Source organism: Enterococcus sp. DIV0756 (assembly GCF_051710745.1).
Taxonomy (GTDB): domain Bacteria; phylum Bacillota; class Bacilli; order Lactobacillales; family Enterococcaceae; genus Enterococcus_A.
The window spans coordinates 230,687-692,059 of the sequence record NZ_JBIOLF010000001.1; the positions used below are offsets into that span (position 1 = coordinate 230,687).

The 461,373-nt window shown below is 40.0% G+C and carries 415 protein-coding genes, 3 pseudogenes, 1 riboswitch and 1 other annotated feature (2 of these 420 only partly in view); of the genes and pseudogenes, 324 read left to right on the forward strand and 94 right to left on the reverse strand.

Features of this window, described 5'->3' with window-relative positions; translation table 11 throughout:
• Positions 1 to 217 carry the 3' end of an ABC transporter permease gene (locus tag IGI44_RS01190; RefSeq protein WP_438785917.1) on the forward strand. Its footprint begins 737 nt before the window's first position, so only the last 217 of its 954 coding nucleotides appear in the window; the start codon falls outside the window, past its left edge; it ends in the stop codon at positions 215 to 217.
• 45 nt (positions 218 to 262) lie between these two features.
• Here IGI44_RS01190 and IGI44_RS01195 read toward each other — a convergent pair whose 3' ends face one another.
• Together IGI44_RS01195 and rpmB are read right to left on the reverse strand one after the other, a co-directional pair.
• Positions 263 to 2,857, reverse strand: a complete 2,595-nt coding sequence (locus IGI44_RS01195) for a YfhO family protein (protein ID WP_438785918.1) — start codon at positions 2,855 to 2,857, stop codon at positions 263 to 265.
• Between the two features lie 316 nt (positions 2,858 to 3,173).
• A complete protein-coding gene (rpmB, locus tag IGI44_RS01200; protein ID WP_010747188.1) occupies positions 3,174 to 3,362 on the reverse strand; it encodes a 50S ribosomal protein L28 in 189 nt (62 codons plus the stop codon).
• Positions 3,363 to 3,684: 322 nt separating this feature from the next.
• Between rpmB and IGI44_RS01205 the strand changes: the two genes are divergently transcribed.
• From IGI44_RS01205 to acpP, 5 genes are all read left to right on the forward strand, one after another.
• Entirely contained in the window at positions 3,685 to 4,047 is a 363-nt protein-coding gene (locus IGI44_RS01205) for an Asp23/Gls24 family envelope stress response protein (RefSeq protein WP_438785919.1), read from the forward strand.
• Positions 4,048 to 4,076: 29 nt separating this feature from the next.
• Complete coding sequence (locus IGI44_RS01210) at positions 4,077 to 5,759, forward strand: DAK2 domain-containing protein (protein WP_438785920.1); 1,683 nt, start codon at positions 4,077 to 4,079, stop codon at positions 5,757 to 5,759.
• A 119-nt stretch (positions 5,760 to 5,878) separates the two neighbouring features.
• Complete coding sequence (gene recG / locus IGI44_RS01215) at positions 5,879 to 7,912, forward strand: ATP-dependent DNA helicase RecG (protein ID WP_438785921.1); 2,034 nt, start codon at positions 5,879 to 5,881, stop codon at positions 7,910 to 7,912.
• A gap of 248 nt (positions 7,913 to 8,160) precedes the next feature.
• Positions 8,161 to 9,162, forward strand: a complete 1,002-nt coding sequence (plsX, locus tag IGI44_RS01220; RefSeq protein WP_438785922.1) for a phosphate acyltransferase PlsX — start codon at positions 8,161 to 8,163, stop codon at positions 9,160 to 9,162.
• Between the two features lie 116 nt (positions 9,163 to 9,278).
• Positions 9,279 to 9,524, forward strand: coding sequence for an acyl carrier protein (gene acpP, locus IGI44_RS01225; protein WP_034875629.1), 246 nt, complete (start codon positions 9,279 to 9,281; stop codon positions 9,522 to 9,524).
• Positions 9,525 to 9,578: 54 nt separating this feature from the next.
• Here acpP and IGI44_RS01230 read toward each other — a convergent pair whose 3' ends face one another.
• Both IGI44_RS01230 and IGI44_RS01235 read right to left on the reverse strand, forming a co-directional pair.
• Positions 9,579 to 10,184 carry an HAD family hydrolase gene (locus IGI44_RS01230; protein ID WP_438785923.1) on the reverse strand — a complete coding sequence of 202 codons (606 nt, stop codon included), beginning with the start codon at positions 10,182 to 10,184 and terminating at the stop codon, positions 9,579 to 9,581.
• Between the two features lie 41 nt (positions 10,185 to 10,225).
• The gene (locus IGI44_RS01235; protein ID WP_438785924.1) at positions 10,226 to 10,729 is read right to left on the reverse strand and encodes a cysteine hydrolase family protein; all 504 of its coding nucleotides are present in this window, start codon (positions 10,727 to 10,729) and stop codon (positions 10,226 to 10,228) included.
• 166 nt (positions 10,730 to 10,895) lie between these two features.
• On the opposite strand from IGI44_RS01235, the gene rnc reads away from it, so the two are divergent.
• Genes rnc through ftsY form a run of 4 tightly spaced genes read left to right on the forward strand, consistent with a single transcriptional unit; the run spans position 10,896 to position 17,422 of the window.
• Positions 10,896 to 11,591, forward strand: a complete 696-nt coding sequence (gene rnc / locus IGI44_RS01240) for a ribonuclease III (protein WP_438785925.1) — start codon at positions 10,896 to 10,898, stop codon at positions 11,589 to 11,591.
• Between the two features lie 35 nt (positions 11,592 to 11,626).
• Positions 11,627 to 15,220, forward strand: coding sequence for a chromosome segregation protein SMC (gene smc / locus IGI44_RS01245; RefSeq protein ID WP_438785926.1), 3,594 nt, complete (start codon positions 11,627 to 11,629; stop codon positions 15,218 to 15,220).
• A complete protein-coding gene (locus IGI44_RS01250; protein WP_438785927.1) occupies positions 15,217 to 16,032 on the forward strand; it encodes a Cof-type HAD-IIB family hydrolase in 816 nt (271 codons plus the stop codon). Before smc ends, IGI44_RS01250 begins: the two co-directional genes overlap by 4 nt.
• A 13-nt stretch (positions 16,033 to 16,045) precedes the next feature.
• The gene (gene ftsY, locus IGI44_RS01255) at positions 16,046 to 17,422 is read left to right on the forward strand and encodes a signal recognition particle-docking protein FtsY (protein ID WP_438785928.1); all 1,377 of its coding nucleotides are present in this window, start codon (positions 16,046 to 16,048) and stop codon (positions 17,420 to 17,422) included.
• 131 nt (positions 17,423 to 17,553) lie between these two features.
• Here the strand turns inward: ftsY and IGI44_RS01260 are convergent, their stop codons facing one another.
• On the reverse strand, positions 17,554 to 17,751 hold the full coding sequence (locus tag IGI44_RS01260; RefSeq protein WP_438785929.1) for a hypothetical protein: 198 nt from the start codon (positions 17,749 to 17,751) through the stop codon (positions 17,554 to 17,556).
• A gap of 172 nt (positions 17,752 to 17,923) precedes the next feature.
• Here IGI44_RS01260 and gshAB point away from each other — a divergent pair, with 172 nt between their 5' ends.
• Positions 17,924 to 20,185 carry a bifunctional glutamate--cysteine ligase GshA/glutathione synthetase GshB gene (gene gshAB, locus IGI44_RS01265; RefSeq protein ID WP_438785930.1) on the forward strand — a complete coding sequence of 754 codons (2,262 nt, stop codon included), beginning with the start codon at positions 17,924 to 17,926 and terminating at the stop codon, positions 20,183 to 20,185.
• Between the two features lie 31 nt (positions 20,186 to 20,216).
• On the opposite strand, the gene IGI44_RS01270 is transcribed toward gshAB, so the two are convergent.
• Together IGI44_RS01270 and IGI44_RS01275 are read right to left on the reverse strand one after the other, a co-directional pair.
• On the reverse strand, positions 20,217 to 20,762 hold the full coding sequence (locus IGI44_RS01270) for a TIGR00730 family Rossman fold protein (protein ID WP_438785931.1): 546 nt from the start codon (positions 20,760 to 20,762) through the stop codon (positions 20,217 to 20,219).
• Between the two features lie 35 nt (positions 20,763 to 20,797).
• Positions 20,798 to 21,199: a hypothetical protein gene (locus IGI44_RS01275; protein WP_438785932.1), complete on the reverse strand. Its 402-nt coding sequence runs from the start codon at positions 21,197 to 21,199 to the stop codon at positions 20,798 to 20,800.
• 181 nt (positions 21,200 to 21,380) lie between these two features.
• Between IGI44_RS01275 and IGI44_RS01280 the strand changes: the two genes are divergently transcribed.
• From IGI44_RS01280 to IGI44_RS01330, 11 genes are all read left to right on the forward strand, one after another.
• Positions 21,381 to 22,280 (forward strand): metallophosphoesterase, encoded by a 900-nt coding sequence (locus IGI44_RS01280; protein ID WP_438785933.1) that lies wholly within the window; start codon positions 21,381 to 21,383, stop codon positions 22,278 to 22,280.
• A 17-nt stretch (positions 22,281 to 22,297) separates the two neighbouring features.
• Positions 22,298 to 23,644, forward strand: a complete 1,347-nt coding sequence (locus IGI44_RS01285; RefSeq protein WP_438785934.1) for a hypothetical protein — start codon at positions 22,298 to 22,300, stop codon at positions 23,642 to 23,644.
• Complete coding sequence (locus IGI44_RS01290; RefSeq protein WP_438785935.1) at positions 23,628 to 24,077, forward strand: YaiI/YqxD family protein; 450 nt, start codon at positions 23,628 to 23,630, stop codon at positions 24,075 to 24,077. The genes IGI44_RS01285 and IGI44_RS01290 overlap by 17 nt, the downstream gene beginning before the upstream one ends.
• 99 nt (positions 24,078 to 24,176) lie before the next feature.
• Positions 24,177 to 25,241: a D-alanine--D-alanine ligase gene (locus tag IGI44_RS01295; RefSeq protein ID WP_438785936.1), complete on the forward strand. Its 1,065-nt coding sequence runs from the start codon at positions 24,177 to 24,179 to the stop codon at positions 25,239 to 25,241.
• Positions 25,242 to 25,407: 166 nt separating this feature from the next.
• On the forward strand, positions 25,408 to 26,763 hold the full coding sequence (locus IGI44_RS01300; RefSeq protein ID WP_438785937.1) for a UDP-N-acetylmuramoyl-tripeptide--D-alanyl-D-alanine ligase: 1,356 nt from the start codon (positions 25,408 to 25,410) through the stop codon (positions 26,761 to 26,763).
• A gap of 331 nt (positions 26,764 to 27,094) precedes the next feature.
• On the forward strand, positions 27,095 to 28,645 hold the full coding sequence (gene cshA / locus IGI44_RS01305) for a degradosome RNA helicase CshA (RefSeq protein ID WP_438785938.1): 1,551 nt from the start codon (positions 27,095 to 27,097) through the stop codon (positions 28,643 to 28,645).
• Between the two features lie 146 nt (positions 28,646 to 28,791).
• Positions 28,792 to 29,142: a holo-ACP synthase gene (gene acpS, locus IGI44_RS01310; RefSeq protein WP_016179518.1), complete on the forward strand. Its 351-nt coding sequence runs from the start codon at positions 28,792 to 28,794 to the stop codon at positions 29,140 to 29,142.
• 19 nt (positions 29,143 to 29,161) lie between these two features.
• Positions 29,162 to 30,289, forward strand: a complete 1,128-nt coding sequence (alr, locus tag IGI44_RS01315) for an alanine racemase (RefSeq protein WP_438785939.1) — start codon at positions 29,162 to 29,164, stop codon at positions 30,287 to 30,289.
• Between the two features lie 35 nt (positions 30,290 to 30,324).
• Complete coding sequence (locus tag IGI44_RS01320; protein ID WP_438785940.1) at positions 30,325 to 30,696, forward strand: type II toxin-antitoxin system PemK/MazF family toxin; 372 nt, start codon at positions 30,325 to 30,327, stop codon at positions 30,694 to 30,696.
• Between the two features lie 261 nt (positions 30,697 to 30,957).
• Positions 30,958 to 31,266: a helix-turn-helix domain-containing protein gene (locus IGI44_RS01325; RefSeq protein ID WP_438785941.1), complete on the forward strand. Its 309-nt coding sequence runs from the start codon at positions 30,958 to 30,960 to the stop codon at positions 31,264 to 31,266.
• The gene (locus IGI44_RS01330) at positions 31,250 to 31,465 is read left to right on the forward strand and encodes a hypothetical protein (RefSeq protein WP_438785942.1); all 216 of its coding nucleotides are present in this window, start codon (positions 31,250 to 31,252) and stop codon (positions 31,463 to 31,465) included. The genes IGI44_RS01325 and IGI44_RS01330 overlap by 17 nt, the downstream gene beginning before the upstream one ends.
• A 22-nt stretch (positions 31,466 to 31,487) precedes the next feature.
• Here IGI44_RS01330 and IGI44_RS01335 read toward each other — a convergent pair whose 3' ends face one another.
• Positions 31,488 to 32,525, reverse strand: coding sequence for a sortase domain-containing protein (locus IGI44_RS01335; protein ID WP_438785943.1), 1,038 nt, complete (start codon positions 32,523 to 32,525; stop codon positions 31,488 to 31,490).
• Positions 32,526 to 32,768: 243 nt separating this feature from the next.
• On the opposite strand from IGI44_RS01335, the gene IGI44_RS01340 reads away from it, so the two are divergent.
• The 12 genes from IGI44_RS01340 (at position 32,769) to IGI44_RS01395 (ending at position 51,464) form a co-directional block, all read left to right on the forward strand.
• Positions 32,769 to 34,223: a helix-turn-helix domain-containing protein gene (locus IGI44_RS01340; RefSeq protein WP_438785944.1), complete on the forward strand. Its 1,455-nt coding sequence runs from the start codon at positions 32,769 to 32,771 to the stop codon at positions 34,221 to 34,223.
• 92 nt (positions 34,224 to 34,315) lie between these two features.
• Positions 34,316 to 35,974: a MutS-related protein gene (locus IGI44_RS01345; protein WP_438785945.1), complete on the forward strand. Its 1,659-nt coding sequence runs from the start codon at positions 34,316 to 34,318 to the stop codon at positions 35,972 to 35,974.
• A 130-nt stretch (positions 35,975 to 36,104) separates the two neighbouring features.
• Complete coding sequence (locus tag IGI44_RS01350) at positions 36,105 to 37,844, forward strand: ABC transporter ATP-binding protein (RefSeq protein ID WP_438785946.1); 1,740 nt, start codon at positions 36,105 to 36,107, stop codon at positions 37,842 to 37,844.
• The gene (locus IGI44_RS01355) at positions 37,837 to 39,714 is read left to right on the forward strand and encodes an ABC transporter ATP-binding protein (protein ID WP_438785947.1); all 1,878 of its coding nucleotides are present in this window, start codon (positions 37,837 to 37,839) and stop codon (positions 39,712 to 39,714) included. Before IGI44_RS01350 ends, IGI44_RS01355 begins: the two co-directional genes overlap by 8 nt.
• Positions 39,715 to 39,864: 150 nt before the next feature.
• The gene (locus IGI44_RS01360) at positions 39,865 to 40,323 is read left to right on the forward strand and encodes a GNAT family N-acetyltransferase (protein ID WP_438785948.1); all 459 of its coding nucleotides are present in this window, start codon (positions 39,865 to 39,867) and stop codon (positions 40,321 to 40,323) included.
• Entirely contained in the window at positions 40,320 to 41,252 is a 933-nt protein-coding gene (locus tag IGI44_RS01365) for an NADP-dependent oxidoreductase (RefSeq protein WP_438785949.1), read from the forward strand. The genes IGI44_RS01360 and IGI44_RS01365 overlap by 4 nt, the downstream gene beginning before the upstream one ends.
• A 1-nt stretch (position 41,253) precedes the next feature.
• Positions 41,254 to 41,571, forward strand: a complete 318-nt coding sequence (locus IGI44_RS01370) for a hypothetical protein (protein WP_438785950.1) — start codon at positions 41,254 to 41,256, stop codon at positions 41,569 to 41,571.
• Positions 41,572 to 41,734: 163 nt separating this feature from the next.
• Positions 41,735 to 44,461 carry a YhgE/Pip family protein gene (locus IGI44_RS01375; RefSeq protein WP_438788886.1) on the forward strand — a complete coding sequence of 909 codons (2,727 nt, stop codon included), beginning with the start codon at positions 41,735 to 41,737 and terminating at the stop codon, positions 44,459 to 44,461.
• Between the two features lie 286 nt (positions 44,462 to 44,747).
• Positions 44,748 to 46,571: an APC family permease gene (locus tag IGI44_RS01380; protein WP_438785951.1), complete on the forward strand. Its 1,824-nt coding sequence runs from the start codon at positions 44,748 to 44,750 to the stop codon at positions 46,569 to 46,571.
• A 205-nt stretch (positions 46,572 to 46,776) separates the two neighbouring features.
• Positions 46,777 to 47,226, forward strand: a complete 450-nt coding sequence (locus tag IGI44_RS01385) for a MarR family winged helix-turn-helix transcriptional regulator (protein ID WP_438785952.1) — start codon at positions 46,777 to 46,779, stop codon at positions 47,224 to 47,226.
• Positions 47,223 to 49,604: an ATP-binding cassette domain-containing protein gene (locus tag IGI44_RS01390; RefSeq protein ID WP_438785953.1), complete on the forward strand. Its 2,382-nt coding sequence runs from the start codon at positions 47,223 to 47,225 to the stop codon at positions 49,602 to 49,604. Before IGI44_RS01385 ends, IGI44_RS01390 begins: the two co-directional genes overlap by 4 nt.
• A gap of 15 nt (positions 49,605 to 49,619) precedes the next feature.
• Positions 49,620 to 51,464: an ABC transporter ATP-binding protein gene (locus tag IGI44_RS01395; protein ID WP_438785954.1), complete on the forward strand. Its 1,845-nt coding sequence runs from the start codon at positions 49,620 to 49,622 to the stop codon at positions 51,462 to 51,464.
• 60 nt (positions 51,465 to 51,524) lie between these two features.
• Here the strand turns inward: IGI44_RS01395 and IGI44_RS01400 are convergent, their stop codons facing one another.
• Together IGI44_RS01400 and IGI44_RS01405 are read right to left on the reverse strand one after the other, a co-directional pair.
• On the reverse strand, positions 51,525 to 52,103 hold the full coding sequence (locus tag IGI44_RS01400; protein WP_438785955.1) for a hypothetical protein: 579 nt from the start codon (positions 52,101 to 52,103) through the stop codon (positions 51,525 to 51,527).
• A complete protein-coding gene (locus tag IGI44_RS01405) occupies positions 52,093 to 53,112 on the reverse strand; it encodes a DUF4947 domain-containing protein (protein WP_438785956.1) in 1,020 nt (339 codons plus the stop codon). The genes IGI44_RS01400 and IGI44_RS01405 overlap by 11 nt, the downstream gene beginning before the upstream one ends.
• Before the next feature lie 281 nt (positions 53,113 to 53,393).
• Between IGI44_RS01405 and IGI44_RS01410 the strand changes: the two genes are divergently transcribed.
• On the forward strand, positions 53,394 to 54,032 hold the full coding sequence (locus IGI44_RS01410; RefSeq protein ID WP_438788888.1) for an L-fuculose-phosphate aldolase: 639 nt from the start codon (positions 53,394 to 53,396) through the stop codon (positions 54,030 to 54,032).
• A gap of 25 nt (positions 54,033 to 54,057) precedes the next feature.
• The gene (locus IGI44_RS01415) at positions 54,058 to 55,098 is read left to right on the forward strand and encodes a 2-hydroxyacid dehydrogenase (RefSeq protein WP_438785957.1); all 1,041 of its coding nucleotides are present in this window, start codon (positions 54,058 to 54,060) and stop codon (positions 55,096 to 55,098) included.
• A gap of 42 nt (positions 55,099 to 55,140) precedes the next feature.
• Here IGI44_RS01415 and IGI44_RS01420 read toward each other — a convergent pair whose 3' ends face one another.
• Genes IGI44_RS01420 through IGI44_RS01430 form a run of 3 tightly spaced genes read right to left on the reverse strand, consistent with a single transcriptional unit; the run spans position 55,141 to position 57,752 of the window.
• The gene (locus IGI44_RS01420) at positions 55,141 to 56,130 is read right to left on the reverse strand and encodes a transketolase family protein (protein ID WP_216406029.1); all 990 of its coding nucleotides are present in this window, start codon (positions 56,128 to 56,130) and stop codon (positions 55,141 to 55,143) included.
• Between the two features lie 24 nt (positions 56,131 to 56,154).
• A complete protein-coding gene (locus IGI44_RS01425) occupies positions 56,155 to 57,060 on the reverse strand; it encodes a transketolase (protein WP_438785958.1) in 906 nt (301 codons plus the stop codon).
• Between the two features lie 38 nt (positions 57,061 to 57,098).
• A complete protein-coding gene (locus IGI44_RS01430; RefSeq protein WP_438785959.1) occupies positions 57,099 to 57,752 on the reverse strand; it encodes an L-ribulose-5-phosphate 4-epimerase in 654 nt (217 codons plus the stop codon).
• 213 nt (positions 57,753 to 57,965) lie between these two features.
• On the opposite strand from IGI44_RS01430, the gene IGI44_RS01435 reads away from it, so the two are divergent.
• The 6 genes from IGI44_RS01435 (at position 57,966) to IGI44_RS01460 (ending at position 63,105) form a co-directional block, all read left to right on the forward strand.
• Entirely contained in the window at positions 57,966 to 59,369 is a 1,404-nt protein-coding gene (locus tag IGI44_RS01435; RefSeq protein WP_438785960.1) for a PTS galactitol transporter subunit IIC, read from the forward strand.
• Positions 59,366 to 60,406 (forward strand): zinc-dependent alcohol dehydrogenase, encoded by a 1,041-nt coding sequence (locus IGI44_RS01440; RefSeq protein ID WP_438785961.1) that lies wholly within the window; start codon positions 59,366 to 59,368, stop codon positions 60,404 to 60,406. The genes IGI44_RS01435 and IGI44_RS01440 overlap by 4 nt, the downstream gene beginning before the upstream one ends.
• 14 nt (positions 60,407 to 60,420) lie before the next feature.
• A complete protein-coding gene (locus IGI44_RS01445; protein WP_438785962.1) occupies positions 60,421 to 60,885 on the forward strand; it encodes a PTS sugar transporter subunit IIA in 465 nt (154 codons plus the stop codon).
• 77 nt (positions 60,886 to 60,962) lie between these two features.
• Positions 60,963 to 61,268, forward strand: coding sequence for a PTS sugar transporter subunit IIB (locus IGI44_RS01450; RefSeq protein WP_438785963.1), 306 nt, complete (start codon positions 60,963 to 60,965; stop codon positions 61,266 to 61,268).
• Positions 61,269 to 61,320: 52 nt separating this feature from the next.
• Positions 61,321 to 62,127, forward strand: coding sequence for a Cof-type HAD-IIB family hydrolase (locus IGI44_RS01455; RefSeq protein ID WP_438785964.1), 807 nt, complete (start codon positions 61,321 to 61,323; stop codon positions 62,125 to 62,127).
• Between the two features lie 42 nt (positions 62,128 to 62,169).
• Positions 62,170 to 63,105: a sugar-binding transcriptional regulator gene (locus tag IGI44_RS01460; RefSeq protein WP_438785965.1), complete on the forward strand. Its 936-nt coding sequence runs from the start codon at positions 62,170 to 62,172 to the stop codon at positions 63,103 to 63,105.
• 93 nt (positions 63,106 to 63,198) lie between these two features.
• On the opposite strand, the gene IGI44_RS01465 is transcribed toward IGI44_RS01460, so the two are convergent.
• Entirely contained in the window at positions 63,199 to 63,924 is a 726-nt protein-coding gene (locus IGI44_RS01465) for a GntR family transcriptional regulator (protein WP_438785966.1), read from the reverse strand.
• Between the two features lie 230 nt (positions 63,925 to 64,154).
• Here IGI44_RS01465 and IGI44_RS01470 point away from each other — a divergent pair, with 230 nt between their 5' ends.
• On the forward strand, positions 64,155 to 65,465 hold the full coding sequence (locus IGI44_RS01470; protein WP_438785967.1) for a PTS sugar transporter subunit IIC: 1,311 nt from the start codon (positions 64,155 to 64,157) through the stop codon (positions 65,463 to 65,465).
• A 123-nt stretch (positions 65,466 to 65,588) separates the two neighbouring features.
• On the forward strand, positions 65,589 to 67,007 hold the full coding sequence (locus tag IGI44_RS01475; RefSeq protein ID WP_438785968.1) for a glycoside hydrolase family 1 protein: 1,419 nt from the start codon (positions 65,589 to 65,591) through the stop codon (positions 67,005 to 67,007).
• A gap of 53 nt (positions 67,008 to 67,060) precedes the next feature.
• On the opposite strand, the gene IGI44_RS01480 is transcribed toward IGI44_RS01475, so the two are convergent.
• From IGI44_RS01480 to IGI44_RS01495, 4 genes are read right to left on the reverse strand one after another with little or no spacing between them, the layout of a single operon-like run.
• Complete coding sequence (locus tag IGI44_RS01480) at positions 67,061 to 67,723, reverse strand: ABC transporter permease (RefSeq protein WP_438785969.1); 663 nt, start codon at positions 67,721 to 67,723, stop codon at positions 67,061 to 67,063.
• A gap of 5 nt (positions 67,724 to 67,728) precedes the next feature.
• Positions 67,729 to 68,646: an osmoprotectant ABC transporter substrate-binding protein gene (locus IGI44_RS01485; RefSeq protein ID WP_438785970.1), complete on the reverse strand. Its 918-nt coding sequence runs from the start codon at positions 68,644 to 68,646 to the stop codon at positions 67,729 to 67,731.
• Positions 68,647 to 68,649: 3 nt separating this feature from the next.
• Positions 68,650 to 69,285 carry an ABC transporter permease gene (locus IGI44_RS01490; RefSeq protein ID WP_438785971.1) on the reverse strand — a complete coding sequence of 212 codons (636 nt, stop codon included), beginning with the start codon at positions 69,283 to 69,285 and terminating at the stop codon, positions 68,650 to 68,652.
• Between the two features lie 2 nt (positions 69,286 to 69,287).
• Positions 69,288 to 70,460, reverse strand: coding sequence for a betaine/proline/choline family ABC transporter ATP-binding protein (locus tag IGI44_RS01495; RefSeq protein ID WP_438785972.1), 1,173 nt, complete (start codon positions 70,458 to 70,460; stop codon positions 69,288 to 69,290).
• Between the two features lie 429 nt (positions 70,461 to 70,889).
• On the opposite strand from IGI44_RS01495, the gene queA reads away from it, so the two are divergent.
• The 15 genes and pseudogenes from queA (at position 70,890) to IGI44_RS01570 (ending at position 88,955) form a co-directional block, all read left to right on the forward strand.
• Positions 70,890 to 71,921, forward strand: a complete 1,032-nt coding sequence (gene queA / locus IGI44_RS01500; RefSeq protein ID WP_438785973.1) for a tRNA preQ1(34) S-adenosylmethionine ribosyltransferase-isomerase QueA — start codon at positions 70,890 to 70,892, stop codon at positions 71,919 to 71,921.
• Positions 71,922 to 72,952: 1,031 nt separating this feature from the next.
• The gene (locus IGI44_RS01505; protein WP_438785974.1) at positions 72,953 to 75,595 is read left to right on the forward strand and encodes a cation-translocating P-type ATPase; all 2,643 of its coding nucleotides are present in this window, start codon (positions 72,953 to 72,955) and stop codon (positions 75,593 to 75,595) included.
• A gap of 139 nt (positions 75,596 to 75,734) precedes the next feature.
• Positions 75,735 to 76,141: pseudogene (locus IGI44_RS01510) on the forward strand (transposase zinc-binding domain-containing protein); the annotation flags it as partial.
• Between the two features lie 34 nt (positions 76,142 to 76,175).
• Positions 76,176 to 76,352: a hypothetical protein gene (locus tag IGI44_RS01515; protein ID WP_438785975.1), complete on the forward strand. Its 177-nt coding sequence runs from the start codon at positions 76,176 to 76,178 to the stop codon at positions 76,350 to 76,352.
• Between the two features lie 79 nt (positions 76,353 to 76,431).
• Positions 76,432 to 77,091 (forward strand): ABC transporter ATP-binding protein, encoded by a 660-nt coding sequence (locus IGI44_RS01520; RefSeq protein ID WP_438785976.1) that lies wholly within the window; start codon positions 76,432 to 76,434, stop codon positions 77,089 to 77,091.
• Positions 77,092 to 77,105: 14 nt separating this feature from the next.
• Positions 77,106 to 77,864 carry an ABC transporter permease gene (locus tag IGI44_RS01525; protein WP_438785977.1) on the forward strand — a complete coding sequence of 253 codons (759 nt, stop codon included), beginning with the start codon at positions 77,106 to 77,108 and terminating at the stop codon, positions 77,862 to 77,864.
• Positions 77,865 to 77,917: 53 nt separating this feature from the next.
• Positions 77,918 to 79,030: a sensor histidine kinase gene (locus IGI44_RS01530; protein ID WP_438785978.1), complete on the forward strand. Its 1,113-nt coding sequence runs from the start codon at positions 77,918 to 77,920 to the stop codon at positions 79,028 to 79,030.
• Positions 79,023 to 79,622, forward strand: a complete 600-nt coding sequence (locus tag IGI44_RS01535; protein ID WP_438785979.1) for a response regulator — start codon at positions 79,023 to 79,025, stop codon at positions 79,620 to 79,622. The genes IGI44_RS01530 and IGI44_RS01535 overlap by 8 nt, the downstream gene beginning before the upstream one ends.
• Before the next feature lie 259 nt (positions 79,623 to 79,881).
• Complete coding sequence (tgt, locus tag IGI44_RS01540) at positions 79,882 to 81,027, forward strand: tRNA guanosine(34) transglycosylase Tgt (RefSeq protein WP_438785980.1); 1,146 nt, start codon at positions 79,882 to 79,884, stop codon at positions 81,025 to 81,027.
• A 100-nt stretch (positions 81,028 to 81,127) separates the two neighbouring features.
• Positions 81,128 to 81,493 (forward strand): preprotein translocase subunit YajC, encoded by a 366-nt coding sequence (gene yajC, locus IGI44_RS01545; protein WP_438788890.1) that lies wholly within the window; start codon positions 81,128 to 81,130, stop codon positions 81,491 to 81,493.
• A gap of 231 nt (positions 81,494 to 81,724) precedes the next feature.
• Complete coding sequence (locus IGI44_RS01550; RefSeq protein WP_438785981.1) at positions 81,725 to 83,323, forward strand: MSCRAMM family protein; 1,599 nt, start codon at positions 81,725 to 81,727, stop codon at positions 83,321 to 83,323.
• A gap of 383 nt (positions 83,324 to 83,706) precedes the next feature.
• Positions 83,707 to 86,307, forward strand: coding sequence for a bifunctional acetaldehyde-CoA/alcohol dehydrogenase (gene adhE, locus IGI44_RS01555; protein ID WP_438785982.1), 2,601 nt, complete (start codon positions 83,707 to 83,709; stop codon positions 86,305 to 86,307).
• A gap of 226 nt (positions 86,308 to 86,533) precedes the next feature.
• Entirely contained in the window at positions 86,534 to 87,007 is a 474-nt protein-coding gene (locus tag IGI44_RS01560; protein WP_438785983.1) for a hypothetical protein, read from the forward strand.
• Between the two features lie 168 nt (positions 87,008 to 87,175).
• The gene (locus tag IGI44_RS01565) at positions 87,176 to 88,381 is read left to right on the forward strand and encodes an MFS transporter (protein WP_438785984.1); all 1,206 of its coding nucleotides are present in this window, start codon (positions 87,176 to 87,178) and stop codon (positions 88,379 to 88,381) included.
• Positions 88,314 to 88,955 (forward strand): FadR/GntR family transcriptional regulator, encoded by a 642-nt coding sequence (locus tag IGI44_RS01570; RefSeq protein WP_438785985.1) that lies wholly within the window; start codon positions 88,314 to 88,316, stop codon positions 88,953 to 88,955. The genes IGI44_RS01565 and IGI44_RS01570 overlap by 68 nt, the downstream gene beginning before the upstream one ends.
• Before the next feature lie 21 nt (positions 88,956 to 88,976).
• Here IGI44_RS01570 and fni read toward each other — a convergent pair whose 3' ends face one another.
• From fni to mvk, 4 genes are read right to left on the reverse strand one after another with little or no spacing between them, the layout of a single operon-like run.
• Positions 88,977 to 90,020, reverse strand: a complete 1,044-nt coding sequence (fni, locus tag IGI44_RS01575; protein ID WP_438785986.1) for a type 2 isopentenyl-diphosphate Delta-isomerase — start codon at positions 90,018 to 90,020, stop codon at positions 88,977 to 88,979.
• Positions 90,010 to 91,098: a phosphomevalonate kinase gene (locus IGI44_RS01580; RefSeq protein ID WP_438785987.1), complete on the reverse strand. Its 1,089-nt coding sequence runs from the start codon at positions 91,096 to 91,098 to the stop codon at positions 90,010 to 90,012. Before IGI44_RS01580 ends, fni begins: the two co-directional genes overlap by 11 nt.
• Positions 91,095 to 92,087 carry a diphosphomevalonate decarboxylase gene (mvaD, locus tag IGI44_RS01585; RefSeq protein WP_438785988.1) on the reverse strand — a complete coding sequence of 331 codons (993 nt, stop codon included), beginning with the start codon at positions 92,085 to 92,087 and terminating at the stop codon, positions 91,095 to 91,097. Before mvaD ends, IGI44_RS01580 begins: the two co-directional genes overlap by 4 nt.
• On the reverse strand, positions 92,080 to 93,021 hold the full coding sequence (gene mvk / locus IGI44_RS01590; RefSeq protein WP_438785989.1) for a mevalonate kinase: 942 nt from the start codon (positions 93,019 to 93,021) through the stop codon (positions 92,080 to 92,082). The genes mvaD and mvk overlap by 8 nt, the downstream gene beginning before the upstream one ends.
• A gap of 379 nt (positions 93,022 to 93,400) precedes the next feature.
• On the opposite strand from mvk, the gene IGI44_RS01595 reads away from it, so the two are divergent.
• Positions 93,401 to 94,057, forward strand: coding sequence for a deoxynucleoside kinase (locus IGI44_RS01595; RefSeq protein WP_438785990.1), 657 nt, complete (start codon positions 93,401 to 93,403; stop codon positions 94,055 to 94,057).
• Between the two features lie 15 nt (positions 94,058 to 94,072).
• Here IGI44_RS01595 and IGI44_RS01600 read toward each other — a convergent pair whose 3' ends face one another.
• The 4 genes from IGI44_RS01600 to IGI44_RS01615 are packed head-to-tail and all read right to left on the reverse strand — an operon-like array spanning position 94,073 to position 100,251.
• Positions 94,073 to 95,704 carry a glycoside hydrolase family 13 protein gene (locus IGI44_RS01600; protein ID WP_438785991.1) on the reverse strand — a complete coding sequence of 544 codons (1,632 nt, stop codon included), beginning with the start codon at positions 95,702 to 95,704 and terminating at the stop codon, positions 94,073 to 94,075.
• On the reverse strand, positions 95,701 to 97,332 hold the full coding sequence (locus IGI44_RS01605) for a glycoside hydrolase family 13 protein (protein WP_438785992.1): 1,632 nt from the start codon (positions 97,330 to 97,332) through the stop codon (positions 95,701 to 95,703). Before IGI44_RS01605 ends, IGI44_RS01600 begins: the two co-directional genes overlap by 4 nt.
• Before the next feature lie 31 nt (positions 97,333 to 97,363).
• A complete protein-coding gene (locus IGI44_RS01610) occupies positions 97,364 to 99,133 on the reverse strand; it encodes a glycoside hydrolase family 13 protein (protein WP_438785993.1) in 1,770 nt (589 codons plus the stop codon).
• A gap of 14 nt (positions 99,134 to 99,147) precedes the next feature.
• Positions 99,148 to 100,251 carry an ABC transporter ATP-binding protein gene (locus IGI44_RS01615; protein WP_438785994.1) on the reverse strand — a complete coding sequence of 368 codons (1,104 nt, stop codon included), beginning with the start codon at positions 100,249 to 100,251 and terminating at the stop codon, positions 99,148 to 99,150.
• Positions 100,252 to 100,582: 331 nt separating this feature from the next.
• Between IGI44_RS01615 and IGI44_RS01620 the strand changes: the two genes are divergently transcribed.
• The 4 genes from IGI44_RS01620 (at position 100,583) to IGI44_RS01635 (ending at position 105,168) form a co-directional block, all read left to right on the forward strand.
• On the forward strand, positions 100,583 to 101,839 hold the full coding sequence (locus IGI44_RS01620; RefSeq protein WP_438785995.1) for an extracellular solute-binding protein: 1,257 nt from the start codon (positions 100,583 to 100,585) through the stop codon (positions 101,837 to 101,839).
• A gap of 95 nt (positions 101,840 to 101,934) precedes the next feature.
• Positions 101,935 to 103,296 carry a carbohydrate ABC transporter permease gene (locus IGI44_RS01625; protein ID WP_438785996.1) on the forward strand — a complete coding sequence of 454 codons (1,362 nt, stop codon included), beginning with the start codon at positions 101,935 to 101,937 and terminating at the stop codon, positions 103,294 to 103,296.
• Complete coding sequence (locus IGI44_RS01630) at positions 103,296 to 104,135, forward strand: sugar ABC transporter permease (protein WP_438785997.1); 840 nt, start codon at positions 103,296 to 103,298, stop codon at positions 104,133 to 104,135. Before IGI44_RS01625 ends, IGI44_RS01630 begins: the two co-directional genes overlap by 1 nt.
• Positions 104,136 to 104,262: 127 nt before the next feature.
• Complete coding sequence (locus tag IGI44_RS01635; protein WP_438785998.1) at positions 104,263 to 105,168, forward strand: magnesium transporter CorA family protein; 906 nt, start codon at positions 104,263 to 104,265, stop codon at positions 105,166 to 105,168.
• A gap of 37 nt (positions 105,169 to 105,205) precedes the next feature.
• Here IGI44_RS01635 and IGI44_RS01640 read toward each other — a convergent pair whose 3' ends face one another.
• Together IGI44_RS01640 and IGI44_RS01645 are read right to left on the reverse strand one after the other, a co-directional pair.
• On the reverse strand, positions 105,206 to 106,015 hold the full coding sequence (locus IGI44_RS01640) for a Cof-type HAD-IIB family hydrolase (protein WP_438785999.1): 810 nt from the start codon (positions 106,013 to 106,015) through the stop codon (positions 105,206 to 105,208).
• Positions 106,016 to 106,093: 78 nt separating this feature from the next.
• Positions 106,094 to 107,128 (reverse strand): FUSC family protein, encoded by a 1,035-nt coding sequence (locus IGI44_RS01645; protein ID WP_438786000.1) that lies wholly within the window; start codon positions 107,126 to 107,128, stop codon positions 106,094 to 106,096.
• 205 nt (positions 107,129 to 107,333) lie between these two features.
• Positions 107,334 to 107,462: a sequence feature (ribosomal protein L20 leader region), on the forward strand.
• A gap of 27 nt (positions 107,463 to 107,489) precedes the next feature.
• On the opposite strand from IGI44_RS01645, the gene infC reads away from it, so the two are divergent.
• The 5 genes from infC to IGI44_RS01670 all read left to right on the forward strand — a co-directional run bounded on the left by infC (position 107,490) and on the right by IGI44_RS01670 (position 111,688).
• Positions 107,490 to 108,014 carry a translation initiation factor IF-3 gene (infC, locus tag IGI44_RS01650; protein WP_216405952.1) on the forward strand — a complete coding sequence of 175 codons (525 nt, stop codon included), beginning with the start codon at positions 107,490 to 107,492 and terminating at the stop codon, positions 108,012 to 108,014.
• Between the two features lie 73 nt (positions 108,015 to 108,087).
• Positions 108,088 to 108,288 (forward strand): 50S ribosomal protein L35, encoded by a 201-nt coding sequence (rpmI, locus tag IGI44_RS01655; protein ID WP_010747119.1) that lies wholly within the window; start codon positions 108,088 to 108,090, stop codon positions 108,286 to 108,288.
• Positions 108,289 to 108,349: 61 nt separating this feature from the next.
• Positions 108,350 to 108,709 (forward strand): 50S ribosomal protein L20, encoded by a 360-nt coding sequence (rplT, locus tag IGI44_RS01660; protein ID WP_010781965.1) that lies wholly within the window; start codon positions 108,350 to 108,352, stop codon positions 108,707 to 108,709.
• A gap of 138 nt (positions 108,710 to 108,847) precedes the next feature.
• Positions 108,848 to 108,976, forward strand: coding sequence for a hypothetical protein (locus tag IGI44_RS01665; protein WP_301282182.1), 129 nt, complete (start codon positions 108,848 to 108,850; stop codon positions 108,974 to 108,976).
• 159 nt (positions 108,977 to 109,135) lie between these two features.
• Positions 109,136 to 111,688 carry an HAD-IC family P-type ATPase gene (locus tag IGI44_RS01670; protein ID WP_438786001.1) on the forward strand — a complete coding sequence of 851 codons (2,553 nt, stop codon included), beginning with the start codon at positions 109,136 to 109,138 and terminating at the stop codon, positions 111,686 to 111,688.
• Positions 111,689 to 111,697: 9 nt separating this feature from the next.
• Here IGI44_RS01670 and IGI44_RS01675 read toward each other — a convergent pair whose 3' ends face one another.
• On the reverse strand, positions 111,698 to 113,146 hold the full coding sequence (locus tag IGI44_RS01675) for a helix-turn-helix domain-containing protein (RefSeq protein WP_438786002.1): 1,449 nt from the start codon (positions 113,144 to 113,146) through the stop codon (positions 111,698 to 111,700).
• 169 nt (positions 113,147 to 113,315) lie between these two features.
• Here IGI44_RS01675 and IGI44_RS01680 point away from each other — a divergent pair, with 169 nt between their 5' ends.
• The 13 genes from IGI44_RS01680 (at position 113,316) to celB (ending at position 131,060) form a co-directional block, all read left to right on the forward strand.
• Positions 113,316 to 114,242: an aldo/keto reductase gene (locus IGI44_RS01680; protein ID WP_438786003.1), complete on the forward strand. Its 927-nt coding sequence runs from the start codon at positions 113,316 to 113,318 to the stop codon at positions 114,240 to 114,242.
• A gap of 613 nt (positions 114,243 to 114,855) precedes the next feature.
• Positions 114,856 to 118,356: a MucBP domain-containing protein gene (locus IGI44_RS01685; protein ID WP_438786004.1), complete on the forward strand. Its 3,501-nt coding sequence runs from the start codon at positions 114,856 to 114,858 to the stop codon at positions 118,354 to 118,356.
• An 834-nt stretch (positions 118,357 to 119,190) separates the two neighbouring features.
• Complete coding sequence (locus tag IGI44_RS01690) at positions 119,191 to 120,396, forward strand: glycine C-acetyltransferase (protein WP_438786005.1); 1,206 nt, start codon at positions 119,191 to 119,193, stop codon at positions 120,394 to 120,396.
• Between the two features lie 40 nt (positions 120,397 to 120,436).
• Positions 120,437 to 121,438 carry an NAD-dependent epimerase/dehydratase family protein gene (locus IGI44_RS01695; RefSeq protein WP_438786006.1) on the forward strand — a complete coding sequence of 334 codons (1,002 nt, stop codon included), beginning with the start codon at positions 120,437 to 120,439 and terminating at the stop codon, positions 121,436 to 121,438.
• A 247-nt stretch (positions 121,439 to 121,685) separates the two neighbouring features.
• On the forward strand, positions 121,686 to 123,038 hold the full coding sequence (locus IGI44_RS01700) for an APC family permease (RefSeq protein WP_438786007.1): 1,353 nt from the start codon (positions 121,686 to 121,688) through the stop codon (positions 123,036 to 123,038).
• A gap of 166 nt (positions 123,039 to 123,204) precedes the next feature.
• Positions 123,205 to 124,509 carry an IS91 family transposase gene (locus IGI44_RS01705; protein WP_438786008.1) on the forward strand — a complete coding sequence of 435 codons (1,305 nt, stop codon included), beginning with the start codon at positions 123,205 to 123,207 and terminating at the stop codon, positions 124,507 to 124,509.
• A gap of 43 nt (positions 124,510 to 124,552) precedes the next feature.
• The gene (locus IGI44_RS01710) at positions 124,553 to 124,687 is read left to right on the forward strand and encodes a hypothetical protein (protein ID WP_438786009.1); all 135 of its coding nucleotides are present in this window, start codon (positions 124,553 to 124,555) and stop codon (positions 124,685 to 124,687) included.
• A 223-nt stretch (positions 124,688 to 124,910) separates the two neighbouring features.
• Positions 124,911 to 126,344, forward strand: coding sequence for a 6-phospho-beta-glucosidase (locus IGI44_RS01715; RefSeq protein ID WP_438786011.1), 1,434 nt, complete (start codon positions 124,911 to 124,913; stop codon positions 126,342 to 126,344).
• 94 nt (positions 126,345 to 126,438) lie between these two features.
• Positions 126,439 to 126,753, forward strand: coding sequence for a PTS cellobiose transporter subunit IIB (locus tag IGI44_RS01720; RefSeq protein WP_438786012.1), 315 nt, complete (start codon positions 126,439 to 126,441; stop codon positions 126,751 to 126,753).
• 15 nt (positions 126,754 to 126,768) lie between these two features.
• A complete protein-coding gene (locus IGI44_RS01725) occupies positions 126,769 to 128,790 on the forward strand; it encodes a BglG family transcription antiterminator (protein WP_438786013.1) in 2,022 nt (673 codons plus the stop codon).
• 12 nt (positions 128,791 to 128,802) lie between these two features.
• Positions 128,803 to 129,117 (forward strand): PTS cellobiose transporter subunit IIA, encoded by a 315-nt coding sequence (locus tag IGI44_RS01730; protein WP_016179607.1) that lies wholly within the window; start codon positions 128,803 to 128,805, stop codon positions 129,115 to 129,117.
• Positions 129,118 to 129,158: 41 nt separating this feature from the next.
• Positions 129,159 to 129,665, forward strand: a complete 507-nt coding sequence (locus tag IGI44_RS01735; RefSeq protein ID WP_438786014.1) for a hypothetical protein — start codon at positions 129,159 to 129,161, stop codon at positions 129,663 to 129,665.
• 21 nt (positions 129,666 to 129,686) lie between these two features.
• The gene (gene celB / locus IGI44_RS01740) at positions 129,687 to 131,060 is read left to right on the forward strand and encodes a PTS cellobiose transporter subunit IIC (RefSeq protein WP_438786015.1); all 1,374 of its coding nucleotides are present in this window, start codon (positions 129,687 to 129,689) and stop codon (positions 131,058 to 131,060) included.
• 65 nt (positions 131,061 to 131,125) lie between these two features.
• On the opposite strand, the gene IGI44_RS01745 is transcribed toward celB, so the two are convergent.
• Positions 131,126 to 131,560, reverse strand: a complete 435-nt coding sequence (locus IGI44_RS01745) for an acyl-CoA thioesterase (protein ID WP_438788892.1) — start codon at positions 131,558 to 131,560, stop codon at positions 131,126 to 131,128.
• Positions 131,560 to 132,402 carry an NAD(P)H-hydrate dehydratase gene (locus IGI44_RS01750; protein ID WP_438786017.1) on the reverse strand — a complete coding sequence of 281 codons (843 nt, stop codon included), beginning with the start codon at positions 132,400 to 132,402 and terminating at the stop codon, positions 131,560 to 131,562. The genes IGI44_RS01745 and IGI44_RS01750 overlap by 1 nt, the downstream gene beginning before the upstream one ends.
• Before the next feature lie 339 nt (positions 132,403 to 132,741).
• Here IGI44_RS01750 and pepV point away from each other — a divergent pair, with 339 nt between their 5' ends.
• From pepV to IGI44_RS01765, 3 genes are all read left to right on the forward strand, one after another.
• On the forward strand, positions 132,742 to 134,154 hold the full coding sequence (gene pepV, locus IGI44_RS01755) for a dipeptidase PepV (protein WP_438786018.1): 1,413 nt from the start codon (positions 132,742 to 132,744) through the stop codon (positions 134,152 to 134,154).
• A 128-nt stretch (positions 134,155 to 134,282) separates the two neighbouring features.
• Positions 134,283 to 135,200 carry a nucleoside hydrolase gene (locus IGI44_RS01760; protein WP_438786019.1) on the forward strand — a complete coding sequence of 306 codons (918 nt, stop codon included), beginning with the start codon at positions 134,283 to 134,285 and terminating at the stop codon, positions 135,198 to 135,200.
• A 199-nt stretch (positions 135,201 to 135,399) separates the two neighbouring features.
• A complete protein-coding gene (locus IGI44_RS01765; RefSeq protein WP_438786020.1) occupies positions 135,400 to 136,293 on the forward strand; it encodes an SDR family oxidoreductase in 894 nt (297 codons plus the stop codon).
• 42 nt (positions 136,294 to 136,335) lie between these two features.
• On the opposite strand, the gene IGI44_RS01770 is transcribed toward IGI44_RS01765, so the two are convergent.
• The 3 genes from IGI44_RS01770 to IGI44_RS01780 all read right to left on the reverse strand — a co-directional run bounded on the left by IGI44_RS01770 (position 136,336) and on the right by IGI44_RS01780 (position 139,370).
• The gene (locus IGI44_RS01770; RefSeq protein ID WP_438786021.1) at positions 136,336 to 136,671 is read right to left on the reverse strand and encodes a PepSY domain-containing protein; all 336 of its coding nucleotides are present in this window, start codon (positions 136,669 to 136,671) and stop codon (positions 136,336 to 136,338) included.
• A 240-nt stretch (positions 136,672 to 136,911) separates the two neighbouring features.
• Positions 136,912 to 138,852, reverse strand: coding sequence for an FAD-dependent oxidoreductase (locus IGI44_RS01775; protein ID WP_438786022.1), 1,941 nt, complete (start codon positions 138,850 to 138,852; stop codon positions 136,912 to 136,914).
• 2 nt (positions 138,853 to 138,854) lie between these two features.
• Positions 138,855 to 139,370, reverse strand: a complete 516-nt coding sequence (locus IGI44_RS01780) for a DUF3237 domain-containing protein (RefSeq protein WP_438786023.1) — start codon at positions 139,368 to 139,370, stop codon at positions 138,855 to 138,857.
• A 150-nt stretch (positions 139,371 to 139,520) separates the two neighbouring features.
• Between IGI44_RS01780 and IGI44_RS01785 the strand changes: the two genes are divergently transcribed.
• The 8 genes from IGI44_RS01785 (at position 139,521) to IGI44_RS01820 (ending at position 144,319) form a co-directional block, all read left to right on the forward strand.
• Positions 139,521 to 140,741 (forward strand): PucR family transcriptional regulator, encoded by a 1,221-nt coding sequence (locus IGI44_RS01785; protein ID WP_438786025.1) that lies wholly within the window; start codon positions 139,521 to 139,523, stop codon positions 140,739 to 140,741.
• 86 nt (positions 140,742 to 140,827) lie between these two features.
• Positions 140,828 to 141,145, forward strand: coding sequence for a thioredoxin family protein (locus IGI44_RS01790; RefSeq protein ID WP_438786026.1), 318 nt, complete (start codon positions 140,828 to 140,830; stop codon positions 141,143 to 141,145).
• A 9-nt stretch (positions 141,146 to 141,154) separates the two neighbouring features.
• On the forward strand, positions 141,155 to 141,610 hold the full coding sequence (locus tag IGI44_RS01795; RefSeq protein ID WP_438786027.1) for a universal stress protein: 456 nt from the start codon (positions 141,155 to 141,157) through the stop codon (positions 141,608 to 141,610).
• Between the two features lie 160 nt (positions 141,611 to 141,770).
• Positions 141,771 to 142,382 (forward strand): YtpR family tRNA-binding protein, encoded by a 612-nt coding sequence (ytpR, locus tag IGI44_RS01800; protein ID WP_438786029.1) that lies wholly within the window; start codon positions 141,771 to 141,773, stop codon positions 142,380 to 142,382.
• Positions 142,383 to 142,547: 165 nt separating this feature from the next.
• A complete protein-coding gene (locus tag IGI44_RS01805; RefSeq protein ID WP_438786030.1) occupies positions 142,548 to 143,135 on the forward strand; it encodes a TetR/AcrR family transcriptional regulator in 588 nt (195 codons plus the stop codon).
• Between the two features lie 2 nt (positions 143,136 to 143,137).
• Positions 143,138 to 143,344, forward strand: a complete 207-nt coding sequence (locus IGI44_RS01810) for a hypothetical protein (RefSeq protein WP_438786032.1) — start codon at positions 143,138 to 143,140, stop codon at positions 143,342 to 143,344.
• A 15-nt stretch (positions 143,345 to 143,359) separates the two neighbouring features.
• Positions 143,360 to 143,593 (forward strand): hypothetical protein, encoded by a 234-nt coding sequence (locus IGI44_RS01815; RefSeq protein WP_438786034.1) that lies wholly within the window; start codon positions 143,360 to 143,362, stop codon positions 143,591 to 143,593.
• Between the two features lie 147 nt (positions 143,594 to 143,740).
• The gene (locus IGI44_RS01820) at positions 143,741 to 144,319 is read left to right on the forward strand and encodes a hypothetical protein (RefSeq protein WP_438786036.1); all 579 of its coding nucleotides are present in this window, start codon (positions 143,741 to 143,743) and stop codon (positions 144,317 to 144,319) included.
• 128 nt (positions 144,320 to 144,447) lie between these two features.
• Here IGI44_RS01820 and IGI44_RS01825 read toward each other — a convergent pair whose 3' ends face one another.
• On the reverse strand, positions 144,448 to 145,746 hold the full coding sequence (locus tag IGI44_RS01825; protein ID WP_438786037.1) for a S1C family serine protease: 1,299 nt from the start codon (positions 145,744 to 145,746) through the stop codon (positions 144,448 to 144,450).
• 414 nt (positions 145,747 to 146,160) lie between these two features.
• Here IGI44_RS01825 and rlmH point away from each other — a divergent pair, with 414 nt between their 5' ends.
• From rlmH to IGI44_RS01865, 8 genes are all read left to right on the forward strand, one after another.
• Entirely contained in the window at positions 146,161 to 146,640 is a 480-nt protein-coding gene (rlmH, locus tag IGI44_RS01830; RefSeq protein WP_438786039.1) for a 23S rRNA (pseudouridine(1915)-N(3))-methyltransferase RlmH, read from the forward strand.
• A 26-nt stretch (positions 146,641 to 146,666) separates the two neighbouring features.
• Positions 146,667 to 147,281, forward strand: coding sequence for a hypothetical protein (locus tag IGI44_RS01835; RefSeq protein ID WP_438786040.1), 615 nt, complete (start codon positions 146,667 to 146,669; stop codon positions 147,279 to 147,281).
• A gap of 130 nt (positions 147,282 to 147,411) precedes the next feature.
• Complete coding sequence (locus IGI44_RS01840) at positions 147,412 to 147,798, forward strand: hypothetical protein (protein WP_438786041.1); 387 nt, start codon at positions 147,412 to 147,414, stop codon at positions 147,796 to 147,798.
• Between the two features lie 833 nt (positions 147,799 to 148,631).
• Positions 148,632 to 149,018, forward strand: coding sequence for a DUF805 domain-containing protein (locus tag IGI44_RS01845; protein WP_438786043.1), 387 nt, complete (start codon positions 148,632 to 148,634; stop codon positions 149,016 to 149,018).
• A gap of 17 nt (positions 149,019 to 149,035) precedes the next feature.
• Positions 149,036 to 151,972, forward strand: a complete 2,937-nt coding sequence (locus IGI44_RS01850) for a MucBP domain-containing protein (RefSeq protein ID WP_438786045.1) — start codon at positions 149,036 to 149,038, stop codon at positions 151,970 to 151,972.
• A 292-nt stretch (positions 151,973 to 152,264) separates the two neighbouring features.
• Entirely contained in the window at positions 152,265 to 153,473 is a 1,209-nt protein-coding gene (locus IGI44_RS01855; protein ID WP_438786046.1) for a pre-toxin TG domain-containing protein, read from the forward strand.
• Positions 153,474 to 153,497: 24 nt separating this feature from the next.
• Complete coding sequence (locus IGI44_RS01860) at positions 153,498 to 154,046, forward strand: hypothetical protein (protein WP_438786047.1); 549 nt, start codon at positions 153,498 to 153,500, stop codon at positions 154,044 to 154,046.
• 192 nt (positions 154,047 to 154,238) lie between these two features.
• Positions 154,239 to 154,409, forward strand: coding sequence for a DUF960 family protein (locus IGI44_RS01865; protein ID WP_438788894.1), 171 nt, complete (start codon positions 154,239 to 154,241; stop codon positions 154,407 to 154,409).
• 435 nt (positions 154,410 to 154,844) lie between these two features.
• On the opposite strand, the gene IGI44_RS01870 is transcribed toward IGI44_RS01865, so the two are convergent.
• Positions 154,845 to 155,723, reverse strand: coding sequence for an Abi-alpha family protein (locus tag IGI44_RS01870; protein ID WP_438786048.1), 879 nt, complete (start codon positions 155,721 to 155,723; stop codon positions 154,845 to 154,847).
• 413 nt (positions 155,724 to 156,136) lie between these two features.
• On the opposite strand from IGI44_RS01870, the gene IGI44_RS01875 reads away from it, so the two are divergent.
• From IGI44_RS01875 to IGI44_RS01885, 3 genes are read left to right on the forward strand one after another with little or no spacing between them, the layout of a single operon-like run.
• Positions 156,137 to 156,328: a hypothetical protein gene (locus tag IGI44_RS01875; RefSeq protein ID WP_438786050.1), complete on the forward strand. Its 192-nt coding sequence runs from the start codon at positions 156,137 to 156,139 to the stop codon at positions 156,326 to 156,328.
• Complete coding sequence (locus IGI44_RS01880; RefSeq protein WP_438786051.1) at positions 156,297 to 157,109, forward strand: restriction endonuclease; 813 nt, start codon at positions 156,297 to 156,299, stop codon at positions 157,107 to 157,109. Before IGI44_RS01875 ends, IGI44_RS01880 begins: the two co-directional genes overlap by 32 nt.
• A gap of 48 nt (positions 157,110 to 157,157) precedes the next feature.
• Positions 157,158 to 157,643 (forward strand): ribonuclease H family protein, encoded by a 486-nt coding sequence (locus IGI44_RS01885; protein WP_438786053.1) that lies wholly within the window; start codon positions 157,158 to 157,160, stop codon positions 157,641 to 157,643.
• A gap of 176 nt (positions 157,644 to 157,819) precedes the next feature.
• Here IGI44_RS01885 and IGI44_RS01890 read toward each other — a convergent pair whose 3' ends face one another.
• Complete coding sequence (locus tag IGI44_RS01890) at positions 157,820 to 158,764, reverse strand: helix-turn-helix transcriptional regulator (RefSeq protein ID WP_438786054.1); 945 nt, start codon at positions 158,762 to 158,764, stop codon at positions 157,820 to 157,822.
• A gap of 72 nt (positions 158,765 to 158,836) precedes the next feature.
• Between IGI44_RS01890 and IGI44_RS01895 the strand changes: the two genes are divergently transcribed.
• From IGI44_RS01895 to IGI44_RS01945, 11 genes and pseudogenes are all read left to right on the forward strand, one after another.
• Positions 158,837 to 159,118 (forward strand): hypothetical protein, encoded by a 282-nt coding sequence (locus tag IGI44_RS01895; RefSeq protein ID WP_438786055.1) that lies wholly within the window; start codon positions 158,837 to 158,839, stop codon positions 159,116 to 159,118.
• A gap of 34 nt (positions 159,119 to 159,152) precedes the next feature.
• Positions 159,153 to 160,082, forward strand: a complete 930-nt coding sequence (locus tag IGI44_RS01900) for a bacteriochlorophyll 4-vinyl reductase (RefSeq protein WP_438786056.1) — start codon at positions 159,153 to 159,155, stop codon at positions 160,080 to 160,082.
• Between the two features lie 88 nt (positions 160,083 to 160,170).
• Complete coding sequence (locus IGI44_RS01905; protein ID WP_438786057.1) at positions 160,171 to 160,491, forward strand: DUF960 family protein; 321 nt, start codon at positions 160,171 to 160,173, stop codon at positions 160,489 to 160,491.
• A gap of 37 nt (positions 160,492 to 160,528) precedes the next feature.
• On the forward strand, positions 160,529 to 161,035 hold the full coding sequence (locus IGI44_RS01910) for a JAB domain-containing protein (protein ID WP_438786058.1): 507 nt from the start codon (positions 160,529 to 160,531) through the stop codon (positions 161,033 to 161,035).
• Positions 161,036 to 161,191: 156 nt separating this feature from the next.
• Positions 161,192 to 161,395 (forward strand): hypothetical protein, encoded by a 204-nt coding sequence (locus IGI44_RS01915; RefSeq protein WP_438786059.1) that lies wholly within the window; start codon positions 161,192 to 161,194, stop codon positions 161,393 to 161,395.
• A 187-nt stretch (positions 161,396 to 161,582) separates the two neighbouring features.
• Positions 161,583 to 162,149, forward strand: coding sequence for a DUF1643 domain-containing protein (locus IGI44_RS01920; protein WP_438786060.1), 567 nt, complete (start codon positions 161,583 to 161,585; stop codon positions 162,147 to 162,149).
• 142 nt (positions 162,150 to 162,291) lie between these two features.
• Positions 162,292 to 162,645 carry a hypothetical protein gene (locus IGI44_RS01925; RefSeq protein WP_438786061.1) on the forward strand — a complete coding sequence of 118 codons (354 nt, stop codon included), beginning with the start codon at positions 162,292 to 162,294 and terminating at the stop codon, positions 162,643 to 162,645.
• 21 nt (positions 162,646 to 162,666) lie between these two features.
• Positions 162,667 to 163,854 (forward strand): serine hydrolase, encoded by a 1,188-nt coding sequence (locus IGI44_RS01930; RefSeq protein ID WP_438786062.1) that lies wholly within the window; start codon positions 162,667 to 162,669, stop codon positions 163,852 to 163,854.
• On the forward strand, positions 163,855 to 164,580 hold the full coding sequence (locus tag IGI44_RS01935; RefSeq protein ID WP_438786063.1) for a zinc-ribbon domain-containing protein: 726 nt from the start codon (positions 163,855 to 163,857) through the stop codon (positions 164,578 to 164,580).
• A gap of 15 nt (positions 164,581 to 164,595) precedes the next feature.
• A pseudogene (locus tag IGI44_RS01940) lies at positions 164,596 to 164,853 on the forward strand (recombinase family protein); the annotation flags it as partial.
• A 60-nt stretch (positions 164,854 to 164,913) separates the two neighbouring features.
• On the forward strand, positions 164,914 to 165,633 hold the full coding sequence (locus tag IGI44_RS01945; protein ID WP_438788895.1) for a zinc ribbon domain-containing protein: 720 nt from the start codon (positions 164,914 to 164,916) through the stop codon (positions 165,631 to 165,633).
• Positions 165,634 to 165,680: 47 nt separating this feature from the next.
• On the opposite strand, the gene IGI44_RS01950 is transcribed toward IGI44_RS01945, so the two are convergent.
• Complete coding sequence (locus tag IGI44_RS01950; RefSeq protein ID WP_438786064.1) at positions 165,681 to 166,727, reverse strand: hypothetical protein; 1,047 nt, start codon at positions 166,725 to 166,727, stop codon at positions 165,681 to 165,683.
• Positions 166,728 to 166,936: 209 nt separating this feature from the next.
• Here IGI44_RS01950 and IGI44_RS01955 point away from each other — a divergent pair, with 209 nt between their 5' ends.
• On the forward strand, positions 166,937 to 169,111 hold the full coding sequence (locus tag IGI44_RS01955; RefSeq protein ID WP_438786065.1) for an ATP-binding protein: 2,175 nt from the start codon (positions 166,937 to 166,939) through the stop codon (positions 169,109 to 169,111).
• Positions 169,112 to 169,225: 114 nt separating this feature from the next.
• On the opposite strand, the gene IGI44_RS01960 is transcribed toward IGI44_RS01955, so the two are convergent.
• Entirely contained in the window at positions 169,226 to 169,693 is a 468-nt protein-coding gene (locus tag IGI44_RS01960) for an Rrf2 family transcriptional regulator (RefSeq protein WP_438786067.1), read from the reverse strand.
• A gap of 101 nt (positions 169,694 to 169,794) precedes the next feature.
• Here IGI44_RS01960 and IGI44_RS01965 point away from each other — a divergent pair, with 101 nt between their 5' ends.
• From IGI44_RS01965 to IGI44_RS01985, 5 genes are all read left to right on the forward strand, one after another.
• On the forward strand, positions 169,795 to 170,640 hold the full coding sequence (locus tag IGI44_RS01965) for an SDR family oxidoreductase (protein ID WP_438786068.1): 846 nt from the start codon (positions 169,795 to 169,797) through the stop codon (positions 170,638 to 170,640).
• A 66-nt stretch (positions 170,641 to 170,706) separates the two neighbouring features.
• Complete coding sequence (locus IGI44_RS01970; RefSeq protein ID WP_438786069.1) at positions 170,707 to 171,489, forward strand: protein-ADP-ribose hydrolase; 783 nt, start codon at positions 170,707 to 170,709, stop codon at positions 171,487 to 171,489.
• A complete protein-coding gene (locus tag IGI44_RS01975; protein WP_438786070.1) occupies positions 171,464 to 172,306 on the forward strand; it encodes an SIR2 family NAD-dependent protein deacylase in 843 nt (280 codons plus the stop codon). The genes IGI44_RS01970 and IGI44_RS01975 overlap by 26 nt, the downstream gene beginning before the upstream one ends.
• A 30-nt stretch (positions 172,307 to 172,336) precedes the next feature.
• A complete protein-coding gene (locus IGI44_RS01980) occupies positions 172,337 to 172,789 on the forward strand; it encodes a pyridoxamine 5'-phosphate oxidase family protein (protein ID WP_438786071.1) in 453 nt (150 codons plus the stop codon).
• A gap of 18 nt (positions 172,790 to 172,807) precedes the next feature.
• Positions 172,808 to 173,665, forward strand: a complete 858-nt coding sequence (locus tag IGI44_RS01985) for an SDR family oxidoreductase (RefSeq protein ID WP_438786073.1) — start codon at positions 172,808 to 172,810, stop codon at positions 173,663 to 173,665.
• Between the two features lie 65 nt (positions 173,666 to 173,730).
• On the opposite strand, the gene IGI44_RS01990 is transcribed toward IGI44_RS01985, so the two are convergent.
• On the reverse strand, positions 173,731 to 176,070 hold the full coding sequence (locus IGI44_RS01990; RefSeq protein WP_438786075.1) for a transcriptional antiterminator: 2,340 nt from the start codon (positions 176,068 to 176,070) through the stop codon (positions 173,731 to 173,733).
• Between the two features lie 286 nt (positions 176,071 to 176,356).
• Between IGI44_RS01990 and IGI44_RS01995 the strand changes: the two genes are divergently transcribed.
• From IGI44_RS01995 to IGI44_RS02065, 15 genes are all read left to right on the forward strand, one after another.
• On the forward strand, positions 176,357 to 176,842 hold the full coding sequence (locus IGI44_RS01995; RefSeq protein ID WP_216410043.1) for a PTS system mannose/fructose/N-acetylgalactosamine-transporter subunit IIB: 486 nt from the start codon (positions 176,357 to 176,359) through the stop codon (positions 176,840 to 176,842).
• Between the two features lie 103 nt (positions 176,843 to 176,945).
• Positions 176,946 to 177,698, forward strand: a complete 753-nt coding sequence (locus IGI44_RS02000; protein WP_438786077.1) for a PTS mannose/fructose/sorbose/N-acetylgalactosamine transporter subunit IIC — start codon at positions 176,946 to 176,948, stop codon at positions 177,696 to 177,698.
• Positions 177,691 to 178,509: a PTS system mannose/fructose/sorbose family transporter subunit IID gene (locus IGI44_RS02005; protein ID WP_438786078.1), complete on the forward strand. Its 819-nt coding sequence runs from the start codon at positions 177,691 to 177,693 to the stop codon at positions 178,507 to 178,509. The genes IGI44_RS02000 and IGI44_RS02005 overlap by 8 nt, the downstream gene beginning before the upstream one ends.
• A 12-nt stretch (positions 178,510 to 178,521) precedes the next feature.
• Positions 178,522 to 178,932: a PTS sugar transporter subunit IIA gene (locus IGI44_RS02010; RefSeq protein WP_438786080.1), complete on the forward strand. Its 411-nt coding sequence runs from the start codon at positions 178,522 to 178,524 to the stop codon at positions 178,930 to 178,932.
• 17 nt (positions 178,933 to 178,949) lie between these two features.
• On the forward strand, positions 178,950 to 179,582 hold the full coding sequence (locus IGI44_RS02015) for a ketohydroxyglutarate aldolase (RefSeq protein ID WP_438786081.1): 633 nt from the start codon (positions 178,950 to 178,952) through the stop codon (positions 179,580 to 179,582).
• Positions 179,583 to 179,594: 12 nt separating this feature from the next.
• Positions 179,595 to 180,572: a D-isomer specific 2-hydroxyacid dehydrogenase family protein gene (locus tag IGI44_RS02020; RefSeq protein WP_438786082.1), complete on the forward strand. Its 978-nt coding sequence runs from the start codon at positions 179,595 to 179,597 to the stop codon at positions 180,570 to 180,572.
• Positions 180,573 to 181,954: 1,382 nt separating this feature from the next.
• A complete protein-coding gene (locus IGI44_RS02025) occupies positions 181,955 to 183,055 on the forward strand; it encodes a tyrosine-type recombinase/integrase (protein WP_438786084.1) in 1,101 nt (366 codons plus the stop codon).
• A 364-nt stretch (positions 183,056 to 183,419) separates the two neighbouring features.
• On the forward strand, positions 183,420 to 184,097 hold the full coding sequence (locus IGI44_RS02030; RefSeq protein WP_438786085.1) for a WxL domain-containing protein: 678 nt from the start codon (positions 183,420 to 183,422) through the stop codon (positions 184,095 to 184,097).
• Between the two features lie 71 nt (positions 184,098 to 184,168).
• Positions 184,169 to 185,206 carry a DUF916 and DUF3324 domain-containing protein gene (locus IGI44_RS02035; RefSeq protein WP_438786086.1) on the forward strand — a complete coding sequence of 346 codons (1,038 nt, stop codon included), beginning with the start codon at positions 184,169 to 184,171 and terminating at the stop codon, positions 185,204 to 185,206.
• A gap of 10 nt (positions 185,207 to 185,216) precedes the next feature.
• Complete coding sequence (locus IGI44_RS02040; RefSeq protein WP_438786087.1) at positions 185,217 to 185,642, forward strand: LPXTG cell wall anchor domain-containing protein; 426 nt, start codon at positions 185,217 to 185,219, stop codon at positions 185,640 to 185,642.
• Positions 185,629 to 187,932 carry a WxL domain-containing protein gene (locus tag IGI44_RS02045; protein WP_438786089.1) on the forward strand — a complete coding sequence of 768 codons (2,304 nt, stop codon included), beginning with the start codon at positions 185,629 to 185,631 and terminating at the stop codon, positions 187,930 to 187,932. Before IGI44_RS02040 ends, IGI44_RS02045 begins: the two co-directional genes overlap by 14 nt.
• Positions 187,933 to 187,945: 13 nt before the next feature.
• Positions 187,946 to 188,170, forward strand: a complete 225-nt coding sequence (locus IGI44_RS02050; protein ID WP_438786090.1) for a hypothetical protein — start codon at positions 187,946 to 187,948, stop codon at positions 188,168 to 188,170.
• A gap of 278 nt (positions 188,171 to 188,448) precedes the next feature.
• Positions 188,449 to 189,150 (forward strand): helix-turn-helix domain-containing protein, encoded by a 702-nt coding sequence (locus IGI44_RS02055; protein WP_438786091.1) that lies wholly within the window; start codon positions 188,449 to 188,451, stop codon positions 189,148 to 189,150.
• Positions 189,151 to 189,335: 185 nt separating this feature from the next.
• Positions 189,336 to 189,470 (forward strand): hypothetical protein, encoded by a 135-nt coding sequence (locus tag IGI44_RS02060; RefSeq protein WP_438786093.1) that lies wholly within the window; start codon positions 189,336 to 189,338, stop codon positions 189,468 to 189,470.
• 478 nt (positions 189,471 to 189,948) lie between these two features.
• Positions 189,949 to 190,662, forward strand: coding sequence for an ADP-ribosyltransferase (locus IGI44_RS02065; protein ID WP_438786095.1), 714 nt, complete (start codon positions 189,949 to 189,951; stop codon positions 190,660 to 190,662).
• A 580-nt stretch (positions 190,663 to 191,242) separates the two neighbouring features.
• Here IGI44_RS02065 and IGI44_RS02070 read toward each other — a convergent pair.
• Positions 191,243 to 192,223, reverse strand: coding sequence for a LacI family DNA-binding transcriptional regulator (locus IGI44_RS02070; protein ID WP_438786096.1), 981 nt, complete (start codon positions 192,221 to 192,223; stop codon positions 191,243 to 191,245).
• 554 nt (positions 192,224 to 192,777) lie between these two features.
• On the opposite strand from IGI44_RS02070, the gene IGI44_RS02075 reads away from it, so the two are divergent.
• The 14 genes and pseudogenes from IGI44_RS02075 to IGI44_RS02140 all read left to right on the forward strand — a co-directional run bounded on the left by IGI44_RS02075 (position 192,778) and on the right by IGI44_RS02140 (position 205,141).
• Entirely contained in the window at positions 192,778 to 194,079 is a 1,302-nt protein-coding gene (locus tag IGI44_RS02075) for a sugar ABC transporter substrate-binding protein (RefSeq protein WP_438786097.1), read from the forward strand.
• Positions 194,080 to 194,102: 23 nt separating this feature from the next.
• Positions 194,103 to 194,990: a carbohydrate ABC transporter permease gene (locus tag IGI44_RS02080; protein WP_438786098.1), complete on the forward strand. Its 888-nt coding sequence runs from the start codon at positions 194,103 to 194,105 to the stop codon at positions 194,988 to 194,990.
• Between the two features lie 13 nt (positions 194,991 to 195,003).
• Positions 195,004 to 195,834 carry a carbohydrate ABC transporter permease gene (locus tag IGI44_RS02085; RefSeq protein WP_137440120.1) on the forward strand — a complete coding sequence of 277 codons (831 nt, stop codon included), beginning with the start codon at positions 195,004 to 195,006 and terminating at the stop codon, positions 195,832 to 195,834.
• A gap of 64 nt (positions 195,835 to 195,898) precedes the next feature.
• Entirely contained in the window at positions 195,899 to 197,263 is a 1,365-nt protein-coding gene (locus IGI44_RS02090; protein WP_438786099.1) for a right-handed parallel beta-helix repeat-containing protein, read from the forward strand.
• A gap of 64 nt (positions 197,264 to 197,327) precedes the next feature.
• Positions 197,328 to 198,440, forward strand: a complete 1,113-nt coding sequence (locus IGI44_RS02095; RefSeq protein WP_438786100.1) for an ABC transporter ATP-binding protein — start codon at positions 197,328 to 197,330, stop codon at positions 198,438 to 198,440.
• A gap of 42 nt (positions 198,441 to 198,482) precedes the next feature.
• On the forward strand, positions 198,483 to 199,982 hold the full coding sequence (locus IGI44_RS02100; protein ID WP_438786101.1) for a glycoside hydrolase family 32 protein: 1,500 nt from the start codon (positions 198,483 to 198,485) through the stop codon (positions 199,980 to 199,982).
• Between the two features lie 54 nt (positions 199,983 to 200,036).
• A complete protein-coding gene (locus tag IGI44_RS02105) occupies positions 200,037 to 201,008 on the forward strand; it encodes a carbohydrate kinase family protein (protein ID WP_438786103.1) in 972 nt (323 codons plus the stop codon).
• A 126-nt stretch (positions 201,009 to 201,134) separates the two neighbouring features.
• Positions 201,135 to 201,455, forward strand: a complete 321-nt coding sequence (locus tag IGI44_RS02110; RefSeq protein ID WP_438786104.1) for a DUF960 family protein — start codon at positions 201,135 to 201,137, stop codon at positions 201,453 to 201,455.
• Between the two features lie 67 nt (positions 201,456 to 201,522).
• Entirely contained in the window at positions 201,523 to 202,005 is a 483-nt protein-coding gene (locus tag IGI44_RS02115) for a JAB domain-containing protein (RefSeq protein ID WP_438786105.1), read from the forward strand.
• 59 nt (positions 202,006 to 202,064) lie between these two features.
• Positions 202,065 to 202,208, forward strand: a complete 144-nt coding sequence (locus tag IGI44_RS02120; RefSeq protein ID WP_438786107.1) for a hypothetical protein — start codon at positions 202,065 to 202,067, stop codon at positions 202,206 to 202,208.
• Positions 202,209 to 203,126: 918 nt separating this feature from the next.
• On the forward strand, positions 203,127 to 203,864 hold the full coding sequence (locus IGI44_RS02125; protein ID WP_438786108.1) for a bacterial Ig-like domain-containing protein: 738 nt from the start codon (positions 203,127 to 203,129) through the stop codon (positions 203,862 to 203,864).
• Positions 203,771 to 204,529 carry a bacterial Ig-like domain-containing protein gene (locus tag IGI44_RS02130; RefSeq protein ID WP_438788897.1) on the forward strand — a complete coding sequence of 253 codons (759 nt, stop codon included), beginning with the start codon at positions 203,771 to 203,773 and terminating at the stop codon, positions 204,527 to 204,529. Before IGI44_RS02125 ends, IGI44_RS02130 begins: the two co-directional genes overlap by 94 nt.
• A 36-nt stretch (positions 204,530 to 204,565) precedes the next feature.
• Positions 204,566 to 204,676: pseudogene (locus IGI44_RS02135) on the forward strand (LPXTG cell wall anchor domain-containing protein); the annotation flags it as partial.
• A gap of 234 nt (positions 204,677 to 204,910) precedes the next feature.
• On the forward strand, positions 204,911 to 205,141 hold the full coding sequence (locus tag IGI44_RS02140) for a DUF960 family protein (RefSeq protein ID WP_438788899.1): 231 nt from the start codon (positions 204,911 to 204,913) through the stop codon (positions 205,139 to 205,141).
• 116 nt (positions 205,142 to 205,257) lie between these two features.
• On the opposite strand, the gene IGI44_RS02145 is transcribed toward IGI44_RS02140, so the two are convergent.
• Positions 205,258 to 205,611: a MerR family transcriptional regulator gene (locus IGI44_RS02145; protein WP_438786109.1), complete on the reverse strand. Its 354-nt coding sequence runs from the start codon at positions 205,609 to 205,611 to the stop codon at positions 205,258 to 205,260.
• A gap of 89 nt (positions 205,612 to 205,700) precedes the next feature.
• On the opposite strand from IGI44_RS02145, the gene IGI44_RS02150 reads away from it, so the two are divergent.
• Positions 205,701 to 206,540: a patatin-like phospholipase family protein gene (locus tag IGI44_RS02150; RefSeq protein WP_438786110.1), complete on the forward strand. Its 840-nt coding sequence runs from the start codon at positions 205,701 to 205,703 to the stop codon at positions 206,538 to 206,540.
• 393 nt (positions 206,541 to 206,933) lie between these two features.
• Here IGI44_RS02150 and IGI44_RS02155 read toward each other — a convergent pair whose 3' ends face one another.
• The gene (locus tag IGI44_RS02155; RefSeq protein WP_438786111.1) at positions 206,934 to 207,350 is read right to left on the reverse strand and encodes a peptidoglycan endopeptidase; all 417 of its coding nucleotides are present in this window, start codon (positions 207,348 to 207,350) and stop codon (positions 206,934 to 206,936) included.
• A 292-nt stretch (positions 207,351 to 207,642) separates the two neighbouring features.
• Between IGI44_RS02155 and IGI44_RS02160 the strand changes: the two genes are divergently transcribed.
• Positions 207,643 to 208,374 (forward strand): helix-turn-helix domain-containing protein, encoded by a 732-nt coding sequence (locus IGI44_RS02160; RefSeq protein ID WP_438786112.1) that lies wholly within the window; start codon positions 207,643 to 207,645, stop codon positions 208,372 to 208,374.
• An 86-nt stretch (positions 208,375 to 208,460) separates the two neighbouring features.
• Here the strand turns inward: IGI44_RS02160 and IGI44_RS02165 are convergent, their stop codons facing one another.
• The gene (locus IGI44_RS02165) at positions 208,461 to 208,913 is read right to left on the reverse strand and encodes a DUF2188 domain-containing protein (protein ID WP_438786113.1); all 453 of its coding nucleotides are present in this window, start codon (positions 208,911 to 208,913) and stop codon (positions 208,461 to 208,463) included.
• A gap of 204 nt (positions 208,914 to 209,117) precedes the next feature.
• Here IGI44_RS02165 and IGI44_RS02170 point away from each other — a divergent pair, with 204 nt between their 5' ends.
• Positions 209,118 to 209,603, forward strand: coding sequence for a GNAT family N-acetyltransferase (locus IGI44_RS02170; RefSeq protein ID WP_438786114.1), 486 nt, complete (start codon positions 209,118 to 209,120; stop codon positions 209,601 to 209,603).
• Positions 209,604 to 209,633: 30 nt separating this feature from the next.
• Here the strand turns inward: IGI44_RS02170 and IGI44_RS02175 are convergent, their stop codons facing one another.
• The 6 genes from IGI44_RS02175 to IGI44_RS02200 form a co-directional block, all read right to left on the reverse strand.
• Positions 209,634 to 209,801 (reverse strand): hypothetical protein, encoded by a 168-nt coding sequence (locus IGI44_RS02175; protein ID WP_438786115.1) that lies wholly within the window; start codon positions 209,799 to 209,801, stop codon positions 209,634 to 209,636.
• Between the two features lie 247 nt (positions 209,802 to 210,048).
• Positions 210,049 to 210,804 carry a response regulator transcription factor gene (locus IGI44_RS02180; RefSeq protein WP_438786116.1) on the reverse strand — a complete coding sequence of 252 codons (756 nt, stop codon included), beginning with the start codon at positions 210,802 to 210,804 and terminating at the stop codon, positions 210,049 to 210,051.
• Positions 210,801 to 211,520, reverse strand: a complete 720-nt coding sequence (locus IGI44_RS02185; protein WP_438786117.1) for a sensor histidine kinase — start codon at positions 211,518 to 211,520, stop codon at positions 210,801 to 210,803. Before IGI44_RS02185 ends, IGI44_RS02180 begins: the two co-directional genes overlap by 4 nt.
• A 607-nt stretch (positions 211,521 to 212,127) precedes the next feature.
• Entirely contained in the window at positions 212,128 to 212,280 is a 153-nt protein-coding gene (locus IGI44_RS02190) for a cyclic lactone autoinducer peptide (protein WP_438786118.1), read from the reverse strand.
• Positions 212,255 to 212,863, reverse strand: coding sequence for an accessory gene regulator AgrB (locus IGI44_RS02195; RefSeq protein ID WP_438786119.1), 609 nt, complete (start codon positions 212,861 to 212,863; stop codon positions 212,255 to 212,257). The genes IGI44_RS02190 and IGI44_RS02195 overlap by 26 nt, the downstream gene beginning before the upstream one ends.
• Before the next feature lie 108 nt (positions 212,864 to 212,971).
• On the reverse strand, positions 212,972 to 213,331 hold the full coding sequence (locus tag IGI44_RS02200; RefSeq protein ID WP_438786120.1) for a LytTR family DNA-binding domain-containing protein: 360 nt from the start codon (positions 213,329 to 213,331) through the stop codon (positions 212,972 to 212,974).
• A gap of 395 nt (positions 213,332 to 213,726) precedes the next feature.
• Between IGI44_RS02200 and IGI44_RS02205 the strand changes: the two genes are divergently transcribed.
• Complete coding sequence (locus tag IGI44_RS02205; protein WP_438786122.1) at positions 213,727 to 214,863, forward strand: glycerate kinase family protein; 1,137 nt, start codon at positions 213,727 to 213,729, stop codon at positions 214,861 to 214,863.
• 91 nt (positions 214,864 to 214,954) lie between these two features.
• Here the strand turns inward: IGI44_RS02205 and ypfJ are convergent, their stop codons facing one another.
• Complete coding sequence (gene ypfJ, locus IGI44_RS02210; RefSeq protein WP_438786123.1) at positions 214,955 to 215,851, reverse strand: KPN_02809 family neutral zinc metallopeptidase; 897 nt, start codon at positions 215,849 to 215,851, stop codon at positions 214,955 to 214,957.
• A 417-nt stretch (positions 215,852 to 216,268) separates the two neighbouring features.
• Between ypfJ and IGI44_RS02215 the strand changes: the two genes are divergently transcribed.
• From IGI44_RS02215 to IGI44_RS02255, 9 genes are all read left to right on the forward strand, one after another.
• Entirely contained in the window at positions 216,269 to 217,582 is a 1,314-nt protein-coding gene (locus tag IGI44_RS02215; protein ID WP_438786124.1) for a PcsB-like coiled-coil domain-containing protein, read from the forward strand.
• A gap of 92 nt (positions 217,583 to 217,674) precedes the next feature.
• The gene (locus IGI44_RS02220; protein WP_438786125.1) at positions 217,675 to 219,822 is read left to right on the forward strand and encodes an ATP-dependent helicase; all 2,148 of its coding nucleotides are present in this window, start codon (positions 217,675 to 217,677) and stop codon (positions 219,820 to 219,822) included.
• Positions 219,823 to 219,847: 25 nt separating this feature from the next.
• The gene (locus IGI44_RS02225) at positions 219,848 to 220,285 is read left to right on the forward strand and encodes a GNAT family N-acetyltransferase (RefSeq protein WP_438786127.1); all 438 of its coding nucleotides are present in this window, start codon (positions 219,848 to 219,850) and stop codon (positions 220,283 to 220,285) included.
• Positions 220,286 to 220,309: 24 nt separating this feature from the next.
• A complete protein-coding gene (locus tag IGI44_RS02230; RefSeq protein ID WP_438786128.1) occupies positions 220,310 to 220,696 on the forward strand; it encodes a C-GCAxxG-C-C family protein in 387 nt (128 codons plus the stop codon).
• A gap of 122 nt (positions 220,697 to 220,818) precedes the next feature.
• Positions 220,819 to 222,432 carry an FAD-dependent oxidoreductase gene (locus IGI44_RS02235; RefSeq protein WP_438786130.1) on the forward strand — a complete coding sequence of 538 codons (1,614 nt, stop codon included), beginning with the start codon at positions 220,819 to 220,821 and terminating at the stop codon, positions 222,430 to 222,432.
• Between the two features lie 3 nt (positions 222,433 to 222,435).
• A complete protein-coding gene (locus tag IGI44_RS02240) occupies positions 222,436 to 222,780 on the forward strand; it encodes a hypothetical protein (protein WP_438786132.1) in 345 nt (114 codons plus the stop codon).
• A 71-nt stretch (positions 222,781 to 222,851) separates the two neighbouring features.
• The gene (locus tag IGI44_RS02245; RefSeq protein WP_438786134.1) at positions 222,852 to 223,361 is read left to right on the forward strand and encodes a DinB family protein; all 510 of its coding nucleotides are present in this window, start codon (positions 222,852 to 222,854) and stop codon (positions 223,359 to 223,361) included.
• A gap of 121 nt (positions 223,362 to 223,482) precedes the next feature.
• Positions 223,483 to 224,058, forward strand: coding sequence for a TetR/AcrR family transcriptional regulator (locus IGI44_RS02250; protein WP_438786135.1), 576 nt, complete (start codon positions 223,483 to 223,485; stop codon positions 224,056 to 224,058).
• A gap of 80 nt (positions 224,059 to 224,138) precedes the next feature.
• Positions 224,139 to 225,143, forward strand: a complete 1,005-nt coding sequence (locus IGI44_RS02255; protein WP_438786136.1) for an NADP-dependent oxidoreductase — start codon at positions 224,139 to 224,141, stop codon at positions 225,141 to 225,143.
• 260 nt (positions 225,144 to 225,403) lie between these two features.
• Here IGI44_RS02255 and IGI44_RS02260 read toward each other — a convergent pair whose 3' ends face one another.
• The gene (locus IGI44_RS02260) at positions 225,404 to 226,354 is read right to left on the reverse strand and encodes a hypothetical protein (RefSeq protein ID WP_438786137.1); all 951 of its coding nucleotides are present in this window, start codon (positions 226,352 to 226,354) and stop codon (positions 225,404 to 225,406) included.
• 119 nt (positions 226,355 to 226,473) lie between these two features.
• Here IGI44_RS02260 and IGI44_RS02265 point away from each other — a divergent pair, with 119 nt between their 5' ends.
• The 5 genes from IGI44_RS02265 to IGI44_RS02285 are packed head-to-tail and all read left to right on the forward strand — an operon-like array spanning position 226,474 to position 232,909.
• Complete coding sequence (locus IGI44_RS02265; RefSeq protein WP_438786138.1) at positions 226,474 to 227,883, forward strand: FAD-dependent oxidoreductase; 1,410 nt, start codon at positions 226,474 to 226,476, stop codon at positions 227,881 to 227,883.
• A gap of 10 nt (positions 227,884 to 227,893) precedes the next feature.
• The gene (locus tag IGI44_RS02270) at positions 227,894 to 229,174 is read left to right on the forward strand and encodes a citrate transporter (protein ID WP_438786140.1); all 1,281 of its coding nucleotides are present in this window, start codon (positions 227,894 to 227,896) and stop codon (positions 229,172 to 229,174) included.
• 22 nt (positions 229,175 to 229,196) lie between these two features.
• Entirely contained in the window at positions 229,197 to 231,329 is a 2,133-nt protein-coding gene (locus IGI44_RS02275; protein ID WP_438786141.1) for a hydantoinase/oxoprolinase family protein, read from the forward strand.
• Between the two features lie 12 nt (positions 231,330 to 231,341).
• Positions 231,342 to 231,965 carry a hypothetical protein gene (locus IGI44_RS02280; protein WP_438786142.1) on the forward strand — a complete coding sequence of 208 codons (624 nt, stop codon included), beginning with the start codon at positions 231,342 to 231,344 and terminating at the stop codon, positions 231,963 to 231,965.
• Positions 231,966 to 232,018: 53 nt separating this feature from the next.
• Positions 232,019 to 232,909 carry an ROK family protein gene (locus tag IGI44_RS02285; protein WP_438786143.1) on the forward strand — a complete coding sequence of 297 codons (891 nt, stop codon included), beginning with the start codon at positions 232,019 to 232,021 and terminating at the stop codon, positions 232,907 to 232,909.
• A 43-nt stretch (positions 232,910 to 232,952) separates the two neighbouring features.
• Here IGI44_RS02285 and IGI44_RS02290 read toward each other — a convergent pair whose 3' ends face one another.
• Complete coding sequence (locus tag IGI44_RS02290; protein ID WP_127977981.1) at positions 232,953 to 233,804, reverse strand: MurR/RpiR family transcriptional regulator; 852 nt, start codon at positions 233,802 to 233,804, stop codon at positions 232,953 to 232,955.
• 530 nt (positions 233,805 to 234,334) lie between these two features.
• Here IGI44_RS02290 and IGI44_RS02295 point away from each other — a divergent pair.
• The 9 genes from IGI44_RS02295 to IGI44_RS02335 all read left to right on the forward strand — a co-directional run bounded on the left by IGI44_RS02295 (position 234,335) and on the right by IGI44_RS02335 (position 243,265).
• Complete coding sequence (locus IGI44_RS02295) at positions 234,335 to 236,200, forward strand: BglG family transcription antiterminator (RefSeq protein WP_438786144.1); 1,866 nt, start codon at positions 234,335 to 234,337, stop codon at positions 236,198 to 236,200.
• Complete coding sequence (ypdE, locus tag IGI44_RS02300) at positions 236,190 to 237,230, forward strand: aminopeptidase (RefSeq protein ID WP_438786145.1); 1,041 nt, start codon at positions 236,190 to 236,192, stop codon at positions 237,228 to 237,230. Before IGI44_RS02295 ends, ypdE begins: the two co-directional genes overlap by 11 nt.
• A gap of 166 nt (positions 237,231 to 237,396) precedes the next feature.
• Positions 237,397 to 237,702 (forward strand): PTS lactose/cellobiose transporter subunit IIA, encoded by a 306-nt coding sequence (locus IGI44_RS02305; RefSeq protein ID WP_216409962.1) that lies wholly within the window; start codon positions 237,397 to 237,399, stop codon positions 237,700 to 237,702.
• Positions 237,703 to 237,733: 31 nt separating this feature from the next.
• On the forward strand, positions 237,734 to 238,075 hold the full coding sequence (locus IGI44_RS02310) for a PTS sugar transporter subunit IIB (RefSeq protein WP_216409963.1): 342 nt from the start codon (positions 237,734 to 237,736) through the stop codon (positions 238,073 to 238,075).
• Between the two features lie 21 nt (positions 238,076 to 238,096).
• A complete protein-coding gene (locus IGI44_RS02315; protein ID WP_438786146.1) occupies positions 238,097 to 239,422 on the forward strand; it encodes a PTS sugar transporter subunit IIC in 1,326 nt (441 codons plus the stop codon).
• Positions 239,423 to 239,437: 15 nt separating this feature from the next.
• Entirely contained in the window at positions 239,438 to 240,505 is a 1,068-nt protein-coding gene (locus IGI44_RS02320) for a M24 family metallopeptidase (protein WP_438786147.1), read from the forward strand.
• Positions 240,498 to 241,685, forward strand: coding sequence for a MalY/PatB family protein (locus tag IGI44_RS02325; protein WP_438786148.1), 1,188 nt, complete (start codon positions 240,498 to 240,500; stop codon positions 241,683 to 241,685). Before IGI44_RS02320 ends, IGI44_RS02325 begins: the two co-directional genes overlap by 8 nt.
• 123 nt (positions 241,686 to 241,808) lie before the next feature.
• Positions 241,809 to 242,546 carry a tRNA pseudouridine(38-40) synthase TruA gene (gene truA / locus IGI44_RS02330; protein WP_438786149.1) on the forward strand — a complete coding sequence of 246 codons (738 nt, stop codon included), beginning with the start codon at positions 241,809 to 241,811 and terminating at the stop codon, positions 242,544 to 242,546.
• Positions 242,547 to 242,653: 107 nt separating this feature from the next.
• A complete protein-coding gene (locus IGI44_RS02335; RefSeq protein WP_438786150.1) occupies positions 242,654 to 243,265 on the forward strand; it encodes a Type 1 glutamine amidotransferase-like domain-containing protein in 612 nt (203 codons plus the stop codon).
• A gap of 53 nt (positions 243,266 to 243,318) precedes the next feature.
• Here IGI44_RS02335 and IGI44_RS02340 read toward each other — a convergent pair whose 3' ends face one another.
• Positions 243,319 to 244,089 carry an ABC transporter permease gene (locus IGI44_RS02340; protein WP_216410401.1) on the reverse strand — a complete coding sequence of 257 codons (771 nt, stop codon included), beginning with the start codon at positions 244,087 to 244,089 and terminating at the stop codon, positions 243,319 to 243,321.
• Complete coding sequence (locus IGI44_RS02345; RefSeq protein WP_438786151.1) at positions 244,082 to 244,999, reverse strand: ABC transporter ATP-binding protein; 918 nt, start codon at positions 244,997 to 244,999, stop codon at positions 244,082 to 244,084. Before IGI44_RS02345 ends, IGI44_RS02340 begins: the two co-directional genes overlap by 8 nt.
• A 187-nt stretch (positions 245,000 to 245,186) precedes the next feature.
• Here IGI44_RS02345 and IGI44_RS02350 point away from each other — a divergent pair, with 187 nt between their 5' ends.
• The 10 genes from IGI44_RS02350 to IGI44_RS02395 all read left to right on the forward strand — a co-directional run bounded on the left by IGI44_RS02350 (position 245,187) and on the right by IGI44_RS02395 (position 258,994).
• Complete coding sequence (locus tag IGI44_RS02350; protein ID WP_438786152.1) at positions 245,187 to 246,065, forward strand: LysR family transcriptional regulator; 879 nt, start codon at positions 245,187 to 245,189, stop codon at positions 246,063 to 246,065.
• Positions 246,066 to 246,159: 94 nt separating this feature from the next.
• Positions 246,160 to 247,101, forward strand: a complete 942-nt coding sequence (locus IGI44_RS02355) for an NAD(P)H-binding protein (RefSeq protein WP_438786154.1) — start codon at positions 246,160 to 246,162, stop codon at positions 247,099 to 247,101.
• A gap of 93 nt (positions 247,102 to 247,194) precedes the next feature.
• Positions 247,195 to 248,880 carry a MutS-related protein gene (locus tag IGI44_RS02360; protein ID WP_438786156.1) on the forward strand — a complete coding sequence of 562 codons (1,686 nt, stop codon included), beginning with the start codon at positions 247,195 to 247,197 and terminating at the stop codon, positions 248,878 to 248,880.
• Positions 248,881 to 249,359: 479 nt separating this feature from the next.
• The gene (locus IGI44_RS02365) at positions 249,360 to 252,764 is read left to right on the forward strand and encodes a SpaA isopeptide-forming pilin-related protein (protein WP_438786157.1); all 3,405 of its coding nucleotides are present in this window, start codon (positions 249,360 to 249,362) and stop codon (positions 252,762 to 252,764) included.
• Complete coding sequence (locus IGI44_RS02370; protein ID WP_438786158.1) at positions 252,761 to 254,317, forward strand: SpaA isopeptide-forming pilin-related protein; 1,557 nt, start codon at positions 252,761 to 252,763, stop codon at positions 254,315 to 254,317. Before IGI44_RS02365 ends, IGI44_RS02370 begins: the two co-directional genes overlap by 4 nt.
• A gap of 99 nt (positions 254,318 to 254,416) precedes the next feature.
• Positions 254,417 to 256,132 carry a SpaH/EbpB family LPXTG-anchored major pilin gene (locus IGI44_RS02375; RefSeq protein WP_438786160.1) on the forward strand — a complete coding sequence of 572 codons (1,716 nt, stop codon included), beginning with the start codon at positions 254,417 to 254,419 and terminating at the stop codon, positions 256,130 to 256,132.
• 84 nt (positions 256,133 to 256,216) lie between these two features.
• Positions 256,217 to 257,317 (forward strand): class C sortase, encoded by a 1,101-nt coding sequence (locus IGI44_RS02380; RefSeq protein WP_438786161.1) that lies wholly within the window; start codon positions 256,217 to 256,219, stop codon positions 257,315 to 257,317.
• A gap of 120 nt (positions 257,318 to 257,437) precedes the next feature.
• On the forward strand, positions 257,438 to 257,815 hold the full coding sequence (locus tag IGI44_RS02385; protein ID WP_438786162.1) for a LytTR family DNA-binding domain-containing protein: 378 nt from the start codon (positions 257,438 to 257,440) through the stop codon (positions 257,813 to 257,815).
• Positions 257,816 to 257,817: 2 nt separating this feature from the next.
• Entirely contained in the window at positions 257,818 to 258,237 is a 420-nt protein-coding gene (locus tag IGI44_RS02390; RefSeq protein ID WP_438786163.1) for a hypothetical protein, read from the forward strand.
• Positions 258,238 to 258,283: 46 nt separating this feature from the next.
• Complete coding sequence (locus IGI44_RS02395) at positions 258,284 to 258,994, forward strand: winged helix-turn-helix domain-containing protein (protein ID WP_438786164.1); 711 nt, start codon at positions 258,284 to 258,286, stop codon at positions 258,992 to 258,994.
• A 237-nt stretch (positions 258,995 to 259,231) separates the two neighbouring features.
• Here IGI44_RS02395 and IGI44_RS02400 read toward each other — a convergent pair whose 3' ends face one another.
• Both IGI44_RS02400 and IGI44_RS02405 read right to left on the reverse strand, forming a co-directional pair.
• Positions 259,232 to 259,780: a chromate transporter gene (locus IGI44_RS02400; protein WP_438786165.1), complete on the reverse strand. Its 549-nt coding sequence runs from the start codon at positions 259,778 to 259,780 to the stop codon at positions 259,232 to 259,234.
• The gene (locus tag IGI44_RS02405) at positions 259,780 to 260,343 is read right to left on the reverse strand and encodes a chromate transporter (protein ID WP_438786166.1); all 564 of its coding nucleotides are present in this window, start codon (positions 260,341 to 260,343) and stop codon (positions 259,780 to 259,782) included. The genes IGI44_RS02400 and IGI44_RS02405 overlap by 1 nt, the downstream gene beginning before the upstream one ends.
• Positions 260,344 to 260,454: 111 nt before the next feature.
• On the opposite strand from IGI44_RS02405, the gene IGI44_RS02410 reads away from it, so the two are divergent.
• Positions 260,455 to 261,321 carry a LysR family transcriptional regulator gene (locus IGI44_RS02410; protein WP_438786167.1) on the forward strand — a complete coding sequence of 289 codons (867 nt, stop codon included), beginning with the start codon at positions 260,455 to 260,457 and terminating at the stop codon, positions 261,319 to 261,321.
• Between the two features lie 82 nt (positions 261,322 to 261,403).
• Positions 261,404 to 262,105 (forward strand): DUF975 family protein, encoded by a 702-nt coding sequence (locus tag IGI44_RS02415; RefSeq protein ID WP_438786168.1) that lies wholly within the window; start codon positions 261,404 to 261,406, stop codon positions 262,103 to 262,105.
• Positions 262,106 to 262,145: 40 nt separating this feature from the next.
• On the opposite strand, the gene IGI44_RS02420 is transcribed toward IGI44_RS02415, so the two are convergent.
• The gene (locus IGI44_RS02420) at positions 262,146 to 263,612 is read right to left on the reverse strand and encodes a helix-turn-helix domain-containing protein (protein ID WP_438786170.1); all 1,467 of its coding nucleotides are present in this window, start codon (positions 263,610 to 263,612) and stop codon (positions 262,146 to 262,148) included.
• A gap of 434 nt (positions 263,613 to 264,046) precedes the next feature.
• A riboswitch (M-box (ykoK) riboswitch) is annotated at positions 264,047 to 264,216 on the forward strand.
• A 445-nt stretch (positions 264,217 to 264,661) separates the two neighbouring features.
• Between IGI44_RS02420 and IGI44_RS02425 the strand changes: the two genes are divergently transcribed.
• The 7 genes from IGI44_RS02425 (at position 264,662) to IGI44_RS02455 (ending at position 275,833) form a co-directional block, all read left to right on the forward strand.
• Positions 264,662 to 265,093 carry a GNAT family N-acetyltransferase gene (locus IGI44_RS02425; RefSeq protein ID WP_438786171.1) on the forward strand — a complete coding sequence of 144 codons (432 nt, stop codon included), beginning with the start codon at positions 264,662 to 264,664 and terminating at the stop codon, positions 265,091 to 265,093.
• Between the two features lie 199 nt (positions 265,094 to 265,292).
• Positions 265,293 to 267,947, forward strand: a complete 2,655-nt coding sequence (gene mgtA, locus IGI44_RS02430) for a magnesium-translocating P-type ATPase (protein WP_438788900.1) — start codon at positions 265,293 to 265,295, stop codon at positions 267,945 to 267,947.
• Positions 267,948 to 268,042: 95 nt separating this feature from the next.
• A complete protein-coding gene (locus IGI44_RS02435) occupies positions 268,043 to 268,399 on the forward strand; it encodes a VOC family protein (protein ID WP_438786172.1) in 357 nt (118 codons plus the stop codon).
• Between the two features lie 111 nt (positions 268,400 to 268,510).
• Positions 268,511 to 269,020 (forward strand): DNA-3-methyladenine glycosylase I, encoded by a 510-nt coding sequence (locus IGI44_RS02440; RefSeq protein ID WP_438786173.1) that lies wholly within the window; start codon positions 268,511 to 268,513, stop codon positions 269,018 to 269,020.
• Between the two features lie 168 nt (positions 269,021 to 269,188).
• Complete coding sequence (locus tag IGI44_RS02445; RefSeq protein WP_438785899.1) at positions 269,189 to 270,493, forward strand: IS91 family transposase; 1,305 nt, start codon at positions 269,189 to 269,191, stop codon at positions 270,491 to 270,493.
• Between the two features lie 43 nt (positions 270,494 to 270,536).
• Positions 270,537 to 270,671, forward strand: a complete 135-nt coding sequence (locus IGI44_RS02450) for a hypothetical protein (protein WP_002302374.1) — start codon at positions 270,537 to 270,539, stop codon at positions 270,669 to 270,671.
• A gap of 353 nt (positions 270,672 to 271,024) precedes the next feature.
• On the forward strand, positions 271,025 to 275,833 hold the full coding sequence (locus tag IGI44_RS02455; protein ID WP_438786174.1) for an MSCRAMM family protein: 4,809 nt from the start codon (positions 271,025 to 271,027) through the stop codon (positions 275,831 to 275,833).
• Positions 275,834 to 275,988: 155 nt separating this feature from the next.
• Here the strand turns inward: IGI44_RS02455 and IGI44_RS02460 are convergent, their stop codons facing one another.
• Positions 275,989 to 276,762, reverse strand: coding sequence for a DeoR/GlpR family DNA-binding transcription regulator (locus IGI44_RS02460; protein ID WP_438786176.1), 774 nt, complete (start codon positions 276,760 to 276,762; stop codon positions 275,989 to 275,991).
• Positions 276,763 to 277,146: 384 nt separating this feature from the next.
• Between IGI44_RS02460 and IGI44_RS02465 the strand changes: the two genes are divergently transcribed.
• The 13 genes from IGI44_RS02465 to IGI44_RS02525 all read left to right on the forward strand — a co-directional run bounded on the left by IGI44_RS02465 (position 277,147) and on the right by IGI44_RS02525 (position 289,547).
• On the forward strand, positions 277,147 to 278,220 hold the full coding sequence (locus tag IGI44_RS02465) for an alcohol dehydrogenase catalytic domain-containing protein (RefSeq protein WP_438786178.1): 1,074 nt from the start codon (positions 277,147 to 277,149) through the stop codon (positions 278,218 to 278,220).
• 30 nt (positions 278,221 to 278,250) lie between these two features.
• A complete protein-coding gene (locus IGI44_RS02470; protein WP_438786179.1) occupies positions 278,251 to 278,682 on the forward strand; it encodes a PTS sugar transporter subunit IIA in 432 nt (143 codons plus the stop codon).
• Between the two features lie 25 nt (positions 278,683 to 278,707).
• Positions 278,708 to 279,181 carry a PTS sugar transporter subunit IIB gene (locus tag IGI44_RS02475; RefSeq protein WP_438786180.1) on the forward strand — a complete coding sequence of 158 codons (474 nt, stop codon included), beginning with the start codon at positions 278,708 to 278,710 and terminating at the stop codon, positions 279,179 to 279,181.
• A 23-nt stretch (positions 279,182 to 279,204) separates the two neighbouring features.
• The gene (locus tag IGI44_RS02480) at positions 279,205 to 279,972 is read left to right on the forward strand and encodes a PTS mannose/fructose/sorbose/N-acetylgalactosamine transporter subunit IIC (protein ID WP_438786181.1); all 768 of its coding nucleotides are present in this window, start codon (positions 279,205 to 279,207) and stop codon (positions 279,970 to 279,972) included.
• On the forward strand, positions 279,972 to 280,829 hold the full coding sequence (locus IGI44_RS02485; protein WP_438786183.1) for a PTS system mannose/fructose/sorbose family transporter subunit IID: 858 nt from the start codon (positions 279,972 to 279,974) through the stop codon (positions 280,827 to 280,829). Before IGI44_RS02480 ends, IGI44_RS02485 begins: the two co-directional genes overlap by 1 nt.
• 86 nt (positions 280,830 to 280,915) lie before the next feature.
• Positions 280,916 to 281,974, forward strand: coding sequence for a zinc-dependent alcohol dehydrogenase (locus IGI44_RS02490; protein WP_438786184.1), 1,059 nt, complete (start codon positions 280,916 to 280,918; stop codon positions 281,972 to 281,974).
• Positions 281,968 to 282,840: a class II fructose-bisphosphate aldolase gene (locus IGI44_RS02495; protein WP_438786185.1), complete on the forward strand. Its 873-nt coding sequence runs from the start codon at positions 281,968 to 281,970 to the stop codon at positions 282,838 to 282,840. The genes IGI44_RS02490 and IGI44_RS02495 overlap by 7 nt, the downstream gene beginning before the upstream one ends.
• A 147-nt stretch (positions 282,841 to 282,987) precedes the next feature.
• Positions 282,988 to 283,617: a CatA-like O-acetyltransferase gene (locus tag IGI44_RS02500; RefSeq protein ID WP_438786186.1), complete on the forward strand. Its 630-nt coding sequence runs from the start codon at positions 282,988 to 282,990 to the stop codon at positions 283,615 to 283,617.
• A 43-nt stretch (positions 283,618 to 283,660) separates the two neighbouring features.
• Entirely contained in the window at positions 283,661 to 284,332 is a 672-nt protein-coding gene (locus tag IGI44_RS02505) for an endonuclease III domain-containing protein (RefSeq protein WP_438786187.1), read from the forward strand.
• An 86-nt stretch (positions 284,333 to 284,418) separates the two neighbouring features.
• On the forward strand, positions 284,419 to 285,171 hold the full coding sequence (map, locus tag IGI44_RS02510; RefSeq protein ID WP_438786188.1) for a type I methionyl aminopeptidase: 753 nt from the start codon (positions 284,419 to 284,421) through the stop codon (positions 285,169 to 285,171).
• Between the two features lie 223 nt (positions 285,172 to 285,394).
• The gene (locus IGI44_RS02515) at positions 285,395 to 286,435 is read left to right on the forward strand and encodes a hypothetical protein (protein ID WP_438786189.1); all 1,041 of its coding nucleotides are present in this window, start codon (positions 285,395 to 285,397) and stop codon (positions 286,433 to 286,435) included.
• A gap of 236 nt (positions 286,436 to 286,671) precedes the next feature.
• The gene (locus IGI44_RS02520) at positions 286,672 to 288,444 is read left to right on the forward strand and encodes an oleate hydratase (RefSeq protein ID WP_438786191.1); all 1,773 of its coding nucleotides are present in this window, start codon (positions 286,672 to 286,674) and stop codon (positions 288,442 to 288,444) included.
• 131 nt (positions 288,445 to 288,575) lie between these two features.
• Entirely contained in the window at positions 288,576 to 289,547 is a 972-nt protein-coding gene (locus IGI44_RS02525) for a diaminopimelate dehydrogenase (protein ID WP_438786192.1), read from the forward strand.
• Between the two features lie 47 nt (positions 289,548 to 289,594).
• Here the strand turns inward: IGI44_RS02525 and IGI44_RS02530 are convergent, their stop codons facing one another.
• Both IGI44_RS02530 and IGI44_RS02535 read right to left on the reverse strand, forming a co-directional pair.
• Positions 289,595 to 290,854, reverse strand: coding sequence for a sensor histidine kinase (locus tag IGI44_RS02530; RefSeq protein ID WP_438786193.1), 1,260 nt, complete (start codon positions 290,852 to 290,854; stop codon positions 289,595 to 289,597).
• 8 nt (positions 290,855 to 290,862) lie between these two features.
• Entirely contained in the window at positions 290,863 to 291,558 is a 696-nt protein-coding gene (locus IGI44_RS02535) for a LytR/AlgR family response regulator transcription factor (protein WP_438786194.1), read from the reverse strand.
• 144 nt (positions 291,559 to 291,702) lie between these two features.
• Here IGI44_RS02535 and IGI44_RS02540 point away from each other — a divergent pair, with 144 nt between their 5' ends.
• The 14 genes from IGI44_RS02540 to IGI44_RS02605 all read left to right on the forward strand — a co-directional run bounded on the left by IGI44_RS02540 (position 291,703) and on the right by IGI44_RS02605 (position 311,907).
• On the forward strand, positions 291,703 to 292,464 hold the full coding sequence (locus tag IGI44_RS02540; RefSeq protein ID WP_438786195.1) for an ABC transporter ATP-binding protein: 762 nt from the start codon (positions 291,703 to 291,705) through the stop codon (positions 292,462 to 292,464).
• Positions 292,445 to 294,541 (forward strand): FtsX-like permease family protein, encoded by a 2,097-nt coding sequence (locus tag IGI44_RS02545; RefSeq protein ID WP_438786197.1) that lies wholly within the window; start codon positions 292,445 to 292,447, stop codon positions 294,539 to 294,541. Before IGI44_RS02540 ends, IGI44_RS02545 begins: the two co-directional genes overlap by 20 nt.
• A gap of 147 nt (positions 294,542 to 294,688) precedes the next feature.
• The gene (locus tag IGI44_RS02550; RefSeq protein WP_438786198.1) at positions 294,689 to 295,522 is read left to right on the forward strand and encodes an AraC family transcriptional regulator; all 834 of its coding nucleotides are present in this window, start codon (positions 294,689 to 294,691) and stop codon (positions 295,520 to 295,522) included.
• A 97-nt stretch (positions 295,523 to 295,619) separates the two neighbouring features.
• Positions 295,620 to 296,897 carry a PTS sugar transporter subunit IIC gene (locus tag IGI44_RS02555; RefSeq protein ID WP_438786200.1) on the forward strand — a complete coding sequence of 426 codons (1,278 nt, stop codon included), beginning with the start codon at positions 295,620 to 295,622 and terminating at the stop codon, positions 296,895 to 296,897.
• Positions 296,897 to 299,116 (forward strand): beta-glucosidase BglX, encoded by a 2,220-nt coding sequence (bglX, locus tag IGI44_RS02560; protein WP_438786201.1) that lies wholly within the window; start codon positions 296,897 to 296,899, stop codon positions 299,114 to 299,116. Before IGI44_RS02555 ends, bglX begins: the two co-directional genes overlap by 1 nt.
• A gap of 133 nt (positions 299,117 to 299,249) precedes the next feature.
• Positions 299,250 to 300,086, forward strand: a complete 837-nt coding sequence (gene msrA, locus IGI44_RS02565) for a peptide-methionine (S)-S-oxide reductase MsrA (protein WP_438786202.1) — start codon at positions 299,250 to 299,252, stop codon at positions 300,084 to 300,086.
• A gap of 82 nt (positions 300,087 to 300,168) precedes the next feature.
• Positions 300,169 to 300,831: a TetR/AcrR family transcriptional regulator gene (locus IGI44_RS02570; protein WP_438786204.1), complete on the forward strand. Its 663-nt coding sequence runs from the start codon at positions 300,169 to 300,171 to the stop codon at positions 300,829 to 300,831.
• Between the two features lie 104 nt (positions 300,832 to 300,935).
• A complete protein-coding gene (locus IGI44_RS02575) occupies positions 300,936 to 301,295 on the forward strand; it encodes a hypothetical protein (RefSeq protein WP_438786205.1) in 360 nt (119 codons plus the stop codon).
• Between the two features lie 814 nt (positions 301,296 to 302,109).
• Positions 302,110 to 303,549: a helix-turn-helix domain-containing protein gene (locus tag IGI44_RS02580; protein WP_438786207.1), complete on the forward strand. Its 1,440-nt coding sequence runs from the start codon at positions 302,110 to 302,112 to the stop codon at positions 303,547 to 303,549.
• Positions 303,542 to 304,069 carry a hypothetical protein gene (locus IGI44_RS02585; protein ID WP_438786208.1) on the forward strand — a complete coding sequence of 176 codons (528 nt, stop codon included), beginning with the start codon at positions 303,542 to 303,544 and terminating at the stop codon, positions 304,067 to 304,069. The genes IGI44_RS02580 and IGI44_RS02585 overlap by 8 nt, the downstream gene beginning before the upstream one ends.
• A 15-nt stretch (positions 304,070 to 304,084) precedes the next feature.
• Positions 304,085 to 309,979 (forward strand): Spy0128 family protein, encoded by a 5,895-nt coding sequence (locus IGI44_RS02590; protein WP_438786210.1) that lies wholly within the window; start codon positions 304,085 to 304,087, stop codon positions 309,977 to 309,979.
• Between the two features lie 25 nt (positions 309,980 to 310,004).
• Positions 310,005 to 310,313, forward strand: a complete 309-nt coding sequence (locus tag IGI44_RS02595) for a DUF2089 family protein (RefSeq protein WP_438786212.1) — start codon at positions 310,005 to 310,007, stop codon at positions 310,311 to 310,313.
• A 131-nt stretch (positions 310,314 to 310,444) separates the two neighbouring features.
• Positions 310,445 to 311,176 (forward strand): AAA family ATPase, encoded by a 732-nt coding sequence (locus tag IGI44_RS02600; RefSeq protein ID WP_438786213.1) that lies wholly within the window; start codon positions 310,445 to 310,447, stop codon positions 311,174 to 311,176.
• Positions 311,177 to 311,256: 80 nt separating this feature from the next.
• Complete coding sequence (locus IGI44_RS02605; RefSeq protein WP_438786215.1) at positions 311,257 to 311,907, forward strand: DUF998 domain-containing protein; 651 nt, start codon at positions 311,257 to 311,259, stop codon at positions 311,905 to 311,907.
• Positions 311,908 to 311,944: 37 nt separating this feature from the next.
• On the opposite strand, the gene IGI44_RS02610 is transcribed toward IGI44_RS02605, so the two are convergent.
• Together IGI44_RS02610 and IGI44_RS02615 are read right to left on the reverse strand one after the other, a co-directional pair.
• Entirely contained in the window at positions 311,945 to 312,679 is a 735-nt protein-coding gene (locus tag IGI44_RS02610; RefSeq protein WP_438786216.1) for a GntR family transcriptional regulator, read from the reverse strand.
• A gap of 144 nt (positions 312,680 to 312,823) precedes the next feature.
• On the reverse strand, positions 312,824 to 313,186 hold the full coding sequence (locus tag IGI44_RS02615; RefSeq protein WP_438786217.1) for a PTS glucitol/sorbitol transporter subunit IIA: 363 nt from the start codon (positions 313,184 to 313,186) through the stop codon (positions 312,824 to 312,826).
• A 176-nt stretch (positions 313,187 to 313,362) separates the two neighbouring features.
• Here IGI44_RS02615 and srlA point away from each other — a divergent pair, with 176 nt between their 5' ends.
• The 8 genes from srlA (at position 313,363) to IGI44_RS02655 (ending at position 320,838) form a co-directional block, all read left to right on the forward strand.
• Positions 313,363 to 313,890, forward strand: a complete 528-nt coding sequence (srlA, locus tag IGI44_RS02620; protein WP_438786219.1) for a PTS glucitol/sorbitol transporter subunit IIC — start codon at positions 313,363 to 313,365, stop codon at positions 313,888 to 313,890.
• 43 nt (positions 313,891 to 313,933) lie between these two features.
• On the forward strand, positions 313,934 to 314,944 hold the full coding sequence (gene srlE / locus IGI44_RS02625; protein ID WP_438786220.1) for a PTS glucitol/sorbitol transporter subunit IIB: 1,011 nt from the start codon (positions 313,934 to 313,936) through the stop codon (positions 314,942 to 314,944).
• A gap of 18 nt (positions 314,945 to 314,962) precedes the next feature.
• Entirely contained in the window at positions 314,963 to 315,331 is a 369-nt protein-coding gene (locus IGI44_RS02630) for a transcriptional regulator GutM (protein WP_438786222.1), read from the forward strand.
• 4 nt (positions 315,332 to 315,335) lie between these two features.
• Positions 315,336 to 316,814 carry a xylulokinase gene (locus IGI44_RS02635; protein ID WP_438786223.1) on the forward strand — a complete coding sequence of 493 codons (1,479 nt, stop codon included), beginning with the start codon at positions 315,336 to 315,338 and terminating at the stop codon, positions 316,812 to 316,814.
• On the forward strand, positions 316,804 to 317,478 hold the full coding sequence (locus IGI44_RS02640; protein WP_438786225.1) for a triose-phosphate isomerase: 675 nt from the start codon (positions 316,804 to 316,806) through the stop codon (positions 317,476 to 317,478). The genes IGI44_RS02635 and IGI44_RS02640 overlap by 11 nt, the downstream gene beginning before the upstream one ends.
• 55 nt (positions 317,479 to 317,533) lie before the next feature.
• Positions 317,534 to 318,367 carry a class II aldolase gene (locus IGI44_RS02645; protein ID WP_438786226.1) on the forward strand — a complete coding sequence of 278 codons (834 nt, stop codon included), beginning with the start codon at positions 317,534 to 317,536 and terminating at the stop codon, positions 318,365 to 318,367.
• A gap of 202 nt (positions 318,368 to 318,569) precedes the next feature.
• Entirely contained in the window at positions 318,570 to 319,679 is a 1,110-nt protein-coding gene (locus IGI44_RS02650; protein ID WP_438786227.1) for a hypothetical protein, read from the forward strand.
• Positions 319,680 to 320,016: 337 nt separating this feature from the next.
• Positions 320,017 to 320,838: a class I SAM-dependent methyltransferase gene (locus tag IGI44_RS02655; protein WP_438786229.1), complete on the forward strand. Its 822-nt coding sequence runs from the start codon at positions 320,017 to 320,019 to the stop codon at positions 320,836 to 320,838.
• A 107-nt stretch (positions 320,839 to 320,945) separates the two neighbouring features.
• On the opposite strand, the gene IGI44_RS02660 is transcribed toward IGI44_RS02655, so the two are convergent.
• The 3 genes from IGI44_RS02660 to IGI44_RS02670 all read right to left on the reverse strand — a co-directional run bounded on the left by IGI44_RS02660 (position 320,946) and on the right by IGI44_RS02670 (position 323,300).
• On the reverse strand, positions 320,946 to 321,584 hold the full coding sequence (locus IGI44_RS02660; RefSeq protein ID WP_438786230.1) for a CPBP family intramembrane glutamic endopeptidase: 639 nt from the start codon (positions 321,582 to 321,584) through the stop codon (positions 320,946 to 320,948).
• A complete protein-coding gene (locus tag IGI44_RS02665) occupies positions 321,581 to 322,348 on the reverse strand; it encodes an LPXTG cell wall anchor domain-containing protein (RefSeq protein ID WP_438786232.1) in 768 nt (255 codons plus the stop codon). Before IGI44_RS02665 ends, IGI44_RS02660 begins: the two co-directional genes overlap by 4 nt.
• A 103-nt stretch (positions 322,349 to 322,451) precedes the next feature.
• Positions 322,452 to 323,300 carry a helix-turn-helix domain-containing protein gene (locus IGI44_RS02670; protein ID WP_438786233.1) on the reverse strand — a complete coding sequence of 283 codons (849 nt, stop codon included), beginning with the start codon at positions 323,298 to 323,300 and terminating at the stop codon, positions 322,452 to 322,454.
• A gap of 130 nt (positions 323,301 to 323,430) precedes the next feature.
• Here IGI44_RS02670 and IGI44_RS02675 point away from each other — a divergent pair, with 130 nt between their 5' ends.
• Positions 323,431 to 324,123, forward strand: coding sequence for an aspartate/glutamate racemase family protein (locus tag IGI44_RS02675; RefSeq protein ID WP_438786234.1), 693 nt, complete (start codon positions 323,431 to 323,433; stop codon positions 324,121 to 324,123).
• Between the two features lie 12 nt (positions 324,124 to 324,135).
• Positions 324,136 to 325,359 (forward strand): glycosyltransferase, encoded by a 1,224-nt coding sequence (locus IGI44_RS02680; RefSeq protein WP_438786235.1) that lies wholly within the window; start codon positions 324,136 to 324,138, stop codon positions 325,357 to 325,359.
• Positions 325,360 to 325,404: 45 nt separating this feature from the next.
• Here IGI44_RS02680 and IGI44_RS02685 read toward each other — a convergent pair whose 3' ends face one another.
• Together IGI44_RS02685 and IGI44_RS02690 are read right to left on the reverse strand one after the other, a co-directional pair.
• Positions 325,405 to 325,977, reverse strand: coding sequence for a hypothetical protein (locus tag IGI44_RS02685; protein WP_438786236.1), 573 nt, complete (start codon positions 325,975 to 325,977; stop codon positions 325,405 to 325,407).
• Between the two features lie 212 nt (positions 325,978 to 326,189).
• Entirely contained in the window at positions 326,190 to 327,080 is an 891-nt protein-coding gene (locus IGI44_RS02690; RefSeq protein WP_438786237.1) for an AraC family transcriptional regulator, read from the reverse strand.
• A 293-nt stretch (positions 327,081 to 327,373) separates the two neighbouring features.
• Between IGI44_RS02690 and kduI the strand changes: the two genes are divergently transcribed.
• The 10 genes from kduI (at position 327,374) to IGI44_RS02740 (ending at position 335,895) form a co-directional block, all read left to right on the forward strand.
• Positions 327,374 to 328,216, forward strand: a complete 843-nt coding sequence (gene kduI / locus IGI44_RS02695) for a 5-dehydro-4-deoxy-D-glucuronate isomerase (RefSeq protein ID WP_438786238.1) — start codon at positions 327,374 to 327,376, stop codon at positions 328,214 to 328,216.
• A gap of 24 nt (positions 328,217 to 328,240) precedes the next feature.
• Positions 328,241 to 329,044: a gluconate 5-dehydrogenase gene (locus IGI44_RS02700; RefSeq protein ID WP_438786239.1), complete on the forward strand. Its 804-nt coding sequence runs from the start codon at positions 328,241 to 328,243 to the stop codon at positions 329,042 to 329,044.
• Between the two features lie 163 nt (positions 329,045 to 329,207).
• On the forward strand, positions 329,208 to 330,317 hold the full coding sequence (gene bglB, locus IGI44_RS02705; RefSeq protein WP_438786240.1) for a beta-galactosidase BglB: 1,110 nt from the start codon (positions 329,208 to 329,210) through the stop codon (positions 330,315 to 330,317).
• Between the two features lie 18 nt (positions 330,318 to 330,335).
• The gene (locus tag IGI44_RS02710) at positions 330,336 to 331,352 is read left to right on the forward strand and encodes a TRAP transporter substrate-binding protein (protein ID WP_438786241.1); all 1,017 of its coding nucleotides are present in this window, start codon (positions 330,336 to 330,338) and stop codon (positions 331,350 to 331,352) included.
• 10 nt (positions 331,353 to 331,362) lie between these two features.
• Positions 331,363 to 331,848 carry a TRAP transporter small permease gene (locus IGI44_RS02715; protein WP_438786242.1) on the forward strand — a complete coding sequence of 162 codons (486 nt, stop codon included), beginning with the start codon at positions 331,363 to 331,365 and terminating at the stop codon, positions 331,846 to 331,848.
• Between the two features lie 2 nt (positions 331,849 to 331,850).
• Positions 331,851 to 333,146: a TRAP transporter large permease gene (locus tag IGI44_RS02720; RefSeq protein WP_438786243.1), complete on the forward strand. Its 1,296-nt coding sequence runs from the start codon at positions 331,851 to 331,853 to the stop codon at positions 333,144 to 333,146.
• 3 nt (positions 333,147 to 333,149) lie between these two features.
• Positions 333,150 to 333,995 (forward strand): sugar phosphate isomerase/epimerase family protein, encoded by an 846-nt coding sequence (locus IGI44_RS02725; protein ID WP_438786244.1) that lies wholly within the window; start codon positions 333,150 to 333,152, stop codon positions 333,993 to 333,995.
• A 2-nt stretch (positions 333,996 to 333,997) separates the two neighbouring features.
• The gene (locus tag IGI44_RS02730; protein ID WP_438786245.1) at positions 333,998 to 334,651 is read left to right on the forward strand and encodes a bifunctional 2-keto-4-hydroxyglutarate aldolase/2-keto-3-deoxy-6-phosphogluconate aldolase; all 654 of its coding nucleotides are present in this window, start codon (positions 333,998 to 334,000) and stop codon (positions 334,649 to 334,651) included.
• A complete protein-coding gene (locus IGI44_RS02735) occupies positions 334,644 to 335,642 on the forward strand; it encodes a sugar kinase (protein WP_438786246.1) in 999 nt (332 codons plus the stop codon). The genes IGI44_RS02730 and IGI44_RS02735 overlap by 8 nt, the downstream gene beginning before the upstream one ends.
• A 13-nt stretch (positions 335,643 to 335,655) precedes the next feature.
• Positions 335,656 to 335,895 carry an L-rhamnose mutarotase gene (locus tag IGI44_RS02740; RefSeq protein WP_438786247.1) on the forward strand — a complete coding sequence of 80 codons (240 nt, stop codon included), beginning with the start codon at positions 335,656 to 335,658 and terminating at the stop codon, positions 335,893 to 335,895.
• 90 nt (positions 335,896 to 335,985) lie between these two features.
• Here the strand turns inward: IGI44_RS02740 and IGI44_RS02745 are convergent, their stop codons facing one another.
• Together IGI44_RS02745 and IGI44_RS02750 are read right to left on the reverse strand one after the other, a co-directional pair.
• The gene (locus IGI44_RS02745) at positions 335,986 to 337,332 is read right to left on the reverse strand and encodes a PTS sugar transporter subunit IIC (protein WP_438786248.1); all 1,347 of its coding nucleotides are present in this window, start codon (positions 337,330 to 337,332) and stop codon (positions 335,986 to 335,988) included.
• 155 nt (positions 337,333 to 337,487) lie between these two features.
• Complete coding sequence (locus tag IGI44_RS02750; RefSeq protein WP_438786249.1) at positions 337,488 to 338,201, reverse strand: GntR family transcriptional regulator; 714 nt, start codon at positions 338,199 to 338,201, stop codon at positions 337,488 to 337,490.
• Between the two features lie 230 nt (positions 338,202 to 338,431).
• On the opposite strand from IGI44_RS02750, the gene IGI44_RS02755 reads away from it, so the two are divergent.
• Both IGI44_RS02755 and IGI44_RS02760 read left to right on the forward strand, forming a co-directional pair.
• Entirely contained in the window at positions 338,432 to 339,850 is a 1,419-nt protein-coding gene (locus IGI44_RS02755) for a glycoside hydrolase family 1 protein (RefSeq protein WP_438786250.1), read from the forward strand.
• Between the two features lie 132 nt (positions 339,851 to 339,982).
• A complete protein-coding gene (locus IGI44_RS02760) occupies positions 339,983 to 340,858 on the forward strand; it encodes an ROK family protein (protein ID WP_438786252.1) in 876 nt (291 codons plus the stop codon).
• Between the two features lie 37 nt (positions 340,859 to 340,895).
• On the opposite strand, the gene IGI44_RS02765 is transcribed toward IGI44_RS02760, so the two are convergent.
• Entirely contained in the window at positions 340,896 to 341,219 is a 324-nt protein-coding gene (locus IGI44_RS02765) for a hypothetical protein (protein WP_438786254.1), read from the reverse strand.
• A 175-nt stretch (positions 341,220 to 341,394) separates the two neighbouring features.
• Here IGI44_RS02765 and IGI44_RS02770 point away from each other — a divergent pair, with 175 nt between their 5' ends.
• The 5 genes from IGI44_RS02770 (at position 341,395) to IGI44_RS02790 (ending at position 344,808) form a co-directional block, all read left to right on the forward strand.
• Positions 341,395 to 341,988, forward strand: a complete 594-nt coding sequence (locus tag IGI44_RS02770; RefSeq protein WP_438786255.1) for an isochorismatase family protein — start codon at positions 341,395 to 341,397, stop codon at positions 341,986 to 341,988.
• Between the two features lie 106 nt (positions 341,989 to 342,094).
• A complete protein-coding gene (locus IGI44_RS02775) occupies positions 342,095 to 343,042 on the forward strand; it encodes a class I mannose-6-phosphate isomerase (RefSeq protein WP_438786256.1) in 948 nt (315 codons plus the stop codon).
• Between the two features lies 1 nt (position 343,043).
• Positions 343,044 to 343,607: a 6-phospho-3-hexuloisomerase gene (gene hxlB, locus IGI44_RS02780; protein WP_438786257.1), complete on the forward strand. Its 564-nt coding sequence runs from the start codon at positions 343,044 to 343,046 to the stop codon at positions 343,605 to 343,607.
• A gap of 12 nt (positions 343,608 to 343,619) precedes the next feature.
• On the forward strand, positions 343,620 to 344,255 hold the full coding sequence (gene hxlA / locus IGI44_RS02785) for a 3-hexulose-6-phosphate synthase (RefSeq protein ID WP_438786258.1): 636 nt from the start codon (positions 343,620 to 343,622) through the stop codon (positions 344,253 to 344,255).
• 55 nt (positions 344,256 to 344,310) lie between these two features.
• Positions 344,311 to 344,808 (forward strand): adenylate kinase, encoded by a 498-nt coding sequence (locus tag IGI44_RS02790; protein ID WP_438786259.1) that lies wholly within the window; start codon positions 344,311 to 344,313, stop codon positions 344,806 to 344,808.
• Positions 344,809 to 344,940: 132 nt separating this feature from the next.
• Here the strand turns inward: IGI44_RS02790 and IGI44_RS02795 are convergent, their stop codons facing one another.
• The 3 genes from IGI44_RS02795 to IGI44_RS02805 form a co-directional block, all read right to left on the reverse strand.
• Positions 344,941 to 345,489: a helix-turn-helix domain-containing protein gene (locus IGI44_RS02795; protein ID WP_438786260.1), complete on the reverse strand. Its 549-nt coding sequence runs from the start codon at positions 345,487 to 345,489 to the stop codon at positions 344,941 to 344,943.
• Positions 345,464 to 346,162 carry a hypothetical protein gene (locus tag IGI44_RS02800; protein ID WP_438786261.1) on the reverse strand — a complete coding sequence of 233 codons (699 nt, stop codon included), beginning with the start codon at positions 346,160 to 346,162 and terminating at the stop codon, positions 345,464 to 345,466. Before IGI44_RS02800 ends, IGI44_RS02795 begins: the two co-directional genes overlap by 26 nt.
• 264 nt (positions 346,163 to 346,426) lie before the next feature.
• Positions 346,427 to 348,361 (reverse strand): BglG family transcription antiterminator, encoded by a 1,935-nt coding sequence (locus IGI44_RS02805; protein WP_438786262.1) that lies wholly within the window; start codon positions 348,359 to 348,361, stop codon positions 346,427 to 346,429.
• A gap of 246 nt (positions 348,362 to 348,607) precedes the next feature.
• Here IGI44_RS02805 and IGI44_RS02810 point away from each other — a divergent pair, with 246 nt between their 5' ends.
• From IGI44_RS02810 to IGI44_RS02835, 6 genes are all read left to right on the forward strand, one after another.
• Positions 348,608 to 349,069 (forward strand): PTS sugar transporter subunit IIA, encoded by a 462-nt coding sequence (locus tag IGI44_RS02810; protein WP_438786263.1) that lies wholly within the window; start codon positions 348,608 to 348,610, stop codon positions 349,067 to 349,069.
• Positions 349,066 to 349,389: a PTS fructose transporter subunit IIB gene (locus IGI44_RS02815; RefSeq protein ID WP_438786264.1), complete on the forward strand. Its 324-nt coding sequence runs from the start codon at positions 349,066 to 349,068 to the stop codon at positions 349,387 to 349,389. Before IGI44_RS02810 ends, IGI44_RS02815 begins: the two co-directional genes overlap by 4 nt.
• 18 nt (positions 349,390 to 349,407) lie before the next feature.
• The gene (locus tag IGI44_RS02820; protein WP_438786265.1) at positions 349,408 to 350,508 is read left to right on the forward strand and encodes a PTS fructose transporter subunit IIC; all 1,101 of its coding nucleotides are present in this window, start codon (positions 349,408 to 349,410) and stop codon (positions 350,506 to 350,508) included.
• A 72-nt stretch (positions 350,509 to 350,580) separates the two neighbouring features.
• On the forward strand, positions 350,581 to 353,256 hold the full coding sequence (mngB, locus tag IGI44_RS02825) for a mannosylglycerate hydrolase (protein WP_438786266.1): 2,676 nt from the start codon (positions 350,581 to 350,583) through the stop codon (positions 353,254 to 353,256).
• A 26-nt stretch (positions 353,257 to 353,282) separates the two neighbouring features.
• Positions 353,283 to 354,161 (forward strand): fructokinase ScrK, encoded by an 879-nt coding sequence (gene scrK / locus IGI44_RS02830; protein ID WP_438786268.1) that lies wholly within the window; start codon positions 353,283 to 353,285, stop codon positions 354,159 to 354,161.
• Positions 354,162 to 354,294: 133 nt separating this feature from the next.
• On the forward strand, positions 354,295 to 354,720 hold the full coding sequence (locus IGI44_RS02835) for a phosphate-starvation-inducible PsiE family protein (RefSeq protein ID WP_438786270.1): 426 nt from the start codon (positions 354,295 to 354,297) through the stop codon (positions 354,718 to 354,720).
• Between the two features lie 120 nt (positions 354,721 to 354,840).
• On the opposite strand, the gene IGI44_RS02840 is transcribed toward IGI44_RS02835, so the two are convergent.
• On the reverse strand, positions 354,841 to 355,737 hold the full coding sequence (locus tag IGI44_RS02840) for a helix-turn-helix domain-containing protein (protein WP_438786271.1): 897 nt from the start codon (positions 355,735 to 355,737) through the stop codon (positions 354,841 to 354,843).
• A 214-nt stretch (positions 355,738 to 355,951) separates the two neighbouring features.
• Here IGI44_RS02840 and IGI44_RS02845 point away from each other — a divergent pair, with 214 nt between their 5' ends.
• Both IGI44_RS02845 and IGI44_RS02850 read left to right on the forward strand, forming a co-directional pair.
• Positions 355,952 to 357,217: a dicarboxylate/amino acid:cation symporter gene (locus IGI44_RS02845; RefSeq protein WP_438786273.1), complete on the forward strand. Its 1,266-nt coding sequence runs from the start codon at positions 355,952 to 355,954 to the stop codon at positions 357,215 to 357,217.
• Complete coding sequence (locus tag IGI44_RS02850; protein ID WP_438786274.1) at positions 357,218 to 359,437, forward strand: beta-L-arabinofuranosidase domain-containing protein; 2,220 nt, start codon at positions 357,218 to 357,220, stop codon at positions 359,435 to 359,437.
• Positions 359,438 to 359,621: 184 nt separating this feature from the next.
• Here IGI44_RS02850 and IGI44_RS02855 read toward each other — a convergent pair whose 3' ends face one another.
• Positions 359,622 to 360,593: a TSUP family transporter gene (locus IGI44_RS02855; RefSeq protein WP_438786275.1), complete on the reverse strand. Its 972-nt coding sequence runs from the start codon at positions 360,591 to 360,593 to the stop codon at positions 359,622 to 359,624.
• A gap of 372 nt (positions 360,594 to 360,965) precedes the next feature.
• Between IGI44_RS02855 and IGI44_RS02860 the strand changes: the two genes are divergently transcribed.
• On the forward strand, positions 360,966 to 361,505 hold the full coding sequence (locus tag IGI44_RS02860) for a prolyl-tRNA synthetase associated domain-containing protein (protein ID WP_438786277.1): 540 nt from the start codon (positions 360,966 to 360,968) through the stop codon (positions 361,503 to 361,505).
• Positions 361,506 to 361,753: 248 nt separating this feature from the next.
• Positions 361,754 to 363,073 (forward strand): DUF1958 domain-containing protein, encoded by a 1,320-nt coding sequence (locus tag IGI44_RS02865; protein WP_438788902.1) that lies wholly within the window; start codon positions 361,754 to 361,756, stop codon positions 363,071 to 363,073.
• Between the two features lie 62 nt (positions 363,074 to 363,135).
• Here the strand turns inward: IGI44_RS02865 and IGI44_RS02870 are convergent, their stop codons facing one another.
• The 3 genes from IGI44_RS02870 to IGI44_RS02880 all read right to left on the reverse strand — a co-directional run bounded on the left by IGI44_RS02870 (position 363,136) and on the right by IGI44_RS02880 (position 366,236).
• The gene (locus tag IGI44_RS02870) at positions 363,136 to 364,704 is read right to left on the reverse strand and encodes an L-serine ammonia-lyase, iron-sulfur-dependent, subunit alpha (RefSeq protein ID WP_438786279.1); all 1,569 of its coding nucleotides are present in this window, start codon (positions 364,702 to 364,704) and stop codon (positions 363,136 to 363,138) included.
• 11 nt (positions 364,705 to 364,715) lie between these two features.
• The gene (locus IGI44_RS02875) at positions 364,716 to 364,928 is read right to left on the reverse strand and encodes a tautomerase family protein (RefSeq protein WP_438786280.1); all 213 of its coding nucleotides are present in this window, start codon (positions 364,926 to 364,928) and stop codon (positions 364,716 to 364,718) included.
• 321 nt (positions 364,929 to 365,249) lie between these two features.
• On the reverse strand, positions 365,250 to 366,236 hold the full coding sequence (locus tag IGI44_RS02880) for an ornithine cyclodeaminase family protein (protein ID WP_438786282.1): 987 nt from the start codon (positions 366,234 to 366,236) through the stop codon (positions 365,250 to 365,252).
• A gap of 579 nt (positions 366,237 to 366,815) precedes the next feature.
• On the opposite strand from IGI44_RS02880, the gene IGI44_RS02885 reads away from it, so the two are divergent.
• The 3 genes from IGI44_RS02885 to IGI44_RS02895 all read left to right on the forward strand — a co-directional run bounded on the left by IGI44_RS02885 (position 366,816) and on the right by IGI44_RS02895 (position 367,995).
• Positions 366,816 to 367,307, forward strand: coding sequence for a rhodanese-like domain-containing protein (locus IGI44_RS02885; RefSeq protein WP_438786283.1), 492 nt, complete (start codon positions 366,816 to 366,818; stop codon positions 367,305 to 367,307).
• A 126-nt stretch (positions 367,308 to 367,433) separates the two neighbouring features.
• Positions 367,434 to 367,667 carry an AbrB/MazE/SpoVT family DNA-binding domain-containing protein gene (locus tag IGI44_RS02890; RefSeq protein WP_438786284.1) on the forward strand — a complete coding sequence of 78 codons (234 nt, stop codon included), beginning with the start codon at positions 367,434 to 367,436 and terminating at the stop codon, positions 367,665 to 367,667.
• Position 367,668: 1 nt separating this feature from the next.
• Positions 367,669 to 367,995: a type II toxin-antitoxin system PemK/MazF family toxin gene (locus IGI44_RS02895; protein ID WP_438786286.1), complete on the forward strand. Its 327-nt coding sequence runs from the start codon at positions 367,669 to 367,671 to the stop codon at positions 367,993 to 367,995.
• Positions 367,996 to 368,233: 238 nt separating this feature from the next.
• Here the strand turns inward: IGI44_RS02895 and IGI44_RS02900 are convergent, their stop codons facing one another.
• Both IGI44_RS02900 and IGI44_RS02905 read right to left on the reverse strand, forming a co-directional pair.
• The gene (locus IGI44_RS02900) at positions 368,234 to 368,650 is read right to left on the reverse strand and encodes a VOC family protein (RefSeq protein ID WP_438786288.1); all 417 of its coding nucleotides are present in this window, start codon (positions 368,648 to 368,650) and stop codon (positions 368,234 to 368,236) included.
• Between the two features lie 50 nt (positions 368,651 to 368,700).
• Complete coding sequence (locus tag IGI44_RS02905) at positions 368,701 to 369,474, reverse strand: AraC family transcriptional regulator (protein WP_438786289.1); 774 nt, start codon at positions 369,472 to 369,474, stop codon at positions 368,701 to 368,703.
• A 348-nt stretch (positions 369,475 to 369,822) separates the two neighbouring features.
• Here IGI44_RS02905 and IGI44_RS02910 point away from each other — a divergent pair, with 348 nt between their 5' ends.
• The 3 genes from IGI44_RS02910 (at position 369,823) to IGI44_RS02920 (ending at position 374,088) form a co-directional block, all read left to right on the forward strand.
• Positions 369,823 to 371,652, forward strand: a complete 1,830-nt coding sequence (locus IGI44_RS02910) for a hypothetical protein (RefSeq protein ID WP_438786290.1) — start codon at positions 369,823 to 369,825, stop codon at positions 371,650 to 371,652.
• A 44-nt stretch (positions 371,653 to 371,696) separates the two neighbouring features.
• Positions 371,697 to 372,806, forward strand: a complete 1,110-nt coding sequence (locus IGI44_RS02915) for a DUF4352 domain-containing protein (RefSeq protein WP_438786291.1) — start codon at positions 371,697 to 371,699, stop codon at positions 372,804 to 372,806.
• Positions 372,807 to 373,791: 985 nt separating this feature from the next.
• The gene (locus tag IGI44_RS02920; RefSeq protein WP_438786292.1) at positions 373,792 to 374,088 is read left to right on the forward strand and encodes a hypothetical protein; all 297 of its coding nucleotides are present in this window, start codon (positions 373,792 to 373,794) and stop codon (positions 374,086 to 374,088) included.
• Positions 374,089 to 374,192: 104 nt separating this feature from the next.
• On the opposite strand, the gene IGI44_RS02925 is transcribed toward IGI44_RS02920, so the two are convergent.
• The 6 genes from IGI44_RS02925 to IGI44_RS02950 all read right to left on the reverse strand — a co-directional run bounded on the left by IGI44_RS02925 (position 374,193) and on the right by IGI44_RS02950 (position 377,174).
• Positions 374,193 to 374,999: a peptidoglycan amidohydrolase family protein gene (locus tag IGI44_RS02925; RefSeq protein ID WP_438788903.1), complete on the reverse strand. Its 807-nt coding sequence runs from the start codon at positions 374,997 to 374,999 to the stop codon at positions 374,193 to 374,195.
• 4 nt (positions 375,000 to 375,003) lie between these two features.
• Positions 375,004 to 375,435, reverse strand: a complete 432-nt coding sequence (locus IGI44_RS02930; RefSeq protein ID WP_438786293.1) for a phage holin family protein — start codon at positions 375,433 to 375,435, stop codon at positions 375,004 to 375,006.
• Between the two features lie 111 nt (positions 375,436 to 375,546).
• Positions 375,547 to 376,200: a DUF2922 family protein gene (locus tag IGI44_RS02935; RefSeq protein WP_438786295.1), complete on the reverse strand. Its 654-nt coding sequence runs from the start codon at positions 376,198 to 376,200 to the stop codon at positions 375,547 to 375,549.
• A 51-nt stretch (positions 376,201 to 376,251) separates the two neighbouring features.
• The gene (locus IGI44_RS02940) at positions 376,252 to 376,635 is read right to left on the reverse strand and encodes a hypothetical protein (RefSeq protein ID WP_438786297.1); all 384 of its coding nucleotides are present in this window, start codon (positions 376,633 to 376,635) and stop codon (positions 376,252 to 376,254) included.
• 84 nt (positions 376,636 to 376,719) lie between these two features.
• Complete coding sequence (locus IGI44_RS02945; protein ID WP_438786298.1) at positions 376,720 to 376,956, reverse strand: DUF2922 family protein; 237 nt, start codon at positions 376,954 to 376,956, stop codon at positions 376,720 to 376,722.
• 14 nt (positions 376,957 to 376,970) lie between these two features.
• Positions 376,971 to 377,174, reverse strand: a complete 204-nt coding sequence (locus IGI44_RS02950) for a hypothetical protein (RefSeq protein WP_048719264.1) — start codon at positions 377,172 to 377,174, stop codon at positions 376,971 to 376,973.
• Positions 377,175 to 378,221: 1,047 nt separating this feature from the next.
• Here IGI44_RS02950 and IGI44_RS02955 point away from each other — a divergent pair.
• The 39 genes from IGI44_RS02955 to IGI44_RS03145 all read left to right on the forward strand — a co-directional run bounded on the left by IGI44_RS02955 (position 378,222) and on the right by IGI44_RS03145 (position 433,764).
• Positions 378,222 to 379,325: a tyrosine-type recombinase/integrase gene (locus tag IGI44_RS02955; protein ID WP_438786299.1), complete on the forward strand. Its 1,104-nt coding sequence runs from the start codon at positions 378,222 to 378,224 to the stop codon at positions 379,323 to 379,325.
• Positions 379,326 to 379,841: 516 nt separating this feature from the next.
• On the forward strand, positions 379,842 to 381,710 hold the full coding sequence (locus tag IGI44_RS02960; protein ID WP_438786300.1) for a SpaH/EbpB family LPXTG-anchored major pilin: 1,869 nt from the start codon (positions 379,842 to 379,844) through the stop codon (positions 381,708 to 381,710).
• 27 nt (positions 381,711 to 381,737) lie between these two features.
• On the forward strand, positions 381,738 to 386,735 hold the full coding sequence (locus IGI44_RS02965) for a SpaA isopeptide-forming pilin-related protein (protein ID WP_438786301.1): 4,998 nt from the start codon (positions 381,738 to 381,740) through the stop codon (positions 386,733 to 386,735).
• Between the two features lies 1 nt (position 386,736).
• Positions 386,737 to 387,429 (forward strand): pilin N-terminal domain-containing protein, encoded by a 693-nt coding sequence (locus IGI44_RS02970; RefSeq protein ID WP_438786302.1) that lies wholly within the window; start codon positions 386,737 to 386,739, stop codon positions 387,427 to 387,429.
• Between the two features lie 109 nt (positions 387,430 to 387,538).
• Positions 387,539 to 389,290, forward strand: a complete 1,752-nt coding sequence (locus IGI44_RS02975; RefSeq protein ID WP_438786303.1) for a class C sortase — start codon at positions 387,539 to 387,541, stop codon at positions 389,288 to 389,290.
• A gap of 14 nt (positions 389,291 to 389,304) precedes the next feature.
• Positions 389,305 to 391,458, forward strand: coding sequence for a glucosaminidase domain-containing protein (locus tag IGI44_RS02980; RefSeq protein WP_438786304.1), 2,154 nt, complete (start codon positions 389,305 to 389,307; stop codon positions 391,456 to 391,458).
• Between the two features lie 33 nt (positions 391,459 to 391,491).
• The gene (gene lepB, locus IGI44_RS02985; protein ID WP_438786306.1) at positions 391,492 to 392,070 is read left to right on the forward strand and encodes a signal peptidase I; all 579 of its coding nucleotides are present in this window, start codon (positions 391,492 to 391,494) and stop codon (positions 392,068 to 392,070) included.
• Positions 392,067 to 392,858, forward strand: coding sequence for a hypothetical protein (locus tag IGI44_RS02990; RefSeq protein ID WP_438786308.1), 792 nt, complete (start codon positions 392,067 to 392,069; stop codon positions 392,856 to 392,858). The genes lepB (IGI44_RS02985) and IGI44_RS02990 overlap by 4 nt, the downstream gene beginning before the upstream one ends.
• Positions 392,858 to 394,450 carry a hypothetical protein gene (locus tag IGI44_RS02995; RefSeq protein WP_438786309.1) on the forward strand — a complete coding sequence of 531 codons (1,593 nt, stop codon included), beginning with the start codon at positions 392,858 to 392,860 and terminating at the stop codon, positions 394,448 to 394,450. Before IGI44_RS02990 ends, IGI44_RS02995 begins: the two co-directional genes overlap by 1 nt.
• A gap of 35 nt (positions 394,451 to 394,485) precedes the next feature.
• Positions 394,486 to 395,226, forward strand: a complete 741-nt coding sequence (locus IGI44_RS03000) for a hypothetical protein (RefSeq protein ID WP_438786310.1) — start codon at positions 394,486 to 394,488, stop codon at positions 395,224 to 395,226.
• A gap of 134 nt (positions 395,227 to 395,360) precedes the next feature.
• On the forward strand, positions 395,361 to 396,470 hold the full coding sequence (locus IGI44_RS03005; protein ID WP_438786311.1) for a hypothetical protein: 1,110 nt from the start codon (positions 395,361 to 395,363) through the stop codon (positions 396,468 to 396,470).
• A gap of 109 nt (positions 396,471 to 396,579) precedes the next feature.
• Positions 396,580 to 397,365 (forward strand): helix-turn-helix domain-containing protein, encoded by a 786-nt coding sequence (locus tag IGI44_RS03010; RefSeq protein WP_438786312.1) that lies wholly within the window; start codon positions 396,580 to 396,582, stop codon positions 397,363 to 397,365.
• Positions 397,366 to 397,595: 230 nt separating this feature from the next.
• On the forward strand, positions 397,596 to 397,874 hold the full coding sequence (locus IGI44_RS03015; protein ID WP_438786314.1) for a helix-turn-helix transcriptional regulator: 279 nt from the start codon (positions 397,596 to 397,598) through the stop codon (positions 397,872 to 397,874).
• A 612-nt stretch (positions 397,875 to 398,486) separates the two neighbouring features.
• Complete coding sequence (locus IGI44_RS03020; protein ID WP_438786315.1) at positions 398,487 to 399,590, forward strand: tyrosine-type recombinase/integrase; 1,104 nt, start codon at positions 398,487 to 398,489, stop codon at positions 399,588 to 399,590.
• 512 nt (positions 399,591 to 400,102) lie between these two features.
• Positions 400,103 to 401,986, forward strand: a complete 1,884-nt coding sequence (locus tag IGI44_RS03025; RefSeq protein WP_438786316.1) for a SpaH/EbpB family LPXTG-anchored major pilin — start codon at positions 400,103 to 400,105, stop codon at positions 401,984 to 401,986.
• 152 nt (positions 401,987 to 402,138) lie between these two features.
• Positions 402,139 to 407,169 carry a SpaA isopeptide-forming pilin-related protein gene (locus IGI44_RS03030; protein ID WP_438786318.1) on the forward strand — a complete coding sequence of 1,677 codons (5,031 nt, stop codon included), beginning with the start codon at positions 402,139 to 402,141 and terminating at the stop codon, positions 407,167 to 407,169.
• A 1-nt stretch (position 407,170) separates the two neighbouring features.
• Positions 407,171 to 407,878: a pilin N-terminal domain-containing protein gene (locus tag IGI44_RS03035; protein WP_438786320.1), complete on the forward strand. Its 708-nt coding sequence runs from the start codon at positions 407,171 to 407,173 to the stop codon at positions 407,876 to 407,878.
• 100 nt (positions 407,879 to 407,978) lie between these two features.
• Positions 407,979 to 409,730: a class C sortase gene (locus IGI44_RS03040; protein WP_438786321.1), complete on the forward strand. Its 1,752-nt coding sequence runs from the start codon at positions 407,979 to 407,981 to the stop codon at positions 409,728 to 409,730.
• Between the two features lie 14 nt (positions 409,731 to 409,744).
• On the forward strand, positions 409,745 to 411,862 hold the full coding sequence (locus IGI44_RS03045) for a glucosaminidase domain-containing protein (protein WP_438786322.1): 2,118 nt from the start codon (positions 409,745 to 409,747) through the stop codon (positions 411,860 to 411,862).
• Between the two features lie 45 nt (positions 411,863 to 411,907).
• A complete protein-coding gene (lepB, locus tag IGI44_RS03050) occupies positions 411,908 to 412,486 on the forward strand; it encodes a signal peptidase I (RefSeq protein WP_438786324.1) in 579 nt (192 codons plus the stop codon).
• The gene (locus tag IGI44_RS03055; RefSeq protein WP_438786326.1) at positions 412,483 to 413,274 is read left to right on the forward strand and encodes a hypothetical protein; all 792 of its coding nucleotides are present in this window, start codon (positions 412,483 to 412,485) and stop codon (positions 413,272 to 413,274) included. Before lepB (IGI44_RS03050) ends, IGI44_RS03055 begins: the two co-directional genes overlap by 4 nt.
• The gene (locus IGI44_RS03060; RefSeq protein WP_438786327.1) at positions 413,274 to 414,866 is read left to right on the forward strand and encodes a hypothetical protein; all 1,593 of its coding nucleotides are present in this window, start codon (positions 413,274 to 413,276) and stop codon (positions 414,864 to 414,866) included. The genes IGI44_RS03055 and IGI44_RS03060 overlap by 1 nt, the downstream gene beginning before the upstream one ends.
• A 30-nt stretch (positions 414,867 to 414,896) precedes the next feature.
• Complete coding sequence (locus IGI44_RS03065) at positions 414,897 to 415,637, forward strand: hypothetical protein (protein WP_438786329.1); 741 nt, start codon at positions 414,897 to 414,899, stop codon at positions 415,635 to 415,637.
• Positions 415,638 to 415,759: 122 nt separating this feature from the next.
• Entirely contained in the window at positions 415,760 to 416,869 is a 1,110-nt protein-coding gene (locus tag IGI44_RS03070) for a hypothetical protein (RefSeq protein ID WP_438786330.1), read from the forward strand.
• A 120-nt stretch (positions 416,870 to 416,989) separates the two neighbouring features.
• Positions 416,990 to 417,781: a helix-turn-helix domain-containing protein gene (locus tag IGI44_RS03075; RefSeq protein ID WP_438786331.1), complete on the forward strand. Its 792-nt coding sequence runs from the start codon at positions 416,990 to 416,992 to the stop codon at positions 417,779 to 417,781.
• Between the two features lie 243 nt (positions 417,782 to 418,024).
• Positions 418,025 to 420,736 (forward strand): 5'-nucleotidase C-terminal domain-containing protein, encoded by a 2,712-nt coding sequence (locus tag IGI44_RS03080; protein ID WP_438786333.1) that lies wholly within the window; start codon positions 418,025 to 418,027, stop codon positions 420,734 to 420,736.
• A 328-nt stretch (positions 420,737 to 421,064) separates the two neighbouring features.
• Positions 421,065 to 421,877 (forward strand): MetQ/NlpA family ABC transporter substrate-binding protein, encoded by an 813-nt coding sequence (locus tag IGI44_RS03085; RefSeq protein ID WP_438786334.1) that lies wholly within the window; start codon positions 421,065 to 421,067, stop codon positions 421,875 to 421,877.
• Complete coding sequence (locus tag IGI44_RS03090) at positions 421,870 to 422,670, forward strand: DUF169 domain-containing protein (protein ID WP_438786335.1); 801 nt, start codon at positions 421,870 to 421,872, stop codon at positions 422,668 to 422,670. Before IGI44_RS03085 ends, IGI44_RS03090 begins: the two co-directional genes overlap by 8 nt.
• An 11-nt stretch (positions 422,671 to 422,681) precedes the next feature.
• The gene (locus IGI44_RS03095) at positions 422,682 to 423,656 is read left to right on the forward strand and encodes a methionine ABC transporter ATP-binding protein (RefSeq protein ID WP_438786336.1); all 975 of its coding nucleotides are present in this window, start codon (positions 422,682 to 422,684) and stop codon (positions 423,654 to 423,656) included.
• On the forward strand, positions 423,649 to 424,305 hold the full coding sequence (locus IGI44_RS03100) for a methionine ABC transporter permease (protein ID WP_438786337.1): 657 nt from the start codon (positions 423,649 to 423,651) through the stop codon (positions 424,303 to 424,305). The genes IGI44_RS03095 and IGI44_RS03100 overlap by 8 nt, the downstream gene beginning before the upstream one ends.
• Positions 424,306 to 424,436: 131 nt before the next feature.
• On the forward strand, positions 424,437 to 425,666 hold the full coding sequence (locus tag IGI44_RS03105; RefSeq protein ID WP_438786338.1) for an MFS transporter: 1,230 nt from the start codon (positions 424,437 to 424,439) through the stop codon (positions 425,664 to 425,666).
• 84 nt (positions 425,667 to 425,750) lie between these two features.
• Positions 425,751 to 427,400, forward strand: coding sequence for a hypothetical protein (locus tag IGI44_RS03110; RefSeq protein WP_438786340.1), 1,650 nt, complete (start codon positions 425,751 to 425,753; stop codon positions 427,398 to 427,400).
• Positions 427,401 to 427,460: 60 nt separating this feature from the next.
• On the forward strand, positions 427,461 to 427,727 hold the full coding sequence (locus IGI44_RS03115; RefSeq protein WP_438786341.1) for an rRNA processing protein: 267 nt from the start codon (positions 427,461 to 427,463) through the stop codon (positions 427,725 to 427,727).
• 15 nt (positions 427,728 to 427,742) lie between these two features.
• Entirely contained in the window at positions 427,743 to 428,819 is a 1,077-nt protein-coding gene (locus tag IGI44_RS03120; RefSeq protein ID WP_438786342.1) for a hypothetical protein, read from the forward strand.
• A 146-nt stretch (positions 428,820 to 428,965) separates the two neighbouring features.
• Positions 428,966 to 429,724 (forward strand): MurR/RpiR family transcriptional regulator, encoded by a 759-nt coding sequence (locus IGI44_RS03125; RefSeq protein ID WP_438786343.1) that lies wholly within the window; start codon positions 428,966 to 428,968, stop codon positions 429,722 to 429,724.
• Positions 429,725 to 430,195: 471 nt separating this feature from the next.
• A complete protein-coding gene (locus IGI44_RS03130) occupies positions 430,196 to 431,551 on the forward strand; it encodes a PTS sugar transporter subunit IIC (protein WP_438786344.1) in 1,356 nt (451 codons plus the stop codon).
• Between the two features lie 25 nt (positions 431,552 to 431,576).
• Positions 431,577 to 433,007: a 6-phospho-beta-glucosidase gene (locus tag IGI44_RS03135; RefSeq protein WP_438786346.1), complete on the forward strand. Its 1,431-nt coding sequence runs from the start codon at positions 431,577 to 431,579 to the stop codon at positions 433,005 to 433,007.
• A gap of 92 nt (positions 433,008 to 433,099) precedes the next feature.
• Positions 433,100 to 433,420 (forward strand): PTS sugar transporter subunit IIB, encoded by a 321-nt coding sequence (locus tag IGI44_RS03140; RefSeq protein WP_438786348.1) that lies wholly within the window; start codon positions 433,100 to 433,102, stop codon positions 433,418 to 433,420.
• Between the two features lie 29 nt (positions 433,421 to 433,449).
• Positions 433,450 to 433,764, forward strand: coding sequence for a PTS lactose/cellobiose transporter subunit IIA (locus tag IGI44_RS03145; RefSeq protein WP_438786349.1), 315 nt, complete (start codon positions 433,450 to 433,452; stop codon positions 433,762 to 433,764).
• Positions 433,765 to 433,902: 138 nt separating this feature from the next.
• On the opposite strand, the gene IGI44_RS03150 is transcribed toward IGI44_RS03145, so the two are convergent.
• Genes IGI44_RS03150 through IGI44_RS03160 form a run of 3 tightly spaced genes read right to left on the reverse strand, consistent with a single transcriptional unit; the run spans position 433,903 to position 434,738 of the window.
• Complete coding sequence (locus tag IGI44_RS03150) at positions 433,903 to 434,109, reverse strand: hypothetical protein (RefSeq protein ID WP_438786350.1); 207 nt, start codon at positions 434,107 to 434,109, stop codon at positions 433,903 to 433,905.
• A gap of 44 nt (positions 434,110 to 434,153) precedes the next feature.
• On the reverse strand, positions 434,154 to 434,468 hold the full coding sequence (locus IGI44_RS03155) for a DsrE family protein (protein WP_438786351.1): 315 nt from the start codon (positions 434,466 to 434,468) through the stop codon (positions 434,154 to 434,156).
• A gap of 9 nt (positions 434,469 to 434,477) precedes the next feature.
• Entirely contained in the window at positions 434,478 to 434,738 is a 261-nt protein-coding gene (locus IGI44_RS03160; protein WP_438786352.1) for a metal-sensitive transcriptional regulator, read from the reverse strand.
• Positions 434,739 to 434,914: 176 nt separating this feature from the next.
• Here IGI44_RS03160 and IGI44_RS03165 point away from each other — a divergent pair, with 176 nt between their 5' ends.
• From IGI44_RS03165 to IGI44_RS03205, 9 genes are all read left to right on the forward strand, one after another.
• Entirely contained in the window at positions 434,915 to 435,226 is a 312-nt protein-coding gene (locus IGI44_RS03165) for a rhodanese-like domain-containing protein (protein ID WP_438786353.1), read from the forward strand.
• Position 435,227: 1 nt separating this feature from the next.
• Positions 435,228 to 436,877 (forward strand): FAD-dependent oxidoreductase, encoded by a 1,650-nt coding sequence (locus IGI44_RS03170; RefSeq protein WP_438786354.1) that lies wholly within the window; start codon positions 435,228 to 435,230, stop codon positions 436,875 to 436,877.
• The gene (locus tag IGI44_RS03175) at positions 436,870 to 437,169 is read left to right on the forward strand and encodes a rhodanese-like domain-containing protein (RefSeq protein ID WP_438786355.1); all 300 of its coding nucleotides are present in this window, start codon (positions 436,870 to 436,872) and stop codon (positions 437,167 to 437,169) included. The genes IGI44_RS03170 and IGI44_RS03175 overlap by 8 nt, the downstream gene beginning before the upstream one ends.
• 160 nt (positions 437,170 to 437,329) lie before the next feature.
• The gene (gene deoC / locus IGI44_RS03180) at positions 437,330 to 438,013 is read left to right on the forward strand and encodes a deoxyribose-phosphate aldolase (protein ID WP_438786356.1); all 684 of its coding nucleotides are present in this window, start codon (positions 437,330 to 437,332) and stop codon (positions 438,011 to 438,013) included.
• 4 nt (positions 438,014 to 438,017) lie between these two features.
• Complete coding sequence (locus tag IGI44_RS03185) at positions 438,018 to 438,464, forward strand: PTS sugar transporter subunit IIA (RefSeq protein ID WP_438786357.1); 447 nt, start codon at positions 438,018 to 438,020, stop codon at positions 438,462 to 438,464.
• Positions 438,465 to 438,479: 15 nt separating this feature from the next.
• Entirely contained in the window at positions 438,480 to 439,856 is a 1,377-nt protein-coding gene (locus IGI44_RS03190) for a PTS fructose transporter subunit IIC (RefSeq protein WP_438786358.1), read from the forward strand.
• 8 nt (positions 439,857 to 439,864) lie between these two features.
• Entirely contained in the window at positions 439,865 to 440,887 is a 1,023-nt protein-coding gene (locus IGI44_RS03195; RefSeq protein ID WP_438786359.1) for a Gfo/Idh/MocA family oxidoreductase, read from the forward strand.
• 1 nt (position 440,888) lies between these two features.
• Positions 440,889 to 441,941, forward strand: a complete 1,053-nt coding sequence (locus tag IGI44_RS03200) for an alcohol dehydrogenase catalytic domain-containing protein (RefSeq protein ID WP_438786360.1) — start codon at positions 440,889 to 440,891, stop codon at positions 441,939 to 441,941.
• Between the two features lie 62 nt (positions 441,942 to 442,003).
• Positions 442,004 to 442,780 (forward strand): DeoR/GlpR family DNA-binding transcription regulator, encoded by a 777-nt coding sequence (locus IGI44_RS03205; RefSeq protein WP_438786361.1) that lies wholly within the window; start codon positions 442,004 to 442,006, stop codon positions 442,778 to 442,780.
• A gap of 47 nt (positions 442,781 to 442,827) precedes the next feature.
• Here IGI44_RS03205 and IGI44_RS03210 read toward each other — a convergent pair whose 3' ends face one another.
• The gene (locus IGI44_RS03210; protein WP_438786363.1) at positions 442,828 to 443,739 is read right to left on the reverse strand and encodes a UbiA family prenyltransferase; all 912 of its coding nucleotides are present in this window, start codon (positions 443,737 to 443,739) and stop codon (positions 442,828 to 442,830) included.
• Positions 443,740 to 444,005: 266 nt separating this feature from the next.
• On the opposite strand from IGI44_RS03210, the gene IGI44_RS03215 reads away from it, so the two are divergent.
• The 6 genes from IGI44_RS03215 to IGI44_RS03240 all read left to right on the forward strand — a co-directional run bounded on the left by IGI44_RS03215 (position 444,006) and on the right by IGI44_RS03240 (position 452,320).
• The gene (locus IGI44_RS03215) at positions 444,006 to 445,319 is read left to right on the forward strand and encodes an NCS2 family permease (protein WP_438786365.1); all 1,314 of its coding nucleotides are present in this window, start codon (positions 444,006 to 444,008) and stop codon (positions 445,317 to 445,319) included.
• Positions 445,320 to 445,728: 409 nt separating this feature from the next.
• Entirely contained in the window at positions 445,729 to 446,433 is a 705-nt protein-coding gene (locus tag IGI44_RS03220; RefSeq protein ID WP_438786366.1) for a helix-turn-helix domain-containing protein, read from the forward strand.
• Positions 446,434 to 447,704: 1,271 nt separating this feature from the next.
• Complete coding sequence (locus tag IGI44_RS03225; RefSeq protein ID WP_438786368.1) at positions 447,705 to 448,358, forward strand: hypothetical protein; 654 nt, start codon at positions 447,705 to 447,707, stop codon at positions 448,356 to 448,358.
• 66 nt (positions 448,359 to 448,424) lie between these two features.
• Positions 448,425 to 449,123 (forward strand): helix-turn-helix domain-containing protein, encoded by a 699-nt coding sequence (locus tag IGI44_RS03230; RefSeq protein ID WP_438786370.1) that lies wholly within the window; start codon positions 448,425 to 448,427, stop codon positions 449,121 to 449,123.
• A 256-nt stretch (positions 449,124 to 449,379) separates the two neighbouring features.
• On the forward strand, positions 449,380 to 450,891 hold the full coding sequence (gene gadC / locus IGI44_RS03235; protein WP_438786372.1) for a glutamate:gamma-aminobutyrate antiporter: 1,512 nt from the start codon (positions 449,380 to 449,382) through the stop codon (positions 450,889 to 450,891).
• A 28-nt stretch (positions 450,892 to 450,919) separates the two neighbouring features.
• The gene (locus tag IGI44_RS03240) at positions 450,920 to 452,320 is read left to right on the forward strand and encodes a glutamate decarboxylase (protein ID WP_438786374.1); all 1,401 of its coding nucleotides are present in this window, start codon (positions 450,920 to 450,922) and stop codon (positions 452,318 to 452,320) included.
• Positions 452,321 to 452,349: 29 nt separating this feature from the next.
• On the opposite strand, the gene IGI44_RS03245 is transcribed toward IGI44_RS03240, so the two are convergent.
• Positions 452,350 to 453,804, reverse strand: a complete 1,455-nt coding sequence (locus IGI44_RS03245) for a helix-turn-helix domain-containing protein (RefSeq protein ID WP_438786375.1) — start codon at positions 453,802 to 453,804, stop codon at positions 452,350 to 452,352.
• Positions 453,805 to 454,448: 644 nt separating this feature from the next.
• On the opposite strand from IGI44_RS03245, the gene pflB reads away from it, so the two are divergent.
• Both pflB and IGI44_RS03255 read left to right on the forward strand, forming a co-directional pair.
• On the forward strand, positions 454,449 to 456,746 hold the full coding sequence (gene pflB / locus IGI44_RS03250) for a formate C-acetyltransferase (protein ID WP_438786377.1): 2,298 nt from the start codon (positions 454,449 to 454,451) through the stop codon (positions 456,744 to 456,746).
• Positions 456,747 to 456,923: 177 nt separating this feature from the next.
• Complete coding sequence (locus IGI44_RS03255) at positions 456,924 to 458,333, forward strand: L,D-transpeptidase family protein (protein ID WP_438786379.1); 1,410 nt, start codon at positions 456,924 to 456,926, stop codon at positions 458,331 to 458,333.
• Between the two features lie 93 nt (positions 458,334 to 458,426).
• On the opposite strand, the gene IGI44_RS03260 is transcribed toward IGI44_RS03255, so the two are convergent.
• Entirely contained in the window at positions 458,427 to 459,083 is a 657-nt protein-coding gene (locus tag IGI44_RS03260; RefSeq protein WP_438786381.1) for a Crp/Fnr family transcriptional regulator, read from the reverse strand.
• Between the two features lie 239 nt (positions 459,084 to 459,322).
• Between IGI44_RS03260 and IGI44_RS03265 the strand changes: the two genes are divergently transcribed.
• Both IGI44_RS03265 and IGI44_RS03270 read left to right on the forward strand, forming a co-directional pair.
• Positions 459,323 to 459,610 (forward strand): hypothetical protein, encoded by a 288-nt coding sequence (locus IGI44_RS03265; RefSeq protein ID WP_438786382.1) that lies wholly within the window; start codon positions 459,323 to 459,325, stop codon positions 459,608 to 459,610.
• A 15-nt stretch (positions 459,611 to 459,625) separates the two neighbouring features.
• Positions 459,626 to 460,813, forward strand: a complete 1,188-nt coding sequence (locus tag IGI44_RS03270; protein ID WP_438786384.1) for an MFS transporter — start codon at positions 459,626 to 459,628, stop codon at positions 460,811 to 460,813.
• 62 nt (positions 460,814 to 460,875) lie between these two features.
• Here the strand turns inward: IGI44_RS03270 and IGI44_RS03275 are convergent, their stop codons facing one another.
• Positions 460,876 to 461,373 carry the 3' portion of a hypothetical protein gene (locus IGI44_RS03275; RefSeq protein WP_438786386.1) on the reverse strand. Its footprint extends 321 nt past the window's final position, so 498 of the gene's 819 nt are visible here — the last part of the coding sequence; the start codon falls outside the window, past its right edge — the gene reads right to left on this strand; its stop codon occupies positions 460,876 to 460,878.

Sequence of the window (461,373 nt, forward strand, 5' to 3'; positions counted from 1 at the left end):
GAAATGGAATCCACTAGGGGCTATGGGGGCAGCGATGTTCTTTGGGTTTGCTCAAAATTTGAGTATCGCTGGAGCCAATCTACCGGTTATTTCGCAGATTCCAGATGTTTATTTACAATCGGCTCCTTATGTATTAACAATCCTTGTATTAGTGATCTTCTTGGGTAAGGCTACCGGGCCAAAAGCTGGCGGAGTCAACTATATCAAATCAAAATAATTTTGTATAAAAAACAGGAGGCTCACGTTGAGTCTCCTGTTTTGCTTAATGACGTTGTGTTTTTTTAGGTTTTAACATACGTAGATAAAGAATAAACATTCCGATAGCAATTATGAAGGAAACAGCGCCAGCAATAAATCCTTTCGGCATGTAACTGAAGGTTACTTTGTGTTTGCCTTTTGGTACATGGATGCTAACGAAAGCATTTTGGAAGGCTTTTGTCTCGACTTTTTTACCATCGATTTTGGCAGTCCAACCTTCATCATATGGAATAGTTGTAATAAGTGTCTGTGCCTTTTTGGCATTGACGGTTCCTTCAGCACTGCGTTTGCCAACTTTCATGTCTACACCGTTGTCTTTAATCTTATCTACTGCTAGTCGATAAGCGACTGTATCTAGAGCTAAAACTTGTGGATTCTGGAAGCTAATGGATTTTGTTCCATAGAAGCTGGCAGTAAAGGTAACCATCGTTGCTTGTTGGTAATAGCCTAAATCATAATATTGTCCGCTGATCCCAATTTGCGCTTGTCTTGTTTGTCCATTCGCTGTAACAGTTGCTGATGAACTTTCTAATTCAGCGAAATCGTAAGGATAGAGACTCAGGTAAGCTTGCGTATTTGCAGGAACCTGAACCTTCCAAGTAACGTCTTTTGCCACGTTTCCTTGTTTTTCGGTAATTGTTGTAATATTCCCCGCGTTAGTGACGTTCGCATTTTTTGTATCTATTTGCGTAATTGGTAAGAACTGAAAATACTGGAACTGTTCTTGGGATAATGCGTTAAATAATTGTGTTTGCGTACCTAAATTATCATTTGGAGCAGCTTGTAATTTATCGATACTCCGTGGTGCGGTAAAGGCTAGTGGCAGAGCGTAATTATTCTCAAAGAGATTGTACTCGCCTACGCTATTCGTTTTTGTAAAGCCATATTTGTTTAGCTTTTTTGTTTTAGCAATATTGTACTTGATTCCGGTAAATGCATCCGCCAACAATGTATTATTTTGATAACGAATATTTAAGCTGGTTCCTCTAGAACGGAAGCCTAGTTGATCCATGTAGCCGGAAGAGTGACGATTCCGAATTGAAGAAAACATACTAATACCGCTGTAACCGTAATTAAATGCATCATTGGAGGAAACAGGGTCCAGATTTTCCATCCGATAAAAGCTGTCATTGTCATTTTTCGTTTCGTCGACTAAAGCTTTGATTGATGGATAGGGCTCCGTATAAAGGCTGCGCGACGCATAATTCCAATCCTTTAAAATACCTTGTGTCATAAAGCTACTATTAATAAATGCCTCTGAAGACATCAATAGCAGTAAGAGAACACTTAACGCTTTTAGCGGGATCTTGTTGAAATGATGTGCAGTAAAAATCAGCGCATAGACAGCCAAGAAACCAAGTGTGATATATAAGGAACTATTTTTAAGATAATCATAGTCTTTGCCCTTCATACCCCAGAAAATCGCAAAGAGAGCGATCAGCATCAGACAGGCAGCGACTAATTGCAAAATATTTTCTCGATCTAATTTCTCCCATCCCCATGCAGCTAATGTAATCACTAAAAATGAGAGCAGGTAGGCGTAACGGAATAGGAACATATTTGGCGCATGCATCCCGTGCCAGAATAAATTCATTGGTTGGATATAAAAGCTTGCGATCAAGATTGCGGCTACTGCTCCATAAGCAAGTTTATTTTTCCACGGTATTTTTTTGCAGATAAAGAAAAATAGACAGAAAGCTAATGGCAAAAGTCCAATATAAATAAAAGGAATCGAACCATATTTCGTCGTATCATACGATCCAACGAAATTTTTAGCAATAAAATCCCACCAGCTTGTCGCTTCTGTTTTAAAGGTCGTGATCTGTGTCAGCTCTTCGCCATTGGCGCGGAGGTCTAGGATAGACGGTAAAATCATGATCATAGAAGCAAACCCAGCCAATAAAGAAGTGAAACCGTAAGGGATAATACTTTTTTTATAAGCTTTCCAATTCGTAACTAAACGTGCAATGAAGTAAAGTACGGAGAAAACCCCAATCATAAAGCCCATATAAAAACTGGTCAAAAACAGCATTAAATAGGAAACAAATAGGACGGTCGGTTTTTTCTGATCCATCACCCGATTGATTCCCCAGATAATTAAAGGCAGATAGACAAACGCATCTAACCACATAATAATCTCAGAATGGGCAATAGCAAAAGACATCAGCGCATAAGTAGTACTTAAAGCCACACGTGACCAATTTGGCAACTTGAAACTACCTTTCGCATAAAACCAAAACGCTAATCCCGCTGCACCGATTTTTAATAGCGTTAGAAAATATAACGCGTCAGGCATCAGTTGATTCGGGAAGAAAATTACCAGTGGTGTAAAAAAACCACCGAGATAATAGGATACCAGTGATAAATAATTCAATCCCATAGAGGCGTTCCAAGTATATAAAAAGCCTTGCTTACCTAAAAGCATATTGCGAAAACTAGCGTGAAAATTCGAAAATTGTGAAAAAGCATCGCTAGCTAAGACACTACGGCTTGATCCGGGATAAATACCAAGCGTCAAATAAACGATCGCCATCAGTACAAAGGGCAGGAAAAAACTTGCCAATAAGTACCAACGGTTTTCTTTGAGGTAGTTCTTCATATAAAAATCACCAAACTTCTTTCAACAGACTATTCAAATTTTACCATACAAGTACCGAAAATAATGTGAAAGAGGTGTGAAACCCAAGCTAAGAATTTAAAAATAAAACGATTGATTTATAAATGAACAAACGCAAAAAGCCAACTTAATAGCTCTGTGATAAGTAAATAATATAGACCATAGAGGTTGTAAGCTTTTTAGCTGAGAAAAGAATCTTTATTTTAACTAGTCTTCTATTTTGCTTAAAGAAGATGAAAAAGGCACAAAAAAAACCGTTCGTAAACGAACGGTTGGATGGTTATTTGATTGGATACTATTAAACGCGCTCAACTTTTCCAGATTTCAAAGCACGAGTTGAGACCCAAACTTTTTTAGGTTTTCCGTCCACTAATACGCGAACTTTTTGTAAATTAGGTTTTACAGTACGTTTCGTAGCGTTCATAGCGTGAGAACGGTTATTTGCACTTCTTGTTTTACGACCAGTAAAATAGCAAACTTTTGCCATGTGTAGTTTCCTCCTTTAGCCTTGATATTGGAGCGCTTCTTTGGCTCATACTAAAATAAAATAGCACAAATTAACAAGATTGGCAAGTGAATTTTTTTAGAAAGATTGACATTCTAAGGATTTGCAGGTAAATTATACTCTGTTAGCGTAAATTTTTTTAGCAAAATTATTGATGCAAGAAAGTTAGCAGAAACCTGTGTTGAACAAGGAACGCCCTATCAGCAAATCGCAATGGAACTTTCTTTTATTTGTCATAGGGCTATGATAAACTATTATAGTAGAAAAAATGGGCGATTAGGCCTGTTTAAGGAGGCTAACAACTATGGCTGTGAAAATTAATACACAGACTGGTATGATCGAAATTTCAAACGACGTCATCGCGACGGTTGTCGGCGGTGCAGTTACTGACGTGTTTGGTATCGTCGGGATGGCTAGTAAAAATCAAATCAAAGACAATATCACAGAAATTTTAAGAAAAGAAAACTATTCACGTGGCGTCGTTGTACGTCAAGAAGAGAACGGTATCGCAGTTGATGTCTATACGATTATCAGCTATGGCACGAAAATCTCTGAAGTATCGCGCAATGTCCAAGAAAAAGTGAAATACAATTTGGAAACGATGCTTGGGGTTACGGCCAATTCAGTGAATGTTTATGTTCAAGGTGTACGTGTTCTGCCAGATTAAAGGCAGCGTTCTTAAGGAGGACTAAGTAAGTGAAGGTAACAGAAATCAGCGCGAGTCAATTCCAAGAAATGGTTGAGGCTGGCGCTAAACGTCTGCAAGTCAATGCAGAATATGTCAATTCGTTAAATGTTTTTCCAGTTCCCGATGGTGATACTGGGACCAATATGAATCTATCCATGACCAGCGGTGCAACGGCTGTAGTAAACTCTACTTCAGAAAAAGTTGGTGAATTAGCTAATGTTTTAGCGAAAGGATTGTTGATGGGGGCCCGGGGAAATTCTGGTGTTATCTTGTCGCAATTATTCCGCGGGTTTTCTAAAGCGATCTTAGATGTGGATACACTAAATGCCGAGGATTTAGCGAGAGCCTTAGTTCATGGAGTGGAAACAGCTTATAAAGCAGTGATGAAACCCGTAGAAGGAACCATCCTAACAGTAGCGCGTGAATCAGCAAAAGCAGGCGAACGCAGAGCAAAACAAACGGATGATGTGATCGAAGTGATGGCCGCTGTTGTTAAATACGGGAAGAAAGCATTAGATAAAACTCCCGATATGTTGCCAGTTTTGAAAGAGGTCGGCGTAGTCGATAGTGGCGGACAAGGACTATTGTTCATTTATGAAGGCTTCTTAAGTGCGTTGAATGGCGAATTCCAAGCGGATGACACGTATGAGCCAAGTCCAGCTGAAATGGATGAAATGGTTAACGCGGAGCATCATCGCAGTGTGCAAGGTCAATTGGCAACAGAAGATATTAAATTTGGTTACTGTACTGAAATCATGGTTCGCCTAGGCGAAGGTCCAACTGTTGACAGCAACTTTGATTATGATACTTTCCGTAACTATTTGGATGGCATCGGTGATTCATTGTTAGTTGTTAACGATGATGAGATTGTCAAAGTGCACGTGCATACAGAGCATCCAGGAGAAGTCATGAATTATGGACAAAAATTTGGTGCATTAATCAAAGTCAAAGTCGATAATATGCGGCAACAGCATGAAACCATTTTGGAGCATGATGAAGAAGTCGCTGCTTTCGAAGCAGCTCCAGCAGAACATCAGCCATACGCAGTGATTGCCATTGCTGCCGGTGAAGGGGTTCAAGAATTATTCAAGAGCCTAGGTGCTGCTTACGTTATCAGTGGCGGACAAACGATGAATCCAAGTACAGAAGATATCTTGAAAGCAATCAAGGAAGTCAATGCGGATCAAGTCATTGTCTTGCCAAATAATAAAAATATCTTTATGGCAGCTGATCAAGCAGCAGAAGTTGCTGATGTACCTGTAGCAGTCGTGCCAAGTAAAACAGTCTCTCAAGGGATGACAGCGATGTTGGCCTTTAATGGAGAACAAAACTTGGAAGAGAATAAAACAGCAATGACTGAGATGTTAGACTCTGTAGTTAGTGGTCAAATCACAAACGCAATTCGCGATACAGCGATTGATGGTGTAGAGATCCACGAGGGCGATTATTTAGGTATGGTCGATGGCAAGATCGTTCTTTCTGAAGCAGATAAATATCAAGCAACGTTAGATACCTTGAATAAAATGATCAGTGAAGATATTGAGATCATTACAATTATTGTCGGTGAAGAAGGCTCGCAAGCTGAAGCCGAAAAATTGAGTGAAGCAATCGAGGCAAGCTATCCAGATTTAGAGGTTGAAATCCATCAAGGGAAACAACCAGTCTATCCATACTTGCTTTCAGCAGAATAAGTTTAAAAAGTCGGAGGGAGTGGGCCAAGAATATCTGGCTCGCTTCCTTTTTGTCAGTTACGCTTTTTATACCGTACTAGAGAGATGAATCACGTACCTTGTTTGAAAGGAGGGTTTCGATGGCGATGCAAGAATCTGTATCAGTGCTGCCCGGCGTAGGGCCGAAGCGTGCGCAAACGTTAGCTGACTTAGGGATCATGACAATCGAGGATTTGTTGAGCTATTATCCTTTTCGTTATGAGGACATTCAGGAGAAAAATTTATTAGAGATCAACGATCAAGAAAAAGTCACGTTAAAAGGCGTAGTTGTTTCAGCCCCTGTAGTCAGTCGTTTTGGGTACAAAAAAAGCCGACTGCAGTTTCGAATGATGCAGGATCACGCAGTCTTCATGGTCTCTTTTTTTAATCAGCCTTATTTAAAAGATAAAGTCGAAGTCGGCGAAGAATTGGCAGTTTATGGAAAATGGGATGCTAAGCGGAAATCACTGACTGGAATGAAGATTTTAGGTGGTAAGCAGTCGGAGGAATACGCGCCAATCTATCACGTGACTAAGGCTATCCGTCAAAGTACCTTAGTCGATTTAATCAAAGTAGGATTTGAAAAATTTGGCGATCAGGTAACAGAAAACTTGCCAGATTATCTATTAGAAAAATATCGATTAATGCCAAGGAAACAGGCGATGCGGGCAATGCATTTTCCTAAAGACCCAAAGGAAAACCAGCAAGCAAAACGGCGAGTAGTCTTTGAAGAATTTTTCTTATTTCAAATGCGGATGCAAGGATTGAAGAAAAGTGAACGTAGTGAGAAGAACGGAATCGCGATCCGTTATGATGTCGAACGCTTGAAGCAGTTTACGCAAAAGCTGCCTTTCGAATTGACTGACGCCCAAAAACGCGTAACCAACGAAATTTGCTATGACCTGCGAAGCAAGAAGCATATGCAGCGTCTACTGCAAGGAGATGTTGGGAGTGGGAAGACAGTTGTGGCGGCGATCGCCTTATATGCTACCATGACAGCTGGTTTCCAAGGCGCGTTGATGGTACCGACAGAGATCTTGGCTCAGCAGCATTTGGAAAGCCTAAATCAATTATTTGATCCATTGGAACTGACAACGGCATTATTAACTGGTTCTACCAAAACCAAAGAGCGACGTGCCATTTTAGCAGGGCTGCAAAGTGGAGAAATAGATGTGGTGATTGGGACTCATGCACTGATCCAAGATGATGTACAGTTTGCGAATTTAGGATTAGTCATTACAGATGAACAGCATCGATTCGGTGTGAACCAGCGACGCGTCTTGCGGGAAAAAGGGCTGCATCCAGACGTTTTATTTATGACTGCAACACCAATTCCCCGAACGTTAGCAATCACGGCTTACGGCGAAATGGACGTTTCAATCATCGACCAAATGCCGGCAGGACGAATACCTGTCAAAACCAGTTGGATTAAGCCAAAACAATTGGAACATACGTTGGATTGGGCGAAGCAGGAATTGCAGGCGGGACACCAGTTGTATGTGATTTGTCCTCTGATTGAAGAGTCAGAAGCATTGGATGTAAAAAATGCGACAGAGATTTACGAGCATTTGAAGGAATACTATGCACCTACTTATCAAGTCAGTTTGCTGCATGGGAAAATGAAGAATGCGGAAAAAGAAACAATCATGGAAGAATTCAAAGAGAATCAAAGTCAGATTTTAGTTTCAACGACTGTCATTGAGGTCGGAGTCAACGTACCAAACGCAACGGTAATGTTTATTATGGATGCGGATCGTTTTGGTTTGGCCCAGCTGCATCAATTGCGGGGACGAGTCGGACGTGGTTCGGATGCGTCTTATTGTATCTTGGTAGCAAGCCCGAAAAATGACATGGGTAAAGAGCGCATGAAAATCATGACCGAGACTAACAATGGGTTTGTATTGAGTGAAAAAGATTTAGAATTACGTGGGCCTGGTGAGGTTTTCGGGTTCCGTCAATCTGGGTTGCCGCAATTTTTGATCGCCGATCTGGTAAATGATGCGAATGTCTTAGAAGTGGCACGAGAGGAAGCCAATCAAATTTGGCAAGTTGAAAATTGGCGTCAGCAGTCAGCTTTCGCACCACTAGCAGCAGCGTTGAAGCCTACTGAAACGGGAGAAACATATTTCGATTGAGTATGCTATACTGTAGAAAAATTGGAGACCAATCCGTCCCCTGTCTATATCAGAGAAGACGGACAGATATCAGACTTAAAACTCTGGCTATTTTTCAAAAAGAAAAATAAATACATTAAAACGAAAAAGGATGCTAGTTCCTCTTGATGCTTTAGCATATTAGAGGAATAGTATACGGCTTGAGAATCAAACTTATTTTTTAAAAAGAAAAATAAATACATTAAAACGAAAAAGGAGAGATTATTCTCATGAAAATTGCTGTAGACGCAATGGGCGGCGATTTTGCACCAAAAGCGATCGTGGAAGGTGTAATGTTAGCACAAAAGAATCATCCGGAAATTGAATTTCAACTATATGGAAAAGAAGACGCGATCCGCCAATATGTGACGAACGAAAAAAATATTACGATCATTCATACGGATGAAAAAATCAATAGTGATGATGAACCCGTAAAGGCGATCCGTCGCAAGAAAAATGCCTCAATGGTTCTAGCCGCTCAAGCGGTCAAGGAAGGCAAAGCGGATGCGATTTTCTCAGCAGGAAATACCGGTGCATTATTGGCAGCTGGTTTGTTTGTAGTAGGACGAATTAAAGGAATTGAACGTCCGGGATTAATGTCTACATTGCCAGTTTTAAATGGGGATAGTGGATTTGATATGCTAGATTTAGGCGCGAATGCTGAAAATAAAGCAGAGCATATCCATCAATATGCAATCTTGGGATCGTTTTATGCGAAGCATGTTCGTGGAATTGAAAATCCTCGCGTTGGATTATTGAACAATGGTACAGAAGAAACAAAGGGTAGTGAGTTGACGAAAGAAGCCTTTAAGCTTTTGAAAGCAGAAGAGAGTATCAATTTTATCGGCAATGTAGAGGCGCGTGAACTGTTAAATGGTGCCGCCGATGTCGTGGTAACGGATGGCTTTACTGGCAATGCGGTACTAAAAACGATTGAAGGAACAGCAATGGGCTTGATGAGTTTGATCAAGGGCAGTATCAATGATGCTGGAGTCAAAGGCAAAATGGGTGCGCTTATGCTGAAGGATACTTTATATGGGCTAAAAGATAAATTGGACTATTCCTCTCATGGTGGCGCCGTTTTATTCGGACTTAAGGCACCGGTGATCAAAACTCATGGTTCTACTGGTCCTGAAGCAGTAGCGAATACCATCGATCAAATCTATACGATGTTAGATACGAACGTTGTTGGGCAATTGGTCCAGTTTTTTGAAACACCAAAAGGTGAATAAGGCCACGCCAATTTCGTGAAAAAGGTAGACAAAGCAATCAAACATCAGTAAAATGAACTGTGACCTTCTGGTAAAACATAGACGAATATTAGTTGATCAGGTGGAGGTGAATGTTGTTGACTCGTGAAGAAGTATTTAGCAAAGTTGCTGAAATAATTTCAAATCACTTTGAAATCGATAAAGATAAAGTGACGGTTGAATTGAGTATCAAAGACGACTTAAATGCAGACTCAATCAGTATCATGGAATTTGTTTTGGAATTAGAAGATGAATTTGGAACAGAAATTTCTGATGAAGACGCTGAAAAAATTGAAACAGTTGGAGCTGCAGTTGATTACATTATGGAAAACAACCAAGCTTAACAAAAAAATGGTGCACCAGCAACTTGCTGGCGCACTATTTTTTTGTTTGGATGACTATAAAATCCCGAGACGAGTCAGTTCTTTTTCCAACGCGGAGAAGTTTCGTTTAAAGTGAAAACCATACATCCCAGTCTCTTCAGCAGCTAGGATATTGGCAGCTGAGTCATCAATGAAATAGCACTCGGCCGGATTTAAACGGAAATGGCTGTAAAAGGTGCGGAAAATTTCGTGTTCAGGTTTAGACAATTTCCAGTCTGAAGAGATAAAAATACCGTCAAAAGCTTCATGATTTGGCACCTTATCTTCATATAGATAATAATCCTGTGGCGCGTTAGAGAGGATATAAAGAGACAATCCTTTTTCTTTCAAACGTTTAGGAAGTTCTTCCATTTGTGGTATAGCGTTCAGTCCTATATACCAAGTGTCTAGCAAGTCTTCGGCTAAAGCATGCAATTCTTTTGGGAGTCGTGATTTTGCGGAGATTAGAAGTTCCTCTCTATTCATCGTCCCCTTATCGAAACGCAACCAATCTACCGAATCGAAAATTTCAGACATAAGCATCTTTTGTTGTTCTTTATCTGCAGTTTTTTCCATGACAAAACGCGGGGGATCAAAATCAACTAAAACATTTCCTAAATCAAACACAATATTTTTTATCATTAAAAGCCCTCCTATTCGTTGGATAAATTTGTCCATTCCTTTTATTGAATAAGCTGTAAAAAGCGCCTATCCCAAATAGTTTCGTAAAAAGCGATGGTCTCTTTAGCAGAGAGAAAGTCATTGTCAAAAGTAGTTGAACCATTTTTCAACATTGTTAATCGGTAGCCTAATCCATGAGCAAATTTGACGGTAGTATCAATGCAAAACTGCGTTTGAGCACCGCAAATTTCCAGACTATTAATGTGTTTTTGCTGTAATAGTTCTTGCAAGTTCGTCTGGTAAAAGGAATTTGCATGTGTCTTTTGAATAGTAAGATCATGCTCTTGATAATCTAGTTCTTCGACAAATTCCCATGCTGGCGATTGTGGTACTAAGTCTTCGTCACAATGCTGAACAAAGAGAATCACTTTATTTTGTTCTCGGTAATAGGTGATGCGTTGATTAACAAGGGCCATTAACTCAGAAAAATGATCAATCGTTTTTCCATCAAAGCATACCCCTTTTTGTAAATCAATAATCAATAAAGCATCAGAAAGTTTTGGCATCGAATTCCTCCGGTCGTTTTTTCTACTTTAGCATTATTTAGGGGCAAGGAGAGAAAAGTTCAATAAATCTTTGAAAATTTCTTACTATAGCGACTTCTGATTTAAAATTCACAGAAAAAACAGTATAATAAAGCGTGATGGAAATCTCAAAAAAAGGAATGAGCCCATGGATACACAGTTGATCAATGAATTAAAAGAAAACTACGACATCGTCTTTCACGATGTGAACTTGTTAGAGCAGGCGTTTACCCACTCGTCATACGTGAATGAACACCGTAATATGAATATTTCAGATAATGAACGGTTAGAATTTTTAGGGGACGCTGTCTTAGAAATTCAAGTATCGGACTATTTGTATCATCATTATCCCAACTTGCCGGAAGGGCGTTTGACACGTCTGCGTTCGGCAATCGTACGAGAAGAGAGCTTATCGAAATTCGCGAAAGAGTGTCATTTTGATCACTATATTATGTTAGGTAAGGGCGAAGAAAATTCTGGCGGACGTGATCGAGCAGCCTTGTTGTGTGATTTATTTGAAGCTTTTTTAGGGGCTTTATATTTGGATCAAGGCTACGACGTGGCGTTGCGATTTATTCAAACAGTCGTTTTTCCAAAAATCGAAGCAGGCGTTTTTACGCGTGAAATGGATCATAAAACTCGTTTGCAGGAAGTATTGCAAAAAAGCGGCGATGTAACGATCGACTATCGTTTAGTTAATGAGGAGGGTCCGGCACACGAACGAATCTTTACGATTGACGTGTATGCGGATGATCAATTGATTGGTTCAGGTCAAGGGAAATCGAAAAAACTAGCAGAACAAGATGCCGCAGAAAAAGCGTTGGCAAAGATCGCGGCAAACTAATCTATATTTCCTGGGAAAATTTTAGGAGGAACATTTTGTATTTAAAACGAATTGAGATCGCTGGCTTTAAGTCTTTTGCTGATCGTACCAAGATCGAATTTGAAGAAGGCGTGACAGCGGTCATTGGACCAAATGGCAGCGGAAAAAGTAATATCACTGAAGCAATTCGCTGGGTGCTTGGAGAGCAGTCCGCGAAAAGTCTGCGGGGCGGTAAGATGCCGGATATCATTTTCGCTGGTTCAGAATCACGAAAACAGTTGAATATCGCGGAAGTAACCGTGGTATTGGATAATACCGACAATTACTTGCCATTAGGCTTTAGTGAAGTTAGTGTGACAAGACGCTATCGACGAACAGGTGAAAGTGATTTTTTTATAAACAAAAAAGCCTGTCGCCTGAAAGATATCCAAGATTTATTTATGGATTCTGGTCTAGGAAAAGAATCGTTTTCGATTATTTCCCAAGGGAAAGTCGAGGCGATCTTCGCCAGTAAACCAGAAGATCGCCGTGGAATCTTTGAAGAAGCGGCGGGCGTGTTGAAATACAAGCAACGCAAACGCAAAGCAGAGCAAAAGCTTTTTGAGACAGAAGATAATTTAAGTCGGGTTCAAGATATTATCTATGAATTGGAAGATCAGCTGACTCCTTTAGCTGCTCAAAGTGAAGCAGCCAAGGAGTTTTTGGCGCTTAAAAAAGAATTGACGGCAACAGATGTCAGTCTAACGGTAGCAAAGATCAAACAAACACGCGATTCTTGGGAATCAGCGAAGACAGATTTCGAGGAGCTATCTAAGACGGTCGAAGAAAAAGGTCGTTTTATCCAGCAAACAGAACAGCAGTTAGGCATACTAAGAGAAAAGCGCGGCTCTTTGGATGAGCAACTGGAAACTGGGCAACAACAATTACTGCATTTATCCGAAGCATTAAAGCAAGCGGAAGGACAGAAGGCTTTAATAAGCGAACGTTCTAAAAATACGCAAAAAACGAGTGCTGAATATCGCGACACATTAGCCGAACAGCGCAAGAAAAAGGACGATGCACAAGCGAACTTAACAGAAGTTCAAGCGCAGCAGGCGGAAAAGCAAGCTGAAAAAATCGCCTTAGAAGAAAAAATCCAGCAATTGACGAATGAAGCGGAGAAATACAAAAAATCGCCAAAAGAGTTATTGGAAGAGCTCCGCGGTACATACGTTGAATTAATGCAAGAGACCGTGAATGTCAGCAATGAATTAAAATATTTAGAACGTCAATACACGCAAGAGACAGCTAAGAACCAGCAGAGCGTGACACGTTTTGAAGAGTTGCGAGAACAACTGGAAGAATTAACATCACAGCAAAGTGCAGCGCAAATGAAAACTAAAGCGCTTGAAACACAATTAACAGAGGAACAAGAAAACTATCGTCTTTTAGCCGAAGAAAAAAATTCGACGCAACAGCAGTTACAAAAAGAACAACAGCTGATGTATGACATGATGAGTCAAGTTCAGCAAGCGCGAGCGCGACAAAAAAGCCTGCAGGAGATTCAGGAGAATTATAGCGGTTTTTATCAAGGGGTTCGCAGTGTTTTACAGCATAAAGATCAATTGAGCGGGATTATTGGTGCGGTGGCAGAGCTGATTGAAGTACCTCAGAAGTACACATTGGCGATCGAAACGGCATTGGGAGCGTCAGCGCAACACATCATCGTAGAAAATGAAAAGGATGCGCGCCAGGGAATCACTTTCTTGAAAAAGCAACGTAGTGGACGGAGTACATTTCTACCATTGACGACGATTAAACCACGTAGTTTAGGCGCTCACCAATATCAAGCGATCAAAGATACAGAAGGATTCTTAGGTGTAGCCAGTGATTTAGTCACTTTTTCAGAAAATGTTGCTCCAGTCATGCAGAACCTACTAGGAGCGATTGTGATCGCTCGGGATCTTGATAGTGCGAATCAGCTAGCTCGGCAACTGCGCTATCAAGTTCGAGTAGTTTCTTTAGATGGAGACGTGATGAATGCCGGCGGCTCTATGACTGGTGGTGCTACGAAGCAAGGAAATCGTGGGAATTTATTTAATCAAGGACATGAACTAGCTGAATGGACCAAACGCTATGAAGAAATCAATCAGGCGTTACAGGTGAAAGAAAAGCTTGTTCGTGATTTACAAACAAAAGTAGCCCAGCAAACGGAAACGTTGGAAACATTGCGAACACAAGGTGAACAAACTCGTTTATCTTACCAAGAAGCGCAAAGTAGTGAAGAACGTGTTGAAGTGGAATTGACGCGTCTTCAAAAAGAACAAAGTTTGTTTTCTTATGAAGCGAAAGAGTTGGAAAGCTTCTTGAATGAGTACCAAGTACAAAAGGAAGCATTGGAATTCAAACAAGTTGAATTGAAGACCCAACAAGATCAAATTAATCAAGAAATTAGACAGCTAAATGAAGAGAGCGACCAGCTAGAAGAAAAACGTGCGAGCATCAATGCTGAGTTGAGTCGTTTACAAGCAGATTATGCGGTATTAGACGAGCGACTATTATATTTAGAACGACAAGCACTGGGCTTTGAAGAACAGATCCACGAGTTATCCAATCAGATTGTCAACTTAGAGAATCAGTTATTAGCACTTTCTAGTGATTCATCGGATCATGAAGAATCAGAAGAAAGTTTGAACCAACGTTTGACAGAATTGGGTACTGCAAGAGAGCATTTACAGGAACAGCTAGTTGTTTGGAAGGAAATGCGTCAAAGTTTGCAACAGCAAGTTGATCAAGCAGATAGTGGATTGACTGAAGCCAATCGTGAGCAAAAACAACTATTGGCGCGACAATCGCAAGCAGATGTGCAAAAAAATCGCTATGAGCTGAAATTGGACAACGCTTTGACTTATTTACAAGAAGAATACAGTTTGACTTTCGAAGGCGCGGAAGCACAAGCCGATCCTGAGATTGATCAGCAAGCTGCACAAGCGGAAGTTAGTCGGTTGAAGCAAGCGATTGAAAAACTTGGACCGGTGAATTTAAACGCCATCGAGCAATACCAACAAGTGGAAGAACGCTATGACTTCCTAACGACGCAGCGGGATGACCTGTTGTCAGCGAAGGAGCAACTGTTCGAAACGATGGATGAGATGGATGATGAAGTTAAAACGCGTTTCTTCACGACTTTCCAAGCAATTCGTGAAAAATTCAATGTGGTCTTTCCGAATATGTTTGGTGGTGGTCGAGCAGAGCTTGTGTTAACGAATCCAGATGATTTATTGAATACGGGTATCGAGATTGAAGCACAACCGCCGGGGAAAAAATTACAAAGTTTGTCTCTGCTTTCTGGTGGCGAACGGGCATTGACGGCGATTGCTTTACTATTCTCGATCATTCAAGTTCGTCCCGTACCTTTCTGTGTGTTAGACGAAGTCGAAGCAGCGCTGGATGAAGCCAATGTTGCTCGTTTTGGTCGCTATCTAAGTGCCTTTCAAAACGACACTCAATTTATTGTCGTTACTCATCGAAAAGGGACGATGGAAGCCGCAGATGTACTTTATGGTGTTACGATGCAAGAATCTGGCGTTTCGAAAATCATTTCAGTACGCCTTGAAGAAGTAAAGGAAGATGGGAAATTTCAAGTAAAAGAAGGAGAGCTTCGGAAATGATAAAATTAATTGCGATTGATTTAGATGGTACTCTGTTAACAGATGCCAAGACGATCTCCGATAAAAATAAAGAAATATTGGCAAAAGCGAAAGCTCGTGGGGTGAAGATCGTCATCTGTACCGGACGCCCTTTGATTGCCATCAAGGATTATTTAACGGAGCTGAACTTACTTGATGCGGATGATTATTCAATTACCTTCAATGGTGGATTGATACAAACCAATACAGGTGAAATCTTGGGCAAGACCGCGATGGATTTGGCGGATGTAAAACACATCCATCAGTTGCTGACGAAGATTGATTTACCAATGGATGTTTTGTCAGACGCCTTATGTTTTCAATTTGAAACAGCGGCGGCTCATCCCTCAATCTATCCAACCATGAACAAGGCGTTAACTTATGTTCCGAAAACGCTAGAAGCATTAAGAGAGGATGCGCTATACAATAAAGTTGTATCGGCTGTGGATGTGGACTATCTAGATCAGCAGATGGCGTTGATCCCAACAGAAGAATATGAACGCTTTGAGATATTTAAAACACGACCAAATCTATTAGAATTTATGCCAAAAGGCGTGACCAAAGCCTTTGGTCTTTCTGTTCTAGGCGAACATCTTGGGATCGCAGCGAATGAAATGATGGCCTTAGGTGATGAAGCAAATGATTTATCTATGATTAATTATGCAGGTATGGGTGTAGCGATGGAAAATGCCACTGATGGTGTTAAATCGGCAGCCAATTTTGTGACCAGAACCAATCAAGCAGATGGTGTCGCGCATGCCATCCAAAAATTTGTATTCGATGAATTGAATTAAGGGGGGATTTTACATGGGATTATTTGACCGCATAAAAAAAGCCTTTAGTGGTGAACAAAACGAAGAACCTGAAAAGCAAGAAGAAATCGTCGAAGATCAAGCAATTTCCGAAAGCGAAGATGGTGCGGAGACAGGTGAAACCGCGGAAACGCCTAGTAATGAGGACACTGATGTTGAGGCGGATAGAAGCGAAGAGCCTTTAGAAAAAACACCTGAACAAGCTGAGGAGTCAACGGCGCTTTCACAGCAAGCAGCACCAACACAAGAATTAGAAAGTTCTGAAACAACACCGATGGAAGAATCCGCTGATTCAGCAGCTGAGAGTGAAGAAGTATCTGTTGAACAAGCGAAGGTTGAAGAAGCATCAATAGAACTAGAATCGGAAGAAAACCTAGAGGCAGACGTAGAGCTAGAAGATACGGTTCCAGCAGAACCAGAGGAAACGGAAGAGACTGTCCAAGAAAAATACGATAAAGGGTTGGAGAAAACGCGGAAATCTTTCGGCGAACGAATGAATGAATTGTTTGCTCGTTTTCGTCGGGTGGATGAGGATTTCTTCGAAGATTTGGAAGAAACCCTAATCGGTGCTGATGTCGGTTTCGACACTGCGATCAAATTGACGGATTCATTGCGACAGGAAGTCAAACTGAAAAATGCCAAGAAGCCTGCTCAAGTTCAAAATGTCATCATTGAAAAATTGGTAGACATCTATGAAGCTGAAGGAATCAATGAAAATAATCAGATCAATCTGCAAGCGGATGGCTTGAGTGTGATCCTATTTGTTGGTGTGAACGGTACAGGAAAAACTACCAGCATTGGTAAATTGGCGAACCAATATCGAAATGAAGGTAAGAAAGTCTTGCTGGCTGCGGCCGATACATTTCGTGCGGGAGCGATTGATCAGCTAGTCGTTTGGGGCAAACGTTCCGGTGTGGAAGTTGTTCGTGGCAATGCTGGCGGCGATCCGGCAGCTGTTGTATTTGATGCGGTTGATAAGGCGAAAAAAGAAAATTATGATATCTTACTGATTGATACTGCGGGACGATTGCAGAATAAGGTCAATTTGATGAACGAGCTGGAGAAAATTAAACGTGTCATTCAACGAGAGTTTCCATCAGCTCCCCATGAAGTACTGCTGGTGGTAGATGCGACAACGGGACAAAATGCTTTGGTTCAAGCACGTCAATTTAAAGAAACCACTGACGTCACTGGTTTGGTTCTAACGAAACTGGATGGAACGGCTAAGGGCGGAATCGTACTAGCAATCCGTAATGAGCTTCATCTGCCAGTGAAATTAGTGGGTCTAGGTGAAGGCTTAAATGATTTGGAAGCCTTTAATCCAAATGATTTTGCTGTTGGTTTGTTTAAAGGGTTATTGCAGGAAGAGTAAAAAAGAACTGTTGAGGAATTCTCAACAGTTCTTTTTATGAGTCGCAAATTCAAGTTGTTTAGCAAAATGATTTATACAGTGAAAATAGGGATCATTTTTCTGATTTTGGAAAACAAAGACATCAAAATGAGCTAGTGCATGTCTTGAAAATAAGGTGGGACATGTAAGCTAACATTATTTTTCCGTGCATTGGCGTCCATTATCTTTTGAACCTCGTCGCAATGAAATTGATGCTGACGATGAGGACGCAACATCACAAATTCCTTGGACTCAGTATCTTGACATAAATGAGACGCATCATGAATAAGTGACGGCTTTTCTTTTTGCATAAGCGAGGCCTCCATTCCGTATAAAAATTATGTTTGTTATTATCTTTTGATTAATCTTATTGTTAGTTTTATTTAATCATATTTTCATCTTGAATACTATCTCTTTTTCAAGCATTTCCGTTCTGTTTCTGGATATACTTCTATATAATGTAGCTGGGAGGGCTATGGACAAATGAATACAAAAAAAATGATGGCACAAGAAAAGGTGAAGCCTTTTTTGCTGCAAGCGCGTTATGGGATCGAAAAGGAAAGTCAGCGGGTAACCCTGAACGGGGATTTGGTACAGACAGATCATCCAACATCTGTGGGAAATCGCAGTTTTCATCCTTATATCCAAACGGATTTTTCTGAAACACAATTAGAGTTGATCACGCCAGTCACTGAATCTGTTGATGAGGTGTTGGCTTATTTAGAAGCAATTCACGATGTCGCACAACGAAGTATGCCGAAGGATGAGATGATGTGGCCGTTTTCTATGCCACCTGCACTTCCAGAAAAAGAGGGAGATATCCAGATTGCGAAATTAGAACGCCACGCAGATGTCTTATATCGTCGTTATCTGGCTCGTGAATATGGCAAACGGAAGCAAATGGTAAGCGGTATTCATTTTAATTTTGAATATGGCCTAGATTTGATCAAACAATTGCATTTAGCCTGTGAGGAAGAAGTTTCGATGGAAGACTTCAAGACGCGTCTATATATGAAAATTGCTCGTAACTTTTTGCGTTATCGTTGGTTGCTGACCTATTTATTTGGTGCTAGTCCATTAAGTGAGGCTCGCTATTTTGAGGATGAAGATCGTCCTAAAGAACCTGTTCGCAGTATTCGTACTAGTCATTTTGGCTATGTGAATAAGCCAGATGTGCAGGTCTCTTATGAAACCTTGTCTCGGTATAGTGAAGATCTCGCTGAGAATGTTGCTTTAGGTCGTTTGTCTGAAGAAAAAGAATTTTATGCACCGATTCGGATGAGAGGCGGTAAAAAGGTTGCAGATCTTTTCCACACAGGGATTCGCTATGTAGAGTTGCGAAATATTGATTTGAATCCGTTTGACCGTGTTGGAATCGATGCAGATGAGATCGAGTTCATTCATTTGTTTATGCTCTATTTGCTATGGACAGACGAAAAATTACCAGCGGATGAATGGGTGGCTGAAGGTAACCGCATCAGTGACGCGGTTTCGTTAGAGCATCCTGCAAAGCCAACAGCCTACTTAACAGAAGGACAAGCAATTTTTACTGAGATGCTGCAAATGGTTGCTGCTTTAGAAGTAGATGGGGTCGAACTGTTAGAGAAATATCAAACGTGGTTGAGTCAGCCAAAGGAAACATTGGCTGCAAGAATTCTGGCTTTAGATGAAGCCGAAGGACAAGCGGCAGTGGCCACAGAGCTAGGGCGTCAATTTTATGCACAAGCATGGGAGCGTCCCTATCAATTAGCTGGTTTCCAAGAAATGGAATTATCGACACAGAATTTATTATTCGATGCGATCCAAAAAGGGATTGAGACAGAGGTATTGGATCGACAAGATCAATTCGTGAAATTGCAGCATGGCGAACACCAAGAATTTGTCAAAAATGGGAATATGACCAGCAAAGATACGTATATTGCACCATTGTTAATGGCGAATAAAACAGTTACGAAAATGGTGCTGGCGCGAGCGGGATTCCGCGTTCCAGATGGTGAAACCTTTGGTTCATTGGAAGAAGCCAAGAAAGCCTATCCGCGTTTTGCGCAAAAAGCATTCGTTATTAAACCAAAATCAACAAATTTTGGTTTAGGTATCACAATCTTCAAAGGTGAGACATCCATAACCGATTTTAATACTGGTTTATCCTTAGCATTTGCCGAAGACGATGAAGTGATTATTGAAGAATTTCTTCCAGGGACGGAATATCGTTTCTTTGTAATTGATCATCAAGTAAAGGCAGTCTTGTTACGAACACCAGCGAATGTCATTGGTGATGGTGAACACTCTATTGAAGAACTAGTGGCTGAAAAAAATGCGAACCCATTACGGGGGATGAATCACCGGTCGCCATTGGAAAAAATCCAATTAGGTGAATTGGAACAGTTGATGCTTAAAGAGCAAGCGTTGCGGATTGACAGTATTCCTGAAAAAGGGCATCAAGTCTTCCTGCGGGAGAACTCAAATGTATCAACTGGCGGAGATTCTATTGATGTTACCGATGAGGTTGATGAAAGTTATAAACAATTGGCAATCGATGCAGTAGAGGTATTAGGGGCTAGTATCAGCGGCATTGATTTGATCATTCCTGATATAGCTAAACCTTATGAATCTCATATGGATTACGGGATTATCGAAGCCAATTTCAATCCGATGATGCATATGCATATTTATCCTTACGCCGGTAAGAGTCGACGATTAACGATGGATGTGCTGCGTTTCTTATATCCTGAAATGAACATCTAAAATAAATCCACGCTGCTTTGGCAGCGTGGATTTATTTTGTGTAATGGTCGTGAATGAAGGTCTCGATTTCGAACAGTGACTCAGAAAACAGGACTAACTGTCGATCTTCCTTTGACAGGAAGCCTTGCTCGACCATTTGATCGAAGAATAATTGTAAGGGTCGATAATAGTTTTTTATATCAAAGAAGATACAAGGATTATTGTTTTGTCCAACGCGTGCCCACGAGAAAGCCTCGCTGATTTCTTCCAATGTTCCTACTCCACCAGGTAGAGCCAAACAGACATCGCTATGCTGCATCATGGCTTTCTTACGTTCATCCAAATCGTTGACGGTAATCATCTTGGTGAGTCCAGGATGGACACGTTCGAGATCCTGCAAAAATGTTGGCATGATGCCAATTACTTTTCCGTTGCGCGCCAAAACGCTGTCCGCTACCGCTCCCATCAAGCCTAATTTACTGCCTCCATAGATGAGTTCATAGTTGTTTTCAACAATCCATTGTCCTATTTTCTTTGCGGCTTCCAGATAGGCAGGATCAGCACCAAGATGAGCGCCACAGTATACAGCGATACGCACACGATCGCCTCCTAATTTTAGTTGATTATTTCTAATTAATGTTCGTCCAATTCAATTGTTTGCTTGGTTTCTTCAACCGTTAACCCTGTTTTTTCTTCCCACCACGCTTTCATTTCTTTTTCGTAGTTGTCAGGGAAGCGGTTGACAGTATCCATCAAGGGATCGCCTTGAAGCTTCGCATGTGGAAAATTCATAGCTAAATTAAATTTCAATTCTTTTAGCAAGCTATAATATTGGAACATCATATAATACATTTCCTCGTCGTCGCCGCAAGCCAATACGAGTGCTGCACGATCAAGCATGAACCCCAAGCTTCGCATCATAAATAAGAACCCTGGTAATTCCTCTCTTTCGATATCGTCGACCTCTTTTAAAATATCGATGTGTAAATCAAGCGCTTGCAATAAATCGGTTTGCAAATTGTGATAAGTAACCATATACGTTCCCCTCCTTAGTCATTTTAATGGAATAATTAGTTTTCTGTTCATTTTGTATGTTGTACATACATTCTCTTATTTAAGTATAGCACAGACACTAAATTTCGAAATCGTCAAATCAGCTTTTGACTCGCATTATTGCGAGGAGTTGTGTAAAGTAGACCAAGAAGGAGGCCGTTAGATGGGAAAATTAGCAGTGATCACTGATTTACATGCCGATATCAATCACTTTGGTGAAGCTGAATTGAGTAAACTTTTCGGGCTGTTACAGGAATACGAAGTGACTCGCTTGCACTTTGCTGGTGATACGGCCAATAAAATGGATCAGGCATTGGCAATCAATCATTTTTTTCGTTCACGAGGGTTGCCGACGACCTTTAATTTAGGGAATCATGAAATGGGAAATATTAAAGGTGAGCAGATGATCGAACATTATCCCGACAGCCACTTTTTAAATCTGCGCTACGTACCTTTGAATCAACAAACCGTATTATTAGGCTTTAATGGCTGGTATGATTATGGTTTTTCTGAACTCACTGATCCCCAGCAAATTCGTTCGATCAAGAATATTTATTGGTTTGATCGGATTATTGAGCGTTTTTCTGATGATCAAACAGTGGATCAAGTCCTTTTGGAAGAATTACGTACGGTCTTAGATGACTTGGCGAAAAAAGAGTATCAAGTTATTTTAGTGACTCACTTCGTGCCGAAGGAAGAATTCATCGTACACTTAAATGGAAAGTATCAGATTTGGAATAAATTAAATGCTTTTTTAGGTTCACAGGGGTTAGGAAAATTATTAGACCACTATTCCAATGTTCAGCAAGTCGTGTTCGGGCACACCCATCGGCGTTTTGAGGATCAAACGATCCAAGGAACCGTCTATAGTTGTCGTCCATTAGGATACTATTATGAATGGGGAATCACGAGGGACTTTGTTTTGGATAATCACTTGGCGGAGGTCTTTATCCCGATGAAGATGCGCAGCTTATTGAATAAACATCAAGCGCCATTTACTGCCTATAAAGAAGCTCACTTGATCGAAGAATTTCGAAAAGCAATCACGTTGATTTCTTATTAATTGGAAGGATATTTTTTATGGAAGCAATGAAAAACTTTTTTCGACAGTTTACACAGACGACCCCTTTTGTATTGTCCAATACAATGATCGTCATCCCGTATTTATTATTTATGCATATCATCGACGCGCATTCGTCGGTTACCGTACTACCATTTGTTTTATTTTACACGTTTCGCGTGACAGGAATTTTTTTGATTCGGGGATTGTATCGCTCGATTGATCAATATACGTTATTGATGGTTTCACTATTAATCGGTGGTATTGGTTCTTTTTTAACCTTGACAGGAGCATTACATTTTACTTTCTACTTGATTGGCAGTATCTTTCTAGGATTAAGTGCAGCGTGGCTGCCGCCAGCAAATACGAGTGTGAATTATTTTGAAAAGTCGAAAGGGTTTCAAACGATGAGCAGTCGCCGCTATTTGGCCGCACTAATCGTTTTAATGCCATTATTTTTAGGAACGACACTCACTTTATCTGTCCAAGCAGTAATTGTACCTAGTATTGTTACGCTCTATTTTATTTGCGCGTATCACACTGTAAAGCATTATCCACATTATGAAATGGACTTCAAGGAATTAACAAAACAGGTATTTTCTATTTCGGAATTAATTTGGTTCACATTATTCTTTGCAGCGCTTTTTTTATTGCGCAGCGGACGTCTGCTTTTTAATGAAGTGTTGTTGGATTATGCCATTCTTTTATTTGCAGGCATATTTATGCTAGCGGTCGTTGTGGTTCATCAAGTAAAGGATCGTTGGAAGCTGCCCCTTTGGCAAAATGCTTTGACGTTCCTTAATGGGATGATGGGTAATTTTATTTTTCTTTTCGGTGCCTTCTATGTGGCTGTATACAAGGGAACGGCTGCTCAGGGAATGTATTTATTTTTGCCTTATCTTTTGGGAGTCATTAGCTCTTTAGTTTTAGCTGGAAAAGTACGCAGCTATTTCAAAAATGACTTGCTTGTCCAGCTAGTAGGATTAGGAATAGGATTGTTCTTCTTAAGTATCCGTTGGCTGTTCCCATTTGCGATTTTTATCTTAACTTTTTTTCAAAAGGGAACAAGTGCATGGTTAAATCGGTTGTATTACGAAACGGAAACGATTGAACCACAACAACGCTTGACGGCGAAGTACTCTACCTCCAATAAGGGGAGTATCACTCATCAATTTATTTTAATGTTCTTAATGCTGATTACGCTGCGTTCAAAAAACTTACCAATTAAAGATATATTTTTCCTACGTACCTTGCATACGTCGGAAATCCTTGCAACAATGGACATAGTAAAATTTGCTTCGATCATTCTTATATTAATTGGTCTTTGCTTGATTGGAAAGGTTGGAAAACATGCGTTTGATCATTGATGGCGATGGTTCGCCAGTGAAAGACACGGCAATCACCGTTGCTAAGAAATTTGACTTACCAGTAGTGATTGTAACGAGTATTGATCATTACTCAAAAAAGGAATATCCTGATTTCGTGGAGTTTATCTATGTAGATCGCGGAGCGGATTCAGCTGATTTTAAAATTGTTTCAGTCATTCAGCCTGCAGATATTTTGGTTACTCAAGATTATGGATTGGCTTCTTTGACATTAGCAAAAGCAGCCCATGTTTTACATCAGACGGGACTAGAATATACGCAGATGAATATTGATGCCTTATTGACGCAACGATTTATCGGGAGTAAAATGCGTCAAGCCAAACAGCGAACGAAAGGGCCTAAGCCTTTTACAAATGAGGATCGTGAGCATTTTAGAGTTGTTTTGGAAGGCCTGATTCAATCGTCTTCGATGTAATCTAAATGATAAGCATTGTAATAATTGTAAAATTCTTTTTGGGGATTTTGATTTTTGTGCTAAAATGTTAGGGATCAGAAAGTAATGGAGGATACTCAGGTGAAAATAATTTTACTTTATGGTGGAAAGAGTCCAGAACACGATGTCGCGATTTTATCGGCTTTTTCAGTTATTTCGGCAGTCTATTTTGACTACTATCAAGTACAGCTTATCTACATTGATAAAACCGGACAGTGGGTCAAAGGACCATTATTGGCAGAAGCACCAGAAACAGATGAAACGTTGCGTTTGACTTGGGATCCAACTGGAAATGAAGTCGAGGGTTTCAGCGGCAAGGTGATCGCTCCTGGAGATATTAAAGAGGACAATGCGATTGTTTTCCCAGTTTTACACGGACCAAACGGGGAAGACGGCACAATTCAAGGCTTTTTAGAGACACTGGATATGCCTTACGTTGGAGCTGGTGTCATGACAAGTGCCTGTGCAATGGATAAGATCATGACAAAATATATCTTACAGGCAGCTGGCATCCCGCAAGTTCCTTATGTTCCAGTCTTAAAAAACCAATGGAAAGAAAATCCAAAACAAATCTTTGATAAATGCGAGGGTACGTTGCTGTATCCAATGTTTGTCAAACCGGCGAACATGGGCTCCAGTGTAGGGATTTCACGTGCTGAAAATCGTGAAGAGCTGCAAAATGCGCTTCAAGAAGCGTATCGTTTCGATTCGCGTGCTTTGGTCGAACAAGGGATTGATGCTCGTGAGATCGAAGTTGCTGTCTTAGGAAACGACGATGTACGGACAACTTTGCCAGGTGAAGTTGTGAAAGAAGAGGCATTTTATGATTACGATGCCAAATACATCAATAATACGATCCAAATGGCCATCCCAGCGGAAGTGCCCGAAGAGGTTATGCAAAAAGCGCGCGATTTCGCAAAATCAGCCTATACGATGTTAGGTGGTTCAGGCCTGAGTCGCTGCGACTTCTTCTTGACAAACAAAAACGAATTATTCTTGAATGAGTTAAACACAATGCCTGGTTTCACTGAATTCAGTATGTATCCATTATTATGGGAAAACATGGGCTTAAAGTATAGTGACTTAATTGAAGAATTGATTCAACTAGGAATGAAACGCTATGAACAACAAGCGCGTTTTGAATAATCAAGCAACTGTTTAGTTACAAGCAGGACTTGAGACATGATTCTAGATGAATGATGTCTCAAGTTCCTTTTAACGTCCGGCTTAACGTGCCCGATTCAGTATTCAAAAATTGAATGGGTTCGCGGAGCCTTACAAAAGTCAGAAACAAAAATTTGGGAGGAACACCATGAATTTTACAACGACAATCATCAGCAGAGCCGTTCAAGGTGAAGTATTGGCGGAAAATGAGGTGACCGTTACTGGTGTCGAATTCGATTCACGTAAAATTAAAGCCGGCGATTTGTTTGTTCCGCTGCAAGGAACAAATGACGGACACGAGTTTGTAGCAAAAGCGATGGAAAATGGCGCGGCAGCAACACTTTGGAGCCGCGATCCAGCAACTGCTCCGGAAGGGATTGCAGTCATTTTAGTGAAGAATACATTACTGGCCTTTCAAGCGCTAGCTAGTTATTATTTACTGGAAGAAAATCCTGATGTGATTGCGATTACAGGCTCGAATGGTAAAACGACAACAAAAGATATGACTGAATCGGTCCTTAGCCAAAAGTTTCGGACATATAAAACACAAGGGAATTACAACAACGATATCGGTTTGCCTTATACAATTTTACATATGCCAGAAGGAACCGAAAAACTGATTCTGGAAATGGGTATGGACCACGCCGGTGAAATCAGTGTGTTATCTGAGCTGGCTGAGCCCGATGTTGCGGCAATCACGATTATTGGCGAGGCCCACATTGAAAACCTGGGCTCAAGAGAAAAAATAGCAGATGCGAAAATGGAAATTACAACCGGCTTGGCTTCAGATGGTCTGCTGGTAATTCCAGCGAACGAACCGTTATTAGAAGAACGGACAAATTCGCTCTCTCAAACAGTTCAAACAGTTGGTATCCAAGAAGGGGAGCTAGCTGCTACGATCCTGAATGAGAGTAAAGGTGCGACGGTTTTCTCTGTGGATGATAACGGCTATCAAATTCCGTTACCTGGTAGTTACAATGTACAAAATGCGTTGATTGCGATAGCGATCGGTCGCTGGTTTGGGTTAAATAGTGACGAGATTTTCCAAGGCTTAGCGTATGTTCAGGTGACGCAAAATCGGACGCAATGGTTGAAAGCTAGTAATGGTGCAGACATTTTAAGCGATGTTTATAATGCCAATCCAACAGCCATGGGCTTAGTATTGGACACCTTTGCAAAATTACCAACAGACGGTCGTCGTTTAGCCGTTTTAGCCGATATGCTGGAATTAGGAGATGACTCCTTCTCCTTGCATACAAGCATGGTAGAACATATTAATGACCAAGATTTTCATGAGATCTTTTTATATGGCGATGAAATGAAAGGGTTAAAGGTAGCATTAGCTGACCGTTATCCATCATTAGTGGTGCATTACTTTGATAAAGAGAATAAGCAGCAAATGTTAGAAGACATTAAAAAGAGTTTGCAGGCTGATGACAGTATTGTTCTGAAAGGCAGTAACGGAATGGGCTTGTCCGAAATCGTTGAATCATTGCAGAAGTAATGAAAACTTGCAGAAAACGAAATGTTGTGCTAAAATTAGCCATTGCCGAGAAATTGAAGTAATGATTGAACGAGTCATCTAATAAATTAAAGATTCGCTAGCGGGAGATTCGCTGGCTTACCAATTATTTTGAGAAGCGGTTGGGGCATTTTTCAGTTGAATGATGTCTCAGCCCCTTTTTGTGAGAGATGATCCTTCCGCCTGACTTCGCGGAGCGGTTTTTCGGTAGTATCGCTAAGGACGGCAACTAAAGGGACAGTTGCAGACCAAACGCAGATACCAAACCATACGCTCTAAATGATAAGGTCAACAGACATTAGGAGGATATCATTTGAAATTCAAAGAACTAAACTTAGCACCAGAACTACTAATTGCAATCGAACGCTCAGGTTTTGAAGAAGCAACACCCATCCAAGAACAGACGATTCCGTTAGCTTTAGAAGGAAAAGACGTGATCGGACAAGCACAAACAGGTACAGGTAAAACGGCAGCTTTTGGCTTGCCAATGTTGAACAAGATCGACACAACGAAAAATGTTTTACAAGGACTTGTTATCGCACCAACACGTGAGCTTGCAATCCAAACACAAGAAGAACTATTTCGCTTAGGTCGCGATAAAAAAATTCGCGTACAAGCGGTTTATGGCGGAGCAGATATTGGTCGTCAAATCCGTGGCTTGAAGGATCGTCCGCATATCGTTGTGGGAACACCAGGCCGGATGTTGGATCATATTAATCGCCACACCTTGAAATTAGAAACCGTAGAAACATTAGTCTTGGATGAAGCGGACGAAATGTTGAACATGGGCTTCTTAGAAGATATCGAAAAAATTATCAGTAAAGTCCCTGCAGAACGCCAAACATTGTTGTTCTCAGCAACAATGCCTGATGCAATTAAAAAAATCGGCGTGAAGTTTATGAAACAACCAGAACATGTGAAGATCAAAGCCAAAGAAATGACGGCTGATTTGATCGATCAATATTATGTTCGCGCAAAAGATTACGAAAAATTCGATGTTATGACGCGCTTGTTTGATGTTCAAACACCAGATTTAGCGATCGTTTTCGGTCGGACAAAACGTCGTGTCGACGAATTGGCTCGCGGCCTAGAAGCTCGCGGCTATAAAGCTGAAGGTATCCACGGTGATTTATCACAACAAAAACGGATGAGCGTTTTGCGTTCATTCAAACGTGGTGATTTGGATATTTTAGTAGCAACAGACGTTGCTGCCCGCGGCTTGGATATCTCAGGTGTTACACATGTGTACAACTACGATATTCCACAAGATCCAGAAAGCTACGTTCACCGTATCGGCCGTACAGGTCGTGCTGGTAAAGGTGGTATGTCTGTAACGTTTGTTACACCAAACGAAATGGGCTACTTGCATGTGATCGAAAACTTGACGAAAAAACGCATGAACCCAATGCGTCCACCAACCGAAAAAGAAGCCTTTAAAGGTCAACTAGGTGCTGCAATGGAACAAATCCAAAATCAAATGGAGGAAGATTCCGACAGCCTAGAAAAATACAACGAATCAGCAAAAGAATTATTAGCTGCTTATTCACCAGAGGAACTGGCTGCTTTATTATTGAAGACGACAGCAAAAGATCCTGCTGATGCGGTTCCTGTGAAAATCACACCTGAACGCCCATTGCCTTCAAATAAAAAAGGCGGCTTCAATCGTGGCGGCAAACGCGGCGGTGGAAATAACCGTGGCGGCGGACGTGGAAAAGACAACTACCGTAAAGACCGCGGCGGTGACCGTGATCGTAACAAAAATAAAAATTACGGCGGCAACAAATCACGCAGCAACAATAAAAATACGAACCGCAGCAATGATAAAAAACGCGGGTTTGTTATTCGCACAAGTTCAAACGACTAGTTTTCAGAACTATCAAAGCCATCGATCTTTTTGATTGATGGCTTTTTTCTTATTATGAGGGACTTTTCATGGATTATTAAAAAAAAATCGTAGCATTTAAAGAAGTCTTTGGTAAAATAAAGATGTTACTTGAAAGGGTTGAACGTATGATTAAGGGAATCGGGATTGATGCGACAGAGCTTGAACGGGTTGCAAAAATCATTGAACGTCGTCCGCATTTTGTCGAGCGAATATTAACTCCGGCAGAACAGACCCTTTTTGCTAGCCATTCTCCTCATCGTCAGGTAGAATTTCTAGCAGGACGGTATGCATGCAAAGAAGCTTTTTCTAAAGCGTGGGGAACAGGCATTGGAAAAGTCAGTTTTCAAGATTTAGAAATTTTACGTGATGATAATGGTGCACCCGCCTTTACAAAATCACCTCATCAGGGAAAAGTGTTTGTTAGCTTGACCCACACGGAGGAACTAGCGATCGCACAAGTATTGCTGGAGGAATAGAAAGAAGGACACTTTATTTATGGTTGTAACGTATCATCGGCCAACGAGAGCTATTATACATAGAAACGCATTGAGAGAGAACATTAAGAAGGAAATAGATCGATTACCAAAAGGGGTAGAATTATTTGCTGTCGTAAAGGCAGATGGTTATGGACATGGTGCGGTAGCTACTGCGCAACAAGCTTTATCCGTTGGTGCAACAGGTTTTTGTGTGGCGACATTGGACGAAGCGATGGAATTACGAGAAGCAGGGATTACTGAACCAATCTTGGTATTGAGTGTTGTTTTTCCAAGCTATCTATCATTAGTGATTGATTATGACTTATCAATCACCGTAGCGACAAAAGAATGGCTGCTGGAAGCGCAGGAAGTACTAAAAGATTTAGAGGAAACAACAGCGCCAATAAAAATCCACATCAAAGCAGATACTGGTATGGGACGGCTAGGCTTTTTAACACCAGAAGAAATCAAAGAGGCGGCTGCATTCATTGAAGCCTCCCCTAATATGGTATGGGAGGGGTTGTTTACTCATTTCGCGACGGCGGATGAAAGGGACACAACCTATTGGCATAAACAGGCGGAGCGCTTTAACCACGTGATCGAAGCCTTAGAACAGCTTCCTCGCTACGTGCATTCAAGCAACAGCGCGACTGCTCTATGGCATGATCAAGAGATGCCAGGAAATATGATTCGTTACGGCGTTGGGATGTATGGCTTGAATCCTTCAGGTCATGAATTACCTGAGTCCTACCCGTTGAAGCCAGCGATGGAATTAGTATCCGAATTGATTCAGGTGAAGGAATTAGCTGCCGGTGAAGGTGTCGGGTATGGAAAAACTTATGATACACCTGCAAAAGAATGGATCGGTACCATTCCGATTGGGTATGCAGATGGCTGGTTGCGAAAGATGCAAGGCTTTTCGTTGTTAGTAGAAGGAGAATTTTGTGAGATTGTTGGTCGCGTGTGCATGGATCAACTAATGATCCGTTTGCCGCGAGAATTCAAGGTTGGAACAAAAGTTACGTTGATCGGAAAAAATAATGGACAAGAGATCACGATGCAGGATGTGGCAGATCATCTAGGAACGATTCATTATGAGGTTTGTTGTATGCTTTCGGAACGTGTGCCAAGAATATATCAAGAGTAAGTGTAGAGAAAAAATCGAAGCTCGGGAGGGGAATTATGGTTAAGCGTGGTGATATCTATTTCGCAGATTTATCGCCAGTTATTGGTTCGGAACAAGGGGGTATTCGCCCGGTGTTGGTCATCCAGAATAATTTAGGCAATCATTTCAGTCCAACAATCATTATTGCAGCGATTACGGCAAAAATGGCGAAGCCTAAATTACCGACACATATTGGGATCAAATCAAACGGCACCGGAATCGAACGGGATTCCGTGATCCTATTAGAACAGATTCGCACGATCGACAAATCGCGTTTGAAGGAAAAGGTTTGTCATTTAGATCGTTGTCTGATGGCAGAGGTAGATGCAGCTTTGCGTATTAGCATTGGCATTGAAACAATGTCAGCTGTCACATCGAATCTTACATAAAATCAACTTTAGATGACTTAATCAAGGCGTAGCGATTGCTGCGCCTTTTTTGGTGTTCGCATTTTTCAAAAATTTGACAGTTTTGCTAAAAATTGGGTTTGGTTAATGAAATCCTGCGTTTCATCAAGCGTTTAAAGGGACACAACGAATCGTTGTCTCTCTTTTTTGGCGTTTCAACGAATCATCTATCTAAGATTCATAGTAAACCTGAAGTTTCTCATTGTATAATTTAAATAAAGAAAAGAGAGATGAGGGAGTACGATGGTCGAGATTGGGGAGAAGCTTAAATATTTTCGGGAAAGGAAAGGAATGAGTCAGAAGCAAATTGCCGAGCTTCTGCATGTCACTCCGCAAACTATTTCGAAGTGGGAATTGAACAAGAGCGCACCGGATTACGATCAGTTGATTATGCTTAGTAAAATTTATCGGAAAAGTATTGATGCTCTTTTGGGGCAAGCGAAGCCTAGTTTTTTAGATTATCTAGCTGATCCGCAAAATGTTAGAGAAAAAATTGCATTTAACGGAATACGTATCTCTGAGGAGGGAGAAAGCCATGGAGAGGATTCATAAAATCAATAAACTATTGGTAATTACCTATAATTTAGGTGGTCTCTGCCTGATGCTGATCGGTGCGATGGTTGGTGTTCCTGGACCACCAGGGTATGTACCATTGGGAATAAAGGTAATTACCGGAATCGTTTTTGGAACCATGATTGTTGCACATGTCGTTCGCTATATTTTAGAGAAACGATTGGAAAAAACAGGCTGACAGAAAAATCAGCCTGTTTTTATTATGCCTGTGCAAAAACGATTAAGTTGATAGAATCAGTGATACAGGTTTGTAAAGTAATGCGTTCCCCGCCGCCTGCTGACGTGATCTGATCCCAATTGTCTTGTCCAGAATGAATATCTCTTCCGCTATCGTCAACTTGAATAAGCCCGTTTACTATATAAGTGGTCGCATTGCCAGCACTATCTGTAACGGTAATGGTACTCCCATTACCTAAGGAAAGGATCGGTGAAAAGACACCTGGATTATGTCCGATAAAATGAGTATTTTGATTGTCTGTACCTGATTGTATCGGATTGCCGCCCCAAGTAGCTGCGACGGAGCCGCCATTAATGATTCCTTGACCGCTGCCTTGTCCAGCATTTTGATACGGAATAGTGGTTCCTAAAAGAGTGATTTGATTGGGTTGTTTTACAGGAGTCTGTGGAACAGGGGCTTCAACTGTTGGATTGACTTGTTCGGCTGCAGCTTGTTGCGTTTCTTGGGCAGGTACGGCTTCGACAGGGACTTGTTGAGGTGACGTCTCTTGCGTTTCTTCCGTTGTTGATTGTGGTGTTTTGGTTGATGAATTTGCTGTTGCTTGTTGGTTTGAGCTTGTGGTTGCTTCAGGTGTCATTGCTTTTGAAGAGGAGGCTGACGGTTGACTTGGCGATGTTTTATTTTCCTCTGCGGACTTCTGAACAGGCTTCTTTTCCTCAACGATGATCAGAACGGTTCTTTTGTCATAATCTTGTTTGTTCTTTGCGGATAAGATTAAGGCGTAGCGCCCAGGTTTGCTAGTGTTAATGTTGGTGTAATTTAGTTGAACGGGGCGGTGGTCTTCACCAACAGCTTTGTAATATTGGTTGGGATTAAATGAGTCATTAACGGTAATCGTAATTTTGTCTTCACCATAAATCCTTACTTGGCTTTCGTGTGTTTCCCTTTTGGATTGAGACTGAGCGTCAGAAATAGTGGAAAAAATGATCAGAGTAGATAGAAAGAAAAGACATACAATAACATCGGAAAAAATCAATCGCCTTCTCATCGATGAGTTCATTGAAAGCACCCCTTTTTCTGATTTACTTAAATGATAAAGCATGAATCAATAATAAAAAATAAAAATAACGTAATATTTAAATTTAGTTGTTATTTGTGGATTTTAGTTAGATAAATATCAATATTTTTCCACTTTTAAATGGTTATTTTATGATATAATGACCAAAGGATGTTATAATCCAAAAAATTAAAAATGAATATTCGATTTGAAGAATAGTGACAATTGATTGAGGAGGCTACTTTTGTGAGGAGATTACTTAAAAATACAACACAGCGACGTTTGGCTATCATTGGGGTATTAAGAGATTTGATAGGCTGGCAAAATCCAGAAATGATTGCAGATTTGTTGGAATGTTCGGTGAAAACGATTTTATCGGATGTGGATGCAATCAATAATCTTTGGGGTGAGCATGTTGGGATTGAGTACTCCCGTACGAATGGTTTAAGACTAAACGATGCCCTTCATAATAAAACGCGACAGTTAGCTAGGAATTTGATGGATGAATCTGAGGCATTTATCTTTTTAGAACGACTCTTTTTCCAGCCAAATGAGGATATGGACTATTGGATTAATGATCTTTATATCAGCGAAGCGACCTTTTATCGAATGATCAAACAGCTTGATAAGGTTTTAGGGGAAAAGGGCTTGGTACTTGAACGCAGACCATTCCGGATTACAGCTAAAAAGGAGCGTTGGGTCCGTGTCTTTTATGTGCAATTGTTTTTAGAAAAGTACGGCGTGAACGAATGGCCGTTTGATTTAAAACGGGATAAAATGCTTCAGTTCATTAAAACGGCGAATCGGTCTTTTGACATTAGCTATAATGATCGTGAAATTCTGGAAAGTAGTTACTTGTTGGCAGTAATTATTACGAGAACTTCGCAGGGGTTTCAACTGTCAAGCCGTGAGAAGTTTAATTTGAATCCATCAATGATTAATCAAATTTTGACATTACGTCCCGAAGCTGATCGAATCGTTCGAGATACAAACTACATAGTGACGGAGCACTGGTATTATGATGTCGCAAATAGTTTGTTTTGCCCTTGTTTTCTTACACGTTTTGATCCAAGCTGTCAGGCTACTTTAGGTCATTTAGAAAAGTTTTTAGAACAATTAGAAACGGTCTACGATCTGCCATTATCAGAGAATCGACGAAAAAGCTTGCTACAAAAATTATTACAGGTCCAGACGGCTTATCAAGTTTGGCCCTATCCGAGGTCGATCTTATTTGATTCAGCGGCGTATTTTTCGCGAAATGCGAAGGTACAATACCCGCATTTTACGAAGTATGTCCATCAATTATTGCTACGGATTGAACGAAGGACTGGCGATCCTTGGTTTAGTCAGTTTTATTTCTCAGTGGTTCAAATCTTGTTTAAAGAATGGGAGGGGTTGGCGCGCTCGTTGGATGAACATGCAGCAAAAGTAAAGATTTTTGTGGTGAGTGATTCAGGAGAGAGTCATGCAAAAATGATTGCTGAGCTGATTCGAAGCCGCTTTTATTATCGGGTAGTGATTGAGACTCATGAAGGTTCTGCGTTAGACTTTGAACACGATGAAAGTTTTATGGACTATGATTTAGTTGTCGCGAATTACCCAATCAAAAATTATTCTTATAGTAATTTAAAAATTGTCGATGATTTTTTAACAGAAAGTGATTTATCCTCTATCGGCTCCTATGTAAAAGAAATTCGTTAGAAGGCTGCTTTTTTGGTCTTCTTTTTTCTTTGAGGTTTTCATTATGTAGAAATTCCGTTAAACTTGGACTATCAATTTCTAAGGAGCAGCCAATGAATCCCCAACTCTTAGCAGGTATAATTATTTTAATCGCCGCCGTATTTTTTGTAGTTCTCGATGTTTTTTCTCAAATCAAACTGCGTCAGCGCGTGCGCGCGCAATGGGGGAAAATCCCACGACAATCCCAACTAGACAAAGAAGAAAGTTTGAAAACTGCTTGGCAGATCGAAAAGCAATTTCACGACTGGGATAGTGAAGTCGATGATCTTACGTGGTACGATTTAAATATGCAAAACGTTTTTGAGTTAATAAATGGAACGTACTCCAGTATTGGTTCAGAAGCACTGTATCAGCGTTTGCGAAATTATCAATTTAATCAATCCGCTGATTTGGAGGAATTGATCCAGTTTTATGAAGCGCATCCCGAAAGTAGGGAAAAGATTCAATTTCACTTTGCTGGTTTGGGCAAACGTGATAATAATTTCACCAAACAGTATATTGCGAATGGAAAAAAAGAAAAACTGGGGAATTTATGGCTATACGTTCTGTTAGGTGTATTGCCGTTGATCAGCTTGATTTTGCTCATGTTTTTAGGACCTCTGGGGCTTCTTTTCTTATTAGGGTCCATTCTGTTCAATGTTATTTTCTACATGATTAAAAAAGCAAATTTAGAAACAGAACTAGAAAGTATGCGCTATCTGGTTCAATCGATTTCTCTGGCCAATCAATTAAGTAAGATTTCTTCGCCGCGGCAAGCGGAAATTAGAGAAAACTTGATGCCCTTAAAAGCGATTGCTAGATGGGGATTTTCTTTTAGAGTTAAGAGCAATAGTGAAGGAGATATCCTGTTTGAATATCTCAATTTGATCTTTATGATTCCGTTTATTGCGTATAATTTTGTGATTACACGATTGAGTAAACACAATCAAGAAGCAATCAACTTGTGGAAGGTTTTAGGAGAAATGGAAGTCGCTGCGGCGGTACTAAATTTTCGTACCTATTTTCCAGTAAGCTGTCAGCCGACCTTTACTGAAGGCGGAGTCCAAGCGGAAGATATCTATCATCCGCTGGTTGATTACGCCGTAGTTAACCCTGTTGATTGGCAACAAGATACACTGGTTACTGGCTCCAATGCCTCCGGGAAATCAACCTATGTCAAGAGTATCGCCATCAGCGCGATACTAGCACAAACGATTAATACAGCAATTGCAGAGCAGTTTACTTTACAACCAGGCCATGTCTTAACCTCCATGGCGGTAGAAGATGATATTTTAGCAGGAGATAGTTATTTCGTGGCTGAAATTAAATCAATCAAGCGATTACTGAAACAAGTGGAAAAAGGGGAACGTTGCTATTGCTTTATTGATGAAATATTGAAGGGAACAAATACGATTGAGCGGATCGCGGCTTCTTCCAGTGTAGTCACTTGGTTAGCGGGGTATCCAAGTTTGAGTTTTGTGGCGACCCATGACATTGAACTGACTGAGATATTAAAGAATTATTGCGACAATGTGCATTTTGAAGAAACGGTGACGGAAGAGCAGGGGATTACATTTGATTATGTGCTGAAGCAAGGACCGGCAGTTACACGAAATGCCATTGCTCTGTTAAAAGTGATGGATTATCCAGAAAAAATTGTGACTCAGGCTCAGAAAGAGGCTCGTTGCTTTGATGAGCAGCGAACCTGGATGACCATTGATCGCAAGGCATAAATAAGCAGAAAGAATCCTTCTGACATTGTGAGGGTTCTTTTTTTATGAAAAATGGGTGAATTCATTAGAACTTTTGAAAAAAAATCTCTATACTGGAATAAGCACTTATTTAATGAAAGGACGTGACTAGATGCTAAAAAAATTACTGGCAAATGTCGGTGAATATAAGAAACAAAGTCTACAGACACCCCTATTTACGATGGGAGAAGTCTTGATGGACGTGATCATGCCCTTGATTATGGCTGGGCTGATTGATAACGGAATCGAAAAAAGTGATACGAATACGATTTTACGTTATGGCGGTTTGCTCTTTTTGTGTGCTCTATTTGCGCTAGCAATGGGAACATTGGGGGGACGGACAGCCGCCATTGCTTCAGCAGGTTTTGCGAAAAATCTGCGTCACAATTTATTTGAACGAATTCAAAGTTTTTCGTTCTCCAATATTGACCGCTTCTCGAGTTCGAGTTTGATTACTCGGCTGACAACTGATACGACGAATGTTCAGAATGCTTATCAAATGGTGATTCGGATCTTGGTTCGTTCGCCATTGATCTTGATTTTTTCTTTGGTAATGACCTTTCATATCAATCGTGAGCTATCAATGATCTATTTGGTAATCGTACCCATCATGATCGTTGGATTGGGACTGATTATTCGTTTTGCGCATCCATTGTTTGAAAAAGTTTTTCGGACGTATGATCGTTTGAATAATGTCGTGCATGAAAATCTGCAAGGAATTCGTGTGGTGAAATCGTATGTTCGTGAAGAACATGAGGAAGAAAAATTCAGTCGTGTTTCACAAATGGTCTTTGACAATTTTACTAAAGCACAACGAATTGTGGCCTTCAATATGCCGCTTTTACAAGTGGCGGTTTATACGTGTATGCTACTGCTTTCTTGGTTAGGAGCAGAGTTGATCGTGAATAAGGGCAATCTATCGACCGGTGAATTGGTCAGTATGTTCAACTACACCATGCAGATCTTGATGAGCTTGATGATGATGTCTATGACCTTTGTTCAATTGATGATCGCTCGTACTTCTGCTGAACGGATTACTGAAGTGTTAAATGAGGAAAGCGATCTGAAAAACGGCAATAACCCATTGATGGAAGTTCCAGATGGTTCTGTGGAATTTAACAACGTTTGCTTCAGCTATAAAGATGACATGGATAAGTTAGTTTTAGAAAACATCGATTTAAACATTGCGTCTGGCGAAGTGATCGGAATTGTCGGCGGAACGGGTAGCTCGAAATCCAGTCTAGTGCAACTGATTCCACGACTTTATGATGTGACGCACGGCGAGATTAAAGTGGGTGGACATGACGTGCGAGATTATGACTTAGAAACCTTGCGTGATCAGGTCGGCATGGTACTGCAAAATAACGTGTTGTTCAGCGGAACGATTGCTGATAATTTGCGCTGGGGGAATGCCGATGCGTCAGATGAGGAAGTCCTTCGTGCATCGGAAATCGCGCAAGCGGATTCCTTTATCCAAGAGTTTCCCAATAAATATGACACAATGATTTCTGAAGGTGGAAATAATGTCTCCGGCGGACAAAAGCAACGGCTGACCATTGCCCGAGCATTATTAAAGAAGCCGAAAATTTTGATCTTGGACGATTCTACCAGTGCGGTAGATACAAAAACGGATCGTGCGATTCGTGAAGGTTTGGCCAAAGAAATACCTGGCACAACCACCTTTATTATTTCCCAACGGGTTAGTTCAATTCAGGATGCGGACCGTATTATTGTTTTAGATGATGGAAAAATCAATGGTATCGGGACACATGATGAATTGTTAGAAAGTAATGTGATTTATCAAGAAGTCTTTGATTCTCAACAGAAAGGATTTGGTGAACAAGATGAATAAACGTCCAGCACCTAAATCCAATCCAAGCAAAACGATCAGACGCCTATTAAAAATCATGGCAAAGGAACATAAAATTCAATTAATTATTGTCTTTTTCATGATCCTGATTAGCGCCTTTGCCAATGTACGGGGATCGTTATTTTTACAAGTCGTGATTGATGACTATATCACACCGCTGGTTGGTCAAAGCAATCCGAATTTTACCGGTTTATTAAAAGCAATTTTGACCATGGCTTTGATCTATGTGGTAGGAATTATTGGAACTTTATCCTATAACTTAATCATGGTAAAAGTATCTGAAAGTACACAGAAAAAAATCCGTGATCAAATGTTTAATCATTTAGAGACATTACCATTGCGTTATTTTGATTCAAACGCTGATGGTGATATCATGAGCCATTTTACCAATGATACCGACACCTTGCGACAAATGATCTCACAAAGTATCCCTAATTTGATGATGGCGTTAGTAACCTTTGTCTCTGTTTTTGTCGCGATGTTCTCGTTAAGTATTCCCTTGACTTGTTTTGTCATTGTCTCCGTTTCGCTGATGTTCGTGATGCTGCGTTTTATTACTCACCGCAGTGGTCGTTATTTTGGTGAGCAGCAGCGCTCGTTGGGAAAGGTGAACGGCTATATTGAAGAAATGATGCACGGACAAAAAGTTGTGAAGGTCTTCAACCATGAAGAGACAGCGATGAAGGAATTTGATGTAATCAATGATCAGCTGCAGGAAAGTGCGGCCAAGGCGAATGCGACGGCAAATACGTTGATGCCGATTATGATGAACCTTTTAAACATCCAATATGTATTAGTAGCGATCATTGGCGGATTATTCGCAGTTTACGGTGTTTCGGCTTTGACAGTCGGAATGATTGCTTCCTTCTTACAGTTGAGCCGTTCATTAAATGGACCAATCAGTCAAATTTCTCAGCAGATCAATTTTGTCATCATGGCATTAGCAGGTGCTGATCGTATTTTCCAATTATTAGATGAAGAATCAGAAGTTGATGATGGGTATGTCACGTTGGTGAATGTAAAGGAAGTCAATGGCGACTTAATTGAAACTAAGGAGAGAACGGGCATTTGGGCATGGAAACATCCCCATGAGGATGGAACCATCTCATATGTTCGCTTGACCGGTGACGTACGCTTTGAAGATGTCAACTTTGGCTACAACGACGATCAGCTAGTGTTGCATGATATCAATTTATATGCAGAGCCAGGGCAAAAAGTTGCTTTTGTTGGAGCGACCGGCGCTGGCAAGACGACCATCACAAATTTGATTAATCGTTTCTATGATATTCAAGAAGGAAAAATCCGTTATGATGGTGTGAATGTTAAGAAGATCAAAAAGAATTCCCTGCGTTCTTCTCTAGGGATTGTGTTACAAGACACCCATTTATTTACCGGGACGGTGAAAGAAAACATTCGTTACGGGAATCTGAGCGCAACTGATGAAGAGGTTTACCAAGCAGCAAAATTGTCGAATGCCGATATGTTTATTCAGCACTTGCCGGAGAAATATGAGACGGTCATTACTGGTGACGGTGAGGGTCTGTCACAAGGCCAGCGGCAGTTATTGGCCATTGCCCGAGCAGCGATTGCTGATCCGCCTGTCATGATCATGGACGAGGCCACGTCAAGTATTGATACTCGAACTGAAAGTATTGTTCAATCGGGAATGGATCGCTTGATGGAAGGTCGGACCGTATTTGTGATCGCCCATCGCCTATCCACGATTCAAAATTCCGATGTCATCATGGTAATGGATCATGGTCGGATCATTGAACGTGGGGATCATGAAAGTCTTTTGGCAGAAGGCGGCATGTATTACCAGTTATACACTGGGAAAGTCGAATTAGATTAATTGTAAAGGCGTGTCTTGCTTAGGTGAGGCACGCTTTTTTTGACGTATGTCCGCTTTAGAAAAATGGTTTAGAAGGGTTTAATTGGAATAAATGAATGATAATCGTTACAATAAAATAAAGATTTCGAGAAAAGAAGCGAGGGTGTGCCGATGAAAATTTCACGTTTGGATTCATCCGTTTTATCGGAAGCTAAAGTGCTAATTAAGAAAGTATTCATGCAATTTGAGGCACCGGATTATTCGGAGGAGGGTGTTGCTCACTTTATGGCGTATTTAGATGAGGAGCTGGAAAAGGAGTTTGCAACGAACCAGCTACAGCTTTGGGGTACTAGGATTAATCAACAACTCATCGGGATTTTAGCAATTCGCTCCGCGAAGCATGTGGCGTTGCTCTTTGTAGACGAAGATCATCATCGTCAAGGAATTGCTAAGGGAATGTATCAAGCAATGCTCTCAGAGCTGTCACCTAAGCAATTGACTGTTAATTCTTCCCCGTATGCAGTACCAGCTTATGAAAGACTGGGCTTTCAACGTAATGACGATGAAAAAACAGTCTCAGGAATTCGTTTTCAACCAATGATTTTCATCAGAGAGGATGTAGAAAAATGAAACGTTTTGCAATCAAGGATTATGGACTAGCTAAAGAGGTATTCATCGAAATCGAAGCAGAACCGCGTCCAGTCGATGAAACACATGTCCGGGTAGAATTACTGGCTTTTGCGATCAATCCCTATGATGTCGCGTTACGTCAGGGAGCGATGCGGGATTTTCGAACATTGAAATTCCCTTACGTCTTAGGTAATGACGGCGCTGGAATTGTGACTGAGGTGGGCAGCGAAGTGACTCATGTCAAAGTTGGCGATGAAGTAATTGTTCATGCGGTCGGCGGAACATATGGTGAAGAAGTGGTTGTGCCTAGTAAAAAGATTGTCAAAAAACCATTGACTATGTCGTGGGAAGTAGCGGCGGGAGGCGTAACGCCATGGTTAACCACTTATAATTTGGTCACTCATTTATTAGGAGATAAAATTGGGGAGACGGTAATGGTACAAGGTGCTTCAGGCGCTGTGGGTTCATTGCTCGTGCAATTTTTAAAGGAACAAGGAAAAGTAGTTTTAGCTTCTGCTTCTAAGCGAAATGAAGGACTGGTACGCCAGTTAGGAGCAGACGAATTTGTTGCTTATGATGAGGCGGATGCGGGGGCAGCTTTCGCGGATCAAGCAGATACAGTCATTGATGCAACCAAAGGTGGGCGAGCTGGTGAAGCGGGAATGGAAATTATGAAGACTGGCGGGAATTTTGTTGCGTTAAACAATTTGCCTAGTGAACAAAAGAAGAATGGGAATTATTTATCTTTCGGACCATCGAAAACTTATTCTGACTTTGAAGCATTAACAGCATTTACAGAGTTAGCTGATAAAATACAGGTGAACGTTGCTGACGTGCTGCCATTTGCTTTGACTAGTGTAATCTCTGCTCATGAAAAATTAGAAGGGCACCCATCAGCTGGAAAAATCATTATAAAAAAGGCGGATTAAAATGAATCAACAGAAATGGTTAGTAGTAAAAGCGAATTTTGAGGGAACAGAGGATTTAGCGGACGGATATTACCGCTTGCGTGAAGTTGAAGAGGGCTATCAGTTGGCATATCTAGTAGCTGGACCATGTGGGGATAAAAATCCGCATCCAGAGATAACACTGCGCCAAGAAGGAAATCTAGTTCGACCCATTCGTCTGCGAGATGTAGAAGCAACCCCAATTTTGACCCTTTCGGAAAAAGATGATGCGGATAGGTTAGATGTATTGACCGATCAACTATTAAATCGCTTTATCGAAGCCAAGAAACTTAGTCTTTAAGCATTTCTTTAGCATTTCGCAGGTGAAAAGGGATACAATTATGACAAATTGTAAGGAATGTCAAAAAAGGTGATTTCAGAGACTCACTAGAATTGAAATTAGCCGAAATTCCATGCTACATTAATTCAGCGAGAAAAAATAGTAGGTGAAATCAATGAAAGTTATTCAATCTCTTAAACACACATGGCAACTGTTCCTATTAGATTGGCGTCGTGTTTTTAAAAATCCGATTGCCATTTTATTGATGGCTGCATTGGTCATCATTCCCTCCCTTTACGCTTGGTTCAACATCAAAGCTTTATGGGATCCTTATTCCAATACAGGAGAATTACCGATTGCTGTTTACAGTGCTGATACTGGTGCGAAATTTCAAGACAAAGACGTTGAAATCGGAGACCAGGTGATTAAAAATTTGCACGAAAACAAACAGCTCGGTTGGCGTTTTGTCGATTCGAAAAAGCAAGTTGTTGAGGGTGTTCGATCAGGAAAATACTACGCAGGGATCTATTTGCCAAAAGAATTTTCCAAAGATTTATTGAGTTTTACCTCAGGAGACATCAAAAAACCTAAGATCGAATATTATCTGAACCAAAAAATTAATGCCATTGCCCCAAAGATTACTGATAAGGGTGCTGGATCAATCCAAACTGAGATCAGTCAGGAGTTTATTAAGACAGCAAGCTCCACACTGTTGAAGGTATTTAATGAAATTGGTTATGACATCGATGCTAACTTAGTTAGTATTAATAAGGTTAAAAATTTGATACTGACGACGAATGATAATTTAGGTGAAATCGATAAGTACACGCAGGAAGTTGTTGAAGTTCAAGGCAAGTTGCCAGAACTGAAAGAAAAATTAGCCAAGGCGAATGAGATTCAAGGATATATACCGCAAGTTGATGAGATGGGACAAAAGTTGATTGCATTGAATCAAAAAATGCCGGAAATCAAACGGCAAGCGAGCGTTATTTTGACTCTACAACAAAAGATTCCAGAAATTCAACAAGCAGGAAATCAGCTAGCACAAGTCGATAATGACTTTGCTGAAATTGAAAAAACCATGAATGATGGGATTAATGAAGCGAAACAGGGCTTGAATATTATTCATCAAGTTCAAACGATTTTGCCAGATATTCAAAAGCTTGGCAATCAAGCAGATGATTTTGCTGCAACCACTAAAAATGGTGCAGAACAATTAAAATCAGCGATTCCAAGTATTTCCAGCAGTGTGCAAGTGACGTTGCAGGCGATTGGACAGGTGGCGGAGACGACTGATTCTTTAGCAGCTTCTTTGCAAACTGCTCTTGAGGATAATCAATTAAGTCAAGAAGAAAAAGATAATTTAAGCCAATTGATTAATAGCTTTATACAAGGCAATAAAGATCAGCAAGCGGCAATTGATTCTGTAACTAGCTTAGTCCAGAATATGAAGGATTTGGCAGATAAGAATGGTGATACGGATGCTAGCCAAAAGCTTGCGAATATTTTATCGATGCTTACCAGTGCCAAGCAAGCGTTGGAGAATCTGAATGGTCGTTTAAGTGATCTGAACAATGCTATTCAAAGTGGTAATATTGATCAAGCGAAAGAGTTCTTGCGGCAAGTCCAAGCTGCTGCTAAAAATGTTGCCAATTTAGTAAACAGCATTAACGCCGAAGAAGTTGGCCAAACTGTCAGCACGATTCTTGATAAATTAATCAATACAATCACGACGGCTCAAGGTGTATTGAATCAAGCGCAACAAATTGATTTTGCTTCCTTATTGAATTCGACAGAAGGAACTGTCAGCAATGCGATCACTTTCTTAGAAAAATATCAAAAACAAATGCCGGCAATTGGTCAAGAGGTTCATGATGCGAATGTATTATTGAACGGACACATGAACGAGATTGTTAATGGAATTAATACAGGAGCAGATCTCTACAATAATGAATTGCCTGTAGTTGAACAAAAATTAGGGTTGGCTGCAAACTTTATCCAAAATGATTGGCCAGGAGTTAAAAAAGATTTAACAGGTGGTTTAAAAGTAGCTAATGAGAAGATGCCAGAAGTTGAAAGTGCATTAAATCTCGCAACTGATTTAATCAAAAATGATTACCCAACGTTACGCGCAGGCATTCAAAAAGCAGCGAATGCGATTCAACAAGGGGATCAGACGATCGACTTCGGTCAGGTCTTGAAGCTATTGAAGTTGGATGCACAAAAGGAAAGTGACTTCTTCACGACTCCGGTAGATTTACAAACGAATACGATGTACCCAATCGCCAATAACGGTTCAGCTAGCACCCCATTCTACACTGCCTTGTGTCTATGGGTTGGTGCGGTACTATTCTCTAGTGTTACGACCACAGACTTCTTCTTAGACAAGAAAGATCGTGGCAAATACACGAAACGTGAACAATTTGGCGCACGGATGCTGACTTATTTAGTGGTCAGTGTTGGGCAAGCCTTGATTGTTACATTAGGAAATATGTTCTTGTTAGGCGTTTATGTGAAGAATCCAGTGTATAGTGTTCTCTTTGCTGTTCTAGTAGCCTTAGCCTTTATGATGATTGTTTATGTATTGGTCGCGCTCTTTGGAACGGTCGGAAAAGGGATCGCGATCATCATCCTCGTGCTATCCATTTCCGGCGGGGGCGGGAACTATCCGATCCAAGTATCAGGCAAGTTCTTCCAAGCGGTCAATCCGTGGCTGCCATTCACTCACGCCGTTAACTTATTGCGTGAGAGTGCCGGCGGAATCTACTGGCCAAATGCGACAGGCGATATCATTATCATGATCGTGCTGTTTATCGTATTTGGTATCTTGGGAACTTGGGTTTATCCAGTGCTGCAACCGCATTTGACGAAGCTGACGAAAGTCGCTCATGAAAGCAAAATTTTCCATTAATAAGCAAAAGCTTTCTTGGCTAATTTCGCTACTTTAAACAACAAAAAAATGAACAGGCAGGACAACAGCGTATTACTGTTGTTTTGCCTGTTTTCGTGTTTTACTAAGGGTATGAAAAGTCATTGAAAAAATCATTGACTTTTGGTTTGAGTACGAGTAATATTTCGCTTGTTTGCTTTTTTTACAAAGAATTTTTATAAATAGGATTTACGATGTGCAACGGGAAAAACAAACAACGTTATCTATAAGAAAATAAGTACATTATTTGGAACAAGGAGTGAGTCTAGTGGATTATCTTAAACGCTTGCTGGTTGGTCGACCACTGAAGTCATCTGAAAACGATGATCAGAACTTGTCGCGTTTTGCAGCTTTAGCGATGCTTTCATCAGATGCGTTGTCCTCTGTTGCGTACGGGACAGAACAGATCGTTGTCGTTCTGGTGACCTTATCAGCAGCGGCGATTTGGTATTCATTGCCGATCGCATTTGTGGTATTGATTTTATTAGCATCATTGATTTTATCTTATCGTCAAATTATTCATGCCTATCCTCACGGTGGCGGCGCCTATGTCGTCAGTAGCGAGAACTTAGGGAAGAATGCCGGCTTGATCGCTGGAGGTTCGCTTCTAGTGGATTATATGCTGACTGTTGCTGTATCTGTATCGGCGGGTGCGGAAGCCATCGCATCTGCGATTCCAGCCTTGTACAATCATCGTGTCCTGATTTCTGTCATTATTGTTTTATTATTGATGCTGATGAATTTACGTGGGTTACGCGAGAGTGCTGGTCTTTTGATGACGCCTGTCTACAGCTTTATTGCAGTGATCACTATTTTGATCGTGGTGGGTCTAGTGAAAATTGTTACTGGAACGGCACCGCTGCATTCGACCGCTCAAGTTGGAGCTGTTGTACCGGGTATTTCGATCGCATTATTGCTACGGGCATTCTCCTCTGGCTCCTCTTCATTAACTGGGGTCGAAGCGATTAGTAATGCCGTACCATTTTTCAAAAAACCGCGTGCTAAAAATGCAGCAGGTACCTTGGCGATGATGGGGTTGATCTTAGGTTTCTTCTTCACTGGAATCACTTTTTTGAACTATTGGTTCGGGATTGTTCCAACCGCTGAAGTAACTGTTCTATCCCAAGTCGGGGAAGCAGTCTTTGGTAAAGGGTTCATGTATTATGTGCTGCAGTTTGTCACAGCGTTGATTTTAGCAGTAGCAGCCAATACAGGCTTCTCAGCCTTTCCTGTCTTGGCCTACAACCTGGCTAAGGATAAGTTCCTGCCACACCGTTACCAAGACCGTGGCGACCGTTTAGGCTACTCTAACGGGATCATTACATTGGCTCTAGGTTCGATCGTCTTGCTGCTGATCTTCCAAGGGTCGACGGAACGTTTGATTCCTTTGTACTCAGTCGGTGTGTTCATTCCATTCACCCTGTCGCAAACAGGGATGGTCTTGAAATGGCGCAAAGAAGGCGCACATTGGTTAAGAAAATCCATCGCTAATATCATTGGAGCCCTGATTTCCTTTGCAATCGTTGTAATTTTGTTTGTTTACCGCTTGCCAGATATTTGGCCGTTCTTCATCATCATGCCAATTCTGATCTATGCCTTTTATAAAGTGCATGAACATTATAAAAATGTAGCGGAACAATTACGCTTGGCAGACGATGTGGAGCTGCATGAATATGAAGGAAATACAGTTATCGTGCTAGTTGGGAATGTGACCCAAGTAAATATCGGTGCAATTAATTACGCTCGTTCGATCGGGGATTATGTGATCGCAATGCACGTTTCATTGGAAGAAAACGAGGAGAAGGAACGGGAGATTCGTCATGAGTTTCGTGAAAAATTCCCGGATGTTCGTTTCTCGGTTGTTCGTTCACCTTATCGTTCAATTGTAAATCCAGTTAGTCGTTATGTTGACCGTGTAAGTAAAAATGCGAAACAACATAATTATACGACGACGGTTTTAATTCCAGAATTTGTTCCTAACAGAACATGGAAACGATCATTGCATAATCAGACGGCTCTGCGACTGCGCTTCCGGTTGTCCTACCGCGATGATATTATCATTAGTACTTACAACTACCATTTAAAGAAATAGTTTCAAGAGTGTACCGAAAACGAGGTACACTCTTTTTTTCTTAATAAAAGTTCAAAAAATATAAATGGTAAAACGTATTCATCCTTTTTTTGAGCAAAAAAGGTTGATTTTCATTTCTATTAGCGTTAATATCAAACAGCATTAATTACTAACACTATTAGGTATTAATGAAACTAAAAGACTTTTTGGAAGAAGGAGGAGTCTGATGACATACGCAGAAGAGGCTGAACGCGAGCTGATGCAGTTGATGGTCCAGAATCGTCATGGGGCTTTCAGCAAGCTTGAAAAGAGTAGTAAAGGCGCCAGAATCGTTATTAAAGTGCTTGATCGTATAGGTGAGCCGACCAATCCGAAGTATTTGGCAGAAACGCTGAATTTATCGACCGCTAGAATTGCCGCTGTGTTGGGTAATTTAGAAAAACGGGGCTTGATTAGTCGAACAATGGACCCCGATGATCGTCGCCGAATCAATGTTAGTTTAACAGAGAGCGGAAAAAAGGCGGCAAAAGCTGAGATGCAGGATATGCGCAATAGAATTATTCGAGCGTTCGAACTTATGGGAGAAGAGGATACAAAAAAGTATCTTGAGTTGACTGCTAAGTTTGTCGACTACTCACAAAAAATAGCCATGGAAGGGGAAAGTGATCAACCGTGAAGATTTTTAAATATCTTAGTAAATACTGGTATGCCATCATCGCCGTATTTTTACTTTTATTTGTGCAGGCATCTAGTGACCTGAGCTTGCCGAGTTTAACATCGGATATCGTTGATATCGGTATTCAACAAGGAGGACTTGAACAGTCTACGCCGGATAAAATTAGAAAATCAACGCTTCAAGGGATTGAGATTTTCATGACCGATAAGGAGAAGCAAACAATCAAGGATAATTATAAAGAAGCAACTCAAACCGTCGATGGGAAAAAAGTTGCTATTTATAAATTAGATCTGCAAGATGGTATGACAAAAGAAAAACTAGCAAAAATCTTTAATCTGCCAATGATGATGATTGCTTCTACTCGTTCGAAAGATTCGACGAATGCGAAGGAAGCTAAAGAAGTCATCAATGACTACACAGCTATTTCAAAAGAGGCAAAACAAGCCCAAGCCTTAGGTGAAGAAGCGAAAACACTTGGGGAGCAAGCTCAAGCTGCGGGTAAAGAAGCTGCTGCGGCTACAGATGCGGCAACTGCGGCTGCGAAAGGTGCTGAAGCGCAGAAATTAGCAGCTGACGCGCAGGCCAAAGGAGCGGAAGCCCAAAAACTTGGTGCTGCCATTAAAGCTAAAAATGATGCAATACCAGCAAAAGTTGAAGCAGCACGTAAAGCAACAAAAGAAAGCTTAGGCGATCTTGGTGAGGATTCATTGAAAACCGTGGGCATACAATTGACCTTAGCAGAATACAAAGCTTTAAATGTGAACACCAAAAAAATCCAAATGGATTATATCATTAAAACAGGTGCCAAAATGATTGGGCTAACTTTAGTCTCGGCGATTGCCGCGATCATCGTTGGGTTAATTGCCTCATTAGTTGCTGCAACTGTAGGTAAAAATCTACGGGTGGGGCAATACGAACGGACACTGGAATTTTCAAACAATGAAATGGAAAAATTCTCGCCGGCTTCGTTGATTACCCGTAATACAAACGATATCCAACAAATACAAATGGGGATCGTTATGATCATGCGAATTGTTTTGTATGCACCCATCTTAGGTATCGGCGGTGTTTATCGAGTATACAAAACTGGAACTGGTATGGGCTGGATCGTTGGTGTAGCGGTAGCAGCTGTTCTAGTTTTAGTCTTGACCTTACTGCTGACAACAATGCCTAAATTTAAGGCGTTGCAAAACTTAGTTGACCGTGTAAACTTGGTTTCACGCGAAATTATTACTGGTTTGCCAGTTATTCGTGCGTTTTCTCGTGAACAATATGAAGAAGAACGTTTTGATGTAGCTAATACGAATTTAATGAAGACGCAAATGTTCGTTAACCGTGCGATGTCATTAATGATGCCTATTATGATGCTGTTGATGAATGGTATTTCCGTCTTGATCGTATGGGTCGGCGGGCATAATATGGACAATGGTCAATTGCAGGTTGGGGATATGATGGCCTTCATCACGTATACTATGCAGATTGTTATGGCCTTCATGATGTTGTCGATGGTATCGATTATTTTACCTCGTGCCAACGTCGCTGCTGGTCGTGTGGATGAAGTATTGAATACAGAACCGACGATCAAAGATCCAGAACAACCAAAAGACGACCATGACTTCAAAGGCGAAGTGAAATTTGAAGGTGTTCAATTCCGGTACGGCGATGCGGATGCAGATGTTTTGCATCATATCAATTTCACCGCTAAGCCAGGTGAAACGACCGCTTTGATCGGTTCTACAGGTTCAGGAAAATCAACCATTGTTAACTTGATCCCGCGTTTGTTTGATGTGACCGGCGGACGGATCACGATTGACGGTATTGATATTCGTGAGATGAGTATGCACAAATTGCATGAAATTATGGGCTTCGTTCCGCAAAAAGGCGTGCTGTTCTCTGGTGATATTGCCTCGAATATCAAATTTGGTGATGCGGATATCTCAGATGAACAAATGAGAAAAGCTGCTGAAATTGCACAAGCTAATGAATTCATCGATTCCAATGAGCAAGGCTTCGATCGTGCCATTTCTCAAGGTGGTACCAATGTTTCTGGTGGACAAAAGCAACGTTTATCTATTGCTCGGGCATTAGCCAAGAATCCTAAGATATTGATTTTTGATGACTCGTTCTCGGCGTTGGATAACAAGACCGATGTCGCGTTACGTCAAGCGTTAGCTGAAAATATTAAAGAGGCTACTCAAATCATCGTGGCCCAAAAAATCTCTACGATCCTGCATGCAGATAATATTATTGTTCTGGATGAAGGTCGTGTGGTTGCTCAAGGGCGTCATGAAGAATTGATGGAATCATCTTCTGTTTATCAGGAGATTGCTCAATCACAATTAAGCAATGCTGAACTTGGCATAGAAGAAGCGGATTAAGGAGGAGCGAAAAGAATGGCAGAACAAAAACAAAATCGCCCTCGTGGTGGCGGACCTGGTCGGGGAATGAGCGCGCCAGTTGAAAAAGCGAAAGATTTCAAAGGTACGATCAAAAAATTGATTTCGTATCTTGGCGCTTATAAAATCGCCGTTTTCTTTGTAATGATCTTTGCGGCGGCTTCAACAATCTTCAACATTTGGGGGCCAAAGATTCTATCAAAAGCAATCACAGAATTATTTAACGGCCTGATCAAGAAATATCAGGGAACTGGCGATATTAACTTTGATAAAATTGGCGGTATCTTACTCTTCATGTTAGGTCTGTATGTGGTTGCTTCCTTATTTGGGATTATCCAAGGCTGGATCATGTCGACGATTTCTCAAAAGATTACTTATCGGATGAGAAAAGAGATTTCTGAAAAGATCAATCGGATGCCGATGAACTATTTTGAAAGCCGTACGACAGGGGAAGTGTTGTCACGGATCACAAATGACGTAGATACATTGGGTCAATCATTGAATCAAAGTTTAACGCAATTGATCACTTCGACCTTTACGATCGTTGGAGTTATCGTTATGATGCTTTCAATTTCAGTGAAGATGACGGGAATTGCAATTCTAATTGTACCGATTTCTTTACTATTGATCCTATTCGTAGTGAAAAAATCGCAAAAATACTTCAAGACGCAACAAGAATATCTTGGTGTGATTAATGGGAAGGTTGAAGAAACAATCGGTGGGTATACGATCGTTCGTTTGTTCAATGAAGAAGAGAACTCATTAAAAGAATTTAAAGAACAAAATGATGTGCTCTTCAAATCGGCTTGGAAATCTCAATTCCTTTCTGGATTGATGCAACCGATCATGAACTTTGTCGGTAATTTAGGTTATGTCGGTGTGGCAATTGCCGGTGGTATAATGGCCTACAATGGAACAATTACTGTCGGAGATATCCAAGCGTTTATCCAATATGTACGTAACCTGACACAGCCAATCGCACAGCTAGCGCAAGTATCGAATATGCTGCAATCAATGGCAGCAGCGGCAGAACGGGTCTTTGAATTCTTAGCTGAAGAGGAAGAAGATCAATTGGCTGAAAATCCTGTTCAAATCGATAAAGCAGAAGGAATGGTCGATTTCGAGCATGTTCAGTTTGGCTACACACCGGATAAGATTGTTATCCAAGACTTTACTTCACATGTTGAGCCTGGTCAGACAGTCGCAATCGTTGGACCAACTGGTGCTGGTAAAACAACGATGGTTAAACTGTTGATGCGCTTTTATGATGTCAACTCTGGTGCAATCAAGATTGATGGTCACAATATCAAAGACTTCAATCGGGCAGATCTGCGCAAAAATATCGGAATGGTCTTGCAGGACACTTGGTTGTTCAAAGGCACGATTATGGATAATTTACGCTATGGCCGTCTTGATGCTACAGACGAAGAAGTTTACGCAGCAGCTAAAGCTGCTCACGTGGATCACTTCATTAAGACATTGCCTGGCGGCTATGATATGGAATTGAACGAAGAATCGTCGAACATTTCTCAAGGTCAAAAACAATTGCTAACGATTGCGCGGGCGATTTTGGCAGACAAACCAATCTTGATTTTAGACGAAGCGACTTCTTCCGTTGATACACGGACAGAAGGATTGATTCAAGAAGCGATGAACAATCTGATGAAGGGGCGGACGTCATTTGTTATCGCCCATCGTCTATCAACGATCAAGGATGCAGATAAGATTCTTTATATGCAAGGCGGAGATATTAAAGAACAAGGAAGCCATGAAGAACTATTGGCTCAAAACGGACTTTACGCTGCATTGTACAACTCGCAATTTGAAGAATTATCAGAATAAAGCAAAGACCAATCATCCGAATAAATGGATGATTGGTCTTTTTTATTAGAAAATCGTCTACTAGTATCGACTCTTGTCTGTGATCATCTTTGTTTGTTTATCATAAGTGATTGTGACAGAGGCGTTGGCGTATTCGCCGTCTTTCGTTTGATCCCAAGTGGCTGTCGATCTTGGAGGCATACCATATTTTTCTTTTTCCCAGCTGGTTACTCTGTCTGGCGGACCAACTAGCTTCTCTAATTCTTCATAGCTGGCACCGCCCTTAAAGGAGTATTTTTCGTTGTCAGCATCGTAATGCTCTGTCGCGACCTTTATACTATCGTAGATTTCTGATGTCCACTCTCCAGGAAAGGCACCCTTTGGTTTGGAGTTTGCTGGTTGTGTGTCAATCGGTTCATAGGAAACGGTATTAGAAATCATGAAAAGGACAGAACCGATGATGAGTAAAATAACGAAACTCAGTGCCAGTACCCTATTTCTAGAAGCTTTCTTCGGGGGCGCAGTTTGTTGCTGCACTTTTTGTGATAAATCCTTTTTTTGCGGTTTCAAATAAATCGTTCCACAATAATCACATTTCCACCCTTGATCGACTTTATGGAAATGTGTGCTACCGCAATTCATACATTCTTTACTTTTCATGATAGAGTCCATCCGATCCGTAATTTTCAGGGAAGTCATCCGGATATTTACCTAATCCAGCGCGAGAATATTGTTCTGGTAGACGATTAAAGTAAATGTAACGCACGATTGGGGTGACATATCCTACCTGATCATCTTTAAAATAAACGTTGGGTTTTCCTTGTTTTTCGTAAACAAATAGTTTAGTGAATCCACCAAAAGTATTATCCGTGTTTATGGCGATGAAGGCGCGGACCTCTCGCCAAGTCAAATCTCCTTGCTGCCACTGCTTTCTAATCATCTTCGCTTCATAATTGACGGGATTATTTTGTTCATCAAACGTAAGAGCAAGCTTTTTTTGAATTTGGTCGGTGTCTGTAACGATCTCATCTGGTTGCCCCCAAATTCGTAAAATATCTGCGCTGGAGTATTGATCGAAATCTGGTCCATAAGCGGCTAGAAATCCAGCTTCTCGATAATAGGTTGTTATAGCGAACTCGCTATTAGGATTCTCGATAATCATGTCTTCTTTTGGAGGTGTTCTTAGACGACTTTTTTCAAGAGTATCATGTTGCTTTTGTGCGGTTGATACTCGTTTTTTAAATTCTTCTGTCTTGTCGTCGCCGTATTCCTCCGCTGATACGCGCGCTAAATCAATTTCCTTTTGGTTCAATGAAAGCTCTGCGATTCTCACATTTCGCTCCGGGTTTTTCAATTGACTAGGCGAATAGGTTGTCGAATCTGTCGAATTTTTAGCGCTGGTGGCAGGTTTAAACATAGTTAATTTCGGTCTACCCTTTGAAGGCGTTGCCTTTGGCGAAAAGGGGACTAGAATACTGCTAATGACAAGAATACCTACAATAAGGACCAACGAGATTACTATGATGGACAGCGGCTTTCTCTGCAGTTGTCTTTTATCTAGAGGGGGTGAATCGAATTCGTAGACCGCATGACAATAGCTGCATTCATAGCCATCTGCTGTTTTTTCAAACTGATTTCCACCGCAATATTTACAGACCAAGCCCTTCATTTTCACCACTCCCCTCATTTTTATCCGAAGCTTCTTAGATAGAGAACTTTGTTTTCGTTGTTACTAGAACACGAACTGTTTATAAATGATACCACGGAGGAGGAGACGCGAAAAGAGACGATGCAAAGATTTTTGGTATAGCTAGAGATTTGATTGGAGAAATATTTCTATAAAGTGAACTTTTGATCTTTATTGACTAATCAATAAGAAGATGATATTTTAATTATAGAAAATATTTTCTGTTTAATGAACATAATTTCAAAAAGGGAGTGGCGCGTATGATGGATACAGAAAAGGTACAGCTGGTAGAATATGGCAAAAAATTGATTTCGACGGGATTGACCGCGGGAACTGGCGGAAACATCAGTATGTATGACCCTGAAAAACAACTGATGGCAATCACGCCTAGTGGCATTGATTATTTCGAGATGACAGTCGAGGATATTGTTGTACTGGATCTGGAAGGGAAGGTTGTTGAAGGAGCAAGGAAGCCTTCAAGTGAATGGCAGATGCATTTGATTAATTATCAACGGCGAGGTGATGAGATTCGTGCGGTCGTACATGCGCATTCGACATTTAGTTCGATTCTTGCGACTTGCCGCAAGCCTTTACCAGCGACCAATTATATGATAGCGGTTGCAGGAGGCGATGATGTTCGCTGCTCTAAATATGCGACGTTTGGGACGGAGAAGTTGGCAGAATACGCCTTTGAAGCGATGGAGGATCGTTATGCTTGTTTTTTAGCGAATCATGGGCTGCTGACATGCGGTCCGACTTTGCACGATGCTTTTTCGGTAGCCAGTGAGGTCGAACGTTTAGCGGGTTTACATGTAGGTGCTTCTTTATTTGGAGATCCAGTAATATTGGCCGATGCAGACATGGCTGAAGTACACGAGCGTTTTCCTAGTTATGGACAATAAGAGAAGTGCGGCGAGGTGATGAGCAATGAGTAAAGTAATTATTGTCGGAGATACATTTGTTTCTGTGGATATATGGAGACAAGCGGTTGAAATGATGGATCTGCCAGAGCCTGTAGAGATTGTTTCTTTAGAATGGTATCCGGAAGATTCTCCGAAAGAATTTCAGCGAAAGTTAAAATTGATTGAACAAAACGGTCCTGAATCGGTAGCGATTCCTGAAGGGATTATGGAAGAAATAAGTGATGCTGATTATTTGTTCGTTCACGTGGCTCCAGTTTCTCGTAAGTTGTTGGAAAATGCACAGAATCTGAAGCTGATTGGAATTTGTCGTGGTGGGGTAGAGAATCTTGACATTGGGTTAGCGCGGGAAATGGGGATTCCAGTTATTCATGTCATTCGGAACGCCGAACCGGTTGCAGACTATACCATTGGCATGATTTATTCAGTGACCAGAAATATTGCACTTTCCCATGCGGCAGTGATGCAGGGTGCATGGCCGAAAAATTTTCCGAATGATGCCTATCGAACGACGCTTGCTAGTCAAACAGTTGGTTTAGTGGGACTGGGACATATTGGGAAAATGGTGGCACAACGACTTATCAGCCTTGGAGTAAAAGTGATCGCTTACGATCCCTTTGTTGATCAAGAAGCCATACGGTCATCTGGAATTGACTTAACCTTTGTTTCTTTAGAGGCATTATTTAAGCATTCAGATATTGTTTCTCTGCATATGCGGGTAACACCTGAAACAGAAAATTTGATCGACGGAAAATTGTTGGCTCTTATGCAGCCTGGCGCGTATTTAATCAATACTGCTCGTCCTGGTATTCTGGATAAAGCGGATTTTATTGAGGCTTTGAAGAAGAGAAGAATTGCTGGAGCAGCGATTGACGTGGTGTGGGAGGAACCCATAGCTGAGGATGATCCTTTACTCGAATTGGATAATTTGGTCATCACCTCGCACATTGCAGGTGATACTGTCGATGCGATTCCTAAATCACCGCTTTTGTTAGCGAAAACGGTAAAGGATTATCTTCAAACTGGAGTTAGCGAATTCATCATTTAAAAAGAGTTCCTGAGAAAAGCAATTCTCAGGAACTCTTTTGTTTTATACGCGATCATAATCTTCTAAACGAATTTCTTCGAGCTCTTCCTCATTGAAGTCTAGGTCTTTGTCTAGGATTTTTTCAACAGCTCGGATTAATGAAGCGGCATCTAACCCGTATTTTTTCAATAAGTAAGGTTTAGAAGCCCCATGGGTCCATTCGTCGTTGATTCCGACTTTGATTAATTGTTTGTGTAGTTGGTGCTCTAACATCACTTCGCCGACTGCGGTGCCTAAGCCGCCGATTGTGACATGGTTTTCCATCGTAACAACACCGTGTTTTACTTTCTTAATTGAGTCAACCACCAATGGATCGGTGAAAGGCTTAAGTGTCGTGATATGAACATGTTGGACTGAGACGCCTTTTTTCTCAAGCCATTGAGTCGCGCGCATTGCTTCTTCGGTACAGATACTACTAGAGAATAAAGCGACATCGTCTCCCTCGGAAATGACCCGGCCTTTGTTAAACTCCGTTGGTTTATCAGGAGAGAAGAGCCGTGGCATTTGACCACGCAACATTCTGACGTAGATTGGCCCATTGACTTCTTTACAAATATTCAATGCTGATTCAACATCTGTCGCATCGCCGCAATCGAAGATCGTCATGTTGGGGATTGTTCGCAGGATACCGACGTCTTCAATTGACTGATGCGTGACGCCGCCGGGAGTCGTAATTCCTGGTACGAAACCTAACAGAGAGACCGGTAGATTCGGATAAGCAATCGACATTTCTAGTTGATCCAGCGGTCTGCGATAAAGAAAGACTGCAAATGTGTGTAAGAAGGGGCGGAAGCCTTCACGAGCTAGGCCAGCGGCCCAACTTAACATGTTTTGCTCAGCGATTCCCATCGATAAATACTTTTCAGGGAAGACTTTTGGGAATTCTTTGACTTCACAAGAAGTACCTAAGTCAGCGGACAAGACCAAAACATCCTCATTTTCTTGTGCAAATTTGATCATATTTTTTGAATGTACATCCGATTCGATTTTCATAATAAAACTCCTTCCTCTTTTCTCTTACATTTCATTGTAGAATTTCGTGTATTTGTCGAATTCTTCGCCTTCTTTTAAGCGAACAAAATGCAAAATCGGTCTTCTTTCGTTTAAGTATGGAATCCCTTGTGTTGGATCTGTGTAGCAAAGGATGACTAATGGTTTGTTCTTTTCGCCTTGTTTAGTTGCTGCTTCAATCGCCTCGATATCATGCCCGTTAACTGATACAGCTTTAGCTCCGAAAGCAGTAAAGCGGTTCTCTAAAGGCTCGATATTCATCACTTTCTTGGTTTCGCCTTCGACTTGCTGTCCGTTGATATCGACGAATAAAACTAAATTGTCTAATTCGTAAAAAGCCGCTGATTGGATCGCTTCCCACAGCTGACCTTCTTGCATTTCACCATCAGACATCATAACGAAAACCCGACCTTCTTCGCCGCGTAATTTTCGGGCGTGTGCTGTTCCTCCGGCAACACTAATCGCTTGGTCTAATGTACCGGCAGCGTTTTCAAAACCAGGTGTGTGGTTGGCGCCAATCATTTCCATGGAATAGCCGTCACGATTGAACATTTCTAATGCTGCTTCATCTAATCGGTTCGCCTCGATTAAAGCTGCGTACACAGGTGCTGCATAATGCGCTGGTGAAACGAAGAAACGATCATACGGAGCTTTCAATGAGCCATGGTATTCTGCGCCTTGGATGTAATCCATATTGTCCTTCGAAGGGGTTCCTGGAAATTTTTCTGGTAATCGCGGTGCTTTGCTTTCACTTAGATTCAAGACCCGTAAGTATAAAGTAGCGAAAAGTTCTGCTGAAGAGCAAGCCTGCGAGAGATAACAACCATTTCTTTCAAGTGTAAGCCGTAGAACGTGTTTACGAATGTTTTTTGCCGCTTTTTCAACATCGGCGATCGTATAATTATTTGCCATGATAAAACTCCTTTTACGTATTAATGTAGTTAATTTTTTTATTTTTGACCGTAATTGTTTTGATAGAAATCATATACTTCTGATGTATAAGAATCTTCTAAAGGCTTGAGTGAAGCGTTCAAGGTTCTGGCGTAATAGACACTTTGCGCGGTTTCTTCCAGAATAACTGCGTTTTTTAGTGAGTTTGTTGCAGACTTGCCAACAGTAAAGACGCCGTGATTTTTCAACAGGATTGCGGGACAATTGGTTTCTTGATAGCAACGAACAATCTCAGCTCCAATTGCTTTTTCACCAACAGCAGCGATTTCCGATAGTGGGATTTCTTTGCCGAAAACAGCAGCAGAAGTAGTTGTATATATAGGAAGTGATTCTCCTGCGATCGAAAAAGCTGTAGCATAAGGAGAGTGGGTATGGGTGATGCCTAATACCTCAGGGCAATGATTATAGACATATAAATGAGATTCAGTGTCGACAGAAGGAGTTAGTTCTCCTTCGATGACGTTCCCCTTTAAGTCTACGACAATCATGTTCTCTGGTGTTAAGTCGTCAAAATGAATACCGCTGGGTTTAATGACCACGTATTCTGTTTCCGGATCTTTTGCACTGACATTTCCACTCGTCCATAAAACCAAACCGTTTTTAGGAAGTGCTTTGTTGTCTCTACAAACCGTCTCTTTCAGTTGTTCAAGCATAGTATAACCTCCAATATCGTTTTTTACATTATTTCATCATAAAGAACAAATGTCAATGTATATTTTTGGAACGGTTTCATAAAAACATCTTAATAGTAATGATAGATTAGCTGTAATCGTTTTCAAGAAAAGTGTTGACAACTATAAAATGTCATGCGATACTTTTCATAAGTTCTAACAAGTGAAAAAAAGTTCATAAAAGGAGGAATTATTGTGGAGCTGTTACAAAATATCTTAAGTTCATTTGGTGCGGCTGTTGTTGTACCAGTGATGTTGTTCATTGTGGCATTGTTTTTGAAGGTAAAGCCTAAAAAAGCTTTCCAATCGGCATTGAACGCGGGGATCGGATTGACAGGGTTCAACTTGATCGTGAATTCATTTGTACCAATCGTGACACCGGTTATCAACAACATGGTCGAGCAGACGGGTGTGAAGCTGCCGGTATTTGACACAGGGTGGCAGGCGACTTCGGTCATTGCCTATTCGACACAGGTTGGTGTGGTTTTCTTAGTAGTAGGTTTGGTCTTGCAAGTGGCATTATTCTTATTAAAATGGACCGATGTATTTATGCCTAGTGACATGTGGAATAATTATTCTTTCATGGTTTGGGGCTCAATGATTTACTTAATCACTAGTAACATGGCGCTGGCAATGGCTTGTATGATCGTTCAGAACTTGTATGTTATGCTGCTAGGAGAAGTGATTGCTAAACGCTGGGCGAATTATTACAGCTTACCAGGAACGACTTTAACGGCACCGCATCACGTCACATCCGTGCCTTATGCAATTATCATGAATTGGATCTTAGACAAATTAGGCGCTGGAAAAATTAACTGGGACCCAGCAACATTGAAAAAGAAATTAGGTTTCTTAGGTGAACCAATCACATTGGGGCTATTTCTCGGCTTGCTGATCGGAATCATGGGGAATTTAAATAATTTGACATCATTAGATGGCTGGGGCAGTGTCTTTACGATGGGATTAGCAGTTTCCGCAGTTATGGCGATCTTCCCGCGGGTCGCGAGTATCTTTGCATCGGCATTTACCAGCTTAACAAATGCCAGTAAGAAAACCGCGAAAGGTAGCGGAAAGAACCGTGAATGGATGCTCTCTGTTAATGATGCGGTTGGTTATGGTGAACCAGCAACCTTGATGACAGGGCTGATTCTGATTCCAATCATGGTATTGTTGGCAATGGTCTTACCAGGAAATGAAACGTTGCCGCTAGTTGATTTGATCGCATTGCCATACATGGTAGAAATGATTATTTGTGTATCGAAGGGAAATATTTTTAAAGGCGTGATCTCAGGGATCATTTGGTTTACGATTGGGTTATATGTATGTACGTTAACGGCGCCATACTTTACTGAAGTGGCTGCGCAAGTTGGTGTGAATATTCCAGAAGGGGCTATGATGATTACCAGCTTTGGGATTTTATACAATCCGGTGATGGCTTTGATCTTCTTAGCGTTCTTGTCAGGAAACTTTTTATGGATGGGAATCGTTGTCGTACTTTATCTAGTAATGTATGTTCTATTCAAGAAAAACAAACAGGCTGTTTGGAGCTTCTTGGAAGGTGAAAAACCAGATACGCCAAAAGAAAAGGTGGTTGCATGAAGGCGCTAGTCAAAACAGAACCTGGCTACAACAAGATGGAATTGTTAGAAATTGAGACACCTGTACCTAAAGATCAGGAGGTCTTAGTCAAAGTCATTTATACGGGGATTTGCGGAACAGATATTCATGGATTTAAAGGGGAGTATGATCGTTTAAAAACACCGCTAGTTTTAGGTCATGAGTTTTCTGGTGTAGTAGAAGCGGTCGGCGAAAATGTAACGAAAGTCCAAAAAGGAGCATTCGTCACTAGTGAAACAACCTTTGATACCTGTGGTGAATGTGAGTCTTGTCAAAACAAGGAATACAATCTTTGCTTGAATCGTAAAGGCTTAGGCAGTCAAGTAAACGGCAGTTTTGCTGAGTATGTACTGACACGTGAAGAAAGTGTCCACGTATTAGATGAGACGATCAGTTTATTGGCAGCTTCGATCACCGAACCGATTGCCTGTGGTGTTCATGCTAGTATGGAAAAAGCCCAAGTCAAAAAAGATGAGGTGGCAGTGATTGTTGGACCTGGTCCGATTGGGTTATGTTTAAGTCAGGTATTAAAAAGTGTAGGGGCTAAAGTTATCGTTGTAGGAATTACTCAAGATGCTGAACGGTTAAAAACAGCGAAAGAATTAGGTGCTGATCGCGTAATTGATTCATTGACAGAAGATGCAGTGGCAATTATTAAAGCGTTCACCAACGGCAAAGGTGCTGATTACTGCTTTGAATGTTCTGGAGCGGCACCGGCGATAAAAGCGATTTTCGATTATTTGAAGCAAAAGGGAACCTTAGTGCAAATGGGTGTTTTTGGCAAAAATTTAAATGAATTGGATATGAATTCGATCGTCCAGCGTGAAATGAATGTTATCGGCTCGCGGTCGCAAAAACCTTCCACTTGGCATTTGACCTTAGATCTGATGAAACAGGGAAAAATCGATGCGGAACGCTTGATTACAAAAATTTACCCATTAGAGCAATGGGAAGAAGCGATCGAACAAGTGATGGCTGGCAATGAAATCAAGGTTGTTCTACAGCCGAATAAACAATAAAGTGAGGGTTTGCGATGGAAGAAAAAAATCTGGTTGAAAGAAATTGTATTTTACTTAATCAAGATGTTCACTCATTTGAAGAGGTCATCCAATTGATTGGGGCAGAATTTGAGAAGGCGGAAATAGTGAAACCGTCTTACGTGGAGGCGGTTGTTGCCAGGGAAAAAGTATTTCCCACTGGTTTAGCCGCAGATGGGCATAATATCGCGATTCCTCATACAGATCCAGAACATGTTTTGCGTCCGGGAATGGGTGTCGTGGTTACCAAGGAACCAATTGAAGTATCAATGATGGGCAGCCCTGATATTAAGCTGCAAAGCAAGATCTTTTTTCCATTAGCGATGGAACATCCGAAGAAACAATTAGACTTGTTACGGCAATTAATGAATGTTTTTAAAACGAAGGAAGATTTAGATGCGATCAGTTCTGCGACAACGCCAGAGGAAGTTTTAGCGGTAACTAGTAAAATTAAATTCTAAAAAGCACCATTTCGTGAAAGCGTTATACTATAATGGAGAAAAGAGTTTAGAAGAGAAATGGATTAGGAGGTTTAGAGATGTCAGAGATCAAAGTGTTATCGGTATGTGGATCGGGCACGGTTAGTTCTGCCATGGTAGGTGAACGAATCGTGGAATTGTTAGAAGAACATGGTTATGAAGTGGAAATTCAGGAAGTTAATCCGGGAATGGTTAAAGGAGCAGTCGCTAACGGCGATATTGACTTGATTGCGTTTACTAGTCCGATCGACCCTGCAGATGCAGAAGGAATTCCGCAAATCAATTCGGTGGGGTTATTAACTGGCTTAGATGAAGAAACATTTTTAGATGCAGCATTAGCAGCCTTAAAAGAGATGGGAAAATAATACGTTAAAAGGCTGGATGAAGTATCCAGCCTTTTTTTGAAAGGAGCTTCTGATGATTTTAGTTGCTTTAGACCTTGATGGAACAGTGCTGGATTCCAGCGGAAGACTGACAGAAACTGTTGCTGCTGCTATTCGTCAGAGAGCGAAAAGTGAAAAGTATACATTCGCTTTTTGTTCCGGTCGTCCGCTATCTGGCGTCATGCCTCATGCGCAAGCGACGGGGATAGCGGATGATTACCATGTTCTGGCAAACGGCGCCGTGGTTCAAAGCGGCAATGGTCATACGCTGGTAGAGGAGTTGCTTGATTTTTCTGCCTATCGCGAACTGACAGCTTATTGCAAGGAATATGGGTTAACGTGTGTGGCGGTCAATGATCATGGAGCAATCACAGCCTTTCCTTCGATCAACCTTGGAACCTTGGAGTTTTGTTTTTTGACGAATAATCATTTGAGGGTTTGTCCAATCGAAGAATGCGATCCAACTGAAAAATATTCTAAATTGCTTATTTGTGACAACCCCGATATAATAAAACAGAACAAAAGACGAGTAGAACAACGTTTTTCGAAACATTATACCTGTGTGGAAGGGTATCCCACCATGATCGAGTTTGGAAAGAAAAATGTCAATAAAGGCAGCTCCTTAGCTAAGTTGGCTGATTATTATGGCCTTTCAGACAGCGAAGTGTTTGTCGTAGGTGATAATGGTAACGACCTCTCCTCATTTGAACGCTTTTCGCAATCAATCGCGATGGGAAATGCCACAAATGAATTAAAACAGGCGGCTAGATGGCATTGTCCGACGAATGATGAAGACGGTGTTGTTGCGGCTTTAGAAATGATTGACGATTTTATTACATAAAACGTACGGATTCTGATCCAGTATTTGAACTAGGAGGATAATATGGCGAATGATATTTCTACATTATTAAAAGTAGCAGAAATGTACTACTTAGATAGGATGAACCAAAACGATATTGCGAAAATAATTGGGGTATCACGTCCATCCATTTCCAGAATGCTGGAAGAAGCACGGGAAAAACAAATTGTCAAAATTTCAATTGAAGCACCATTCGAACGCAACAATGCGTTGATGGCAAAATTAAAAGAAAAGTTTGATCTTTTGGAAGTCATTGTGGTAAAAAGCTTGGGAGATTATGAATTCAATCTCGACAATGTCGGGAAAGCCTCAGCTGATTATATCAACGGTGTTTTAGCTGATGACACCTTGTTAGGAATCTCTTGGGGACGAACGGTTGAAAAAATGGTCAAACACTTTCCAGATCATGAGTTGAAGAATGTCCATGTGGTCCAGCTGACCGGAAGTTTAGGACCAAATCGAACCGTAATGGATGGAAATGAGCTGGTTTTTCGCTTGGCTCAAAAATTGGATGGTCGCCATGAATTCTTTAATGCACCAGCTTTCGTCAACTCACGTAAGCTGCAGGAAGAATTATTGGCCCAGCCGCAAATTGATTTGAATATTTCATTAGGGCGTAAGATCGATGTTGCCTTCAGTGGGATTGGGAACATTGAAACCACGCGTAATACGCTGGTTTCCTCTGGTATCCTTGATAATCGCGATCTAAACGATCTTCTGGCTGAAGGTGCTGTGGGAACGATGATCGGTCGGGCTTTTGATGTCGAAGGAAAAGAAATCCAGTACCGCAATCAATTTCCGATTTCCAGTGGGCTAGATTCTTTACGGCTGTCTCCAATCAGTATCGGAGCAGTGTGCTCAAAAAAACGTGCCACGGCAACATTAGGTGCAATCAATGGCAAGTTGATCAATGTGTTAATCTGTGACGAAGAAGTTGCGCAGGAATTATTAAATAGCTAGCAGGTTTGTTTTTGAACAATGGAATAGCAAAAATCCTCTTTCTTAAAAAGGAAGAGGATTTTTTCGTTTTAGAAAGTTTGCTAAATAAAAGCTTTACAACTGATAAATGTGCCTGCTTGATTTATTTACGATGGTAATGTCGCCTTTGTCATAGCGATGTCGTGTTTGAGAATACTCAAAGGGCTGATCGTTCTCCAGATAGACTGTTTGCTCGATTTCTAAGACAGGATCGTCTGATTGACAGTGGAGATGTTCGATGTCATATTGATCAGGTTTATCCGCTTTGATTCGGCGATGCGATTGACCAAATGTTAAATGCAGATCCTCTTGGATATACCGATAGATTGAACCTTTCAGAATCTCTTCAGTAATTCCAGGAATCAACAATACAGGCATTACCGTATATTCAATCGCTAAAGGTTCATCATCAAGCATGCGAAGGCGAATGATATCATAGATAGGCTCGTTTTTACCGATCTTCAGCTTTTCTTGATCCTTTTCGCTGGGAAAGGTCACGCCGAAAGAAATGATTTTGCTGTTCAGATTACCCAGATGTCCGAGCTTTTTCGTCATGCCGCCATAGATGCTGGCATCATAATCATAGACAGATTCTGGACCTTTTACATACGACCCCGACCCTTGTCTACCTTCGATCAACCCCTCGATCTGAAGACTTTTCAAGGCTTTTTGAATGGTGACACGGCTGGTGCTGTAGTGTTTCGCTAATTCTGCTTGATTTGGTAATCTAGCTCCTTTGGGATACACGCCATCAATGATCTGCTTTCTTAAATCTATTGCGATGTCTTGGTAGAAGGCCATTTTTTTCTCCTTTAACGCTAAAAAATAATTTGATAATACTGAGGTTTACAAATTTGCTTAGGGAAATAAACTTGAGTTTACAAATTTAAAATACTGTATTAGATTGGCAATGTAATCGATTACTGAAAGGTATGTTTCACTTGGTTTGATAATAATAATTTGTAGGTTGTAAGAAGAGTATATCATAGTTGAAAACTAAAAAATCAGAATCAGTCACGAGGAGGAGTATTATGGAAAATGGCTTTATGGGAAAACTGACAGAGGTTCTTGGGAATTTTGCGACGAAGGTCAACTCCCTTCGCTACATTATGGTGATTAAGAATGCTTTTGCTTCCTTGATCCCGGTTATTATTACGGGAGCGTTTGGAACTTTGTTCTCAGCGATGGTGTTCGACAATGAAAATGGGTTAGCAAGAATCAAGGCATTGGGCTTCTTGGCAGAATTGAAACCGATATCATCTACTGTGAGCTATGTCACCTTGAGCTTCCTTACGATTTATGCAGTCTTTCTGATTGGGATCGAGTTAGCGAAGTTGAACAATGTGAAGGGAATCTTCCCGGGAATCATCGCGGTGATGAGTTATCTATCCGTCAATCCGTTCATTTATGAGTTTGTAAATGCTGATAACATTACTGTAATAGCCGAAAACGTCTTAGCGAAACAATATACAGATACCAAAGGATTATTCCTTGGAATGTTCGTCGCGATTGCTTCGATTGAACTTTATTGCTGGTTGGGATGGCAGGATCGTCTGAAATTGAAGATGCCGGATACCGTTCCTACTAACGTATCGGAAAGCTTCTCTGCATTATTTCCAACCATATTGACAGTATCTATCATTGCAACGACAGGTTTTGTGATTAAAGCAGCGACTGGAATGTATGCCTATGACATTATTTATAATATTGTTCAACGGCCGTTAGAAGGAATCGTTCAAGGATTACCAGGAATCTTGCTGTTGATGTTTATCGCGCAAGTGTTCTGGGTGATCGGAATTCACGGCAATCAAATGGTGAAGCCAGTACGCGAGCCGTTATTGCTGGCCGCCATCGCTGTTAATACTGAGGCCTTTGAAGCGGGGAAAGAGATTCCTAATATTATTACAATGCCCTTTTGGGATATGTATATGAGCATGGGTGGCTCAGGTGTGACGATCGGTTTATTAATCGCGATTTTTCTTGTCAGTAAGCGAGACGACATGCGAGAAATCACTAAGTTGTCCTTAGCGCCAGGGCTTTTCAATATCAATGAGCCAGTGATATTCGGAATGCCTATCATGCTTAATCCAATTCTGGCTATTCCATTTATTGCAACACCTTTGATTACTGGGACAATCGGTTACGTGGCGACTTCACTAGGTTTTGCGGCAAAAGCAGTCGTGATGGTTCCTTGGCCGATGCCGCCGATCGTAAATGCTTACCTTGCGACAGCAGGCGATATCGGTGCAGTGATCACCCAGATCATTTGTATTATTGTTTCCATCTTGATCTATTTACCGTTTGTAAAAATTTCGAACAAAACAATGGTAGAAAAGACTTAATACTCGAACACAGAAGGTTCGCAAAAAAAGGGAAGAGGCAGTCAGATAAGAGTTAAAGTTCAAGGAATCTGCCATTAGACGGCACAAAGAATGAATTCCTTAATATAAACTAGGAGGCAACTAATGGAAATTTCAATACCGAAAGATTTTGTGATTGGAGCAGCGTCGTCTGCTTGGCAAACAGAAGGCTGGCAAGGGAAAAAGGCGGGTCAAGATTCTTTCATTGATAGCTGGTATAAAAACGAACGATTTGTTTGGCATGAAGGCTATGGTCCAGCGGTAGCGACCAATTTTATGGAGAATTATGAAAAAGATATCACCTTAATGAAGGAGATCCATTTGACTCATTATCGAACTTCCATCAACTGGGCCCGCTTTTTTACAGACTATGAAAAGTTGATCGTGGATGAGGAATACGCCGCACACATAGATAAAGTTATTGATCGCCAAATTGAAGCAGGCGTAGAACCGATGATTTGCTTAGAGCATTACGAAGTGCCGGAATACTTGATGAACACCTATGACGGCTGGTCCTCTAAGCATGTTCTGGAACTGTATGTCCAATACGCTCAAATTGCTTTTGAACGGTATGGTGATCGCGTGAAAAACTGGTTCACTTTTAATGAACCGATCGTCGTCCAGACAAGATGTTATTTGGATGCTGTTCGCTGGCCTCATGAGCAGAATACGAAGAAATGGATGCTGTGGAATTATCACAAAGCTTTAGCGACGGCTAGAGCGGTAGAAATCTACCATCGTACACAAAAAGGTGGAAGAATCGGCTGTATTCTAAATCCTGAAATGGTCTATCCAAGATCTAGCTCTGCTGAAGATGTTCAAGCAGCAAAAATGTATGATTTATTCTTCAATCGTGTGTTTTTTGAACCGATGATTAATGGTGAGTACTCTGAAGAGCTGATTCAAGTATGTAAGAAGCATGATATTTATTTTAATCCAACCGCTGAGGAGCTTGAAATTATCAAAAATCATCCTGTAGATTTTCTTGGGATCAATCAATATTATCCAAAGCGTGTCCGTGCACCAAGGTATGCCTGGAATGATCAGACACCATTCCATCCGGAAGCCTATTATGAAGGTTTTGATCTTCCTGGAAAACAAATGAACAGTTCTCGAGGTTGGGAAATCTATCCAGAAATTATGTACGACATGTCAATGTATCTAAAAAATAATTACCGAGCGATCCCTTGGTTGATTACAGAAAATGGCATGGGGCGTGAGCAAGAAGAGTTATATAAAAATGATGATGGGATCGTTGAAGATGACTATCGCATTGATTTCATTGCTAAGCATCTTTATCAATTATTACGAGGAATTGAGGATGGGTCGACCTGTGAGGGGTATATGCTTTGGGCGTTTACTGATTGTGTTTCACCGATGAATGCTTTCAAAAACCGTTACGGACTAGTTCGTGTTGAATTAGATGAACAACGCACGCGATCATTGAAGAAATCCGCCTATTGGTATCGTTCGTTAGTGGATAAACGGAAACTCGTCATCAAAGATGAAAAAGTATTCAAATAAGAAAAAATCCTCCAATCATTATTAAAGATTGGAGGATTATCTGTTTTCAAAAACTATCTGCTTGTCTTTGTGGCTGGATCGAGTCTACGCTCGACAATCCCTAAGATCCAGTCGGTCAGAATGGCCATTAAAGCGGTTGGCAACGCACCCGCTAAAATGATGGCGGTGCCGTCTGTCGCGTTGGTTCCACGTATGATGATATCGCCAAGACCGCCAGCTCCGACGAAGACACCGATGGCAGTGATTCCGATCGCTACAACTAAAGCGTTTCGAATCCCGGCCATGATGACTGAGACAGACAATGGAAGTTCGATCATATAGAGTCGCTGCCAGTTAGTCATTCCCATCCCTTTTCCGACATCCAACGCATTTTTATCAACTTGCCGCATGCCCGTGTAGGTGTTTTTAATAATCGGAAGCAGGGAGTATAAGAATACAGTCAAAATGACAACGTTGACGCCTAAGCCCATCCCGATCATTAAAACAGAGATCATCGCTAAGGATGGGATTGTTTGGATGACATTGGCTAAACGGATGACCCAGTTTGCTAACTTTGTGTGACGAGCGATAAAGATGCCAAGAGGAATCCCAACAATCGCCGCAAAAATGACTCCATATATCGAGATTAAGAAGTGGCGTACAAATTGGGCGAAAATAATACTGCCATTCGTTTGGTAATATTGAATGAATTGTTGAAAGGTATTTAGATTTTCCATTACGCTCACTTCCCTTCGAAATAGTTATGTTCTTTTAGAAAATCCTCTGCAACGATTTGTGGTTCCACGAGATCGTTATCTGCACGGTAGTTAAGTTTCTGCATTTCCTCGGTAGAGATTTTACCTGCCAAACGTTCCAATGCATCCTTGACCTCAGGATCAGATTTCAAGAGTTTATTGGAAACAATCGGAGCCGCATCGTAAGGTGGGAAGAAGCGTAGGTCGTCTTCTAACATTACGAGGTCATAACTAGCAATTCGTCCATCTGTTGAATATCCTAGAACGATATCCATTTTTTTCGCAGACAAGGCATCATAAACAAGACTTACTTGCATTGGTAAAATTGAAGAAAACTCAAAACCGTATGCTTTTTTAAAACCTTCATAGCCATCGCCTTTACGCGTGATCCACGAAGTATCAACACCTGCTTTTAATTCGCCAGCGACGCGTTTCAGATCACTGACTTTTTTTAGGTTGTATTTTTTCGCCGTGTCCTTTCGAACGAGAAAAACATAGGTATTGTCAAAGCCGTATGATGGTAACCAAGTTTGATCATAACGTTTTTCAAATTCATCATGGACGATCGTAAAGGCTTTTTTTGGATCTTTTTCCGCAGGCAACTGCAAGATCGAAGAGAGATCCGTTCCTGTATAACGTGCGGAAGAGATCGAGGCATCGTCTTTCAACATGGCCTGATGATTGATCATGTTGGTCGCCAGATTATTAATCACGGTCGTTTGTTTGTCTGTGTAATGTTCTACCATTCCGGCTGTAATGCTTCCTAGAATCTGCATTTCTGAAGTGATTCCACCAGTAATCGCGATAGTGTCCTTGTCGTCATTGGAGGCTAGACCTGGAAAAGAACAGCTACTTAAAAATAGTAGTGAAAGTCCGAGTAGAACAAATATCTTTATTTTTTTCACGGGTTAGTCCTCCTTCCTTAGAGCTGCTGGAGTCATACGATCTTCCAATAGTCCCAAGAGTAGATCGACGATTAAGGCCATTAAGATGACGGGAACCGTTCCAGCGATAATTAAAGGTGGCTGGAAGTTGTTTAAACCACTGAAAATCAGATCACCTAAACCACCAGCCCCGATATAAGAAGCAAGGGTAGCCCATGCGATGACATAGACAGCAGCTAAGCGAATTCCTGCCATGATCGTAGGAACTGCGATTGGCAACTCAACAGTAAAAATAGATTGCAGGTTAGTCATTCCCATCCCTTTAGCAACATCGCGATAGTTGCGATCGACATTCTTCATGCCAAGAAAGGTGTTTCTTAAAATCGGCAACAGTGAATAGATAAAGAGTGCAATGATTGCCGGCAATTTTCCTACACCAAAGAATGGAATCATCAGTGCTAGCAAAGCAAGTGAGGGCACGGTTTGCAACACACTGGCGATACCGATCACTAAGCTTGATATTTTTGGCAGACGGGTCAAAACGATTCCTAATGGAACAGCGACTAAGATTCCCAGACCTAATGCGATGGCCGAGATGTATAAATGTTCAGCGCTTTTTGTCAGCATTTGCCCACCATATTCATTGATGAATGCTTGCATAATTACGCCTCCTCGCTAGTGATGTTTTCAGCCGCATCTCCGAAAGTATCTTCCTCGCCCCATAGGACATCATAGATAATATCCACCAACGAAACTCTCGTTAAGATACCCACAAGGTGATTGCCTTCGTCGACAACGGGCACATATTTTACACCGCGTTTCAGAATCCGCTGAAGGCTGTCTCTGACTAAAGCTTTTTCTTTTACATAGAATACTTTTGGATTGATGATATCTCCAATACTTGTTGCTTTTCCTCGACGGCGTTCGCGATCAATCGTTTCAACATCTACAAACCCCTTCAACACATTGTCTTCATCAACGATTAATAGCGTATCCACTCGTTTTTCCCGCATCAAGCGAATCGCATTCTGCAAACTTTTTTCCGGCGTGATAGAAACAGCCGTGTGCATCATAATCTCACCAACCGTTGTGGTATCAGGTTTGGCTTGTAACAGACGATCTTCACCAAGAAGTTCTTCGACAAATTCATTGGCTGGATGCTGCAGAATATTTTCTGGTGTATCAAACTGGATCACTTTTCCGTTATCCATGATGGCGATTCGATTGGACAGTTTCAACGCTTCATCCATGTCATGAGTAACGAAGACAATCGTTTTACCCAAACGCTCTTGCAGATCTTTCACAAGATCCTGCAACGAGTCGCGAGTGATCGGATCTAAGGCTCCGAAGGGTTCATCCATCAAAATGACATCCTGATCCGCTGCAAGCGCACGAACAACCCCGATCCGTTGTTGTTGTCCACCAGATAGTTCGTGGGGGTAACGATCCAACATGTCACGTGGCAGTTCCACTAAATCAATCATTTTTTCCGCTGTCTTGTTTTGTTCTTCTTTATCCACCTTCAACAACCGTTGTACAAGTGTGATATTGTCACGAATTGTCATATGGGGCATTAATCCAATGTTTTGAATCACATACCCAATCTGACGCCGCAATTCAACTGGATTTTTCTTTTGAATATCCTCCCCGTTGATTCTGATTGTTCCCTTTGTTGGATCAATCATGCGGTTGATCATTCGCATCGTTGTTGTCTTTCCGCTACCACTGGTTCCAATCAAACAGATAAATTCTCCCTTGTCGAAAGAAAGGTTGACGTCTTCCACAGCTACTTTGTTTCCATTGTATATTTTAGAAACGTGGTCAAATTCAATCATCTTCTTTGCTCCTTTTTCATAGTTGTAAATCTTCCATTTTTCACTTTTTTTTCGGTCAATAGTTTTTGTTAGGACTCAGATGAGAACACCGAAAAATATCATTTAAATGTAAAGAAATGAACATACTTATAATTTTAGTATGCAACAAGTAGCGTTTAAAAACAAATTGTCCGCTCGTTTTTGGTCAAAAAAAAGCAATTTGAACCGATTTCAGCGAATGAAAAATAACGTTTTTTGAAACTGTGATTTAAGTGGCTTTAACTCTATATGGTGAATAGTAGAAAGAATAAAAAACACTTTCTTCTCGCTTACCAGAAATTTCTGCAAATTCGACTCCTTTTTCTAGTTTTATCGCGAGCTGGAAAACAGCGCGGTACTTTTCATTCAGAATGTCCCATGATAGAATAGCGGAGGAAAAGAGGAGAAGCTATGTTAACCACAGAAGATTTTGATTTTGATTTACCAGAAGAATTAATTGCCCAGACCCCTCTAGAAAAACGAGACAGTTCACGATTATTAGTGTTAGATCGGGAAACGGGTCAAATTCAGGATAAACATTTTGATGAAATCATTGAGGAATTGAATTCTGGAGATGCCTTAGTAATGAATGATACACGAGTATTGCCTGCTCGTTTATATGGAGAAAAGCCAGAAACCGGAGGTCATCTAGAAGTCTTGTTGTTGAACAATACACAAGGAGACGAATGGGAAACGTTGATCAAACCAGCACGGCGTGCGAAGGTTGGCACGCAGATCGTCTTTGGTGATGGTCGTTTACGGGCAGAAGTGAAGAAAGAATTGGAGCATGGCGGTCGAATCGTAGAATTTTCTTATGAAGGAATCTTTCTAGAAAATCTAGAATCACTTGGTGAGATGCCTTTACCGCCATACATCAAGGAGCGCTTAGAAGATCCTGAACGGTACCAAACGGTTTATGCAAAGGAAAATGGATCGGCCGCTGCACCAACGGCTGGCCTGCATTTTACACCAGAATTGCTAGAAAAGATCGCAAAAAAAGGGGTAAAACTCGTATATCTAACGTTGCATGTTGGACTAGGAACTTTCCGTCCAGTCAGCGTAGACAATATCGCCGAACATCAAATGCACAGTGAATTTTATCGTCTAACAGAAGAGGCGGCGGCGCAATTAAATGACGTTCGTACTAGTGGTGGGAAAATCGTTGCAGTCGGGACAACTTCGATCCGTACATTAGAAACAATCGGAACGAAATTTAATGGTGAGATCAAAGCGGATAGTGGCTGGACAGATATTTTCATTACTCCGGGATATGAGTTTAAGGTTGTTGAAGCCTTCTCGACCAATTTCCATTTACCAAAATCAACATTAGTGATGCTGGTGAGTGCGTTTGCTGGTCGTGAGAAAACGTTAGCAGCATATCATCATGCCATTGAAGCGCGGTACCGTTTCTTTAGCTTTGGTGACGCGATGTTTGTAAAATAGAACACTCACAAGAAAGGCGCTAGATGAAAGCAGACATCTAGCGCCTTATTTTTTTAGTGAATTAATCATTTATCTAACCTGCTAAAGCAGAAAAAAAACGGACAGCTATCTCGTAGTGAGGAACTCATTTTTCGAAACCCATGAAAAATAAGTTTTATCCTCGCCACGCCTACGATTCGACTAAAGCGTCCAACATTTTTATCGTCTAAAACTTCATCATAGCGGATATTGATGATCGATGCTGCTAAAAGTCGAACGCGCAGCTAGCTCAGAGTCAAGGTATCATTTTTCTAACCTGCTAAAGCAGGAAGAAAAACGGACAGCTATCTCGTAGTGAGGAACTCATTTTTCGAAACCCATGAAAAATAAGTTTTATCCTCGCCACGCCTACGATTCGACTAAAGTGTTCAACATTTTTATCGTCTAAAACTTCATCATAACGGATATTGATAATAGATACTGCTAAAAGTCGAACGCGCAAAAAAAGCCAGGCTCTCGATAAGCCTGGCTCTTAGAATTTCGGAAGGATTAAATCATTCGAATTTTATATTACTTTATTGATACATGTAAAGTATTACATGAATTTCTTGACTATAAACATAAATATTTGTTTTTACTACGTTTTCACTTTTATTCAGTTTTAAGAAACTTTATCTTATTTACGTATCTTTTTACTTGTGTGTTTGATGTACTACTCAACCTCTGATACGCATTCACTATTTATAAAAGAAATACTTCACACGTACATTTTTGACAACTTTTCGGTGAATCTTGTATTACTAACAATTTTATTGTTTACTTTTTTCTACTTACCTATCGAGAAATCCTTCGAATGATTTAAGTTCCTCCTTCCTTGTATCTATAATATAGCACAAGTCACCTAAATATGGAAGCGATTACACTTGGTTATTTTGAATAATTTATTTTGTTACTTTTTGAAGGTTTTTCAAGGTGTATGCTTTGAGTTAGGAATCTTTTCTGTGTTATAGTAATAATATAAGTTGCATTTTTATAACATAAGGAGGAATAGGATGGAACCCTACAAAGAGACAGTGGATACTGTGATTAATGAATATAATGCTGATTTAGATAATGGGTTAGCAGAGAAAGATGTCGAAGAAAGTATTAAAAATAACGGTAAAAACAAGTTTGAAGAAGCGCCGAAGGAACCACTAGCTAAAAAGTTTTTCCATAGCTTAACCGATTTTACGACAATTATTTTGTTGGTGGCTGCAGTCATTTCTTTATATACAGCCATTGCTACGGATCATGGCGACTATTTTGAAAGTTTTCTGATTATTGCGATCGTTGTTATCAATTCCGTTTTAGCAATCGTACAAGAAGGCAATGCAGAAAAAGCATTATCTGCTCTACAGGATATGAATAAGCAGACGGCAACTGTCATCCGAGATGGTAAGCAAGAAGAAATTGATGCGGAAGATTTGGTGCCAGGAGATACCTTATTACTAGAATCAGGTTCGATGATTACAGCGGATGCGCGAATTGCAGAAGCCTCACAATTACGAGTGGAAGAATCGGCTTTGACTGGTGAAAGTGAACCTGTGATGAAAGATCCGGAATATCAAGGGGAAGAAGACGATTCATTAGGTGATCGTTTGAATATGCTTTATAAAGGATCAACAGTAGTAAAAGGTCGCGGAAAAGCAATTGTTACTGCGACTGGCATGAAAACTGAGATGGGGAAAATCGCTGGCCTTTTAAATAGTGATGAAACTCAAAAAACACCTCTGCAAAAACGATTAAATCAATTAGGCAAACGGATCAGTTTGATCGCTTTGGCAGCTGCGGCTTTTGTGTTTTTCATTGGTGAGATGCAAGGCGAACCGATGTTAGATATGTTTATTACGGCAATATCATTAGCGGTTGCGGCTGTTCCAGAAACATTGACCGTTATCGTGACCTTAACCTTAGCGTTTGGTGTACAGAAGATGGCTCAGAAAAATGCGATTATTCGTCGATTGCCTGCAGTAGAAACGCTTGGCTCAGCCAACGTCATTTGTTCAGATAAAACAGGGACTTTAACGCAAAATAAAATGCGTGTACGCCGTGTTTGGACGCATGGTGATTCTGTTGTAGATACTGAAGAAGGTATGACGGAAGAGGCGATGGAGGTACTGAGTATCGCAGCCTTATGTACCGATGTGATCGTAGAAAATGAGGACAATGAACTAGAAATCAAAGGGAACCCAACGGAAGCGGCGATCGTTCGTGCCGTGGAAGAAAATTATCATACGAAAGCTGAACTGGAAGAAAAATATCCGCGAATCGGGGAAATCCCCTTTGACTCAGATCGAAAGATGATGACGACTGTACATAAGCGCGGGAAGAAATTTATTTCCATTACGAAAGGCGCTTTCGACGTTTTATATCCGAAATTTCATTACGGGGATGTGGACCAAGCAGCAATCGTCAATGACCGCTTCGGGAAAAAGGCACTGCGGGTTATTGCCGTAGGGTACGCAATTCACGAAGAAGAACCGAAAGAAATTACTTCGGAAGCTTTAGAGAAAAATCTACGTCTGATGGGATTAATCGGAATGATTGATCCACCACGTCCAGAATCAAAAGCGGCAATCGCCCGTGCGAAAAAAGCCGGAATTAAAACGGTTATGATCACAGGAGATCATGTCGTGACTGCTGGAGCAATCGCAAAAGAATTAGGGATTATGAAAAGCCGTAAGGAAGCAATTTCTGGGGCTCAATTACAAAAACTGACCGATGAAGAGCTGGATGGTCGTGTGAAAGACTTGTCTGTATACGCTCGTGTTACCCCAGAGGACAAGATCAGGATCGTTAAATCTTGGCAACGAACTGGGGCGGTAGTAGCAATGACTGGTGATGGTGTTAATGATGCACCTGCATTGAAAGCCAGTGATGTTGGCTGTGCGATGGGAATCACAGGAACAGACGTAGCCAAAGGTGCAGCCGATATGGTCTTGACCGACGATAATTTTGCAACGATCGTTGATGCGGTCGCTCGCGGACGGTCTGTCTATCAAGGCATTCGCAAAGCAATCAATTTCCTATTGAGCTGTAATATTTCGGAGATTTTTATTGTTGTTATTGCGATGCTGTTAGGTTGGGGCGCACCATTTACAGCCGTTCAGCTATTATTTGTAAACGTAGTTGCAGATGGCTTACCAGGCTTTGCACTAGGTAGAGAGCCAGCAGAAGCTGGGATCATGGATGAAAAGCCGATTCCTCGCGATGAAGGCATTTTTGCCCGCGGACTTTGGAAGAAAATTGGTTTAAATGCCGCGGTCTTTACAGTAGTAACATTGATCGGGTTTTATATTGGAGCCTTCGTAGAGCACATCAGCTACTTTACGCCTCCAAGTCTAGAAGTTGGTCAAACAGTGGCATTCTTAGTGTTGGCATTCTCGTCGATCCTGCATGTCTTTAATGTACGCAGTAGTAAATCGATTTTTAAAGTAGATTTGGCAACCAATAAATCATTGGCCCAAATGGCTTGGTTGGCACTTGGAATCACTACGGCAATTGCCTTGATTCCGCAAACACAAGAATTATTCTACTTAGTTCCAATTAGTATGAATCATTGGATCATCGCGATCCTGCTTTCGATCGTACCGATCGTTGTGACTGAGCTGATCAAGTTCCACAAAGCACCAGAGGTAGACCCAGAAAATATTTAAAAACTTAACCTATGGTGTTTGTGAACATCATAGGTTTTTTTAACATTAAAGGAAATATAACATTTTAAGCGGTCAAAGGATTGATACATCAATCTTTTGACCGCTTTTCATCTGGTCTTTTTCCTATTAAACTAGAGAGATGAAACCCAATATTTTACACGCCATTTTCTTTGATGAATATCAGAACTGGGAGAAGTTCAATCAAAAGTACCCGAGAAGGATTCGATCCGTTGTGAAAAGAGAAGTGAAGAAGTTTCGCGATTGTGGCGACCTTAAAAAAGGTTACCGCCTATTTGTCTGTGAAGGATGCCATGATGTAAAGAAAGTGGCTTTTCGTTGTAAAGGGAAATTTTGTCCAACTTGTGCAACTGGGGAAAGTCAAAGGTGGGCAGAAGTTGCGGCGAATGATCTGTATACAGTGACGTATCGACACATCATTTTTACGATTAATGAAGGTTTGCGCGAGATTTTTCTGAAGGAGAAGTATCGTAAGAGCTTTCAAAGAGATTAATGGATGAAGCTGCACGAATACTATTAGATTTTTTTTAAAAGCATTGTATAAAAGCTGGGGTTGTGGCTAATGAAAGTAAATATAAAAATAAATGTCCAAAAGCTGATAGAATTAGCTTTTGAGCTTTTTTATTTGATCCTATTGATATTAGATACAATGATAGCGCCAACAACAGATTGGACTCAACCGACACTTCAATGTGTAGCAGGTTTGGAAGAACCTTCTTATGACAAATGTCATAAATAATCATGACGAATCCCTCTTAAACGCTGATCAATACTTCGATAAACTTGGTTTGTAAATAAAGAACGAGGGAGTTAGCTAAATGAATAAACTAGTTGATGTAAAAAATATGAGTATTACTTTTAAACGAAAACAAGCACTAGAAGCAGTCGATTGCTATTTAGAACAAGGAGAAGTAGTTGGCTTAGTTGGTCCAAATGGTGCCGGAAAGACGACATTAATGAAAGCTATAGTTGGGTTTATTCCTATAAGTAAAGGTGGAATTCAGAAAGCAAGAGACATATCAATCGAAGTTTTGATTGAAAAGCCTGGGCTATATCCTTTTTTATCAGGCTTGGATCATCTGCAACTATTTGTTGAGGATCAGAAAACAACAGAGATTGATCGCGTAATTTCACTACTGAACATGAATGAATTCATTGGGAAAAAGACTAAAGAGTATTCGTTAGGAATGAAGCAACGGTTAGGGATTGCGCTGGCTCTATTGAATCGACCACAGGTTGTCATTTTAGATGAGCCGATGAATGGACTGGATCCATATTCAGTCAAGTTGCTGAAAGAGGCCATTACAACTTATAGAAAAATCGGAACAACCTTTCTAATTTCGAGCCATATACTTAGTGAGTTGGAGCAATTAGTTGATCGTGTCCTACTGTTAAAAGCAGGTAGAGTGATAGAAAACATAGAACACCCCGAGTTGCTAGAGAATTTCGAAGATGATTTATTAGCCAAATTAACCTAAGGAGAATGATAAAAATGAAAAATGCAGTCAAACAAGAATTATTTAAACTAATGAAGCAACAGCTTATTTTGAAACAAACAATGATTTTGAGTGGATTAATATTTCTTTTTTCTATTGTAACCAAATTTAATAATTTTAAGGTGTTATCGGCAGAGAATTTGGTGGCAACTTGTTTTAACAGCGGTTGGTTGATTGTTTTCTTTATGGTATATCTGGCTAGTCAAACCTTTTCTATGGAATTTAGGTTTGGTACAATTAAAAACTTGTTAAAAAAAAATCAACAGCGTCGGATAATTTTCTTCAGTAAATTAGTTACCTTGGTAGGATACTCAGTATATTTAAATGTAGTATCGATGACAGCGACTATCTGTCTAAGTATGATTTTGTTCCCTGAAATTTCGCTGAATCAAACGGAAGTGCTCCGCGTCTTGTTTACTAATTTACTTGGAAATTTTATTGGAATGTGGCTATTCGCTAGTCTGTCATTAATGATTTCTTTAGCGGTATCGAATGAATCGCTGGCAAGCATATTGGGAATTGCGACTTATTTTCTCTCTTCAATGCTTGCAGGAATACAATTTATGGTGTTAGATCAAATTAATTGGTTACGTTGGAATCCGCTAAATATGTTAAATCTAAGCAATCAGTTATCGAATAGCAATATAGAAAAGTTAACACAATTAGCGACGAGTCAATTATTAATTGGTAATCTAGTGTATATTATAAGCTTTCTCTTGATTGCTAGCTTCTTATTTAGTCGAAAAAAAGTTTAACTAATGTGATATCATCGAATTTAGCATTATGAGTGATGCAGAGAGGAGCAGACATGAATAAATTCTACTTATTTCCTAAGGGAGAGGTACTTAGCTCTATTATCTGGATGATCTTTCTACTGATTCCCATTCTATCTTTAATTCCTTTTGATAACTTTGAAAAACAATTCTCGGGAATGCTGATAGTGCTGTTTAGCTGGTTTTACAGGAATACGCTTTTTCAAGGAAAATATTTTATTTACTGGTTGATGGGTCAATATCTAATTGCAGCATTTTATGCTTTGGAACTAGGATATATCTATCTATTTATGTTTCCAGCATGGCAACTCGGCTTTGGTTTTACTAAGATAAAAAAAACGACCTTTTGGTTATTGTTTTTTGGGCAATCAGGATTAATTGTATTGAGCTTATTTTTGGGACTTATTGAAGAAACAGCCTTTAGAAGTAATCAGTTGAGGATATCAATTCTTTTCGGTTTATTTACCATCATTGCTCCCTTGCCGGGACGGGAATTTCAGAAATCGATGGAGCAGCGAAAGCAATTGTATCAGGCTAATCAAAGGATGGAGGCTGTGATTAAAGGGGAGGAACGCAATCGGATTGCAAGAGAATTGCATGATTCTTTAGGCCAATCATTGTCCATAATGACTCTCAAGCTTGATTTGGCACAAAAAATTATAATAAAAAATCCGCAAATAGCTGCGGATGAGTTGCAGGAAATAGAACAGCTTTCTCGTTCAACTTTGAAAACTGTTCGGGAAATTGTTTCAGATATGCGAAAACGCTCGGTTAGGGAAGAATTGATTGAAATAAACCAAGCCTTGACAGCGGCCCAAATTATTTTGTCTACTGAAAATGAAGAACTGGCTAACGACTTGTCGGCTAATCAACAAAACGAAATTAGTAATGTTTTGCGAGAAGCTGTAACTAACATTATCCGTCATAGCAAAGCGACCTTTTGTAAAATCATCTTTACTATTGAAGCCGGTTGGTTTAAGCTTTCGATTGAGGACAATGGAATTGGTACAAAGGGATTGATCGCTGGAAATGGAGTTACCGGAATGATTGAACGAATTGAGAATGTACAAGGCACAATTTTAATACTGGATGATCAAGGAACCTCCATTCGTATTTCGGTTCCTTTGAAGGAGGCTTTGCATGATTAGAATACTTATTGCTGAAGATCAGGGACTGTTGTCATCAGTGTTGGCGACGATTTTGAATTTAGAAGATGATTTGGAAGTCGTTGGAACAGCCAAAGATGGGGCAGAAGCGACATTGATGTTAAGACAACTGAAACCAGATATCTTATTAACGGATATTGAAATGCCTCACAAGACTGGCTTGGAGCTAGCGGAGGAATTGAAAGAAAGCTCAATCAAGGTAATGATTTTAACTACCTTTGCTCGCAATGGTTATTTTGAAAAAGCAGTGGATGCTAAGGTTTCTGCCTATTTATTAAAAGATACCCCTAGTGAAGAGCTGATAGAACATATCCACTCGACAATGAATGGCAAAGTGTATTATGAATCTTCCTTAATTACAGGTTATATGAATAATCAAAGAAATCCCTTGACCCCAAAGGAGCAAGAAATTCTGACATTGATTGCTATGGGAGCTACCTCCATGGATATTTCGACTCGGTTGTATTTAACAGATGGAACAATTCGTAATTATATTTCGGAGATTATTAGCAAACTAGGAGCTAAAAATCGGGTCGAAGCGGCTGCAAAGGCTAAAGAAAAAGGCTGGGTGTAAAATAAAAGTCTGGAAGATCAAAGTGATGATCTTTCAGGCTTTTGTTCTCGGATTTGATTCGTTTAACACTTCTTATAAGCTTTGAATAGAAAGTTGCAAAAGCGGGGTAAAACCAGTATTATGATACAAGTTGCAGACTTATACATAGATAGGAATTTCGTTAAAGAATCGAATTTTCTTTGTCGATAGACTCAGCAAAGGTCAAGTTTTATGCGGGAAGTCTTTGACGGATTCACTATAGAAGAAAGTAGGAAATTAAATGACTGAACCTGCCATTTCTTATCGTTTAATAAAGAAAGAAAAACATACCGGAGCACGTCTAGGCGAGATCATTACGCCTCATGGAACATTTCCGACTCCGATGTTCATGCCAGTAGGCACGCTGGCGACTGTTAAAACCATGTCACCTGAAGAATTAAAAGAAATGGGGGCCGGTATTATCTTAAGTAATACCTACCACCTATGGCTACGTCCTGGAGAAGATCTAGTCGCAGAAGCAGGCGGCTTACACAAATTTATGAATTGGGATCAACCGATTTTGACTGATTCAGGCGGCTTCCAAGTCTTCTCGCTAGCGGATATGCGCAATATCGTTGAAGAAGGGGTGCATTTCAAGAACCATTTGAATGGTTCGAAAATGTTCTTATCACCAGAAAAAGCCATCGACATCCAAAATAAATTAGGCTCTGATATCATGATGAGCTTTGACGAATGTCCTCCATTCGATGAAAGCTATGATTACGTGAAGAAATCAGTAGAGCGTACGTCCCGTTGGGCTGAACGAGGCTTAAAGGCCCATGCCAACCCAGCAACCCAAGGATTGTTCGGGATTATCCAAGGTGCTGGTTTTGAAGACCTGCGTCGTCAAAGCGCGAAAGATCTAGTCAGCATGGATTTCCCTGGCTACTCGATCGGCGGGCTTTCAGTCGGTGAACCCAAAGAAGAAATGAACCGGGTATTAGAATTCACCACACCGTTGATACCAGAAAACAAACCACGCTACTTGATGGGCGTTGGTGCGGCTGATTCATTGATCGATGGCGTGATTCGCGGCGTGGATATGTTTGACTGTGTCTTACCTACGCGTATCGCCCGCAATGGTACTTGTATGACTTCTGCTGGACGTTTAGTGGTTAAGAATGCGAAGTTTGCTCATGATTTTCGTCCGTTGGATGAAAAATGTGATTGCTACACTTGTCGTAATTACACACGAGCGTACATTCGCCACTTGATTCATTGTGATGAGACTTTTGGTATTCGTTTGACTTCGTATCATAATCTGTATTTCTTGATCAACTTGATGAAACAAGTTCGCCAAGCAATTATGGATGATAATTTATTAGAATTCCGTGAAGCCTTTTTTGAAGAGTATGGTTTTAACAAGCAAAACGCAAAAAGTTTCTAAAGTCTGGTTAAAAATGCTAGTGAAAGACTGAAAACTTTGTTACAGTTAAAAGGAATTACTTTAGAAGGCGAGGAATTTTAAAATGGGCGGAAGCTTTTCAATGATTATCTTGCTTGTGTTGATGCTGGGAATGTTCTTCTTTATGAATCGTTCTCAAAAGAAACAACAGCAAGAACGTCAAAATTTATTAGATGCAATGAAGGTTGGAGATAGCGTAGTTACGATCGGTGGATTACACGGTATGATCTCTGAAATCAACAATAGCGACAAAACAGTGACATTAGACTGTGAAGGGATTTACTTAGTATTTGACCGTGCTTCTATCAGAACGGTAAAATCTAGTGTACGTCCAGCTGCAGCCGCAGTTGAACCAGCCGCAGTTGAACCTGAAACAACAGAACCTACCGAACCAGTTATCGAAGAAAAACCTGAAGATAAAACAGAAAATACGACAGAAGAAAAGTAAGCGCGTTTTCTTCTTCAAATAATTTCTGCGAAAGGTACGTATGTCTATACATACGTGCCTTTTTTTGCAGTCTTTTTTTCAGTTGAACACAGCCCCTATCGAAACTCGTCAACAAAAAACCAGATTGCTTATTATAAGTTAAAAATAAGAAATATAAGTTTAGAAAAAAGCCCCCAGCTTCCGCGAATAGTTTGAGAAAATAATAAAAAGCAGGTATTGGAGGGGGAAAGAATGAAAGAAAGGAATAAATTGCCGATGCTTGTCCTGCTGATGCTTTTAAGCTCTTATTTCGTTTTTTACATAATAGCTTTAAGCACAGTATTCTCGAGCACGTCACTAGCAGCGAGGGACCTCACGGAGCAAGTAAGTATTTTAGGATTGAACATAGGAAAAGAGAATGGAAGCCAGGTTTCAACAGAAAACAAGATTCAGGTAAACGAAACGCTTATTTTTAGCTATGCATTGAAGATCGATCAAGAGCAAGAGATTGAAGCTGGAGATACCTTTCGCTTATCGTTGCCGGATGCTGCGTATCTTCGAATTCAAAAGGATGCTTCAGGAATACGATTGAAAAATTCTTTGACAGGCGAAGCAGTGGGGCAGGCTTCTTTGACAGCAAGTGATTTGGCCGTCTCCATTAATGAATTTGGCGCAAAGCAAAAAGAGCTGAATGCGCTTCAACTGAGTATCAAAATGAAAGCCATAAAGGCAGGAAGCGGGATTGATGCTGGAGGCACTGCTTCAGGAAAAATACCGAAATTGGAGATCGTCGAGTCAAATGAGTCATCAGCTGACTTAATTCAAGCTGAAGCAAAGGTAGAAGGTACAGGCAAGCTAGCGATCGCTAGAAATTTTGAATATGTAATCGTCGATCAATCAGATAGAGGAAAACCAATTGCGTATGGCATGACTGAAAGAAAGCTAGCTCAGAAAGGCGAAATGGTAACGGTTGATTTTTATCACGAGAAGACGGTCGAAGGCAGTTTCAAGGATAAAATAGAGGGAAAGACAGAGTGGAGCAGACTGCTAAAAAATACTCATAGTTATTTGATTCGCGAAGTGTCTGATCCTGAGTATACTGCTGTGATTACTGGGGGAATCGGTGAAGGGAATCGATATGATTTTCAAGTCGAGAAAACTCAAGTGGTTCGTTTTTCAATCATAAATCAACTGATACCACAGGGGCAGCTGTCGAATAAGTTATCGGATGTTTCAAAGGCAGTGATTCCTCCCTTTAAAGCAGAAAAGCAGAGCGCATCTCTGGTCAAAGGTCTAGAAAAACAAACGAATTCAGTAAAGGAAGCGACAGCGCCTTCTTCAACAAATAGTTCTGATAAGGCGACTAAAGAAGTAGAAGGAATCAATCTAACGAAAATAGATTCAACGACAGGAGAAAAATTAAGGGGGGCTGAATTCGAATTAAAGAATGCAGCCGGCGAAAAAATGTACCTTAGAAAGGAATTGATCACGGATGAGAATGGTTTGCTTCATATCAATTCCTTACCTGACGGTGAATATTCATTAGTAGAAATAAGTGCACCAGAGGGCTATGTACTCGATAGTGAACCGTTGAAGTTTACGGTTTCCGAGAAAGATAAACGAATATCCCTAACGAAAGAGAATGTAAAGGAGGAGGGTTCCGCTCCAGTCAAAAAAGAATTCCCAAAATCATCGGAAACAAAAGAAGGAACTAGCAGTCAGCAGGCAAGTGGCTCTAGCGCGAGTTCAAAGAAACAATACCCAGGAACAGGATCCAGTGAAAATCAAGTGTTTACTGTTTTAGGTTTTGGGATACTGATGGCACTGTGGCTCTACCGAAGAAAAAAATGAACGACTGTTGGATGACTAGCAAAAATAATCTAGCTAAGTTGATCGTGCTAGAGCTGTTTGTTTAGCGATTTTTTAACGAGAGTAAAATAGAATGATACGGGCTGGTCAGGTGTCTATGAAAAAGCGGGCGTTGATATTAGAAGGAAGCAGCGGTTTTTAAACCGTTTGCTTCTTTTTTTAAAATTGTGAAAAAAGTTCTTCTGCGAAGGTTTTATAAGTCTAAAGTACTATAAAAAGCAGATGTTCAATAATTATTGATATGATGGCATTTGTTAAGAATAAAATATGGTGTGAAAAAAATCACAAAAACTGTTTACAAACGATTGACGGTGTTGTATGATGTGTATGTGAAAAGTAACACAAAAATTTTTAGGAGGATACACATGGCTAAAGCGATTGAAAAGGAAAAAGACGCAATCAGCGTTGAGCAAGTGATTGATGAATTAGCAGCAAAAGCAAACGTTGCTCTGAAAGAAATGGAAGATTTCGATCAAGAGAAGGTTGACCATATCGTTCACGAAATGGCAATGGCTGCACTAGACAAACACATGATGTTGGCAAAAATGGCGGTTGAAGAAACTGGTCGTGGGATTGTCGAAGATAAAGCAATCAAAAACATGTATGCATCAGAGTATATCTGGAACAGCATCAAACATGATAAAACAGTTGGCGTAATCGGCGAAGACAAACAAAAAGGATTGATTGAAGTTGCTGGACCAGTCGGCGTTGTTTGTGGTGTTACACCTACAACTAACCCAACGTCTACAACGATCTTTAAATCAATGATCGCATTGAAAACAGGGAATCCAATCGTATTTGCATTCCATCCAAGTGCTCAAAAATGTTCTGCTGAAGCTGCACGTATCGTTCGTGATGCTGCAATCGCGGCGGGCGCTCCTGAAAACTGTATCCAATGGATCGAAAAGCCATCGATCGACGCAACATCAATGTTAATGAACCACCCAGGCGTAGCAATCGTTCTTGCGACTGGCGGACCTGGCATGGTTAAATCAGCATACTCTACTGGTAAACCAGCTTTAGGTGTTGGTGCTGGTAACGTACCTTCATATATCGAGAAAACAGCAAAAATCAAGCGCGCAGTAAACGACTTGATCGTATCAAAATCATTTGATAACGGCATGATCTGTGCTTCTGAACAAGCAGTGATCGTTGACAAAGAAGTCTACGAAGAAGTAAAAGCGGAATTCCAAGCACATCAAGTATACGTTGTGAAAAAAGCGGAATTGAAGAGATTAGAAGACGCTGTTATGAACGAAGGCAAATATGCAGTTAACCCTGCAATTGTTGGACATTCAGCTGAAGATATTGCACAACGTGCAGGCATCAAAGTTCCTGCCGGCACAAAGATTCTGATTGCAGAATTAGATGGTGTTGGTGCTGATTATCCATTATCTCGTGAAAAACTTTCTCCAGTTTTAGCTATGATCAAAGCAAACGATCATCAACATGGCTTCGATCTTTGCCAAGGCATGCTTGAATTAGGCGGATTAGGACATACAGCAGTTATCCATACTGAAGACGAAGACTTACAAGTGAAATTTGGTTTGCGTATGAAAGCTTGCCGTGTATTAGTAAATTCACCATCTGCTGAAGGCGGTATCGGTGATATCTACAATGAAATGATCCCATCATTGACACTTGGTTGTGGTTCATACGGTAAGAACTCTGTATCTAAGAACGTATCTGCTATTAACTTAATCAATGTTAAAACTATAGCGAAACGGAGAAATAATATGCAATGGTTTAAATTACCATCAAAAATTTACTTTGAAAAGAACTCTCTATTATACTTGACTCAAATGGAAAATGTGGAACGTGTCATGTTAGTTTGTGACCCAGGTATGGTTCAATTTGGCTATGCAGACATCGTTCGCGAAGTTCTTGGACGTCGCACAAATGACGTGAAAATCGAAGTATTCTCTGATGTTGAACCTAACCCTTCAACAAATACTGTTTACAAAGGTTTAGAAATGTTCAACGAATTCCAACCTGATACAGTAATCGCTCTTGGTGGTGGTTCTGCAATGGATGCGGCGAAAGGAATGTGGATGTTCTTTGAACACCCAGACACTTCATTCTTTGGCGCGAAACAAAAATTCTTGGATATCCGTAAACGTACGTACAATATCGGCAAACCTGAAAAGACTCAGTTCGTATGTATCCCGACAACTTCTGGTACAGGTTCTGAAGTAACACCATTTGCCGTTATCACAGATAGCGAAACACACGTGAAATACCCATTAGCAGACTACGCGTTGACACCAGACGTAGCAATCGTTGACCCTCAATTCGTTATGACGGTACCTGCTTCAGTAACTGCGGATACTGGTATGGACGTATTGACACATGCGATCGAGTCTTATGTATCGGTTATGGCATCTGACTACACTCGCGGATTGAGCTTACAAGCAATCAAGATCGTCTTTGAAAACCTTGAAAAATCTGTTAAAACGGCTGATCCAGAAGCACGTGAAAAAATGCATAACGCTTCAGCTATGGCTGGTATGGCCTTTGCCAATGCATTCTTGGGAATTTGTCACTCAATCGCTCATAAGATCGGTGGAGAATACGGTATTCCTCACGGACGTACGAACGCAATTCTATTGCCTCATATCATCCGTTACAATGCGAAGGATCCGCAAAAACATGCGATGTTCCCTAAATATGACTACTTCCGTGCTGATGCAGACTATGCTGATATCGCTAAGTTCTTAGGACTTAAAGGCAACACGACAGCAGAATTAGTAGAAGCATTGATCGAAGCAGTGTACAACTTAGGAGCAACTTGTGGTATCGACATGAACTTGAAAGCACAAGGCGTGACTCAAGAAACATTGAATACAACAGTTGATCGTATGGCTGAATTGGCTTATGAAGACCAATGTACAACAGCAAATCCAAAAGAACCATTGATCAGCGAATTGAAAGAAATCATCGTAACAGCTTACGATTACAAAGCGTAAAAAGGTTGAAAGTCATTTGAAATCAGATTGTCTGATTTCAAATGGCTTTTTTTAACTATCTATTTCAGAATAGAGAATAAAGGATCTTAATGATTTCGAGAGAAATAACAATAATCGTTTTTGTTTAAAAAATTCATTTCTTTTATACAAAATGAACCTCTTTGATTGTTATAGGCTATAAAAAACGATAGACTAGAATTAGGATAAGAGGAAGGGTTCGAAGGGCATGGAGAAACTGAAACGAGAGATGAATGAGCTGGCTGAATCAACTGCGCGATTAGAGCTATTGATTGATTATTTAGTGAACGAAAAAAAATTAATGGCGAGTAAGTCTAACCATATTTTTATGCTAGATATGCAAGATTATGTCGCTGCGCTAAAAAAATTAACACCATCAGATTTAAAAAATTCTGTGGTACTTCCTGAAATCAAACAAATCAATCGTTTGCTTACACGGCAATATGAATTGATGAAAATGATTCAAAGGGACTATGCGCGCCTCGAAGCTCAGGGATCGATGCCAGAAGAGCTGCTCTTTGATGAAAATAAGAAAAAACATTTCAGACGCTTACAAGTTATTAATCAATTATTACTACAGGACAACATCTTTTTCCAATCGATGTTAGATGCTAAAAAAATCAGCGGCAATATCCGGATTGGTGAAAAGAAAAATTGGTTGCAGCGTCTTTTTAGAAAATAAACAATTTTTAACGAAACAGATCGCACGTTCGCATACTGAGCTTGCGGTCTTTTTTTTTGCTCAGGAATTGGCGCTCAGAGAAATAAACGGTTAAAAAGCATTGTGGTTATCTTTTGCGAATGATATGATGAATTTAAAATACATCAGATGAATTTGAAGGAGGTATTCATGAAAAATAGAAAAATAATTTTTGTCGTATGTATCGTCGCATTGAATTTACGATTGGGAATTTCTTCGATTCCACCGTTGATTGGCTTAATCAAACAGGATTTACTGCTGAGCAATTTTCAAGTCAGTTTGTTAACGAGTATTCCGGTAATTTGCATGGGGATCATGGCTTTTGGGGTTAAACGTATGCAGCAACAGCTGGGACGAGATTGGAGCATCTTGATTTGCTTGATTTTGTTGACCATCGGAATGGGCAGTCGGATGGTTTTCTCAAATTACTGGAGCTTGGTTGTTTCAGCCATTGTCATTGGGTTTGCTATTGCCATTATTGGGCCGTTATTATCTGGATTGATCAAGGAATATTTTCCGCAGCAAACAGGCTTACTGATTGGCGTCTATTCTATCAGTATGGGGGTCGGTTCGGCGGCGGCATCAAATTTCAGTCTTTCACTAGCGAAGAATTCATGGTCTTTTGCCCTAGGCAGTTGGAGTATTCTCACGCTAATTGCTGGAATCGTTTGGTTTTTTATTATGGGAAAACAAGCGACTCGATCAACGTTCACCCATGCTTCCAGCGGTTTTCCCTTAAAGAGAAGTCAGGCGTGGAAAATGGTTTTATTTTTTGGTCTTCAATCGGGAATGTTTTATGGTGTGAGTACCTGGTTGGTAGAGCTGCTTGTTCAAAAAGGCTTTTCTCGTGGGGAAGCAAGTCACTATTTAACCTTATTTGTTATCGTACAAATGTTTTTCAGCTTTATTATTCCTGTGTTGATGGATCATTGGGGGAGTACTAGAAGTTGGATTTTGCTTTGTGGTTGTCTAATTCTGTTAGGAGTTGGCTGTTTAATGACCACTGTCTCTTTGCTACTGATTATTGGGATCCTTCTGATTGGATTTGGCTTAGGCGGTTATTTTCCCATTGCGATGCTGCTGCCATTACAGGCAAGTGACGATCCATTGGAGGCCAGCTTATGGACAGGAATGGTTCAGTCTTTTGGCTACATCGTTGGGGGGATAATCCCGATTCTTTTAGGGTTTCTCGTAGATATTTTTCAATCCTTCGATGTCTTCTTATATGGTATGATTAGTTTGTGTGGCGGTGTTTTGCTGCTGACAATTCAAGGAAGAGGCTATGAACATGACGAAAAATCGGAGTCTAGTGAACGAGACGATTCGACAGCTGGAAAAATACATCGAGCAAAATGAATTATCAATTGGCGATAAGCTTCCGGTTGAAAAAGACTTGGCTGAAACGTTCGGAGTTGGACGTTCGACGTTGCGTGAAGCGGTTAAAATATTAGTTTATAGTAATGTTTTAGAGGTGAAGCAAGGTTCAGGAACCTTTGTTAAAAATGGGAGTATTGGTGAGTTTTCCACAGCAGATTTATTGCGTGCACGTTCAATGATCGAGCGTCAGGCAATTGTCTTGGCAGCGCGAAATCAAACAGACGAAGCGCTGCTCTGTTTAAAAGAAAGTTTGTTTCAACGGAATCAGCTGTTAGAAGTGGGGAAATTCTCAGAGTATATCGAAGCAGATCTGTCGTTTCATCAGCAACTCGTAGCAATGAGCGATAATCCATTCTTAATTAAATGGTACAATGAACTGTTGCCGTCACTTAAACGGCATTTAAGCCAACAAGTGTTGCGTATGGAAGAGTATCAGGATAATACCAGTATCCATAATCAACTCTATCGAGCGTTGCTTGAAGGGCAGGTAGAGGAAGCGCAGGCGCTGGTTCAAAAAAATATCTATACAGACGAAGAGGATGAGATCAAATGATCCCATCCTCTTCTTTTTGAATTAGCTGCGCATAGCCAATTTTTTATAATCAATTCCACGTGCTTGGCACCATTCCTTTGGTGCACCGCTAATAATCAGCGGATTACGGATCAAATCGGCAGTCGTCGCTTTATCCGTCATCAGATACAATCGATGGAGCTGCGTTTTCCAATCCTCGATCATTTCAATCGTCGCATCAATACCCTTGCTGATTAGGTGATCGAGAATCGTCGCGGAAATGCCCACCGCTTTTGCCCCTAGACAAAGTGCTTTGAAAATATCATAGGCATCGCGAATTCCACCGGAGGCAAGAATTGTCAGCTGATCAAATTCTTGGGCTTCTAATAGGGAAATCACGGTCGATTGTCCCCAGTCATCCAAATAGCTCAACTCTCGTTTTTTACGGCGAGCATTTTCAATTTGCGAGAAGCTAGTCCCACCACGCCCAGAAACATCTACAGCTTTTACACCCAGTGATTGGAATTGTTGAATGGACTCTCGGCTCATTCCGAAGCCAACTTCCTTCACGATCACCGGAACCTCTAATTCTTGGATGGTTTGCTGGATGTTTTGCGGCCACTCGTGAAAATCACGATCTCCTTCTGGCATAACAAGCTCCTGCGGTACATTTACATGAATCTGCATCCCGTCAGCCTGAAGCAGGTCGACGATTTTTTTGGCATCCTCACTCGTTCTGCCAGCTCCCATGTTGCCAAGGATCAAACCGTTGGGATTTACTTCGCGAACGACGCTGTAAGAATCAGACACGCTAGGATCTTTTAATGCGGCACTGACAGACCCAGTGGCCATCATCAGGTTCGTTTCACGAGCGATGATGGCTAAGTCGTGATTGATCTTTTTTGTTTTCTCGCTGCCCCCAGTCATGGCATTGATGTAGAAGGGGACGCTAAGCTGTAACCCTTGAAATTCTGTACGTAAATCGATGTCTTCTGGTTGAGACGCGACTAGGGAAGAGTGAACGATGCGAACGGCATCGAAATCATTTTCTTTTGGCTTTTGGTGGAAGGCTCGCGCCAAGGAAACATGTTCATCTTTACGATTCATAACGATCCTCCGTAAAATGATAGACGTGTAAAGGCAATGGCGTGATACCCGCTTTTTCCCATGAACTCATCAAAGGAAGAATTCCCGCGCGTTTATCAACGATCACAATTCCGCAATCGCCGCCGCCGGCACCAGAGGATTTTGCCGCACCGCCATATTGTTCCGCCAAATCATTCAGGCGTTTCAATTCTTCTGTTTCAATCGAAACATTGCTTAGGCTAGTCAATTGGTTGAGCAAACTACGATTTTTGCGGATCATTTTTTGGATCAAGGCCACATCGTTTTGCTTGAACCCTTGAATCATCTGGTCGACACATTCCTTGCTTTCCTGTAGAAAGTTCTCGTAGGACGTTTTCTTCTCGTCTCGAGATTGATGAACCTGATCGACTAAATCAGAAGTCGAAGCAGGACTGCCGGTCCAACCAATCAATAGGCGTAAATCTTCAGGCACATCTAACGGTTCGATCTTCAAGCTAGGCCATTCGCTTTCGATCAGCGTGGTTAGTTTTTCAGTTGCCAGTTTGTTTAGCACCCAATCATGGTCAAAGGTTGAAAAAGCTAGCCAGCCGCCATAACAGCTTGCCGCAATATCTCCACAAGAACCGTTTCCTTGAACGTTCAAATGCGCCAACGTAGCTAATTTGAACAATTCCAGCTGTGAAAGCTGTAAATCATAAAAGGCATTCAGGGCTTTGACCGTTGCAACCGTTACGGCACCGCTGGAACCTAAGCCGTACTTGCGACCGTTGGAATTATCCAGTTCACTGGTTACTTTCAAATCAAAGAAGGCCAGTTGTTTGCCTTTTTCCTGCGCGTACTTCTCCGTAAAGTGGATCGCCGCTAAAATATAGTGAAAAGGATTGTCGCGAATATCTAAAACCAATTCATTTTTACGTCGTGTCCAACGAATCGGCATGTCGCTATATTGGGCAGATTGAATACTGCCGCTTTTCTTAGCAGGACCAATCGAAACAGAAATGAATTGATCGATTGCTGCGATAATTGCGGGATGTCCCGGTTCTACTACCGCGTATTCACCGGCAATATATAATTTTCCAGGTGCTGTTACTTCGATCATTTCACTTCCTCCTCTGTCAAAATTTCAATTGCAGGACCCGCGTGGGCGACAACGAGCTGTTGCTTGCCCAATTGTTCTTTTAATGCGCGTAGTAACGCTTCTTCGTTTTTACGTTCGACTAAAATCTTCACATTCGGACCAGCATCCATCGTGAAGTAGCAAGGCAATCCGCTGTTTCTGATTTGACGAACAAGGGTCATCACCTTCATACTTTCCGCTGACCAATAAGTGAACGGTGGATTCGCCGCTAAAGTGGTTCCGTGCATTTTCAAGGCGCTTGATTCGGTTACTTCGCCTAAAGTAATAAAGTCTTTTTCAGCAATCGCTTGTTTCGCCTTAGCTAAATCTGTTGGGACTGTTTGCAGCCAACCGTCATAAAAAGCAGATGTTTCCACTGTCCGCTGCATCCCATCGCGACTTGAAACGTCTTTTTGCGCATCATTGACGACGACAAAAATCATACTCAAGTCATCTTCAAAGCTATCGCTAGGAATATTAACCGCATAAGAGGTCTCATCAGAGTCCCCTTTTTGCCATTCCGCAAAACCACCATAGATGCTGCGGCAAGCGGAACCTGAACCACGACGCGCGAGACGTGACAATTCCTCAGAAGAGAGCTCTAAATCTAATGCGGCACTTGCGGCACCTGCTAAAGCGGCCAACCCGCTAGCAGAAGAAGCTAAGCCTGCTGCAGTAGGGACGAAGTTTTGACTTTTAACGATCGCTCGCAGCGAACAACCCGCTTGATCGCGAATGACATTAAGAAAGCGACTCACTTTTAAGGTCGCTTTCGAATCTTGTTGTTGATTGTCTAAATAGAATTGGTCTTCTGTGATTTCTTCTGTAAAGGTCACGTGTGTTTCTGTATAAAAAGCATCCAATGTCAGCGATAAGCTGTTGTTCATTGGAATGATCAGTTCTTGGTCTTCCTTGCCCCAATATTTAATCAAAGCAATATTCGTGTATGCTCGAGCCTTACCACTAAACATGTGCGTAGACACCTAACCCTTCGATCCATGTATTTCGCGCGCCAGCATCTAATAAAATTTGCTGCAGCTGACGACCGCTAGTTTCATTTTCAGCTAACGCAATCATACACCCACCGCGTCCGCCGCCTGTTAATTTTGCTCCAAGTGCCTGATTTTCCAACGCTGTTTCAATTAAGTGATCCAAGTGATGATTACTGGTGCCCAATAGTCGTAACAGTCCCTGAGCTTGATTCATACAGTCACCTAAAATCTGCGGACGATTTTGTAAAATGGCCTTCTGAGCTTGACTAGTCAGCTGCCCCAAGGTTTGGATTTGTTGATTGGTTTCAAAAGGACGCAGCTCCATTAGCTTGGCGATATCTTTGACTGCTTTGCGGGTTTGTCCCTTTATACCAGTATCAGCTACCACTAAAAATGCATCCATATTTAGTTGGAAAGGCTGGAAGCCGATCCCTTTTTGATAAAGAATCGGTTCGGTTCCGCTAATAGTTGTCGCATCAATACCGCTAGGATTTCCATGGGCAACCGCTTCGGCCTGATTAACAAAATGTAATACCTTGTCCTGAGTAGCTGGTTCCTCCATCCAATCGAAAATAGCCCGTGTGATCGCAACTGCTACAGCCGCACTAGATCCCATGCCGCGTTCCGCTGGAATGGAGCTTTCGATTTTTAAATAGAAAGGTTCTGGAATTTTGAAATGCTTCACTAAATACCATAATAATACTGTCACGTTGCGCATTGTACTTGGCGCTTTTGAAAGTGGTCCGTGGAAGAAACTAGATTCGATCCATGATTCTAGTTTGTTCGCATGGATCGTTGCTTGGATACCGGTCCCTGAAAAGGGAAAGGCAATCGCAGGTTCTCCATAGACAACAGAGTGTTCCCCCATTAAGATAATTTTTCCGCTGGCATAACCCGTGCCAATCGATTTCATAAAAAAACCCCTATTTCGTTTTAGAATAATTCTTTCTCATGAGAAAAATAAAATATTCATGTTAATATTTATTTTAATTGAACCATTCTTATAGTGAAAAGAATTTGTTTTCTTTTTATCTTTTACTAAAATTGCGAATAGAATCCTTACATAATAGTAATTATCTATTTTAGCTTCCTACCCATTTTACTCAGAGAATGCCTACAAGTAAACGAAAGCACTGAAAAGTTTTTGAAAATCAGCGATTTTTTAAACATTCTTTAGAAGAAAAAAGTGATTTTTTTGACAAGTATTTTGATTGACGGTACAAGATATTGGGGGTATATTGGATAAGTTGAAAAATAATCACTATATTTTGTATGAAGCGAGTTGGAGGTTTATGAGCGTGATCGTATTAGCAGGAACCATTGGAGCAGGGAAATCAAGTTTGACCGCAATGCTGTCGGAGCATCTTGGGAGTCAGGCTTTTTATGAATCAATCGATGATAATGAGGTATTGCCGCTGTTTTATGCGGATCCAGAGCAATATGCTTTTTTATTGCAGATTTATTTTTTAAATAAACGTTTTGACAGCATCAAAAAAGCGATGCAGGATGACAATAATGTCCTAGATCGTTCAATCTATGAAGATTCTTTACTGTTTCATCTAAATGCCGATCTTGGTCGGGCAACGGAGACAGAAGTGAAGGTCTATGATGAATTATTGGCAAACATGATGCAGGAATTGCCTTATGCCGCCCACAAAAAGCATCCAGATCTATTGGTGCACATCCGTGTTTCTTTTGAAACGATGATGGAACGAATTCAAAAGCGCGGACGGGAATATGAACAATTGGAATTTGATCCAACCCTGTATGATTACTATAAAGAATTAAACAGTCGTTACGATCAATGGTACGAAGACTACAATGAAAGTCCTAAGATCCAAATCGACGGGGATCGATTGAATTTTGTTGATGATGCCGCTGCACGCGATGAAGTCATTCGCCTGATTGATGAGAAGATTTTAGAAGTTCAAGGTGCCACGGTAGAATAATGAAAAGATGCTTAATCATAATTGATTAAGCATCTTTTTTACCACCACTGCCTCAAAGGGTCTCAATATCATTGTTTTTCCCCAAGACGGCTCTTGGTAATTTGCCAATAATATAGTAACTGGTTTGTTTACCCAGCGATTGGGCAGCGTGATTGTCTGCGGCTGATCGCTCAAATTAGTGAGGATATACGCTTCCTCCGAGTCTAGTTTGCGGGTATAGGCCCAGACCTTGGGATGCTTGGCTAGTTCAATATGATAGCTGCCATTCAGGAAGACGGGCAAGGATTTTCTTAACGCGATCAACTTTTTATAATAGTTGAAAGGGGAGAAGGGATCTGCTTCTTGAAGCGCAACATTGATCTTATCCGTGTTAGGATTGAGCTTCATCCAAGGCAGGTTCGTTGAAAAGCCGCCGAAGTCAGTCCAATGCATGGGTGTCCGAGAATGGTCGCGGGTCCAATGGGTAGTTAGCCGTAGGGCTTCTTCGGGAGATAATCCCTTATCTAGCCAATCGTGATAAGCAGCTAAGGAATCGGTCGCGTTGACTTCCTCGATCGACTCAAAGGGGAAGTTCGTCATTCCTAATTCCTGTCCTTGATAAATGAAGGGTGTTCCTCTCAACAGCATATAAGCCGTGGCTAAGGCGGTTGCTGATTCGCGGGTTTCGTTGCCAAAGATTGAATTGCTGCGGGGGTTATCATGATTATCGGTATACAGCGCGTTCCATCCCAGGGGCTGCATATCCTTTTGCCAGCGGGATAGTACTTTCTTAAATCCCAGCAAATCTCCTGATTCAAAGCCGGGTTCCCCCGATCGAACCTGATGCTCCAGCTCGAAGATCATATCGATATAGCCGTCTTCTTCATTGGTCCAAAAGGGTGCTGTTTTACTATTGACTCCGCTTGCTTCGCCAACGGTCATAATGTCGTAACTACGGAAGATATCTCGCAATTCAGACATATACGTTTCGATACCAGCGACATTCATGAAAGGCGCCCAAGGGTTATCTGTGATTTTGAAATCCCAAGGTTCTTTTTGAATGTGACTGATCGCATCTAAACGAAACCCATCAATCCCAAAGTCCAGCCACCAGCGAATCATCTGGTAGATTTCTTCTCGCATCGCTGGATTTTTCCAGTTTAGATCAGGCTGTTCTTTAGCGAAAACGTGAAAATAAGCTTGCTTTGTATTCGCGTCATAGGTCCAGGTTGATCCGCCAAAAAAACTTTGCCAATTATTCGGCATTTTCTCTGGCGTCGCATCGGCCCATAAATAATAGTCGCGATAGGGATTGTCTTTGTCTTTTTTTGATTCGATAAACCAAGGATGTTGATCACTCGTGTGATTGACGACTAAATCCATAATAAGACGAATCCCAAGCTGATGAGCGGCTGCAAGCAAATCTTTTAAATCCTCAAGTGTTCCAAACTCAGGATTAACTGCCTGATAATCTGAGATATCATAGCCGTTGTCTACGTTGGGGCTCTTATAAATAGGATTGAGCCAAATAAAATCGATCCCCAGCTCCTTTAGATAGGGAAGTTTTGCCTGAATGCCTTTTAGATCACCAATCCCGTCATCGTTGCTATCCATAAAGCTGCGGGGATAAATCTGATACCCGGCAGCATTTTTCCACCATTTGCTCATGTTTCTTCTCCTAGTTCTACTACAAAGGCATCCCACGGCTCTAAGCGAATGGTTCGTTCACGGGGGATGTCAGTCGTGAAGTTTGAAATAATGACTCTTCCTAACGTTCCTTCGGGATAAGTAAACGTATGGGCGTCATTTGAAAAATTTGTGACAATCAGCCAGCGCTTGTCTTCGTAAATGCGAAGATAGCTAAAGACATCGTCGGCTGTCTCGGTTACTAATTTGTAATCGCCCCAGATCATGATCGACTGCTCTTTTCGTAGCTGGATCAATTTTTGGTAGGTATAGAAAATGGAGTCAGGATCACGTAAAGCCTGCATCACATTGATTTTAGGATAATTCGGTGCGACTGCGAGCCATGGGGTGCCTGCTGTAAAGCCAGCGTTGGGGGAAGCGTCCCACTGCATCGGTGTTCGTCCGTTGTCTCGCCCTTTTTGATTGATCGCGGCTAGAAGCGTTTCTTTGGATTTCCCGGCAGCGAGCTGTTCAGCATACATATTCCGGCTTTCGATATCTTCGACCTCTGTGATGTCCGTAACGACATGATTGGTCATACCAATTTCTTCTCCTTGATAAATGTAAGGCGTGCCTTTCATACAATGGAGTAAAATGGCTAGCAATTTCGCTGACTTTTCATGGTAATTCGTATCATTTCCCCAACGTGAGACAATACGAGGCAGGTCATGGTTATTCCAAAAAAGCGAATTCCAACCTTGATCGCCTAATTCGGTCTGCCATTTTGTAAAGACGTCCTTCAGTTCCTTGATCTGTAAGGGGCGGCTGTTCCACTTAGATTGTCCGGGCACTTCGTCTAAACCGATGTGTTCGAATTGAAAGACCATCGACAGCTCATTGCGTTCCGGATCAGAATAGCGCTTAGCGATCTCAGGGGTTGCCCCCCAGGTTTCTCCCACAGTCAGTAAATCTTTTCCGCCAAAGGTCGCCTGATTCATTTCCTGCAAATAGTCATGGAGCTTTGGTCCGTTGCTGGTAATTTCTTCGTCAGGAACTTTTCCGATCAGGTCAATCACGTCCATGCGAAAACCGCCGATCCCTTTATCAATCCAAAAATTCATCATATCGTACACTGCTTGTCGTACCGCCGGATTTGCCCAATTCAAATCTGGTTGTTTTTGGCTGAAAAGATGGAAGTAATACTGTTGCGTTACTTCATCATATTGCCAAGCAGGTCCGCTGAAAATACTTTTTAAATTATTAGGGTAGGTATCATGGACAGGATCACGCCAAATGTAGAACTCACGATAAGGATTGTCTTTTGCTTTTCGGGCTTCAACAAACCACTTGTGTTCATCACTGGTATGATTCACAACTAGGTCGAGGATGATTCGAATGTCACGTTCTTTTGCTGCTTGGATCAGCTGCTCCATCTCAGCCATCGTTCCGAATTCCTGCATAATTGCTTGATAATCTGAGATGTCATAGCCGTTATCATCGTTTGGACTTTGATAGACGGGGCTTAGCCAAATTGCGCCGACTCCCAGCTCCTGTAAATAATCAAGTCGTGAAATGATTCCTGCTAAATCACCGATGCCATCTCCATTTGTATCTTGAAAGCTACGTGGATAAATTTGGTAGACGACGACTTCTTGCCACCAATGACGCATATGCTTCAACCTCCTATAAAACAATGTCGTGCTATTTTTTTAAAATTATAAAGCCGTTTGGCTCGAGTGTGATGCCTTCCTCTGTGACGTTTGCTAGATGCAGCATTAGGATTTCCTCTAATGAATGAGCGTCAAAAATAGGTTGATCTCCTGTATTGAAAATGCCGATGATACTTTCATCTGGGATATCACGTGAAAAGATTAAAGTCCCCGTGTTGGTGTCGACCTTCTGCCATTCAAGCGTTCCTTCGCAAAGTGTAAATTGATTATCACGACGCAATGCGATTAACTGCTTTACAAACGCTAAAAGCTGTAAGTCCTGCTTTTCCGGATCCCAAACCATACATTTTCGACAATCGGGATCGATGCCGCCATCCAAACCAATCTCATCCCCGTAATAAAGACAAGGAATTCCCTGCTGCAAATAAAGAAAGGCTAGTACCTGTTTCATTAGCGCTTTATTTCCTCGCGCCAAGGTCAATATGCGTGGAGTATCATGACTATCGATCGTGTTTAGCATCATTTGATTGGTTTGCTTGCGGTAAAGTGTCAGCTGTTCGTTCAGATTGCTGACTAATTTATCTAAAGGGATTGTTTTTTCCAAGAAATAGTTCGTGATCGATTCGGTAAAGGCATAATTCATCACTGCGGTAAATTCATCCCCCTGCAGCCAAGGCTGAGAGCTATGCCATACCTCGCCCAGCAGATAAAAATCATCCTTTAATTCGTGGCAGGCCGCTGCGAATTTTTTCCATAATTGGTGATCCACTTCATTGGCGACATCCAATCGCCATGCATCAATATCGAACTCTTGGATCCAATACTTTGCGATCGTCAAAATATATTCCTGAACCTCTTTGTTGGCGGTGTTCAGTTTTGGCATATGAGGTGTAAAGGCAAACGTATCGTAATTCATATTTTCTGCGACTTCAAAATCATCTGTTTTTGTATAGTGAACAGGAAAAGAATGAATATGGAACCAATCCTTGAAACGAGAGTTTTCGCCTTTTTCGAGGACATCACGCCATTGCGGAGAGGTGTCGCCCATATGGTTGAACACCGCGTCCAACATGATTCGAATTCCCCGACGATGACATTCCTCAACGAGTTTGCGGAAGAGCTCCTTGTTGCCAAATGCTGGATCAATCTCTAAGTAGTCAGTCGTATCATATTTGTGATTAGTTGGTGCTGTAAAGATCGGGCAAAAATAAATTCCGTTGATTCCTAGATCGCTTAAATAGTCCAAATGATCGATGACACCTTGTAAATCTCCACCGTAAAAATCCTGCCTTCCGGGATATTCCTTGCTGCCCCAAGGAAGGACACCCTCTGGATCATTTGAGGGGTCTCCGTTGGCAAAGCGTTCTGGAAAAATTTGATACCAAACGGTTTCCTTTACCCATTGCGGGGCTTTAAAGCGATCGACTTCATGAAAAAAAGGCATTCGAAAATAATTATTTGCCATTAGCAAGTAGGCCTCTTCAACTGGGAAAACGCCGTGTTCTGTGAAGAAAACACTCGTCTCATCATAACCTGTAACGACAAATCCATAGCTCAAGCGCCGGTATGGGGCAGTAATATCAACTTCCCAATAATCATAGAGGTCTGTGGACAGTGTTTTTCGCATGGTAGTCGGCTGCTTGTACCAGCGTTTTTTGTCTAATTCATAGGGATCGCCATGAACCAATGAAACGCTTTTGCAGTCTGCTCGAGCTGTCCGTAGGCGAAGATGCATCAATTCATTTGTATATAAATAGGCGTATTCACTTTCAGTGCGATGATAGATTGCTGCTGTGTTCATATATACCTCCGTAGCTAACCGATTGCTTCTTCTGTGTCAAAATCGAAAAAGCGGGCTTTATTTAAGTTAAAGGCGAGCTCAATTTGTTCACCAGGATTATGGAAATCACGGGCATCTACTTTAGAAATAAACTCCGTATCGCCGATCGTTGAATAGAGCATGGATTCGTAGCCAAGTAGTTCGCTGACGACCACAGTGGCTGAGACCACTGACTCTTTATACGCTTCTAAAGCGACTTCCTCAGCGGTGATATCTTCAGGTCGAATTCCAAAGGTAAGTGTTTTTCCTTCATAGCCCTGTGCGGACAGTGTCTTTGCTTGACCATCTGGAAGGGGTAAATCCAGTCCTTTATGATTCGAGATGCGGCCATTCTTAAACGTGACCTCAAAAAAGTTCATGGCAGGGCTACCCATAAAGCCAGCGACAAATTTATTTGCCGGTTTATTGTACAATTCCTGGGGCGAACCGACCTGTTGGATCACGCCTTGATTCATAATCACGATCCGATCTGCTAGGGTCATGGCTTCGGTTTGATCGTGGGTCACATAGATCGTGGTGGAGCCCAGATTTTGATGAATCTTCGCAATTTCTGCCCGCATCTGGACGCGTAGTTTGGCATCCAGATTTGATAAGGGTTCATCCATCAAGAAGACCTTCGCGTCACGAACAATCGCTCGTCCCATCGCGACACGTTGGCGTTGTCCGCCTGACATATCGGCCGGTTTGCGATCCAAGAGCTCGGTTAAACCTAAAATTTTTGCCGCTTCTTCCACGCGTTGTTTGATCTCTTCTTTCGGATATTTTCGTAATTTCAATCCAAAGGCCATGTTTTCGAATACGGTCATGTGAGGGTATAGGGCATAATTTTGAAAAACCATGGCAATATCGCGATCTTTTGGCGGAGTATCATTCATTTTTACACTATCAATTTCAAATTCTCCCTCAGTGATCGCCTCTAAGCCGGCAATCATCCTTAGAGTTGTGGATTTTCCGCAACCCGAAGGTCCGACAAAGACGATAAATTCACGATTTTCGATTTGGAGGTTAAAGTCCTTCACGGAATAAGCGTCGTTGTTGGGATACTTTTTGTTAATATGTTTCAGATTCAGTTCGACCATTTTACTACTCCCTTTTCTATTCATAGATTATTGTGGTGCAATTATCACATATTATGCAATCGGTTGCAACAGATATATTTATATATTGAATGGTTAAATAATTTATTTTAGTTCGTTTTAAAAAAGTGATGCATAGGGTAAAACACTTATAAATTAGCATCCATCCCTTTATTTATATAAAAACATAGGTTTGTAATATATAGATTTTATGTGTCTAAATAGGTCGATTCAAGAAAAAATAAATAAATTAAGCGCTTTCTCTTGCAATTATGCGCAATCGGTTGCATAATGTACCTTGTAGCAAAAATCAATCAACGCAGGAGGAAGTCGAATGAAAAGCAATTTGAAAAAGTATTTACTATCAGGGGTGATGTTAGGAGCAGCTGCTGTAACATTGGCAGCATGTGGATCGGGCTCTGACGAGAAGAAGGCGTCTGGATCGTCTGATAAAACAGATGTCACGTTATGGATCACTACGGATTCAAAAAAATTCTACACAAAAGTTTTAAAGGATTTTGAAAAGGATAATCCAGATATCAATGTGAAGGTAGTAGAAACGGAAGATGCGAAAGCGCAGGAAAATGTGAAAAAGGATCCTTCCTCCGCCGCAGATGTTTTCGCACTCCCGCATGATCAATTAGGGCAGTTGGTAGACTCAGGAGTTATTCAAGAAATTCCTGAAAAATATGCAGATGAGATCAAAGCTGATCAGTCAGAAACAGCATTGGTTGGGGCAACCTATAAAGATAAGGTGTATGCTTTCCCATACGGAATTGAGTCACAAGTTCTGTATTACAATAAAAAATTACTGAATGAGGATCAAGTCAAATCTTATGAGAACATCACTAAAGATGCGACCTTTGGCGCGAATTTGAAGGCTGTTGATGCTTATAAAATCGGACCATTATTCATGTCAGTGGGAGATAAGCTGTTTGGTGATAACGGAGAAGATGTAAAGGGAACGGATTGGAACAATCCTGCGGGTATCTCAGTCTTGCAATGGATTGCGGATCAGAAGAACAATTCCGGCTTTGTAAATGTGGGTGACGACTATATCTCACAATTTGAGAATGAAAAGATCGCGGCATTTGAATCGGGTCCATGGGATAAAGAAAAAGCAGTTGAAGCTGTTGGAAAAGACAACTTGGGAATTGCGGTTTATCCAAAGATCACTATCGGCGGCAATGAAGTTCAGCAAAAAGCCTTCTTGGGTGTGAAGCTTTACGCGGTGAACCAAGCTCCAGCAAATGGCGATTCGAAAAAAATCGCAGCGGATTATAAGCTTGCTTCTTATCTATCTAGCGAAGCCGTGCAAGAAGCACAATTTAAGGATGAAACGAGAAACATTATTCCATCGAATACAACGATTCAAGAAGCTGATTATGTGACGAATGATGAATTAGCAAATGCGGTCGTTACGATGAGTGGCTCAGACTATTCTGTTGTTATGCCAAAGATTCCTGAAATGACGAATTTCTGGACAGCTTCTGCGGCTGTTTTAAGCGATACCTACAATGGGAAAATCAAACCGGATCAATTCCAAGCGAAGCTGGATCAGCTGGTTAAGGATATTTCTGGTGATAAGTAAGTTTTAGCGGATGTCGGGGCAAAAGAAATCATTTTTGCTCCGAAATCTTTTTTGTATAGTGGACTAACTTAATTCGAAAAAGGGAGGTTTTGTCGATGGAAATAGCCGGAGTATACGGCGAAGAATTTTCGATGAAACAAGTGTTCAAAGAAGGTGATCTCAAAACAAAGCTATCATTTGTGATTATGGGATTCAGTAATCTGTTAAATAAACAATTCTTCAAAGGGATTTTATTCTTACTCGCTGAAATTGTATTTATTATCGCCTGTATCTATCAAATTATTCCAGGTGTTATCGGTTTAATAACTTTAGGAACGAAGACACAGGGTATGCAGTGGCAGACGATTGATGGAATCAAGATGAAGGTTTCTGTTGAAGGTGACAATTCCATGCTATTGATGATCTATGGGTTAGCAGCTATTATTTTTTGCGGGATATTTGTCTATGTCTATTGGTGCAGCTTAAAGAGTAATCGCAAATTATTCGCTTTGAATAAAGAGCATAAGAAGATTCCGAGCTTTAAAGAGGATCTGCAAACGCTGACGAATGGACGTTTCCATATGACACTGATGATCATTCCGTTGATTGGTGTTCTATTGTTTACGATTTTACCGTTGATTTATATGATCGCTCTCGCATTTACGAATTATGATCATAATCACCTGCCGCCAGGTCATTTGTTTGACTGGGTTGGATTCGCGAATTTTAGAAATATTTTGACTGGTCGTATGGCAGGGACCTTTATGCCGCTGTTGTCTTGGACGATGATCTGGGCTGTTGTTGCGACAGCGACCAACTTCTTTTTTGGGATTTTGTTGGCATTGTTGATCAATACAAAAGGTTTGCGCGGGAAAAAGGTTTTTCGGACGATCTTTGTTATTACGATGGCGGTACCGCAATTTGTCTCTTTATTGATTATGCGCAATCTATTAGCCGATTGGGGACCGATCAATGCGTTGTTAGAAAGATGGGGCTTGATCTCCAGTGCGCTACCATTTCTAAGCGAAGGCACCTGGGCGAAATTCTCGATTATCTTTGTCAACATGTGGGTAGGGATTCCCGTAACAATGCTGATCGCAACCGGAATTATTATGAATCTGCCGACTGAACAGATCGAAGCGGCAGAGATCGATGGTGCGAATAAGTTTCAAATTTTTCGTTCAATCACATTTCCGCAAATTCTGCTGATCATGACGCCAAATCTGATTCAGCAATTCATTGGTAACATCAATAACTTCAATGTGATTTATCTGTTAACCGAGGGGAGACCGAATAATTCCGCCCTCTATCAAGCCGGAGATACTGATTTGTTGGTTACCTGGCTCTATAAATTAACGGTTATAGCAAGTGATTATAATTTGGCTAGTGTTATTGGTATTATCATTTTTGTATTGAGTGCGGTCTTTAGTTTATTAGCTTATACGCGCTCAAAATCTTATGAAGGAGGTCTGCAATAATGAAAAAGCAGAAACGTCGAACCTTAACGTTTGTCTACGTCTTGCTGATCATTCTTTCAGTGATTTGGCTATTTCCGATTTTATGGGTTATCTTGACCAGCCTTCGTGGGGAAGGGGCCATGTCGGTCAATTACATCATTCCGAAAACCTTCACGCTAGAAAATTATAAAATGCTGTTCACCAACAGCTCGTATCCTTTTGCACGCTGGTTTATGAATACGTTAGTCGTCGCAATTGCCACATGTCTCATCTCAACCTTCATTACGGTAGCAATCGCTTATTCTGTTTCGCGAATCAAGTTTAAATTTCGTAATCGTTTCTTAAAATTAGCGTTGATATTGAACATGTTTCCAGCTTTTATGAGTATGATCGCTGTGTATTATATTTTAAAAGCGATGGAGCTGGATGGTACGCTGGTTGCGTTGGTGATTGTCTATTCTGCGGGGGCGGCGCTAGGTTTTTATATTGCAAAGGGCTTTTTCGATACCATTCCATATTCGTTGGATGAATCAGCAATGATCGATGGTGCTACGAAAAAAGATATTTTCTTTAAAATCACCTTACCATTATCTAAACCAATCATTGTATACACGGCATTGATGACATTCATGATTCCTTGGATGGATTTCATTTTTGCCCAGGTAATTTTAGGTCAACAAAAGCAGAAATATACTGTTGCGATCGGTCTATTTACGATGTTACAGCCAGATAAGATCAATCAATGGTTTATGCCATTTACGGCAGGCTGTGTAATTATCGCGATTCCGATCACGCTTTTGTTCATGGTGATGCAGAAATATTATGTTGAAGGCATTACTGCTGGTGGTGTGAAGGGATAATCAGTGATTGGAAGCAGGAACGAAAAAAATCGTTTCTGCTTTTCTCTTGTATTTGGGCGGTGTTGAATTACCAAAGAGTGGTTTTTTGATATACTGGACTAGAATGATCTAGACCAGGAGGGTTTTAATGGACAGCAGACAAACATTTAATCAAGAAATGTGTTCATGGATCAATGTGGATAGTACGCAATCCCATGAAGTAAAAAAATTACGGGAAGATTTTTCTATTAGTGACGAGATGCTGACCTATGCGCTGGATGATAATGAACGGGCACGAGTGGAGTATGATCCGATGGAAAAAGCGTTGCTGCTGATTTTCAATGTACCTAATTTGTTGAAGAAGGATAATCATTATGAGACGAGTCCGATGGCGTTTATTTTGAAGGATCATTATTTCTTCTCTTTTGTGAATGAGCGGACGGCTTACGTCGAGAATATTATCGAGAACTTGTTGGCAAATGAATCGAATCAGAGTACAGCAAGTTTGCTGTTTCATACGTTGTTCCTGATTTCGGATTATTATTTTCCATTAGTCGAAGAAGTAGATAGTCAACGGATTCAGCTGAACAAGAAATTGCGGGAAAAAACTACCAATAAAAACCTATTGGCGTTGTCGGATTTAGAGATAGGTCTTGTTTACTTAGTGACGGCAACTAAGCAAAATGCGGTACTTTTAGAACAGGTGAAGGTTCAAGCGATTTTTTCGAGCTTTACTGATAAGGAAAAAGAAGAACTGGATGATGCGTTGATCGAGGCTAAACAAGCAGTAGAGATGACGAAATTATCCAGTGAGATTTTAGATCAGTTATCCGGTACCTACAATAATTTGTTGAACAATAATTTGAATGACACGATGAAAATTTTGACGATTTGGTCATTGTTATTGACGATCCCGACGATCGTGACTGGTTTTTTCGGGATGAATATGCCGCTGCCTTTTACCCATTCTGAAATCGGCTGGGTGATCACGGTCGTTATCAGTCTCGGGTTATCCGCGTGGTTGATCTTGATTTTATGGCGCAGAATACGTTAAAAGCGAGGCAATCAAAGGATTGCCTCGCTTTTTTATTCTATAAAATGAATGTTTCGATGACTTCTGCCACGGCACTTTGCTCATGATCGGCAATCGTGGTATGTTGGGCTGCTTCTTTAACGGCAGGCACCGCATTTGCTACTGCAATTCCTAATTCGGCTTCTTGGATCATGGCCAAATCATTGGTGTTATCTCCGATAGCAATCGTTTCATTCATCGGGATTTTTAGGTGTTCAGCCAAAGTTCGCAACGCCGCGCCTTTATCGACACCCTTTGGATTGAATTCAATGTATCGATTGGAGGAGTAGCTAATCTCTAATACATCATGCAGTTCTTTCGGCATCTCTTGTTCTAATCGTTCTAAATAGCTGCGATCCAAATTTTGAAACAAGGCTTTGTAGCAAACCTGATCTTTTAAAAAGTGAATGTCATTGTCAACACGTTTTTCATGAGGGATAGTCGTTAAATAGGCGTCTTCTTCAGGGTTGCTATGATAGACATAGGTTTGCTCAAACGTGTAAAGATGAATGGCTACCTGATAGTTGGAACCAAATTCAAATAAACGTGAAAGGATGTCGAAGGACATGGGAAAGTCCTTAATGATCGTGGGACCCTGATTTTCTACCACTACGCCGCCATTAAAGCCAATCATATAGTGATTCGCTTTATCAGCTGCCTCTAATTCGTCCAATGTTTGTTTGATGGAGTAAAATCCGCGACCCGTAGCGGGAGCGAATACAAGGCCTTTCGCTTCGGCCATTTTTATTGTTTCCTGCGTTCTTTTTGAAACATGTCGTCCCTTGTCTAATAATGTTTCGTCCAAGTCGCAAGCAATCAATCGGTACATAAACGTACCTCCTTCATTTTTCTTGACCCCATTATAGCAAAAACCGAGTGGACTCACTCGGTTTTCTGTTTGCATTATTTAGTTTGAATGAAATTTTCGATTGTAAAAACTCAAACTGGTGGTCATCACCCAGGCAGCGAGTAATCCCAATAAACTTCCGATCACGATACCGAGAAAACGGAACTGGATCAAGGTATAGAGGTATTGTTGTTTTACTAGCATGGATAGCATCAATGCCATCGGTGTGGAAAAGAATTGAGCAATCGCGTAATTACGTTTCACGAAATATTCTACGGTTACAAATAAAGCGGTGATCATCAGCAGTGTTTCGAAAACAGATAAGGACAGATTTAGCAAAAATGCAGCAATTGCCAGACCAATGATCGTACCAAAGATGCGTTGGATGTTCCGATGCGCCATTGCCCGAAGGTTATCTCCTTGTAAGATGGAGGCGCAAGAGACGACAAGCCAGTAAGGGTTTTTTAGTTGCAGCCCCATACTTAGATAGACAGCAAAAAAAAGAATGCCGCTGTACAGAAGGCTATCCATGACGACGGTAGGATCTTCATTAATTCTTTCTTTTAGTGTTTTTTCTACTTTGTTTGCAGGAAAGGGTTCTTTCTGCACAAAATGAGTAAATATAGCACCAACCAAAGAAAAAAGCACCCCGATAAAAAAGTAGCTGCTCATTAAAGGGATTTTAGGTAATGGAACATTCGTACTGGCCCCCATTGCTGTAACCATGACAATAAAGAATGGGCCTGGTTTAGCAATGCCATATAAACGAAAGAAAAATCGTCCTACAAAACCTACCATAGCAACAACAATTGGTGCCGTCCAAACAGCATGGGTTGAGAGCATGCCAAGAAAGTTAGCAGTAGTCAAAAAAGTACCTACGATAGTTAAGCGTAACATCAATTGTTTTAATGGGAGTCTTTGATAATAAAGAAAGGTGAAAATACCTAAAGAGCCATAGCTAGAGATGGCTAGCTGGTGGGATAAATAACCGGTGAATAAAACACTAATCATACAAAGGCCGGCACCGATTAAGCGGGTAGGCGATTCCTTTGGTTTATTATAGTGAAGCAATTCTTTAAAAAAGGATTGTTCCATTTCTATCACTTCCTTTTTTAGTAATGTATTTACGAATTCGAACCATGTATTTCTTATTGCTCTTACACAAGAAGTGAAATGAACACCATATATAGGTTAGCATACAAACTAAAGAAAGTTCAATAGAAAGTTTCTGAAAGCAAATAGAAATAGGGGTAAAGAGGTTGACAATTAGGCCCGTAGCTTATATACTAGTAAAGTTGAGAAATGAAAGCAGAAGCACCCGCTTCTCGCCTTACGCGAATATCTCGCTGGGCTAGATAGTTAATGACGAGTCATTTTGATGAGTCGAACTACGTGCGGGTTCGTAAAGAACTCGTTTTTTTATTTGCTTTTTTTCTCTCAAAAATTTTGGAGGTGAATGACCATAGCAAAGGATATGATGGTTAACGACGGCATTCGTGCACGTGAAGTACGTTTGATCGGACAAGACGGCGAACAATTAGGTGTTAAATCGAAAGTAGAAGCCTTAAAGATTGCTGAACAAGCAAATCTTGATGTAGTCCTAGTAGCTCCTGGTGCGAAACCACCGGTTGCACGTATTATGGATTACGGGAAATACCGCTTCGAACAACAGAAAAAAGAACGTGAAGCTCGCAAGAAACAAAAAGTGATCAACGTTAAAGAAGTTCGCTTAAGTCCAACGATCGACGTGAACGACTTTAATACAAAACTTCGTAATGCGCGTAAATTCCTAGAAAAAGGCGACAAAGTGAAAGCTTCGATCCGCTTCAAGGGCCGTGCCATTACCCACAAAGATATTGGTCAAAAAGTTCTTGATCGCTTAGCTGATGAAACTGCCGATATCGCGACAGTGGAACAAAAAGCGAAGATGGACGGACGTAGCATGTTCTTAGTGCTTGCACCGAAAGAGAAGAAAGACTAGCAATAATTTTGAGAATGCTTCTTTGACTCTGGTTAAAGAGTATGCGAAATGAAAAGTAGGAGGAAATTTAGTCATGCCAAAACAAAAAACACATCGCGGTTTAGCAAAACGCGTAAAACGCACTGGTAAGGGCGGTTTGAAACGTTTCCGCGCATTTACAAGTCACCGTTTCCACGGAAAAACGAAAAAACAACGTCGTCAATTACGTAAAGCGTCTATGGTTTCAAAAGGCGATTACAAACGTATCCGCCAACAATTGGCACGCATGAAATAATTGCGCAACCCGCTTTACAACTTAAAAAATTCAATGATTTATTTATTAGGAGGAATTAAACATGGCACGTGTTAAAGGTGGAACTGTAACTCGTAAACGTCGTAAAAAGACATTAAAACTAGCTAAAGGTTACTACGGTTCTAAACACACTCTATTTAAAACAGCTAAAGAACAAGTAATGAATTCATACAACTACGCATACCGCGATCGTCGTCAAAAGAAACGCGACTTCCGTAAATTGTGGATTGCACGTATCAACGCTGCGGCTCGTATGAACGGCTTGAGCTACTCAAAATTAATGCACGGTCTTAAAGTTGCCGGTATCGAAATCAACCGCAAAATGTTAGCTGATTTAGCAGTTAACGATGCAGCTGCTTTCACTGCACTAGCTGACCAAGCAAAAGATTCATTAAATAAATAATGAATGTCCGACCTCGCTGAATGCAGCGGGGTTTTTTGTTTGCAATAACCCCTAAGCATATTAGAGGATTCATCGAGTTACTTGTGCTATGGTTAATACATAAAGAAGATCGGAGACTATTTAGAAGGGGGAATTTTCATGAAATCATTAGTTAAATTTGTGGTTGCCAGTACACTTATTGTTGGCGGCGTGCTTGTAGCAGGAACCATTTTGACCACGAAGAAGATCGATGAATACGGCGATGATTTACAAAACTTCTTACATTAGACTTTCTTATAGGTAACTAGTCACTCTCCAGGTTATTGGAGGGTGGCTTTTTGTTTTTTAAAGCACAATTATTTCAGTCTTCCATGAAATTATCGACCTTAAAAACGGCTATTTTTCCGTATACTTAAGGTATCAAGTAAATGCGATGGAGGAATATATATGAAATGGTATAAGTTATCAATTAAAGATGTTTTAACGAAAATCGAGTCACAAAGGACTGGCTTAACGAAAGAAGAACGGGAGGCGCGTTTGAAAAATAATGGGCCGAATAAGATGGCAGAAAAGGAACAGGTCAAATTATGGCGCAAGATCGCTAAGCACTTTACTGATCTATTGATGATAGTTTTGATCGTCGCGGCACTGCTGAAATTCGCGACAGGTGAAGCAGTTGAAGGCGGGATTATCTTTCTCGTCGTGATCGTCAATGGCTTTGTTGGATATTGGCAAGAGCGAAAAGCTGAGGAATCATTGGATGGCTTGAAGCAAATGATGGGGCAGGAAGCTACAGTACTAAATGAAGGTCAGCCGCTTAAGTTGGATTCGGAAGAATTGGTGCAAGGAGACGTGGTGCTTTTAAAGGCCGGCGATGTGATTCCCGCAGATCTGCGTTTGATCGAAGTTCATGATTTAACAGTCGAAGAATCCATCTTGACGGGGGAATCAGAGGCGGTTGAAAAAACGGTGGAAGCAATCTCTCAAGAGGCACAGGCTGGAGATCAGTTGAACATGGCTTTTTCGGGAACACTCGTACAGACCGGTTCAGCACGTGGTTTGGTTGTTGAAACTGGAGATGCGACTGAAATTGGAAAAATCAATCAGGCATTGCAATCGATCCAAGCACAAACGACACCGCTAGTTAAGAAAATGCATCAATTGAACAAGCAAATTTTTAGAGGCATTCTAGCCTTGATCGTTTTCTTGCTATTCTTTACGAGTTTCAGGTACGGAATGGATTGGAGCTTGATGTTCTCCGCGAGTATCGCCTTGATCGTTGCCATGATTCCCGAAGGCTTGCCAGCCGTTTTGACCATGATCCTTTCAATGGGGGTCAAGGAGATGGCTGATGAAAATGCGATTATCAAAGCCATGCCGGCGGTAGAAACGCTAGGTTCGATGACGGTGATCTGCTCGGATAAAACAGGAACGCTCACGAAAAATGAGATGACCGTGCAGGAAGTCGTAACGGAAGAATTGCCGCTAGTCAAAGAGATCATGAATAATTGTCAGGAATTAAAGACTAAAGATGATCAGAAAATCGAAGAAATACACGGGAACCCAACTGAGTTAGCACTATTAAGTTATGTAGCGGAAGAGGAGCAGCAATTAAAACCAGTACTAGGGAAGATTCCTTTCAGTTCGAGTTACAAATATATGGCAACCATGCATCCAGATGGTGAGAATCAAGTGATTTTTGTCAAAGGCGCACCGGAAGTATTGTTGGAAATGGCCGATTTGACGGCTGTGGAAAAGACTAAATGGGAAAAACACGGATTAAGCTTAGCTAAAAAAGGCCAGCGTGTACTTGGATTTGGTTACAAAAAAGGAGCATCGACAGAGTTAACCCATGAGTCATTAGCAGGACTAACCTTTGCTGGTTTGGCGGGAATTATTGATCCGCCGAAAGAGAGTGCGATTCGCGCGGTTGAACAGGCCCAGCAAGCAGGAATTTCTGTAAAAATGATTACTGGCGATCATAAAGCTACTGCGCAAGCAATCAGTGAACAAATTGGTCTGAAGCATACCGCCAAAGTATTGGAAGGTGCTGAAATTGATTCGATGTCGGAGGAGGCGCTGGCAGAGGCCGTTGAACATGTGGATGTATTTGCTCGTACGACACCTGATCATAAGCTGAGAATTGTCACAGCACTCCAGAAAAAAGAAGAGATAGTAGGGATGACTGGTGATGGTGTAAATGATGCACCAGCTTTGAAGCAAGCGGATATCGGTATTGCGATGGGAATCAAAGGCAGTGAGGTAAGTAAGCAGGCCGCGGATATGGTCTTAGCGGATGATAATTTTTACACGATTGTGAAGGCTGTTAAAGAGGGACGAAGGATCTTTGATAATCTGCAGAAAACCATCAATTTCTTTTTACCAACGGCGTTAGCACAAGGATTGATCGTTATTTTAGCTTTACTGATGAATCGGCCGTTGCCACTGACCCCGATTCAAATCCTGTGGGTCAATATGGTGACGACGATCACATTGTCTTATGCTTTAGGCTTTGAAAAGGCAAGTCAGGATACCATGAAGCGTCCACCGAGAGAGGCCAAAATGGGGATTTTATCAGGCTACAGTTTCTTCAGGATTCTCTATGTGTCTTTACTGATCATGATTCCGGCTTACTTCTTGTCGATGCGTTTTGAAGGAGCGGCATTGCAGCAGACCATTCTTTTACAGAGCATTGTTTTAGGTCAGGCGGTTTACATGATTAATTGTCGCGAGCTACTTGATCCGGCGATCAATCGTCGTTTCTTTGAAAACAAATTCTTGTTTATTTCATTAGGGATACTCTTTGTGCTTCAATTAGGCGTTGTTTTCCTACCTCTAGGACAGCAGCTGATTGGTACGACTGCTCTGAGTCTTACGCAACAAGTAGTTATTTTAGGCAATGCGCTGCTGCTGTTTCTCGTGGTTGAAATTGAGAAGCGCATCAGTAAAGGCATTTTCCAGAGAAAAGAAAAAGCGGTCAGTCGTTACCAAAATGACTAACCGTTTTGACTAAAGATAGGAATGAGAAGTGAGTTCAGCCAGTTGGCTGAGCTCATTTTTTGTCGGGATAGTGGAAATGTAGTTCACTGGGATCGTTGTCACGTCTAAAGGAATATTGGAAACAATCAAATCGCCCGTTTGCATCCTTTCGGGCTGAAGCTGGGAGGCTTCAAGTGAGACCAAGTTGACCCGTTTGCCTAAGAGATCCGCTAATTCTTGCTGGAGAAAGATTTTCCAGGCGGGCTCGCTTTGGAAAACAAAGAAGACCGTTCTGGTTTGCGGCTGGGTTGCAAAAATGGCTTGCTGCCCCAGTAAAGAAAATAAATTGACAAAATATGTGGTATCTTTGATTGCAGCAAACTGCGGCAGGCTATTAAAAAGTGCGATGCTCTTTTCGGTCAAAATGGTATATTCCTCACGTCTTTGGAGCAATAATTCTTGATATTCTAGTTGGAATTGCTCTGATAAAGCAGGTGATTCAACATATTTTAGTACTAGTAGCAATAAATTCGTCGAAAGGGATGTCTGGGATAGGTCAGGTAACTGCAGCTCATCCGCAATTTCTTGCACGGTTTGTTGAACCTTATTTAATAGTAGGGGATACTCTTTAGCCAATACATCCGAAACTTTTTTTCCTAAAGGATTGTTATAATTCCAGCTTTCTATAAAACAGAAAAAGGCAAAAAAGATTTCTTCGTCTTGCAAATAAACGCCTTCTCTTTTATACAAATCCTTTAAAAGTGGTGCATAAAGAATGAACAATGGATCATTTGTATCAAAGCTAAAGTCATTAATTGGACAACCAGCTTTGATCCGGATGCTATTAATGAAAAACCAGCAAATGCCAAAAATTTGCTCTGTATCCACATATAAGTCATCGGTAAGTTTCTTTGTCAAAAAGTGCAAATAATGTTCCTCATGAATTGAGTAATCCTCAAAAAAATAATTATTATGCGTAAAAGGCAGTAGCAGCCGGTGATAAAAAATCCGAATGGCACTCTCTTCACCGAGTAAATACGCATGAGTTGAAGTCAAACGGATTTTGATCTTAAAGGGCAGTAACTGACGATTGATTTTTGTTCGTTGACGTTTAAGTGTTTCATAAGAGACCCCCGTTTCTTCTAAAAACTGAGGCACGTTTAATTCTTTTGTAAAGAATAATTGTTTGAGTAGTTGCAGGCTGACGGAATGTGGCAGGAAGGCCTCCCAAATATCGTTCGTCAAAGACTGTTCTTGTGATAGTAAACGAATACCGCCTTTGTCTGAGAGTAATTCCCAATGTTCTGGCAAATAGTCGCGAATCAGTTGTAAATCAGAAAAAACTGTTCGTTCTGTCGTTTTAATTTTTTTGGCTAGTTCTTTAGCAGTTAACTGTGAATGATTCAACAGCTGTTCTAGGAGTAAAATTTGACGATAAATATCCTTTTCAGTAATGATTTTTTTCAGCATTGAGTACATGTAGGAATCCCCCTTGAAATCAAGGATACGAAGAAAGGCTGGATGGGTCAAGTGACAGCCGTCTCATCTTGGATGAAGGGAATCTAAGTGTTAGGGATTTTTTTTACAGACAAAATAGTCTATACTTCTATAGGTAAGAAAAAATGCTTTATCAGAGAGGATGGACATCATGTTACAACGAAAAATTGGCAACAGCTATTGGGAAACCTCTGCAATTGCTCTAGGGATCATGCGAATGGCAGCGTTAACGCCGGAAAAAGCCGCAGAAGCATTAGATGCTGCTTTAGAAAGTGACATTAATTTTATTGATTCAGCGGATATGTACGGAGATGGAAAATCAGAATTGGTTTTTGCTTCAGCAATGAAAGAAGCAGGAATCTCTCGTAATAAATTCTTTATTCAATCAAAAGGCGGGATCGTTACGGTCGACGGGAAACGCTATGATTTTTCAAAACAACATCTATTGGATTCAGTTGATGGCATCTTGAAGCGGATGGAGATTGACTATCTAGATAGTTACCTATTGCATCGTCCTGATCCATTGATGGAGCCAGAAGAAATCGCGGAAGCTTTTGATATTTTACAAGCAAGCGGCAAAGTTCGTCACTTTGGTGTATCTAACTTCAATCCTGAACAATATGAGCTGCTGCAATCCTATGTGGATCAAAAATTATTGATCAATCAATTGCAGTTCTCGATTATGCATACAGGAATGATTGATTATGGTATGCACACAAACATGACAGATACTCGCTCATTTGACCATGATGGTGGCATATTAGAATTTTCTCGTCGTAAGGGTGTGACGATTCAAGCGTGGTCGCCATTCCAATACGGTTTCTTCGAGGGTGTTTTTGTCGATAATGACAAATTCCCAGAGTTGAATGAATTATTAGATAAATTAGCGAAAAAATACGATACCAATAAAAATGCCATTGCGACTGCCTGGATTTTGCGTCATCCAGCCAATATGCAGGTGATCCTAGGTACCATGAACCCAACACGGATCAAAGAAAGCGCGGCAGGAGCAGATGTTACGTTAACGAAACAAGAATGGTACGATGTGTACTTTGCGGCAGGTAATGATTTACCGTAAGAAGTATTAAATTGATTTTTATAAAAATAGCTGAGCAGTTAACTTTCTGTCTCAGGTAAAAAAGAGTCAAGAATTAGCAATTATTTTAATTGCTGATTCTTGGCTTTTTTGTCTTTTCAACTAAGTAAGCTTGTTGGCAAACGTATATCAAGCCCTCGCTAATTAATTTTAAATGAAAAATAAACTAAAATATAAAGTGTGGTTTTGATGTTATTAATTATTTTTACGTATATACAGTTGAAATTGATTTTTAGTTAATTTATAATGGCTATAAATAAATTATAAACTAATTAATTTCTTTCAGAAGGTAAATTATCTGAATTTGAAATTAATTTTTAATAATGACAAGTCATTAAAAATAATTTGGAACAGTTAGTTGAATTGTAGAATGCTTAATCAAAAGCATGCCTGAAGAATAACTATCGTTGTTTTATGTAGTCAGTCGCTCCGTTAGTTAGAGGAAGTCATGATGCCAACCTATTGGGCCCTAATAAAGAAAGTTGGCGCTTTTGCAATCCATTTTATACATATAGTTTAAAGGTGTAATTTGTACTATTTACGCGATTAAAACGATTTTTAGAAACAAAGAATATATATTTTAAGGATTGAGAGGATGAGACAAGTGAAAAAAAACAGGTGGATTCTTTTGTTTGGTTTTGTGTTAAGTATTTTCTTATTTGGAGTAGCTGAACAAAGCGTTTCAGCCGATGAGTTAACGGTGAATACAGTAACGGATCTTCAGGATGCGGTGAAAAATGCTCCCGAAAATCGTAAGGTGACTCTAGGAGGGACTTTCCCTTCTGATATAAATACAACGATTGCTCTAGTGGAATCGCCCTATCAAGTTGAAGTTGATGGTGGAGGAAGAACCCTTCAGTCTTCTACAGGTAAACAACTATTTTCATACAGCGGTGGGTCTGGAACGGCTGACTCTACCTTGACACTTAAGAATTTTACGCTAGAGGGCTTAGGAAATGTCGCTCGGGCACTAACAGTTTCAGGGTATAAAGGAGAATTCATTTTAGAGAATACCTTAGTAAATAATTTCAAGGGCTTTGATGATGGCAGTGCCTTTTATACTAGCGGAAATACGACATTGAAAAACTGTACATTCTCCAACAACATCAATAGTTCATCGGGATATTCAGGTGGTGCGATTGCTAGTAAAGGTTATTCTGCCAAGTTTAACGCCTATAACTCAAAGTTTATTGGGAATGAGACACGTCAAGCGGGTACAGGAAATGTCGGTGGTGAAGGTGGAGCGATCTATTTCTTCCAGCCAAGTGCTTCGGCGAAATTTACTTTCAAGAATAATTATTTCGAAGGAAATAAATCTGTTGAAGATGTTTCTGGCGGCGGAAAAGCAAAACTAGCTGATGGCGGAGCAATTGCTTTCTTTAATACCGTTGATGGAACGGATATTCAATTTGATGGCAATTCATTTGTGCGAAATATTGCTGGTGACGATGGCGGAGCAATTCTGATTCAGACCAATGCCAATATTTCCAGTGCGGCGACATTTAGAAATAATACCTTCTATCAAAATAAAGCTTTGGGACAAGATATTTCTTTAAATAATGGTGGTGCTATTCAAATTTATGCCAATGGTGGTTTAACAGAAGGGAGAAGAGCGGCCGTTGATTACATCAATAACTCATTTGTCGAGAATGAAGCGGTCTATGAAGGTGGAGCGATCGGTAGCTCCGGCTATGGCTTGAATTATTCCGCAGGACGTTATGCGAATAACCTGTTTGCAGGAAATAAATCTCGAACTGCCAGCAAGAACAACATCGCGGACGGTAAAGTTGATGGAGCAGGGAATATTGAATCCAATCTTGGCTATGATAATGGAACAGCAACATCTGTAACCATGGAGAATGTTTTTGGAACTGCACCAGTTGGTTTAGTTGATAATTACAATAAGATCACAGCAGGAACAACAAGTGATGCGATCATTTTGCCTACGGTACCGATCGCACCAGAAAAAATGGCAGATGATCAGGTAGAGAATCTACGTGAGGTGAATGAAGACCAGCGAGGATTGCCGCGGACGACGAAAGCAGATATTGGTTCAGTCGAAATTGATTGGATTAAATATGATAGTAATGGCGGGATTTTTGATTTGGGTGCGGCATTATCAAAATATGAAGGTACGATCTATTATGAAGGAACACAACCTGAGACCTATTACCAAGTCGGCTATAAGGATCTGAATCAAACGATTCCAGCGGGTACGGATTTAAAAGCGACACGTGAGGGTTATCAGTTTGCCGGCTGGTCAAAGGATAAGGATGCAAAAGATCCTGATGCTAATTTGGCTGCTGGTCAAAGCATCACGATACCAAAAGGCAATGAAACGTTGTATGCTGTTTGGAAAAAATCAGAGCCTGTGATTGTTCATTACATGACCTACGATGAAAACAAACAGCTAGTGAAAATCAGTCCAGATGAAACATTAACTGGAGGCTTGGGTGAAGCCTATCATGCCAACATCAAGCAGATTGATGACTATGTTTTTTCAGGCGTGAAAGAGGGAGACTCGATTACTGGTTTCTTTAGCGAAGAAGCCAAAGAAATTACCTTGATTTACACGAAAACGTTGAAAGAGAAAGGGATTGTTTTAGCTCAATATCAGGACGAAGCGGGTAAACCGTTAGCCGGTGATGACGTGATGACCGGAGAGATCGGAACAGACTATACAACGACGCAAAAAGTGATCGATGGGTATGTATTCAAAGAAGTCGTTGGCAGTCCAACCGGAAAATATGTATCTGGGATTACAAAAGTGGTTTATGTATACACGAAAATCCCTGCTGAACAGGGCAAAGTGATCGTTCATTATCAAGACGAAGAACAAAATCCATTGAATCCAGATGTTGAATTAACCGGAGAGGTTGACGCCATTTATACGGCGGAAGTGAAACCTTTTGATGGCTACGTTTTGAAGGGAATCGTAGGAAATGTGAGTGGGAAATACACCGCTCAAGATCAAGAAGTGACATTGATTTACGCGAAGAAAGGCACGAGCACAGGGAGTGAAAAAGGTGTTTTAATTGTTCAATATCAAGATGAGACTGGGCATCCCATCTTAAATAGTGAAGTCACGATCGATGAAGTGGATAAAGACTATGAGACGACACAAAAAGATATTGAGGGATATACATTTAAAGAGGTTCAAGGTGATGCTAAAGGGAAATACGTTGACGGTATCACGACGGTGACGTATATCTACACAAAAAATGCAGAACCTGAGACACTAGGCAAACTAACCATTCATTATCAAGATGAAAAAGGGCAACCGTTAGCAGATAGTGTTACTAAGGAGCAACCGATTGGAACATCGATTCCGTTGGAGTTGCTGAATAAGTCCATTGAAAACTATGTATTGAAGGAGATCAAAGGATTTACCTCAGGTATTTTCACAGAAGAGGATCAAGAAATTACGGTAATCTATCGTAAGTTGACTGGGAAGGTCATTGTTAATCATATCAGCGATTCTGGTAAAGTATTAGAAAATCCCATTCTGATGAGTGGTGATGTGGGCTCAACTTATGAGAGTGCCAAAAAAGAATTTAAGGGTTATGCATTCAAAGAAGTTTTAGGTAAATCAACAGGAACCTATACAGCAGAACCTCAAATTGTTACCTATGTATACAGTAATAAAGCTACGATTCGTATTCTATATGTTGATGAAAAAGGAGCGGAATTAGTACCGTCCGAGCAAAAAACCGGGATTATCGGTGATAAATATGAAGCAGAAGCCAAAACGATTGATGGCTGGACGTTGAAGGAAACGCCGAAAAATGCCAAAGGAAATTATCAAGAAAAAGAGCAGACAATTACGTATGTCTACCTTAAAGATAATAAATCTGGGGGAAATACTGAAAGTGACAACACAGGAAATGGTGGAGAAAATACCAACATTGTGATTGCTGGGGGAACAGTCTATCGATCAAATAAGGCCCTTCCAACCACCGGTGACGGGAGTGCAGCAAGAGGAAAAGCATTGCCAAGAACAGGCGAAGAAAAAGATCATGTGCTAATTCTCGCCGTATGCGGCTTGTTACTAACGGCCGTTGCTGGTTATGGACTTATTGGAAAAAGAAGAGCTTAGAATTCGCAAAAGAACATGGCTAGTACGTTCGCTAGGCCTCAGAAAAGATTAAAAAAAGATAGTGTTGGTGGCAATCACCAACACTATCTTTTTGCGAAGAGGAGCAAAAAATATTCTTTAGAATAAAGAGGAGAATCTCATCATTGATAGGAAATCTTGTTTGGTAGAGGTCAAAGTGGGAATTTTGCCTATTGAAATAACAGATATTTGAATAGGCAAGATGGATTATTCATAATTATTAGCTATTGGATGTAATCAAAAAAGGAATGAGGGTACCTAGACCAGAAAAATATTTTTTTTATAGAAATTTCATCTGATTTTTGACGAAATAGCTATAAAAATATGAAATCACAGTTTTATATGAAAATGGAATCATGGTTTATTGGAAAAAGATTAGAAGCTGGAACTTGCTGGAAATTTTATTTTTGACTGTGCACAATCGAAAATAATAGATTTGATTGTGAGAAAAATAGTTTGAGTGTTAGTAAATAAATAGTCTTTATAAAGAGTGTTTTTGTTTTCTATTACTAAATAAAAAATCATATTGTGAAATAAAAAACGACATTTTGGAGACTTTGTTTTCAAAAAAGGAAGTCCAGCTTTCTTATCCCAAAAACTAAATATTCCATTATTAAATAAAATCAATTAGAAAGATTTTAACTTTCATTACAATTCAAGGAATTGTCGAGTATTAAAGTTGTAAACGGTATCAATCGCTTATACACTGAGTATGTAAGTTACGAAAGCGCAAACAAAAAAATAAGCTGTTCATTTTCGATGGATGAAAAAATAACAACTTGAATTGCGCAATAATCAGTATGGAGGAGAATCGTTATGAGTTCAAAAGTTCTTGACCAATTTCTTGAAACGAATTTGGAAGATCTAAAAGAAAAAGGATTGTTCAACACGATCGATATTTTAGAAGGAAGCAATGGTCCGATCATTACAGTGAATGATAAAAAGATGATCAACTTAGCATCGAACAATTATCTAGGATTTGCTACTCGCCCTGAATTAATCGAAGCGGATGTAGAAGCAACGAAACATTATGGTGCAGGTGCCGGCGCGGTTCGAACAATCAACGGAACTTTAGACATTCACCAAAAATTAGAAGAAAAAATCGCTGAGTTCAAAGGAACGGAAGCTGCAATTGCTTTCCAATCAGGCTTTAACTGCAACATGGGTGCCATTTCAGCAGTGATGAAAAAAGGCGATGCGATTTTATCAGATGAATTAAACCACGCATCAATCATTGATGGCTGTCGGTTATCGGGTGCGAAAATCATCCGCGTCAACCACCAAGATATGGAAGATTTAGAAGCGAAAGCCAAAGCAGCGACCGAAAGCGGCGAATACAACAAAGTCATGTACATCACCGATGGCGTCTTCTCAATGGACGGCGATGTAGCTAAGATTCCTGAAATCGTAGAAATTTGTGAAAAATACAATGTGATCACTTACGTTGATGATGCTCACGGAACAGGTGTGATGGGTCACGGTCATGGAACGGTAAAACATTTTGACATGCAAGAGCATATCGATTTCCAAATGGGCACATTGTCAAAAGGGATCGGTGTTGTTGGCGGATATGTTGCTGGAACGAAGCAATTAATCACTTGGTTGAAATCACAGGCACGTCCATTCCTATTCTCAACCTCATTAACACCTGGGGCTGCGGGTGCTTGTATTAAAGCCATTGATTTGATTGAAGAACATCCGGAATATGTTGATACACTTTGGGACAATGCGAATTACTTTAAAGCGGAATTGAAACGTATCGGCTATGATATCGGTAAATCAGAAACACCAATTACTCCCGTTATCGTTGGCGATGAAAAATTAGCGCAAGAATTCTCTAAGAAATTATTGGAAAACGGTGTTTATGTAAAACCGATCGTATATCCAACTGTACCATTAGGAACCGGTCGTGTACGGAACATGCCAAACGCAGGCCATACGAAAGAAATGTTAGACGATGCAATTAAAGTCTACGAAAAAGTTGGAAAAGAACTAGGCATCATCAAAGAAACCGTTCAATAAAAAAATCAAATTTAACATATAGAGAGAGGAAGTCACATCCATGAAAAAAGTATTGATTACAGGCGCATTAGGACAAATTGGTTCAGAATTAACAGAAAGATTACGCAACGATCTAGGAGTAAAAAATGTCATCTCAACCGATATCCGCACGGTTGAAGGCAGCCCGGTCGTAGAAAACGGTCAATTTGAAGAATTAGATGTAACCGATTACGAAAGCTTTTTAGATGTAGCAAAACGTTATGAAGTAGATACGATCATTCATTTAGCAGCGTTACTTTCTGCAACCGCTGAAAAACGTCCTGCTTTTGCTTGGAATTTGAATATGACTGGGTTGATGAATGCCTTAGAAGTAGCACGTGAGATCGGACCAAAAACGAAATTCTTTGCACCATCTTCAATTGCAGCTTATGGTCCAGATTGCGAACCAGACAACACACCACAAGATACAGTAATGCATCCTACTACCATGTATGGAGTGACCAAAGTAGCGGGTGAATTATTAGAAAACTACTACCATGATAAATACGATGTAGACAGCCGTTCTGTACGCTTCCCAGGCTTGATCTCATATAAAGTAGAACCTGGTGGTGGTACAACAGATTACGCAGTAGATATTTATTACGAAGCATTAAAAAACAAATCTTACACCTCATTTATCGACAAAGGAACCTATATGGATATGATGTATATGGACGATGCGATCGAAGGAATTGTGAAATTGATGAACGCGGATGCCAGCCGTTTAGAACACCGTAACTCATTTAATATCACTGCGATGTCCTTTGAACCAGAACAAATTGCAGCATCAATTCGTCGTCGTATTCCTGACTTTGAAATGAAATACGATGTGGATCCAGTTCGTCAAGGAATCGCTAATTCTTGGCCAAATTCGATCGATGACAGCAATGCTCGCAAAGAATGGGATTTCAGTCCTAATTTTGATTTAGATAAAATGACTGACGAAATGTTAGAAAGATTATCAGAGAAATTTAAGGCAGAAGGCATCGAAACAAAAGTCTCTTTTGATAAAGTTAATTCGTAAAATGGTAGGGATTTCTTAATAGAACATGAGGAGGAACTAAGAAAAAAGGAAATGTTTAAAATAACGTTTCCCTTTTTCTTTCTCCATGTTAAAATAATGTCCGAACAAATAAGGAAAGTTATTAAACAACTGGTATATCGCAATTTTTGGTTTTATTTCTTTTATGTAATAACTTCAAATGTTTGTTTTAAAGATCAAGTTAAGAAGTGAACAAAGATCACTTCAAGAAGATTTAGGAGGAAAAATTATGGCAGTCGACCAACAAGAACTCGTGGGTTCACAACCAACTGGTGAACTGAAACGAACAATGACGTTCTTCCCAGCTCTTTCGACAGTAATGGGTACTGTAATTGGGGCGGGGGTATTCTTTAAAGCAGCCAGTGTTGCTGCAGTAACGGGATCAACGAGTTTGCACATGTTGTCCTGGTTCTTAGGCGGATTGATCAGTGTCTGTGCGGGGTTAACCGGTGCAGAATTAGCCGCAGCCATCCCAGAAACCGGTGGGATGTTACGTTATATTGAACGTGCTTATGGCGAATTTTGGAGTTTCTTACTTGGTTGGGCACAAGTAGTCATCTACTTCCCAGCAAATGTAGCGGCTTTAGCAATTATTTTTGCCACTCAGTTCAAAAATCTATTTGGTATGAGCGACTCAACGATCATTCCAATCGCGATCGTCGCAGCAGCCTCAATCATGTTGATTAACTTCTTAGGCTCAAAAGCTGGTGGGATGTTCCAATCAATCACATTAGTTTGTAAATTAGTGCCTTTAGCATTGATTGTCATCTTTGGTTTGATGCGTCAAGGCGATGTGTCTGTCAGCTTATTCCCAGTTCAAGCGGGACCAGCAGTTGGCGGATTTGCTCCAGCATTAGGTGCCGGATTGTTAGCGACAATGTTTGCTTATGATGGCTGGATTCACGTTGGAAACATTGCAGGAGAATTGAAAAAACCAGCGCGTGACTTGCCTCGTGCCATTGCTGGCGGAATCTTAGGAATCATGGCTGTTTACTTATTGGTGCAATTTGCTTTCTTGCGTACGATTGATATGTCTGCGTTAGCTGGAAACGAAAATGCGGCGATGGACGTTGCTGGAAAAATCTTCGGCGGCATGGGTGGTAAACTAGTAACGATCGGTATCTTAATCTCAGTATACGGAACAATCAATGGCTACACGATGACAGGGATGCGTCTTCCTTATACGATGGGACTTGAAAAACAATTACCATTCTCTGACAAATTAGTGAAATTAAACAAAAATCATGTTCCTTATATCGCAGGTATCCTAGAATTAGTGATCGCTATCGGCATGATGATGGTCGGCGGATTCGATATGCTAACAGATATGTTAGTCTTCGTTATCTGGATCTTCTATACATTAGTCTTCATCGCGGTAATTAAATTAAGAAAAACTGAACCGGATTTGGTTCGTCCTTACAAAGTACCGCTTTATCCAATCATTCCGATTATCGCGATTATCGGCGGAGTGTTCATCTTAGTGATGACCTTGATCAACCAATTCTCATTAGCAATGGTTGGTATTGCGATTACGGCATTAGGGATTCCTTTCTACATTTACTTGAAGAAAAAATATAAATAAAGAGTTAATTTAATCCACTGATTTACGAAAACACTTAGAACAGAATTTCTGTTTTAAGTGTTTTTTTGAACATTAAAGGAAGTATAACATTTTAAGCGGTCAAAGGATTGATACATCAATCTTTTGACCGCTTTTCATCTGGTCTTTTTCCTATTAAACTAGAGAGATGAAACCCAATATTTTACACGCCATTTTCTTTGATGAATATCAAAACTGGGAGAAATTCAATCAAAGGTACACGAGAAGGATTCGATCCGTTGTGAAAAGAGAAGTGAAGAAGTTTCGCGATTGTGGTGACCTTAAAAAAGGTTATCGTCTATTTGTCTGTGAAGGATGCCATAATGTAAAGAAAGTGGCTTTTCGTTGTAAAGGGAAATTTTGTCCAACTTGTGCAACTGGGGAAAGTCAACGGTGGGCAGAGGTTGCGGCGAATGATCTGTTTACAGTGACGCATCGACACGTCATCTTCACGATCGATGAAGGTTTACGTGAGATTTTTCTGAAGGAGAAGTATCGTAAGGAGCTTTTAAAAGGGTTAATGGACGAAGCTGCACGGATACTATTAGATTTTTTTAGAAAACACCATATACAAGCTGGGGTTGTGGCAACACTCCACACCTTCGGTTCTCAGCTAGAATACAATCCGCATGTTCATTTAGTCGTCACCATGGGTGGACTGACGAAGGATGGAAAATGGAAGGACTATGACTATTTTCCGTTCGCAATGTTGAGGAAATATTGGCAGAATGCGGTCCTAAAGCTTATTCGAAGAACCTTATCCCAATGGGATAAGGCACGAGTCCAGCCGCTTTTACAAGCGGCGTACACGAAAAATGCAGAGGGCTTTTACGTGCATGCACCCAAAAGGAGCCGAACTTCTCTCAAAAAGATATTAGAATATATCAGTCGTTATATGAAACGTGGTCCCATTGCTTTAAATCGTATCCTTTTGTACGATGGGAAAATAGTGATGTTTCAGTATCATGATAAACGAACTAACACGGATAAGATAAAGACGATGTCGGTAGAGGAATTTATTGGTGCACTGATTCGTCATATTCCAGAGAACCAGTTCAAAACAATTCGTAGATACGGCATTTATAGTCGGCGGATCAAGACAATCATGAAAAAAGTATTAAGTAATTACCAGAAAGAGATTCACCGAATGCTTGTGAATGTGAAGAAAGCACTTAAACCAAAATCATGGTGTGAACGAATAGCCGAAGAATTCGGAGTAAATCCATTGGAATGTACTAGATGTGGCGAATATTATGAATTTAGTGGAGTTAGTGTGTCTAAAAATGGACGACTTGTAGTGAAATATGCGAAGAATAAAGAATCGGAACGATTCATGCGAGAGGAGAATAAAAAAATTGGGGAAGAAGCATCGAAACGTAAGTATGAAAAAGAAAAAGAAGCAGCTTTTAAAAACCTTCGATTCCAATGGAGTGGTTCATTACATTTGTCTTGAATGTGGGATAAAGGAAAAAATTCCAAAGGAAGTGGTTCAATTTTTGGATGCAGAAGATGTTGCATTTGATCCTGAGAACGCTCCGCAATTTGATTGCGAAAAATGTGGTGGAGAGATGTATCCAGAATATTATAAGAACGTACTTGGATACGAATTTAGAATCAGTGATCGACAATAAAATGATTCATCTAAACAAAAAGTCCTCAGGAGCGGTTTTCTCCTGAGGTTTTCTTAATATAGAAAAGCCTAGTTGTAACAATAGAAATGGAGGTATGTGCTGTCTTTCTTCTATAAAAAAGCGAATATCAAGAAATTACCACAATGATGTGGCAATTGTCTGTGTTCTAAATGGAAACGCTATCTTTTATGATGGGTTTAGCAAGAGAAAGGATGGTTGATCTATGACAGGATTTCCAAAAGATTTTTTGTGGGGAGGTGCAGTAGCAGCCCATCAGCTTGAGGGGGCTTGGCAAGAAGGCGGTAAGGGAGTCAGTGTAGCAGATGTCATGACTGTCGGTGGACCCGGGGTTTCACGAAGAATCACTGAAGGTGTTTTAGAAGGCGAATATTATCCCAATCATGAAGGGATCGACTTCTATCATCGGTACAAGGAAGATATCGCGCTTTTTGCGGAAATGGGCTTTAAATGTTTTCGAACCTCGATTGCTTGGACACGTATTTTTCCAAAAGGGGATGAGGAAGTTCCGAATGAAGCTGGGTTAAAGTTTTATGATGACCTCTTTGATGAATGCTTGAAGTATGGCATCGAGCCGGTCGTGACCCTTTCACATTTTGAACTGCCCTATCATCTAGTCACTGAGTATGGCGGATTTGCTAATCGTAAGCTGATCGACTTTTTTGTTAAGTTTGCTGAAGTTTGTTTTACACGCTATAAGGACAAAGTCAAATATTGGATGACCTTTAATGAAATCAATAATCAAGCGAACTACAATGATCAATTTTTCCCGTTTACGAATTCAGGAATTGCCTACAAGGAAGGCGATGATCGTGAGCAAATCATGTATCAAGCCGCTCACTATGAGCTCGTTGCCAGTGCAAAGGCCGTTCAAATCGGAAAAGCGATCAATCCAGATTTTGAGATTGGGTGTATGATCGCGATGTGTCCGATCTATCCAGCAACCTGCAAGCCAGCTGATGTTTTGATGGCTCAAAAGGCGATGGAAAAGCGCTATTATTTTACGGACGTTCACGTATACGGTACCTATCCGGGGTATATGATGACATACTTCGCTAGAAAAGGGTATGATTTAGATATCACTTCAGAAGACTTAGCCGAATTGAAAAAAGGCACTGTGGATTACATTGGCTTTAGTTATTATATGTCTTTTGCGATTACGCATAAAGAGGACAATGTGTACTTCGACTATCACGAACAGGAAGATTTTATCAGAAATGAATACATCGGCATTTCCGATTGGGGCTGGCAGATTGATCCTGAAGGGTTACGCTATGCACTGAATTGGTTCACTGATCAGTATCGCTTACCACTGTTCATTGTTGAAAATGGTTTTGGCGCAATTGACGAAAAAGAAGCCGATGGCAGTGTCCATGATACGTATCGGATCGATTACTTCCGTGATCATATCAAAGAAATGAAGAAAGCTGTTGTGGAAGATGGCGTGGACCTAATGGGGTATACCCCGTGGGGATGCATTGATTTAGTTTCTGCGGGAACTGGCGAAATGAAAAAACGCTATGGGTTCATCTACGTTGATCGTGATAACGAGGGAAATGGTACGTTAGAACGTAGCAAGAAGGATTCGTTTGATTGGTTCAAACAGGTCATCGCTTCGAACGGTGAAGATTTAGGATAAAAAACGAATCTATGTTAATTCGTATTTACGTTAAAATAATAATAGATAAGTAAATAAAACTGAAAAAATTAAGATAAATAGGGAGGAAAAAACGATGAAAAAAGCATTAATTATCTGTGCCGGAGGAATGTCTTCATCCGTCATTGCAAAAAAAACAACAGAAAGTTTACAAGGGAAGGGCATGGAGATTCAAGTCGACGCGACTTCGCAATCCCAAGGAGCAAACACGATTGCCAAGGATGAATACGATTTGTATCTAGTAAGTCCGCAAACCAAAATGTATTTTGACAGCTTAGAAAAAAGTGCCAAGAAATACAATAAACCGATCGTGAACATTCCGCCACAAGCGTATGTACCGATCCCAATGGGTATTGATAAATTGTCGAATGTGATTCTTGAAAATATTTAGTAAGGGCTGATAACCATGTTGAGCAAGCGAGAGACACAAATCCTAAAATTATTATTTGACCATCGGCATACGTATTTGACGAGTCAAGAAATCGCTTCAGGAATTGATGTTTCTAATCGAACAGCGAGGAAATATCTTCATCTGCTGGAGGATGCATTAAAGCAGGAATCACTTGCTGCAATTGAGGCAAAACAAGGAAACGGGTACCAGTTGAAAATTGAGGATGCCAGGCGATTCGACGAATTTTATCTTAAAGAGGTCAAAAATCAGATGGCTTCCAAAGATATCACAACGATTCAAGAATCAAATGATCGACAATACTATATTTTGAACCGCTTGTTTTTTGAACAAAGTGCTGTCTATGTGGATGCGATTGCCGATGAACTGTTTGTATCTCGCTCAACCATATCGAACGATTTAGTTGAAATCAAAAAACTGATCACACCTTACCAAATCGAACTTCAAAGCAAAAGCAACAAAGGAATCTTCATTGTGGGCAATGAGCAAAACATTCGTCATTTCATTATGAACTATTTCTTTATGGAGCGGTTGCATGACAATTTATTTGCCTTCTCCATGTATGCGAACTTATTGGAAGGAATCAGCGTTGAGGAAATTGTCATTATTGTGTTAGATGAATGCCGGGAATCACAGTTAAAGCTTTCAGATTTCATCGTTTATAATTTAGTCCTTCATATTGGCTTAGCGATCAAACGGATTCAAAATGGCTTCTTAATGGATATTCAGGCGCCGATCTCTTTCGAGGAAGATTCGATTGAATATCAAACTGCTTTGAAAATCTTAGCCAGAATCGAGCAGGCGATGGGCATTACCTTTTCTTCGGAAGAAGCCGATTTTATCGCCTTGCACTTAAAGAACAAGATTACGGCCAAGACGATCTTAAAAAAGGCGGATGCGACAGAAGAGGAAATTCGGCTACAATTGCTAGCAACCTTGAAGGCGATCGATCAGGATACACCATTTGATCTAGCGCATGACACGATCTTAATTGATGGGTTGATGATTCATTTCATCCCGCTGTTAACCAGGCTGCAAAATAACTCTAGTATTGAGAATCCGTTGCTGGAGGAAATTAAGACGCAATACCCGGATTTGTTTGAACTGACGGTCAATTATTTTTCGAAAATGCCGGTTTTTAAACCGTATCAAGTGACCGAAGGGGAATGGGCCTATCTGGCAATTCATATCACCGCAGCGGTTGAACGCTATTTCAATGAACAAAAGACCCACGTATTAGTGATTTGTGCCACTGGATTAGGCAGTTCGCAAATGATCAAAAATCGTTTGGAACGCGAATTTGGCTCAAGAATCTTGATTGAAAAGGTCATTAGCTATTATGAAATCGCCGAGCAGGATTTAAGTCAAATTGATTTAATCATCTCTTCAATCAATTTAGGCAATATTGTTTTAAATGCACCAATCGTCAATGTCAGTGTTTTCTTAGGGAAAGAAGACATTCAAAAAATCAATCATGAAATATCTAGTAATAAGGGTAGCCATTTCGTTGCAGGTCGAAAAGAAAGTGACCAAAAAGAATTGGCGGAAGAACAAGTTGAATTAATTAAGCGAAGTTTCAAACCTGATTTATTTTATTTTGTTGAGGAGCATTCAACCAAGGATGCGGTGTTAAAAGAATTGATCAGCAAAATCGAAGCCGTCGAAGAAGCGGATCTGCAAGAGAATTTCTTCAATCAATTAAAGCTGCGAGAATCTTACAGTTCAGTTGTCTTTTCTGAATATATGGCCGTTCCGCATCCGATCGAAGCCTTGACCAAAGATGGGTATGTTGCTGTTGCGGTAGCGCCGAATGGGATTGCTTGGGATGATGACTATCAGAATATTCAGCTAGTTTTCTTGTTGTCGCCGGATAAATTAGGGCAGTTTGAGATAGACAAGGTTAGTCAAATGCTGGTTGAGATTATGGAGGAGGATACCTTCAGAAAAGCCTTAGCCTTCAGTGATACTTTTGATAACTTTAAAAAAGCGTTTATTGATCAATTCAAAAAAAGAGAGTAGAAGGAGAAAACAATGGACTCAGAAAAATTACAAGAAGCTGCATTTGAAATTATTTTGAGTAGTGGGGATGCCCGAACACTTGTACATGAAGGCTTCAAAAGTATGCGTGAAGGAAACTATGAAGAAGCAGAGGTACATTTGAACGAAGCAAATGATTCACTAGTCAAAGCACATAAAGCACAAACCGAACTCCTACAGCAATATGCCAGCGGAGAAAAAATTGAGATGGAAATCATCATGGTGCATGCACAGGACCATTTAATGACCACCATGACCTTACGGGAAGTGGCGATCGAGATGCTTTCATTATATCGGAAAGTATCGTAGCAAGGCGCCATTCATTATTAGGAAAAAGAGGAGAACAGACGATGGATAAAGAAACGATTAGTCAGTTAAAAAAAGAAACGGCACTGAAAAATTTTAGATACAATCGCTTCCTTTTACTCAGATATTTATTAGCCGGTTTTTTCTTTACTAATTTATACTGGTTGCTTTCTCTAGCGATGAGTAAAAGCGCGTGGTCACTGTTGCCTTTGGGGTTGATTATCCTTTCGATCCCGGCCATTGCCGAGCATTTACGTCTGTACGGCTATCCATCAGATGATGTTCGCGACCAGCTAAAATGGCATCGCTTGTACCAAATGACCCAAGGAATCATCAACATAGTTTTGTTGGTATCCGTTTTAACCAATGTAGGGTTTGAGCAAGTCTTTCCCTTTTTCACCAATAATGTTACCAGTAAGGGCTTTGTCAGCTGTATTCTATTAGTCGGTCTTTTGTTGTCAGGAGTTATTTTAAAACGGATTAAGAGCATTTATAGTCAAAAAGACAAACATGCATCATATATTACAGAATTCAGTAAACTAAATAAATAATGAATAAAGGGTGATTAAAAAATGGACGGATCAAATAATAAAGTCTTTGCTTTCTTAGAGAAAAACCTGATGGGCCCGATGGGAAAAATCGCATCACTAAAAGTTGTGCGAGGGATCATGGGTGCCGGTATGGGCGCAATTCCATTTACAATTGTTGGTTCAATGTTCCTAGTATTCAATATTCTGCCAATGACCTTCCCGTTTCTAGAAGGAATCTTCAATTCAACCTTCTTTAAATTTGAAAGCCTTTATATGTTAGCGAATAGTACAACGATGGGGATTTTGGCATTATATTTCTGTGTTGGTTTAGGATATGAATATACAAAGATCATTGCGGAAGAAGAAGAATTGAACATGGCTCCCATCACAGGGGCATTGCTATCAATGTTTGCGTTCTTCTTATCAATTCCACAATTAGTAATGGAAAAAGGCAGCGTTGTTCGTTTAACAAGCCTTGACGATGGCATCATCAATGGTTGGGCAATCGGCGGCGATGGGGTTTCTCGTTTAGGAACAGTCGGGATTTTTACCGGGATCATCATGGCGGTTATTGCGGTTCAGCTATATCGTTTGTGTGTGAAGCGAAATTGGGTCATCAAAATGCCAGAACAAGTTCCAGAAGGTGTATCAAGAGCCTTTACTGCACTAATTCCAGCGTTTGTTGTTGCTTTTGTTATTTTAATTATTATTGGCGTATTAGTCTTCTTTAATACAGATATTTTCCAATTGATCGCTATTCCGTTCGGCTTCGTAACGAGTATGACCAGCAGCTGGATCGGTGTCATGGTCATTTACTTCTTGATTCATGCGTTGTGGATCGTGGGGATTCACGGGGCTAACATTATTTCGTCATTGATCGCACCAATTACTTTAGGCAATTTGGCTTTGAATGCTGATGGCGCACACATTCCATTAGCTGGTGAATTCCAAAACGCCTTCGTAACCATCGGTGGTTCGGGTGCCACATTAGGTCTATGTATCTTCTTGGTTTACATGGCGAAATCGGAACAATTGAAGGTATTAGGGAAAGCAGCAATCGTTCCATGTTTGTTCAATATCAATGAACCGTTGATTTTCGGGATTCCATTGATCTACAATCCGTTTATGGCGATTCCATTCTTCTTAGCACCTATGGTTTCAGCATCAATTGCTTACTTTGCGATTCAATTAGAATTGATTCGTCCGGTAATCGCAAACATGCCTTGGCCTTCACCAGTTGGTGTCGGTGCCTTCATCAGTACCGGTGGTGACTGGAAAGCAGCCGTAGTCGCAATTATTTGTGCGGCATCTGCCTTCGTCATCTATCTGCCATTTGCGCGTGCTTACGACAAAAAATTGGTTGATGAAGAAGTAGCAAGTACCGAAGAAACGGCTGGAGAAAGTATTTCAGCATAGTTAGGTACTCAATCAAAAAATCGCATTAAAAGAAATAGCCGCCGGCAATTTGCCAGCGGCTATTTTTAGCGTTCCTCTTTTGTTGATTCGTAATAGTCTAAGAATAATTCGTGTAGTGCGGGATGCGTTTTACGCAGCTGCACCAACCGATTGGTCTCATAGGACATGAAACAGTGTTGACTGGTACCAGTCGTGACGAGTCGATCGCCTTTGTAGACGCGATATTCAAAGTCTAATCTCGTACCGGTATATTTAGTGACCACAGGTTTGATCAGCACTTCATCGCCGAAGCGAACCATCTCTTTGTATTCACAGCTGACACCTAAGACGGGGATCATAATACCGTCTGCTTCGATCTTTTCAAAGGGACAATCCATAAAGGTCAGAGCGTCAACGCGGGCTTCTTCAAACCAACGAATATAGTTAGAATGGTGGATAATGCCCATTTTGTCGGTTTCATAATAAAAAGGTTTGCGGGGATAGCCGGGATATTTTTCCATCATTCGTTCCTCTCACGTGCGTATTTTTTCATGTAGCGAGGAAGCGCCTCGCTGATTTTTGTAGGTAATACGACATAGCTGTCTTCAGCTAGATCGTCGCCAATCAAACTGTGAAGATAGACAGCGGCCGCGATCGTATCGGTATTTTTTTCAAACTGCGCTAAAAAGCTTGTGATCATTCCAGCCAAGGTGTCACCCATGCCGCCTGTTGCCATCGCTGGATTTCCTAGTGGATTTTGGTAGTAGGCAACAGCCTCATCATAGATAGTTGTTCGATGGCTCTTTAAGATGATCTTGGCACCTAAGAGTGCCTGCTTTGCCCGGTTGTTCTCATCGGTTTGCTGAATAAAGGATAAGCCGCTTAAGTGTGTCCACTCTGCTAAATGGGGAGTAAAGACTGTTTGCGCGGGAAATTTCAGAGACAATTTGTAGTCCTTGAAAAGCGTGATCGCTGAGCCGTCAATGACTAGCCATTGCTCGGCACGCTGTTGCTTCAATACACCTTTTAGCAGCATCGCCATTTCTTTTGAGAGTCCTAAACCAGGACCAATCAAGACCACGTCTGCTTTTTCTAAGACTTGATAAATAGTCGTTGTTTCGTTGAAGTCCAACACCATTGCTTCCGGTAAGCGGGCATGGAGTGCCGGGTGATTTTTTTCTGCAGTGACGACCGTTGTGAGCCCTGCTCCACCTTTAAGGCAGGCTTCGGCACTCATGATGATCGCTCCGCCGTATTGTTGATTGCCGCCGATCAAGACCACTCGTCCAAAGGTGCCCTTATGAGAAATCTCAGGCCTCTTTGTAATCACTTTATGTAGGATGTCTTCGCTTATTTGGACCATCTAGTCACCTGCTTTCATCAAATCAATCGTTGTTAATGGAAAGAATCGGATAAATTTCACTATGGGTATCATTATAAAGGAAAAAAGAGAATCTTTCCTAGTATTTCTTAAAGAGTTTTCATTTTTATTCTAGTCAAGAGAATGCTATCATTATAGTGGTTTAAATTATAGGATGTCAGTTCAACTTTTCGCAGTTTACTAAGAAGAGAAATCAGTTTCAAAAATTGAGCGAATCATCCGTGTAAATGCTTTAGTTGAATGATATACGGCATTCGAATCGAACTAATTTTTCCTTGAAAAATTAATTCTTTAAAACGAATAAGTAGGAGGAATCTTTCAATGACAATCGATTTTAAGAAAGAAGTCGAAGCACGTAAAGACGATCTATTAGCAGATCTATTCACTTTATTGCGTATCAAGAGTGAACGTGAAGACGACAAAGCAACCAAAGAAGCACCATTCGGACCAGGACCGGTGGAAGCATTAGAAAAAATGCTTGAGATCGCAGAACGCGATGGCTTCACAACGAAAAACGTCGACAACTATGCTGGCCATTTTGATTACGGTGACGGCGATGAAACCTTAGGAATCTTCGGTCACTTAGATGTGGTACCTGCTGGCGACGGTTGGGATTCAGATCCTTACGAACCAGAAATTCGCGACGGCAAATTGTACGCTCGCGGCTCAAGCGATGACAAAGGCCCATCAGTTGCGGCTTATTATGCAGTAAAAATTATCAAAGAATTAGGCTTGCCAATCTCTAAAAAAATTCGTTTCGTCTTCGGTACTGACGAAGAAAGCGGATGGGGAGATATGGATTATTACTTCGAACATGAAGAAAAACCTGATTTCGGTTTTTCACCAGATGCGTATTTCCCAATCATCAATGGTGAAAAAGGGAACGTAACAATGATCCCTCATTTTGACGGAACAAATGGCACTTCTTATGTTTTAGTAAGCTTCGAAGCAGGTTTGCGTGAAAACATGGTTCCCGGCAATGCAGTGGCAGAAGTAAAAGTTGCCGATGCAGATACTGCGGAAAAATTAGCCAAAGAATTTACAGATTACGTAGAAAACAACCCGGTTAGCGGTAAAGCAGATGTTGCTGGTTCAACCGTTACCTTACATTTAGACGGAAAAGCGGCTCACGGTGCTAGCCCTCAATTAGGAACAAACGCGGGTACTTTCTTAGCAGTATTCTTGAACAATTATGATTTCGACAAAGGGGCCAAAGCCTTTATCGAAAACAGTGCAAAATACATCCATGAAGATGTTTATGGCAAGAAATTAGGCGTTGAGTTCAACAATGAAAAAATGGGTGAATTGACAATGAACGCTGGAATCTTCAGCTTCAAAGACGGTCAAGAAAATGATAACCGGATTACGTTGAACTTCCGTTACCCTAAAGGTACAACAAACGATGAAATCAAAGCAAAATTAGAAGAATTATTCGGTTCAGATGTGAAAGTAACAGAAGGTGCGCACCACATGTTGCCTCACTATGTACCAGCGGATGATCCATTGGTTGCGACCTTGTTAGATACTTTCGAAGAGCATACAGGAATCAAAGGGGAAGAAAAAGTCATCGGCGGCGGCACATTCGGTCGTTTACTAGAACGCGGTGTGGCTTACGGCGCACAATTCCCAGGCTTCGAAGATACGATGCACCAAGCCAACGAATACATGTCTGTTGAAGACATTTTGAATTCTGCAGTGATTTACGCAGATGCAATCTATCGTTTAGTTAAATAAGCGGAATAGATCGCAGGCCTCACAATTTTTATTGTGAGGTCTTTTTTTGCTTCTTGATTGGTAAATGAGCAGAATTTCCTGTATGCTTTTTGCGAAGTAGCTATTTTTAAGTGAAGGGGAAATTGAACATGAAAAAAAGATCAATTATTTTAAGTACAGATCCGGGAATTGACGATGCGGTAGCGATCGCTCTTGCCTTGTTTAGCGAAGAGCTGGACGTTAAGCTCATTTGCCCGATTTTTGGCAATGTCAGTTTGGCCAATACGAAGGCGAATACGGAAAAGCTGATGACTTTATATAAAAAAACGCCAAAGATCGTTACTGGAAGTTCGCGTCCGCTTTTAAGAGAAGCCATCGATGCCAGTGAAATTCACGGTGAATCCGGGATGGATGGCTATGACTTTCCGGAAGCTACTATTTTTTCCGATCATTCAAGGACAGCCGTGCAGGCGATGCATGAGGTGGTTAGTCAGGAAGAGCAGACGACTTTAGTCGGGATTGGTCCATTGACAGATATTGCGTTGTTCCTGCATCTATATCCCGAAGATTTAGCCAAAATTGATCAAATCGTGGTGATGGGCGGCAGCTTAGGTCGTGGCAATTATGGCGTGCTTTCGGAGTTCAATTTCGCTGCTGATCCTGAGGCAGCAAAAATGGTCTTTGATAGTGGCGTCCCTATTCAGGTGGCACCATTGGAGGTCGGTGATCAGGCGAAAATCATGCCTGAGGTGACGGAAAAGTTAAGAGGCTTTGGGGAAATCGGAGAAATGATCTATCAATTGTTCACGAAGTACCGCAGTGGCAGTTTTGAAGCGGGATTAAATATGTATGATGCCCTTGCAATTGCCTTGATTTTAAAACCGGAAATGTTTGAGCTGGTTTCTACTAGAGTGGAGATCGAAACAACCGCCGCATTAACCTATGGGGCGTCACTGATCGATCTTAACAACTATCTTGAGTTACCAGCAAATGCGGAAGTAGCGATCAATGTGGATGCGGAAAAATTTGAACAATGGTTTGTTGAATCTTTTGCAAAAATCAAATAAATTTTTATGGGTTAAGCATAATAGTTTCGTTTTATGGAATTTTCACGTAGGGTAGATAGTGTGATAAGTAAAGTAGGCTATATCGAGTTTTACATTTTACTAGGTCTAAGAAATTAGAATCTTTACAATAAAGAGTTCGAATAATTAGCGAAGGATAGCCGCTTGAAAATTAAATCTGAAACGTGAAAGAGGAGATAACATGAGCGAACCAAACTTAATTGATCCAAGAAGTCTGTTTCATGGAGGAAAGTTTAAGAAGCAAGATCAAGAAACTCCTGCACTGCAAGATGAGATGGGACCAAAGCCAGACTGTGGCGAAGACAGTTATGTAGGAAGTAAAAAATTAGAAAATCGCCGGGTATTGATCACTGGCGGGGACTCTGGGATCGGAAGGGCCGCGGCCATTGCCTACGCACGTGAAGGTGCCGATGTGGCGATTCATTATTTCCCAGGGGAAGATAGAGATGCCAAAGAAGTGGCTGATTATGTCGAAAAAGCCGGCAGAAAAGCAATCTTGTTACCATATGACTTACGGGAAGACCATGCACCAAAAGAAATGGTGGCAAAAACCGTCGCAGCTTTTGGCGGCCTAGATACCTTAGTTTTAAATGCGGCACAGCAAATCTCTCAAGAATCAATTGAAGAGTTGCCTGTTAAACAAGTTGAAGATACCTTCAAGGTAAACATCGTTTCTATGTTTGCGATTGTGCAAGAGGCGTTGCCACATCTACCTGCAGGAAGCAGTATCGTGACGACGACATCAGTTCAGGCCTTTAATCCAAGCGATCATTTGATGGATTATGCCTCAACGAAAGCGGCGATCGCCAACTTTACAGTCAGCTTAGCCAGTCAATTAGCGAAAAAAGGGATTCGGGTGAATGGTGTTGCGCCAGGACCAATCTGGACGCCTTTACAGCTCGATCAAGGACAACCAAAAGATGCACTGCCTGAATTTGGTCAAGATTCATTATTGGAGCGGGCAGGCCAACCAGCAGAATTGGCGCCAGTTTATGTCTTTTTAGCTTCAAATGATGCCAGCTATGTCACTTCGCAAATTTATGGTGTGACCGGCGGCGAACCAATCAATCTTTAAGAACAAGCAAAAAGCGTATGCCGATCCATTCGGCATACGCTTCTAGTCGTTTATTACGCGATCAATACTTAAGACAGCTCCGGTTTTCGCGTCCGCTTTAAATTCATAAGCGACTAAATGATCATCCTCTGTACGGGTAATTCCGCCAGAAAGGATATCCATCGTGATCGCAAATTTTTGCATGCGTTCGGTGTCAAAGGAAATCCAAGAACCTTCGATGGGACCTTCTTTCAAGAACGCGGCTTTGATTTGCTCTAAAACTTTGTCCGGAGACATCTTTTGTTTTTTTCGATAATAATGATTCGCAGCAATGCCAGCGGCTAAGCCGATCGCTGAACCAATCGCCAGACCTTGAGCGAGTTTTTTTGTTTTCTCCATAATACAAATCTCCTTCTTCGTATGAAGTGACTATTCTTATTAGATACGCGTTTATGTGTATGCCTTATTCTACCATTGTTATAAATGATTTTGAAAATTTTAAGCCATTATTTTGCAGAAAAAAGAAACGACTTCGTAGAGCTTCTTTTAGTTGGAAACATGGATAGAAAAGAAGCGGCAATCCCCAAAAAAGAATCAGCGATCCAAAGCGATCACTGATTCCTTTTTTTGTTTTATGGATTAGATGGAACTGCCGGCGTAAAAGCCATCGCGGATAGCGTCGCCGATTTTCCCGATTTTATTACTATCGCCGAGTATCCGTGTTTTGGTGTGGTATTTTTCCTTGATGCTGTTTACTGTCGTCAAGACCGGTTTTACTCCAAATGCATTGATGACGGTATCTGCTGCGACTTTTTCAACGGTGCCGTCTGCTTTTTCAATCATCACGCCTGTTTCATCGATCTCGGTTACTTTTGCTTGAGTGATCATTTTAACCTTGTTAGCGGCTAATGCGTTCATCAATGAAATCCGATTGATAAACATTGCATCCTCTGCACAGTTATCCTTCATTTCAATAATCGTGACCTTTTTGCCCATTTCAGAAGCGATTTCTAATGCGCCATCACAACCGGTAGAGCCGCCACCGCAGATAACGATATTTTCTCCATCGATCAGGGATTCATCCTGATGGCATTCGATCATGGTCGCAACGTTTGGCGAATCGATCCCTGGAATAGGCGGTACCAGTGCTTCCGCTCCGCAGCCCACGAAAATCTGATCACACTCAGCTAAGATGGGATCATCTGAACAAACGAAGGTATTTAGGTGAACATCGATCCCAAGCTTTTCCAGCTGCTTTTCATACCACTGACTGAGTAATTGAATATTGATCTTAAATTTGGCCGTTGCTACATCTCGCATAATCCCGCCAAGACGGGGACCGGCTTCGTATAAGCTGACATCATGGCCTCTTAATTTAGCGACTCGCGCCGCTTCCATGCCCGCTGCGCCGCCGCCGATAACGACAATCTTTTTAGGGGCTTCTGTGACCTCCAATTTGAAGCGTCGTTCCTCCATTGCCTGAATATTTACCGAACAGCCCAGCTTCGTATGATTGTTCCAAATTCGGCCAATACAGTTCTCATTACAGCGCAGACACGGACGGACATCTTCGCGTTGACCGGCTAACAATTTATTCGGCAAATCAGGATCAGCGATCAGCGCGCGACCCAGCATCGCAAAATCTGCCGTTCCTGATTGAATCAATTCAACCGCGGATTCGGGATTATGGGTTCCGGCATTTAATAAGGGCACGGAAACGGCCTTGCGTGCCGCATCGGTGACATACGACATACACGATTCACCTAAATAAGAAGGCGGGAAGATATAATCCAGTGTTTCGTAACAGCCGGCATCAATATCAAAGGCATCGACGCCTTCTTCTTCTAATAATTTGATCAAAGGCAGGGAATCTTCCAGCGTTCGTCCACCTTCGAAGCGATGATCCAAAGAGATTCTAAAGAAGATGGGCAGTTCGTCACCAACTGCTTTGCGAATCGCCTGAATGATCTCACGAGGGAAGCGAGCAAAATTTTCTGGCGAGCCGCCGTATTCGTCGGTTCGTTTATTCCAAACAGGGGACATAAACTGATCCACCAGATAGCCGGCATGGGCATGAATTTCAATGCCGTCAAAGCCCGCGTCTTTAGCTAAACCGGCTGCAAAGGTAAAGCCATCCATGACGGCTTGAATATCCTCTTTCGTCATTTCACGACAAGGGACATTTGGATCAAAAGCCGAAGGGATCGGCGACGCCGACATCGGCGGTCGTCCTAATGTATCAGGAAAGGCATTCCGCCCCGTTCCACAGGTGATTTGGCAAATGACTTTCGTTCCATAACGATGGACCGAGTCGCATAAGGAGGTCAATGCCGGTAAGACGGTAAATGAATCCAAGGTTCCTTCCATGGAGCCTTGAGCGATCTCTTCGTTTAAAGGCTGGCAGCCTAGAATGATCATGCCCACGCCGCCTTTGGCACGTTCAACAAAATAATCGATTTCCTGCTCATCTTTTCGACCGCTGGCAAAGGCGGAGTTCGTTCCCATCGGCGACATCACGAGGCGATTTTTAACTTCCATCTTCCCAATCGAAAAGGGCGTAAAGAGTGTCTGATAATCCATGATTATTCCTCCCCGTCTTCAGCAAAAGGTGTCGCATAGTAACGATAAACATCGTATTGGATCACGATCGGATCATTGGTAAAATCGACTCTGCCGATCCCAAAGCAGGCGATCCGGTTGCACCAGTCATATCTGGAGTCGTCCGTATCTAATACCGGCATTGGCTGCGTGCCCATCACCGCGGGGAATTTTCCATCTGCGTAATCCGCCGCCGCTTCCGCTGAGCCTAAATCGATCCGTCCTTTGTAAAACATATTGATGTCTGCGCCATCCTCGGTCTCGATCATTGCTCGACAATCAACATCGACGATTCCGTTTGGATGAACAGTCGACCAATCCGCACCAACAGGTAATATTTTTCCATTAATTTTTGGACCCCAAACCTTCCCGCCAGTAATCACCCCGGTCACTCGGGTTGAACCCGTCGGTAATTTTTGAATAAACATCTTGGCATCCACATCGATCGAATAGGTAAAAATATGTTCGATCTTAAACTTGTTCAATTCAAATTCTGTCATTTCTTTGTCCTCCTTTTTTCTTCTTGAGAAAAGCGTAACATGTGAACGTTTTCTTTCCATTGGTAAAATGACTGATTTTTTTAGCTATTGTCGTCAAAAATTCCAATAGATGCTACTATTAATCTATAAATAGCGGGATGAGGAGGGCGAATGATGGAGTACAATGAGCAAACACTAGCAGAATTTACCAACCAAGCGATTGAAAAGATTTCACAAGGCTGTCGTATCGAAGAACTGGCGCAATTTACCTATCAGACATTTCAACTGCCGCTGATCGTAGCCAATCCAGGCTATCGCTTGATTGCTTATGCCGGTGGCGAGAATATTCACGACCCTTACTGGCAGCAGATCATTTCCAGCGGCGAACCCACGGACCATACGATTATGAAATTTTACATTGACGATGGTCTGATGGAGGCGATCACGGGCTCGGATGAAGCACTTTATATTGATTGGGGCGTTTGTATGGACTATCCTCAGACCTGCGGCCCGATCTATATCGATCATAATTTGGAAGGCTTTGTCAGTATCTTATTCATGGATGAAGCGCGTTTGGAATTTTCCCTGAAATTAAATAATCTGCTGCGACAGCTTTGTGCCATTTTGATGCAGTCGAATAATTTTCGGTTAACTCGTGCCATCAATCCGGTCAAGGAATTGCTAGCCCAAAAATTCTTTGATATTGAAAACTATCCAGATGTCGCCTCTTTAGCAGGCTATCTCGAAATCGTTCAGCTGCAGCCAAGCTATTGCGTGGTTGTTTTGTCAGAAAAAAATAAGGATACGATGCGCTTTTCTCAATTGAAGAGTCGGATCGTCCGAGAGTGTGGGAACATTCTTTATTATGAAAAGGAGCAGAAATTGTATGTGCTGTTTCATCAGCTAAGAAAAGCGGGCTTTGAGCCCACGTTTTTGAAGCTGATCAACCAGAGTGACTGCTATTGCGGAGCCAGTACCGCTTTTGTTTCTTTAGAGCAGCGGTCAGTGTTTATTCAGCAAGCCGAATTGGCCCATGAAACGGCCAAAATGCTGAATATCAGCAGTCGCTGCCGCTTCTTTGCTGAATCTCTTACGGAAAGCTTTTTGCTGCATCCCTTGAATGAATTTAAAAAGGAAAATCTGATTCCCGAAGAAATCCAACGACTTTTTACCTATGACCAGGAGCATGAAACGGAGCTGGCGAAAACATTGCGGATCTATTTGTATCTCAGAAATGATATCAACAAAACGGCCAAGGAGCTGCATGTCCATCGAAACACGTTGAGCTATCGTTTGAACAAGATTCGGGACTTGACCGAGGTTGAGATCGATGATCCTGAAGTGGCTTGGACCTTCCAGCTGGTTTTCCGCGTTCTTGAGACAATGACTTAGAGGAAATCGGTTTCCGAGTAAGCTTCTTTCTCAAAAAGAACGAAAAGTGTATAATCAAAGGTAGTAAATGAAAAGGTCGTGACGGAATGATTATCCCTAAAAGTATCGAAGAGTTAGCCGGTTATGCGGAAAAAGGTAAGAATGTCTTTTTCTTTACCGCTGATTGGTGTGGCGATTGCAACTTTATCAAACCACAAATGCCCGAAATCGAAGCCGAATTTCCGCAGTTTACATTTATCCAAGTCGATCGAGACGAGTATATTGATGTGGCAGCCGAGTGGAATATCTTTGGGATTCCTAGTTTTGTCGTAGTCAACGATGGGGAAGAATTGGGTCGGTTAGTAAATAAAAATCGTAAAACGAAAGATGAAATCGCTGGCTTTTTGCAACGAGTAGAAGGGTAGGAGATTGTTATGTTTACACAATCATATCAAAATATTTTAGTTGGAATCGATGGCAGCGACCAAGCAATGGAGGCCTTCAAAAAGGCGCTAGCTGTGGCAAAACGCAATCACGGAACCGTCTATGTGGCGAATGTGATCGATCATCAAGTCTATACGTTTATGAGTTATTCGCCTTTAAATGAAAATATTATGGATCAGTTAACCGCAGATGCGAAAAATCTGATCAATGAGTGTAAAGCCTATGGAAAAGAATTTGGTTACAACAAGATCGAAGGCATCATCGCTTATGGATCAGCCAAAGAAGCGATGGCGAGAACCTTGCCAGAGAAATACGAGATTGATTTAGTGATGGTGGGACAATCAGGGTTGAATGCGGTAGAGCGCTTCATGACCGGCAGTGTTGCCAGCTACGTGATCAAAGAAGCATTATGCGACGTGTTAATCGTCCATCCAAGTGCCGAATAAAAGCTGGCTTGACCAGCTTTTTATTTTGAAAAAATGGACTCGCAAAATTGTGCTTCTTGCTGATGAAGCTCGTTTGCTGAGCTAGAAATGAAAAAAATCTCATGCAAAAGTCCTGTCAGATTTGTTAAGATACGAGAGGAATACGACTGGAGGTAAAAACGTGATTTTTGCGTACAATAAACAAAATGTCGGCGATACCTTGATGGTCATCGTCAAAAATGATGAAAACAAAGATAATTCTGTCGAACGAAAAGGCGCGGTGGCTCGCATCCAAACAACGGATGGAAAAACAGTTGCCTGGAACTTTTTCAATGTGTCGGACTATTTAACGATCCATGGTAACGGTCAAGTGGAACTATCAGAAAAAGATATCGACGTGCTGAATGAACAACTGAAACTAGCAGGCTTTGAAGAACGGCTAGTAGCGGATCTTTCACCAAAATTTGTGGTGGGTCATGTGAAGACCTGTGTCGATCATCCCGATTCCGATCATCTGCATATCACAGAGGTAGAGATCGCTGGTGGTGAAACACTGCAAATTGTTTGTGGCGCCTCTAACATCGAAGCTGGACAAAAAGTCGTCGTCGCTAAACCCGGCGCAATGATGCCCGATGGACAAATGATTTGGCCAGGCAGCTTACGCGGCGTAGAAAGCTTTGGTATGATCTGTTCAGCAAAAGAACTACACTTGCCAAACGCCCCTGAGAAAAAAGGTATTCTGGTCTTGGACGAAGATGCCAAGACAGGCGAAAAATTTGAAGTAGGTAAATAAAAACTCTCCGTTTTGACGATTCATCAAATGTCAAAACGGAGAGTTTTTGTATGGACAATGCAGGTTTTGGTCATTCTATCAGGCAGGTAGATTTTATATGAAAATAAATATATTAATATTCATGAATATGTGTTAGACTATATTCATAGAAAGGGCGGATAGTGAATGGCAAAAAAATTTTCTGAAGAAGACATTGAGCGAATTAAAAACGAACTGCAAAGTGCCTGTGAGGAAAGCTGGAAGATACGAGGGTACAAGCAAACAAGTATACCCTTACTAACAAAGAAGGTCGGGATATCCGCTGGAGCGTTCTATTTATTGTACAAAAATAAAGAAGAGTTGTTTATCGACGTGTTAGAACAGGTTCAAGCCAATCTATTGAACACGTGGTTAGCGTTTATTTCTGAGAATGAAAATAAAATTGAAGGATTTAAATTGGGATTGCAGTGGCTCTATCAAGAATATCGAAAATATCCGGCCTTGTATAATTTCAATAGTTCTGAATATGACTTGTTTTTGGCAAAACTTCCACGAGAAAAAGTAGAGGAATTAAAAAAAGTGAGTTTAATGCTGTTTGAAGTGACAATCAAAGAATCTAAACTAAAGTTGTTGCTACCAGAAGATGAGGTTATCCATATTATTCATTCGATCCTTTTTTTATCCTTAGTAGATACGGACGCGCTCGTGGGAAATGAGAAAACATTCAATTTCTTACTAGAACATTCACTATACGACTTATTTGAGGAGGAATAACCATGGACATATTTATACTATTTGAAAGAATGATGACTACGACGAACAGTCATTTAGAAAGTATCTATCTAGTGACGGGAATCGTCGCGCTTCTTTGTCTTGCAGGAAGTATCTATTTACGAGTAAAAAAGAATCGTTATGCAAAATGGGTTACAGTGGCAGGGGGATTATTGTTAATTAACCCTGTGTTGTACTTATTTTTCACTTAAGGGAGGAATCATGGTATGTTGAGATCTTTAAATCGAAAAATTGAACAAGTTAATGAAGCGTTAACGGTGGATGTAACGATCCCTAGTCCAACTAAAAAAGACTTGGCTCGAACACAGTTTACAGGGACGTTGTTGACAGGTGTACTGTTGCCCTTAGGGGTGATGAAGTCCTCTAAAGGGTTAATCGCTTTAGGGCTATTAAGTCTTGCTAGTGCGGGTTTTTCTCGGTATGAAAAGAACAGGCTTTAAGTTCAACTTGTTGAGTAGGAGAAGATTGGATAAAGGAAACATAAAAAAAGGATTGATTCCTTGTAGGAGAAGCATGCTTAATTTTATATAAGACATGTGAACCTTTGGAAACTATAGGAAATCAACTGGTATTTAGGATGGTTGTTTGTGGAAGTATTTATTCTGTTTTTTGTTAAAAAAATTCTTTTAGGGATACTGATTGAAGTTGGAATGACACTCTATTGTTTGAGGCGAAAACGTTGGCTATTGTGGATTGTTGCTACGTATTTTATTGTCATTCATTGCTTGCTGGCTATTTTTCCATTAATGATATACATCATTTATGTGAGTGACTATATTTTGGCAGCAGTGCTCTTTTTTAAATACACGAGTTTTTCAGAAAAAGCCAAAAGCTTGCTAGTTCTTTTTAGTATCTTTTTATTTTTATGGTTATCAGCCTATGTGCTGTTTGCACCAATCGTATCAAAGAATTATCGCTTTACGGAATTTGAAGAAAATAAAGAAACGTATGTAGTTATTCAAGAGATTACGAGTTATAGCCATTTTGCACAGGAAGGCACTCGAACAACGAGTTTCATTTATAAGGATCATTTTTTTACTCCTGAGCATGTTGTGGAGAATAGCTCTAGAAGTTCTGGCGAATATGCGATGATACCTGAGTTACCGAAGAATAAGGTGGATTTAGAAGACTATTTAAAAAAAAGTGATGCATCGGTAAATCACTAAAACGAAATAAGTAGATAATTGTGAACAATCAGTAAACGTGATTGTTCATTTTTTTGTTCTAATAAAAAACTATCCGTTTGACAGCTTTTCTCTAAAAGAAGAGAGGCTGTCAAACGGATAGTAAGTTGTTAGTTATTATTCTGTTGGTTATTCGCAGATTTCAATGAATTTGCATCGATACTTAATTTAACCGAAACCGTCTCTTTTTTATCCTTACGGTAATAGGTAATCTTCACGGTATCACCAACTTTGTGTTTGTACAATTCAGATTGCAACTCGACACCGGTTGAAACATCTGTGTCATCGATTTTGGTAATCACATCGTATTTTTTCAAGCCGGCTTGATCTGCTGGTGTAGAAGATTGAACGTTGTTTATCACGACCCCTTGGGTAACGGAGCTAGGGACTTTGACGATTTCACTGACTTGCTCGGTAGACAGATCAGAGAGGTTGACCATTGAGATACCTAAAGCAGGACGGACCACCTTGCCGTCTTTTTCTAGTTGGTTGATGACATTGACAACGTCGTTACTTGGAATGGCAAAGCCGATCCCTTCCACACTGACATTTGATTCGGTTTGAACAATTTTACTTGAGTTGATTCCGATTACTTGGCCGGCCATGTTAACTAATGGACCACCGGAGTTCCCAGGGTTAATCGCTGCATCTGTTTGGATCGCGTTGATGTTCACCGTTTGGCCTTCGTCATTTTTGTTAACGACTTGGCGGTTCAAGGAAGAAATGATCCCTGAAGTTACGGAATTTGCATATTGTGAGCCTAAAGGAGAACCTAAGGCGATGGCTGGTTCACCAACTTTTAGATTGTCAGAGTCACCGAAAGTTGCTGGTTTGATATTTGCTACCTTGTCTGATTCGACTTTAAGTACAGCCAAGTCAGTATAAGAATCTGTTCCAACGAGTGTTGCTTTGACTCTGGAGCCATCCTTTAATAGAACCTCCAGACCATCTTGTTTTTCTACCACGTGATTATTTGTCACGATATAGGCAGTTTTTCCTTCCAGTTTATAGATCACACCGGAACCTTCGGAAGTTTCTTGCAACTGTCCGTTGTCATCTTCTGACTGCTGATTGTCATTTCCGCCAAAGAAATCAGAAAAGCCGCCTAAACCGCTTTGCGATTGCTGTTTCTGCAAGTTGATGACTGAAACAACTGCGTCCTGTACTTTACTTGCGGCATCGGTAATATCAGAATTTACATCGACTTTCATATTGCTGACTTTTGTATTTCCGGCGCTAGGTGATCCGCTCGCATTTTGATTATTTGGTGCAAGCAGTGAACCGTTTGCTACGTAAAAAATTCCAATGGTTAAAACAGCACCAAGAATACCGCCTAATAGGCTGACCCCAAAACGTCGCAAGAAGCCAGGTGACTTTTTGGGGGTTGGTGTAATATCTTTTCTCATCATATTTACTCCACCTCTACTGTGTTATACGTTATATTTAGTATAGTATTATTTTGTAAGGTAAGTCTACTACAGCGATTTGACTTTTTTATGAAAAAGTTTCGTAGGAATATATAGATAAATGATGAAAAATCTTGTTTTCCACAATCCTAGTGGAAAACTAAGGAAAAAGTTTGTTAATTACTTGAAGAACTTTATCCACAGAAATGTGGATAAAGGGGATAACTCGGTGGAAAACGTATGTTTGTATAGAAGATTCCTTACAAAAAGGGAATCAATACAGGATAATCTGTGGATAAACCTGTGATTAGTGTGCATAACTTCGTGGAAAAAGGGAAGGATTTCTATTTTATCCAGTTTTATGTAGTGGAAAAGTTTAATAGGTAAAATTAACTATAATGAAAAAGGTGAAAAATTGTGCATATCAAAATTATTTCTGTGGGAAAATTAAAAGAAAAATACCTCGTTCAAGGAATTTCAGAATATACGAAGCGTTTATCGAAGTATTGCAAGATCACATTGATCGAAGTTCCTGATGAAAAAGCTCCTGAAAAACTCAGCGAGGCCGAAATGATTCAAGTGAAAGAGAAAGAAGGCGAACGAATCCTTGCGAAGATCAAAGAACAAGAATACGTCTTCGCGTTAGCCATCAACGGCAAAAATCCCAGCAGCGAAGACTTCGCTGCTACACTGGACAAATTGCAAACCAGCGGCAAAAGCCAGTTCGTCTTTGTTATCGGAGGATCACTAGGTCTAAGTGACCAAGTGTTAAAGCGCAGCAACGCGCAGATTTCATTCGGCAAGATGACTTATCCCCATCAGTTGATGCGGTTGATCCTAGTGGAGCAGATTTATCGGACGTTTAGGATTAATGCGGGGGAGCCGTATCATAAATAGGGATATTTTTAAAAGTAGGTGTTCAAATGATTGATAAACCGGATTTTAGAAGACAAAAGATCCGAGGCTGGAAAAGAAGAGTAAAAGAAATTGATCACTGGAAAACTTCTAACATGAGTTTAGACTTGGGACTGTTAGAAGAATATTCTAGAGACTATGTGAAATTAGGTAGCTTATCTTTTTACTCATTGTTTAGAAAATACGATTTACCCTCGTGGTATAAGCGTTTGATTGTTCAAGCATTAGTAGATGTATTTGATTCTTGGAAACAGACATTGGATGAGTTGGATGAGCCTTACTACTTAAAGATATGGATTTTTGATAAGGATATTTTACATTCTCAAGTAGTTGCAAGCTACAGGGAAAAGCTGAATTTTTACGAAAATACTTTTGCAGAAATTGAAAGGGTTGAATCACTACCAGAGGAATTGGCGCACAAGAAGGCGAATGAATTACTATGGCGAAAAGGATTCGACTTAGTTTCACTGTCAGAAAATGAGTTGCAGGAAGATTTTAATGATGGTTTCTATACTTTGGAGGAAGTTCAATCAATTAGGGATTCTGCCAATTGCATAAGTGAAATCTCTGATGATAAATTTTATGTAATCAAAAATGGTATAGTTTGGCTTGGTGAGCGATGATAACTTTGAAAAGGATTTAAGTAACAATTGTCAGAATCGAGAATAGGTAAATTTTTCTGTATATTTGTTGAACCGTGTTTGATACATAATTCAGTTAGATGCACAAAACTACAAGGGGTGGTATTTAAATATGAAAAGAATTTATCAACCTTTGCCAGAAATTAGTAACAAGGAAATTGAACAAATTTTACAGTCAGGTAGTATAGAAGAGTTAATGATATTACCGCTATCGGTTGGAGAATATCATGCGAATTGGAAAAGGGCACAAGATGTATGTGTAGAATTGTCAAAACATAATGATGAAAAAGTTCGAGCTAATAGTGCATTAGGGATTGCCTACATTGCACGTACAAAGGGAAAACTAGAAAAACATATTGTTAAACCTGTGTTGTTGGAATTATTGAATAATTGTAGTGAGTATAGATGGAGAGTAATTGATTCAATTCAGGATATTAATACTTATATGAATTGGACTATTGGAGAAAAGGCGGTTAATAGGTTTGAAAAACTAGAATGATATTGCGAATCTAGTACAACAATATACTTCAACGAATATAGTTTAAAAAATTTGCATTACTTGTAAAAGAGTATGTTGCTTAATCTAGTTACAAATATATAGTAATACAAATAAGTTCAATTATCTCAATCGATAATTGAGCTTATTTTGTGTTTAAAGGAAGAAACAACAACCGATGGATACACAAGAAAAATTGCTGCATTAGAAAGGTAGTCGACGAACAAGTATTAAAAAAAACTGTCAAATGATTGATGAAACGACGAGACAAACAGAGTTGATAGAGTGATTGCAGATAGTTGAATTTAATAGAGGTGATAATACAGGCATCATCATGTTTATTCAATTGCAAGAAGACACTTCGCGATTATCGATTATAAACTTTTTAAAGCCAATTAAGTTCTCCCAAACTATTTGAATCTGACTTCTCAGATAATAGTTATGGATTCGAAACGTGCTATATGTCATAAACGGTTAAAAATCGATCCTAAACGATAGGTAAGCTATATTGATCTTACATGAATATTAGTTTTAAATTAGATAATAAGTATTAATAAATAAGGATTAGTGATTAGGGCCTAGTAGTGAAGAATCTATCTTGACATCAATTTATTTCTAAAATGAACTACAAGGTAATTACAATTTAAACACTATAAAATTGAAAGAGTGCCTCTTGAAAACTAGAGACACTCTTTTTCAACGAATATAGTACTGTCGTTTTGGATATAATAATCATTTTCCGCAATATAAATTAATTAAATTTGGTATATTTATCTAATTAAATAATGCAAAATGATTATTGTTGTTAAAAAGTTATTGTTATAAGGAGGAATTATATGAATAGTTTGAAAAGTTTTTGGGTTGGGTTTAAGGACTTTAAAGGACAGACTAGTAGGAAGGATTTTTGGATTGGTAATATAGGAAATGCTGCTTTTCTTTTTGGCTTATATTATGGATTATCCTATCTCATTGATTATGTTGGTTGGTATTTTTATGTTGATCTTAATTTAATAGATACACTTATATGGGGATTGTATTGGTTACTTTTTACTCTATATTTCATACCTGCATTGTGTTCTTGTTTACGTCGTCTTCGTGATGCGGGGTTCAGTCCATGGGTGATACTCATCGGTCTTATACCTATGATGAGAATTGTTTTACTCATTCTATATTGTTTTAAAACAAAAGGATCAACTGTTAATGATCAATTGACGAGCGTCTAAGTAAGGAGAATGGATAGATGGAAAAGAATAGAAAATATTGTTGTTGGGTATTTATTTTTTTTATCGCTATGAGTTTTTTACTAATAGATGTTTCTAGGGTAAATGCAGCAGGAGCACCGATGGTGATTGATTTTGATGGGGAGTTATCCAACGGACTAAAGACAGAGGCTAAAGGGACGATCAACTCTATTGACGATTTAAGTAATGGCACATTCAAAGCAAAGCTTCTGACAAAATCTGAGCAAGATCCCACTGAGTTGGAGCGGTTTATTTTAGATGGTCCAATTCAAATAAATGGGTATTCTTCCTTTTTAGCCACTAATGGTATTATTTTAACTCAGTCAGAAAAAAATATTCGATTTGATGTAAGTGATCCGGAGGAACCACTCCCAGAATTGCATCTTACCCAGGTTGCAAAGACCAAATCAGGCCAATCATTGGATCTGATCGTTAAAGTTAAAAGTATTCCGAAGCTAAAAGAGGATAGCTTTCTGAACTTTCGCTGTGGAATTGCTGGAGCACTCACTATTGAGATGAAAAATGTGAGCGGTATTCGTTTTTCCAATTATTTTGTTTCCACAGATACACAGGAACCGATAGATATTCTTGCTTTTCCGGCAATTAGTGATGTTGACTATGCACAATCATTTGAGTTGAATGCTTATCCTTTAGGAAATGGATCAAATTTAAATAAAACTGGAGAAACTCGTTTTACCTCTGATGGGACAGGTGTAAATGGAATAGCTGATTTTCCATTAGGCGGGATTCTTTATCAATTTTTTGGAAACACACTAGAAGCTGGGTATGATTGTGGCTACAACTCGGATATTGATACAAATGCAAATGGGTTTGATATTTTTGGAGCTTATGGAACTGTTAAGGATGTGGAAATAGCAAAACCAGATTTTGGAGAAGTTGTCATTCCAAAGGCGGAATGGACGATAGATGAATCGACCTTTTTGCCAGATGAAACGATTCAAGTGCTATTTCAACAACCCATCAATGCATTAGACGAAAACATCAATCATCGATATGCGAATTGGGAAACCACGTTAACGTTGCCATTAGAATTACAACAACCGGAAATTCAATTGGTGGACTATAAAGGAAAAGTTGTTCCGATTGATGTCACAAAGACTGCAGAGCAAAAATACCATGTTTCTGTTTCAAGCGAGACGATGAAGTTGTTAGATTTCGCGGGCGAGATATATCAATTCAGAATCAATGGTCAACTAATGAAAGAGATAATTGATGGTACGGTTCTTTCTTTCTTGGCGGAAACAAACATAGATGGCAAACAGGACACTATTCCATTGCAGACGAATCCTATTGATCATAAGATATCAATCAAGGTTCGATATCTTCGTCAAGAGACAACGGATTCGGTAGAAAAATCAAAACGTTTTTCTTTTGGCTATGGTAAACCATGGAGAATACAACCGATTGATGCTCCGGAAGGCTACTACTTTGACGAGGAATCAACGAAAGATGAATTGTCTGGGGAAATAGTGGACTTCACTGAAAAAACGGTTATTTGCTATTACGCGCCTACAGAAAAGACAATCACTGTTAACTACCTCAATGAACAAGGTGAGAAAATCACTTCAAATGAACTAAAAGGAAATTATCAAGAGGCGTACACGACAACAGCGAATGATTTAGACGATGAATATAGTTTGCTAACAGATCGACTACCAAAAAATGCATCTGGAATTGTTGGAAATACGGATATTACCATCGACTATTACTATCGTCAAAATAAAGGGCATTGGATTGACTTAGGTTATGGAAACAGAAGTATTACCCGCATAGATTATCATGGGCACATTCGATCCAATAGTATCAATTACGCAGATGGACAATTACTAACACTGTTGAATGACAAAAATGGTATTACACTGTATCAAGATACCACTGCTGATGGAGCAGTCTCCGAGAAGAAACTTTTGACGGGTGAGAATCATTCGATTCAAGTCTCAGCTAAAGATAGGATCACGATTCAAGTTTTAGGTATGGGTCATACAAAAATCATACGGAAAAATGATCAATATACGATGGAGACTTTGATTGAAAAAGGGAATATCACCAATCAATTAAAAATCTATTCTGGTAGTCAATTGATAGAAGAACAGAATCATCAAGCAAACGGTGTTACAGGGATTCTGTTACAGCAAAAAACAACTCAATTTATTGAAGGTACCTACAAGGTTGTATCAGAGCGAGTTCAAAAAGAACCGATAACGAATACTTTGAATACTTCGGTGATTGATGCTCCTCCAACAGAATATGAGACACGATTAGAGGGTACATCACCAGAAGTTTATGAAGAGAAAGGTGAAGAAAACAATACTCAGAAGAGTGCCTCTAGCTTTTCAGAAATAACTAAGAAGATAACTGCGCCATTCGAAATGGAGCAAGTTTATGCAGAAGAACAAGATTCCATCATGGAAGATACTGGAAGTATTGACGATCAAGAGGATGTAGAGGCTAAAAGTGATGCTACTTTTACAGAGACTCTATCTGGTTCAGCTACTTTTGTTGCGAACGAAGAGGAACGTTTTTCAGGTGAACAGCTACTAGGAGATCTTGAGGATGAGACACATACTAATCAGCAATTGTCTAACAACTATCATGTGAAAGTCTATGAAAATAGCAAATTGTTAAAAGAAGAAACCGTTCCTCAAGGAAAATCAGTTGCTGTAACACTACCAGTGAAGGAAGATGAGACACCTAACGAAGAACCGATTAATATAGATGTCCAACCGCAAGCGGGTAGTGTAGCGATCGGTCAAAAAGATGAGAGCGGACAAGTTACTCCAATTCAAGATGGAAAGTTACCAAAGACAGGTTCTGTTCATTCAGACCATCTGATTTTCAACGGATTGCTATTGCTAGTAGTTGTGTCTATTTTAGGTCTACGTTATTACGTTTTAGGAGGAAAGTTAGATGCATAAATACTTTGCTAAACTCCTAAAAATTGCCATCGTCTTTTCCTTAATTGCTAGTTGTTTCATAGGAACAACGTCAGCAGAGGCAAAGCGTTCGAGAAGTCGTAAGGCGGGATCAAGTCAAACGTATCGCTATAAAAGCCCTGCACCAAAAAGAAGAGCAACGGCAAGTAGAAAGAAAAGTTACCCTGCTCGCGTTTCACGTCCAGTTTATCGTCCGAAGCCAAGAGCAACGGTTTATAGACCAAAGCCTAAACCAAAACGAGTGGTTCGTCGGACCCCAGTTCGTAAAACACCTGTGCGCAAGACTGCTAAACGATCCACTCCTAAAAAGAAAACGGTTAAACGAGCTACACCAAAGAAAACATCATCAAAGAAAAAAGCTGCACCAAAGAAGGCAACGAAAAAGAAAGTAGCAAAGAAAAGTCCTGCTAAAAAGAAAACAGCAAGTCGAAAAAAATTACCAAAAACATCAGCAAAAAAGAAAACGACTAAAAAAAATACTAAAAAGAAAAAGGCTCCTAAAAAGAAAGCAGCTAAAACAGCCAAGAAGAAAGCAACGAAAAAAAATTCTACGAAAGCAGCATCTAAATCAAAAAGTAAAAAGAAAGCTTCGACAAAAAAGAAAAATAATGTTGCGAAAAAGGCTGCTTATGCAATTGGAGATTTTATTGGGGTTAATGACGGTTATACGCTTTTAACCGGAAAGGATATCGCATCTGGGAAAAATGCTTCTCGCCTAAAAGCAGCCGGTTGGTTACTCGTAGGATTGATCCCAGTAGGAAAGGCAGGAAAAGGATTCAAAATTGTTAAGTTAGGAACGAAAGGCAGTAAGGCGGCTAAAGTCGCGGCTAAATCATCAAAAGCTGTTTCTAAAAAGGCTGGAAAAAAAGCCACGAAATATGTGACTAAAAAGGCCACAAAAAAGGCAGCGAAGAAGAAAGCCGCCAAAAAAGCTGTTAGGAGAACAGGCAAGAAAAAAGTAACAAAAAAAGCTGCTAAGAAAACAACTAAAAAGGCAGTGAAAAAGAAAGCTCCTAAGCCATATAAAAATGGTAAAATATCTAAAAAGAGCGGGAGACCGAAAGCTGGGAAGAAAGCGACTAAAAAGGTAACTAAAAAAAGTGTAACGAAAGCAGGAGTAGTGCAATCCAGAATCAATATAGCTAAAGGACGAACAAGATTTACTCCCAAAAAAGCAAATGGAGGTTTTGTTGATGCTGGATTTGATCATGTATTTAAAGGACATTTTAATAAACCTTTAGCAAATAGTCGTTCCATTTTTTCTATAAAACCAGATAAGTTGAAAAAAATTCTTCAATCATCTAAAGTTGTTAAATCTCCAGTCAAAAAGATTTCAGGAGGACAATATAAAAGAGTGGTTAATGTAGGAGAGGTAATTGGTAATACTACATTGAAACATGGAGGAAAGAAAACAACTTGGATAGTAGTTTTTACGGATGAAGCAGGAAATTTGATTACTACTTACCCAGTTCCAAAACCTTAATACTAAATGAGACGTGAGGGAAAAATGAGTAAAAAGAAATATATGCCAAAATTGTTAGAAGAATTTAGGGAAATATATAAAGATCCTAATAATCTAAAAGACTTTTTGAGTTACTACGCATCTTTAGTAAACTTTGTTGAAAAGCATCCAAAATACTTTACTGAAGAAATTAAGAACGCATGGGGGCTGTCCCAGTTGATGACTATTAACCCTGAGGAGTATATTGTTTCAGATCCAGATGTATCTTTAAAAGAGGAAAAATATGGATTAGGAACCATAGATTTTGGGAGTGCTGATAGTTTGGCAATGTCAATTAGTAGTACACTATGGGATATGGTAACTATATACTCTGGAAAAGATTGTCCTATTACTCCAGAGATGGAGCTTCGATATATCAAAAATGTATTGGATGTAGGCTCTGAAAATATTCTTTTAGAATGTTCGCAGTGTGGATGGGTTGAAGAGCCTACGGGTAAGGAATACAATGGTCCATTTGGAATTTTTTTTCCGGCAAATAAAAAAGATCTTCAAGGGATAGGAATAACGCAAAATGATGATCAAAAAAATAAATGACAACAGAATTGTTAATAATTGAGATTTTGACTAGTAGATCTTAGTGCGACTCAAACTTAAATTTTTGATTCGACTGTACTTTCAAATATATATTATTACTATGAAGCCCAATCATCTTAACTTGATGATTGGGTTATTTTTTGTACTCAAAAGGAGGAGCAAACAATGTTCGATAAATAAGAAAATCGCTACATCACGAGGGGTGTGAATGAACAGGTCTTAAAGGAGATACAGCTACAATGTTTTCAATTGATTGATGAGAAGGTGAAAAAAGCCAAGATTCAGTTAGATTATCTACAAATCTTTGAATTTAATCGGACGATTGAAAAAGTTTTTTTTATGATTGTCCAACAACAAGAATAATTGCTATCTATTAGATGTTATAAGTATGGAACATATTTTCCAAATCCTAAATATTAGCGATATGTCTACCGTATAGTAAAACTGAAAGCTAAACTTATTTGTTGCATGCTGAGCCGTACCATAAATGATGATATTTTTGAAGCACTGCTTATTTGAAAACAGATTATCAAATCATAAAATGATAGGTGTCTTTTTGTGAATAAATGAAAGAATATTGTAGTTCAGTAGCAAGCTCTTTTAAACGAGTTGAAATTGATGGGTAATTTCCATATTATAAAAACAAACTATGAGTCCTAAAAATGTAAGAAAGTTTGTTTATCTAACTTATTGTAGTTAGGATGTATTACTTATTAAACATACTTACTTGAAAAAATGGGAGAAAAAATTTGAATATCAACTTTGTTTACAAAAGTAAATTATTGATATTTTAATGTTTTAGAAGATCACCCTTACTAATCTTCTCCCGAACTCAGTTAAACAGTACGACTTAGTTTTATATTCTAAAGTAAAAGAATGATTCTTTGCTTGCTTATCATAGAAAGATTGGACTTCTGGAATTTTCAGTAATTCTTCCTTCATATAGTATTCAAAAGTTCTATCATCTAGCTGAATATGAATGTTGTCGGGTTCTGTAAACGGACTTGGGTCAGTACTTGATTCTTCAAAGCAGGGTTCAATAATTTCTAATCCCTTAAGTACTGAAATTGAAAATTTGATATCATTTGAATATTCAAATTGAAAATCAGTTGAACGATAGTAAAAAACTGTCTCTTTATTGGTATATTTCATCAAAATTCGTGTATGATTTTCCCTATCAGAAAAATATAATGACGAATCATCAAATTGAATGAATGGATCAACCATTTCAAAAACTTTATACTCCTTCAAGTAAGATATGAGAAATGCTTCATTATAATCAATTTCTTGTAAAACAGAAGAAAAACGCGGATGAACATACGGAGACTTTTGTTCATCCAAGGTAGAGGCTATTAAACTTGAAAAAAAATCTCGAACTTCTTTTATAGTTAGTTTGTATTGGGAATCATCAAGTGTTTTTTGCGTAAGCGATAGATTCTGAACTGTTCTGTTCTCGAAAGGAATTCTATTAACTTTATCAGATAAATCATTTTTGAAATCCAATATTTCTTGTTCAGAAGCATAATAATATTTCCTGGCACGCATTGCCATTTTGTTCAATCCTGCCCCCAAAATTTGACCTATAACTTTTGAAGGCGGTAAAAATAATTCCTCTGAAATTTTCTTCGAAATCGGAATAGGAGAAATATCAATTTTTATGTTTTTATCCTCACGCATAATTAAACCACCTTTCTCATAATTGACTAAGATACTGCTATTTTTTTAGTTTATCACTATTTTTGCTTAAGAGAAATACTCAACATATGTGCAGAGTAATTATTAAAAATTGAAATATAGTTGTCTAAGGGGTTCTTTTAAAATAATTTAAATTAGGTGTCAATAGCAATTGGTTATAGAATAAAACGTGGATCTACTTTATAAGGGATGATGTTTTTGTGATTAATAAAATTTTGTAATACTGAGCCATTAGTCGATATTGTATAATAGGTGACTTCGAAAATATATATTCTAATAATCATAAAAATGTTTTTAAATATGAATTTTAGTGATAAAATTATTATTAAAAGTATGTAAGATATAGAATGATATTCGAATAAGAGTCGGAAGAGTGATTTTGAGAGGAGTAGTACATGAACAAAGATTGGAGAAAGCTGAAGCAATCCGCAAACGGTATACCAACAAATGAAGCATTAATACCATATATACTTGAAGTAATTAAAGACGGTGAAGAAACAACTAATCGTGTGATAATTAATCGCGTTATGGATTTTTTGGACATTCCCGATTCGGTTGTCAATATCAAATATCCTAAATATCGCTGATAGCGAAGGTGTGCTGGCTAATAGATTCAGTTTTGCATTAAGTACATTATTAAGTACATTATATAAAGCGAATACTGTCGAACGGCCCAATAGAGGTATCTATAAAATTACTGAGAATGGTTTGTCTTTATTAAATAGATTTGGAGAGAATTTAACTAAAAAAATTCTTGAAGAACAAACTGCATATAAAGAGTATATGAGAGAACTTGAAATTCGAAACAAACGTACCGATACATTGCAATCAAAACTGCACAGTGGAGGTAGTTCTATAGAAGTAAAAGAAATAGAAAATCTGATTGCTATTCACAATAATGAAGTGGCTATTGAGTTGTTAGATAAAGTGAGGCAAGTAAAAGCAACTTTTTTTGAGAAGTTAGTGGTTAAACTTCTTATTTCAATGGGGTACAGTGGTGAAAATGGAAATGCTAAAGTAACTAGTCAATCAAATGATGGAGGGATTGACGGAATCATAAATCAAGATCCGTTAGGAACAAGTACGGTATATATTCAAGCTAAACGATATAAAGAAGGAAATACTGTCAGCCGACCAGATATCCAATCTTTTTATGGTGCTTTAGCAGGTGTGAACGCAGATAGAGGTGTATTTATTACTACATCGGATTTTTCTAGTGGTGCACAGGACTATGCGAAGAATCAAGGCATAGTATTAATTGATGGGATTCAGTTGACAGAACTAATGATGCAATATGGTTTGGGGATAGAAGAGGCTAAAGTTTATAAACAGTTCCGCATTGATGCAGATTATTTTGAAGATGAATAAGCTAATTCGAATATGATTAATTTAAATTAATATAGGAGTGGATGGAAAATGAATAATAAAAATATAACTGTATACTCAGATGGTGGTTGTAGAATTCAAAACAATGTTAAAGGTAACAAAGTTGGACCGACAGATAAAAGTGCGTATGCTTATCGGATTGAAATAGACGATCAAATTATCGAAAATGGTGAAGCTATGTTTGGAAAAACAAATAATCAAATGGAATTACAAGGATTTTCAGCTGCATTGGCTTGGTTAGTAGAGCATGATTTTTCAGATGCAGAAATCACAGCATATTTAGATTCAAATTACGTGTTGAAGGGCATTCAAGAGTGGATGGCAAATTGGAAGAAGAATGGTTGGAAAACAGCGAGTAAAAAAGAAGTATCCAATAAAAAAGAGTGGATGCTCATAGATACATTACTGCAACAATTTTCAAAAATTAATTATGTTTGGGTTAAAGGACATGCAGAAACCGCTGGAAATATTGCTGTAGATAATCTGTTAAACCAGAAGATGGACGAACTAGATTAAAATAATAATGAAAGAATCATTCAGCGGCTACTAATTCTTCTTTATATTTATTTCTGGAATATGATCTTTTTCCTTATAGAGCATATCTTTAAAAATACAATAAATAGCACGGAAAAACGAGTATTTTGATTCTCGCCTTTTTCGTGCTACTTGTTTTCTTAAGAAAAAGGAGATTGTTAGTCCGAATACCTTTTTTGCATATTCTCAACTTCTTTTTTTACCTTCTCAACGAATGAAGGTGGTGAAAGAACTTGGACATTACTGCCTTGACTTAGTAGCCACATGATGACACCAGTATCATAAGCAGTGGCTTCAATAACCACACTGTTATCATCATTTTCCTTTATAACTTTTGAATCTGGAAGTTTATCCAGAGCCGCCTCTATGATTCCCCAAAACTGGAAAGTAAATGTTACTTCCTTTCCCGCATACATGAAATGTATTTTTTTTCGAAGTTGACTATCCTCCAATCGATCTTTATGATCGATTTTGATTTTTTCCGATGTGGATTGAATATCTAGAAAACGGTCTAAGCGATAATTTAAGTAGCTCTTGTAAGTTGGATTGTAAAGAATAACATAGAAATAATATTCAGAAAAAAATAGGGATACTGGTAATCCTTTTCTCTGAACGACTTCTCCACGATTTTTTTGATAAGTAAAAGTCAAAACTGTTTGTTCGGTAATATAGCTACTAAAATCCCATACTAACTGAAGTAAATTTTCTTGGTGTTTTAAAGGATAGTAACTAAGTAGTTCGTTTGCCAACGATTGTTTGACTTTTTTACTGCTTTCTTCTGATAATTCTTCCAAAATATGGTTGATGATCTTTTCAATCTCATTTTTTGTAAGAGACCGACTTTCCAATAATATTTTGCCAATAACCAATGCTTCTTGTGGAGAAAGCTGGTCCAATTTTTCTAAAAAATAATAACCGTTGGATGGATTAACAGCAAGTCGCATTTTCAACTCATCAGTGTCTAAAGAGGTTGAGATTGTTGCAAGATCACGCTGAATCGTTCGTATAGATGTATTGTATTTGTTACTTGATTCGGTTACGGAAATAATTTCTCCTTGGTACAAAGAAATAAAAATATCCATAATACGCTGATTGCTATTCATGAGAACCTCCTGCGTCATAATATGTCACACTCTAATTGTATCATAGGGTTGGAATAAGAAGGAGTGAGAAATATGTTGGAAAAAGAACTACTTAATTCGATATATGAAGAATTTCTCGAAATTATTGATGAAAAAGAACTTTTAGAATTCTATGAATCATATCGAGGTATGACGCTAAATATACCTAAAAGATTATACTCTCACAAAAAAATACAAGCAAAATTTGCTTATATGAAAGATAAAGGTCAATTATCTAGTCGTGAGGACATAAAAAGAATGGCAAGAAAATATGATTATTCTGAAAGACAAATATTTAGGCTAATAAATGATGTGGAATATAAAATATTAAACTGATAAAATTAGATCAAGGAGAGAATGGAGGAGAAAAATGAATACAAATGAAGACGTTGCGTTGAAGGTAATTAACGAATCGCTAAAACTTCCTATTGTTAAGGTTGATAGAAAAGAGTTTTTAGTAAAGAGGTTTAAAGATAGGGTTCCAGATATAAACGCATTGCTTGAGAAAGGTCCACAAGAACTTTTTTCTAAAGAAGAACTTGATACTGAAGCACAAAAATGTATAAATCAAGTAACAGTGCAATCTAGTGCGCTCTCATTTGCTACAGGTATTCCAGGGGGATTAGCAGTGGCAGCAACTATTCCAGCTGATATTGCTCAATTTTATGCTTATTCCTTAAGACTCGCTCAAGAAATTTCTTATATTTATGGTTTTGAAGACCTTAGAGATGATACTGGTGAACTTACAGAAGAAGGTAGAAATGCTTTAGTTTTATATTTAGGGGTTATGTTAGGAGTAACAATGGCCGGTTCAGCTGTAAGAGTATTATCAAAAAATCTATCTGTACAAGTATTGAAAAAACTTCCTCAAAAGGCGTTAACAAAGACAATCTATTATCCAGTCATTAAAAAAGTTTTAGCTGTATTTGGCACAAAGTTAACAAAAAGTACTTTTGCAAAAGGGATCTCAAAAGCTGTTCCGATTGTTGGCGGAGTTGTTTCAGGTGGAATCAATTTCCTATCTATGAAGCCCATGGCAAACAAGCTAAAGAAGGAATTGGGCAAGAGTGTTAATTATTCTCAAGAAGACGCTGAAAGAGATTTAGAAGTATTAGATATTGATTTTGAGATAATTGATGATAGAGAAAAGACAATTGTTCCAGAAGATAAAACCAATAATGAAGTTGTCGAAGAAGATGTCTTTGCTAAGATCGAAAAAGCCCATCAACTATTTGAAAAGAATATAATATCAGAAGAAGAATACCAAAATCTAAAGAACAACTTGATTTCTAGTATTTAATAAAAATTAAAAATATATATTATTATTTTGAAGCTCAATCATCTAATCGGTGATTGGGCTATTTTGGTGTCTAAAGGAGGAGCAAGCAATGTTCGATACACAAGAAAATCGCTATATCACGAGGGGAGTGAACGAACAAGTACCAAAGGAAATACAGCAACGTTGTTTTCAGTTGATTGACGAGAAGGTGAAACAAGCCGAGATTCAGCTGGATTATCTACAAATCTTTGAGTTCAATCGAGATGATCAACGAGGAACCATTACGATTGTCCATCGGCAAGAAGAACCATTCTTCATTGATTATCATGAATGTCGAATAACGGATGCTTTAGCAAGTTTCCAGATTAAAAAGCTGTGGGTCATCGATGATCATACTCATCAGACGATGTTATTACCAGAAGAATATTAGCATCAAGCACTGAGTACACAAATAAGAAGTTTCCAAAATGAATCGAAAGAAGGTCTTGACAATGACAAACCAACCAGTGAAATCTGAGCCCAAAAAACGTGTGAATATCGTCTCTTTGCAGTTAGTAAAGGAGTCATCAGTATTGTATGCAGGAAGAAAATGCAATAGCCCTCAAGCGTTGTATCAGTTATTTTCTCCCTTTATCGAGCAGAAAGATAGAGAATTTTTAGTGATGGCGGGGCTTTCTCAAAAGCTAGAACCAACCATTATCCAAACGATTCACATTGGTACGATTAATCAATCGTTGGCTTATCCAAGAGATATACTGAAAGCTGCATTGTTATCTAATAGCGTGTCAATTTGCATCGCACACAATCACCCATCGGGAGACGTTACCGCCTCATTAGTCGACATTCAACTTACCGCTCGTTTAGAAAAGGCTGCTAAGTTACTACAGATTAAATTACAAGATCATATCATCATTGGCTCAGGCGGAGAGTACTTATCGATGAGAGCCGAAGGACATATCAAGGATGACGAATAACCCTAATGACGATTGCTGGTCATTGGGGGTTTCTTTTTGCAGAGAGGACGGATTGAAATGTTACATCAAGCAATCACCATACTAAAAGAACAAACGGGGATTGAAACAACTGAAAAGGACTAGGGCTTTGAATCGGTTACTGCTGAACGTGAAGAATTGGACCCGGCAATTATTCAAGTAGGCAACACAAAATTACCAGCATTAGTTATGACTCATTTGTATGTATACGTGGATCAAGAATCAGGGAAGGATTACGTGGTCTACTTCTTGACGGATATAAACAGTGAGCATGAATTTACTCGTGGGTTGTTAATAGAAGGAAAACTTCAGTGGGATTTAAATGGTGGGTCCTATGATTAGTCCTGAGATTTGGAAAACGATAGCTGAATGCCTACAGGACATCCTATTGGCGCTAGAGAAAAATGAAAGGATCGGTGATAGAGATGAAGTGGTTCAGATTGATTGCGAAGATTGCAACAGCAGTAATTGTGACGTTGATTAATGCGCAAATTATTTAATAAAGATAACTATAGAGAGGAAGAACACAATGATCGAGAAGAAATTGGAAATCGTAAAAACGGAAATTTGGCGAGACTCAGAAACACGTACCCATCGATATGTCTTTAGGCGAGAATGGGAATCCGCGAAAAAGGATGAAAAGACCGGTCCACTGGCAGTCGTGATAACCATTAGACCAAGTGATGTTGAACCGTTCACCACAGATTTGACGTTATTTCTAATAGAACAAAATATTCGAAAGCTTGGGAACTATTCTGGTTTTCTAGCTGTGAATCTGTTTAGCTCCACAGAATTAACAACGGCTTCTTCATTCGCGTCTAAAGGAACAGACGAGAACACGATGGAAACCTTAAGTACGGCACTCTCTCAAAAAGGGGTAGACACGATCATTTTTGCAGTGGGATCAGTGATTCATTCCAATGCGACTGCAATTGAACAGACGAAGGCGATTTACAGTTTGCTTAATGCGAAACAAAAGAAAATGACGAAGGTGCTGGTAGATCCCAATACTGGAAATTGGTCACACCCATTGAACCCATCTTGTAGGAAAGAATGGAGATTGGCAGCTATTGATCCAAAAGTGTTTGAACAATGACTACCTAAATGATGAACTAATGACAAAACGACTGTAAATGTCAGTGACAAAGGGAATGACGGATGAACAGGCAATGTCTGTTCTAAGTCGATAAACTGATTACGTAAGACATTTCTGATAGAAGGACGTGGGTGATGTTCATGTGGAAAAAGAAATTGAAGGGCTAAACGGTATCTATAAAACGATTGCTCAACTCACATCGTTGGATGATTGTTTGATTATCTACCAAAATTTCAAAGGATTGTCGGTTACTTTTCCGACTAAACTAATTGATTCAGACTACGTAAAAAAGCATCTTCGTAAAGAGTTGCTTCGAGAAAAGGTATTGAATAAGGAAGAAATACAACAATTAGCCGTGTCATTTGACTACTCTGAGCGGCAGATTCGGCGTTTTCTACATGAGGAGAAGCGAAGGATGCAGAACGATACCGTGGAAGAAGAAGGACTTCCATATGTAGCCCGATGGTTGAAGAATCAGAATGACAACGAAGAATAAAAAGCGCTAAGGGGGGATTATATGACCTATTGTGAAGAATGTGGCAAAAAATTAACTGATGGTGTTTCCTTTTGCGAGTATTGTGGAACGTTAGTCAAGCAGGAAAATCAAAAGGATACGACTGAGTATGAGGATATAGAAGATACGCAATTTGAGACGGTTACAGAGGTTGTTTCAGAGGAAGAACAAGTTCATGAGACACAGAAAAAAACACCTAAGAGAAAATGGTTTGTTGCAGTTATACTCATCATTCTAGTAGTTGTTGTCGGAGGTGGTGGGTACTGGTGGTTTACTCAAAAGGATAAAGCTCCAGTAACACAATCTAGCAAGACAAGTGAACGTACGTCTTCATCAACGACAGAAGAATCAATCTCTACTTCCACTGAGCAAAGCTCACAGTCGGCTTTTAACAAGCAAGAAATCGAAGAACTCGCGAATAGTACAGTGGGTAAGTTACCTAATAAAACAAGTGTTTTTGTTTCGATGATTGGTGAAAAAAACAACGACTATGAAAATAATGGGAGCACACCTATTAGATCCGCAAGTATCATCAAGCTTTTCTTAATGGAAGCATTCTATCGAGAAGTCGACGAGGGAACGATTCGTTTAGACGAGTCCTATATCTTGAAAGACACAGATAAAGTTGGTGGAACAGGTGTCTTGCAAAATTATACGGAAGGTACGGAGTTGACATATCAGGAATTAGTCCGTCATATGATCGTTGACAGCGATAATATGGCCGGAAATATTGTCATGAACATTCTTGGAGGTCCAGAAAATATTACGAAACTCATTCACGATCATGGGTTTAATGATACACGTGTTGAACGAAAATTTGTCGATACGGCTGCTTTAGCGGCTGGCAAGGATAATTATACATCTGCGGTGGATGTCGGGAATCTTTTGAAAAAGATTTATCAAAGGGAAGCTGTCTCACCGCAATACGATCAATCAATGTTGGAAGTACTAAAATACAATAAAAACCATTCAAAGTTGCCTAAACAAATTGATCCAGCAATCGCCGTCTATAACAAGACAGGGGAGTATCAAGAGTATGGTGTACAAAACGATGCTTGTATTTTTGAAACGAATGATCGTGCCTGTGTTGCTGTAGTCTTATCAGAAGATGGTAATGAGTCGGAACAAGTCTCGGCAATGAATGAATTTGGTCAACAATTAGGTGAGCTACTAGGGGAAGAGGGAAAATAGATGGAGATTAAATTTTGTCCAAGTTGTGGGAATAAAATTAGTGCAGGTGCCAAATTTTGCGGCAAGTGTGGTCGGAAGTTATCTAGTGAATCTGAATCAAATAATACAGAATCTGAAAAGAAATCTTCTATTAACAAACAAAAAGTTTCGGAAGGCATCGATGCAGCAAAAGAAGGCGCTCAAAAAACTGCCTCAAGAATTAAGAAAGCAGCAGAAGATAGCCAAATCACTGATAAGGTTCAATCCTCCATTCACTTTCTAAATCAACAGCCGGAGAAAAAAGCGAAAGTGTTAAAAATTGGCGGTGCAGTTATAGCTGTAATCATTATTGTCTTTGGCTGGAATTGGTTTTCAAGTAAAGATTATCGTCAGGCGATGGCAAATGGGGACAGTTATTTTTCACAGGGCGAGTTTGGTAAAGCCTCAGAGTTTTATCAACAAGCGCACGATCAGAAACCGGGGGATGAGAAAGCTACTGAGATGCGTAGCTACGCACAAGAACTTGGAAGCTATTGGACTATGATCAATGAAGATGACGGTTTTCCTGGTTCAAGGAGTCAAACAATCGAAGAAATAGAGGCCAAAGCAAATCAAATAAAAGATAAAACGATCAAAGCAAAGTATACAGAGGCAGCCGAGGCAATAAAAAATTCTGATCAGTACAAGTTAGAGGAACGAATAAGTCAAAAATATGAGAAGACATACGGCTCTGAACGGGCTCGATAAAAAAAGCAATTAAACCAGTTGGGATATAGAACTAAAAAGGACAATCTTTTTTCTACGACTGCAATAAGAGATATTTTGGATTCTGAACTTTATCGTGGCAATATTTCTTACAATAAAAAAGAGAACATCCGACAACAGACTAAAATAAGAAAGAAATGTAGGGAAGAAGGAAGAGAGGTTCCTCCAATCAAACAAGGGGAAAATTATGTTCTAGCCAAAGGAAAGCATGAAGCGATTATCTCAAATGAGCAATGGGAACATGTTAAATATTTACGTCAGAAAAATAAGGTTAATCCAGATAAAACACGACCTTGGGGTGCGCTTTTAACAGGAATTCTGTTCTGTCCACAATGTGGTGCAAAAATGACAATTTCTAACAGCAGCACAAAGAATAAACATGGTGAGACGATACGAAGAAAGTACTATGTTTGTGGAAACTTCAAGTCAAAAGGAAAGAAGGCATGTAGGGCTAACGGAGTAAGAGTAGAGCTTATTGAAGACATTGTTAGAAGGGCTTTTGCGGATGTCATTACGTACCCGTCATTCTTGAAAGAAACGATAGCAAAAAGCAATGATGTAATGAATCAACAACTTACTCCATTAAAGCGTCAGATAGAGGATATAAATAGCGAAATCGAAGAGATAGATAATAATATTGATCGGTTGAATCGTATCATTGGTTTTGCAGCAGACATGAAGGTAGAGGCCGAACGTCGAATAAGAGATATGCAGTCTGAGCGAATGGCGAAGCAGTTTGAGCAAGATACTATCAAGGAAAAACTTGAGATAATGACACAAACCATTAACCCAGAAGATGCAAAAGAATGCTTAACTTATATTCATGATGTTATGGGTGCAGCGTCAAAAGAGTCGTTAAAGGCGATTTACCAGACTTTTATTGACTCAATCGTTTACGATAAGGCTACTAAGACCGCGCAGATTAAATTGACAATTAGTCAGCAGATTTTAAGCAAAATAGAGGATTACAACGATACTAAAGCATCAATTCCAATTGACGGAATTGATGCTTTTTCTTTGGTCATAGTTGTATAAAAACTGGGAGGTATCTTGCGTAAGATGCCTCCCGATTTAGTTGCATTTTAAACTCCTAATTCGTTTCTTAGGTACTCTAATTCAGTTTCAACAAGACTGCGAAAATATCTTTTTGGATTATCACCAAAATCAGGTTTAGTGCGATTATTCATTTTCTTAGTATAGTATTTGGTAAGTTTTTCAGCCTCTTTCCGAGTACAGGTAGCCGCAATCAAATCAAATAAATCTCCACCACCGTGGGTATTAATGAAAATTTGTCGTAAAAGAATATCTGCTGTTGCAAATAAAAATATCTCATTATAACGTCCGTTGTCCTCATTATAGTAAAAAGTACTCCAGTCTGTTAGGTAAGTCAGATCCCATGCCTGATTTTTACACCCATTCAGTACTTTATCTAAGTCATTTGAATTCGCATTCTTTGGAGCTTTTACCCCTTCTTGATTTGTCATCAATAGAATTAGGTAGGTGTTAGTGTATTGTGAGATAAGTAAGTTATCAAAATTCCAGTTCCAAAATTCTATTATTTTTTCAATAGGAGTCGTTCCTTTTTCGCGATAAAGCCTGATTAGTTTAATCATACTAGCCAAATTCATAAGAAAATGATCACCTTCCTTATGGTATTCAACATCATTTTCAAATTGCTCCGATGTGAAATCCATTTTTGGAATTCGATCAATAACACCACCTGCAAGTTCTAACCATATTTGTGTAGGATAAAACTCAAAGATTTTCGAAAAATTATTCAGTTCTATTCGAGCTTCTACAGAATCATTAGCCTTAAAGGCATTCTCCATAATTGCGAAGCCTGCACTAACTGGGATATTGTTCATTTGAGCCCAAAGCATTAGTAAGGCTATTTGTTTTTGTTCGGATAAATCTTTTAGGGACCCATATTTTGTTAAATTGAGAAGGCTGCTTAAAAGATTTCTATCGAAAACCATAATTACTTCTTTTTTCTTTTTTTTCAAGTTTGATAATGTTGTATATTTCCACTCACCAGTAGGAGAATATTTTGGATGGAAAACAAGTCGTGATTGATCAATAGCATCCCATATTTGTTGCGGCATATCATCTTGCAATACTAGAAAACTCATATTAAATAATCCTCCTATATGTCTAAACTAATTCTAAAAAAACTTATTTCGGCTATAAATTGTTTTTACTATTATGATTGTATTATACATTTTTTTGCTTTAGAATTTTTGTTAATAAATTAAACGTTGTAATGAAAGAGATAAGAGAATCGCCCAAGTAACAAACTAGAATGTTCTTTGTTGAAAATTGAACTGTAGGAGAACACAAAATGAAGATAGAAGTAAATGTAAATAAAATAAACAAAATTGATCAGAAGATATTTTTTTCGAATAAAAAAGAGATATTTGAAAAGATGAACAAGATGGAAGATTTTTGTTGTTTAGTATCGGGCTATAGAGGTGTTGGAAAAACGACATTAGTTAAATCCTTAGAAGATGATTTTAAGAATGAAGAAGGTGAGAAGTTAAGTATTTTTATATATCAGAATCTAGATAAATATGAAAGCTACTCCCTGCTACTTAGAAAGCTTATTAGAGAATTGTTTTTACAAATATCCTCTGATGAAAAATTTGAAAATTTTAAAACAGAGAATAGTACTTTATATAATAAAATAGGAGATTTACATGAGAATAGCTTTTTTGAAATCCATAATAAAACTAGTGCTAGTTCTTATCATGAAACGCAAAAATCAGCCTCTTTTTCTATGACTTTGAAACGACTGATAGAGTTAGGGATACCAGTAGTTGTTATGTTTCTATCAGCTATAAATTGGAAAACAGGCATTATAATCAAAGATACCGGAGCGCTAGGTGTGATACTTTCCTTTATTTGGTTTATGACTAGTAGTATTAATATTGGTTCTAGTTCATTATCAAAAAAAACTAATAGTAATCAAGTAGAAAAGACTTTACTTTACGATGATGAGATCGCTGAATACCATCTTAAAAATTTATTAAAAGAGTTAAAAAAGGCAGGAGTGCGAGTATTTTTTGTTTTTGATGAGATTGATAAAATCGAAGAGTCTACAAAACTATTAAAAGTGTTGTCAGATTTAAAACATCTTCTTCTTATGAAAAACTCGTCTTCTATTGTTATTTCCGGGCAGGATCTATTTTATGAATTTGTGCTATCAGGCATCAAGGATGATGGGTTACTTTCAAACTTGTTTTCATTGACATTCCATGTTCCTCTATTAAAAAAAGAAGTTTTGGAAGAAATATCCAATTTTTACTTTCCAATAAGTGAAATAGGGGATGAGAACAAGGCAAAAGAGAGTTATTTTGATTCTTTAGTCTTGAATACGAGAAAAGTTGCTCGAAGCATGAATAATCATATTATGAGTGAAGTAGAATGGGATCAGAATAAGGGCTACATTGCAATAAATGATGATCAATTATTTGAATTTGAAAACGATTCAAAAATTTTGGATATTATCAATAAAATTGAGAATGAAGTAATTGGGACTCTTGGAACTGAACCAGCTCTATTTGATCTTTTAGATTATCATTTATTCTTGTGGGTGAAAAAAATGAAATTGTCTAGAAATCATTCCTTTGTAGAAAATGAAATATTTTCAATAAAAGACGAAATTGTTCAAAAATATCCTTATTGGTATCAAGATCGACTGCTGGTGGTCTTTAAAATTCTAATTGAGAGGTTGGAAGAAGCCACCTTGATAGAACGAGATCAGAATGAGGATACTACTGATCCAAGATATAAATTGACCATTTCTAATGAAATTGAAAGTATATCTATGTATCAAGAGTTAACTATAACTTTTTTTAAGGAATTTATTGGACTTGAGGTAATTATGAGACAGATAAATAATGATTTTGCATTTGACCATAAGAATGATTTTAACCTACGAGGCATCGTCGGTAATCTTTACAAAAATAAGGTAATAACAAAAGATAACCAAAAAGTAATAATTACTGCCATTGATTTGAGGAATAAGATAGTTCATGGAGATGTTTTATCAGAAGATGAGTTTGCACTAATGAACGAGATATCAATTAAAAGTTTAATAATTGATATCTATGAGCATTATACTTATCTTTGTTTAACAAATATCTTTAATAACGATGACGCCCACTCCAATATAATATCGGATAGTAAAAATGGATTAGATTTCATTATTAAAAGACAGCATGATCCTGATATTCTTTTTGAAATAAAAATAGTTGATCAATTTAAACAATCTGTTAGTATCAATAATTATTGGGGAAAAATCTTAGATAGTTACAATCAAATAAACAATAAAAATAACAAACTGATTGTTTTGGTGTATTTTAAAGACGTTAATTCTATTGATGAAAGTTTTATGACTCCTTATTTTGAACAGGATAATTCTTTACTTGAGAAAAAAATTTATGTTATGTATATACCGAAAATTAATACCCAACATATATGCAAATTTATTACAGAGGTTGTTAAGATGGATTAAAGCGCGAAATAGAATAGTACGCGGAGCCGTATCATAAGTAGGGATATTTTTTTTATCAGGTACATCAGAACAAGAAAACAAGAAGAGATCAATTGACCTCTTCTTGTTTTTGTTTTAGAGATAATCATTGATGATTATTCCATTTTGAGGTCTCTTCTCAATTTCTAGGTTGGCGATTTTTTGGATTAAAGTATCTAAAGTAATCCCTTGCATTTCTTCTTCGACTTTCTTTTGCAATCGATCATAATTTTCTGTCAACACTTCCTGAATATTTGCTCCAACGATACAATCCGGATTCGTTTTGGGATCAACTTGAATCAGATTGGTATTTCCTTCAATACTTTTATAAACGTCCAGCAAAGTAATTTCTGCAGGTGATTTGGCAAGAAGCGGCTTTGGTTTCCCTACTTGCGTAATAATCAAGTTTGATTTTTTCAGCTGACTCATAATTCTTCGGACATTCGCAGGATTCGTTTCAACACTTTTTGCGATCATATCACTTGAAAGAAAGTCCGTATTTTTATAAATCTCAATGTAAGCAAGAATATGTATCGCATCACTGAACTGCATTGAATATTTCATCTTTCTAAATCCTTTCAAAATTTTCTCTTGACTTATCTTATCATACTACTTATCATTATGGTTGTAAATTATAAAAGTACAGCTAAAAAGGAGTGGATTACATGAAGTATTTAGTAACTGGTGCTACAGGTGGATTCGGCGGATATGCGTTAGATTTTTTGAAGGAAATGGTTCCAATCTCCGATATTTATGCTCTTGTCCGTAGTGAAGAAAAAGGGGCGGAATTAAAGGAAAAGGGTTTTAACGTGAGGATTGGGGATTATGCGGATTCTGATTCAATGAAACAGGCGTTACAGGGCATTGATCGCTTGTTGTTTGTTTCAGGAGCGCCAGGTAATCGCCAAGTAGAACATGGGAATGTGGTGAACGCAGCGAAGGAAGCTGGGGTTTCATATATTGCTTATACAAGTTTTGCTGGAGCAGATAAGGCAACGAGTCCATTAGCTGCTGATCATATTTTTACAGAAAAGCAAATCGAAGAAGCAGGAATCGCGCACACCTTTTTACGCAATAATTGGTATTTGGAAAATGAAATGCCAATCGTTGGTGCGGCTTTAAATACGGGTAAATTTGTTTATGCGGCTGAAGAGGGCAAGACTGGTTGGGCTTTAAAACGTGAATATGCTGAAGTAGCTGCCAAAGCTGTTTCAGGAACTGAATATCCTGCTATTCTTGAATTGTCAGGAACACCAGTTAGTTATGAAGTATTAGCAGAGGCATTGAAAAGGGCTACAGGAAAAGAGCTTGAACTAGTAAAAGCCGGAGATCGCGGTTTTGTAGAAAGCTTAGTTGCTAGCGGCTTGCCTCAGCCTGTGGCAGAAATGTTCTTATCTTTCCAATATGATATCAAGAACGATCAATTAGACGTTGTTTCTTCTGATTTTGAAAAAGCACTAGGTAAGCCGTTGACTAGTTTAGAAGATGGTTTAAAAGAGCTGTTAGGTTAATTGATTGCTGAAACTCCTCAGATTTTGGGGAGTTTTTTACTAATTATAAAAGGGAAGAACGTAGACATGACAGAAAATGAGATGCTCACATGGCTGATCGATTATTTCATTCAAGAAAGTCCTACCTATTCAAAGGTGGAGGTTCCACACGCGATTGCTGAAAAACAAAGACTCTTTCGCAGCCTAATGAATGTCAGACCGCCAGAACCAATCGGAAAAGACTTTTTATGTGTACAGGATGCCTATTTGAAAACGTGTTTGTCCCGAAAACGGGTAGCTGATTTGACCGATGCTTCAGCCTATACTCAGAATTTATATTTGTGGCAGGGGGATATTACCTTGTTAGCAGTAGATGGAATTGTAAATGCCGCCAATAATCAATTGCTAGGGTGTTTTATGCCTTTGCATGGTTGTATTGACAATGCGATTCATTCGGCGGCAGGCGTCCAACTAAGATTAGCGTGTTTTGAGTTGATGCAGCAGCAAGGAAAATCAGAAGAAACGGGTCAGGCAAAGATGACAGCTGGATATAATTTGCCAGCCGATTACGTATTTCACACGGTAGGACCGATTATTACGGGTGAAGTGACAGAAGAAGATCAGTTTCTATTGTCCCAGTGTTACAAAAATGTATTGATGAAAGCTCAGGAAATGAATTTAGATACGATCGCTTTTTGCTGCATTTCTACTGGTGAATTTCACTTTCCAAATGAGTTAGCCGCAAAAATTGCAGTGGACACGGTTCAAACGTTTATTGAAGAAAATTCCAGTGAGTTGAAGGTCATTTTTAATGTTTTTAAGGATGAAGATAGGGAGATCTACCATGAACAATTACAAAAAATTCAGTGAGGTTTTGGATTTGATTGAAGCAGCAGAGGCGATTGTGGTTGGTGCTGGTTCTGGATTATCGGCTGCTTCAGGGATTACTTATTCGGGCCCAAGGTTTGAAAAATTATTTAGTGACTTTATTTCAAAGTATGGCTTTTTGGATATGTACTCTGCCGGCTTCTATCCTTTTGATTCCTTCGAAGAATATTGGGCGTATTGGAGCAAGCATATTTATTACAATCGCTACACACCGATAGCTGGTGAGCCTTATAGGTATTTACTGCAATTATTAGAGGGCACCAATTATTTTGTCATTACGACGAATGTGGATCATCAATTCCAAAAAGCGGGCTTTGATCGGGAGCGTTTGTTTTATACCCAAGGAGATTATGGGTTGCTGCAATGTTCAAAAGCTTGTCATGCCAAGGTCTATGAGAATGAATCCTTGATCAAGAAAATGGTAATCCAACAAAAAGATTTTCGGATTCCCTCTTATCTGGTTCCTCATTGTCCAAAGTGTGGAGCACCACAAGCGGTTCATTTGCGTGTGGATCAGTTTTTTGTCGAAGATGACGGCTGGCATGCCGCACAAAAACGCTATTTAACTTTTTTGGAAGAAAATAAAGACAAGAAGATTCTTTTTCTCGAATTAGGGGTAGGTTACAATACGCCAGTCATCATCAAGTACCCTTTTATGAAAATGACGTATCAGAATAGGCAGGCAAGGTATATCTACTTCAACCAAGAAAAACTGGTGATTCCAAAAGAGCTTGAAGCGCAGACAATTGATTTGCAGGGAGATATCAAGGAGACCGTACGAGCAATCGTCCATATATAACTATAAAACGCATGTTAGGAGTGAGACGTAATGGATCATAAGAAAATGAAATTAGAAGATTACTTGCAATTCTTGAACGAGGACATTCACTCGACCGTTTTTTCGACTGTCGATGAGGATGGAAGACCGAAATCTAGAGTCATCGATATCATGCTAGTGAAAGAGAAGAAGCTTTATTTCTTGACGGCGATAACCAAGCCGTTCTACGATCAATTAATAGAGCGTCCGTATGTTTCGATCACTGGACTAAAGGGTGAGGAATCGATGTCTTCTATCTCAATCACAGTCAATGGAGAAGTCAGAGAGATCGGTACTAATTATTTGGATGAGATTTTCGAAAAAAATCCGTATATGAATGACATCTATCAAACAGAGGAAAGCAAACATGTTTTACGGGTATTTGAACTCTATAAAGGAAATGTTTCTGTATTTGATTTAAGCAGTAAGCCGATTTATCAGGCTGTTTTTGCTATCAACGAGTAAAAGAAAAGAGGAACTGAAATGAAGTATGCAGTTACTGGTGCAACCGGGAATTTAGGCAGTCGAGTAGTGAAAGAATTCAGTCGTTTGGTAGATAAAAAAGAAATACTGGCACTTGTGCACACAATATCTAAAGCTCAAGGGCTAATCGATCAGGGGATCACCGTGAGAACGGGAGATTATGCCGATGTTGAAGATATGACAAAAGCATTGGAGAATGTCGATTTATTGATCTATATTCCCAGCAAAACTTACGATCTTGTTCAACGTGTGATTGAACTGGAAAACACGTTGGAAGCGATGAAAAAAGCCCAAGTGAAGAAAATTATTTTTGTCAGTTTTTTTGCTGATCAGGAAAAGAATCCATTTGTGATGTCGCCCTATTACGGCTATGCACCAAGACGATTAGCAGGTTCAGGACTTGAGTATACGATCGTTAAAAATTCGTTATACGCAGACCCGTTGGTTCCATACTTGCCAGAATTAATTGAACGAAAGAACATTATTTACCCCATTGGACAAGAAAAATTATCGTTCATTTCTTTGGATGATAGTGCGAAAGCCTTGGTGCAAGTAGCAATCAAGCCGGATTTGAGAGATAAGGGACAAACGTATTTGCTAAGTCAGGAGAAAAATTATTCCATGTCCGAACTCGGTCAAATAATGAGTGAAGTGACGGGAAAACCGATTGGGTATCAGCCGGTCAGCCTTCAAGAATTCGCGGAAATCTATAAGGGAGACGGTGACGGTCAAGAACTTGCCTCAATGTATCAAGGTGGGGCACTAGGAATGTTAAGTAAAAGCACCACGGATTTTGAAACGATTACGGGTCATCAGCCCACAGCTATGCTGGATTTTTTGCGAACAAATTGGAAATAAGCACAAGTAAACAGGGTGAAGAGACTGCTTGGAAATGGTCTCATTCATCCTGTTTTTGTGTGCAGCTAAAACAGATAAGTTAACAGCATAATATCTTCATCCGTAAAATCAATGAAGGATAAATCAACCGCCTGATCAAGCTGTTTTTTGATCCGTTGGAATTTCTGATCTGATCGTACTTTATAATCAGGATGATCAATTTGATCAGACGGATCGTGATCGTTGGTCATGTGCTTTTCTAAAAGACAATTTCCTTGAAAAAGAAAGTCGATAATAAGTTTATTCGAAAGAGAGACAGCTAAATCATTGGCGATATTTTTCAAAAGCTTATATAAGACTTCATTGGTTTTAGCAGTATTTAGCCGTGAAAAGAGCTGATTGAACAGTTCATAGTATTCACTGTTTGTTCGTTCTGCCCGATCATTTAAAGAATCGCTGTCTAAAAATTTCTTGTGTTCATTTTTCTTATTAATGATCGCTGAAGACACGGATACGACACTCATGATATTTCCATTCAAAATACGCAAAATATCATAGATGTGGGCCATCGTCGGCGGGTAGGTGGTAAAGGTTAAGAGCCGGATTTCCAGTAGGATCTTATTGTCTACATCATTGGAAGGGTCATAATCAGTGACTAAGACTGTTCCGCCGCCGCGATCGATTGTTTTTAGATTTTTAGACATCTTTCTGACAAATGAATGAACCTCGCCCTTATCCATCGCTTCTGTTCGTCTGGAGCTCATGGAAAAGATTTCTCTCTTTCCAATCAATTCGTTAAACCGTTGAGCCAAATTTTCCGCGATTGAATTTTCTCTGGCTGAGATCAACATTGGGACTTTGACATCCGTCACTTTTTTGATCCCTAAGATGATCAGTTTCCGGATAAACGTGATCTTTGTTTCCGCTATCCCTTTTTGATATTTACGTAAGAAACGCTCGATTTTCTTGAGAATTCCGTTTATTCCTTTAAAATTCTCCTCCTGTTTTGGAAAAGTATAGTTCTCAATCGGGAAGCTTCCTTTGAGAATCTCCGAGATCGTTTTGATAACGAAATTTTGTAAAATCGGGTCTTTGATTAACGGTGTCTCTGACAAAAAGTTGAATAAGCGTTTTTCCAAGGTATGCTGATAGTCTTGTTCGCTATAAAAAATTAAGTTTGTTGGTAAGGCATTTATCAATTGTTCGATCGTCTGCTTTTCAAAGGCTTGCTGGTCGGTTAACCAATTCTCGTCTTGTGTATTGTTCAAGATTTCTAGTGTGGACTGGTTGGATTGGGCGGAGAAGGTGAGCCTTTCTGGAAATTTATCCCAAAAACGTTTCTCATCTCGAGAGCCTTCCACGTTCTGATCGACTTTCTCGGATAGATGTCTGGTTGAAACAAGAATCGTTGTACCAGTAGTGTTCTCCATATTTCGATTGAAAAAAGCCTGAGAGATCGAATATAAGATCTCTTTTTTTATGTAGGCAATGTTTGAACTGGCTGAAATAGCCGCAAGTGATTGAATCACTTTTTTAGTAACCATTATCTCTCGTGAGATTTGTCTACATTCTGTTAAATAGATGTTTGAAATAATTTCGACTTTCTCTTTTAAAGGACGTTCGCTAAATTTTGGAAAATACCCCACATAGGGACTGATTTCATAAAATTGCTCAATATTTTGCATTTGAGGGGGTATTAGCAAAGCTACCAATGGTTGAACGCCGCCTTCATTTTTATAATAAAAAGAGAGTTCATCGAGTTTTCGCGAAACGTCTGACGCTGGAACGGAAGAATCTAGCTCGATAACCAAAAAAGAAGCCAGTCCGTCTTTTTTTCTTTTCAACTCTGGGAGAATATCCAGCTTGCTTTGTTCAGGCCAGAGGGTATAAAAAATTTTTCTTGTAGATTTGGATGTTCCTTTCATTTTTGTTTGTTCGATCAGTTTTTCTAGAAAGAATTTTCTGCCAACGCCTTTCTCACCTCTTAAAATAATTGTTTTCAACTCATTGCTTGGATAATAAAAGATCGGCAAGACATTTTGTACGACATTGTATAACGAACTATTTTCACCAATGTCTAAAGTGTCTAACTGAAATTCAGACGAACTCAGAACCGATGTTTCATTTAGAAAAAGGTAATTATTCAAATGATCATCTTTTTGAATAGTATGCGGCAAAGATAAATAGGGAAAACTCTTTGTCAAAATTTGAGTTGAAATGAATAAGGTCGGTCGTCCCTTTAGCTTGATCAATTGTTTTTCCTGATGCAGTTTATTCAACAGACGAGAAACATTGGAGCGGTCAATCGCTAAATCAACAGATAGAACCAACGCGCAACATTCTGAAAAATCATAGGTTCCCTGCATGATTTGCTCCTGAGTCAGCTCTTCGATGCGATGGAGTAGTTTTTCCTGCTGAGTTGCCATAATATCCTCCTAAATTTGTTGTATTTATTTTAGAATACGCTTACACCATTTCGTGTAAAATTATACCACAAAATAATAACTAGTGTTTCTATAGTGTAGAATATTAATATGAATCCTTATTTACAGGCGTTTTAATGTGGTACACAAAAGGTTTTCTTGAGATTTTGACTTGTGGTGTTCGATATGTGATAGTGAAGATGTTCTCAACGAAAGTAATCTTGAATTTACCAGAGAGGAGACGTTTTTCAAGTAGGAGATTACAAACAATGAATAGGAGGAAACAGAAATGGAAAATTTAAAATTGACACGGATCGATTTTCGTTTGATCCATGGGCAGGTAATGACCAGATGGGTAAAGGAATACAACATTAAAGATATTGTGGTGATTGACGACAAATCTGCGAAGAGCCCAATTTTGAAAAAGATACTATTAAATGCGGCGCCATCATCGGTAAATGTTTTTGTAGAATCTATTGCAAGCGCTACCGAAAAATGGGAGAAGAATGAATTCCCTAAGAATAATTTACTTATTCTATTTAAAGATACAAAAACAGCTGCCAAAGCGTGGAAGGAAGGAATTAAGTATACCTCGCTGCAAATTGGCGGAATTGAAGGTTCGGGGAACAAAAAAAATATCAATAAAAATATCGTCATGTCAGAAGAGGATGTGCAGGATCTGGTTCCTCTACATGAAAATGGGGTACGGGTCTACGGACAACCGATCCCCGAAGATGCGGAGTATGCATTTGAAAGTATTTTAAGCAAGTTTTAAAAAGGGGATTTCTGTTCATTCAAGAAATTTCTTGTCAAGAACACTTTAATCGAATGGTAGAGGATATTCGAATCAGATTTAACAGAACGAAGGAGGAAAAGAGATGGTTCAAGCATTATTAATGGGATTGTTGGCTCTGCTGAATGGGATTCAGTGGCCGCTAAGTTGGTGGCTGATCCGTGAACCGATTATGGCTGGTTTTTGGGTGGGGTTAATTTACGGAGATCCAGTTCAAGGGGTAATTATTGGGGCAACAATCAACGTGGCCTATCTAGGCTGGATTAGTGCAGGTGGCGCGAATGCTTCAGACCTCTATTGGGCGGGGTTATTAGGAACATTTGTGGCGATCCAAGGGGGTATGAGCATTGAGCAATCGGCTGCTTTTGCTATTCCAATCGGTTTATTAGGAAATTATGTCCATGTAGCGTACATGACTCTGGCGTCATTTTGGCCGACTCGAATGGATAAATTAGCCGACAAGGGCGATTGGAAAGGCATTCGCAAGATTCAAATGTTTGGCGGTCCGTTCATTGTGCTCTTCTTAAGAGCGTTACCAGTCTTCTTCATTGCACTTTTTGGAAGCGAGTACATTCAAATTATTATTAATAGTTTGCCTGATTGGGCAATGAACGGTCTTGGAGCAGTCGGAAAAATCTTGCCAGCTTTAGGGATGTCGATGCTATTGAAATTTATGCTTAAAAAGGAACTTATTCCATTCTTTATCATTGGTTTCGCGATTGCAGCGTATACCGGAATGACAGACTTAATGATGTATGTCATCATCGCTGTGGCGATTGGTCTATTAATGTTAAAACTTGGCTTTGCGAAAGAAGAGGGGGAAACAGAGAATGGCTAAAGCATTAGATAAAAAGGATATCAAACGAGCAGCTGTCACTTGGTGGTTAACATCACACTTAACTTACAACTATCAACGACTACAGGCTGGCGGGATGACGACCGTGATGGGACCGCTTCTGAATAAGATGTATGAAGGTGACAAGGAAGAAATTACCGATGGTTTGCAGCGGCATATGCTGTATTTCAATACAGAACCTCGCTTGGGTGCTTTTCTACCAGGAATGGTAGTCGCATTGGAAGAAGGGATTGCCAATAATCCAACCGAAGAAATTGATAAGTCGATGGTGACGGAAATTAAAACCGCATTAATGGGACCGTTAGCGGGAATCGGAGACACGGTCGTAGCTGGATTGTTGAAGCCGATCGTCTTGAGTGTCACATTAGGTTGGGCTTCACAGGGACAAATTTGGGGAGCTTTTGCCTTCGGGATCATCTTTACGTTGATGGATTTTGCGATGACATATGGCATGTTTACTCAAGGCTATAAATTAGGGATGGACTCGATTGATCGTTTCTTAGAGGGACCGTTCATTAAGAAAATGACTTCCTTTTTAGGAATTGTCGGCCTGTTCTGTTTAGGCGTTATGATCGTTAAATATGTCAGTGTTCAAGCGGTATTGGAAGTGAAGCTGGCGACGACCACTTTGTCAGTTGGAGAAACCTTGAATAAGATCGTTCCAAGTTTCTTACCACTTGCGTTTACTTTCTTAGCTTATTGGTTGCAGGTAAAAGGGCAAAGCGTAACGCGTGTGTTGCTGGTGCTTTTTGCGATCGGTTTCCTAGGCGGTGCCATCGGAGTATTAGGATAAGGAGATAAACGAATGACTAAGTTGATTATTGTTACTCATGGACCTTTAGCGGATGCCTTTAAAGAAAGCGGCGCAATGTTTTTCGGGGATCAGGTAGATCAGATATCCACGATCGGGTTGTTTCCAACAAAAAGTCCAGAGGTGTTAGAAAAAGAGATCAAAGAAGCTGTCGTACAATCTGGAACGAAGGAATGCCTCATTTTTGTTGATATTTTAGCTGGGACACCATTTAATGTCGTAGCTCTCTTGATTGAAGAGTTAAAGGAAGACTATCAGATTGAATGCTTTGCCGGGGTGAACATGCCACTGGTGATGGAAGCGTTGGCTTCAAAGGATTCTATGAATGTAACGGAACTGACGAATCACATTGGGGAAATGTCCGCTGATACCATTGTTAATCTTCGGCAGACATTAGAAATTTAAAAGGAGCGAATAGGAAAATGTTAAAAGCAGAAAACACGATGCGAATTTTTAATACAGGCATAATGGCCGTTGTCCGCGTAGAAACGATTGAAAGAGGGATCGAAGTTGCGCAAGGGTGTTTGGATGGTGGCGTAGATGTTATGGAAATCAGCTACACCAACAACAACGCTGGGGAAGTCATCCGAGCAATCAAGGAAAAATTCGGCGATAAAATCTTGATCGGTGCAGGTACTGTTTTAGAAAGCACCACTGCACGGTTGGCAATCATGGACGGTGCGGAATTTGTAATCGCGCCTACTTATGATCAGGGCGTTCAGGAGCTGTGTAATTTGTATCAAATTCCTTATGCACCGGGCTGTACCTCTTATACAGAAATGATGGAGGCCTTAAAAAATGGCGCTGCATTTATTAAAGCCTTCCCGATTTCCAATTATTATGGTCCAAGTTTAGCGAAGGTAGTAAAAGTTCCTGTGCCTCATACGCCAATTTTAGCTTCTGGCGGTGCAACACTGGAAAATCTTCATGAATGGTTTGAAAATGGTGTGGATTGCATTGGTATTGGCGGGCTCTTAACTAAAGGTACGTCAGAAGAGATTGCCCAAAATGCCCAGAAATTGACAGCTATAGCCAATGAAGTTCGAGGAAAGTAAGAGGGGAACCAAATGAAAAAAACGGCAATCGTAAACGCGAATAGTTTCGGGAAATATTATCCTGAATACATTACCCAATTAGATCAACAAATCGGTGAAACAAAACGCTTCAAATTTCCAGTAGATATTTCTCCTGAAGATTTGGTAGCCGAGTTGAAGGATTTCTCCTTCATCATTATCGGGACCGAACCGAAGTTGACTAAACCCTTTTTTGAAAAGATTCCTCAATTAAAATTAGTCGTCCGTTTCGGAATCGGCTATGATAATGTGGATGTAGTGGCTGCCAGAGAAAATGGCGTTATGGTTTCTAATATTCCAGCGTACATGGAAAGAGATGATGTTGCTGAATATGCCGTGTCATTGATCTTGTCGGCAGCGAAATTAGTTACCTATACGGCTGAAAAAGTGAAACAAGGTGAATGGGCCAAAGATCGCGGGCGTTATTTAGGTCACCGCTTGAATAAGAAAACGATCGGCATTTGCGGCTTTGGAAATATCGGCACACGAGTTGCGGAGATTATGCAGGCATTTAACTGTAAGATTATTTGTTACGACCCCTATCTTTCAGCAGAAGAAGCGGAAAAACGTGGGGGAGAAAAAGTGGACTTTGACGAGTTGTTGGAACAAGCAGATGTTATCTCTCTGCATATGAACTGTACAGCAGAAAATAAAGGGATGTTCGATCAGGCGGCATTTAAGAAAATGAAAGCCAGTGCGGTTCTGGTTAATACCGCTCGCGGTGCCTTAGTAAATGAAGCGGATTTATTTGCGGCATTAGAGGCTGGAGAATTTGGCAGCTACGCCACTGACGTTTTAGAAAACGAACCACCAGCAGCTGATCATCCATTTATGACTCAAGAGAAAATTATTTTGACACCACATATCGGTGCGTACAATCATGAATGTAACGAAATGATGTGTGAGAGTGTCGTTGATGATATCGTTAGAGTCAATGCAAGTGGTGAGCCAAAGCATTTGTTGGAAGGATAAAACTTAATTATTGAGGACAGAGATCGTAACGTATCAGTATTGAGTGGGAAGAGAATAGATTCATTTGACTAAGTGTACATTATGGGATAAGAACTTGACTTGGAAATATCAATAGAAGAAACTGTTTTTAATAGTTCTGTATTTTCGAGCATACAATCAAAGAAAAAGTTCGATGATTAAGAAAATAATTAACAGGTTCACTATCTGGAACGAATTGAATGTAATACAAAAATTGATCTAATCAACTTGTATGTTGCTGTTGCTATGAACAGTATCTTTAATCGGTATTAATTAGAGAACGAGATTTAACTTCTACTCTGTTCGTCATGAATAAGTTTAAACAATTAGTTTTATAAAAATATATTATTACTATGAAGCCCAATCATCTTAACTTGATGATTGGGTTATTTTTGTGTCTAAAGCAGAATCAATGTTTGATACACAAAAGAAAATCGCTACATCATAAGGAGTGATTGAACAGGTCCTAAAGGAGATACAGCTACGATGTTTTCAATTGATTGATAAGAAGGTGAAAAAAAGTCAAGATTCAGTTAGATTATCTACAAATCTTTGAGTTCAATCGGACGATTGAACTCAAAGATATTTTTATGATTGTCCAATAGCAAGAATAATTGCTATCTATTAGATGTTATAAGTATGGAACATATTTTCCAAATCCCTGAATATTAGCAATATATCTGCTACATAGTAAAACTGAAAGCTAAACTTATTTGTTCATGGTGAGTCATTTCATTAAGTAGGGATATTTTTTAATTTACAAGCTATATAACAGATTTTTTTTACGACGGAGCTATCAAATAAAATAGCACGAATATCAATCTAATAATAATTGTTTTCTGAAGTGTCGAATTAAGGAAGTAATATTAGAAAAAGATACATGGATTATTAATTTAATCTATGTATCTTTTTTTATGTTTATTATTATTTTTCCGATAGATTTATTAAAAAAACAAGTCCTATAAGCGAGTGTTCTTATATAATAGAAACTACAAATCGTTATTTTATTTTTAGTATATAGAAATAAATCCATTCAATAGTAAATAAATTATAAAGTATATTATCTTTTAAAAATGCTTTATATTAGGGATCGCGATGGTTTAAAGCTATTTTTACTTCTTGTTTTAAGAAAAAACTAGAAAATTAGAAAGAGTTTTTGGTGTTCTTTAACAGATGGAAATCTTAGTATGGATTAATTGTAATATGTTTTGTGTTTTTTGGCAATAATATTTTAGAAAAAAGCGAATTATTTAGATTATATTTTATTATTAGATACCGATTGTTATGAAATAGTGCTTATTTAATCAAGTTACTAGTTCTGCAAGTACCGTCAAATAAACCGTCAATAGAAAGGACAAAGAATTATGAGCAGACGTGGTGAAAATATTTATAAGAGAAAGGATGGGAGATGGGAAGGGCGCTACCAAAAAGGGCGAACAGAAGCTGGGAAAATAAAATATGGTTCTGTCTATGGACGTTCTTACTACGAAACAAAACAAAAACTCTATCCTCTTAAAATTAAATATCAGACACTCATGAATTTACACGGAAAAAGTGCAACTCCTTTTTACCAATGGGTGAATAAATGGTTGCTTGAACTTCAAGGGAAAGTTAAACCGGCAACCTATGCGAGTTACCAATACAAGATGGATCATTATATAGTGCCTAGCTTGTCTACTGTGTTACTAAATGAACTGGATGAAGAAAAATTATTATTACTACTAAAAGAATGGCAAGACAAGGGACTTAAAAACTCCTCCATTCGAGTGCTTTTTCAAGTATTGAAAACCTGTCTTTCCGTAGCTGCTAAAAGAGGATTATTACTCACCAATCCCTGTGAGCGAGTTGTGTTGCCCGCGATTGAAAAGAAACATCCTCAATCATTGAGTAAAAAAGAGCAGTATTCTTTAGAACGAGTAGTTGAAAAAGAAAAGACACAAATAGGCCTTCCTATAACACTTGCCTTACAAACAGGGATGCGTATTGGGGAAATAGCAGCCTTGCAGTGGAAGAATGTTGATTTTGATTCCAATGTGATTTACGTTGAACAAACGCTTCAGCGAATTTCTTATTTTAATCGTCAGAAGAATCAATCTCAAATAATTCTATCTTCCCCAAAGACGACTTCCTCAAAAAGAATGATTCCAATGACCGATCATATTCGAAAGGTACTCTTACATGAAAGTAAAAGAAGAACAGGCTCATTTGTTTTTTCAGTGAATGGGCATCCATGCGAACCACGATTAATCAATTATCATTTTCAAAGACTAGCCAAAAAAGCAAAGATAATTGGAAAACATTTCCATCAACTTCGTCATACGTTTGCGACCCGTTGTGTAGAGAAAAATAGAGATATTGCCGCTGTCAGTGCCATTCTTGGGCATGCCTCTACACAGATGACGTTGGATACGTATTCCTCAGCCTTGCTTGAACAGCGAATGAAAATTATTCAATCATTGAATTAACGGTGTTTAAAAAAAAATTTTATTTCTTTAAATTGGTGGGGATTTTTTTGCTCTCAACAAGTAAGCGCTCTCTTATCTTATGAGTATAAAAATAGATAGCTTCCATCAGATTTCGTCCCTTTTTTTCTTTAACAACAATTGGACTTAAAAAATAACCCGTCAGAAAATGGTCATGATGGATTACATGCGTTGATAGTACGCTCTTTTTTCTTCACTTCCAGTTTTTTCTTAAAACAAGTAAAAAGTAATTATACTCAAAGAGTTGATTAAAGTACATCAAATTGATTGTAGTGTTATTTTTTTCGGTATCAAATGCCTAAGCATTTTTTGATATACATAAAAAAAGAAAAGGGAGCGATAAAAGATGAATAAGAAAAAAATGCTAACTTCACTAGTTGCAACATCTATGTTGGGAGGGTTGTTTGTTGGAGGATTGAGTGCGAATGCGGCTCCAGTTGACTCAGATAACACAAAAGTAGAGTTTGGCTTCATTAAAGATTACAATCCGCCAAAACCTGCGCCAAACGGTCAAATGACTTTACGGTGGACACCAAAAGCTTTTCAATTTGGTAATGCACATACTGTAACTACTGGTGCTCATGATTATGAAGAAATTAATACAACTGGTGGTGTAGGCCGATATGTCGTTGTAGATGATCAACGTCCAACAGCATCAGGAAATGAGTGGAAGGTAACAGCGTCTTTATCAAATATTACAGATGGTTCAAACACATTAACGGGTGCAAAGATTGAAATGGCTTTAGGTAATGATGTTTATGAATATACCGGGAGCAATGAACCAATTGATGCAGATATTTCTACAACAGTGGCAACTGGAATTGCGACAACCTTTAACCCAACAGTAACTCTAACACAGGGTGGTGGTGCGGTGCCCGTTTCAAAAGGTCCAGGTACTGTTTCAGGACAAGCATACGCAACAAAAATGACGAATATTAAATTAAAGGATGTTACACATCTCGCGGCTTATGCTGGTAAACAATTTTCTGGAAATATCACTTGGACATTATCTGACGATATCTAGAAATAATAACTAAAGGTGGGGGAGAGGAGCATTCTTCTCTTCCATCTTTTGTCATTACAGGAGGAAACAAGGTGCGCAAGAAGCTGGTAACGACTTTATTAACGAGTCTTTTCTTAATAGGATTCCCAACATTTGTGAATGCGGCAGATGACCACGGACAAACTTCTATTGGTTTTACAGTGGAAACGATCCAGCCTGAAACACAGGTGGATAAGAATTTGAGTTTATATTATGTATCGGTCAAACCGAATGAACCACAAACACTAAAAATGAAAATCATCAGCACGCAAAAAGAGAAGAAAACAGTCGAGATCTTTCTAACGGATGCTGTAACAAATAATGCAGGCTACATAGAGTATGGGAAAAGAAAACCTATTTTAGATGAAAGTCTAAAAGTCCCCCTTACGAGCATAGCCAAGGTAAAGGATTCGATGAAAAAGGTAACGGTGGCTAATTTTGAGGAAAAGATTGTTGAGATCGAAGTGACCCCACCTGCGGACTCCTTCGAAGGAGTCAAACTTGGAGCCGTTCAAGTATTAGCTAGTGATGGTGACTCAGAAGAGTCTGGAATTAGTAGTCGTTATGGATATGCGGTGAGTCTGATGTTAACAGAAGACAACAGCGATTATCGTGAGGGTGGCGATTTGAAATTAAAGCGCGTGGAACCTGGAGTTGAAGCAGGAAAAAAAGTGGTAAAGATTCCGATTCAAAATTATCAACCGAAAGTCATGAAGGATCTAACGGCTAAAGCGAGTTTTGCGAAAAAGGGTTCAGATAAAGTCATTAAGAAAAGAGAACTTGAAACATTGGAGTTCGCGCCAAATTCCTCCTTTCAATTAGACCTTGCGTTTCCACCGAATGACGTTGAACCAGGTAAATATATCGCGACAATTGAAGTGAATGATGGGGAAAAGAAATGGGAGTGGCAGGAAGAGTTCGAAGTAACCGAAGGACAGGCGAAGAAAATGAACAAAGAAGCGGTCTTCAAACTAACGATCGCTCCATGGGTAAAATGGACGAGTATCGCCTTGTTCGCTGTTCTGGTACTTTTGACAGTTTTCTTGTATGTCAGAAAGACGAAATGGCAAAAAAGCCTTCAAGAAAGGTAGGTGACTACTGTTGGTAAAAAAGAGATACTTTCTTTTTCTACCTGTGATATTAGTGGGGGTATTACTACATGTAGTGCAATCTCAAGCAGCCACAGAGGTAGGAATTGGATTTGAGTCAGCAAGCAGTACCACATCTAGCAGTCAATCATCAACAATAGATACAACAACGAGTAGTTCAACGAGCAGTACGTCAACCGATAGTAGTACTACAAGTAGTTCACTAATTGGTGGTATTGTACCGCTAGACTATTCATCAAGTTATTCATATCGCTCTCGAGAGTTAAGACAATATGTGGTAAATGAGAGTAGATTGCTGCCAAAAACAGGAGAAGCAAAAAATTCATGGCTATTTATAAGTTTAGGAGTGATAGTACTCTTATGTGCTGGAGTACTATATTTCTACCAGTTAAGAGGTGTCGCTGATGAAAAAGATTAGACTGTTGGTACTAGCTATCGGTATTCTATGCATCATTATTCTGAATCCAAATCAACCTTTAGCAGCATCTCATATTGTGACTAGAAAATTCGATGTAACATTCACCTCAAAATTTGTTTTACCAGATGGAACAGAGGCTACACCAGCTATCATGACACCCGAAGCTAGAATTGTTAATCAACCACATTATAGTTATGAATTTCATAAATTTATGATGTCAGCTCCAAATGTATTAAGAAATACGCAAGTAATACCATATATCGGTGGTGGGGTTTGGAACGATACGTATCAAAGTGAGGATCAATACTTTGGTTTTTGGAGTCAAGTTCAGATGGAAGGTTTTCGTAAAAGTTACAATTCACTGTTTATTGAAACAAAAGCCTGTGTAAAGGGCATTACTCCTATTCAGAATATCGGAGGTAACACATATATAGGGTATCGTACTAATGGAACATATACTAATTTAGGAGAGTTCAAAGTTTCTCAGTTTTTTGAAAATACAACGCTTGGAGGACGATACGGATTTAAATTGTCAGATGCTAATCCTGATTGGCCTAATTTATGTGATCCGCAAGATGTTTTATTTGCTGCATCAGTGGGTGGAGCAACCAATCCTAACGCCGGAGCCTATGTTCTAACTTATTATTCTGAAATATATGGAACTCGAAAAGATGGTACACCGATAACTTTTCAACTTGATCTTCCAGAGGTTGAAGAGACTTTTGTTGATACTGCGGGTAATCAATTACCAACAAGTGCATTGGGTTCAGGTTTTAAACAAGGAAATAAATACTACGCTCCAATGGATGATAGTTATACGTTTGGTGGTGGACAAAACGGACAAATAACTTCCTTACCTTCAAGCTATACCGGATCTAATGGGAAAGTCTATGATTACAAAGGTTGGTATTATGGTGATACTCTCCGAAGTGGGACACCTAATTTTAGTTGGAAAAATATTTCAAACAGTGATAAAGACAAATATGCCAAGATTAAGATTGTCTATAAAGAAAGAAAGCAACAATACAAGTTAACTGGAAGTTGGGTTGATGATACTCCAGAGGCAAATTTACTTCCGGCAAATGGCTATATTGGAACGAATCCAGGTGTTTTTAATGTAGATATAGGGGATGATTTTAACGGAAATGGAAGTGCAACTCTTCATTGGAATATCACTGATTACTCTGGAAAAACCTGGGAGCTTCAGGGATGGAAAAATATGTCGAAAGATCCGAATACACTAATTGCAGATAATGTTCCTAAGGTTCTAGATGTGACAGAAGACACAAATTTACATTATATCTATAAAAAGATAGCTCCTCGGTTAGAAATAAACTTAACACCAGACTCAACAGTGATGAGAAAGCCTGGGGAAACGATTGATTGGACATTAGAAATAAAGAATACGGGATACAAAGCAAATGCTACTGGGCTCGATTTGAGCCATGTGATTTCTAAAACGGGTGGAAATATGACGAATCCATCGAATACAGTCATTGAAGACAATAACGGTACTGCTATTGCTGGGATTACCAACGCCGTATGGACAGATGGAGGTACTCTATTAGCTTCCAAAGGAGTTGCAATAAAACCAAACGAGAAGATCACAGTAAAATTTAATACAGTTGTTACAGGAGATATCAATGATCTGTTGAATTTGAAAACAAAAGTTACGGCTACCTCGGATAATTTATCTGCTGAGGATGACACAAATGTACGAATAGAAGATCCCGATCATCATGTAGTAACAGATCCTGCCAATTCGAAGTTATCCCTTTTGTATGTTCCAACAATTTTTGGTTTTGGATATCATGAAAAAAATAATAACGGTGCTAATCAGACAGTGACTATGGCTACAGGAGCCTATCAAACAAAGACCGTGAATGAAGGTTTCTATGTAAAACTACAGGACCCTAGGGACAATCTAGCCGGAAATGACTGGAAATTGAGTGCAAACTTAGATTATTTCATCGATAGTTCGAATATTATTTTGCCAATGCAGCCTGTACTAACTTTAGACAACTACACTTCTCAGGTAGTCAATAATCCTGAAACAGATAGCGAGAGTATCTCACCAACCAGTGATGTCTCATTAACAACGGGAACGGTGACACTGACAGGTGGAGGAGGTACTGTACCACTTATGAATTCTCAAAGTACGAAAAATAAAGGAACATGGATTTTTCGAATTCCCTTTAACGACGTGAAACTCCACATCCCAGCAGATGTTGGTGAAGAGGGTAAAGGCTATACAAGTGAACTAACTTGGACTTTAAACGATACGATTTAACAAGGAGGAAATGATGGGACCTTATCAATGGCTATACTTCTTTATAGGAGGAGCAATTCTTTCCTGCGGAATTTTCGCGTATTTTCTAATCAACGATTCGAAATTGATTCGACAAATCAGTCTGAAAGGAACCAATTTAGTTCTAGATTGGTTAGTATTGATGATTGCCTTTGGATTTGTTGGTTTAGCTGTTTTTAGCTATATCGACATCCAGAATCAAATTCACCTATTTTCTTAAGGCATTAAGAGCAGTAAATAATGAAATAGACCGCTCGAATAGTTCGAGCGGCTCTGTACATATTGACTAAGAAAGAGGAGATCTGCTATAAATCATTGAAGGAGAATTTAAACTTATTCGAAGTCGATTTTTTTAAAAGTTGGGGAATGAAAAATGTTCGTCAAGTTGAGTTAACTAACTATATCCTATAACTCCAGACTAGTAGAGTAATTTTTCATGAAAGTCTGGGGTCAATTGGTAGGGATAGTTCACAAAGTTACTAGAAAGAAGGAAAAAGAATGAGTCAGATTTTATTATTTACTAATAATCCATTGAATGAACAACCATTCGAAGAACGATTACGTCAGTTAGGGCATGAAGTGTTTACTACTAAGGCAATGATCAATTTCTGTCTAATAGAAAGCTCGATGAAGGATTTTATTAAAATTTTTCACCATATCATTTTAAGTGAGACACTTTCAAATGCAGAGGTTCAAGAATTATTAGGAATTCTCCGTGCTTACTCAATACCAATTTATAGAAAATCAAATGAACTGTTGAAAGAAACACAACTCGAAGAATGGAAAGATCAAGGAATAACAGAATGGATCGAAATCAATCCTTCTATCGAAGTATTAAGAGAAACCTTAAGCTCGGATATAGTCAAACAGGGAAAGGTTGTCTTTTTATCACAGCGAAAAGACAAACGGGAACTCTCAAGTTTAAAACTTAGTTCAGGTGAAGTGAAACTATTTCGAATTCTTTACCGACAACAAGCGAATGTCCTTTCTAGAGAAGAAATTTGTTTAAAGATGTGGGATAGAGGGAAAAATAATTCAACAATGTCTCAATTATCTGTACTCGTTAAACATTTGAAAGATAAGCTATCGCAACAGCAAGTTGACGGCCCAATCATTGAAACTTGTTGGGGACAAGGTTATAAATTGGATAAAACAGTTTATGATCAGATATATGTTGAGGAAGAAGCGAAGATGATGTAGGTGAATAAATCGACTTTCAACCATTGAGAAAGTTTGATTATTGATAGGAGTTACTATCGAGGGGATACACACTCTTTCAATCAGAGGTGTTTTAAACCGGATGGCATAGATATTATTACTATGAAGCCCAATCATCTTAACTTGATGATTGGGGTATTTTTTTGTGCCTAAAGTAGTATCAACCAATGTTCGATACACAAGAAAATCGCTACATCACGAGGGAACTGAATGAACAGGTTCTAAAGGAAATACAGCTACGTTGTTTTCAGTTGATTGACGAAAAGGTGAAACAGGCCGATATTCAGTTGGAATATCTGTAAATCCTTGAATATGAAACATTTTTTCTAATTCCCTGAATATCAGCAATATATCTTGCTACATAGTAAAACTGAAAGCTAAACTTATTTGTTGTATGCTGAGCCGTACCATAAATGATGATATTTTTTTTAATTTTAGAGTTGAGGTTCTTGTTAAATAAACTCTAAGTTTGTAAGGAAGCTAGGTTATGATTGATAAAGAAGGAGTTTTAAAATCCTGGAATTGACTTAGAAATGGGAGTTTTAGAGATGAGGTGGTGGCAATGATTTAATTCTCTAAGCATAAAAGATATGTGGTAGTAAAGAAACATGAAATCAAGTTGAAAATCTGTATGGAGTGGGCTTAAATTATAATTTTGCATAAGCAGAAAAAGTATTCAATATTTATCAAGTAGATATTATTCTCTTGTATAAACAAAGTGTACAGAAAGTACTGTCAAGAGACATTATCTTAATGTAATTTCAAATAACCGAGGTGTATATGTTTTTAAATAAAGTTTTGTTTAATATTTTGTATAAAGAGCCCTATGGAAAATCTAATTTTTCTTGTGATCAATCAAAGTACAAACGGTTTAATTCAGTAGATAAGGCAACTGCTTGGGCTGAGAAGTATTATAGCGAATGGTCTAGAAAATATGAAGATATTTATGGTGTAGGCTTTCATAATAATTTGGACGGTTGTATGGTTCATTCTAGTTCAGAAGATCCAATTCGTTTTTACTGTGGTTATTGCGGGGAAAAGCTAAATGGTTATTTAAGGGGGGCATCGATACCTCTCATAGATCAAACTAGTTTTAATGATGCTTTAGCTACGTTACTGTTGTTTTCTCCGAGAATTCCAGAAAATATAGTGTTATATCGCTATGTTCCCGACTTAGTAATCGAATTAATTCTACAAAAAAATAAAAAAGATTGTACCTATGTGGATATAGGATTTATGAGTTGTAGCTTGTTATACGATCCTCCAAATCACGATTACTTTAATTATGAGAATGTGTTAGAAATATATGTTGATGCGCAAACTGTTGGGGTATATACAAATTTAATTGAAGGGTGTCGTCGCTCTGAATTTGAAATATTGATTTTACGTAACGCACATATGTATTTAATAGATTATCCGTATAAAAAGGGAAATAGAATGGTTTATCCTATGAGATTGAGAAATATTACTGACTGTATTAGCCCATTTTTATAGAAATTTCTCTAAATTTGCTTTTAGTTTTGATTTGAATCAAGCTGATTCAATGATTTAATATCTGGAGCTAGATTTCCAAATGTTCTATGGCTTAGATACAACTCAATTTATAAGCAGAGATTATTATGAAACTTCATCATCTATATCGAAGATTGGGCTAATTTTTTACCTAAGAGGAGGAGCAAGGAATATTCGATACAAATGAACAAGTACCGAAGGAAATGCAGCAACGTTGTTCTCAGTTTATTGAAGAGAAGGTGAAACAAGCCGAGGTTCAGTTGGATTACTTATAAATTTTTGAATTTAATCGAGATGACAAAAGAGGAATCGTTACGATTATTCACCGACAAGAAGAACCTTTCTTTATTGAGTATCACGAATGTCGATTAACGAATGATTTGTAAAAAAGCTGTGGGTTTTCGACGATCATTCGCATCGAACGATATTGCTAGAAGAACATTGATAGTGGGCCTCAGAGGAACAGTAGTTTGATTCTATTGAAAAAAAGAAAAACCGCAAAGCAACTACTTAAGATTAGTCGTTACTCATGCGATTTATACAATGTATTCTATTAAATTTTCTAAAGGGTGGTTCCCTTTTCTATCAGTTTCGCAGCTACTACATTTTCGTGAGGGATGTACGTATCTAATGAATTCACAGCTATTTCTGCCATCAATGGAATATTTTGATCTATTGATGTGATGGGGTAAATAGCGTTGTCAGATACTGGGGAATTATCATACCCGATTATTTCTAACTCTTCTGGTATTTTTATCCCTTTTCGTATGCAGTCTCTTTGAAGCATATTTGCAATATCATCGTTTGAGCAGAAAACGCCCATTTTTTTATTTGGATATTTTTCAAGTAAATTATCTAAAACCGCAGACATAGTAGTGGATGCTTCTTCAGAATATGGGTCGGTCAGTTCTTCACGGATGATCGTTTCATGAAGCGTATCCTTTACTGAAAATTCAAATCCCACAATTCGCTTGAAGGAAGGCCAATCATCATAATATCCGTTATTAATATGGATCAATACTTCGCATCCGTCAGCCATCAATTTTTCTCCAGCAAGCTTGCCACCAGTATAATTATCGTTATTGATTTGGCAAAAATCCCCGCCAGCACGCTCAATTGAGATGATAGGAACATCTAATTTTTCAATGTCCTCTGAATCCAGAATATGACTTAATAAAATAATCCCTTTAACACGGTAGGACTTTAACATGTCGATGACATTTAGTTCTTCTTCTTTCGTATCTCTTGAGGTATAAACAATAAAACTGTAGTCTTTTTCTTCTCCAAACTGAATAAGCTGGTTCAGCAATTCTGTGTAGAAGCTAAGGTGTAACTGAGGGAAAATGACGCCTACAAGATTAGATTTTCCTGTTACTAATATTCTGGCAACATTATCCTGACTATAATTTAATTCTTGAATCACTGCTTGTATTTTATCTTTTGTTTTTTGTGATAATAGCTCTGGTTTATTAAAATATCTTGAAACAGTAGTTAGGGAAACACCACTTTTTTCTGCGATCGCCTTTATTCCCACTTTGTCCATATTTGTGCAGCCTCTCTTTACCTGATGGTTTACGTAACTCAAATGACTGTAACGCTTCGAGTGGAAGCATTTGTAAATTACTGTCTAGTTATCATACGGCTATCATACAATGTGGAATAGATAATTTCAAGCAATTTATGAAAATTTTTTCATTAAAATACGTCATTTGAATTTCAATATTAAAACACTTTTTTTGGGCTAAGAAAGAGTGTGCCACCGGGAACAGCCTTTTTCTAAACTAAAATTCGTTCCTTCCTTTTTTTTTTTCTAATCCCATTTTGACGAATTAGAGAAAATATTTTTGAAAACGTTTGACATTAATAATTTCATATTTTATACTTACGGCGTAGGGTGTTAGAAAGAGCTTACAAAAATGAAAAGGAGGTAGTGAATCAACTAAGATTAACTTGGTTCCTTTTTAGCACTGTGTATAGATTTGTAATGAAAGCGGTTCATAAAAAAGCCGCCAAGATTAGGTTTGAATGTATTGCTGGAATAATTGATTGTCATTTGCATTTAATTCTTAAATGGTCGAAAAGAAAGGTAGTGGAAAAATGAAAAAGAATAAAAAGAGATTTGGCGTGTTTGCTTTAGCGGCTTTGACACTGGTAAGCACATTAGTACTTTCTGCTTGTGGAAATGGTTCGGAAAGTAAAGAAGCAGGAAAGGACAAGACAATTACAGTCCTTGTAGAAAGTGGAAGTCCTGCTGAGAAGATCGCTAATAGTACTGCTGATGCTTTCAAAAAGGAAACAGGTTATAAGGTAGTGGTCGATTCAGTTCCTTATTCTGGAATGTATGACAAAGTTTCGACAGAAGTGAAATCAAAATCGGCGGCTCATGATGTTGTTTGTCTGGACGTTCTCTGGTTATCCGCTTTTGAGAACGCATTAACACCACTTAATAAATCAGTGGATGACAAGATCACTTCTGATTTTCTTCCGACACTTGAAAAGGGTGGGACGTTGAATGATAAGTTGTTAGGACTTCCGATGTGGATTAATAGTAAAGTACTCATTTATAGAAAAGATCTCTTTGAAGATGAGAAAAATAAAACAGAATTCAACAAGAAATATGGTCACGATTTAAAAGTCCCTACTACTTGGGAAGAATACAAAGAATGTGCGGAATTCTTTACTAAAGATGATATGTATGGAACCGCCGTTTTCGGGATGGCATCTGGAGATACGGTTTGTAGTTTCCTTGATCAAGCATCACAGGCTGGAGCAAAACCGTTAGTTTTAGGTAAGGATAATGAAGTATTGGTTGATGAAAAACCTTATGTTGATGCGTTGCAATATCTATGTGATCTCTATGAAAAAGGCTACGCACCTGAAGAAACACTATCTGTCGCATCTACTGAGGCTCAGGAAATGTTTAATAATGGAAAACTTGCGATGCAATTAAATTGGAGCCATCAATATCCGGCTGCTTATGAATTGAATAAGGATAAAGTTGGCGTAGCACCAATGATTGGTGGTTCTGCTGGTGTAGCCGCTACAACAGGACCATGGTATCAATGTGTGATGAAAAATTCGGAGAATCAAGAGACAGCAATCGAATATCTGAAATTTATGTATGACAATAACGAGAAATATATGACTGAAGGTTCATTGAAGATCGCAGGGAGAACGTCCGTATATGAAAAGTATGAAACACAAGCAGGCGATGAGCATCTCGGGGCTGTATTAGAAACGTTAGATAATGAATACTCTCAAAATAGGCCTGCTACTCCTTATTGGACAGAAATTGAAGAAGTGTTAGCTAAGGCTGTTCAGTCGGCGTTATCTGGGAAAGCGACTCCTAAAGATGCTCTTAAAGATGCGAAATCTGAAATTGAGACCATCATAGAGTAAGACAAGAACAAGGAGGAAAAACCATGCAGTTGATATCCAGAAAAACCGTGCTTGCCTTCTTTTTACCAGGCGCATTATTTATGGGGATTTTTATGATTTACCCGATTTTCAAAATGGCTTTTGATAGTCTATATAGCTTTGATCCAAATGGTATGAAGGAGTTTGTTGGTTTTGACAATTATATTAAAGCTTTTGGAAATGAAAGCTTTTTACAGCCGTTAAAAAATACGCTTGTCTACATCTTTATTGCTGTTGTTGTCGAACTAATATTAGGAACGATTTTAGCGTTAGTTTTTGAAGAAAACTTTAAAGGTAACAAGGTCATCCGGTCACTCATTTTGACCCCGCTAATGATTGCACCGCTAGTGGCTGGTTTGATTTGGAAGTTAATGTTGAGCGCGCAGTTTGGTATTATCAATCAACTATTAGTAAATGCTGGTCTTCTTGAAAATTCGAACCAGATCCTTTGGCTTGCGGATGAGAAATGGTCGTTATTGGCTTGTTGTTTTGCGGATATTTGGTTAACGACCCCGTTCATGATGCTGATGATTCTTGCCGGTCTTCAAGGACTTGATGGAAGCATGATTGAAGCGGCTACGATTGATGGGGCAAATTGGTGGCAAAAAATTATTAAAATCAAACTACCAAATATTAAACCAGTATTATTAACCGCATTATCCATCCGAATTATTGATGCTGCAAGAACGTTTGATATTGTTTGGGCAATGACGCAGGGTGGGCCGAACAATTCATCAGAACTTATCAGTGTTGTCATTTATAAAACGCTGACCAGATACAACAAAGTCGGGTATGCAAGTGCGATGGCATTAATACTTGTGGTAGTACTCGTTGTGTTCACTCTTGTGTTCATGCAAGGACTATGGAACCCGAAGAAAAAACAATCGGTGTAGGAGGGGATAGCAAATGGAGAAAAAAAGAAGTGTTCAAAGTAAATTACTGATAATTTTAGCGATTGTCTGTGCTGTAGTCTGGTTGTTTCCCTATCTGTACTTGATTAGTTCATCCTTCAAGCCAGGTGCTGAGGTTGTTTCAATTCCTGCTAAATTTTTTCCAACAGTTTTATCTGTGGAAAATTTCACTGGTTTGTTCGAACGGATGCCGGCTTTTCATTATATTTTTAATAGTTTTTTAGTTGCTGTTTGCAGTACTTTGATTGCAGTAATTTTAGGGGCGTTATCTTCTTATGCTATTCAACGTTCAGGAGCTAAGATTGCCACCTTTTTGATTATTGTCGTGTTGTGTTTAAAAATGATTCCGACATCGAGTATTGCTGTACCAATCTATGAGTTGATTACAAATCTTGGTTTGTATGATACGAGAGTTGCCTTAATTATTGTTTATGCAGCGATAAATATGCCTTTTGTTATGTGGGTCATGCTCGGTTTCTATGAAGGGATTCCAACAAGTATTGATGAAGCAGCTTGTATGGATGGGGCTTCAAGTCTCCAGACATTTATTCGAATCATCTTGCCAATCTGTACACCAGGTTTGGCTACAGCCTTTGTATTTACGCTATTTCTATCTTGGAATGAATTTTTATTGTCGTTGTTATTGACTAGTACAGAGGCAAAAACATTTACGGTTGGATTATCTGAATTTTTATCAGCTTACAGTATGGACTTGGGTCCGATGTGTGCGGGAGCTCTAATTTTTAGTTTACCTGTAATGGTTTTATCAATCGTAGCACAGCGATTCATTGTTCAAGGAATAACCGCTGGTTCAGTTAAGAGCTAGTCAAAACGTATTTGAAGGAACAAAAGAGCGATTCTAATTAAAGAATCGCTCATCAGGAGGAGTAATGGTGAGTAAAAATTATTATGATGTAACCCAATGGGCAATAGGAGATCCATATAACGATATTGGCGAAGTCATTAACAGTATTCTTTTAGACATTAAAAAAAGACAAAAAGAGATTGATGAAAATGATGGAGGGAAACCAGGGGCAGTCATCTATATTCCACCAGGTGATTATCACTTGAAAACACAGGTTGTTATTGATATTAGCTTCTTAAAGATCATGGGTTCTGGACATGGCTTTACTTCTTCTAGTATCCGCTATAATGTGCCAGAGGATGAATGGAGTGATCTACATGAGCTTTGGCCTGGCGGCAGTCGCATTCTTGTTGATCTGTCGGGTTCATCGAAAGAAGAGGCTGCTGGCGCGGCATTCTACATTCAGCGTAGCGGTGATCCGCGAATTAGTTCTGTCGAATTTTCAAATTTTTGTATCGACGGCTTACACTTTGTCGATGATGGCTCGAATGAAACGAATCCAGAAAACACTTATACAAATGGGAAGACGGGAATATATGTTGCCAGTGCGAATGATTCGTTTCGAATTACAGATATGGGATTTATCTATTTGGAGCATGGAATTATTTCCTATCACGCGGATGCACTTACAATTCATGATAATTTTATCGCGGAATGTGGGAGCTGTATAGAATTACGCGGTTGGGGACAGGCGTCGAAGGTGACAGATAATTTGATTGGTGCAGGTTTCAAGGGCTATTCCATTTATGCAGAGAATTTTGGTGGCCTGCTAGTGACTGCAAATAATGTTTTCCCTAGAGGAGCTAGTTGTATTCATCTTGAAGGAGTTACTCGCTCACTTATTAGCAATAACAGACTTCATGCCTTTTATCCAGGAATGGTTATTTTAGATAAAAATAGCTCCGAAAATTCTATTTCATCCAACCATCTTTTGCATGATCATGAACCTTGGGCACCGTTGCAAGGAAGGAATAACGGTTTAGATGATACCTTCGGACTTTTATCAATCAATGGTAACAGCAACACAGTGATTGGAAATCATTTTTCTGAAATTATTGACAAGAATCAAATTTCACCAAAAGGAGCGACTCCTGTAATTATCCATGTTGTTGCTGGCAATGGAAATTATATTTCTAATAATCATATAGTCGCTACAAAATCAGAATTAACATCCAGTGATTCCTGTTTTGCCTCACAAGTAGAAGCCTTATTGACCAATGATGCAACCGAGGCTCTTGAGGTCAAGACGGTATTAATTGAAAGACAGTCTTTTGGAAATACGGTGCTCGACTCTGGTTCTGAAGTACAAGTTGAACTGGATAAAAAAGACAATGCCTTTAGAGCGACGCCAATTCCAGCTAAGCATTCTATGTTGAACGAATTCAGTTGAGCACTATTAAACTATCTTCAAGTTTTAGCAGTATTTAATAGTAAAAAAAGTGAGGGTAAAAACGATGGGAACACTTTCCATGCAACATATTTATAAGAAATATTCAAATGCGGAGAATTATACCGTAACTGATTTCAATTTAGAAATTGATGAAAAGGAATTTATCGTCTTTGTAGGTCCTTCTGGTTGTGGGAAATCCACAACCCTTCGAATGGTAGCAGGTCTTGAGGATATCACTGAAGGAGAATTGAAAATCGGTGATAGAGTCATCAACAATATAGCACCAAAGGATCGAGATATCGCAATGGTCTTTCAAAATTATGCGCTCTATCCACATATGACCGTATTTGACAATATGGCCTTTGGCTTAAAGCTCAGAAAATATCCAACAGCTGAGATTAAAAAGAAGGTAGAAGAAGCGGCGGAAATTTTAGGCTTAACGGAGTATCTAAAGAGAAAACCCGCGGCTTTATCTGGAGGACAACGTCAACGTGTCGCTTTAGGTCGTGCGATCGTCCGTGATGCTCAAGTCTTTTTGATGGATGAACCATTATCTAATTTGGACGCAAAACTACGTGTATCCATGCGTGCGGAAATCGCAAAATTGCATCAACGCTTAGGAACGACAACCATTTATGTTACTCATGATCAGACAGAAGCGATGACAATGGCGGATCGGATTGTCATTATGAAGGATGGTTTGATTCAACAGATTGGTAGTCCTAAAGAAGTGTATGATTTACCTGAAAATGTCTTTGTTGCAAGTTTCATTGGTTCACCTGCAATGAATTTTTTCAATGTGACCTTAAAAAATGGCTACATCACTAGTGGACGAAATTTCAAGTTGAAAGTGCCAGAAGGTGAGAATAAAGTGCTCGTGGCAAAGGGCTATGAAGGAAAAGACTTGATTTTCGGTATTCGACCAGAAGATATTAGAAGCGAACAGATCGTCTTGGATTCAGTTGTTGAGTCATCAATAGATGCAACGATTGTCGTATCAGAGCTTTTAGGATCAGAAACGTTGTTATATAGCAAAATTGATGAAACAGAATTTGTTTCTAAAGTTAATGCTAGAGACTTCCATCGTCCAGGTGAGGTAGTTCGTTTAGCGTTAGAAATATCAAAGGGGCATTTCTTTGATCCAAAGACAGAAGTACGAATTAAATGTACGAAATAATTTATGGTTGAAAAGTGATGGTTAAAGTTAGGAGGGATTCTCTTGTCCATTGAATTAATGAAAAAAAAAATTGTTCGTGCTCAAGCTGAAATAGATAAGAAAAGATCAGAAGTAGGGAAGGGGGCAATGCGTCAAAAATATCACTTTATGACTGAAGTCGGCTGGCTAAATGATCCGAATGGACTCATTTATTTTAAAGGTAAGTATCATTTCTTCTATCAATATAATCCGTATGATTCCTATTGGGGCTCGATGCACTGGGGACATGCAATCAGTGATGACATGCTGCACTGGGAATACTTACCACTCGCATTAGCACCGAGCGAAACCTATGACAATCATCCCAAAGGTGGCTGTTTCTCTGGAAGTGCAATCGAATATGAAGGGCGGCTCTACCTTTTATACACCGCCTCGACAAATTACGGAGACGGGTTTGTTCAAAATCAATGTATGGCGTACAGCGATGATGGTATCCATTTTGTCAAAAGTGAAAAGAATCCGGTTATTGCTGCTCCGCCAACTGGTTATGATGTGGGCGAGTTTCGCGACCCAAAAGTTTGGAAGCATGAAGATTATTTCTATTTGGTATGTAGTGGGAAAAAGGATGAGCGTGGACAAGCACTATTGTATCGTTCAAAAAATTTAGAAGATTGGGATTTCTTTAATGTTCTTGCAGAAAGCCGAGGAGAATTTGGCTATATGTGGGAATGTCCTGATTTTTTTCCATTGAAAAATGCCAACGGAGAAAAGTATGTTCTAACGTTTTCTCCAATGGGAGTGAAAGAACGAACGAGTATTTATTTAGTCGGAGATATGAATTATGAAACTGGAAAGTTTAATTACACGACTGTAGGAAATATTGATTGGGGATTTGATTATTATGCACCGCAATCATTTGTTGATCAATCCGGCAGACGCATTCTTGTTGCGTGGGCGAATGGTTGGGATTGGATGCCGTGGTGGAAGGATTGGGGGCCAACCTTCAAAGAAGGCTGGTGTGGTTCTTTCAACCTTCCGCGAGAAGCAATCCTTGATACGGATAATACAGTGAAGTTTGTACCTATAGAAGAGCTACAATCTATTCGAAAATCAGCTGAAGCGATCCATGAAAAGTCCATTATTGAAAAAGGCGAATTCTTGATTCCTACAGCTAACGGCAATTGTTTTGAATTGAAAATGACGATTGATCTTGCTAACAGTACCGCTGATTCCTTTGAGCTACGCTTGAGGAGTAACGATCATCTAGCTACCATTGCGACATTCGATTTAAGAAAGCAGATTCTAACAGTTTCTCGCGACAACTCAGATGATTGGAGCCAAGGAACTACAAAAAGTAATTTGATATTAAAGGATAAAGCAACACTAAAGATTCATTTGTTTGTAGATCAATCCTCTATAGAGATTTTCACAGATGACTATAAAACGAATCACAGTCTAAATGTTTTTGCTAAAGAGAATCAAAATAAGAACTATGTTTCTGTTGCTGAGGGTACTCTTGTGATCAATCGGCTTGAAACGTGGGAACTAACGAAAACAATGTAGCCAAATGCTCGAAGAAAGTACATATCTTCGAGCATTTGAATATGGAGGATGAAAATGAAAACGATTGATGTAACCGCTCTGGGCGAAATTCTAATTGATTTTACTCAAAACGGTCTAAGTGATCAAGGCAATCCATTATTGGAAATGAATCCTGGTGGCGCACCATGTAATGTATTAGCGATGTTAAGAAAATTCGATCGCAATGTAGCGTTCATTGGAAAAGTCGGGGATGATAATTTTGGCTGGTTTTTGAAAGAAAAGACCGAGAAATTAGGAATTGATACAAGCAATTTGTCCTTTGATAAAGACGTACACACCACCTTAGCCTTTGTGCACAATGGGGAAGACGGGGACAGAGATTTTACTTTTTGTCGAAATCCAGGAGCAGATATGCAATTAACAGAACAGGAAGTGAATGAAGAGGTAATCAAGCAATCAAGGATTTTTCATTTTGGAACACTTTCTATGACCCATGAAGGAGTACGCAGTGCAACGAAAAAGGCACTGACTATCGCTAAAAGCAGTGATTGCTTGATTTCATTTGATCCCAATATTCGTGAACCATTATGGGAGAATTTAGAAGAGGCTCGAAAACAAGTAGAAGTTGGGCTTAGTTATTGTGATATTCTTAAAATATCAGACAACGAAATTCAATGGCTTACAGGAGAAGAGGATTATTCAAAAGGGGTGAAAAAAATTAGAGATAAGTATCCGATTAAATTGATCCTTGTTTCGATGGGGGATAAGGGAAGCCGAGCATATTATGAAGAAGATATGATTGAAGTTCGTGCTTTTAAGAATGAACAGACCATCGAAACTACTGGTGCAGGGGATACTTTTTGTGGGTGCGTACTTAATTATATTCTTGATTATGGTCTGAAAGAATTAACGAAAGAGCAACTAACTGAGATGTTGACGTTCGCTAATGCAGCAGCATCATTGATAACCACGAAGAAAGGTGCACTTTGCTCGATGCCAGAGATTTTCGAAGTGGATGAGTTTATTTCATTACAAGATCAGTCTTAGTTTTTCAGTATATTTTTTGAGTTGTTGAAGTAATATATGAAAATATAAATATATATTATTTTTATGAAGTCTAATCATCTAATCGGTGATTGGGCTATTTTTTGTGCCTAAAAGGAGGGATAAGCAGTGTTCGATACACAAGAAAATCGCTATGTCACGAGGGGAGTAAATGAACAAGTACCAAAGGAAATGCAGCAACGTTGTTTTCAGTTGATCGACGAAAAGGTGAAACAAGCAGAGATTCAGTTGGATTATCTACAAATCTTTGAGTTCAATCGAGATGATCAACGAGGTACCATTACGATTGTCCATCGACAAGAAGAACCATTCTTCATTGATTATTCTGAGAACCGAATTACCAAAGATTTAGTAAATTTCCAAATAAAAATGCTGTGGGTTATCGACGATCATACGCATCAAACGATGTTATTACCAGAAGAGTATTGATAACAAGGGAAAGCACTAAGTAAACAAATAAGAAGTTTCCAAAATGAATCGAAAGAAGGTCTTGACAATGACAAACCAACAAGTAAAATCTGAACCCAAAAAACGTGTGAATATCGTTTCTTTGCAGTTAATAAAGGAGTCATCAGTACTGTATGCAGGAAGAAAATGCAATAGCCCTAAAGCATTGTACCAGTTATTTTCTCCCTTTATAGAGCATAAAGATAGAGAATTTTTAGTGATGGCGGGGCTCTCTCAAAAGTTAGAACCAACCATTATCCAGACGATTCACATTGGCACGATTAATCAATTGTTGGCTTACCCAAGGGATATCTTGAAAGCTGCATTGTTATCTAATAGCGTGTCAATTTGCATCGCACATAATCATCCGTCGGGAGACGTAACTCCTTCTCTATCTGACATTAAACTAACTGCTCGTTTAGAAAAAGCTGCTAAGTTACTACAGATTAAATTACAAGATCATATTATCATTGGTTCAGGTGGAGAGTACTTATCGATGAGAGCTGAAGGACATATCAAGGATGATGAATAACCCTAATGACGAGTACTGGTCATTAGGGTTTTCTTTTTGCAGAGAGAGGACGGATCGAAATGTTACATCAAGCAATCAACATACTGAAAGAACAAACGGGGATTGAAACAACTGAAAAGGACTGGGGATTTGAGTCCGTCACTGCTGAACGTGAAGAATTGGAGGAACTACCAGTATTAGTTATGACTTATTTGTACGTATAAGCGGATCAATAATCAGAGAAGGATTACGTGTATATAAATTTGGGTGTCATTTTGCTTTTTTTCAAAAAGTAAGTTACAAGGTAGGCAACGTATTTAAAGAGTTTTTATTATCAGATATAAAGGATTTAGTGAGTATTGGCAATCTTTTTGATACTAGTTTCAATTTTGAATTTAAAGACTTACCATTTATTTATCCTACCATTAAGAGCATCAGGATATTTAACGAATTAGGTATTATAATCGTTATGCAAAATCATAAGAAAACATGCGAAGGGAATACAAAAAATGAAATTTTTTAACTGGTACTACAGGTAATGTAAAAGATATATTTGTTTTAGATCTATTGGGAAAAGTAAATCAAGTACATGTATTGATACGTAATTTAGAGCGTGCACAATTTTTAAAAGATAGCAGAATCAATTCGTGGGATTGATGTAGCAGTATATCTGGCAACACAGTTCAAAGAAGTAAGCGATGAAAAAACTTAGAGTACAAATTTTGAAAGTACTTAAGTGTTAGCAAAAGATAATCTAAATACCGAAGTAAAGTGATTTGTATTTAGCAATACAAATTTTATTTACACGAAAGTAGACAGAATTAATCCTATAACTGAGGGTGAAATCGTTGATTCAGTAGCAGAATATCCTAAGTCAAAAGTCGAATCCGAAAATTTATAAAAGAGCTAAAGGATAGCGAAGAACTTCTAAATTATTTATTAGTAACACTTGAAAATGAGGATGCTTTAAGTTTCAGCGAACACGAAATGGTTTTAGATACATCAACTATTGAAAAAAGAACTCGAATTTATTCCAGATTATCCTTCATTTCAAGATGCTGCAAAAGACGATGTGCTGTAATAACATCTAATCCTTTGTACTTGGAAAGAATAATTTATTAAAAAAAGAGAGAAGATAAAATTTGAAAAAAACAGTAAATATATTGATATTGAGTGCTATAGCACTATCTGGTTTGTTTCCTATGCGGAGCATAATGGCCGAAACGGTAGCAAAGGATGATAGTGTACCAAATACCCAAGCTGTACTTCCAAATGCTGATTCCCAATCTAGTTCTATATCCGTACATAATTCTACAATTTATGCTGGAAGTAAGTGGAATCCAAAAGATAATTTTAATGATGCCCTCGTAAGTGGGGATACCCATTTGGATTATAATCATTTTATAGCTTCTGGTGGAACCATAGATACTAGTCAAGTTAAGTTGGAAACAGCAGGCGTTTATCCAGTTACTTATACCTTAAACAGTGTGACAAGTACAGCCTATATCACGGTTTTAGAAGACCACCTGGTTGTTAAAGGCGATAGTCTTAAACGCTATGTCGGTGATCCTCTTCCCGAGGATAGTGAATTCAATGCTGTTGGAATTGACTACAGCGGTGCTAGCCTTCCTGTGACTATTGATAAATCTAGAGTTGATATGAGTAAAGCTGGAAGTTACATTGTGCTTTTGAGTATTACATCTTTGGAGCAGCCAAACTTTACTTTTACTACTGCCGTCGCAGTCAACGTTAGGGACAAACAACGATCAAAGCACACGATTCTACAATTTATGTCGGAGACAAATGGACCGCGCAAGACAATTTTGATACAGCGTTGGATAAGGACGGAAACGCTGTTAGTTATTCTCAAGTCGAGGTAGATGCTTCACAAGTAGATACAACAAAACCAGGAATCTATAGCGTGATGTATACATACGAAGGTGTGACGACAACGGCGAAGGTCACAGTTAAAGCAAAACAAACAACGATCAAGGCACACGATTCTACAATTTATATCGGAGACAAATGGACCGCGCAAGACAATTTTGATACAGCGTTGGATAAAGACGGAAACGCTGTTGGTTTTTCTCAAATCGAGGTAGATGCTTCACAAGTAGATACAACAAAACCAGGCATCTATAGTGTGATGTATACATACGAAGGTGTGACGACAACGGCGAAGGTCATAGTTAAAGAAAAACAAACAACGATCAAAGCACACGATTCTACAATTTATGTTGGAGACAAATGGACCGCACAAGACAATTTTGATACAGCGTTGGATAAAGACGGAAATGCTGTTGATTTTTCTCAAATCGAGGTAGATGCTTCACAAGTAGATACAACAAAATCAGGAATCCACAGCGTGACGTATACATACGAAGGTGTGACGACAACGGCGAAGGTCATAGTTAAAGCCAAACAGACTATAAATCCAACTAAACCTTCTGATTCTATTAATGGAGGTAAGAAAAAACAAATCGTAAGTTCACACAGATCTTATGGTATTAGAAAGCCTAAAAAAGTAAAAGCTTATTATAAGTAAAATAAAGAGGAAAAATATAGTTTAAATAAAAAACAGTTCCCAAAAACAGGTGAAAAAAGCAGTGTTTTTTCTAGTGTAGTTGGTATTCTAATTTTAGTATTATTCAGTATCACTCTTTTATTTAAAAACAAAGTTATAAAAAAATAAAACCTTCTTATAAAAGGCTAGTTGAGTTTAATTTATAAATAGAAGAAAAACACTTAGGAAGAACGATTGTAAAAATTTCATTCTAATCAGAGAAATATGAAAAGAAGACGGTATTTCTATTTATCAGAAATGTCGCCTTCCTTGAAGCCTAATCATCTTAAAATAGGTGATTGGGCTATTCTTGTACCTTATAAGGCGGATTAAAGAATGTTCGATGCACAATAAATTCGCTACATCACGAGGGGAATGGATGAACAAGTACTAAAGGAAATACAGCAACATTCTTTTCAGTTGATCGATGAAAAGATGAAACAACCCGAAGTTCAGTTGGATTATCTACAAATCTTTGAATTTAATCAAAATGATCAACGAGGTATCATTTCGATTGTCCATTGGCAAGAAGAAATGTTCTTTATTGAGTATTTGAATAGGAAATATTTCTTTGGTGTCCAAATTTCTGAATAGCGGCAATAAATCCACAACGAAAGAATAAAACAGTAGGCTAGACGTATTTATTATATGTTGAGCCGTATTACAAGCGCGGATAGTTGGCGAATTAAAACTAATCTACGTATGAATTTTTATAGCTGTTCCATTTTATGAGCGAGCATTTTTTGTAATATTTTCTCTGATGCTTCAAGATTGGCTATCTTTTTCTTAACTTCATTTATTTTTTGTCTCAACAATTGAATATTTTCTTCAGTCGTCGGAGAGCTTCCAAAGGTATCACTTATTTGAAGAAGTTCAGAAATTGAAAACCCATTTTCAAGTAATTTGGAAATAAATTGTAGATGAGGAACGACAGATGTTGAGTAGTTGCGATACCCATTGTCTTCGCGAACAAAATAATCGTCATGAATTAAGCCTACTCGTTCGTAATAACGGATAGTAGAGATTGGCAAATGGGTCGCTTTTGAAACTTCACTGATTTTCATAATTTTTAATCCTTCCATCTTGCTATGAAGTATAGTTCATAGTTTATAGTAACTTTGTTGAAAAGAAAAATTATCAGGAGGCATTGATTATGGATCAATTATTGGGAGTTGTACTTGGCGGTGGAGGAATCACGGGACTCGTTTGGGAAACGGGCGTACTCGCGGGATTGCTCAATCAGGGAATTGATTTAAGTCGTGCGGACAAAATATTAGGCACTTCGGCTGGCTCGTTTGTCGGAGCTGCTTTGGCGAATCATTACAATATGAAGGATTATCTCGACAGGGTCAGTAATCCTTCTAAAATGAATGAGTTTGCTGAAGTAAGTTCAGAAGTCTATCAGCTTTGGACAGAAGCTTTTATGGTTGGTGGAAGCAACAAAGAAGCAGTCGGGCAAAAAATGGGAGAGATCATTTATACGCATCCTTCGAAGGTAAGTCGAGAGAAACGAATGGAAATCGTTAGCAATAGATTAGTTCGCTTAGAATGGCCGGAAAATTTATTTATTAGTGCAGTGGATGCTAAAACCGGAAAATTACATATTTTTGACTGTAACAGTGGGATTTCTCTGATTGAAGCAGTGTCTGCCAGCGGAGCTGTTCCAGGTGTGTGGCCACACATGTCTTTTTTGGGAAGCGACTGGATTGATGGCGGTATGGTTTCATCGACAAATGCTGAATACATGGTAGGCTGTGATACCATTGTTTTACTTGCTCCACTGAATAAAAAATACGGACTGATTCCAAGTGTTCGCGATGAAGCTGAAAAATTGTCGGAGCATTCAAAGGTCATTTTAGTAGAACCTGATGAACAAAGCGGTGAGGCTATTGGCACAAATATCTATGATTCCTCGAACGTTTTGCAGATCGGTCAAGCTGGTTTCAAACAGGGAATTGAATTGGCTGCTTCTTTCAATAAAGCAGGTGCTTAAAGCAGGAATCAGCAATGTTCAATACACAAGAAAATCGCTACATCACGAGAGAAATGAATGAACAAGTACTAAAGGAAATATAGCTAGGATGTGAGTAGTTTTGATAAAAGGTAAAATAAGCAGAGATTCGGTTGGATAACCTGCACATTTTTAATTCAATCGAGGCGACCAATGAGGAATAACACCACAATTATTCATAGACAAGAAGAACCTTGTTAGTCATTTTAGTTGTATAACATCCACGATTTAGCGAGGTTTTAAGTAAAGAATTTTTCGTCATTGTTGATCGATGTTCAAATTCGATAGGAACAAAAGGATGTGTACGTTAATTTTCTGTACACATCCTTTTCCTTGTGTCTGATAGGTGTCTATTTGATTAGGGTGCTAAATATTTTAGATTAACCCCTCATTCAATCTTCTCTGCATGACTTTGACACAATCAGATTCGGAACTAATGAGCCCGTCCTGGATCGTGCCCATTTTTCGCTGTAGAGCAAGGCAGGTAGCGGGGCCGAAGTTACCATCTAATGCGATTTTTAATGTTGATTGAAGTGCACGGATCATGTTCGAACCGCCGTGTCCAAATTGAACAGAGGGAATAGATTGATTTGCGCGATTTTTGATTTGTCCGCTGATGATGCCATCTTTGATGCAGCAATTCAATACTTCTTGCAGACGTCTCGTCGTGGCAGGTCCCCATGAACCATCGATGGCCAGCATCCGTTGCTGACCAACATTCTCGCTGGGGCCAGTAACGCTCGTATTTTTTATGCGAAAATAACGAACAGGTAAGCCGGAGTAATCACCCATCCAGCCGATCGCTTTGGTCACGGCGATATTTTGACAGCCTTTTGAGTAGGTACAGTGCAGTGCGTTACCGTTAATATCTTCTTTAGGGTTTTAAAATAACGGAAATGTGTTTTGTATCTAAGTTAAGTTTCAGACAATTTCTATTTCAAATTAGATACTGCTATAATAGAAATGACTGTTTTTTACTAAAAGAATAGCGCTATGAATTGTAGCAAACCGGTTATGACACAATTCATAGACATGAACAAAGCTACGAGTGAGCTATACTGAAAATAGGTTAGGGAGGGAAAATATGGATATAGGTTCAAGATTAAAAAAACATAGATTGGCTAAAGAATTCACTCAGGAGGATGTTGCAAAGAAACTGAGTGTATCTAGAGCAACGATCTCAAGTTGGGAGACAGGTAGAACCTTTCCTGACATCGAAAAATTAGTTTATCTAAGTAATTTGTATGATCTTTCCTTAGACCAATTAATCAAAGAGGAGCCGGTGATCATGGAAACGATTGTTAAAGAGAGGAAAAGCTTGAAGCATTTCAAAGTTATCAAAATGATAGGAATCATTTTACTAGCAGCATTTGTTCTTTATAATGTCTATTGGTTTAGCGCTGTCTACACCAAAAATAGAAATTTGGCAGATTGGGAGCATACAGAGGCAAACAACTATCTCAAAAAAGGGGACTACACCTTTCAGGCACATGATCTTCGGTATCTGGAACCCTTGCATAATGGGAATATTCCGGTTCATACGTATGGAGGGGATTCCTTCCATGTGGGAATAGATGGAGACTACATCTATGTAGGGCTTTATGAACCAGCGGGAAGAACCAAGTTAGAGGTTCCAAAAGACACAAACTTCTTTTTGCGTTATAAAAAAAGTGAAAAGAATGATCTTTCTTATGAAAGGTTATCTGGAGATACACCCACTACCGAAGCAAAAGCCATTATGAAAAAGTATCGCAAAGAGCTCAATAAAGATATCCAAGCGACAGAAGTTGTTTGGAAAGAGGTTAATAATAAATAGTTTCGTATTGGTTTAAGAATTTAACAAAAATTTGAAGCAGAACCAATTGCTAAGCCCCCTTTGTAATTGGTTCTGCTTTTTTATTGTTATTCAGAATAATCAAACGTATCTTGCAACTTACCGGCTTGGTTATAGACTTTCACCGAAGAATTTTTGTTTTTAGCGATTTCCTTCGCTCTGGCTACGGCCTGCTCCTTTTTATCGAAGGTATCACTGGCTTGGCTGGCTTTTTCGGAAATGACGATCCACTGGTCGTCTTGATATTTGACTGAAACATCCGCGTTCATCAGCTTTTTCGCATTTTTGTTGTGTTCATGAGAAGCGTTTTTTTGCGGAGCTTTGGCTTTTTGAAAGTCTTTCTTTTCTTCTGCCGAAGCATCGTCGTACCATTTTTCTGCTTGACTGGTAGCGATCGGAATTGCACGATCATCTGGATAACCGTCATCAAGTAAGGCATTCGCGATATCAATGGCTTTTTTTCGAATCAATGGGTCCAAGTTTTTCATTGAGGCTGGGTAATCATTCATATTCCAAGGCATACAATTCGTCCTCCTTCAATTATTTCTATATCTACCTTACTATGGAACTGATTGAACACGAATTGATTTGCTCAGAAGGACAACTTCTTTCTCTATCATGAGCGAGAGAATTGCTACGGGGTTCAGATTCGTAGAAAATAGAAAACGAGTAGCCAACTTTTTAGCAATTCATACGAAGATTTAAGTATTAGAGGAGCAATAATTATGAATATACAAACAGCACGCTGCACGATTCGAGCCTTTCAACGAGATGAGCTTGATACCTTCATGGAGTATCGAGACAACCTTGAATGGATGCGCTATCAGGGGTTTAAAGGACTGACGAAGGAACGTTATGAACAAGAGTTATTCCTGAATCAATCTCTGGATAATGGAAGACAATACGCCATCATTAATAGAACCACAGGTCAGTTAATCGGTGATGTTTACTTAAAACGAGAGCAGGCAATCTGTTGGATCGGCTATACAATCCACCCTCGCTTTAAGCAACAGGGGTATGCACAAGAGGCTGTGCGCGCATTGATCTGTTGGACCAGTGAGCAAGGTTATTATCGTCTCAAGGCAGGAGTCCATCCTGAAAATAGTGCTTCAATAAAGCTGCTTGAAAAATTGGGTTTTGTTTATTTGAAACAGGATTACGATGAGTTAATTTATGTCTATGATTTAGAGAAAGAGACATTCCAAAAGTAAAAACGGCATGTCCTGGCTAGGATATGCCGTTCAATCTTTCCGCATTTTCGAGATGTGTTTGCTGCGTCCGCCAATTTTAGTGGCAAACTGATCGGATTCTTGTTTGCTTTGGAATACCAAAAGCTTCTCAGGGTCTTTTTCACGGGTGCGCTGACCTTCTTTACCAATGTAACCATGTAGGACTTTGACAACATACATAAGATCACCTGCTTTTTTAATTTAGCTATTAGTATACGGGGTGAAAAAGCGAAAGCAATTATTTTGCCTGAGGATTAAAAGAAATTTATACTGAACTTTCTTGTTTCTTTTTGGTTCCCTACTATAGTAGGGAAGACAGTAGTGGTACCACCAATAGTGATTTAGCGAAAGGTTGTCTGTCATTAGCGAACGAAGAGCGGCAAAAAAAGACACTCAGTGGGGAATGCTACTGAGTGTCTTTTTTAGGTTATTCTTTTTGAAAAATCTGATTTATAGCGTTCATTTTCTCCAGGGCGAGTCTAATTTTTCTGCGAGAGATTAAACAAGAATGATTTTGATCAAAATAGACTACACATTCTGATCGATCAATCTGTGCAATATTTTCTAAGTTGACGACGAAAGAGCGATGGACTTTAAGGAAACGTTCATCCAAATGTTCGATTTCACCAAGTGTCGCATAAAAATTGACTAAACGAGATTTGCAAATAAGTCGTAGTTTATGAGAAATCTCCGTTGTTTCAAAATAAAGAATATCAGAAAAAGGGACTTGAAAATGACTGTGCTGATTGCTAAAAAGAAACATTTCTTCCTTTTTTTCACTCGCTCGAATACTTAAAAGATTCTCAAAACAGTCAACTAAATGCTGTTTGATTGTATCAATCGGATTGTCTTTAGCGATAAAGTCAAAAGCAGAAACCTTATAAGCATAAGTAATAGGCGCAAATTCTGAATGAGTAGTAATGAAGACGATTACTCCATAAGGATCAATCTTTCGGATCTGGCTAGCGATTTCTAATCCCATCTTCTTTTCTCCATTAATTTCTATATCGAGAAAATAGATGTTTTGATCAACGGTTTCTTGAACTTTTTTTAGTAGAGTTTCTGGTCTTGCAGTGGTAACGATCGATTTCGCTGGCCAACGTTTTTCTAAGAGAATTTCACGAATGACTAGCTCCAAACGTTGCTGATGCATGATATCGTCCTCTAATAAAAAAATGTTCATCGTGGGATTTCCTCCTTGATCATCAAAATTTGTCGAAATACGCCATCCTGATATTCTGTCTGCAATGAAAGATTTATATAGTTTTGAAGAATTGTTTGAATCGTGGCTAAACCTAGTCCACGATTTTTTCCTTTAGTGGAAAAAGCTTTATCGAAGATTCTTACAATATCAATTGGTTCATCAGGACAAGAGTTTTCAATAGTAAGTTGTATTTCTCGCTCCGTTTCATTTTTCAAAAAGACGATCGTTACAAAAGGATTCTCAGCTTTCTCAGCAGCTTCAATCGCATTGTCCAATAAAATCGAAGTGATCCGTACATAGTCTAAAACCTCAATCGGTTCATCTTGAATAATATCCTCAATTTCTAAATGGACAGGGATATTTTTCTGCCACGCTTGAATAATGTGGGTCGAAAATATCCCTTTTATCGGTAGAGTCTTCAGATTATTCAATTTTCCTAAGGCGTAATGCTCATCCTCTAAAACGATACCTTCCGTTTCCAATATCCGTGTGTACGTATCTTCAATCACAGACAAATCCTTTGTTTTGATACTCTGATTCAAGCTGATCAGCACATTGTGATAATCGTGCCGAAAACTTCTAAGCTCATCGTACATGGCTTCGATTTGCTGAACATAAGAGGTCAAATCAGCCAACTGATTGTCTTTTAGTTGTTGGATGCGTTGTTTGTCCAGCTGACGAGTTTTGATGTTCAAATAGACTACCAATAAGACGATGACTAGGATGAATATAGCGATCAGGTATTTTCGAATGGGGTTTTCGTCTTTTAAAATATACTTTTCTATCCAATAATTTCCAAACTGAATAATGCAACATATAGTTAGTAGGATATTTATAAGCAATAGAAAAATCTGATTCCAACTATCTTGGAATTTTTCTAAAAGGGAGATACTGGGTTTAATCAACCGTAATAAAACTAGATTGCACACTATTGAAAAAATGGGTGATATCGTCATATTTATCAGATACATATATTTGGTAAAAGTGTCTTCCCCAATAAAGAAGAGAATGGAAGCATTCATAGAATAGGCGAATACAGCGTAAGAGAAAGTAGAGTAAATGCTGTAAAACCATATCATATCGTTGCTAGAGTCTTTTTTAATAATTTTTCCGATAAGTAGAAAGTAAGAAATTGGTACGATGAATACCCAGTAGTTCAAAAGTAAGTATCCTATAAAAGATAGTACAGGAAGAAAAATAGCCATTTTGAATGAAACTTTTTTTCTTATTAATTTAGAATAGATAAATAATTGACAAATATTTTCTATAGAAGTCAACAAGAGAAGTATCAAAACTTCCATTTTATTCTTTGGTAGTCATCTTTTTCAATTTTGGATTTTCAGGTTCATAGCCAAAAATAATGCAGGGATAAGCTAGTAAAGCAATTGAAGCCGCCACAAGAATTTTAGAAATGTTTTTTAGAAATTGATTACGGTTGTACTTGATAGTTTTCATAATTTTTATAGCTCCTTTTATTTATTTTATAAAACAGTGGATGAATCATGATGATTTCCACAAATAACCCGGTGATCATTAATGTTCCTATTTCGCTAGTGACAAAAAATACAGCTACGAAGAGAGCTAACAAAGCACTTAAGAAAGAAAATAATCGTTTTCTTTTACGCTCACTTACGCTAACCAAGGGATTTTTTTCAGTATCCGCTGGGGCGTACAACAAGACGCAACCTAGGATCACGAGAGAAAGAATCGCCATCCAAAAGAAAGACAAGGTAAAAGTTGTTTTTTCGAGTATGAATGGAATACCAACAAATGTTGTGATTCCAAAAATCGAGCAATTGACAGTTGACTTCGCGTGCCAGCCTCCAGCATGCCACCTCAAAAGAACGTAGGGTACGTTCATAATGAAGGTTTCAAATAGAATCCCTAGAAGAAAAGCGATTGCATAAACTTGGACAGTTTTGAAGATATTAATTAAAAAAATTTCCAGAGAGTAAGCAACTGTTTCATATTCATCTTCTGTCATATGTTTCTTTGCTTGGAGCTTATTTAATAGGAAAAACGTGAAGGTATGTGTCATTTTTTTCACCTCTTTTGAATAACTTCGTGTTACTTTTCGATTGTAAAGGATTTGCTTGCTTACTACAACGAAAAAATGTGAACGTCTCAATTGCGCCTAAATGCATACTTAGGCTTCTTGTTTGGCCAATAAAAATTTTTTAAGAGAGTCTTTTAATGGCACATATTTTCTTCTGGAAAAAGGGCAACTATTGTTAGAAGAATCCTCTAAGAAGTAAATATTTCGCTCGTATTTATTAATTTCTCGGATCATATACAGGTTAACAATAAAGGAGCGATGACAACGAAATAACCAGCTTTGATTTGTATCTTCGAACTCGCTTAAGTCGCCTGAAGAATAATGCTTCTCTTCCTTAGTAACAAAGCATAGCGTATGGTTTTTCGTAGGATCAATCGTGATATATAGTAATTCAGTCGCTTGGATAACAACTGTGCCTTTTTTTGTTTCTAAAAAAATGGATGTCCGCATTTTTATCTCTCCTTTTTAAGAATCATAATAGTGAGTTTAATGAAGTTTGTTAAGTCGAATGCCGCGAATGGTTCGAATTCAACCGTATACGGTATGTTTTGGGTTTTTAATGGTCTTTTGGTAAAGAAGTTAAGAGAAAGAGACTGTTGTTAATGAGGGCGTGGCAATCATTTTGAGCATCTGGAACTGCCTCGATTTAATGGGATATTCTCATGTAGCTATGCGCAGCAAAAAAAATAGCTCACCTCTTGTTATTCAAGGACACTTAGGGCATGATAGTAGTCAAATTACGTTAGGAACATCAGGTCATTTATATGCCTAGCCTGATAACTAAGTTGTTGAAGAAATAGTCAAATTCAATTCCACAGAAGTTATTAATGAGGAGGGCTTTTATAATGAAAAGAACATTTGTCTTAGCACCGGATTCGTTTAAAGAAAGTATGTCAGCCAAAGTTGCGTGTAACGCGATGGAACGAGGCATTCGCAAGGTGTTTCCAAATGCAGAAATCATCCATGTGCCCATGGCAGATGGCGGGGAAGGTACCATTGATGCGTTGGTTGACGGTAATGAAGGCACGAGAGTGGAAGTAACGGTTTCTGGACCGCTTCCTACAGAAAAAGTGACGACCTACTATGGCTTATTAGCCGATAAAAAAACTGCTGTAATAGAAATGGCAAAAGCGAATGGGATTGAACTGCTGGCTGAAGAAAAAAGAAATCCCTTAGTGACATCAACGTATGGCACAGGGGAAATGATTCAAGCGGCACTAGATCAAGGAGCAAAAACAATCATTATCGGAATCGGCGGCAGTGTAACTAACGATGGCGGTGCAGGAATGGCGCAGGCTTTAGGTGTTCGATTTTTTGATAGTGAAAACCGTGAACTGCCAATGGGGGGCGGCGCGTTGGCGGCATTATCCAGAATCGATACGACAGAACTTGATCCTCGGATCAAAGAAACGGAAATTATCATTGCCAGCGATGTAACGAATCCGTTGACAGGACCAAAGGGGGCTTCCGTTGTTTTTGGTCCGCAAAAAGGGGCCACGCCAGAGATGGTTGAAGAACTAGATAAGGCGCTTGCGCATTATGCAGAGGTAATTGAACGGGACTTAGGACTAGAGATAAAAGAACAACCTGGAGCCGGTGCAGCAGGTGGATTAGGCGCGGGACTTTTAGTTTTTACTGAGGCAAAAATGCAATCGGGAATTGAGCTAGTCATTGAATTGACTCATTTAGAAGAAAAAATTGTCCAAGCTGATTATGTCTTTACTGGAGAAGGCGGGATGGATTTCCAGACGAAATTTGGCAAAACACCTTATGGCGTCGCAAAAATTGCAAAAAAATACAACAAACCGGTTCTTGCCTGCGCAGGCTATATTGGGGAGCAAGTTGAGGTACTTTATGAGGAAGGAATTACTGCGATTTTCGGCATTTTAGCCAAAGCGGGCTCACTGGCTGAAGCGTTAAAGTCAGGGGAAGAAAATTTAGAGCGAACAGTTGAAAATATTGCGCGTGTGTTGATAAGCTAGCAGATGTTTTTCACTAAGAGAATCTTAAGCCAGATACGCAAAAAAAAAACAAACAACGCCTTTTCATTTACTGAAAGGCGTTGTTTGTTCTTTAAGCGGCAGTTGATAAGTCAAGGTTCTTTTCGTTAAAGGTATCGCCATGATCTAAATCACCGTATTTAAATCCTCGTTTGAACCAATGAATTCGTTGTTCACTCGTACCGTGTGTAAAGCTATCGGGAACGACGTAGCCTTGGTATTCCTTTTGCAAGGTGTCATCACCGATCGCATTGGCCGCAGTGATGGCTTCATCGATATCGCCTTCTTCTAGAATTGGTTGTCCTTGATAGGTTTCACCAGCTAGATATTTCGAAAAGCATCCAGCCAAATAATCGGCTTGCAGCTCCAAACGAACACTGTATTTATTGTACTCCGCTTCAGAAACTCGTTTGCGGATTTTATCTAATTGAGCGGAGATACCTAACTCGTTTTGCACGTGATGCCCCACTTCATGGGCGATGACATACGCCATGGCATAATCGCCCGTAGCCCCATATTTATTCGATAGTTCGTCTGCGAAACTAAGATCTAGATAGACATTTTGATCAGCTGGACAATAAAAAGGCCCTACCTGTGAGCTTGCCTGTCCACAAGCTGAATTGACACTATCTGTAAATAAGACAAGCTTTGGATTTTGATAGGATTCATTCAGCTGTTCAAACTCGCTGTTCCAATAATCCTCTAAATGGGCGAAAACAACGGCTGCAAACTCTTTTTGATCGTTATATTCTTTGGAAGAAACGTTTTCTGTTTCGTAAGTCGCGGGTGTAATGCCGCCGCCTAAAGTATCGGTGACAGAATTTAAATCTCCGCCAGATAGAAAGAAAACAATCACCGCAATCAAAAATACGCCTATTCCGCCGCCAGTCGCAATTTTTCCAACAGGACGTCCGCCGCTTCCAGATCGGTCCTCCACATTGGAACTTTGTCGATCCCCTCGCCAACGCATAACCATTCCCCTTGTTCTAGTAAGTCTCATTTTAGCTGAAAAATGTAGATTCCCAAAGAATAAAGGCTGAGTTCAATTCATCCGTGAAAAGGCAATTTCGACCATTAGATTTTCGTCCGAATTGAATAAGCGAGCGTTTAAAAACAACTAATTGATGTGAAATTAAATAGCTGTTTATCTCAAATTGTATTTATTTTCACTTTTTATTGTATAAAACGAAAGGATAACGATTTACCTAGAAATACGTTTGAATAGCCATATAGCAACGTTTTTTGTTAATCCAATAATTTAAAAAATAATTTTGAAATATATTTGTAACAATTCTTTTATATGCGTGATATATCACTATGGTAAAATTACTTCTGACGTTATGCGATCTATCATTTTAAATCTACATAATAGCCGGAGGAATAATTAGTGAAAAAAAGTATATTATCAGCATTGTTGGTATGCACAATCGCTGTATCAGCAGTACCGAATATTGCACTAGCAGATAATTTTGATCAACAAATTCAAGAAAAAGATCAAAAAATTAGTGAATTACAAGGAAAACAATCGGGCGTTCAATCACAAATTGACGAATTAACAGGCGAAATTGCTACTGTTAGCGAAAAAGCAAAAGACTTAGAAGCAAAACAAGAGCAATTAAATAAAGATACAATGAAATTGCAAGAAAAAATCGCTACTTTAAAAGTACGTATCGCAAAACGTAACGAAGTAATCAAAAATCAAGCACGTGATACACAGGTAAAAGGCCAAGCGTCTAGTTATGTCTCAGCAGTATTGGAAGCTGATTCATTATCTGATGTGATCGGTCGCGTTCAAGCGATGTCTACGATGGTTAAAGCCAATCATTCTTTGATGGAGCAACAAAAAGCCGATGAAAAAGCGGTAGAAGCAAAAGTTAAAGAAAACGAAACAAAAGTTGCTGAGATTGAAACAAACCAAAAAGAATTAGAAGCTCAAAAAAATGAAATTGCAAACAAACAGGCTGAATTGAATGTTGTCAAAGCAAACTATGCGGCAGAACAAGCAACAGCTGAGCAAGACAAATCTGCGTTGAAGAAAAAACAAGAAGAAGCAAAAGCAGAACAAGCACGCATCTTGAAAGAACAAGAAGAAGCAGCGAAAGCACAAAAAGCAGAACAAGAACGCCAAGCAAAAGAAGCGGCGAAAGCACAAAAAGCCTTCGAAGAATCTCAAGCAAAAGCGGCTGCAGAACAAGCAAAAGCAACAGAAGAAAGTTCAACTTCATCATCAAGTGCCAGCGAAGGAAGTTCAACTTCATCTTCAACAGAAACTACAAGTACTTCTGATGATACAAAAGCGCCAACTCCTACACCTGGTCCGGTTACAGGCGGCAACAAAGTCGACCACACTGGTTCTGGTAATGCTTACGCAGTAGGTCAATGTACATGGTACGTTAAAAACGTGGCACCATGGGCTGGAACATACTGGGGTAACGGATGCCAATGGGGTGCTTCAGCAGCCGCTGATGGATTCCAAGTAGACGGGTCACCTGCAGCTGGATCGATCGTTGTCTTCGCACAAGGTCAATCAGTTGGAACATGGAATGCTGATCCATCATACGGACACGTAGCTTATGTTCAATCATACAATGCATCAAATAATACAATCACGATTACTCAAGGTGGTATGGGCTTCCCATCACCAACTGGACCAAATACTGCGACATTAAGCGCAGCTGGTTTACAATATATTCATCCATAAGAATGCAAAAAAGAGTTTCCGAGAAATCGGAAACTCTTTTTTTGGTATAATAAACAAGTATGACTTTTTACATAGAAGGGAACCATCGATCCATGCTTACAAAGTTTTCAAATTACATAAAATCCGATTTAATTGAAGCAGAAACAACTGAACTAAATGATCAAGACACGCTGCAGCAATTGATCGCTCAAAATGGTGGTCATGCGTTTAGTGAGGAACAGCTGGCAGCAATCCGGTTTCCGATGCAAACCCATTTACGAATCATTGCTGGTGCTGGAAGTGGTAAAACCCAGACAATTTGTGCAAAAGCGGCTTATTTAGTAATAGAAAAGGGGGTTGATCCGAAGCAGATCATGATGTGCACGTTTTCTCGCAAGGCGAAGCTGGAAATGGAAGCTCGCGTCAATCATTACTTAGGCGGCTATGCTCGAATCAAAGTTCAGACCTTTCATGGCTGGTTTAATGCGGAATATAATGAGTTGATTCGTCAGATTCCTGAGTTGAGGCAATGGGGAATTGAAGGCGTGATTGATGAAGATCAATACTATCACACAGTGAATCAGCTGATAAAAAAATACCGTCTCTATAATTTTGACAAATTTGAAGAACGGACGATTGCCTCGCGAATTAGTTACTGGCGCAATCTGGGGTACTCTGATCAAGAGATGGTAGAATTTGTTGCGAAGCATTTTGATCAGGAGGAGCTTTTACTAAATAAAAAGCTGAGTGTCGTCTTTCAACAGTTTTTGGCTGAGCTTGAGCTGCTGAAAAAGGCGCAGCAGTTCATCACCTTTGATGACATGCTGTTTAATCTCAAGCGGATTTTAGAAAATGATCCTTTAGCACGTCAAACGCTGCAGGAAAAATATCGCTACATTTTTATCGATGAATTTCAAGACATCAATCCCTTGCAAAAACAAATCGTGGCGTTGATTTGTCCACCAGATAAAGCAGCTGTCCAAAAGACGTCGGGGAAACTAATTATCGTTGGTGACGATGACCAGAGTATCTATTACTTTCGCGGCGCTGAGCCGAGCTACATCAAAGAGTTTGAACAAGAGTATCAACAGACTTCTCTGAAATTGATGACTAATTACCGTTCAGAAGCGCCTATCGTTGAGGCAGGAAATCGCTTGATTCAATTCAATGCTCACGATCGTTTAACAAAAACGATGATTGCGAATAAAGCGGCAACTGTTCATGATTGCTATGGAATTAGTTTTTCCGATGATGAGGAAGAGGCGGTGTGGATTGGAAAGAAAATCCAAGAATTGGCTAAAAACGACTCAATGGAAGATGGAACCCCGAATTATCGGGACACGATGGTGCTGTATCCAACCCGAGTACAGTTACGGTCATTACTGAAGCAACTAAAAAAACTAAAGGTACCTTTTGTTACGCCGACTAATGATGATCTGCTGGGGATTTTTGGGTTGCCGTTATTCAAAACACTGTTTCAGCAGTTGGAACTGCTGGCCTCGGCTAACTCGATTCAACAGAAAAATGACGCGTTGAAAAAAATCATCCAGCAATACGCCTATTATCACTTTATCAAGTTTGGCACTAGTGCCAAATTCAGCGAAGAATTATTCAGTAAGAATAAGTTCAAAATCAATGAGCTAGTCAGCTTTTTAATTAGTGAACGGAAGCTTTCACCGAAATCACAGGATCAAGCAAAACAATTCTTTAAGCAAATCTATCTGTTTTATCAACACAAACAGTTGAATCTTGCGGCTTTGTCAGAGGCCTTGCTGGCAACCCCAAAATTCAAAAAAGACTTGAGTGAAGAAGAGGCGGATTGGCTGAATAAAGAGTTGACAGCAGCAGGAAGTTGGTCAGGCCTTTTGGAAGCCTATCAACAGGCCAGTGAACAAAATCAAGGGATGAAAAAACGACTGAAGGATTATGATCAGGAAAAATTGAACGCTGTGTATTTGTTATCGATCCATGCCAGCAAAGGCTTAGGCAAGAAGAATGTGTTTATCAAGGGTGTCTACCAAGATGCGCTGCCTAATCATCATACAGTTAAAAAAGCTGACTGCGATTTGAAGCAAGCCAAAGAAGCGGCAGCGCCACCTACAACGCTGGAAGAGCAGCGACGATTAATGTATGTTGCGATCACTCGGGCAAAGGAAAATCTGTATGTGACCTACCCGAAAAACGTCAATAGCAAATCAATTGCTCCTTCTCCTTTTTTAAAAGAAGCAGGATTGACGGTCAAAGAATACCAAAAAAAATAGTATAATGATCAAAATGGGAGGGTCTATGGAAAAGGTAAGCTTAGAGGTCGGGACTGCGGTCTATTTACGAGCGGCTAGCAGCTATATTCGGATGCAGGTTTTTGTGCTAGAGAAATCGCTGGCATTGTCCGACGAATTCGATCAGAATGATACGCCGGATACTATTTATGCGGTTCTTTTTGCGGGAACCCTCCCGATAACGACGGCCCGCTTTTTACAGGAAAGTAATGGAGTGGCTCGGATTGGTCGTGTGGCGACTCTGAAGGAGTATCGCGGAAAGCAATTGGGCAGTCAAGTGGTGACGGCTTTGGAGGCTTTGGCTGAGGAAAAAGGTTTTGAACAGATTTTGATCCATGCAGAATTGACCGCGGCAAAATTCTACGAAAATTTGGGATATACTAGAATTGGAAAGCCTTACGATGAAGATGGCGTACCTTGTATAACACTGGAAAAATGGCTTTAGCATAACTGAGAGGGTGGACAGGTGATGGAGCATCAAGAGCAAGCAATACTGTATTTTCAAGCTGGTCGAAACTGTTGTCAAGCGGTCGTCGGTGCCTATTGTCATGAGCTGGGGATGACTGAAGAGCAAGCAAACGAGCTTGGTGCTAGCTATGGCGGGGGAAATTATCAAGGGCTGTGCGGTGCCTTAGCTGGGACCTATATCGTGGCGAATTATTTAAAAGGCACACCGGAAATCGCTGATCCCGCGAAATGCAAAGATGACGAGGCAGGCAAATGCATGGTGGAGATGACCCAAGATTTTGAACGGGCATGCGGCTCGCTTTATTGTACGAAACTACTTGGAAAAACACCTTGCTCAGACTATGTATGTGTAGCGACAAAAATTGTTGAAGAGAATTTGTTCGATTAAAGGTTAAGGATCAATCATCAAAGAAAGATGATTGGTCCTTTTTTGTTTATGTCTTCCTACGGAGAACAATTCTTTGCTGGTCTTTTGAAAAAATAGTACTATCAAAAAAAGGAGATGTTACTATGAAAGTTGTCGTTATTGGTGGAGTAGCGGGCGGACCGTCTTTTGCTACACGCTTGCGTCGTTTGAATGAAGAACACGAAATCGTGATTTATGAACGTGGAGAAAATATATCCTATGCTAGCTGTGCGCTGCCCTATTATTTAGGTGGAGTGATCGAAGACTTAGATTCTTTAATTGAACGTACACCGGAAATTTTAAAAGTAAAAAACAATATCGATGTGTTGACGAAGCACGAAGTCCAAGCAATCGATCCGGATAAGAAGCAATTGATGGTCAAAGACTTGCGGACTGGTGAGGAATCAACAACGAACTATGATAAATTAGTGATTTCCGCAGGTGCTCGGCCTACTCTGCCACCAATCAAAGGCGCAGATAAGGCGGAAAATGGGTTTGTCCTACGCAGTGTTACAGACGCAGCGGATATCAAAGCCTATATGTATGCTCACCATCCTAAGAATGTTTTAGTTTTAGGCGCGGGTGTCATGGGCTTAGAATTAGCGGAAAACTTTAAACATCGGGGGATGGATGTTACCTTAGTGGATCAATTGCCGCAAGTGGCCTTTCCTTATGATGAAGAAATTGCGGAGTTGATTTATGATAAATTAATCGAAAATGGGCTGCGTGTTCACTTGAGTACACGAGTAGAAGAAATCCGCCAAGCTGGAAAAGAAGTCGTGTTATCTGATGGAACAAGTCTTAACCCAGATTTGATCCTATTCGCGACTGGAGTAGCGCCGAATAATGAAGTGGCAAAAACCGCCGGCATCGAATTATCCGAGGATGGTCAGATCATCGTCAACGATCAATTAGAAACGAATGTACCAGATATCTATGCGATTGGAGATATTATCAAAACAACCAGTGTGGTGACGGGGTTAGCGACTTCTAGTATGTTGTCTAGTGCGGCTAATCGTCAAGGACATATGTTAGCGGACATGATCAATGGGACGCCAATGCGCTATCGCGGTTATATCGGGGCAGGGGTAGCGAAGATTTTTGATTACACTGCAAGTTATGCAGGAATGACCGAGCATGCGTTGAAAGCTGCAGGGATTACGAATTATAAATCGATTTTTGTGACACCTTTTGATCATGCCTATTTTTATCCAGGTGCAACTCGTTTGAATCTAAAAATTATTTTCGATGCGACGAGCGGAAAAATCTTAGGCGGTCAAGCCGTGGGTGAAAAAGGGGTCGACAAACGGATGGGTGAATTGTCTGTGGCAATCACTGGAAATCTGACGGTCTTTGATTTACCTGATTTAGAGTTACCATACTCACCGCCATATTCAACCACCCGGGATCCATTGAATATCGCAGGTTACGTAGCGATCAATCAAATGACCAATGTGGTAGAGACAATCAAAGTCACGGATATTCCAGCAGAAGATTTAGCGAATGCCTTTTTCTTGGATATTCGTGAACCGGATAAAGCAACATCCGGCAGTATTGAAGCAACGAAAAATATTCCTATGAATGAGCTGCGGGATCGGATCAATGAGATTCCAAGAGATCGCAAAGTCTATATTACTTTTAGAAAAGGTTTGAACACCTATACTTCTGCGCGTATCTTAGCAGGGTTTGGCATTCCAGCGATTTTGATTGAGGAGTAAATCATGAGCAAATTTAAAGAAGTATTTGACTCAGCTCAACAATTTTTGATCCTGCAAGCCTATATTGACTCACAACTTTCTGAAGAGGAATTGATGAACTTTACCTTAGTCGAAGCGACTGACGAAACGCCGGTTGTTTTCTATCAAAAAGGGGTGATGATTATCCATACGAAACTTGATTTGGATCAATTTACCCATGAGTTTTTTCCGCACGAGAAGATTGGCTTGCATTCTGAAAATAAGCAAGTGATCGTGGAGCTGCCAAATCAAGAGCTTCAAATCCGTTTTGAAACTGTCGAAGAAACAAAACAATTCGTTAAGGATATCAGGTATTTATTCGCACGATAGGATTCGGATAGTTGCTCATCGAATAGCCTCGTAGTAAAGTGAAAGTAGAGAATAAATGAGGAGGATTCAAGATGAAGAACACGGAATTCGCAATGGAAATGCTGGATCGTGCGCAGGAACGTTTTGTGGATACCTTTGATCAGATGACAACCGAAGAAGCCAATAAAATGCCGGCTCGTTTGATCAAATCGGTGGTTTGGTTGATGTGGCATACAGCCCGGGAATTGGATATGCAAATCTCTGATCTAAACGGCACGGAATTTTTATGGACAAGTGCTGGCTGGTCAGAAAAATTTGCTTTGGATTTGCCCGACGATACACCGGATTATCGACACACGCCTGAAGAAGCGGAAAAAGTGGTGGTATCCGATCGACAATTAGTTCTAGATTATTTATCAGCTAGTATCGACTTTACCAAGGAATACTTGAAAAACGTCGATGAAGCTAGTCTGGCTGATGTGATCGATACCAACTGGAATCCGCCAGTCACCCGCCAAGTGCGGATCGTCTCTGCGATTGATGATGCCGTGATGCATTCGGGACAAGCTGTTTATACTAGAAGAATGGTGATTGGAAAATAAGATTTATACGAAGCAGATCTTTCAAAACGAGAGATCTGCTTTTTTCATTCGTATCGGTTTACAAACAAAGGGACATCGGTTAATATTAGAACGATCATTCTCGAAAGTGAGGTGGAGAATTATGGCTCGCACCAAAGAATTTGATGAACAAGTTGTTTTGACGAAAGCGATGAACTTATTTTGGGAACAAGGTTATGAAAAAACCTCCATGCAGGAGCTGGTCGATCGGATGGGTATTCATCGCCGGAGTATTTATGATACGTTTGGTGACAAGCATCAGCTATTTTTAAAAAGTCTTGCTTTGTACGAAGATACTCTAGCCAAACGAATCACACAGCGAGTTTCTTCAGATGAATCAGTCCAAGGGAAGATTCGTCGTTTACTCTCGATCACACTAGAACAAGATGAGAATCAACCTGCTGGATGCTTGATCGTAAATACAGCTTCTGAATTGGCTTTAATCGATGAAGAGGTCAGTCAAAGAATCAATGAGATATTTAACAGAAGCGAGAACTATATCTACAACTTATTAGTTGAAGGACAGCAAAAAGGTGAGATCGCAAAAACATTGCCGTTAAAACATGCTGCTCACTACTTACACACCGTTTGGCTCGGAGTACGTGTGGATGCCAAGGTTACAACTGATCCGGCAGAAAGTTATCAATCAATTGATCTGGCCTTAAGTATGATCAATTAGTTATCGTTTGTCTTGGCAAATCGCCGAGACAATAATTTTTACATTAATTAGAACGTTCATTCTAAAAAAGGAGAGTTATCATGAAAGCAGTCCAAATAGAGAAGTATACGAAAGATTTACAGACAAAGATGGAGGAGATCCCGGTACCAACGATTACTGACGATCAAGTCTTAGTAAAGGTGAAGGTAGCAGCGGTTAATCCACTAGAGCTATTGAATATCACGGGTGCTGTCAAGCTAATACAGGACTATTCGATGCCGTTGACTTTAGGAAATGAGTTAACCGGTGTTGTTGAAAAAGTAGGAGATAAGGTTAGAGATTATCAAATTGGAGAGAAAATTTATAGTCGATTACCTATTGAAAGTATCGGTGCGTTTGCGGAATATGTGGCAGTAGATGCCAAAGCAATCGCTCATCTTCCTGAAAATTTAGACTTCTCCACTGGAGCTGCTGCTGCTTTGACCGGCTTGACCGCTTATCAAGCGTTGCATGAGGAATTGCAGGCGAAGGCTGGGCAGACCGTATTTATTCCCGGAGGTTCAGGAAGCTTCGGACAAATGGCGATCCCGCTGGCTAAGGATCTAGGACTGACTGTGATCGTGTCAGGCAGTACTGAAGCAAGGGAGCGGACGCTGGCAGCTGGTGCAGACAAGTATTTAGATTATAAGTCGGAGAATTATTGGGAAATACTGGAGCCAGTCGATTTTGTGATGGATACTTTAGGTGAAAAGGAATTCGACCGAGAACTCTCGATTATTAAGCCGGGAGGGAAATTAGTCAGTTTGATCGCTGGACCAAATAAACAGTTTGCGATTGATAAAGGAATGTCAAAAACAAAGCAATTGCTTTTTGGATTAGCCGGAAAAAAATTCGATAAAAAAGCCCGAGAAAAAGGTATCGAATACCGGTTTATCTTCGTTCGTTCTGATGGGAAACAATTGAAGGAGATTAGCCGTATTATCGAGATAAATAATATTGTACCTGCCATAGATCCGACCGTTTTTCGACTAGAGGATGTTAATCAAGCCTTGCAGCTAGTCGCAAAAGGACATCCGAAGGGAAAAGTGTTGCTTCGGGTGGATTAAAGTGAAAGAGTTAGAAATATCTCCCTACTATGTTCTATTAAGGAAAATCAGAAGGTAGAATAGTTTAACGGCTTTCTTTAAAATAGATTCAAACCTAAAATCCTGCTCATCTTCAATAATGAGCAGGATTTTTTTGAGCTCGATAATAATTTGTAGGTGTCACTAGAGCAAATCATAATCGCAGGAAGCCATCTATTAAGAGCGATTTTCGAAAAAATTTTCAAAGTGTAGTCGGCCAGCTCTGCTCCACTAAGCGTATATTATTTTTTTTCAACAATGATAGAAAAGCTGTAAGTTGTTCGGGAGTGATAAGGGTGTGTTGGCCCAAATCTCACGAGTTCCAAATTATTTGCCGGATATTGCGTTTCAAAGGTTATCCCGCTGTAAACAGGATAGTGTTGATTATTATGCGAGAAATTTTCTTGTGTAGCATTGAATGTATAAATAACGACGCTTGGTAATGATGTCCTAAAAGTTACCTGGCGCCCATTTGTCGGATGTCTCAAAATTCCGGAATAATCCTTATAGAGCTGATAGGTGTGATTAATGCCATGTAACGTTGGTAATGAAAACAGCTTGCTCAAGTTTTGAAAATCAAAATGTTCTGGGACCTTCACAGGATCAACAGACTGAATCAAACCGTTTTCTTCATGATAGATTGAAGCGGAATCAAGCTTAAAAAGGTGATTCGTGACCGGTATGAAAGCTGAACCATTCAAATTGAAATACATATGGTTTGTCGGATTGAGATACGTTGTAACTTTAGGATTCACCAAAATTTCCATCGTCAGATTGTAATTCCTGTCAAGGATATAAATAACTGAAGCCTGATAGTCTGAGGTTGAGTGACTAAAAGATACAGTAACAGAATCATCATTTTCTGTAATCGATTGATCCCAAACCACCTTGTCCCAGCCATCAGAACCTCCATGAAAATGAATTGGCGGTCGATTCTTTTCGAGAGTAGTCTGGCCTACTTCATATCGACCAGCTAAAGGACCAACGATACTTCCGGCAAAGGTTTTATTATTCAACCAAATATCTTTAGGAGGAGCCATTAAAATATTTTCCATATTGTTGTGATTATCTGAAAATAGAATTTCGAAAACGGAAGCACCAAGATTTGAAAAGGTCACTTCTAACTCTTTTTTTAGTGAAATTTTGGTAAATATTACGCTTTTATCAATGTAATCATAGGATAATTGAAACATCAGATCCCTCCTTTTTGTCAGTATAACTTTATCTGAAAAGAATTTCCACAGGTATTGACAGTTTTTGAAAATAATGTATTATTGTTTTTGTAAACGCAAACAGAAAGGGGTTGCATTTTTTGGATTCAAGTATTTTGAAAGAAACGTATGATGTGGTAGTAGCTGGTGGAGGGATGTCAGGAGCATTTGCCGCGATCGCCGCTGCGAGAAACGGTGCGAAGACATTAATCATTGATCAAAACGGGTATTTTGGGGGAACACTTACAGCGAATGGAGTCGGCCCGATGATGACGTACTTTGCTGGAGATAAACAAGTTATTTTAGGATTGGGACAAGAAATGGTCGAACGTCTAGTTGAACGCGGTTATTCACCCGGGCATGTGCTGGATTCCACAAACTACATTTCTTATGTAACGCCATTTTCAGCTGAAGGATTGAAAATAGTTTTGGATGAGATGGTCAGTGAATCAGGCGCGGATGTTTTATTCCACACCTATCTGATTGGGTTGGAAAAAGAAGCTGGCGAAATCAAAAATATCTCAATTGTTAACAAAGATGGAATCAGTCATATTTCAAGTAAGGTATTTATTGATGCGACAGGTGATGGCGATCTAGCAGTAATGTCTGAAGTGCCATTCCAATTAGGTCGGGAAACGGACAATGCGATGCAGCCGATGACGATGAACCTAAAGGTCTATGGTGTTGATACACAAAAACTTCGTGAGGCAGTGTTAAATGATCCAGCGAAATTCCCACGCCTAAACAGGGATTTAGAGGTCATGAAAAACACAGAAATTTTATCCTTCGTTGGTTTTGATGATGAATTTAAAAAAGCCAAAGAAGAAGGTCGGATCAGCATTCCACGAGAAGATATCCTTTTCTTTGAAACCAATGTACCGGGAGAATTTATCATGAACACTTCACGGATCATCAATGAAAGCGGTGTATCTGCTGAAGGCCTGACCCGAGCAGAAATGATTGGTCGCAAACAATGCGAAGAATTGTATCATTTCTTAGTTGAATCAGTACCAGGTTTTGAAAACGCGAAAATCGCCTATAGCGGACCAAGTGTTGGTGTTCGCGGAACGAGACAGATCAAAGGCAAGTACACGTTGACGAACCAAGATGTTTTAGAAAACAAACCATTTAAATCAACCATTGCTCACTCAGGCTACCCAATTGATATCCATAATCCAAAGGGTGAAGGAACTGTTTCCGTACATGCCAATCAAACCGAAGAGGTCGCGCATGAAAAATTCGATAAGTCCGTATTTGACAGCTATTATCGTATCCCTTATGAAATCATGATTACGAATGAAGTCAGCAACCTGATCGTAACTGGCCGCTGTGTCTCAGCATCCTTTGAAGCGCAAGCAGCGATCCGTACGACACCAACAATGACAGCACTAGGGCAAGCGGCCGGTACAGCAGCAGCAATAGCTGCGAATGGCAATCAAGCAGCTGGAGAGATCGACATTAAGGAATTACAAAATAAATTGATTGAGCAAAAGAGCTTTATCGAAATATAGGAGGAAAAAAATGGCGACAGTACAGTTAGTGGGAATATTGTTAGTATTTTTTATTTTAGTTGGTTTGATGATGACCAGAAAGGTTCCAACGATTCTAGCTTTACCGATTATGGCTATCGCGATTTCTTTGATTGCAGGGATCACATTGATCTCGAAGGACCCAGAGCAATTTACAATTGTTAAAGATGTTTTAGAAGCTGGTTCGATGCGAATGTCGACTGCAATCTCTGGTTTGATTTTTGGATCATTGTTCGGGAAAGTATTATCTAAAGTTGGAGTTACTGAAACAATTATCAAAAAAGCAGCGGAAATGGCTGGCGACAAAGCCTTACCGATTGCTCTTTCATTCTTAGCAGTTTGTTCAGTGATTTTTGCAGCTAGTAATGGACTAGGCATGGTGATCTTAGTTGGAACGATCATTGTTCCGATCATGATCTCGGCAGGTCTTTCACCGATGGTCAGCGGGATTATTTTACTACTGGCAAATGGAATCGGCGTAAACTTTTCAGTTTCGACGTTAGCTGTTTATATCGATGTATTAGGTTTAAAACTAAGTGAAGTTACTTCGTATTCATGGATGGTTGGACTACCATTGATCATCGTTTCAGTTATTATGGTTGTTTATTATGTTCAATTCAGTGGAAAACGTCGCAAAGCCTGGGCGATGCCGACTAAGCAAGGCCGTAACGGTCAAGTTCGCAGTATTGCTTTGATCTCACCGATCATCCCAGTTGTTCTAGTTTTTGCTTTCCAAGTTCCATTAGTAGCAGCAATTATAGTTGGGATTATCGTAACGTTAATTTTGAGTACACCGAAAAATCCAATCCATGTTGTCAGCAGCGCTTTTGTTGAAGGAATCCAAGAAGTTGCTGGGGCCGCTGGATTAATGATCGGTATCGGAATGCTGCTGAATGCAGTAATGTCTGCCGAAGTTTCAACTATTTTACAACCAGCGATCTCTATGATGATTCCTAAAAACCAATTGATGTTCGTTCTGATTTTTGGACTTCTTTCGCCATTGGCAATTTATCGTGGCCCTTTAAATGTTTGGGGACTAGGAAGTGGGATTATTTCCCTGTTAGTTGCAGGCGGAATGAATCCAATCGCTGCGATGGTCGCATTACGTTTAGACAGCAACGTGCAATCTGTTTGTGATCCAACCAACTCCCATAATGTTTGGGTGTCAGATTTTATCAAGACAGATGTCAATGAAGTAATGAAGAAAACGATTGGCTGGGTAGCGGTTTCCACCTTCGTTGGTTTAGTTGTCGCTTCGTTCTTCCTATATTAATAAGAGATTGAAGGTAAAGAAAATGGGGAAAAAAGTAAGAATTGGGATAGATGTCGGTGGTACCTTTACAGATGCGGTGGCGATCGATAACGAAACCTATGAAGTAATTGCAAAATTAAAGATACCAACTACTCATGAAGAAGGCGTAGCTAGAGGAATCGTAAAAATTATCCAAAAGCTTTTGGGTGAAAACAATATTGCACCCGAAGATGTGATCTTCATCGCACACGGAACCACCCAAGCAACGAACGCGTTGCTTGAGGGAGATGTAGCAAAAGTTGGAATCGTCGGCATGGGTACCGGAATGGATGCTCGTACTGCGAAAAAAGAAACGTCAATCGAACATATTGAGTTAGCGCCCAATAAGTACTTGCACTCTGAACATGTCTTCGTCGATTCGGCAAAATTAACCGAACAAGAAGTTGAAAAAAGTATTCATGAGCTGGTAAATAAGGATTGTCAGGTAATCGTTGCCAGTGAAGCGTATTCTGTCGATGATCCTGAAAATGAAATGCGTGTGATCCAAAAGGCACAGGAAGAAAAGTTATTTGCGACAGGAGGTCATGAGATCTCTCAGCTTTACGGCTTGAAAATGCGGACACGGACAGCCGTCGTGAATGCTTCACTGATTCCGAAAATGATGCAGACAGCCAATATGACAGAATCAGCAGTCTTAGATACAAAAATCCAATCAGGTCTAATGATCATGCGCTGTGACGGTGGGGTAATGAGCATCAATGAAGTACGCCAACGCCCGATCTTAACAATGCTATCTGGTTTAGCTGCAGGTGTTGCAGGCGCATTGATGTATGAAAAAGTCAGCGACGGGATCTTCTTTGAAGTCGGTGGGACCAGTGTCGATATCTCTGTCATCAAGAACGGGAAAGTAATGATCAAATACGCCCAGGTCGGTGGACACAAAACGTATCTTCGTTCATTGGATGTTCGCACATTAGCGGTTGCGGGTGGAAGTATGATCCGTGTGAAAGATAAAAAAATCGTGGATGTCGGTCCGCGCAGTGCCCACATCGCTGGTTTAGAATACGAATGCTTTACTGATGTGAAGAACTTAGCTGATCCAACGATCGAGTTTGTTTCTCCACGGGAGGGTGATCCGAATGAATATGTAGTCGTTCAAGGAACCGGCACTAACGTATATTCTTATACATTAGCAGGTGCGGCGAACTTATTAGGCTATGTTCCCGAAGATGATTACGCCCAGGGAAATGCTGTAGCGAATAAAAAAGCATGGGATGCTTTAGGGGCTTATCTTGGAACATCTGCTGAAGATGCCGCAAAAGAAGTCATGAATTTTGCGATGGAAAAACTAGAACCAGTCATTAATGATTTGATCAACGAATACGAGATGGATCGCAGCTTCATTACATTAGTCGGAGGCGGCGGATCTGGCGCAATCGTCGTACCAGCGTTAGCGGAATATTATGACTATAAATGGAAGTTAGCTAAAAATGCACCATACATTTCAACAATCGGTGTCGCATTAGCGATGGTCCGTGAACAAATCGAACGTTCAATTACGAATCCAAGTGAAAGCGACATTAAAAAAATTCGAGCAGATGTTATCGAGAAAATCATTCAATCGGGTGCCAATGAGGAAACGGTCGAAGTCAATATCGAGATCGATACTCAACGCAATATCGTTCGGGCAGTGGCAACTGGGGCAACTGAATTACGTCAAAAGAGTCTGGGCGCATCGGAAGTGACAGAAGATCAGCTGAAAACAATCAGTTCAGAAGCTTTAGGGCTGGACACGAATAGTATCAAATGTGCTGGAAAAGTAGGCCGTTGGAATCTGATGGATGCAACGGTCGTTAAGAAGAAACTCTTCTTCAAGAGCAAACGCACGAATGTCTGTGTGGTTGACCGTGAAGGAGTGGTTCGATTCAAACACAGCAACGCTCACTATTTTAAATTCCCTAAAAATCAATCTGATAAAGAGTTTCTTTCTTTTATTGATGAACATACGATTTATTCAGATGCCAATGCAACGATTCCAAAAGTATTCTTGTTCTTTAGAGAAAAAATGTTAGACTTGACTGGAATGCAGACGCTGGAACAATTAACATCGATCATGGATGTTGAGACAGAAAATTTAGATACGAATGAAGAAGTCATTGCGGTAGCGTATAAATAAAAAGGAGCAACAATGGATTATTTTTCAGACGAATTTTTAGCTTATTTGGAATTGAAGCAAGACATGCTGTTTCATAAGATACCCGTAGAAGATATCTGGAATTATCTTGAAAAATCTTTGGAAATTGGTAAAAGCTTTGTTTCAAAATTAAAATCAAAGGATATTTTTGAACTGTACGCGGAAAGTGACATCAGGATCAAAGAGGAAAAACATGATGGTGTCTTCTATAAGGTGCAGATGCGGGCGCAATTTGAATCGGATCGAAAAGGCAATAACCTCGTGTATTTGTATGAGAAATCAATTGCTCAATTGGCAGAGGCAAACAAATTGGGATTAACTGAAATGAAGCGGATCATATTGGCTCACGAATATTTTCATTATTTAGAAGAAAAAAGTGAAAGTCATGTCTATGATCAATTTGCGCCGATTGAAAGTGCGAAAATTCTGGGATTTTCTCAAAAAGCTCATATTCGTCGAACGAGTGAAATAGCAGCGAATGCGTTTGCGAAACACTTGTTAAACTTAAAACATTTACCAAGCTTCTACGATTATCAATATCTCTTAAGTAAAAACCAACTATCTATGCAGGATATTGAAGAAGAGTATGCGCAATTTAACGCTTTAAAAAGAACGTAGACAAACAGCTAGATGCGAAAGCGTCTAGCTGTTTGTTTCGAAAGGAAGATTAGATGTCAGAGAAAAGATTTGGAAGTATTGAAGCAGGTGGAACAAAATTTGTTTGTGCGGTAGGAAATGAAAAGTTTAAGATTCTTGAGACAAGTATCTTTCCCACTGGAGAACCTGATAAAACAATGGCGCATGTGAAAGCTTTCTTTGAAAAACATCCAGTTGATGCTTTGAGCATTGGAACATTTGGTCCAGTAGATATTGATCAAAGCTCTTCAACTTACGGGGCAATTTTAGCTTCTCCAAAAAAAGCTTGGCAAGGGTTCAATTTTATCCAAGCCGTAAAAGAATGGTTTTCAGGATCAGTATTTCTAACAACCGATGTAAATTCGAGCACTTATGGAGAATATACGATGGGCGGCGCTAAGGAAGACGCTTCCTGTGTCTATGTAACTGTCGGAACTGGAATTGGCGCTGGGGTGATCCAAAACAATCAATTTGTCGGTGGAACGACTCACTTAGAAATTGGACATGGGTTTATTCATCGTCACGAAGCCGACTTCGATTTTTCTGGCGTGTGTCCTTATCATGGCGGAAGTTGTTTTGAAGGAGTTGCCGCTGGTCCAAGTATCGAAGCGCGGACTGGGATCAGTGGTGAAAATCTTCCGCAAGACCATCCTGTATGGACGATCGAAGCTTATTATTTAGCGCAATTAGCGTATGATCTGCGGGTAAACTTTGCACCTGCAAAAATTATTTTTGGCGGCGGAGTAATCAATGAGGAACTGATAGAAAAGGTTCGAATCCAATTTGAAGAAATAAATGCGGGATATGTAGTAGTGCCATCATTGAACGAGTTTATCGTATCCTCAACATTTGAAGATAACGCAAGTGCGACAGTTGGGAATTTTGCATTAGCGCAAAAAGTACTTAATGAAGACAATCAAGCATAAAAAAATACTCAATCAACGTTAAACAGTTGGTTGAGTATTTTTGTTACCATTCATAAATAGCCGAATCAGCGGATTCATAGGAATTAATGATCGTATCGCTGCTTAGTTTCCGCTGACGCAACCCGCGATTATCTCGCAAAATCGTCGCAAAAATGATATCGAACACTAAAGAAATCATCACTGAATTGGTCAGTACAAGTGAATTATTCGCGGACATGTGATCTGGAATAATGAACTTGATATCGATCATATCGCTGACCTTCGGATTGTCATTACTTGAGATCAAAATAGTTTTGACATCTTTGCGTTTGATCTTTGTCAAGAAGGGAATGATGTCCTTTGTAATGACTGATGGAACGACTGCGATCAAGACCGAGTCACTGCTCATGTTTTCAATCGCCAGCTGTGTTTCTAAGTTCTCTTTTAGAGTCGTGACTTCCATCCCTAGTTGACGAAGTTTGAAGGCAAATTCCTTGCTGACAAAGGAAGTATTGTAGATCGATAAAATGAATACTTTGCGATTGAGTGTGATCATCGATGCTGCATCTTCAATGTCTTGAGCATCCAGCATCGCGCATGTATTCGTTAACATTTTTTGGTAATCAAGCGTTACGTATTCGATCAAGTTCGATTCATCGAAGGACTTTTCTTGATCCTCCAGGTGAGTCATGCTTTGAGCCAAGGCGATCTTAAATTTATTAAACCCTTTAAAACCAATTTTTTTACTGAAGCGATTAATGCTGGCTTCCGAAGTATTGGTCTTTTTGGCTAAATTTGTGATGGTATTTGAAATAACATATTCAGGATTTTCAATTACAAATTTACTGATGTCGTGTTCACTAGAAGTAAAACTAGATTCTAATGACTTTATTTTTAATAATACAGCGGATTGCATGTCATCTCCTCGTTTCTTTCCCCATTATATCAATAAAACCAAGTACTGAGTAGTTAGTTCACTTAAGTTTTTTTGTAAAAAAAGAGCTTGTTGATAGGCCGTTGAATTTTTCGCTTCAATGAAGTTGGAAAAAATAATTCTTTTCCAAAAAGCGAAGGATTTGAACTTTTTATAAAAAAACAAATCCACATACGATTTATGCTGGAACTTTTAAAGTTTGTACAATAATTCTTCAGCACAAAAAAGCGAAAGATGAAGTGTTATATTTTAAGCAAAAAGAGAAGGTTCTTTCAGCACTGTTGAGTATGGGATTAATGAATATATCAAATCTTTCATTTTCATTGTGAGAAAGGTTCTCGCTTGTTACAATGCTTAAAGCGCATACACTGGTGTAGGTCCGATAGCTGACGCTTCTCTAAAAGAGACACGTTTTGCATCGTCGGATGGAAAAAGTTCAACTTTTCTATTTGAAAGGGTTTTCCTATACTGAACGTGTAAATGATTACGCTTGCAAAAAAGGAGAGGTGAGGATGAGGGAAGTACAAATACTGACAGCATTAAGAGAGCACGACTACTTGAAAATCGATCAGTTGGCAAAAATGATTGGTGTTTCCTCACGGACGATCCGTAATGATCTGCAAGAGCTATCAGAATTACAGCAAGGCTTTACTATTGAAAAATCTCCAAAGCTGGGTTGTCATTTGGTTATTTCTGATGAACAAAAGTTCTCAATGTTTTTATCGGGATTTTCCGAGGTGCCGATTGAGATGCAAAAAGATCGGATCGAATCTTTGCTAAGCTTACTGCTAATCGATGAAAATTATCAGACGGTGAAACACCTAAGTAATGAACTGCTGGTTAGCGGCAGTCAAATAAAAAAGGACCTTTCGAAACTTGAATTATATCTGAAAGGCAGCTCGTTAATTTTGGAGCGCAAAGCGCATTACGGCATCCGCATCATTAGTGAGTTAAAAAATCGTTTTTTGCTATTACTGGATTGTTATAGGAGAGGCAATGCAAAATTGCTGGAAAAGCTGGAGGGCGCCTTTACTCTTGAAACACAGAAACAGTTGAAGGACAACCTCTATCATTTGATCCGCGGTCACGACTGGGAAATTGATTATGTGGAATTTCGTCGGCTGGAAGAAGAACTATTCTTACTGCTGTTGATTAAGGAGAGGTCAGAAGCGGCAGATATACCGAATTCCTTGTTAACAGAGGTTCTCCAAGGAACGGTGATCACTACACCTACTCAAAAAGCGATTCATGACTATTTTGAAGCCAGTCTATTAGCGAAAACGAAGAAGCTTGAGATTCTTAGCAATAAACAATTGCTGAAAGAAGAAATCACCAACTATTTTCTTCAAATGGATGAACAACAGCACACACATTTTTCGACGGATCATGAGTTTTTGGATCTTGTTTATCTCCATGTTGCGGCATTGATTGAACGTTCAAGAAAGGACGTAAATTTCAGCAATCCTTACTTGGTGGATATCAGCAAGGATTATCCGGTAATCTTTAATTTTGCAGTGATGTTTTCGAAATGGCTGGAGGAAAAGTTTCAATTGAAGATTGCTTCAGATGAGGTTGGTTATCTAGCGACCCATATGACGGTTCCTTATCACAAGTGGCAGCAAACATTGATCGAAAATATTTATCGAATTGCCGTCGTTTGTTCCTCTGGCGGCGGGATGGCCTATCTTGTAGAAATGAAGTTGCGGCGGATTTTCCCGCGGGCCAAGATTCAGACTTTCTCGATGTTTGAAATAGAGAAGATTCAGGAGTATTTTCCGGATTTGATCTTTTCGATTATTGAGCTGACGATCGAAGTGGATTGTCCCGTGATCTTGATGAGTGAGATTCAAAGCGAACTTGATTATTTGGAGGTCAGTGAAAATCTTAGTCTTTTAAAAAGCGATGAAAACTTTTCGATCGAGCGCGCTTTCTTTGATTTATTTTCCGAATCACTGTTTCGGATTGAACAGAAGCGGAGCTATTCTGACATCTTAGTTGCATTGGCAGATCAAGTGGAGGCGAAGGTGGGATTTGCTGGATATAAGGACTCATTGATGGAACGCGAGAATTATTTATCCACCATTTATCAACATGGCGTCGCGATTCCCCATCCATTAATCATGTCAGGTAAGGAAAATCGCGTGGCGGTTTGCTTATTACCAGAAGGAGCCAGCGGAACGGAGCGCGAAGCCAAAATCATTTTTATGGTCTCTTTAAAAGCGGAGCAGTTGGATATCCATCAAATTATTTCAAAAGAATTGAGCAAGCTGATGAACCATCCAGCCGCGATTAATGCGCTGGTTGAAAGTAAAGATTACCACGAATTTTACTATACATTAAAACGGGTCTTAGGAAGAAGGAAGCAGAGTGAACATTGAATTTTTGAGAAACCTTTCCAACGCGGACGGGATTGCCAGCAATGAAAAAGAAGTTCGTCAAGCCATTTTAGCGGAGTTGGCAGAACTGCCTTATGAAAAACAAACAGATGGTCTTGGCAGCTTGATCTTTACGAAAAAGGGCAAAAGTCCGAAGAGCATCATGATCTGCGGGCATATGGATGAGGTCGGCTTCATGGTTCGCAGCATCAGTCATTTAGGCTTGATTCATTTAATGGTGGTTGGCGGTGTCAAACCAATCGCCCAGCATTTGCAAAAAATCCGCATCACGACCTTTGATGGTAAAAAAATCAGCGGGGTCATTAACGGCGAGTATCGCGATGGGAAAACGGAAAATCTTTATTGTGATATCGGCGCAACAACAGCAGAAGAAGTGGCTGAATTAGGGATCGAAGTCGGCAATATGGCTTGCTATGCGACGGAGTTTGAAGCATTTGCGGTGAAGGATATCTACGCTGGAAAAGCCTTTGATGATCGGTTGGCTTGCTTTGTGATGGGAGAATTAATGAAGCGCTTCGCGAATGTTGAACTGCCGCTAACCGTTCATTTTGCCAATACTAGCAGTGAAGAAGTCGGCATTCGCGGGGCGAAGACGGCGGTTCAAGCAATCAATCCGGATCTTGTTTTCGTGATTGATGTCGCGACCTTTAGTACCGAATTTGTTCGCGATCATACCAATCAGCGGCAAATCGGCAAAGGACCGATCTTAACCCATTTCGACCGAACCTTAGCACCGAATTTAGAAATGGTCCATTACGTCAAAGAAACGGCTAAAAGTAAAAATATCCCGCTGCAATTGGATATGTTCAATTCTGGCGGAACCGATGGCGGAGAAGCCCATAAGGTAAACGAAGGCAAGTCGACGGTCGTTACGATCTTGCCGGTTCGCTACGGACATTGTGCTTATTCGATCGTGAATAAACGAGATGTAGAGCAAATGATCGATCTGTATGAAGCGTTAATCAAAAATTTTACGGAAGAAACGTATCACCGCATGGTGGACTTCATTTAAAGGGTGCCAGTCCAACTTTGTCAGTTTGTCAAAAAGATGAGAGAGTTCAAATTTTTAAAGCCGAAACTTTGAAACAAAAGGTTTAGTTGAATGGTATACGGCGAGAAACTAAACCTAATTTTTGAAAAAAATTATTACATTAATATGAACAAGGAGATAGAACAACATGACAAAAGAAGAACAAGAAATCGTCCAATTGATCTCAATCGCTGGCGAAAGCAAAGCTAAAGCCTTTGAGGCGCTGAAATGCGTCAAAACAAAAGATTATGACTTGGCTAAGGGACTGATCGAAGAATCCCGCAGCCTTGATTTAGAAGCCCATAATATTCAAACGGAGCTAATTTCTCGTGAGTTGAATGAAGAGGTGGAGTCCTCGAATGTTGGATTATTGATGGTTCACGCGCAAGATCATTACATGACCAGTCAATTGGCTCGTGATTTGATCGAAACACTTATTTCAGTATTGCAATAATTAAAAAAATAAAGATAAAGGGGTAAAGAACATGAAAATTTTATTATGCTGTGCCGGAGGATTTTCGACAAATATGTTGATGCAAAATATGCGGAAGGTAGTGCAGCAGAGTGCCAAGTTGAACGATGCAGACTTTGATTTCACCGCGATTCCGGCGGATTCCATCGAAAGTCAAATTGATGGCTGGGATATTGTTTTAGTTGGCCCGCAAATCACTCATAAGATTGACTTCATTAAATCAATTCTTGAGCCGCGTGACATTCCTTATGCAGTAATTGATAAAGATGTTTATGGACAGATGGATGGTGCAACCGTAATGAAGCTTGCATTAGTGACGCATAAGAAACATCAGCTAGCTAAACAAGTCGTTTAATCATATCTGAGGAGGAATACTATGTTCGCAAAATTTGAGGCTTTTATGAACCGATTCTTCGTCCCATTAGCGCATAAAGTTGATAATCAACGACACTTGAGTGCGATCAAAGCCGGGATGGTTGCCATGACACCATTTACTATTTTAGGAAGTTTCTTTGCGATTCTGCCAGCATTACCGAATATGCTGGGGGAGTCCAACGCCTTTAGCCAGTTTATTTTGACTAATGCTGAGCTTTTCAATCTGCCAGTTACCTTATCGACAGGGTTGATCGGATTGTACGCTTGTGCGGCGATTTCCTATAATTTGGGGAATCATTACAAATTATACATTCCTGGTGCGGTGACTTTGTCGCTATTCGGCTTTTTGTTTATGACTGCTGTGTTTGATGAGAATGGTCTGTTAGATATTACGAACTTTGGTGCCAAAGGGTTATTTACGGCAATGTTCGTCGCGTTGATTACGGTGGAATTATACAATTTCTGTAAGAAGCACAACATGACGATCCGAATGCCAGAGGGGGTACCAGATTTTGTTTCCAAATCCTTTGAACTGATTCCTGTCACTTTGATTGTAGGAGGGACCTTTATCCTCGGACGTTTTGCATTGATGCAAACGGCTGGAGAACTTCCGCCGACGATCTTAACTCGTTTCTTGTCGCCGTTGGTTGGCTCAATGGACAATCCTTGGTCAGTACTGGCGCTGAATTTCTGTATTTGTTTGATTTTCTTTTTTGGGATTCATTCATCGGTTTTCAGTCCGATTACTCGTCCGATCATGGTGGCATTTATTGCCGAAAATATTACGGCTTTTCAAGCAGGTCAGCCGATTCCGCATTTCTATACGGCGGGAGCATCAAGTGCTTTCTTCGGCTTTACGGGTTGCGGTATCTCGATTGGCTGTGTCATAGCTTGTCTGGTTTCAAAATCCAAACGCTATCGCCAAATCGGCAAGGTTTCACTGTTTCCAGCCTTGTTTGGTATAAATGAACCCATTCTCTTTGGTGCACCGATTATTTTAAATCCCTTGATGTTCATTCCGCATGTCTTTGGCGGTGCGATCATTGGAACGTTGCCAATGTTCTTTATGCATTGGGGCTGGTTGAACAAGCCAGTCTTTGACCCGCCGTATGTGGGTGTTTTCCTAGAGGGCTTTTTAACAAATGGTGATTGGCGGACTATTTTAGCTAACGCATTGCAATTGGTTCTAGCCGTCGCGATCTATGTCCCATTCTTCAAGGTGATGGAACGGAATGAGTTGAAGGACGAAGCGAAGAAAAAAGAACAGAAAAATATCTTCGACCAAGGCGATACCGATATTTTGGATGGTTTGGACTTAGACTTCTAGATTGGAGTATTACAGATGAGAATTGAGAAAATCCAACAACTTTTACAAGAGTCGGGGAAGGACGCAATCATCATCAAAAACCGTGAGAACAAAAAATATTTTGGTTCGTTAGGAGGCAGTGGCATCTATCTAGTTGTCACGCCTTCTTCACAGGTACAGTTTTTTGATGGTCGTTACCGGCAGGAAATAAAAGACTTAACAAATGGCTTTGAAAATTTCGAAGTCCCGCAGGGCAGTTATCTGCCAAAGATTTTTGAGTGGCTGCAACAACAGGGGATTAAGCAATTAGCGATCGAGCCGAATGGATTGTCGATCCAAGAATACCGTGCGTTTTCGGAAGAATTTTCCGTCGAAATCTGGTCACATCAACTTCAAGAAATCCGGGCGATCAAATCAGCGGAAGAAATTCAACTGATTAGAAATGCCTGTGCCTTAACCGATGAGATTTTTGCTGAATTAGTACCGGAAATCAAAATCGGCATGCCGGAAAATGAGCTAGGAGCGTTGATTCATTATCTTTCATTGAAAAAGGGAGCCTCAGCGATGGCCTTCGAGCCGATTGTTGCCAGCGGTCCTCGCAGCGCGTTGCCTCATGGACGCCCAACAAAGCGAACGTTTGAAAAGGGGGATTTTATTACGATTGATTTTGGAATCGTCTTGAATGATTACCAATCAGATATGACGCGGACGGTGATGCTCGGCGAGGCTGATAATGAATTACAAACGATTTATCAAGTAGTAAAAGAAGCGCAACAAGCAGCTTCGGACTTTATTCGTGAAGGCGTTACTGGTCAGGAAGTCGACGCGGTGGCTCGTAAGATCATTACTGAAGCTGGTTATGGCGACTATTTCAGTCATGGATTAGGGCACGGAATCGGCATGGGCGGCGATGTGCCGATCTTGAATCCGAAGAGTCAAATGGTGTTGAAGGAAAATATGGTGATGAGCGTTGAACCGGGGATTTATCTGCCGGGGATTGGCGGTGTGCGGATCGAGGATGATGTCGTGATCCAAAACGGTGTCGGAGTCGCCTTGAATCAAACAACGAAGGAATTAGTGAGCGTAGGTGAATGCTATGTATGATTTGGATAAGGTGATCGACCGCAAACAAGGCAATGCCCGTAAATGGAGCAATCAAGTATTAAAGGAAAAATTCGGCTTAGCTGAAGACGCGATTCCAATGGATTTAGCGGATATTGATTTTGAAGTCGCACCCGCGATCCAAGCGGCCCTCATGAAACGGGCGAGTATCGGCGACTATAGCTATTCCTATGTACCGGATGAATTTTATCAGGCGGTGATTGATTGGAATCAGCGGCGCTATGAGACATACATCGAAAAAGAATGGATCAAGCTGACCTTTGGGACAGTTTCAACCTTGCATTATATCGTGCAGGCTTATACCGAAATAGGTGACGGGGTTCTGATCAATACGCCTGCCTACGATCCTTTTGCGGAAGCCGTAGAACATAATGAACGAAAACTTTTTTGCAGTTCACTGATTAATCGTGATAATCGGTATTATCTTGATTTTGCAGATATGGAACGACAAATGCAGGAAAATAAAATCAAGCTATTTATTTTTTGCAGTCCGCAAAATCCTTCTGGTCGCATCTGGACGAAGGATGAACTGTTTCGTTTAGCAAAATTATGTATTCGTTACAATGTTCTCTTAGTCTGTGATGAGATCCATCGCGATATCGTCTATAAAGGACAAACATTTACCTCGATTTGGAACGCCCATCCCGAGATCGCGCAACATAGTGTTTTGTGCCTGTCACCGAACAAAGGCTTTAATCTAGGTGGCCTAAAAACCTCTTATGTGGTGATCCCGAATCAGCAAATTAGAGAAACACTGCTGGAGCAATTACAAAAAAATTCCATCACCTCGCCCCATGTCTTTGCTGTACCGGCTATTGTAGCCGCCTACAATGAAAGTGAAGCGTGGCTGGATGAAATGATCGATTATGTGGCAGAAAATATGCAAATCGTTTACGATTTCTTTACGGAAATCCCAGAAGCTAAAGTAATGCCGGCCGAATCATCCTTCTTAGCTTGGATCGATGTTCGCAAGTGGTTTAAGGACGAGACAGACATGCTGGAATTCTTTCGGCGAGCGAATTTAACGATGGTCGTTGGCAGCTATTTTGTTCAGGACGGCGAAGGGTTTGTTCGCTTGAGTATCGGTATGCCGAGAGAATTATTGTTAGAGGCATTAGGGCGGATCAAGAAAGAATATGTTCGAAGCATGGAGTATGCTTAACTTTCGAAGACTAGCGCATTTTTTAAGATGCTCTGGTCTTCTTTTTGTGCTCCTTCACTAGAGCATCGCAGACTTCTGTGGTACAGTGAGTCAGTGTGAAACTTTAGAGGAGGACAAGATCCTATGCGAAATATTAAATTAACGATTGAATATGATGGCAAGCGCTATTTAGGCTGGCAGCGTTTGGGGGATTCAGAAAAAACGATTCAAGGAAAGATCGAGAGTGTGATCGCGCAAATGACCGGCGAAAAGATCGAGATCGTTGGTTCAGGACGAACAGATGCGGGTGCCCACGCTAGAGGGCAAGTCGCGAATTTCAAAACGAATTCGGAAATGGCCCGCAATGAAATGCTGACCTTCTTCAATCGTTATTTGCCAAGCGACATCGTAGTGAAAAAGGTTGAAGAAATGCCGGAGCGCTTCCATGCACGCTATAACGTGAAGGGCAAGCAATACAGCTACTACGTTTGGAATGATCCGATCCCAACCGCTTTTGAACGCTATCACAGTTTTTACGTGCCCCAAACACTGGACATGGATAAAATGAATGCCGCTTGTGAGAAATTAGTAGGAACCCATGATTTCATCGGTTTTTCGGCATTGAAAAAAACGAAGAAATCCACCACGCGGACAATAGAGAAAATTTCGATCGAACGAGAAGGCAGTATGCTGCGCTTTACCTTTGTCGGCAACGGCTTCTTACACAAAATGGTCCGGATTTTGATGGGGACGATTTTGGCGATCGGTGCTGGAAAGTTATCAGTAGATGTGATCGATGAGGTACTAGAAAATAAAGTTCGCACGGATGCCGGTGAAACAGCGCCAGCACAGGGACTTTTCTTAGACGAAGTTTATTATTAATTGTAAAACTGGTTTTGGACGCTTTCGTGTCTGAAGCCAGTTTTTTTCGGTGCTTGCTTCCTTTCTAGCCTATAATGAATATATCTAACGGGAAAGAGGGATCGTTGATGAAAAAGCTGTTTTTGATTTCGTTGTTTCAAAACGTTTCAGGATTATTGAAATCGGTTGAAGAAGTGAAGGGCAAGTCCGTAACCTATATTCCAACGGCCAGCAAAGTTGAGAAGCTCGGCTTTTTTATCCGCATCGGCAAATGGGCGTTGCGGCTTAGCGGAATGAAGGTAGAGGAACTAGAAATTTCGCAAGCAAGCTTTGAGCAGATTCGAACAACTTTAGCAAAAAATGACTTCATTTTTGTAGCCGGTGGCAATACTTTTTTCCTACTTCAAGAATTACGCCGAACAGGAGCGGATCAGCTAATTATTGAGGAGGTAAATAAGGGCAAGCTGTATATTGGAGAGTCCGCAGGTGCGATCGTTGCTTGTCCGGATATTGGTTATTCTTCTATTATGGATGATCCGAAAAAGGCTGCTGACTTGACTGATTACACTGGCTTGGGTTTGGTTGATTTCTACGTGATTCCCCATTATCAGAGTCGGGAATTTAAGGCCTCCTCCGAGCAGATGGTGCAAGAAAATCAGGATCAGAAAAAATTAGCGATTATCAATGATCACCAGGCGATTTGGGTTCGGGATGAGGAGGTTAAGCTTTTAGAGAGATGATAAATAAAACAGCAGATTGCAAGTCATGAGAAACTCGCAATCTGCTGTTTGTTTTAACTTCTCAACCCGCGTCCACGGTCAATCAAATACCAGCAGACGCTATAAAGCACCACGATAAATAATACTAAAATGGACATAGAGACCACGATCGACACATCCATCACCCCAAGGAACCCATAACGAAAACCAGAGATCATGTAAACAATCGGATTGATTTTTGAGACTGCTTGCCAGAATGGCGGCAGCATGGAAATAGCATAGAAAACTCCGCCAAGATAAGTCAGCGGTTGTAAAACAAATGTCGGAACAATTGAGACGTCATCAAAGGACTGAGCGAAGATCCCGTTCAACAGTCCGGCTAACGAGAATAAAATAGCGGTCATCAACAAGGTGATGACAACAATCGCCCATGAATAGACATGCAGCGGCACGAAGAACAATGAAATGATCGTGACAAGTGTGCCGACCATGACACTGCGGCCAACTCCGCCGATTACAAACCCCCAGATAATGATATGGGTTGGAACGGGTGCTACTAAGATTTCCTCGATATTCTTTTGAAATTTTTGCGAGAAGAAGGATGACGAGACATTGGCGTATGAGCTAGTGATTGCCGACATCATAATTAGACCTGGAACGATGAATTCCATGTAAGAAAAGCCAGCCATATCACCGATTCGTCCGCCGATCAAATTACCGAAGATCACAAAATATAAGGACGTTGTGATGACCGGCGGTACTAAGGTCTGAACCCAGATCCGCAGATAGCGATTGGTTTCTTTGACTGCCAGACTTTTAAGGGCAGTAAAATAGAGATTAGACATGATTTTCCTCCGTGATTTTTAGGAAAAGTTCTTCTAGACGGTTGGATTTATTCCGCATAGAAAGGACTTTGATCCCTTGATTTGTTAGCTGTTCGAAGAGTTCGTTGATTCCTTGATCTCGCACGACTTCGACTTCTAACGTTTGATCATCCTCAAAGGTATGTTTGAAGCCAGTGATTACCGGTTGCTTGTCATAAGGTTCAAGATCAAAAATAAAGGTTTCAAATTGCAGCTTCGCTAACAAAGATTTCATGCTGGTGTTTTCGATCAGTTCGCCCGACTGGATGATCCCAATGTTGCGACAAAGCATCTCCGCTTCTTCTAAATAGTGAGTCGTTAAGATGATCGTCGTTCCATTCGCATTCAATTCTCTTAAAAATGTCCACATTTCCCGTCGCAGCTCGATATCGACACCAGCGGTTGGCTCATCCAAAATCAGCAGGCGTGGTTCATGCATCAGGGCGCGCGCAATCATCAAGCGGCGCTTCATTCCGCCAGACAGCATTCGGGCACGGACATTACGTTTTTCCCATAGGTCAGACTGCTTCAAATATTTCTCACTGCGGATCATGGCCTCTTTGCGGGGGACGCCGTAATAGCCCGCTTGATTGACTACAATTTGCTGTACGGTTTCAAAGGGGTTGAAGTTGAATTCCTGCGGGACAAGGCCGATTTGCTGCTTCGCCATGACCAACTCTGTGTCCAAATCATAGTCGAAAACTTTTACTTTACCGGCGGTTTTATTGACTAAAGAAGTGATAATCCCGATGGTCGTTGATTTGCCAGCACCGTTCGGACCTAACAGCGCATAAAAATCGCCTTCCTCAACCGTCAGATCGATCCCTTTTAAAGCCTCTACACCAGTGGCATAGACTTTTCTTAAATCTTTTATTTCAAGTGCATTGGTCATTTAGTGTATTCTCCTCATTTCTTTAAGGTAATGAATTTACTTGCTTCAGTTTCGTTTCATCCAATTCTTTATTCTATCATTGATTTTCCTGATCACAAGCCTGAAATGCTTGATTCGACTCGGAATATTTTTGCAGTTTTTTCTAGCATATTTGTTAAAATGAAAAAGAAGAAGCGGAGGAAAGCGCATGTATTTAGAAAAGTTGAAGTACTTTATTGACTTAGTTCAAACCGGCAGCTTTACGAAGGCTGGAAAAAAGAATTTTGTCTCTCAAGCAAGTATTACCCAACAGATTCGTTTATTGGAGTCCCACTTTGCCTGCCAGTTGATTGATCGTTCGACGATCCCCGTAAAGCCGACGGAAGCTGGTAAAATTCTGTATCAAGAAGCGCTGCAATTAATTCAGCAATATGATCGATTGACGCAACGAATGACTGATTATAATGAACAAAGAAATCGGGTTCGAATCGAATACACCTCGATCATGGATATTCAATTGTTTTCTCAAATCATGCAAGATAAAAAGCTTGAGGAGGAAAACATTCTATTAGATGTAGAAAAGGTTCCGCTTAAGGGAGTCGCTGAAAATTTGTTAAATCATCGGTATGATCTGGCGATTAGCTTCGACTCGGAATTTTTTGAAGAAAAACAAATTCAAACACTTCCCCTGTATTATGGAGACTACTGTGCAGTGGTTGGCAAGAAGCATCCTTTTTTTCATCAAGAATCACTAACACTTGAGGAATTGTACGAACAACCAATTGTAATGCTTTCGCCAGAAGCGATCGGAAAATCGTACTATTTGATGCTGGATCACGCATTGCAAGATGGCTATGCTCCGAATATTGCAAAGGTAACAAATGATATCGAGACGGAAATCTTTCTGATTCAAAACAATGAGATGCTCGGGTTTTTCCCTGAAAACTACCCATTGATCGAGGAGGATATGGATCTGAAGTCCTTGCGAATCGAGAATTCTCATCATCAATTTTCGATCGTACTTGCCTATTTAGCAAATGAACAAAACGCCGCTGTCCAGCGATTATTGGAGCTGTTTAAAACGTGATAACTTTTGCTTATGGGGCATTAACTAGAGGTATTGGTATTTGATCACTAAATCACATATGCTTAACTTATCAAAGATGAGGAGGCGTCATTTAATGAATAAATTGATTTTGACAGGTGTAGATGGCAATTTAGGCGGGCAAGCAGCCGAGTATTTATTGACGATCGCAGAAAAGGACCGTTTAGTTTTTTGCGGCTATGATCCAGCTTCGTTAGAAAAATTTTCAGCCCAAGGCGTAGAAACACGTGAAACCAATTTCAATCATGTCGAAGGATTAGCCGAAAAATTTGCAGGCGGTGAAGTATTGGCACTGATTTCAATGCCTTTTGTAGGAGAAAAACGGCAGGCAGCCCATAAAAATGTTGTTGATGCCGCCAAAGCAGCTGGCGTGAAAAAGATCATTTATACTTCCTTAGTGAACGCGGCAGATCCAGAGAATCCAAGTATTGAGAAAATTGATCACGCGTTTACAGAGAAGTACATTGAAGAAAGCGGGCTTGATTATATTTTCTTGCGCAACTCTCAATATGCTGAAGCCATGATCACGAATTACTTTACCTATGTAAAAGGTGATGGTGTGCTAACTAACAGTCAGGGTGATGGGAAGGTGGCTTATATTTCCAGAAAGGATTGTGCTAAAGCTGTTGCTTACGCTTTAAATAATCAAACGCTGCATCATCAGATTCTAAATATCAATGGAAAAGAGTTAATGACGATCAGCGACTTTATCGCGATTGGAAATGAAGTCACTGGCAATAAGGTCAGCTATAAAGAGATCTCAGATGAAGAAAACTATGCGGTATTTGATGCAATGGGTGTGCCACGAACGACTGAAGGAAAGTTCAAAGAAGATTCGGAAGCGCCATTCTCTTCGGAAGGGATGGTCACTTTTGCTCAGGCGATTCGTGAAAATAAGATGGCCGAGCACACCGATGATTTTGAAAAATTGACTGGTGACACGCCGCTGACTGTTCGCTATATGTTTGAACATGCAGAGGAATTTCAGGTCGGCGAACGGCATTCGAAAGATGTGTAAGGTATAAAGATGAAGTATCTCGCTTATTTAGTGTAGGTGAGATGCTTTTTTATTATGAGTCATTTTGACAATCAATTTCTAATGGTAGAATAAATGAAAAAAGAATGCGAGGGTCAGTTATTGGGAGTAATTGGTGTTTACGGGATTGTAATTGGGATTGTTGGGTTATTCTTTTTGATTTATGGGTATTTTTTGTATCGCAAGAATCAAAAAATCAAGGCGCGGATCAAGGAGGCGTATGGTAAGAAACCTGAATGGAAGTTGGATGAACGGGATTATGCTAGTATGAAAAACTATTATTTACGCAGGAAATCTGCTGGTCCGTCGATTGATGATATCACATTCAATGATTTGAATATGGATGAGCTCTTTAAACAAGTAAAAAACACTCAATCCAGTATTGGAGATGAATATAGTTATTACTTTTTTAGAAGACAGAGCAATCCAGATGTCGCTCATTTTGAAGAAGCTGTTCAGTATATGAATGAACAGGCAGAAGTACGTGAAAAATTACAGTTTGCTTTTTATCGGATTGGGCGCAAAACCAATAATCAGCTAATTGAATTATTATTGGAGCCGAATAAATTTCCAAAAATAGCCATGATACCGATTGATTTAGTAACGTTGATCGGAATAGGAAGTTTGATTTGGCTGGCAGTAGACATTGATTACGGTATTTTAGCTGTCTGTCTTAGTTTTTGTTTAGGCTTGATTCTATTTTCGCTTGTTCTGCGGAAGATTTATCAAGCCTTTGAGGCGATGGGGATGTTTACACGAATGGTTCGAGCGGCGAAGCTGATAGTAAAATTGGACCTTCCTGTTTTTAAGGAAGAAACAGAAGGGGTGCGAAAAAATCTTAAGGTGTTTAAAAACATTACGGGACTGGCAGATTACATCGTTCAAATTTCCGGCTCCTCTAATAGTCTGATGATGATCATTACTTCTTATTTTTCTTTGTATGGCTATGCCTATTATGTGATGGTCCGAATGTTTCAGAAGTATCGAAAGGAGGCATTGAAATTGTATGAAACGGTTGGATATATTGAATTGTGTATTTCGATCGCGTCCTATCGGGAAAGTTTGCCTTATTACTGTCAGCCGAATTTCAGCAATACGAATGAAGTGGCGTTTGAGGAGATCATTCATCCGCTATTGAGAGAGCCGGTTCCAAATTCTCGCAGGATGAGAAATAAGATATTGATCACCGGTTCAAATGCCAGTGGGAAATCGACCTTTGCTCGAACGTTAGCAATCAATGTGATCTTTGGCCAGCTGTTCAATACTTGCTTGGCTAAAAGCTTTTGCTTTAAACCATGTGTTGTCTATAGCTCGATGAATCTAAAGGATGACATTGTCACGGGCGATAGTTTCTATATGGCGGAGATTAAGTCGTTGAAGCGCTTGTTGAAAATTGCTGAATCCTCAGAGTATGTCATGATTTTTATGGATGAAATGTTTAAAGGGACGAACATGGTCGAACGAATTGCTGCTGCTTCGATTATTTTGAGGAAATTTTCTGAATTGAATTGTTTTCTTTGTTTAGCAACACATGACGTAGAACTAAGCCAAATCTTAGGTGAACGCTATGAAAACTACCATTTCCGAGAGGTTGTCACAACGGACGATATTTTATTTGATTATATGTTGCGAGAAGGTGTGACGACCGGTAGTAACGCGATTAAACTTTTGGCCTATTGTCAATATGATCAGGAGATCGTAACGCAAGCGGAAATATATGCTGAACGATACCGAGTGTCGGGAATGTGGAAAAGTTTATAATTGAATCTCAAAGCCGTATCCAGTTGGAAGGATACGGCTTTTTTATGTGTAACAATATTTTTGGTGTTACTTTGCTTATTTTTTTAACTCTGATTTTATTAACATTTTTATTTTATTTAAGTAAGTAAAAAATAATCCGTACAAAATTATTTTTACGCGTAGTTTAAATAATCTCAGTTTATCAACTTAATTTTAAGTGAAAAGAATAATTTTATGACTTAAATTTAACCTCTTATTCTGATTATCCGCCTCTTACTCCCCAAATATTGTTTAAAGAAAATAGTATGAATATAATAAAAATGATTTTAAAATGATTTTCTGTATTTATTTTATAAGTGGAAAAGATTAAGTATTCCTAATAATGAACGGGTAAAATTATTTGCTTGCTTTTAACTTTTGAAATGAATACATCAAATGAGGAAGAGGAGGGGATTGTGCATTAAAGGAGATGAAAAAGTCATAAGTGAAAGGAGGGTATCATGAAAAAGCTTAAAAGTCATTGGTGGCCACTGTTTTCGATTCTGTTGATCCTCTTATCCAGTTTTCCTCTTCAAACGATTGCGGAGAATTTACAGCCTGCTGAAGAGTGTTGTGTAAGGAATTTGCACTTAACGGACCTTGAAGGGAAGAAGCTGCCACAAGAAATTGATGCTGAAACAGCAATAATTGCGCAATTTGATTTAGTCATTGCCGGAAATGAAAAAAATACTTTGGAGTTGCCAGCAGAGATTACAGTCAACGATCAGATGCTTTATCAACAGGAAGAAGTCACTGTTTCAATTGAAGACAATCAGTTGCTCCTAATTAATGACAGTGATCAAAACGTTTCTATTGAAGGAATGAATGTTGAATTTAGGTTGAAGAAACACGTTGATTCATTGTCACAAACAACGTTGAACTTCTTTAATACCTTTAAGTTCAATCTAAATCTCAAGCAAGAACAGGCAACGAAAGAATCAGCAAGTAAAAAAAATTCGATCAAAACGAGTAAGAATGAAAATAGTCAGCAAATAAAACCTTTTGGTGGTGAAATCACACCACTATCGGGAAATGATAAAACAGGTTTGATCACGGATATGTTATTGAACAACATTTACATCAAGAATGGTAGTAATCCGCCCGTTTATATTGTTCAGAATGGTGTGAAGCAGCCTTCACCGCCGACCGTAAAAGTTGGTGATGGTGTGTATTTTGATTATACCTTTACGGTTCCTTCTGCTGCGAACTTAAAGGATGGCGACTATATTTATATTGCACTGCCAGAAGAATATTTCAACTTTTCTAGTGTTAGTAATACGGTTCCCTTTTCTGAGGAAGGTGGAGAGAAAATCGGCGATATGACATTAGAAACGATCGCTGGGAAAAAATATTTGAAGATCACCTTCAATCAGGCGGTGGAAACGAACTGGAACGGATTACAGGATTGCTATGCAAGAGCATACGGAACCGCTAGTAAGGAAAGTTCCAGTGGTCAGGTAGGAAATACTGAAACAGGCCGCTATCCAATTGAGATTGAACCAAAACCACCTGAGTCGATTTCAGAGACACCTATTGGAGAGCAAAAAACCATCACAAAAAACGGTTCTGCTACTAATAACAGTAATGAAGTTTATTGGAACATGCCATTGATGATGGATAACTACAAAAAGGCGCTTGAAGGGGACACACCTAATCTATATAAGAAAGTTGTCTTAAAGGATCAGCTTGATTCATCACTGACATTATCTAGCTACAACATTTACATGAATATCTATGCGGTGAATGAAGATGGAGACATGACGAAAGATCCAATTGGACAAATGCAAATGTTAGGACAAGATAATGCTCCAAGTACGGTGCCTTTAGAATTGCTGACACAGAATCCTTCTGAATCAGATGCTGACTTCGAGGCTCGGATTGAAAGCCATACCTATCCCTGCTATGGAGTGACTTCTGGCAATCTGTTAGTCATGAATTTTAAGGATTTACCTAATATGAGCAATGATAAAAGTAATGGTCTGCTTCTATTTGGTAATGGAACGAAAAGTGCCAAAGAGCGGATATGGGATATTATCCAAGCGGCTGTTGACAGTGGGAAGATGAGTGCCTCTCGTGGTGACAAAACCAAAGAAGCTTACGAAAAGTATTTCAGTCATGATAGTGGTCAAACCTTTGACAATTATCCCTTTAATATTGTTACTCGCATCTATGCTCGAACGACTTTAGGTGAAGGATCAATTATTGAAAATAAAGCAACAATTTATTGGGAAACCAATACCGCAGGTGAAGAAAGTGATATCAGTAAAGTCACCGTTAGTAATTGGGGCGGTGGGGCAACTCGTGTACCGCCAACCACATTCCGTTTAAAAAAGATGGATAAGGATACTCAAGTTATCTTAAAAAATGTCGAGTTTGATTTAAAAAAAGAAACTCCAGCTAATTCAGGAAATTATGTCACAATTTCAGGCGGAAATAAGAAAACCGACAGTAACGGAGTATTACTTTATGAAAATTTGACAGACGGGAACTATTGCTTAGTCGAAGTGAACAATCCCGATCCGCGTTATACGGACAAGTTGGAGATCATTCCACCAGATGGGAAGAATGAAGCAGGGAAGTATTATTTCACGATTGATAAAACTGCGGCAGAAGGTGTTGCTGTCAGTGCCTACAACGAATTGGCAAAAGGGAAAATCACTTTAATAAAAGAAGATGAGGATACAGGTGAGAAATTAAACGGTGCCAAATTTACTCTTCGCAAGAAGGATGGTAGTGAACTTGTGACACCGCAGGTTTTATTAGAAACAGGGAAAAACTACAAGTATCAATATAACGATACGACAAAACAATACGAGCTAGTCGAGGATACCGGATCAACCAGCAGCAAAGGTGAGATTACGGTCTCAGGCCTGCCGCTTGACGAGTATTATTTCCAAGAGGAAGCTGCACCGGATGGCTATACCTATGATGACAACGGAAAATCTGGTTCAGCAATTCTCACTGACGATGGCGACACGGTCAGTGTAACGAGAGAGAATCGGCAAAAAGTCGGAAAGCTTAAACTGACGAAAAAGAATCCGGATAACGAACTGTTAAACGGTGCTGAATTTGAATTGTATTTAGTCAATCCAGATACTTCGGAAACCAAAATGGGGACAAAATTTGTTACTGGTAAGGACTATGAGTACAAGTACAATACGACCAGTAAAAAATATGAATTTATCGAAAGTACCGGAACGAAAGGCGAGATCAACATCACCGGCTTGCCTTTAGGGAAATACTACCTGCTAGAAACTAAAGCGCCAGATGGTCATAAAATCGTCGGCGACGGCAAGACTGCTACTGCTGAGATTACGGATGATGGTGTCTTGATCACCTATGAGGTGACAAATGATCGCGCAGAAGGCGGCGTAACGCTGGATAAAAAGGATGCCACCAATGATAAGAATTTGAAGGGCGCGAAATTTAAAGTAGCTACCGATAGCGCTGGTACTATTTTCTTTGCTCCAGAAGAATTGGAAGTTGGCGATGGAACGGCAGCTAAAGGAACCTACAAGGCAGTCAAAACGGGCTCGACTTGGAATTTCCAATTAGAAAACGTCGTAACACCAGCCGGAAAATTAGTGATTATTGGCATGCCGGAAGGAACCTTCTATTTTGTAGAAACCCAAGCACCGACTGGCTATGTTCAGCTTTCTAAACCAGTAGCATTCACCATCACCGGCGGACAATTAGCTTCAGCCAATGTAGTAACGGTTGAAAATCATCCGAAGGGCACATTGCCTGAAACTGGTGGTAATGGTCATTCATTGATCATTGGGCTGGCAGTCGTTTCCTTCATGATCGTGCTCTACTATTTTGCGAATGAACATTTCAAGCAAAAAAAGGCAGGTGATGGACGATGAAATTGAAACATATTTTTTCTCTGTTAATGGTCTGCATGATTGGTCTTTTCTGGACTCAATCAGTGAACGCAGCCGAAACACAAGTCCATCTCCATAAACGATTATTTGTAAATCAAGAAGCGCCTAACCAAATCAATCAAAGCGGCGAACTGGGAAGTGCAGCGCTGCTGAAGGACTCCTATGGCGTCAACGGTTCGACCTTTGCCATCTTTGAAGTCAGCGAATATCTGAACAGTTTGAATACTCCTTTGGATCAAGCCAAAGAGTTTATCGCTGACGAGGTCAATGTTTTACGTGGTGAGCTGGAGGTATTAGCAACACCGACTCATGCGGATCTTGCAGCTATCCAAGCTCGTTATCAAGGAATCAAATTCCTGCAAACCAAAGAAACAGCAAAGGGTAGTTTTACTGATAGCAACGGAAATAACGTGACTGAAGATGGTCTGCTCTCCGTTTCATTGGAGACAGGCAATCAGCAAATTTATCTGATTGTTGAATTAGACAGCGGCGACAGTTTACCCGTTGATCATGACGGATTGTCCAGCTATTTAGTGCTAGACAGCGAGTTATTCGCATCTGGAGCAACGCATGTCTACACCAAGAACCGAGCGTATATACGTGAACCGTATTTCATCAAAATGGCGCAGGAGCATGATGGTTCAACCAAACCATTAGCTGGGGCAAGCTTCGTTTTATCGAAGAATGAGAAGGGCGAGAAATTCTACTTGAGAACTACTGCTGGCTCAGTCAGCGACTGGCTTTCTGGAAAAGAAGTCACCGAATCGCCTTTAAAAGATGACCGCGTGAAAAAAATGATTTCTGATCAAGAAGGGATTGTTCGAACGAATCTCGGCTTGAAAAGTGGAAACTACCAATTTGAGGAAGTCGCGACGGTTGATGGGTATGAAATTTCTGAGCAGGCACGAAAAATTTCGGTGGAGATTCCAAAGGATCAGCGGCAACTGATCCGGATCAATGGGGTCGAAGTCGGTGCGTTATCGCAAAAAGAGAAGCTGCCAGTTGTTTACAACAATCGTGTAGCTGGAAAGAAAACATTCCAAAAAGTCGATGAAAAATCCGGTGATGCTTTAAAAGAAGCAAGCTTTGTTGTAGCGAATAAAGATACGCTTTATCTAACGAAAGAAAAAAAATGGGTCACAGCCGAGTATGGCAATGAGCACACGGATGAGCTGTTGATTTTAACATCCAACGATCAAGGGATCTTAGAGTTAGATGGGATAGAATACGGCAACTATTCCTTGTTAGAGGTCAAAGCACCGGATGGCTACTTTTTACCAGAAAATCATTTTATTGATTTTGAAATTAACGCGGTTAGTGGGGAAACGAAGGAACCACTGAAAATCGTTAATAAGAAAGGTGAAAATAAGGAATTGCCTTCCACAGAGACAAAGGCAATTTCCTATCAGTTACCCAATCGGCGATTGCCGCAAACGGGAATGACACAGTCAATTTATTTAGTTGTTATTGGTTTTATCTGTGTTCTCACAGTAATTATTTTTAATAAAAAGAAGAAGGATGCCAGTTCCACTTGATGCTTTAGCACAGTAGTGGAATGGTATACGGCTTGAAAATCAGATTGATTTTTCTGTAAGGAAAAATAAATACATTAAAATGAAAAAGGAGTATTAGGCATGAAAATGAAGAGAAAGATTTGGGGAATACTGGGCGTTATTATCTTCATGGCAAGCAGCTTTGCTGGACTATTAGGTACTGGTCTTGTCGCAGAAGCAGCACCAACAAATGTAGAAGTAAATATTTATAAGGGTGCGTATGATACAAAACCAGCAGATATTCAAAATACCGGGGAAAAAGACGAAGACTGGCATACGGACAATGGCGGTCGTCCGTTGAAAGATGTTGGGTTTACCGTTTATGATGCAACAGAAAAATTTTACACATTAGCAGCAGCAAATCCAACTTGGACAGTCAATCAATTGCGTGATGCAATTGCTGCAGCTGGAGAATCTGGTCTAGATGAAGCCGCAGCTGAGCAAACCACGGATCCGTCAGGGCATACTAAATTTACATTGCCAGATAAAGTCACAGTCAGTTCTGTAGAAAAAGATGCTGTCTATCTATTCGTTGAAACGTCTCGTCCAAGTAACGTTTCTAATGCGAATAAAGCAGACAACATGGTCGTGATTTTCCCAGTCTACAAAATGAATACAGACGGCACACCTACAAACACTGCATTGACAAAAATTTTCTTATATCCAAAAAACGTTCAAACGGATGATATTGATGTTATCAAAGAAAAAGAAATTAAAGATGATTTTACTGTTGGTGAACCAATTGAATTTAAGATCACATTTGATGTCCCAGTTGGGATCGACGGGTTAGCGAATACCGACCCTGCGAATCCAATCTATCGTTATACAAAATTCGCATTGCGTGATGAATCAGAACCAAACTTGCACTATTTAGATAATCAAGGTCTTTATGTCGTTGAATCGAACGGTGACTTAACAGCAATTAGCGATGTTGATTTCTCTGTTGTTGAGGATCCGAGCGGCACACCAATCAATACTGGTTATGACAATATTTTCCATGTGTTTTTCAACACCGATAATGACTTGAGTAAAGTAACACCAAATGTTGTAAAACTTGGCAAATACGCTGGCAAAAAATTAGTCTTCAAATACCGGATGTATTTAGATGAAACTACTACACCAGATGAGTGGATCGATAACCAAGCAACGCTGACCTATAAAAACAAAACAACTGGTAACGATGAAGTATTGCCTTGGACAGGCGATAACGTGATTACTTACGGACGCCGTTTTGAAAAAGTCGATCAAGATAACGGCACTTCTCTAGCTGGAGCTAAGTTTATCGTTAAACGTAAAAACAATGGAGTAACTGAATACATGGTCGCTGCGGCAACACCAAGCAGCCCATCTCGTTGGTCAACAACCAAAACGGATGCATTAGAATTAACTTCTGACAGCAGTGGATTGTTCACCGTTACCGGTCTTGAAGGAACAGTGAGCCATGATGCAACAGGAACCGATTTGCCTTTAGACACAGTACCTGGCAGTTCTTCAGTGGGGGATCCAACACATCCGGCGACAGTCGGTAAGGAATTAGTCCAATACTGGTTAGAAGAAACGCAAGCGCCAAGCAATGAGTATGTAGCATTAACGACAGATATACCTTTTACCGTTGACTATGGAACTTATACTGCAACGATAAAAGTTGGCGATGAAACAGAAGTAAAAAACAAACGTAAAGGGACATTACCAGGGACTGGTGGCAGTGGTATCTACGCGATTATTGCAGTCGGTGTGGTAGCTGTAGTAGCAGTCGGAATTTACTTCTTACGTAACAAAGAAACAGTTGAAGAATAAACCAAGCAATTGATCATTCATAGACCGGGATATCAATCATTAGTGATTTGAATCTCGGTCTTTGTGTTAAAGGGGAGTGGCTCAATGAAAAAATGGCAGAGAAAAATTATGATCGATGTCCTGATGATGCTGATTTTAATCGTTGGGATCGGAGCCATTTCGTATCCTTTTATTGGAAATGCCGTGATGTCGTATCTTGATCAGCGAATCATTGAGGAGGCTCAAGAAAAGGCGAATCTGGAAGACCAGAAAAATTTAACGGCCGCCCAGAAAAAAATGGCTGATCAGAATGCCAAATTGGCTTTGGAAGGGATCAATGCTGGAGGCGATCCTTTTTCCGGAAAAGAAGATGAGAAAGACTTCGCGAAAAATCCTGATTATTTATCGGACCATACGATTGGTACGATCTCGATTCCTAAGATTTCTGTCAGTTTACCGATTTTTGATCAAACGACCGATTTTTTTCTCGAGCGAGGGGCTTCTTTGCTGGAAGGAACCTCTTACCCGATTGGTGGAAAAAATACTCACTCAGTGATTTCGGCACATCGCGGATTATCAAATGCAAAATTTTTTACGGATTTGCCGGAACTAAAAACGAGAGATCTCTTTTACATCGAAATTGGAGGAAATACGTTTGCCTATAAAGTTGTGAAGATTCAAGTGGTTAAACCAGAAGAAACGGAGCAACTACGGATCGAAGCCAATAAGGATTTGGTAACACTCCTTACTTGTACCCCTTATATGATCAATTCCCATCGTTTATTAGTAACGGGAGAAAGGACCAAACTGCCTGCAGATGCAAAACAAAAATTAGCTGCTCTAAAGCAAAAACAACGATTGCTAGTGTTTTTTGTAGTTGCTGCAGGGATAATTGTTGTTTCTGTGATTCTGTATCTTTTTTGGCGACGTATTAAAAATCGGATTATTGCCCATCATTATTATAAAATTTCGATTAATAATGCTATGAATGACATTTATAAACTGTGCTATAAAAAAAGTAATAACCCACTGTATCTCGCAGAACAACCGATTATATTACATCCTAATTCTGATGGTGTTATAAATGGGGTTAATATTAAAGGGGGGAAGTACGTATTAAACGGAGAAAAACAACAATATTTACTATGGATAGATAAAATTAATCAAACGAACTTTTCGTATATAATAAAAAACAAAAGTAATTAAAGGAATTATATTTGTTTTTTATGTATAATATTCTGGTAGGGTCGGGAGGTTTTTTCTATCAAAATTAAAGTAGATATCATCGATCATGGAGAGGAAGAGCTCACGTTAAAGGTCAAGTCATTGGATGATGATTTGTTGCGCTTGATTAACTCTTTGCAAATGAAAAATGCTTTTCTATGGGTAAACAAAGATGAACAGCTACATAAAATAAAATTAAAGGATGTTTACTATTTTGAAGCGGTAGAGAAAAAAGTTTTTTTGTACACAAAAGATGAAGTGTTTGAGATCAAGGAAAAACTCTATCAGTTGGAAGACAAATATAAAGACACCCAGTATATTCGCGTCTCTAAGTCAGTTATTCTTAATATCGAAAAAATTGAATTGATTAGCCCGACCTTCAATGGGCGCTTAATCGTCAAGTTGAAGAACGATGAAAAGATTTCCATTTCGAGAAATTATGTTCGCAACTTAAAAAATCAATTAGGGATGGAGGACTAAGTATGAATAAATGGGTTGTCATTCGAGAGTTAACCATTATTTTTTCGTTCATATTTACCTTGAGTATCGTGTTTGCACTTTTTACTGGCGCAAAGCTAACGAACGAAAATGTTTCTTCTATCCTGATTTTTTCATTGATCGTGGGCGTTGGTTGTGGCATTTTCTATATCGATCCTTTAGTGGATTTATTGGGAATCTTTTGGGTTCAAGTTACCTATCTTTTTATTATTTTTATAACCTTCATTGGCTGTAGTCAGTTTTTTGAATGGAATGTTCCCTCAACGATTATGCTTTGGGCCTTTCTAGTTATGATCGGCGGTTTTTTTATCGGTAAAGCCATATTATTCAGTGTAAGTGTGAAGATGACTGAACAAATGAACAAGCAATTAAAAAAGAAATTTCAAAAAAAGGATCATGAGTAAATTAAGAGACACACAATAAATAAACACCAAAGAAGAGGTGAAATAAATGGTATCTGTACTACTTTTAACCAAGAATATTTTGGTTGAACAAAAACTTCAAACGAAACTGCAACGGTTAAATTATGAAGTTTTTTGCTGCACGAATATGCTTTATTTAATGACACAACAGTCAAAAAAATTACCGATGATTAGTTATTTTGATTACATTATTCTAAGTGAAACGATCTCTGAAAATGAATTGCAGCAGCTCCTAGTTTTGCTTCCAGAATCCAAGATTATTTTACGCAAGCTGGAAAAAGAACCAGAAAAACAAGTGGAAGGCATTCATGGTTGGATTAGTGAAGAAGCCTCAGTCGAAGAGTTACGGGAGAATCTTTGTCAGTGGGAAAAATGTCCAAGCTCACAGGAAGTCATTTTATCACTTGTAGGAAGTCGGATCGGCAATACTGGTGAAACAACTTCCACTGGTTCACTATCCATATCCAAATTGGAGCGACGCGCTTTAGAGCAGCTTTATCAAGCGAATGGCAAGGTGATTTCTAGAGAAGAACTTTGTGAGTACCTCTGGTCGGACGGCGCAACAAAATCGCGGTTAGCCCAACTTTCGATTTTAATTAAGAAATTGCGCATCGCCTTTAAAAAAGACGGCGTGTCTGGAGAAACAGTCCAAACCTCTTGGGGAGAAGGCTATTTGTTAACGAATACTGCGTTGGAATATTATGAGCAGGAGCGAGAACAAGAAGCCCTTCTTTCCTAAATCAGTGATTAAAGAGGCCAACTCATAAGTGTTCAATCGTAAGAAATAAGAAGGAATTTCCGAAAATTACTAAGAAATACAGTGACATAGGAACTGATGGTAACTGGTGCCTACTGGGTGCTTCTCAAAGTTTAACGGATTTTCGGCTTATTTTTCCGCAGATACTACTTATGAGTCATCGTTTATTTGTGAAAAGGAGCTGATCCGAAAGTCTAAAAGACTTTTGGGTCAGCTTTTTTAGTATATTAAGAAGCCTACAACACCTGCTACACACATTAACAAGATGGGATTGGGTTTGAATTTTCGTAGAATCGCGAAAGAAACAACGAACAAAATCGCGGCTTTCCAGTCAAATTGTGAAAGGATGTGACTGGAAAATTCTGAGGTCTCGAAGAAGGTCAAAAGCAGGATTGTAAAACCTGCTGACATTATCAAACCAACAGAGGAGGCTTTCAAGCTTTTCAAGGCGCTTGAGACATAAAGTGATTCGTGATGCTTTTGGAAAAATTGATACAGGCCGATTGAGATGATACAGCCACCTAAAATACAGCCAACAGTAGCAACGATCGCACCAAAAATACCATCAATCTGCATTCCGACAAAGGTTGACGTATTGACGGCTAATGGGCCAGGAGTCATTTGCGAAATCGTAATGATATCGCTAAATACTTTCTCGTTTAGCCAACCTTGTTGATGGACAACCTGTTCTTGAATTAAGGGAATGATCGCGTAGCCGCCGCCGATACTAAATAAACCGATTTTGAAGAATGGCCAAAATAATTGCATTATGAGGCCTCCCTTGTTTGTTGAGAATACGTATGGATGAGACAAGCACCAACACTAAATAATAAAATATAGATCACATTTAAGTTGAAAAACGCGTTGGCAACAAAGGAAACTGGGACCAAAAAGCTCAATAATTTCGAGTTTTCCTGCTGAATCAGCTGATACATATCAACAACGATATCAATGATTAAAGCTGTCACACAGGCCTGCATTCCTTTTAGGACCGCCATCACGGTTGTGTTTGCGGCAAATGCAGCATACCAGTTAGAAATAAAGCCTAAAATTACTAGCGGAGGGATGATCGAACAAATTGCACTGATGAAAATTCCTAAAGTACCAGCCACTCTTTTTCCAGCTAACACACTTAAGTTGATAGCGATGGCGCCAGGTGAGGATTGGGCGACTGCGGCCATTTCGATTAGTTCATCGTTGGAAAACAAGCCCTTCTTCTCGACATAATACTTGCGGATCATAGGAACGACCACATAACCACCGCCAAAAGTAAAGGTGCTAATAAATAGATTGATCGAAGCCAACCATAAATAGAATTTTAGTTTTGTCATGGAAACAACCTTTCTTTCTGCTTTCTCTTAAGTATAAGTCTTGGGTTGCCATGTGTGAAATGATATTATTAGTGTATAACTATGAAATGAATTCATGTCAAAGGAGCAGCTATGAACTTTAAACAATGCGTGATTTTTCGTGAAATTGCGAAAACCAACAACTTCACGAAAGCAGCAACTAATTTGTATTTAACACAGTCAGCCGTTTCTCATGCGATCAAAGATTTAGAGGAAGAAGCAGATACTCAGCTTTTCGAACGACTGCACCGTAGTGTGAAGCTGACGCCTGCTGGCGAATTGTTTTTGCGGGAGATTCAACCAATCATTGAAGAATTTGAGTCTGTGGAAGCTCGTTTGCCTGATTTGGAACAACAGCCGCCATTAAAAATCGCTTCTTGTATCACGTATGCGCAAACTGAGCTTCCTCAGTTATTGCACCAATTTAATGCAAGTTATCCAGACACACAGTTTAATATCCAGGTTTTTCCTGCTGCAGAATCGATTGCTCGTTTAGAAAGTGGTGAGGTTGATTTAGCCTTTATTGAAGGACAAGTCTCGCAATCTTCCTTTCAAGCGAAGCGAATTGCGGATTATCGGCTATGCGTAGTGGCCCATGCCGCTTTAGAAGAGGAGGAGCTTAGCTTCGCTGAACTTTTACAACGCCCGCTTTTATTGCGCGAAAGAGGAAGTGCGGTTCGGGAAACGTTTGAATCCTTTGCTGTATTACAGGGCTTTAAGCTGTTTCCGGTTTGGGAAAGTGTCGATTCACAGGCGCTGATCTCAGCAGTCAAGGCTGGATTTGGGTTGTCTGTCTTGCCTTACCGGTTAGTCAAGGAAGAGATCTTGCAAAAAAAGTTAACGGAAGTGAAAATTATGGACTGGCACCTAACGAATGATATTTCAGCCTTGATACGTAAAAGTCGGTATCAATCACGAATAATAGCTGATTTTTGGGAAATGCTGCATCAAATAAACTAGGTTCATACAAGTTTGTTTGTATGACTTTCTAAAATAGCCACTATATATTAAACTATTGATTAAAGAGAGGGGTTAATCAAATATGAAAACGACTGCTGAATTAAAGGCAGAAGCGAAAGATGCGTTGAGAGGTAAATGGGGGCAAGCGGTTATTTTAAATCTTATTCCGACACTGCTGACCATTGCTGTGATGTTTTTTGTTGTCTTGTCTGGGTTGATTTGGTTTTTTATCCATGGGTCAAGTGATGGCATGATATCTTCTGTTTCAGAGTATCAGCAAACTAATGCTAGTGGTGGTGGAACAAGTTTAGTGTCCTCAATCATTAGCGCATTATTCATGAGCGGAATATCTTGGACTTATTTAGATTTGCTAAGAGGTGAGCGTACGCAAATCGAACCAATGAAAGACGCGTTTCGCGGATTTCAAGGAGTATTTATCGGTGGCGTGATTCTATTAGCATTGCTTACGAATATATTTACGACCTTGTGGACATTCCTATTTATCATTCCTGGAATTGTAAAAGCTTATGCGTATTCGCAAAGCTACTTTATCTATTATGATCAAATCCAACAAACTGGTGAAAAACCAAAAGTGTTGGACACGATTACTGCAAGTCGTCATTTAATGATTGGTCATAAGGGACGATTGTTCTGGCTGGATGTGACATTTATCGGTTGGTATATTGTGACGGCTCTAACTTTAGGTATTGCTTATTTATGGGTGGCACCGTATATATCTGCTACGAAAGCTGCGTTCTATGAAGATTTGCAAAAGAATATCTAAAAAAAGGCTGGACTCATAAAAAATGAGTTCAGCTTTTTTTTTAGACAAATCTTTTATTATTTTGAATCGTCAGTAAACGTGGTAAAAGATCGGATTGGTAATCGGCATTCAAAATATTGATCAAATAATAATCATTGGTATTGGCAGGCAGCAATTCTTTGAAGGTAGTAATAAAAAGATCAATCGGCTCATCGGCTTGCGGTTGAAACACAATATCGATGAAGCTGAGATTACTCAAGAATTTGACGACCTGTTGCAGATAAAGGTAGTTTGGGATCGCTACTATGCCTACCTGAACCTTTTCGTCGGTCACGGTAAAGTGGGGCAAAAGACTTAAACATAAGGTTTTTGAAATAGACGCATCAACCGTGGCTAACCATTCCAATTGCTTGCGTCGGCTTAATTTGCGAACTGTTTTGCGGATTGCCGGGTAAAGCTGTGTATACAGTTCAGACTGAAGAAATTGCTCCTTATTGCCAGTCTCAAAAAGTAAAGGAATTTCATTTTTCTGGATCGAATAGTTCAAGAATGTTCGGGCGATATTATCTAGTAACAGTTTTTCTTCCTGTTCGTTTAACGTGTCTTGGAGCAGTTCTTTTGAGCAATAACGATGAAAGGCATCAATGGCTAAACACAATGGATCGCGTTCTTCGATATTTTTGGCGTAATAGAGCATTAAAGGGTTTAGAATCTGACCATCGTTTTTGACGCAATACGGATAATAATAAAATAAATAATTCAAAAATTCGATATTTCGTCGTATTTGGATACGCGAATCCAAGAGGCCGGAAAAATAGTGTTCTAACAGCGGCTTTGTCTGAGAGAACAACAGGTCTTCAAAGGGGGCCTCGCCCAAGTAATTTTTTTGCTCATTTCGCAACCGATTGACACAAAGCATCAAACGGGCTAATTTTGGATGAAGGTGCGAAGGCAGTAATGAATGTATCTCATTCAACAAGGCCTCTTCCTTTTCAAAAGAAAGTGGGCTGAAGTTGATATCTTCTCCCAATGAGGCTGCCCATAATGTTTTGATGTAGACTAAGCGAATAACCGCTTCACGGCCTGTCAGTTCCATTTTAGAAAAATTGATCCGAATATTGCACTTCGCGAGATGATCCATTAGGGGATGTAAGCGCCGTAAAATCGTTGATTCACTCACAAAAATTTCTTTACTAAAATCCTTCAAATTTTTCTCGGGATAGAACAAAGAGGTCAATAAAAAACGATAAGGAATGGAATTTTTTACCTGCTCAATTAAGAAGGTATTGGACCTGCTTGAGTCGCTCTCCCAATAGACTTTTGAAGGTTCAATCAATAGCGGTGCTTCATTTAATTTTCTTAATGAGTCATCTAGCTCTTGAAGCATCTGAAGAAATGGCGGATAGCTGGAGTTGAATTTTTGACTAAGTGTATGTACGGAGTATTCACCCGCAGGATAATCCTCCATTTGTTTAAAAAAATGCACTTTTTTTCGTTGCTGATTCGTCATAAAAAGATCTCTGTACATAAAAGCCACTCCTTTCTATTGAATTTCTTAAAAGTTGAAGATAGCAGTAAAAAATTATCATGGGTGTTTAAATATAAGTTAAATTAATTTTAGCATGGATGAAACTTCGTCTTTATTTTAGAAAGATTCGAATGATTTGAATATTCGGAAAATCTGACTGTTAAGATACAATGAACTGCTTTTCTTTAAAAATAATCTTTTTTTCTTGGGAACGGAGGGCGTTTTATCTTTAATGTTCGTTTTTTTCAAAAAAATGAAATGTTGTAAAATTTTTGGAATCACTAATTATTCTAGAATGAATGGAAATAATTAGTTCCCTGTAATTATTAGATAAAATACGGGTTTTATAAAAAACTAAAGTTATTTTTAACAACTTTTTATAGAACCTATTGACAATGTTCGTTTATTTTGTTAGATTTTGAAAAGAAAAATAGAATATGATTTGTTAGGTGAGGCTCCTATGCAAACATAGGCTACTGCCCAAAAATGTCGAGAGACGCCAATGGGTAGAACAGGAATTGTCGAATACAAGGCTTTTCTTAAGGTAGCTAAGATGTTTGTCTTTACGTTGTATAGTGCCAAAACTCAACGACTAGATCGACAAGAGTATTTGTCTTTTATTTAAGATGGATTTTTTACGGCCTTTCGCTGAGTTTTTTAAAGCGAAAGGCCTTTTTTTGCGAGTCCAACTTTTTGCAGTTGCCAGTTTTACTTTCTACTTTAGTAGATTAGTAAAATGGTATGCGTACGAAAATCTGTTGAATTTTTACGTTAGAAAAAATCCATACTGTGATTATGAGCTAGCTTTATAAGCATAAGTAGTTGTTTAGCACGATTAATTCCTAAATAGGAGCTAGCTGCCAACAGTTTCTGCTAAAAAAGTTCAGTCGTAGTTTTGATCTTATACGTGAGAAATGAATTCCTCAACAGTTGCTAATCATCAACAACCATCTATTTTATTTTTCAATCAAAAACAAAGGAGGAATCATCATGGTAAAACAGTGTTTATGTTAGTGAGATGGAACAGTCTATTTTATCGGGAAGCATTGATGCTTCGGAATCGAGTGTTGAAGGAAAGCGCGGGAAAACCGTATTTATTTGAAGCACCGATTGAAGAAAAGCAGGATATTCATTTGGTCGTGCGATATGGAGAGGAAGTAGTAGGAACGTTGTTGCTGCATCCTGTAACATCCTCATTCGTTCAGATTAAACAAGTTGCAATTGACCCGCTAGCGCAGGGCAAACACTTGGGGAAAAAAATGATGATCTATGCGGAGGAAATCGCTCATCGATGCGGCTTTTCGACTATTTTTTTGACAGGCAGGAAACAAGCTTGGGGCTTTTATGACAAGCTGGCTTATCAAGAATTGCCTTACGAATATCAAGAAGACCAATTGATTTTGAAAGTGTTTAAGAAAGACATTCGACAACCCTTGAGTCGAATAAATACAAAGGAGATGAAAACAAATGGACGACAGTAGTTCGCGAAGATCGGGTTTATGGATAAATGAAGAATGGAGCATCGGCAAATTATTCTTGTCTATTTGTTTTTAGCTCCTTCTTCTCTCCGTGAGCCCACATTAGGAGGCAATAAAAATGAAAACATTCGGAAACATTCTTATCTATCTGATGATTGGGATAGGATTATGGCGAATTTTTTTTGGAGAGAAGGTAAGAACAGTGGAAAAAGTAACTAAGAATACTCAAAAAGTAAATTATGATCTGTTTGCTAGAAAAACAGCAGAACATGTTTTTGAAACATTTCATACATCAAAAAAAGGCTTATCGGAAGAACAAGCCGATATTGCCAGAGAACAATATGGAGACAATACAATCTCATATGGCAAAAAGACGCCATTCATTTTGGAAGTGCTAAAAGCATACATTACACCATTTACATTGGTACTGATCGGCTTAGGGTTAACGTCATTTACAACGGATGTAGTAATCGCTGCTCCAGCAGACCGGGATTATTTTGGCAGTGCAATTATTTTTACGATGGTCATGATTAGCGGAACGATGACATTGATCCAATCGGTTCGTTCAAATCAAGCCGCTGAAAAATTAAAATCTTTAGTGAAAGTCACAGCGACGGTGCGACGAAAAAATCAATTCCTTGAGCTTCCGATTGAGGAAATCGTCTGTGGTGATGTGGTAAAACTTTCTGCTGGGGATATGATTCCAGCGGATGTCCGTTTAACGGTCACAAAGGATTTATTTGTTTCTCAATCGGCTTTGACTGGAGAAAGCTATCCGGTTGAAAAAAAAGCAGAGAGCAATGTTGTCACACAAGATTCTGAGACTAGCTATGAAAACATGGTCTTCATGGGAAGCAATGTCATTAGCGGAAGCGCGGAAGGGGTCGTGATCGCAACTGGAAATCGCACGCTTTTTGGCGATGTAGCAAAATCCTTGAGTACCAAGCCCGATTTGACGAATTTTGAAGTGGGAATCAAGAAGACTTCGTATATCTTCATCAAATTTATGGCGCTAATGGCACCTACAGTCATTGTAATCAATGGCTTGACCAAAGGCGATTGGATGGAAGCCTTCTTGTTCGGCTTATCGGTTGCTGTAGGATTGACACCTGAAATGCTGCCAATGATTGTTACTACAAATTTAGTCAAAGGCGCATCGGGAATGGCTAAAAAAGGCACTGTTATTAAAAATATCAATTCGATTCAAAATTTTGGTGCCGTTGATGTGCTTTGTACCGATAAAACAGGGACATTGACTCAAGATAAAATTATTTTGGAGTACCATTTAGATTGTGACGGCACAGAAGATCCACGCGTGTTACGTCATGCCTACTTAAATAGCTATTATCAAACTGGTTTGAAAAATTTAATGGATGTCGCCATTATTGACGCCGCACAAAATGAGTTGGATACAAGTACCATCAATTATCAAAAGGTTGATGAGATTCCCTTTGATTTTGACCGTCGCAGGATGAGTGTTGTTGTCGCGGATAATGATGGCAAAACCCAAATGATCACCAAAGGCGCGATTGAAGAGATGCTGCGAATCTCCAGCTTCGTCGATTTTAAAGGAAAGGTCACACCATTAACGGAAGAGGCCAAGCAAGAGGTTCTAGAAAAAGTAAAGGAACTAAACAGCGATGGCTTGCGGGTACTTGGGGTGGCACAAAAAACCAACCCCAGCGTCGTTGGTGAATTCTCTGTATCGGATGAGTCAGAAATGGTTCTAATTGGTTACTTGGCCTTTTTAGATCCGCCAAAGGAAACCACGAAGCAAGCGTTAGAAACACTGAAGACCCATGGTGTGGGCGTCAAAGTACTGACAGGCGACAATGCGCTAGTGACGAAATCGGTCTGCAAACAGGTTGGTTTGGAATCGGAAGAATTAGTTACTGGTGAACAAATCGCCAATCTAAACGATCCGCAATTAGCGGATGTCGTAGAAAAATACAATATCTTTGTCAAATTGAATCCGCAGCAAAAACAACGAATTACGCATGCATTAAAAGAAAACGGCCACACCGTCGGCTTCTTAGGAGACGGGATCAATGATGCGCCTGCGATGAAGGCCGCCGATGTTGGTATTTCCGTGGATACCGCTGTGGATATTGCGAAGGAATCAGCGGACGTTATCTTGCTGGAAAAAGATTTGATGGTTTTGGAACGGGGAATCGTCTCAGGCAGAGAAACCTTTGGCAATATTATGAAATATATCAAGGCGACTGCCAGCTCGAACTTTGGGAATATGTTTTCTGTTTTGATTGCTAGTACCTTCCTGCCGTTCTTACCAATGCTGCCATTGCAGCTGCTATTTTTGAATATGATTTACGATATTTCTTGTATTTCGATTCCGTGGGATAAGATGGATAAGGAATATTTGGATGAACCAAAAAGCTGGATATCTGCCAACATTGGCAAGTTCATGTTGTGGATTGGACCAACGAGTTCTGTGTTTGATATCACGACATATCTATTGATGTATTTCATTATTTGTCCAGCAATGCTAGGCGGGAGCTACCATACATTGAGTCCATCACAACAAGTGACCTTTATCGCGATTTTCCATGCTGGTTGGTTCGTGGAATCACTTTGGACCCAAACGATGGTGCTGCATGCATTGCGAACACCGAAAGTGCCATTCTTGCAAAGCCGTGCTTCATTCATTATGATTGTGATCACGACTTTAGGAATCGCGGTAGGTTCGATCGTGCCCTTTACAAATTTTGGCAGAAACTTAGGAATGCTGCCATTGCCAGGAAACTATTGGCTATGGCTATTTGTCACAATGGTTCTTTATCTGGCTTTAGTTACTGTAGTTAAACGGATTTATATTCGCCGTTATGGTGAATTATTGTAAGAATCCGATTCGTTTTTTTCTTAATGATTTGGCTTGGTAGGCGCTTTCTTTTCAGTTATACTAAGGCTAGTAAAATGAAAAGGAAGGTGCAGTGCATGATTGATCATTTAAGTATTGGTGTCAGTGATTTAGAGAAGAGTAAAGCATTCTACAAAGAAGCGTTAGAACCGTTGGGCTATCAGGTAAAAGTTGAAATGGATCATGGCGTTTGCTTTGGAGCAGAAGGCGGCGACCTCTGGATTGTTAAAAGTGAACCAAGCAAGATCCATTTGGCATTTAGCGCGCAGGATCGAGCAACGGTCGATCAGTTTTACCAAGCGGCTATGAAGGTAGGCGGAGTTGACAATGGCGCACCGGGTGTCCGTCCGCATTACCATGAAAATTATTATGGCGCCTTTATCTTTGATCCAGACGGGTATAACATTGAGGCTGTTTGCCATAAAGAAGTTTAACGAAATGCTGGCTGAAAGGCCAGTATTTTTTTCTATCTTTTTGTTTATAAACGTTGAGTGTTGGGTATACTGAATAAGAGGATGATCAGTAACGAATAGAGGTGTAGTAGAGTGAATAAATCTCAGTGGTATAGTGATCGCTGGGGAGAGCCGACCCATGATGATCGGCTGCTGTTTTTGTTATTGACAATAGGGGTTTTTCAAGCAGGTTTAAGTTGGCAAGCAGCAGCTAGCAAACGAGAAGTGTTCGAAAGAAATTTTTGTGGAATGGATTTCCGCAAAGTTGCGGCTTTCTTTCCTGAAGACATTGATCAGATTGCCAAGGACCCAGAAATGATTCGCAATCCGCGAAAAATCAAAGCGGTGGTGCAAAATGCGCGAGCAATTGTCAATTTACTGGAGGACTATGATAGCTTTGCTGATTATTTATGGGATTTCGTTGGCGGCGTACCGATTATCCATGAATATGAGTCAGTGGACGCAGTCCCGAATACTTTGCCTGAAGCGACGGTGATCGCAAAAGATATGAAGAAAAGAGGCTTTACCTTCGTCGGCCCAATCGTCACTTGCATGTTTTTAAAAGCAGCGGGAATTTTGCAGGATCAGGTGTGGGGAAACTAAACTGAGGATTTAAATAAATAAAAGAATGCAGTTGAAGTTGTAGTTACTACAACTTTAACTGCATTTTTTTGACATTAAAGGGAGTATAACATTTTAAGCGGTCAAAGGATTGATACATCAATCTTTTGACCGCTTTTCATCTGGTCTTTTTCCTATTAAACTAGAGACATGAAACCCAATATTTTACACGCCATTTTCTTTGATGAATATCAGAACTGGGAGAAGTTCAATCAAAGGTACACGAGAAGGATTCGATCCGTTGTGAAAAGAGAAGTGAAGAAGTTTCGCGATTGTGGCGACCTTAAAAAAGGTTACCGCCTATTTGTCTGTGAAGGATGCCATGATGTAAAGAAAGTTGCTTTTCGCTGTAAAGGGAAATTTTGTCCAACTTGTGCAACAGGGGAAAGTCAACGGTGGGCAGAGGTTGCGGCGAATGATCTGTTTACAGTGACACATCGGCACGTCATCTTCACGATCGATGAAGGTTTACGTGAGATTTTTCTGAAGGAGAAGTATCGTAGGGAGCTTTTAAAAGGATTAATGGACGAAGCTGCACGGATACTATTAGATTTTTTTAGAAAACACCATATACAAGCTGGGGTTGTGGCAACACTCCACACCTTCGGTTCTCAGCTAGAATACAATCCGCATGTTCATTTAGTCGTCACCATGGGTGGACTGACGAAGGATGGAAAATGGAAGGACTATGACTATTTTCCGTTCGCAATGTTGAGGAAATATTGGCAGAATGCGGTCCTAAAGCTTATTCGAAGAACCTTATCCCAATGGGATAAGGCACGAGTCCAGCCGCTTTTACAAGCGGCGTACACGAAAAATGCAGAGGGCTTTTACGTGCATGCACCCAAAAGGAGCCGAACTTCTCTCAAAAAAATATTAGAATATATCAGTCGTTATATGAAACGTGGTCCCATTGCTTTAAATCGTATCCTTTTGTACGATGGGAAAATAGTGATGTTTCAGTATCACGATAAACGAACTAACACGGATAAGATAAAGACGATGTCGGCAGAGGAATTTATTGGTGCACTGATTCGTCATATTCCAGAGAACCAGTTCAAAACAATTCGTAGATACGGCATTTATAGTCGGCGGATCAAGACAATCATGAAAAAAGTAGTAAGTAATTACCAGAAAGAGATTCAACGAATGCTTGTGAATGTGAAGAAAGCACTTAAACCAAAATCATGGTGTGAACGAATAGCCGAAGAATTCGGAGTAAATCCATTGGAATGTACTAGATGTGGCGAATATTATGAATTTAGTGGAGTTAGTGTGTCTAAAAATGGACGACTTGTAGTGAAATATGCGAAGAATAAAGAATCGGAACGATTCATGCGAGAGGAGAATAAAAAAATTGGGGAAGAAGCATCGAAACGTAAGTATGAAAAAGAAAAAGAAGCAGCTTTTAAAAGCCTTCGATTCCAATGGAGTGGTTCATTACATTTGTCTTGAATGTGGGATAAAGGAAAAAATTCCAAAGGAAGTGGTTCAATTTTTGGATGCAGGAGATGTTGCATTTGATCCTGAGAACGCTCCGCAATTTGATTGCGAAAAATGCGGTGGAGAGATGTATCCAGAATATTATAAGAACGTACTTGGATACGAATTTAGAATCAGTGATCGACAATAAAATGATTCATCTAAACAAAAAGTCCTCAGGAGCGGTTTTCTCCTGAGGTTTTCTTATCTTATCTATTCACTTAATCCCAGTCTTGTCCATCTTATCTCTAGTTTTTTATCGACTAATTTATTTATAAAAAACTAAAAAAGAAAATAAACTATTTTTATCATCGATTAAATAATTAAAAGTTATAAATGAAAAATCACTTTTGGTGTTGTTTTACTTTTAACCTTGTTTTATAATCTATTAATCGAAAGCGATTATTTTTAAATTATTTGTATAAAAAATAAACTACAAGTAATTTAATGCAGCTGTTATTATCGCTCTCGTTGATCATAAAATCATGAAAGGTGTTAGTGGTTATGAAAAATAAATTAGTTGTTTTTGGGTTGGTTTTGTTGTTGGTTTTGCAAACGCTTAGTCCCGCTTTTGCCTATGCACAGGGCACAACTGAATCAACGATAAATTCGACAGAGGCTAAGGAGCCGATCGCTTCTTCAACCAAGCCAACGTCGTCGGTACCATCCTCTTCATCTAGTGAGGATAAAACCTCTGAAAAAAGCAGTTCGACGGATTCAGCCGAAGCGAGCAAAGCAACAGCAGAATCTGAAAGTAAAGAGCAGCCAAAGAAGCAAGCGCGTACAGCGATTACTGATAATATTTTCAGCTCAGTAAAAATGTATAAAATCAATGGAGATGAAGTTCAGCCCAATGATACCCTGCCGAACATGACCGGGATAAAGTTGGCGTTAAAATTCTCTTTTTCAAATAAGAATTATCAGAAAGGTGATACCTTCACAACACAATTGCCTGCACAAGTAGCGATCGCTAAAGATCTATCAGGTAAGTTTAGTCCAATGACTTCTGCTGAATGGTCGATAAATGCGGCTACTAAAGAATTAACGATTACCTTCTTAGAAGACAACGTCTCTTCTGAAGTTTATGATTTAACATTGGTAACCTCACTTGAGAAAGTATCAGGTATTGATGAGGAAAATCAAAAAGTTGTGTTTGATACAGCGCCAACACCGACGACCTACTCGATAGAAATGACGTCAAGTGTTGATCCAGGAAAAAATAGTCTGGCATTAACAGTGGATACATTGAATCCTAAGAAGGCTGATTTAACTTCAGTATTTAATTTGGATCGAACAGACAACACTGATCGGATGTATCGAATTGAAGCATATAACAGCAACAGTAAAATCAGTTTTGATTCCGTCAAAGTATATGCTAGCGATGTTGACTTTAATGGCGCGTTGGTCGGCAGCAAAGCGTTGTTGACCAAAGATGTTGATTACGAAATCGTTTATAAGAATGCCGGAACGACTCGTGCGACAGCAGAAATCAACTTGTTAAAATCGATCGGGAAAAAGGCAATAATCGCTGAATCTGTAGTCTCTGGAATCGATGGAAAAAACTACGTGGATGAATCCATCACAGGCAATGAGTACAACTATTTCTATGCGTATTCATATACCTATGAGAATGGCAGCCAATTAAATTCTGCCTCTACGTCTAAAACATTTGTAACCTTGCAGCCTTTAGAGGCAAAAGGGAAAATCAATCAAGAAACTGGCGCTATCGATTGGGAGATCAAGTACAATTTTAATGAGCAGCACCTAACAAGCGCTTCTCAGCTTCTTACAGATTTAACGGATCAAGGAGTCGCGTTAGTTGCCGGTTCAATCAGCATTGAAAAGGTTGGTTTTAATTATAGTAGCGGCAACAGCTATGAAGTCGTTTCTCAAGGGGACGGAGCCAGTGACTTTACAGTTTCACCTGAGAATTCCGGCTCGTTGACCCTTACACCTAAGAGCAACACGACGCAGGCATATGTAATCAAATACTCCACTAAAATTAATGATCCGACTGAACGGATCATTAAGAATAAGGTGACTCATGGAACGGTCACGAAGGAAGCGCAAGTGAGTCTTATTCCGAATCTCTTATCAAAAGAAGCGGGAACGATCGATATTTTCAATCGGACGATGGAATGGAACATCACTGTCAATGCTGAGAAATATACGATGAAAAAACCCGTCGTTCATGATTACTTTATTGGTGCAGTCAAGGATTATACTGGACTGACGATCAATAAAAAGATTTCTGATACCGAATCCGTTCCGTTGACTGAAAATGTTGACTACAAAATAACTCGATTTGATGAGAATGGTTCACCAGTCGGAGCACGGCCGAATGTCAATGGCGCACCCGATGATTTTAATGGCGGTGTGCGAATCGACTTCCTTGGTGATTACGCAGAATTGAAGGATACATTGGTCATTACGATCAAGACCAAGATCGAAACATCTGAACAGAAAACGGAGATCAAAAATAAGGCGACACTCAATTATGGCGATACTCCAGGAGTCATTGAGTATGAGGCAAAAGGAACCTTTATCGATCCTTATTATACAGGCGGAGCAAAACTAGCCCAAAATGCTAGCACATCCGGTAACTATTTGTATCAAGATTGGTTGGTCTTTTTAAATTCCACCGGAGTTAAGTTCAATTTGACGAAGATGGAGGACAGCTTGCCAGCTGGCACAGAGCTAGTTCCAGGAACTTTGCGCTTTGAAGAGGTCACAAACCAGTCGATGATCGATAATATGTCACGCTATTTAGCGAATGACTACAATCTGGTCCAAGAAGGATCAGATGCTTATCCGACGAAGATTGACACTGCGAACAACCAAATCAATTTAGAGTTTGGCAAATTAGGTGCTAAACGTGTTTATGTAAAATATCGGACACGGGTCAAGCGAGATTGGTATGTCTATAATCGTTTAGATAATGTGGCGAAAGTCACCTATGACACGAAGGCGCCGGCTGAATATAAAGCTAGTCTGTATGCGTACAACTATGAATATGCGCTGTTAAAATCTGCTGCAAAAGATCCAATAAAAGAAAATGTAGCCAATTGGACAGTGACGACGAGAAATATTTCAGCGAATCTGCCCGTTCAAGATCCTGAGATTACTGATACTCTGACACCAGGAACGACGAATGCGGCCTATGATCCAACGTCTTTCGTGGTGACCGATACAGCTACTGGTGAGAAAATCAGTACAGATCATTATCGTTTGACGATTACAGGAAATACGTTCAAAATAGCTTTTTCTGATTACAAAGCAGAGAGCAATATTCAAGTGAAATACGACACGGTCAGTGAGTTCCCAGGTGGGGTAAGTAATACTTCTCAGGTAAGTTCCGCAAGCTATGGTTCTTTGAGTGTCTCCTATCGACGAGCTGGTTCATCCGTGAATTTAAGCTTTACTAGCGGCAGCGGGACTGGGGTAGTGAAGACCGCCGATCTATCTGTCTTGAAGGTAAATGAGAAGGACGAACCTCTCACAGGAGCAACCTTTGAAATTCTTAAAGAAGATGGAACAGAAACAGGACTTAAAGCCGATACCGACGATACTGGTGAGGTAACCTTTACGGGGTTACCGTTAGGCAACTATTTATTGAAGGAAAGCAAAGCACCGAATGGCTATGAGATCAATCCTGATTACGAAGTTGGTAAAGCTATTACCTTGGTCGAGGATATGGACACAATAAAAGTTGTCAATAAAGAAACCATTCCAAACAGTGTCGAGCTGACTAAAACAGATAGTCAAACAAAGGAACCTTTAGCGGGTGCGAAATTTAAGTTAGAAAAAATTGATGGTGAATTAATCAGTGAGGATCATGAAACAGATGCAGATGGCCAATTTAAGGTGACCGGTCTGCCGAAAGGTGATTATCAATTTGTAGAAACAGCGGCACCTGTCGGTTATCAAAAAGATGACACTCCCGTTAAGTTCTCGATCACTGAACGCCAAGGGCAAGTCGTCAATCTTAAGAAAACCAATACGTTAGCAACAGGAACAGTCCGATTAACCAAAATCGATGATCAATCAAAGGAAACGTTGAAGGGCGCGATTTTCCAATTACAGGATAGCGCTGGAGAGACTGTAAAAGACAACTTGGCCACCGATGGGGACGGAATTCTAGAAGTAAAGGATTTAGCACCAGGGGACTATCAATTTGTCGAAACGCAAGCGCCGACAGGCTATGAAAAGGATGCAGCACCCATTGAGTTTACTATTACGAAAGCGCAAGCTAAAGCTGCTGAAGTTGAAAAAACCAATACAAAATCACCAGCGAAATCAGGAACAGTCACTCTGACGAAAACAGATGCGAAAACAGGAGAAGCTTTATCTGGCGCAGTCTTTGAATTACAAGACAGCAAAGGAAAAGCCATAGAAACAGCTGTTTCGTTAGTGACAGATAAATCGGGTAAGCTTTCACTTGAGACGATGGCTCCAGGAACCTATCAATTAGTCGAAACCGAAGCGCCAACAGGCTATGTAAAAGATGCGACGCCGGTGAAATTTACGATCAAAGATCAAAGCGACACAATTGAGTTAACAAAGACCAATAAAACGATCGATAATGGCGTTATTTTAGAAAAAGTTGATGAAGCTACCAATCAACCTTTGGCCGGGGCGCAATTCATTTTACAAACACAAGCAGGAAAAACGATTGAAACTGCTAAAATGAGTACGGATGATAATGGTCGTTTAGCGGTGCAGGACTTAGAACCTGGGGATTATCAATTTGTTGAAACCAAAGCCCCTGCAGGCTATAAGCTAGATGCAAAACCAGTGACGTTTACGATTAAAGAGAACCAAACAAGTCCTGTTCGAGTAGAGAAATCGAATAAGGGTCTGACTTGCGCCGTTGTGCTGAGAAAAATAGACAGTAAAACAGGCGAAGGATTGGCAGATGCGACATTTGCTTTACAGGATCAACAAGGGAAGGTCTTAAAAGACAAATTGAAGACTGACGAAACAGGAACCCTTGCGGTGACAGACTTGAAGCCAGGGAAGTACCAATTTGTGGAAACCGAGGCGCCTAAGGGCTATGTATTGAATACCAAACCGGTGACCTTCCAATTAACCGAAGCGAAGAAGCAATTGGTTACAGTCAGAAAAGAAAATGTGAAGGCAAGCGGAAAGGCTGGCACTACGAATAGTACAGTGTCTACTTCTACTAACTATATCGGACGCAGCCATACGTATCTGCCTAAAACAGGCGAACAAAAATCAATGGTCTTAGTAATCGTTGGGATTGTCATAGTACTTGTTGCAGGCAGTGTGATTTACTTTAAACGCAAAAAATAATGTAAAGAAACAAGACTGTGATTAACTAAAAAGCCAGTGGAATGACGAGAATTCGTTCATTCCACTGGCTTTTTTTGGTAAATAAAAGAAGTATTTAAATCAGTCAATCTTCGAATAAAATAAAAAATTGGTATAACATTCATCTGCTGGTTTGGCTAAATACGCTCGATTCGTTTAATCCCATTTTTGTACATCTCGTCAATAAGCTTCTTATCCGTTTGATTGTCGGTAATAAGCAGATCGATCTGATCAATCGGAAGAAAGGTATACAGCGCTCGTCGGCCGATTTTCGTGTGATCACTGACGACAATTTTCTTTGCCGCAGCATCGATCATATTTTTTTTGGTTGCAATCAATAGTTCGTTGAAATGGGTCAAGCCCTTTTCAACATTAAGCGCAGGAGTGGCGATAAAGGCTGTATCTACACTTAACTGCTGCAGTGATTCGTTAGCGATTTGACCATTCAGCATATAGCTGTCATGAAAGAGTGTTCCTCCGGTGACAATCGTGGTAATGCCTCGATTGGATCGTAGGACAGAAGCGATATTGACGTCATTCGTAATGATCGTAATATCTTGCAGCTGAGGCATTTCATTTAACGTTTTGGCAATTTGCAGGGTAGTTGTACCGGAGTCCAAAATGATCGCTTCGCCGCTCTTTATATAATTCGTCGCATATTTTCCAATCCGCGTTTTCTCCAAAATATTTTCAGTTGCTCGATCTTCAAAAACAGGTTCATCCTGTTTGATACTTGCCGGAACCACTCCACCATGGATTCGGACAACCAACCCCTGTGATTCCAATTCATCGAGGTCTCTTCGAATTGTTGTTTCATGAACTTGAAAAATCTCTGATAATTCAGAAACAGAAATAAATTGTTTGCTCTCGATTGTTTCTAGCAATTTTATTCTACGCTCTCCTGTTAGCATGGTACTTCATCCTCTCGCTTTCTCAGTGAATAAAGGAATGATCCCCACCGCTGAAAGACTTTCTCACTATCAGTCTAGGGAAAAGATCAGAGGGTGTCAATACATACAATCGCAATCCGTGCGGAAACGAGCATCTACGAGCATTTTTTTAAATAAATAGAATAAAAAGCTTCAAGCATTTGCTGAAAAAATTGGTTGTTAGTGAGCTCAATTATTTATTTTTGTTTTTTTATCTTGAATAAACATACTTATCCATAACTATTTGTGAGAAAGTTTGTTGATATTTTAAAAAATAAAGCGTTTACAGATCCATTTGTCGGTGCTATACTCGTAAACGAGCGATAAAGAGTTTAAATGAGCGCTCGTTTACGAGGAGGAGAATTGATGGAACAAGCGGTTGAATCAAGAGTTTTTAGTCTGGTTGAGCCAGGAATCATTGACGAGGTGAATAAAACAAGAGACATCCCTGAAGGGTGGGTGGCGGTTGAGCCAACCTATGCAAGCATTTGCCACGCAGATTTAAGGTATTTCGCAGGATTACGAAGACCAGAGGCTTTAGCCAAGAAATTACCAATGGCTCTGCTCCATGAAGGAATTGCAGTAGTTAAGGAGAGCCGTTCTGAGAAATTCTCGCGTGGAGATCGAGTAGTGGTCGTTCCGAATATACCGGGACAAATTCTACATCCCGAGATTGATCAGAAGCCGGGGATTCCAGTGAATTACTCAAAAGGGAATGCTTTCTTAGGGAGCGGCTATGATGGAATGGCTCAAAGCCGGTTGGTTCATCCGGAAGAATGTTTAGTGCTTATCCCTGAGGAGATCCCGAATGAAATTGCGGTTTTGGCGGAGCTCTCGTCAGTTTCCCATCATGCGCTCAGTCATGTGGAGGAGAAACTGAAAAAAGCAGATACTCGGGTGGCGCTTTTTGGAGATGGTCCAGTGGGCTATTTTACCGCAGTGATGCTGAAGTATCTATATGGAGTCGACGAAGAACGATTTGTTGTTTTTGGTGCAGCCGATGACAAGCTGACTCATTTTGAGTTTGCCCGCACAGAGAATGTGCTGACGTACGATTTTAAAAACTCACAGGAAAAATTTGATGTGCTGATTGAATGTACGGGTGGGAAATTCAGCGAAAGCGCACTGAATCAAGCGATCGACATCGCGGATTCGCTGGCGGACATCATCTTTATGGGGGTGACGGAAGAGCTGGTTCCGATCGATACACGAGACATTTTGGAAAAAGGAATTACTGCTCACGGCAGCAGTCGTTCATCAACGACGGATTTTGAAGCGGTTGTTGAAGGCATGAAAAAACCGGAATATCGGCGAGCGTTGAGTAAAATTTTGCCAGAAAAAATTGTTGAGATTTCAACAGGCGAAGATTTTCGAGCGGTCATGGAAAAATTTGTCGAAAATCCAGGCTGGAATAAAACAGTGATGCATTTTAATTGGTAAACACGACTGACAAAAGAATGAGGTGAGAGTATGACAGGAATATTGATTGTGACTCACGGAGAGATGGCAAATGGGCTCATGGACAGCTTGAGTCTCATCATGGGGGAACAAGAGGCGTGTCAAACGCTGGGTTTAAAGCATGGAGACGACATCGGCGAATTCAACGAAAAAATTCAAGCAGGCATCTGTCAGCTGGATACGGGAGATGGCGTATTGGTTTTGGTTGATTTATTTTCAGCAAGTCCCTATAACCAAGCAGCGCTATCCTTCAATCAATTGAAGGATCATCGCTACCGGCTAGTGTCAGGCGTGAATCTGCCAATGCTCATCGAAGCCTTCAATCAGCGCATGATCGGATCAGATTTAGAAACGATGTACCAATCGGCAATGACAGCGGGTAAAGATGGGATCAAAGAGTTTTTAGAAGAAATGGCCAAGCTGGAAAAAAATGCAAAGGCTTAAAAAGTAGAAATGGAGTGGATTGGAAATGGGAGAAATCGTATTAGCACGAATCGATGATCGCTTGATTCACGGGCAAGTAATGACGGCCTGGCTGCAATTTACAGGAGGAAATCATATCGTTATCGTGGATGACGCCACGGCTGGAGATGAGTTTACCAAATCGATTATGTCAATGGCGGTACCAAATGGGATCAAATTGTCTATTTTAACGGTTGAAGAAGGCACGACGTTGTTGTCGAATATTCCAGATGGTCACCGCATCATTGTATTGGCAAAAGAACCACAGACGTATTGGAAGCTGATCGAAAATGGGGTGTCCTTCGATGAGATCATTATTGGTGGAATGGGCGCTCGCAAAGATCGTAAAACCTTCCATAAAAATATTTCGGCTTCGGAGGAAGAGAAGGAAACCTTCCGAAAGATTGTTGGGCAACAGGTCAAAATGAAGATCCATGTTATTCCAGATCAAGGTTCACAAGCAATTGAAGGATTGCTCTAAAAAAAAGTGAAGGAAGTGGAGAAATGAAAATTAGTCTAGTCCAAGCGATACTAATTGGCGTTGTTTATTATCTTGGAATTAATGGAACCCCTTGGCTTTCATTAGTCGGCACGCATGGTTGGATGCGTCCGTTGGTGAATGGGACAGTTGTCGGCTTGATTTTAGGCGATCCGGTGCAAGGATGTATTATTGGTGCGGCAATCAATCTGCCGTATCTGGCGTTTATCTCAGCCGGCGGAACGGTTGCGATGGACCCCGCACTTGCAGGAACTCTTGGAACCGCTTTAGCAATGGCGGCCAAGGTTGAACCGGCTGTAGCTGTCACTTTAGCTGTTCCGATCGGCTTGTTAGGAACCTTGATTTGGGTCGCTCATATGACTGTGGATATTACCTTTGTGCATATGGCGGACAAAGCAGCCGAAGAGGGAAAAATTGATCGAATCAACTGGCTTCATATTGTTCCACCGCAATTATTTTTACTTTTGATCACTGTCGTGCCTGTTGCGTTAGCCGCTTATCTAGGAGCGGATGCAGTTGAAGGGATCGTGGATGCGTTAAGTGGCCGTCCGCTAGATGTTCTTTCCGCGATCGGCGGCATCTTGCCTGCATTGGGGATTGCTATGAACCTGCGTGCGATGAATGGAAAAGGCACCTTATTATTTTTCACTTTCGGCTTTATGTTAGCTACCTATTCAGGATTGCCTTCTGTACCGATCGCCGTTTTTGCAGGGATCATCGGCTATGTCTTCACAGAGTTGTATTTGAAAGATAAAAATGGAGGGTTGGCATAATGGAGCAGACAGCGGAAATAAAAAAAGAAAAATTATTAACGAAAAAGGATGTCGTTAAAGCCTTTTGGCGCTGGACGTTTTTCTCTCATGCAAACTACAACTATGAACGTTTGCAGGCTACTGGGGTGGTTCATGCCTTTAGTCCAATTTTGAAAAAGCTTTATGGCAAGGACGAGGACGAAATGAAATCAGCTTTGGAACGCCACATGCAATTTTTTAATACCGAACCATCCTTTGGCGGTCCTATTTTAGCCATGACGATTGCGATGGAAGAAGAACGAGCATTGGGAGCAGATATTAATGATCAAACGATCAACGGCCTGAAAACAGGGTTAATGGGTCCCTTAGCCGGGATTGGCGATACCTTGTGGCAAGGAACGCTGATACCAATCTTGCTCTCCTTTACGCTGCCCTTTGGCGCGAAGGGTAATATCTTCATGGGACCTGTCATGTTCTTTGCCCTTCATTGGATCATTATGACTGTCATTGCTTACTTCTTATGGATTCAAGGCTATGAGCAAGGAAAAGAAGGGATTCAAAAGATGATGGCTGGCGGACGACTTTCCTACATCATGACCTTCTCGCAAACCTTAGGGGCGATCGTTATCGGCTCATTGGCTGCGAATTTTGTTAAGATTGCTACGCCATTAAGCATACATTTAAGTGGAAAAGAGAACCTGTCGATTCAAACCGATGTGTTAGATGCGCTGGTCAAAGGGATCCTGCCGCTAGGAGTGACATTGTTAACCTATTATTTATTGAAGCATAAGAAATATACACCAACAAAAGTATTGGTCATCCAAATTGTTGGTGGCGCGATTTTAGCCGCGATCGGCTTAATTGTGAACTCAATATAAGCTGAATAACGACGTTGGAAGGAAACTGTCTTTTTATCTAACGTCGTTTTTGTGCTTGATTTAAAAGAAATGAAGGAGCGATGAACATGAAAACAGCCGTATTTCATGATGTGAAAAACATAGTGATAGAAGAGGTGCCAGTACCAGAAGTACCAGGAGACAAGCTTTTATTGAGAATTGATACGTGTGCTATTTGTACTTGGGAACAGCGCGTTTATACCGGTGTGAAAAAAGTGGACTATCCATTTATCGGCGGACATGAGATTGCCGGGGAAATTGTTCATATCGGAGACACTGTCGAGGGGGATTGGAGTAAAGGAGATAAAGTTGTTTTTGGAACCAATCTAGCCTGCGGTCACTGCTACTACTGTCGAATCGGAGAGGAGCAAAATTGTCTGAATTTTGACCATAGCAAACAACAGCCGGGCCTGCCGCATAAAGGAATGGGCGGGTTATCTGAGTATCTGGTCGTTGATCCGGCGAATCTTTTCCATTATCAACATGTTCGGCCAGAAGAGGCTTCCTTAACCGAGCCGTTATCTTGTGTCATTCATAGTGTTGAAACGGCGGAAGTAAATTTCGGCGATTATGTATTGATTGTCGGAGCAGGAATTATGGGGATGCTCCATCTGCAATTGGCGAAAAAAAGAGGGGCAGTCGTGCTCGTTTCAGATCCTAATGAGGAACGCTTAAAATTAGCGACAGACTTGGGTGCGAACGCTGTTGTGAATCCAGTGAAGGAAGATTTAGAAGAAAAAGTTCGGGGCTTTACGGAAAATTTAGGTGCACAAATTATTTTTAACACGACCCCGATTTCTAACTTAATCCCTGATTTATTAAACAGCTTGTCAAATACCGGAACAATGATTCTATATTCCTCGTATTACCCAGATGAACCGGTAGGAATAAAATTTGATCATCTCCATAAAACCGGACAGAAAATAAAAGGAACCGCGAATTCGAATAAGCGTGATTTCATTCGGGCGACTCGCTTGATCAGTCATGGAATCGTTGATGTGAAGCCGTTTGTTTCGAAGATTTATCCATTAAGCCAGATCGAAGCAGCCTTTGAAGAAGCGGTAAACAGCGAGGCCTTTCGAATTATCATTGATTTTGAGCAGGAAAGAGGGACGGCGACATGTTAGTGACCGTAAAAGAATTATTGGCAGAGGCTGAAAAAAAGCAACGAGCGGTAGGGGCGTTTAACGTGCCAAATCTTGAAGCTCTGCGAGGGGTAATCCAAGCTGCGGAAATGTTGGAGGTGCCGGTAATTATCCAGCATGCTGAAGTTCACGAGAACCTTATTGCATTAGAGGAAATCGGCCCCTTGATGATTCACTATGCCAAGCAAGCGAAGGTACCAGTTGCGGTGCATTTAGATCATGGGTCTAGTTTAACAGCATGTATAAAGGCGATTCGTTTGGGTTTTACTTCAATTATGTATGATGCTTCTTTGAAAGAATATGAAACGAATGTCAAGGAAACGGCGGAACTAGCCCAGATCGCTCACAGCGTGAATGTTTCTGTTGAGGCTGAATTAGGCGAGATGACGAACTCATCTGTAGGTAGTGGAGAAGGCCGCGAATCTACGCAAGATGAGCTTGAAAATAGTGATTTATTCACGAATCCTGATCAAGCAAAAAGCTTTGTTGAGGCCACTCAAGTTGATAGTCTGGCTGTCTCATTTGGTACGGTTCATGGAAAATATTTTGCTGAGCCAAATCTGGATTTTGAACGGATTGCTGCGATTCGAACGGCTGTCAATGGCTGCCCATTAGTGATGCATGGCGGCTCAGGTGTTTCTGAAGAGGACTATGGAAAAGCAATTACTGCAGGGATTCGTAAAATTAACTACTATACGTATATGAATTTGACAGCAGGAGAATCGGTGAAAAGGCTCGTAAATACTACGCAACAGAACGAATTATTTTTTGATGAGGTATCGTTACATGCTACTGCTGCGGTTAAAGAAAATGTCTCCCAAGCGTTGCGAATCTTTAATCGGTTATAAGTGAAAATACCAATAGAAAACCATCCCGACTAATTTTGTTGACTAGTCGGGGTGGTTTTGCCTTTCCCAGCAGTCTACTTTATAGTAAAAGAAATAGTAAAAGAAAATAGTAAAAGAAAGATGAAAAAGGATAAGGAAGGTGTCAAAATGGGAAATCAGTTTGTGCGAATCGATGAAAAGAATTGGAAACGAGCGATGCATTGTCAGGTGTTCAGAAATAGTGTAGAGCCGGCTTTTTGTGTGAGTTTTGAGCTCGACATTACAAATTTTCTTAAAAAAATTCGCGAAAAGGAGCATTCTTTTACGTTTGCGATGGTTCATAGTGTTTCTGTTTGTGCCAATCAAATTGAAGAATTTCGCTATCGGTTTGTCGACGGCAAGGTGGTTCTTTATGAAAAAATCGATACCGCCTTTACCTACCTAAATCAGGAAACTGAGCTGTTTAAGGTCGTGAATGTTCCATTAGTAGAAAATCTTGAAGAGTATATCGCGTTAGCTGCTAAAACAGCAGAGGAACAGCAGGAATATTTCACCGGTCCTTTAGGCAATGATGTCTTTCAATTTTCACCCATGCCTTGGATTAGCTATACGCATATTTCACACACCAATTCGGGTAAAAAGGATAATGCCACGCCACTATTTGATTGGGGAAAATATTTTCAGCGTGACGGTCGAACACTGCTGCCATTCTCTATTCAAGCGCACCATTCCTTTGTCGATGGCTTGCATGTTGGAAAACTGGCGGATACTTTACAAGCATATTTAGACGCTTTCTAATATAATGGACAGCAAATCAAATAGTTGTTGGTGAGGAAGAACAATGATTACAAATATTGAAGAATTGTACGAAGCGTTTAGCCGAAACATGGTACATAAGCGCTGGTGGGATACGGATAATAAGTGGGAAATTTTACTAGGAGCAGTCCTGGTTCAGAATACCAATTGGCGAAATGTCGATTATGCTCTGAAAAATTTGTATCAAGCGACCCATTTTTTACCAGAAGAAATTTTGGCTCTGGAAATGATCCAGCTCCAGGAATTGATTCGACCAAGCGGATTCTACAAGGGCAAATCGAAGACGATTATCGCCTTATTGACTTGGCTGGAGAGCTATCAATTTAATTTATCGGCGGTCGCAGACAAAGAATTTCCTGTATTACGGAAAGAATTATTAGGGATTAAGGGGATTGGTGAAGAGACGGCGGACGTCCTATCGGTGTATGTCTTCGATCAGTCAACCTTTATCGCAGATAAGTACGCGCAACGCATGTTTGAAAAATTTGGTTTCGCTTCGACTGGTTATAAGCAATTGAAACAACGGATTGTCTGGCCTGAAACAATGGATACGCTTCGAGCACAAAATTTACATGGCTGGATTATTGAATATGGACAGGTATATTTAAAAAATGACGAGGTTTGGCAAAGCGGTCCATTGAAAAACTTTAAGTTGAAGTTAAGCGCAAACGAGGAAAAGCAGTCAAAAAGAGTCTAAGCTTTCCTTCAAAAGTCTTTCGTGGTATAACTTTCAAGGATTAAGCGAAATGTATTAAATAAGGAAAATGAATAAGGAGCAATGAAATGGTCACATTAAAATCAAAACGAGAAATCGATCAGATGAAAGAATCGGGCGCAATTTTAGCCAGTATTCATGAACAATTACGGGAAATTATCAAGCCAGGGATTACTACAAAAGAAATTGACCAATTTGTTCAGCATCAAATTGAGTCTGCCGGAGCGACAGCCGCGCAAATTGGCTTTGAAGGCTATGAATTCGCCACATGTACCAGCGTGAACGATGAAATCTGTCATGGCTTTCCTTCAAATTATCGGTTAAAATCCGGAGATGTTTTAAAGGTTGATTTTTGCGTGGATTATCATGGCGCCATCTCAGATAGCTGCTGGACGTATGCAGTCGGTGAAATCACACCAGAACATCAAGCCTTGATGGATGTGACAAAAGAAGCGTTGATGATCGGGATCGCTCAGGCGCAGGTGGGAAATCGAGTGGGTGATATCGGTCATGCGATTCAAACCTATGCTGAGGGAAAAGGCTATGGTGTGGTCCAAGATTTTCTAGCTCACGGCATCGGACCAACGATTCATGAGGAACCGTTCTTTCCGCATTTTGGAGCTGCTGGAAAAGGCACACGATTAAAAGAAGGAATGACCATCACGATCGAACCAATGATTACGACTGGCACTTGGGAAGCAGGTATTGATGGAAATGGCTGGACTGCCCGCACGTTAGATGGCAGCTTTTGCGCTCAATATGAGCATTCCATCGCGCTTACTAAAGAGGGTCCAGTGATTATGACACAACAAAAGGCCTAATTAGAACAAAGAGAATTCGTGGAAACGAATTCTCTTTGTTCGTTATTTTTTAAAATTTTTATCTTTTTTCTGATGAATTTTATTCAAGGAAATAACTTTCTCAACTCAAACTTTTTAGACGATCTAAAAAATAAAAGTCGGTCGAAAATCTATTTACAAATCTGTTTTCGCTGTTATATTATATAAATATTAAAAAATGAAAACGGTTTAAAACGGAGGGTGAATGATGGGTGTAGCTAAGCTAGCTGAGAGACAGTTATTTCTGATGAAATTCGAGAATTTAGAGAAAAGAGTACGGGCTTATTATGATCAAACAAAAGACGTGGACTCATTGATTGAATACGGAGTTGCTATTCTGGTAAGGAATTTTTTCTGTATGCGCGCCTTTGCAGAGTTAATCAAAGAGTTGATTCGAGAGGTCTATTTTTCAGCAGAACCAACGGCTAGTATGCGCCGATATATGCCCTATTTCGAGGGATATTTTAACCTAAGTGAATGGGAAGCAGTGATAAAACGATTGTTTGCCGATCGAGCAAATTATCTTGCACAGACGGAAGAAGCACGTTTATATAAAGGGTATTTAGATCAAGTCGGGACACTCGATAATCACATTGAGGGTCTTGTTTATCGTGTGGAAGCCATCTTTGAGGATACTGTAGGGAAAAAACATAAATTGACGATTCGAGAAACCGATTCAACAATTGATGAGGCGTTGACCATCCATGTGTTGAACATTTTGACGACGTTAAGCATTTTTGATACCGCTGGAGTGCGAAAATACGCAACTTATGTGAGTTACCAAACGTCCGGAAAAGTCATTGCAACTGCTCATAATTCACGCCAGAAATCAAACACAACAGCAAAGGAAACAGAAACCATCGCTACTGCGAAACAAGCACCTCAAAGATCTGTGGCGATCACTAAAAATCAGGAAGGCGCCGCTTCAACAAGTAAGGAAGCAGCCATTGAGCCTGCCGCGATCTCAAACACTGCAGTGAAAAAGAGCGCTTCAACCCCTCCAAAAAAAGACACGCTGCCAGATGATCCTACTAAGGGAAAGAGCCAACCAATAGCTAAGGAACCGAAGAAAAAGGCTGCTGCAGATAAATCAATGGGACTCCATCAAAAACCAGATAACTCCTATAAGCGTTTGGGCAAAAACAAAGAACAGATCCAGAATCACCGAGAGGACAAAAAGAAGGAACAGAAAGTGAACAGCGCACTAGGACGGAGGAAGAATCGAAAGCGGAACAAGCGAAAATAGCGTGCTTGCTTAGCTAGGGGAACCTATTTGGCAAAAACCAGATTGCTTTTATAAAGCGACAAATAAAAAGGAAGCACATTTTTTTGCGAACCAAAATGTAGTCAGTGAACAAATCCCCCTTTTTTTTAGACAAATCCGTAAAATAGTCTAACTTTTTGACGACTTGGAAGCGTCTTATTTTCAATTATTTTGGGCTATTGGTAAGCTTGATTTAACAAATTGAAGGGGGAATCATCATGAGATATACGAATGGGAATTATGAAGCGTTTGCCAGACCAAGAAAACCGGCGGGCGTAGATGACAAGAGCGCCTATATCGTTGGTGCTGGGTTAGCAGGTTTAGCAGCGGCTGTCTTTTTGATCCGCGATGGTCAAATGAAGGGCGAGCACATCCACATTTTTGAGGAACTTTCTTTATCTGGTGGTTCATTAGATGGGAAATTTATTCCCCATGATGGTTTTGTGACCCGTGGCGGCCGAGAAATGGAAAATCACTTTGAATGCTTATGGGATTTGTTCCGCTCAGTGCCATCACTAGAGGTAGAAGATGCTTCTGTTTTAGATGAGTTTTATTGGTTGGATCATGATGATCCAAATTCATCCAATTGTCGGATCATTCATAATCGAGGAGAACGGGCAGCAGATGATGGCGATTTTACATTATCAAAAAAGGCGCAAAAAGAATTAGTAGAGCTTTTCATGACTTCGGAGGATCAACTGATCGGTAAAAAAATCGAAGACGTTTTTGGCGATGAATTTTTTGACTCGAATTTCTGGTTGTACTGGTGCTCCATGTTTGCCTTTGAAAAATGGCATTCAGCGATCGAAATGCGTCGCTACGTGATGCGGTTTATTCACCATATTAAGGGATTGCCGGATTTCACAGCATTGAAATTTACTCGCTACAATCAATATGAATCGTTGGTAAAACCACTATTGGCCTTCCTAAATGACCATGGCGTGGATTTCCAATATGAAACACAGATAACTAATATTGAAGTTGAAGCAACACCAGACAAAAAGGTTGCGAAGAAACTATTATTGACGCGTTCAGGCAAAGCTGAAGAGATTGATTTAACAGAAAATGATCTCGTTTTCGTTACGAACGGCTCCATCACGGAAAGCTCAACAGAAGGCGACCACCATACCCCAGCTCCCATTACTCGTGAGTTAGGCGGCAGCTGGAATCTTTGGAAAAATTTGGCAAAACAATCGAATGAATTCGGCCATCCGGAAGTCTTTTGTGACAATTTGCCAGATGAAAGCTGGTTTGTTTCAGCTACAGTGACGTGGGAAAACTTTGATATTGAACCCTATATTTCCCGTTTGACCCAACGCAAATTACGAACAGGAAAAGTCGTGACGGGCGGAATCATCACCATCAAGGACTCGAACTGGCTGATGAGCTTTGCGACACATCGTCAACCGCATTTTAAAGAACAAAAGGATCAACAGACAGTTACTTGGGTTTATGGATTGTTATCTAACACACCTGGGAACTATATCAAGAAACCAATCGAGCAATGTAGCGGACAAGAAATTGTTCAAGAATTGATGTATCACTTAGGAGTACCGGAAGACGAAATCAAACGCATCTCTGAAGAATCCTGTGTGGTAATACCGGTTTACATGCCGTTTATCACTTCGTACTTTATGTTACGGGAACCTGGTGATCGTCCGTTAGTCATTCCAAATGGCTCAGAAAATCTCGCCTTTATCGGAAACTTCGCTGAAACCGAGCGCGATACCGTCTTTACCACAGAGTATTCCGTCCGAACAGCGATGGAAGCTGTTTATTCATTCTTAGATATCGAACGCGGTGTGCCAGAGGTATTTGCATCCGCGTATGATCTCCGAATCTTAGCCAATTCGGTCTACTATTTGAGTGACCGCAAGAAGCTTTCCGAAATGGATCTGCCATTTGTCGAGAAAAAAGTGCTGGAACATTTCGTGAAGAAAGTTGAACACACGTATATTGGCGATGTATTAAAGGACAATCATTTATTATAGAGGCTCATTAGGAGAGTGAATCAACTTCGGTTGATTCACTCTTTTTGCGTAATGAGATTTTTTTAATAATAGTATTCATTTTATAGTATAATTTTAATGAATCAGTAGAGAAGAATTAGGAGGAATTGTGGATGATCAAAATAGCAATTGTTGGATACGGGAATTTAGGTCGTGGTGTGGAACGGGCGTTGAAGCAAAATACGGACATGGAGCTAGTCGGGGTATTTTCAAGAAGAGATCCGGCTAATGTTGAGACTGAAGGTGCACCAGCCTATGCATTAGATGAATTGGAAGGCTATAAAGGAAAAATCGATGTGTGTATTTTGTGCGGCGGCTCGGCGACTGATCTGCCAGTTCAAACACCAGCAATTACAAAGCAATTCAATACGATCGATAGTTTTGATACCCATGCGAAGATTCCAGAACACTTTGCGAATGTCGATCAAGCAGCGAAGGAAAACCAAACTGTTTCGATTATTTCAACAGGCTGGGACCCAGGGTTGTTCAGTTTGAATCGTTTATACGCACAAAGCATTCTGCCAGTAGGTGAAACGTATACTTTTTGGGGTAAAGGTGTGAGTCAAGGACATTCAGATGCGCTAAGAAGAATTGAAGGCGTTGCTGATGCGATCCAGTACACCATTCCTAAAAGCGAAGTGATCGAAAAGCTAAAAGCCGGCGAAAAAATGGAATTGACGACACGAGACAAACATTTACGAGAATGCTTTGTTGTTTTGGCGGCGGGAGCCGATGCGGACACGATCAAAGAAGAGATCGTTACAATGCCAAACTACTTTGATGAGTACGATACGACCGTTCATTTTATTTCGGCAGAAGAATTGAAACGTGATCATGCTGCGATGCCGCACGGCGGAACGGTATTGCGGACAGGTACGACCCATGAAAGTACGAAGCAGGTGGTCGAATACAATCTACAATTAGAAAGCAATCCAGAATTCACTGCCAGCGTGCTAGTAGCCTACGCCAGAGCATGCGCACGTTTGGCAGAAGAAAAACAATTTGGTGCCTTTACAGTGTTAGATATTGCACCGAAATATTTGTCACCGGTTGATGATGCAACCTTGAGAAAAGAATTGCTATAATCAAAAAAAAGCGGAGTGAATCCTAGCATGCTAGGTCACTTCGCTTTTTAAATGTTGTTAATCAGTACTACTAAGGAGAAATGCTCCTCATCATAGTTGATATCTAAAGTACCGTCATAGCTTTCTACAATGGAACGAACTGATTGTAATCCAATCCCGTGCTCCTGGGGTTTGGCTTTGGTTGAGTAGAAACGAGCGTCCTGTTTCTGAATCTTATTTTTTTTCGTATTTTTGATTTCATAGCTGAAAAAGCCATTGTAATATCTAGCCTTCATTGAAATCACCTTATTTTCCGCTTGATTCGCAGCCTCGATCGCATTATCCAAGGTATTGCCAAATAATGAGCACAAGCTAATGTCATCAAGGGTTATCATCGTGTCGATATCTAGCTGCATGGAACAATCAATCTGATACTCCTGCATTAATTGGTATTTTGCATTTAATACCGCATTAACAATCGTATTTTTGCAAAATATCCGATTTGAGAGATTATGCTGCTGGGTTAGGTTTGCCAAATATTTCTCTGCTTGCTCCGGTTGGTCTTGACGAATCATATTGAGCATGACACTAAAGTGATTGTTCATATCATGATGGATTTTGCGCAGTTGCTGTTGATTGCCTTCAAGTTCTTGGTAATACTCTTTTTGCAGCTGAAGGTTTTGATTTTCTAATTTATAGCGAAAGCTCTTTGCAACATGGCCCGTCATATACAAGCTACAAATGCTGGTTACGATACAAGCAAAAGAAGCGGGATAGATCATTCGTGTGTCTGTCGGAGTAAAGATAATAAAGCTGATCATTGCAACCAATGGTGTTAAGCAGATCATGTCCAGAATCAGCCATAATTTTTTAGTAATCTGCGTTTTTGTGTAAGGTATAGCATGGCGGAAAAAATGATACATTCCATACCAAATCAATCCTCGAAGCAGATGAGCAACTCCGTGTAAAAAGAGATCCAGTGTGATCCCCTCTCCATTTGCTTGCCAAAGCCTCAAACCGATATCCTCCAACAAAAAGTTTACTGCTACAATGAACGGATATAATGCCAGCACTAACGTAATTTTATGAACGAGCGGGCCTTTTAAGAACAAAAAGAAAGCCACAGTAAAAGCCAAAAAAATGCCACTTACATTGACAGCATCATTAGGATAAATAGGAACTGATATAGCAAAAAAGGTAACTAAAAAAAGCCAAAATTGCAGAAATCTATTTTGTTTGACTGGAATAAAGGTTTCGATCAACTGATAGAGATAATACGTTCCAAATAGTCCGGTTCCTTGACTGATGACTAATTCAATAAGCTTCATTCGACCACCTACCCTAACAACGTTTTGGCGAAATGAACCATGAGAGACTGCCGGTACTTCCGGCTGATCGGCAGTTGCGCTTGATTGCAGGAAAGAGAGGCGGATTCTACCTGCTCGACGTAATTCAAATTAACGATATACCGATTGTGAATGCGGAGAAAGCACTCAGGCAGCTCTAATTCACTCAATTTTCCATAAAAAGCATAGGAGCCTTGTGTAGTTATGACTGTCAGCAGACGGCGATCACTCATAAAATAGCAAATATCCTTTAAGGCCACTCTGGTACTGCCAGACTTTTGCTCAATCAAAAAGTATTTTGGCTGCGTCCTTTCTAATTCCTCCAACGCCTTGTGCAAAACCTCAAGAATCTTTTCCTTACTATAGGGCTTCAATAAATAGTTTAACGCCTGAACTTCGTAACCTTGAAAAACAAAATCAGCGAAGGCCGTGATAAAGATAATGACGGCGTGCTGATTAACCTTCCGTAATTGTTTGGCCGTTTCGATCCCATCCAAGTTTTTCATTTCAATATCTAAAAAAAGAAGATCGACTGTTTCCAGCCGATTACTGCTTAATAATTCTTCCCCCGAAGCAAATTCACTAAGCTGATAATCGACTCCCAGTAATTGAAACTCCGGTTCGATTAGTCTAATCAATGCTTTGCGCATTTCTTTTTCATCATCACAACAAACAACCTCCAACATTTTATCCCTCCCTTTTTTTCATCATTATAGCATTAATCGATTCCCGAAAATGACAAGAAATCGGTCAAAGTTTACAAGATGTCTCATAGGTAATGGCAACGAGTTCTCCTAGAATAAGGGTATAGAAAACAAGGGGGAGAAAAAATGTTAACAGTCGAGCATTTATACAAGAGTTTTACTACTGGCGGTGTTCAGTATGATGTATTGAAGGACGTATCTTTTACGGTTGATAAAAGTGAGTTTGTTGCGGTAATGGGACCATCAGGGAGCGGGAAAACGACCCTTTTGAATTGCATCTCCTGCTTTATTCCTTATGAAAAGGGTGAGATTCGGTTAGACGATACCCTGTTGGCCAACCTTGACGAAGAGGCGATGGCGGAGGTGCGGAACAAGAAACTGGGCTTTGTCTTTCAGGATTTTATGCTGTTAGACGGGTTAACGATCTTTGAAAATGTCTGTGTACCGAAAGTTATCACCCAAGCGCCTTATCGTCCAATGGAACAAAAGGTGACTAAATTACTGAAATTATTTGGGATCGATACGATTGCCAATAAATATCCAGTCGAGATCTCTGGCGGACAAAAACAACGGACGGCGGTAGCTAGAGCTTTAATGAACGATCCCCTGATTTTGTTGGCTGATGAGCCGACTGGGAACCTAGATAGTAAATCACGAGATACAGTGATCGAAGCCTTCATCGAAGCGAAACGAACATTAGGCGCGACGATTTTTATGGTTACCCACGATACCTTTTCAGCTAGCTACTGTGATCGTGTCTTAGTCATGAAGGATGGCAATATCTTTACTGAACTGGTTCGAAAGGGGACCAGACAACAATTCTTTGATGAGTTGCTTCATGTGCTAAAAGAATTGGAGGAAAATCCTGATGAAGCTATCCATGTCTGATCTTTTAAAAAAGCTGCGAAAATACAATCAGCGAAATTATCTACAGTTTGTTTTCTGTATGACCTTTTCGGTGTTACTGATTACTTCTTATGCGGTGATGCTTTACAGCACGATCGTTCAACAAACCCTGCCAGTCGGCGGCGATAGCCGCAAACAGGTGATGATGATTTTTGCGATTGCGATTATCGGCTGTTTGATCTTTATCCTGTATGCAGCTAGTTTATTCTTAAAATACAAGAGCCGCGAGACGGGTGTGTTTTTAGCTTTAGGAGCGAAGAAAAAGTATTTATCGCAAAAGCTGACGCTTGAGCTGCTGCAATTGATGATTGGTTGTATTCTGGTTGGCGTGGTTCTGGGGATTGGTTTAGCCTTCTTGATCTGGCAGGTATTTCAGCTAGTACTATCCAACCTCGAGGCTATGTCATTAGGCTTGTCTGTCACAGGTGTTGCGATTGGGGTGGTTTTTGGGATCGTATCGATGGTCCCGGTATTATATCAACTTTATCGTTTTGTTCAGCGAACCGATATGATGGAGATTTTGTATCATGAAAACAAAAGTGAACCTCTGCGACCGGTAACGACGAAATATGGCGTTTCGGGTGTTGTCTTACTAATAGTAGGTCTGTTGTTAGGTTTTATTGGACCGAAAATAGGATCAAGCCTGGGGATACTGCTTCCTAGTATATGGAGCGCGACGTATTTGATTTCCTTAGTTGGGCTCTATCGCATCATGACCTATGCCATCATGAAGAACAAGCGTGGCAGAAATCCGCAGAAGTATTACAATGATTTGATCGGCTCTAACATGATGAAATTCCAAGGACGACAAACCGTTCGTAATATGAGTATTATTGCCTTGCTGTTAACCGCCAGTTTGTTCGCTTGTTTTTATCCGCCACAATTATATAGTGCATCCAATTCGTATGCTAACAGTCCAGTAGATTATGAGCTGCATTACAATCTCGCAGAAGATGAAGTGGATCAGCAGGATATTGATCGTTTAGCAGAAAAGCATGATGTGAAAATCAAGGAGTATAAAGAACTGATTTTTTCAGAATTGTTAGCGAGTGGCGTAGAACGAGATTGGTCCGATGATGGAAAATTAATTGAAGAGTATATGGAAGACCATCGTTTAGCCGATTTTATTGATGCAAGCACCTTTAATCAGCAAACCAACCATAACCTCGTGATCCCTCAAGGCCAGTATTACCGAGTAAAGGGGACAGAAGAAACTGAGGGCATATGGGAAAAGGATAACGATCTGGACCAGGTCATGAATCCTGTTACCAAGGAAAAGCTGCCATTGAAATTTAAGGGGATCGTTCGTTACCAGCCGTTAGTGAATCAAGGCAGCCGGCGTTATGTATTGAATGATCAGGATTATCAAACGATCAAGCAGGAGTTGAATGAAGAAAATCAAACGAAGCAGATTCTTTTTAACGTAGCCGATTTAGAAGCTTCCTATCCATTTGCGCAAGAGCTTTATAAGTTGTTTATTGACAAGGCTTCTTCAAAAATGGCGGTTCCCAATCTCTATGATGCGTATCAGTCGGAAAAAGCCAAAGCGAACCATCAGAGATATGGCTATAATCGAAAAATCTCTTTATCAGTGACGAATCCAGAGTTGATGGATGGCTGGAAGTATTATCCAGCGATGAAAATATTAGTTGAGAAAACGTTCTTTCAGAATGTAGCCGTGTACTTCTTAGTGTTCATTTTTGTCGCGATTATCTGTTTAGCTGCTGTCGGAGTGATCTCCTATACGCGCGGTATCACAATCGCTTTGTCTAACCAACGCTTATTCGACGACTTAAAACGTTTGGGGGCAAATAATCACTACATTCGTAAATGTGTACTCAGTCAGTTGAATAAGCTATTTATTTTACCGACAGTCGTTGCAATCCTTCTGATCTATGGGTTTACCCTGCTGATGTTTAATACAAACGATGGGCAATTCACCGGCACTGAAATGAGTGCACTAATGATGGACAGCGTCCTGCTAGTCTTGGTTGTACTCTACCAAGTGGTGGTCTATGCAGTGTCATTCCGTAAAATCAAAGGGATCTTGGGAATTTAATCAATGTCAAATTGAAAAAATTCTATATTTGTTTAAAATAGAAAACTTGAGGAACCTAGCCTGACTGTTCCTCAGGTTTTTCTTTTGCTTAATTTTAGTGAATTGGGTACGTTACAGGTAAGAAATCAGAGAAAGCGAGGGAGTCTTATGAAATATGAAAAAATCTCACCGACGGATAATTACCCCTACAAAATTTTTTCGTTTCAATCAAAATCATCTGATCGTCTAATTCCGCCTCATTGGCATGAAAGTTTGGAATTGCTTTTTTGTTTTTCTGGAGAATTGGAGGTCATTTTTGCCGGGGAAACTTATCGTTTGAAGGCAAAGGAGTTCATTATTATTAATTCCAACCATGTTCATTCGACGAGAAGTCCCATTTTAGGGGAATGCTTGGTGATTCAGTTTCCTCTGGAATATCTCCAAAGAATTACGGAGGAGCACTATTTGAAAAAGTTTTTATTCAAAGCTATACCCGAGGAGCATTATGCAGAAGCGCTGGCGTGCTTGCTGTCCATTTACCAGAAGTTTTTTTCTGATGATTTAGTGAATCATTTACATGTAAAGTCGAAGGTTTATGAACTACTTGCTTTACTCTGCGAAGGTAATACATTTTCCAGTACTAATATTTATGAGATCAAATCTTTCAAACATTTAGAAAAAATGGAAAAGGTCAATCAATACATTCAAGATCACTATACCCAGAACTTGATGATTGAAGAAGTCGCGAAGACCTTCAATTATAATCCGTCTTATTTTTCTCGTTTTTACAAAAAATTTATGGGGATTACCTTTACAGAGTATCTTAACTCGATTCGCTTAGACGCCGCATATAAGGAAATGCGTGATACCGACAAAACCATTTTGGAAATTGGCTTGAACAATGGCTTTGCTACAAATAAAACCTTTTACAATGTTTTCCGCAATAAATTTGGCATGTCGCCACAAAAATTCCGCAAGCAATTTTTGAAAAAAAGTAATTAAATTTCCACTTTGTCGTAAAAAAGTGGAACGACGAATAGCAGGCAGCGGCTCTATAATGAAAGCGTTATAACTAATCGTTTATTGAGGAGGAGCAATATTGAAAGAGAAAATTACAAATCTGTTCGACAAACTAAATCCTTGGTTTGATAAGTTAGGGGCCAATCCTTATTTGCAGGCAATTTCTGGTGCTATGATGGCAACTTTAGGTCCGCTATTTATCGGTTCGATGTCCGTATTGATCGTTGTACTGATGGGAATGGTACCGGCACTTGCCAAGTTGGATAAATTGACTGGTCTGTTATCAAAAGTAAATACTATGACACTTGGGGCATTAGCGGTGTATATCGCTGTTTTGATTGCTTATCATTTGGTGAAAAAGCTAGATGAAGAGGAAGATCCGATTTCCGCTTCGATTATTTCATTACTCAGCTTTTTAATTATTACACCGCTTGGAAAAATGGCGGATGATTCGATGGGGATTCCGACAAACTGGTTAGGGGCTCAGGGAGTATTCTCGGCTTTAATCGTGGGAATTGTAAGCGCTCGATTGTATTTAGCGATCAAACGTCGCGGCTGGACGATCAAGATGCCTGCAGGTGTTCCGCCAATGGTGACAAAAACCTTTGAAGCATTGATTCCAACAATTTTGATTGGACTATTATTCGCAATTGTTGATTTATTATTTAGTTTAACCTCATTTGGCAATATGCATCAATTTGTTTACAGCATTATTCAGGAACCATTAAAAGGTGTAGGCGGCTCGATTGTTGCGATGATTTTATTGAGTCTGCTGCAACAAGTTTTATGGTTCTTTGGGATTCACGGAACCAATGTCATTATACCGTTAGTTACGCCGCTGTGGTTAGCGATGGACGTGGAAAATTTGAATGCGGTTCAGGCAGGATTAACACCGCCGAATATTGTTGGTTTAGCCTTTTTTAATATTATTACTTGGAGCGGCTTAGGACTAGGATTGGTCTTATTGATGTTACGTGCTAAGAGTAAACAGTATCGTCAAGTCGGTAAGATATCAGTTGTTCCAGCGCTCTTTGGTATTACAGAACCCGTAATCTTCGGGACGCCGCTCGTTCTGAACTTTGATTTGGCATTTCCTTTTATTACGAATAACACGATTGCTTTAATTATTGCTTATGTCCTAACCAAACTTGGGATCGTGGCAAAATTCATTGGAGTACAGGCGATTTTTGGTTTGCCGATTGGGTTTCACGCGGCAGTACAGGGGAGTATTTCGATTATTTTATTGCAATTATTTATCCAATTAGTACTATCACCAGTTTTGTGGTATCCATGGTTCAAACGATTGGATCTGCGCACCTATAAAGAAGAACAAGCAGCTGAAGGAGTTAATGACTAATGCAAGAAGCAAAACTTAAGGAACTACTCGATTCATTGACATGGACAGAGAAGGTCGGTCAATTAGTCCAGTTATCCGGTGATTTTTTTCATAGCGCGGAGTTGGCGGTCGGACCGAAAAAGAAACTGGGAATCACGCAAGAAACCATCGATGTGGTCGGTTCGGTTTTGAATGTGACTGGTGCAGAAACGACACGAAACATTCAAGAAAAGTATTTGAAAAATAGTCACCATAAAATTCCGTTATTATTTATGGCTGATATCATTTACGGCTATCGCACGATTTTCCCGATTCCCTTGGGTCTAGGGGCGACCTGGAATCCTGAATTGATCGAAGAAGCTTATGGCGTAATTGCAAGAGAATCGCGTTCCGCCGGGGCCCATGTAACGTATGCGCCAATGGTTGATCTAGTTCGGGATGCTCGTTGGGGGCGTTGCTTAGAGTCAACGGGAGAAGATCCACAGCTGAACGCTGATTTTGCCAAGGCGATGGTGCTCGGCTTGCAGCAGGAGCAAGGAGAAATGTTTGAAGGAATTGCTTCATGCGTCAAGCATTTTGCCGCCTATGGAGCGGGAGAAGCAGGTCGGGAATACAATACGGTTGATATGAGTGAACGTCGTCTGAGACAAGATTATTTAAGCGGGTATAAGGCGGCAGTGGATGCCGGGGCAAAATTAGTGATGACCTCTTTCAATACGTATGATGGCATGCCGGCAACTGGTAACGAGTTTCTATTAAAAGAGATTTTACGTGACGAATGGGGCTTCGACGGTGTGATTATTTCTGATTACGCAGCGGTCCAAGAATTGATTGCCCATGGAGTAGCAAAGGATGAACGTGAGGCCACTTTGCTGGCGATGAAGGCAACGAACGATATCGATATGAAAACGGGTTGTTACGCCAATGAATTGGAACCATTAGTCAAAGCAGGGGCGATCGATCCTGAATTAGTGGATGAAGCCGTTTGGCGGGTATTGAAATTAAAGAATGATCTAGGCTTGTTTGAAGATCCTTATCGTGGCAGTACGGTCGAACAGGAGCAGCGAACATTGCTGACAGAAGAAAATCGAAGTTTAGCACGAAAGGTTACTCAAGAATCCCTGGTTTTATTGCAAAACAAAAATGATCTGCTTCCCTTGAAGCCCAACGAGGATAAGATTCTACTAGTGGGTCCCTATGGGGATGAACAGGATTTAATTGGTTTGTGGGCTGTTCATGGAAAGAGTTCCGATGTGGTTTCAATCAGAGCAGCCTTGGAAAAAGAATTGAGCAAGGAGAATGTTGCTTTTGAAAAAGGCTGTGATCTTTTAGCGGATTATCAGTTTTTAGGCGAGTTTGGTGCTACCAAAGAACAGATTCATTCACTAGGAATGACAGCAGAAGAAAAAGAAATTGCTTTAAACAAGGCGCTTGCGGCCGGAAAAAAGGCGGATATTATTATCTATGCGATGGGTGAGCATACGATGCAAAGCGGAGAAGCAGGCAGTCGAACCGATATTTCGTTACCGACGATTCAAAAAGAATTCATGGAACAAATGATCACGCTGGGCAAAAAAAATATCCTGATTTCAATTAGTGGCCGCCCCCTAACACTTACCAAGGAAGTGGAACAGATGGATGCCATTATCCAAGCCTGGTTCCCAGGAACGGAAGGCGGAAACGCGTTAGTAGACATTCTGTTTGGAAAAGTGAATCCATCTGGACGACTCAGTATGGGCTTCCCCGAAAATGTCGGGCAGTTACCAATGTCTTACAATGAATTTAAAACCGGACGTCCGTTAAACAGCAGCACCCATCGTGGGCGTTTTGTTACGAAATATTTGGATAGTCCGAATGCGCCGCTATTCCCATTTGGCTTTGGCTTGAGCTATGGAAAGGTAGAATATAGTGAACTAATCTTGAGTACTAAACAGATGACCGATGAGTTAACAGTGTCGCTTAGACTGAAAAACATCTCTGATTATACCTGTCTCGAAACGGTTCAATTGTACATTCAAGATGTTACCGGTTCAGTGGTTCGCCCAGTCAAAGAGTTGAAGAAATACCAAAAAGTCTCATTGCTGCCGAATGAAGAGAAGCTGGTTGAGTTCTCACTTCAACGCAGCGACTTATACTATTATATGAAAGATATGCAATTTGGAACGGAAGCTGGTGAGTTTATCGTCTTTGTTGGTAAAAATGCCAACGACACTCAACAAGCAGAATTTGAATTAATGTGATTTTAAAACGAATGGCCTAACAAAAGGTCGTTCGTTTTTTTTGTCTCAATCCAACTATTCGATTATTCGACAAAATTGTGATAAATTGCAGATGAAAATCCAGTGAACGGCGAAAGAGACAGAGGTGGGCGGCATGCAAATGACCCAAGAGGAAATACTAGAGAAAATCTACAATTTAATATTGAATCCGAATACCCGCGAATGGGAACGCTACTTATTATCCACAACCAAAAATGCGTTAACTGATCAAGCAAGCTTTAACGAGCAATTGGCTAAGCTGGAGGCTGAACTGCGTCCATTGGCGCTGCGAAATAATTTGACCCCAGATGTAACGGATTTTTATCAGGAAATCACGGGAAACGCCACTGTTACGGAGCAAGCGGTAAAGGAAAAGCATGTTGTCAGTGATCCTGCGTTTCAAGAGCGGGCGATCTTTGCGGGAGGTTGTTTTTGGTGTATGGTGGAGCCCTTCGAAACACATCCGGGAATTATTTCAGTTCTTTCAGGCTATACTGGCGGAACCCTAGACCATCCTAGCTATGACCAAGTAAGCAGCGGCGGAACGGGCCATGTTGAAGCAGTGGAAATTATTTACGATACGCGTATCGTCACTTATCAGGAACTGATTGACCTTTATTGGCAGATTACCGACCCGACGGATGCTTTTGGTCAATTCCAAGATCGGGGGCTTCAATATCGTCCCATCATTTTTACAACAAATGAAGAACAACAAGTTATTGCCGAAAAAACGAAACAAGCCGTGATCGATTCAGGCAGGTACAAGAAACCAATCATCACAGAGATCAGGGAGGCGGAAACCTTCTGGCCTGCGGAAAATTACCATCAGGAGTTTTATAAGAAACAACCCAAACGCTACAAAGCAATTAAACGGGAGCGTCAACAGTTTTTAACATATCAGCATTTAAAAGGAAAACTCAGAGCACGTTTCGGCAAGAGCAAAGCAAATTAAATTTTTTAAGTGTTGACAATTTGTCGATAAGGGAATATATTGTATACATACCAACCGAATGTATTGATAGGAGATAACAGATATGGCTCGGAATAAATACCCAGAAGAAACAGTCAACAAGATTTTAGATGTGTCTATGCAGCTGTTTTTAGAAAAGGGCTATGAACATACGTCGATCCAAGATATCGTCAATAATCTTGGCGGTTTGTCAAAAGGAGCCATTTATCATCATTTCAAATCAAAGGAAGAAATTTTAGATGGTGTGATGAATAAGCTTTATCAAAACAATGAAAATGAATTTGATCACCTTCAACTGCTGAAAAAGGACTCGAACATGACGGGGTTACAAAAGCTTCAGTCTTTACTTACGACAGCCTTAGAGAGTCCTCGCCAAGATGAGATGTTCAAAATGGCTCCAGATTTTTTGAAAAATCCCCAGATGCTGGCGATGCAAATCGAAGGGATCTATACAGAATCAGTTCCGCACTTTGTTCAACCAATCATTGAAGAAGGAATTGCAGATGGTTCGATCAAGACCGATCATCCAAAGGAACTGGCGGAGGTAATCTTGTTATTGATAAATATTTGGTTGATTCCTTTAGTTCATGATGAAGATCCCAACAGCGTATCGAATCGCTTTGCGCTCTTTCAGGAAATGATGGAAAAAATGGGGATTGAGATCTTCGATCAGGAGGCTGGAAAGCGTCTGGAGAAATTTCGCAAGATGTACAATCAAAATAGTTAATTTCTGCCTTCGTGGCAGTTTTATTTTAGCATTATACATACCTTCGTTCGGTATCATAGAAGGGGTATAATTGTCTCACAAAAAAACAAAAAGGAGTGGTTTAAATGGAACAAAAATTTAGCAAAAAAAGTGTCGTCGGTGTAAATACAGGGAGTCAACAGAAACGAACGTTGATCCAACGAATGGGTGGTGGAATGCTGGTGATCTTTTCCGGTATGTTTATTTTACCGATCTTGTCTGTTTTGACGGGTGCCTTCGGACTGATTGGTATTGGTTTGCCGATAGTTGCAATGATGAATCTTTGGGGAATACTCGATCTCCCATTCAATATCTTGTTTGTACAATTGACTGGGTTTCCGCAAGTGATGGCGGGAGTGATCGTTGGGGGGATGTTTATTGCTGTGTCTGTCGTATGTGGATCCACGTTGAAGAAATACATGGCGATCGCGAAGCGAATGATTTAAAGCTAAATGGAGACAAGACGCACAGGATTGGTATCGACTTCTTTTCATTCAATAAATCTAACATTCGAAAAGTTACTTTCATTTAGAAATAGGCATTTATTTTTACGTATGTATATTACTAGATTAGGAGAGTGAATAAAAATGTTAAACATATTGTTAGTTTTGGCAGACATTGGTTGGGTGCGTTCATTAATTTTGAACGTACTAGCTAAGAAAGGAAGGGCAAGTAGATTGTATGCTGTCTTATCTTTGATTCGGGGAGGCTGTTAGGTGCGATAGTTGGACTTTTAGTGGTATTGATAATAAAGGGCAGAACATTAGTGTAACGATTTGGAGTAAAGGAGCGATCCTTTGCTTCTTTTTTTATCCCCAAAAAACCATCGGGACAATTTATTGTTGTTATTGAAAAGGGGAATATGGCGCATAAACGGCGTCACAAAGTAAGTCAATAACGGAATTAAACGAAAAAGGGACTAGTGTATTTGATGCTTAAATATAATGAAATGAATGTAATGTTCGAATATTATAATCACTAATAACGATAGTTATCTTAAAGATGTTGTATATATGCGGAAAAATAATGCATCTTGAAAATTTTTAGGAAAAATCAATTATTTTATTAGAATCAATTAATAATATGTTAATATTAAAATACGTATTTGAAGTGATTTGTATGTTGCGAATCTCTTTTTTTTTCTTGTATCAGAAAATATAAGGACAAAAAAATTATTTAGCTAATTAAAAAATGCTTAACTGGATAATATAATTAAAGAAAATTAATCAATAGTTAATCCAGTTGTAGAAGGAGCGAGAAATGCAAGCAAACGATTTATTGATGGATGATGATCGTTATAAATGGTACCTACTTCAATATTTGGAATTAAATAAAAATTCCTATTGCTCAATTGATCAACTTGGAGATATTTTAGAGATTTCTCGCTACAAACTAGAAAAATATCTACAGGAACTTCAGGACGAGTTAGTGGAGAATCATTTTGAAGCGACGATTGAGCTGCTTGAAACAGGAGAGATTGAGGTTCGTGAGTTAACACATGCGATCGTAAAAAAAATGCGTCTGTTTTTAGTTGAACGAAGTCTTACCTATAAAATTTTCCATTGCTATGTGACGAATGAAACCAGTCTTGACAAGCAGATTGAAGACCTTCACGTGAGTCGGTCGAGTACCTATCGCTTATATAAACGGCTGAAGGCTCAACTTGTGGATGAAGGGTTTCAGCTGAAGAAGAATCAATTGATCGGAGAAGAGGACATGCTCCGAAATTTTTTGTTTGGTTTATACTATGAAATTTTCAATGGTTTAGCCAGTCCTTTTGATAAGGAGACGCAACACCAGGCAAAGGAACTCTTACGATATTTGGAACATTATCTAAACTTGTCTTTGCCTAAAACAAAAGAACATAAGCTACTGTTTTTTATTAGTATTGCGTTGATTCGCATGAGAAATATCCATCCGATGGATCGAGAGTATCTCAACTATGTGGAGAATGATGCAACAGAATATCTGGATAAATGGTTGGATAGTCATTATTCATTGAGCCCAGAAGAAAAAAGACGAGAAATTGCCGCCTTATTACTATTTTGTCAATTGATGGAAATTGATTTGCCACTAGAAACGGCAATTATTGAGGGAGATCAGATGCGAATGGCGGAGAAACTGGTAGACGAATTCTTGCAATACTTGGCCGAACATTCCCGTTTTGAGCTTAACCAATTAAAGGAAGATGGGGAGTTGGTCGCTGGACTGTTGAGAATCAATCGAAGGTGGTTGATTTATCATTTTCGCGAATCGACATTTGTGGCAAAAATTCAACGGCGGTATTTTCAAGAGATTAACCCTAAACTAGATGAGCTAATTCAAGATTTTATTGAAAAAATTGCTCATAGAGGGATCTTCCACTCGGATCAGGAGCGAAACAAGCTGTATTATGATTATTTATTTTTCATGATCACACAAATTTCCGTTGAGGAATTGGAAGATCCAGTGTTTATTTGTATCGATTTTTCTCACGGCAGCAGCTACAACGAATACATTCAAACCATGTTGAGCTCCCTACAAACTATGAACATTTGTTACGAAGAAAAATTGAGTACGAAGACGCAAATTTATTTATCTGATTTTTTGATTGACACACTTCCTTGTCATCAAATGATTTGGAAACGGCCACCCACGCCGGAGGATTGGGCTGAGTTTGGTCATTTACTATTAACGGTTAAAGGAGAAGCCTATGAATAGAAATTTATTGATGGCGTTGGCTCTCCCTTCGTTGCTGTTTTATCAATCAAATGCGCCGATTTTATATAGCAGTGAAAAATTGATCGCACAGGTGAAGGAAGAACAAAGAATGCTCGCATTTGATTTATCGGCGACTGGTAATACGCTGATCATCTCGAACGATCAAGTGAAAGAATCAAAGGAAGACTCAGAACGAACGGCGGAGCATTCTCAAGAGCGGGCAACAGAGAATGCTGCTGAAAAAAATGAGAATAAATCTGATGAAACGATACAGACACAAAAAACAGGTCGCGCTCTTCCGAAAACAAATAAGGAAGAAATAGAACATTCAGCACATAAAAAAAGCACTGATGTATTAGAAACAATTGAACAAAAAATCAGTGCACTGCCGGTTCCCGATTTGCCATTAGATAAGAAGGGTGAGCGCGAACTGGTGCGGATGCTGGCGAATATGTCGGGAACGATTTTATACGGCACAAAAATGACGGAAACTAATAGGAACGAATACATTATTTTTTAAAGGAGATGTAAAAGGATGAATGAATTAAAAAAATTGTGGTCGTTAACAGCGATTTTCGGAATGCTGATCGGCATGTTTCCAATGTCGGTCGTTGCTGAGACGATTGAGAACACTGATGTCGTAATCAACCAAGTGGAGATTACGGATACAGAAGATCGAGAAGTCACGGAGAACAATCGCATAAAGCATAATCAAATTGTAAAAACGAAACTTAGTTGGTCATTAGCTCAGGCGACCTTGATTGATGAAGGAACGATGGTGGCGGTTGCTTTGCCGGAAAATCTGAAGTATTCAGATCAATCCGGCAGTTTAGGTGAGATGGGGAGTTATCAGGTCAGCAATCAGCAGTTAATCTTTCAATTCAATAAAAATTATCAGGAAACAGCTGATGGACGCGCTCCGGATTTTTCCAGTGCCAAATTTTATGAAGGGGCATTAGAGCTGACTGCAGAAACAACAGCAGAAGATTTGGAAACAGAAAATGTGGATTTCGGAGACAATCTGGTTTCGACACTTTACTACGACAAAAAGACTGATCCAGCAGCAGATCCTGTTGCCGAAACGGAACGCAATGAAGCAGATTCAACTATTCAAGCGGCTATGCAACCAAGGGCTCATAACAATAATCTAAACGAAAGAAACGTAAAATTATTCGATAATATTATCATAACGGATAAAAATGGTAATCCATTTACAGATGAGAATCCAGCAAAATACAATGACACCATCAACATTCATATTGATTGGTCATTACTAAATACTGTTGAAATTCTCGATGGCGATTACTACGAATACAAACTTCCCGATACGTTTGCTGTCCATAACGCTGTAGATCGACCACTTGAAAATGGGAACCAGGATTTGGGAAGATTCCAGTTAGACACAAATGGAATCCTGAAGGTCATCTTTAACCAAAATGCAGCGGACCGATCGAATCGCCAAGGGATAATTGAATTAAATACCTCTCTTAACGTGAATACCACAGAAAAGGAAGTTGAGATCGAAACGGGGATTAAGGACGGACAAGACAAAGAAATTGTTATCGTTGTTCCCATCTTCCAAATTGACATCTCGAAATCCGGTAAAATCAACAATAACAGTACGGTGAACTGGGAAATTGATTTTAATAAGAATTCTAAAACTTTGACGAAGGTCGTGGTGACCGATGTAATGCCTGAAGGGCTGGGGTATATTGCGTCTAAAGGATGGCTTTTCAAAAATGGGCAATGGGAAGAGACAGCTAATCTGTATACGTATAATCCGGTTGCTCAGACCTTTACTTTTAATGATACGATCACTGACCCAGTTAGAATTTCGATTAGTGCATACATTGATCAAAAGAAGCCTACGATTGACACATATACCAATACTGCCAAAATTACAGGAAGTGAATTTTTAGAAAAGGACGCTTCAGCTACAGTAAGTTTTAAAGGCGTGGACAACTACAAACGTTTTATCAGCTATGATCCCCAAAAAGGAGAAATATCTTGGGAATTATCGACTAGCTTTACAAAAGCAGGTGGTTTGCTGTCGGATAAGACTTATGCCGGAATGGATGCAGAGGGCGCATTGCACTACCTTGTAAAAGAGAGTGTCGAGGTTGTCAATAAACAAGATGGTTCCACGGTAGCGAAGGATCGGTGGGAACTTAAAAGTACTACTGAAAATAGCGCAGGACAAACCGTGGCTTTTGAAATAAGCTTTAAAGATGCAGGCACTTATATAATCACGTATAAAACTAAACTGGCCAAGCCCACTTTGTCAGATACCAAAATCGACAATTATATGACTGTTGATGATGATGGAAATAAAAGTGAAGGCAGTGCAGGCGGAACAGTTACTCCAGAAATAGGAATTGGCGTGGATAAAGCTGTCGACGCAGAGAATAAAGATGTAGATAAGATGATCTTGGCTTGGAGCGCTGAGATTAATAAAGCTGGTAAAACGATTAATAATCTTGTCATTACCGATTTATATGAAATGGCCAATGGAAGTAATGTAAGTGCGTTAACATTGATTAAAGACGAATTAGTGATTAAAACAGTCTCAGGCACGACGTTGAAACTAGGAACCGATTATGAGGTCGAGATTTTAACAAGGCAGATACCAGGGACTTCTGAGACGCTGGAATCAGGCTTTAAGATCACTTTTAAGAACACGATCACCGAAAAATTAATGATGACCTACAAAACAAAATTTGATATTAACAAGCAAAATGAGCTAAAAGACTCAGGGAAGTTTCCGTCAGTAGCTGGAAATCGCTTCAGCAATACATTGTTTGCTGAGTATCAGGATGAAAACGGCGATGCACATAAAGTAGGTGATCAGGCCGAGCAATGGGTTAGTAATAATTGGTTGAAGAATGCGGATAAAGGTGGCTTCTTTGTTGAAAAAGGAGAAGATGTCCATGCTGCTATGAAAAAATTTCTGAATAAGAATAATTTGAACTTCACGAATATTTTCGAGGAGGCGACTGCTCCCGAAGACAGTGTTTACTGGATCGCTAAATTCAATTTATTCAAGGATAAGATTCCGGAAAACTACAAAATTATTGATACGTTAGGTGAAGGACAAGTTTTTCGAGATTTGGCGATTTACGAAACGACCCTTAGTCGTGATGGTGATTTTACAGAAAGCTATGGAAAAAAATTGGAGCAAGGATCAGATTACGATTATGAATTAGTCAATGGAGATATCGTTATCACACTTCTTAAGGAGACGGACAAGACATTGTCGGTTGCGGTTGCGGTAGATGCGGATGAAGATATTTACAGGTATCGAAATTATGCAGAAATGCAAAATGAGGACAGTGAAAAGATCGTCTCTGCTGATGCGGAGGTAAACGTGTCTACTAAGGAAGAGTGGTTGTCTAAAGAAGGCCTTCAAAATGTTGCAAACAATCGATTGGTTGATTGGCGAGTAATCATCAATAAGGATTCTAAGAAGATTCACAATGCAACAATTACGGACACAGTAAAATTGAATCAGCAAACATTCATTTTAGATGAAAATAATCAAGTCGTCGTGAAGGTTTTTAAAGCAATCAAAAACGGGAATAACTTTGATAAAGGAGAAGAAGTGTCATTTCCACCAGGAAGTGGAGCTACGCTAATGACGGATTCGATCAAAGGAACCCAAAGTCTAAAAATTGAGTTTGAAGAGTATATTAATGAACCTTATATCATTGAGTACCAAACAAAATTAGACCCAGGGATTATGAATAGCGAAAAAATCACGAATGATGTAAAACTTAGCGGCGGTAAAACAGAGATTCATCAAGTAACTGAGGAAGTAGTTGTAAAAAACACAGATGGTTCTGGTACCTCAAGCGGTGTGAATGGCGCATTGATCATTCATAAAATTGATAGCAGCGGAAAAAATCCGATCAATGATTCAGCCTTTTTCGATATTTATCGTAAAAACGCTGAAGGTGCTTATGAAATATTCATTCCAAATCTTGAAGTGAAGAATAATAAAATTGTAACGAGTGATGGAAGTTCAATTGAACAATTAAGTAATTTACGATACGGTGCCTATGCGATTCGGGAAGTGACCGCTCCGGATGGCTATATAAAAGACGATACCTTATATGAATTTACGATTGATTCCAATAAGCAAACCCACACATTTACTTTAGAAAATAAAAAGAAAATAAGCGGAGTAGCAGACATTACACTAGAAGCAGAAAAGCTTTTGGATGGCCGTACGTTAAAAGAGAATGACTTCAGCTTCAATTTAAAGGGTAATGAAGACAAAGTAGATCAAACAAAGGAAAACACCGCAGATGGTAAAATAACCTTTGATAAGATCACATACGACAAAGAAGGAACCTTTACGTATACGATTTCGGAAGTTATTCCTTCCGATGCAGAAAAAGAAACGGGCATGACCTATGACGAAACGAAGTATAAAGTCACGGTGACAGTAGAGGAAAAAGATGGCAAGCTAAAAGCAAACGCGGTATACGAAGACATTGAAACTGGGAAGGTCCCGATCTTTAAAAACGTGTATAAAGCTTTACCTACAAGTCTTGAGCTAACCGCACAGAAAGAATTATCCGGACGTCCGTTGGAAAATCAAGAATTCAGCTTCAGTCTGAAAGGTGATGGCGTCAATCAAACGGTAAAAAATGATGACGATGGCCAAGTCAAATTTGCTCAGATCGACTATGACAAAGCTGGTACCTACGAATACACGATTTCAGAGGCGATTCCAGCAGAAAAAGCAACAGGTATTACTTACGATGAAACGCAATATAAAGTCACTGTAACAGTAGAAGAGAAAGCTGGACAACTAGAAGCGACAGCCGTGTACGAAAACGTCAAAGCCGGCGAAGTTCCAGTCTTCAAGAATATCTATAAAGCACTACCAGGAAGTATCCAATTAGAAGCGAAGAAAGAATTAAGCGGGCGTGAATTAAAAGCGGACGAGTTCAGCTTCAACTTAAAAGGCGACAATGTCGATCAAATGAAGAAAAATGACAAAGCTGGAAAAGTAACCTTCGACCAGATTGCTCACGACAAAGCTGGAACCTATGAATACACCATTTCAGAGGCTGTTCCAACAGACAAAGAAACGGGTATCACTTACGATGAAACGCAATACAAAGTCACGGTAAAAGTCGAAGACAAAGGTGGACAGCTAGAAGCGAAAGCCGTATACGAAAATGTCAAAGCTGGCGAAGTGCCAGTCTTCAAGAACGTATACAAAGCTTTACCAACAAACATCCAATTAGAAGCGAAGAAGGAACTAAGCGGTCGTGAATTAAAAGCGGACGAGTTCAGCTTCAACTTAAAAGGCGACAATGTCGATCAAACGAAGAAAAATGACAAAGCTGGAAAAGTAACCTTCGACCAAATTGCTTATGAAAAAGTTGGAACCTACGAGTACACTATTTCAGAGGCTGTTCCAACAGAAAAAGCAACGGGCATCACTTACGATGAAACACAATACAAAGTCACGGTAAAAGTCGAAGACAAAGGTGGACAGCTAGAAGCGAAAGCCGTATACGAAAACGTCAAAACCGGCGAAGTGCCAGTCTTCAAGAACGTATACAAAGCTCTGCCAACTAACATCCAGTTAGAAGCGAAGAAAGAACTGAGCGGTCGGGAATTAAAAGCGAACGAGTTCAGCTTTATGCTAAAAGGAGAAGGCGTCGAACAGACGAAACAAAATACGGCAGATGGTCTTGTGACTTTCGATCAAATTGAATTCGACAAAGCCGGTACCTATGAATATAACTTATCTGAAGTAATTCCAGCGGACAAAGAAACGGGCATCACTTACGACGATACAGAATATAAAGTAATCGTCAAAGTAGAGGATAAAGCGGGGAACTTAGAAGCAACAGTAACCTATGAAAATGTCAAAGCTGGTGAGAGTCCAATCTTTAAAAATATCTATACACCAGAAAAGAAAGTACCGACTGGTGAGATTTTATTGAAGAAAATCGATAGTAAAACTGGCCGGACATTAGCCAACGCTGAATTCAAGTTAGTCGATGATAAAGGACAACCTGTTGCAGGTAAAGAGAAAATTGTTACTGGCGAAGACGGTTCGATTTTCATTAAAGGATTGGCAGATGGCGACTATCAAATCATTGAAACGAAAGCACCAAAAGGCTATTTAATCGATGAAACACCAATTAAATTTTCTGTGAAAAATAGTCAGCCAAGTAAAAATGAAATCAATCAAGAAAACGATCCACTTAATCTGCCTAAGACAGGAAACTCTAGCAGTAAAACCACCAATGTTCAAACGACTTATCGAAATGCTTCAGGAACAAGTTCAGCAACTGCCAAACGCTTGCCAGCGACAGGAAGCATGCAAAGCAAAGGCTTGATCGTTTTAGGGCTGTTCTTCCTAGCGATGTTTGGATTAGTCATTTTTGGAAAACGAAAAAAAGTATAGCTTATTTAGCAGAAAAGAGGTAGCCATGAAAACTAGCGAAGAGCCAAATTGGATTTCAGAATTGAATGAAGAGGAATTTGAGTTTATTAAATTCTTTATCCTTTCTTCTGGATCAATTAAAGAACTGTCAAAAATTTATTCAACTAGTTACCCAACGTTGCGGAAGCAGTTGGACAAGTTAATTCAAAAAATCAGAATCAGTGAACGGAAAGAAAATGACAAGATTATTCAATTGATCCAGCAATTAGAAAAAGAAGGAAAAATTGATCAAGACATTGCGGATACTGTTGTACAAGAATATGGCAAGTCATTAAATTGTTTGATTGTTGATTAACACGAAGACTTTGGATCATTTCAGCAAATGAAGTGATCCAAAGTCTTTTTTGCAAGAATGAACGTTCTATTCCCAGAATAATTAAGGTATGATGGAATGACTATAAGATAAAGATGCTGGGAGGTAGTGAGGTGTTTGTTCACGAACTAAAATTGACTAATTTTCCTGAAAAAATTAGCTATCCTTTTGATGTTTTTGCGGTTCAAGAAATTTTTCGCAAGGGAAGTCTGAGCTTTGATCAGCCAGTTACTTTTCTATCTGGCGATAATGGGACGGGAAAGTCAACGATCCTAGAAGCGATCGCCGTTGCCTATGGAATCAATCCAGAGGGTGGTAGTCAGAATTTTAATTTTCAAACAATGGCAAGCCACTCAGGACTGCACGAAAATGTACGTTTAGTTAGAAAAGGGAACCTTCCCAAGACAAAGTTTTTCTTACGTTCAGAAACTTACTACAATGTTGCTTCGGAACTGGAGTACATGGCTGAAGATGACGGTGAAGTGGCCTTTGCTTCCTATGGTGGTAAATCTCTACACACCCGCTCGCATGGAGAAGGATTACTATCGATCATTGAAAATCGGTTTGGCAAAGAAGGCTTTTATCTTTTGGATGAGCCGGAGGCCGGTTTAGCGACGAGCCGCCAATATACGCTGCTGCGGGAAATCCACTGCTTAGTAAAAGCAGGCAGTCAATTGATTATCGCCACCCATTCTCCGATCCTGATGGCCTATCCAAATGCGCTGATCTATCAGTTTTCAGAGGATGGTTTAGAAGAATTACCACTGGAAGACACCCTTGCCTTTAAAGAAACAAAACTCTTTTATGATGATTATAAGCGCATGCTGCATTATCTACTGGATTGATCGATCCAACGGCTTTCTTTTTTCGAATGAGACCTTCAATGCTAGAATGGTCTTAGCTAGAAAACAGGAGGATGAACAAAGTGCGCTTTATGAAGAAATATGGCTTCCACTTTTTATTAATCGCGGTAATCGCTGATTTTTTGACACCTTACGTTTTGGGAATCTTTTATCCGAAACTCAATCAGTTGACTGCTGTAATGAGCTTATTTGGAGAGGTAGGAAGTCCTGTTCGTCAGGCCTTTTTGATCTGGTCAGTCGTTGCAGGGAGTTTCTACACGCTATCTTTGCCGGCAATTTACACGACTTTGAAAAACACTTCGAAAATGCTAGCAGGCTTAACGACCATCGCAATTGGTTCGTATGGCATTGGAGATTGTATTTTTACCGGCTTGTTTAGTATTGACTCCGCTGAGGCGCAGTGGAATTTTTCTACTTGGGTACACAACCTAGGTTCAGGAATCGGCTATGCGGGCTTTTTACTTTTTCCTTTATTTCTATATTTGATTTATAAGAAGCGAGGCTATCGTTGGGAGAGTCGGCACTACTTGATTTTGTTGCTTTTAAGCTTGGCGGTTGCCGCAATCTATGGCTTGGCTCGTATTCCTCAGTTGAATCAACTTACCGTCTTTCGACAATTAGGCCTTTGGCAGCGAATTAGTTTTATATTTAATTATTTGCCGATTGTTCGTTTTGCGTGGAGCCAGATCAAAAAAAATCCTGTAAACAGATAAGCGTGTAGCGCTCTGTTTACAGGATTTTTGATTGAATTTAAGCTCGTTGCAAAATACTTCCTACATAGAATTTATTCGACTTAAGCCAAACTCTTCCCAGCTCGATGATCGAGTCATCTTCAAGATGGACCAGCTGTTCTTGATAAAGTAACGGAGAATTTTCTTCGATATGAAGTAGTTTTGAAATCGTCTTGGTAGAAGGAACAGCAGCAAAAGAGGTTTCGCTATAGGCGACCTTATGTTCACTGTATTTTTCTACTATATTAAAAAGACTTTCATGGGCATAATCAGCAGCATCGATATTAGGTGCTAATTGGATATTGATATTGTTCTGGATAAACATGACCACTTCATCATGGACTGTCCGTGTTCGTTCAATAAAAAGATAGTCGTCGCCTACGTTGATTTTTAACTGCGCGGCAATTTTTTTGTCTGCCTTCTTTTTTTCTAGATTGATCAATTCTGTTTCAAAATCAATTCCTTGGCTCTTCATTGATTCAGAGAAGGAGATCAACCCTTCCGCTAAAGGAAAGCTGATGTTTTCATCAATGACAAAGGTCCCTTTGCCTTGCTTTTGGGTTAAAACCTTTTCTTCTACTAATAAAGAGATCGCCTTTTTGATCGTACCGCGACTCACATCGAAAAGTTCCATGAGATCTTTTTCTGTAGAAATTTTATCGCCCTTTTTCCATTCGCCTTTTTCAATCTTCTTCTTAATATAATCCATCACTTGCTCATAAATTGGTACTAATGAATTCTTATCGATTTCCATAAAATCAAATTCTCCTAACCCTTAGTCGAAAAGTTCTTGATCTCATTATATCCAATTTTACCTGCGATATGTAGGAATAATTTCTTTGAAATGGAACTAAATGACATTCGTTTTTTGCTAATAGGTCCGATTTTTGTTACTACATTACTTTCTTAAGATAGAAACAGTATCTCCAATCTTGATATCAGGAAGCGTTTTCTGTTCAACATAGATCGTTCCTGGCATTTCACTAGTCGTTGCGCCATCAAAATTCACTGTGATATGACCGAGTTGCCGCAGATTTTCTTCTGCAACCTCACCTACAGCTGTTATTGTATATTTTTCGTCGTTAAAGCAAAGAACCATCTCGGGGGTTATCTTTTCTTGAATAGGCGCGATGATAATTTTATAGCAAAAATCGCTTAATTCAGGTGGCGCATCTTCTCCAAAAAATAGCAGCATGTTCTCTTGTTTAAAATCCTCAGCATCCTGTCCGATCGCAATGACCTTCGTTTCAAAGATTTTCATTGTTATTCCTCCTAATAATTTTTGAAATCCTGTTGACAAATGAAAGCGTTCCTATTACTATACCATTATAGACGTTTATATATGTATAGTAACAAATTGTTTTTAGTACCGTCAAGTAAAGGGGGATATTTTAGCTTTAAAGAATGACCAATTAATTAGGGAAAGGAAGATTTATTATGGATTTTTTGATTAATATCGCAGAACACTTTACTGGTTTGTTTCAAGCGGGGGCAGATCAATTCACTTCATTCGTTGGAGGAATGATTCCGCTGATTGCGTGTTTGATTCTTTTTGTTAATGCTCTTATTCAATTTATCGGCGAAGAACGAGTCTTTGGTTTTATGAAGAAGATGACGCGCTTCACACTTTTGAGATACACAGTTATTCCCTTTTTGGCTTGTTTCTTTCTGACGAATCCAATGTGCTATACCTTTGGAACTTTTCTAGAGGAAGAATACAAGGCAGGATTCTACGACTCGACTGTTTCGATGCTGCATCCAATCACGGGATTATTCCCCCATGCTAATTCTTCAGAATTGTTTGTTTGGTTAGGGGTTTCTGGAGGGTTCGCGTCAGTTGGGAATCAAAGTGATTTAGCCATTCGCTTCTTATTAACAGGTTTTGTCATTTGTTTGATTCGAGGGATCGTGACTGAGCAGTTAGCCAAACGATTTGCAGCTAAAAGAACAGCGGAAATTTCCTAGTTAGAAATTTAAAAAAGGAATAGAGAAATAGGGAGGAAAAGACATGTTTAATACGATAAAAATCTCTCATGGCAATGGTGGTTGGGGTGGCCCTTTAGTTGTGACACCTACTGATGAAAAGAAATATGTGATCAGTGTGACCACAGGCGGGATCAATCCAGTAGCGGAGCGAATCGCAGAGTTATCTGGTGCAACGGTAGTTGATCAATTTACCAATCCAATTGATACGAATGAAGCATTTTGTGCCGTGATTGACTGTGCAGGGATCGCTCGTTGCGGAACGTATCCGAAATTAGGAATTCCAACTGTTAATGTGAAATTAGGTTCACCATCTGGACCGTTAGCAAAATATATTACGGAAGATATCTTTGTTTCTGGTGTAACACCAGCAAGTATTGCTTTAGCCGCTGAAGGTGAAGAAGCGACTACAGCTCAAGCAAATACTCAGAAAGAAAATACAGGACCAAAGAAAAGTATCACGAAGGAAGCTCGTGAAAAGTATGAGGCGAATAAAACGAAAAGCAATGGCATGATGGATGCTATTAATAAAGTCGGTGTGACGGTTGGGAATGTGATCAACGTCATCTATCAGGCGGCGCGCGACACGGTTGATACACTTATTCGAAATATTATTCCTTTCATGCTGTTTGTCTCTGTTCTAATTGGAATCATCAACTACACAGGCTTTGCGGATGTTATTGCGAATTTATTGTCACCGTTAGCTGGGAGTATTTGGGGATTGATCGCGATTGGTCTGTTTTGTAGTATTCCATTCCTATCGCCATTGATTTGTCCAGGAGCGATCATTGCGTCAGTTATCAGCTTATTAATTGGGAATCAAATTGCTTCAGGATCGATTCCGGCCCATTATGCTTTACCAGCATTATATGCGGTGAATTGTCAGGTAGGTTCTGATTTTGCCCCAGTTGGTTTGACCTTAATGGAAGCAAAACCTGAAACGATTGAGAACGGCGTACCCGCTTTTCTGATTGGAAAATTATTGACAGGACCTTTGGCAATTGTGATTGCTTACTTTGCTTCATTTGGTTTATAGAAGATAGGAGCGAGAATAATGGGCGAAATAAAGATTCTATTTATAATCATTCTGGTCTGGCTGCTAGGAACGATTTCCTCTTATTTTCATTGGAAGAAGGTTAATGGCAAGCTAAGTGAATTGAAGCAAAATTTTACTGGATATTTAGGTACAGGTATAAGCAAAGTTAATTTCTTCAGAAAAGTAATGATTATTATTGTTACGGATGTTGATGGAAGGATTACCGATTGTCAGTATTTATATGGCTGGACGACGTTTTCCAACTTCAGACAAAAATCTGAGCTCATCGGCTGTGGTGTAGACTCTGCGTTGGAAGTAATGAATGGAGACAAATTCTATGAGGCGCTAAAATTGTCTCTAAACAAAATCCAAGAACAACGGGGCTGAGACGATGAAGGATTCTAACTCAGAATATTATATTGGCATCGATATCGGGACCACCTCGATAAAAACAGTGGTATACGATGAAACCTTCAATATAAGTTATCAAGTTGGCAAGAAGTATCAGTACGCCATCTATGAGAATGGCTGGACGGAAATTGATCCGACTGTTTGGCGAACGATCGTACTTGAACAGTTAAGCGAGATTTTTTCCATTCTTCCGTATCAGAAAGTAAAAGCAATCGGCATCACAGGGCAGATGCATACGACCGTATTTCTCGATAAGGCGCATCAACCATTACGTCCTGCAATTATGTGGAATGATAAGCGGACAATTGATGTGGTGGCGGAAATCAAAAAGGCTTTGCCAAGAACCCCGCAAACCGAAAATATCTTAAACATTGTTTCGACAGGCAGCCCGTTAGCGAATCTGATTTGGTTGAAGGAATTTGAATCTGACCATTATGAGCAATTGGGAAAAATCTTGATCACTAAAGATTACGTTCGCTTTATTCTTACCGGGGAGCTCTGCACAGATTATTGTGACGCATCAACTAGCAGTTTATACGATGTGATTGCAGAAGAATGGTCTGAGGAAGTTCTGTCCGCGTTTAATCTTTCAGGACATTTTTTCCCAAGGGTTGAGTATGCGTCCAATCGGGCGGGGTATTTGAACTTATCAATGCTAGGTATTGAGGGAAAGGAATTAATTCCTGTTGTCGTTGGGACCGGAGATAATGTCGCTTCGGCAATCGCGAATCAAAGCCAGCCAACCCAACGGCCGATCATCTCTTTAGGAACATCGGGAGTCGTGATCCTATCGAATACACACAATGAATGGCTCACCACTGGAAAAAATATTTTAGCAAAAATCGCCAAAGATGATCAACGCGTTATCACACAAGGAGCATTGCAAAGCGGTGCGAAGGTGATTGAGTGGTGGTCGGATAAAGTCATTCATCAGGATATTACACAATTTGAAGCAAGGCTAGCAACCAGATTAGGTGAGAACCACGTGATTTTCTTTCCTTATTTAACTGGAGATAAAACCTTATTTAAAGCGAGTGAACTATCTGGGGCATTCCTTGGTATCGATTTTAATAGTCAGCAAGATGATTTTTCACTAGCCATTTATGAAGGAACTGCCTTTGCAATCAAGCGGTTGTTACAGCAAATGCGTCCGTTGCAAACAAACGAAAAGTGCTTGCTGATGGGCGGCGGGGCCAAAAGCCAGATTTGGCCGCAGATATTTGCGAATGTACTGAACTGTGTGATCCAAGTTAATCGTGCGAATCGCGAAGCAAGCTGCGGTGCGGCGATGCTGGGGTATTATCACAGTCATCAAGAGTTTCCGGTCTTGCCGGATGAGGTACAGGAATTTGAGCCTGAAGAACTATTGGTAAAAAAATATCAAGAACAGTATCAAACATTTATCGCTTATTCAGATGCGTTGATTAAAAAAGGAAAGGAGCAAAAAAATGAAGCGTGAAGCAATAACTCCTCCCTTTTTCACAGTTAGCCCTAAGTCTTATTTAGTTGGTAATGAGTTGCTAGAACTAGCAAAATTGACCGATCAATATGCAAAGGAACATCATTCTTCGATCTTTTTTGTAGCACCAGCTACAGAATTGGTAAATATTGTTCAGAATACAGAACATGTCATTGTAACTGCACAAACGGCGGATGCTAACGGGTTAGGAAGAGGAATGGGGAGGACAATTCTGGAATCCCTCAAAGAAAATGGCGTGCAAGCAACATTTTTAAATCATATGGAAAATCAGTTAACAATAAAAGAATTGAGCACGACGATTCTGCGCGCGAAGGAATTGGGGATCATTACCATTGTCTGTGCAGATACGCCAGAAGAAGCGACTGCGATAGCCATCCTTGATCCGGATATCATCCTTTGCGAACCGAACCATTTAGTGGGGACAGGAACATTGAGCGATGAGAAATATATCGCGGATACGATAGCCGCTGTTCGAAAAGTAAATCCAGATATCTTGATTATGGAAGGTGCTGGAATTACCTGTGGCGCAGATGTTCGTCGGTTGATCCGACTAGGTGCGCAAGGAACAGGGATATCTAGTACTTTGGCATTAGCCGAGAATAAAGATGAGTTGCTGTCCGATCTATTAGGAGCGTTGAAATAATTATAGGTAACGGATGTCAGTTCAACGTTTAAATGAAAAAGGAGCGTGAAAAAAAATGCCATTAGTAGATGGTAGTTTGTTAGTTGCATTTATTCAAGAAAAACAGGTAATGGGCGGCGCCTTCAATACGACCAATTTAGAGACAACAGTGGGAATCTTAGAAGCGATTGAAGAAACTAAAATTCCTAGTTTTATCCAAATTGCTCCTTCCAACATTGGACTAGCAGGTTATGAAGGAATTGTGGAAATGGTCGAGCGTCAAGCTCAATTCATGGACACGCCTGTTGCATTGCATTTAGACCATGGAAAGAAAATGGCGGATTTTAAAGCGGCGGTACGTGCAGGATTCAATTCCGTAATGATTGATGGTGCCGAGTTTGATTTTGAAGAAAATATTCGTTATACCAAAGAAGCCGTAGATTTTGCCAAAGCCTATGGTGTTCCAGTCGAAGCCGAGCTTGGTGCGATCAAAGGAAAAGAGGATGATCATGTCAGTGAAGCAGATTGTAAAACAGATCCGAAGCAGGTAAAAGAGTTTGTGGAACGAACTGGCTGTGACCTCTTGGCGGTCTCTGTTGGTAATGTCCATGGGATGGATGAGGAACCGCGGATTGATTTTGACTTGTTGGCGGAAATTGCTGAAGAATCACCCGTTCCTCTAGTGATTCATGGCGGGTCCGGGATTCCTTCAAGCGATTTACAGAAAATGAAAAATTATAATGTCGTTAAAATAAATGTGGCTAGTGAATTACGCCAAAGTTATATTCAGAGTATTGGCCATGCCTATGATAGCAATCACACCGAAGCCAATTTAATCGCAGTTCTGACAGATGCTAAAAATTCAGTTCAGAAGAAAACAGTAGAAAAAATCAAAGAACTAAATAAATAATCCGATAAATAAGTCAGCAAACGAATAAGTTTGTTGGCTTTTTTTTCAATGTTCGATTAATTAAAATCAAAAAAATTTATTTTATTTTAGCGAAAAAAATTTATATTTTGACTAAAAATATTTGTGTTAACGAATCCGTACCTATATGATGGAGAAAAGAATAGTCAGAAAATATAGTCATTCTATAGTGGGGGAGAAAAAAATGAAAAAGTTGAAATTGGTTATGGTAGCTGCATTCGCGTTGGTGCTTTTTGCTGGGTGTAAACAGAAGCCGCAGGAGGAGTTTACAGCGGAATTAGCGAAGCAAAGTGAAATGAATGCTGGTACTTATTCGCTCGTGATTGATAAGCTGACGATTGCGGGTGAGAGTGAAGATGCACGGACTCGTGCTTCGATGGATTTAGGCGCAAAAATGATCAGCGGAACGAAAATTTCAGGCAATTATTTAAAGGATAGCGAGAAAAAACGGATTGCGATGGACATGAACATTGATGTTCTAGGTCAGAAGATACCGATGGATTTCTTTATGGATCAGAAGAAAAAAACAATGTACTTAAGTACTGGTTTTATGACAGAAACAGTGAATATCATGAAGGAATTCAATGCAGAAATGACTTTTGATGCGAAAGAAATTGAAAAGCTAGAAGGCAAATATGTTCGAATGACTGAAGAGGATATGAAGAAGAGCGCCAATAGCAAGACGGATACAAGTTTTGCCTATGAAAACTTTGATTGGGAGTTCTTAGGGAAGTATCTGAATACGTTAGATGCTGATTCTTTTGAGAAAAAGGATGACACAATCAAACGTACCTTTACAAAGAAGGATATCAAAGGCTATATTGACTATGCCAAAGAGAATGGCAGTAAGGAAGACAAGAAGGCCGTTAAAGAGCTGGAAAAAAATCTTGATGATCTGACTAAATATGAACAAACAACAACCTTAAATACAAAAAAACACACACAGAAGACCACCATGAAAATCACTGCAAAAAACGATGATAATACAGTTTCGATGGATTTGACGATGAACAGTCAGGCTAAAGACTCTAAGAAAAAAATTACATTGCCAAAATCAGCTGATACGATCTCAATGGCGGAGTTCCAAAAAATCTTAGATGATGCTCAGAAGAACGAATCGTTGGTTTCAGAGGAAGACTTCAATGAGTTATTAGATGCAATTAGAAGAGGCGGAGGTCAATTTAATCAAGATCAAATTGATCAAATCAAACGTACCTATAAACCATACTTGACTGATGAACAATACAAACAGCTTGAAGAAGCCTTGAACCAATCCATGCAAACGGCAGCATAAATCTGTAAGACCAATTCTTGCTAGAGGATTGGTCTTGCTTTTTGTTTTTTTCAGGTGCTGGTAAAGATAGGCTTCATCAAAAAAAGCGTTCACATTGCTTTTGCAAGTATGCTAAACTAATCATGACGACAATCACAAATAGTAGATAAGGGGCGATTTTGGTCCGGCGCACTAGTCATTCCGTAATTAAAGGATTTTAGTGAAACGTGGAAAAGCATTCTGACATTGAATAAACTGAAAATTTTCGCAAGAAAAGACAGTTTATTTGGTGTGCAGAGCTTTTTCATGTTTTTTTGTTGTCTGTTGGATTGTCGTCAGTGAGAAAGAGGAATAGAAAATGATGGAATTCATTAAAAAGGATGTAGCAATTTTTAGTCAAAGCAAGGATTCAATCTGGTTAGATGTCCATTTAGCACCGCAAATGTTGGCCGCCCACTTAGATACTGAATTTGACGGAGCCACCAGAAATGCCAACTATCTTGATCAGTCCATGAAGTGGCTGACGCAAAAATTTCCAGCTCAGGATTTTCCAAGGCTGCTGGATTTGGGCTGTGGACCGGGAATTTATGCTGAACGGTTTTACCAGGCTGGCTATCGAGTTAAAGGGATTGATTTTTCGTCATTGAGTATTGATTATGCCAAACGATCTGCCAAAGAAAAAGGATATGTGATCGATTATCAATGTGGCGATTATTTGAATACGGATTTAGGGAACGAGTATGATCTGATCGTCCTAATCTATTGTGATCTAGGTGTCTTTTCACCAAAAGATCGTCAATATGTATTCGAAAAAGCCTACGGTGCGTTGAAAAAGGGTGGTCGTTTCATTTTTGATGTGTTCACCCCCAAAAAATATGCGGATTTTGAAGCAACAAGTGATTGGAAACTGGAAGAGAATAATTTTTGGACAAAGGATCTTTGTCTACATTTATCGGCGCAGAAGGATTATTCTGGAACTAGGACCTATTTGGATCAGCATTATTTGATTTATCCCGATTTGATCAAGGAATTCTTCATTTGGGAGACTGTTTTTAATCGAGAAGAAGTATTGGCAGAATTGCAGGCGGTTGGTTTTACGAAGAATGAAGTATTTGATGACATTCGGGGAAGATCATTTACAGAAGATTCGGAAACCATTTGTTTCGTCGTTGAAAAATAGTTTTTCTTCGAGGTAGTGATAAACAACATAACAAAGAAATTGGTGATACATTCGGCTCTTGTTTAAGACAAGGTCAAAGATATCACCAATTATTTTAGTAAGAGTGATTAATGAAGGAGGATGGAAAGCATAAAACCAACAAGGTCGAAAAAGTAATGAACAGCAAAACTAGTAAGAATAGAATTGGATTGTTCATAACTTCGATTAAACCAAAATCTAGCAGAACCTTGGAGTACAATCACTTGAAAGATGGTCAATACGACAGAACCGTTGAAATAAGTCCAGTAATGTATCAGGCCAAAGATAATACTAGCAAGGATATTCGCTACTAAGGGAGAAACCTTCACTTTGAATAAATTATAGAAATAAATACTAAACAGCTCTTCGCCAATCAATGCGAAAGGCATAATCAAGAAGAAGAACCAAATCGGATTACTTGCTACAGGGTTGCCTTTATGAGTATGAGTGATTGCAACAATCACTATACTTAAGACGAAAGAAAAAACTTGGGTGAGTAGGAAATACTTGATAAAGTTTTTCCAAAATTTCACTGGTTTTTGATACAGTTTTTCATATGCGTTAAAACCAAAGACGAGGCTATAGGCAATCGAGCCAAAAATCAATAAAGAAAAGTAGCCAATATATGGAATAGAAATAAAGTGGTTTGCGTTACTAACGAGGTAAAAACCAATGCCCACTAAAAGGGTTGCGAATAGGACCTTGGAATAATTCAATTGTTTCGTCATTTTTTTCCTCCTACAAAAGGTTCGTTTGTTTTTTTGAATAAAAATAGAGCGGATAAGAAAAGGATGATACCAGAGATTGTTAAAAATAAGCTTTGATGAGTTGATGAGCCTGTTTTAGGAAGCCGTTTATTGTCAGAAAATACTGGCGTTTCCGATTGGGTCGGATGACTTACATTTAAATTCTCAGTGGAATCAGCATACGGTTTTTCCGTTGTTACGCCCGTACTGTTTTTTTCGGGGAGAGTCGCTGATTCGTTTTTTAGTTCGGGTACTTTTTCTGTATCCTGTATGACTTGCTTGGCAGGTGATTCGTTGTTGGGTAGTGTTTCGATCACACGTGTTTCTGATTTATTGACAGACCCATCTTTTATTATTGGTTCTAGTGTAGTTGAGCTCCCCTCAAGTGTTTCTACGCTTGATGTGGTAGTGTTTGTCGGTATTTTTGTTGATACGTCAGAAAAAGAAGTGCTTTCAGGGACTGTCGTTGGTTCGGTATAAGGTTCAGGGGTTACTTCACCGTTATCACTATACCAACGTTTGCCATCGCGATAAAGATTTAAGCTCTCACTGTTATTGTTATGTAAGTTTAGGTGGTTCGCGTCATTTGTTTTATCACTTTCGTAAAGTACGCCGTTTATGACATATTTTTGTGTTGCTGGTTCAGACGTTTCTGTTGTGCTGCAAAAAGCACGGAGCGGTGAGGCACCGATTAGTGAAAGTGTAAGTCCAAAATAAAGAGCGATTTTTTGTTTAGTAGTGTTCATCTCAAAAATCCTTTCCTGTTGCTGTAACAGTTTTTTGATACTTGTTAGTTGTATCACAGGAAAATATATTTTTTTGATTAGGTCTTGTATACTGGACCATTTTTTACAAAAGAGACTCTAGTTCTTTCGCAAGAGTTTGATGGTCCAATTCATAGAGAAGTGCCAAGAGACGTTCACATTCTTTTTGTTCCTTTGGGTGACCTCGTTTTATCTGGAGGACATAACTAAAGAATTTTGCACACAGTCGATGGAAGAATTCCTTATACTCGGTACTTAACAGGAATAACTGCTCGATCAATACTTCCGCGTAATCTAACTGGTTTTCATCAAGCGTTTCCCGAATTAGATTCACTAATAGACTGCAAAAAATCTCTCTGCCACGATCATAATTTTTATAGAGTTCTAAAGACTTTGAAAGCTGTTTGAAGAAAATTAATTGCTTCTCTCCGTCAATGAATTCCAATGTATTGGCAAATAATTGAATTTCCTGCAACGTCCAAGTTTGCAGGTTCGTCAGATACTGAATGATTGTCGCCTTGTCCTCTGGTAAAACGACATCAGCAGTATAGCTACCTGTTCGATTAGTCGCTTCAATGATCCGAATACGAGAGCGAACCTCTGCTGCATGAACAGTAGCGATGGCTCCTTGTTGTTCCTTCAGCTCATGGAATAGCTGGTAAAGGGCGGGAAGATCATGGTTATTGCTGTAATTGGAGTAACGAAAAATATAATTGGCCTGCTCATTCAACCGATAGTCCTGACTAATATAAATAAACTCATCCATATCTAGTGAAAGGCGCTCTAAAATATCTAACAGCAAAGTAGCTGAGATACTATGATTGCCTTTTTCAAATTCAATCGCATAGGATTTTGAAACGATACCGAGATAGACTTCTTTTTGGGTCAGTCCCTTGCTGAGCCGAATTTTTCTTACCACTTCACCATGATACATGGGTTCACCAACTCTCCTATTATTGCCGTTAGCATAGCATATCTCGATTGAAAACTGGTTCTAGATGTTTAGTAGAAAGGTCGAGTTCTCTTTTGTTTCTTGCTATAATGAAAAGAAAACGAGGTGCAAGATGAAAACAATCGGTTTATTGGGCGGCATGAGCTGGGAAAGTACGGTCACGTACTATACCCGAATCAATGAATTAGTGAATCAACAATTAGGAGGCCTGCATTCGGCGAAAATCAAACTGGCAAGTGTTGATTTTGAAGAGATTGAAAACTATCAGACCGCTAATGAATGGGAGAAAAGCGGAGAGGTTCTTGGGAAAGAGGCACTAAGATTAGAACAAGCAGGGGCTGATTTTCTGTTGATTTGTACGAATACGATGCACAAGGTTGCGCCACAAATTGCCGAGTATTTATCCATCCCGATCCTGCATATTGCAGATGCGACAATTGCAGAGCTGCAAGCGAAACAAATCAAAAAGATTGCATTGTTGGGAACGAAATATACAATGACGCAAGACTTTTATAAACAAAAAATCATTGATAGCGGGATTGATGTCTGGATTCCGAATGCCGCCGATATTGAGACCGTCAATCAAATTATTTTTGCTGAATTGTGTCAGGGAAAGATTTCGGCAGAATCAAAGGAAAAATTTCTTGGGGTGATCCAGAAAGCACTGGAAGCTGGAGTGGAAGGTGTCATCTTAGGCTGTACGGAAATCGGTCTGCTGATCCAGCAGGCGGATGTTACGCTTCCCGTCTTTGACACGACGGAAATCCATTCTCAAAAAGCCGTTGAATACGCGTTGTCAGAATAATCGGAGGACAGGATGGAGACGATTCTTTTTGCACCAGCAACCTTTAATCTAGCGGAAACTACGCGGATGATCGAGATTGCAAAGGTGATGCGTAAGCAGTATCATTGTGTCTTTTGCGGTTTTTCCGAAACCTATCTGGAACTGATCAAAGAAGCCGATTTTGCGGTTTCTTTATTGAGCCCTGAACTGACACCGCAGCAGGAAGCCGCGATTATCAAATTTGATCAAGGAAAAAGCATGAAGAATCCATTCACGACGGAGTTAGTCGCTGAACGTGTCGCCAGTGAGTTAGAGCTGATCGAAAAGGTGGCTCCTCGAGTGATTGTGACCGGCAGTAATGTGACGATTTTTTTATCCGCTCGCATCCGTAAGATTCCTCTAGTCTACGTTAAACCAGTGGCGATGTCGCGTCCGCACCTTAATCAAGCGGCCATCATTCCTAGTCAGTTGGAGAAAGAGTATCTTCCGAAAAAAATACTGTGGTCCCTTTTTCTAAAAGTCTCAAAACGACTAACTTGGAAACCGCGTGCCTTCAAGCAAGTTGCGGCCAACTATCAACTAGAATTACCAAAATACACATTAGATATGCTGGACGGTGACTTGAATTTGATTACCACACTTCCTGAATTCACCAAAGAGTTGGTATTTCCCAGTAATTACCACTCGGTTGGTCCGATTTTTGCCCATCTGCCTTGTGAGCTTCCGGCAGAAGTGCTGCGGGTAATTGACGAGGCACGTCAGAAAAAGAAAACCGTCGTCTATTTTGCTATGGGGAGTTCTGGGAATCGGTCATTGATCGAAAAGCTGTTGGCTTATTTTGTTACCACCGATTTTGAAGTGATTGCGCCGATTAAGCATTATTTGCCAGAGAACTTTGTTGCCGGAAATATCCATGTGTTTGATTGGCTTCCGGCTTTGGAGGTTTCCAAGTTAGTAGATTTTTCTGTGATCCATGGTGGGGAAGGCACGGTGCAAACTGCCTGTTCATCGGGTAAACCATTTATCGGGATTGGTCTGCAGTACGAACAGGAAGTCAATGTCGCCTATTGCCAAACTTTCGGCAATGCCCTCGCGTTACCGCCAAATAAACTGACAGCAAAAAGCTTCTCCCGCAGTATTAAGAAACTGCAATCAATTGATTTTCGGAAAAAGGCAGAAGAAATGCAACGGGTGATGGCGGAAGTGGATGGAGCGAAAGCTGCGCCAGAAATGATCAAGCGTTATTATCTAAAATAAAAAACCAGCTAGATCTTCAATGACGAAGCTCTAGCTGGTTTTATGTTAATGTCTTTTTTTATATTTCCCCATGAAGAGTCCCGCAATTAATCCAACAGCTCCTAAGCTTAACAACACCACGATGGTGATGAAGCTCATTTCGATAATGTTGTAGACACTTGTTTGATTAGCGATCGTATTTGTGGCAATCACGGTTGGGATTGCCAGTAAAGAAGCAGCACCTAAACAGGAACCCATGTTCCAATGCAAGATTTTACGAATGCCGATATTGATCCATAAATAAGCGATCCAAATCAGTGCAATTGGAATCCCGATCGGCCACAGCCAGTGGATTGGAGTATCTAAGAAGTAGTTATTCACTGTTCGTTCAACAACCATGAAGAATGGAATAATTAATACGGTGAATACAGATACCGAGTGGATCACCCGATAATTTTTACTGAAAAGCAAAGCATCCAATAAAGAACCACCAAGAATTAAGGCGCTTCCAACAATTCGAAACCAAGTAAATTGTTGATCAATTGCGAAGTTTGTCACACCAGTTACCGCGAATGCTAAAATGAATAAAATCCAGAAAAATTTTCTAACACCCGTTCCCTTTTTAGCCAAATTGTTCATTTGTTACCCTCCCTATCTAGATCGCATCTCCCATATAAATCCATGATCCCGATTGAATTTCAAGACTTAAGAGCCGTTCTTTTCTAAAGTATAGCAACCATTCAGCTGATTTAATATCAGACCTACGACTCATTTTTCTCTACGACTATAACTAAATATTAGAATCAACTTTGTCTTAACTTGACGGTAAAATTTCTATTTTTTGCTCTATTTCAATGAGGTTCAATAAATTTGATTGGAGGGTTTTCATTTGCATGCTTTAAGAATTCTTTTGGCGTGATCCCAAACTCTTTTTTAAACGCTTTCAAAAAATGGGCATAGGAGTTGAATCCGCACTTACTGTAAACATCAGAAGAACTTTTATACTGCTTTAAGAGTTGTTTGGCATAAAGTAATTTCTTTTTTAGGACAAATTGATGGAAGGTGAAGCCTGTGTGTTTTTTAAACTCTCGCGTGATATAGTATTTGCTTACATAAAAATTTTGTTCCATTTCCTCCAGAGTCAACGGATGGGAGAGATTTTCTGTGATGAAATGAATCATCTCGACAATTCGTTCATTTTGAATGGTTGGCAGGGCTTGGTTTTCTTGGGTATCTTCTTCGACCAATTGATTCAAATGCAGCATATAATTAACCAGCTGTTGTTCATAAAGGATATCTGAACCATAACTCTCCTGAGTAGGCTTTTCATCGACAAAACGGAGCAGTTCATGCAATTTCTCCGGTTTTAACTGTAAAACCTTGCTTCGTTGCTCTCCTACAGGGTGGAAGCAGGCTTCGAGATTGGTCCATTCTGTTGAACGATCACGTAAAAACTTTTCTGTTAGAAAAATATAAACACGTTCAAAATAATCAGTACTTTGTTTCATAATACGGTGAAGATCATTATAATGAATCAGCAGGACTGTTCCTGGGACGATATCAAATTGCCGATTGTCCAAATAAAAAGTTGCAACACCTTCCAAGGTAGCGTGTACTTCGTAAAAATCATGGTAATGATATACAGTCTTTTCGTTATTTACATTGTCCTTTACATGATAGATCTCATATTGATCAGAAAGCATGGTATTCACATAATACTTTTTCTTATTATGGTGGGTCATGTCATCACTCCTAGTGAATTTTTGAACAATCGTTGCTTATTATACTGTACTTTTGTGAAGGCAGGTAGAGAAATAAATAAAATTCCTTTCGTTATCTTTCGTTAATTCCATTAAACATCAGTAAAGAGTCGAGTGGTTCAATTTTTTAAAATTCTGCAATTTTTGACAGTTTTAAATCAAAAAATGCCATATTTAAAAATAGGATTCCTTGCTAAACTATCTTTTGTAAGCAGTTACAACGAATCATTTCATACGATTAGTTGATCTTTTTAAGGAAGAAGGAGTGTTTTAGCATGCAACAGATGGAAACTCGTTATACTCATAGTCCATCGGATATTCGTCATTATTCAACAGAAGAATTGCGAAAGGAGTTCTTAGTAGAAAAGGTTTTTATCCCCGGAGAGATCAGCCTGACGTATAGCCACAATGATCGAATGATTTTTGGTGGAGTTACACCAACGGATAAAACGTTGGAAATCAAACTCGCTCAAGAGCTAGGCGTCGGTTATTTTCTCGAACGAAGAGAATTAGGAATTATCAATATTGGCGGTCCAGGGGCGATTGAAATTGATGGGCAAAAGGATACGATGAAAAAGCAAGATGGGTATTATATTGGGAAGGAAACAAAGCATGTAGTCTTCTCTTCAGAAGATCCGTCAAATCCGGCGAAATTTTATATCAGTTGTGTTCCAGCACATAAAAAATATCCTAATGTCAAAATTAGTATTGATCAAATCAAACCGATGGAGACAGGTGAAGGCGAAACGTTAAACGAACGCAAGATTTATCAATATATTCATCCAAATGTTTGTGAGAGCTGTCAGTTGCAGATGGGTTATACCATTTTAGAACCTGGGAGTGCTTGGAATACCATGCCGTGTCATACGCATGAACGTCGAATGGAGGCTTATGTGTACTTTGACTATGCAACTGAGGACACGCGAGTCTTTCACATGATGGGTAAACCAGATGAGACGAAACATTTAGTGGTGGATAATGAACAAGCGGTGATCTCGCCTAGCTGGTCGATTCACTCAGGTGTCGGGACCAGTAATTATTCCTTTATTTGGGCAATGTGCGGCGAAAATATTACCTATACGGATATGGATATGGTAGAAATGGATCAATTAAAATAAACAAGTAAAAGGAGCAGGCGAACAATGGATTTTAATATGGAAATGTTTCGATTAGACGGGAAAATTGCATTGGTTACAGGTGCGGTCTATGGGATTGGCTTTGAGATTGCTAAATCATTAGCAGCAGCTGGAGCAACAATCGTTTTTAACAATTTGGATCAGACTTCTGTCGATCAAGGTTTGGAAAACTATAAAAAAGAAGGCATCAAAGCCTATGGCTATGTCTGTGATGTTACTGATGAAACAGCGGTAAATGTGATGGTCAAAAAAATCGAAGAAGAAGTCGGTGTGATTGATATTTTAGTTAACAATGCTGGAATCATTAAACGCATTCCGATGTTAGAAATGTCAGCTGAGGATTTCCGTCAAGTAGTCGATGTTGATTTGAACGCACCATTTATCGTATCTAAAGCCGTTTTACCGTCAATGATCAAAAAAGGACATGGGAAAATCATCAATATCTGTTCTATGATGAGTGAGTTAGGTCGAGAAACAGTGGCTGGATATGCTGCTGCTAAGGGCGGACTAAAAATGCTTACTAAAAATATTTGTTCAGAATTCGGGGAAGCAAACATCCAGTGTAATGGGATTGGGCCTGGATATATTGCCACACCGCAAACAGCGCCTTTAAGAGAAAAACAAGCGGACGGTTCACGCCATCCATTTGATCAATTTATTGTATCGAAAACACCAGCAGCTCGTTGGGGTGAACCAAGCGACTTAGCAGGACCAACGGTGTTCTTGGCTTCAAATGCCTCTGATTTTGTGAATGGGCATATTCTCTATGTTGATGGCGGAATTTTGGCTTATATTGGTAAGCAGCCTTAAAGTTACGTTTCATGAGGATAAGAACAAATGATTCTTATCCTCTGCTATTTACGATCAGCAACTTTTGCGAGTTTTTGATCAATTTACGACATTTATTGTGATCTTTTTACTTGTTATTCTATTCACATTAAGGAAATGAAAGCGATTTATTGAGGAGAGAGAAATGGCAATTATTTTAGAAGAACTATTCATACCCAAGGATACAGTCAAAGAAAAGATTGATCTATTAATTGATAATCTGACAACAATTAAAGACAGCAGTGGAGAATTCATCCTAGATTTTGATGGATTGAAGGTCGATGATAAAAGCTGGACCATCTGGAATTGGCCACAGGGAGTGGGCTTATACGGTATTTACAAAAATTATCGGATAACTAAAAATCCAGCCGCTTTGAAAGTCGTTACTGATTGGTTTGAGGCTCGCATGGAGGAAGGCGCACCGCCAAAAAACGTTAATACGATGGCACCTCTATTGACGATGGCTTATTTGTATGAGGATACACAAGACACACGCTATATCCCTTATTTAGAGCAATGGGCTGAATGGGTGATGCACGACATGCCGCGAACAAAGGAAAATGGACTGCAGCATGCGACTTATGGGCCTGAAAACAAGAATCAGCTGTGGGATGATACGTTGATGATGACGGTTTTACCATTAGCGAAAATCGGAAAATTGTTTAATCGTCCAGAATATTTAGAAGAAGCTCGTTATCAATTTTTGATTCACATAAAATATTTGATGGATAAGAAGACTGGCCTATGGTATCACGGCTGGACATTCGAGGGGAACCACAATTATGCAGAGGCTTTTTGGGCACGTGGTAATTGTTGGTTAACTATTGCAATTCCAGAAATTATCGAAATTTTGGAATTGCCAAAAGAAGATGCTTTACGGAAGTTCTTGCTTGAAACCTTAGAGGCCCAAGTTAGAACGTTAGCAGAATATCAAGCCGAAAGCGGGTTATGGCATACTCTGATCGATGACCCAACTTCTTATGAAGAATCTTCGGCAGCAGCTGGATTTGCTTATGGCATCTTGAAGGCAGTGCATAAAAATTATTTACCGAAGAAATATGAGAAAGTTGCGTATCAGGCGATCGAAGGACTATTAGCGCAAATTGATGAAAATGGCACGGTGCAAAATGTATCAGTCGGGACAGGAATGGGAGACAGTTTAGATTTCTATAAAAATATTGGGATCACAGCGATGCCATACGGACAATCCTTAACGGTCTTATGTCTGACTGAGTTGTTAGTTTCTTACTGCTAAAGAAAAAGGAGCAAAACGATGAAAATTAGATCATTGATTTTAACAGCAGCAGCACTAGTTACAACGACATCTTTATTAAGCGGCTGCAGCAATACGAAAGTTGCGGCAGCTGACGAACAGGCGATAACACTCCGCTATGCCTATGCTTCCAACAGTCAACCCGTCGTTGATTCAATGAAGGAGTTCGGTCGACTAGTAAAGGAAAAGACAAATGGAGCAGTCGAAATCGAATATTATCCAGATGCGCAATTAGGTGGAGAAACTGAATTGATCGAGCTGACCCAAACGGGAGCAATTGATTTTACTAAAGTAAGTGGTTCTGCGTTAGAAAGTTTTTCGAAGGATTACTCGATCTTTGGCATTCCGTACCTATTCGATGATGAAGAGCATTTCTTCAAAGTGATGGAAAACGAAAAAATCATGAATGAAATCTATCAGTCAACCAATGACCTAGGCTTTGTAGGTTTAACTTATTATGATTCTGGGCAACGAAGCTTTTATATGACCGAAGGACCAATCAACAGTCCAGCGGATTTAAAAGGGAAAAAGATTCGGGTTATGCAAAGTGAGACTGCGATCAAAATGGTTGAACTGCTTGGTGGATCAGCGGTTCCGATGGGAAGCAATGAAGTGTACACCTCGTTGCAATCAAACTTAATCAATGGTGCGGAAAATAATGAGTTCGTTTTATTTACGGCTGGTCATGGCGGAGTAGCGAAATATTACTCCTATGATGAACATACCCGTGTGCCAGATGTGGTGATAATGAATGATTCGGTCAAAGAACGTCTAAGCGCAGAACAATACAAAGCGGTAGAAGAAGCCGCAAAAGAATCGACTGAATTTGAAAAGAAAGTCTTCAAAAAAGCGATCGAGGAAGAAAAGAAGATTGCGACCAAGGATTATGGTGTTCAATATAACGATGTCGACAGCGCGCCGTTCCAAAAGCTCGTTCAACCATTACACGATGAATTTAAGAACAATGAATACTATCGTGAACTATATCAAGAAATTCGAGCATTAGCAGAAGGGTAGGAGAAGTTAAATGAAAGCGTTTAGAAATGTGCTGGACAAAATCATGGAGATTATATGCTCTACAATCTTAGCGGCAATGGTTTTGCTTGTCCTGTATCAAGTGTTTGCTCGAAAGGTCTTGAACGATCCCAATACAGTTACGGAGGAATTGGTTCGCTTCGGTTTGGTTTGGGTTGCGATGCTAGCGTCAGCTTATGTCGTGGGAAAAAAGGGTCATTTATGTGTCACCTTGCTAAGCGATAATTTGAATGAAAAGGGGAGACGGTTTTTGGAGATCATCGTTCAGGTTCTCTTTCTATTGTTTGCCGCAGTCATCATGATTTATGGCGGTTGGCAGGCATCCTTAGTAACGATGGGACAAATTTCTCCTTCGTTATCGATTCCTATGGGGTATGTTTACTTAGCAGTTCCAGTATCAGGAGCGATTATGCTGGTGTATAGTTTGATGAACTTATTCGATAGAACACCTCAAACAGTTGAAAGTGAGGCGGAGTAGTTATGGCTTTAGAAGCTGGTCTGATTCTTTTTGTCATTTTTGCAATTTTGTTAATCGTTGGAATGCCGATTGCAATTAGTATTGCTGTTTCTTCAATTTGCACCTTGTTGTTAGTGATTCCTTTTGAAAATGCGGTCTTTACCTCTGCGCAAAAAATGGTCTCTAGTTTAAATAGCTTTTCACTGATTGCCATTCCTTTCTTTGTACTGTCAGGAATCATAATGAATAATGGCGGAATAGCGGAAAAATTAGTGAACTTTGCGATGCTGTTTGTTGGACGAATCCCTGGTGGTTTAGCACATACCAATGTTTTAGGAAATGCGCTTTTTGGCTCAATGTCTAGTTCTGCGATTGCTGCTTCCACAGCGATAGGCGGAGTGCTGGTGCCTCAACAGGTAAAAGCTGGCTATGATCGAAAATTTGCTACGGCAGTAAATATTGCCTCGGCCCCTACTGGAATGGTGATACCGCCTAGTACGGCCTTTATCATGTATTCATTAGTTGCTGGTGGAGCGTCTATATCAGCTCTTTTCATGGGTGGTTATCTTGTTGGGGCATTGTGGTGTATTGGGATTATGGTCGTTGCCTTTGTCCATGCGAAACGTAACAACTACAAAACAATCAAAGGATCTGAAAAGGGGACGGTGGGAAAAGTTTTAAAAGAAGCGATTCCTAGCGTAATGTTGATCGTAATTATTATCGGTGGGATTCTTTTTGGTCTGTTTACAGCAGTCGAAGCCTCAGCGATCGCAGTAGCATATTCCTTGTTGATCGCGATGTTTTACTACAAAACGATCACTGTCAAAGATATTCCTCAAATGCTGGTAGAAGCGGTTAAAACAACAGGGACGATCTCGTTCTTGCTAGCCACTTCATCAATGATGTCGTTTGCGATGGCCTTTACTGGGATTCCCCAAGCCATCAGCGGAGCGATCTTAGGATTAACAACCAACAAGATCATCGTACTATTGTTGGTCAACATTGTCTTATTGCTTGTTGGAATGTTTATGGATGTAGGTCCAGCAATTTTGATCTTTACACCGATCTTTTTACCGGTGGTGACAAGTGTTGGAGTGGATCCAGTTCATTTCGGGCTGTTTTCGATCATGAATTTATGTGTAGGGTCAATCACGCCACCTGTAGGAACTGGATTATACGTAGGTGCCAGTGTGGGAGGCGTCAAGGCTGAACAAATGCTGAAACCGTTAATCCCATTTTATGTCGCTATCTTAGTGATTTTATTATTGATAACCTATTGTCCAGCGCTTGTCATGTGGCTGCCGAATATCGTGGGGTAGAAAATGTTAAATTTAGCTATTCGTGGACATGATCTATCTAACGTAACCACCGTGGAAGCACTCGCTGAAAAAACACAAGTACAGAATATTCAAACATTGCAATTGGCACTAGGCCTTTCTTTTCCGGATTGGCCTAGTGATGCTGAAAACTTAAATCCTGGGTTAGGACAAAGCGTTAAGGGGATTTTGCGGAAAAGAAATATTCAAGTAGGAATTTTAAGCTGCTATATCAATATGATCCATCCTGATAAAACATTACGGGAAGCGGCGTTAACGAAATTTGAAAGTTACGTCCGCCATGCACGCTATTTTGGCGCGACGATGGTGGCGACTGAAACGGGAAATGTGCTGCCGGAGATTTGCTATACAGAGAAAAATTTTACCGATGAAGCCTTTGAAGAGATGGTTCAAGTGATTAAGCGCTTGGTCAAGGTTGGAGAGGAACAACAGATGCTGATCGGAATTGAACCGGGCTTGAATCATCCTCTGTACTCGTTAGATCGGGTAGAACAATTAATCCAACAGATCGATTCGGATTATTTAGGCATCATCTTAGATCCAACGAATTTGATCACCAGCGAAACCTATCAAAATCAAGTTACTTTGGTTGAACAAGCCTTTGAACGATTTGGTGAAAAAATCGTTGCGGTTCATTTGAAGGATTATCAAATTCAAAAGGACAAGCTTATTCCAGTAAATCTAGGTTCTGGGGAGATTGATTACCCAGCAATCTGTCGTTTAATCGCTAAGAAAAAACCAGGGTTGTTTGTTGTATTAGAAGAGACGAAGGATCAAGCGATTCGAGAAGCGGTTCAATTAATTGAACAGGTATTAATAAAGGAGCGATAGTAGTGCAGCGTGTAGAACTAGTAAAAAAAATCGAGTCAGCCGGAGTTATTGCGGTTGTTAGGGGAACATCAAAGGAGCAAGGAAAAAAAGCATGTGAGGCACTAATTGCTGGAGGAATGAAGGGGCTTGAAATTACCTTTACCCTACCAAAAGCAGATGAGGTTATCGAAGAGCTGATTGCAAAAAGAACTGATACAAAGATCGTGATCGGAGCAGGGACGGTTTTAGATGTCATTACTGCACGCTTAGCGATTTTAGCAGGTGCCGAATTCATTGTGAGCCCTACCTTTGATCAAGCAACAGCTGAATTGTGTAACTTATATCAGATCCCTTATCTGCCAGGCTGTATGACGATTACAGAAATGAAAACAGCGCTAAAAGCAGGTGTAGATATTGTAAAACTATTCCCTGGTTCAGCATTTGGACCAGCTATTCTTTCAGCCTTTAAAGCACCTTTGCCGCAGCTTAACATCATGCCAACTGGCGGTGTAAGCAGTGAAAATTTAGCTGAATGGTTACGTGCAGGCGCGATTGCGGTCGGTGCCGGGGGCAAGCTGTTAGCACCTGCAGAAAAGGGTGACTATCAACAGGTAACAAAAAATGCGGAGGAATACATGAAAGAGTATCAACAGTTTAAGGAGACGGTAAATGAGTAAAGTTGTTACACTGGGAGAGATCATGCTGCGCCTTTCTACTGAGATTGGGCAGCGTATTTCAACAGCGCAGTCATTTCTTTCTCATTACGGAGGAGGCGAAGCAAACGTAGCGGCTTCTTTAGCTCAGTTCGGACATTCCGTGGTTCATGCGACAAAGGTCCCTGACAATTTGTTGGGGACTACGGTTATCCAGCAGTTAAGAAGACAAGGAGTGGATACCTCAGCGGTTTTAGTCGGCGGTCCACGTTTAGGAACATATTATCTGGAAACTGGGATTGGCAGTCGAGCTGCAAAAGTGATATATGATCGTGCAGGATCTAGCTTTGCACAAATAAGTAAAAATGAATGGTCTTCAGAACTTTTATCAGATGCAGAAATTTTGCATTTGTCGGGCATCACTGCCGCATTAACTCCTCAATGGTGTGATTTATTGGTTGAGCTGATGGAGATGGCTCATCAACAAGGCTGTAAGGTAAGCTTTGATGTCAACTATCGAGGGAATTTGTGGAGCCAAGAAGATGCTGGGACTGCTTTAACTAAATTATTGCCTCACGTTGATTATTGTTCCGCTGGAAAACTAGACGCGATTCATTTGTTAGGAATCGAACCGTGTTCTGAATCTGAAGATGAGCTCGTATATTATTATCAAGCTATAAAAGAAAAATACCCATCAATCGAAGGGCTGTATTCAACGAAACGTCTAGTTCATTCCGCTTCTTCACATGAATTGACAGGTACTTTTTGGCAAGCGGGATATTATGAGTCAAGTACGTACAAGCTAGACCCCATCGTAGACCGTGTCGGTGGCGGAGACGCTTTTTCCGCCGGAGTATTGCACGGGATATTGACTGGAATGAGTCCGCAAGAACTAATTGAATTTGCGACAGCAGCGGCGGCTTTAAAGCACACAGTCTGTGGGGACAGTAATCAGTTTACAGACAAAGAAGTCACCGCTTTTCTAATGAATAAATCTGGAGCAATCAGTCGATAAAAGGGAGGTTTCCTTGACAAAAAAGGCATTTAGAATGACACTGTATCCTGGAGCAATAAGCTATTCCATTTTCTTAGATTCAAAGAGCAATACTCTTTTCGGCTATCTTGAAATTGAAGATGAAGAAAAGTGGGCACTTGTTCCGACTACAGCGATCAATCGAAAATGGTGGACATACATGAAAGATTTAATGGAGACCAACACCGATGATTCACCAATCAGCCACGATTTGGAACAGGTTTTTGAGTTATAAATCAAAAGCGACAACCTTCGTTTCTGATTCCAATATAAATGAAAAGTCGACTCCAATTGAAAGACGTTCTTTCAATTGGAGTCGACTTTTTTAATTTAATGCCTTTTCTGCTTCTGTTTGAGCCATCTTCGCTGTTACATGTTCGTCGATCCGCAAGAATGGCAGATAGATGAACACACTTACTGCGATAATGATAATTTGCAGAACCGCAGCACGCCAATCGCCGCCGGTTGCCAAAAATCCTGAGATGACTGGTGGGGTCGTCCAAGGAATCTGAACAACCACATGATTGATCAGTCCTGCAGCTGTTGCAAAATAAGCGGTAACCAGTGAGAAGATTGGTGCCAAAACGAATGGAATAATCAAGCTCAGATTAAATACGATCGGTAGTCCGAAGATGATCGGTTCACTAATATTAAATAAGGCCGGTGTAACAGACAATTTAGCAAAGTCTTTATAATCCTTCCGACGACTGAATACGAAAATAGCGATCAATAGGGCGATCGTATTGCCAGATCCGCCCATCACGGCAAAGGTATCCTTGAAGGCCATATTGATAATATGCGGAATTTGTTCATGATTGGCGTAAGCAGCCATGTTTTCCTGCATATTTTGCAATAAGAAGGGATCAAGTAAGGAGCCGGAGATTACCGCCTGATGAATCCCAAAACCAAAGAACAAGTTCGCAATGGAGGTAATCAGCACAAACCCAGGCAAGCCAGTCGTTACATGACTTAGTGGACCTGTGATTGCCTTAGTAATTAAGCCGTTGACGTCCATGTTGAACAATTGATTCACACCGAAGGAAAGGATCGCAAACACTGTGACCGTGATCATAATCGGAATCAATACATTGAATGACTTCAGTACAGCAGGCGGGATATTCCCAGATAGCTTAATCTGTAATTTCTCATTCGTGGACAGTTTAATGAAGAGCTCAGTAGCTAACAGACCAACAAAGATGCCGACGAACATGCCAGAAGCACCCGTATGTGAGCCGGGAATTACACCAGTGACTTCGATTGCTTTTTTCGCATTTTCCGGCGTGAACATGGTTTTCATCGGTGTTAAGACGATAAACGTTGAGATCGATACTAAAACAGCTGCAATATGATTTGTATAATTTCTGCTGACACACATATGATAGGAAACTGCAGCGACGACTAATAAGGTCGTGATACTTAACGTACCGTTAGCAATGGACATGCCGATCTCTTGAATCTTCATTAAGGTTGCAGGCGCAATGATTTTCCCCATAAAGCCGGTTGGTTCTAAGATGACGTAGTTGATCAAGGTGACGAAACCAGCAAGCATCATGAAGGGCATGAAGGTAGCGAAGGCATCACGTAATGTCCGCATGTGGATTTGATTTCCTAGCTTCGTCGCGATGATACCGAAGCGTTCAAAGAGCTGTTCCTTTTTATTTGTTTTCTCCACGATAGATTCTCCTTTTTCATTATAAAGTTTTTGTAAGCACTTACCTTGATTACATAATAAAACGAATTTGAGATAAAGTAAATACCTTTTTTAAAAAATATATATCTTTGTCTTTAGGCGGATAAAAAAAGAGCCGATTTACTCAGCTCAAGGAATCAATTCTCTACAAAAACAGCTTCAAAAATAAAGTCTTGATACAAGTGACGCGTAATTGAATATTCAAAAGGGGTTCCATTTGCTAAAGAAACACTCTTTTCGACCTCGATCATAAAGTCGCCAACCTCAATCCCTAAGATTTTGGCATCAAATTCTGTTGCAAGCACCCCCTTCATCCAGACGTGAGAAGCATTAATTTCTAGATGTAGTTCATCACGAATATAGGAATAAACGGATCGTTTCAAGTGTTTTGGTTCTAATCCTGGAATAATCGAAAGCGGCATAAACGTTTGTTCTAAGGAATACGGCTGCTGATCAACAAAACGGCTGCGGATGATATTATAAATATATTCCTTCTCATTTAGCTGCAGCATTTCAGCCACTTTTTTAGAGGGGAGCTCAATCGAAAAGGTATGGATTTCTGAATCTACATGCTCTTCACCCACCACACTCATCAGACCCTCGTTAGGTCCAAAGACCTTTGAATTGTCGATTGGTTTACGCAAAACCTCCGTACCAAAGCCGCTTCGACTATGTAGAACGCCTTCTGAAACTAACATGTCCAACCCTTTTTTGACCGTTAGTTTACTAGTATTATACTGTTTAGCCAATTCAGTACCGGCTGGCAGCTTTTCTCCAATCGCGTATGTTCCGTCCTCGACCTTTCTTTTAACGTCTAAATAGACCTCCATATATTTTGCATTCTTTCTCATCGTCTCCTCCTTAAATAAGCAATTAAAGATATAAATAATTATATACTTTTCAAAGGTTTAAGCAATGCTTTTGCTAACAAAAGAATAAATAAAATTTAAAAGTATATTCTTTTGTTTTAAAAACTATTCCATTTATTTGGAAGCGATGTTATGATGGAGTGGCAAACAAGAAAGATCATTTTAGGATGCCGTTCTACTTGGTATCCGTAATATGAATGAGGAGGACACGAATGAATAAACAGCAATTAACCTTTCCAACGGATTTCTGGTGGGGATCGGCTTGGTCAGCAGAGCAATCAGAAGGGCGAGGGGAAACAGGAAAAGCAGAAACCGTTTGGGAACGCTGGTATAAGGAGCAACCCTATCGCTTCTATCAAGGAGTCAGTTCAGAAATGACCACCGACCATATTCATCGCTACAAAGAAGATGTCCAATTAATGAAACAAACAGGACACAACTCTTTCCGCGTCTCAATCTCTTGGGCACGGATGTTTCCAGCGGATGGTGTCGGTGAGGTCAATCCTAAAGCAATTGAATTTTATCGTGACCTATTTACCGAGATGAATAATAATGGTATCAAGGTATTTGCGAATTTGTATCATTTTGATATGCCGGCAGCGCTGCAGGATAAAGGCGGCTGGGAATCGCGGGAAGTGGTAGAGGCATACGTGAATTTTGCTGATACTTGTTTTCAAGAATTTGGGGATTTAGTTTATCATTGGTTCACCTTTAATGAGCCGTTGGGTCCGATCTTAGGTTCCTATTTAGAAGATTTCCATTATCCAAATATTATTGACTTCAAGCGTGGTGCACAAGCAGCCCACTTTACAGTCTTAGCTCATGCAAAGGCAATCGCAGCACATAAAAAGCGTAATCTTGAGAGTAAAATCGGCGTCATTTTAAACTTGAGTCCGACATTTCCACGTAGTCAAAACCCGGCGGATGTGAAGGCGGCAGAAATTGCGGATCTATTTTATGTCCGCAGCTTTCTAGACCCAATGGTTAAAGGTGTGTACCCTGAAAAATTAGTCGAGTTGCTGCGAGAATACGATCAGTTGCCGGTTGATTATACTGAAGAGGACATGACGTGCATCAAGGAGAATACCGCTCAAATCTTGGGCTTGAATTATTATGAGCCAAAACGAGTGAAGGCACGACTAACAGCTATCAATCCAGAAGGACCGTTTTTACCGGATTGGTTCTTTGAGAATCATGTGATGCCAGGCCGCCGGATGAACGAATACCGCGGCTGGGAAATTTACGAAAAAGGCATTCACGATCTATGCATGGATATCAAAGAAAACTATGGCAATATTGAAGCCTTTATCTCTGAAAATGGCATGGGTGTCGCCAATGAAGAGCGTTTTATGGATGAAACAGGCCAGGTGATCGACGACTATCGCATCGAATACATTCAAGATCATCTAGCTTATTTATGGAAGGCGATCAATGACGGCTGCAATATCAAAGGGTACCATCTGTGGACCTTTATCGATTGCTGGTCATGGATCAATGCCTACAAAAATCGTTATGGTTTAGTCTCACTTGATTTACCAACACAAAAACGGACAATCAAGAAAAGCGGAGAATTTTATAAACAATTAAGCGATCAAAATGGTTTTGAGTACGATGTGGATCGTTTAGTTTAATAAACGAGAAAACCAATCTGAAAGGGTTGGTTTTTTTGTTGGAATTTGTTTTTTTCGTGTGGAGAACGTTGTATCGATGGTTCTTCTTCTTTAAAATCTGAATTAGCACGTGACAACGAGGAGGAGCAAGGAATGAGTCAAAAAATCTTAGCCGTTGATATTGGCGGAACAGCAATAAAAAGTGGATTATGGCAATCCGATGGACTAGTCGAACTACCAAGTGTTGATACTCCAAAAACTTGGGAGGAAATGAAAGCGTATTTAAAAACATTGGTAGACGAGCATCAGATTACCGATGGTGTGGCGATCAGTGCCCCAGGCGCGGTGGATGCTGAAGCAGGGGTAATTTACGGGGTAAGTGCCGTTCCTTATTTGCATCGATTTCCGATTAAACAAGAATTGGCTGACTTTTTAGGTGTGCCTGTGTCATTTCAAAATGATGCAAACTGTGCCGCGTTAGCAGAGGTCTGGCAGGGAAATGCGCAAGGGCTAGGCTCAGTTGCGCTAATAATCATCGGTACCGGGATCGGCGGCGGTGTCATCATTGATGGAAAATTGCGGACGGGGGCGAATCTATTTGGCGGCGAGTTTGGCTATCAGATCATGAACCATGATACGCTGGAAACATTGAGCGATCTAGGCAGCCCGGTGGCGATGGCGAAACGCTATTCCAAGCTCAAAGCAGACGACCGTGAGTATACCAGCAAAGAAGTTTTTGATTTGGCTGAGGCGGGGGATGAAATGGCGAAAGAACAAATTGAGCAATTTTATAACGCTCTCAGTATTGGAATCTATAATGTATTGATCTCACTAGATCCCGATCGGGTACTGATCGGCGGCGGAATCTCGACACGAGCAGATCTATTGGTAAATCTGGAGGAGCGTGTACAGGAGCTGTTGTTGGAAAAAGGCGCGAAGGAATTGAAGTTGTCTATCATGCCTTGCAAATTCTTGAGTCAGGCGAATTTGATCGGTGCTGTTTATCAATTTATTACCGAACAGGAGTAAAAATAAAAACCACTTTCCAATGGGAAGGTGGTTTTTATTAGTCTGTTCGCATAAAAGGAAACGGCGCTTTGCTGATATTGCCGTACTCATCGGCTCTCAGGTAATCGACTTCAACATGGGGATACGCATCCAATTCTGCTAGATGATTCTTTATTACCGGAACTAACAGCAACAGATCAATTTCCACCTCTCGTAAGAGCTGTCTCGCTTGGGCCAAGGTTGCTGGCCGCCACTCATAATCGGGATAAAGAGTTGAAATGTTCTTGATCATATCTGCCGTAGCATAGTCTTTTGCAATAAAGCCCCATTCTTTATCTTGTGCAAATTGATAGCGATGGACAACAAGCAGTGCTTTCTTCATAGGATTTTCCTCAGATCGATTATTTTCTTTTATTGTACCTACTAAATGAGGCAATCTCAAATATTAAATGAAACGCTTTACTTCTTAAATTGTGCCTTTTGACTGGATTTACAGTGAAAGTTGGCGTAAATTACGAATGGGAATTTTCTAAACCTGTTTGAAACGTTGAAAGTGAGTGGTTTATTTGAGGAAATTAGATTTAGCGAAAACAGCATTGGTCGTCATTGATTTGCAAAAAGGCATCATGGGCACTGGCGCACTGAAGCCCTATTCAGCAAACGAGATCATTGAAAAAAATAATCAATTAGCCGAAAGTATAGAAAATACAGCAGGCTTAATTACGTTAGTTAATGTTGATCCAACAACGATGCGATTTTTAAATAAAGAAGACAGCGGCAAAGCGTATGGGAATGTTCCAGCTGATTTTACAGAATTCGTCATGCCTATCGCTGAGGATGAGGAGGCTAAGAATGTTCTTAAAGTAAAAAAACACAATCCAGGCGCTTTTTTCGGCACGGATTTGGATTTGCAATTGCGGCGACGAGGAATTGATACGATCATTTTAACCGGAGTAGCCACTGCTAATGGTGTATACGCGACTGCTTTAGATGCTTATCAATACGGTTATGATGTGATCGTAGTCGAGGATGCCTGCGGAGATCGTGAGGAAGAGCTGCATCACATTTTCTTTGATAAGATGTTTCCGAAACTAGGGCAAACAATCCAGACGGCGGAAATGTTGAAAGAAATCGAATCGGCGAAAAAATAAAACTAGAAGATGGCTCCCTAAAAGATCAGATTTTTAGGGGGCTGTTGCTAAAGAATGACAAGTCTGTATAATTTTAAATGTAAGCGCGAACAAAGGAGGGCTTGTAATGGAAAAACATCTAGTCAAAATAGCGCCATTCTTCGAAGCACGCATTTGGGGCGGCAAGCGGATGCTGGAAACCTTCAATTATCAGACCGATATTTATCCAATTGGGGAAGTCTACAATGTGGTTGCCTTGCCGGGAGCGGCGGACTGTCCAGTCGCTGGTACTGATCTGACACTTTCTCAGCTGTACACGCACTATCCAGATTGGTTTGAGTGCGAAACAGAAGAGCTGCCGATTCGCGTGAATTTGTTAGACCCGCTGGCTGATTTATCCGTCCAGCTCCATCCAGATGACGCTTATGCCTTGAAGCACGACAATTCACGAGGAAAACCAGAAGCATGGGTAATCCTAGATACACCCGCGGATGGCAAGATCGAGTTTGGTCACCATGCAAAAACCAAAGAAGAGTTTGCGAAATGGTCACATGCCGGCGATTGGGGCAAGTTGTTGAAATACTTGCCTGCTAAGAAGGATCATTTTATTGATATTCCCGCAGGCACATTGCACGCCATCAATCGCGATGTCTTGACCTATAACATTTCTCGTAATGCGGATTTGACCTATCGTTTGTATGATTACGGGCGAGTGGACCCAAATACCGGAGAAGAAAGAGAGTTACACATCGATAAAGTATTGGAGAATGTTTTAGTTCCGGATACTTCAGAAGGATTTGTTTGGATCGAGCCCTATCAACAGAACGGCTGTGAAATCACTGATTATTGGGATGAACCGGGTTTATATAGCTTGAGTCGGATTAAAACAAAAGAACAAGGAACCTATCAGCTTACTCGTTTTGCTTTTATCACCGTAGTAGCTGGTGCAGGTAGGGTGAATGGGGTCCCAATTTCGAAAGGGGAAACAGTCTTAGTTCCCGCGGGGATCGAGCACTTGGAATTTGCTGGAGTAATGGATATGTTTGTTGCCAGCTATCAAAATAAGGGGGCGTAAGATGGAGACGAAAGAAGTCGCCTACAGGGCGGCAATGGAGCTGGAGGAGACGTTGAAAAAAATTGATCAACAGCAGATAAATCAATTAGTTAACGAAATCAAACAGGCCAAAAGAATCTTTGTTTCAGGTGCGGGCCGCTCACTCTTAATGCTGAAGGGGTTGGCAATGCGTTTGATGCATTTGGGCTATGAAGTATACATCGTTGGGGAAGTGACTACGCCAGCCTTTTTATCAGAGGATCTCTTGATTCTTGCCAGTGCTTCAGGCGAGACCACTTCTTTAGTCAATACCGCAAGTAAAGCCAACAAAATCGGTGGTAAGATCATCAGTCTGACTATTTTTCCAGAATCAACATTAGCCAATTTATCTACGGGAATTATTCGAATTCCTGCTTACACTGACAAACTGCCGGAAAGTGACGAGAATCAAAAAGGGATTCTGCCGGGTGGAAGTATGTTTGAAGAAGCGGTTTTGCTATTGGCAGATTCTATGATCGTTGAACTAGCACTAGAACAAAAGGTGCCAACTGATCGAGCATTTGAAAAGCATGCGAATTTAGAATAGGGGGGCAAATAAATGAAGTTACAACTAGCAATCGACGAATTAACTCTTCCTGAAGCATTGGAAGCTCTGAAGAAAATCCATCCCTATATTGATATTGTTGAAGTAGGAACACCCTTTCTAATTGATGCTGGCCGCGAGGCTGTTCGCCAGATCAAAGCGACCTATCCGCAGCTTGAGGTGCTGTGTGATGCTAAAATCATGGATGCTGGTGCTTATGAAGCACAGTTGGCTTACGATGCTGGGGCGGATTATGTGACTGTTTTAGGCATCACCGATAATTTAACAATCAAGGGCTGTGTTGAGCAGGCTCAAAAGCAAGCGCGTCAAGTCATGGTGGATTTGATTTGTGTGAAGAATTTTGCTGAACGAGTGCCGATTATTGAAGCAATAGGAGTGGATATTATCGCGGTCCATACGGGCGCGGATCAGCAGCAGGCAGGTCGAACACCGCTGGAGGATTTGAAGGAACTGAAGCAATATACAAAAGACGTTCAAGTAGCAGTTGCCGGGGGAATCAATGCTGAGACTATTGAAGATTATGTAGCGCTAGATCCGGATATTGTGATCGTCGGCAGTGGGATATTGAAGGCGGATGATCCAATAAAAGGTGTAAAAGATATCAAGGCGGCCATGAACGAACATCCTTAGTTTTGGATTGATTTTCTTGTATAATGAAGTGAATCAAACATATGAAGGAGCAGTTATGAAAAAGGTCATTATTATTGGAAGCCCAGGTGCGGGGAAAAGTACCTTTGCGCGAAGTCTCAGAGAATCGACCGGACTGCCATTATACTATTTGGATATGTTATGGCATAAGCCTGATCAAACAACTATAGCCGATACAGAATTTGATCAGAAATTACGGTCAATCCTGGAAAACGAGCAATGGATTATTGATGGAAATTACCTGCGAACATTGGAGTGGCGATTAACTGCCTGTGATACAGTTTTCTTATTAGATTATCCTTTAGAGGTTTGCCTTTCAGGTGTTGAGTCACGTATTGGACAAGCTCGCGAAGATCTACCGTGGCAAGAAACGGCATTCGATCCAGAGTTCAAGCAGTGGATCATTGATTTTGAAAAGGATCAATTACCGCAAATCAAGGCGTTGCTTGATCAATACCAAGAGACCAAAGAAATAATTGTTTTTAAAACAAGAGCGGAGTCCGAGAAATATTTGCATCAAACACTTATTGGCTAGGAAAGTTTTTGTTGAAAGAGGAGAAAGCGAGCAGTTTCAGAGAAAATATAAGCCTCTAGTATTATTCAGGGATTCATGTCTGCTACTGTTACTCGAGGATTGATTTGAATAGATGAAAAAACGCCTTATTACTTAGGCGTTTATTTTATCGTATGGGGTATCTTGAATTTGATTTGCTGTTTCCTCAATTTCAATCACCAGTTTTACTCCTGTATCAAAATCTTTAATAAGAATGTCCATTAGCTTAGCTTCTAATCCATGAGGCTTTGATCTTCCCTGAGACCAGTTTTGAAAAGTACGTTCATTAACATTTAATAAATCAGGGAGATTCAGGTGTTTTTGTTTTGCCTTTTGCTTTACTACTCTTATTTGATAGGCATACTTTCGGTTTTCTTCTTTGGTTTTTTCACGTTTTTTTCTAGCAATATTTAATTTATGCTCTTCTAATTGTTGAGCTAAAATGGGAGTAAATTTTTTTAATGATTCTGTAACTAGCACATCGTCTTTTTTTTCTAAGGTAATAATTTTTTCCAGCTCATTATCTGAAATGCCCATTTTTTTAGCAAGCTGTTCTGATCCCCAATTCATACTATTAGAAATCGTGAGCAACTCTTCTGTTTTATCTTCGTATGGAATCGTATCCCAAAAATTTGGATTAAAAATACTCGGGTTTATCGACATTCAACTCATCTCCTTTACTAACATGGACAGCAAACAACAGTTCAAATTTATGCACGCGAATCATCTCGAAAGCTTCCGAATACCTATTTTCGCTTGTGATTCCTTTGTCAAAAAAACATAAAAAATATTTGTTAACAGTTTCAGTAATGAAACGATTTACTCCTCTATTAGGGACTGAATTATTACCTATAAGAAAAAGTCCGCGAAAAGCAACACTCCGTTGTCGCAAGAAATTCCTCAATTCTGTAAATTCAGGAATTGATTTATTGATTAGCTCTTCTCGCAAATCAACTCGAAACTCGAATATTGACGTATCATGATTGCTTCGACTCATATGCTTAATGAATCGGATTTTTTTGAGAAAGATAATCTTTCCGCGATAGTTGATAGTCAGGTCACTCTTTTTTATGTAAGTAATTTCTCCATGATACTCTCTTTTTTGAATATTCTTATTGTCAAAATCAGAAAAGATAGTATGATCGATTCGATCTAGTTCTTTAAAAACCGATTCAAGGATGGCTAGTTTTAACTCTTCTAATTCTTTTTTTGAATCTAATCCTGTTGGAAAACGACTAAATTCTGTTGAAGCTCCTTTGAAACTTTCCTTGGGGAAATTCCGAAACTCATAAGAGTTATAGGGTTCTAGTAAAGTAGGTGAAACATTGATTGTCATATCTTTACCTCCAATTATACGCAAATTGCGCTTTTTTTCAATTGTGATAAAGGAAAATTGATTTTTTTCGAATCCAATTCGCTATGAAGCTCTTTTTTTATTTACCTCTATCAGTATAAAATACGAAATCTAATCAGTTAAACTAGTGGAACTTAATGTGAAAAAATGTTTATTATCTTTGTTAAACAAAGGCTCCTCATTGTTAAGTCAAGAGCAGGATCAGAGAACAAACATAAAAGGAGTTGGGAAAGTTCCCAACTCCTTTTACAATTGCTTAATTTGCTTTAAGAAATTTTGAAAGTCGCTTTGCTGCAGAATCGCTTGTTGGATATCCTCGCGTTCCATTAATTCCAGCAGCAGACTGTAGATTTCTTCTGTATCTTCGTAGTCTTCTTTACTAATGGCAAACAGGAAAACAAATTTAACTAGATCGCCGTCGCCCCAATCCACACCTTCGGGCAGTACCGCGACTGCTACCGCTGAGCGCTTGGCTAACAGGGACATTGGATGGGGAATTGCCAACCATTCATTGATATTGGTTTGATTGATGGCTTCCCGTTTCATGATACTATCGTGAAATTCTTCGGGAACAAAATCCAGCTGGAATAATTGCTGCGTCATTTTTTTGAGTAGCTGCTCTTTGTTTTCTACGTCACCGTAAAAATAAAACTCCTCTCGAAACAACGAATAGATTTCACCGTTCGCTTCATTAAAATTTGCTATGAAGTTCTCGATTTTAACGATTTCTTTATCTAATTTTGCCATATTGATATAAATATGAGGCACACTTAATTGCTCTAACGGCACGGTCGTGATGACAAAATCAATCGTGGATAGATTGCATTGCTGCAGCTCTACATAGGAAAGCCGATCCACTACCTCAAGGGTATCCTGATAATTTTTATTGATCTTGGCTTCGATGATCCGACTCATAGCACGCCCTGTTCCGCAGACAAGAATCACCCGATATTTTCGATTATTGCTGACTGAGTTTCGTTCCATCGCGCCTGCGATATGCAAGGCGATGTAGCCCACCTCGTCTTGTGAAAAATACAATCCATGCTTTTCCCCTAATATTTCTAAGTGGGTCAGGCACAAATCATAAGCCTGTGGAAAGGACTTTTTAATCGTCGCCAACAGAGGATTGCTGCGGCGGGCCTCCATCAGGTTCATATTAATAAAGCCTTCAATATGTGAGGTTAGATCCTCCACCAGTGTTGCGTCCTGAACCCAATCGAAGTTTGACGTACGCTTAATCGCCTGCAATAACTCTTCAACTAGGGTTTTCGCTGTTTCTGTCGAAGAGGTGCTTGTCAGTTCGGTTTCAACCAGACGTGGTGCATTTAATGCCAAATAGTACGTGAAATATTCCTTTTCATCAGCGGTCAATTGAATGTCGAAGGCGCGATCAATTTCGGCTAAAAAATGACCGAGAGCAGCTTTAGCTTCCTGCTTCAAGATAGGAACGCGTACAGGAAAATCAGTGATGACATGCCCATCAAGAAAACGACTTAACGCTAAGGCAAAATGCGAAAGAATATTCTTATGATAATAATCCGAATCCAATAATCCCAAAGGTGCGAGGGATTCAAGCTCCAGCTGTTGTAAGAGGTCAAGATCGATATTGTCAAATAGAGCCAACTCCATCTCCGTAAAGCCCACTAGATATTCCTGTAAATCTTTTTCGATCAATAAATCGCTGATTGCCTGCCGCTTTGCAAATTCATTCCCTAGAAGCTCAAACCCAATATTGGGACGATTGATGATCTTCAATTGATAGGTCAACAAATTGTCGCGAGCGGTTTTTAAATAAGAGTAAAAGGTATTTTTGCTAATGAACAGACGATCCAAAAAATCATCCAACGATAAAGGGGTTTCATTCTTAAATAGAAGAAACAGTAAATAAGCTTGGCGTTCTTCACTGGTCGTTAAAAAAGATTCGGCAGAGGTCATACTTTCTGTCCACCAGTCGTTGAACTGTTCTTTAGAATGAACCGTTAGTAAATAGCCCTGGCCGCGAAGGAGAGTGATCGTGGCACCGACATTGCTTAATAGATCATTTAGATTGGCAATGTCCGTTCGCACGGTTCGTTCAGAAATCGAGAAGCTTTTAGCTAATTCCTTCATCGGCAGCGGAGTAGTTTGTTTGGCTAATAATTCTAGTAGGTCATCTAAACGCTGATAAGCAAGCTTTGACACGTATTTCACCTCCGATTCTTAACCCAATCATACAATATAGAAGAAAAGATTGAAATCGTTCCGCCGTACTGGATTTTTCCAAAAGAGTTGGCAATCCTTTTGGAAAACGCTTTACTAATGATTGCCAAATTAGTTGGAAATTGGAAGTGTTTACACGAGAGCCCAGAACTCGTAAATTAAACGTGTAAAGCGAAACGTTACATGAATCGAATCAAAAACTAAACAATGGAGAAAGGAGCATCCGATATGGACTTTAATGAAGCAACGATCCTTTTGGATGTAGCGGTCGCTTCGAAGGAAGAACTATTTGAAGTTATTGCGAATTATGCCTATAAATCAGGTTTTGTCGCAAGTGCGGCTGAGACCTGCGAAGCTTTTAAGGAACGTGAAGCAGAGTACTCGACGGGCTTGCAGGATGGCTTTGCGATTCCCCATGCGAAAGCAGCTACCGTTTTGAAGCCGACTGTTCTGTTCATTCGCTTGAAACAGGAGATCGAATGGGAGACCTTCGATGATTCCGCGGTAAAAAATGTTTTTGCGTTAATGGTTCCTAAAGAAGACGAAGGGACGGTTCATCTGGAAATGCTGAGCCGATTGGCGACGGCTTTACTGGAAGACTCGTTTATCCAGCAGGTGCAACAATCAGAGGATAAAACACAATTAGTTGAATTAATTAAAAAAGAAATGATTGGAGAGAGGATCAAATGAAAATAGTAGGAATTTCCGCGTGTCCAGCAGGCTTGGCACACACACCGATGGCTGCCAAAGCCTTAGAAAAAGCAGGTGTGAAATTAGGCTATGATGTCAAAATAGAACAACAGGGTTCGTTGGGACAAGTCAACACGATCACTGAAGAGGAAGCAAAAGAGGCTGATTTTTTACTGTTGGCAACCGATCAAAAGGTTGTCGGTTTAGAACGTTTTGATGGGAAACCGCAGCTTCGCGTGAACATAAACACCTGTATTAAAGCACCAGAGGCTGTTTTGAAGAAATGTATTGCTGCTGTTCAGCAAAGGCAAGCAAATTAAAGAAAAGGGGCAAGGATGATGAAGAAAGTTCTAGCAGAGGTAAAGGGCCACTTAATGAGTGGAATCAGTTTTGTGCTGCCGTTGATTATTGGAGCATCCCTAGTTGTTGCGATTCCCAAAATGATCGCACTTGGCATGGGAATAACGAGTTTAGATCCATACGCAAAGGCGGAAGGCTTCAAGCATGCGCTGTATATGATCGAACAGGTTGGTTGGACGGGGATTGGTTTAATTAATACGGTATTAGCCGGATTTATCGCCTATTCCATCGGTGATAAGGCCGCACTAGGCGCAGGCTTTATCGGCGGTGCGATTGCTTCAAGCACGAATGCCGGGTTCCTTGGAGCGGTAATCGCTGGTTTCTTAGCCGGTTACTTAGTGAAATGGTCGAAGGAAAAAATCAAATTGCCAGAGTCATTTGCAGGTGTGATGCCGTTAGTCATCTTACCATTGATCGCGACCATGTCTGTGGCGATCGTCATGGGGGCACTATTATCGGAGCCGTTAGCCTGGATTAATACCAGTCTCGTTGATTGGATTCGTACTATGATCGAAAACGATGTGAACAAGATCTTGCTGGCTATGATCATGGGCGCAATGATCGGGTCTGACTTAGGAGGACCAGTGAACAAAGCTGCCTGGATGGCCGGAAATGTGTTATTAGCAGAAGGTGTTTATTTACCAGCAATTATTGTCAACGTCGCGATTTGTGCGGTACCGTTTGGTTACGCATTGGCAACCTTATTCCATAAAAAACGCTTCAACAAAGAATTATTAGATGCCGGACGCAACAACTTTGTGATGGGCTTCATTGGGATCACAGAAGGCGCCATTCCATTTACACTGGTCAATCCGCTGCGACTAGTTCCGATCAACATGCTCGGCGGTGCGATCGCATCAGGTTTGGGTATCGCGCTTGGCATGTACGCAAAAATGCCGCCAGTGGGAGGGATCTATGGCTTCTTCACAGTCGGAAACGGCTGGGCGTATCTGATTGGTCTATTCGTCGGAGCAGCCTTCATCGGCTTCGTTGCACCATTGTTTGTCAACTTCAATAAACAGGAAGAACAAACCGAAGAAGTTGAATTGGAAGATATCGATATCAGCTTTGAAAATTAATTCAAAAATTAATAGGCACTGGCGATGCAAGTCGTTGAGTGCCTATTTTAATCAAACGAGAGGAACTTTTGCATGAAAAAAACAGTACACGTGGTGCCACATAGTCATTGGGATCGTGAATGGTATTTTACTACCAGTCGATCAAAAATTTACTTGATGCATGATTTAAAAAAAGTTTTAGAGCAGCTAGAGAAGGACAATCCTTACGATAGTTTTATTTTAGACGGACAGGCTTCCTTATTGGATGATTATCTAAAATGGCGTCCGCAGGATCAAGCGCGAATCAAAACGCTGGTTCAGCAGGGCAAGCTGATTATTGGTCCTTGGTATACACAAACTGATCAGCTGGTGATTTCAGGCGAAAGCATTGTCCGCAATATGCTGTATGGCATGAAAATCTGTGAAGAATTCGGTGACTACATGAATGTTGGTTATGTACCGGATTCCTTTGGACAAGCAGCCAGCATGCCGCAGATTTATCGTGAGTTCGGGATCAGCGATACGATGTTTTGGCGTGGGGTAAGTGATGATGATGTGGCGCATACCGAATACAGTTGGCGCGGGGAAGACGGCTCCGCTGTGAACGTGTATCAGATCCCTAGTGGCTATTACATTGGCGGGGCGATTCCTGAGCGGGAAGCAGATTTAGCCGAGTTTCTGCATCAAGAGCCATTTAAAACGACGTGGGGACGCAGCGCAACGGACCAGGTTTATTTCCCGAATGGCTTTGATCAAGCACCGGCGAGAGAAAACCTGCCGGAGTTAGTCGATCAAATGAATGAGCTTTACCAAGGAGAATACGAGCTGCAATTTTCAACGATTGAAAAATACATCGCGGCAGTTAAAGAACGCCATCCGGAATTAGAAGAAGTTGCTGGGGAGCTGATCAATGGAAAATTGATGCGTATCCACAAGACAATCTTTTCTTCCCGTCCTGATCTGAAGGCACTGAATACACAAATCCAGCATTATCTAGTAAACGTGATGGAGCCTGTATTAACAATGGCGCTGCAATTAGGCTTTGAATACCCTGTTGAAACAGTCAAGGAAATCTGGAAGCTGATGTTTGAGAATGCGGCCCACGATTCGATCGGTTCCTGTGTGTCGGATACGACAAATGAGGATGTCTATATGCGCTACAAACAAGCGCGGGATATTTCGATGAACCTAGTAGAATTGACATTACGCCAAATATCGACTGCCATCAATAATCCGCAGGCACAAGAAATCACCTTTACACTGTTTAATACCTACGACACTGCGCGTGAAGGCGTGATCGAAGCAGAGGTTTATCTGCCGCAACAAACGTTTGCGATCCTCGATCAAGCAGGAAATTCCTTGCCTTATACGATCTTAGAACTGATCGATCAGACGGAATATGTCCTGAACCAAGGCAATGTCTTGAATTCGGTCAAAGAAATCTATTTGCCGGAAAAAGTCTATAAAGCCAAAGTCGCGATCGAGACAACTATGGTGCCGAGCATCGGTTATACTCAATTGACGATCGATCTAAAAGGCGATAGCAGTGCGCCGTTAAAGACCGCTACGGATATGATGATCGAAAATGAGTACTATCAAATCACCGTCAATCAAAATGGTTCGCTAGATATTTTAGACAAAGCCAATGACGTTCTCTACAAAAATCAAGGGATCATCGAAGAAAATGGCGATGATGGCGACTCCTTCAATTATTCGCCGCCAGTCAAGGATTGGACGATTTCCTCGACTGATTTTGACCCTGAAATCACGATCCAACAATCCGATATTTATCAATCGGTGCATTTAGAATTCTTGCTGAAGGTTCCTCAAAACTTGAGTGAACGGGCTGAGAAACAGGCGACAGCGGAATTACCGATCGTACTTGAATTAGTCTTGAAGAAAAATTCACCGATCATTGATTTCAACTTAACTGTGGACAATCAAGCGGTGGATAGTCATCGGGGCTGTGTTTTGTTTGATACGGGAATCGCCTCGAAATTCTCGATCGCTGATCAGCAATTTGGCACGTTGCAGCGTCCAGTCGTCTTTGAAAAAGAAATGGCTTTATGGGAAGCCAACAAAGAACAATGGAATGAACAGCCAATCGCCATCGAAACCTGCCAGTCCTTCGTCGGCTTATTCGATGATACCCACGGCGTTGCAGTGATGCCAAAAGGGGTGCGTGAATATGAAATCGTTGGTGAGGACTATGACACGATTCGTTTAACGATTTTCCGCACTTATGGGTTTATGGGGAAAGAAGATCTGATGTATCGTCCTGGACGGGCATCCGGTGAAACGGTGATCGCTACGCCAGATGCGCAGTGCCATAAGACGATGCGCTTTGCTTTTTCGGTTGCTTACTTTGCGCAAGGCTTCGATCAAGCCAACGTAGCGCAGCTAGCCAAACAAGCAGTGACTCCGATAGAACTGTATCAATACGCGGAATTCTTAAACTCGCGTCTGATCTTTACATTAGGTGATGTCGAACCTACGCTACCTGCGGAATTCAACCTTTTTGAGATTACAGGAAATCTGACGCTGAGTGTTTTGAAAAAAGCCGAAGATCGCCCAGGCTATATTATTCGGTTGTATAATGGTTTACTTGTTGAAGAGGGACACGCAACGATCACCTTCAAGCAAGCGATCAAAATTGCGGAAAAAGTTGACTTGAAAGAAAAAACAAAGGAACCGCTGCCAATAATTAATGATACAATAGAACTCGAGAACATCGGGCACGCGAAATTCGTGACCTTGTATGTTGAATAAATCTAAATGATTGTGAGTGAAGCTTAGTGGAAAAATTATTTGGCGGGATCGAGGCCGGCGGAACAAAATTTGTTTGTGCAGTGGGAAATAATGATCTGGAAATCGTTGAGCGGGTCAGTTATCCAACGACGACCCCTGAAGAGACGATGGCATTAGTGATCAGCTTCTTCAAGCAGTATGAAGAGCAATTAGTCAGTATCGGTGTGGGTTCATTTGGACCGATCGATATTCATCGCGATTCAAAAACCTATGGCTACATTACTTCAACACCAAAATTGGCTTGGCAGAATTTTGATTTTGTCGGCACTATGAAAAAAGAGTTTGACTTACCGATTGCTTGGACGACCGATGTGAACGCGGCTTGCTACGGCGAATACGTGAAGGGTCGCGGCGATGGTGTCAACAGTGTCGTGTATTATACGATTGGTACCGGAATCGGCGGCGGTGCATTACAAAAAGGCAACTTCATCGAAGGCTTCAGTCATCCGGAAATGGGGCATGTACTAGTCAGTCGTAACCCGGAAGATGATTTTGAAGGTAGCTGTCCTTTCCACGGACATTGTTTAGAAGGAATGGCGGCAGGTCCGGCGATTGAAAAACGCTTAGGCCGTAAAGGACAGGACTTAAGCGAAGACGATCCTTATTGGGACATCGAAGCGGATTACATCGCGCAATGTGCCTACAATACGACCTTGATGTTTTCACCAGATGTGATCATCTTCGGCGGTGGCGTAATGCAGCAGGAGCATTTAGTCAAAAAAGTTCGCGTGCGTTTCAAAGAGTTAGTTAATGGCTACGTCAAAACGCCAGAACTAGAAGACTATATCGTGACACCAAAGCTTGGTAATAACGCTGGGACAATCGGCTGTCTAGCTTTAGCCAAAGAAGCAAAACTACATTCGTAAGAGGCAAAGCTCCGTCAATTCGCTCTCAGTAAACTACTGAGCGAACTGGCGGAGCTTTTTTAAGGTGCATTTCCTTTCTGATTTGATTTGAGAATTGCTATAATTTAGATAGAAATCGAACGGGGGACACGCGATGAAGGAGAATTATTTTTTAAAATTTGAAAAAGCGATCAGTACGGTCGTGGATATCTTATTGGCTGTATTGATCATCGTCGTTGTAATCGTGATGGGGGAGGGCATCTTTAATATCATTTTACACGTGATCCCATTGAATAATGTATCGGAGTTGACGCTCTTAATTGAAGAAATTGCGACATTGTTCATTCTATTGGAGGTTATTCTGATGCTGCTGCGCTATATCAAGGAGGGACATCATATTCCGGTCCGCTACCTGATTCTAATCAGTATCACCGCCATCCTGCGAGAGCTATTGCTGGCTCACGGAAATGGGACTAATTCTTTATTATTATCCATCTCGATTTTAGTATTAGTGGGTGTTTTATTCATTTTGGAGAAGGTCAAGGCTTTTCATAAGGGCGAAAGTCGTATAGAAAAATAAAGGGGAGTTATCCAAGACTAACTTCTATTTCAGTCACTTAATAGTATAGCTATGTCAGTGACTATATGAATCGTTAAAAAAAGAAACATGCTGGTATCGTTGAATTATACCAGCATGTTTCTATTTTTTATCTATTTTTTGAAATTCTTTGCGATAGGTTTTAGGTGAAGATAGATACTCTTTTTTGAATAATTTGCTAAAATAGGCGGCATCGTAAAAACTAAGTTCTTCGGCAATTTCTTGAATGCTCATTGTTGTTTTCAAGAGTAAATTTCGCCCTTTTTCTAAACGAAATTGATTATGCAATTGTGCTGGAGTCGTTCCAAAGTGTTTCTTAATCAATTGGATAATGTAAGATTTGTGATAAGAAAACTTATCCGCGAGAGTATCTAATGAAAAAGGCTGATTCGAATGAGACTCTATATATGAATAAATCTGTGAAGCAATATCGTAGTCGCTGGATAAATAATCTTGGGTTCGGATCCTATCTAAAATCGCTAAAAATTGCTGTTGCGCTTCAAATTCATCGATTTTGGGTGAAAAAAAGATCTTTTCATGAGCTAGATTATCAATTTTTACCTCTTCTAAGCGATCAACAATCGCTAAAATAGAACTGGCTTGTTGTGCATTTAGATGAGAGTGACTGTTGATAAAGAATGAAAACTCATCTTTTTTATAATACTTTTTGCGATTCATTCGTTTTCGTTTTTGTTGTTTGCTTGAATACTCAAAATGATAGGGACCTGTCGTAGAAAAGTGAATCCAAGCAAAACGAGTTTCTTCATCGCAAGGGCGAAATCCACGGTGTTTTTTATTTGGAACAAGCAACAAATAATCCCCTGCTCCAAGCGTATACTGAGAATCATCTTCTTCCATATAAAGAGTTCCTCTTTCAACAATGATCAAATCAAAAATATCGGTAAGAATTCTTCGCTCATGGATATCTCCAGTTCTAAAAATCGAGCGCCCAGCGACAATCGAATGAGGCATTGGGGGACAAATGAATTCTAAATACATGGAATTCCTCCTTTCGAATAAAATCCTAGTTAATTTAAAGAGAAAGAGCTATTTTTAAGGCATTGTATGAGTATATGCTTTTTGAATCATATAGATTATATTTATATTATACAAGAATATTATCTAATATTATACAATTTATTATTTTTTTATTGCATTCACTCGTTTAAATGTATGCGCTAACATTAGGCTATCAAATGAAGGAGGATTTCCAATGAAAAAAGTATTAAGTAATTATCGATTTTCTATTATTTTACTTCTAGGGGTAATAGTAGGCGCAGTAGCAGGGCTCCTGATGGGAGAACAGGCTACGGTAGTGAAACCTGTCGCGGATGTTTTTCTGAACTTAGTTTTTTGCTTAATCGTCCCGATTGTCTTTTTCTCTATTTCTAGTTCAATTGCGAATATGGAAAATGTCGGTAAGTTGAAAAAAATTTTATTAATTTTCCTAGCTGTCGTAATTGTCTCGGGTGTTATAACTTGTTTACTGGCATTATTGACAACGACGGTCTTTCCAACTACCAACGGGCAGCCAATTAAAATACCGGGAAATTCAGGAGATTTAAAAGCGGAGTTGAATTTGGTCAATATGTTTACAGTATCTGATTTTTCATTGCTGCTTTCTAAAGATAATATGTTGGCATTAATTATTTTTTCTATTATGTTTGGAATTGGAACAAGTCTGTTGAATGAAAAAGGTATGGTGATCAAGAACTTCCTAAATGGAATGACCGCCGTATTCAGCGGAATGGTAGCAATGGTTATGAAATTAGCACCAATCGGAATCGCGTGTTACTTTGCTTCGATGATCGGACAAATGGGTGGTCAAGTCGTTTCATCAATTGCTCGCTTATCTATTATTTATGTTGTCTTTTGTATTCTGTTTTTCGTCATTACATCTTCTGCATACACCTATTGGGGAGGTGGAAAAGAAGGATTAAAAACTTACTGGAAAAATATCACATTACCAATGACTACAGCGATGGGAACCTGCAGTTCGACCGCTTGTATTCCAGTAAATTTGATTGCAAGTGAAAAAATGGGGATACCAAGAGATATTTGCGATATTGTTATCCCTTTAGGAGGCAGCACACATAAAAATGGTGTTGTTAGTGTTCAAATCATGAAAATTGCCTTTTTATTTGCGATTTATCAACGAAGCTTCGGTATTCAAGAAATGGGAATGGCAATCTTTGTTGGAGTAATCAGTGGGATTATTGTAGGAACCATCCCAAGCGGCGGGTTTATCGGAGAGTTGTTCATTTGTACTGCTTTCGGGTTTCCGACAGATGCGGTTCCTCTAATTGTAATTATGGGTACTTTGACAGATCCCTTCTGTACGATGATCAATGTAACCTCTGACCCTGCAATTTCAATGGTCATTGCACGATTGGTCGAAGGTAAAAATTGGATAAAAGAGAAACGATTTGAAAAAAAGGATTTCGATATCGTAGAGAGTCATGTGGAGGAGAGCGTGTAAATGACAACAAATGCAACGATGAATGAAACTTTAGAAGCTGACGTAAAAGAGATCTATTTGGGAAATTTGGCTACTGTTGATTGTGATTTGGAATTACCAAAAATAGGGAAACGGGGAACGTCTTTTTCTTGGTCATCTAATGAGATTCTTTTCATCTCTCATAATGGAGAAGTTACACGACCTACTTTTGGGGTCGGAAATCGTGAAGTTGAATTGACTGTAACGGCTAGATTAGGTAATGATGTTCAACAAAAAACGTACGTTGCAACAGTTTTAGAAGAGGTTCCTGAAACAACAATCATTCAAGCAGAAAATTTGAAAATCAGTTTAAAAGAAGCAGAAAAGCATCTACCGACAGTTTGTGCAGTCCTTCTTGATAATGGCAATTATACGACAGCAGAAGTAGAGTGGTTGGATATGCTAGATGTCACAAAGGAAGAGCAGGTATTAAGAGGGCAAGTCAAAAAAACAGGACAAACCGTTCTGCTTAAGGTTGTTGATTCTTTCGCTCAGCCAAGATTACCGGAGAAAAGAATAGAATCTCTGTCTACACAATTAACAGACGATTCAAGCTTTAAACGTGCTTCTCTTAATATGTTGGAACATTTACGAGGCCTTTCGCTGGATCAATTATTGTATAGTTTTCGCGAGGTTGCGGAACTTTCTACAGAGGGTGCCGAACCGATGACTGGATGGGATGCGCCAGAATGCAATTTGAAAGGACATACGACGGGGCATTATCTTTCTGCAATCGCATTAGCAGCGTATTCTACTCAAGAAGAACTATTTTACAAACAGGTTGATTATTTGATTTCCAGTCTATCTGAATGTCAGAATGCACTTGAAAGATTAGGGATGAGCAAAGGCTTTTTGAGTGCCTACTCTGAAGAACAGTTCGATTTATTAGAGGTGTACACTACCTATCCAAAGATTTGGGCACCTTACTATACCTTAGATAAAATATTTCAAGGATGCTTGGATTGCTATGAATTTGCTGAATCAGAACAAGCATTGGAAATTGCTAAGAAAATTGGGGATTGGACCTATGAACGATTAACAAAACTGAGTTCAAAGCAATTGAATCAAATGTGGTCAATCTATATAGCAGGTGAGTTTGGTGGAATGATTTCCGCGTTAATGCGTCTTTATCACTTCACAGATGAGAGAAGCTATCTAGAAGCCGCATTGATGTTTGAAAATGATAAACTCTTTATTCCGATGAAAGATAATTTCGATACACTTGATGGCGTTCATGCGAATCAACACATTCCACAAATTATCGGTGCATTGGATATTTATGAAGAAACAGGTGACAATCGATATTTAACCATCGCACAAAACTTTTGGGAAATGGTTACACAACATCATGCCTATTCGATTGGCGGTGTTGGTGAAACGGAGATGTTCAAAGCGCCCGATGCGATCGCTCATTTTTTGACGACTAAATCTGCAGAAAGTTGTGCTAGTTACAATCTATTGAAATTGACTAAAAAGCTTTTTGACTTGTCTCCACAAGCTAGATACTTCGATTATTACGAGAATGTCCTGCATAATCACCTATTATCAGCGACTAGTCATGATTGTAATGGCGGAACAACTTACTTTATGCCGACTTCGCCAGGATCGAAAAAACAGTTTGATACGGAGGAGAATACCTGTTGTCATGGAACCGGTTTGGAAAGCTTGCTGAGGTTTCAAAAAGATATTTTTGCCTTTACGGCGGATACGGCGTACGTTAATCTGTTTTATCCAAGTGTCGTGAAATGGGCTGAAAAAGAGACGACACTTCATCAAACTATTTCACAAAATCAAATTGTCTTGAGCTGGAGCGGACACAGCGGGTTCAATTTAAAGATTCGAATACCGGAATGGGCAACATTTGAGGAAATTACTGTTAATGGAATGATCACTTCTCCGGCAATAACAACCGGGTATCTTCAATTTGAGCTTATGGAGCAAGAAGGGGAAATCTGTATTACTTATCAACCGAAAATCAGAGTTATTCCTGCTAACGATGATCCCACTTTGGTATCAATTGCTTATGGTAAAGATATTTTGGCTATCAAATCAGAAGCTAAAGAATTTATCTCTATTCAATCAGGTGATTTAAAAGATCTGATTGAAACAAAGGAAGGCTATCAATTGAAGAGTCATCAGTTAATACCTCTCTATCAAATCAATCATGAACCCTATCATTTATACGTTAAAATAAATGAATAGTTCTACCAAAAAAGCACCCATTGTAGTTTAAGCTACAGGGTGCTTTTCTGGTAAAAATACTGACTATTGATCAGATATAAATTCTGTTTGAACGCTCGAAATGACTAAGTAAGTCAAAGTGAAGAAAAGTAATTAAAACTCGACAAAAATATTGCAAATTACGATTTAAGGCAGATACTTCTTCTTAAGCCGCTGCGGTTTTACGTGATTTTAGAATGTATTGAATCCCTGTATAAAAAATAATAACAATAACTAAATACGTAACCATTGAAATGTCTAAGTTCATCAAAAATTGTGAGGCAATGATAACGCCGGGAATCCCACCGATCGTGATCGCCAAGGCAATTTTTCTCGAATAAGCTTTTTCACGAATAAAGTTGATACTAGCAACTGGTTGAAGCCCCGCACATGAACACATCATGATTGGAAAAGCAGCTAACGGTGTCATGCCTAACATGTAAACCATCGCCATACATGGCGCATACAGCCCAACACCAACCGTCATCAAGGCGCCGAAAAAGAAGTTGCCGATGATCCCAATAACTAATTTGGCACCAGTCAATCCCATGGCAGTGTTTCCTTTACCTAAGAGTGCAATGACTTCCGTTTGACGTAGCAGCATCAAAATAGCGGTAATCAAAAGTGCCCAGCCGATCCATTTCTGAACAGCGGTTTCTGATAATTTCGTAACGAATTTAGAACCGAACCAAGAGCCGACAATTGCCGCCAAGATCAATGAAACTAAGGTTAGTGCATCTACTTTGATAACTGTGACGAAAATCACAGCTTCAGTTAATACAGGGATCGCATGTCCAACATTTAAAATCCCTGGTAATTTTCGGTCGTCATTGTTCTGCTTTGTGATGTTAAGCATCATGGTGGTAAGAGCAAAACTTCCAATTCCGATCGTGTCTGCAAAATCTGCAATAAAGCCAATAATTCCACTAACTAACCAATTCCCTGGTCCTAAATCATCCCGATGGGTCACAACATCGCGGACAAGCATGATTGCTTGAAAGATCATCAGACCAATCAAAACATAAAAAATAATCTGTGCCATAAATCCTCCCGTAGGTCTTTTTCCTATAATTATAACAATAAACAAAAAAGAAAAACCACAAAATTTCAAAAAAATTGTGATTTGCTGAACGACCATCAGTAAAAAGTAAGTTCGAATTCGTTTGAAAGTCTCGGAATAACTCAGAGATAGTAAAGAATAGAAAAGAGGAACAGACAAGGGGTTGTGTGGAATAAGCGAAGTCTTTTCTCTACAAAAGCAACTCGTTTAATGCGTTTTTGATGAATCCTATCAAATTAAAGGACATTACATCTGGTTTTGTCATGATAAAGATGATAAAAATTCGTTTTTGTAATCTTAGAATATATGGTAAATTACTGCTATGAACTATTCAACATAAAGTCGATGAGTCCCACTTCCTACTTTAACAGAATAGTGGAATCGTATAAAACGAACGATTCACTGAATTTTATGGTTAAAATTCGAACATAAAGAGAAGGAGTGACTAAAATGGTTTTAGTAAGTGAGGCGTTTACGACAGTACCAGAATCGTACAGCACGCCATTACAAGAAAACGTTTATCAAGTTTTACAGGATCTAGAAATGGCGTTTCAACGCGTGGAGACAGAGGAAGTCATCACGATGGAGGATTGCCAGCAAATCAACGAACGGTTAGACATGGACATGGTGAAGACCTTGTTCTTATGTAATCGCCAAAAAACCAATTTTTATCTCTTCGTGACTTGTGGCGATAAGCCCTTTAAATCGAAAGAGTTCAGCCAAGCTTTGGATATCGCCCGGGTCTCATTTGCCTCCGCAGAGCAGATGGATGCGATGTTAGGAACAAAAATCGGGGCAGCAACGATCTTTAGTACATTGCTGGAAGAAGCAAAGCAGGTTCAATTGGTTTTAGATAAGGATGTCTGTGAGCAAGAATATTATGGTTGCAGCGATGGCACGACGACAGGCTATTTGAAATTGAAGACCAGTGATGTATTAGAGAAATTCTTGCCTTATGTAAAGCGTCAGCCGAAAATTATTGAAGTGTAGAAAGAGTACTTTATAGCAGGTCCCCAAAAAGTTGGGGGCTTGCTTTTTAATTTGGCTAAGCGTGGAACTGAAAATAAAGAAAAGTATCTATCATGTGAAAAAAGTTCTAATAATTAGTTTTAATTTATGCTAAAATTTTATGTATTACGTGTAAATTAGGAGGCCTTGTGAATAGAAAATATTTAATTTTAATAGTGGGTTTATTTCTACTTCCACTCGGAACGACTGCTTATGCTGCTGAAGATATTATGGAGATTACTCGATCAGCAGGCTATACCGATGTCTTGGAGGAAAACAAACCGAAAGCGTCGATCGTCGTGGATGGCACGAATGGTCAAATCTTGTGGGAAGACAATGCTGAAGTCGTGAGAGAACCAGCGAGTATTTCAAAAATGATGACGGTCTTTTTAGTATTTGATGCGATAAAAGAAGGCAAATTGTCTTTAGAGACAAAAATTACAGCGACAGAAAAGGATCAAGCGATCAGTCAGCTGTATGCGATCAGTAACAATAAGATTGTGGCAGGCGTCGAGTATCCGGTTAAAGAGCTGCTGAAAATGGTGGTAGTTCCTTCATCAAATGTCGCGACTGTCATGTTAGCGAATGCTGTTTCAGAAAATCAAGCAGGCGCATTTGTTAAAAAAATGAACGAGAAGGCTCAACAAATCGGGATGAAGAATACCGCCTTTTACAATTGCAGCGGCGCCTCTGCGGTAAGCTTTGAAGGATTATATGCGCCAGAAGGCTTTGATCCCAATGGCAGCAATACCTCAACCGCCCGTGATTTAGCGACCATGGTTTTTCATTTAATCAATGACCATCCTGAGGTATTGGCATTTACGAATCAGCCGAAGGTCACTGCCATGGAGGGCACACCTTATGAGGAAACCTTTGAGACCTACAACTACTCATTGCCTGGTGCAAAATATGGTTTTGAGGGAGTCGATGGCATGAAGACGGGTTCAGGACCTAGCAGTGCCTTCAATTATATTGCCACAGCCAAGCGGGGAGAGACGCGCTTGATCGAAGTTATTTTAGGGGTTGGCGATTGGTCGGATCAGGACGGCGAGTACTATCGCCATCCCTTTGGCAATGCGCTACTCAAAAAGGCCTTCGATGACTATGAACATCGTCTGCTTTTACCAAAAGGCACACATGAGATTGAGGGAAGATCAATTCAAGTAGAAAACGATCTTTACGGGACAGTGAAAAAGAACGAAGAGCCAAAAGTGACGATTCAAGAGAATCAGGTCGTGTTAGAGAATCAGAAAGAACAGCTAACAGAGGATATGCCTAAAGTATCTCTGACTTATAAGAAGTTGGAAACCGAAGAGAAGAGTTTGCCAGAAACGAGCAAACCAGATTTACTTGATCAAGCAAAGAATTATCTTATGCCTGCGGTGTTGTTTGTTTTCGGGCTAGTCTTTCTATTGATCCCTATCAAAAAACGAAAAACAGTCGGACGAACCAGAAGCAGCTCCCGCAGTAGCGGACCGATTGTAGTGCGGATGATTGGTGTTGTCTGTATCCTTGCCTCGTTAGTGTTGCTGTTGATGGAAATAGTTTAATTTAAGAAACAAAAACAGAGTGACACGCCAAATTGAATAGGCGTGCCACTCTGTTTTCATTTTTAACAGCAATCCAACGGACAGCCTAAGCGTTCAGCGATGGCTAGTCCTGATGGCGTCTGTGCCAAGCCGGCATGACCCGTACAGCGCAATGACGCTGGAATCATTCGGCCGACTTTATTGAAGCTTTCAATCGTTTCATCTAATGGAATGACGACATCATAACCAGCCAGAGCCATATTAGCCGCTCCTAATGCGTTCATTCCACACATCATATTTTTTCCAAGACAAGGAACTTCCACCCGTACGCCAATTGGGTCACAGGTCATGCCGAAGACATTTTGCAGTCCCATCGAGGCCGCGTTCACGGCTTCTTCGATTGTTCCCCCCATCAGTTGAACGAGTGCCCCCGCAGTCATGCCAGAGCCAGACCCGCATTCTGCCTGACAGCCTGCGACCTCTGCCGCAAATGTCGCGTATTCTGCAATGAAGACGCCGATCATTCCTGCTGCCAAGAGTGCGCGAACCAATTCATCATGGGATTTTTTCTGATAGTCACTAACGGCGATCAAGGTTCCCGGCAATGCGCCGCATGATCCCGCCGTTGGTGCCGCAACGAAGACATTCATCGAGCTTTTAACCTCCATCAAAGCGGAGATATTTTCGATGATCTTAGCTGGCAGGTCATCGCCGATCAGCTTCTTACGATTGGCGCGAATCTTCGGTGCCTGTGAGCCTAACATCCGATCTTCATAGGAAGTGCCGGCCAAACCAACCTTTATGCCATTTTCCATGATCGCAAGGATTTCTTCCGCCTTTTGATACACTTCTTCTTCGGAAATACTGCCGCGATGGCTTTCATAACGCAACGCCATATCAGCCAGGTCTAAATTTTCCTCTTTTGCCAGCGCGATCATCTCCTCGGCTGTTGAAAAGAGCATTTTCGGTTCTTTTTGCGACATAATAGGCAGGACCGGATCAAAGGCGATGAAACGCTCGACCGTCATCTGCTTGTTCAACCAAGCAATTTCTTTTTCGGAAATTTCCTGCTGGGTCTTGATTTGCAGCATCGTTTTTCCATGTTGCTTCGTGATGACAGCCGAGCAGAATTTACTGATGTTACCCTCTAGGTCAGCTTCTGTTAACGCCAACTTCTCACCGAAAAGGAAGGTTTCATAAAAGCCGCCTGTGACTTCCACCGCAAAGTGATTGATCTCGGTAATCTCGATCATGCCGCCACCAACAGAGAGGGCAGTCACCTCTAATTCTTCGCCAAAATCTGTTTTAATCGTCATTTTATAGGTGTTAGGATGGTTGTTTTCGTAAGGAACCACACGGAAAAGAATCTCCATGCCCTCCGCTTCCGCGATTTCAATCGCCTTCGTTAAGCGGCTATCTGTCGGGTCCATCCCCAGCAACCCACCGACTAGACCGATATCCGAGCATTGCGTAATATAGCTTGCGGCTAAAGAACCCTTTGGATCAAAATCCGCTTGAAAATAAATGATTTTCCCAACGACCATTTGACGCAGTGCGCGACCAATCCGTACGGAAGCCGCCGTGTGTGAACTTGAAGGACCGATCATCACAGGCCCTAAAACATCATTAAAAATACTGGCATGTTCTTTCATACGGGACCTCCTTAGAAATCAGATTCGATGTAAATCTCTTCACCTGCAATTTCATCATCGATTACGTCTTTCCACTTGTCCGCTTCGATTTCCTTAAAGGATACTGAGACAACCTTCGGATCACAGCCCAGCTCCTTCACTACGAAATCCTGTAATTTGTTGGCCAAATCCTGTTTTACTTCTTCTGTCCGACCTGGATATAATTTCACTGATAAATGTGGCATTTTTATTCCTCCTTATTCGTTTTAATGTATTAATTTTTCGTGGAAAAATTAGTCCGATCCGAATGCCGTATACCATCCAACTAAGTAATTTCCACTTTTAATTGATGCTGGCATAGGTTCTGTCTCGCTGGCTAAGCGGGCTGCGAGAAGTTGGACTGGCATCCTTATTCGTTTTAATGTATTAATTTTTCGTGGAAAAATGAATCCGATCCGAATGCCGTATACCATCCAACTAAGTAATTTCCACTTTTAATTGATGCTGGCATAGGTTCTGTCTCGCTGGCTATGCAGGCTGCGAGAAGTTAGACTGGCATCCTTGTATTAAGACCATTCTGTTCCAATTTCTTTCTCTAGTGCCCGTTCATAGATTTTTTGTGCAGTGACTAAGTCCTGTGCACCGATACCAACGGTTTTGAAGACGATGATTTCTTCCTCGTTTTCCCGACCGATGACGTTCCCGTTCAGGACTTCGCCAATATCGCCAGTAAAGTCGTCTTTTGTGATCGTGCCATTCTCTAACGGAATCAAAATATCGCCAGCTTCGGAAAGGACGGCTTCCTCTGAATCAAAATAAATCTTGCTGGCTCGTTCTAGGATGACGGGGTCCATTTCCTGCATGTGAGGCTGATAAGACCCGACACAGCTGACAGTTGCTCCGGCTTTGACCTTGCTGCCATCAAAAACAGGAGAGGTGGCCGGGGTAACAGTGACGATCAAGTCGGCATCGCTGATGGCTTCATCGGAAGTTGCCGCGGATAAAATCTGAGTTCCATAAGCCTTCAGTTCTTCATTCATTTGATTAGCGAAAGCCTTCGTCCGTTCAGGATTTTGATCAAAAACATACACAGTATCCAAATCACGCGCACAAATCATCGCCTCTAATTGCGTCGCCGCTTGCCCGCCTGTTCCGATCAAGGCGCCTTTCTTGGCGTCCTTTCGACCCAAGACATCGAATGCGACACCTGAAGCCGCGCCTGTTCGCAGTTGGGTTACGGTCACACCATCTAGTAAGGCGTTGACATAACCGGTCTTGCCATCCACCAATAACACCTGCGCTGGGGCAGAGGATAAGCCTTTATTGATATTGTCAGGAAAAATATTAATGATTTTCAGCGCTGCCGCATCCAGATCAGGCGCATAAGACGGCATAAATAAGAACGTGCCGTTCTGTTTTTCCGAAACGATCTGGGTTCGCAAGGGCACCTCTGTTTTGTCTTCACTGAATAGCTGGAAGGCAACCTTGTCCGCTTCAATGGCATCCTTCATGCTAAATACTTGTTTAATGTCTTCGCGAGATAAAAGTAACATATAGTCCTCCTTGATAATTTTCTTTCACATCTAAAAGTATAAGCGATTACATTGTTGGTTTCAAAGTAATTTCCCAAATAGTTCCTTATTCCATCAGAAGTAATAGACCAACAGAGAAAGATTGGTGCACGGATACACAGGTGAAAGGATTGATTCATACAAGAATCAAGCGATGAAGCGGAAAAAGCAGAAACTTCCCAAAGAAAACAGGTGTCTTTTTATTCAATTTTTTTTGCTATTTTAAAAGATTTTGCAACGAAAAATGTTTATTCATTTTGTTATTGAAAAAGCGTTTTCCTTTCTATATACTTTGATTGTAGAAATGTTCACATAAGGTGCAGGAGGTGGAAGAAATGTCTAAACGACTATGACTATGAGGTGAAAATACACTTAGAGTCTCTAAGCGAGTTCAGCTAGCATTCTTTCCCTCAAAGTATCCCTGTGATTAAGTACGTTAATCCTATACTTTCGAAGGGCGCATACAGGTACTGTATGTTTTTTTGTGCGCCCATAATTGAGGGGAGAGCTAAAACTCACCAATCTAGTAAACCAAAAAAATCGAAAGAAGGAATTAGAAAAATGAAAAAAAGAATCGGTGGATTATTATTAATTGTTTTAGCAATGGTTGCGATTGTGTTAACGGGTTGTTCAAAAGATGAGGCAAAGGAAGGCGGAAAGAAAGACCGTGCAGAAGCGGATATCGATTGGCAAATGATCGCGCCAGAAAAGATGAAGGACGTTCTTGAAACAGACGACGCTGCTGAATATCAAATTATTGATATCCAACCAGAAGCCGATTATCAAAAAGGCCATTTACCAAATTCAATCAGTGTGCCAGCTTATCCAGTAGACACAGAGGATTTGGAGAAATTAGTTGTGGATAATGCCGATCAGTTCAAAGAAGGCGAAAAACCCATCTATGTGGTCTGCCCTGGCGGTGGTGGCGGAGCAAAACGCACCATCTCACTATTGATTGATGAAGGCATTGATGAGTCACGCTTATATATCGTTGAGAATGGTGCGAAGAAATGGCCTTATAAAGACGATAGCAAGCTATGGGTGACGGACTAAACAGAACCCTTTTAAATTAGTAGATATATGAGACAGGCACCATACTCATTCATTGAGTTTGGAGCCTGTTTTACTTTAACAAAAAATCGAATTATACTTAATTTAACTTAAAAAGGAGCTGTTAATATGGAAACAGTAGCAAGAAAGATCGGAAATTCTGTAGGAGCGATTTTTCCAAAAGATATTTCCCCAGAAGTCGGCGAAACATTTACTATTTTGAAAGTCGGTGAAGCATACATACTAAAGCCGAAAAAGGAGGATATTTTTAAAGACGAAGAAAATTGGAAAGGCTTTAGAGATTCAATCAGTCGAGACGATTTTGAATGGGACGCAATGAAAGATGTTGGAAGGGAAGGCTAATATGGATTACCCGAAACAAAAAGACATCATTTGGATAGATTTGGATCCAACAAAGGGGAAAAAAATCAGAAAACGTCGACCTGCATTGGTCGTGAGCAGAGATGATTTTAATGAGCGAACAGGTTTTTGTTTGATTTGTCCAATCACATCCACAAGAAGAGAGTTCGCGACGTATATCGAGATAAAAGATCCGCAAAAAATCACAGGTGAAGTTGTCACTCATCAAATACGATCTGTGGACTATTTAAGCCGGAAGATCGAAAAAATAGAACAATGTGACCTACTAACTTGGATTGAAGTAGTAGAAGTAATTGGCATGTTTATTTAGAAACGAATAAAAAAATGATAATCATCGCACTGAGTTAGAAAATGATTTAGGGACTGATACGAAAGTCTTTGATCCCAATGAGAAGCTGTAGTCCATGAGATGAAAGAATACTTGACCTAGCTAATTATTACCAACCAATTGTTGGATATTATGGATAGCACTAGTTAGTAGCTTCTAGGAAAAAATATAAGAATCTAAGAAGGCTCTCTGCGAGTATCCCACCGCAAAGAGCCTTCTTTTATTGTGCATTCAATTCCCAAATAACGCCGAATTTATCTTGGAGCTTTGCATAATGAGATTCCCAAAAGGTTTTGTGTAGCCCAACAAGGCTCGTTGAACCGGTCTGGATCAACTGGTTTTCTAAAGTAGTGATCACGTCATAAGAGTCTAATTCCAGCCAAAAAGAGATACGTCCTTTGGATGAGACAGGCTGTAGATCATTCTTTTCGACTACATCCCCCGCATAAAAGAGCTGATTCCCCAGTTTAAAAGTCGCGTTAGCAATACAGTGGCTTCGCCGGCTATCTTCCGTGTAACCAACGTCTTCAAAGGTCATTTTTTCAAGCACTTCCGCATTAAAAAGTTCGACATAATAAGACAACGCCTGCTCACAGGTATCGTCAAATAAAATGAATGGCACACTCGCTTGGATCATCTGATCACCTCCACATTCATTCTAGCATGGCGCTTGAGCGAAAAATTATTCTAGATTGTGTTCTTTTTGAAGACAGAAGAAAGAAGCTTGACCAGATTGATTAGAATCGGCGGGTCCTCCTTGATTGGTGGTCTTAAGGTGATCGTGAAATGCCGTCCGTTGGATTCTGGAAAAGAAATTTTTTCGTCCACTTTCCCACGTAAAGCGTTGTTCAAATGAAAGTAAGAGAAAAGTGTGCTAGTCGCATCGATGGCACATGCAAAAAGGTAGTACTCACCAGCTGGGATATTCTGCAGCAGGTTCATTTGTTGTTTTTTTGTAGCGATACCTGAAACAGGCTTGTGATTGGGGATCGGCGTGTGAAAAAGCCCGATAAACAAAATCCCCTTCTCAAAATCTGTAGGCAGTTTGACTGTTACCTGACAGAAGGAATCCGCAGCTTCTTTAAAATAGTCAACCGCTTCTTTCTCGCTTGCTTCAAACCTCTTGGCTGTAGAATAAAGCTCAGCTATTTCTTGTTTGTATTGTTTCGGGGAACTGCCTGTATATTTTTTGAACGTATTAGAGAAGCTTCCGGAACTGGAGTAACCGACCGAAGATTGTATGGACGTGATCCGATTCTCATTTTCCAAGAGTTCGATGGTTTTTTCCGTTTTCAAACTGGAGATGTATTCGCGTAAGGAGTATCCTGTTAATCGTTTGAATTCTCGACTAAAGTGGTGCTTATCGTAGCCAAAATGTGCGGCAATGTCTTCAATTTTTAGTTCATCCAGAAAAATATTTTCTTCAATGTAAATGAAGATATCTTCAATAATGTCTTTCATTTATCTCAAGCCTTTTCTAAAAGTATAGCGCGTGACAGGGAATAATGCCATTTTATAAGATGGAACATTATTTATTTTTTATTATTTTATTAATTAAATATTAATTTTTTAACCAGAGTTCACCATTATATATAAGCGCATTAAGTTGATTTCCATTTACTTAAGTGACAAAAGATGTTATTTTGTTTATAGGAATAGTGATAAAAAAAGAACTTTATCTCATTAGAGTTGAAAGTTAATCAAGAGCCGAAGTTCTCAACGATCAAATTATCGAGGATTCCTTTTAAAGAGTCCCATAAAAACATGACTGTTTGATAGATGATGAATTTAAGATGAGGTGGAAAATCAATGCTAATAAAAATGGAGGCTTTGCCAAAAATTGAAGAAAAGGTCGAAACATTATTAGGCACTCGTTTGTCAGAGTATTGCACGGTAAATATCATGCATACAGACTTTGGCAGTGACTTTTACTGTGTGCTTCCGCCAGATGAAGCAGGCGACCGGAAAGAGTTTTATGTCCAATATCGAGAATTGGAAAGAGTGGCGGATAAGGATGACTACTTGTCCTTGCGACTAAAAACGTCGACCGTTCGAAGATGGTTTAAGAAGAGGTGTTTAACCTTTCTTTTTTATGTGGATCTTGCTCGTGACGACATTTATTGGGTGGATCCCTTTGAACAGCTTTTTGAAAGATTAGAAGCGCTTGCACCGAACCAGGAGACGATCGTTTTTGATCTTCCTAAAAAGAATTTGCTGTCTAAGGAAGCCAATGAATTTCCAAGTTATTTTTTTGAACGAATGGAGAAATTCGATAACTATTTATTCAATGGCACCTTGGATCGGATCAGTCACGATATTGAGACCTTTACCGAAAACTCTTCCTTCTCAGAAGAGCTGCTGGTTGATGAGAAAGAGGATTCTATAACAATCAAATATAAAAGTGTCGCCTTAGAAGGGAAATTTCCTGAGCAAAACCAAGATGGCAGCTGCTCAATCACCTTTACACGACTGATGAAGACGACCGATTTAGATATTCGTTTGAATCATAAGGAAATCCTGAACCTGTTCTATTTCGGAAAAGAGACGGATGCACGATTAAGGATGCGAAAATATATCGGATTGTACTTAGAAGACTTGGGGCAATATTTCGTTGAGTTCGGAAGCAGTGTCGCTTATTTGTACCAGCATGAAGTAGACGAATTGGGTATGGTAGTCGACACCTTTATCAAAAAATACGTCGCGAAGATCACAGACTTTTTAAAAGAGCTGCAATCCTTTGCCTTTGAGCCATACTATGGCGATCATCGCAGGTTTAAGCTGATGCAGCTGGATGTGGAAACGTGGGAAAAGATTCGCACCCATGTTCAAAAGTACCAGACCAATAATGGTACGTATGAGAATGGCTATATCTTCTCACCTTATGCAGATCCAAACCAAATCGGTGTCGATGATGATCAAGGCAGAGAGCTTTTCAGTGTGTACGGGTATTACAGGCAATCCGATGCAGATGCGGAAAAGCTTGTCGTAGATGTGGTGTGGGAATATGTTGGCTACTCTGAAGCCGATGCTAGGACGGGACAGACCTACAATGTCGCGGATACGTACGCCTTCTTCATCAATGAGCTGCTGCCCAAATTCTTTACCAGTGAGCAGACGGTTAAGAAAAGAAGACTTTTCCGAACAAAACTGGTGAAAGTCTATAAAACACAAACCAAAGAAGAAATCGAGAAAAAAATCTTTATTCCAAAATATAAGCTGACGCAATATCCGAATGGGAATGCGGAATTAGCCGAAACCTTCCGCTATCTATCCGATTATTTGAAGGCGCAGGAATTTTACGCCTTTGATCCTACGGCGTTTGAGAATTTGTTGGAGGGCTTTGACAATCTGCTGCGGGCGGAACTAGCGATTGGTGGAGAATCTTCAAAAGATTGGTATCAAGAGAAGAAACAGGATTTATTAAAGGATATCAAACAGTTAAAGCTTGATCAGGAAAATGACTTTCCTAGTGACGGCTATTTTCTAGCCAGTACCTTCAGTAAGCTCCAAGCAATCGTCAATCACTATAAAGGATCCTTTGATGGGAAAAGGATTCAAGAAAGTGAGCTACTTCGAGAGTTCGCCAGTTTAATCGCTGAGTACAATGAAGATCGATTGATTCGATTGTTGCTTAGTTAAGATGCTCAAAAGGGGTTAATAGTTGAAATGAAAGGGAGAGAAGGATGAACAAGGGTAGGATTTTTAGTGGGTTGGTTATACTGAGCAGTATGTTGATTCTGCTAACGGCATGCTCCAGCAACAGCGGGGAAACCAAGAAAGTAGAAAAGGAACCAGATGCAGGGCAAAATTCAAAAGTAGCGGTGAGTATCGAAGACGGAACCTACATCATTCCAGATGGGGAAACAGTCGATGAGGACACAGGCTTTCTCGCGTTGGCTATCAAAGTGAAAAATAAGACAGACAAGAATCTGGATGTTACCTCTAGTGATTTTTCATTATATGATGAAGATGGGGAGAAGGTTTCCTCAGAACATGTGTATGACTCACAAGGGAAATTCAAGCTATTATCTAGTGAAAGCTTATCTGAAGGCAAAAGCTTTACAAAACCACTCGTTTTCAAAGTAGCTAAAGCTGCTGAATACGAGTTGCATTACGAGCCGGTCTATTCTTCTGATGAAGAAGAAAAAGGAATCGAATTAAAAATAGCTACAGAGGATTATCCCGATGATGCCAAAGCAGTCGAAGGATTAATGGATCAGTACATTGAAACGGTATTTTATAATAGCGATCCTGAAGAGTCAGAAGAAAAATCCAAGCTGGAGCTGAGCAACGACCTAGACGAAGAACGAAAAGCCTTCAAGGAAGAAGCAATCAATTTATTAAAAAAGGGCTTTCCGAAGCACAATGTCTCAACTGAAGAAGCTGAAACATTTATCTCACAAGTCCAAGCCTCCAATCGTGAAAAAGCAAAGGTAAGCTATCGCTTCAAAGAATTCTTTCCAGAAACAGCGTCGCTCTATGTACGTCCAGAAACCGTACTATTGAAGAAAGAAGACAAGGATGCCATCGTGAAGCAATTTACCGAAGAAAACAAAGGCAAGTTTTCCGACTATGCGACCGCCCAACGTGAGGCAGAGAAATACCTCGTTCAGGAATTACCGGCAAAGATCAAAGAGATCACCATCAGTACAGATGAGGATATGACCGGTGAAGGGTATCGGGTCAACTTAGAGAAGAAAGATGGGAAATGGACAATCAACTCAGCGAATGACAGTCAGAACTATACCTTCAAATCACTGAAGGATACCTTTAGATGCGGATTGCACGAATAATCAAAAAAATACACTTGCGAGACCTTTCGCAGGTGTATTTCGTTTTACTTTAAATGAAATTCTAAGAAAGCTCTCTGCGAGTATTCTCCTTTCAAAGAGTACTTCCCTACACGCATAACACCATCTTAGAAATAATTTCTTCAATGTAAACAAGGATAGTTTCAATGATAACTCTTATTCACCTCAAACATTCCCTGAAAATATCAAGCAGTTGAAAAAATTTTAACTAGTATTTGCTACTTGTTCCCTCAGAGGTAACTATGACAAGAACAATAACGACAGTAAACACTTTTAACGTAAAAAAATCTGTCTATTTCTTTCGCATAGATTTTGAAAAAGAAAAAATAAGCAAGACAAGACCTATCGTTATTAATAGACTAAATAACATGAACAAAATAATACCTGTTCGTGACAGCGAATCAAATAAAGTCAATAGTTGTTGCATGTGTGTTCCTCCTAGGTTCTATTTTACTATAGATCGTACACAAAAATACATAGCGGTCAAACCACAAGAGTTAATGTCCAAGTAATATACGCCAAAGTCATCCATTGGATATGAGGATGAAACGATTAAAGCATTCTCTCTATTATCTAAAATTTTATCACAACATAATAATTAATTAAATCAAACACGGGATTTTTATATTTTTTGTTAATAGAATTATTTTTTTAATCTCAAAAGAACCATAAAAAATTAAAAATAGTGTTTGATGAAGGGACGGGGATGATTTTATGTACAAAATCATTTTAATTAATAATAAACTGAATGTAAGTAGTTTTGTGATTCCTGATGCAAGTATCTTTGAAAATGATGAAAGCTGGACTTTTCAACTTGAAAGGATAGCCTATCGATTTTGCTGCGTATTTTAAAATAAAACACTTTGATAGCAACTATTTCGCCATGCTATAATGTAGGCGAAAAAACCTGCTACCTGAAAGGCAGGGAAAATCATGCAAAAATATCTACCGACGAACGATCTTCTTTTTGGCATTGGTACTATTTCTTAAAAACAGGAGAAGTCGCAGATCAGGCACCAGATTACATCAAAGAAGCCAAAACCAGAATCGATTTTCTAAACCTAGAAAGCGAGGAACAAGAAATGATAATGATAAAGTCGTTAGCGATGCGATCTTGTCCACGAGGTTTCGTGAAGAGCGTGAAGAAGAAAAACGTAGACTGGCTCTTGAGTTTTTAAAAATAGGAATTACGTTTGAACAAGTATCAAAGGCTAAAGGATGGGATATAGAAATACTTAAAGAGCTGAAAAATGCAGAAGGATAGTTAAAGACATTAGGATAATTTTCTATGTAGTAAATTCTGCATCTCAACACCTGCGATCATTCTATCTATCGCAGGTGTATTTATTTTGTATCCTTTTTGAAGATTTATACCCGACCTTCAATCAATCTTCTTTGCAGCTCCTTCACACAATCGGATACCGGACTAATCACACCATCCGTTGTCGTTCCCATTCTTTGTTGCAGGGCAAGGCAAGTCATCGGGCCAAAGTTCCCGTCTGTGGGCACACGTAATAAGGCTTGGAGTGCACGGATCATCATTGATCCGCCATGTCCAAACTGAACAGAAGGAATGAATTGATTGGCGGGATTTTTAATCTGTCCGCTAATAATCCCGTCTTTGATCCCGCAATTCAACACTTCTTGTAAGCGTCTTGTAGTTGCGGGTCCCCATGAACCATCGATCGCTAAGAGGCGTTGTTGGCTGCTGTTTTCAGATGGTCCAGTGACACTCGCATTTTTTAATCGAAAATAGCGCACAGGCAACCCTGAATAATCTCCCATACAGCCAATCGCTTTAGTGACTGCGATATTTTGACAGCCTTTGGAATAGGTACAATGCAAGGCATCCCCATTGATATCTCCTAAGAAGAAGCCAGTATGTCCAGCTGATCCTAACGATGCGCCTTCATGACCGGCTATCCATAAGTCTCCTCTGCGAACGTCACTTCGATTGATTTCCAGTAGTAACGAGCCTTTCAACTTGAACAACGTCTCTGTATTCCCGATAAAGGCATTTTTTGGAAGAAAGCCCGCCACAATCAATGAACGAAAGACAAAGCTCGAACAATCCATCGAGCGTGCCCCAAGTCTGTTGGCCATGGAGTAACAGACTTTTCCCCGTAAGGCTAAGCCGTATTGCAACGCGGATTCAGTAGTTGGCAATGAGTTCACCCCCTTACTGAATGTTGTTTTCCTGATCGTCTTTATCAGGTGCTTCTCCGACATCTCGTTCGAAGACCCCGAGCCATTTCTGCAGCCAAGTGATTTTCAGTCCGAAATCGTGGGCATTTTCCAGTATCGATCCTATCTCGTAAATAATCAGAAGGACGGTCCAGAACAATGCGACATTAATTGGCAACTTGATTCCGACAATTGGTGCAATTTTATCTAACGCGGCGGCGCATATGATGGTTGAAAAGGTAATAAATTTGGTAAATAAACCATATAGATTGATGGAGGACACCCATGTGTGGCTTCTAAGTGCTTTGCCATATCCGGTAAAAAGATCGAGTCCTACCATCGTGAGGAAGACACCCATGATCGGCACGCTGCCGCCGAATAGAGAGTGAATGAGTGCTTCAAGTGAGGCAATCAGTGATAGATTCATAAAATCCCTGCTCTTTCTTAATTTTTAATTTGCCCAACCCCTGTGACCGTGATCGCAGGGGTTGAGGGTTCTTTTTCCTACGCATGATTGACAGGATTTAGCTGTAATTGGTTATTCTCGTGGGGTGCTCTCTGGCGCGTCTTTGTTTCGGCTCCTTCGTCTGAAAAGCCGATGGAACAAGCCTTTGTTTTTCGTTGTGTCTTGAATGTCAGTGTCAGTTGCTTGATGAATATCAGCTTCCTGTTGTTGGTACTCGTAACCAATGATTTCCACCGGTGGCTCATGGTTAATGGGTGGAAGCGAGTCCTTATTAATGGTTATCGTTGCTTCTTTAGCATCGATCGTTTCAATCCGCGTCAATCGATCATAATGACGCCCAAGTGGTTGGACTGAAAGTGGGTTGATACTAGTTGCTTTGGTAGCTAGATCGTTTCCTGTTTTTTCTGATTCATCGATCACCTCAAAACAGCCAACTTCTTCACAGGTTGCTTCCATCGGTGGTTCGATTTCTGGTGTTAATTCTTCCGGTTCATGTTCCAAATCAAAGATCAATGTTTCAATCGTGGTCACAAACTTGGCCGATAGGGCGGAATCAAATAGTTTTACGCCATCTTGTTCAAATAGGTCGAGTGTGGTTAATAGTTCGCAAGCTTCTTTGATTTCTTCTGCCGGCAAGCTGGTGTCCACGTTTTTGTAGCGCCAGGTATGTCTTCCACCGTCATTCTTCGAAAATAGTGCGACTAAATCTGTCGTTTCAGTGCTCATACGATTTTTCCTTTCATACGTTTTCTATTTTTCCTGCGTAGGATTTCTATATCATGACTCAGTAGTTTCTTCGGGACGGACAGTTGAGATAAGGGAACGGACAACAGAGAAGACTTTTTCGCCAAAATTTCTTATGGGAAAGACACGTAGTTTTAGTCGTTTCCACTCAGGTGCTTGAAAGTAATCCTCAAAAAAGTAAAAGAACCGTTTCATTGTACGTGTCGCTTTGGTGTTCATAAACAAGTAGCGGACAAGATCCTCCAGAATGTGGGCGAACTCTTGCGCGCCAAGCTTGAAGCGGACACGTAACGCTAAGATATATTTGATGGTTACACTGCTATTTTGTGTTTCTTGATAAAATTCCATGATGCGTTTTTCTAATGTTTCTGGTTTTAGTGAAAATGCTTGGTCGCATGTCAACAGTTGCTCATTCATGGATTTCTCCTCCTTGTTTTATCTGTAATGTGGATATAGTAGAGGAGGGCGGTACGTCTACCGCAACTCCTCAAATACTTCTTTTTACGGTTGTTCTTGTGTGATATCAAAAATCACGGTTTCGATCGTTTCGATGTATTTCGCACTTTCAACGGTGTGGAATAGGTCTGCGCCGTCTTTATGAAAGAGTTTTACCCGAGTCAGTCGTTCCAACAGGGCTCTGATTTCAAGAGGCGATTTCTTTGTATCAGGATTAATCAAACTCCAGGTTTGTTTCTTGCCTAGGCTGTTTCTAAATACGGCCACTAATTTCTTTTTCATCTAGCTGCACCTCCTTATTTGGTATAACGTGATTGACTGGTTAGGATCACGCCGTCTAAGTTGCTGTCTTCAGGGGAAAGAGCGGTTAAGATGTCTCCTAATTCCAAAACGGCTTCTTCCGTTGGTTCATCGATGACGTTTTGAAAGGTCACCTTGCTTAGTTTGTCTTCGCCAGTATCGATTTGTACTTGTAATTTATTGCCAATTTTTTGAATCATAGTGATTCCTCCGTCATGTTTGTTTTTTGTTCCGGCCGGTGATTAAAAGATAGCCGAATTCGCCAAAAAGTGCGAATTGGAAATTAACCACCATCCCCCCCAATTTGACTCGTTTTGGGGTAAAAAGGGCCCTTTTTAGGCCGAAAATGGTCAAATTGGGGGGGGGCTGTGTCAAATTCCAATTTGAGATTCATTTCTATTTGTAGTATTATAAAAGGTTTACCTTTTTTCTAATGAATTACGTTCAAAAAAGACTAGATGAACAAATCATCTAGTCTTAGAAAGGATTAACGTCAATTCTCCCAACGCAAATTATCGGGGTTCTTAATCAGCTTTTCGTAGTAATAGAGAATAGAGTCTTTTGATAACAACGACTGATTTCGCCATTAGGGGTAATAAAATTCTTTTAACAGCGGTCGCTTGGCTAAGTTCACAGAGGGGACCAATGCGTAGGATCCAAGTACTTGTTTGGTTCGATGTTCTTCATAAAAACACCTAATAAAAAATTAAAATGGTGTTTCTACAAAGAAGATACAACGAAAACAAGGAATTTATTTCCATATTTCCGTGTTAAAAACTAAAAAAATACAAAAAGTAATCGGTTGCTTCGATATTTAAAATAATCTGAATAGAAAAATATAATGTAAACGTTATAAAAAGTAGTATTTAATGAATTTAAATATATAATATAAAGGCAACTTCCTCTTTGTGAGAGAAAGTTGCCTTTATAAGTTTATAAATAAATAGTGAGGAACATTGTGTTGCTGGATAAGAAATTTGATAAAACGTTACTTAGTCTTATAAAAAACTAGAAATATCAAGAACTAATTGAAATTTATTAACTTATATGTGTGATATATCAAAAACAATTCATAAAGCAATTATATATTATTAATTATTAATAGGCAACACACTTCATAAAAATAATTATATTTAATCATTTGCATAATAAAAAACTAAGACAGACCGTTCAATTTGTCTCTTTTCTTTAGAAATCAGACCATTATATGCCGTCTGTTAAGCCGTCAGAAATAGGAGGAATTAATCATGCGTAAAGGGGAAAATATCTATTTGAGAAAGGATGGGCGTTGGGAAGGACGCTATCCAAAAGGCAGAAAACTAAACGGGAAAATCAAGTATGGCTATGTCTATGGAAAAAGCTATGGGGAAGTCAAACAAGCATTGTATCCCTTACGAATTCGTTACCACTCTCTCCAACAAATTCAAGGAATCTCCGCGGGGACCTTTGGGGAATGGACCGCTGAGTGGTTCAATGAAGTGCGAGAAGAGGTCAAACCCTCGACGCTTTCCAGTTATTATTACAAATTAACCAAATATATCTTTCCGCTCATCAGGGATATTCCATTAAATGAGCTGACCTTGGAGTCCGGAAAATGCCTTTTGAAGGAGCTTCAAAAACAATTGGCGAACTCCACCATTCAGGTGATCTTTCGTATCGTAAACAAATGCCTGAATCGAGCAAAAAAGAGTGGAAAGATCACCACGAATCCTTTTTCTGAGCTGAAATTACCAAAGGCAAAACAAAAGAAGGTCCGGGCCTTAACGCTGAGTGAACAAAAAAGAGTGATGAAGATTGCCGCTAAAGAAAAGAAAGGACGTGGGATTCCCGCCTTACTAGCGTTGTATTCAGGGTTGCGGATTGGAGAAATCGCGGCTTTAAAATGGACGGACATTGATTTTGAAACCAATTTGATCTCTGTTCATCAGACCTATCAACGGATTCCAGCGAGCCACTCCTTAAAAAAAACGCAATTGATTTTGGCAGATTCGAAGACAGAGGCTTCGGTTCGCGTGATTCCCATCAGTCAGACCTTAAGGAAATTATTGTTGAAGCACCGCAAGGAGTCAAAAGGGAGTTTTGTCTTTTCCACAAATGGGCAACCGTGTGAACCCCGATTATTAACCTATCATTTCCATCGGATTCGGTTGAAAGCTGGATTGATCCAGATTCACTTCCATCAACTGCGCCATACCTTTGCGACTCGCTGTTTAGAAGCGAAGAAAGACATTTCTTCAGTCAGTGCCTTGTTGGGTCACGCCTCCACTCAAATGACGCTTGATACATATGTTGATGCCATGTTGGAACAGCGGGTTCAAGTCATTCACGAGTTAGATGGACTTATTAGCTGAAAGTACATGTAATGGCTTTCAAAAAATGGCCACTTTAATTTTGGCGTCTTCTTTTTTCTCATTTTGAGTAAGCGCTTACTTGGATCTGTGATTTTATTTTTAACGAGTCGTTTCTTCATAAAAGTAATTATTTTTAAAGAAAAAGAATCGCGTTATTTAATCAAAACTAAATAAGCCGTCAATCCTCGTCAAAAAACGCTGGAAACCCTGATAAGAAGCGGTTTCGAGTGTTTTTCTAGTTTTTTATAAGACTAAGAAGAAATAATACTCGAATTGTATTGAAAACTAGAGGTATTAAGTAAAAATGAGGAACTTATTGTGTATTTTGAAGGGAGGTATGTTTATCGACGGACAGACATACTAATTTTTATGATTTCCCAATACCCAAGAAGAAGGCGAATTCTATCTTAGGTATTGGAAAAATGAATATGTGAGAAATTTGGCGGTAACCACTTCTCATGTATCCATTTTACCTAATTTAGGCGTAAAAAACAAAGAAGAGTAAAGGAGTTTATTATGAAGAATAAGAGAAAATGGATAAGTAAAATAGCGTTGACCTTAGGCGTGTTAACAATGTTGGGGGCATCTGGAGCTGGTGCAGTGCCAATGGTTTATGCAGCGGATGACAAAATCAGTACGAACCCTGTATCAGACCACACTTCAGATCGGACAATTACATTATGGAAATATGAAATCAACAGCGCAGCCGAATTAGGCGATCGAGGAACTGGTGATCCAAGTATGCCTCCTTCTTTGGCAGGTAAACAAGTAATGAAAGATGTAAAATTTGAAATTGTTAAAATTGTGGCAATTCCTGGAGGAAAATCACTAGTTAATCCACTAGACACAGTAGAAGGTACGGACTGGGAAGTAGACACAGAACACCCATACACAGCAACAGGAACCACTGATGAAAATGGTAAATTGAAATTTGATGTAAGTACTGGAATGTCAGATAAAAAGGACGCAGATGGTATCTACATTGTCCGTGAAATTCCAGATGCGTCGGGAAATTATACGTATACAAAACCTGGTGATCCAACTGCAACACCGCCAGTTCCTGATGAGACTGGCTTGAAAGTAACGAAACCAATGGATCCATTCTTTGTTCATTTACCACAAACCAAACGTGATGATACGAGCAAATTGATCTATGATGTTCACGTTCATCCGAAAAATATCGTAGCGAATACGGAATTAGACAAAACAGTTGAAGGCGGTAAAGGATTCTCGATTAAAGCCGGTAACTCTTTCCAATGGGAAGCTACAACGACATTACCTGAAGGCTTATATGCGATTGCCTCGCAAGATATGACGATCACAGACTATGTAGATCCAGCTGACCCAACCGCAACACCAACAGATACAGCTTTCTCTGCAGGTGATGAAATCTACGCTTCTTACTTCCATGTTACGGATGAAATCAGTGCAGATTTGATGTTAGAAGACGCGACAGTTTACGGATTAGATACTTCTGGTACGCCAACACAATTAGTTAATGGTACTGACTATAAAGTTACTTTGGACGGAACAACCATTGCTCCTGGAGCCAAGGTTGAAGACTTGACTACGGGTACTGCAAAAAAAGTTGTTGTTAGTTTAACTAAAGATGGGATGAAAAAGCTTGGCGTAAACAATCTTCCGAAATTACAAGTTGTTTATAAGGTAAAAGCAGATAATGATTTCAACGGAACGATCTCCAACCAATACACCATCGACTATCTATTGCCTGGCGGAACACCTGATACGAATACCAGTGATAAGCCAGAGTATTATGATGGTGGATTTGACATTAAAAAGACGGACGATAAAGGCACTGCTTTAGCAGACGCTGAGTTCTATCTTGCAGAAACTGAGGCTGACGCAAAAGAAGGTATTTTCTTAGCAAGTAATGGTAAATCTTATAGATTAAAAGATCATGATACAGACACATCGAAATTAGCTGAAGATCCAGCGGATGATGGTGCAACTTTCTTAACGGCTAAGTCAGACGCTACAGGTAAAGCTGAGTTTAATGGTCTGAAGTTAGACTGGTTTACAGATTCAAATGGAAATGGGAAACAGGACCCAAGTATTGACTCAGAAAAAACGTGGCAAAAAGAGAAACCAACAGATCCAGACGACCGTACACCATATATCTCTAAAAAATATTGGTTAGTGGAAACAAAATCACCATCTGGGTATGAATTGCTTAAGAGTCCAGTTGAAGTGACAGTTACGTTGACATCACATGATGATGTAGTAATTGACGTAGAAAACAAACCTAAAACAGATCTACCATTCACCGGTGGCACTGGCACGATGTTATTAGTGATCATCGCAATCGGATCTATCACCATTGGTACAGCATCAATCGCCATTGATAAAAAACGTCGTCAAGCTTAAAAATGGGACAGAAAGGAAGGACAGACCATGCGCGATAGAATCAAACAAAAGCCAATAGTCGCAGTTCTTCTTCCAATCTTATTTCTACTGGTAGCCCTTATCTCGGTCTACCAGTGGAATCCATTGAAGGCAGATGACCAGAATGCTCATTTGGTTGATGTGAAGGTCAATGGGAAAGAAATCGACAAGAATTATTCAGTAACGGAGCAAGGGACTCTTTTAGAAATGAGCACCGAGGAACCGCAAGTGCTGAAGTTCTTAGAATCAGAGAAGTACAAAGTAGAACTTCTGAATGAAAAAGGAGAACCACTTCCTTCAGAAGAAATATCAGAAGAAAAACTAAAACATTATCAAGAGTTAGTGACGTCTAATCAGAAAAGTACAGAGCAAACAGATCAAAGCTCCGCTTTAAGCGATAGCTCAACCACTCAACCAAGTACATCAAAAGAAGTGGAAGAAATTGCCAGTCAACTATTCTATGTAGTAGAAGATGAGAAGAAAATCCCTTATCTTCTATTGGATAAAGAAGAAACGATTTGGTTGAGCGTTGTGAACAAGAAGCCAGAAGAGGCTACAAGTGTCGTGTTTGAAAAAGTAGACGTAAATAAAAAGCAGACATTAATTAACTTTGAAGCAAAGAAGAAGGAAACTACTGAAACCTCTAATAAGGAGAAAGAATCCTCTTCCGAAAGCAAAAAAAGCTCTGAGAATAAAGAAAAACAGGAATCAGCAGCGACTAAGAATAGTTCGACGAGTCAAGAAGCAAAGAAAGACAGCACAGAGAGTCAGAAAAAAGAGACCACTTCAAGTAGTAAAGAACCAGCGAAGAAGTCAGCAACCAAGACAAAAGCAACAAAACTAACTAAAGAAGAAAAGAAACGCAATTTAGCGATTGAACAACTTTTAGATGAAAAATACGAAGAAAAAGATTCGTTTAAACCGATTGAGTTACCCGCCGAAAGAGCGAGTAGTCGAGAAACGAGGTCTGGGGAATCGCCGATTTCAGTGACTGGTGCCAAGATGACCATCAAGGATGGAACCGCAAGTTTTGATACTGGAAACGATAATCCTGGATACGATTCTGGTGATAACAATCAGCTTGTTCGTTCATTCGACTCAATAATCTACCTTTTGACTTTTTCATTAGAAGCGAGCGATCCGAATACAACTTATTCTGACATAAAGTATAGTGTGAACATGGAGTTGCCGAATGCTTATGCATTAGATGATTCTGGAAAACAACGATTTAATGCAGAGGTTGTTGATAGTGAGAGCGGGGAGTTAGTTAACGATGACTCCACAGGTACTACAAAAACTTCAAAAGGAAAAATGGAGTCCACGATTAATGGCAATGGTCAAATTCTTCTACCGATGCTTGTGAATGTTTATGGCGCTCAAAATGGAACATTGATCAAACCGACAATGAAAATAACAATTATCAGCGCGAAAAATGATAAAACAGGTGAAACTGAAGAGATAAATAAAATTTACGATCAAGAAGATGAAAATTTGGCAGATGTGTTGAAATTGAGAGAGACAAAGGTTTCAGCCAAGCCTTCGATTACTGCAAAATTAACTAAGGGAAACAAACTAGTAATAAATGAGTTTGCTCCCCACTTAGTTGGAAATACTGAATGGGATGCCACAGGTATAGGTGTTACTTTAGGGCTAACACCAATTGCAGGTCGAACTGATGCTGACTTTAGAGGATCAACCTTTCCGAATGGTGAGATAAAGGTGAAAATTGGTTCAGATTCGTTTTATCAAACCGGATATGGAGCTGCTAAAACACCTGTTCCTACCCATGAAACGAATAGCATACTGAATTGTACTAGACCAATTTATGCGATGGCTTCTTCAGTAGCAAAATCTGATACCAGTGGTTGGGATCAAATTATGTATCCTGGTAAGACCTTAAATATAACCGATGAGTTGATCTCTTTACCTATACCTAATGGAAAGTCTAAAAAAATATTTGTTACAGAGCCGACCGTTTCTGCTGATGAAAAGAAAGAAATCGGAGTATACGATACAGGGAATGTCAATGTTACTAACGGTGATTTAGCAATGACATTGACGAATTCGGATTATGAACCAATCTATAATCCATATACGTATAATCTAAATGGTACTAAGACAAGTAATAACGAGAAGCTGTTTTCCAGTTCCATGATGATTGTACAGTGGTGCAGAGCATACATGGACCAAAAATCAACAGGGATTTTTTCTACTGATCTTAAAATATCTAATATAAGTTATGAAGGTCAGCCGAATGGGTCATCGTCATCATCTGTTACTTTTTCGGAAATAAAAATACCGGGAGGAACTAAAACTAGTTTGGCTTCCTTCACAGGCTATGGTTTCAATGGACTAAGCACTACAGGTGACCGATGGCATTCAGCCGGTGATGGAAAAGTAGCGAGAGGCGCATCAAACATTTACGTAGGGGGCTCTAGCATATTCAACTATCACGAAGGAACTGAGGCACAAATATTAGTCAGATGGAATGCTAATTCTTTCGAATATGATCCTAGCAGAGATATTTGGTGTCAAGAAGCCGGGATGCAGGCTGCTAAAACGCGATATGGAGTTGGAAAAACTAAAAATAATCCAACATTAACCGCAAATACTCAGACTAATTTAGAAAATGAATATGAATGGTACAACACCTATCAAGAGGCAGAACTTCATGGAAAAATATCTGCTGTAAAAGTATGTTATGACAAAAATGGATATCTAGGAACGTATACAGCAATACCAGTGAATGTGGTTGGTCAAGTAGGAGGAAAGGATCAATTTGGAAATGCCAATGTATGTATGATTAATTCTTACATACATAATTCCAGAGGAGCTGTTATAAATCAATTTCCAGAAGTAGGATATGCATATGAACCATCAGCATTTGATGTTCAAGGGAATAAAATTTCTGGACATAGAGATCCTGAAACTAGTAGGAATGGCGCATATGGAGATACCGTATACATTAAATCTTTTGGAATATCGACTACTACAACACCAGAGAAACCGGTCTATAAGACGAATGAAACAATTAAGTGGAAAGTTGTGGGTAATATTCTATCAGATGCAAATGAGGACTATATGGTTCGATTAACCACGACACTACCTAAGAATTTAACCTATGATTTCAATTCTTCTACTGATAGTAATGGCAATAGTTTGCCGGAACCTACTATCATTACTAACGATGCAACTGGGGAAACAACTCTTATATGGTCAATACAAAGCCTAAATCCAATGGATCCATTGAGAAACACAGCAGAAATTCGATTTACAACAACACCTGTATTAAAGCATTTAACATTTAATGATGTATCTTTAGCTACCACTAGAATATCTACAGTAGGTGATATCTATTTACAAAATAACCAAAGTATCAAGGATGAGTCACCAGCATGGATGAGAAGTTCAAGTGGAAGCGTCAATCTCTATCAAGTCCAACAAATCACGCTGACTAAAGAAGTGGATAAGAGCTTTATCGAAGTTGGGAATAAGGATCCGGCAGTTTCACCAGCAGCGGATCGAGAGGCGTTGACAGATATCACGTATAAAGTGACATTAGATAACTTCAGTTCTGACAAATTATTGAATGTAAAAGTTTTAGATGAGTTGCCTTTTGACACAGATAGTCTTGGAACGGATTTAGGTGGTTCATTCACTGTGAAAAGCATCAAAATTATTACTGGCAGTGGTGATATCACCTATACAAATAATCCTGTACCTTCGAATGAAAGGGATAATCCTAACTTAGTTTCGGGGGCTTGGTCTCCATATGTTCCTGGGTCATCCAATTCGGAAATAATAAAGAATGCCAAGGGATTTGTCGTTACATCCAAAGAATTAGATGTTGGAGATTCACTGGTATTTGAGGTTACGATTTCACCAACTGGTCAAAAGGCAGGAAATATTCTGCGAAATCGAGCGGCTTTTAATAGTCATCTTAATCTTCCTGTAAAAAGTAATATCGTCCAAACCCAAGTGTTAGGACGTGATCTAACTGGTTATGTCTGGTATGACGATGACTACGACGGATTGATTGGGAATAAGTCTGATGGGACACCTGAAGATCCCGTTAGTAATATCGCCGTGAAATTATACCGAACGAGCTTGGAAAAACCATCCTATGCAAATGAACTAGTCGAAGAAAGTTTATCAGGAGAGAAGTTCATTGATTCGTCTGGTAATTCCTTGGTCAAAACAGGAGCTGATGGGAAGTATAAATTTTCAGACCTTCCTGAAGGTAATTACATTGCGGAATTCATGGTTGGAGATATCGTAGTAACGCAAAAGATTGCGATTGTTACTAAGGAGTGGCAAGGAACGAATGTGGCGTTGAACTCAAAAGCCGATCCTGATCCAACTTCTACTACAGCATTCAAGACACCGTCTGATTTTAAGGATCCGAATACTGGATCACTTTATTTCAATCATCCTGAATTAGCTAACTTACCAACACTTCTGACTGGTACGGATAAAGTAAGCCATATCACCGATGTCAACGCCGGTCTAACTCGTCTTTCGAAGATCAAACTTTTCAAGTATGAAGAAGGTTCAGTCATTGATGTCAATAAAGACGGTCATTTAAGCGATGCTGAAATTGAAGCAGACACCACCAATGCTTTAGAAGGCGCCGAATTCCAGTTGTATAAAGGGGAGAAAGACGACCCTAATACGATTAAAGATGAAAATAAAATCGGGAGTCCTGTTGCAACAGGAAGCGATGGCTGGCTAGAATTTGGCAGCTTACCACCTGGGCATTATACGATTGTTGAAACCAAGGCACCGGATGGATTCGAGTTATTGAAAAATCCGATTGAAGTGTATGTTCCGACATATAATTACATTGCGATCGTTCATGTGCCCGATAGTGCTCAAACCAAACTACCATTCACTGGAAGCACAAAAGCCATGCGGATCATCTTGATTGCGGCGGCTTGTTTCTTAGTCATTGGCATGACTGGCGTTTTCTTACATTTTCGACCAATCAAAGTAAGGGGAGGAAAATAAAATGAAAAAACTACGTCGTTTGTTGTTCTGTTTGTTTGTTTCCTTCCTGTGCTTTGGTGGGGTGGCCTCTGCTCATGCCGAAGCAGAAGCCACGGAGAATGTTGGTTATAACATCTACATTCAAAAGTACAAGATTCTCGACTTTGCAAAAATCGAGAGCACGCTGCCGTTGGATGGAACGAAGGTCGATCAAGTGAAGGATGCGGATGGGAAGAACCTTGACCCATTACCGGGGATGTCCTATGAGATTACCCGTGTCACTCCGATTCAAGGTGCTTCCGGGTTTGAACCTGTTCAAGGGGACGGCGCTTTTGCGACAACCGTGACCACGAATGAAAAAGGCCTCGCTCATGTGGGAAACCTCGTTCAAGGGATGTACCAAATTGTTGAGAAGGAACATGCGCAGCTAAAAGATGTGATGGAACCCGTGATCGTCGAGCTGCCGTTTCCCCAACAGACGGGTGAACCCTTGAATGAAGTCTACATTTATCCCAAGTCCAGTGTTGTCGGCGATACCCCTAAATTGCCTACGACCAAAGGCGTGATAGTAGATGAAAAAGGGGAGATTAAGAAGCTGCCGCAAACCAGTGGGAATATCGGAACAGCCCAAGTGTTGATCTGGATTCTAGCAATGATTTTTGCCATGGGTGGCTTCGGAATGCTCAGTATCCACCGGAAGAAAGATGTCTTTTAAGAATTGATTGATGCATCATTACTGAAGAAAGAATCTAGGATGCGTAATTTTTGGTATCCTTGGATTCTTTCTTTCAAATTGTGAACCCTATTGGAAAGAAGGACCCGTCATGAAGAAAAACAAGAAGCCTAGAAAACATTCCTTTTTGAAAATCTTTGCGATCATCATGATCGTGGGCGGTGTGTTAACCCTTCTGTATCCAATTGTTGGGAACTATTTAGCCAATCGTGAACGAAGTCAGGCTGTTTCTGAGTACGATGACACAATGAAAAAAATGTCGCAAAAAGAAAAAGACGAACAATGGGCGTTGGCGAAGGCTTACAACGAATATATCTACAATAAACAAGAAGGATTACCGAAGGGTGATCCGGTGGTTTACAACAAGATCATGAAACAAGGGGATGTCATGGGCACCGTGGACATTCCTGCGATTGATATCAAACAAATGCCTTTTTTTCATGGCACGTCCTTTAAAACATTGGAAAAGGGTTTGGGTCACTTTGAACCCACCTCCATCCCGATCGGTGGGAAGAATACCCATTCGGTGATTACGGGACACAGTGGGGTGAAGAACCAAGTCTTGTTTACGGATATCCGTAATCTAAAAGAAGGCGATTTGTTTTTTATCAATATTTTAGGCAAACGCTTGGCGTATGAGATTGATTCCTTTGAAGAGATTCTGCCAAGCGATGTCGATAAGGTCAAGATACATAAAGGTAAAGATAAAGTGACGTTGCTTACCTGTACGCCACCGGGAATCAATACCTTCCGGTTGTTAGTCACCGGACATCGGATTGATTATAAGACAGCGGTCAAGAAGAAAGTCAAGAAACGCAACACCTGGAGCTATCAAAACATTGTGCTGGCAACACTCGGCTTGAATGTCGCGATCTTCGCGTTATTGATGGGCTTGTATCGTCGCTTTATCAAACGGTTCCGATCAGAAGACCCGGTTGTTTCAGCGAAAGCTCGTAAGAACTTGAAACGTCTATTTACTGTTACCAAGACGCTCTTCATTATCCTGTTCATTACCATGACCGCTGTGTTGATCACCGCGATTTATGGTTATCTCCATATGGAACAGGAACCGGCATCGGCGGCCGTCAATGTCGGGGCGACAGAGGAGTTGAGTTCCTACAATATCGACAAGGTCCAAAAAGCGAACTATGGCGAGAAACAAATCGCCAGTGTTAAAATCTCGGATTACGCCAAAGCGAAATCCGTGGTTCAAACCACTACTAATAACTGGGGCATTGGAAAGATTGTGATTCCCGATGTCTCGATTGACCTGCCGATCCTTGCTGGGATGGCGAATGAAAACCTGTTAACAGGAGCGGCCACCTACCGCTCCGATCAACAATTAGGCCGTGGAAATTATGTCGTTCTGGCCCACAATATCTTCGATAAAGATGTCTTATTACACCGGATTCAAGACTTAAAAAAAGGGCATCTAATTTACACAACGGATTTTAAAAACGTCTATGTCTACGAGGTTTCTTTGAACAAGATCATTGAAGAGACCGAGGTGTCTTATGTGGAAAAAGAACCGAAGAATGGAATCGCAAAAATTACGCTTCTACGTTGTGAAGGCGATATCGGTACGATCTATCGGCGACTTGTTCAAGGAAATCTCAAAAGCGTCGAGCCGTTGCACGATGCAGAAAACGAGCTATTTAAAAAAATGAAGCTAAAACGCGACGATGGGGAAATCGACGGCACGATCGTGAAGAAGGACCCGGTGTCCGAACCCGAACGGGTGAGTATGACGCTGGCTGCTAAGATCATTTCTGATCCGATGCAGACCGTTGTGCCATTGTTCTTATTATTCTTATTACCGATTTTATTCTTTAGTCTGATTTAGAAGGGGAAACGTTCATGAAAAAAATAGCGATAGGTGTTTGTGGGGTTCTCGTCTTTATTGGCGGCTTAGCTGGTATCCGCAGTGGCGTACTGAAAGCAGGCGAACTGACAAGCGACTCGTCTTTCATTGTAGAAACAGGCACCGTGGAAAGTGCCGTGACTGTGCCGGAAAGCAGTGAAATACCTGTAGAAAAAGTGATTGTTCCTGAAGTAGAAAGTCCTGCACCAATAGAAGAACAGCCGGAAGTACCGATAGAAGAATCGAGTACGTTACCTGAGCCTTCTACTAGTTCAGAGCCTGTGTCGTCCTCGACTTCATCAGATACGGGTTCATCTGAAAGTAGCACAACAGAGTCATCGACCAGTACGTCAGAATCATCAACTAGTACTGACAGTTCCACTTCGGCGTCTAGTAGTTCGTCTACATCAAGTACAACAAAACCGAGCAGTTCGACATCCAGTCAAACCAAACCAAGTACAACAACGCCAAGTAGTGTCGAGCCAACAAACCCGTCGATGAGCCAACCATCAAAAGCGCCGACAACACCTGTAGCACCGGCACCAGCGCCACCAAGTACGCCGGTAGCGCCTGCCACGGGGAATACCGCAAGCGTGCAGTCAAATGATTTCGTTGCGCCTACTGCACCAGAGGCATTCTCGGAAACAAGTACCTTGAAACTACCGGATGAACTAAAAACAGACGAAGTCGCGCAATCAGATTTGAAAGGTTTTGAACTGCCGTTATTAAACAGTTTTGAAACTAAAGAGCATGCGGCAATCATCTACGAAGGCATTAAAAAACTTGGGTTAGAACAAGCCGACAATTACTCTGTGGAACAATTTACTACAGAGCTTTATCAGGAATTATTTAATCTAGAAATTAGTGGAAAACCAGAAAAAATGCCAGAAGAGTTGACAGTCGGTAGTCTGGTCTATCAGAAGAACAAAGAAAAAAATGTCTTACTTGGTGTTTACATCGGGGATGACTATTACTTAACTGTTGATGATGTGGAAATCGAAGAGGAAGAAGAAACATCCAATACAGAGGCTCGTACAACGATCGAAACTGCTAATGAGGAGATAGAAGAACCAGAAACTCAACATCAAGTTGTTGTCGAGACTATCGATCTGGAAGAGGATTTGTTGGTTCAAGAACTACCAGAAACAGAGTTGACTGACTATGGAAAACAAGTTCTTGCGGATTATCCTGCTTCCATGAATTTCACCGAAAATGAGAGCGCAAAGAAATTTATTGAAACCATCGAAGAAGATGCGCAAAAACTAGGACAAGAATATGATGTTTTTGTCTCAGTCATGATCGCTCAGGCACTAATAGAGAGCGGATCAGGAACAAGTACCTTATCCCTTTCTCCTAACTTCAACTTATTTGGAATTAAAGGTACCTATAACGGACAATCCGTATCTATGGCAACCCAAGAAGACCGTGGGAATGGCGAGTTGTATTCTATCAACTCCGCCTTCCGGAAGTATCCCAACTACGCGGCATCATTAGGGGATTACGTCCAATTGATTCGTGGTGGGATCTCAGGTAATGACGGGTATTATAAGCAAGCGTGGCGATCGGAAGCGAAGAATTATTTGCGCACCACCAATGCTTTGACGGGCACCTATGCGACCGATACCACCTATGGACAAAAACTGAACTCGATCATCGCCTTGTATCATTTAACGCAATACGATCGAGTGAAAACCACTGATAGCGATTCCGGCATCTTCATCAAAGGCAAAGAGGAGATTCCAACCGAATATAAAAGTCGGATGAAATATCCTGACTTCAACGGTGTGAACTACAACAGCTCAGGCTCTTACCCAGTTGGTCAATGTACCTGGTATGCCTTTAATCGCGTGAAGCAATTAGGAAAATCGGTGGATGATTATATGGGTAACGGCGGCGAATGGGCAACCAAAGGCAAGGCATTGGGGTATCAAATCAGTCAAAAACCAAAAGCTGGCTGGTTGATTTCCTTTAAACCAGGCGTTGCTGGTTCTGATCCAAGATACGGTCATGTGGCCTTTGTCGAGGTGGTTCGTCCAGAAGGGATCTTGATTTCAGAAGGGAATGTGTACGGCGGAACAGTGATCTCTTATCGAGTGATCGATACCGCTTTAGCCACTTCTGACCAAGTTTCCTATATTAAAGCAAAGTAAATTTATTAGCATGAAAAAGGAGCACCATAACTTATGGCAACTGTTCGATCACGTCAAATGAAAAGAGAAGGAAGTACCCCGCAGCGCTCGATTGGAAAAAGTCTTGTACTGACAATCTTGACCCTGTTGGTCTTAGTGGCGATGTTCATTTCAGGGCAGCTGGTACGCAGAGAATACAGCTTCCATCCCATCTCAGGTACGTCTATGAGTCCCACTCTGACAGAAAAAGACATGGTTCTGGTGAAGAAGCGCGACCCGATTCGCCGCTATGACATTATCGCTTTTTCTGTTAAAGGGGAAAAAGGAAAGTTCGTGAAGCGCGTGATTGGAATGCCGGGAGACACGATGTTTATCCGCAACGATCGGATGGTCTTAAATATTGGGGAGCAGGGGGATTTTGAGACAACGTATACCTTTCAATTGTCCCCAGCGGTAGCGGAAGAATTTCAGGAACTAACCAAGATTCCCAAAGGCTTGTATTTTACCACGGGGGATCATATCGATGTGTCGAAGGACAGCCGGACCTTTGGGTTTGTCTATAAAAAGGAAGTCGAAGGGAAGGTTCAGCTCCATCTTCCTTCCGTGATCGGAAAGCAGGCGGATAGCGAATGAGTAAAACAAACCTGTTGGTGATACTAGGAATACTCAGTGCTGTTTTTGTCATTTTAGCTATTCTCTTTGTGCTAATCAGACTGGTGTTTGATTGGCGATTAACCTTGATCCAACGAGAACCGGATCAATCGCCATTGTTTCGACGAAAACTCAATCATCTCAGAAAAATCGAACAGGCTAGGCATATTCGCTATTTATTGCTTACCTGTTTGATGATCGGAATCGGATTGGTAGTTACCATCGGTGCCTTTCTAGTTTTAGCGAATGACCAACAGAAAATCACTGTACAGAATCAGAAAGCGAATGAACGGATTACACAGTTAGAAAAACAACAGAAACAATTAATCAAAAGCATTCCTTTGAAGAAATATCCGGAGGAAGGGATCGGTCTTACTGACTATGAATGGGACAAGCTGGCTACGGAAGAGAAAGATTCAAAACTACAAGAACAGATGGAAACAGCGATTTCTCAACGCTCAGTCCAATATTTTGGTTCTTCTGATACAAAGGTAACTCTATCTGAACCCAAGAAGTTAACGCTTCAGTTAAAAGGTTGGATAGAGGATGACACGAGTACGGAAATGGTCAAACAGAATCTAGATGCCTTTGCGAAAGAGGCGGAAAAAAGCTCTGAACTAACTGATATTCATGTTCGAATGATTACCTCCGCTGGCAACGAAAAACAGGTCATCTATAACGTCAACTATTCTCGTGAAAAAGGCGAGGGTGTGTTCCATAAGAAAAATGTTTCTGAGCAGAATCTAAAGAATGATGGTGGGAAGGGCTAATGGCAGAAAATAAGAAAAAAAGAAAATGGCTATCAACGCAAGCGTTGAAGGAATTTATCAATGAGATCACGGAAGAAGAATTGAACGCGGAAGAGCTGTACAACGAAACCAATCAATTGCAGGATTCCTATCATTTGGCTAACGAAGCAGCGTCCACCTCAGAATTAGAAGAGCTGATTCAGGAACAAGAAGTCATTTCAGAGGAGCAACAGGCAGAAAAGCCTTCGGAAGAGGACTACTCCCAGCAACAATCCGAGCTCCAACAAATCTACGAGGAACTGGTTGCCTTGAAAAAAGAAGCCGAGGTTCGGGTTCATGAGTTGGAACAGGAAAATGACGCCTTGAAAGAGAAGCTAGACTTTGAACGGGTTCGAATGACAGACGAGTTAACGGAACGAGACGAAGAATGGCAGACGAAGCTTGCCGAGATTGAAGAAGAGAAGCAAGCGACGGAAGCTACGATCTCAGAGCTTCACGAACAACTTGATGAAAAGCAGAAAGAGCTAGAAGAACTCGCAGCGAAAATTGAAAAAGAACAAACTGCAAAAGAAGCAGAGAATGAAGCTGCGGCGGTTGATCTAAAAGAACTGACACGACAGCTAAAGGAATACCAGAAAAACTACGAGGCCTTACAAAAAGAAGCTAGTGAACAGGAAAAAAAGCTGGTTCAGATCAAGGCGGAGCGTGAAGAAGAAACGGCTCAATTTGATCAATTAAAAACGCAATACCATGAATTGGAACAGGATTACCACCAGCTCCATCAACTCAATCAGAAAAATGAAGCGAAACTGGTGGAGCTTCAAGCTGAAAATGATGTGCTGGAAGAACTGCTTGAAGAGAAGGAACAAGAAATCGCAGCGGAGCTTACACGTCTCAGAGAAGATAACACAAAGTACAAACAAACGATCCAACAGTTAAAGGAACAAGTCGCACAAAAGCTTACGAAGGCATTGGAGGAATCAAACATGGCGATCGATGAACACGGACAACAGTCAGAAGAACAGGGACAAGAAGAAATGAGTGAGGATTTCGAACAATTAATTGCGGAAAAAGAAGCCCTCAACAGTGCCTTGTTTGATGCCCATGAAGAAATCGCAAAGCTAGAGGAACAGACGAACCATCTTGAAGAGCTGGAAGCAGAAAAAGAACGATTGGCAAGCCGCTTGGCGGATGCGCAAGTGGAATTAAGCAAATTAAGAGAACAAAAAGCTAACGAAGAAAGCCTTGAATTAATTCAAGCAAAGAAACAAGTGGAAGAACTAATGGAAAAGAACGAACAACTAAAAAAAGAAGTCGTTCAATCCCAACAGGAAATCGGTGAGGTCTTGATTTCTGCCAAGAAACAGGCCAATCGCACGATCGAAGAAGCGCAGACCGAAGCGAAGCACCTGATTAGTTCAGCCGAATTGGAATTAGAAAACATCAGTAACCGGGCGAGGAAAATCTTGATTGAGGTTTCCGAATCACGGAAGAATGTCTTATCGATTTATGATGACTTGGAATTCAAAGTCGAGGCACTCTCGAACGGATCGCTGTTAAAAGAGATAAAGAAAAAGAAACAGGATCAATCATTAGCGAATTATTTTGATTAGAAACGAAACGAGAGAGAAAAGGGGATAGGAACATTTTGATCATAAATTGGATTAGCGTTGCGCTGGTCATTTTGATACTCATCGTTTGGTTTCGGCGAATGATCATTAAGGTGCAGCTGCAGCGGCTGAAGGTACCACCGAATACACCGCTGTCCTTTCAGCGGAAATTGGAGTACGTCAAACAAGCGGAACAAGGAAAACATGTCTCTGCTTTACTCTATTTGACCATCCTCTTAGCAGTGGGTTTACTGTTAACGACCTATGGACTGTTTCAAATGGAGGACCAGCTGCACGTGGTCACCGAACGGACGAATCAATTAAAAGACGAGCTGTACACGCTGAAAAAAGAACAGAAACAAATTATCAACAAGCTTCCCATCAAAGCCTATCCTAACAAGGGCATTGGCTTGAAGGATTACCCATGGGAGGAGCTGTTCTCTGATGAAAATCGGGAGAAGCAATACGAAATCGAGAGTGATATTTCGACAAAGGTGAGTCCATACTTTGGTCTTTCGACAACCCTAATTGTACTGGATATTCCAACGCAAACCTTGAATATCGCTATGGCAGGGGATTCTGGCAGTGAAGAAAACCGCCAACAGATCAAGGACAATATCAAAGCTTTTGCGAAAGAAGCCAAGGATGTGTCGAATCTGACCCAAATCACCTTCCAAATGAACTTAATGAACGATAAGAACAAGAAGAAAACCTATAGCTGTACCTTTTCACGAGAAAAAGCAGACGAAGACTTTTCATTGATCCAAGAAGACGAGTAAGTTACGAATAAGGATTTCAGTTCTACTTCTTGCTTTAGCAAGACAAGTAGAATGATATACGGCATGAGAATCAAACTAATTTTTACGTTAGAAAAATTAGTCCCTTAATACGAATAAGGAAAGAGGAGAAAAAAATGACTGCACAACAAAAGAAGAATGGTTGGTTTTTTAACAAGAACATCATTGATGAAATCAACTCGGTACCAGAAGAAGAAGTAATGCTTACCGAGCAACAAACGCCCATCAAGCCCGTGGAAAAAACGACTGCCACCCAACCCAATGAAGTAGCCGAATTAAAACGTGCCTTAGCAGAAAAAGAGGAACAACTCACTCAGGCGCAAACAGACAACGTGCTAGAAAAGCAGCGCTTAACCAAAGAAAACGAGAAATACAAACAAGCGCTGTTGCGAACTGGCGAAGAAAAAGCGGAGAATCGTCGTCAGATTCAAGAATTAGAATCGGAAGTTCGGCGAAACAAACAAGAAATTCAACGACTGCAAAACAATGAAGAAACCAGTTATTTGAAGGAACAATTAACTCAGGCAGAAGAAGAAGTAACGGCCTTGAAGGATTCTGTGAAGAAGTATCAAACAATGGAAAGTGAGCTTCAAGAAGCGAAGCAGCACATCCGCGAGCTGACAATGGATCAAAAAGAAGAAGAGCTGCAGCAACATGAAGCGTTGAAAAAATACGAACAAGAAATGAACCACTTAGTGAAGGACTTGCATGAAAAAGAAAGTCTAGTGACACAATTGGATCAATTAATTGTCGAAAAGGATCAAGCGATTTTAGAAAAAGAAGACCTGATTCAACAATTGATTGAGGAACAAAAGCACCAGAATACCGTCGTTGAGAGTGAAGTGATCTCGGATCTTCAGCGTCAGTTGACCACGATGCAAAAAGAGAATGACCAGTTAAGACAAGAAGCGGTCCAATCCCAACACGAAATCGGCGAAGTCTTGATTTCAGCTCGCCGCCAAGCCAATCGGATGGTGGAAAAAGCCAAATTAGATGCGCAACGCATTGTGAAAGACTCAGAAGCGGAGCTGCAAACGATTCATGATCGGGCGAAGGAAATCTCTTGTGAGGTCGATGAATCCCGTCAAACGATTTTGAGTATTTACGAAGAATTGAAAAGTCGGGTGGACCAACTTGCTCAAAGCAATGTACCGGATTTGGAAGAGATCAAAGGACGTTATGAATATCCAAAAGTATCCGTGTTATCGCGGAAGGATCACCAATAAAAAAACAAGGAAAGTCAGGCGCTTTCGTCTCACTTTCCCATATACATAGTGCTTCAGCAAATCGGATGAATCATTATTAATAGGGTTTATACAAGAAGGGGAGATTATCATGAATCAGGTCTTGATTCTGACAAAGAATATTTTAGCCGAGCAGGACATTCAACAGAAGTTGCAGGCATTGAACTATGAAGTCTATTGTTCGGCACGGGTGTTTGAAAATTCGATCCGACAAGTCGAGTCGCTGGAGTTTTTCAACTATTTTCAATACCTCATTTTGAGTGAAACGATTTGCGAATCTGAAGTGATGGAAATCATTCAGCTGATCAAGAATCCAGCGATTCGGATTATTCGCAAGGTAGAAGAGAAAGTAACCGAGATGGATCACCAATACTTGGAGGAGGAGGTGCTGCACGCCATCATCTCCAATGAAGACTCAGTAGATGAATTGCGGGAATGCTTGTATGCACTGAAGAAGCAGCAGGAATCCACTTACGAAAGTCAAAAATATGTGCAATTATCTGATAAGGTCTCATTGATCAAACCTCATGTGTTGCAGAAAAGCACGGCTTCACCAGAGGAAAATTATCAATTTTTAGAAGTCCTGCATCATTTGTCTCAAACCGAAACCAAGATTCTGTTTATTTTGGTCCAAGCTGGCAACAAAGTCGTGACCCGTGAGACGATTTGTCATCAAATATGGAACGAAGAAGTCAATAAATCTCATTTGGCCTCGTTGTCTAGTACAATTACACGGATCAAGAATAAGTTCGAACAAACAAATTTGACCCATAAAGCCATCCAGACCCTTTGGGGAAAAGGGTATCGCATCAACCCGGAGTTATTGGATCGGATCCTAAAAAACGACGCGCTGCATGCGCTGGTTTCGAATGGGTAGTAAAACAACTAGATAAGTCAAAAAGAATCAGAATGAAAATCTGATTCTTTTTTGTTTATAAGTATAATAAAAGGAAGTTGATGGAAGACATTCATATTACGAAATAAATAAGTAAAAATTTCATTCAGAGAATCATGGTAACTTAAATTCCAACAATTGTAGCGAGTATGCTACAATTTATTCAGAGAAATAAATGGTAAAGTCAGAATTTGAACGGGAAGAGGGGTTTGATGAATAATCTAAGTCAGAGATTACGCAAGGAAATGGAAGACAAAGATTTTAAACAGCTCTATGAGGAAGAACAGCTGAAATTAGACATAGCAGATTTGTTATTTGAGTTAAGAGAAAAGGAAGGCTTGAATCAAACACAATTCGCGAAAAAGGTAAAAAAATCCCGTTCCTCAATAGTAAGAATGGAAAAGGGCATAACAGAACCATCAATTAGTATGTTAGAGGACATAGTAGAAGCTTTAGGGAAAAAGTTAGAAATTAAATTTGTCGATAAATAGAAAACAAGCCAAGAAGTAAGAATCAATCGTGGAAATGTAATAGCTGTAGTGAAATATAAACTTGCACCAATGAAATTAATCTAATTGAGTGTAAAAGTTATTCAGAATCTTTCTGGATGGCTTTTTTTGTTTATAAGTGGGTTTGGACTGATAATGATTAAAAATAAATGGAAGGAAGAAGAATGGTTGTTAATAAATAAAAATAAATAATTTTATTTATTTTTAAATGAAATGACAATAGATGGTTATGAATATATAATATAAAGACATCTTTTTTGTATAAGAAAAGATGTCTTATGTATTTTTTTATATTAGGAATACAAATTTGTTTTATCATGTTTAATTTCTTAGTCTTGCAAAAAACTAGAAATTTTTTGAACTAAACAAGATTCGTCAACTTATTTATTCGATAAATCGAAAACTTTTTATATCGCAATTATATATTATTAATTATTAATAGGCAATATGAATCATGAAAATAATTATTTTTAATTAAAACCTCAAGTTTATTAACAATCAAACCTTTTTTTGTTGTCATTTACTTAATCAAACCTATATATAAATACTTAAAATACGCCGTCTGATAAGCCGTCAGAACAGGAGGAAGTTGCATTGCGAAAAGGTGAAAATATCTATCTTAGAAAAGATGGTCGTTGGGAAGGAAGATTCCCAAAAGGAAGAAAAAGTGATGGGAGAATTAAATATGGTTACATATATGGAAAAAGCTACAGCGAAGTAAAACAAAAGTTATATCCACTACGGATTCATTACCAATCTTTGCAGCAGATTCAGGGAACATCGGCTGAATCATTTGAGGAATGGTCGTATGAATGGCTCGGGGAAGTTCAAGATGACGTGAAGCCTTCGACTTTTTCTAGCTATTGCTACAAATTAAAAAAATATATATTTCCAGTGATCAAAACGATTCCTTTGAATGAGCTGTCACTAGAAACTGGAAGAATCTTACTAAAGAATCTTCAAACCAAATTATCCAAATCAACAATTCAGGTAATCTTCCGAATTCTCAACAAGTGCTTGAATCATGCGAAAAAAGCCCAAAAGATTACGAAGAATCCTTTTTCAGAGCTCAAAATACCGAAAGCCAAACAACGTAAAATCCGTGCATTAACAGTATCAGAACAGAAAAAAGTAATGAATATCGCGTTAAAGGAGAAAAAAGGATATGGCATTCCATCCATACTAGCCTTGCATTCGGGGATGCGGATCGGTGAGATAGCGGCGCTGCAATGGTCAGATATCGACTTTGATACCAACCTCATCTACGTGAAGCATACGTATCAACGCATTTCAAGTGCTTGGTCGTTGAAAAGAACGCAGCTGCTTTTAGCTGATTCAAAAACAGAAGCCTCTGTTCGAATCATTCCAATTAGTAAGATTCTAAAAAAATTACTGCTGAAACAACGCAAACGCTCAAAAGGAAGTTTTGTCTTTTCCACGAATGGGCAACCGTGTGAGCCGCGGCTTTTGACCTATCATTTTCATCGGATTCGAAAAAAAGCGGAAATCAACGAGATTCATTTTCATCAATTAAGACATACTTTTGCAACACGTTGTTTAGAGGCAAATAAGGACATTTCTTCAGTCAGTTCCTTATTAGGACATGCATCAACGCAAATGACTTTGGACACCTACGTGGATGCAATGCTGGATAAACGATATCAGGTTATTGATGAGATGTGTAACCTTATCTGTTAAATAAATAAAAAATTCTTTCAAAAAATGACTACTAGATTTTTTGGCTAACCTTTTTTTCTTTTTTTGTAGAAAACGGTTTCAAGCATTTGGCCATTCTCTGTTGATAGATAAAATCTAATAATAGTAGCTATTTTTTGATAAAAGCTTTTTAAGCAGCTCCATCGTGAATTTTACGCCGTCTATCATCGTCAATGAGGCTCAATAAACCTTTAATTTAAAAGGTTTATTGAGCCTTTCTAGTTTTTTGCAAGACTAAGATGAAATTGTGTTAAATGTATGCTGGCGACTAGATATTTTAACTAAAATTGTGAACTTATTCATGTTTTGAAAGGAGGTATGTTTATCGAAGGACAGACATACTAATTTTTATGATTTCCCAATACCCAAGAAGAAGGCGAATTCTCCTAGGTATTGGAAAAATGAATATATGAGAAATTTGGCGGTAACCACTTCTCATATATCCATTTTACTTAATTTGGTAATAAAAACAAAGAATAGTAAAGGAGTTTATTATGAAGAATAAGAGAAAATGGATAAGTAAAGCGGCAATGACGTTAGGTGTGCTGACAATGTTGGGATCGGCAGGTGCTGGATTAGGGTCCATCGCCTATGCAACACCGGATGTACCTTATGTGAGTACAAATGCGGTTTCAGATGATACTTCTGATCGTACGATTACCCTTTGGAAATATGAAATCAATAGTTCGGCTGAATTGGGCGAACGCGGCGATGGTGAAAAGATCGATCCATCGAAAACACCGGATACAACAGGGAAGAAATTGATGGGGGATGTGGAATTTGAAATTGTCCGTGTCATCCCTAAAAAAGATGGTTCAGGCAATTTTTATAAACTAGATGATCCGACGAAACAAACAGAAGGCACGCACTATGATGTGGATGCGAGCTTTTCTCCAATCAAACAAAAGACAGGCGATCATACGACCGGAGCAAAATTTGGTACAACGACATTTAATGTCGGCAATGGAAAAGCAGCCGATGGAATTTATCTGATTCGCGAGGTTCCAACAAGAACACTTTCAGATGGAACAGACGAATACGAGTTCACGGATGAAAATGGAGAAACAAAAAAAATCTCTACACCAATGTCACCATTCTTTGCGTATTTACCTCAAACAAAACGTGATTCTGAGAATGAATTGATTTACGACGTTCATGTGTATCCGAAAAATATCGTGACCGATAGTAAAGGGGATAAAACGGTAGAAGGACAAAAAGGCTACTCTATCAAAGCAGGTCTGCCTTTCCAATGGGAAGCGACAGTGAAACTTCCAACTGGTTTATACAGTGAAATCACTCAAAATATGACCATCCAAAATAGATACGATGCTGATGGAAATGCATTACCAGACTTGGATATTACTGCATCACCGACAGTTCCGTACGACTTGTACGCAAATCATTTCTACATTCACGATGAACTGAACGAAGAATTACATTTGGACAATGTTGAACTAGAAGTTCTAGACAAAGGAACACCAGCGACTTGGTCGAAGTTAGTTTTAGGCACAGATTATACCGTGACCGTTGATGGTGCAGCAAAAACCACTGCGCCAATTACGAAGGTCAAGGATGACACACCGACAGACGTTAAGATTGAATTAACGCAAGCGGGAATGAAAAAGATCGAAGGCAACTATACGGATATTCGAGCAATCTACCATGTTCACACAGATGTCGATTTCAACGGTACGATCGAGAATGAATTTGACTATGGCTATTTAATTCCTGGTCAAAAACCATTTACGGATACCCCGGAAGACAATCCAGAATACTACGATGGTGGCTTCACGATTGACAAGACAGAAGAAGACAAAGACAAGAAGTTAGCAGGGGCAGTATTCTATATCGCAACGAGTGAGCAAAATGCCAAAGACGGAATCTTCTTGGCAACGGATGGAAATTCTTACCGCTTAAAAGCGGATCCGAAAGACCCAACAGGAAAACCTGCACAAACACCACCTTCACCAGCATATTTCTTAACAGATACAACCGATGTGAATGGTCATGCGCAATTTGATGGTTTGCAATTGGATTGGTATACAGAGTCTGGGAATAATTCAAAACAGGATGCAGATATTCCTTCAGAAGCGACTTGGCCAAAAACAGATCCAGGAAACGGCGATCCATTTATTTCAAAAGATTACTGGTTAGTGGAAACAGAATCACCAGATGGTTTTGAATTGTTGAAGACACCGACAAAAGTAAAAGTAACACTTGATCCAAATGATACAAAAGTTCACGTGGAAAACAAATCACAAACCAAACTACCATTCACCGGTGGCACTGGCACAATGCTATTAGTCATCATCGCCATCGGCGCAATCACTATTGGTACTGCCGCAATCGCTATTGATAAAAAACGTCGCGCCGTTTAATTATGGAATGACGAAATTTTCATCAAGCACTGTTTACGAAGAGGCAGCAGTAAAGAAAATTTTTAGACGCATACGATTGAACAGCATTGGCTGTTCAATCGTATGTAGATTGTTTCCTAAGGAGACAATGAAAAGGAAAGGAAAGGAAGACGATGACAAAACCGAAACAATTTAAACGCATGGTCCCCCTCCTTCTTCCTATACTTCTTCTGGTAGGAGCGATAGCGTACCACGGAGTGTTCAAAGGGGAATTGTTAAAAGCCTTTGAAACTACTCCGACTTTAGTGAATGTTAAGTATGATGAGAAAACTATAGAAGACACTCTCAAGATTGAGAAAGAAGATTCTGTAGAGATTGAATTAGTAGCGAAGCAAGATGGAATATATAAACTTCCTTACGATGAAAACTATTCTCTTTACTTTTTAAATCAAAAAAAAGAAGAGACATCTTCTTCAATATATACGGAAGCTCAGTATAAATTGGAAAAAATATTAGATAAGTTTTCAAAGGAAGTCAGTGATTCCTCTAAAAAAGAAGAGTCAGAGGAAGAAAACTACTTCCGAGTAGAAAAAGAGACAAGCAAAGGGTTTTTCATTCTTTCTTTAAAAAAAGATCAGACACAACGGATAAGAATTGAACGAAAGAGCTCTTCTGAAATAAACATAGATATTTTAAATGCCTTGTCAGAAGAGGAAAAGCAAACCTTTCTACAGTTCAAATCTGTCGAGCCAGAGCCATCAAGTACGAGTGAAAGTGAACAACGCACAAAGGATTCTTCGAAAAAAGCAGCAGCCAAGGAAGAAATAACCCAACCTTCTCAAGCAACAACTAATTCAAGTGATACGGTAGCGACAGAAGAAAGCAAACCAACTTCTTCAACAGAAGCGACTACCTCAAAAAATGAGCAGGAAGAAGTTGAAGAGAAAAAAGCAAACAAAGAAGCATCTTCAACGAGTACATCAGAAACCAAAAAAGAAACAACCGAAGAAAAGAAAAACGAAACGAAGCAATCGGAGTATAAAAAAATTCTTGATGTAGAAACAAAGACAACGAAAAAAACATTGTCTAGTTTGGAAAAGGAAAAATACACAGAAGAAGATTCTCTTGTGACGCCACTGTATTTAGGTGAAACGAAAGAGTCAAAAAACTCGAAAAAGGCAAAAGCTACTTCTCCAATAATAGTAAGAGATGCGAAAATATCTGTAAAAACAGGAACTAGTAGCTTTGACACCGGCAACGACAATCCAGGCTATGACTCAAGCCCAGATAACAATTTGGTTCGTTCGTATGATCAGGTGGCTTATTTAGTGTCATTCTCTATTCAAAGCACTTCTACAACGAAAAAGTATGAGAATATTCGTTATCGTGTGATTTCGAACCTATCAAATGCTGTAACAATCGATGGAAGCGTCCCAAGAAAGAATGCAGAAATTGCGAACGGTGAATATGTGGAACACTCTAGTGGAGATGGTTCACAGTATTCTGAAGGTGTGATGGAATCTGTGATTAGTGATACAGGGCAGGTATTTGTCCCTGTCATTGCGAATGTATTTGGTATGGATAATGGTGACAAAATCAAACCGACTTTCAAATTAGAAATTGTCGAAGCAGATGATATTTCAACAGGTGAAACAGTCGTTTTCAATAATATTTATGATGCTTCTTCCAATCCGGAGAATATAAAATTATCAGTTCCTGATACGTTTGTTTCTTCTAAACCTTCGATTGATATTAAGCTGGTTCAAGGAGTTGAGAAAGATAGTTCAGTTATTGGGAGTTCTGATCCAAATTTTAGTACGTATAATGTTGGAACTTTCACAGTATTGAAACCACTTGTGGGAAGAGACCCTGATGACTTTAGAGGGACGGCTCTTCCTAAAGGGGACATCACTTATACGATTAAGCAAAGAGGAACTTACCGAAAAATCGGAAGTGGAGAAGACAAAGATTTGGATTCAACTCAGTTCATTGGATGGTCGCTTAAGGGATACTCAATCCCAGAAAATGATCGTTCAACAGCAACTTGGACTAAAAATGGTACGGTTAATGAGTCTGCCTTAGATGGTTCTATTTTAGCAGTCCCAAGAGGAAAAACCGAAGAGTTCCATATGAATCAACCGTCTCAGGATCATGAAAAAATTGGTGTTTACAATTCTGGAAGCGTAACAGCTACTGATGGTCACTTAAATACGCAGATTGTAAATAAAAACTACGCACGAACGGTTAATCCTTATACTTATACAATGGATGGTAAACGGATGACCGAAGAGTGCTTCTCTAGTTTGGAAATGATTTACTCTTGGAAGAGGACACGCACGGATGAAGTAGCGGCTACTGATAACTGGGAAAGTTATACAATTTCGTTATACGTCGATTCAATTAATTATGATGGAATTAGTCAAGGTGGGAATTCAGAGGTTAAGTTTTTAAAAATTATTGAAAAAATACTTGGATATTCATCAATACCAGCTGTTTATCGCCCTAGCAACCTGCTTGTAAATAGTGTCACAACATATGGAGATCAATACTTTTGTAACGTAACTCCAGGTTATATTGGTAATTACAATACTGGTAATGCTCATGTTTTCCCTGGTGAGGAAATTATTGTTTCTTGTGGGTTGGGATTTATACAGCGAGGCAAAGGAAATAATGGAGCTCAGATAATCCATATGTGGGATCCTACAGGATTTGAGTATGATGATACTCGAGAACCTTTCCAACTGGATGTATGGAAGCGGTTTTCAACGGAGCTTACTAGTAGTTATAAGTATGGTGTTGCAAGGAATATAAATTTAACAGCACCGTATACGCAGAAAATGTCAAATACTGTAAACGAAATGGCTAAATATAACTGGTATACAACGCCTGCAGAAGCAAAATTACATGGAGTTATCAGTGCAGTTGTTTGTGAGAGCTTCTATGAAGCGAGAGGGGATACAGATGGGACGATAGCGATAAATACAGCAGTACCATTAAAAGTATTAGATTCATATGGGGATACGAACCCAAGCGGGAATAGAAAGGCCTTTTTTGCTACTAGTCGTCTTATAAATAAGGATGGGGAAAATATTGAGGAAAGTCTATACCCAAACGTTTCCAGAGATAAGACAGATAGTGAAGGAACGGCTCATTATGAAGCAACGACATTTGATGCTGATGGGAATGTCATCAATAAAAATATGCAATATTTGAATTATGTTGCAGAATCAATCTATGTGGATCCTTTTCACGTGACCACGAAAACGAAAGTTGAAAAGCCCCTTTATCAAACAAATGAGGATATTGACATCACTGTTAATGGAAATTATGTAGGAACCTCTTCAGTTAACTATGACAGTGCTTTGAATGTCACTTTACCAAAAGGAATTCATTATAAAGCAGGTACGGCAAAAGATACTGTGAATAATATCACCTTACCTGACCCGACCCCTATTCAGAATGCAAATGGCACAACCACGTTACGTTGGACATTATCCGAGGTAGATATAAACAGAGGTTCAGAAATAAAATTTTCTGCCACCTCTGATTTTACGCAAATCAAATTCAAAGAAAGTGGCTATACGGATCGCCTGAAAGTAGAAACAGTTGGGGAAATGTGGGTATCGGGGAGTCCTGATACAAAAGACAAGTCTGATTTATCAACACGTACTTCAACAGATGATCTCATTTTACAAATGGTCCAACAAGTCATTTTAAGTAAGGAAACGAGTAAGCCGTTAATCGAACTTGGTAATAACGATCCTGTGAATTCGGATAATTCAATCACCTATAAAGTGAAGATGGTAAATGAAAGTGCGGCGGCGATTCCTAATGCCAAGTTATTGGACATATTACCAAATAACAATGATAAGCGAGGAACAATTTTCAATGGGACTTATACCGTTGAAGAGATTACGGTGAATGTACCTGGGGCCAAAATTACATTTTCGAATGATTCCTTTGATCCAGCTACTAGTGATCCGAGAACGATATCTAACTCTGGCAGCTGGTCAGCATATACACCTGGAGTTACACCAAAAGCACAGATAAAAGACGCGAAGTCTATTCTAGTAAGTCATGATTCACTAGCTGTAGGAGAAACCATTGAGTTAACGATTAAAATTCAGCCGACGGGGCAAAAGGCTGGGGATTTGCTTGTTAATAATGCTGCAATGAATTCTGATTTGAATTTACCAGTGAATTCTCAGATGACTTGGACCCGTGTATACGGTCGTGACCTATCTGGTTACGTCTGGTATGACGACGATTATGATGGATTGATTGGTACAAAATCAGATGGTTCACCTGAAGATTCTGTTGCTAATATTCCAGTGAAATTGTATCGGACAAGTCAGAATGATGTTTCTTATAAGGATAAATTGGTCAAAGAGAGTTTAACAGGAGAAAAATTCGTTAATGACTCTGGTGATTCCTTAATTAAAACGGACGCAGATGGGAAGTATACATTTACCAACCTTCCTGAGGGGGAATATATTGCTGAATTCGTGATCGAAGACATTGTCGTTACGAAGAAAATCGTGATAGTCACCAAGAAAAAAGTCGGCAATGACGACACCTTGAATTCGAAAGCTGATCCAACCACGTTTAAAACGGATGAGTACAATCAGCCGGTGTTAAGTGAGTTGCCAACAGAGTGTAATCCTGATGAATACATCTATTCAGTGAAAAATGTCAATGCTGGATTGACTCGTCTATCCAAGATTCGTCTGTTCAAGTATGAAGAGGGAACAGTGATTGACGTAAACAAAAACGGGACATTAGAACCAGAGGAAATTGAAGCAAGCACCACTAATGCCTTGGAGGGTGCCGAATTTCAAGTTTACAAAGGAAAGAAAGACGATCCAGATACGATCAAAGATGAAAATAAAATCGGGACTCCGGTAAAAACAGGAAGCGATGGCTGGCTAGAGTTCGCTAGTTTACCACCAGGTTTTTACACGATTGTTGAAACCCAAGCACCAGCTGGGTTTGAATTACTGAAAAATCCAATTGAAGTAGAGGTTCCGACGTACAACTATATTGCGATTGTCCATGTTCCGGACAAAGGTCATACCAAACTACCATTCACTGGTAGCACAAAAGCCATGCGGATCATCTTAATCGCTGCTGCTTGTCTCTTAGTCGTTGGTATGACAGGCGTGTTCCTACATTTTCGACCGATCAAAGTAAGGGGAGGAAACTAAAATGAAAAAACTACGCCGTTTGTTGTTCTGTTTGTTTGTTTCCTTTCTGAGCTTTGGTGGGGTAGCTTCTGCTCATGCCGAAGCAGAAGCCACTGAAAATACGGGATATAACATCTATATCCAGAAATATAAGATACTGGACTTTGCCAAAATTGAGAGTACGCTGCCGTTGGATGGAACGAAGGTCGATCAGGTGAAGGATGCGGATGGGAAGAATTTGGACCCGTTGCCTGGGATGTCTTATGAGATCACTCGTGTGACACCGATTCAAGGGGCTTCTGGTTTTGAACCTGTTCAAGGGGATGGCGCCTTTACGACAACCGTAGTTACGGACGAGAAGGGGCTTGCCCATGCAGGTAACTTAGTTCAAGGGATGTACCAAATTGTCGAGAAGGAACATGCGCAGCTAAAAGATGTGATGGAACCCGTGATCGTCGAACTGCCGTTTCCTCAACAGACGGGTGAACCGTTGAATGAAGTCTACATTTATCCGAAGTCCAGTGTGGTCGGTGATACCCCTAAGTTGCCTATCACAAAGGGACCGGATGGTACGCCGATTGAAGTTGATGAAAAGGGTGAAATCAAACGCTTGCCGCAAACCAGTGGGAATATTGGAACAGCTCAAGTGCTGATCTGGATTCTAGCAATGATTTTCGCCATGGGTGGCTTCGGGATGTTGAGTATCCACCGGAAGAAAGATGTTTTTTAAGAATTGATTGATGCATCATTACTGAAGAAAGAATCTAGGATGCGTAATTTTTGGTATCCTTGGATTCTTTCTTTCAAATTGTTGGAAAGAAGGACCTGTCATGAAGAAAAACAAGAAGCCTAGAAAACATTCCTTTTTGAAAATCTTTGCGATCATCATGATCGTGGGCGGTGTGTTGACGCTTCTTTATCCAATTGTCGGGAACTATTTAGCCAATCGTGAGCGGAGTCAGGCGGTTTCTGAGTACGATGACACGATGAAAAAGATGTCCCAGAAAGAAAAAGACGAACAATGGGCATTAGCTAAAGCCTACAATGAGTATATTTTTAATAAACAGGAGGGGCTACCTAAAGGTGATCCTGTTGTTTATAACAAGATCATGAAACAAGGGGATGTCATGGGGACTGTTGACATTCCATCGATTGATATCAAACAAATGCCTTTTTTTCACGGCACGTCCTTTAAAACATTGGAAAAGGGGTTGGGGCATTTTGAACCCACGTCGATTCCGATTGGTGGGAAGAATACCCATTCGGTCATCACGGGACACAGTGGGGTTAAGAACCAGGTACTTTTTACCGATATTCGAAACTTAAAAGAAGGCGATTTGTTTTTTATCAATATTTTAGGCAAACGCTTGGCGTATGAGATTGATTCCTTTGAAGAAATCCTGCCAAGCGATGTTGATAAAGTCAAGATACATAAGGGTAAGGATAAAGTCACACTATTGACTTGTACACCTCCAGGAATCAACACGTTTCGATTGTTAGTCACCGGACACCGGATTGATTATAAGACAGCGGTCAAGAAGAAAGTTAAGAAACGCAACACCTGGAGCTATCAAAACATTGTTCTGGCAACACTTGGCTTGAATGTCGCGATCTTCGCCTTATTGATGGGCTTATACCGGCGCTTTATCAAACGATTCCGATCGGAAGACCCGGTTGTTTCAGCGAAGGCACGTAAGAATTTGAAACGATTATTTACTGTTACCAAGACGCTCTTCATTATCCTGTTCATTACGATGACAGCGGTGTTGATCACCGCGATTTATGGCTATCTCCATATGGAACAAGAACCGGCATCGGCCGCAGTTAATGTTGGGGCGACAGAGGAATTGAGTTCCTACAATATCGACAAGGTCCAAAAGGCGAATTACGGCGAGAAACAAATCGCCAGTGTTAAAATATCTGACTATGCCAAGGCCAAATCGGTGGTTCAAACTACCACCAACAATTGGGGCATCGGAAAGATTGTGATCCCCGATGTCTCGATTGACCTGCCGATTCTCGCCGGCATGGCGAATGAAAACCTGTTAACAGGAGCGGCCACCTATCGCTCCGATCAACAGTTGGGCAGAGGAAATTATGTTGTTTTAGCCCACAATATTTTTGATAAAGATGTGTTATTGCATCGAATTCAAGACTTAAAAAAAGGACAATTGATCTACACAACGGACTTCAAGAACGTCTATGTCTACGAGGTTTCTTTGAACAAGATCATCGAAGAGACCGAGGTGTCTTATGTAGAAAAAGAACCGAAGAATGGGATCGCAAAAATTACGCTTTTGCGTTGTGAAGGCGATATCGGCACGATCTATCGACGGCTTGTTCAAGGAAATCTCAAAAGTGTCGAGCCATTGCATGATGCAGAAAACGAGCTATTTAAAAAAATGAAGCTGAAACGCGACGATGGGAAAATCGACGGCACGATCGTGAAGAAGGATCCCGTGTCCGAGCCCGAACGGGTAAGTATGACGCTGGCTGCCAAGATCATTTCTGATCCGATGCAGACGGTGGTACCATTGTTCTTATTATTTTTGTTGCCAATACTATTTTTTAGTTTGATATAGAAAGGAACAAATACATGAAAAAAATAATACTGGGTACTTGCTTTGTTCTGGCCTGTATCATCGGTTTGGCTAGTTTGCGAAGTGGTGCATTGAAAGCTGGGGAACTGACGAGCAATTCTTCTTTAATAGTAGAAACTGGTACGATGGAAAGTTCAATCTCCATTCCAGAAAGCAGTGAACTCCCTCCTATTGAGGAAAATGCGCCTGAACCGGTGAATGAGGTTCCTACTTACGAATCTGAAGATAAGATAACTGAGACATCAGAACTATCAGAGCAACCAATTAGTTCTGAATCATCAACGGAACAATCAACAGATGTACCTGCTTCAGAAAGTAGTACAACGGATTCAACTACAAGTTCTAGCTCGACAGCATCGTCATCTAGTACATCAACTAGTATTCCAAATCCGTCAGACAGCAGTACAACTAAACCAAGCAGTAGTAGCCAATCAAGTAATACACAGCCGAGTACGAATCCCAGCAGTTCAGCACCAACGCAGACATCTACAGGGAAAAGTCAGGAAGAGCCAACCAAGCCGGCACCTCCAGCACCTGCGTCACCAAGCAAACCAATAGCATCGAATACTACAAGCGTGCAGTCGAATGCCTTCGTTGCGCCAACCGCACCTGAGGCATTTTCGGAAACAAGTACCTTGAATCTACCAAGTGAATTGAAGACAAATGAAGTTGCCAAATCAGATTTGAATGGATTCGAATTACCGTTGTTAAGCAGCTTTAAAAATAAAGACCATGCGGCAGTCATCTACGAAGGCATTAAGCAACTCGGGACAGAACAAGAAGAAAACTACTCTGTGGAACAATTCGCCACAGAATTGTATCAGAAATTATTTAATCTAGAAATGACCGATAAACCAGAAAAAATGCCAGAAGAAATGACAGTTGGCAGTCTGATTTATCAAAAGAACAAAGAAAAAAATGTCTTACTTGGTGTCTATATCGGAGAGGACTATTACTTAACCGTTGATGATGTAGAGATTGAAGAAGATGAGGAAGAAGAAAAAACAACCTCTGATTCGAAAGTAGAGACAGAAAAAGAAACGCAACGCCAAGTCGTTGTGGAGACTATTGATCTAGAAGAAGATTTACTTGTTCAAGAGCTGCCGAAAGCAAAATTATCAGACTATGGAAAACAAGTTCTCGCAGATTATCCTGCTTCTATGAACTTTACCGAAAATGAGAGTGCCAAGAACTTTATCGAAACCATCGCGGAAGATGCGCAGAAGCTGGGGCAAGAATACGATGTTTTTGCCTCAGTCATGATCGCTCAGGCACTAATAGAGAGCGGATCAGGAACGAGTACCTTGTCACTTTCTCCTAATTTCAATTTATTCGGAATTAAAGGCACGTATAACGGACAATCCGTGTCCATGGCAACCCAAGAAGATCGCGGCAATGGCGAGTTGTATTCCATCAACTCCGCCTTCCGTAAATATCCTAACTACGCGGCGTCATTAGGGGATTATGTCCAATTAATTCGCGGGGGAATCTCAGGCAATGACGGGTACTACAAACAAGCTTGGCGATCGGAAGCGAAGAATTATTTACGCACAACGAATGCCTTAACCGGCACCTATGCGACGGATACGACCTATGGACAAAAACTGAACTCGATTATCGCCTTGTATCATCTGACACAATACGATCGGGTGAAAACTACCGATAGTGATTCTGGCATCTTCATCAAAGGCAAAGAGGAGATTCCAACCGAATATAAAAGTCGGATGAAATATCCTGACTTCAACGGTGTGAACTATAACAGCTCAGGCTCTTACCCAGTTGGACAATGTACCTGGTATGCCTTTAATCGCGTGAAGCAATTAGGAAAATCGGTGGATGATTACATGGGCAACGGCGGCGAATGGGCTACTAAAGGCAAAGCGCTGGGCTATCAAGTCAGTCAAAAGCCAAAAGCCGGCTGGTTGATCTCCTTTAAACCAGGCGTTGCTGGTTCTGATCCGCGCTACGGTCATGTGGCCTTTGTCGAGGTGGTTCGCCCAGATGGGATTTTGATTTCAGAAGGGAATGTCTATGGCGGAACAGTGATTTCGTATCGTGTCATCGACACCGCGTTAGCGACTTCCGATCAAGTTTCCTATATCAAGGCTAAATAAATTTACACATATTCTTATTTACTAATAGAAGGAGCACCAGAATTTATGGCAACTGTTCGATCACGGCAAACGAAAAAAGAAGGAAGCGCCCCGCAACGTTCGATCGGGAAAAGTCTTGTATTGACGATCTTGACCCTGTTGGTCTTAGTGACGATGTTCATTTCAGGACAGCTGGTACGAAGAGAATACAGCTTCCATCCCATCTCTGGCACCTCCATGAGTCCTACTCTGACAGAAAAAGACATGGTCTTGGTGAAGAAGCGTGATCCGATTCGCCGCTATGACATTATCGCTTTTTCTGTTAAGGGAGAAAAAGGGAAATTTGTGAAGCGTGTGATCGGGATGCCGGGAGACACGATGTTCATTCGCAACGACCGCATGGTTTTAAATATTGGCGAGCAGGGGGAATTTGAAACGACCTATACCTTTCAATTGTCCCCAGCGGTTGCCGAAGAATTTCAAGCATTAACGGAAATTCCAAAAGGTTTGTATTTTACCACAGGAGATCATATTGATGTCTCAAAGGACAGCCGTACCTTTGGTTTTGTACAAAAAAAAGAAGTGGAAGGGAAGGTTCAATTCCATCTTCCCTCTCTGATCGGAAAGCAGGCGGATAGTGAATGAGTAATATAAACCTGCTGGTGATACTAGTAATACTCAGTGCGGGATTGGTTGGTTTGGCCATCATTTTTGTGGGAATACGAATGGTGTTTGATTGGCGATTGGCTGCGATTCAACGAGAACCGGATCACTCGCCACTGTTTCGACGAAAACTCAATCATCTTAGAAAAATCGAACAGACCAAACATGTTCGCTATTTATTGCTTACTTGTTTGATGATCGGGATCGGAGTAGCACTTACTATTGGTTCTTTCCTAGTTTTGGCGGATGATCATCAGAAGTTGAAAACATGGACTATCAAACTAGAAGAGCGAGTGGATAATTTGGAAATTCAACAGGAACAATTGGTCAAAAGCATTCCTTTGAAGAAGTATCCGGAGGAAGGGATCGGACTCACTGACTATGAATGGGACAAGCTAACTGCGGGAGAGAAAGAGTCAAAACTGCAAGAACAGATGGAAACAGCCATTTCTCAACAATCAGCCCCATACTTTGGTTCTTTCGATACGCAAGTTTCCGTAACTGAAGCGAAAACATTAACGCTTCAGTTGAAGAGCTGGACAGAGGATGACACAAGTAGGGATACGATCAAACAAAACCTGGATGCCTTTGCGAAGGAGGCGGAAAAGATCTCTGAACTAACCGCTATCCATGTTCGAATGCTTACTTCCGTTGATAACGAAAAACAAGTCATCTATAGCGTCAATTATTCTCGCGAAAAAAGCGAGGATGTGTTTCATAAGAAAAATGTTTCTGAGCAGAATCTAAAGAATGATGGTGGGAAGGGTTAATGGCAGAAAATAAGAAAAAACGAAAATGGCTATCAACACAAGCGTTGAAGGAATTTATCAATGAGATCACGGAAGAAGAACTCAATGCGGAAGAGTTCTTTAATGAAAAAAACAACATGAATGACGCTTATATTCCTATTGAGGGTGAGGAAGCCTCCCAATCTGAATTAGAAGAGCTGATTCAGGAACAAGAGGTTCTTTCAGACCTACCCTCGGAAAACCCAGAGTCAGAAAAAAAATCAGAAGAGGACTATTCCAAACAACAATCTGAACTCCAACAAATCTACGAAGAACTGGTTGCTTTAAAACAAGAAGCCGAAGTTCGGGTCCAAGAGCTGGAACAGGAAAACGATACCTTGAAGGAGAAGCTGAACTTTGAACGGGTTCGAGTGGAAGACGAGTTAACGGAACGAGACGAAGAATGGCAGACGAAGCTTGCCGAGATTGAAGAAGAGAAGCAAGCAACGGAAGCCACAATCGAAGAGCTTCAGGAACAACTTGATGGAAAACAGAAAGAGCTAGCAGAACTAGCCGCGAAAATTGAAAAAGAACAAACTGCAAAAGAAGCAGCGAATGAAGCTGCCGCAGTTGATCTGAAAGAATTGACGCGACAGCTGAAGGAATATCAAAAGAAGTTTCAGGAAGCGCAAGCTGAAAACAGTGAACAGGAAAAAAAGCTGGCTCAGATCAAAGCGGAGCGTGAAAAAGAAACCGCTCAATTTGATCAACTAAAAACGCAATACCACGAATTGGAACAGGACTATCACCAGCTCCATCAACTCAATCAAAAAAATGAAACGAAACTGGTGGAGTTTCAAGCTGAAAATGATGTACTTGATGAACTGCTTGAGGAAAAAGAACAGGAAATCGATACTGAATTGAAGCGATTAAAAGAAGACAACGCGCGATACAAACAAACGATCCAACAGTTAAAGGAACAGGGAACACAAAAGCTTACGAAGGCATTGGAGGAATCAAACATGGCAATGGATGAACAAGAACAGGTACAGGAAGAATCGAGTGAAGAAATGGAACAGCTCGCGGCTGAAAAAGAAGCCCTCAACAGTGCCTTGTTTGACGCCCATGAAGAAATCGCAAAGCTGGAGGAACAGACGAGTCATTTAGAGGAATTAGAAGCGGAAAAAGAACGACTGGCAAGCCGCTTGGCAGATGCGCAAGTGGAATTAAGCAAATTAAGAGAACAAAAAGCTAACGAAGAAAGCCTTGAATTAATTCAAGCAAAGAAACAAGTCGAAGAACTGATGGAAAAGAACGAACAACTAAAAAAAGAAGTCGTTCAATCCCAACAGGAAATCGGAGAGGTTTTGATTTCCGCCAAGAAACAAGCCAATCGCACGATTGAAGAGGCGCAAACCGAAGCGAAACACCTGATCAGTTCCGCCGAATTGGAATTAGAAAATATCAGCAACCGGGCGAGAAAAATCTTGATTGAGGTTTCCGAGTCACGGAAGAATGTTCTTTCGATTTACGATGACTTGGAGTTCAAGGTCGAGGCGCTTTCCAACGGCTCGCTGTTAAAAGAAATAAAGAAAAAGAAACAGGATCAGAAATTAGCCGATTATTTTGATTAGAAACGATAGAGAAAAGGGGAACGAAAGATTTTGATCATAAATTGGATGAGCGTCGCGCTGGTCATCTTGATACTCATCGTTTGGTTTCGGCGAATGATCATTAAGGTGCAGCTGCAGCGACTGAAGGTCCCACCGAATACGCCGCTGTCCTTTCAGCGAAAATTGGAGTATGTCAAACAAGCAGAACAGGGCAAGCATGTGTCCGCGCTCTTATATCTCACGCTTTTTCTGGCGACAGGATTGTTATTGACTACGTATAGCTTATTTCGGATGGAGGACCAGCTGCACATTGTCACCGAACGGACGAATCAATTAAAAGACGAGCTGTACACGCTAAAAAAAGAACAGAAACAAATCATTAACAAACTCCCCATCAAAGCCTATCCCACCAAGGGGATTGGTTTGAAGGAATATCCATGGGAAGAACTCTTCTCTGATGAGAATCGGGAGAAGCAATACGAGATCGAGAGCGATATCTCGACGAAAGTGAGTCCTTACTTTGGTCTATCGACAACCCTTATTGTTCTAGACATCCCAACCCAAACGCTAAATATCGCTATGGCTGGGGATTCTGGTAGTGAAGAGAATCGCCAACAGATCAAGGACAATATCAAAGCCTTTGCGAAAGAAGCCAAGGATGTGTCGAAGTTAACCCAAATCACCTTCCAGATGAACTTGATGAACGATAAGAACAAGAAAAAGACCTATAGCTGTACCTTTACACGGGAAAAACCGGACGAAGAGTTTACTTTGGTTCAAGAAGACGAATAAGGATTTCAGTTCTACTTCTTGCTTTAGCAAGACAAGTAGAATGATATACGGCATGAGAATCAAACTAATTTTTACGTTAGAAAAATTAGTCCTTTAATACGAATAAGGAAAGAGGAGAAAAAATGACTGCACAACAAAAGAAGAACGGTTGGTTCTTTAACAAAAACATCATTGATGAGATTAATTCCGTACCGGAAGAAGAAGTAATGCTCACAGAGCAACCAGCGCCCATCAAGCCCGTAGAAAAAACGACTGCCGCCCAACCCAATGAAGTAGCCGAATTAAAACGTGCTTTGGCGGAAAAAGAAGAAGAGCTTAATCAGATCCAGACAGAAAACGTGCTTGAGAAAACACGGTTGTCCAAAGAAAATGAGAAATACAAACAAGCGCTGCTAAGAACCGGTGAAGAAAAAGCGGAGAATCGTCGTCAGATTCAAGAATTAGAATCGGAAGTTCGGCGAAACAAACAAGAAATTCAACGTCTGCAAAACAATGAAGAAACCGGCTATTTGAAGGAACAATTAGAAAAAGCAAAAGAAGAAACAGAGGCGTTAAAAGGCACCATCGAAGAGTATAAACAATTGGAAACAGAACTGCAGGAAGCCCAGCAGCAAATTCGTGAGCTGACGATCAACCAAAAAGACGATGCCTACCATCACCAAGAAGACCTTCAGAAGCTGGAACGACAAATCGATCATTTGATGAGCGACTTAACTGAAAAGGATGGATTAGTTGCTCAATTGGATCAATTGATCAATGAAAAGGATCAAGCAATTTTAGAAAAAGAAGAGCTGATGCAACAGCTAGTTGAAGATCAGAGACATCAACATACTGTGCTGGAAAGCGAACAGATCGCACAATTGCAGCAGCAAATTGCCACACTTCAAAAAGAAAACAAACAGCTCCAACAAGAAGCAGTCCAATCCCAACACGAAATCGGGGAGGTCTTGATTTCAGCTCGTCGTCAAGCCAATCGGATGGTGGAAAAAGCCAAGTTGGATGCACAACGGATCGTGAAGGATTCCGAAGCCGAGCTGCAAACGATCCATGATCGGGCGAAGGAAATCTCTTGTGAAGTCGATGAATCCCGTCAGACGATTTTAAGCATTTATGAAGAGCTGAAAAGCCGGGTGGATCAATTGGCCCAAAGCAACGTACCCGATTTAGAGGAAATCAAAGGACGCTATGAATATCCGAAGGTTTCGGTTATTTCTCGCAAGGAACAGCTTTAGTTGAATAGGAGAGGATAGTTGTATTATTGAAGGAGACTATTCTCTCAGCTGTACATAATGTTTCTGATAAACATGTGGATCATTATCGTGTTAGGTCTTTTACAAGAAGGAGAGATTTTAATGAATCAAGTCTTGATTCTGACTAAGAATATTTTAGCTGAGCAAGAAATTCAACAAAAATTACAGGCATTGAACTATGAAGTCTTCTGTTCAGCTCATTTTTTTGAAACATGTACGAAAAAGATAGAGTACTTGGAGTTTTTTAAGTTTTTTCAATTTGTCATTTTAAGTGAGACCATCTGTGAGTCAGAGATTATGGAGTTGATTCCACTTTTAGAGAATCAATCTATTCGTGTCATTCGTAAAGTGGAAGAAAAGGTAACAGAAGTAGATCAAGAATATTTGGAGAAAGCCCTCTTGAGTGCAATTATTTCAAATGATGAATCGGTAGACGAGTTACGAGAGTGCTTGCATTCGCTAAAGAATGAACGGGAAAAGGAACTTGTTCAGGAAAGTAGGAAATTTGTTCATTTATCTAATAAGGTGTCATTAATTCATCCACAGACTAATCAAAGTGGAGAGATCACTTCAGAGGATGATTATCAATTTTTGGAAGTCCTGCATCATCTTTCTCAAACGGAAACCAAAATTCTTTATATTTTGATTCAAGCGGGGAGTAAGGTTGTGACAAGAGAAAATATCTGTCATTTAATCTGGAATGAGGATGTCAATAAATCGCATTTAGCTTCACTTTCCAGTACAATTACGCGGATTAAAAATAAGTTCGCCCAGACGAACCTTTCTCATAAAGCGATTCAAACCCTTTGGGGGAAAGGCTACCGAATCAATCCAGAACTGTTGGAGCGCATTCAGAGAAATGAAAGCTATGTAAGTGTTGTTATGAATGGTTAACAAATAAAAGTGACTATAAAAAAGAAATCGGTGATGTAGCATCGATTTCTTTTTTATAGTCACTATGTGGTAGCGGATAACTCTGTTTCAAGAAGTCTGAAGACTAGAAAAAGTCTATCTTCTTATAATGATATTTTTTGTTTATGTCAAATTAATGAAAAATAAAAAGAAAATGCGAAAAATATTTGAATATTTCGTGAATAATTGCTACCATCTTCTTTGTAAGCGTTTCTAAAAAAGGGGATGAATTATTTGAGGAATTCAAGTTTAATTAAAAGTGCAATAACATTATTTACAGTCTTAGGTTTCACCTTGCCATCGGGGGTTGCGGCAGTTGAAACAATGAATAGTGAAATAGCTAGTACTCAGGTTAGCAGTGAAATGACTAATGATTCTACCAGTGAATCAAGCAATGGAACTAGTAATCAGGTGACGGAGTCTGATTCGGCTGCTGAGGCGACAGTTGAGAGCAGCGCAACACCAGCTAAAGCACAGAAAAGCACGGCTACTGTTCCAATTCAATTGTTGGGAATCAATGATTTTCACGGTGCATTAAGCACAACGGGGACTTATAGCGCAGCTGGTAATAAAGTTTCTGATGCAGGTTCAGCAGCACTATTGGCAGGCTACTTTAACAAAGCCGAGTCTGATTTTAAGGCAAAAAACAATGAAGGAAAATCGTTACGTGTTCAAGCTGGCGATATGGTCGGAGCAAGCCCCGCGAATTCAGGGTTGTTGCAGGATCAGCCGACGATGCGTATTTTAAATCAAATGAATTTTGCTGTCGGAACGCTGGGGAATCATGAATTTGATGAGGGTCTGGGAGAATTCAATCGAATTCTGACTGGTGCGAAACCAGCTGCTGACTCTGACTTTTTGCAGATCGTGAAGGATTACAATGAAGCCTTTTCTCAAGATGAGTTAAAGGGTGGTTTTGATTTAGTTATTGCGAATGTACATGAAAAGGATGGCTCGATACCTTATGGATGGCAGCCGTATACGATTAAAAATGTCGGTACAGATGCTGAACCAATTAACATTGGTTTTATTGGTGTGATTACTACTGATGTACCTAATCTTGTATTAGCAGAACATCATAAAAACTATACATTCAGTGATCCAGCGGAAGAAATCATCAAATATTCTAAGGAACTTGTTGATCAAGATGTAAACGCGATTGTTGTTCTTGGTCATACGCCATCTGTGCAAGGGGCAGGTGAAGCAGTCAGTGGGGAAACGGCTGAGATCATGAACAAAGTTAATCAGGCAGATCCGAATAATAGCGTGGATGCATTCTTTGCTGGACATAACCATGTTTATACAAATGGTGTAGTAGGAACGACGCGAATCGTTCAATCAACGTCACAAGGAAAAGGCTACATTGATTTGCAGGGGGAATATGATCCAGCGAAAAAGGATTTTGTAACAACACCGAAAGCAACAGTCAGCGCTGTTGATCCGACTAAAGGGGTGGCAAAGGATAGTAATATAGAACAGATTGTTACAAATGCCGATAAGCGTGTGGCACCTGTAACAGGAGAAAAGATCGGCACTGCTGAAAAACCAGAAGACATTACCCGAACAGTGAATGAATTAGGAGAATCACCAGTTGGAAACCTTGTGACTGATGCACAGGTGTATATGGCAAATAAAAATGGTGTACCTGTTGATTTTGCTATAACGAACAATGGTGGGATTCGTGATGATTTGAAGGTGAATTCAGACGCTTCGATTACTTGGGGAGCAGCTCAAGTAGTCCAACCTTTTGGAAATATCATGCAAGTCGTCGAGATGACCGGCCAACAAATCGAGAATGTGTTGAACCAACAAACTTTTAAATTTGATCCGAATGATGTTAGAGGGAGCGGGGTCTTCCTTCAAGTGTCAGGTTTAAACTATACAGTTGTCGAAAATTCAGATTCATCAGATGCGAAACATCAATATATCGTTAAAGAAATGAAAAAAGCAGATGGAACACCGATCGAAGCTGATAAGACCTATAAGTTGGTCATCAATGATTTCTTATACGGTGGTGGGGATGGCTTCACTGAGTTCACGAAAGCTAAACTAACAGGGGCTTTAGATCCTGATACGGAAACCTTCATCGGCTATATCAAAGATTTAGAAGCCAATGGTGAAAAGGTTTCGGCAGCAATCGAAGGACGGAAAACGTTAGCGGCTACTGAGCCAACTGATCCAGCTAAAGAAGAAGCAGAAAAGATCAACTCTGAAACCGAAGTCGATGATCTCTATGAAGGAGATCAATACCTAACCGGCAAAACCATTCCAAATGCGACAGTCGAAGTAGCTGTTGAAGAAACGACTACGGCTAACGTCATTCAACCAGTGGCTGCCCAAGCAGCGACAGCAGCTCCTCAAAAGTCAGGCGCGGATGGTGAATTTAAACTTGATGTGCAAGCATTAGGATTACGTGAAGGCGATCAGGTGCATCTGATGATTACCGGCGAGAAGGGCGGTAAAGGAGAGTTCTTAGTCCCTGTCTTAGGCGATGCCGCAGCAAAAGAAACCGAGCAAATCAAAAAAATGACGAAGTTTGCGAATCTTTACGAAGGCGATACAGAGTTGACAGGTAAGACGATTGCAGATGCAACAGTCAATCTTGCAGTTGAGAAAAGCGAAAAATTTGCATTAGGCAAATCAAATGAAAAAGGAAATGTCATTCTGGATATCAAAGACTTGGATTTGAAGAAGGATCAAAAGGTGATGATTACAGTCACAGGTCCAAGTGGTGGAAAAGTCGTATTTGAAAAAACGGTCTTAGGCAGAATTGTCGCCTCTAATGTTGATACAAAAACACCGAGCAGCACAACCTGGATCGACAGATCAAACGGAAAAGTGTATCCGAAAACGAATGATGAAAAACAACCAATCTTTGTTGTTTTAGGAATGATTGTTTTGGGTACAAGTGGTCTGATCTACTTTAAACGAAGATAATTGAATACTAGCCGAGTCCAGTTTTGGATTCGGTTTTTTTGCGGGAATCATTGTGAAGTGTTTCTCTTTCGGATATACTCTTTATGATAACGCTTATAATTTTTGGGAGGTGGAAATTTTGTTTATTTATCGACTATGAGTTTGAGTAAGAAATGAACTTAGAGTCTCTAAGTTAGTGAGTAAGCAAAATTTCCCTCCTTTCTTTGCCGTGTGATTTTCACGTTTATTTCTGCTGGATCGGAGGAGCATACAATTGAGTATGTTTCTTTTTTGTGCGCTCACACACATACGATGATTTAGTACAAAAAAAACGATAAGGGGAATGACGATGAAGAAGTTTAAAATTGGATTAGCGATGTTAGCAGCAGTTTTGGTATTAGGAGCGTGCGGATCGAAGAAGGAAGCGGCAACGGAAAAAGAAGAGAAAAAGGATATCAAGATTGCCTGTAACCAAGTATCTGAGAACTCGCTGAAGGCGGCAAAAAAATCAATGGAAGCAGAAGGCTACAAGCCTGAGTTTGTAGTATTTTCAAATAATATTGAAGCGCTACAGGCAGTTCAAGATGGCAATGTAGATGCGTCTTTTGCACAACATGAGCCTTTCATGAAGTCCTTTAATGAACAAAAGGGCGGCGATCTGGCAATGATGAAGCCGCATGTCTATTATACGGGGATCGGCTTGTATTCAAGTAAATATGATAAGATTGAGGACTTACCTGAGGGTGCGCAGATTGCCATTATGAATGATGCGATGAATCGTGATAACTCGCTGTTGATGATGCAGGACGCAGGCTTGATCAAATTGAGTGACGAGAAAAAATCAGGCTATACGGCCTTGGATATCGTTGATAATCCGAAAAATTTTAAATTTGTAGAGATTGAACAGGCGCAAACGGTTCGCAGTTTAGAGGATTTAGATGCAGCGACCTGCTTCTTTACCTTTATGTTTAACTCAGGTGAGGATTACAAGGATTACTTGATTCGTGATCAGCATGCCAAGGATTTCCCGATCAGCTTGATTGTTAAGAAGGAAAATAAAGACACGGATTGGGCGAAGGCGATCAATGATTCCTTTACGACAGAAGAGAGCAAGAAAGGGATCAACGATCATTTCAAGGGAGTGTTTACTTTCTATGAGTAAATTCCAAGAGCTGGAGCAACGATTGAATTATTTATTGGATCTGGAGCGCAAGGTTGTTGGGGTTGGTTTTCTCCGAACGCAAGCGGACTTTGAAGCCTATGACGCGCCTTCAACCAATAAATTGGTTCCTTATTGTCGCTCGATTCAGCAAGCGACTGAGGGTGTCAGTGTAAAGCTGACCATCGATAATTTTGGCTGTCCGGCCTCTGCGGTGGCGTTAGGGCTCATCGAAAATGATGACTATAGTGCCAGCGGTCAAAAGCATGCCAACATGGGTGTGTATAAGGATATCGAGACCAGTAAAGAAATCGCCGATGATATGGTCTATTGTCGAGAGCTTTCTTTTGGCATCGCGATCGAACCTATTGAAGCTTGGCAAAGTGCACCAGATGTGGTCTTGGTGATTACGACGCCCTTTAACGCGATGCGAATCTTGCAGGGGAATGCTTATTTTAACGGACAAGCGAAGAATATCAAGATGACCGGAATGCAGGCGATTTGTCAGGAAGGGACTTCGTATCCTTACGAAACAGGACTGATCAATATTTCGATGATGTGCTCGGGGACGCGTTATGTCGCGCGTTGGAAAGACGAAGAATTGTGCGTCGGGATTCCTTATGAGAAATTCGAAAGCATGGTCGAAGGACTTGAAAAAACGCTGAATCCCATGGAGCTGTTAGAAAAGAAACGCAAAATCATCAAAAAACTCGCGGCGGATGAGGTCCCAGATTTTTATGATGTTCGCAAGCGAGACAATTATTTTAGAGGCGCTTATCAGGGCGTGAAACGTTAGGTGTTGAGTAGATGGAGATAGTCATCGATCAGGTTAATAAAAGTTATGGCGAACAAATCATTCTAGAAAATATTTCGCTAACGATTCCTGCGGGTTCCATCATGGGAATTTTAGGAATTAGCGGAGCAGGGAAATCAACTCTGCTCCGTTGTATCAATGGTTTGGAGCAGAGTGAATCTGGCAGTATACAGATCGGTACGCAAGCGTTGGAACAGCTATCGGAAAAACAACTGCGAGAAATGAAGAAAAAAATCGGGATGATCTTTCAAGGAAATTCCTTGATCGAGCAAAAAACGATTTTTAAAAATGTCGCACTGCCATTGGAATGCAGCGGTTATTCTAAGGAAGCGATCAAAGCGCGGGTAGAAGAATTGCTGGCAGAAGTTGGAATTGCGGATAAAGCGCAAATGAAGCCAAAGCAATTATCTGGTGGGCAGAAGCAGCGGGCGGCAATCGCCCGAGCCTTGACCATGAATCCCGAGATTTTGTTATGTGATGAGGCAACTTCAGCTCTTGATCCCAATATCACCAATGGCATTTTGGATCTGCTGTTGAAATTGAATCAGAAAATGGGACTGACGATTGTTGTCGTGACGCATCAAATGGAGGTCGTGAAAAAGATCTGTGATCGGGTCGCCATTTTACAGCAGGGAAAAATTGTGGAAGAAGACACGGTTCAGCAAGTCTTTCTGAATAATTCTGAGGTGCTGCAAACAATCACGGGGGAGCAGCAGGCAGATTTTGGTAAGTTGGAAGCAAATCATCAATTCGTCAAAATTGTGACCACTTTGGAGGAGGATCTTTTTGCCTTGCTACGACGAGCAGAAATAGAGACTCCGCATTTGTTAAAAGCTACAACAGAACAATTTAAAGCAGAGACCTTGACGACACTGTTGTTATCGGTCCCTGTTAAAGATGTAGAGAAGCTATTGAGGTTTGCAGCTCAAGGGCATTTCAGCTGTCAGGAGGTGAGGAGCGTTGAGTAATTCGGTCTTGATCACGCAGGTGTTGTTGCCTAATTTAATCAGTACCCTCATCATGGTACTGGTTTCTTCATTGATCGCGACGATCATCGGTTTTGCTTTGGCGGTCGTTCTAGTGATTACCAATAAAAAGGGCTTAGCACCTAACGCAAAAGTTTATCGCCTACTGGATTTTATCGTGAACATTATTCGTTCGTTTCCATTTATTATCTTGATGGTCGCTCTTATGCCGTTTACTCGCGCCATTGTAGGAACGACTATCGGGACTTCAGCAGCGATCGTGCCGTTAACCTTTGCGATGACACCCTATGTGGCACGGCTGTTTGAAAATAATCTATTGGAGATTAATCCTTATACGTTAGATGCGGCAAAATCGATTGGCGCGACCCATATGCAGATCATTTTCAAGGTGATGCTGGTAGAGGCGTTTCCTAGCATGATCTCAAGCTTGACCTTGGCGATCATCTCCGTTTTAGGCTATACCGCGATGGCTGGAACGGTTGGTGCGGGTGGTTTGGGTGCTGTAGCAATTACCTATGGTTATCAAAATTTCGATAATACGATCATGTATAGCACGGTGGTTTTGCTGATTGTTTTTGTTCAGCTTGTTCAATGGATCGGTAGTTTTTGTTATAAAAAAGCGAAAAATTAAACGTAATCAGAGCATGAGGAAACTTGTGCTCTGATTTTATGTCTTTTTCATTGAAAGACAGCCAAAGGTGAGATAGCTGTAAGTAGGGTTATCAGGTATAATGAGTGAACGAAACTTTTTTAGGAGGAAACATGGAAAAGTCGAATCAGCTCAAATTGAATCTACAATATGTTGGTATGCAGGTTCCGTACTGGATGGGGTATTCGGTATTGGGGACCTTTACTTCAGTGTTTTTGCTGTCGCGTGATTTCACGAATGGTCAGATTGGGACGGTTTTGTCGCTAGCGAATCTAGTTGCTACCGTTCTTCAGCCCTTCTTGGCCTCCTTTGCGGATCGAATGATTCGGATTCGTTTGTCGCAATTGGCGGCAGGGATGTCCCTGTTACTGGTCTTATTTTCGAGTATTTTATTGGTGTTACCAAAAGCATTTTTGATCATCGCATTCATTTATATTTTGCTTTATACGTGCTTGGTCCTTTTGCAGCCGTTAACGATCGCCATTGGAACCTTCTTTATCAGTCGCGGCTATGCCTTGAATTTTGGTGTGGCGCGGGGAATGGGTTCCTTAGCTTTTGCGGTTGCGGCGGCGATAACGGGTGTCTTGATTGAGCGATTTTCTGCGACAATCATTTTATTTCTTTTAATTGGAATTTTTCTTTTCTTTGCATTGATAACGTTATCCATCGATACGCGTAAGGATGGCGGGAAATATTCGGAATCGATCGTGCCTGAGCATCTTCAGGAGCCACACGTGGGAGAACCGATAGGATTGCTGGAATTCGCAAAGAAATACAAGCGCTTCATGTTTTTACTCGTTGGTGTATCTTTGCTATTTGTTTTTCATACAATCACCAATAGTTATATGTATCAAATCGTTCAGCCTTTAGGCGGGACAGAATCAAATGTCGGATCGTCTCTATCAATTGCCGCTTTGAGTGAGCTGCCGACGATGTTTTTCTTCTCTTGGTTATTGCGCCGGTTCAAGGTTCATTCGCTGATGCGCTTTGCTGCTTTCTTCTTTTCTGTTAAAGCGTTGCTGATCTTGTTTGCAGGCAATATTTTTCTGATTAATGTGGGACAAAGCCTACAGATGTTTGGCTTTGCGATGCACACGATGGCTTCGGTTTACTACACGAATCAGATCATTCCGCAAAAAGATTTGGTCAAAGGACAGACATTGATGGCGACAGCTAATTCGATTGGCGGAATTATCGGCGCATTCGTCGGAGGACAAATCCTAAGTCTCTTATCGGTATCGGCGATGCTGTTGATGGGCGCGTTGATTTCGCTAGCAGGCACATTGATTGTTTGGTCTGCAGTAGAGAAAACTGGAAAAATAGAAACGTCTATTTCCGAATAGGGAATAGGCGTTTTATTTCGTTTTCCTTTTTAAATAGGATAGAGTGAAACGTGTAATGATCGACAGGATAATCGGAGGCAGTTTATGAAACGTTATCGTTATTATGTATTCATTCTTTTCATTGCTGGACTTTTTGTCGTTCCGCAGCTTTGGACACAGAAAATGATTTTAGGGGCGGACGCATTGTTTCATTACAATCGTTTTTATGAGACTGCGGAGCAGATTAAAACAGGCAATTTCAGTTATTTCATTTCACTTTTCGGATTTCAGCAATCCGGTCGCATCGTCAATGCGGTCTATGGGCCACTTTTTTCTTATCTACAGGGAGGGTTGGTTCTGCTTGCTGGCAGCTGGTTTCGCTATCAGGTCCTTTCCAATTTTTTGGTTACTTTATTGGCGGGCTGTTCATTGTTCAAACTACTAACCTACGACAAAATCATGGAAAGTACGGCATTTTTAACGGCAATCATTTTTATGACTACCTACAGCATTAATTATTGGGTATTGAATCAAGGCTTTACAAGCTGGGGTACGAGTCTTTTACCCTTGTGCTTAATCCCGTTGGTGGATCTAAAAAATGATCATTTTCCGGTAGTCAAAATTGCTTTGAGCATGGCGGTGATGACTCAAATTCATACCTTAACAGCCATGATGCTAGGGCTGATTTATGCCCCCTTTTTTATTGTTTATGCACGAAAACGTTGGGGTAACGCGCTCTTTAAATTAGCGAAAACAATTGCTTTGTATGTTTGTTTATCTATCAATGTTTGGATTAGTCTATTTTTAATCAATATGGGAGATCAATTGAAGATGCCCTTTATCAATTCAGAAATGAGTGAAAAGGCCATTGATTTAGGTGGTGCCTATTGGCTGCAACAGCCTGGAATTTTACGAGTATTATTGATTTTCTTTTTTCTTTTTGGTTTGGTCTATTGGTGCAAAATTCAACGTTTTACCAAGCAGTTATTGATTTTCAGTGGGATATTCTTTTTCCTTTCCACGAGTCTTGTTCCGTGGGATTGGTTGGTTGCACACCGAGTGCCGTTGATCACTTTGATCCAATTCCCTTTTCGTTTTTTTGCACCATTTACAGTTTTGTTTTTATTCTTTATCGCGTCCTTAATCCACGATTTAGCTGGGAAAAAAGTTCTTTTTGGGGGATTGCTTTTTCTAAGTGTGTTCAGCATCGGGCAAAATCTGCAGCTGCTTACGCATGAATTGAATCAATGGAACAGTCAAACTTTAGAGAGCAAGCATACGTTTGTCCGCGTCTCAGAAGCGACTGCGCGACAAAGCTTTTATTCAACGGATTTAGAGAAAGCCTTAAAGGCAGTAGAAAAATCTAGTCCAGATTATTTGCCGATTTATCATAACGATACAACAAATAAGTATAAGAGTTATGAAAAACAAATTCTCGCAAGTCAAACAAGCGTTTCGAAGGTAGTTAAAAATAATCAATTGGAGCTCTCTTGGCAAAGTAAGCAAGCTGGTCCGATTCAATTACCAGTAGTTATTTATCAAAATACAAAAATAATTGAGGGGAACCAGGAGATTACACCAACTGCTGTAACTAATATTGGCGTCCCAACAATCAAGCAAAAAAGCGGAAAAAATACAGTGCACGTTCGCTACGATCCTCCCGGCTATATTGCAGTAGTTTTTGCCCTTTGCGCCTTAAGCTGGTTTGGGACATTCTTATGGTGTCTTTATCAATTTTTCACGAAAACAGGTTAACTTTGGCTTTCTGATAAGCGATCAGGTAAAATACAATTTACAATACAAGAGGTGAAGAAAATGACAAATTACAACAATGAAAAAGAGCATCGTTTACGTGGTTCAATGGCACCAAAAACGGAGGAAGATGTTGCGCTGGCGGGAACAAACTCCAGTGAAACCGAAAATAAGCAGGAAGCGTTAGCCGGCAGCAACTCTGGTGAGGAAAAGGAAATCGCTCGCTCTGGTTCGAATGCGGTAGAGGAAGACGAGCCGCATACTTCTCTAAAGGACGAAGCGAAAAAGATTATTAAAGAGATCGAAGAAAAGCTTGATCCAAAGGAGTAACGAGTAAACGAACAGATGGACAATTATTTAGAAATCTATGCGCATTGGTATCCTCGCAGTTATGGGTTGAGTGATTATCCGACAGAATGTCATGTCACCTATTCAGGCGCTGAACGCAAAATGCTTTTTGAAAAGCTGACTAAGGCGCAGCAGGCTCTGGTTAATCAGCAGAGAAAATATGAGGTTCGCTCACTATTTTTGCAAAAACAGTATTTACAGACATCTGATTGGGAATTTGTCGCATTAAATATTGATGATGAGTACGAGCGAGGTGTTCACAGCCAACTGAAATGCGCTTGCGGTCGTCCGCTAAAATATCAATTTGTGATTGAGTCGAAAATTAGACAGCAGGAAATTCGTTTAGGTATCCAGCATTTTAAAGATCACTTAGGGATTTCGCAGCAAGTTGCAGAAGAAATCAAAAAAGGTGTCGCTCATGTGGACTTAGCGTTGGATGAATTGTTATGGTTGACGGATAAAGACATTCCATTTCCCGAAGATTTGTGGCAACGCTATGTTTTTGCCTATTATCGTAATAGCACCCTGCGGCGTCCGCTTTCTTTGAATCACAAGCTGGCAGAACGAGCCGTCCGTTTTCGTGAAGCGCAAATGCCGCTGTTTATTGGTGATTACTTGAGTATCGTCACAGAAATCAATCAGGTCGATCGGGCCGTTTTTGATCGGCAGGAAACAAATTTCTTAGCGGATAAGAGGGTTTTTGAGGCTTATTTGGATGATTTTCAACAGGATATTCAAGCACCTATTTATTTAGAACGGAAATTTTGGGGGCAAAAACTGACGGATTTTATTCGATTAGAGCGTTATGGGAATGAAAACGATGAGGAAGCGAAGGGGCGTTATTTCGATGATCTATTGTCGTTTTTCCTAGCGTTGAAGAATAAGAATACCGCTGAACGGAAAATCCGCAGCTTTATCCTTTTCCATCAAAAAAAGTACAATGATACCGATTTGATTCGCTTCATCATTGAAAAATACCAGCAATACCAGTTCTCGCAAAATTTTTTCCTAGCGATTCCCAAGGTTTATCGTGTTGGCATCCAAAAAGCAATCAAGCGAAAGCAAAAAAAATGAGGATTTGGTTCTTAAGCAGAACCAAATCCTTATTTTTTTACTGATTTAATCGAATAACGTAAAAAGCGTTGAATAAACTGTGTGATTTTTATTTTTTATGGGATAATAGAAATGAAAAAACAATTATTTTTAGGAGCTGAAAATCGATGTTCGATTCGCAAAAGGTAAAGGATTTGAATGAATTGGAGTTGATCGTCTATACCTTTATTATCGAAAATATGGAACAGGTAGGAGGAATGACGATTCGGGATCTGTCTGAAAGCTGTCATGTTTCTACCTCTACTATTTTACGCTGCTTAAATAAGCTTGGTTTTTCTGGCTATACTGAATTTAAATATGCCCTGAAGGAAAAACTTTCCCGTCAAGGGCAATCCTTTGAGGCTTTTTATGATGCGAACGTTCATGTTGATGCTTTTTTGAAAAAGGTAAACAATGAAGGCTACCATACGGTACTAGATCCGGCGGTTGATTTGATTCTCAGCAGTAAGCATCTTGTCTTTTCAGGAATCGGCACAAGCGGAACGCTGGGCACTTATGGTGCGCGTTACTTCTCAAATTTGCTGTTCAATGCATATGCGATTACAGATCCGTTCATTCCCGTTCCTACCAAGGGATTGGATACGACCTTAGTGATTGCGTTGTCAGTCTCTGGTGAAACAACGGAGATTATTAAGCAAATAGAAAACTTTAAACGGTACGGAGCAAAGATTTTGAGTATTACGAATGATCAGCATTCAACCATTGCGCAAATGGCAGATTTCAATATTTCCTATTATATGCCGGAGGTCACGGGCCCTGATCCAACGGAAGAATTTATTAATCTGACAACACAAGTTCCAGTCATTGCCCTTTTAGAAATTTTAGCCCATCAAGCATATCAACGAGAAAACAATGCTAAAGACTGATTATACCAGCCTTTAGCATTATTATTTTGCCAGTTTTTCTTCATGCTTTAGCATGACTAGAAAAATGGTATGCGTACGAAAATGATTTCATCTAAAATGAGCTAGCTGCCAGTTTTTCTTCATGCTTTAGCATGATTATGCTAGTTTCCCTTGCGGTCTTTGCTTAGAGAAACTGTAGGCGTAACGTAGTGGAGACGTAAAATGGTATGCGTACGAAAATATTTCCCCTTAAACCGAGCTAGCTGCCAGTTGTGTGGCAGCTGTTTTTCGCCCTTCGGCAGCATGTTTAGCAGCTCAAAAAACAAATAAAACGTCAAAAAAGAAACAAATTGTTTTTTTCTTTGGAACATGTTTCTGCCTGTTCCAGAAGTATTCCATTCAACGGGATCATCCCTTATGATAAAACTGTAAACGGATACAACAACGCGAATGGCCATCGCAGCAAAAAATATTATTTGAGGAGAATCATTTATGAATAATTTTATTAATGAGAAATTATTACCCCCTATTTTAAAATTTGTAAATACAAAAGCCATTACAGCTCTACGTAATGGGATGTTGTACACCATGCCTTTTACGATCGTCGGATCAGTATTCTTACTTTTAGCAAACTTTCCAATCCCTGCGGTTTCTGAATGGGTTGCCAGTAGTGGGTTAGATGTTTATTTTAACGAAGCATTCGGTGCGTCATTTGCTATTATGTCTATTTTTGCGGTAATGGGTATCGCGAATTCTTATGTAAAAGAAGAAGGCTTTGAAGGATTGCCGGCTGGGATGATCGCGGTTGTAGTCTTTCTATTGACGATGAAGTCTAGTGCAACAAATGCAGAAACAAATGCGATTGTAACGAATGTCATTGATAAGACTTGGACGGGCGGTCAAGGAATGATCAGTGCGATCCTAGTCGGACTATTTGTCGGCTGGGCGTACTCTTGGTTCTTGAAACGTGATATCCGGATCAAATTACCTGAACAAGTACCTGCAAACGTAGCGAACTCATTTACTGCGTTGATTCCAGCGGCAGTAATCACAACAGTAGCGTTAGTTGTCTATGTGATCTTTGATAAATTTCTTAATACAACAGTGGTCGAATCAATCTATAAAGTTATTCAAAGTCCGATGCAAGGGGTTACAGATACTTTTGGCGGTGCAATGATGTTAGGCTTCTTGGTTCCATTCTTATGGTTCTTCGGGGTTCACGGATCAACCTTGGTCGGCGGAATCATGGGTCCGATCTTGACAGCGAATTCATTGGAAAATACAGCTATTTTAAAAGCAGGAAAAGAACTAACGGTTGCAAACGGTGGACATATTGTTACTCAACAATTCTTAGATCAATTTATGACAGTAACAGGGGCAGGGATGACGATTGGTATCGTGATGTACATGGTTATGTTCGCTCGTTCTGCTCAGTTTAAGCAATTAGGGCGGTTGGCTTTGCTACCAGCATTCTTTAATATCAATGAACCGATTTTATTTGCAACACCAGTGGTAATGAATCCAATTATGGCTTTGCCGTTCATTTTAACACCAATGGTTTCTGGCGTAATTACGTACTTCTCACTATATTCAGGACTAGTACCATTATTTACGGCTGTACAAGTACCTTGGACAACCCCACCAATTATCTCTGGATTCTTAGTGGGTGGCTGGAGAACAGCGGTCTTGCAAGCGGTTGTATTAGCGGTCGGATTCTTCATCTATCTGCCATTTGTTCGTAAAGTGGATTCATTGAACTACTTGCAAGAACAAGGCGAAAGCATGGAGCAAATCGAAAAAGATCTAGCAAATGAAAACAAAAAAGCCGAAGGTCAAGCGACGGTTTAACAGAAGAGATTGAAGAGGGAAAGCAATGAGTATTTTTAAAGAGAACTTTTTATGGGGCGGCGCAGTTGCCGCCCATCAACTAGAGGGCGGTTGGCAAGACGGCGGAAAGGGCGTCAGTGTTGCAGATGTCATGACTGTTGGTGCGCATGGTGTACCACGTCGAATTACGAATGGTGTATTAGAGGGTGAAAACTATCCCAACCATGACGCGATTGATTTTTATGGGCGTTATAAGGAAGATGTGCGACTGTTTGCGGAGCTAGGGTTAAAATGCTTCCGTACCTCGATTGCTTGGACACGGATTTTTCCCAAGGGAGATGAGGCGGAGCCTAATGAAGCAGGTCTGCAGTTTTATGATGATTTGTTCGATGAATGTCTGAAATACGGCATTGAACCTGTGATTACATTGTCACATTTCGAAATGCCGTATCACTTGGTTACTGAATACGGCGGTTGGCGCAATCGCAAAATGATTGATTTCTTTGCTCGCTTCGCTGAAGTGTGTTTCGAACGCTATCAAAACAAGGTCAAATACTGGATGACGTTTAATGAAATCAACAATCAAGCGAATTATCAAGAGGATTTTGCACCATTTACGAATTCAGGGCTGAAATTTGAAGCCGGTGATGACCGTGAAAAGATCATGTATCAGGCGGCTCATTATGAATTAGTTGCCAGTGCAAAAGCCATCGAAATCGGTCACAAGATCAATCCTGATTTTGAGATCGGCTGTATGATCGCAATGGTGCCAATTTATCCGTATTCTTGCAGTCCATCAGATATGATGGCCGCAACGGTGGCGATGCAACGTCGCTATTGGTTCACGGATGTTCATTGTAAGGGACGTTACCCGAGCTATATGAAGACTTACTTTGATCGGAAAGAGTTTGGTTTGGATATCACACAAGAAGATGAAGTGCAGCTGACTAAAGGAACGGTTGATTATATCGGCTTTAGTTACTATATGTCCTTTGCCATCAAAGATCATGATAAGGGACCGGCATATGATTATGATGAAGCGAATGATTTAGTTGAAAATCCTTATGTAAAAGCTTCTGATTGGGGCTGGCAAATTGATCCGACTGGGTTGCGTTATGCCATGAACTGGTTCAACGATCGCTATGAATTGCCATTGTTTATCGTGGAAAATGGGTTTGGCGCCGTTGATGAAATTGCTGATGATGGGGAGATTCATGATGAATACCGCATCGACTATTTACGTGAACACATCGAGGCGATGCAAGAAGCAGTTATATACGATGGCATTGATTTGATGGGCTATACACCTTGGGGCTTCATTGATCTCGTTTCTGCTGGAACTGGCGAGATGAAAAAACGTTATGGCTTCATTTATGTTGATAAAGACAACGATGGTGAAGGCACCTTAAACCGCAGTAAGAAAGATTCTTTCTATTGGTTCCAAAAGGTGATTGCAAGTAATGGCGAAGCGCTGTAGAAATTTGATTTTAATGAATGAAAAAGTGTATGGGTGAAAAATAGAGCCCATTAATAAATTAGTACCTTAAGATGAAACAGGGGGAAAACACCATGAGTGAGAAAACAATTATGTTAGTTTGTAACGCTGGTATGAGCACCAGTATGTTAGTTACTAAAATGCAACAAGCAGCTGAAGCACAAGGACTTGATGTAGATATCTTTGCGATTGCAGCAGCGGAGTCAACCAATACATTAGAGCAACGCAAAATTGATACGGTTCTATTAGGTCCGCAAGTTCGTTTTATGCAAAAACAATTCGAAGAGAAATTAGCGCCACTAGGTATCCCGGTAGATGTCATCAATATGACAGATTATGGCATGATGAATGGTGAAAAAGTGCTAGGTCAAGCAGTGGCGATGATCAATAGCTAAGTGATTGGAAAAAATGGAGGATTAATTAAATGCAAGAAGAAAATCTCGAAGCAGTAATGGGCTTGATTATTCATGGTGGAAACGCGAAAAGTAATGCCATGGAAGCCATTCAAGAAGCAAAAGACGGTGACTTTCAGCTAGCAGACGAAAAAATTAAGTTGGCCGAAGAATCTTTAGTTGAAGCCCACCATTCACAAACAGGACTGTTAACAAAAGAAGCCCAAGGCGAGCAGCTTAGCCTAAACCTACTAACGGTTCACAGTCAGGATCACTTGATGACATCCATCGCTTTTACCGATTTAGCGAAAGAAATCATCGATGTGTATCGTAAAATGAGTGCATAAGAAATCCCCGTCCATGATTCTCCTTAAATCATGGATGGGGATTCTTTTTTGCGTTATGCGTGGAATGATACGTGATGAGTACGATAAAAGAAACACTTCAAAAGGAAACCATCGTCCATGTTCCTTTTAACTTAGTCATTACATCTGCCGAATAAAGCCGATCTTTTCCTGAATGGAAACAAGTTCCTCTTCAATTACATCAAGAAAGGCAGCAATTTCTTGTTTTTCTTCCTCTGTACAAATGTCTTTCGTATTGATTTTTTCAAAATACTCTTGCATCGTTTTTAAATTAATTAGACTGCCTGTAACGTGCATTTTTTTGTTGATATTTTCAATAGTGTTCAAAATCCTACTCCCTTCCCTGAGTAGCATCCTGCGTGAATCGTGACTTATGGTTTGATATAAGCATAGCCCTGTGCTTGTAATTCAATCAAATCTAAAACGCCAGCAGGGACGACAACAACATTCTTCGGCAGCTGCTCCTTTGTTATCTGATTTGCCCGCATTGCATTGTTGCAAGCATGAAAAGTTACTCCCTCTGTAGCGATAAACGCTTGGTTTTCAGGAGCAAGATAACCTTTAATTGCATTACCATTAATTAAAACAATAATATCTATTTTTTGAGGTTCTTTCAATAGGTTTTTAACATTATTAGCAGTTTCTATCCATTTTTCTAATTCATCTATATGAAAAACAACATTCATTATTACACCTTATTTCTTAATAATCATATTTATAGCTTGTTCCAATTTTTGTGCCTGATCTTCTGGATCTTTGTCGGGATGCTCAAAACAATTTTTTAAATTTTCAGCCACAATCATTCCCATCACACGATCAATACTAGAACGTACGGCACTTAACTGGGTAATGATATCAATACATTCTTTTTCTTCATCGATCATCTTCTGTACACCACGGATTTGCCCTTCTGTTCGTTTTAAGCGGTTCAGAATCTTTTTTTCATCCATTTCCATTTAGCTACCCTTCCTTTACAAATTCTTTCTGCCAATAATATACCTAGATAGGGTATGTTTCGTCAAGTAGATCGTTTTAAAAGTGTTCATAGGTAAACAGAATGGTTGACAGAATTCATTTTCCTATGGTAAAAATACCCTATAAGGTATATTTTGAAAATGAAGGAGAAGAATACATGTTTAGTCTATTTCAAAGAGGTTCAACTATTTCAACAAGTGAATTATCTGATAAAATCAAGCATCCAATTACGTTACTGGATGTTCGGACACCAGAGGAATACCGTGGCGGGCATATTGCCAAAGCAGTAAATGTTCCATTGAATACGGTCAATCGCTACCAAGGAAAAGAAAAGGAAGTCTATGTGATCTGTCAATCAGGGATGCGCAGTAAGCAAGCTGCGAAGCTATTAAAACAAAAGGGCTATGAAGCGATAAATGTTCAAGGCGGGATGAATCGCTGGCAAGGTCCAACTAGAGGGGGAAAATAAAATGAAAATTATTATTGTCGGTGGGGTCGCAGGTGGGATGTCCGCGGCTACACGGTTGCGTCGTTTAATGGAAGATGCAGAGATTATTGTTTTAGAAAAGGGACCATTTGTCTCCTTTGCCAACTGCGGATTGCCTTATTATGTATCAGGCGAGATTGCCGAGCGGGATGCGCTGCTGGTTCAAACGCCGGAATCGTTAAACGCGCGTTTCAATCTAGATGTTCGACCTTTTCATGAAGTGACTGCCATCTCTTCCGAAAATAAAACCGTAACCATCAAAAATGAAAAAGGAAGCTTTGAAGAAAGCTACGACAAATTAATTCTATCACCAGGGGCAAAGCCATTAATTCCTGAAATGTCAGGGTTAGCTGAGGCCACCAATGTTTACAGCTTACGCAATGTCCCTGATTTGGATCAAATCATGACTGCTTTAGAGCATAAAACCAAGAAGGCAACAGTGATCGGTGCCGGATTTATTGGTTTAGAAATGGCAGAAAACTTAAAATCCCGCGGGTTAGAGGTCACTGTAATCGAAAAAGCCCCTCATGTTTTACCGCCGTTAGATGAGGAAATGGCTGCTTTTGTCCAAAATGAATTGATTCGTAATGGTGTACGGGTGATCACTGGGGAATCTGCACAAAGCTTCAGTGAACAAAGCAAGACAATCACCCTGACCAATGGTGAGAAAGTCGCTTCTGATTTAACAATTCTTTCTGTGGGGGTTCGACCAGAAAATACCCTGGCCCAACAAGCTGGATTAGCGACAGGCTTAGGCGGCGGTATCGTAGTGGATGATACTTATCAAACTAGCAACCCTGATATCTATGCCGTTGGTGATGCAATCGTTGTGAAGCAGCAAGTCAGCGGTAAAGATGCGTTGATCTCCTTAGCCTCTCCAGCAAATCGTCAAGGGCGACAGGTAGCCGATGTCATTGCCGGATTGAAGCGTACAAATCGTGGGAGCATTGGGACAGCGATTGTTCGTGTGTTTGGTCTAGCGGCGGCGTCAACAGGGTTAAGTGAGCGTGTAGTCAAGCAATTGGGGCTGGACTATCAAGTCGTGCATGTTTCTGGTAAAGATCACGCAGGGTATTATCCTGGAGCTAGTGATATCACGTTGAAATTAGTCTTTGACCCTAAAACGGGGAAAATCTATGGTGCTCAGGGTGTTGGTGAGAAAGGTGTAGATAAACGAATTGACATCTTAGCGACAGCGATCAAAGGTGGACTGACGATTTTTGATTTGCCTGAATTGGAATTTACTTATGCACCGCCATTTGGTTCGGCAAAGGATCCGGTCAATATGTTAGGCTATGCGGCGATCAATCTGGCAGAAGGAATCAGTGATTCGATTCAATGGTATCAATTGAAAGAAGAACAGAAAAACGGCAGTCAGCTACTAGATGTTCGTAATCCCGGTGAATTAGCCAACGGCCGTTTTCCAGAAGCGATCAATCTTCCATTGAATCAATTGAGAGACAGAATTTCAGAGCTTGATCCAACGCGTGAGTATATCGTTAGCTGCCATAGTGGATTAAGAAGCTATGTGGCGGAACGGCTGTTGAAGCAAAAAGGGTTTAAAGTAAAGAATCTAGATGGTGCGTTTGCGCTGTATAAAACCGTAAGACCGGAGGAATTGATTTATGAGTAGTTCGATTGGAATGGCCGATTTTTATCGTTTGTCAGAGGAAAAGGATTTGCCGATTATTGATGTTCGTGAAGCCTATGAGTATCAAATGGGGCATGTTCCTCACGCGAAGAATCTTCCATTAAGCAGCTTAGGCGCAAGCACCAGTGATCTTGATAAGGAAAAGGAATATTATTTGATTTGTCAATCAGGTGCGCGGTCTGAAAATGCTTGCGGGTATTTAAGTAGTCAAGGGTTTCATGTCATCAATGTGTTAGGTGGAACGGCTGCTTGGCCGGGAGAAATCCAACGCTGATTTTCATTTGGTTTTAAAATGATAATGAAGAGAAACGCCAGTTTAGCGGATAAACTGGTGTTTTTTTGTTTGAACCTAAATTTGTTTATTTTTATATATTGACAAAGTGAAAACAAATGATAATATAAAGGTGTAAATAAAAACAAAAAGGAGCAAACAGATGATCGAGTTAGAGAAGTTAGCGAATATGGTGGATCACACATTGTTAAAGGCCGATGCAACCAAGAAAGGCTTCGAACAACTTTGTAAAGAAGCAGATGAATACGGATTCAAAATGGTGGCCATTAACTCTTATCCAGTAGCGATGTGTCGGGAATTCTTGAAGGATAGCGAGGTTCATGTAGGAGCGGCGATTGGCTTTCCATTAGGACAAACAACGATTGAAACAAAGGTTTTTGAAGTACAGGATGCAATCAAAAATGGGGCAGATGAGATTGATTATGTGATCAATATCGGCAAACTAAAGGACGGCGACAGTGAGTATATTCGTGAAGAAATGAAAGCAATTGTGAATACCTCTCGTGAAGGCGGGATTCTCAGCAAAGTCATTTTAGAAAATTGCTATTTAACAGATGCGGAAAAAGTAACAGTCTGTGAAATTGCGAAGGAAGTGAAACCGGATTTTGTCAAAACATCAACGGGTTTTGGTACAGGCGGAGCTACCGTAGAAGATGTTGCATTAATGAAAAAGGTTGTAGGAAATGAAGTAAAAGTGAAAGCTGCTGGCGGCATTCGGGATTTGGAAACGGCTTTGAAGATGGTTGAAGCAGGTGCAGAACGTTTGGGAACAAGTTCAGGAATTAAGATTGTCGAAGAATACAAGAATCTAAAAACAGAGGAGTAGCGAAATGACAGAAATCCGCGATGTATTGAAAACAGCTTTTATTAATTTTGATTTAACAGCGACGGAGAAAGAAGCAGCGATCAGTGAATTGGCGGGCACCTTTGTAACAGAAGGTGTTGTCACAAATGAGAGCGTTTACCTGGAATCCGTCATGAAGCGTGAAGCAGAAAGTACAACTGGGATTGGCTTTGGTGTCGCTATCCCACATGGGAAAAGCTCAGCTGTGACTGAACCATCCTTGGCATTTGGCCGTAGCCAAGCTGGCATCCAATACGACTCAATGGATGGTCAACCGGTTCATCTGATGTTTTTAATTGCTGTACCAGAAACCTCAAATGATGAGCACTTAAGAATTCTTAGCAAACTCTCCCGAAAATTGATGCATGAGGATGTCCGTCAAAAATTGATGACCGTTGGCAACGTAGAAGAAATATATCAGATTTTTGAATAGGAAAGGGTGGAAAAAATGAAAATTGTTGGGATTACATCGTGTTCAACCGGGATCGCCCACACTTATATGGCGGCGGAAAGCCTAGAGATTGCAGCTAAGAAACGCGCTATCGAAATCAAGGTAGAAACTCAAGGATCAATTGGCGCGGAGAATGTGTTGACTGAACAGGAAATCGCTGATGCAGATGCCGTCATTATTGCTGCTAGTACATCAGTGAATAAGGATCGCTTTAATGGCAAACGCTTGTTGGAAGTGGATGTCACCGAAGCGATCGACCATCCAGATGATTTGTTTGATCGGGCCCCGAACGCGGCGATCTATACTACTTCTGGTGAGGTCAAAGCAGAAGCAAAAGCAGAAAAAAGCGGGATCTATAGCCATTTGATGACGGGTGTATCGTATATGATTCCTTTTGTTGTCGCAGGCGGGATTTGTATCGCATTAGCCTTCGCCTTTGGCGGGATCAACGCAAAAGGAGATCTGGCTGCAGCAATCAATGAACTAGGCGGCATCGCTATGGGCTTAATGTGGCCGATCTTAGGCGGTTATGTAGCCTTTTCTATCGCTGACCGACCAGGGTTGGTTCCCGGGATGGTTGCTGGGATGATCGCTTCGAATATGAATGCAGGATTCCTAGGAGCATTATTAGGCGGATTCTTGGCTGGATATACGGTGCAATTATTGAAGAAAGTGTTGAAATTACCACCAGCCTTTTCTGGACTATTACCAGTTCTGATTCTTCCAGTGATCTCCGTATTATTTGTTGGACTTATTATGAAATTTGTCGTAGGGATTCCGATCACTGCATTGAATGAAGGAATTACTAATTGGCTGAACAGCTTATCAGGAATGAATTCGGTCTTATTGGGATTACTTCTTGGCGGTATGATGGCGATTGATTTGGCCGGTCCAATCGGAAAAGCCGCTTACTTCTTCGGGGTAGCCTCATTAACCAACTTGGCTGTCGGAGAAACGAGTACAGTTATGGCCGCAGTCATGATTTCTGGAATGGTGCCACCGCTAGCGATGGCTCTTTCATCAACTGTTTTAGGCAAAGGGTTATATAGTAAGGAAGAGCGGGAAGCTGGGAAATCTGCTTGGGTCTTAGGCCTATCCTTTATCTCTGAGGGAGCAATTCCATTTGCGGCGGCTGATCCGATTCGGGTATTGGCTTCAGTAACAGTCGGCTCAGCAATCACAGGAGCTTTATCGATGATTTTCAACTGCGGGATCGCGGTTCCTCATGGCGGCTTCTTCGTTTTCTTGATTCCAGGAGCAGTCGAGAATGTTTTGCTATATGTTTTAGCACTAGCGATCGGAACTGCGATCAGTGGATTTTTAGTTACAGCAGTAAAAGTAATGGCGCAGAAAAAACAAGCGGCTAAGGAGTAATGATTGGCATGTCAGAATTGATTAAGGTTTGTTTGATAGGAACAGGCAGAGCGGGGATGATCCATGGGAAAAATTTCGCTCGCAGAATCGAAAATGCAAAATTGGTTGCTTTATGTGATCCGTCAAAGGAAAGTCTAGCAGCGGCACAAAAGGAAGTAGATTGTCCCTATATTTATGAGGATTATCGTGAAGTGATGGCTAATCCTGAGATTGACGCCGTCGTGATCGTGACGCCAACGGTCTATCATAAGGAGATCGCGTTGGCGGCAGCAGCGGCAAAGAAACATATTTTTTGTGAGAAGCCGTTAGCGATGGATGAAGCAGAATGTCTGGAAATGATTCAGACAGCCGCAGAAAATCAGGTGAAGCTTCAGGTTGGCTTCATGCGGCGTTTTGACGCGAGTTTTCAAGAAGCAAAAAAAGTCGTGGACTCTGGTGCGATCGGTGAGGTTGTTTTAGTAAAATCATTGACCCATGGTCCTAGTGAGCCTAAACCTTGGATGTTTGATATTCATAAAAGTAATGGTCCGATCGGCGAGGTCAACAGCCATGATCTAGATACTCTGCGCTGGTTAACCGGCAGTGAAGTGAGCAGTATCTATGCCAATGGCGGGAATTATCGCTCACCGGAAGTACGAGCTGAGTATCCGGATTACTACGATACCGTAGCCATGAATTTAAAATTTGCGGATGGCAAGCTGGGACTGATTGATGGGGCACAATATGTCCAATATGGCTATGACGCGCGGACGGAGATTCTTGGCACTAAAGGAAGTATTCTAGTTGGGGATCAAGGAAAGCACAACATCGTGGTGGCAACGAGTGATCATCAGTTGACCCGACCAACGATGCACAGCTGGATGTATTTATTTAGAGAAGCATACGTAGCGGAGGATCAGGCTTTTATAGATTGTATTTTGGAGGATACGAAACCTCAGTGTACGGGAAAAGACGGTTTGATGGCGGTTCGCTTAGTCAATGCGGGCTTGACCTCACTGCTGGAAAATAGAATTGTTGAGGTGGAAGCATAAAATGAAAGCAATCCAATTATTAGGAAAAGAAACGATCCAATTAAATGAGTTACCTAAACCGGAGATCTCGGAAAAAGAAGTACTGATAAAAGTCAAAGCGGCTTCTATCTGTGGGACAGATGTGCGAATGTACAAAAACGGCTACCCGACTGCAAGTGAAGAGACGCCATTGACATTAGGGCATGAGATTTCAGGCGATATTGTAGAAGTAGGAGCAGCAGTTGATTTCTATCAAGTTGGTATGCGAGTAGCGATCGCTCCCAATATGGGCTGCGGCATCTGTGATCAATGTGTTAGCGGCAATACGCATTTATGTGCGACCTATGAAGCGTTTGGCATTAATTTACCCGGAGGATTTGCTGAATACCTGGTTATTCCAGAAAAAGCGGTGCGCCAAGGGAATATCTCGTTGATTCCTGAAGAACTATCGTACGAAGAAGCGGCCCTGATCGAACCCTTCAGCTGTGTCTTCAACGGCCAGGAGATTGCTGGAAACAAACCAGGAGACAATGTCTTGATTATCGGATCAGGTCCGATTGGAATCATGCATGCGATGTTAGCGCGAGCGCGTGGTGCCGGAAAAGTCATGATGAATGACTTGTCTGAAGCGCGGCTGGCCGATGCGAAAAAGATGCTTCCAGATCTAATTACATTAACCTCTGACCAGCTACAAGACAAAATTTTCGCGGAAACAAATAATCAAGGGGTTGATCTTTGTATTATTGCGGCACCCGCTCCACAGGCGCAAGAAGCCAGCTTTAATTATATGGCCATAAACGGTCGTTGTCTCTTCTTCGGCGGATTACCAAAGGAAAAAGAAGAGGTGCGATTGAATACCAATATTCTTCACTACAAACAATTACGTGTGTTCGGCTGTACACGGGCAAGTCTAATGGGCTATCGAACATCGGCACAGTTGGTTGCAAGCGGTAGAATCCCATTACAGGACTTAATCACAAAACGCTACTCGATCGATCAATTTGATGAAGCGTTAGAAAATGCCAAGAAGGCAATTGGCTTAAAAAATGTGGTTGTCTTCAAAGAATCATTTTAGTTTCGTTGCTTCCATTTTCAGTTTCTTTTATAATGAAACAAAACACAAAAAGGTGAGAAAAAATGGACGATCAATTGTATGCAGAAGAAAGAAAGCAATCAATCGTAAATATAGTCAATGAAAAAAATCGTATGCAGGTGGCTGAGCTTGCAGATCTGTTTAACGTAACGGGTTCAACGATTCGCAATGATTTGCGAGAATTGGAGAATGAAGGCCTAGTGACGCGGACGCATGGCGGAGTGATTAAGCGAGATTTTCAGCGTAGTGTTGAAATCATTCCCAAAAGCCGTGAATTCACCAATGAAAAGTACCGAATCGCGGAACGAGCCGTTCGATTGATTGAAGAAAATGATATTTTAGCGATTGATACAGGAACCTCCTGCAGAGCTTTTGCTGAGAAATTGATCAACAGTTCATTGAAGCGACTAACGATTTTGACGTATGATTTAGAAATTGCGTTGCTTTTAAGTGAAAAGACCAATTATCAAGTGCAGGTCATTGGCGGAGCGATTCGCAATGGTTATCCTTATGTTTCAGGAAGCTCTGTGGCACTTGGGTTAGCTGGCTTTTCAGTTGATAAAGTCATTTTAGGAACAACCTCATTTGATCGCAGCTACGGCTATTCGACGCCAAACTATGAAACAGCAGAAATGAAAAAGAGTTTGATGAATATTGGGCGGATAAAGATTGTTCTTTGCGAATCTAGTAAAATTAATCAACGCAGCTTCAAGCAGTTTGCGAAACCTGATGAATGCGATTATTTAATTACAGATTCGCAGATTACTAGTGAACAACAGACGGACATTCATGCGTTAAATATTAATTTATTAATGGTATAAAAGAAAGCCTGCTTATTTTCCGTATGGGAAGTTAAGCAGGCTTTTCATTATGCAAACAGGGAACCGATAAAATAAAGAACAGGGTAAATTACCATGATTGCAGACATTGCTTTTAAGACGATTGGAAAAGTCGTCTTTTTGTCTTGCAGTGCGCGGTATTTTTTTAAGCTCTGCCAATTCTTAGGGAAAAGGAAGAGAAGGAATAAAACAGTCCAAGGCGCTAAACCAGCAACGACTAAAACCACTAACCAGATAAAGCTGAAGGCATAGACATTCAATAGGAGCTTCACAGCGGCAGGCTTGCCCAAATAATAAACCAGTGTTTTGCGATGGTTTTCGATGTCCTCCTCCAAATCACACGTGTTGTTGGCCAATAAATTATTGAACATCATTAATACTAACGGCAGACTGATCAGGAAAACTTTGCCAATCATCGACAGAGTGATGGTATGTGACTGATAAACGGCCAAAAAATAGCTCACAACAGTAATAAAAAAGCCACTGGCAGTTCCGGTCAACGCTTCAGCAATCGGCAGGCTGTTTAAAGGACGGCGACCATAGGAATAAAACAACCCAATATAGAACCCAATCACACCCAGAACCCCGATCACCCAATTCGTTCGCCAAACCAATACTAATCCTAATAGAAAGGAAATAATCAGATTCAATAGATAAAAGTTTCGCACAAAACGTAGATCCAAGTGATCTCGTCCAATAATATTGGTGTGCTGTTTGTAGTTTTCATCAGAGGCATTTCGATAATCCATGTAGTGATTAAAAACATTGACGGTAATATGAAACATGACGATGATCAAAACGAATAAAAAGAATTCAGGATTCAGTGAGCTATTCAGCTGAAATTTCGCAATGGCATAGCCCAGTAAAATAATAAAAAGATTTAATGGAGCAGTATAAATTTCGGTTAGCTCCCAAAATTGTTTAAAGGTTAGTTGTTTCAAGATGATTCTCCTTTTTTCAAATTATATAGTTAGTCAAATCAGTACATTCTCAAAAATAGCGAGCTTTAAGAATTTTGTCCAATAGTTTGTTTAAGCGCAGGGAAAGGGTTTCAATAAAAGTCGTTGTTTTTATCATTAATGTTCGTGTTTTAATGCATATAAATATTATTGTTTACTTATTATCTCCTTTATTATATGATTATCCTCGTTGTTTGGAAAAACAAGCTATTATTTTACGAACATTTTTATATTATAGGAGGAGTATCATGAAAGGGAAAATAAATTCCTATTTTGAACTTGAAAAATTGAACACTACAGTAAAAAGAGAAATTTTGGCGGGCTTTACCACCTTTATTTCGATGGCATATATTCTCTTTGTTAATCCAAGTGTGTTGGGGGCTTCAGGGATGAATGAAGGTGCAGTCTTTACCGCAACAGCATTAGCCAGTGCGTTGGGCTGTATTTTGATGGGAGTGTTAGCACGTTACCCGATAGCCACAGCTCCGGCCTTAGGAATCAATGCTTTTTTTGCTTATTCTGTTTGTATCGGTATGGGGATTCGCTGGGAGACGGCGTTAGCCGGTGTGTTCGTAGCATCCTTGATTTTTATTTTGATCACGATTTTTAAATTACGTGAAATGATTATTGATGCGATTCCGGCTGATTTAAAATATGCGATATCTGGCGGTATCGGTTTGTTTATCGCATTTTTAGGATTAAGCGAAGGCGGCATCATCGTTGCAAATAAATCAACATTAGTTGGGTTAGGTTCGTTGAGTGTTGGAACAACATGGTTAACAGTCTTTGGCTTAATTGTGACTGCGATCTTGTTGGTTCGTCGAGTGCCTGGCGGGATTTTTATCGGAATGGTCGCCACGACATTATTAGGTTTAGCGACCGGCTTGATTCAAGCACCGACGCATATTGTTTCTGCCGCACCTAGTTTAAAACCGACATTTCTTGTTGCGTTAAATCATGTAAAAGATATCAATACGCTACAGCTTTGGGTCGTGGTATTAACCTTTTTATTGGTAACTTTTTTTGATACTGCAGGGACACTCGTTGGCTTAGCCAATCAGGCTGGCTTCATGAAGGATAATAAAATGCCGCGGGTTGGAAAGGCCTTAGCTTCAGATTCTACGGCAATGTTGGCAGGATCGTTATTAGGAACATCGCCAGTTGGGGCATATGTAGAATCATCTGCGGGAATCGCAGTCGGTGGACGTTCTGGTTTGACCGCGATCACAACAGGCATCTTCTTTATTTTTGGTTTATTTTTCTCTCCATTGCTGTCGGTTGTGACTTCCCAAGTAACCGCACCAGCGTTGATCGTCGTGGGTGTGTTAATGGCTCAATCGCTGCGCCAAATAAAATGGGAGCAATTAGAAATTGCTATTCCGTCTTTTCTAATCTTGATCGGTATGCCATTAACGTATAGCATTTCTGATGGGATTGCTTTAGGATTTATTTTTTATCCAATCACGATGATTGCTGCGAAACGAGGAAAAGAAGTCTCGCCAATCATGTATGGGTTGTTTTTCGTATTTATCGGCTTTATGTGGATCTTGAATATAAAGTAAAACGGAAGAAATTCACCATTTTTTCATTTTTTTTAACGAATAAAAAATTTTATTTTAAAACGTTTCATTCTGCTAGTGAACTTAATTGGCATTTTTTCTGCGATGATTTATTTGTTTTTTATGCGTATACAGGCATTAAAGGCATAAAAATAATGTGTTTTGGATATTGATTTCTATCATTAAAACTGTTAACGTATGTTTTTATTATTTACAAATTAAAAATTGACCTAAAATTAACGGTATAATATAATCTGACTATATAAATGTTTTTCTATTTTAAGGCATTAAATGATATTTCGGGTTAATTTTCGAATTTTATTAATGTATTCTATTGACGAGATTGTTTAAGTCATTAATTTAGGAAAAAAATGTTTTGCTGGAAAAGAGCAATTTTAAAGGAGATGTAGGGATGCAATTATTACTTTTGACAAAAGTTCCATTATATGAAGAAAATTTTGAGCACCAATTAAAACAATTGGGAAATGAAGTATATTGTTCGAGTACAATAGTAACTATGCTAAAGAAAAATTCGTTTGATAAAAGTTTTCTTACGCAATTCGAAGGTATCATTTTTAGTGAGACATTATATGATGTAGAGGCTTATGAAATAATCAAACAGATACCTCAAGGAACGATTAAATTTTTCCGACGTGCAACAGAAGGAACTAATGACACGGAAGGCTCTACACCTTTTGATGCGTGGATTCCATTGAACGCAGATTTGGAACGATTACGCGAGATTTTATTGCTTGCTGAACTATCTAGCATAGCCAATAAGGATGCAGCACATGCACAACAAATCACTGTTAAGCAAAAACTGTCTGACTTAAATTTAAAACTAAAACAAAAGGAAATTGTCTACTATTTAATTCAAGCGGGTGAGCGAACGGTCCCTCGTGAAGAAATTAGTCGCGAAATTTGGGAGAAAGCGCCAACGAAATCTGTTTTGGCAAGTCTTTCAAAAGTTGTGTCAAAGGTCAATGAAAAATTGGGCTATGAATTTGGTGATGAGGCGATTCAAACGGTTTGGGGACAAGGGTATCGTTTAAATAAAAAATTCTTCGATTATTTAGACACAGGACACTTTGAAGATCAACGAACGCTGATTCGCTAATCGTACTGCCAGATAGGCTGTTTATCAATTAATAATAAAAGCATCTTTCATTTTGAGAATTTGAAATGGAAGGTGCTTTTTTAGTGTGCGGTAGATTAGTGAAAAGAAGGCTTTATATTCATACACTAAAAAAGTCAAAATAGTATAAAAAATTTTACCCAAATAGTGAAAAATGACTTATTTGCTTCTTCTTAATAAGAAAAGAAGCATGTAAAATCATCTGTCTATCAATGAAAGAATGATTACTACTAAGGAATTCGAGAAGATATCTGTTTATAAACGCGATGATTCAAGGGATATTTTTGTGAAACCTGTTATTACTGCATTCTTACATTAGAATACAGATTTCCAGATTAGAATGAATCGGATAAAAAATGAACATCTTTTTATTGGCAGAAATTATCAGATTTACAGAACAGTTAATTAACGTCCTGATAAATATTCGTTTATAGTGAATAAAAAATCGTTTATAGTATTTTTCTAATTTAGAAGGTTTATTAATTTTAGTCCATAAATATAGTAAAAATTAGTATATTAAATTGATGCATTCAAATCGGAAATTTCGATTTTGATTTTTTTAAAACATAAATGTAGTCAGAACATCATACGATTTAAACGTCTTATTCTCTTAAGAGAATGATTATTAATTAGCTATTTTTATCGCTTTTCCTGAAAAAAAGAGCGAAGTGGTTAAACTATTCAATAAGATGTGTAAATGGTTAGAAATTTCGAAGAGCAAAAATGTTTTAAAAAAAAAGGTTTCTCCGAAAGTTAATATACTGTTGATTTATTATAAAAAATATTTTATAATTTTTTAAAAATAGATGTATAATAAAACATAAAAATTATTTATTTAAAATAAAAATAATTTTTATTCTTTTTGGATTAGAATCTGATTTGATCCTGACGCTGAGCATAGAGGGCATAGAGTAAGTAGAGAATGTACGAAAGCTTCAAAGTACCGAAAGCAATGCCACTATTTCAAGAAGTTCAAATTGATAATAATTAATTCATCAAGCTACATTCTATAGAAATTATAGGATACATCTGTTTATTTATATTTACTCGCTTGAGGCAAGTATTAAGGAGGGATCGGTAGGAAATAGGGTAAAAATCTATAGATAGTAAATAGAAGATAAGCTTCTAGAGATTGTATTGCTAGACAGGGGTTTTGAGAAAAGCAAATGGATTTTACATAATAAGTCAAAAATTATACATATGGAAGCAGATATCTTTTGATCTTAAGCATAAAGAAGAGAGATGAGGCTAGCATGGAAAATTTTGAGGTTTCTAATTTTACTGATCATAGTGAGCAACAATTATTAGACAGAGTTGAAGATTTGGAAATACAAGGTGAAGAGTTTTTGGATCAAATTGAGAAGTTGGAAGGAATACGTAGTGCACTGGAGGAAAAGGTTTCGGCTTATCGTTGTCGTTTGAAAGAAGTAACAAAGCAAATGGAAGATATTCGTGCCTCTTCATTAAGGAAAATAGTGGTTTATCACAATAAGGATAATCTAGAAAGGCGTCGCTTCATTCTAAAAAAAAGGAGTCATATAGAGTTGAGACAGGAATCCTGTATTTCTTCTAAGAAAATAGGGGAGAGCAATAATTTACAAGAAAAATATCAACAACTGTTAGAGCAATATATGAATGAACGTGATCGAAATGAACAATTATTTGCTTATCTTTTCCAAGAGAAAGGCAACTATGAACTAGATTTATTTATGAAAAAGGATGCTGCCGATACATTGTTAGAGGCGGCAACAGTAAGTAGTCAGTTGATTCAACGGGCAGAAGAACAGTCGAGAGTTATCGGATCGGATTTAAAAGATCAGTTGAATAACCTATTGAAGCAAGAAAGCCATTTACCACAAGAGATTGTTAACAATGTAAAATATGGTCTTCGTTGTCTAGAGAACTAATAGGGATTCAGTAGTGGAGTTAAAGGGTGCAAAAGTAGAAAAGAGTAAAGACGGGAGTGTATTTCAATGAAAAAAGTGATTATTCTTACTAGAAACATTATCATCGAGCAAGAGTTTCAAAATGAGCTGCAACGATTAGATTATGAAGTATTTGTTTTAAAAGATTTTTTTAACGTGGACAAACCGAATTATTTTGAAGACATTTTATCGCTATTTGATATTGTCATCTTTAGTGAAACATTAACGAATCAGGAATTTAACGAAATATTGCCAATTGTTATAGAAAAGGATCTACATTATTTACGTCGTACAGATGAACCAGTACCAAATATCGATGAGAGTCATTGTCTGTCGATTGATTGCACGTTAACTGAATTAAGAGAATTTTTACTATTAAGCGATAAGCGTGCGGGTCATCAAGAATCGATTTCTAAAGGTCTTGTTCGGCAATCGGAAATGAAGAAACAGGATTTGGTGCTTTTCTACAGCTCGTTAAACAATATTGAGAAGAAAATCATCAGTGCTTTAGCAGAAGGCAGCGGAAAGATTATTTCTCGTGATGAACTGTGTAATAAAGTTTGGAACAATGAGGTTAGCAAGTCACGCCTAGTTCAAATGTCGACAGCAGTCGGGAATATTCGTAAGAAGATTGCCCATGCTCATATTGATAATGTCCGAATCATTACCTATTGGGGAAATGGCTATCGTCTCCATGATGTTCCCAATGGTTTGATGAACGAGCATATTAAAGAGTACAGTATGTAAACAGAAGATCGTATGCCCTAGTTTTTTTCCTGAAATAGGAAAAAGGCTAGGGCTTTTTTCTGTTAAAAATTTCCACATTTTTTTGAACTGCCAATCCTTAAATAAAAAAAATCTAGAAAAAAGTCCTTTAAGTCCGATTTATACTTCTCCTTGTAAGAAAAGAGGTGCCGAAAATGATTTATCAATATTCTTTGAAATTCTTTTCCTGAATCATCTATTTGCTAATTAATTAATGAAAAAGGAAAGAAGCGTTTCTATGAATCAGAAAAAATTATCTTTATTTGGCTTTTTTGCATTGACGGCTTCGATGGTCTTAACGGTGTACGAATATCCAACCTTTGCCACTTCGAAGCTACATTTAGTTTTCTTTTTATTGCTAGGCGGTATTTTGTGGTTCTTGCCTGTAGCGCTATGTGCAGCCGAGTTGTCTACCGTAGAAGGTTGGCAAAACGGCGGGATCTTTAGTTGGGTCAGCCAAACGTTAGGTGAACGATTTGGCTTTGCGGCTATTTTCTTTCAGTGGTTCCAAATTACTGTTGGCTTCGTGACTATGATTTATTTCATTTTAGGTGCGCTGTCCTATGTGTTAAATTTCCAAGCACTGAATACAGACCCTTTATTGAAATATATCGGTTTACTAGTCATTTTCTGGGGGCTGACCTTCTCGCAATTAGGCGGAACACAACGAACGGCAAAAATTGCGAAGGCAGGATTTGTGGTCGGTATCCTTATTCCGTCCGTCATTTTATTTGGGTTGGCAGCTGCTTATTTCATTGGAGGAAATCCTATCGAGATTGCTATTAGTAAAAAAGCATTCATCCCAGATTTTTCACAGTTATCGACTTTAGTCGTTTTTGTCTCCTTTATTTTGGCTTATATGGGTGTTGAGGCATCCGCTTCCCATATCAATGAATTAGAAAATCCAAAGAGAAATTATCCGTTAGCGATGATTTTGCTGGTTATCTTAGCAATTGCCTTGGATGCAATCGGCGGTTTTTCCGTTGCTGCAGTGATTCCCCAAAATGAATTATCGTTAAGCGCTGGAGTGATCCAAACATTTCAATCATTGATTTTGCATTTTAACAGTCATTTAGGTTGGCTGGTCAAAGTCATTGCCTTGATGATCGCTTTTGGTGTAATGGGTGAAGTAAGTTCTTGGGTAGTTGGTCCTTCTCGCGGGATGTTTGCGGCAGCACAGCGTGGGCTATTACCAAACTTTTTGCGTAAGACCAACACGCATGGGGTTCCCGTACCATTAATTATGATCCAAGGCGTGATCGTCACAATCTGGGGTGCAGTATTGACCTTTGGCGGCGGTGGCAATAACCTGTCCTTCTTAGTAGCGATTTCTTTAACGGTAGTTATTTACTTAGTGGGCTATCTTTTATTCTTTATCGGTTATTTCGTTTTGGTTTACAAAAAGAAAGAGCTGAAACGAACCTATAACGTCCCTGGGAAAACAATTGGAAAGACAATCATTGCCGGTGTCGGACTACTATTATCAGTTTTTGCTTTGTTAATCTCTTTTGTTCCACCAGCTTCTATTGCTAAGAACGAAGATCGAACGTACCAAGTGATTTTATTGATCAGTTTTGTGATCACGGTAGTTTTACCGTTTATTATTTATGAATTACACGACAAGCACGGACACACAACGATCGAGGAACCTGTTCATATGAAAGCAGGAGATGTGAATGGGGCGATCTATCCAGCAGCTCGTGGAGAACATCAAATTGTTCAAAAAGAAGAACACACATTGAAACATTAAATAAAGACATTTTTAGGAGGAATTACTCATGTTATATGGAAAAGAAAATCGTGATGAAGCAGAATATTTGGAACCAATTTTTGGTTCAGAAAGTGAACAAGTTGATCTACCAAAATATAAATTGAATCAAGAATCAATCGAACCACGGATCGCGTACCAATTAGTTCAGGATGAAATGCTGGATGAAGGGAATGCTCGTTTAAATTTAGCGACATTTTGTCAAACTTATATGGAGCCAGAGGCAGTCAAATTGATGAGTCAAACGCTAGAAAAAAATGCGATTGATAAATCAGAATATCCTCGCACAACAGAAATCGAAAATCGCTGCGTGAATATGATTGCTGATCTTTGGAATGCCAGTGAGAACGAAAAATTTATGGGAACATCAACCATTGGTTTTTCGGAAGCGTGTATGCTAGGCGGCATGTCAATGAAATTTGCTTGGCGTATACGTGCGGAAAAACTAGGGTTGGATCTCAATGCGAAAAAACCGAATTTAGTCATATCATCTGGTTATCAGGTTTGCTGGGAAAAATTCTGTGTCTATTGGGATATTGAAATGCGGGAAGTGCCATTAGACCAAGAACATATGTCGATCAATCTGGATAAAGTCATGGACTATGTTGATGAATATACCATTGGAATCGTAGGGATCATGGGGATTACTTATACTGGGCGTTATGATGATATTAAAGGACTAAATGATTTAGTTGAAGAATACAATAAACAAACAGATTATAAGGTCTATATTCATGTGGATGCTGCTTCAGGTGGTTTCTACGCCCCTTTCACTGAACCTGAGTTGGTTTGGGACTTCCGATTGAAGAATGTTATTTCAATCAATTCATCTGGTCATAAATATGGATTGGTATACCCTGGTGTTGGTTGGGTTCTATGGCGTGACCAACAATATCTACCAAAAGAATTAATCTTCAAAGTCAGCTATTTAGGCGGGGAGCTGCCAACGATGGCAATCAATTTTTCTCATAGTGCTGCACAATTAATCGGTCAGTACTATAACTTTGTTCGTTATGGTTTTGATGGCTATAAGGCCATTCATGAACGTACTCACAAAGTAGCGTTGTATTTAGCCAAAGCCATTGAAGCAACCGGATTGTTTGAAATCGTCAACGATGGTTCGCAATTACCAATTGTCTGCTACAAATTAAAAGAAGATCCAACACGCGAATGGACCTTGTATGATTTGGCGGATCGTCTTTTGATGAAGGGCTGGCAAGTACCGGCATATCCACTACCTCAAAATCTGGAACAAGAAATCATTCAACGCCTCGTCATCCGAGCAGATTTTGGCATGAACATGGCGTGTGATTATGTTCAAGACATGCAAGAAGCCATTGATGCTTTGAATCAAGCACATGTGGTCTATCATAAAAAAGCAGAAATAAAAACCTATGGATTTACTCACTAAAAAAATCAGCCTGAAAGAATAAGTTTCTTTCAGGCTTTTTCATATGGACGAGCGAGTTGATTGATCTCGATACACGTTTTATCGATGGAGTTGAGTGAAGCCGGAAAAATCAACGTATTCTCACTACCTAAGTCTGTTTGATAAAGAGCAGTGTCGCATACGATGATTCGTCTCGAACAGAAGAAGGTGTCATCAACTACTTCGTTCAAGGAATTATAGATCATTGTGCTAATGAGAAAGTGATCATCAAGTAGCGCTTCTAGTTGTTTTCGGTAATATAAGAAGTTGAAGTCAGAAGCCGCAACGATGTACAATTCAATCTTTTCATCAAACGTATTTCTGGATAATAGATCAAGAGTCAAAGTCATTTTACGAATCAAATTGTCATTCCAATGAATGGTTGTTTGACAAGTCGCAGACCATGTTTCTAAAATCGAATGTACTTTTTGGTAAATCATTTGCTGGTCTTGATCGAGTAGGTAAATCAGATCTGGTTGGAAAAGCTGCATATCGCCCCAAGTCGAACGGATAAAGGGGAGGAATGCCTTTTTTAAAAGAAGTTCATTTTCAATTGAGATATTTAAGGAGGAACGTAATTCTAATAATAGATTTTCGATTTCAGGATAGCGCTGGATATGATTTTGGTAAACAACCTCAAAATCCTTTTGTAATAATTCCAAATTATTGCAAAGATAGTTTCTTGCATTGAAAAGTGAATAAATAAAAAATAGCTCCTCTTCGTTTGCACAAATTGTTGAGTTTAAGTTTTTCATCCCTTCACGCAATAATTTAAATAAGGGCGTTTGCTGTGCACAGGTCTTGTCTTTAGTAGAAAAAGCAATGGCAGCTTTTCTGGCACGGTGACTGCTGAGTTGAATCCCTAAAACAATGATCTCTCGTTCGCTTTTGGGGTAGTCGCGGGCAAAAAAATGATCTTCGACATAACCAATCAATTCTTCGGCAGCTGAAGCAATCATTTTATTGAATGGGACAGCGGAACGTTCGCCGGTATACCTAGCGATAGCCAAAAGTAAGTAGCGCAGGTCTTTTTCAGGCAGCTTAATCTCCTGCTTAGAAGAGACGTATCCGAGTTCCTTAGCGAAATCAAAAATATTTGCTCGAATCTGATAAATTTTACTCGTCGAAAGAAATTCTTTCACTGCAATCTCTGACCAGTGGGTATTACCAATTAAAAAGTCATTCAATACACGCAAAAAATCTGAGCGACGATAGATTCGTTGCGTCAATTCTAATAGTGGATAAGCTGGATCAAAAAATACTTTACAGGTATTCCTTGTTCGCTCAAACGAAATAATCTCCTGTGCAAAGGATTCTCGCAAAACATCGAGATCATTACTGATTGTAGGTGTGCAAACATTTAAACGCTCGCCCATGGTCTGCAAAGTGATTTCTTTCTTTTGATATAGCTGTTGGCAGAGATAGACTTGACGAAAAATATTTTTTTCAATATACCTTTCTAACATAAATTCCCTCCCTCATAATGACACGCATATGATTGATATTGTATACCAATTTAATCATCTTGAATATTTTCATCCGAGATAACTCGTCATTTTTTTAGATAAAGAAATAAAATAATAGAAAGTACGATTCAAAACCCGCTGTAATAATGATCTTAAAATAAATTTAAGTATTTTTATTTAAGAATGACTCTAGATAATAAAAAACCTTATGATGGCTTTAAATATAGTTAGTAGCTGATTTTTTCTCCATTACGATAACAACTGCGGCAGATTTTTTCAAATTAAAAGGAGCTTCTAGAATAATGAGATAAAATTTTAAAAAAAATTTCTTTCCAATTATGAGAGATTGGAGGGAGAAATATTTCACAAGCGTCTCTGTATTAGTCTTCTGTTTTTCACTTCACACCACCTCGGAAATTGTATACCGTTGAGCAAAAACCGCTATCAAGTAGAAACTGTAATTATCAATTACATTATCTGTTATAGTGAAAAGTGTAACAGAACCATGCTCGCAATAAGATAATTATCATTATTTTAAAAGGTTTTGCTTGATTAAGAATTCAAAAAAGCCCTTTCTTAAAACTGATTCCTTTGTTATAATCATTTTAAATTAATTTGAAACTATTTAACAAGGGAGTGCAATTATGGATACTACAACAATCGAAAAAACTGTTAAACAAACTGAAAATCCTTGGGAAGGTTTTAACGAAGGACGCTGGCAACATGAGGTAAATACGTTAGACTTTATCAAACGTAATTACACGGAATACAAAGGGGACGACAGTTTCTTAGAAGGTGCAGCGCCAAGTACAGAAAAGCTATGGAACAAATTACAAGAACTTTTCGAAGTTCAGCACAAACAAAACGGCGTATATGATATGGACAACGATATTCCAGCTACGATCACGTCTCATGAACCTGGCTATTTGATCAAAGAAGAAGAAAAAATTGTTGGTTTGCAAACTGATGTACCATTGAAGCAAGCATTTATGCCCTTTGGCGGGATCAACATGGCAAACAAAGCCTTAGAATCAAACGGCTATGAAGTAGACGATGAAATGTCCTTCATCTTCAACAAATGGCGCAAAACACACAACCAAGGTGTTTTTGATGCCTATACAGATGAAATGCGTTTAGCCCGTAAAAACAAAATCATCACAGGTCTTCCAGATGCTTATGGTCGTGGCCGCATTATCGGTGACTACCGTCGTGTCGCATTATACGGGATTGATTTCTTGATGAAAGAAAAGAAAAAAGACTGGAAAAACGTCGGCAGCAAAGTAATGACCAATGACGTAATCCAATTACGTGAAGAAGTTTCTGAACAATTCCGCGCGTTAGCTGATATGAAGGAAATGGCCGCAAGCTATGGCTACGATATTTCAAAACCAGCGAGCAACGCCCAAGAAGCGATTCAATGGCTATACTTCGGTTACCTTGCAGCAATCAAATCACAAAATGGTGCTGCAATGTCGATCGGTCGTATCTCGGCGTTCTTAGATATTTATATTCAACGTGATTTGGATCGTGGTTTGATCACTGAATTTGAAGCCCAAGAAATGATTGACCACTTGATCATGAAACTACGTATGGTGAAATTCGCTCGTACACCAGAATACAACCAATTATTCTCTGGTTACCCAATCTGGGCAACATTATCATTAGCGGGTATGAACATGGACGGTTCGTCATTAGTAACGAAGAATGATTTCCGTATCCTGCATACACTGACAAACATGGGACCTTCACCAGAACCAAACTTGACCGTTTTATATTCGTCTCATTTACCAGAAGGCTTCCGCACATATGCCGCAAAAGTTGCGAAACAAAGCTCTTCGATCCAATTAGAAAATGATGATCTATTACGTCAATACTGGGGATCTGATGATGCAGCGATTGCTTGTTGTGTATCAGCGACTGTTATCGGTAAAGATATGCAATTCTTTGGTGCTCGTGCGAACCTAGCGAAGGCTGTTCTTTACGCAATCAATGGCGGAGTTGACGAAATGACGAAGATGCAGGTTGGTCCGCGCTTCCGTCCACTAGAAGGCGACAGCATTGATTTCGATCAATTCATGGAAAGCTACAAAGATGTTCTAGACTGGTTAGCTGAATTGTATGTAAATACTTTAAATGTGATTCATTATATGCACGATAAGTATGCATATGAAGCACCGCAATTAGCATTGATGGATACTGATTTGAAACGGACCTTTGCGACCGGTATTGCAGGGATTTCTCACGCGACGGATTCATTGATGGCGATCAAACACGGAAACGTAAAAGTGATCCGTGATGAAGATGGCTTGGCAATTGACTATGTTCCGCAAAATGAATTCCCAACATACGGAAATGATAACGACGAAGCAGATGAAATGGCGAACTGGATTCTTGAGTACTTCATGACTCAAATCAAACGTCAACACACATACCGTGAGTCAACACCAACGTTGTCACTATTGACGATTACTTCAAATGTCGTTTATGGTAAGAACACTGGGAATACACCAGACGGACGTCGTGCGGGTAAACCATTGGCACCAGGCGCAAACCCAAGCTATCAAGATGGTAAGTTCTTAGGTGAGAAAAATGGCTTGTTGGCTTCATTAAACTCAACAGCGAAATTAAACTACTCTTGTGCGCAAGATGGAATCTCAGATACACAAACCATCAATCCAGGAGCATTAGGCCGGACGGATGATGAAGCAATGCAAGTGGATAACCTAAGACAAGTCTTAGATGGCTACTTCGACAAGGGTGGTTACCACTTGAACGTCAATGTCTTTGGTCGTGAGCTATTGGAAGAAATGGATAAAGATATTGATAATCCAAAATATGCGAACTTTACGATTCGTGTATCTGGTTACGCGGTCAAATTCCGTGACTTAACGCCAGAACAACGTCGTGACGTAATTTCACGTACTGATCACACAAAAATGTAAAAATAAAATTTATTTTAGTAAAAAAGAATTTTTTGAAGACCTTAACGCTCGAAAATGAGCCTTAAGGTCTTTTTTGTACCAAAAATGTTAAAAAATATTAATAATTATGATTTTGAAATAAAAAATTAGCTATTTGCTTTATAATATCTATAATTATGGGGTAGTGGGTGATGATATGTGAAGGAGTATGAAAGTCGATGGGTGGTACGAATTGTTGGTATTGTTGCGGGGGCAATGATCTTTTTTCTGCTTGTCTATGCCTATTTTGGTTCACATTTCTATTTTGGATCGGTGGTAGCCAATGTGGAGGTTGGCGGATTATCCGTGCAGGCAGCTGAAGAAAAGCTTCAGCAAGAGACCAAACAAGTAGAAATCAAGCTAAAGGGTGAGCACCAAACGATCAAATTGCAAGTCGCTTCCCCTTATAAGATCCAAAAAGATTATCTAAAGAAAAACCTTCGTCGAGGGGAATTTAGTCTACCGTTAAAAAAAGATGCGGAGGAACGATTGGCTGACGCTATTAATAGGGCTTCTTTTTTGGGTGGGAAAGAAGCACAAAATGCCAAGGTGGTTTATACGAATCAACAATTTGAGATCAAGCCTGAAAAAAGTGGTACGGTGGTAGATTCGGCGCGACTTCGCAAAGAGCTTTGTGAAGCACTTGATGAGGGACGTCTGCAAACAGAGTATGATTTAGCAGATTATTATCGAGCACCAGAAATCACGACAGAAGATTTAGCTCACAAAAAAATTTCACAAAATTTAGAGGAAGTTAAAAAACGCAAGATCAAGCTAAAGCTGAACAAAAAAACGATCCCTCTTACAGAGGAATTGCTAGCGGCTTCTGTCGATGATCAAGGAAATTTTGATCATGAATTAATTACCACGTGGGTAGCAGATTTGGAGCGAGAGTATTCAACCATCTACAAATCAGTAGACTTTACCAATGTTCATGGACAGCATCTGCGCTTCAAAAATGTAGGGAATTATGGCTGGTTTATTGATATTAAACAATCGGCTAAAAAAATTACTGAAAAACTGAACGAGCCAGAGACAAAAACCATACAGCTTGTTCTTCGAGGCGATACCAAAAAGCAACCGCTTCACGTCACAAAAGACTATGTAGAAGTCGATTTAGACAACCAAAAAATGTATTGCTTTGATAATGGAAAGCTGGTGGTGGAAACGGATGTGATCACTGGACGCTACAACAAGGGAACAGCGACTGTTCCTGGTTTTCATACCATTATGGATAAACGACGAAATGTTGATTTGAGCGGTGTTTTAACAAATGGGGACGGGACATACAACGTACCAGTGGATTATTGGATGCCGCTACTGAGTTACGGGCAGACGATTACCGAGATAGGGCTTCACGATACAGATCACAAGCTTCAATATTTCGGCCAGCCGGGGGCCTTTAAAACCGATCTAGGAAGCTACGGATGCATAAACACACCTAAATCTGAAGTAGCAAAGATTTATGATTATAGTTATATTGGAATGCCTGTTTTTATTTATGGGCATATCTATGATGATGCACCAGGTGAATGGGATAAACCTGTAGAATATGGAACAGAAATCTAAAACAGCCAATCAGAATATTTTCTGATTGGCTGTTTTCGTATGTGTTGTCTGATTTATGACTCAGTTAATCATGAGAATAAGACCGTCTGATCTTTAAAAAATAATATTGTCTTTAATCAATTCGATGTTTTTGATAAATATTTTATGGTCAAGCATCTTGATAGCGCCACAGGTTTTTAATTGATGCATGATACGGCTGACACTGCTGGCAGCATTAATGCCACAGAAGTGGGCGATCTCTTCGTTAGTTACGACAAAATCGATCAGCACACCATCCTGAAACTCTACCCCGAATTTATCATAAAGATCATAAATTTGGCTGCAAACAGCCCCAAATTTCCCATTCATTAACATTTGTTGGGTTCTCTTCATCGATTTCATGAGCCGTTCGCGGTAATAGTTTTTGACATAGATTTGAAGTTCACGATTTTGATTGATGTCTTTCCAAAACTCCACGCGATCGATTTGATAAAGCTCAGCTTTTTCGGACTCTACCCGAATATTAAAAGGGGCATCGATAAATTGAGAATATTCGTCCTTTAACAATGACACTACTTCGAGATCGTTGATGTATTCCAAGTTGAATTCACGGCCATCTCTGGAAACGACACTCGTTTTAATGACGCCGCTTTTTAAAATGTACACATGATGGTCTTGGATACCTTCGTAGAGTAGGTATTTTTTGTATTCTTTACTGACGATCGGAAATTTCTTTTGTTCTAAGTAGTTTGTTAAAGCTGTATTATCCAATTTTTCTTTATTCCTTCCATGTTTTGCTGAAATTTTTATTGTCATTTTATCACAAGTAGGCGCTTTGTTTGATCAAAAAGCTATTAACATTTGTTAATGTCTTTTTATGTAAAAATAAATCTGCAACTTTTTTTAGTATGAAAGATGATTTCCTGCCTTCTTCTCAATTCGTATAATCAGTCAGGTAAGGCGATCAACTTGAAGCAAGATCAGAAAATTGGAAAGAGGAGTGGTTATTCATGAAAAAATGGACAAGCGCAATGATCGAACGATTGGAATCAGCGTACAAGGTGCGGTTTGAAAAGGAAGCGGTATTGGTTTTTTTAAATGATGCCTATCAAAACGCGTTGATGCTGAGAAGAGACTATTCGTTCGAAAATGACGAAAGTCTGGAAGCTTTTTTAGCTGCTTTTGACTATACGAGAGATTTGTTTATTAGCCAAGCAGTGGATCGATACCCATCAAACTATAATAAAGTTGCAGAAAAAATCTCCACTTTAAAAACGTTAAATGAGCGTATCGCATAATAATGAGAGTAGGTAATGAAAATTAAGGAAGAAAAATTATTCAACAAAGGGTTTATCACTATTACAATCATCAATTTTGTCGTCTTTTTAGTCTATTACTGTTTTGTCGTGATTACAGCGAAATATGCGACACAAAGTTTAGGTGCAACGACTGCTGAAGCAGGTTTTGCAGTGGGTATTTATATTATTGGTACGTTGCTTGCACGCTTATATATTGGAAAGAAACTAGAATTATTTGGTCGGCGAGCCGTTTTACGATATGGTGCATTATTTTATTTACTTACCACTGCGGCGTATTTGATCAGTAATGACATCTTGGTCTTAGATGGTGTCCGTTTCTTAAATGGTTTTGGTTACGGTGCGGTATCTACAGCAGCGAATGCGATCGTTACCGCCTATATCCCAGAAGCAAAATATGGCGAAGGGATTAATTATTATGGGTTGAGCACTAGTTTAGCGGCAGCAATCGGTCCATTTATCGGCTTACTTCTATTACCCTTGGTCGGGTTCAAAGCAATCATTCTTCTTGCGGTCTTTCTAGCATTCGTCACCATGCTCGCTTGTTTCAAATTTAAGGTAGAGAATATTGAATTAACAGAAGAGCATCTTGCAAGAATCAACACGTTTAGTTTAGAAAGCTTCATCGAATTTAAGGTCTTATTTATTGCAGGGATCGCCTTTTTGATTGGGATTGCTTACTCGAGTGTACTGGGCTTTTTATCGATTTATGCCGATCAATTACATTTAGTGACAGCTGGCGCCTTTTTCTTTGTGGTCTATGCGTTGGTGGTGACTTTAACCAGACCGATGTCAGGAAAGATTTTTGATAAGCATGGGGAAAACTCCGTCATGTATCCAAGTTTCATTTGTTTAACGATTGGCTTGATTCTTTTAGCCTTCACAGGTAACGCAATTGTCTTATTAATTGCTGGCGCCTTTGTTGGCTTGGGTTATGGTACGTTTATGGCAAATGGACAAGCTGTGACTTTAAAATTAGTTGAAAGTGCGCGGATTGGTGTCGCCTTATCAACCTACTTTATTGGACTTGATTTAGGATTAGGGGTTGGTCCTTATCTATTAGGTGCGATTAAAGGAATTCTTGGTACGTATCAACATATTTATATTTTCTGCGCAGTCATTCCACTAGTCGTAGCTATTTTATATATGCTTTTTTATCATCCAAATCAATCAGCGGATGCTTGAAACAATCTAAAAAGAGGCGGTACCAATTTTATCGGTATCGCCTCTTTTTAGATTGTTTCAAGTTAAACCCTATTCAGTTTTTCATGGATCAATTCTGTTAAATCATAATTTTCATTTAGTTTCGCATAATAATCTGCCTGCTTTAACAATTCGATTTTTTTGCTAATGTCCTCTTGGATGATCGCTTTTTCGTAAAACAGTTCTTCCAAACCAGTAGTCACGTTCACCTCTAAGAGCGTTTCGATCCCTTCATCACAAAGAGCATCCGCTTTTTTCTGATCCCCACGCTCAGCATAGAAGCAGGCTGCTTGATAATAAGATGGTCCTAATTTTAATTGAGTATTCATTTTTTCCTCCAATTGTTCAGCGCGTTCAAAATAAATACGGGCACGCTTTTTTTCTTCGTTTACTTGATAACAGGTAGCTAATCCTTTAAGTACTAACAGTTCATACCGTTTTTCATCTCGGAAAAAGGTATAAGCTCGTTGAAAATAATGTACCGCTTTTTTGGTGTCATGCGTTTCAAAAAGATGGGCATACGCGCGAAAATACATTAAGTG

Bases quoted from the DNA above. Each gene is read 5' to 3' on its own strand.
- IGI44_RS02595 (WP_438786212.1), top strand. From the start codon at position 310,005: ATGAAAACTAGCGAAGAGCCAAATTGGATTTCAGAATTGAATGAAGAG.
- IGI44_RS03170 (WP_438786354.1), top strand. From the start codon at position 435,228: ATGAAAATTATTATTGTCGGTGGGGTCGCAGGTGGGATGTCCGCGGCT.
- IGI44_RS01565 (WP_438785984.1), top strand. From the start codon at position 87,176: ATGAAAAATAGAAAAATAATTTTTGTCGTATGTATCGTCGCATTGAAT.
- IGI44_RS02615 (WP_438786217.1), bottom strand. From the start codon at position 313,186: ATGAAAATCTTTGAAACGAAGGTCATTGCGATCGGACAGGATGCTGAG.
- IGI44_RS01620 (WP_438785995.1), top strand. From the start codon at position 100,583: ATGAAAAGCAATTTGAAAAAGTATTTACTATCAGGGGTGATGTTAGGA.
- IGI44_RS02850 (WP_438786274.1), top strand. From the start codon at position 357,218: ATGACAACAAATGCAACGATGAATGAAACTTTAGAAGCTGACGTAAAA.
- kduI (WP_438786238.1), top strand. From the start codon at position 327,374: ATGCAACAGATGGAAACTCGTTATACTCATAGTCCATCGGATATTCGT.
- IGI44_RS02435 (WP_438786172.1), top strand. From the start codon at position 268,043: ATGATTGATCATTTAAGTATTGGTGTCAGTGATTTAGAGAAGAGTAAA.
- IGI44_RS02885 (WP_438786283.1), top strand. From the start codon at position 366,816: ATGAAAAAAAGAATCGGTGGATTATTATTAATTGTTTTAGCAATGGTT.
- IGI44_RS03115 (WP_438786341.1), top strand. From the start codon at position 427,461: ATGACAAATTACAACAATGAAAAAGAGCATCGTTTACGTGGTTCAATG.
- IGI44_RS01780 (WP_438786023.1), bottom strand. From the start codon at position 139,370: ATGACAGAATTTGAATTGAACAAGTTTAAGATCGAACATATTTTTACC.
- pflB (WP_438786377.1), top strand. From the start codon at position 454,449: ATGGATACTACAACAATCGAAAAAACTGTTAAACAAACTGAAAATCCT.
- IGI44_RS02540 (WP_438786195.1), top strand. From the start codon at position 291,703: ATGTTAACAGTCGAGCATTTATACAAGAGTTTTACTACTGGCGGTGTT.
- hxlA (WP_438786258.1), top strand. From the start codon at position 343,620: ATGAAGTTACAACTAGCAATCGACGAATTAACTCTTCCTGAAGCATTG.
- alr (WP_438785939.1), top strand. From the start codon at position 29,162: ATGGTTGTAACGTATCATCGGCCAACGAGAGCTATTATACATAGAAAC.
- IGI44_RS02820 (WP_438786265.1), top strand. From the start codon at position 349,408: ATGAAGAAAGTTCTAGCAGAGGTAAAGGGCCACTTAATGAGTGGAATC.
- IGI44_RS01715 (WP_438786011.1), top strand. From the start codon at position 124,911: ATGACAGGATTTCCAAAAGATTTTTTGTGGGGAGGTGCAGTAGCAGCC.
- IGI44_RS03185 (WP_438786357.1), top strand. From the start codon at position 438,018: ATGACAGAAATCCGCGATGTATTGAAAACAGCTTTTATTAATTTTGAT.
- IGI44_RS01695 (WP_438786006.1), top strand. From the start codon at position 120,437: ATGAAAAAAGTATTGATTACAGGCGCATTAGGACAAATTGGTTCAGAA.
- IGI44_RS03010 (WP_438786312.1), top strand. From the start codon at position 396,580: ATGAATCAGGTCTTGATTCTGACAAAGAATATTTTAGCCGAGCAGGAC.
- lepB (WP_438786324.1), top strand. From the start codon at position 411,908: ATGGCAACTGTTCGATCACGGCAAACGAAAAAAGAAGGAAGCGCCCCG.
- IGI44_RS01300 (WP_438785937.1), top strand. From the start codon at position 25,408: ATGAATTTTACAACGACAATCATCAGCAGAGCCGTTCAAGGTGAAGTA.
- IGI44_RS02045 (WP_438786089.1), top strand. From the start codon at position 185,629: ATGAAAAAGATTAGACTGTTGGTACTAGCTATCGGTATTCTATGCATC.
- IGI44_RS02545 (WP_438786197.1), top strand. From the start codon at position 292,445: ATGAAGCTATCCATGTCTGATCTTTTAAAAAAGCTGCGAAAATACAAT.
- IGI44_RS02115 (WP_438786105.1), top strand. From the start codon at position 201,523: ATGACAAACCAACAAGTAAAATCTGAACCCAAAAAACGTGTGAATATC.
- IGI44_RS01975 (WP_438786070.1), top strand. From the start codon at position 171,464: ATGAACAATTACAAAAAATTCAGTGAGGTTTTGGATTTGATTGAAGCA.
- IGI44_RS02945 (WP_438786298.1), bottom strand. From the start codon at position 376,956: ATGAAAAAGAAATTAGTGGCCGTATTTAGAAACAGCCTAGGCAAGAAA.
- IGI44_RS02145 (WP_438786109.1), bottom strand. From the start codon at position 205,611: ATGAAAATCAGTGAAGTTTCAAAAGCGACCCATTTGCCAATCTCTACT.
- IGI44_RS01595 (WP_438785990.1), top strand. From the start codon at position 93,401: ATGAGCGTGATCGTATTAGCAGGAACCATTGGAGCAGGGAAATCAAGT.
- IGI44_RS02050 (WP_438786090.1), top strand. From the start codon at position 187,946: ATGGGACCTTATCAATGGCTATACTTCTTTATAGGAGGAGCAATTCTT.
- IGI44_RS02460 (WP_438786176.1), bottom strand. From the start codon at position 276,762: ATGCTAACAGGAGAGCGTAGAATAAAATTGCTAGAAACAATCGAGAGC.
- IGI44_RS01735 (WP_438786014.1), top strand. From the start codon at position 129,159: ATGGATAAAGAAACGATTAGTCAGTTAAAAAAAGAAACGGCACTGAAA.
- IGI44_RS01970 (WP_438786069.1), top strand. From the start codon at position 170,707: ATGACAGAAAATGAGATGCTCACATGGCTGATCGATTATTTCATTCAA.
- IGI44_RS02230 (WP_438786128.1), top strand. From the start codon at position 220,310: ATGGAGCATCAAGAGCAAGCAATACTGTATTTTCAAGCTGGTCGAAAC.
- mvaD (WP_438785988.1), bottom strand. From the start codon at position 92,087: ATGTTTAGTGGTAAGGCTCGAGCATACACGAATATTGCTTTGATTAAA.
- IGI44_RS03060 (WP_438786327.1), top strand. From the start codon at position 413,274: ATGGCAGAAAATAAGAAAAAACGAAAATGGCTATCAACACAAGCGTTG.
- IGI44_RS02485 (WP_438786183.1), top strand. From the start codon at position 279,972: ATGGAGCAGACAGCGGAAATAAAAAAAGAAAAATTATTAACGAAAAAG.
- IGI44_RS02990 (WP_438786308.1), top strand. From the start codon at position 392,067: ATGAGTAAAACAAACCTGTTGGTGATACTAGGAATACTCAGTGCTGTT.
- IGI44_RS03175 (WP_438786355.1), top strand. From the start codon at position 436,870: ATGAGTAGTTCGATTGGAATGGCCGATTTTTATCGTTTGTCAGAGGAA.
- IGI44_RS03205 (WP_438786361.1), top strand. From the start codon at position 442,004: ATGGACGATCAATTGTATGCAGAAGAAAGAAAGCAATCAATCGTAAAT.
- IGI44_RS02070 (WP_438786096.1), bottom strand. From the start codon at position 192,223: ATGGACAAAGTGGGAATAAAGGCGATCGCAGAAAAAAGTGGTGTTTCC.
- IGI44_RS03035 (WP_438786320.1), top strand. From the start codon at position 407,171: ATGAAAAAACTACGCCGTTTGTTGTTCTGTTTGTTTGTTTCCTTTCTG.
- IGI44_RS01790 (WP_438786026.1), top strand. From the start codon at position 140,828: ATGATTATCCCTAAAAGTATCGAAGAGTTAGCCGGTTATGCGGAAAAA.
- IGI44_RS02755 (WP_438786250.1), top strand. From the start codon at position 338,432: ATGAATAAACAGCAATTAACCTTTCCAACGGATTTCTGGTGGGGATCG.
- IGI44_RS02425 (WP_438786171.1), top strand. From the start codon at position 264,662: ATGCTTCGGAATCGAGTGTTGAAGGAAAGCGCGGGAAAACCGTATTTA.
- IGI44_RS02855 (WP_438786275.1), bottom strand. From the start codon at position 360,593: ATGGTCGTTCAGCAAATCACAATTTTTTTGAAATTTTGTGGTTTTTCT.
- IGI44_RS02480 (WP_438786181.1), top strand. From the start codon at position 279,205: ATGAAAATTAGTCTAGTCCAAGCGATACTAATTGGCGTTGTTTATTAT.
- IGI44_RS02610 (WP_438786216.1), bottom strand. From the start codon at position 312,679: ATGGAAATCGATAAGAATTCATTAGTACCAATTTATGAGCAAGTGATG.
- IGI44_RS02340 (WP_216410401.1), bottom strand. From the start codon at position 244,089: ATGTCTAATCTCTATTTTACTGCCCTTAAAAGTCTGGCAGTCAAAGAA.
- IGI44_RS03110 (WP_438786340.1), top strand. From the start codon at position 425,751: ATGAAACGTTATCGTTATTATGTATTCATTCTTTTCATTGCTGGACTT.
- IGI44_RS02470 (WP_438786179.1), top strand. From the start codon at position 278,251: ATGACAGGAATATTGATTGTGACTCACGGAGAGATGGCAAATGGGCTC.
- IGI44_RS02220 (WP_438786125.1), top strand. From the start codon at position 217,675: ATGCTTACAAAGTTTTCAAATTACATAAAATCCGATTTAATTGAAGCA.
- IGI44_RS01835 (WP_438786040.1), top strand. From the start codon at position 146,667: ATGATTGATAAACCGGATTTTAGAAGACAAAAGATCCGAGGCTGGAAA.
- IGI44_RS01770 (WP_438786021.1), bottom strand. From the start codon at position 136,671: ATGGAGAAAACAAAAAAACTCGCTCAAGGTCTGGCGATTGGTTCAGCG.
- IGI44_RS01465 (WP_438785966.1), bottom strand. From the start codon at position 63,924: ATGGCCTTCTACCAAGACATCGCAATAGATTTAAGAAAGCAGATCATT.
- IGI44_RS01815 (WP_438786034.1), top strand. From the start codon at position 143,360: ATGTTGAGATCTTTAAATCGAAAAATTGAACAAGTTAATGAAGCGTTA.
- adhE (WP_438785982.1), top strand. From the start codon at position 83,707: ATGGCTAAAGCGATTGAAAAGGAAAAAGACGCAATCAGCGTTGAGCAA.
- IGI44_RS02975 (WP_438786303.1), top strand. From the start codon at position 387,539: ATGAAGAAAAACAAGAAGCCTAGAAAACATTCCTTTTTGAAAATCTTT.
- IGI44_RS02245 (WP_438786134.1), top strand. From the start codon at position 222,852: ATGAAGAACACGGAATTCGCAATGGAAATGCTGGATCGTGCGCAGGAA.
- IGI44_RS01960 (WP_438786067.1), bottom strand. From the start codon at position 169,693: ATGAAATATTCAATGCAGTTCAGTGATGCGATACATATTCTTGCTTAC.
- gadC (WP_438786372.1), top strand. From the start codon at position 449,380: ATGAATCAGAAAAAATTATCTTTATTTGGCTTTTTTGCATTGACGGCT.
- IGI44_RS01980 (WP_438786071.1), top strand. From the start codon at position 172,337: ATGGATCATAAGAAAATGAAATTAGAAGATTACTTGCAATTCTTGAAC.
- IGI44_RS01230 (WP_438785923.1), bottom strand. From the start codon at position 10,184: ATGATAAAAAATATTGTGTTTGATTTAGGAAATGTTTTAGTTGATTTT.
- IGI44_RS03130 (WP_438786344.1), top strand. From the start codon at position 430,196: ATGAATAATTTTATTAATGAGAAATTATTACCCCCTATTTTAAAATTT.
- IGI44_RS01405 (WP_438785956.1), bottom strand. From the start codon at position 53,112: ATGAAGGGCTTGGTCTGTAAATATTGCGGTGGAAATCAGTTTGAAAAA.
- lepB (WP_438786306.1), top strand. From the start codon at position 391,492: ATGGCAACTGTTCGATCACGTCAAATGAAAAGAGAAGGAAGTACCCCG.
- gshAB (WP_438785930.1), top strand. From the start codon at position 17,924: ATGAATACAAAAAAAATGATGGCACAAGAAAAGGTGAAGCCTTTTTTG.
- IGI44_RS02630 (WP_438786222.1), top strand. From the start codon at position 314,963: ATGGGCGAAATAAAGATTCTATTTATAATCATTCTGGTCTGGCTGCTA.
- IGI44_RS02030 (WP_438786085.1), top strand. From the start codon at position 183,420: ATGAATAAGAAAAAAATGCTAACTTCACTAGTTGCAACATCTATGTTG.
- IGI44_RS02940 (WP_438786297.1), bottom strand. From the start codon at position 376,635: ATGAATGAGCAACTGTTGACATGCGACCAAGCATTTTCACTAAAACCA.
- IGI44_RS01810 (WP_438786032.1), top strand. From the start codon at position 143,138: ATGGACATATTTATACTATTTGAAAGAATGATGACTACGACGAACAGT.
- IGI44_RS01365 (WP_438785949.1), top strand. From the start codon at position 40,320: ATGAAACGTTTTGCAATCAAGGATTATGGACTAGCTAAAGAGGTATTC.
- srlA (WP_438786219.1), top strand. From the start codon at position 313,363: ATGGATTTTTTGATTAATATCGCAGAACACTTTACTGGTTTGTTTCAA.
- IGI44_RS02250 (WP_438786135.1), top strand. From the start codon at position 223,483: ATGGCTCGCACCAAAGAATTTGATGAACAAGTTGTTTTGACGAAAGCG.
- IGI44_RS02055 (WP_438786091.1), top strand. From the start codon at position 188,449: ATGAGTCAGATTTTATTATTTACTAATAATCCATTGAATGAACAACCA.
- IGI44_RS02365 (WP_438786157.1), top strand. From the start codon at position 249,360: ATGAAAAAGCTTAAAAGTCATTGGTGGCCACTGTTTTCGATTCTGTTG.
- IGI44_RS03120 (WP_438786342.1), top strand. From the start codon at position 427,743: ATGGACAATTATTTAGAAATCTATGCGCATTGGTATCCTCGCAGTTAT.
- IGI44_RS01730 (WP_016179607.1), top strand. From the start codon at position 128,803: ATGGACTCAGAAAAATTACAAGAAGCTGCATTTGAAATTATTTTGAGT.
- IGI44_RS02960 (WP_438786300.1), top strand. From the start codon at position 379,842: ATGAAGAATAAGAGAAAATGGATAAGTAAAATAGCGTTGACCTTAGGC.
- IGI44_RS01345 (WP_438785945.1), top strand. From the start codon at position 34,316: ATGAATCCCCAACTCTTAGCAGGTATAATTATTTTAATCGCCGCCGTA.
- IGI44_RS02065 (WP_438786095.1), top strand. From the start codon at position 189,949: ATGTTTTTAAATAAAGTTTTGTTTAATATTTTGTATAAAGAGCCCTAT.
- IGI44_RS02860 (WP_438786277.1), top strand. From the start codon at position 360,966: ATGGTTTTAGTAAGTGAGGCGTTTACGACAGTACCAGAATCGTACAGC.
- IGI44_RS03105 (WP_438786338.1), top strand. From the start codon at position 424,437: ATGGAAAAGTCGAATCAGCTCAAATTGAATCTACAATATGTTGGTATG.
- IGI44_RS01930 (WP_438786062.1), top strand. From the start codon at position 162,667: ATGACCTATTGTGAAGAATGTGGCAAAAAATTAACTGATGGTGTTTCC.
- IGI44_RS01750 (WP_438786017.1), bottom strand. From the start codon at position 132,402: ATGGTCCAAATAAGCGAAGACATCCTACATAAAGTGATTACAAAGAGG.
- acpS (WP_016179518.1), top strand. From the start codon at position 28,792: ATGATTAAGGGAATCGGGATTGATGCGACAGAGCTTGAACGGGTTGCA.
- IGI44_RS02345 (WP_438786151.1), bottom strand. From the start codon at position 244,999: ATGACCAATGCACTTGAAATAAAAGATTTAAGAAAAGTCTATGCCACT.
- IGI44_RS02160 (WP_438786112.1), top strand. From the start codon at position 207,643: ATGGATATAGGTTCAAGATTAAAAAAACATAGATTGGCTAAAGAATTC.
- IGI44_RS02970 (WP_438786302.1), top strand. From the start codon at position 386,737: ATGAAAAAACTACGTCGTTTGTTGTTCTGTTTGTTTGTTTCCTTCCTG.
- celB (WP_438786015.1), top strand. From the start codon at position 129,687: ATGGACGGATCAAATAATAAAGTCTTTGCTTTCTTAGAGAAAAACCTG.
- IGI44_RS03200 (WP_438786360.1), top strand. From the start codon at position 440,889: ATGAAAGCAATCCAATTATTAGGAAAAGAAACGATCCAATTAAATGAG.
- IGI44_RS02305 (WP_216409962.1), top strand. From the start codon at position 237,397: ATGACAAAAGAAGAACAAGAAATCGTCCAATTGATCTCAATCGCTGGC.
- IGI44_RS02060 (WP_438786093.1), top strand. From the start codon at position 189,336: ATGTTCGATACACAAGAAAATCGCTACATCACGAGGGAACTGAATGAA.
- IGI44_RS02690 (WP_438786237.1), bottom strand. From the start codon at position 327,080: ATGACCCACCATAATAAGAAAAAGTATTATGTGAATACCATGCTTTCT.
- IGI44_RS02235 (WP_438786130.1), top strand. From the start codon at position 220,819: ATGAAAGTTGTCGTTATTGGTGGAGTAGCGGGCGGACCGTCTTTTGCT.
- IGI44_RS03215 (WP_438786365.1), top strand. From the start codon at position 444,006: ATGAAAGGGAAAATAAATTCCTATTTTGAACTTGAAAAATTGAACACT.
- IGI44_RS01890 (WP_438786054.1), bottom strand. From the start codon at position 158,764: ATGAATAGCAATCAGCGTATTATGGATATTTTTATTTCTTTGTACCAA.
- IGI44_RS01965 (WP_438786068.1), top strand. From the start codon at position 169,795: ATGAAGTATTTAGTAACTGGTGCTACAGGTGGATTCGGCGGATATGCG.
- IGI44_RS03230 (WP_438786370.1), top strand. From the start codon at position 448,425: ATGAAAAAAGTGATTATTCTTACTAGAAACATTATCATCGAGCAAGAG.
- IGI44_RS01600 (WP_438785991.1), bottom strand. From the start codon at position 95,704: ATGAGCAAATGGTGGAAAAATGCTGCCGGGTATCAGATTTATCCCCGC.
- IGI44_RS02310 (WP_216409963.1), top strand. From the start codon at position 237,734: ATGAAAATTTTATTATGCTGTGCCGGAGGATTTTCGACAAATATGTTG.
- IGI44_RS03125 (WP_438786343.1), top strand. From the start codon at position 428,966: ATGTTCGATTCGCAAAAGGTAAAGGATTTGAATGAATTGGAGTTGATC.
- IGI44_RS03025 (WP_438786316.1), top strand. From the start codon at position 400,103: ATGAAGAATAAGAGAAAATGGATAAGTAAAGCGGCAATGACGTTAGGT.
- IGI44_RS01840 (WP_438786041.1), top strand. From the start codon at position 147,412: ATGAAAAGAATTTATCAACCTTTGCCAGAAATTAGTAACAAGGAAATT.
- IGI44_RS03225 (WP_438786368.1), top strand. From the start codon at position 447,705: ATGGAAAATTTTGAGGTTTCTAATTTTACTGATCATAGTGAGCAACAA.
- IGI44_RS03195 (WP_438786359.1), top strand. From the start codon at position 439,865: ATGTCAGAATTGATTAAGGTTTGTTTGATAGGAACAGGCAGAGCGGGG.
- IGI44_RS01290 (WP_438785935.1), top strand. From the start codon at position 23,628: ATGCGTTTGATCATTGATGGCGATGGTTCGCCAGTGAAAGACACGGCA.
- IGI44_RS02675 (WP_438786234.1), top strand. From the start codon at position 323,431: ATGAAAACAATCGGTTTATTGGGCGGCATGAGCTGGGAAAGTACGGTC.
- IGI44_RS03140 (WP_438786348.1), top strand. From the start codon at position 433,100: ATGAGTGAGAAAACAATTATGTTAGTTTGTAACGCTGGTATGAGCACC.
- IGI44_RS02165 (WP_438786113.1), bottom strand. From the start codon at position 208,913: ATGCCTTGGAATATGAATGATTACCCAGCCTCAATGAAAAACTTGGAC.
- IGI44_RS01260 (WP_438785929.1), bottom strand. From the start codon at position 17,751: ATGCAAAAAGAAAAGCCGTCACTTATTCATGATGCGTCTCATTTATGT.
- IGI44_RS01420 (WP_216406029.1), bottom strand. From the start codon at position 56,130: ATGAAAATCGAATCGGATGTACATTCAAAAAATATGATCAAATTTGCA.
- IGI44_RS02735 (WP_438786246.1), top strand. From the start codon at position 334,644: ATGAGTAAAGTTGTTACACTGGGAGAGATCATGCTGCGCCTTTCTACT.
- IGI44_RS02370 (WP_438786158.1), top strand. From the start codon at position 252,761: ATGAAATTGAAACATATTTTTTCTCTGTTAATGGTCTGCATGATTGGT.
- IGI44_RS02295 (WP_438786144.1), top strand. From the start codon at position 234,335: ATGAGGGAAGTACAAATACTGACAGCATTAAGAGAGCACGACTACTTG.
- IGI44_RS01895 (WP_438786055.1), top strand. From the start codon at position 158,837: ATGTTGGAAAAAGAACTACTTAATTCGATATATGAAGAATTTCTCGAA.
- IGI44_RS01360 (WP_438785948.1), top strand. From the start codon at position 39,865: ATGAAAATTTCACGTTTGGATTCATCCGTTTTATCGGAAGCTAAAGTG.
- IGI44_RS02635 (WP_438786223.1), top strand. From the start codon at position 315,336: ATGAAGGATTCTAACTCAGAATATTATATTGGCATCGATATCGGGACC.
- IGI44_RS02405 (WP_438786166.1), bottom strand. From the start codon at position 260,343: ATGACAAAACTAAAATTCTATTTATGGTTGGCTTCGATCAATCTATTT.
- rpmI (WP_010747119.1), top strand. From the start codon at position 108,088: ATGCCAAAACAAAAAACACATCGCGGTTTAGCAAAACGCGTAAAACGC.
- IGI44_RS01235 (WP_438785924.1), bottom strand. From the start codon at position 10,729: ATGCCAAAACTTTCTGATGCTTTATTGATTATTGATTTACAAAAAGGG.
- IGI44_RS01580 (WP_438785987.1), bottom strand. From the start codon at position 91,098: ATGATCGAAGTAACAGCACCTGGAAAATTATATATTGCCGGTGAATAC.
- IGI44_RS02640 (WP_438786225.1), top strand. From the start codon at position 316,804: ATGAAGCGTGAAGCAATAACTCCTCCCTTTTTCACAGTTAGCCCTAAG.
- IGI44_RS03270 (WP_438786384.1), top strand. From the start codon at position 459,626: ATGAAAATTAAGGAAGAAAAATTATTCAACAAAGGGTTTATCACTATT.
- IGI44_RS03190 (WP_438786358.1), top strand. From the start codon at position 438,480: ATGAAAATTGTTGGGATTACATCGTGTTCAACCGGGATCGCCCACACT.
- deoC (WP_438786356.1), top strand. From the start codon at position 437,330: ATGATCGAGTTAGAGAAGTTAGCGAATATGGTGGATCACACATTGTTA.
- IGI44_RS01475 (WP_438785968.1), top strand. From the start codon at position 65,589: ATGGAAATTTCAATACCGAAAGATTTTGTGATTGGAGCAGCGTCGTCT.
- IGI44_RS02280 (WP_438786142.1), top strand. From the start codon at position 231,342: ATGGATTATTTTTCAGACGAATTTTTAGCTTATTTGGAATTGAAGCAA.
- IGI44_RS01355 (WP_438785947.1), top strand. From the start codon at position 37,837: ATGAATAAACGTCCAGCACCTAAATCCAATCCAAGCAAAACGATCAGA.
- IGI44_RS01480 (WP_438785969.1), bottom strand. From the start codon at position 67,723: ATGGAAAATCTAAATACCTTTCAACAATTCATTCAATATTACCAAACG.
- IGI44_RS01725 (WP_438786013.1), top strand. From the start codon at position 126,769: ATGTTGAGCAAGCGAGAGACACAAATCCTAAAATTATTATTTGACCAT.
- IGI44_RS01490 (WP_438785971.1), bottom strand. From the start codon at position 69,285: ATGCAAGCATTCATCAATGAATATGGTGGGCAAATGCTGACAAAAAGC.
- msrA (WP_438786202.1), top strand. From the start codon at position 299,250: ATGCAAATGACCCAAGAGGAAATACTAGAGAAAATCTACAATTTAATA.
- IGI44_RS01990 (WP_438786075.1), bottom strand. From the start codon at position 176,070: ATGGCAACTCAGCAGGAAAAACTACTCCATCGCATCGAAGAGCTGACT.
- IGI44_RS01605 (WP_438785992.1), bottom strand. From the start codon at position 97,332: ATGCGTCATTGGTGGCAAGAAGTCGTCGTCTACCAAATTTATCCACGT.
- IGI44_RS02590 (WP_438786210.1), top strand. From the start codon at position 304,085: ATGAATGAATTAAAAAAATTGTGGTCGTTAACAGCGATTTTCGGAATG.
- pepV (WP_438786018.1), top strand. From the start codon at position 132,742: ATGACAATCGATTTTAAGAAAGAAGTCGAAGCACGTAAAGACGATCTA.
- IGI44_RS01630 (WP_438785997.1), top strand. From the start codon at position 103,296: ATGAAAAAGCAGAAACGTCGAACCTTAACGTTTGTCTACGTCTTGCTG.
- IGI44_RS02080 (WP_438786098.1), top strand. From the start codon at position 194,103: ATGCAGTTGATATCCAGAAAAACCGTGCTTGCCTTCTTTTTACCAGGC.
- IGI44_RS03070 (WP_438786330.1), top strand. From the start codon at position 415,760: ATGACTGCACAACAAAAGAAGAACGGTTGGTTCTTTAACAAAAACATC.
- IGI44_RS02900 (WP_438786288.1), bottom strand. From the start codon at position 368,650: ATGATCCAAGCGAGTGTGCCATTCATTTTATTTGACGATACCTGTGAG.
- IGI44_RS01385 (WP_438785952.1), top strand. From the start codon at position 46,777: ATGACATACGCAGAAGAGGCTGAACGCGAGCTGATGCAGTTGATGGTC.
- IGI44_RS01775 (WP_438786022.1), bottom strand. From the start codon at position 138,852: ATGGATTATCAGACACTCTTTACGCCCTTTTCGATTGGGAAGATGGAA.
- IGI44_RS02380 (WP_438786161.1), top strand. From the start codon at position 256,217: ATGAAAAAATGGCAGAGAAAAATTATGATCGATGTCCTGATGATGCTG.
- IGI44_RS01670 (WP_438786001.1), top strand. From the start codon at position 109,136: ATGAAATGGTATAAGTTATCAATTAAAGATGTTTTAACGAAAATCGAG.
- IGI44_RS01400 (WP_438785955.1), bottom strand. From the start codon at position 52,103: ATGAAAAGTAAAGAATGTATGAATTGCGGTAGCACACATTTCCATAAA.
- IGI44_RS02580 (WP_438786207.1), top strand. From the start codon at position 302,110: ATGCAAGCAAACGATTTATTGATGGATGATGATCGTTATAAATGGTAC.
- IGI44_RS01280 (WP_438785933.1), top strand. From the start codon at position 21,381: ATGGGAAAATTAGCAGTGATCACTGATTTACATGCCGATATCAATCAC.
- IGI44_RS01440 (WP_438785961.1), top strand. From the start codon at position 59,366: ATGAAGGCGCTAGTCAAAACAGAACCTGGCTACAACAAGATGGAATTG.
- IGI44_RS02700 (WP_438786239.1), top strand. From the start codon at position 328,241: ATGGATTTTAATATGGAAATGTTTCGATTAGACGGGAAAATTGCATTG.
- IGI44_RS02415 (WP_438786168.1), top strand. From the start codon at position 261,404: ATGAAAACGACTGCTGAATTAAAGGCAGAAGCGAAAGATGCGTTGAGA.
- IGI44_RS02375 (WP_438786160.1), top strand. From the start codon at position 254,417: ATGAAAATGAAGAGAAAGATTTGGGGAATACTGGGCGTTATTATCTTC.
- IGI44_RS02655 (WP_438786229.1), top strand. From the start codon at position 320,017: ATGATGGAATTCATTAAAAAGGATGTAGCAATTTTTAGTCAAAGCAAG.
- IGI44_RS01520 (WP_438785976.1), top strand. From the start codon at position 76,432: ATGAATAAACTAGTTGATGTAAAAAATATGAGTATTACTTTTAAACGA.
- IGI44_RS02315 (WP_438786146.1), top strand. From the start codon at position 238,097: ATGTTCGCAAAATTTGAGGCTTTTATGAACCGATTCTTCGTCCCATTA.
- IGI44_RS02840 (WP_438786271.1), bottom strand. From the start codon at position 355,737: ATGTATTTAGAATTCATTTGTCCCCCAATGCCTCATTCGATTGTCGCT.
- IGI44_RS01470 (WP_438785967.1), top strand. From the start codon at position 64,155: ATGGAAAATGGCTTTATGGGAAAACTGACAGAGGTTCTTGGGAATTTT.
- IGI44_RS02465 (WP_438786178.1), top strand. From the start codon at position 277,147: ATGGAACAAGCGGTTGAATCAAGAGTTTTTAGTCTGGTTGAGCCAGGA.
- IGI44_RS03245 (WP_438786375.1), bottom strand. From the start codon at position 453,804: ATGTTAGAAAGGTATATTGAAAAAAATATTTTTCGTCAAGTCTATCTC.
- IGI44_RS01760 (WP_438786019.1), top strand. From the start codon at position 134,283: ATGAAAAAAAGATCAATTATTTTAAGTACAGATCCGGGAATTGACGAT.
- IGI44_RS01935 (WP_438786063.1), top strand. From the start codon at position 163,855: ATGGAGATTAAATTTTGTCCAAGTTGTGGGAATAAAATTAGTGCAGGT.
- IGI44_RS02410 (WP_438786167.1), top strand. From the start codon at position 260,455: ATGAACTTTAAACAATGCGTGATTTTTCGTGAAATTGCGAAAACCAAC.
- IGI44_RS01455 (WP_438785964.1), top strand. From the start codon at position 61,321: ATGATTTTAGTTGCTTTAGACCTTGATGGAACAGTGCTGGATTCCAGC.
- IGI44_RS01680 (WP_438786003.1), top strand. From the start codon at position 113,316: ATGTTACAACGAAAAATTGGCAACAGCTATTGGGAAACCTCTGCAATT.
- IGI44_RS02910 (WP_438786290.1), top strand. From the start codon at position 369,823: ATGCTAATAAAAATGGAGGCTTTGCCAAAAATTGAAGAAAAGGTCGAA.
- IGI44_RS02815 (WP_438786264.1), top strand. From the start codon at position 349,066: ATGAAAATAGTAGGAATTTCCGCGTGTCCAGCAGGCTTGGCACACACA.
- IGI44_RS01525 (WP_438785977.1), top strand. From the start codon at position 77,106: ATGAAAAATGCAGTCAAACAAGAATTATTTAAACTAATGAAGCAACAG.
- IGI44_RS01395 (WP_438785954.1), top strand. From the start codon at position 49,620: ATGGCAGAACAAAAACAAAATCGCCCTCGTGGTGGCGGACCTGGTCGG.
- IGI44_RS02445 (WP_438785899.1), top strand. From the start codon at position 269,189: ATGAAACCCAATATTTTACACGCCATTTTCTTTGATGAATATCAGAAC.
- IGI44_RS03015 (WP_438786314.1), top strand. From the start codon at position 397,596: ATGAATAATCTAAGTCAGAGATTACGCAAGGAAATGGAAGACAAAGAT.
- IGI44_RS03160 (WP_438786352.1), bottom strand. From the start codon at position 434,738: ATGGAAATGGATGAAAAAAAGATTCTGAACCGCTTAAAACGAACAGAA.
- IGI44_RS01370 (WP_438785950.1), top strand. From the start codon at position 41,254: ATGAATCAACAGAAATGGTTAGTAGTAAAAGCGAATTTTGAGGGAACA.
- IGI44_RS01460 (WP_438785965.1), top strand. From the start codon at position 62,170: ATGGCGAATGATATTTCTACATTATTAAAAGTAGCAGAAATGTACTAC.
- IGI44_RS02090 (WP_438786099.1), top strand. From the start codon at position 195,899: ATGGTGAGTAAAAATTATTATGATGTAACCCAATGGGCAATAGGAGAT.
- IGI44_RS03075 (WP_438786331.1), top strand. From the start codon at position 416,990: ATGAATCAAGTCTTGATTCTGACTAAGAATATTTTAGCTGAGCAAGAA.
- IGI44_RS01875 (WP_438786050.1), top strand. From the start codon at position 156,137: ATGAACAAAGATTGGAGAAAGCTGAAGCAATCCGCAAACGGTATACCA.
- IGI44_RS02550 (WP_438786198.1), top strand. From the start codon at position 294,689: ATGAAATATGAAAAAATCTCACCGACGGATAATTACCCCTACAAAATT.
- IGI44_RS01205 (WP_438785919.1), top strand. From the start codon at position 3,685: ATGGCTGTGAAAATTAATACACAGACTGGTATGATCGAAATTTCAAAC.
- IGI44_RS01425 (WP_438785958.1), bottom strand. From the start codon at position 57,060: ATGGCAAATAATTATACGATCGCCGATGTTGAAAAAGCGGCAAAAAAC.
- IGI44_RS02530 (WP_438786193.1), bottom strand. From the start codon at position 290,854: ATGAAGCTTATTGAATTAGTCATCAGTCAAGGAACCGGACTATTTGGA.
- IGI44_RS03040 (WP_438786321.1), top strand. From the start codon at position 407,979: ATGAAGAAAAACAAGAAGCCTAGAAAACATTCCTTTTTGAAAATCTTT.
- IGI44_RS02355 (WP_438786154.1), top strand. From the start codon at position 246,160: ATGAATAAATTGATTTTGACAGGTGTAGATGGCAATTTAGGCGGGCAA.
- IGI44_RS01900 (WP_438786056.1), top strand. From the start codon at position 159,153: ATGAATACAAATGAAGACGTTGCGTTGAAGGTAATTAACGAATCGCTA.
- srlE (WP_438786220.1), top strand. From the start codon at position 313,934: ATGTTTAATACGATAAAAATCTCTCATGGCAATGGTGGTTGGGGTGGC.
- rnc (WP_438785925.1), top strand. From the start codon at position 10,896: ATGGATACACAGTTGATCAATGAATTAAAAGAAAACTACGACATCGTC.
- IGI44_RS02880 (WP_438786282.1), bottom strand. From the start codon at position 366,236: ATGTTACTTTTATCTCGCGAAGACATTAAACAAGTATTTAGCATGAAG.
- IGI44_RS02180 (WP_438786116.1), bottom strand. From the start codon at position 210,804: ATGAACATTTTTTTATTAGAGGACGATATCATGCATCAGCAACGTTTG.
- IGI44_RS01430 (WP_438785959.1), bottom strand. From the start codon at position 57,752: ATGCTTGAACAACTGAAAGAGACGGTTTGTAGAGACAACAAAGCACTT.
- IGI44_RS02360 (WP_438786156.1), top strand. From the start codon at position 247,195: ATGAAAAAAGAATGCGAGGGTCAGTTATTGGGAGTAATTGGTGTTTAC.
- IGI44_RS01515 (WP_438785975.1), top strand. From the start codon at position 76,176: ATGAAAGTAAATATAAAAATAAATGTCCAAAAGCTGATAGAATTAGCT.
- IGI44_RS01995 (WP_216410043.1), top strand. From the start codon at position 176,357: ATGGAAAATTTAAAATTGACACGGATCGATTTTCGTTTGATCCATGGG.
- IGI44_RS01795 (WP_438786027.1), top strand. From the start codon at position 141,155: ATGTTTACACAATCATATCAAAATATTTTAGTTGGAATCGATGGCAGC.
- IGI44_RS02005 (WP_438786078.1), top strand. From the start codon at position 177,691: ATGGCTAAAGCATTAGATAAAAAGGATATCAAACGAGCAGCTGTCACT.
- ftsY (WP_438785928.1), top strand. From the start codon at position 16,046: ATGGGATTATTTGACCGCATAAAAAAAGCCTTTAGTGGTGAACAAAAC.
- plsX (WP_438785922.1), top strand. From the start codon at position 8,161: ATGAAAATTGCTGTAGACGCAATGGGCGGCGATTTTGCACCAAAAGCG.
- IGI44_RS01610 (WP_438785993.1), bottom strand. From the start codon at position 99,133: ATGAACACAGCAGCAATCTATCATCGCACTGAAAGTGAATACGCCTAT.
- IGI44_RS02570 (WP_438786204.1), top strand. From the start codon at position 300,169: ATGGCTCGGAATAAATACCCAGAAGAAACAGTCAACAAGATTTTAGAT.
- IGI44_RS01825 (WP_438786037.1), bottom strand. From the start codon at position 145,746: ATGATGAGAAAAGATATTACACCAACCCCCAAAAAGTCACCTGGCTTC.
- IGI44_RS01720 (WP_438786012.1), top strand. From the start codon at position 126,439: ATGAAAAAAGCATTAATTATCTGTGCCGGAGGAATGTCTTCATCCGTC.
- IGI44_RS02575 (WP_438786205.1), top strand. From the start codon at position 300,936: ATGGAACAAAAATTTAGCAAAAAAAGTGTCGTCGGTGTAAATACAGGG.
- IGI44_RS03165 (WP_438786353.1), top strand. From the start codon at position 434,915: ATGTTTAGTCTATTTCAAAGAGGTTCAACTATTTCAACAAGTGAATTA.
- IGI44_RS01505 (WP_438785974.1), top strand. From the start codon at position 72,953: ATGGAACCCTACAAAGAGACAGTGGATACTGTGATTAATGAATATAAT.
- IGI44_RS01560 (WP_438785983.1), top strand. From the start codon at position 86,534: ATGGAGAAACTGAAACGAGAGATGAATGAGCTGGCTGAATCAACTGCG.
- IGI44_RS02775 (WP_438786256.1), top strand. From the start codon at position 342,095: ATGGAAAAACATCTAGTCAAAATAGCGCCATTCTTCGAAGCACGCATT.
- IGI44_RS02520 (WP_438786191.1), top strand. From the start codon at position 286,672: ATGAGATATACGAATGGGAATTATGAAGCGTTTGCCAGACCAAGAAAA.
- IGI44_RS02200 (WP_438786120.1), bottom strand. From the start codon at position 213,331: ATGCGGACATCCATTTTTTTAGAAACAAAAAAAGGCACAGTTGTTATC.
- IGI44_RS02660 (WP_438786230.1), bottom strand. From the start codon at position 321,584: ATGACGAAACAATTGAATTATTCCAAGGTCCTATTCGCAACCCTTTTA.
- IGI44_RS02015 (WP_438786081.1), top strand. From the start codon at position 178,950: ATGTTAAAAGCAGAAAACACGATGCGAATTTTTAATACAGGCATAATG.
- IGI44_RS01765 (WP_438786020.1), top strand. From the start codon at position 135,400: ATGAGCGAACCAAACTTAATTGATCCAAGAAGTCTGTTTCATGGAGGA.
- IGI44_RS02645 (WP_438786226.1), top strand. From the start codon at position 317,534: ATGCCATTAGTAGATGGTAGTTTGTTAGTTGCATTTATTCAAGAAAAA.
- yajC (WP_438788890.1), top strand. From the start codon at position 81,128: ATGATTATCTTGCTTGTGTTGATGCTGGGAATGTTCTTCTTTATGAAT.
- IGI44_RS02500 (WP_438786186.1), top strand. From the start codon at position 282,988: ATGGGAAATCAGTTTGTGCGAATCGATGAAAAGAATTGGAAACGAGCG.
- IGI44_RS02490 (WP_438786184.1), top strand. From the start codon at position 280,916: ATGAAAACAGCCGTATTTCATGATGTGAAAAACATAGTGATAGAAGAG.
- IGI44_RS03135 (WP_438786346.1), top strand. From the start codon at position 431,577: ATGAGTATTTTTAAAGAGAACTTTTTATGGGGCGGCGCAGTTGCCGCC.
- IGI44_RS02515 (WP_438786189.1), top strand. From the start codon at position 285,395: ATGATGGGTGTAGCTAAGCTAGCTGAGAGACAGTTATTTCTGATGAAA.
- IGI44_RS02935 (WP_438786295.1), bottom strand. From the start codon at position 376,200: ATGAGCACTGAAACGACAGATTTAGTCGCACTATTTTCGAAGAATGAC.
- IGI44_RS01275 (WP_438785932.1), bottom strand. From the start codon at position 21,199: ATGGTTACTTATCACAATTTGCAAACCGATTTATTGCAAGCGCTTGAT.
- IGI44_RS01450 (WP_438785963.1), top strand. From the start codon at position 60,963: ATGTCAGAGATCAAAGTGTTATCGGTATGTGGATCGGGCACGGTTAGT.
- IGI44_RS02710 (WP_438786241.1), top strand. From the start codon at position 330,336: ATGAAAATTAGATCATTGATTTTAACAGCAGCAGCACTAGTTACAACG.
- recG (WP_438785921.1), top strand. From the start codon at position 5,879: ATGGCGATGCAAGAATCTGTATCAGTGCTGCCCGGCGTAGGGCCGAAG.
- IGI44_RS01690 (WP_438786005.1), top strand. From the start codon at position 119,191: ATGAGTTCAAAAGTTCTTGACCAATTTCTTGAAACGAATTTGGAAGAT.
- IGI44_RS02400 (WP_438786165.1), bottom strand. From the start codon at position 259,780: ATGCAATTATTTTGGCCATTCTTCAAAATCGGTTTATTTAGTATCGGC.
- IGI44_RS03095 (WP_438786336.1), top strand. From the start codon at position 422,682: ATGGAGATAGTCATCGATCAGGTTAATAAAAGTTATGGCGAACAAATC.
- IGI44_RS02205 (WP_438786122.1), top strand. From the start codon at position 213,727: ATGAAAAGAACATTTGTCTTAGCACCGGATTCGTTTAAAGAAAGTATG.
- IGI44_RS03055 (WP_438786326.1), top strand. From the start codon at position 412,483: ATGAGTAATATAAACCTGCTGGTGATACTAGTAATACTCAGTGCGGGA.
- mngB (WP_438786266.1), top strand. From the start codon at position 350,581: ATGAAAAAAACAGTACACGTGGTGCCACATAGTCATTGGGATCGTGAA.
- IGI44_RS02760 (WP_438786252.1), top strand. From the start codon at position 339,983: ATGAGTCAAAAAATCTTAGCCGTTGATATTGGCGGAACAGCAATAAAA.
- IGI44_RS02535 (WP_438786194.1), bottom strand. From the start codon at position 291,558: ATGTTGGAGGTTGTTTGTTGTGATGATGAAAAAGAAATGCGCAAAGCA.
- IGI44_RS01615 (WP_438785994.1), bottom strand. From the start codon at position 100,251: ATGGTCGAACTGAATCTGAAACATATTAACAAAAAGTATCCCAACAAC.
- IGI44_RS02150 (WP_438786110.1), top strand. From the start codon at position 205,701: ATGGATCAATTATTGGGAGTTGTACTTGGCGGTGGAGGAATCACGGGA.
- IGI44_RS01860 (WP_438786047.1), top strand. From the start codon at position 153,498: ATGAGTAAAAAGAAATATATGCCAAAATTGTTAGAAGAATTTAGGGAA.
- IGI44_RS01415 (WP_438785957.1), top strand. From the start codon at position 54,058: ATGAGTAAAGTAATTATTGTCGGAGATACATTTGTTTCTGTGGATATA.
- IGI44_RS02915 (WP_438786291.1), top strand. From the start codon at position 371,697: ATGAACAAGGGTAGGATTTTTAGTGGGTTGGTTATACTGAGCAGTATG.
- IGI44_RS02905 (WP_438786289.1), bottom strand. From the start codon at position 369,474: ATGAAAGACATTATTGAAGATATCTTCATTTACATTGAAGAAAATATT.
- IGI44_RS02085 (WP_137440120.1), top strand. From the start codon at position 195,004: ATGGAGAAAAAAAGAAGTGTTCAAAGTAAATTACTGATAATTTTAGCG.
- rpmB (WP_010747188.1), bottom strand. From the start codon at position 3,362: ATGGCAAAAGTTTGCTATTTTACTGGTCGTAAAACAAGAAGTGCAAAT.
- IGI44_RS01675 (WP_438786002.1), bottom strand. From the start codon at position 113,146: ATGTACTCAATGCTGAAAAAAATCATTACTGAAAAGGATATTTATCGT.
- IGI44_RS02390 (WP_438786163.1), top strand. From the start codon at position 257,818: ATGAATAAATGGGTTGTCATTCGAGAGTTAACCATTATTTTTTCGTTC.
- IGI44_RS02240 (WP_438786132.1), top strand. From the start codon at position 222,436: ATGAGCAAATTTAAAGAAGTATTTGACTCAGCTCAACAATTTTTGATC.
- IGI44_RS02475 (WP_438786180.1), top strand. From the start codon at position 278,708: ATGGGAGAAATCGTATTAGCACGAATCGATGATCGCTTGATTCACGGG.
- IGI44_RS01845 (WP_438786043.1), top strand. From the start codon at position 148,632: ATGAATAGTTTGAAAAGTTTTTGGGTTGGGTTTAAGGACTTTAAAGGA.
- fni (WP_438785986.1), bottom strand. From the start codon at position 90,020: ATGAATCGTAAAGATGAACATGTTTCCTTGGCGCGAGCCTTCCACCAA.
- IGI44_RS02680 (WP_438786235.1), top strand. From the start codon at position 324,136: ATGGAGACGATTCTTTTTGCACCAGCAACCTTTAATCTAGCGGAAACT.
- IGI44_RS02665 (WP_438786232.1), bottom strand. From the start codon at position 322,348: ATGAACACTACTAAACAAAAAATCGCTCTTTATTTTGGACTTACACTT.
- IGI44_RS02810 (WP_438786263.1), top strand. From the start codon at position 348,608: ATGGACTTTAATGAAGCAACGATCCTTTTGGATGTAGCGGTCGCTTCG.
- IGI44_RS02800 (WP_438786261.1), bottom strand. From the start codon at position 346,162: ATGACAATCAATGTTTCACCTACTTTACTAGAACCCTATAACTCTTAT.
- bglX (WP_438786201.1), top strand. From the start codon at position 296,897: ATGCAAGAAGCAAAACTTAAGGAACTACTCGATTCATTGACATGGACA.
- IGI44_RS02335 (WP_438786150.1), top strand. From the start codon at position 242,654: ATGAAAAAGCTGTTTTTGATTTCGTTGTTTCAAAACGTTTCAGGATTA.
- IGI44_RS02350 (WP_438786152.1), top strand. From the start codon at position 245,187: ATGTATTTAGAAAAGTTGAAGTACTTTATTGACTTAGTTCAAACCGGC.
- IGI44_RS02725 (WP_438786244.1), top strand. From the start codon at position 333,150: ATGTTAAATTTAGCTATTCGTGGACATGATCTATCTAACGTAACCACC.
- IGI44_RS01645 (WP_438786000.1), bottom strand. From the start codon at position 107,128: ATGGAACAATCCTTTTTTAAAGAATTGCTTCACTATAATAAACCAAAG.
- IGI44_RS01535 (WP_438785979.1), top strand. From the start codon at position 79,023: ATGATTAGAATACTTATTGCTGAAGATCAGGGACTGTTGTCATCAGTG.
- IGI44_RS02170 (WP_438786114.1), top strand. From the start codon at position 209,118: ATGAATATACAAACAGCACGCTGCACGATTCGAGCCTTTCAACGAGAT.
- IGI44_RS01700 (WP_438786007.1), top strand. From the start codon at position 121,686: ATGGCAGTCGACCAACAAGAACTCGTGGGTTCACAACCAACTGGTGAA.
- IGI44_RS02000 (WP_438786077.1), top strand. From the start codon at position 176,946: ATGGTTCAAGCATTATTAATGGGATTGTTGGCTCTGCTGAATGGGATT.
- IGI44_RS02455 (WP_438786174.1), top strand. From the start codon at position 271,025: ATGAAAAATAAATTAGTTGTTTTTGGGTTGGTTTTGTTGTTGGTTTTG.
- IGI44_RS01250 (WP_438785927.1), top strand. From the start codon at position 15,217: ATGATAAAATTAATTGCGATTGATTTAGATGGTACTCTGTTAACAGAT.
- IGI44_RS01950 (WP_438786064.1), bottom strand. From the start codon at position 166,727: ATGAGTTTTCTAGTATTGCAAGATGATATGCCGCAACAAATATGGGAT.
- IGI44_RS02875 (WP_438786280.1), bottom strand. From the start codon at position 364,928: ATGCCACATTTATCAGTGAAATTATATCCAGGTCGGACAGAAGAAGTA.
- IGI44_RS02685 (WP_438786236.1), bottom strand. From the start codon at position 325,977: ATGAACAATTTGGCTAAAAAGGGAACGGGTGTTAGAAAATTTTTCTGG.
- IGI44_RS01905 (WP_438786057.1), top strand. From the start codon at position 160,171: ATGTTCGATACACAAGAAAATCGCTATATCACGAGGGGAGTGAACGAA.
- IGI44_RS02190 (WP_438786118.1), bottom strand. From the start codon at position 212,280: ATGAAAACTATCAAGTACAACCGTAATCAATTTCTAAAAAACATTTCT.
- queA (WP_438785973.1), top strand. From the start codon at position 70,890: ATGTTAACCACAGAAGATTTTGATTTTGATTTACCAGAAGAATTAATT.
- IGI44_RS01570 (WP_438785985.1), top strand. From the start codon at position 88,314: ATGACGAAAAATCGGAGTCTAGTGAACGAGACGATTCGACAGCTGGAA.
- IGI44_RS01870 (WP_438786048.1), bottom strand. From the start codon at position 155,723: ATGCGTGAGGATAAAAACATAAAAATTGATATTTCTCCTATTCCGATT.
- truA (WP_438786149.1), top strand. From the start codon at position 241,809: ATGCGAAATATTAAATTAACGATTGAATATGATGGCAAGCGCTATTTA.
- IGI44_RS01320 (WP_438785940.1), top strand. From the start codon at position 30,325: ATGGTTAAGCGTGGTGATATCTATTTCGCAGATTTATCGCCAGTTATT.
- IGI44_RS01195 (WP_438785918.1), bottom strand. From the start codon at position 2,857: ATGAAGAACTACCTCAAAGAAAACCGTTGGTACTTATTGGCAAGTTTT.
- IGI44_RS02750 (WP_438786249.1), bottom strand. From the start codon at position 338,201: ATGAGAAAGAATGCAAAATATATGGAGGTCTATTTAGACGTTAAAAGA.
- IGI44_RS02835 (WP_438786270.1), top strand. From the start codon at position 354,295: ATGAAGGAGAATTATTTTTTAAAATTTGAAAAAGCGATCAGTACGGTC.
- IGI44_RS01635 (WP_438785998.1), top strand. From the start codon at position 104,263: ATGGACAGCAGACAAACATTTAATCAAGAAATGTGTTCATGGATCAAT.
- IGI44_RS02845 (WP_438786273.1), top strand. From the start codon at position 355,952: ATGAAAAAAGTATTAAGTAATTATCGATTTTCTATTATTTTACTTCTA.
- IGI44_RS03085 (WP_438786334.1), top strand. From the start codon at position 421,065: ATGAAGAAGTTTAAAATTGGATTAGCGATGTTAGCAGCAGTTTTGGTA.
- IGI44_RS02525 (WP_438786192.1), top strand. From the start codon at position 288,576: ATGATCAAAATAGCAATTGTTGGATACGGGAATTTAGGTCGTGGTGTG.
- IGI44_RS01850 (WP_438786045.1), top strand. From the start codon at position 149,036: ATGGAAAAGAATAGAAAATATTGTTGTTGGGTATTTATTTTTTTTATC.
- IGI44_RS03240 (WP_438786374.1), top strand. From the start codon at position 450,920: ATGTTATATGGAAAAGAAAATCGTGATGAAGCAGAATATTTGGAACCA.
- IGI44_RS02930 (WP_438786293.1), bottom strand. From the start codon at position 375,435: ATGAATCTATCACTGATTGCCTCACTTGAAGCACTCATTCACTCTCTA.
- IGI44_RS02720 (WP_438786243.1), top strand. From the start codon at position 331,851: ATGGCTTTAGAAGCTGGTCTGATTCTTTTTGTCATTTTTGCAATTTTG.
- IGI44_RS03005 (WP_438786311.1), top strand. From the start codon at position 395,361: ATGACTGCACAACAAAAGAAGAATGGTTGGTTTTTTAACAAGAACATC.
- IGI44_RS02865 (WP_438788902.1), top strand. From the start codon at position 361,754: ATGGAGATTACTCGATCAGCAGGCTATACCGATGTCTTGGAGGAAAAC.
- IGI44_RS02285 (WP_438786143.1), top strand. From the start codon at position 232,019: ATGTCAGAGAAAAGATTTGGAAGTATTGAAGCAGGTGGAACAAAATTT.
- mvk (WP_438785989.1), bottom strand. From the start codon at position 93,021: ATGAAATCGATTGGCACGGGTTATGCCAGCGGAAAAATTATCTTAATG.
- IGI44_RS01920 (WP_438786060.1), top strand. From the start codon at position 161,583: ATGATCGAGAAGAAATTGGAAATCGTAAAAACGGAAATTTGGCGAGAC.
- IGI44_RS02495 (WP_438786185.1), top strand. From the start codon at position 281,968: ATGTTAGTGACCGTAAAAGAATTATTGGCAGAGGCTGAAAAAAAGCAA.
- IGI44_RS02790 (WP_438786259.1), top strand. From the start codon at position 344,311: ATGAAAAAGGTCATTATTATTGGAAGCCCAGGTGCGGGGAAAAGTACC.
- IGI44_RS01705 (WP_438786008.1), top strand. From the start codon at position 123,205: ATGAAACCCAATATTTTACACGCCATTTTCTTTGATGAATATCAAAAC.
- IGI44_RS02895 (WP_438786286.1), top strand. From the start codon at position 367,669: ATGGATTACCCGAAACAAAAAGACATCATTTGGATAGATTTGGATCCA.
- IGI44_RS01530 (WP_438785978.1), top strand. From the start codon at position 77,918: ATGAATAAATTCTACTTATTTCCTAAGGGAGAGGTACTTAGCTCTATT.
- IGI44_RS02395 (WP_438786164.1), top strand. From the start codon at position 258,284: ATGGTATCTGTACTACTTTTAACCAAGAATATTTTGGTTGAACAAAAA.
- IGI44_RS01330 (WP_438785942.1), top strand. From the start codon at position 31,250: ATGGAGAGGATTCATAAAATCAATAAACTATTGGTAATTACCTATAAT.
- IGI44_RS02255 (WP_438786136.1), top strand. From the start codon at position 224,139: ATGAAAGCAGTCCAAATAGAGAAGTATACGAAAGATTTACAGACAAAG.
- IGI44_RS03030 (WP_438786318.1), top strand. From the start codon at position 402,139: ATGACAAAACCGAAACAATTTAAACGCATGGTCCCCCTCCTTCTTCCT.
- IGI44_RS03145 (WP_438786349.1), top strand. From the start codon at position 433,450: ATGCAAGAAGAAAATCTCGAAGCAGTAATGGGCTTGATTATTCATGGT.
- IGI44_RS02650 (WP_438786227.1), top strand. From the start codon at position 318,570: ATGAAAAAGTTGAAATTGGTTATGGTAGCTGCATTCGCGTTGGTGCTT.
- IGI44_RS02585 (WP_438786208.1), top strand. From the start codon at position 303,542: ATGAATAGAAATTTATTGATGGCGTTGGCTCTCCCTTCGTTGCTGTTT.
- IGI44_RS03220 (WP_438786366.1), top strand. From the start codon at position 445,729: ATGCAATTATTACTTTTGACAAAAGTTCCATTATATGAAGAAAATTTT.
- IGI44_RS01805 (WP_438786030.1), top strand. From the start codon at position 142,548: ATGGCAAAAAAATTTTCTGAAGAAGACATTGAGCGAATTAAAAACGAA.
- rplT (WP_010781965.1), top strand. From the start codon at position 108,350: ATGGCACGTGTTAAAGGTGGAACTGTAACTCGTAAACGTCGTAAAAAG.
- IGI44_RS03155 (WP_438786351.1), bottom strand. From the start codon at position 434,468: ATGAATGTTGTTTTTCATATAGATGAATTAGAAAAATGGATAGAAACT.
- IGI44_RS02670 (WP_438786233.1), bottom strand. From the start codon at position 323,300: ATGTATCATGGTGAAGTGGTAAGAAAAATTCGGCTCAGCAAGGGACTG.
- IGI44_RS01325 (WP_438785941.1), top strand. From the start codon at position 30,958: ATGGTCGAGATTGGGGAGAAGCTTAAATATTTTCGGGAAAGGAAAGGA.
- IGI44_RS03045 (WP_438786322.1), top strand. From the start codon at position 409,745: ATGAAAAAAATAATACTGGGTACTTGCTTTGTTCTGGCCTGTATCATC.
- IGI44_RS02995 (WP_438786309.1), top strand. From the start codon at position 392,858: ATGGCAGAAAATAAGAAAAAAAGAAAATGGCTATCAACGCAAGCGTTG.
- IGI44_RS01885 (WP_438786053.1), top strand. From the start codon at position 157,158: ATGAATAATAAAAATATAACTGTATACTCAGATGGTGGTTGTAGAATT.
- IGI44_RS02890 (WP_438786284.1), top strand. From the start codon at position 367,434: ATGGAAACAGTAGCAAGAAAGATCGGAAATTCTGTAGGAGCGATTTTT.
- IGI44_RS01445 (WP_438785962.1), top strand. From the start codon at position 60,421: ATGGAAGAAAAAAATCTGGTTGAAAGAAATTGTATTTTACTTAATCAA.
- hxlB (WP_438786257.1), top strand. From the start codon at position 343,044: ATGGAGACGAAAGAAGTCGCCTACAGGGCGGCAATGGAGCTGGAGGAG.
- IGI44_RS02795 (WP_438786260.1), bottom strand. From the start codon at position 345,489: ATGTCGATAAACCCGAGTATTTTTAATCCAAATTTTTGGGATACGATT.
- IGI44_RS02870 (WP_438786279.1), bottom strand. From the start codon at position 364,704: ATGAAAGAACATGCCAGTATTTTTAATGATGTTTTAGGGCCTGTGATG.
- IGI44_RS02765 (WP_438786254.1), bottom strand. From the start codon at position 341,219: ATGAAGAAAGCACTGCTTGTTGTCCATCGCTATCAATTTGCACAAGAT.
- IGI44_RS02120 (WP_438786107.1), top strand. From the start codon at position 202,065: ATGTTACATCAAGCAATCAACATACTGAAAGAACAAACGGGGATTGAA.
- map (WP_438786188.1), top strand. From the start codon at position 284,419: ATGGTCACATTAAAATCAAAACGAGAAATCGATCAGATGAAAGAATCG.
- IGI44_RS02950 (WP_048719264.1), bottom strand. From the start codon at position 377,174: ATGATTCAAAAAATTGGCAATAAATTACAAGTACAAATCGATACTGGC.
- IGI44_RS01550 (WP_438785981.1), top strand. From the start codon at position 81,725: ATGAAAGAAAGGAATAAATTGCCGATGCTTGTCCTGCTGATGCTTTTA.
- IGI44_RS02505 (WP_438786187.1), top strand. From the start codon at position 283,661: ATGATTACAAATATTGAAGAATTGTACGAAGCGTTTAGCCGAAACATG.
- IGI44_RS03090 (WP_438786335.1), top strand. From the start codon at position 421,870: ATGAGTAAATTCCAAGAGCTGGAGCAACGATTGAATTATTTATTGGAT.
- IGI44_RS01785 (WP_438786025.1), top strand. From the start codon at position 139,521: ATGATGGAGTACAATGAGCAAACACTAGCAGAATTTACCAACCAAGCG.
- IGI44_RS02275 (WP_438786141.1), top strand. From the start codon at position 229,197: ATGGGGAAAAAAGTAAGAATTGGGATAGATGTCGGTGGTACCTTTACA.
- IGI44_RS02980 (WP_438786304.1), top strand. From the start codon at position 389,305: ATGAAAAAAATAGCGATAGGTGTTTGTGGGGTTCTCGTCTTTATTGGC.
- IGI44_RS01495 (WP_438785972.1), bottom strand. From the start codon at position 70,460: ATGATTGAATTTGACCACGTTTCTAAAATATACAATGGAAACAAAGTA.
- IGI44_RS02155 (WP_438786111.1), bottom strand. From the start codon at position 207,350: ATGGGTGATTACTCCGGCTTACCTGTTCGTTATTTTCGCATAAAAAAT.
- IGI44_RS02965 (WP_438786301.1), top strand. From the start codon at position 381,738: ATGCGCGATAGAATCAAACAAAAGCCAATAGTCGCAGTTCTTCTTCCA.
- infC (WP_216405952.1), top strand. From the start codon at position 107,490: ATGACCATAGCAAAGGATATGATGGTTAACGACGGCATTCGTGCACGT.
- IGI44_RS02020 (WP_438786082.1), top strand. From the start codon at position 179,595: ATGAAAAAAACGGCAATCGTAAACGCGAATAGTTTCGGGAAATATTAT.
- IGI44_RS01285 (WP_438785934.1), top strand. From the start codon at position 22,298: ATGGAAGCAATGAAAAACTTTTTTCGACAGTTTACACAGACGACCCCT.
- bglB (WP_438786240.1), top strand. From the start codon at position 329,208: ATGGCAATTATTTTAGAAGAACTATTCATACCCAAGGATACAGTCAAA.
- IGI44_RS02325 (WP_438786148.1), top strand. From the start codon at position 240,498: ATGTATGATTTGGATAAGGTGATCGACCGCAAACAAGGCAATGCCCGT.
- IGI44_RS02195 (WP_438786119.1), bottom strand. From the start codon at position 212,863: ATGACACATACCTTCACGTTTTTCCTATTAAATAAGCTCCAAGCAAAG.
- IGI44_RS02010 (WP_438786080.1), top strand. From the start codon at position 178,522: ATGACTAAGTTGATTATTGTTACTCATGGACCTTTAGCGGATGCCTTT.
- IGI44_RS02290 (WP_127977981.1), bottom strand. From the start codon at position 233,804: ATGCAATCCGCTGTATTATTAAAAATAAAGTCATTAGAATCTAGTTTT.
- IGI44_RS02955 (WP_438786299.1), top strand. From the start codon at position 378,222: ATGCGTAAAGGGGAAAATATCTATTTGAGAAAGGATGGGCGTTGGGAA.
- IGI44_RS02260 (WP_438786137.1), bottom strand. From the start codon at position 226,354: ATGTTTCAATTATCCTATGATTACATTGATAAAAGCGTAATATTTACC.
- IGI44_RS02105 (WP_438786103.1), top strand. From the start codon at position 200,037: ATGAAAACGATTGATGTAACCGCTCTGGGCGAAATTCTAATTGATTTT.
- IGI44_RS01745 (WP_438788892.1), bottom strand. From the start codon at position 131,560: ATGGAAAAATATCCCGGCTATCCCCGCAAACCTTTTTATTATGAAACC.
- IGI44_RS02320 (WP_438786147.1), top strand. From the start codon at position 239,438: ATGAGAATTGAGAAAATCCAACAACTTTTACAAGAGTCGGGGAAGGAC.
- IGI44_RS01955 (WP_438786065.1), top strand. From the start codon at position 166,937: ATGAAGATAGAAGTAAATGTAAATAAAATAAACAAAATTGATCAGAAG.
- IGI44_RS01335 (WP_438785943.1), bottom strand. From the start codon at position 32,525: ATGAACTCATCGATGAGAAGGCGATTGATTTTTTCCGATGTTATTGTA.
- IGI44_RS03265 (WP_438786382.1), top strand. From the start codon at position 459,323: ATGAAAAAATGGACAAGCGCAATGATCGAACGATTGGAATCAGCGTAC.
- IGI44_RS01910 (WP_438786058.1), top strand. From the start codon at position 160,529: ATGAATCGAAAGAAGGTCTTGACAATGACAAACCAACCAGTGAAATCT.
- IGI44_RS02270 (WP_438786140.1), top strand. From the start codon at position 227,894: ATGGCGACAGTACAGTTAGTGGGAATATTGTTAGTATTTTTTATTTTA.
- ypfJ (WP_438786123.1), bottom strand. From the start codon at position 215,851: ATGCGTTGGCGAGGGGATCGACAAAGTTCCAATGTGGAGGACCGATCT.
- IGI44_RS01625 (WP_438785996.1), top strand. From the start codon at position 101,935: ATGGAAATAGCCGGAGTATACGGCGAAGAATTTTCGATGAAACAAGTG.
- IGI44_RS01350 (WP_438785946.1), top strand. From the start codon at position 36,105: ATGCTAAAAAAATTACTGGCAAATGTCGGTGAATATAAGAAACAAAGT.
- IGI44_RS01985 (WP_438786073.1), top strand. From the start codon at position 172,808: ATGAAGTATGCAGTTACTGGTGCAACCGGGAATTTAGGCAGTCGAGTA.
- IGI44_RS02025 (WP_438786084.1), top strand. From the start codon at position 181,955: ATGAGCAGACGTGGTGAAAATATTTATAAGAGAAAGGATGGGAGATGG.
- IGI44_RS02715 (WP_438786242.1), top strand. From the start codon at position 331,363: ATGAAAGCGTTTAGAAATGTGCTGGACAAAATCATGGAGATTATATGC.
- IGI44_RS02225 (WP_438786127.1), top strand. From the start codon at position 219,848: ATGGAAAAGGTAAGCTTAGAGGTCGGGACTGCGGTCTATTTACGAGCG.
- IGI44_RS02075 (WP_438786097.1), top strand. From the start codon at position 192,778: ATGAAAAAGAATAAAAAGAGATTTGGCGTGTTTGCTTTAGCGGCTTTG.
- IGI44_RS01640 (WP_438785999.1), bottom strand. From the start codon at position 106,015: ATGTACCGATTGATTGCTTGCGACTTGGACGAAACATTATTAGACAAG.
- IGI44_RS02095 (WP_438786100.1), top strand. From the start codon at position 197,328: ATGGGAACACTTTCCATGCAACATATTTATAAGAAATATTCAAATGCG.
- tgt (WP_438785980.1), top strand. From the start codon at position 79,882: ATGACTGAACCTGCCATTTCTTATCGTTTAATAAAGAAAGAAAAACAT.
- IGI44_RS02175 (WP_438786115.1), bottom strand. From the start codon at position 209,801: ATGTATGTTGTCAAAGTCCTACATGGTTACATTGGTAAAGAAGGTCAG.
- IGI44_RS01665 (WP_301282182.1), top strand. From the start codon at position 108,848: ATGAAATCATTAGTTAAATTTGTGGTTGCCAGTACACTTATTGTTGGC.
- IGI44_RS03080 (WP_438786333.1), top strand. From the start codon at position 418,025: ATGAATTATTTGAGGAATTCAAGTTTAATTAAAAGTGCAATAACATTA.
- IGI44_RS01685 (WP_438786004.1), top strand. From the start codon at position 114,856: ATGAGACAAGTGAAAAAAAACAGGTGGATTCTTTTGTTTGGTTTTGTG.
- IGI44_RS01410 (WP_438788888.1), top strand. From the start codon at position 53,394: ATGGATACAGAAAAGGTACAGCTGGTAGAATATGGCAAAAAATTGATT.
- IGI44_RS02420 (WP_438786170.1), bottom strand. From the start codon at position 263,612: ATGTACAGAGATCTTTTTATGACGAATCAGCAACGAAAAAAAGTGCAT.